The sequence below is a fragment of the Candidatus Poriferisocius sp. genome (assembly GCF_965204015.1).
Classification (GTDB): domain Bacteria; phylum Actinomycetota; class Acidimicrobiia; order Acidimicrobiales; family Bin134; genus Poriferisocius.
In genome coordinates, this window is the sequence record NZ_OZ241965.1 from 1,887,688 (window position 1) to 2,349,060 (window position 461,373).

General features: G+C 65.1%; 411 protein-coding genes, 9 tRNA genes, 2 pseudogenes and 1 riboswitch (2 of these 423 cut by a window edge). Of the genes and pseudogenes, 205 read left to right on the forward strand and 217 right to left on the reverse strand.

Features of this window, described 5'->3' with window-relative positions:
• Positions 1 to 466: the 5' portion of a hypothetical protein gene (locus ACOGJC_RS08420; protein ID WP_419848056.1), read on the reverse strand. The gene continues 53 nt to the left of window position 1, outside the view; the window shows 466 of its 519 coding nt (coding positions 1-466); its start codon is at positions 464 to 466; the stop codon falls past the left edge of the window.
• 49 nt (positions 467 to 515) lie between these two features.
• Entirely contained in the window at positions 516 to 1,487 is a 972-nt protein-coding gene (locus ACOGJC_RS08425; RefSeq protein ID WP_419848057.1) for a dienelactone hydrolase family protein, read from the reverse strand.
• A gap of 100 nt (positions 1,488 to 1,587) precedes the next feature.
• Here ACOGJC_RS08425 and ACOGJC_RS08430 point away from each other — a divergent pair, with 100 nt between their 5' ends.
• Positions 1,588 to 2,622 (forward strand): isopenicillin N synthase family dioxygenase, encoded by a 1,035-nt coding sequence (locus ACOGJC_RS08430; protein ID WP_419848058.1) that lies wholly within the window; start codon positions 1,588 to 1,590, stop codon positions 2,620 to 2,622.
• 47 nt (positions 2,623 to 2,669) lie between these two features.
• On the opposite strand, the gene ACOGJC_RS08435 is transcribed toward ACOGJC_RS08430, so the two are convergent.
• The gene (locus ACOGJC_RS08435) at positions 2,670 to 3,104 is read right to left on the reverse strand and encodes an SRPBCC family protein (RefSeq protein WP_419848059.1); all 435 of its coding nucleotides are present in this window, start codon (positions 3,102 to 3,104) and stop codon (positions 2,670 to 2,672) included.
• Between the two features lie 185 nt (positions 3,105 to 3,289).
• On the opposite strand from ACOGJC_RS08435, the gene ACOGJC_RS08440 reads away from it, so the two are divergent.
• The 4 genes from ACOGJC_RS08440 to ACOGJC_RS08455 all read left to right on the forward strand — a co-directional run bounded on the left by ACOGJC_RS08440 (position 3,290) and on the right by ACOGJC_RS08455 (position 8,027).
• Positions 3,290 to 4,189 (forward strand): NAD(P)-dependent oxidoreductase, encoded by a 900-nt coding sequence (locus ACOGJC_RS08440; protein WP_419848060.1) that lies wholly within the window; start codon positions 3,290 to 3,292, stop codon positions 4,187 to 4,189.
• Positions 4,189 to 5,436 carry a cytochrome P450 gene (locus ACOGJC_RS08445; RefSeq protein WP_419848061.1) on the forward strand — a complete coding sequence of 416 codons (1,248 nt, stop codon included), beginning with the start codon at positions 4,189 to 4,191 and terminating at the stop codon, positions 5,434 to 5,436. The genes ACOGJC_RS08440 and ACOGJC_RS08445 overlap by 1 nt, the downstream gene beginning before the upstream one ends.
• Positions 5,437 to 5,590: 154 nt before the next feature.
• The gene (locus ACOGJC_RS08450) at positions 5,591 to 6,793 is read left to right on the forward strand and encodes a CaiB/BaiF CoA transferase family protein (protein ID WP_419848062.1); all 1,203 of its coding nucleotides are present in this window, start codon (positions 5,591 to 5,593) and stop codon (positions 6,791 to 6,793) included.
• Positions 6,794 to 6,827: 34 nt separating this feature from the next.
• The gene (locus ACOGJC_RS08455; protein WP_419848063.1) at positions 6,828 to 8,027 is read left to right on the forward strand and encodes a CaiB/BaiF CoA transferase family protein; all 1,200 of its coding nucleotides are present in this window, start codon (positions 6,828 to 6,830) and stop codon (positions 8,025 to 8,027) included.
• Between the two features lie 151 nt (positions 8,028 to 8,178).
• On the opposite strand, the gene ACOGJC_RS08460 is transcribed toward ACOGJC_RS08455, so the two are convergent.
• The 7 genes from ACOGJC_RS08460 to ACOGJC_RS08490 all read right to left on the reverse strand — a co-directional run bounded on the left by ACOGJC_RS08460 (position 8,179) and on the right by ACOGJC_RS08490 (position 14,406).
• On the reverse strand, positions 8,179 to 9,564 hold the full coding sequence (locus ACOGJC_RS08460) for a type II toxin-antitoxin system HipA family toxin (RefSeq protein ID WP_419848064.1): 1,386 nt from the start codon (positions 9,562 to 9,564) through the stop codon (positions 8,179 to 8,181).
• Positions 9,561 to 9,827 (reverse strand): helix-turn-helix domain-containing protein, encoded by a 267-nt coding sequence (locus tag ACOGJC_RS08465; protein ID WP_419848065.1) that lies wholly within the window; start codon positions 9,825 to 9,827, stop codon positions 9,561 to 9,563. The genes ACOGJC_RS08460 and ACOGJC_RS08465 overlap by 4 nt, the downstream gene beginning before the upstream one ends.
• A gap of 237 nt (positions 9,828 to 10,064) precedes the next feature.
• Positions 10,065 to 10,138: transfer RNA gene (locus ACOGJC_RS08470), tRNA-Met, on the reverse strand.
• A gap of 117 nt (positions 10,139 to 10,255) precedes the next feature.
• Positions 10,256 to 11,125 (reverse strand): hypothetical protein, encoded by an 870-nt coding sequence (locus ACOGJC_RS08475; RefSeq protein WP_419848066.1) that lies wholly within the window; start codon positions 11,123 to 11,125, stop codon positions 10,256 to 10,258.
• 155 nt (positions 11,126 to 11,280) lie between these two features.
• Positions 11,281 to 12,441, reverse strand: coding sequence for an MFS transporter (locus ACOGJC_RS08480; RefSeq protein WP_419848067.1), 1,161 nt, complete (start codon positions 12,439 to 12,441; stop codon positions 11,281 to 11,283).
• Positions 12,442 to 12,478: 37 nt separating this feature from the next.
• Complete coding sequence (locus tag ACOGJC_RS08485) at positions 12,479 to 13,243, reverse strand: carbon-nitrogen family hydrolase (protein ID WP_419848068.1); 765 nt, start codon at positions 13,241 to 13,243, stop codon at positions 12,479 to 12,481.
• Positions 13,240 to 14,406 carry a pyridoxal phosphate-dependent aminotransferase gene (locus ACOGJC_RS08490; protein ID WP_419848069.1) on the reverse strand — a complete coding sequence of 389 codons (1,167 nt, stop codon included), beginning with the start codon at positions 14,404 to 14,406 and terminating at the stop codon, positions 13,240 to 13,242. Before ACOGJC_RS08490 ends, ACOGJC_RS08485 begins: the two co-directional genes overlap by 4 nt.
• Before the next feature lie 38 nt (positions 14,407 to 14,444).
• Between ACOGJC_RS08490 and ACOGJC_RS08495 the strand changes: the two genes are divergently transcribed.
• The 5 genes from ACOGJC_RS08495 (at position 14,445) to ACOGJC_RS08515 (ending at position 21,883) form a co-directional block, all read left to right on the forward strand.
• Entirely contained in the window at positions 14,445 to 16,676 is a 2,232-nt protein-coding gene (locus tag ACOGJC_RS08495; RefSeq protein WP_419848070.1) for an arylsulfatase, read from the forward strand.
• Between the two features lie 174 nt (positions 16,677 to 16,850).
• A complete protein-coding gene (locus ACOGJC_RS08500; RefSeq protein WP_419848071.1) occupies positions 16,851 to 18,251 on the forward strand; it encodes an alpha,alpha-trehalose-phosphate synthase (UDP-forming) in 1,401 nt (466 codons plus the stop codon).
• Positions 18,248 to 20,812, forward strand: coding sequence for a trehalose-phosphatase (otsB, locus tag ACOGJC_RS08505; RefSeq protein WP_419848072.1), 2,565 nt, complete (start codon positions 18,248 to 18,250; stop codon positions 20,810 to 20,812). The genes ACOGJC_RS08500 and otsB overlap by 4 nt, the downstream gene beginning before the upstream one ends.
• 71 nt (positions 20,813 to 20,883) lie before the next feature.
• A complete protein-coding gene (locus tag ACOGJC_RS08510) occupies positions 20,884 to 21,432 on the forward strand; it encodes a hypothetical protein (protein ID WP_419848073.1) in 549 nt (182 codons plus the stop codon).
• Position 21,433: 1 nt separating this feature from the next.
• Positions 21,434 to 21,883, forward strand: coding sequence for a nucleic acid-binding protein (locus tag ACOGJC_RS08515; protein WP_419848074.1), 450 nt, complete (start codon positions 21,434 to 21,436; stop codon positions 21,881 to 21,883).
• A gap of 183 nt (positions 21,884 to 22,066) precedes the next feature.
• Here the strand turns inward: ACOGJC_RS08515 and ACOGJC_RS08520 are convergent, their stop codons facing one another.
• From ACOGJC_RS08520 to ACOGJC_RS08600, 17 genes and pseudogenes are all read right to left on the reverse strand, one after another.
• The gene (locus tag ACOGJC_RS08520; RefSeq protein WP_419848075.1) at positions 22,067 to 22,687 is read right to left on the reverse strand and encodes an RDD family protein; all 621 of its coding nucleotides are present in this window, start codon (positions 22,685 to 22,687) and stop codon (positions 22,067 to 22,069) included.
• A gap of 43 nt (positions 22,688 to 22,730) precedes the next feature.
• A complete protein-coding gene (locus ACOGJC_RS08525) occupies positions 22,731 to 23,789 on the reverse strand; it encodes an Ig-like domain-containing protein (protein WP_419848076.1) in 1,059 nt (352 codons plus the stop codon).
• Between the two features lie 162 nt (positions 23,790 to 23,951).
• Positions 23,952 to 24,077 (reverse strand): annotated as a pseudogene (locus tag ACOGJC_RS08530) (hypothetical protein); the annotation flags it as partial.
• 36 nt (positions 24,078 to 24,113) lie between these two features.
• On the reverse strand, positions 24,114 to 24,839 hold the full coding sequence (locus ACOGJC_RS08535; RefSeq protein WP_419848077.1) for an RDD family protein: 726 nt from the start codon (positions 24,837 to 24,839) through the stop codon (positions 24,114 to 24,116).
• A gap of 55 nt (positions 24,840 to 24,894) precedes the next feature.
• Positions 24,895 to 25,848: a calcium-binding protein gene (locus ACOGJC_RS08540; protein ID WP_419848078.1), complete on the reverse strand. Its 954-nt coding sequence runs from the start codon at positions 25,846 to 25,848 to the stop codon at positions 24,895 to 24,897.
• 105 nt (positions 25,849 to 25,953) lie between these two features.
• Positions 25,954 to 26,625, reverse strand: a complete 672-nt coding sequence (locus tag ACOGJC_RS08545; RefSeq protein ID WP_419848079.1) for an RDD family protein — start codon at positions 26,623 to 26,625, stop codon at positions 25,954 to 25,956.
• A 55-nt stretch (positions 26,626 to 26,680) separates the two neighbouring features.
• On the reverse strand, positions 26,681 to 27,928 hold the full coding sequence (locus tag ACOGJC_RS08550; RefSeq protein WP_419848080.1) for a calcium-binding protein: 1,248 nt from the start codon (positions 27,926 to 27,928) through the stop codon (positions 26,681 to 26,683).
• 13 nt (positions 27,929 to 27,941) lie between these two features.
• A complete protein-coding gene (locus tag ACOGJC_RS08555; protein ID WP_419848081.1) occupies positions 27,942 to 28,601 on the reverse strand; it encodes an RDD family protein in 660 nt (219 codons plus the stop codon).
• 55 nt (positions 28,602 to 28,656) lie between these two features.
• Positions 28,657 to 30,411, reverse strand: coding sequence for a calcium-binding protein (locus ACOGJC_RS08560; protein ID WP_419848082.1), 1,755 nt, complete (start codon positions 30,409 to 30,411; stop codon positions 28,657 to 28,659).
• 156 nt (positions 30,412 to 30,567) lie between these two features.
• Positions 30,568 to 31,227: an RDD family protein gene (locus ACOGJC_RS08565; RefSeq protein WP_419848083.1), complete on the reverse strand. Its 660-nt coding sequence runs from the start codon at positions 31,225 to 31,227 to the stop codon at positions 30,568 to 30,570.
• 55 nt (positions 31,228 to 31,282) lie between these two features.
• Positions 31,283 to 31,942: a calcium-binding protein gene (locus ACOGJC_RS08570; protein WP_419848084.1), complete on the reverse strand. Its 660-nt coding sequence runs from the start codon at positions 31,940 to 31,942 to the stop codon at positions 31,283 to 31,285.
• A gap of 58 nt (positions 31,943 to 32,000) precedes the next feature.
• Positions 32,001 to 32,618 carry an RDD family protein gene (locus tag ACOGJC_RS08575; protein WP_419848085.1) on the reverse strand — a complete coding sequence of 206 codons (618 nt, stop codon included), beginning with the start codon at positions 32,616 to 32,618 and terminating at the stop codon, positions 32,001 to 32,003.
• Between the two features lie 55 nt (positions 32,619 to 32,673).
• Positions 32,674 to 33,627: a calcium-binding protein gene (locus ACOGJC_RS08580; protein WP_419848086.1), complete on the reverse strand. Its 954-nt coding sequence runs from the start codon at positions 33,625 to 33,627 to the stop codon at positions 32,674 to 32,676.
• 105 nt (positions 33,628 to 33,732) lie between these two features.
• Positions 33,733 to 34,452, reverse strand: a complete 720-nt coding sequence (locus ACOGJC_RS08585) for an RDD family protein (protein WP_419848087.1) — start codon at positions 34,450 to 34,452, stop codon at positions 33,733 to 33,735.
• 52 nt (positions 34,453 to 34,504) lie between these two features.
• The gene (locus ACOGJC_RS08590; RefSeq protein WP_419848088.1) at positions 34,505 to 41,320 is read right to left on the reverse strand and encodes an Ig-like domain-containing protein; all 6,816 of its coding nucleotides are present in this window, start codon (positions 41,318 to 41,320) and stop codon (positions 34,505 to 34,507) included.
• A 513-nt stretch (positions 41,321 to 41,833) separates the two neighbouring features.
• Complete coding sequence (locus ACOGJC_RS08595; RefSeq protein WP_419848089.1) at positions 41,834 to 44,188, reverse strand: xanthine dehydrogenase family protein molybdopterin-binding subunit; 2,355 nt, start codon at positions 44,186 to 44,188, stop codon at positions 41,834 to 41,836.
• Between the two features lie 78 nt (positions 44,189 to 44,266).
• Positions 44,267 to 44,533, reverse strand: a complete 267-nt coding sequence (locus tag ACOGJC_RS08600) for a hypothetical protein (protein WP_419848090.1) — start codon at positions 44,531 to 44,533, stop codon at positions 44,267 to 44,269.
• Positions 44,534 to 44,648: 115 nt separating this feature from the next.
• Between ACOGJC_RS08600 and ACOGJC_RS08605 the strand changes: the two genes are divergently transcribed.
• From ACOGJC_RS08605 to ACOGJC_RS08645, 9 genes are read left to right on the forward strand one after another with little or no spacing between them, the layout of a single operon-like run.
• Positions 44,649 to 46,349 (forward strand): ABC transporter family substrate-binding protein, encoded by a 1,701-nt coding sequence (locus ACOGJC_RS08605; protein WP_419848091.1) that lies wholly within the window; start codon positions 44,649 to 44,651, stop codon positions 46,347 to 46,349.
• 12 nt (positions 46,350 to 46,361) lie between these two features.
• Positions 46,362 to 47,345, forward strand: a complete 984-nt coding sequence (locus ACOGJC_RS08610) for an ABC transporter permease (RefSeq protein ID WP_419848092.1) — start codon at positions 46,362 to 46,364, stop codon at positions 47,343 to 47,345.
• The gene (locus ACOGJC_RS08615) at positions 47,338 to 48,246 is read left to right on the forward strand and encodes an ABC transporter permease (RefSeq protein WP_419848093.1); all 909 of its coding nucleotides are present in this window, start codon (positions 47,338 to 47,340) and stop codon (positions 48,244 to 48,246) included. The genes ACOGJC_RS08610 and ACOGJC_RS08615 overlap by 8 nt, the downstream gene beginning before the upstream one ends.
• A complete protein-coding gene (locus tag ACOGJC_RS08620; RefSeq protein WP_419848094.1) occupies positions 48,243 to 50,087 on the forward strand; it encodes a dipeptide ABC transporter ATP-binding protein in 1,845 nt (614 codons plus the stop codon). The genes ACOGJC_RS08615 and ACOGJC_RS08620 overlap by 4 nt, the downstream gene beginning before the upstream one ends.
• An 11-nt stretch (positions 50,088 to 50,098) precedes the next feature.
• On the forward strand, positions 50,099 to 51,004 hold the full coding sequence (locus ACOGJC_RS08625; protein ID WP_419848095.1) for an ATP-binding cassette domain-containing protein: 906 nt from the start codon (positions 50,099 to 50,101) through the stop codon (positions 51,002 to 51,004).
• The gene (locus ACOGJC_RS08630) at positions 51,001 to 51,873 is read left to right on the forward strand and encodes an ABC transporter permease (protein ID WP_419848096.1); all 873 of its coding nucleotides are present in this window, start codon (positions 51,001 to 51,003) and stop codon (positions 51,871 to 51,873) included. Before ACOGJC_RS08625 ends, ACOGJC_RS08630 begins: the two co-directional genes overlap by 4 nt.
• Complete coding sequence (locus ACOGJC_RS08635; protein WP_419848097.1) at positions 51,870 to 52,826, forward strand: ABC transporter ATP-binding protein; 957 nt, start codon at positions 51,870 to 51,872, stop codon at positions 52,824 to 52,826. The genes ACOGJC_RS08630 and ACOGJC_RS08635 overlap by 4 nt, the downstream gene beginning before the upstream one ends.
• A 19-nt stretch (positions 52,827 to 52,845) precedes the next feature.
• A complete protein-coding gene (locus ACOGJC_RS08640) occupies positions 52,846 to 53,544 on the forward strand; it encodes a hypothetical protein (RefSeq protein ID WP_419848098.1) in 699 nt (232 codons plus the stop codon).
• A 46-nt stretch (positions 53,545 to 53,590) separates the two neighbouring features.
• A complete protein-coding gene (locus ACOGJC_RS08645; protein ID WP_419848099.1) occupies positions 53,591 to 54,061 on the forward strand; it encodes a 2,4'-dihydroxyacetophenone dioxygenase family protein in 471 nt (156 codons plus the stop codon).
• 14 nt (positions 54,062 to 54,075) lie between these two features.
• On the opposite strand, the gene ACOGJC_RS08650 is transcribed toward ACOGJC_RS08645, so the two are convergent.
• Genes ACOGJC_RS08650 through ACOGJC_RS08660 form a run of 3 tightly spaced genes read right to left on the reverse strand, consistent with a single transcriptional unit; the run spans position 54,076 to position 59,190 of the window.
• The gene (locus ACOGJC_RS08650; protein ID WP_419848100.1) at positions 54,076 to 57,045 is read right to left on the reverse strand and encodes a UPF0182 family protein; all 2,970 of its coding nucleotides are present in this window, start codon (positions 57,043 to 57,045) and stop codon (positions 54,076 to 54,078) included.
• Positions 57,046 to 57,057: 12 nt separating this feature from the next.
• Entirely contained in the window at positions 57,058 to 58,089 is a 1,032-nt protein-coding gene (locus tag ACOGJC_RS08655) for a hypothetical protein (RefSeq protein ID WP_419848101.1), read from the reverse strand.
• Between the two features lie 18 nt (positions 58,090 to 58,107).
• Positions 58,108 to 59,190 carry a PDZ domain-containing protein gene (locus tag ACOGJC_RS08660; protein WP_419848102.1) on the reverse strand — a complete coding sequence of 361 codons (1,083 nt, stop codon included), beginning with the start codon at positions 59,188 to 59,190 and terminating at the stop codon, positions 58,108 to 58,110.
• A gap of 97 nt (positions 59,191 to 59,287) precedes the next feature.
• Between ACOGJC_RS08660 and ACOGJC_RS08665 the strand changes: the two genes are divergently transcribed.
• Together ACOGJC_RS08665 and ACOGJC_RS08670 are read left to right on the forward strand one after the other, a co-directional pair.
• Complete coding sequence (locus ACOGJC_RS08665; protein ID WP_419848103.1) at positions 59,288 to 59,458, forward strand: hypothetical protein; 171 nt, start codon at positions 59,288 to 59,290, stop codon at positions 59,456 to 59,458.
• A complete protein-coding gene (locus tag ACOGJC_RS08670) occupies positions 59,455 to 60,072 on the forward strand; it encodes a HEAT repeat domain-containing protein (RefSeq protein WP_419848104.1) in 618 nt (205 codons plus the stop codon). Before ACOGJC_RS08665 ends, ACOGJC_RS08670 begins: the two co-directional genes overlap by 4 nt.
• A 25-nt stretch (positions 60,073 to 60,097) precedes the next feature.
• On the opposite strand, the gene ACOGJC_RS08675 is transcribed toward ACOGJC_RS08670, so the two are convergent.
• From ACOGJC_RS08675 to ACOGJC_RS08685, 3 genes are read right to left on the reverse strand one after another with little or no spacing between them, the layout of a single operon-like run.
• Positions 60,098 to 61,093 carry a rod shape-determining protein gene (locus tag ACOGJC_RS08675; protein WP_419848105.1) on the reverse strand — a complete coding sequence of 332 codons (996 nt, stop codon included), beginning with the start codon at positions 61,091 to 61,093 and terminating at the stop codon, positions 60,098 to 60,100.
• Between the two features lie 4 nt (positions 61,094 to 61,097).
• Positions 61,098 to 61,589, reverse strand: coding sequence for a molybdenum cofactor biosynthesis protein MoaE (locus ACOGJC_RS08680; RefSeq protein WP_419848106.1), 492 nt, complete (start codon positions 61,587 to 61,589; stop codon positions 61,098 to 61,100).
• Positions 61,590 to 61,640: 51 nt separating this feature from the next.
• Positions 61,641 to 62,684 (reverse strand): NAD-dependent epimerase/dehydratase family protein, encoded by a 1,044-nt coding sequence (locus ACOGJC_RS08685; RefSeq protein WP_419848107.1) that lies wholly within the window; start codon positions 62,682 to 62,684, stop codon positions 61,641 to 61,643.
• A gap of 19 nt (positions 62,685 to 62,703) precedes the next feature.
• Between ACOGJC_RS08685 and ACOGJC_RS08690 the strand changes: the two genes are divergently transcribed.
• Positions 62,704 to 63,882, forward strand: coding sequence for a zinc-dependent metalloprotease (locus ACOGJC_RS08690; RefSeq protein WP_419848108.1), 1,179 nt, complete (start codon positions 62,704 to 62,706; stop codon positions 63,880 to 63,882).
• On the opposite strand, the gene ACOGJC_RS08695 is transcribed toward ACOGJC_RS08690, so the two are convergent.
• From ACOGJC_RS08695 to ACOGJC_RS08745, 11 genes are all read right to left on the reverse strand, one after another.
• Complete coding sequence (locus tag ACOGJC_RS08695) at positions 63,821 to 65,104, reverse strand: hypothetical protein (RefSeq protein WP_419848109.1); 1,284 nt, start codon at positions 65,102 to 65,104, stop codon at positions 63,821 to 63,823. The two genes, ACOGJC_RS08690 and ACOGJC_RS08695, sit on opposite strands and share 62 nt — an antisense overlap.
• Before the next feature lie 10 nt (positions 65,105 to 65,114).
• Complete coding sequence (locus tag ACOGJC_RS08700) at positions 65,115 to 65,852, reverse strand: response regulator (RefSeq protein WP_419848110.1); 738 nt, start codon at positions 65,850 to 65,852, stop codon at positions 65,115 to 65,117.
• Positions 65,849 to 67,021: a sensor histidine kinase gene (locus ACOGJC_RS08705; RefSeq protein ID WP_419848111.1), complete on the reverse strand. Its 1,173-nt coding sequence runs from the start codon at positions 67,019 to 67,021 to the stop codon at positions 65,849 to 65,851. The genes ACOGJC_RS08700 and ACOGJC_RS08705 overlap by 4 nt, the downstream gene beginning before the upstream one ends.
• A gap of 37 nt (positions 67,022 to 67,058) precedes the next feature.
• Positions 67,059 to 67,778: a phosphate signaling complex protein PhoU gene (phoU, locus tag ACOGJC_RS08710; RefSeq protein ID WP_419848112.1), complete on the reverse strand. Its 720-nt coding sequence runs from the start codon at positions 67,776 to 67,778 to the stop codon at positions 67,059 to 67,061.
• A gap of 15 nt (positions 67,779 to 67,793) precedes the next feature.
• Complete coding sequence (pstB, locus tag ACOGJC_RS08715) at positions 67,794 to 68,660, reverse strand: phosphate ABC transporter ATP-binding protein PstB (RefSeq protein WP_419848113.1); 867 nt, start codon at positions 68,658 to 68,660, stop codon at positions 67,794 to 67,796.
• Positions 68,661 to 68,696: 36 nt separating this feature from the next.
• Positions 68,697 to 69,653 carry a phosphate ABC transporter permease PstA gene (gene pstA, locus ACOGJC_RS08720; RefSeq protein ID WP_419848114.1) on the reverse strand — a complete coding sequence of 319 codons (957 nt, stop codon included), beginning with the start codon at positions 69,651 to 69,653 and terminating at the stop codon, positions 68,697 to 68,699.
• Positions 69,653 to 70,597 (reverse strand): phosphate ABC transporter permease subunit PstC, encoded by a 945-nt coding sequence (pstC, locus tag ACOGJC_RS08725; RefSeq protein ID WP_419848115.1) that lies wholly within the window; start codon positions 70,595 to 70,597, stop codon positions 69,653 to 69,655. The genes pstA and pstC overlap by 1 nt, the downstream gene beginning before the upstream one ends.
• A 46-nt stretch (positions 70,598 to 70,643) precedes the next feature.
• Complete coding sequence (locus ACOGJC_RS08730; protein ID WP_419848116.1) at positions 70,644 to 71,690, reverse strand: substrate-binding domain-containing protein; 1,047 nt, start codon at positions 71,688 to 71,690, stop codon at positions 70,644 to 70,646.
• A gap of 150 nt (positions 71,691 to 71,840) precedes the next feature.
• Positions 71,841 to 72,269, reverse strand: a complete 429-nt coding sequence (locus ACOGJC_RS08735; protein WP_419848117.1) for an NUDIX hydrolase — start codon at positions 72,267 to 72,269, stop codon at positions 71,841 to 71,843.
• Between the two features lie 69 nt (positions 72,270 to 72,338).
• Complete coding sequence (gene ppk1, locus ACOGJC_RS08740) at positions 72,339 to 74,417, reverse strand: polyphosphate kinase 1 (RefSeq protein ID WP_419848118.1); 2,079 nt, start codon at positions 74,415 to 74,417, stop codon at positions 72,339 to 72,341.
• Positions 74,418 to 74,435: 18 nt separating this feature from the next.
• A complete protein-coding gene (locus tag ACOGJC_RS08745; protein WP_419848119.1) occupies positions 74,436 to 74,729 on the reverse strand; it encodes a hypothetical protein in 294 nt (97 codons plus the stop codon).
• Positions 74,730 to 74,916: 187 nt separating this feature from the next.
• Here ACOGJC_RS08745 and ACOGJC_RS08750 point away from each other — a divergent pair, with 187 nt between their 5' ends.
• On the forward strand, positions 74,917 to 75,141 hold the full coding sequence (locus ACOGJC_RS08750; protein WP_419848120.1) for a WhiB family transcriptional regulator: 225 nt from the start codon (positions 74,917 to 74,919) through the stop codon (positions 75,139 to 75,141).
• A gap of 9 nt (positions 75,142 to 75,150) precedes the next feature.
• On the opposite strand, the gene ACOGJC_RS08755 is transcribed toward ACOGJC_RS08750, so the two are convergent.
• The 4 genes from ACOGJC_RS08755 to ACOGJC_RS08770 form a co-directional block, all read right to left on the reverse strand.
• On the reverse strand, positions 75,151 to 75,990 hold the full coding sequence (locus ACOGJC_RS08755; protein ID WP_419848121.1) for a sugar phosphate isomerase/epimerase family protein: 840 nt from the start codon (positions 75,988 to 75,990) through the stop codon (positions 75,151 to 75,153).
• 12 nt (positions 75,991 to 76,002) lie between these two features.
• A complete protein-coding gene (gene tatA / locus ACOGJC_RS08760; protein WP_419848122.1) occupies positions 76,003 to 76,182 on the reverse strand; it encodes a twin-arginine translocase TatA/TatE family subunit in 180 nt (59 codons plus the stop codon).
• 54 nt (positions 76,183 to 76,236) lie between these two features.
• Complete coding sequence (locus ACOGJC_RS08765) at positions 76,237 to 76,554, reverse strand: WhiB family transcriptional regulator (protein ID WP_419848123.1); 318 nt, start codon at positions 76,552 to 76,554, stop codon at positions 76,237 to 76,239.
• Positions 76,555 to 76,671: 117 nt separating this feature from the next.
• Positions 76,672 to 78,771: a hypothetical protein gene (locus ACOGJC_RS08770; RefSeq protein ID WP_419848124.1), complete on the reverse strand. Its 2,100-nt coding sequence runs from the start codon at positions 78,769 to 78,771 to the stop codon at positions 76,672 to 76,674.
• 23 nt (positions 78,772 to 78,794) lie between these two features.
• On the opposite strand from ACOGJC_RS08770, the gene ACOGJC_RS08775 reads away from it, so the two are divergent.
• The gene (locus ACOGJC_RS08775; RefSeq protein ID WP_419848125.1) at positions 78,795 to 80,027 is read left to right on the forward strand and encodes a family 1 glycosylhydrolase; all 1,233 of its coding nucleotides are present in this window, start codon (positions 78,795 to 78,797) and stop codon (positions 80,025 to 80,027) included.
• Here ACOGJC_RS08775 and ACOGJC_RS08780 read toward each other — a convergent pair.
• Positions 80,009 to 81,418: a magnesium chelatase gene (locus tag ACOGJC_RS08780; RefSeq protein ID WP_419848126.1), complete on the reverse strand. Its 1,410-nt coding sequence runs from the start codon at positions 81,416 to 81,418 to the stop codon at positions 80,009 to 80,011. The two genes, ACOGJC_RS08775 and ACOGJC_RS08780, sit on opposite strands and share 19 nt — an antisense overlap.
• Before the next feature lie 31 nt (positions 81,419 to 81,449).
• Here ACOGJC_RS08780 and ACOGJC_RS08785 point away from each other — a divergent pair, with 31 nt between their 5' ends.
• The 6 genes from ACOGJC_RS08785 to ACOGJC_RS08810 all read left to right on the forward strand — a co-directional run bounded on the left by ACOGJC_RS08785 (position 81,450) and on the right by ACOGJC_RS08810 (position 88,578).
• The gene (locus ACOGJC_RS08785; RefSeq protein ID WP_419848127.1) at positions 81,450 to 83,552 is read left to right on the forward strand and encodes a glycoside hydrolase family 2 protein; all 2,103 of its coding nucleotides are present in this window, start codon (positions 81,450 to 81,452) and stop codon (positions 83,550 to 83,552) included.
• Positions 83,553 to 83,660: 108 nt separating this feature from the next.
• Complete coding sequence (locus ACOGJC_RS08790) at positions 83,661 to 84,464, forward strand: succinate dehydrogenase cytochrome b subunit (RefSeq protein WP_419848128.1); 804 nt, start codon at positions 83,661 to 83,663, stop codon at positions 84,462 to 84,464.
• Positions 84,464 to 86,386, forward strand: a complete 1,923-nt coding sequence (locus tag ACOGJC_RS08795) for a fumarate reductase/succinate dehydrogenase flavoprotein subunit (protein ID WP_419848129.1) — start codon at positions 84,464 to 84,466, stop codon at positions 86,384 to 86,386. The genes ACOGJC_RS08790 and ACOGJC_RS08795 overlap by 1 nt, the downstream gene beginning before the upstream one ends.
• Before the next feature lie 8 nt (positions 86,387 to 86,394).
• Positions 86,395 to 87,150, forward strand: coding sequence for a succinate dehydrogenase/fumarate reductase iron-sulfur subunit (locus tag ACOGJC_RS08800; protein ID WP_419848216.1), 756 nt, complete (start codon positions 86,395 to 86,397; stop codon positions 87,148 to 87,150).
• 15 nt (positions 87,151 to 87,165) lie between these two features.
• The gene (locus ACOGJC_RS08805) at positions 87,166 to 87,609 is read left to right on the forward strand and encodes an OsmC family protein (protein ID WP_419848130.1); all 444 of its coding nucleotides are present in this window, start codon (positions 87,166 to 87,168) and stop codon (positions 87,607 to 87,609) included.
• A 15-nt stretch (positions 87,610 to 87,624) separates the two neighbouring features.
• Positions 87,625 to 88,578 carry a DUF368 domain-containing protein gene (locus ACOGJC_RS08810; protein ID WP_419848131.1) on the forward strand — a complete coding sequence of 318 codons (954 nt, stop codon included), beginning with the start codon at positions 87,625 to 87,627 and terminating at the stop codon, positions 88,576 to 88,578.
• Here the strand turns inward: ACOGJC_RS08810 and ACOGJC_RS08815 are convergent.
• Entirely contained in the window at positions 88,523 to 89,173 is a 651-nt protein-coding gene (locus ACOGJC_RS08815) for a hypothetical protein (RefSeq protein WP_419848132.1), read from the reverse strand. The genes ACOGJC_RS08810 and ACOGJC_RS08815 overlap by 56 nt on opposite strands.
• 27 nt (positions 89,174 to 89,200) lie before the next feature.
• On the opposite strand from ACOGJC_RS08815, the gene ACOGJC_RS08820 reads away from it, so the two are divergent.
• Positions 89,201 to 89,575 carry an SCP2 sterol-binding domain-containing protein gene (locus tag ACOGJC_RS08820; RefSeq protein ID WP_419848133.1) on the forward strand — a complete coding sequence of 125 codons (375 nt, stop codon included), beginning with the start codon at positions 89,201 to 89,203 and terminating at the stop codon, positions 89,573 to 89,575.
• A gap of 22 nt (positions 89,576 to 89,597) precedes the next feature.
• On the opposite strand, the gene cobT is transcribed toward ACOGJC_RS08820, so the two are convergent.
• The 9 genes from cobT to icd all read right to left on the reverse strand — a co-directional run bounded on the left by cobT (position 89,598) and on the right by icd (position 97,745).
• Positions 89,598 to 90,647: a nicotinate-nucleotide--dimethylbenzimidazole phosphoribosyltransferase gene (cobT, locus tag ACOGJC_RS08825; RefSeq protein ID WP_419848134.1), complete on the reverse strand. Its 1,050-nt coding sequence runs from the start codon at positions 90,645 to 90,647 to the stop codon at positions 89,598 to 89,600.
• Between the two features lie 13 nt (positions 90,648 to 90,660).
• On the reverse strand, positions 90,661 to 91,374 hold the full coding sequence (locus ACOGJC_RS08830; protein WP_419848135.1) for an adenosylcobinamide-GDP ribazoletransferase: 714 nt from the start codon (positions 91,372 to 91,374) through the stop codon (positions 90,661 to 90,663).
• A gap of 7 nt (positions 91,375 to 91,381) precedes the next feature.
• Positions 91,382 to 91,891 carry a bifunctional adenosylcobinamide kinase/adenosylcobinamide-phosphate guanylyltransferase gene (locus ACOGJC_RS08835; RefSeq protein WP_419848136.1) on the reverse strand — a complete coding sequence of 170 codons (510 nt, stop codon included), beginning with the start codon at positions 91,889 to 91,891 and terminating at the stop codon, positions 91,382 to 91,384.
• Between the two features lie 40 nt (positions 91,892 to 91,931).
• On the reverse strand, positions 91,932 to 92,507 hold the full coding sequence (gene cobO, locus ACOGJC_RS08840; RefSeq protein WP_419848137.1) for a cob(I)yrinic acid a,c-diamide adenosyltransferase: 576 nt from the start codon (positions 92,505 to 92,507) through the stop codon (positions 91,932 to 91,934).
• Entirely contained in the window at positions 92,504 to 93,322 is an 819-nt protein-coding gene (locus ACOGJC_RS08845; protein ID WP_419848138.1) for an ABC transporter ATP-binding protein, read from the reverse strand. Before ACOGJC_RS08845 ends, cobO begins: the two co-directional genes overlap by 4 nt.
• Positions 93,319 to 94,416 (reverse strand): FecCD family ABC transporter permease, encoded by a 1,098-nt coding sequence (locus ACOGJC_RS08850; protein WP_419848139.1) that lies wholly within the window; start codon positions 94,414 to 94,416, stop codon positions 93,319 to 93,321. The genes ACOGJC_RS08845 and ACOGJC_RS08850 overlap by 4 nt, the downstream gene beginning before the upstream one ends.
• A gap of 11 nt (positions 94,417 to 94,427) precedes the next feature.
• A complete protein-coding gene (locus ACOGJC_RS08855) occupies positions 94,428 to 95,291 on the reverse strand; it encodes an ABC transporter substrate-binding protein (protein ID WP_419848140.1) in 864 nt (287 codons plus the stop codon).
• 53 nt (positions 95,292 to 95,344) lie between these two features.
• A riboswitch (adenosylcobalamin (AdoCbl) riboswitch) is annotated at positions 95,345 to 95,483 on the reverse strand.
• A gap of 21 nt (positions 95,484 to 95,504) precedes the next feature.
• Positions 95,505 to 96,491 carry a malate dehydrogenase gene (locus ACOGJC_RS08860; protein ID WP_419848141.1) on the reverse strand — a complete coding sequence of 329 codons (987 nt, stop codon included), beginning with the start codon at positions 96,489 to 96,491 and terminating at the stop codon, positions 95,505 to 95,507.
• A gap of 57 nt (positions 96,492 to 96,548) precedes the next feature.
• Positions 96,549 to 97,745 carry an NADP-dependent isocitrate dehydrogenase gene (gene icd / locus ACOGJC_RS08865; protein ID WP_419848142.1) on the reverse strand — a complete coding sequence of 399 codons (1,197 nt, stop codon included), beginning with the start codon at positions 97,743 to 97,745 and terminating at the stop codon, positions 96,549 to 96,551.
• A gap of 125 nt (positions 97,746 to 97,870) precedes the next feature.
• Here icd and ACOGJC_RS08870 point away from each other — a divergent pair, with 125 nt between their 5' ends.
• On the forward strand, positions 97,871 to 98,716 hold the full coding sequence (locus tag ACOGJC_RS08870; RefSeq protein WP_419848143.1) for a methylenetetrahydrofolate reductase: 846 nt from the start codon (positions 97,871 to 97,873) through the stop codon (positions 98,714 to 98,716).
• Here the strand turns inward: ACOGJC_RS08870 and purH are convergent.
• From purH to sucC, 4 genes are all read right to left on the reverse strand, one after another.
• Positions 98,713 to 100,233 (reverse strand): bifunctional phosphoribosylaminoimidazolecarboxamide formyltransferase/IMP cyclohydrolase, encoded by a 1,521-nt coding sequence (purH, locus tag ACOGJC_RS08875; protein ID WP_419848144.1) that lies wholly within the window; start codon positions 100,231 to 100,233, stop codon positions 98,713 to 98,715. The genes ACOGJC_RS08870 and purH overlap by 4 nt on opposite strands.
• Positions 100,230 to 100,793: a phosphoribosylglycinamide formyltransferase gene (purN, locus tag ACOGJC_RS08880; protein ID WP_419848145.1), complete on the reverse strand. Its 564-nt coding sequence runs from the start codon at positions 100,791 to 100,793 to the stop codon at positions 100,230 to 100,232. Before purN ends, purH begins: the two co-directional genes overlap by 4 nt.
• 70 nt (positions 100,794 to 100,863) lie before the next feature.
• Positions 100,864 to 101,748, reverse strand: coding sequence for a succinate--CoA ligase subunit alpha (gene sucD, locus ACOGJC_RS08885; RefSeq protein WP_419848146.1), 885 nt, complete (start codon positions 101,746 to 101,748; stop codon positions 100,864 to 100,866).
• Entirely contained in the window at positions 101,745 to 102,893 is a 1,149-nt protein-coding gene (gene sucC / locus ACOGJC_RS08890) for an ADP-forming succinate--CoA ligase subunit beta (RefSeq protein ID WP_419848147.1), read from the reverse strand. Before sucC ends, sucD begins: the two co-directional genes overlap by 4 nt.
• Before the next feature lie 123 nt (positions 102,894 to 103,016).
• Between sucC and ACOGJC_RS08895 the strand changes: the two genes are divergently transcribed.
• Together ACOGJC_RS08895 and ACOGJC_RS08900 are read left to right on the forward strand one after the other, a co-directional pair.
• Positions 103,017 to 103,490 carry a hypothetical protein gene (locus ACOGJC_RS08895; protein ID WP_419848148.1) on the forward strand — a complete coding sequence of 158 codons (474 nt, stop codon included), beginning with the start codon at positions 103,017 to 103,019 and terminating at the stop codon, positions 103,488 to 103,490.
• Between the two features lie 217 nt (positions 103,491 to 103,707).
• Positions 103,708 to 104,370, forward strand: coding sequence for a hypothetical protein (locus ACOGJC_RS08900; protein WP_419848149.1), 663 nt, complete (start codon positions 103,708 to 103,710; stop codon positions 104,368 to 104,370).
• A 463-nt stretch (positions 104,371 to 104,833) separates the two neighbouring features.
• Here ACOGJC_RS08900 and ACOGJC_RS08905 read toward each other — a convergent pair whose 3' ends face one another.
• Both ACOGJC_RS08905 and ACOGJC_RS08910 read right to left on the reverse strand, forming a co-directional pair.
• Complete coding sequence (locus tag ACOGJC_RS08905; RefSeq protein WP_419848150.1) at positions 104,834 to 104,995, reverse strand: hypothetical protein; 162 nt, start codon at positions 104,993 to 104,995, stop codon at positions 104,834 to 104,836.
• Positions 104,996 to 105,288: 293 nt separating this feature from the next.
• Positions 105,289 to 107,520, reverse strand: a complete 2,232-nt coding sequence (locus ACOGJC_RS08910; RefSeq protein WP_419848151.1) for a UvrD-helicase domain-containing protein — start codon at positions 107,518 to 107,520, stop codon at positions 105,289 to 105,291.
• Positions 107,521 to 107,797: 277 nt separating this feature from the next.
• Here ACOGJC_RS08910 and ACOGJC_RS08915 point away from each other — a divergent pair, with 277 nt between their 5' ends.
• The 4 genes from ACOGJC_RS08915 (at position 107,798) to ACOGJC_RS08930 (ending at position 113,206) form a co-directional block, all read left to right on the forward strand.
• Entirely contained in the window at positions 107,798 to 109,297 is a 1,500-nt protein-coding gene (locus ACOGJC_RS08915; protein WP_419848152.1) for a trypsin-like serine protease, read from the forward strand.
• Positions 109,298 to 110,228: 931 nt separating this feature from the next.
• Positions 110,229 to 110,762 carry a hypothetical protein gene (locus tag ACOGJC_RS08920; RefSeq protein WP_419848153.1) on the forward strand — a complete coding sequence of 178 codons (534 nt, stop codon included), beginning with the start codon at positions 110,229 to 110,231 and terminating at the stop codon, positions 110,760 to 110,762.
• Between the two features lie 115 nt (positions 110,763 to 110,877).
• The gene (locus tag ACOGJC_RS08925) at positions 110,878 to 111,807 is read left to right on the forward strand and encodes a TIGR03621 family F420-dependent LLM class oxidoreductase (protein ID WP_419848154.1); all 930 of its coding nucleotides are present in this window, start codon (positions 110,878 to 110,880) and stop codon (positions 111,805 to 111,807) included.
• Positions 111,808 to 111,859: 52 nt separating this feature from the next.
• The gene (locus ACOGJC_RS08930) at positions 111,860 to 113,206 is read left to right on the forward strand and encodes a 30S ribosomal protein S1 (RefSeq protein WP_419848155.1); all 1,347 of its coding nucleotides are present in this window, start codon (positions 111,860 to 111,862) and stop codon (positions 113,204 to 113,206) included.
• An 81-nt stretch (positions 113,207 to 113,287) separates the two neighbouring features.
• Here the strand turns inward: ACOGJC_RS08930 and ACOGJC_RS08935 are convergent, their stop codons facing one another.
• Both ACOGJC_RS08935 and ACOGJC_RS08940 read right to left on the reverse strand, forming a co-directional pair.
• On the reverse strand, positions 113,288 to 114,514 hold the full coding sequence (locus tag ACOGJC_RS08935) for a cytochrome P450 (protein WP_419848156.1): 1,227 nt from the start codon (positions 114,512 to 114,514) through the stop codon (positions 113,288 to 113,290).
• Positions 114,511 to 116,790 carry a xanthine dehydrogenase family protein molybdopterin-binding subunit gene (locus ACOGJC_RS08940; protein ID WP_419848157.1) on the reverse strand — a complete coding sequence of 760 codons (2,280 nt, stop codon included), beginning with the start codon at positions 116,788 to 116,790 and terminating at the stop codon, positions 114,511 to 114,513. The genes ACOGJC_RS08935 and ACOGJC_RS08940 overlap by 4 nt, the downstream gene beginning before the upstream one ends.
• 57 nt (positions 116,791 to 116,847) lie before the next feature.
• On the opposite strand from ACOGJC_RS08940, the gene ACOGJC_RS08945 reads away from it, so the two are divergent.
• Entirely contained in the window at positions 116,848 to 117,462 is a 615-nt protein-coding gene (locus tag ACOGJC_RS08945; RefSeq protein WP_419848158.1) for a cysteine hydrolase, read from the forward strand.
• Position 117,463: 1 nt separating this feature from the next.
• Here ACOGJC_RS08945 and ACOGJC_RS08950 read toward each other — a convergent pair whose 3' ends face one another.
• From ACOGJC_RS08950 to ACOGJC_RS08960, 3 genes are read right to left on the reverse strand one after another with little or no spacing between them, the layout of a single operon-like run.
• On the reverse strand, positions 117,464 to 117,838 hold the full coding sequence (locus ACOGJC_RS08950) for a c-type cytochrome (protein WP_419848159.1): 375 nt from the start codon (positions 117,836 to 117,838) through the stop codon (positions 117,464 to 117,466).
• Positions 117,835 to 119,049: a cytochrome P450 gene (locus tag ACOGJC_RS08955; RefSeq protein ID WP_419848160.1), complete on the reverse strand. Its 1,215-nt coding sequence runs from the start codon at positions 119,047 to 119,049 to the stop codon at positions 117,835 to 117,837. Before ACOGJC_RS08955 ends, ACOGJC_RS08950 begins: the two co-directional genes overlap by 4 nt.
• A 28-nt stretch (positions 119,050 to 119,077) precedes the next feature.
• Entirely contained in the window at positions 119,078 to 120,019 is a 942-nt protein-coding gene (locus ACOGJC_RS08960) for an NAD-dependent epimerase/dehydratase family protein (protein ID WP_419848161.1), read from the reverse strand.
• A gap of 77 nt (positions 120,020 to 120,096) precedes the next feature.
• Here ACOGJC_RS08960 and ACOGJC_RS08965 point away from each other — a divergent pair, with 77 nt between their 5' ends.
• The 4 genes from ACOGJC_RS08965 to ACOGJC_RS08980 are packed head-to-tail and all read left to right on the forward strand — an operon-like array spanning position 120,097 to position 123,366.
• A complete protein-coding gene (locus ACOGJC_RS08965) occupies positions 120,097 to 120,984 on the forward strand; it encodes a TauD/TfdA dioxygenase family protein (protein ID WP_419848162.1) in 888 nt (295 codons plus the stop codon).
• A 41-nt stretch (positions 120,985 to 121,025) separates the two neighbouring features.
• Positions 121,026 to 122,123, forward strand: a complete 1,098-nt coding sequence (locus tag ACOGJC_RS08970) for a zinc-binding dehydrogenase (RefSeq protein ID WP_419848163.1) — start codon at positions 121,026 to 121,028, stop codon at positions 122,121 to 122,123.
• Between the two features lie 24 nt (positions 122,124 to 122,147).
• On the forward strand, positions 122,148 to 122,924 hold the full coding sequence (locus tag ACOGJC_RS08975) for an enoyl-CoA hydratase/isomerase family protein (protein WP_419848164.1): 777 nt from the start codon (positions 122,148 to 122,150) through the stop codon (positions 122,922 to 122,924).
• Between the two features lie 4 nt (positions 122,925 to 122,928).
• Positions 122,929 to 123,366 carry an SH3 domain-containing protein gene (locus ACOGJC_RS08980; protein WP_419848165.1) on the forward strand — a complete coding sequence of 146 codons (438 nt, stop codon included), beginning with the start codon at positions 122,929 to 122,931 and terminating at the stop codon, positions 123,364 to 123,366.
• 7 nt (positions 123,367 to 123,373) lie between these two features.
• Here the strand turns inward: ACOGJC_RS08980 and ACOGJC_RS08985 are convergent, their stop codons facing one another.
• Positions 123,374 to 124,564, reverse strand: coding sequence for an LLM class flavin-dependent oxidoreductase (locus ACOGJC_RS08985; RefSeq protein WP_419848166.1), 1,191 nt, complete (start codon positions 124,562 to 124,564; stop codon positions 123,374 to 123,376).
• A gap of 68 nt (positions 124,565 to 124,632) precedes the next feature.
• On the opposite strand from ACOGJC_RS08985, the gene ACOGJC_RS08990 reads away from it, so the two are divergent.
• A complete protein-coding gene (locus ACOGJC_RS08990; protein ID WP_419848167.1) occupies positions 124,633 to 126,168 on the forward strand; it encodes an acetyl-CoA acetyltransferase in 1,536 nt (511 codons plus the stop codon).
• Between the two features lie 25 nt (positions 126,169 to 126,193).
• On the opposite strand, the gene msrA is transcribed toward ACOGJC_RS08990, so the two are convergent.
• Positions 126,194 to 126,847, reverse strand: a complete 654-nt coding sequence (msrA, locus tag ACOGJC_RS08995; protein WP_419848168.1) for a peptide-methionine (S)-S-oxide reductase MsrA — start codon at positions 126,845 to 126,847, stop codon at positions 126,194 to 126,196.
• A 64-nt stretch (positions 126,848 to 126,911) separates the two neighbouring features.
• Between msrA and ACOGJC_RS09000 the strand changes: the two genes are divergently transcribed.
• From ACOGJC_RS09000 to ACOGJC_RS09015, 4 genes are all read left to right on the forward strand, one after another.
• Positions 126,912 to 129,245: a xanthine dehydrogenase family protein molybdopterin-binding subunit gene (locus tag ACOGJC_RS09000; protein ID WP_419848169.1), complete on the forward strand. Its 2,334-nt coding sequence runs from the start codon at positions 126,912 to 126,914 to the stop codon at positions 129,243 to 129,245.
• Between the two features lie 15 nt (positions 129,246 to 129,260).
• Positions 129,261 to 131,867: a PPC domain-containing protein gene (locus ACOGJC_RS09005; RefSeq protein WP_419848170.1), complete on the forward strand. Its 2,607-nt coding sequence runs from the start codon at positions 129,261 to 129,263 to the stop codon at positions 131,865 to 131,867.
• A gap of 89 nt (positions 131,868 to 131,956) precedes the next feature.
• Positions 131,957 to 133,993 (forward strand): elongation factor G, encoded by a 2,037-nt coding sequence (gene fusA / locus ACOGJC_RS09010; protein ID WP_419848171.1) that lies wholly within the window; start codon positions 131,957 to 131,959, stop codon positions 133,991 to 133,993.
• A gap of 17 nt (positions 133,994 to 134,010) precedes the next feature.
• Entirely contained in the window at positions 134,011 to 134,298 is a 288-nt protein-coding gene (locus tag ACOGJC_RS09015) for a hypothetical protein (protein ID WP_419848172.1), read from the forward strand.
• Here ACOGJC_RS09015 and ACOGJC_RS09020 read toward each other — a convergent pair.
• Genes ACOGJC_RS09020 through ACOGJC_RS09030 form a run of 3 tightly spaced genes read right to left on the reverse strand, consistent with a single transcriptional unit; the run spans position 134,291 to position 137,872 of the window.
• A complete protein-coding gene (locus ACOGJC_RS09020) occupies positions 134,291 to 135,688 on the reverse strand; it encodes an MFS transporter (RefSeq protein WP_419848173.1) in 1,398 nt (465 codons plus the stop codon). The two genes, ACOGJC_RS09015 and ACOGJC_RS09020, sit on opposite strands and share 8 nt — an antisense overlap.
• Complete coding sequence (locus ACOGJC_RS09025; protein ID WP_419848174.1) at positions 135,685 to 136,668, reverse strand: NAD(P)-binding domain-containing protein; 984 nt, start codon at positions 136,666 to 136,668, stop codon at positions 135,685 to 135,687. Before ACOGJC_RS09025 ends, ACOGJC_RS09020 begins: the two co-directional genes overlap by 4 nt.
• Before the next feature lie 28 nt (positions 136,669 to 136,696).
• On the reverse strand, positions 136,697 to 137,872 hold the full coding sequence (locus tag ACOGJC_RS09030) for a cytochrome P450 (RefSeq protein ID WP_419848175.1): 1,176 nt from the start codon (positions 137,870 to 137,872) through the stop codon (positions 136,697 to 136,699).
• A gap of 110 nt (positions 137,873 to 137,982) precedes the next feature.
• Between ACOGJC_RS09030 and ACOGJC_RS09035 the strand changes: the two genes are divergently transcribed.
• Positions 137,983 to 139,230: a cytochrome P450 gene (locus tag ACOGJC_RS09035; RefSeq protein ID WP_419848176.1), complete on the forward strand. Its 1,248-nt coding sequence runs from the start codon at positions 137,983 to 137,985 to the stop codon at positions 139,228 to 139,230.
• A gap of 31 nt (positions 139,231 to 139,261) precedes the next feature.
• Here ACOGJC_RS09035 and ACOGJC_RS09040 read toward each other — a convergent pair whose 3' ends face one another.
• Positions 139,262 to 140,326, reverse strand: a complete 1,065-nt coding sequence (locus ACOGJC_RS09040; protein WP_419848177.1) for a class I SAM-dependent methyltransferase — start codon at positions 140,324 to 140,326, stop codon at positions 139,262 to 139,264.
• Positions 140,327 to 140,459: 133 nt separating this feature from the next.
• On the opposite strand from ACOGJC_RS09040, the gene ACOGJC_RS09045 reads away from it, so the two are divergent.
• Entirely contained in the window at positions 140,460 to 141,230 is a 771-nt protein-coding gene (locus tag ACOGJC_RS09045) for an SDR family NAD(P)-dependent oxidoreductase (RefSeq protein WP_419848178.1), read from the forward strand.
• A 10-nt stretch (positions 141,231 to 141,240) separates the two neighbouring features.
• Here the strand turns inward: ACOGJC_RS09045 and ACOGJC_RS09050 are convergent, their stop codons facing one another.
• On the reverse strand, positions 141,241 to 142,062 hold the full coding sequence (locus ACOGJC_RS09050; RefSeq protein WP_419844677.1) for a TauD/TfdA dioxygenase family protein: 822 nt from the start codon (positions 142,060 to 142,062) through the stop codon (positions 141,241 to 141,243).
• A 4-nt stretch (positions 142,063 to 142,066) separates the two neighbouring features.
• Positions 142,067 to 142,561: a MarR family transcriptional regulator gene (locus ACOGJC_RS09055; RefSeq protein WP_419844678.1), complete on the reverse strand. Its 495-nt coding sequence runs from the start codon at positions 142,559 to 142,561 to the stop codon at positions 142,067 to 142,069.
• 114 nt (positions 142,562 to 142,675) lie between these two features.
• Between ACOGJC_RS09055 and ACOGJC_RS09060 the strand changes: the two genes are divergently transcribed.
• The 4 genes from ACOGJC_RS09060 to ACOGJC_RS09075 all read left to right on the forward strand — a co-directional run bounded on the left by ACOGJC_RS09060 (position 142,676) and on the right by ACOGJC_RS09075 (position 146,419).
• Positions 142,676 to 142,975 carry a putative quinol monooxygenase gene (locus tag ACOGJC_RS09060; protein ID WP_419844679.1) on the forward strand — a complete coding sequence of 100 codons (300 nt, stop codon included), beginning with the start codon at positions 142,676 to 142,678 and terminating at the stop codon, positions 142,973 to 142,975.
• An 84-nt stretch (positions 142,976 to 143,059) separates the two neighbouring features.
• Positions 143,060 to 143,359 (forward strand): putative quinol monooxygenase, encoded by a 300-nt coding sequence (locus tag ACOGJC_RS09065; RefSeq protein ID WP_419844680.1) that lies wholly within the window; start codon positions 143,060 to 143,062, stop codon positions 143,357 to 143,359.
• A 30-nt stretch (positions 143,360 to 143,389) separates the two neighbouring features.
• Positions 143,390 to 144,415: a hypothetical protein gene (locus ACOGJC_RS09070; protein WP_419844681.1), complete on the forward strand. Its 1,026-nt coding sequence runs from the start codon at positions 143,390 to 143,392 to the stop codon at positions 144,413 to 144,415.
• 81 nt (positions 144,416 to 144,496) lie between these two features.
• A complete protein-coding gene (locus ACOGJC_RS09075; RefSeq protein ID WP_419844682.1) occupies positions 144,497 to 146,419 on the forward strand; it encodes a hypothetical protein in 1,923 nt (640 codons plus the stop codon).
• Positions 146,420 to 146,492: 73 nt separating this feature from the next.
• Here the strand turns inward: ACOGJC_RS09075 and ACOGJC_RS09080 are convergent, their stop codons facing one another.
• A complete protein-coding gene (locus ACOGJC_RS09080; RefSeq protein ID WP_419844683.1) occupies positions 146,493 to 147,275 on the reverse strand; it encodes an enoyl-CoA hydratase/isomerase family protein in 783 nt (260 codons plus the stop codon).
• Positions 147,276 to 147,362: 87 nt separating this feature from the next.
• Between ACOGJC_RS09080 and ACOGJC_RS09085 the strand changes: the two genes are divergently transcribed.
• Complete coding sequence (locus ACOGJC_RS09085) at positions 147,363 to 148,856, forward strand: class I adenylate-forming enzyme family protein (RefSeq protein ID WP_419844684.1); 1,494 nt, start codon at positions 147,363 to 147,365, stop codon at positions 148,854 to 148,856.
• Here the strand turns inward: ACOGJC_RS09085 and ACOGJC_RS09090 are convergent.
• A complete protein-coding gene (locus ACOGJC_RS09090; protein WP_419844685.1) occupies positions 148,853 to 150,049 on the reverse strand; it encodes an acyl-CoA dehydrogenase family protein in 1,197 nt (398 codons plus the stop codon). The genes ACOGJC_RS09085 and ACOGJC_RS09090 overlap by 4 nt on opposite strands.
• Positions 150,050 to 150,228: 179 nt before the next feature.
• Here ACOGJC_RS09090 and ACOGJC_RS09095 point away from each other — a divergent pair, with 179 nt between their 5' ends.
• The 7 genes from ACOGJC_RS09095 (at position 150,229) to ACOGJC_RS09125 (ending at position 156,276) form a co-directional block, all read left to right on the forward strand.
• Positions 150,229 to 150,912, forward strand: coding sequence for a hypothetical protein (locus ACOGJC_RS09095; protein WP_419844686.1), 684 nt, complete (start codon positions 150,229 to 150,231; stop codon positions 150,910 to 150,912).
• A 30-nt stretch (positions 150,913 to 150,942) separates the two neighbouring features.
• Positions 150,943 to 151,743: an SMP-30/gluconolactonase/LRE family protein gene (locus ACOGJC_RS09100; protein ID WP_419844687.1), complete on the forward strand. Its 801-nt coding sequence runs from the start codon at positions 150,943 to 150,945 to the stop codon at positions 151,741 to 151,743.
• Positions 151,744 to 151,750: 7 nt separating this feature from the next.
• Positions 151,751 to 152,968 (forward strand): CaiB/BaiF CoA transferase family protein, encoded by a 1,218-nt coding sequence (locus tag ACOGJC_RS09105; RefSeq protein ID WP_419844688.1) that lies wholly within the window; start codon positions 151,751 to 151,753, stop codon positions 152,966 to 152,968.
• A gap of 76 nt (positions 152,969 to 153,044) precedes the next feature.
• Positions 153,045 to 153,983, forward strand: coding sequence for a TIGR03619 family F420-dependent LLM class oxidoreductase (locus tag ACOGJC_RS09110; protein ID WP_419844689.1), 939 nt, complete (start codon positions 153,045 to 153,047; stop codon positions 153,981 to 153,983).
• Positions 153,984 to 154,077: 94 nt separating this feature from the next.
• Positions 154,078 to 154,536 (forward strand): VOC family protein, encoded by a 459-nt coding sequence (locus ACOGJC_RS09115; RefSeq protein WP_419844690.1) that lies wholly within the window; start codon positions 154,078 to 154,080, stop codon positions 154,534 to 154,536.
• Positions 154,533 to 155,390: an SDR family NAD(P)-dependent oxidoreductase gene (locus ACOGJC_RS09120; RefSeq protein ID WP_419844691.1), complete on the forward strand. Its 858-nt coding sequence runs from the start codon at positions 154,533 to 154,535 to the stop codon at positions 155,388 to 155,390. The genes ACOGJC_RS09115 and ACOGJC_RS09120 overlap by 4 nt, the downstream gene beginning before the upstream one ends.
• Positions 155,383 to 156,276: a MurR/RpiR family transcriptional regulator gene (locus ACOGJC_RS09125; RefSeq protein WP_419844692.1), complete on the forward strand. Its 894-nt coding sequence runs from the start codon at positions 155,383 to 155,385 to the stop codon at positions 156,274 to 156,276. Before ACOGJC_RS09120 ends, ACOGJC_RS09125 begins: the two co-directional genes overlap by 8 nt.
• A gap of 1 nt (position 156,277) precedes the next feature.
• On the opposite strand, the gene ACOGJC_RS09130 is transcribed toward ACOGJC_RS09125, so the two are convergent.
• Genes ACOGJC_RS09130 through ACOGJC_RS09140 form a run of 3 tightly spaced genes read right to left on the reverse strand, consistent with a single transcriptional unit; the run spans position 156,278 to position 162,362 of the window.
• Positions 156,278 to 157,090: a tyrosine-protein phosphatase gene (locus tag ACOGJC_RS09130; RefSeq protein ID WP_419844693.1), complete on the reverse strand. Its 813-nt coding sequence runs from the start codon at positions 157,088 to 157,090 to the stop codon at positions 156,278 to 156,280.
• A 20-nt stretch (positions 157,091 to 157,110) separates the two neighbouring features.
• A complete protein-coding gene (locus ACOGJC_RS09135) occupies positions 157,111 to 160,137 on the reverse strand; it encodes an ABC transporter permease subunit (protein ID WP_419844694.1) in 3,027 nt (1,008 codons plus the stop codon).
• A 2-nt stretch (positions 160,138 to 160,139) separates the two neighbouring features.
• Positions 160,140 to 162,362 carry an MFS transporter gene (locus tag ACOGJC_RS09140; RefSeq protein ID WP_419844695.1) on the reverse strand — a complete coding sequence of 741 codons (2,223 nt, stop codon included), beginning with the start codon at positions 162,360 to 162,362 and terminating at the stop codon, positions 160,140 to 160,142.
• A gap of 154 nt (positions 162,363 to 162,516) precedes the next feature.
• Between ACOGJC_RS09140 and ACOGJC_RS09145 the strand changes: the two genes are divergently transcribed.
• Together ACOGJC_RS09145 and ACOGJC_RS09150 are read left to right on the forward strand one after the other, a co-directional pair.
• Positions 162,517 to 163,947 carry a hypothetical protein gene (locus ACOGJC_RS09145; RefSeq protein ID WP_419844696.1) on the forward strand — a complete coding sequence of 477 codons (1,431 nt, stop codon included), beginning with the start codon at positions 162,517 to 162,519 and terminating at the stop codon, positions 163,945 to 163,947.
• Positions 163,947 to 164,777 (forward strand): tyrosine-protein phosphatase, encoded by an 831-nt coding sequence (locus tag ACOGJC_RS09150; protein ID WP_419844697.1) that lies wholly within the window; start codon positions 163,947 to 163,949, stop codon positions 164,775 to 164,777. Before ACOGJC_RS09145 ends, ACOGJC_RS09150 begins: the two co-directional genes overlap by 1 nt.
• Before the next feature lie 4 nt (positions 164,778 to 164,781).
• On the opposite strand, the gene ACOGJC_RS09155 is transcribed toward ACOGJC_RS09150, so the two are convergent.
• The gene (locus ACOGJC_RS09155; RefSeq protein ID WP_419844698.1) at positions 164,782 to 165,981 is read right to left on the reverse strand and encodes a phytanoyl-CoA dioxygenase family protein; all 1,200 of its coding nucleotides are present in this window, start codon (positions 165,979 to 165,981) and stop codon (positions 164,782 to 164,784) included.
• A 99-nt stretch (positions 165,982 to 166,080) separates the two neighbouring features.
• Between ACOGJC_RS09155 and ACOGJC_RS09160 the strand changes: the two genes are divergently transcribed.
• Genes ACOGJC_RS09160 through ACOGJC_RS09180 form a run of 5 tightly spaced genes read left to right on the forward strand, consistent with a single transcriptional unit; the run spans position 166,081 to position 174,225 of the window.
• On the forward strand, positions 166,081 to 167,601 hold the full coding sequence (locus tag ACOGJC_RS09160) for an ABC transporter substrate-binding protein (RefSeq protein WP_419844699.1): 1,521 nt from the start codon (positions 166,081 to 166,083) through the stop codon (positions 167,599 to 167,601).
• A 43-nt stretch (positions 167,602 to 167,644) separates the two neighbouring features.
• On the forward strand, positions 167,645 to 169,846 hold the full coding sequence (locus ACOGJC_RS09165; RefSeq protein ID WP_419844700.1) for an ATP-binding protein: 2,202 nt from the start codon (positions 167,645 to 167,647) through the stop codon (positions 169,844 to 169,846).
• Positions 169,847 to 169,848: 2 nt separating this feature from the next.
• Positions 169,849 to 172,758 (forward strand): ABC transporter permease subunit, encoded by a 2,910-nt coding sequence (locus tag ACOGJC_RS09170; RefSeq protein ID WP_419844701.1) that lies wholly within the window; start codon positions 169,849 to 169,851, stop codon positions 172,756 to 172,758.
• Positions 172,751 to 174,034: a cytochrome P450 gene (locus ACOGJC_RS09175; RefSeq protein ID WP_419844702.1), complete on the forward strand. Its 1,284-nt coding sequence runs from the start codon at positions 172,751 to 172,753 to the stop codon at positions 174,032 to 174,034. Before ACOGJC_RS09170 ends, ACOGJC_RS09175 begins: the two co-directional genes overlap by 8 nt.
• Positions 174,035 to 174,036: 2 nt before the next feature.
• Complete coding sequence (locus ACOGJC_RS09180; RefSeq protein ID WP_419844703.1) at positions 174,037 to 174,225, forward strand: ferredoxin; 189 nt, start codon at positions 174,037 to 174,039, stop codon at positions 174,223 to 174,225.
• A gap of 6 nt (positions 174,226 to 174,231) precedes the next feature.
• On the opposite strand, the gene ACOGJC_RS09185 is transcribed toward ACOGJC_RS09180, so the two are convergent.
• The 3 genes from ACOGJC_RS09185 to ACOGJC_RS09195 form a co-directional block, all read right to left on the reverse strand.
• A tRNA-Arg gene (locus tag ACOGJC_RS09185) sits at positions 174,232 to 174,309 on the reverse strand.
• A 39-nt stretch (positions 174,310 to 174,348) separates the two neighbouring features.
• A complete protein-coding gene (locus tag ACOGJC_RS09190; RefSeq protein ID WP_419844704.1) occupies positions 174,349 to 175,260 on the reverse strand; it encodes a hypothetical protein in 912 nt (303 codons plus the stop codon).
• Positions 175,261 to 175,355: 95 nt separating this feature from the next.
• Positions 175,356 to 176,474, reverse strand: a complete 1,119-nt coding sequence (locus ACOGJC_RS09195) for a hypothetical protein (RefSeq protein WP_419844705.1) — start codon at positions 176,472 to 176,474, stop codon at positions 175,356 to 175,358.
• An 88-nt stretch (positions 176,475 to 176,562) separates the two neighbouring features.
• Between ACOGJC_RS09195 and ACOGJC_RS09200 the strand changes: the two genes are divergently transcribed.
• Complete coding sequence (locus ACOGJC_RS09200; protein ID WP_419848217.1) at positions 176,563 to 178,158, forward strand: flavin-containing monooxygenase; 1,596 nt, start codon at positions 176,563 to 176,565, stop codon at positions 178,156 to 178,158.
• 17 nt (positions 178,159 to 178,175) lie between these two features.
• On the opposite strand, the gene ACOGJC_RS09205 is transcribed toward ACOGJC_RS09200, so the two are convergent.
• From ACOGJC_RS09205 to ACOGJC_RS09215, 3 genes are all read right to left on the reverse strand, one after another.
• Complete coding sequence (locus ACOGJC_RS09205) at positions 178,176 to 178,649, reverse strand: phosphoribosyl-AMP cyclohydrolase (RefSeq protein ID WP_419844706.1); 474 nt, start codon at positions 178,647 to 178,649, stop codon at positions 178,176 to 178,178.
• Positions 178,650 to 178,932: 283 nt separating this feature from the next.
• Positions 178,933 to 180,036, reverse strand: a complete 1,104-nt coding sequence (locus ACOGJC_RS09210) for a hypothetical protein (protein ID WP_419844707.1) — start codon at positions 180,034 to 180,036, stop codon at positions 178,933 to 178,935.
• 72 nt (positions 180,037 to 180,108) lie between these two features.
• Positions 180,109 to 181,086, reverse strand: a complete 978-nt coding sequence (locus tag ACOGJC_RS09215; RefSeq protein WP_419844708.1) for an NIPSNAP family protein — start codon at positions 181,084 to 181,086, stop codon at positions 180,109 to 180,111.
• Between the two features lie 92 nt (positions 181,087 to 181,178).
• Between ACOGJC_RS09215 and ACOGJC_RS09220 the strand changes: the two genes are divergently transcribed.
• Positions 181,179 to 182,639: an ABC transporter substrate-binding protein gene (locus ACOGJC_RS09220; protein ID WP_419844709.1), complete on the forward strand. Its 1,461-nt coding sequence runs from the start codon at positions 181,179 to 181,181 to the stop codon at positions 182,637 to 182,639.
• A 36-nt stretch (positions 182,640 to 182,675) separates the two neighbouring features.
• On the opposite strand, the gene ACOGJC_RS09225 is transcribed toward ACOGJC_RS09220, so the two are convergent.
• Positions 182,676 to 182,765: transfer RNA gene (locus ACOGJC_RS09225), tRNA-Ser, on the reverse strand.
• 54 nt (positions 182,766 to 182,819) lie between these two features.
• On the opposite strand from ACOGJC_RS09225, the gene ACOGJC_RS09230 reads away from it, so the two are divergent.
• A complete protein-coding gene (locus tag ACOGJC_RS09230) occupies positions 182,820 to 183,269 on the forward strand; it encodes a nucleoside deaminase (RefSeq protein WP_419844710.1) in 450 nt (149 codons plus the stop codon).
• A gap of 1 nt (position 183,270) precedes the next feature.
• Here the strand turns inward: ACOGJC_RS09230 and ACOGJC_RS09235 are convergent, their stop codons facing one another.
• Positions 183,271 to 183,834 carry a copper resistance CopC family protein gene (locus tag ACOGJC_RS09235; protein WP_419844711.1) on the reverse strand — a complete coding sequence of 188 codons (564 nt, stop codon included), beginning with the start codon at positions 183,832 to 183,834 and terminating at the stop codon, positions 183,271 to 183,273.
• An 80-nt stretch (positions 183,835 to 183,914) separates the two neighbouring features.
• Between ACOGJC_RS09235 and ACOGJC_RS09240 the strand changes: the two genes are divergently transcribed.
• Genes ACOGJC_RS09240 through ACOGJC_RS09255 form a run of 4 tightly spaced genes read left to right on the forward strand, consistent with a single transcriptional unit; the run spans position 183,915 to position 188,320 of the window.
• Entirely contained in the window at positions 183,915 to 185,789 is a 1,875-nt protein-coding gene (locus ACOGJC_RS09240) for an ABC transporter ATP-binding protein (protein ID WP_419848218.1), read from the forward strand.
• Complete coding sequence (gene xseA / locus ACOGJC_RS09245) at positions 185,786 to 187,198, forward strand: exodeoxyribonuclease VII large subunit (protein WP_419844712.1); 1,413 nt, start codon at positions 185,786 to 185,788, stop codon at positions 187,196 to 187,198. Before ACOGJC_RS09240 ends, xseA begins: the two co-directional genes overlap by 4 nt.
• 13 nt (positions 187,199 to 187,211) lie before the next feature.
• Positions 187,212 to 187,433 carry an exodeoxyribonuclease VII small subunit gene (xseB, locus tag ACOGJC_RS09250; RefSeq protein ID WP_419844713.1) on the forward strand — a complete coding sequence of 74 codons (222 nt, stop codon included), beginning with the start codon at positions 187,212 to 187,214 and terminating at the stop codon, positions 187,431 to 187,433.
• On the forward strand, positions 187,433 to 188,320 hold the full coding sequence (locus ACOGJC_RS09255; protein ID WP_419844714.1) for a hypothetical protein: 888 nt from the start codon (positions 187,433 to 187,435) through the stop codon (positions 188,318 to 188,320). Before xseB ends, ACOGJC_RS09255 begins: the two co-directional genes overlap by 1 nt.
• A 21-nt stretch (positions 188,321 to 188,341) precedes the next feature.
• On the opposite strand, the gene ACOGJC_RS09260 is transcribed toward ACOGJC_RS09255, so the two are convergent.
• Positions 188,342 to 189,595, reverse strand: coding sequence for an acyl-CoA dehydrogenase family protein (locus tag ACOGJC_RS09260; protein ID WP_419844715.1), 1,254 nt, complete (start codon positions 189,593 to 189,595; stop codon positions 188,342 to 188,344).
• Between the two features lie 8 nt (positions 189,596 to 189,603).
• The gene (locus ACOGJC_RS09265; RefSeq protein ID WP_419844716.1) at positions 189,604 to 190,728 is read right to left on the reverse strand and encodes an acyl-CoA dehydrogenase family protein; all 1,125 of its coding nucleotides are present in this window, start codon (positions 190,726 to 190,728) and stop codon (positions 189,604 to 189,606) included.
• 94 nt (positions 190,729 to 190,822) lie between these two features.
• Between ACOGJC_RS09265 and ACOGJC_RS09270 the strand changes: the two genes are divergently transcribed.
• From ACOGJC_RS09270 to ACOGJC_RS09330, 13 genes are all read left to right on the forward strand, one after another.
• Positions 190,823 to 190,896, forward strand: a tRNA-Ala gene (locus ACOGJC_RS09270).
• Positions 190,897 to 190,899: 3 nt separating this feature from the next.
• Positions 190,900 to 191,703, forward strand: coding sequence for a phytanoyl-CoA dioxygenase family protein (locus tag ACOGJC_RS09275; protein WP_419844717.1), 804 nt, complete (start codon positions 190,900 to 190,902; stop codon positions 191,701 to 191,703).
• A gap of 43 nt (positions 191,704 to 191,746) precedes the next feature.
• Positions 191,747 to 193,261, forward strand: a complete 1,515-nt coding sequence (locus tag ACOGJC_RS09280) for an alpha-L-arabinofuranosidase C-terminal domain-containing protein (RefSeq protein WP_419844718.1) — start codon at positions 191,747 to 191,749, stop codon at positions 193,259 to 193,261.
• Positions 193,258 to 194,106, forward strand: a complete 849-nt coding sequence (locus ACOGJC_RS09285) for a phytanoyl-CoA dioxygenase family protein (protein ID WP_419844719.1) — start codon at positions 193,258 to 193,260, stop codon at positions 194,104 to 194,106. Before ACOGJC_RS09280 ends, ACOGJC_RS09285 begins: the two co-directional genes overlap by 4 nt.
• 73 nt (positions 194,107 to 194,179) lie before the next feature.
• The gene (locus tag ACOGJC_RS09290; RefSeq protein WP_419844720.1) at positions 194,180 to 195,655 is read left to right on the forward strand and encodes an ABC transporter substrate-binding protein; all 1,476 of its coding nucleotides are present in this window, start codon (positions 194,180 to 194,182) and stop codon (positions 195,653 to 195,655) included.
• A 205-nt stretch (positions 195,656 to 195,860) separates the two neighbouring features.
• Positions 195,861 to 197,363 carry an ABC transporter substrate-binding protein gene (locus ACOGJC_RS09295; protein ID WP_419844721.1) on the forward strand — a complete coding sequence of 501 codons (1,503 nt, stop codon included), beginning with the start codon at positions 195,861 to 195,863 and terminating at the stop codon, positions 197,361 to 197,363.
• 54 nt (positions 197,364 to 197,417) lie between these two features.
• The gene (locus ACOGJC_RS09300) at positions 197,418 to 198,242 is read left to right on the forward strand and encodes an HpcH/HpaI aldolase family protein (RefSeq protein ID WP_419844722.1); all 825 of its coding nucleotides are present in this window, start codon (positions 197,418 to 197,420) and stop codon (positions 198,240 to 198,242) included.
• Positions 198,243 to 198,251: 9 nt separating this feature from the next.
• On the forward strand, positions 198,252 to 198,572 hold the full coding sequence (locus ACOGJC_RS09305) for a hypothetical protein (RefSeq protein ID WP_419844723.1): 321 nt from the start codon (positions 198,252 to 198,254) through the stop codon (positions 198,570 to 198,572).
• Entirely contained in the window at positions 198,569 to 200,104 is a 1,536-nt protein-coding gene (locus ACOGJC_RS09310; protein WP_419844724.1) for a class I adenylate-forming enzyme family protein, read from the forward strand. Before ACOGJC_RS09305 ends, ACOGJC_RS09310 begins: the two co-directional genes overlap by 4 nt.
• Positions 200,105 to 200,380: 276 nt before the next feature.
• Positions 200,381 to 204,196 (forward strand): hypothetical protein, encoded by a 3,816-nt coding sequence (locus ACOGJC_RS09315; protein WP_419844725.1) that lies wholly within the window; start codon positions 200,381 to 200,383, stop codon positions 204,194 to 204,196.
• 145 nt (positions 204,197 to 204,341) lie between these two features.
• Positions 204,342 to 205,259: a DNA-methyltransferase gene (locus ACOGJC_RS09320; protein WP_419844726.1), complete on the forward strand. Its 918-nt coding sequence runs from the start codon at positions 204,342 to 204,344 to the stop codon at positions 205,257 to 205,259.
• Positions 205,144 to 206,352 carry a hypothetical protein gene (locus ACOGJC_RS09325; protein WP_419844727.1) on the forward strand — a complete coding sequence of 403 codons (1,209 nt, stop codon included), beginning with the start codon at positions 205,144 to 205,146 and terminating at the stop codon, positions 206,350 to 206,352. The genes ACOGJC_RS09320 and ACOGJC_RS09325 overlap by 116 nt, the downstream gene beginning before the upstream one ends.
• Positions 206,353 to 206,604: 252 nt before the next feature.
• Complete coding sequence (locus ACOGJC_RS09330) at positions 206,605 to 207,459, forward strand: hypothetical protein (protein WP_419844728.1); 855 nt, start codon at positions 206,605 to 206,607, stop codon at positions 207,457 to 207,459.
• 26 nt (positions 207,460 to 207,485) lie between these two features.
• Here ACOGJC_RS09330 and ACOGJC_RS09335 read toward each other — a convergent pair whose 3' ends face one another.
• Positions 207,486 to 208,349, reverse strand: a complete 864-nt coding sequence (locus ACOGJC_RS09335) for an NAD(P)-dependent oxidoreductase (RefSeq protein WP_419848219.1) — start codon at positions 208,347 to 208,349, stop codon at positions 207,486 to 207,488.
• Between the two features lie 80 nt (positions 208,350 to 208,429).
• On the opposite strand from ACOGJC_RS09335, the gene ACOGJC_RS09340 reads away from it, so the two are divergent.
• The 17 genes from ACOGJC_RS09340 (at position 208,430) to ACOGJC_RS09420 (ending at position 225,976) form a co-directional block, all read left to right on the forward strand.
• Positions 208,430 to 209,533: an amidohydrolase family protein gene (locus ACOGJC_RS09340; protein WP_419844729.1), complete on the forward strand. Its 1,104-nt coding sequence runs from the start codon at positions 208,430 to 208,432 to the stop codon at positions 209,531 to 209,533.
• A gap of 53 nt (positions 209,534 to 209,586) precedes the next feature.
• Entirely contained in the window at positions 209,587 to 210,831 is a 1,245-nt protein-coding gene (locus tag ACOGJC_RS09345; protein WP_419848220.1) for an amidohydrolase family protein, read from the forward strand.
• 22 nt (positions 210,832 to 210,853) lie between these two features.
• Positions 210,854 to 211,573 carry a class II aldolase/adducin family protein gene (locus ACOGJC_RS09350; protein WP_419844730.1) on the forward strand — a complete coding sequence of 240 codons (720 nt, stop codon included), beginning with the start codon at positions 210,854 to 210,856 and terminating at the stop codon, positions 211,571 to 211,573.
• Positions 211,574 to 212,470 (forward strand): amidohydrolase family protein, encoded by an 897-nt coding sequence (locus ACOGJC_RS09355; protein ID WP_419844731.1) that lies wholly within the window; start codon positions 211,574 to 211,576, stop codon positions 212,468 to 212,470. It abuts the gene before it with no gap.
• Positions 212,467 to 213,066 (forward strand): hypothetical protein, encoded by a 600-nt coding sequence (locus ACOGJC_RS09360; protein WP_419844732.1) that lies wholly within the window; start codon positions 212,467 to 212,469, stop codon positions 213,064 to 213,066. Before ACOGJC_RS09355 ends, ACOGJC_RS09360 begins: the two co-directional genes overlap by 4 nt.
• 50 nt (positions 213,067 to 213,116) lie before the next feature.
• On the forward strand, positions 213,117 to 213,899 hold the full coding sequence (locus ACOGJC_RS09365) for a VOC family protein (protein WP_419844733.1): 783 nt from the start codon (positions 213,117 to 213,119) through the stop codon (positions 213,897 to 213,899).
• A gap of 21 nt (positions 213,900 to 213,920) precedes the next feature.
• Positions 213,921 to 214,787 carry an amidohydrolase family protein gene (locus tag ACOGJC_RS09370; RefSeq protein WP_419844734.1) on the forward strand — a complete coding sequence of 289 codons (867 nt, stop codon included), beginning with the start codon at positions 213,921 to 213,923 and terminating at the stop codon, positions 214,785 to 214,787.
• 22 nt (positions 214,788 to 214,809) lie between these two features.
• Positions 214,810 to 217,116, forward strand: coding sequence for an arylsulfatase (locus ACOGJC_RS09375; RefSeq protein WP_419844735.1), 2,307 nt, complete (start codon positions 214,810 to 214,812; stop codon positions 217,114 to 217,116).
• Between the two features lie 93 nt (positions 217,117 to 217,209).
• Complete coding sequence (locus ACOGJC_RS09380; RefSeq protein WP_419844736.1) at positions 217,210 to 217,467, forward strand: hypothetical protein; 258 nt, start codon at positions 217,210 to 217,212, stop codon at positions 217,465 to 217,467.
• Between the two features lie 293 nt (positions 217,468 to 217,760).
• Positions 217,761 to 218,615: a hypothetical protein gene (locus ACOGJC_RS09385; protein ID WP_419844737.1), complete on the forward strand. Its 855-nt coding sequence runs from the start codon at positions 217,761 to 217,763 to the stop codon at positions 218,613 to 218,615.
• Between the two features lie 112 nt (positions 218,616 to 218,727).
• Positions 218,728 to 219,465, forward strand: a complete 738-nt coding sequence (locus ACOGJC_RS09390) for a hypothetical protein (protein ID WP_419844738.1) — start codon at positions 218,728 to 218,730, stop codon at positions 219,463 to 219,465.
• A gap of 34 nt (positions 219,466 to 219,499) precedes the next feature.
• The gene (locus tag ACOGJC_RS09395; protein WP_419844739.1) at positions 219,500 to 220,681 is read left to right on the forward strand and encodes an acyl-CoA dehydrogenase family protein; all 1,182 of its coding nucleotides are present in this window, start codon (positions 219,500 to 219,502) and stop codon (positions 220,679 to 220,681) included.
• A gap of 8 nt (positions 220,682 to 220,689) precedes the next feature.
• Positions 220,690 to 221,523: an enoyl-CoA hydratase gene (locus ACOGJC_RS09400; protein ID WP_419844740.1), complete on the forward strand. Its 834-nt coding sequence runs from the start codon at positions 220,690 to 220,692 to the stop codon at positions 221,521 to 221,523.
• Between the two features lie 4 nt (positions 221,524 to 221,527).
• The gene (locus tag ACOGJC_RS09405) at positions 221,528 to 222,751 is read left to right on the forward strand and encodes a M24 family metallopeptidase (protein WP_419844741.1); all 1,224 of its coding nucleotides are present in this window, start codon (positions 221,528 to 221,530) and stop codon (positions 222,749 to 222,751) included.
• Complete coding sequence (locus ACOGJC_RS09410; RefSeq protein WP_419844742.1) at positions 222,748 to 223,689, forward strand: aminopeptidase P family N-terminal domain-containing protein; 942 nt, start codon at positions 222,748 to 222,750, stop codon at positions 223,687 to 223,689. Before ACOGJC_RS09405 ends, ACOGJC_RS09410 begins: the two co-directional genes overlap by 4 nt.
• The gene (locus ACOGJC_RS09415) at positions 223,686 to 224,870 is read left to right on the forward strand and encodes an amidohydrolase family protein (protein WP_419844743.1); all 1,185 of its coding nucleotides are present in this window, start codon (positions 223,686 to 223,688) and stop codon (positions 224,868 to 224,870) included. Before ACOGJC_RS09410 ends, ACOGJC_RS09415 begins: the two co-directional genes overlap by 4 nt.
• Entirely contained in the window at positions 224,867 to 225,976 is a 1,110-nt protein-coding gene (locus tag ACOGJC_RS09420) for a phosphotransferase family protein (protein WP_419844744.1), read from the forward strand. The genes ACOGJC_RS09415 and ACOGJC_RS09420 overlap by 4 nt, the downstream gene beginning before the upstream one ends.
• Positions 225,977 to 225,980: 4 nt before the next feature.
• On the opposite strand, the gene ACOGJC_RS09425 is transcribed toward ACOGJC_RS09420, so the two are convergent.
• Positions 225,981 to 227,264, reverse strand: a complete 1,284-nt coding sequence (locus tag ACOGJC_RS09425; protein WP_419844745.1) for a cytochrome P450 — start codon at positions 227,262 to 227,264, stop codon at positions 225,981 to 225,983.
• A gap of 42 nt (positions 227,265 to 227,306) precedes the next feature.
• Between ACOGJC_RS09425 and ACOGJC_RS09430 the strand changes: the two genes are divergently transcribed.
• Complete coding sequence (locus ACOGJC_RS09430; RefSeq protein WP_419844746.1) at positions 227,307 to 228,614, forward strand: acyl-CoA dehydrogenase family protein; 1,308 nt, start codon at positions 227,307 to 227,309, stop codon at positions 228,612 to 228,614.
• On the opposite strand, the gene ACOGJC_RS09435 is transcribed toward ACOGJC_RS09430, so the two are convergent.
• Positions 228,611 to 229,042 carry a YbaN family protein gene (locus tag ACOGJC_RS09435; protein ID WP_419844747.1) on the reverse strand — a complete coding sequence of 144 codons (432 nt, stop codon included), beginning with the start codon at positions 229,040 to 229,042 and terminating at the stop codon, positions 228,611 to 228,613. The two genes, ACOGJC_RS09430 and ACOGJC_RS09435, sit on opposite strands and share 4 nt — an antisense overlap.
• A complete protein-coding gene (locus ACOGJC_RS09440; protein WP_419844748.1) occupies positions 229,026 to 229,355 on the reverse strand; it encodes a hypothetical protein in 330 nt (109 codons plus the stop codon). Before ACOGJC_RS09440 ends, ACOGJC_RS09435 begins: the two co-directional genes overlap by 17 nt.
• A gap of 72 nt (positions 229,356 to 229,427) precedes the next feature.
• Here ACOGJC_RS09440 and ACOGJC_RS09445 point away from each other — a divergent pair, with 72 nt between their 5' ends.
• Genes ACOGJC_RS09445 through ACOGJC_RS09460 form a run of 4 tightly spaced genes read left to right on the forward strand, consistent with a single transcriptional unit; the run spans position 229,428 to position 235,042 of the window.
• Positions 229,428 to 232,388 carry a PQQ-binding-like beta-propeller repeat protein gene (locus ACOGJC_RS09445; protein WP_419844749.1) on the forward strand — a complete coding sequence of 987 codons (2,961 nt, stop codon included), beginning with the start codon at positions 229,428 to 229,430 and terminating at the stop codon, positions 232,386 to 232,388.
• 34 nt (positions 232,389 to 232,422) lie between these two features.
• The gene (locus ACOGJC_RS09450; protein ID WP_419844750.1) at positions 232,423 to 232,626 is read left to right on the forward strand and encodes a ferredoxin; all 204 of its coding nucleotides are present in this window, start codon (positions 232,423 to 232,425) and stop codon (positions 232,624 to 232,626) included.
• The gene (locus ACOGJC_RS09455; protein ID WP_419844751.1) at positions 232,623 to 233,804 is read left to right on the forward strand and encodes a cytochrome P450; all 1,182 of its coding nucleotides are present in this window, start codon (positions 232,623 to 232,625) and stop codon (positions 233,802 to 233,804) included. The genes ACOGJC_RS09450 and ACOGJC_RS09455 overlap by 4 nt, the downstream gene beginning before the upstream one ends.
• Positions 233,801 to 235,042 (forward strand): CaiB/BaiF CoA transferase family protein, encoded by a 1,242-nt coding sequence (locus tag ACOGJC_RS09460; protein WP_419844752.1) that lies wholly within the window; start codon positions 233,801 to 233,803, stop codon positions 235,040 to 235,042. The genes ACOGJC_RS09455 and ACOGJC_RS09460 overlap by 4 nt, the downstream gene beginning before the upstream one ends.
• Here the strand turns inward: ACOGJC_RS09460 and ACOGJC_RS09465 are convergent.
• On the reverse strand, positions 235,039 to 235,464 hold the full coding sequence (locus ACOGJC_RS09465; RefSeq protein WP_419844753.1) for a DUF1761 domain-containing protein: 426 nt from the start codon (positions 235,462 to 235,464) through the stop codon (positions 235,039 to 235,041). The two genes, ACOGJC_RS09460 and ACOGJC_RS09465, sit on opposite strands and share 4 nt — an antisense overlap.
• 14 nt (positions 235,465 to 235,478) lie before the next feature.
• The gene (locus ACOGJC_RS09470; protein WP_419844754.1) at positions 235,479 to 236,381 is read right to left on the reverse strand and encodes an alpha/beta fold hydrolase; all 903 of its coding nucleotides are present in this window, start codon (positions 236,379 to 236,381) and stop codon (positions 235,479 to 235,481) included.
• Here ACOGJC_RS09470 and ACOGJC_RS09475 point away from each other — a divergent pair.
• The 6 genes from ACOGJC_RS09475 to ACOGJC_RS09500 all read left to right on the forward strand — a co-directional run bounded on the left by ACOGJC_RS09475 (position 236,380) and on the right by ACOGJC_RS09500 (position 243,647).
• A complete protein-coding gene (locus tag ACOGJC_RS09475) occupies positions 236,380 to 237,207 on the forward strand; it encodes an enoyl-CoA hydratase-related protein (RefSeq protein WP_419844755.1) in 828 nt (275 codons plus the stop codon). The genes ACOGJC_RS09470 and ACOGJC_RS09475 overlap by 2 nt on opposite strands.
• A 61-nt stretch (positions 237,208 to 237,268) precedes the next feature.
• Entirely contained in the window at positions 237,269 to 238,798 is a 1,530-nt protein-coding gene (locus tag ACOGJC_RS09480; protein ID WP_419844756.1) for an ABC transporter substrate-binding protein, read from the forward strand.
• Positions 238,799 to 238,828: 30 nt separating this feature from the next.
• Positions 238,829 to 240,895, forward strand: a complete 2,067-nt coding sequence (locus ACOGJC_RS09485; RefSeq protein ID WP_419844757.1) for an ABC transporter permease — start codon at positions 238,829 to 238,831, stop codon at positions 240,893 to 240,895.
• A complete protein-coding gene (locus tag ACOGJC_RS09490; RefSeq protein ID WP_419844758.1) occupies positions 240,892 to 241,662 on the forward strand; it encodes an ABC transporter ATP-binding protein in 771 nt (256 codons plus the stop codon). Before ACOGJC_RS09485 ends, ACOGJC_RS09490 begins: the two co-directional genes overlap by 4 nt.
• Positions 241,659 to 242,432 (forward strand): ABC transporter ATP-binding protein, encoded by a 774-nt coding sequence (locus ACOGJC_RS09495; RefSeq protein WP_419844759.1) that lies wholly within the window; start codon positions 241,659 to 241,661, stop codon positions 242,430 to 242,432. Before ACOGJC_RS09490 ends, ACOGJC_RS09495 begins: the two co-directional genes overlap by 4 nt.
• A 15-nt stretch (positions 242,433 to 242,447) precedes the next feature.
• Positions 242,448 to 243,647 carry a cytochrome P450 gene (locus ACOGJC_RS09500; RefSeq protein ID WP_419844760.1) on the forward strand — a complete coding sequence of 400 codons (1,200 nt, stop codon included), beginning with the start codon at positions 242,448 to 242,450 and terminating at the stop codon, positions 243,645 to 243,647.
• Positions 243,648 to 243,709: 62 nt separating this feature from the next.
• Here ACOGJC_RS09500 and ACOGJC_RS09505 read toward each other — a convergent pair whose 3' ends face one another.
• The 7 genes from ACOGJC_RS09505 to ACOGJC_RS09535 form a co-directional block, all read right to left on the reverse strand.
• Complete coding sequence (locus tag ACOGJC_RS09505) at positions 243,710 to 245,200, reverse strand: ABC transporter substrate-binding protein (RefSeq protein WP_419844761.1); 1,491 nt, start codon at positions 245,198 to 245,200, stop codon at positions 243,710 to 243,712.
• Positions 245,201 to 245,298: 98 nt separating this feature from the next.
• A complete protein-coding gene (locus ACOGJC_RS09510) occupies positions 245,299 to 246,450 on the reverse strand; it encodes a branched-chain amino acid ABC transporter permease (RefSeq protein ID WP_419844762.1) in 1,152 nt (383 codons plus the stop codon).
• 37 nt (positions 246,451 to 246,487) lie between these two features.
• Complete coding sequence (locus ACOGJC_RS09515) at positions 246,488 to 247,426, reverse strand: branched-chain amino acid ABC transporter permease (RefSeq protein ID WP_419844763.1); 939 nt, start codon at positions 247,424 to 247,426, stop codon at positions 246,488 to 246,490.
• A 6-nt stretch (positions 247,427 to 247,432) separates the two neighbouring features.
• Positions 247,433 to 248,146, reverse strand: coding sequence for an ABC transporter ATP-binding protein (locus ACOGJC_RS09520; RefSeq protein ID WP_419844764.1), 714 nt, complete (start codon positions 248,144 to 248,146; stop codon positions 247,433 to 247,435).
• Complete coding sequence (locus tag ACOGJC_RS09525; protein ID WP_419844765.1) at positions 248,143 to 248,904, reverse strand: ABC transporter ATP-binding protein; 762 nt, start codon at positions 248,902 to 248,904, stop codon at positions 248,143 to 248,145. Before ACOGJC_RS09525 ends, ACOGJC_RS09520 begins: the two co-directional genes overlap by 4 nt.
• Positions 248,905 to 248,949: 45 nt before the next feature.
• Positions 248,950 to 249,189 (reverse strand): hypothetical protein, encoded by a 240-nt coding sequence (locus ACOGJC_RS09530; RefSeq protein ID WP_419844766.1) that lies wholly within the window; start codon positions 249,187 to 249,189, stop codon positions 248,950 to 248,952.
• Between the two features lie 16 nt (positions 249,190 to 249,205).
• Complete coding sequence (locus tag ACOGJC_RS09535; protein WP_419844767.1) at positions 249,206 to 249,775, reverse strand: class I SAM-dependent methyltransferase; 570 nt, start codon at positions 249,773 to 249,775, stop codon at positions 249,206 to 249,208.
• Between the two features lie 38 nt (positions 249,776 to 249,813).
• On the opposite strand from ACOGJC_RS09535, the gene ACOGJC_RS09540 reads away from it, so the two are divergent.
• The gene (locus ACOGJC_RS09540) at positions 249,814 to 254,337 is read left to right on the forward strand and encodes a DEAD/DEAH box helicase (RefSeq protein WP_419844768.1); all 4,524 of its coding nucleotides are present in this window, start codon (positions 249,814 to 249,816) and stop codon (positions 254,335 to 254,337) included.
• A gap of 28 nt (positions 254,338 to 254,365) precedes the next feature.
• Here the strand turns inward: ACOGJC_RS09540 and dnaB are convergent, their stop codons facing one another.
• The 6 genes and pseudogenes from dnaB to panB form a co-directional block, all read right to left on the reverse strand.
• Positions 254,366 to 255,745 carry a replicative DNA helicase gene (gene dnaB, locus ACOGJC_RS09545; protein WP_419844769.1) on the reverse strand — a complete coding sequence of 460 codons (1,380 nt, stop codon included), beginning with the start codon at positions 255,743 to 255,745 and terminating at the stop codon, positions 254,366 to 254,368.
• 156 nt (positions 255,746 to 255,901) lie between these two features.
• Positions 255,902 to 256,348: a 50S ribosomal protein L9 gene (rplI, locus tag ACOGJC_RS09550; protein WP_419844770.1), complete on the reverse strand. Its 447-nt coding sequence runs from the start codon at positions 256,346 to 256,348 to the stop codon at positions 255,902 to 255,904.
• 269 nt (positions 256,349 to 256,617) lie between these two features.
• Positions 256,618 to 256,860 (reverse strand): annotated as a pseudogene (gene rpsR, locus ACOGJC_RS09555) (30S ribosomal protein S18); the annotation flags it as partial.
• On the reverse strand, positions 256,860 to 257,339 hold the full coding sequence (ssb, locus tag ACOGJC_RS09560; RefSeq protein WP_419844771.1) for a single-stranded DNA-binding protein: 480 nt from the start codon (positions 257,337 to 257,339) through the stop codon (positions 256,860 to 256,862). The pseudogene rpsR and the gene ssb, both read right to left, overlap by 1 nt.
• Positions 257,340 to 257,354: 15 nt before the next feature.
• The gene (gene rpsF / locus ACOGJC_RS09565; RefSeq protein ID WP_419844772.1) at positions 257,355 to 257,711 is read right to left on the reverse strand and encodes a 30S ribosomal protein S6; all 357 of its coding nucleotides are present in this window, start codon (positions 257,709 to 257,711) and stop codon (positions 257,355 to 257,357) included.
• Between the two features lie 73 nt (positions 257,712 to 257,784).
• Positions 257,785 to 258,639, reverse strand: coding sequence for a 3-methyl-2-oxobutanoate hydroxymethyltransferase (panB, locus tag ACOGJC_RS09570; RefSeq protein WP_419844773.1), 855 nt, complete (start codon positions 258,637 to 258,639; stop codon positions 257,785 to 257,787).
• Positions 258,640 to 258,769: 130 nt separating this feature from the next.
• On the opposite strand from panB, the gene ACOGJC_RS09575 reads away from it, so the two are divergent.
• The gene (locus ACOGJC_RS09575; RefSeq protein WP_419844774.1) at positions 258,770 to 260,167 is read left to right on the forward strand and encodes an amidase; all 1,398 of its coding nucleotides are present in this window, start codon (positions 258,770 to 258,772) and stop codon (positions 260,165 to 260,167) included.
• Positions 260,168 to 260,214: 47 nt separating this feature from the next.
• Here the strand turns inward: ACOGJC_RS09575 and ACOGJC_RS09580 are convergent, their stop codons facing one another.
• Positions 260,215 to 260,610, reverse strand: coding sequence for a DUF5318 family protein (locus tag ACOGJC_RS09580; protein WP_419844775.1), 396 nt, complete (start codon positions 260,608 to 260,610; stop codon positions 260,215 to 260,217).
• Positions 260,611 to 260,781: 171 nt separating this feature from the next.
• Here ACOGJC_RS09580 and ACOGJC_RS09585 point away from each other — a divergent pair, with 171 nt between their 5' ends.
• From ACOGJC_RS09585 to ACOGJC_RS09610, 6 genes are read left to right on the forward strand one after another with little or no spacing between them, the layout of a single operon-like run.
• The gene (locus tag ACOGJC_RS09585) at positions 260,782 to 261,519 is read left to right on the forward strand and encodes a class II aldolase/adducin family protein (protein WP_419844776.1); all 738 of its coding nucleotides are present in this window, start codon (positions 260,782 to 260,784) and stop codon (positions 261,517 to 261,519) included.
• Positions 261,520 to 261,539: 20 nt separating this feature from the next.
• Complete coding sequence (locus tag ACOGJC_RS09590) at positions 261,540 to 263,957, forward strand: CaiB/BaiF CoA transferase family protein (RefSeq protein ID WP_419844777.1); 2,418 nt, start codon at positions 261,540 to 261,542, stop codon at positions 263,955 to 263,957.
• A gap of 21 nt (positions 263,958 to 263,978) precedes the next feature.
• Positions 263,979 to 264,854, forward strand: a complete 876-nt coding sequence (locus ACOGJC_RS09595; protein WP_419844778.1) for a hypothetical protein — start codon at positions 263,979 to 263,981, stop codon at positions 264,852 to 264,854.
• Between the two features lie 39 nt (positions 264,855 to 264,893).
• Positions 264,894 to 267,146 (forward strand): molybdopterin-dependent oxidoreductase, encoded by a 2,253-nt coding sequence (locus ACOGJC_RS09600; protein ID WP_419844779.1) that lies wholly within the window; start codon positions 264,894 to 264,896, stop codon positions 267,144 to 267,146.
• A 36-nt stretch (positions 267,147 to 267,182) separates the two neighbouring features.
• Complete coding sequence (locus tag ACOGJC_RS09605) at positions 267,183 to 268,271, forward strand: phosphotransferase family protein (protein ID WP_419844780.1); 1,089 nt, start codon at positions 267,183 to 267,185, stop codon at positions 268,269 to 268,271.
• Between the two features lie 7 nt (positions 268,272 to 268,278).
• Complete coding sequence (locus ACOGJC_RS09610) at positions 268,279 to 268,707, forward strand: nuclear transport factor 2 family protein (protein WP_419844781.1); 429 nt, start codon at positions 268,279 to 268,281, stop codon at positions 268,705 to 268,707.
• A gap of 37 nt (positions 268,708 to 268,744) precedes the next feature.
• Here ACOGJC_RS09610 and ACOGJC_RS09615 read toward each other — a convergent pair whose 3' ends face one another.
• From ACOGJC_RS09615 to ACOGJC_RS09635, 5 genes are read right to left on the reverse strand one after another with little or no spacing between them, the layout of a single operon-like run.
• Positions 268,745 to 269,416, reverse strand: coding sequence for a metal-dependent transcriptional regulator (locus ACOGJC_RS09615; protein WP_419844782.1), 672 nt, complete (start codon positions 269,414 to 269,416; stop codon positions 268,745 to 268,747).
• 10 nt (positions 269,417 to 269,426) lie between these two features.
• Positions 269,427 to 270,797, reverse strand: a complete 1,371-nt coding sequence (locus ACOGJC_RS09620) for a class I adenylate-forming enzyme family protein (RefSeq protein WP_419844783.1) — start codon at positions 270,795 to 270,797, stop codon at positions 269,427 to 269,429.
• A complete protein-coding gene (locus ACOGJC_RS09625; RefSeq protein WP_419844784.1) occupies positions 270,794 to 272,458 on the reverse strand; it encodes a class I adenylate-forming enzyme family protein in 1,665 nt (554 codons plus the stop codon). Before ACOGJC_RS09625 ends, ACOGJC_RS09620 begins: the two co-directional genes overlap by 4 nt.
• On the reverse strand, positions 272,458 to 273,387 hold the full coding sequence (locus tag ACOGJC_RS09630) for an LLM class F420-dependent oxidoreductase (RefSeq protein ID WP_419844785.1): 930 nt from the start codon (positions 273,385 to 273,387) through the stop codon (positions 272,458 to 272,460). The genes ACOGJC_RS09625 and ACOGJC_RS09630 overlap by 1 nt, the downstream gene beginning before the upstream one ends.
• A gap of 23 nt (positions 273,388 to 273,410) precedes the next feature.
• Complete coding sequence (locus ACOGJC_RS09635) at positions 273,411 to 274,727, reverse strand: xylulokinase (protein ID WP_419844786.1); 1,317 nt, start codon at positions 274,725 to 274,727, stop codon at positions 273,411 to 273,413.
• A 73-nt stretch (positions 274,728 to 274,800) separates the two neighbouring features.
• Between ACOGJC_RS09635 and ACOGJC_RS09640 the strand changes: the two genes are divergently transcribed.
• Entirely contained in the window at positions 274,801 to 275,772 is a 972-nt protein-coding gene (locus ACOGJC_RS09640; protein WP_419844787.1) for an NAD(P)-dependent oxidoreductase, read from the forward strand.
• On the forward strand, positions 275,769 to 276,428 hold the full coding sequence (locus ACOGJC_RS09645; RefSeq protein ID WP_419844788.1) for a class II aldolase/adducin family protein: 660 nt from the start codon (positions 275,769 to 275,771) through the stop codon (positions 276,426 to 276,428). Before ACOGJC_RS09640 ends, ACOGJC_RS09645 begins: the two co-directional genes overlap by 4 nt.
• A 3-nt stretch (positions 276,429 to 276,431) precedes the next feature.
• Here the strand turns inward: ACOGJC_RS09645 and ACOGJC_RS09650 are convergent, their stop codons facing one another.
• Both ACOGJC_RS09650 and ACOGJC_RS09655 read right to left on the reverse strand, forming a co-directional pair.
• Positions 276,432 to 277,001, reverse strand: coding sequence for a nuclear transport factor 2 family protein (locus tag ACOGJC_RS09650; protein WP_419844789.1), 570 nt, complete (start codon positions 276,999 to 277,001; stop codon positions 276,432 to 276,434).
• 42 nt (positions 277,002 to 277,043) lie between these two features.
• A complete protein-coding gene (locus ACOGJC_RS09655) occupies positions 277,044 to 277,619 on the reverse strand; it encodes a nuclear transport factor 2 family protein (protein ID WP_419844790.1) in 576 nt (191 codons plus the stop codon).
• A 73-nt stretch (positions 277,620 to 277,692) separates the two neighbouring features.
• Here ACOGJC_RS09655 and ACOGJC_RS09660 point away from each other — a divergent pair, with 73 nt between their 5' ends.
• The gene (locus ACOGJC_RS09660; protein ID WP_419844791.1) at positions 277,693 to 278,841 is read left to right on the forward strand and encodes a thiolase family protein; all 1,149 of its coding nucleotides are present in this window, start codon (positions 277,693 to 277,695) and stop codon (positions 278,839 to 278,841) included.
• Entirely contained in the window at positions 278,838 to 279,254 is a 417-nt protein-coding gene (locus tag ACOGJC_RS09665) for a Zn-ribbon domain-containing OB-fold protein (protein WP_419844792.1), read from the forward strand. Before ACOGJC_RS09660 ends, ACOGJC_RS09665 begins: the two co-directional genes overlap by 4 nt.
• Here ACOGJC_RS09665 and ACOGJC_RS09670 read toward each other — a convergent pair.
• Positions 279,251 to 279,664, reverse strand: coding sequence for a type II toxin-antitoxin system VapC family toxin (locus tag ACOGJC_RS09670; RefSeq protein WP_419848221.1), 414 nt, complete (start codon positions 279,662 to 279,664; stop codon positions 279,251 to 279,253). The genes ACOGJC_RS09665 and ACOGJC_RS09670 overlap by 4 nt on opposite strands.
• Positions 279,655 to 279,879, reverse strand: coding sequence for a CopG family transcriptional regulator (locus ACOGJC_RS09675; protein ID WP_419844793.1), 225 nt, complete (start codon positions 279,877 to 279,879; stop codon positions 279,655 to 279,657). Before ACOGJC_RS09675 ends, ACOGJC_RS09670 begins: the two co-directional genes overlap by 10 nt.
• Positions 279,880 to 280,158: 279 nt before the next feature.
• On the opposite strand from ACOGJC_RS09675, the gene ACOGJC_RS09680 reads away from it, so the two are divergent.
• Positions 280,159 to 282,762, forward strand: a complete 2,604-nt coding sequence (locus ACOGJC_RS09680) for a hypothetical protein (protein ID WP_419844794.1) — start codon at positions 280,159 to 280,161, stop codon at positions 282,760 to 282,762.
• 87 nt (positions 282,763 to 282,849) lie between these two features.
• On the opposite strand, the gene ACOGJC_RS09685 is transcribed toward ACOGJC_RS09680, so the two are convergent.
• From ACOGJC_RS09685 to ACOGJC_RS09700, 4 genes are read right to left on the reverse strand one after another with little or no spacing between them, the layout of a single operon-like run.
• On the reverse strand, positions 282,850 to 283,620 hold the full coding sequence (locus ACOGJC_RS09685; RefSeq protein WP_419844795.1) for an SDR family NAD(P)-dependent oxidoreductase: 771 nt from the start codon (positions 283,618 to 283,620) through the stop codon (positions 282,850 to 282,852).
• 57 nt (positions 283,621 to 283,677) lie between these two features.
• The gene (locus ACOGJC_RS09690; protein ID WP_419844796.1) at positions 283,678 to 285,363 is read right to left on the reverse strand and encodes an N-acyl-D-amino-acid deacylase family protein; all 1,686 of its coding nucleotides are present in this window, start codon (positions 285,361 to 285,363) and stop codon (positions 283,678 to 283,680) included.
• 50 nt (positions 285,364 to 285,413) lie between these two features.
• Positions 285,414 to 285,755: a hypothetical protein gene (locus ACOGJC_RS09695; RefSeq protein ID WP_419844797.1), complete on the reverse strand. Its 342-nt coding sequence runs from the start codon at positions 285,753 to 285,755 to the stop codon at positions 285,414 to 285,416.
• A 50-nt stretch (positions 285,756 to 285,805) separates the two neighbouring features.
• Positions 285,806 to 285,949, reverse strand: coding sequence for a hypothetical protein (locus ACOGJC_RS09700; protein WP_419844798.1), 144 nt, complete (start codon positions 285,947 to 285,949; stop codon positions 285,806 to 285,808).
• Between the two features lie 32 nt (positions 285,950 to 285,981).
• Between ACOGJC_RS09700 and ACOGJC_RS09705 the strand changes: the two genes are divergently transcribed.
• The gene (locus ACOGJC_RS09705) at positions 285,982 to 289,596 is read left to right on the forward strand and encodes an Ig-like domain-containing protein (RefSeq protein ID WP_419844799.1); all 3,615 of its coding nucleotides are present in this window, start codon (positions 285,982 to 285,984) and stop codon (positions 289,594 to 289,596) included.
• 21 nt (positions 289,597 to 289,617) lie between these two features.
• On the opposite strand, the gene ACOGJC_RS09710 is transcribed toward ACOGJC_RS09705, so the two are convergent.
• Positions 289,618 to 290,922 (reverse strand): cytochrome P450, encoded by a 1,305-nt coding sequence (locus ACOGJC_RS09710; RefSeq protein WP_419844800.1) that lies wholly within the window; start codon positions 290,920 to 290,922, stop codon positions 289,618 to 289,620.
• A gap of 59 nt (positions 290,923 to 290,981) precedes the next feature.
• Entirely contained in the window at positions 290,982 to 291,890 is a 909-nt protein-coding gene (locus ACOGJC_RS09715; RefSeq protein WP_419844801.1) for a hypothetical protein, read from the reverse strand.
• A 158-nt stretch (positions 291,891 to 292,048) separates the two neighbouring features.
• Here ACOGJC_RS09715 and ACOGJC_RS09720 point away from each other — a divergent pair, with 158 nt between their 5' ends.
• Positions 292,049 to 292,606, forward strand: a complete 558-nt coding sequence (locus ACOGJC_RS09720) for an orotate phosphoribosyltransferase (protein ID WP_419844802.1) — start codon at positions 292,049 to 292,051, stop codon at positions 292,604 to 292,606.
• Positions 292,607 to 292,638: 32 nt separating this feature from the next.
• On the opposite strand, the gene ACOGJC_RS09725 is transcribed toward ACOGJC_RS09720, so the two are convergent.
• Both ACOGJC_RS09725 and ACOGJC_RS09730 read right to left on the reverse strand, forming a co-directional pair.
• Positions 292,639 to 294,312: an N-acyl-D-amino-acid deacylase family protein gene (locus tag ACOGJC_RS09725; RefSeq protein WP_419844803.1), complete on the reverse strand. Its 1,674-nt coding sequence runs from the start codon at positions 294,310 to 294,312 to the stop codon at positions 292,639 to 292,641.
• Positions 294,313 to 294,357: 45 nt separating this feature from the next.
• The gene (locus ACOGJC_RS09730) at positions 294,358 to 295,245 is read right to left on the reverse strand and encodes a 3-keto-5-aminohexanoate cleavage protein (protein ID WP_419844804.1); all 888 of its coding nucleotides are present in this window, start codon (positions 295,243 to 295,245) and stop codon (positions 294,358 to 294,360) included.
• Between the two features lie 35 nt (positions 295,246 to 295,280).
• Here ACOGJC_RS09730 and ACOGJC_RS09735 point away from each other — a divergent pair, with 35 nt between their 5' ends.
• A complete protein-coding gene (locus ACOGJC_RS09735) occupies positions 295,281 to 296,462 on the forward strand; it encodes an amidohydrolase family protein (protein ID WP_419844805.1) in 1,182 nt (393 codons plus the stop codon).
• A gap of 3 nt (positions 296,463 to 296,465) precedes the next feature.
• On the opposite strand, the gene ACOGJC_RS09740 is transcribed toward ACOGJC_RS09735, so the two are convergent.
• The 6 genes from ACOGJC_RS09740 to ACOGJC_RS09765 all read right to left on the reverse strand — a co-directional run bounded on the left by ACOGJC_RS09740 (position 296,466) and on the right by ACOGJC_RS09765 (position 304,123).
• Positions 296,466 to 297,818 carry an amidohydrolase family protein gene (locus ACOGJC_RS09740; RefSeq protein WP_419844806.1) on the reverse strand — a complete coding sequence of 451 codons (1,353 nt, stop codon included), beginning with the start codon at positions 297,816 to 297,818 and terminating at the stop codon, positions 296,466 to 296,468.
• A 34-nt stretch (positions 297,819 to 297,852) separates the two neighbouring features.
• The gene (locus ACOGJC_RS09745; protein WP_419844807.1) at positions 297,853 to 299,565 is read right to left on the reverse strand and encodes a hypothetical protein; all 1,713 of its coding nucleotides are present in this window, start codon (positions 299,563 to 299,565) and stop codon (positions 297,853 to 297,855) included.
• A 10-nt stretch (positions 299,566 to 299,575) separates the two neighbouring features.
• Entirely contained in the window at positions 299,576 to 300,658 is a 1,083-nt protein-coding gene (locus ACOGJC_RS09750; RefSeq protein WP_419844808.1) for a phosphotransferase, read from the reverse strand.
• A complete protein-coding gene (locus ACOGJC_RS09755; RefSeq protein ID WP_419844809.1) occupies positions 300,655 to 302,004 on the reverse strand; it encodes an aromatic ring-hydroxylating oxygenase subunit alpha in 1,350 nt (449 codons plus the stop codon). Before ACOGJC_RS09755 ends, ACOGJC_RS09750 begins: the two co-directional genes overlap by 4 nt.
• Positions 302,005 to 302,181: 177 nt before the next feature.
• Positions 302,182 to 302,862: a PaaI family thioesterase gene (locus ACOGJC_RS09760; protein WP_419844810.1), complete on the reverse strand. Its 681-nt coding sequence runs from the start codon at positions 302,860 to 302,862 to the stop codon at positions 302,182 to 302,184.
• Positions 302,855 to 304,123: a sulfotransferase family protein gene (locus ACOGJC_RS09765; RefSeq protein ID WP_419844811.1), complete on the reverse strand. Its 1,269-nt coding sequence runs from the start codon at positions 304,121 to 304,123 to the stop codon at positions 302,855 to 302,857. Before ACOGJC_RS09765 ends, ACOGJC_RS09760 begins: the two co-directional genes overlap by 8 nt.
• Between ACOGJC_RS09765 and ACOGJC_RS09770 the strand changes: the two genes are divergently transcribed.
• Entirely contained in the window at positions 304,122 to 304,928 is an 807-nt protein-coding gene (locus ACOGJC_RS09770; protein ID WP_419844812.1) for an SDR family NAD(P)-dependent oxidoreductase, read from the forward strand. The two genes, ACOGJC_RS09765 and ACOGJC_RS09770, sit on opposite strands and share 2 nt — an antisense overlap.
• Here the strand turns inward: ACOGJC_RS09770 and ACOGJC_RS09775 are convergent.
• Genes ACOGJC_RS09775 through ACOGJC_RS09785 form a run of 3 tightly spaced genes read right to left on the reverse strand, consistent with a single transcriptional unit; the run spans position 304,925 to position 308,012 of the window.
• Positions 304,925 to 306,097 (reverse strand): hypothetical protein, encoded by a 1,173-nt coding sequence (locus tag ACOGJC_RS09775; RefSeq protein WP_419844813.1) that lies wholly within the window; start codon positions 306,095 to 306,097, stop codon positions 304,925 to 304,927. The genes ACOGJC_RS09770 and ACOGJC_RS09775 overlap by 4 nt on opposite strands.
• Positions 306,094 to 307,047, reverse strand: coding sequence for an alpha/beta fold hydrolase (locus tag ACOGJC_RS09780; RefSeq protein ID WP_419844814.1), 954 nt, complete (start codon positions 307,045 to 307,047; stop codon positions 306,094 to 306,096). The genes ACOGJC_RS09775 and ACOGJC_RS09780 overlap by 4 nt, the downstream gene beginning before the upstream one ends.
• Positions 307,047 to 308,012 (reverse strand): alpha/beta fold hydrolase, encoded by a 966-nt coding sequence (locus ACOGJC_RS09785; protein ID WP_419844815.1) that lies wholly within the window; start codon positions 308,010 to 308,012, stop codon positions 307,047 to 307,049. The genes ACOGJC_RS09780 and ACOGJC_RS09785 overlap by 1 nt, the downstream gene beginning before the upstream one ends.
• An 89-nt stretch (positions 308,013 to 308,101) precedes the next feature.
• On the opposite strand from ACOGJC_RS09785, the gene ACOGJC_RS09790 reads away from it, so the two are divergent.
• From ACOGJC_RS09790 to ACOGJC_RS09800, 3 genes are all read left to right on the forward strand, one after another.
• A complete protein-coding gene (locus ACOGJC_RS09790; RefSeq protein ID WP_419844816.1) occupies positions 308,102 to 309,229 on the forward strand; it encodes an LLM class flavin-dependent oxidoreductase in 1,128 nt (375 codons plus the stop codon).
• A gap of 72 nt (positions 309,230 to 309,301) precedes the next feature.
• Entirely contained in the window at positions 309,302 to 310,426 is a 1,125-nt protein-coding gene (locus ACOGJC_RS09795; protein ID WP_419844817.1) for an LLM class flavin-dependent oxidoreductase, read from the forward strand.
• Positions 310,427 to 311,236: an enoyl-CoA hydratase/isomerase family protein gene (locus tag ACOGJC_RS09800; RefSeq protein WP_419844818.1), complete on the forward strand. Its 810-nt coding sequence runs from the start codon at positions 310,427 to 310,429 to the stop codon at positions 311,234 to 311,236.
• A 22-nt stretch (positions 311,237 to 311,258) separates the two neighbouring features.
• Here ACOGJC_RS09800 and ACOGJC_RS09805 read toward each other — a convergent pair whose 3' ends face one another.
• From ACOGJC_RS09805 to ACOGJC_RS09820, 4 genes are read right to left on the reverse strand one after another with little or no spacing between them, the layout of a single operon-like run.
• Positions 311,259 to 313,136, reverse strand: coding sequence for an acetyl/propionyl/methylcrotonyl-CoA carboxylase subunit alpha (locus ACOGJC_RS09805; RefSeq protein ID WP_419844819.1), 1,878 nt, complete (start codon positions 313,134 to 313,136; stop codon positions 311,259 to 311,261).
• 4 nt (positions 313,137 to 313,140) lie between these two features.
• Complete coding sequence (locus tag ACOGJC_RS09810) at positions 313,141 to 314,763, reverse strand: acyl-CoA carboxylase subunit beta (RefSeq protein WP_419844820.1); 1,623 nt, start codon at positions 314,761 to 314,763, stop codon at positions 313,141 to 313,143.
• A gap of 40 nt (positions 314,764 to 314,803) precedes the next feature.
• Positions 314,804 to 315,772, reverse strand: a complete 969-nt coding sequence (gene bioB / locus ACOGJC_RS09815) for a biotin synthase BioB (protein ID WP_419844821.1) — start codon at positions 315,770 to 315,772, stop codon at positions 314,804 to 314,806.
• Positions 315,773 to 315,823: 51 nt separating this feature from the next.
• Positions 315,824 to 316,945, reverse strand: coding sequence for an amidohydrolase family protein (locus ACOGJC_RS09820; protein WP_419844822.1), 1,122 nt, complete (start codon positions 316,943 to 316,945; stop codon positions 315,824 to 315,826).
• 888 nt (positions 316,946 to 317,833) lie between these two features.
• Here ACOGJC_RS09820 and ACOGJC_RS09825 point away from each other — a divergent pair.
• Complete coding sequence (locus tag ACOGJC_RS09825) at positions 317,834 to 322,210, forward strand: hypothetical protein (RefSeq protein ID WP_419844823.1); 4,377 nt, start codon at positions 317,834 to 317,836, stop codon at positions 322,208 to 322,210.
• Positions 322,211 to 322,245: 35 nt separating this feature from the next.
• Here the strand turns inward: ACOGJC_RS09825 and ACOGJC_RS09830 are convergent, their stop codons facing one another.
• Positions 322,246 to 322,374 carry a hypothetical protein gene (locus ACOGJC_RS09830; RefSeq protein ID WP_419844824.1) on the reverse strand — a complete coding sequence of 43 codons (129 nt, stop codon included), beginning with the start codon at positions 322,372 to 322,374 and terminating at the stop codon, positions 322,246 to 322,248.
• Positions 322,375 to 322,392: 18 nt separating this feature from the next.
• Here ACOGJC_RS09830 and ACOGJC_RS09835 point away from each other — a divergent pair, with 18 nt between their 5' ends.
• A complete protein-coding gene (locus tag ACOGJC_RS09835; protein ID WP_419844825.1) occupies positions 322,393 to 324,735 on the forward strand; it encodes an Ig-like domain-containing protein in 2,343 nt (780 codons plus the stop codon).
• A gap of 94 nt (positions 324,736 to 324,829) precedes the next feature.
• On the opposite strand, the gene ACOGJC_RS09840 is transcribed toward ACOGJC_RS09835, so the two are convergent.
• The 3 genes from ACOGJC_RS09840 to ACOGJC_RS09850 form a co-directional block, all read right to left on the reverse strand.
• Positions 324,830 to 325,084: a type II toxin-antitoxin system RelB/DinJ family antitoxin gene (locus ACOGJC_RS09840; RefSeq protein ID WP_419844826.1), complete on the reverse strand. Its 255-nt coding sequence runs from the start codon at positions 325,082 to 325,084 to the stop codon at positions 324,830 to 324,832.
• Positions 325,085 to 325,220: 136 nt separating this feature from the next.
• Positions 325,221 to 326,036, reverse strand: coding sequence for an enoyl-CoA hydratase (locus ACOGJC_RS09845; protein WP_419844827.1), 816 nt, complete (start codon positions 326,034 to 326,036; stop codon positions 325,221 to 325,223).
• 328 nt (positions 326,037 to 326,364) lie between these two features.
• Complete coding sequence (locus tag ACOGJC_RS09850; RefSeq protein ID WP_419844828.1) at positions 326,365 to 326,859, reverse strand: helix-turn-helix transcriptional regulator; 495 nt, start codon at positions 326,857 to 326,859, stop codon at positions 326,365 to 326,367.
• 475 nt (positions 326,860 to 327,334) lie between these two features.
• On the opposite strand from ACOGJC_RS09850, the gene ACOGJC_RS09855 reads away from it, so the two are divergent.
• A complete protein-coding gene (locus tag ACOGJC_RS09855; protein WP_419844829.1) occupies positions 327,335 to 330,178 on the forward strand; it encodes a DUF2510 domain-containing protein in 2,844 nt (947 codons plus the stop codon).
• A gap of 16 nt (positions 330,179 to 330,194) precedes the next feature.
• On the opposite strand, the gene ACOGJC_RS09860 is transcribed toward ACOGJC_RS09855, so the two are convergent.
• A complete protein-coding gene (locus ACOGJC_RS09860; RefSeq protein ID WP_419844830.1) occupies positions 330,195 to 330,665 on the reverse strand; it encodes a hypothetical protein in 471 nt (156 codons plus the stop codon).
• Positions 330,630 to 330,702, reverse strand: a tRNA-Thr gene (locus ACOGJC_RS09865). Before ACOGJC_RS09865 ends, ACOGJC_RS09860 begins: the two co-directional genes overlap by 36 nt.
• A gap of 237 nt (positions 330,703 to 330,939) precedes the next feature.
• Here ACOGJC_RS09865 and ACOGJC_RS09870 point away from each other — a divergent pair.
• Positions 330,940 to 331,569, forward strand: coding sequence for an NYN domain-containing protein (locus ACOGJC_RS09870; RefSeq protein ID WP_419844831.1), 630 nt, complete (start codon positions 330,940 to 330,942; stop codon positions 331,567 to 331,569).
• A 63-nt stretch (positions 331,570 to 331,632) separates the two neighbouring features.
• Here ACOGJC_RS09870 and ACOGJC_RS09875 read toward each other — a convergent pair whose 3' ends face one another.
• The 13 genes from ACOGJC_RS09875 to ACOGJC_RS09935 all read right to left on the reverse strand — a co-directional run bounded on the left by ACOGJC_RS09875 (position 331,633) and on the right by ACOGJC_RS09935 (position 343,531).
• Positions 331,633 to 332,673 carry a hypothetical protein gene (locus tag ACOGJC_RS09875; protein WP_419844832.1) on the reverse strand — a complete coding sequence of 347 codons (1,041 nt, stop codon included), beginning with the start codon at positions 332,671 to 332,673 and terminating at the stop codon, positions 331,633 to 331,635.
• On the reverse strand, positions 332,666 to 333,268 hold the full coding sequence (gene tmk / locus ACOGJC_RS09880; RefSeq protein ID WP_419844833.1) for a dTMP kinase: 603 nt from the start codon (positions 333,266 to 333,268) through the stop codon (positions 332,666 to 332,668). Before tmk ends, ACOGJC_RS09875 begins: the two co-directional genes overlap by 8 nt.
• Entirely contained in the window at positions 333,265 to 334,635 is a 1,371-nt protein-coding gene (locus ACOGJC_RS09885; protein ID WP_419844834.1) for an MFS transporter, read from the reverse strand. The genes tmk and ACOGJC_RS09885 overlap by 4 nt, the downstream gene beginning before the upstream one ends.
• Positions 334,636 to 334,672: 37 nt before the next feature.
• A complete protein-coding gene (topA, locus tag ACOGJC_RS09890) occupies positions 334,673 to 337,432 on the reverse strand; it encodes a type I DNA topoisomerase (RefSeq protein ID WP_419844835.1) in 2,760 nt (919 codons plus the stop codon).
• A gap of 73 nt (positions 337,433 to 337,505) precedes the next feature.
• Positions 337,506 to 338,843 (reverse strand): Na+/H+ antiporter NhaA, encoded by a 1,338-nt coding sequence (gene nhaA / locus ACOGJC_RS09895; protein ID WP_419844836.1) that lies wholly within the window; start codon positions 338,841 to 338,843, stop codon positions 337,506 to 337,508.
• 56 nt (positions 338,844 to 338,899) lie between these two features.
• Positions 338,900 to 339,343 carry an ATP-binding protein gene (locus tag ACOGJC_RS09900; RefSeq protein WP_419844837.1) on the reverse strand — a complete coding sequence of 148 codons (444 nt, stop codon included), beginning with the start codon at positions 339,341 to 339,343 and terminating at the stop codon, positions 338,900 to 338,902.
• The gene (locus ACOGJC_RS09905; protein ID WP_419844838.1) at positions 339,340 to 339,684 is read right to left on the reverse strand and encodes an STAS domain-containing protein; all 345 of its coding nucleotides are present in this window, start codon (positions 339,682 to 339,684) and stop codon (positions 339,340 to 339,342) included. The genes ACOGJC_RS09900 and ACOGJC_RS09905 overlap by 4 nt, the downstream gene beginning before the upstream one ends.
• Before the next feature lie 46 nt (positions 339,685 to 339,730).
• Entirely contained in the window at positions 339,731 to 340,117 is a 387-nt protein-coding gene (locus ACOGJC_RS09910) for a TadE/TadG family type IV pilus assembly protein (protein WP_419844839.1), read from the reverse strand.
• Between the two features lie 14 nt (positions 340,118 to 340,131).
• Positions 340,132 to 340,338, reverse strand: a complete 207-nt coding sequence (locus tag ACOGJC_RS09915) for a DUF4244 domain-containing protein (RefSeq protein WP_419844840.1) — start codon at positions 340,336 to 340,338, stop codon at positions 340,132 to 340,134.
• A gap of 49 nt (positions 340,339 to 340,387) precedes the next feature.
• Positions 340,388 to 341,092, reverse strand: a complete 705-nt coding sequence (locus ACOGJC_RS09920) for a type II secretion system F family protein (protein WP_419844841.1) — start codon at positions 341,090 to 341,092, stop codon at positions 340,388 to 340,390.
• Position 341,093: 1 nt separating this feature from the next.
• Entirely contained in the window at positions 341,094 to 341,864 is a 771-nt protein-coding gene (locus ACOGJC_RS09925) for a type II secretion system F family protein (RefSeq protein ID WP_419844842.1), read from the reverse strand.
• Entirely contained in the window at positions 341,861 to 342,883 is a 1,023-nt protein-coding gene (locus tag ACOGJC_RS09930; protein WP_419844843.1) for a CpaF family protein, read from the reverse strand. Before ACOGJC_RS09930 ends, ACOGJC_RS09925 begins: the two co-directional genes overlap by 4 nt.
• A gap of 12 nt (positions 342,884 to 342,895) precedes the next feature.
• On the reverse strand, positions 342,896 to 343,531 hold the full coding sequence (locus ACOGJC_RS09935) for a hypothetical protein (protein WP_419844844.1): 636 nt from the start codon (positions 343,529 to 343,531) through the stop codon (positions 342,896 to 342,898).
• Positions 343,532 to 343,688: 157 nt separating this feature from the next.
• On the opposite strand from ACOGJC_RS09935, the gene ACOGJC_RS09940 reads away from it, so the two are divergent.
• Genes ACOGJC_RS09940 through ACOGJC_RS09950 form a run of 3 tightly spaced genes read left to right on the forward strand, consistent with a single transcriptional unit; the run spans position 343,689 to position 347,105 of the window.
• Positions 343,689 to 344,765 carry an ABC transporter permease gene (locus ACOGJC_RS09940; RefSeq protein ID WP_419844845.1) on the forward strand — a complete coding sequence of 359 codons (1,077 nt, stop codon included), beginning with the start codon at positions 343,689 to 343,691 and terminating at the stop codon, positions 344,763 to 344,765.
• Positions 344,762 to 345,697, forward strand: coding sequence for an ABC transporter permease (locus ACOGJC_RS09945; RefSeq protein ID WP_419844846.1), 936 nt, complete (start codon positions 344,762 to 344,764; stop codon positions 345,695 to 345,697). The genes ACOGJC_RS09940 and ACOGJC_RS09945 overlap by 4 nt, the downstream gene beginning before the upstream one ends.
• Before the next feature lie 34 nt (positions 345,698 to 345,731).
• Entirely contained in the window at positions 345,732 to 347,105 is a 1,374-nt protein-coding gene (locus tag ACOGJC_RS09950) for an MFS transporter (protein WP_419844847.1), read from the forward strand.
• A gap of 22 nt (positions 347,106 to 347,127) precedes the next feature.
• Here the strand turns inward: ACOGJC_RS09950 and ACOGJC_RS09955 are convergent, their stop codons facing one another.
• The gene (locus tag ACOGJC_RS09955) at positions 347,128 to 347,361 is read right to left on the reverse strand and encodes a hypothetical protein (RefSeq protein ID WP_419844848.1); all 234 of its coding nucleotides are present in this window, start codon (positions 347,359 to 347,361) and stop codon (positions 347,128 to 347,130) included.
• 407 nt (positions 347,362 to 347,768) lie between these two features.
• Here ACOGJC_RS09955 and ACOGJC_RS09960 point away from each other — a divergent pair, with 407 nt between their 5' ends.
• On the forward strand, positions 347,769 to 348,353 hold the full coding sequence (locus ACOGJC_RS09960; RefSeq protein ID WP_419844849.1) for a DUF4389 domain-containing protein: 585 nt from the start codon (positions 347,769 to 347,771) through the stop codon (positions 348,351 to 348,353).
• On the opposite strand, the gene ACOGJC_RS09965 is transcribed toward ACOGJC_RS09960, so the two are convergent.
• Positions 348,350 to 349,597 carry a cytochrome P450 gene (locus ACOGJC_RS09965; protein ID WP_419844850.1) on the reverse strand — a complete coding sequence of 416 codons (1,248 nt, stop codon included), beginning with the start codon at positions 349,595 to 349,597 and terminating at the stop codon, positions 348,350 to 348,352. The two genes, ACOGJC_RS09960 and ACOGJC_RS09965, sit on opposite strands and share 4 nt — an antisense overlap.
• Positions 349,598 to 349,740: 143 nt before the next feature.
• Between ACOGJC_RS09965 and ACOGJC_RS09970 the strand changes: the two genes are divergently transcribed.
• The 4 genes from ACOGJC_RS09970 to ACOGJC_RS09985 all read left to right on the forward strand — a co-directional run bounded on the left by ACOGJC_RS09970 (position 349,741) and on the right by ACOGJC_RS09985 (position 354,054).
• Positions 349,741 to 350,703, forward strand: a complete 963-nt coding sequence (locus tag ACOGJC_RS09970; RefSeq protein WP_419844851.1) for a nucleotidyltransferase domain-containing protein — start codon at positions 349,741 to 349,743, stop codon at positions 350,701 to 350,703.
• Positions 350,704 to 350,780: 77 nt separating this feature from the next.
• Positions 350,781 to 351,902, forward strand: a complete 1,122-nt coding sequence (locus ACOGJC_RS09975; protein WP_419848222.1) for an amidohydrolase family protein — start codon at positions 350,781 to 350,783, stop codon at positions 351,900 to 351,902.
• The gene (locus ACOGJC_RS09980) at positions 351,899 to 353,137 is read left to right on the forward strand and encodes a CaiB/BaiF CoA transferase family protein (protein ID WP_419844852.1); all 1,239 of its coding nucleotides are present in this window, start codon (positions 351,899 to 351,901) and stop codon (positions 353,135 to 353,137) included. Before ACOGJC_RS09975 ends, ACOGJC_RS09980 begins: the two co-directional genes overlap by 4 nt.
• The gene (locus ACOGJC_RS09985) at positions 353,137 to 354,054 is read left to right on the forward strand and encodes an SDR family NAD(P)-dependent oxidoreductase (protein ID WP_419844853.1); all 918 of its coding nucleotides are present in this window, start codon (positions 353,137 to 353,139) and stop codon (positions 354,052 to 354,054) included. Before ACOGJC_RS09980 ends, ACOGJC_RS09985 begins: the two co-directional genes overlap by 1 nt.
• Here the strand turns inward: ACOGJC_RS09985 and ACOGJC_RS09990 are convergent.
• The 3 genes from ACOGJC_RS09990 to ACOGJC_RS10000 form a co-directional block, all read right to left on the reverse strand.
• A complete protein-coding gene (locus tag ACOGJC_RS09990; RefSeq protein ID WP_419844854.1) occupies positions 354,017 to 355,303 on the reverse strand; it encodes an amidohydrolase family protein in 1,287 nt (428 codons plus the stop codon). The two genes, ACOGJC_RS09985 and ACOGJC_RS09990, sit on opposite strands and share 38 nt — an antisense overlap.
• A gap of 46 nt (positions 355,304 to 355,349) precedes the next feature.
• Positions 355,350 to 355,423 (reverse strand) — tRNA-Pro (locus ACOGJC_RS09995).
• Between the two features lie 166 nt (positions 355,424 to 355,589).
• Positions 355,590 to 355,955: a response regulator transcription factor gene (locus tag ACOGJC_RS10000; protein WP_419844855.1), complete on the reverse strand. Its 366-nt coding sequence runs from the start codon at positions 355,953 to 355,955 to the stop codon at positions 355,590 to 355,592.
• A gap of 112 nt (positions 355,956 to 356,067) precedes the next feature.
• Here ACOGJC_RS10000 and ACOGJC_RS10005 point away from each other — a divergent pair, with 112 nt between their 5' ends.
• The 3 genes from ACOGJC_RS10005 to ACOGJC_RS10015 all read left to right on the forward strand — a co-directional run bounded on the left by ACOGJC_RS10005 (position 356,068) and on the right by ACOGJC_RS10015 (position 358,204).
• Entirely contained in the window at positions 356,068 to 356,424 is a 357-nt protein-coding gene (locus ACOGJC_RS10005; RefSeq protein WP_419844856.1) for an anti-sigma factor antagonist, read from the forward strand.
• A gap of 22 nt (positions 356,425 to 356,446) precedes the next feature.
• The gene (locus ACOGJC_RS10010) at positions 356,447 to 357,862 is read left to right on the forward strand and encodes an NfeD family protein (protein ID WP_419844857.1); all 1,416 of its coding nucleotides are present in this window, start codon (positions 356,447 to 356,449) and stop codon (positions 357,860 to 357,862) included.
• Between the two features lie 78 nt (positions 357,863 to 357,940).
• Positions 357,941 to 358,204, forward strand: coding sequence for a WhiB family transcriptional regulator (locus tag ACOGJC_RS10015; protein WP_419844858.1), 264 nt, complete (start codon positions 357,941 to 357,943; stop codon positions 358,202 to 358,204).
• 50 nt (positions 358,205 to 358,254) lie between these two features.
• On the opposite strand, the gene selB is transcribed toward ACOGJC_RS10015, so the two are convergent.
• The 4 genes from selB to ACOGJC_RS10035 are packed head-to-tail and all read right to left on the reverse strand — an operon-like array spanning position 358,255 to position 362,937.
• Positions 358,255 to 359,982, reverse strand: a complete 1,728-nt coding sequence (gene selB / locus ACOGJC_RS10020) for a selenocysteine-specific translation elongation factor (protein WP_419844859.1) — start codon at positions 359,980 to 359,982, stop codon at positions 358,255 to 358,257.
• Positions 359,979 to 361,250, reverse strand: coding sequence for an L-seryl-tRNA(Sec) selenium transferase (gene selA / locus ACOGJC_RS10025; protein ID WP_419844860.1), 1,272 nt, complete (start codon positions 361,248 to 361,250; stop codon positions 359,979 to 359,981). Before selA ends, selB begins: the two co-directional genes overlap by 4 nt.
• Positions 361,251 to 361,296: 46 nt before the next feature.
• Positions 361,297 to 361,725 (reverse strand): FxsA family protein, encoded by a 429-nt coding sequence (locus ACOGJC_RS10030; protein ID WP_419844861.1) that lies wholly within the window; start codon positions 361,723 to 361,725, stop codon positions 361,297 to 361,299.
• Positions 361,726 to 361,746: 21 nt separating this feature from the next.
• On the reverse strand, positions 361,747 to 362,937 hold the full coding sequence (locus tag ACOGJC_RS10035) for an Mrp/NBP35 family ATP-binding protein (RefSeq protein WP_419844862.1): 1,191 nt from the start codon (positions 362,935 to 362,937) through the stop codon (positions 361,747 to 361,749).
• 84 nt (positions 362,938 to 363,021) lie between these two features.
• Between ACOGJC_RS10035 and ACOGJC_RS10040 the strand changes: the two genes are divergently transcribed.
• Positions 363,022 to 363,348 (forward strand): HesB/IscA family protein, encoded by a 327-nt coding sequence (locus ACOGJC_RS10040; RefSeq protein WP_419844863.1) that lies wholly within the window; start codon positions 363,022 to 363,024, stop codon positions 363,346 to 363,348.
• A 15-nt stretch (positions 363,349 to 363,363) separates the two neighbouring features.
• Positions 363,364 to 364,947, forward strand: a complete 1,584-nt coding sequence (locus ACOGJC_RS10045; protein WP_419844864.1) for a 2Fe-2S iron-sulfur cluster-binding protein — start codon at positions 363,364 to 363,366, stop codon at positions 364,945 to 364,947.
• Here the strand turns inward: ACOGJC_RS10045 and ACOGJC_RS10050 are convergent.
• Positions 364,944 to 367,649 carry a bifunctional [glutamine synthetase] adenylyltransferase/[glutamine synthetase]-adenylyl-L-tyrosine phosphorylase gene (locus tag ACOGJC_RS10050; protein ID WP_419844865.1) on the reverse strand — a complete coding sequence of 902 codons (2,706 nt, stop codon included), beginning with the start codon at positions 367,647 to 367,649 and terminating at the stop codon, positions 364,944 to 364,946. The genes ACOGJC_RS10045 and ACOGJC_RS10050 overlap by 4 nt on opposite strands.
• Before the next feature lie 48 nt (positions 367,650 to 367,697).
• Between ACOGJC_RS10050 and ACOGJC_RS10055 the strand changes: the two genes are divergently transcribed.
• Complete coding sequence (locus tag ACOGJC_RS10055) at positions 367,698 to 368,045, forward strand: RidA family protein (RefSeq protein WP_419844866.1); 348 nt, start codon at positions 367,698 to 367,700, stop codon at positions 368,043 to 368,045.
• 20 nt (positions 368,046 to 368,065) lie between these two features.
• Here ACOGJC_RS10055 and ACOGJC_RS10060 read toward each other — a convergent pair whose 3' ends face one another.
• The 3 genes from ACOGJC_RS10060 to glnA (ACOGJC_RS10070) are packed head-to-tail and all read right to left on the reverse strand — an operon-like array spanning position 368,066 to position 372,524.
• Positions 368,066 to 370,474, reverse strand: coding sequence for an RCC1 domain-containing protein (locus ACOGJC_RS10060; protein WP_419844867.1), 2,409 nt, complete (start codon positions 370,472 to 370,474; stop codon positions 368,066 to 368,068).
• Positions 370,475 to 370,518: 44 nt separating this feature from the next.
• Positions 370,519 to 371,184, reverse strand: a complete 666-nt coding sequence (locus tag ACOGJC_RS10065; protein ID WP_419844868.1) for a response regulator transcription factor — start codon at positions 371,182 to 371,184, stop codon at positions 370,519 to 370,521.
• A gap of 5 nt (positions 371,185 to 371,189) precedes the next feature.
• Positions 371,190 to 372,524, reverse strand: coding sequence for a type I glutamate--ammonia ligase (gene glnA, locus ACOGJC_RS10070; protein ID WP_419844869.1), 1,335 nt, complete (start codon positions 372,522 to 372,524; stop codon positions 371,190 to 371,192).
• Positions 372,525 to 372,691: 167 nt separating this feature from the next.
• Here glnA (ACOGJC_RS10070) and glnA (ACOGJC_RS10075) point away from each other — a divergent pair, with 167 nt between their 5' ends.
• The 4 genes from glnA (ACOGJC_RS10075) to ACOGJC_RS10090 all read left to right on the forward strand — a co-directional run bounded on the left by glnA (ACOGJC_RS10075) (position 372,692) and on the right by ACOGJC_RS10090 (position 377,474).
• Positions 372,692 to 374,116 (forward strand): type I glutamate--ammonia ligase, encoded by a 1,425-nt coding sequence (gene glnA, locus ACOGJC_RS10075; RefSeq protein WP_419844870.1) that lies wholly within the window; start codon positions 372,692 to 372,694, stop codon positions 374,114 to 374,116.
• 47 nt (positions 374,117 to 374,163) lie between these two features.
• Complete coding sequence (locus ACOGJC_RS10080; RefSeq protein WP_419844871.1) at positions 374,164 to 375,819, forward strand: NAD+ synthase; 1,656 nt, start codon at positions 374,164 to 374,166, stop codon at positions 375,817 to 375,819.
• 2 nt (positions 375,820 to 375,821) lie between these two features.
• Positions 375,822 to 376,379: a hypothetical protein gene (locus ACOGJC_RS10085; protein WP_419844872.1), complete on the forward strand. Its 558-nt coding sequence runs from the start codon at positions 375,822 to 375,824 to the stop codon at positions 376,377 to 376,379.
• 135 nt (positions 376,380 to 376,514) lie between these two features.
• Positions 376,515 to 377,474 carry a sigma-70 family RNA polymerase sigma factor gene (locus ACOGJC_RS10090; protein ID WP_419844873.1) on the forward strand — a complete coding sequence of 320 codons (960 nt, stop codon included), beginning with the start codon at positions 376,515 to 376,517 and terminating at the stop codon, positions 377,472 to 377,474.
• A gap of 28 nt (positions 377,475 to 377,502) precedes the next feature.
• Here the strand turns inward: ACOGJC_RS10090 and ACOGJC_RS10095 are convergent.
• From ACOGJC_RS10095 to ACOGJC_RS10160, 14 genes are all read right to left on the reverse strand, one after another.
• A tRNA-Sec gene (locus ACOGJC_RS10095) sits at positions 377,503 to 377,595 on the reverse strand.
• Between the two features lie 10 nt (positions 377,596 to 377,605).
• The gene (locus ACOGJC_RS10100) at positions 377,606 to 379,159 is read right to left on the reverse strand and encodes an ABC transporter ATP-binding protein (protein ID WP_419844874.1); all 1,554 of its coding nucleotides are present in this window, start codon (positions 379,157 to 379,159) and stop codon (positions 377,606 to 377,608) included.
• Positions 379,160 to 379,180: 21 nt separating this feature from the next.
• A complete protein-coding gene (locus tag ACOGJC_RS10105) occupies positions 379,181 to 381,292 on the reverse strand; it encodes a BMP family ABC transporter substrate-binding protein (protein ID WP_419844875.1) in 2,112 nt (703 codons plus the stop codon).
• Between the two features lie 255 nt (positions 381,293 to 381,547).
• Positions 381,548 to 383,806, reverse strand: a complete 2,259-nt coding sequence (locus ACOGJC_RS10110) for a glycine betaine ABC transporter substrate-binding protein (RefSeq protein WP_419844876.1) — start codon at positions 383,804 to 383,806, stop codon at positions 381,548 to 381,550.
• Between the two features lie 108 nt (positions 383,807 to 383,914).
• Positions 383,915 to 386,248, reverse strand: a complete 2,334-nt coding sequence (locus ACOGJC_RS10115; RefSeq protein ID WP_419844877.1) for an ABC transporter permease — start codon at positions 386,246 to 386,248, stop codon at positions 383,915 to 383,917.
• Positions 386,245 to 387,468, reverse strand: coding sequence for a quaternary amine ABC transporter ATP-binding protein (locus tag ACOGJC_RS10120; protein WP_419844878.1), 1,224 nt, complete (start codon positions 387,466 to 387,468; stop codon positions 386,245 to 386,247). The genes ACOGJC_RS10115 and ACOGJC_RS10120 overlap by 4 nt, the downstream gene beginning before the upstream one ends.
• 91 nt (positions 387,469 to 387,559) lie before the next feature.
• Positions 387,560 to 388,459, reverse strand: coding sequence for a DUF6576 domain-containing protein (locus tag ACOGJC_RS10125; protein WP_419844879.1), 900 nt, complete (start codon positions 388,457 to 388,459; stop codon positions 387,560 to 387,562).
• 2 nt (positions 388,460 to 388,461) lie between these two features.
• Entirely contained in the window at positions 388,462 to 390,732 is a 2,271-nt protein-coding gene (locus tag ACOGJC_RS10130; RefSeq protein ID WP_419844880.1) for an arylsulfatase, read from the reverse strand.
• Positions 390,733 to 390,762: 30 nt separating this feature from the next.
• Positions 390,763 to 393,033 carry an arylsulfatase gene (locus ACOGJC_RS10135; protein ID WP_419844881.1) on the reverse strand — a complete coding sequence of 757 codons (2,271 nt, stop codon included), beginning with the start codon at positions 393,031 to 393,033 and terminating at the stop codon, positions 390,763 to 390,765.
• 22 nt (positions 393,034 to 393,055) lie between these two features.
• A complete protein-coding gene (locus tag ACOGJC_RS10140; protein ID WP_419844882.1) occupies positions 393,056 to 394,717 on the reverse strand; it encodes a flavin-containing monooxygenase in 1,662 nt (553 codons plus the stop codon).
• A 49-nt stretch (positions 394,718 to 394,766) separates the two neighbouring features.
• Positions 394,767 to 396,020: a cytochrome P450 gene (locus ACOGJC_RS10145; protein ID WP_419844883.1), complete on the reverse strand. Its 1,254-nt coding sequence runs from the start codon at positions 396,018 to 396,020 to the stop codon at positions 394,767 to 394,769.
• A 197-nt stretch (positions 396,021 to 396,217) separates the two neighbouring features.
• Positions 396,218 to 397,306 carry an extracellular solute-binding protein gene (locus tag ACOGJC_RS10150; protein ID WP_419844884.1) on the reverse strand — a complete coding sequence of 363 codons (1,089 nt, stop codon included), beginning with the start codon at positions 397,304 to 397,306 and terminating at the stop codon, positions 396,218 to 396,220.
• Positions 397,307 to 397,383: 77 nt separating this feature from the next.
• Positions 397,384 to 398,604 carry a cytochrome P450 gene (locus tag ACOGJC_RS10155; RefSeq protein ID WP_419844885.1) on the reverse strand — a complete coding sequence of 407 codons (1,221 nt, stop codon included), beginning with the start codon at positions 398,602 to 398,604 and terminating at the stop codon, positions 397,384 to 397,386.
• Between the two features lie 18 nt (positions 398,605 to 398,622).
• Positions 398,623 to 399,408, reverse strand: a complete 786-nt coding sequence (locus tag ACOGJC_RS10160; protein WP_419844886.1) for a class I SAM-dependent methyltransferase — start codon at positions 399,406 to 399,408, stop codon at positions 398,623 to 398,625.
• Positions 399,409 to 399,456: 48 nt separating this feature from the next.
• Here ACOGJC_RS10160 and ACOGJC_RS10165 point away from each other — a divergent pair, with 48 nt between their 5' ends.
• From ACOGJC_RS10165 to ACOGJC_RS10200, 8 genes are all read left to right on the forward strand, one after another.
• Complete coding sequence (locus ACOGJC_RS10165; protein WP_419844887.1) at positions 399,457 to 400,698, forward strand: acyl-CoA dehydrogenase family protein; 1,242 nt, start codon at positions 399,457 to 399,459, stop codon at positions 400,696 to 400,698.
• A 72-nt stretch (positions 400,699 to 400,770) separates the two neighbouring features.
• On the forward strand, positions 400,771 to 401,370 hold the full coding sequence (locus ACOGJC_RS10170; RefSeq protein ID WP_419844888.1) for a sigma-70 family RNA polymerase sigma factor: 600 nt from the start codon (positions 400,771 to 400,773) through the stop codon (positions 401,368 to 401,370).
• Positions 401,371 to 401,387: 17 nt separating this feature from the next.
• Positions 401,388 to 401,672: a hypothetical protein gene (locus ACOGJC_RS10175; RefSeq protein ID WP_419844889.1), complete on the forward strand. Its 285-nt coding sequence runs from the start codon at positions 401,388 to 401,390 to the stop codon at positions 401,670 to 401,672.
• An 84-nt stretch (positions 401,673 to 401,756) separates the two neighbouring features.
• A complete protein-coding gene (locus ACOGJC_RS10180; protein ID WP_419844890.1) occupies positions 401,757 to 401,933 on the forward strand; it encodes a hypothetical protein in 177 nt (58 codons plus the stop codon).
• 9 nt (positions 401,934 to 401,942) lie between these two features.
• Positions 401,943 to 403,022, forward strand: a complete 1,080-nt coding sequence (locus ACOGJC_RS10185) for a zinc-dependent metalloprotease (RefSeq protein WP_419844891.1) — start codon at positions 401,943 to 401,945, stop codon at positions 403,020 to 403,022.
• A complete protein-coding gene (gene tilS / locus ACOGJC_RS10190) occupies positions 403,019 to 403,888 on the forward strand; it encodes a tRNA lysidine(34) synthetase TilS (RefSeq protein ID WP_419844892.1) in 870 nt (289 codons plus the stop codon). Before ACOGJC_RS10185 ends, tilS begins: the two co-directional genes overlap by 4 nt.
• 20 nt (positions 403,889 to 403,908) lie before the next feature.
• On the forward strand, positions 403,909 to 404,466 hold the full coding sequence (gene hpt / locus ACOGJC_RS10195) for a hypoxanthine phosphoribosyltransferase (RefSeq protein WP_419844893.1): 558 nt from the start codon (positions 403,909 to 403,911) through the stop codon (positions 404,464 to 404,466).
• A 100-nt stretch (positions 404,467 to 404,566) separates the two neighbouring features.
• Entirely contained in the window at positions 404,567 to 405,277 is a 711-nt protein-coding gene (locus ACOGJC_RS10200) for an SAF domain-containing protein (protein ID WP_419844894.1), read from the forward strand.
• Positions 405,278 to 405,492: 215 nt separating this feature from the next.
• On the opposite strand, the gene ACOGJC_RS10205 is transcribed toward ACOGJC_RS10200, so the two are convergent.
• Entirely contained in the window at positions 405,493 to 405,774 is a 282-nt protein-coding gene (locus ACOGJC_RS10205) for a hypothetical protein (protein WP_419844895.1), read from the reverse strand.
• A 54-nt stretch (positions 405,775 to 405,828) separates the two neighbouring features.
• Between ACOGJC_RS10205 and ACOGJC_RS10210 the strand changes: the two genes are divergently transcribed.
• The 9 genes from ACOGJC_RS10210 to ACOGJC_RS10250 all read left to right on the forward strand — a co-directional run bounded on the left by ACOGJC_RS10210 (position 405,829) and on the right by ACOGJC_RS10250 (position 413,464).
• The gene (locus tag ACOGJC_RS10210) at positions 405,829 to 406,020 is read left to right on the forward strand and encodes a hypothetical protein (RefSeq protein ID WP_419844896.1); all 192 of its coding nucleotides are present in this window, start codon (positions 405,829 to 405,831) and stop codon (positions 406,018 to 406,020) included.
• Between the two features lie 9 nt (positions 406,021 to 406,029).
• On the forward strand, positions 406,030 to 407,214 hold the full coding sequence (locus ACOGJC_RS10215; protein WP_419844897.1) for a CpaF family protein: 1,185 nt from the start codon (positions 406,030 to 406,032) through the stop codon (positions 407,212 to 407,214).
• The gene (locus tag ACOGJC_RS10220; protein WP_419844898.1) at positions 407,211 to 408,098 is read left to right on the forward strand and encodes a type II secretion system F family protein; all 888 of its coding nucleotides are present in this window, start codon (positions 407,211 to 407,213) and stop codon (positions 408,096 to 408,098) included. Before ACOGJC_RS10215 ends, ACOGJC_RS10220 begins: the two co-directional genes overlap by 4 nt.
• Complete coding sequence (locus ACOGJC_RS10225) at positions 408,095 to 408,973, forward strand: type II secretion system F family protein (RefSeq protein WP_419844899.1); 879 nt, start codon at positions 408,095 to 408,097, stop codon at positions 408,971 to 408,973. The genes ACOGJC_RS10220 and ACOGJC_RS10225 overlap by 4 nt, the downstream gene beginning before the upstream one ends.
• Positions 408,974 to 409,061: 88 nt before the next feature.
• On the forward strand, positions 409,062 to 409,256 hold the full coding sequence (locus ACOGJC_RS10230) for a hypothetical protein (RefSeq protein WP_419844900.1): 195 nt from the start codon (positions 409,062 to 409,064) through the stop codon (positions 409,254 to 409,256).
• A 26-nt stretch (positions 409,257 to 409,282) separates the two neighbouring features.
• Entirely contained in the window at positions 409,283 to 409,660 is a 378-nt protein-coding gene (locus ACOGJC_RS10235) for a TadE family protein (protein ID WP_419844901.1), read from the forward strand.
• A 56-nt stretch (positions 409,661 to 409,716) separates the two neighbouring features.
• The gene (locus tag ACOGJC_RS10240) at positions 409,717 to 410,106 is read left to right on the forward strand and encodes a TadE/TadG family type IV pilus assembly protein (protein WP_419844902.1); all 390 of its coding nucleotides are present in this window, start codon (positions 409,717 to 409,719) and stop codon (positions 410,104 to 410,106) included.
• Between the two features lie 77 nt (positions 410,107 to 410,183).
• Positions 410,184 to 410,570, forward strand: a complete 387-nt coding sequence (locus ACOGJC_RS10245) for a pilus assembly protein TadG-related protein (protein ID WP_419844903.1) — start codon at positions 410,184 to 410,186, stop codon at positions 410,568 to 410,570.
• A gap of 1,274 nt (positions 410,571 to 411,844) precedes the next feature.
• Positions 411,845 to 413,464 (forward strand): AfsR/SARP family transcriptional regulator, encoded by a 1,620-nt coding sequence (locus tag ACOGJC_RS10250; protein ID WP_419844904.1) that lies wholly within the window; start codon positions 411,845 to 411,847, stop codon positions 413,462 to 413,464.
• Here ACOGJC_RS10250 and ACOGJC_RS10255 read toward each other — a convergent pair.
• On the reverse strand, positions 413,457 to 414,839 hold the full coding sequence (locus ACOGJC_RS10255; protein ID WP_419844905.1) for a DUF4349 domain-containing protein: 1,383 nt from the start codon (positions 414,837 to 414,839) through the stop codon (positions 413,457 to 413,459). The two genes, ACOGJC_RS10250 and ACOGJC_RS10255, sit on opposite strands and share 8 nt — an antisense overlap.
• A 143-nt stretch (positions 414,840 to 414,982) precedes the next feature.
• On the opposite strand from ACOGJC_RS10255, the gene ACOGJC_RS10260 reads away from it, so the two are divergent.
• The 6 genes from ACOGJC_RS10260 to ACOGJC_RS10285 all read left to right on the forward strand — a co-directional run bounded on the left by ACOGJC_RS10260 (position 414,983) and on the right by ACOGJC_RS10285 (position 419,363).
• Positions 414,983 to 415,528 carry an RNA polymerase sigma factor gene (locus tag ACOGJC_RS10260; RefSeq protein ID WP_419844906.1) on the forward strand — a complete coding sequence of 182 codons (546 nt, stop codon included), beginning with the start codon at positions 414,983 to 414,985 and terminating at the stop codon, positions 415,526 to 415,528.
• Positions 415,525 to 416,553, forward strand: a complete 1,029-nt coding sequence (locus ACOGJC_RS10265) for a hypothetical protein (RefSeq protein WP_419844907.1) — start codon at positions 415,525 to 415,527, stop codon at positions 416,551 to 416,553. The genes ACOGJC_RS10260 and ACOGJC_RS10265 overlap by 4 nt, the downstream gene beginning before the upstream one ends.
• A gap of 60 nt (positions 416,554 to 416,613) precedes the next feature.
• Positions 416,614 to 416,943, forward strand: a complete 330-nt coding sequence (locus ACOGJC_RS10270) for a hypothetical protein (protein WP_419844908.1) — start codon at positions 416,614 to 416,616, stop codon at positions 416,941 to 416,943.
• Complete coding sequence (gene trxB / locus ACOGJC_RS10275; protein WP_419844909.1) at positions 416,940 to 417,926, forward strand: thioredoxin-disulfide reductase; 987 nt, start codon at positions 416,940 to 416,942, stop codon at positions 417,924 to 417,926. Before ACOGJC_RS10270 ends, trxB begins: the two co-directional genes overlap by 4 nt.
• 62 nt (positions 417,927 to 417,988) lie before the next feature.
• Entirely contained in the window at positions 417,989 to 418,318 is a 330-nt protein-coding gene (trxA, locus tag ACOGJC_RS10280) for a thioredoxin (RefSeq protein ID WP_419844910.1), read from the forward strand.
• Between the two features lie 64 nt (positions 418,319 to 418,382).
• Positions 418,383 to 419,363, forward strand: coding sequence for a peptidoglycan-binding protein (locus ACOGJC_RS10285; RefSeq protein ID WP_419844911.1), 981 nt, complete (start codon positions 418,383 to 418,385; stop codon positions 419,361 to 419,363).
• On the opposite strand, the gene ACOGJC_RS10290 is transcribed toward ACOGJC_RS10285, so the two are convergent.
• From ACOGJC_RS10290 to rpmH, 8 genes are all read right to left on the reverse strand, one after another.
• Entirely contained in the window at positions 419,360 to 420,241 is an 882-nt protein-coding gene (locus ACOGJC_RS10290) for a ParB/RepB/Spo0J family partition protein (protein ID WP_419844912.1), read from the reverse strand. The two genes, ACOGJC_RS10285 and ACOGJC_RS10290, sit on opposite strands and share 4 nt — an antisense overlap.
• Positions 420,216 to 421,022 carry a ParA family protein gene (locus tag ACOGJC_RS10295; RefSeq protein WP_419844913.1) on the reverse strand — a complete coding sequence of 269 codons (807 nt, stop codon included), beginning with the start codon at positions 421,020 to 421,022 and terminating at the stop codon, positions 420,216 to 420,218. Before ACOGJC_RS10295 ends, ACOGJC_RS10290 begins: the two co-directional genes overlap by 26 nt.
• Positions 421,023 to 421,109: 87 nt before the next feature.
• Positions 421,110 to 421,673, reverse strand: a complete 564-nt coding sequence (locus ACOGJC_RS10300; RefSeq protein ID WP_419844914.1) for a 16S rRNA (guanine(527)-N(7))-methyltransferase RsmG — start codon at positions 421,671 to 421,673, stop codon at positions 421,110 to 421,112.
• On the reverse strand, positions 421,670 to 422,626 hold the full coding sequence (jag, locus tag ACOGJC_RS10305) for an RNA-binding cell elongation regulator Jag/EloR (RefSeq protein WP_419844915.1): 957 nt from the start codon (positions 422,624 to 422,626) through the stop codon (positions 421,670 to 421,672). Before jag ends, ACOGJC_RS10300 begins: the two co-directional genes overlap by 4 nt.
• 2 nt (positions 422,627 to 422,628) lie before the next feature.
• The gene (gene yidC / locus ACOGJC_RS10310) at positions 422,629 to 423,876 is read right to left on the reverse strand and encodes a membrane protein insertase YidC (protein WP_419844916.1); all 1,248 of its coding nucleotides are present in this window, start codon (positions 423,874 to 423,876) and stop codon (positions 422,629 to 422,631) included.
• A complete protein-coding gene (gene yidD / locus ACOGJC_RS10315) occupies positions 423,869 to 424,147 on the reverse strand; it encodes a membrane protein insertion efficiency factor YidD (protein WP_419844917.1) in 279 nt (92 codons plus the stop codon). The genes yidC and yidD overlap by 8 nt, the downstream gene beginning before the upstream one ends.
• Positions 424,148 to 424,173: 26 nt before the next feature.
• Positions 424,174 to 424,518, reverse strand: coding sequence for a ribonuclease P protein component (locus tag ACOGJC_RS10320; RefSeq protein ID WP_419848223.1), 345 nt, complete (start codon positions 424,516 to 424,518; stop codon positions 424,174 to 424,176).
• Entirely contained in the window at positions 424,515 to 424,649 is a 135-nt protein-coding gene (rpmH, locus tag ACOGJC_RS10325) for a 50S ribosomal protein L34 (protein WP_419844918.1), read from the reverse strand. Before rpmH ends, ACOGJC_RS10320 begins: the two co-directional genes overlap by 4 nt.
• Before the next feature lie 351 nt (positions 424,650 to 425,000).
• On the opposite strand from rpmH, the gene dnaA reads away from it, so the two are divergent.
• From dnaA to ACOGJC_RS10380, 11 genes are all read left to right on the forward strand, one after another.
• Entirely contained in the window at positions 425,001 to 426,380 is a 1,380-nt protein-coding gene (dnaA, locus tag ACOGJC_RS10330; RefSeq protein WP_419844919.1) for a chromosomal replication initiator protein DnaA, read from the forward strand.
• 242 nt (positions 426,381 to 426,622) lie between these two features.
• Positions 426,623 to 427,717, forward strand: a complete 1,095-nt coding sequence (gene dnaN / locus ACOGJC_RS10335; protein ID WP_419844920.1) for a DNA polymerase III subunit beta — start codon at positions 426,623 to 426,625, stop codon at positions 427,715 to 427,717.
• A gap of 2 nt (positions 427,718 to 427,719) precedes the next feature.
• Complete coding sequence (recF, locus tag ACOGJC_RS10340) at positions 427,720 to 428,805, forward strand: DNA replication/repair protein RecF (protein ID WP_419844921.1); 1,086 nt, start codon at positions 427,720 to 427,722, stop codon at positions 428,803 to 428,805.
• Between the two features lie 35 nt (positions 428,806 to 428,840).
• Positions 428,841 to 429,161, forward strand: a complete 321-nt coding sequence (locus ACOGJC_RS10345) for a DciA family protein (protein WP_419844922.1) — start codon at positions 428,841 to 428,843, stop codon at positions 429,159 to 429,161.
• Between the two features lie 178 nt (positions 429,162 to 429,339).
• Positions 429,340 to 431,343, forward strand: coding sequence for a DNA gyrase/topoisomerase IV subunit B (locus ACOGJC_RS10350; protein WP_419844923.1), 2,004 nt, complete (start codon positions 429,340 to 429,342; stop codon positions 431,341 to 431,343).
• A gap of 15 nt (positions 431,344 to 431,358) precedes the next feature.
• Positions 431,359 to 433,827 (forward strand): DNA gyrase subunit A, encoded by a 2,469-nt coding sequence (gyrA, locus tag ACOGJC_RS10355; RefSeq protein ID WP_419844924.1) that lies wholly within the window; start codon positions 431,359 to 431,361, stop codon positions 433,825 to 433,827.
• A gap of 49 nt (positions 433,828 to 433,876) precedes the next feature.
• A complete protein-coding gene (locus tag ACOGJC_RS10360) occupies positions 433,877 to 434,245 on the forward strand; it encodes a hypothetical protein (protein ID WP_419844925.1) in 369 nt (122 codons plus the stop codon).
• Positions 434,221 to 434,754, forward strand: coding sequence for a DUF3566 domain-containing protein (locus tag ACOGJC_RS10365; protein WP_419844926.1), 534 nt, complete (start codon positions 434,221 to 434,223; stop codon positions 434,752 to 434,754). The genes ACOGJC_RS10360 and ACOGJC_RS10365 overlap by 25 nt, the downstream gene beginning before the upstream one ends.
• Positions 434,755 to 434,771: 17 nt before the next feature.
• Positions 434,772 to 434,845, forward strand: a tRNA-Ile gene (locus ACOGJC_RS10370).
• Positions 434,846 to 434,911: 66 nt separating this feature from the next.
• Positions 434,912 to 435,043 carry a hypothetical protein gene (locus tag ACOGJC_RS10375; RefSeq protein ID WP_419844927.1) on the forward strand — a complete coding sequence of 44 codons (132 nt, stop codon included), beginning with the start codon at positions 434,912 to 434,914 and terminating at the stop codon, positions 435,041 to 435,043.
• 24 nt (positions 435,044 to 435,067) lie between these two features.
• Complete coding sequence (locus tag ACOGJC_RS10380) at positions 435,068 to 436,042, forward strand: saccharopine dehydrogenase NADP-binding domain-containing protein (protein WP_419844928.1); 975 nt, start codon at positions 435,068 to 435,070, stop codon at positions 436,040 to 436,042.
• Here ACOGJC_RS10380 and ACOGJC_RS10385 read toward each other — a convergent pair.
• From ACOGJC_RS10385 to pheA, 7 genes are all read right to left on the reverse strand, one after another.
• A complete protein-coding gene (locus ACOGJC_RS10385) occupies positions 436,039 to 436,827 on the reverse strand; it encodes an inositol monophosphatase family protein (protein WP_419844929.1) in 789 nt (262 codons plus the stop codon). The genes ACOGJC_RS10380 and ACOGJC_RS10385 overlap by 4 nt on opposite strands.
• The gene (locus ACOGJC_RS10390; RefSeq protein ID WP_419844930.1) at positions 436,824 to 438,056 is read right to left on the reverse strand and encodes a CaiB/BaiF CoA transferase family protein; all 1,233 of its coding nucleotides are present in this window, start codon (positions 438,054 to 438,056) and stop codon (positions 436,824 to 436,826) included. The genes ACOGJC_RS10385 and ACOGJC_RS10390 overlap by 4 nt, the downstream gene beginning before the upstream one ends.
• Complete coding sequence (locus ACOGJC_RS10395) at positions 438,053 to 438,766, reverse strand: SDR family NAD(P)-dependent oxidoreductase (protein WP_419844931.1); 714 nt, start codon at positions 438,764 to 438,766, stop codon at positions 438,053 to 438,055. Before ACOGJC_RS10395 ends, ACOGJC_RS10390 begins: the two co-directional genes overlap by 4 nt.
• A 14-nt stretch (positions 438,767 to 438,780) precedes the next feature.
• Positions 438,781 to 439,266 (reverse strand): MaoC family dehydratase, encoded by a 486-nt coding sequence (locus ACOGJC_RS10400; protein ID WP_419844932.1) that lies wholly within the window; start codon positions 439,264 to 439,266, stop codon positions 438,781 to 438,783.
• A 9-nt stretch (positions 439,267 to 439,275) separates the two neighbouring features.
• Positions 439,276 to 439,920 carry a TetR/AcrR family transcriptional regulator gene (locus ACOGJC_RS10405; protein WP_419844933.1) on the reverse strand — a complete coding sequence of 215 codons (645 nt, stop codon included), beginning with the start codon at positions 439,918 to 439,920 and terminating at the stop codon, positions 439,276 to 439,278.
• A gap of 24 nt (positions 439,921 to 439,944) precedes the next feature.
• The gene (locus tag ACOGJC_RS10410) at positions 439,945 to 441,165 is read right to left on the reverse strand and encodes an LLM class flavin-dependent oxidoreductase (RefSeq protein WP_419844934.1); all 1,221 of its coding nucleotides are present in this window, start codon (positions 441,163 to 441,165) and stop codon (positions 439,945 to 439,947) included.
• Positions 441,166 to 441,237: 72 nt separating this feature from the next.
• Complete coding sequence (gene pheA, locus ACOGJC_RS10415) at positions 441,238 to 442,185, reverse strand: prephenate dehydratase (protein WP_419844935.1); 948 nt, start codon at positions 442,183 to 442,185, stop codon at positions 441,238 to 441,240.
• A 20-nt stretch (positions 442,186 to 442,205) separates the two neighbouring features.
• On the opposite strand from pheA, the gene larB reads away from it, so the two are divergent.
• Genes larB through ACOGJC_RS10445 form a run of 6 tightly spaced genes read left to right on the forward strand, consistent with a single transcriptional unit; the run spans position 442,206 to position 445,809 of the window.
• Complete coding sequence (gene larB, locus ACOGJC_RS10420) at positions 442,206 to 442,982, forward strand: nickel pincer cofactor biosynthesis protein LarB (protein WP_419844936.1); 777 nt, start codon at positions 442,206 to 442,208, stop codon at positions 442,980 to 442,982.
• 32 nt (positions 442,983 to 443,014) lie between these two features.
• A complete protein-coding gene (gene larC / locus ACOGJC_RS10425; protein WP_419844937.1) occupies positions 443,015 to 444,202 on the forward strand; it encodes a nickel pincer cofactor biosynthesis protein LarC in 1,188 nt (395 codons plus the stop codon).
• Positions 444,203 to 444,212: 10 nt separating this feature from the next.
• On the forward strand, positions 444,213 to 444,929 hold the full coding sequence (locus ACOGJC_RS10430; RefSeq protein ID WP_419848224.1) for an MBL fold metallo-hydrolase: 717 nt from the start codon (positions 444,213 to 444,215) through the stop codon (positions 444,927 to 444,929).
• A gap of 5 nt (positions 444,930 to 444,934) precedes the next feature.
• Complete coding sequence (locus tag ACOGJC_RS10435; protein WP_419844938.1) at positions 444,935 to 445,309, forward strand: hypothetical protein; 375 nt, start codon at positions 444,935 to 444,937, stop codon at positions 445,307 to 445,309.
• The gene (locus tag ACOGJC_RS10440) at positions 445,306 to 445,479 is read left to right on the forward strand and encodes a hypothetical protein (RefSeq protein ID WP_419844939.1); all 174 of its coding nucleotides are present in this window, start codon (positions 445,306 to 445,308) and stop codon (positions 445,477 to 445,479) included. Before ACOGJC_RS10435 ends, ACOGJC_RS10440 begins: the two co-directional genes overlap by 4 nt.
• A 51-nt stretch (positions 445,480 to 445,530) precedes the next feature.
• Positions 445,531 to 445,809, forward strand: a complete 279-nt coding sequence (locus ACOGJC_RS10445) for a hypothetical protein (RefSeq protein ID WP_419844940.1) — start codon at positions 445,531 to 445,533, stop codon at positions 445,807 to 445,809.
• A 9-nt stretch (positions 445,810 to 445,818) separates the two neighbouring features.
• Here the strand turns inward: ACOGJC_RS10445 and ACOGJC_RS10450 are convergent.
• A tRNA-Leu gene (locus ACOGJC_RS10450) sits at positions 445,819 to 445,902 on the reverse strand.
• A gap of 143 nt (positions 445,903 to 446,045) precedes the next feature.
• On the opposite strand from ACOGJC_RS10450, the gene ACOGJC_RS10455 reads away from it, so the two are divergent.
• Positions 446,046 to 446,840: a Stp1/IreP family PP2C-type Ser/Thr phosphatase gene (locus tag ACOGJC_RS10455; RefSeq protein WP_419844941.1), complete on the forward strand. Its 795-nt coding sequence runs from the start codon at positions 446,046 to 446,048 to the stop codon at positions 446,838 to 446,840.
• Between the two features lie 33 nt (positions 446,841 to 446,873).
• Positions 446,874 to 449,219, forward strand: a complete 2,346-nt coding sequence (gene pknB / locus ACOGJC_RS10460; protein ID WP_419844942.1) for a Stk1 family PASTA domain-containing Ser/Thr kinase — start codon at positions 446,874 to 446,876, stop codon at positions 449,217 to 449,219.
• Positions 449,220 to 449,240: 21 nt separating this feature from the next.
• Here the strand turns inward: pknB and ACOGJC_RS10465 are convergent, their stop codons facing one another.
• Positions 449,241 to 449,822 carry an anthranilate synthase component II gene (locus ACOGJC_RS10465; protein WP_419844943.1) on the reverse strand — a complete coding sequence of 194 codons (582 nt, stop codon included), beginning with the start codon at positions 449,820 to 449,822 and terminating at the stop codon, positions 449,241 to 449,243.
• A gap of 55 nt (positions 449,823 to 449,877) precedes the next feature.
• Between ACOGJC_RS10465 and ACOGJC_RS10470 the strand changes: the two genes are divergently transcribed.
• The gene (locus ACOGJC_RS10470) at positions 449,878 to 450,153 is read left to right on the forward strand and encodes a cell division protein CrgA (protein WP_419844944.1); all 276 of its coding nucleotides are present in this window, start codon (positions 449,878 to 449,880) and stop codon (positions 450,151 to 450,153) included.
• Between the two features lie 74 nt (positions 450,154 to 450,227).
• Here the strand turns inward: ACOGJC_RS10470 and ACOGJC_RS10475 are convergent, their stop codons facing one another.
• Complete coding sequence (locus ACOGJC_RS10475; RefSeq protein WP_419844945.1) at positions 450,228 to 450,485, reverse strand: hypothetical protein; 258 nt, start codon at positions 450,483 to 450,485, stop codon at positions 450,228 to 450,230.
• A 34-nt stretch (positions 450,486 to 450,519) separates the two neighbouring features.
• Between ACOGJC_RS10475 and ACOGJC_RS10480 the strand changes: the two genes are divergently transcribed.
• Both ACOGJC_RS10480 and ACOGJC_RS10485 read left to right on the forward strand, forming a co-directional pair.
• Positions 450,520 to 451,032 (forward strand): DoxX family protein, encoded by a 513-nt coding sequence (locus tag ACOGJC_RS10480; RefSeq protein WP_419844946.1) that lies wholly within the window; start codon positions 450,520 to 450,522, stop codon positions 451,030 to 451,032.
• A gap of 3 nt (positions 451,033 to 451,035) precedes the next feature.
• On the forward strand, positions 451,036 to 452,106 hold the full coding sequence (locus ACOGJC_RS10485) for an Ldh family oxidoreductase (protein ID WP_419844947.1): 1,071 nt from the start codon (positions 451,036 to 451,038) through the stop codon (positions 452,104 to 452,106).
• On the opposite strand, the gene ACOGJC_RS10490 is transcribed toward ACOGJC_RS10485, so the two are convergent.
• Positions 452,107 to 453,273: a zinc-dependent alcohol dehydrogenase gene (locus ACOGJC_RS10490; protein WP_419844948.1), complete on the reverse strand. Its 1,167-nt coding sequence runs from the start codon at positions 453,271 to 453,273 to the stop codon at positions 452,107 to 452,109.
• 24 nt (positions 453,274 to 453,297) lie between these two features.
• Positions 453,298 to 454,632, reverse strand: coding sequence for a peptidoglycan DD-metalloendopeptidase family protein (locus tag ACOGJC_RS10495; protein ID WP_419844949.1), 1,335 nt, complete (start codon positions 454,630 to 454,632; stop codon positions 453,298 to 453,300).
• A gap of 179 nt (positions 454,633 to 454,811) precedes the next feature.
• Between ACOGJC_RS10495 and ACOGJC_RS10500 the strand changes: the two genes are divergently transcribed.
• The gene (locus ACOGJC_RS10500) at positions 454,812 to 455,204 is read left to right on the forward strand and encodes a hypothetical protein (protein ID WP_419844950.1); all 393 of its coding nucleotides are present in this window, start codon (positions 454,812 to 454,814) and stop codon (positions 455,202 to 455,204) included.
• 6 nt (positions 455,205 to 455,210) lie between these two features.
• On the opposite strand, the gene ACOGJC_RS10505 is transcribed toward ACOGJC_RS10500, so the two are convergent.
• The 5 genes from ACOGJC_RS10505 to ACOGJC_RS10525 form a co-directional block, all read right to left on the reverse strand.
• Positions 455,211 to 456,944, reverse strand: a complete 1,734-nt coding sequence (locus ACOGJC_RS10505) for an acyl-CoA dehydrogenase (RefSeq protein WP_419844951.1) — start codon at positions 456,942 to 456,944, stop codon at positions 455,211 to 455,213.
• 1 nt (position 456,945) lies between these two features.
• A complete protein-coding gene (gene meaB / locus ACOGJC_RS10510) occupies positions 456,946 to 457,905 on the reverse strand; it encodes a methylmalonyl Co-A mutase-associated GTPase MeaB (protein ID WP_419844952.1) in 960 nt (319 codons plus the stop codon).
• Between the two features lie 31 nt (positions 457,906 to 457,936).
• Positions 457,937 to 458,389 carry a cobalamin B12-binding domain-containing protein gene (locus tag ACOGJC_RS10515; RefSeq protein ID WP_419844953.1) on the reverse strand — a complete coding sequence of 151 codons (453 nt, stop codon included), beginning with the start codon at positions 458,387 to 458,389 and terminating at the stop codon, positions 457,937 to 457,939.
• 4 nt (positions 458,390 to 458,393) lie between these two features.
• Positions 458,394 to 459,959 (reverse strand): acyl-CoA mutase large subunit family protein, encoded by a 1,566-nt coding sequence (locus ACOGJC_RS10520; protein WP_419844954.1) that lies wholly within the window; start codon positions 459,957 to 459,959, stop codon positions 458,394 to 458,396.
• A gap of 102 nt (positions 459,960 to 460,061) precedes the next feature.
• Positions 460,062 to 461,373: the 3' portion of an N-acyl-D-amino-acid deacylase family protein gene (locus ACOGJC_RS10525; protein ID WP_419844955.1), read on the reverse strand. The gene runs 377 nt beyond the window's last position; the window shows 1,312 of its 1,689 coding nt (coding positions 378-1,689); its start codon lies beyond the right edge, outside the window — the gene reads right to left on this strand; its stop codon occupies positions 460,062 to 460,064.

Below are 461,373 nucleotides of genomic sequence, written 5' to 3' on the forward strand. Positions count from 1 at the left end.
AGTACGTGGGGTCGCCGACGTTTTCGGTGGTTGCGTGGATCTGCTCGGCGCTCCCATTGGAATGGCCGATGTAGCGAGGATGTTCGGAAACACCCTCGTCCGTCGCGCACTTCGTCTCATGGAGGCAGAGCACATACACGTCTGCGCACCTCTCGGGAGGGACGTGCTCAACCATCTCGCCGGTCTTGGCGTCCCAGCACCAACGCCTAGGTGCGATGTTGAAGATCGGTTTCGAAGGCTGGACCTGGTACCAGGTCTGGCAAAAGCCCGACGCCTTGACCTCGACTCTTGTCGTTCCATAGGAAAGATCGTAAGAATCCCACTCAAGGCGCACATCACCTTCGCTGATGATCCCAAGCGCTTGCCCCACCAACCACTCCGCGAAGATCCCCCGATTCCGGTTCTCAACAAGGTTCCCCATAGCCCAACTGTGGAACCCCTCGATGTCCAGTCTGCGCTCACCCACATCAATGAACTTACTGACAACAAATCCCGAGTTGCTGGCGTGGGGCGGCCTATGCGGTTGACCGGGACATGACAGCAGTCCAGAAGGTCGTCATGTCTTCGACGAAGAAGGGGGCGAGGTCGGGGGTTCCGGCGATGTGGGCGCCGCGGGTGGCGAAGCCGGCTTTAGCGGCGTAGAGGAAGCCGTCGAGATCGACTAGGGCCGGGTCGGGCTGGTCGGAGGTGGGGAGGATGAAGGCGCCGTCGTCGGCGATGTAGACGGTGGGGGCTGCGGGGGCCACGGCGGCATCGGGTATGTGTTCGAGGGGGGTAGTGCGGTCGAAGCTGTGGTGTGCGCCCCCCACGATCCGCACGCTGGCGTCGCCGCCTGCGACTCGGATGGCCTGGATGTGGGCCTGGACCTGGGTGGGCGAGCACCAGTCGTCGAGGTCTCCGATGATGGCGCGGACCTGAGTGCTGCCTACGGAGGGGTTGAGGAACTGGTGGCCGCACCAGGGGTAGGCGGCGTAGACCCCGACGAGCTTTGGGGCGTTGGCCGCGGCGGCCAGATGCACTGACGCGGCGCTCAGAACGGCAGAACCTCCCCGGCTGTGGCCTTGCGCTCCGATTCGCGAAGCGTCGATTTCGGGCCGGGTCGCCAGTACCTCAGCAGTGGCCAAGACATCCCAGGCGCTAGCCGCAAAGGAGTACTGGATCTGATTGTCCACCGTGGAAACGACACCACGGGGGCCGAAGGGATCAACGGCGCATGCTGCGATTCCGGCATCGGTGATCGTCGCCGCGTGGGACAGGTGATGCGACTGAAAGCCCAGGCTGCCGGGAACGACGATCACCACCGGAAGCGGCCCGGCTCCATCGGGCACAAAGAGCTTGCCCCAGAGGTCAAGGCGCGGCATCGCCGCCGTGTCGGAAATGGCCTGATAGAAGTTCTTGGGATTGGCCGACAGAATGGTCAGCGCCTCACCGGCCAGCCCATTCTCCAAGCAGAAGTCGCCGTGGTAGACGGCGCCGTCTTCGTCCACCGAGCCACCTTAGTGGCCTCTTGGTTGATCTCGGAGAGGTGACGGGGACAACATATGGCAACCCTTTCCGTTTGAACACCCTCGTTACGGAGGAGGCGACATGACCACTCCCGGACAGCCTGGCCAGGGTGATTCCGACATTGATGCCATCAAGCGAGGGCATGTGCCGGTGGTCGATCTGGAGCCCTCCACTTCAGGCGATCCGGCAGCACGCTCGGCCATTGCCGCCGAGGTCGGTGCTGCCTGCGAGTCGCTGGGCTTCCTCGTTGTCACAGGACACGGTGTCCCGAGCGAAACTGTCCACAATCTGATAGCGGCGTCGTGGAGGTACTTCGATCTGCCCGAAGACGACAAACGGCGTTGGATGCCCCCAAGCCCGTATGTGTTTCGCGGGTACTTCCCAATCCAAAGCTCGGCACTGGCCGGCAGTCTCGACGTCGAGACGCCTCCCGATTTGTGCGAGGTCTTCGCCGTCAACCGCTTCGATGACCCCGCTGACGCAACCGCTGCCGGCCTTCAAGAGGGCCGCGAAGGCTTCTTCGCCCCCAACATCTGGCCCGATGTCGAGGGCTTCCGCGAGGCCTGGACCGGTTACTACCGAGCGATGGAGAGCCTGGCCGATGAGCTCATGGCGCTCATGGCCCGTGCGCTCGGCCTCGAGGAGGACTGGTTCGACGACAAGATCGACCAGCACATCTCCAACCTCGTCGTCAACCACTACCCGGCCCAGCACACGCCGCCGACCGAGGGCCAGATACGGCGGGGCGCTCACACCGACTACGGGTCGCTCAGCATTCTGTACCAGGACGACAACCCCGGCGGCCTCCAGGTTCAGCTACGCGACGGAGCGTGGGCCGACATTCCCCACGTTCCCGGCTCGTTCGTGATCAATCTCGGTGACCTGATGGCCGCGTGGACCAACGACCGGTGGGTTTCGACCATGCACCGCGTGGTAAACCCGAGACCAGAGTTCCATGACACGTCACGCATGTCGGTCGTGTTCTTCCACCAGCCAAACTACGACGCAGAGATCCGCTGCATCCCCACATGCACCACACCCGAAGATCCACCCCACTACGAACCGGTGACGTCGGGACAATGGGTCTTGGACAAGCTCTCTAAATCCGTCTACTGACCGGAGCCAGCCGCCTGCTCGACGGGGAGAGGCGAGTCAGGCTCAGATCATGAAGAGAAGCGCTTGACGAGGTTGTCGAGGGTGGTGGCGATGGAGTCTTCGATGAGCTCTTCTTTGATCAACAACATGGTGAGGCGCGGGAATCGGAGATCTCTGTAGTCAGCCGACTCGGTCACCCTGGTGCCGCCCTCTACGGGCTCCAACTCATAGCGCCAGCGGTTCTTGACGAAGTGGCTCCAGGCGATGAGCCGGTTCTCCTCGTATTCCACCACCTTGTTGGTCACTCTGTAGGGGATGCCGTTGGCCTTCATGGCAATCCTGAATTCCGACCCCAGCTTCATAGACCCCTGGCCGGCGATGAGCCTTTGAAGGGTTCCGGAACCGTCGATCTCGGCGTGGCGAGCCGGGTCGGCTAACAGGGCGAAGATCTCCTCGGGAGCAGCCGGAACCACTCGGCTGGCGGTAAAGAGTCGCTTGCTCATGACAATGGCTCAGCCTACGTGAACTCAAGCGGAGAGGGCGGCCTAGTGGTCTCTTTGCCACCTACTCTGACCCGTCACACCGAGCCATAGCCGAAACAGGCATTGGTAGCTGGCCGGCATCGTTGGCCGCGGTCTTGTCCGTGACGGCTTTGGCAGTGGTTACGCTGAGTATTGGAGATGGAATCATGAGGGTTGGCTTCATCGGGCTGGGCAACATCGGCGGGGCGTGTGCCCGCCACGTCGTGGCGGCGGGACATGAGCTGATTGTTGCCGATCTTGATCGTGGCGCCCGACAGCGGCTAGTGGCCGCGGGGGCCGCTGAAGCAGCCGACCCGGCGGCAGTCGCCGATGCGTGCGAAGCCGTTCTCTTGTCGTTGCCCTCACCTGAAGCGTCTCGCACGGTGGTGACCGGCCCCGGCGGCCTCCTCTCGGCTGAGTCGCCGGCCTCGGTGGTGGTCGACCTCTCTACCAACAGTTCGGGAGTGACCAGGGAGCTGCACGAGGCCTGCGCCGCCTCGGGGGTCGACTTCATAGACTGCCCGGTCTCCGGGGGCAGCGTGGGGGCTGAGGCGGGAAACCTCACGCTCATGCCCTCAGGCGACGAAGAGGCTTTTAACAAAGTCAAAGACGTGTTGATGTGCTTCGGCAAAGAGGACACCCAGTGGCTCGGCCCATCGGGCACCGGCACGCTGGTCAAGCTGATCAACAACCAGGTTTTCCTGGTGGGCACCCAGGTGTTCGAAGAGGGGTACCTCATGGCCGCCAAAGCCGGTCTAGACCTGCCCAGATTCCTAGAGGTGCTGCGGGCAAGCTCGGCCGGCTTCTACATGCTGCTGTCTGAAATGATCGTGAACCGCAGATGGGATGACTCAACCTACGATCTTTCGCTGGCCGAGAAAGACCTGCGCCTCGCCCTCGAGTCGGCTGATCAGATCGGCACGCCTCTGCCGTTGACCCGAGCAGCTCACGGGGTGTTGGCCCGTTCGGTGGAATTGGGACTGGGGAGAAATTTCTTCATCGGTGCGCTGGAGGCACTCGAAGACGAGGCTGGTTTCACCATCCCAATACCCTCCCGGGAGGACTGATGGCCGCGCTCGACATCCCCGACCTCAGCAGCTACCAGACGTTCGTTCAGGGATTTCCCCACGAGGCGTTCGCCACCCTGCGGGAGCAGGCGCCCGTGTGGTGGCACGCACCGACCGATCGCACCCCCGACAACGAGGGCTTTTGGTGTGTGAGCACCCACGAGCTGGTGATGGAGGTGTTCCGCAACCCCAAGATCTACTCCAGCCATACCGGAGGGGAGCGCCCGTACGGCGGCACCACAATCAACGACATGGAGATGAGCGGGAAGCTCCTCAACATGATGGACGATCCCCGACACCAGCGAATCCGTCAGCTGGTGAACAAGGGATTCACTCCCAAGATGATCGAGCGGATCCGCGACGACCTCGTAACCAGGTCCCACCAAATTCTCGACAGCGTGGCCCCTGCCCCCGGCGGGCGGGGAGCTTGCGACCTCGTCATCGACGTGGCCGCGGAACTGCCCCTTCAAGCCATATGCATGCTGCTGGGCGTGCCCAACGAGGACCGGCGGATGCTCTGCGAGTGGGTGGACATCACCTCGGAGACCTTCACCCTCGAAGAAATGCCCAACGAGCCCAGTGAGGCCGGCGTCAATATGTTCTTGTACGGCCAGCGACTTATCCAGGAACGCATAGAGGCTCCGGGCGAAGATCTGCTGTCGGTAGTCATCCACGGCGAGCTTCCCAACCAAGATCCTCCTCGGCTCGACAGCGACGAGGTGGCCATGTTCTGGTCGCTGCTGTTCACCGCAGGGTCTGAGACAACCCGAAAGGCCATAGCCGGAGGTCTATGGGAGCTGGTGAAGTCTCCTGATCAGTTGGCCCGCCTCACCGAGGACAGATCCCTCATGGGGACGGCCGTAGAGGAGATCGTTCGATGGACAACGCCGTCGGTCTACAAGCGCCGGACCGCCACCCTGGACACCGCTTTGGGCGGCAAAGCCATCAAGGCTGGCGAGAAAGTCGTTGTGTGGGAGATGTCGGCCAACCGGGACGAGGCGGTGTTCGGCGATCCGTTTGAATTCCGCATCGACCGGAGTCCCAACAACCATTTGGGATTCGGACACGGCCCCCACTTCTGCCTGGGCGCCAACCTGGCTCGACTCGAGATCGACGTGATGCTCAATGCCATCTTGGACCGCTGGACCGATATTGAGATCGTCGGTGATGCCACCTGGACCCGCACCAACCGGTTGAGCGGCCTCAAGACACTGCCAATCGAATTCAACGACGATCAAAGACGCTGACCCCGGTTCCTGGCCTCGCGGGGCACAGGTCATGTCACGAATTGTGTGATGCCCCCAGAGGTTCGAGGCTTGGTCTGGGTATTTGGGTGATCTAGGGTGCGCGCATGAGCCTTGCTGCGCCCCCACAGATCAGCCGGGGCGAATTGCAGTCCCAGTGAGGCAGCCTCTGGCCGGGATCAGGGTGCTCGATGTGGGCACCCGCATCGCGGCCCCGTTCTGTGCCGGGATCCTGGGTGAGCAGGGCGCCGAGGTGATCAAGATCGAGGATCCCGATCGCGGCGACAAGACCCGCTTGAACGGGCCCTTCACCGTTGATGAAGACGGCCACCCCTACTCCCTCTATTGGTCGGTGGAGGGCCGGGGCCGCAAGTCGGTGACCATCAATCTTCGAAGCCCTGAGGGCCAGGATCTGTTTAGACGCCTGGCTTCGGTGTCCGACGTGATGTGTGAGAACTTCCGACCCGGCACCCTGGAACGCTGGAACATCGACCCGGCCCAGCTCAACCCGAGGCTGGTCACGGCCCGCATCAGCCTGTACGGCCAGCAGGGACCCAAGTCCCTGTACAACGGTTTCGACCACAACGCTGCCGCATTCGCCGGGCTGACACACCTCACCGGACAGCCCGACGGGCCCCCGACACGACCGGGCCTTCCCTTTTCCGACTACCTGACCGGTGTGTTCGCGGCTCAGGCCGTGACCAGCCTGCTCTATGAGCGCGACGCCAGGGGCACGGGAACCGGTGGCGTAATAGACGCCTATCTCTACGGATCGGTGCTGCGGATCATGGAGTGGACGATCGCGGCCTACGACCGCCTGGGCTCGGTGCGCCAGCGCACCGGCAATCGATCAGAAAACGCTGCGCCTCTCGACAACTTCCAGAGCCGCGACGGCCGGTATGTGTGCATCGTGGCTGTGCGCCAGGCCGTGTTCGAACGCCTCTGTGAGGCAATGGGCCAGCCAGAGTTGCTGGTCGACGACCGCTTCGCCTCGCCAAAGGCGCGACGTCTCAACCGGGAGGTTGTCAACCAGATCGTCGCCGAGTGGGCATCCGGGCTCGACGCGGCAACCATCGAAGAGCGCTGCCTGGCCCACGGCGTGCCCGTCGGCGTCGTCTACGACGTGTCGGACGTAGCGGCCGACGACCACGTGCGGGCCCGCGGAGATGTGTGCACCGTAGACGATCCCGTCATCGGCCCCGTTCGACAGCAAGCCCCCTTCCCCCGCTTCGACGACGACCCACTTCCGGTCCCAACGGGCGCCCCCCGGTTGGGAGAGCACACCGACGAGGTGCTCTCGGGCCTGCTGGAACTCTCAGAATCCCAGATCGCAGGCCTAAGAGAGCGCAACGTAATCTGAGCGTGGCCGATACAGCTGTGGATTGGAGTAGCTGATGAGACGCCCCCTAGAAGGATTGCGAGTGATCGACCTCGGTTCCCGGGTCTCGGCGCCTTTCTGCGCGGCGATATTGGGCGAGCAGGGGGCCGAGATAATCAAAATCGAAGATCCCGGACGAGGCGATAGCCTGCGCTATCTCGGCCCCTATGTCGACCACGACGATCAGCTGTACTCCCTCTATTGGGCGGTGGAGGGCCGAGGCCGCAAGTCGGTGACCATCGACCTGCGCCGCCCGCAGGGCCAGGAGATCCTCCGTTCCCTGGTCGCCTCCAGCGACGTGTTGTGCGAGAGTTTCCGCCCCGGCACCCTCGAACGCTGGAACATCGACCCGTCCCGTCTCCCGCCCAGCCTGGTGACGGCCCGCTTCAGCGTGTTCGGCCAGGACGGCCCGAAGTCGCTGCGGCCGGGTCTCAACGGAAACGCGCTGGCCTTCAGCGGGTTGATGCACCTCACCGGCGATCCTGATCGGCCTCCGGCGAGGCCGGGAGTGAACATCGCCGGCTACTTGACCGGCTTGTTCGCGGCCCAGGCGATCACCAGCCTGCTCTATGAGCGCGACGCCCGGGGCACCGGAACCGGCGGCGTCATCGATGTGTACATGTACGGTTCGATTCTGCGCATCATGGAGTGGACGATCGCCGCCTACGACCGGCTGGACTGGGTCCGCAACCGCTCAGGCAACAGCCTCGACAACGCCGCGCCGATCGGCAACTACGTCAGCCGCGACTCGCGCTACGTGTACATCGTCGGCGGCAGCCAAGTGTTCTTCGAACGGCTGTGCCAGGCCATGGACCGGCCTGATCTGGCCGAAGACGAGCGCTTCGCCACACCTGCGGCCCGAGCCCGCAACCGCAAAGAGATCAACGCGATAGTCGCCCAATGGGTGTCAGAGGAAGACGCCGACGAAATAGAGGCCCGCTGCGTCGCCCGCGACGTGCCCGCCGGCAAGATCTACGACGTTGCCGACTTCGCCGCCGACGAGCACGTCCAGGCCAGGGGTGACATCTGCACCATTCAAGACCCGATCATCGGACCAGTCCGCCAACAGGCCCCCTTCCCCCGCATGCTCGGCGAGACACCCACCGCACCCACCGGCGCACCCCGCCTCGGCGAGCACACCGATGAGGTGCTCTCAAGCGTGATCGGCCTCTCCAGCACCGAGTTGGACTCGCTTCGGGCCGACGGCATCATCTGACCGCAACTATTGGTGGCCTCTTGACGACCACCCTTGACCTGGGGATAGACGACCCCAACTTCGGGGGTCCATAAAGGCTGAAAGCCCAGGTTATGGGGTCAAGAAGCGATGCGGCGACAGTCAATGGGGCACCGCCTGTCATACCTGCTGTTTAGGCTGTGCCGGTGCCCACGGACTTGTGCGAGAGAGCCTGGCTGCCCGAGCCTGCCGAGCGCCGCGGGGGAGGGCCAACGGCGGTGGAGACGCGGGCGCACGTCATGGACCGCTGATCGACTGCATGGAGGAGCCTGGCGACGATTTCGCTTCTCGCGAGCTCCGCGGGTAGCCCCTGTGCGGCCTGGTCGAACGCAGCGGGCATCTGCCGGGCCAGGTTTTCGGCGCGGTCCACTGCCCAGTCTCCGTCGAGGCCCATCGCCTCTCCTGTGCTGTGCCAGGCAGACTTCCGGTCGCTCTGGGCGATGCGGTAGCTCTTGCCGACTTTCATGGCCAACTTCTGTTTGTTCAAAGCGCCCGAGTTGTCGACGTAGGGGAGCATTGAGGCTACGTCGTAGAGGGGGGCGAGTCTGACGGAGCCGCGGTCGAGCAGGAATGAGTAGTTCTTCGCGTGAGCGTCCGTCCCCACGATCACCCAGTTGTAGATCAGGGCGTCGAAAAACCGCATCGCATCTCCGTCGGGATCAGCGCTGTGCGTTCTGATGGCCTGGGCTATGGCTGCTGGGGTGGGGCCTCCGTCACCCTGGTACTTCTTCCCTGGAGCTACGCCTAGGGCCTGACACATGTCCTCTTGGTGGATGCGGACGACTCGGCCGTCGTCTGTTCGCACGCGGTCGTAGCGGGTCACGATGATGCACTGAATTCCTCCGACCTCGGCGACCTCGGTGCGAACGGCGTCCACATCCTGAAGGTGGCCCGCGGCAGCGAGGCAGAGGTGCTCGTTTAGGGCTTGCTCGGGGTAGTCGGGGTCGTTGATGGTGGGCTTGACGATGTGAGTGCTGGGCCTCGTGCCCTCGGGCACCCCCCACTTGCCCGACTCGATGACCACGGCGGTCTTGGCCTGTGCTCCCGACAGGGAGAATCGGCCGGAGGGAGCGCCGATGCTCCCGTGCCAGGTTGTGTCCCTGTCCCTCAGACTGGCCACCAGTTCTGACCGCTCCTCGTCGGAGAGCCACTTGACATCCTCGGTGCGCGACAGGACATCGCCTTCGTCCCCCTCGGGGCAGAACTGGACCGCCCCAGGACAGTCAAGGCCCACAGGGCTGGCGAGGATCGGCATCGCACCCCTGCCTTTGATGCCGAACTTGTCCCTCCACTGCTTCTGCACCCTGTCGTTGTCGGGCAACAACCCGTCGAGCCAGCTGGCCACCCGGTAGGGCGGGTAGTCCCCGCGGGCCGACAGGGCGAATGCTGTGGAGAGCGGCGTGGCTCTTGGGCTGGACGCGTAGTGGTCGTCATAGGAGAGCAATGGGCCTCGGCCACTGCGTCTGATGGACCCAGCCTTACGGTCCCCCAGGAAAAAGCTCAGATCAGGCTGGATCATGGCGGACCCGCCAGCCCCCCAGAGTCGGCGATGCGCTCCAAGATGTCCTCGGGCTTGTCGTCGACACTCAGAGACTTTCCGAGACACGCGAGCACCTTGAACACGAGATCGATCTGGACGCTCCGCTTGCCTGTCTCGGCGTTTGACAGCCACACGGTCGAAACGCCAGCCATCTCGGCCAATTGGCGCTGGGTGAGGCCGCGGTCTCGACGCATCTGGCGGATAGCCGCCCCGAGCTGGCCCTGATGGGTCAACCTATACACAAGCACCTCCTTTATCCGGCGGGCATTCCATCAACGTTCGTTGATACTAGCAGATAGCTGGCAATATCAGCGAACGCATATATTATCCGACTCCAAGGCGTATATGCGTACCTTTATTCCTCCAGATACCTCAGCACTTCACCTAATCGCGGCACAAGAGGAAATCCAGGGAAGGCAAAACGGCTGAAACGGCCTAAATCGTCAACTACATCGGGACAATTGCCGAAGAGACGTTCGTGGCGGGGGCGGGATTTGAACCCGCGACCTTCGGGTTATGAGCCCGACGAGCTACCAGACTGCTCCACCCCGCGTCGAGTGGACTGATTACTCTACCCGCCTGCCGCCGGGCTGTCACTTGGTTTTCCATGGTCGGCGGCAACGGCCCGGCGGGTCGCCAGGGGGGTCGGCGAGCTAGTCCGACAGGAGGGCTAGCCGGGGCTGGCTAGGGCTTGGACTTCGGCCACGGCGATGGGGTGAGGCGGGGCGGTGAGCGACTGGGTGGGGACGGTGGGAGGCGGGTTGGTGCAGGGGCCTCCGTTGAAGGTGCACGACACCGAGACTTCCCAGTAGGCGGTGAGTACCACTTGGTAGCGGAGGTTGGGCTGGTTGACCGACGCTTGTCGGTAGTAGTGGAAGCAGCCTGACGGCTGGTTCAACGGGTCCCGGGAGTAGTCGAAGGCTGCCACGTCGTCGGCGTCGCACCACAGCGTGTTCCCGTCACCCATGTCAACCCGAAGAAAGCCCAGCCGACGGGGGTAGGCAGTAGCGGTGAGGCTCAGCTCGTGGCCATCCAGCGTGGTGGTAACCGTCTCCGACACCGGGGCTCGGTCGGCGGCCGACACCCACACATAGGTGGGGATCTGGACGATGGTGATCTTGCCCGGGGCCATCACCGTGGTCGGCTCGGGGATGGCCAACTGGCTCCAGGCCTCATTGCGCAGCTGCATGGTTTCCTCGATGGTGGGCGGCGGGGGCTCTTCCGGCGCCACGGGCTGGTGTACCCAGAAGGTAATGAGCTGGGTTTCCCCGACGGTCTCGCAGAGCTTCAAGATGTAGATCTCATCGGGGTCGGGCGCGAACACAAAGTCGTTGTCCAACCAGGCGTTTAGTTCGGCGAAATTGGCTTGTCGGAAGTAGCAGGGTGGCAGCGAAGGGCTATCGGGATGGACATCGGGCTCGGACGCCCCGGGAATGTCCACCTCGATCCATACCCCAAGATCCACCAATCCGTCTTCAGCCTCTACCGACGTACCTTCATCGGCCTGCTGCCACCCGGCCGCCGATTCCAGGTTGGACACAGCTAGGAGACAGACAACAGCCCAGACTACGAGCGTGGAGCCTCGCATCGAACTTCCCTTCGGATCATCGGGGGCGCGCTAGGCGCGATGAGGGGGAAGTTCAGGGGGAAGGCGCCAACTCTCCTACGCCGACCCTCCGATGTCAATAGGCAGACTCAATACGACACCTCGAGCTGAGGGCGGACCAGGGTGCGGCTCACCACCAGGGCCACGAGCGACAGCGAACCACCGGCAAAGAAGGCCATCGAATACGACGACACTTCCACCACGCCTCCCAAAATCAGCCCACCGAGGCCGACGGCCAGATCGAAGGCGATGCTGAAGGTGCCTATGGCCTGGCTGCGCCGATTGACGGGTGCCGACTGGATGGCCAGCACGAACAAAGCGGGGAACAGGAACGTCTGGCCCATGGCCAATATGGCCGTGCCGACGAACACACCGGGGATCTGCTGCCAGAAGGCGATGACCCAAAGGCCGGTGGCCGAGCATACATACGACAACGTGCTGGTGCGCTGGGGCCCGAGGCGGTCGGGCAGGCGAGCCAACAGGATCCGCAAGCTGATCACCATTACGGCGAAGGTGGCGAACACCGCGCCGGAGTGGGCAAAGCCGATGTCGTCCACATGCAGCTTGATGAACGCCAGGAACCCGGAGTAGCCCATCAGTCCCAGTCCCAACAACAACGCAGGACGGGTAGCGGGCCGGTGTATGAACGAGGTCGGCCAACCCGACCGGGCACCCTCGGGGCGGCCGGGCATGGACACTGCGGCCAATACCGTGCCGAACGCGCACAGCACTCCGCCTAGTACCCAGACGGCATTGGTGCTGACCGCGGCCTCCAACTGCTCCCCGATGATCGGTCCTGCGGCCAAACCGGAGTACACGGTGACCGAGAAGTACGAGGTGGCCTCTCCTCGGCGATGCTCGGGGGCCATGTCTTGGGCGGCCGCGGCAATGCCTACGAAGTAGGCGGCTTCCCCCAAGCCGGTAAGCAGCCGAAACAACACCGCCACCGCCACCGAGGTGACCCACAGGTTGCCGAGGATGCCGAACCCGGCCAGCACACACCCCCAGACCACCAGAAATCGCCGTCCCTTGGAGTCGCCCAGCGGACCGACCAGGGGACGGGCAATGGCAGCCGACAGGCCGAACCCGCCGACGGCCAGACCCACCGCTACCGGCCCTCCGCCCAAGTCGTTCTCCACGAATCCCGGCAGCACCGGATACACCAGGCCCAGCGACATGAAATAGAACACCCCGCACAGGCACAGCACGATGAATCGGCCCGTAAGGAGGGGCTGGGTCTGGTCAGTCACTTTTGGCTAACGAACGCTGAGGGACATCACTGGCGGACTATCGCCGGTCGGCAAGAAACGGATAGCGGGTACGGATCTTCTCCACTCTCGACAGGTCGATGTCGGCGTACAGCACGGACTCTTCGCCTTCAGGCGCGCCAGCCACCTCGACCCCGAAGGGATCGATGACCACGGAATCGCCCTGGTAGTCGATGCCTCCTCCGGTGCCCACTCGGTTCACGCCCACCACATAGGCCTGGTTCTCGATGGCCCGGGCGACCAGCAGCGACGACCAGTGGGCCCGGCGGGGCGCGGGCCAGTTGGCCACCACCACATAGCAATCGGTGTCGTGGGCCAGGGTCCAGAACTCGTCGGAAAACCGCAGGTCGTAGCACACGAACGGGGTAATTCTTACGCCCTCCACGGTGATGGTCAGGCGCTCGGACCCGGCGGCGTAGTGCTCATGCTCACCGCCATAGGAAAACGGGTGGATCTTGTCGTAAGTCGCGGCCACTCCGTCGGGGCCGGCCAGCACGAATCGGTTGAAGGGCAGCGGGGCTGTCGACAGGTCGCGCACCGGCACCGACCCGCACACCCAGATTCCGTTGGCCGCGGCCTGGTCAGCCAGAAAGCCCACGCTCGGCCCGTCGAGGTCCTCGGCCACCCGGTCGGAATCCATGGAGAATCCGGTGGAGTACATCTCGGACAGCACCACCAGACGAGCGCCGTCGGCCGCAGCCCGGGCCACCTTGGGGGCCAGCCGCTCGAAGTTGGCCTCGGGGTCTTCCCACACGATGTCGTGCTGAACGGCGGCGATCTTCATGAGCCGGTCCCCAGCTTGGCCAGCCGCTCCACCGCCTCATGGAGCACCTCGGGACGCTTGCAGAAGGCGAACCGCACCAGATGCCGCCCCTCGTGTTCGTTGTCGTAGAACACCACGTTGGGCACGGCCACCACTCCGCACAGCTCCGGCAGCTTGCGGCACAGGGCCATACCGTCGTCGAAGCCCAGCGGCCGCACATCGGCGGTCACGAAGTAGGTACCTGCCGGTCGGTACACCTCGAACCCGGCGGCATCCAGACCGTCGGCGAGCTGGTCGCGCCGAGCCCTCATACCGCTGCGCAGCCCGTCGAAGTAGTCATCGCCCAGCCGCAAGCCCACCGCGATGGCGTGCTGGAACGGCGCTCCGTTGACAAAGGTCAAGAACTGCTTGGTCGTGGTGACCGCGTCGCGCAGCTCCGGCACCGCGCACACCCAGCCGATCTTCCACCCCGTGAACGAGAACGTCTTGCCCCCCGACGACACCGAGATGGTGCGTTCCCGCATACCCGGCAACGAGACCAGGGGGATGTGCTCCCCGTCGTAGGCCAGGTGCTCGTACACCTCGTCGGTCACCGCTAACAGGTCGTGACGGCGGCACAGCTCAGCGATCAACTCCAGCTCGCTGCGGTCGAACACTTTGCCAGTGGGATTGTGGGGCGAGTTCACCACGATCATCCGAGTGCGGGGCCCGATGGCCGCAGCCAACTCGTCGGGATCGAACCCATAGTGGGGAGGACGCAGTGTCACCAGCCGCCGCTGAGCCCCCGCCATGGCAATCCCAGCAATATGGGAGTCGTAGTAGGGCTCGAACAACACCACCTCGTCGCCCGGCTCCAGCAGCGACAGCATGACGGCGGCGATGGCCTCAGTGGCCCCCGCGGTAATGAGAACCTCGGTGTCGGGATCAAAGTCCAAGTCGTAGAACCGCTTCTGGTGCTCGGCCACCGCCAGCCGCAGATCAGCAATCCCCAGCCCCGGCGGATACTGGTTGTGCCCCGCCCGAATAGCCGCCACCGCCGCATCCGCCACCTCCCGCGGCCCATCAGTATCAGGAAACCCCTGCCCCAAATTGATAGCCCCCGTAGCCAAAGCCAACGCCGACATCTCCGCAAAAATCGTCGTCCCAAACTCCCCCAACCGCTCATTCAACAACCGCTCCGGCACAATGCCAACCTTAACCCTGGATGTGCTAGCAACCACACATGACTTCTGATGCTCAAACCTACGGCGGCATCGTAGGAAACACCGTCGCCGACTCGACTCCGTGGTGGCCCGACCCGGTAGCCCCGCCGCCGAACAGCCCCAACGTGGTAATGGTCGTGCTCGACGACGTCGGCTTCGCCGACCTCGGCTGCTTCGGCTCCGAAATCGAAACCCCCACCATGAACGCCCTAGCCGCCAACGGCCTGCGCTACAACAACTTCCACACCACCTCCATCTGCTCCCCAACAAGAGCGTCCCTGCTCACCGGCCGTAACCACCACTCCGTAGGCATGGCGGTCGTCAGCAACTGGGACACCGGCTATCCCGGCTGCACCGGCCGCATCACCAACCGGGCAGCCACCCTGGCCGAGATCCTCCGCCCCGCGGGCTACTCCACCTTTGCGGTGGGCAAGTGGCACCTGGCCCCCATCGAGGACACCACCCCCGCCGGCCCCTTCGACCAATGGCCGCTCCAGCGGGGCTTTGATCGGTACTACGGATTCTTGGACGGCGCCACCAACCACTGGGACCCCGACCTGGTGGCCGACAACCACCACATCGACCGGCCCGAGAAGCCCGACTACCACGCCACCGAGGATTTGGTGGATCAGGCCATCGCCATGGTCACTGCCCAGACCTCGGCGTGGCCCGAGCGGCCCTTCTTCATGTATCTGTGCTTCGGCACCGGCCACTACCCGATCCATGTCCCCAAGCCCTACGTCGACCGCTACAACGGCCGCTACGACGCTGGTTGGGGCACCATCCGAGAAGAGCGGTACCACCGCCAGAAGGACAACGGCGTCATCCCCGCCGACACCGAGCTGCCCCCATTCAATCCCGGCGTGCCCGACTGGAGCGACCTGAGCGCCGACGAGCAGAAGGTGGCCGCCCGGATGCAGCAGGCCTATGCCGGGATGCTCACCCACACCGACGAGCACCTCGGCCGGCTCATCGCCACGCTTGAGGAGATCGGCCAGGCCGACAACACCGTGTTCGTGCTGCTGTCCGACAACGGGGCCACTCAAGAGGGCGGGCCGTCGGGCCACGAGAACGCCATGCGCTACGTGAATGGCCTCGGCCCCCGGCCCATCGACCAGCAGTTGGGCAATATCGACGACATCGGCGGGCCTGGCAATTGGATGGTCTACCCCATGGGCTGGGCCATGGCCGGCAACACCCCGCTGAAGTGGTACAAGCAGAACACCCACGCCGGCGGGGTGCGCGACCCCCTCATCATCTCCTGGACAGCCGGGATCGCCGACCGCGGCGCGTTGCGCACCCAGTACCACCACGTGAGTGACATCGCCCCCACGCTGTTGGAGGCCATCGGCCTAGAGCCGCCCGCCGAGGTGGCCGGGGTGCACCAGATGCCGATGGAGGGCACCAGCATGATGTACTCCTTCGCCGACGCCGACGCCCCCACCAACAAAGCCGAGCAGTACTACGAGATGTTCGGCCATCGGGCCATGTGGGTCGACGGCTGGAAGGCAGTGACCCGCCACATTCCCGGGGAGAACTTCGATGACGACCGCTGGGAGCTGTACCACCTCGATCAGGACTTCTCCGAGGCCCGGGATCTGGCCCAGGCCGAGCCCGAGCGGCTGGCCGGGCTCGTCGATCGATGGTGGGAGGCGGCCCGGGCCTACCAAGTGTTGCCTCTGGACGACCGCATTTTGGAGCGGTTCCACGTGCCCAAGCCCCGGCCCATTACCGGCCGGTCCCGATTTGTGTACTACGACGGGGCATACATCCCCAGCGACGGCTGCCCCGACCTCAAGAACGTGTCTTACGAGATCACCGTGGAGCTCAGCCGGGCCGACGGCGACGACGGCACCCTGGTGGCCTGCGGCGACGTGGCGTCAGGCTTCGCCCTGTTCATTCAAGACGGGCGGCTGGTGTGGGACTACAACATGGCGTGGGAGCACTATGTGGCCGAAACCGAGCCTTTGCCCTCCGGCCCGGTCACGGTGACCGCTGCCTTCGAGCGCACCGGCAGCCACGCCGGCACCGGCCGACTGCTGGTGAACGGCGTCGAAGCCGCCTCGGTGGACATGCCCGTCACCCACAACACCCACATCCACGCGGTGGGCATCAGCGTGGGCTTCACCAAGGCTCCGTCCCCCAGCCCCCGCACCACCGGCCAGTTCCCCTTCACCGGCACGCTCAGCCGAGTGGTGATCGAAGTCGCCGACGACCGAGAGCTGCCCGATCAGCTCCTAGTTCTCGACTGATTTCACCTATTTACATTCATTTAGATGAAACGTCGCACTTGCCCGATAACGTAAGGAGTGGCCCCGGCCCGGCACGTCAAATTCAAAACCGGACTCGGCCCACCGGGCCGGGGCCACCTCGCCGATCAGCATAACAACCTCTGCTCTCAGTTGGCAGCGCGATATTTTGGCCAAATGGCCGCCGGTGATCAGAAGTGGAGCTTCGTAGTCGCGGCCAATCGGCTCCCGGTGAGGCGGGTGTGGGAGGGTGAGACGGCCAAGTGGGTTCCCAGCCCCGGTGGGCTGGTGTCGGCTCTGCGACCAGTCATGTCCGGCAATCCCGACGCGGTTTGGGCCGGCTGGACCGGCGTGCCGGGCCCGGGCATCGAGCCGTTCGAGGTTGACGGCTTCCAGTGCCATCCGGTGGGCGTAAGCCAGGGAGAACTCCAGTTGTTCTACGAGGGGTTTTCCAACGCCACCCTATGGCCCCTGTTCCACGACGCCCTCGTGCCCCCCGAGTACCACCGCACCTGGTGGGACGCCTACCGAACCGTCAACCAGCGCTACGCCGCCACCGTGGCCGATCTCGCCGCCCCCGGCGCCACCGTGTGGATTCATGACTACCACCTGCTGCTGGTTCCCGGCCTGCTGCGTGCAGCCCGGCCCGACCTGAGGATCGGGTTCTTCCTCCACATCCCCTTCCCGGCCCGCGAGCTGTACATCCGACTGCCGTGGCGGGCCGAGATCATCGACGGCCTGCTGGGGGCGGATTTGATCGGCCTGCAAACCCCGCTGGGCGCCGACAATTTCTGCCGGGCGGTGAACCGAATCACCGGCGCCAAGACCACCGGAAGGCTGATCCAGCACGGCGGCCGAGCCACCCAAGCGGGCGCCTTCCCCATCGGCATCGACACCGACCGGATCGCCGGCTTGGCCGCCGACCCCGCCGTGCAGGCCCGGGCGGCGGAGATCCGCCAGACCCTGGGCTCGCCCCGCACCGTGCTGCTGGGGGTCGACCGCCTGGACTACACCAAGGGCATCGAGGTGCGGCTGCGAGCCTTCCGGGAGCTGTTGGCCGAGGGGCGGCTCTCGGTGGACGAATGCGTGTTGGTGCAGATTGCCGAGCCCAGCCGCTCCCAGGTCACCGGCTACGCCGAGGTCCGCCGGGAGGTGGAGCAGATGGTGGGCGACGTCAACGGGAACTTCGGGGTGATGGGCCGCCCGGTGGTCCACTACCTGCACCAGAGCCAGCCCATCGAAGAGCTTGTGGCCATGTACTTGATTGCCGACATCATGCTGGTGACCCCGCTCCGCGACGGCATGAACCTGGTGGCCAAGGAATACGTGGCCTCTCGCCCCGACAACACCGGAGTGCTGGTGCTGTCGGAATTCACTGGGGCAGCCCAGGAGCTGCGCACCGCCGAATTGATAAACCCCCACGACATCGAGGGCCTGAAAGCCGCCATGGAGGCCGCTGCCCACCGCCCCACTGGCGAAGCCGAGCCGGCCATGCGGACCATGAGGCGAATTGTTCGATCCAATACCGCCCAAAGGTGGGCTGAACGCTTCCTAACCCGCCTGGAGGCCTGCGAATGAACGAGGCCAGCCCGATTATGGCGGCCGAAGAAGTAGACACCCGGCTGCGGGAGCTGGCCAGAGTGCCGGTGCTGCTGGTGGCCTGCGACTACGACGGGACGCTGGCCCCCATCATCGACAACCCCGACGAGGCCCGGCCCCTCCGGGAATCGGTGGCCGCGCTGCGCCAGTTGGCCGCCATGCCCGACACCCACGTGGCGGTGATCTCGGGACGGGCGCTGCGGGACCTGGCCGCGCTGAGCCGCCTGCCCGAGGAGATCCACCTGGTGGGAAGCCACGGCACCGAGTTCGATGTCGGCTTCGCCGACGACTTGTCCTTAGAGCAGCGGGATCTGCGCGACCGGGTACTGGGGGAGCTGAACGACATCGCCCGGCGCGACCACGGGTTCATCGTCGAGCCCAAGCCGGCCGGAGTCGCCTTCCACTATCGCAAGGCCGAACCCGAGATCGCTGCCGTCGCGGTGGAAGACGTGCTGAGCGGACCGGGATCCCGAGATGGCGTTCACGTCAAGACCGGCAAAATGGTGGTAGAGCTGTCGGTGCTGGACCTCAACAAGGGCGACGCCCTCGACCGGCTGAGAACGGACGTTTCGGCCGAAGCGGTGATCTTCGCCGGCGACGATGTGACCGACGAGGACGCCTTCGCCCGGCTTACGGGCCCCGACCTCGGTCTGAAGGTGGGACCGGAGCCGACCCTGGCCCGGGGCCGCCTGCACGACCCCCAGTCAGTGGCTCAGATGCTGGCCCTTGTGGCCGAGCGCCGCCGGGCGTGGCTCATGGGCGAACACGACCTGGCCATCGAGCGCCACAGCCTGCTCAGCGACCAGCGGACCGTGGCGCTGGTCACCTCCGATGCCTCGGTGAATTGGATGTGCCACCCCCGGGCCGACTCACCGGCGGTGTTCGCCGGGCTGCTGGGGGGCGCCCGAGCCGGGCATTTCTCCATCAACCGCCATGACAACAGCCCGCCCATCTCCCACCGCTACCTGGACGGCACCATGGTGGTCGAGACCCGGTGGTCAGATGTGACCGTTACCGACTACCTGGACTGCTCCCGGGGGCGGCCCTTCAAGTCCGCGGGCCGCACCACCTTGGTCCGAGTCATCGAGGGCACCGGGAAAATCGACATCGAGTTCGCCCCCCGCTTGGACTTCGGCCGGGCCCCCACCGGCCTGCACATAATCCACGACGGCCTAGAAATCACCGGTGCCGCCGAGACCATGATGCTGACCGCGCCCGGATTGAGCTGGGACATTGTGGACGACGGCCCCCATCAGACCGCGATAGCCCATGTCCAGCTTGACGGCGCGCCGCTGGAGCTGATGCTGCGTCTGGGCGTTCCCGGCCGGTTCGGCTGGTCGGAGACTGCTGAGGCCGATCGCCGCGAGGCCACCGAGCAGTACTGGCGCGACTGGACAAAGAAGCTCACGCTGCCATCGGTGGCCGCCGAGGAAGTGGAGCGATCCGCGCTGGTGATCAAGGCGCTGTGCCACCAGCCCTCGGGAGCGATCCTGGCCGCCGCCACCACCAGCCTGCCCGAGGTGATGGGCGGCGTCCGCAACTGGGATTACCGCTACTGCTGGCCCCGAGACGCCAGCATGAGTGCAGCCGCGCTGTTGGCTCTGGGCAGCAGCCAAGAAGCGTGCCATCTGCTGGATTGGATCCTCGACCGGGTGGAGCATCTCCCCGGACCCGAACAGCTCCGACCGGTGTATCCCCTGGTAGGCGACGAAGCCCTGCCGGAGGCGGTGCTGCCCGAGCTGGCCGGTTACGCCGGGAGCCGCCCGGTGAGGATCGGCAATGCCGCTGAGCACCAAGTGCAGCTCGACGTGTTCGGTCCGGTGGTGGACTTGGCCTGGCGACTGTGCGAGGCCCAAGTGACCCTCACCGACCAGCACTGGGAGGTGGTCAAGGCAGTGGTGGGAGCGGTGGCCTCCCGCTGGCACGAGCCCGACCACGGCATTTGGGAGGAGCGCCGCCCACCCCGCCACCACGTCCACTCCAAGGTCATGTGCTGGATGGCCGTAGACCGGGCCATCAAGATCGCCGAGCGCATCGACCCGGAGCTGGCCTCGTACTGGAGCCCGCTTCGCCACCAGATCGCCGCCGATGTGATCTTGAACGGGTGGAACGAGCAGCGCCGCTCCTACACCACCGCCTACGGCTCGACCGACCTAGACGCCAGCCTGTTGTGGATCGGCTTGAGCGGGCTGCTGCCCCCCGACGACTCCCGCTTCGTCTCCACCCTCAAGGCAGTGGAGAGCGATCTGCGCGACGGCCAGACGGTATACCGCTACCGCCACGACGACGGGCTGCCCGGCACCGAGGGCGGGTTCTTGATCTGCACGTCGTGGCTGATCGAGGCCTACGTGCTCATCGGCCAGCTCGACGATGCCCGGGCCCTGTTCGACCGCTACCTCGACCTATGCGGCCCCACCGGCCTGCTCCCCGAGCAATACGACCCCGCCACCGAGCGCCTACTCGGCAACCACCCCCAGGCCTACTCCCACCTCGGCCTGATCAACGCCGCAATAGCCCTCTCCACCGTCAACAGGATGTAAGCCTCTTGTACGCTCGATGCAGGTAGATCAATTTTCTTGACGTGCCATAAACAGATGTATAAATTGCGCCAATGGACGAAGACACCTTCCCCTACGGCTACTTCGCGCACATGACAATCAACGATTTCAAGGCCGACCTCCATGCCGCCAAGTTCGTCGTTGAATTGGACACTCGACCTCAAGCCTCTGAGCATCTCTTCAGGCTTCTCAACGATCCGGCGAACGAGCAACGCCTCGTCGATGCCGAGGCTACGGGGATGCCCGCGTTGGCCGGGGTCGCACGACTCATCGAGGAAGACCCGGCAATTGCCACCGTGCTCGAAACCGGCCCGGCTGCACTGCGATTCCGCCAAGCCATCGGGATGGCCGTCAAGCTGAAGATGGCCAAGCTCGGCTGGCGGGGCACCGGCACCAAGGGAGCAGTGCGAGGATCGTGCTACTTCACCAAAGCCGAACGCTACGCCCATGAGCCGCTGTCTAGTGCCGAGCGAACCGCCAGGAAACTGGCCGCCCTCGATGCCATCTACGAGATGCACGACGGGCAGGAGCAGGACGATCCCGAATACGATCTCATGGAAGCCCTCGCCGAGAACCGCCGCGCTGAAGGCCGGGTATTCTGACATGCTGGTCGTGCTCGACAGCGGCCCGCTGGGAATGCTCTGCAACCCAAACCCGACGGTTGCCACGCAAGCGGCCCACGAATGGTCCCAAGCCCGCCTGATCGCTGGAGATCTGATTGCCATCCCCGAAATTGCCGACTACGAAGTCCGCCGCGAGCTGCTACGAGCCCGCAAGGAGCGTAGCGTGACCCTGCTCAACCAGCTCTGTGCCATCCACGAGTTTCTGCCCATCACCACAGCAGCGATGCAAGAGGCCGCATCGCTGTGGGCCGACGCCCGCAACACCGGTTTGCCCACCTCGCACCACACCGCCCTCGACGGCGACGTGATCCTGGCCGCTCAAGCCCGCCATGCCCAAGCCGCGAACAGCAGCGAGACCGTAGTCGTAGCCACCACCAACACCTCCCACCTCACCCGATACACCGATGCCCGACTCTGGTCAGACATCTAACAGCCAGGGCACCTGATTCCCACAGGAACCGCCGCGCAGTCAGCCGCCGCCGGATGCACCCCGAAGCGTCTCCACCGCCTACGCCCTCGGCACCGCATCCCCCGACGCGGGCGGCAATCCACCACGGAAATACCTCAGCGCAAACAGCGCTCACCAACTCAACACATCGCCGCCGGATGGGCACTAGGCAGTGTCGCCGCCAAGCGGATCGGCCGGGCGGGGCGGGTCTGCGGTTACGACGACGGTGCCCGATATCAAGTCATGCCAACCTCGCCGTCCCTTGCCAAAATACACGGACAAATGCACCAGCAACCACCAAGGAATATTAACTACAAATATCCAACCCAATGCAGCAGCGCCATCAGCGAGATCCCTTCGGTTCTCGCCAAAAGCAAAAAGACACCAGAATATCTGAAGCGCCCAGCGGAAAAAGGACGCAATCATCGAAGGCTTCTTCCCGGTCTTCTTACTGACCAGCCTGATGCCCAAAATCTGCATGCCCAACGTACGACCACAGCAAGTAACAAGCACAACTTCATTGATCATCAGGATCAATAATGCCGCCAGAACAAGAAGATAGAAATCCAGCCTGTAAGCTCGGTCATTCACTTGCCAGAGCACAGCGAACGCGATCCCGAACACAAGAGTATCGGCGATTCTGGCGCATAGTCTTTGCACATAACCGGCGAGCACCATTGTCTCGCCGGTATCGAGCACGACCCGCTTCACCGGCGCTTTGCGGCCGCGGCCGGACCTCACAGAACTGGTATCGTCGCGGGGTTCCGGTGGCTGGGGCTGATCCATCAACCCGCACCTCTGCTGTTCAGCCCGCCGGCGATGTTTGTTGTCATTGGCGGGCTGCGGTTTGTCGGGTCTCGCATCGGGCTCGGGCCGCTGCGTTGGCGCAGGCGTCGGTGCCGTCGCCGCCGTTGAGGTAGTCGCCGCCCGATCCGCCGTCGAGGTTGTCGTCGCCGACCCCGCCGTAGGAGAGGTCTTTGCCCTTGCCGCCCCAGAGCCAGTCGTCGCCGACCCCGCCCCAGATGGTGTCGTCGTCGTCGCCGCCCCGGAGCTGGTCGTCTCCCGAATCGCCCCAAAGGCGGTCGTCGCCGCCGTCGCCCTCGACGGTGTCGTTGCCGGGGCCTCCTCTCAGCGCGTCGTTTCCTGATCGGCCTTTGAGGGTGTCGCCGCCCGGGCCGCCCCACAAGGTGTCGTCGTCGTCGTCGCCGTCTGCGGTGTCGCCGCCCGAACCGCCGTCGAGGGTGTCGTCGCCCTCGCCGCCCCACAAGGTGTCGTCGCCGCCGCCGCTGTGGACGCGGTCGTCGTTGTCGCCGCCCCACAGGATGTCGTCGCCTTCGCCGCCGTGGAGCCTGTCTTTGCCGGCTTCTCCCCAGACGCGGTCGTCGCCTTCCCCGGCCCAGATGATGTCGTTGTTGTCGCCGCCGCGAACGGTGTCGCCGCCACTTCCGGCCCAGATGATGTCGCGGCCCTTGCCGCCGTAGATCACGTCGTCTCCGGCCCCAGCGATGATCACGTCGTTACCGCCGAGACCGTAGATGGTGTCATCACCGCCGCCGCCGCAGATCACATCATCACCGGGCGTGCCCCGAAGCGTCTCCGCCGCCGAAGTCCCCACCACGGTGCAACCCGACGTTCCGACCATGATCGTCACCGTAGCCTTCGAGCACGCGCCGAGGCCGTCGCACACCCGATAAGCGAAACTGACCGTCCCACTGCCTTGGGCCGCAGTGAACCGCACCGCTGGACCCGGCACCCCAACACCCGCGACGACCTCGGCGGTGCCCGAGGGGGGCTGTTTCGTGACCTGGAGCGTGGACGGCACCAGATCCCCATCGGCATCGACGTCGTTGCCCAACACATCGACCACCGCCACCGCAGACACATCCACATAATGCCAGTCATCCGACGCCACCGGCGCGGTCGGCACGGCCACCGCAGCCGGCTCGATAAGCACCTCGACGCCGCCGGGGTCGTCGTGGACGGTGTCTTTGAGGCTGCTGGCATGGACGACATCGACCCCAGGACCGCCATAGACAGTGTCGGTCCCGGACCCGGCGTGGACGCGGTCGTCGCCGCCGCGGCCATAAACCGTGTCGTCGCCCCAAGACCTGCCGCCCAGTAGGCCAAGGGAGCGAACAGCCGCCGCAATCCCCCGGGAACACCACAGCGCAAACAGCGTTCACCAACCGAAAGCATCATCGCCGGGCTGGTACTAAGCAGTGTCGCCACTAGGGGTATCGGCCGGACCTGACGGACCTGCGGCAACGACGACAGTGCCCGCTATCAAATCATGCCAACCCCGCCGATCCCTGCCCCAAAACACCGACAAATGCACCAGCAACCACCAGAGCACAGGCACATATTGCCCCAAGTCGACTAGGCCAGGATCCGAACCTCCGTAACCGATACCGAGAGAAGTAGGGATAGCGAGTCCGTAGAACACCAGAAAAAGGCCTACCGAGAGCACCCCGCGCAGGATTGCCGCAGTCGTTGAGGGCACCTGCCCTGTCTTTATGCTGACAACCCGGATGGCCTCAATTCGCATGCCCAGCGTCTTCCCCCGCCAAGCAATTGCCGCGATCTCATACAAGAAAGGAAGAAAGAACAAGACATCTGCCACCACCACACGAGCCGTGATGGGAATACCCGAACCTGCCTCCAACTCTTCGCTCCAAAGAACCCGCTGTGAGCCATCGTTTAATGGCCACCACCATTCCGGTTGTGCAATGGTGAAAATCGCGACAAAGGCTGCCGCTAGACCGACACTAAAAATCAATCCATCGCCGATTCTGGCTCGGAAACGCTGGCCGTAGTCGGCAAGCACCATCGTGTCGCCGGTGCCGAGCGTGACCCGCTTTGCCGGTGTCTTGCGTCCGCGTCCAGGATCGGCAGGGCTGGTGTCGCCGCCGGGCTCCGGCGGTCGGGGCTGGTCTGTCACCGCTGTTTCCTGTCGCGGTTCTGCCTGCTGCCCGGGCTGCCGTGGGGGGCTGTTGTCATTGCCGGGAGGCGGTTTGTCGGGTCTCGCATCGGGCCCGGGCCGCCGCGTTGGCGCAGGCGTCGGTGCCGTCGCCGCCGTTGAGGTAGTCGCCGCCCGGCCCGCCGTCGAGGTTGTCGTCGCCGACCCCGCCGTAGGCGAGGTCTTTGCCCCTGCCGCCCCAGAGCCAGTCGTCGCCGACCCCGCCCCACAAAGTGTCGTCGTTGTCGCCGCCCCGGAGCCGGTCATCTCCCGAGTCGCCCCAGAGCCGGTCGTCGCCACCGCCGCCCTCGACGGTGTCGTTGCCGGGGCCGCCTCGCAGCGCGTCGTTTCCTGATCGGCCCCTGAGGGTGTCGCCGCCGCCGCCGCCGTAGATGGAGTCGTTGTCGTCTCCGCCGTCTGCGGTGTCGTCGCCACCGCCGCCGTCGACGATGTCGTCGCCCGAACCGCCCCACAAGATGTCGTCGCCGCCGCCGCCCCAGAGGCGGTCGTCGTTGTCTCCGCCCCACAAGGTGTCGTCGCCGCCGCCGCCGTGGAGCCTGTCTTTGCCGGCCTCTCCCCAGACGCGGTCGTCGCCCTCGCCCGCCCAGACGGTGTCGTTGTTGTCGCCGCCGCGGACGGTGTCGTCGCCACTTCCGGCCCAGATGATGTCGCGGCCCTTGCCGCCGTAGACCACGTCGTCTCCGTCCCCGGCGACGATCACGTCATTGCCGCCACCGCCGTAGATGGTGTCATCACCGCCGCCGCCGCAGATCACATCGTTGCCGGGCGTGCCCCGAAGCGTCTCCGCCGCCGAAGTCCCCGCAACGGTGCAACCCGACGTCCCAACCATGATCGCCACCGTAGCCCTCGAGCATGCGCCGAGGCCGTCGCACACCCGATAGGCGAAACTGACCGTCCCGCCGCTGTCGGCCGCGGTGAACCGCACCGCCGAACCCGGCCCGACGACTGTGGGCCCGCAAAACTCCTCCAAGCCAGCAGACCCAGAAACCCAGCCGCCAAGCCAACCAGAAAACCTGTCCCTACTAACCAAAACAAGAGACGACCACCAACCGATGACATCACCGCTAGGCCAAAACTAAACGGCATCGCCACCGTTCGGATCGGCCGGGACGGGCGGGTCTGCAGTAACGACGACGGTACCCGATATCAAATCATGCCAACCCCGCTGGTCCTCACCCCAATACACCGATGCCTGGACCAGCAACCACCAGCATGCAGCCAGCAACAGTGCAAGCGGAGCAAACTCAGAATCAGGATTCAGGCTGTCGATCCCAAGAAGCAACGGGAATAGGCACACAGGGAGCGCCCCGCGCCGAAACGATTCAAATGCTGACGGCCTCTGTCCGGACTGAATGCTGACAACCCGGATACCCACAGCCCGCATGCCCAGCGTCTTCCCCCGCCAAACAACCGCCACAATCTCATACAACAACAGGGGGATAAACACGCTATATGCCAAAAACACGTCAGCCGTGCTCAAACCTTCCGGCTGCTCACCAGCAGAACCCCATCCAGCAAACGCCTGGGATACAACTATGAATAACCACCCGATGGAAGCGATCACAAATCCGATTCCGATCAGGATTGAATCAGCGATTCTGCTTCGGAAACGCTGGCCGTATTCGGCGAGCACCATAGTCTTGCCGGTGCCGAGCGTGACCCGTCTCGCCGGTGTCTTGCGGCCGCGTCCAAGACCGGCAGGGTTGGTGTCGCCGCCGGGTTCCGGCGGTCGGGGCTGGTCAGTCACCGCTGTTTCCTGTCGCGGTTCTGCCTGCTGCCCGGGTTGCCGTCAGGGGCTGTTGTCATTGGCGGGCGGCGGTTTGCCGGGTCTCGCATCGGGCTCGGGCCGCCGCGTTGGCGCAGGCGTCGGTGCCGTCGCCGCCGTTGAGGTAGTCACCACCCGATCCGCCGTCCAGGTTGTCGTCGCCACCGCCGCCGTACGCGAGGTCTTTGCCCTTGCCGCCCCAGAGCCAGTCGTCGCCGAGGCCGCCCCAGATGGTGTCGTCGTTGTCGCCGCCCCGGAGCCGGTCGTCTCCCGAATCGCCCCAGAGCCGGTCATTGCCGCCGTCGCCCTCGACGGTGTCGTCGCCCGCACCGCCCCGCAGCGCGTCGTTTCCTGATCGGCCCTTGAGGGTGTCGCCGCCACCGCCGCCGTAGATAGTGTCGTTGTCGTCGCCGCCGTCTGCGGTGTCGTCGCCATCACCGCCGTCGAGGATGTCGTCGCCCGCACCGCCCCACAAGGTGTCGCCGCCGCCGTGGAGACGGTCGTCGTTGTCGCCGCCCCACAAGGTGTCGCCGCCGCCGCCGTTGAGCCTGTCTTTCCCGGCTTCGCCCCAGACGCGGTCGTCGCCTTCCCCCGCCCAGACGGTGTCGTTGTTGTCGCCGCCGCGAACGGTGTCGCCGCCACTTCCGGCCCAGATGATGTCGCGGCCCTTCCCGACATAGAGAGTGTCGTCTCCGTCCCCGGCGATGATCACGTCGTCGCCGCCGAGACCGTAGATGGTGTCATCACCGCCGCCGCCGCAGATCACATCATCACCGGGCGTGCCCCGCAGCGTCTCCGCCGCCGAAGTCCCCGCAACAGTGCAACCCGACGTTCCGACCATGATCGTCACCGTAGCCCTCGAGCATGCGCCGAGGCCGTCGCACACCCGATAGGCGAAACTGACCGTCCCGCTGCTGTCACCCGCGGTGAACCGCACCGCGGTGCCCGGCGCCCCGCCGGCTGCGACGACCTCAGCAGAACCGCTGGCGGGCTGTTTCGTGATGTGGAGCGTGGACGGGTCCAAGTCACCGTCGGCGTCGACGTCATTGCCCAACACATCGACCACCGTCGCATTCGACGGTTCGACATAGTGCCAGTCATCCGACGCCATCGGCGCTGTCTGCTCGGCGGTCGACGAGGGCTCGATGAGCACCTCGATACCGCCGGAGTCGTCGTGGACGGTGTCTTCGAGGCTGCTGGCATGGACGACATCGACCCCCGGGCCGCCATAGACCGTGTCGGTCCCGGACCCGGGGGTCGCCGCCGCGGCCGTAAACGGTGTCATCGCCGGGCCGGTACTAGGCGGTGTCGCCGCCAAGCGTACCGGCCGGGACGGGCGGGTCTGCGGTTACGACGACGGTGCCCGTCATAAAGTCATGCCAACCCCGCCGGTCCTCGCCCCAAAACACCGACAAATGCGCCAGTAACACCCAGATAGCAGACAACAATAATAGAAACGTGGCATCAGACCCGGGGGACAGATCATACAGTAGGAGGGAAAGGACTGGGAGGACGAGCCATGCTAGGAGCGTCCCTCGCCAAAACGACGCTAGCATCGACGGTGCATGACCGGTCTTTATGCTGACCACCCGGATGCCCATACTCCACATGCCGAGCGTCTTCCCCCGCCAAGCAACCGCCACGATCTCATACAGAAAAAGGGGAACAAATGCAACATATGACAGAACCAAGCGGGGAGTAACCGGACTAGGCATCGGTGGACCAAAACCTCCAGCTCCTGGTAAGTCAATCCAAAATTTCACAAATGAAGCAACAGCAAATCCGATTCCGATAAGGATTGAGTCGGCGATCCTGGCCCGGAAGCGCTGGCCGTAGTCGGCGAGTGTCATCGTGTCGCCGGTACCGAGCGTGACCTGTTTCGCTGGCGTTTTGCGACCGCGTCCGAGATCGGCAGGGCCGCTGTCGTCGCCGACCTCCGGCCGCTGTTGGTCCGTCATCGCAGCCTCCTGCCGCGGTTCTGCCTGCTGCCCGGGCTGCCGTGGGGGGCTGTTGTCATTGGCGGGTGGCGGTTTGCCGGGTCTCGCATTCGGCCCTGGCCGCCGCGTTGGCGCAGGCGTCGGTGCCGTCGCCGCCGTTGAGGTAGTCGCCGCCCGGCCCGCCGTTGAGGTTGTCGTCGCCGGGACCGCCGTAGGCGAGGTCTTTGCCCCTGCCGCCCCAGAGCCAGTCGTCGCCGAGGCCGCCCCAGATGGTGTCGTCGTTGTCGCCGCCCCGGAGCCGGTCGTCTCCTGAGTCGCCCCAGAGACGGTCGTCGCCGCCGCCGCCCTCGACGGTGTCGTTGCCGGGGCCGCCTCGCAGCGCGTCGTTTCCTGATCGGCCCTTGAGGGTGTCGGCGCCGCCACCGCCGTAGATGGCGTCGTTGTCGTCACCGCCGTCTGCGGTGTCATCGCCATCGCCGCCGCCGACGACGTCGTCGCCCGCACCGCCCCACAAGGTGTCATCGCCGCCGCCGCCATGGAGGCGGTCGTCGTTGTCGCCGCCCCACAGGATGTCGTCGCCGCCGCCGCCGTGGAGCCTGTCTTTGCCGGCTTCTCCCCAGACGCGGTCGTCGCCTTCCCCGGCCCAGACGGTGTCGTTGTTGTCGCCGCCGCGAACGGTGTCGCCGCCACTTCCGGCCCAGATGATGTCGCGGCCCTTGCCGCCGTAGATCACATCGTCTCCGTCCCCGGCGATGATCACGTCGTTGCCGCCGAGACCGTAGATGGTGTCATCACCGCCGCCGCCGCAGATCACATCGTTGCCGGGCGTGCCCCGCAGCGTCTCCGCCGCCGGGGACCCTGTGATGGTGCAACCCGACGTTCCGACCATGATCGTCACCGTAGCCTTCGAGCATGCGCCGAGGCCGTCGCACACCCGATAGGCGAAGCTGACCGTCCCACTGCCTTGGGCCGCAGTGAACCGCACCGCCGGACCCGTCCCCCCAACACCCGCGACGACCTCGGTGGTGCCCGAGGGGGGCTGTTTCGTGACTTGGAGGGTGGACGGCGCCAGATCCCCGTCGGCGTCGACGTCGTTGCCCAGCACATCGATCACCGCCACCGCAGACGGATCCACATAATGCCAGTCATCCGACGCCACCGGCGCGGTCGGCACGGCCACCGCAGACGGCTCGATAAGCACCTCGGCACCGCCGGGGTCGTCGTGGACGGTGTCTTCGAGGCTGCTGGCATGGACGACGTCGACCCCAGGGCCGCCATAGACAGTGTCGGTCCCGGACCCGGTGTGGACGCGGTCGTCGCCGCCACGCCCGTAAACCGTGTCGTCGCCACCACCAGCGTTGATCCAATCCACTCCGTCGCCGCCCAAGATGACGTCGTCGCCGCCCTTGGCATCAATGACGTGGAACGCCCGGCGGTCTTCGGGATCGGGAACGCAGATCACATCGTCGCCGTCAGTGCCCTCAATACGCTCCACACCCGCCCGCCCGGTGACCGTACACCCGGCGTCCACGACCACCTCGATATCGCCAGCCACACCGATCCCCCAGCCGTCGTACACCCAATACCGGGCCCTGGCCGTGCCCGAAAAGCCCGGTTCCGGTGTGAACGTCGCCGCGCCGGCCGCGCCCATCGTGAACTCGCCGCCCGTTGCTTGGACCACCCGCACCGCCCCCGCATCGAGGGTACCCCCAGTGGGAGCGGTGTCGTTGTCCAACAGCCGGACCTGCACCGGGCGGCCCAACTGCGTGCGGGCCGAATCAGCCATCGCGCACGACGCCGTGCCCGGATAAGCCACCACCGGCTCCACCATAAAGGCCTCATGAGACCCCCCACCCGCGCCGGTCCCCGACGCGCTCAACACATACGCCCTCGGCGCCGCATCCCCCAGCACGGACGGCAATCCACCACGGAAATACCTCAGCACAAACAGCGCTCACCAACTCAACACATCGCCGCCGGATGGGCACTAGGCAGTGTCGCCGCCAAGCGGATCGGCCGGCCGGGGCGGGTCTGCGGTAACGACGACGGTGCCCGTTATCAAATCATGCCACCCCCGCCGGTCCTCGCCCCAAAACACCGACAAATGCACCAGTAACACCCAGATAGCAGACAACAATAATAGAAACGTGGCATCAGACCCGGGGGACAGATCATACAGTAGGAGGGAAAGGACTGGGAGGACGAGCCATGCTAGGAGCGTCCCTCGCCAAAACGACGCTAGCATCGACGGTGCATGACCGGTCTTTATGCTGACCACCCGGATGCCCATACTCCACATGCCGAGCGTCTTCCCCCGCCAAGCAACCGCCACGATCTCATACAGAAAAAGGGGAACAAATGCAACATATGACAGAACCAAGCGGGGAGTAACCGGACTAGGCATCGGTGGACCAAAACCTCCAGCTCCTGGTAAGTCAATCCAAAATTTCACAAATGAAGCAACAGCAAATCCGATTCCGATAAGGATTGAGTCGGCGATCCTGGCCCGGAAGCGCTGGCCGTAGTCGGCGAGTGTCATCGTGTCGCCGGTACCGAGCGTGACCTGTTTCGCTGGCGTTTTGCGACCGCGTCCGAGATCGGCAGGGCCGCTGTCGTCGCCGACCTCCGGCCGCTGTTGGTCCGTCATCGCAGCCTCCTGCCGCGGTTCTGCCTGCTGCCCGGGCTGCCGTGGGGGGCTGTTGTCATTGGCGGGTGGCGGTTTGCCGGGTCTCGCATTCGGCCCTGGCCGCCGCGTTGGCGCAGGCGTCGGTGCCGTCACCGCCGTTGAGGTAGTCGCCGCCCGGCCCGCCGTCGAGGTTGTCGTCGCCGGAACCGCCGTAGGCGAGGTCTTTGCCCCTGCCGCCCCAGAGCCAGTCGTCGCCGACCCCACCCCACAAGGTGTCGTCGTTGTCGCCGCCCCGGAGCCGGTCGTCTCCTGAGTCGCCCCGGAGCCGGTCGTCGCCGCCTTCTGCGGTGTCGTCCCCCGAACCGCCGTCGAGGATGTCATCGCCCGCACCGCCCCACAAGGTGTCATCGCCGCCGCCGCCGTGGACGCGGTCGTCGTTGTCGCCGCCCCACAGGATGTCATCGCCTCCGCCGCCGTGGAGCCTGTCTTTGCCAGCTTCACCCCAGACGCGGTCGACGCCTCCGCCCCCCCTTACGTTGTTGTCGCCCCCGCGAACGGTGTCGCCGCCACTTCCGGCCCAGATGATGTCGCGGCCCTTCCCGCCGTAGACCACATCGTCTCCGGCCCCAGCGATGATCACGTCGTTACCGCCGAGACCGTAGATGGTGTCATCACCGCCGCCGCCGCAGATCACATCATCTCCGGGCGTGCCCCGCAGCGGGCGGCAACCCCCCACGGGAACACCACAGCACAAACAGCGCTCACCAACCCAACACATCATCGCCGGGCTGGTACTAAGCGGTGTCGCCGCTAGGCGGACCGGCCGGGACGGGCGGGGCTGCGGTAACGACGACGGTGCCCGATATCAAATCATGCCAACCCCGCCGCCTCTCGCCCAAATACACCGAGAAATGCACCAAAAACCACCAAGGGGAAGCGATGGTTATCCAAGCCATTAGAGTAAGAGCACCACCAAATTCTGATGTGTCATCTGCAAGAATAGGAAGAAATAAAAGTATCTGGAATACCCAGCGTAAAAGTGCCGCAGTCACTGAAGGCTTCTTTCCGGTATTTTTGCTGACTATCCTGATGTCGAAAAGCTGCATTCCCAGCGTACGACCAGAGCGAGCAACGGCCATAACTTCATTGATTATCGGAGCAAATGATATCGCCAAAACAAAAAGTTCGTCGTCCACGCTCAAAGCTTGAACATCTATTTGCCAAAGCACGACTAGTCCGATCACGTATACAAAAGTATCGGCGATTCTGGCGCAAAGTCTTTGCACATAACCAGCGAGCACCATCGTCTCGCCGGTACCGAGCACGACCCGCTTCACCGGCATTTTGCGGCCGTGTCCGGTGTCGGCAGCGCTGGTGTCGTCGGGTTCCGGCGGTTGGGGCTGGTCTGTCATCGCGGTCTCCCGCCGCGGTTCTGCCTGCTCCTCGGGCTGTCGGCGGGGGCTGTTGTCATTGGCGGGCGGCAGTTTGTTGGGTCTCGCATCGGGCCCGGGCCGCCGCTTTCGAACAAGCGTCAGTGCCGTCGCCACCGTTGAGGTAGTCGCCGCCCGATCCGCCGTCCAGGTTGTCGTCGCCGCCGCCGCCGTAGGCGAGGTCTTTGCCCTTGCCACCCCGAAGCGTGTCGTCGCCGGGGCCACCCCAGAGGATGTCGTCGTTGTCACCGCCCCAGAGGCGGTCTTCTCCCAAGTCGCCCCAGAGCCGATCGTCGCCACCGCCGCCCTCAACGGTGTCGTCGCCGGGGCCTCCTCTCAGCGCGTCGTTTCCTGATCGGCCCTTGAGAGTGTCGCCGCCGCCGCCGCCGTAGATGGAGTCGTTGTCGTCGCCGCCGTCTGCGGTGTCATCGCCACCGCCGCCGTCGACGATGTCGTCGCCCGAACCGCCCCACAAGGTGTCATCGCCGCCGCCGCCCCAGAGGCGGTCGTCGTTGTCTCCGCCCCACAGGATGTCGTCGCCTTCGCCGCCGTGGAGCCTGTCTTTGCCGGCCTCTCCCCATACGCGGTCGTCGCCTTCCCCGGCCCAGACGGTGTCGTTGTTGTCGCCGCCGCGAACGGTGTCGCCGCCACTTCCGGCCCAGATGATGTCGCGGCCCTTGCCGCCGTAGATCACATCGTCTCCGTCCCCGGCAATGATCACGTCATTGCCGCCACCGCCGTAAATGGTGTCGTTTCCGCCGCCGCCGCAGATCACATCATCACCGGGCGTGCCCCGCAGCGTCTCCGCCGCCGAAGTCCCCACCACGGTGCAACCCGACGTCCCCACCATGATCGTCACCGTAGCCCTCGAGCATGCGCCGAGGCCGTCGCACACCCGATAGGCGAAACTGACCGTCCCGCTGCTGTCGCCCGCGGCGAACCGCACCGCGGCGCCCGGCCCGACGACTGTGGGCCCACAAAACTCCTCCAAGCCAGCAGAACCAGAAATCCAGTTGCCAAGCCAACCAGAAAACCTGTCCCTACCAGCCGGAACAAGAGACGACCACCAACCGAGGACATCACCGCTAGGCCAAAACTAAAATGCGTCGCCGCTAGGCGGACCGGCCGGGTCTGCGGCAACGACGACGGTGCCCGATATCAAATCATGCCAACCCCGCCGGTCCTCGCTCCAAAACACCGACAAGTGCACCATCAACCACCAGAGGACAGGCACCAATTGCCCTACCGAGTCGATCAGGCCAGGATCCCAACCTGAGTAAGTAATGCCGAGAGAGATAGGGATAGCGAGCCCGTAGAGCAATGGAAAAAGGCATATTGAGAGCGCCCCGCGCAAGATTGCGGCGGTCACCGACGGTGCCTGACCGGTCTTTATGCTGACAACCCGGATGGCTTCAATTCGCATGCCCAGCGTCCGCCCCCGCCAAGCAACCGCCGCGATCTCGTACAAGAAAGGAACAAAGAACAGGACATCTGCCACCACCACACGAGCCGTGATCGGAATACCCGAGCCTGCCTCCAAGTCTTCGCCCCAGAGGGACCACTGTAGGTTCAGGTTTAACGGAAACCACCATTCCGGTTGTACAGCGGCAGCGATTGCGACAAAGGCCGTCACTAGACAGACACAAAAAACCAATCCGTCGCCGATTCTGGCTCGGAAACGGTGACCGTAGCCAGCGAGCGCCATCGTGTCGCCGGTGCCGAGCACGACCCGCTTTGGCGGTGTTTTGCGGCTGCTGCCGGAATCGGCAGCGCTGATGTCGCCGCCGGGTTCCTGCGGTCGGGGTTGGTCTGTCATCGCGGTCCGCCTTCGCAGCCCCGACTGTTCAGCGTGTCGTCGGGGGCTGTTGTCATTGGCGGGTGGCGGTTTGCCGGGTCTCGCATTCGGCCCTGGCCGCCGCGTTGGCGCAGGCGTCGGTGCCGTCGCCGCCGTTGAGGTAGTCGCCGCCCGGCCCGCCGTCGAGGTTGTCGTCGCCGGGACCGCCGTAGGCGAGGTCTTTGCCCTTGCCGCCCCAGAGCCAGTCGTCGCCGAGGCCGCCCCAGATGGTGTCGTCGTTGTCGCCGCCCCGGAGCCGGTCGTCTCCTGAGTCGCCCCAGAGACGGTCGTCGCCGCCGCCGCCCTCGACGGTGTCGTTGCCGGGGCCGCCTCGCAGCGCGTCGTTTCCTGATCGGCCCTTGAGGGTGTCGGCGCCGCCACCGCCGTAGATGGCGTCGTTGTCGTCACCGCCGTCTGCGGTGTCATCGCCATCGCCGCCGCCGACGACGTCGTCGCCCGCACCGCCCCACAAGGTGTCATCGCCGCCGCCGCCATGGAGGCGGTCGTCGTTGTCGCCGCCCCACAGGATGTCGTCGCCGCCGCCGCCGTGGAGCCTGTCTTTGCCGGCTTCTCCCCAGACGCGGTCGTCGCCTTCCCCGGCCCAGACGGTGTCGTTGTTGTCGCCGCCGCGAACGGTGTCGCCGCCACTTCCGGCCCAGATGATGTCGCGGCCCTTGCCGCCGTAGATCACATCGTCTCCGTCCCCGGCGATGATCACGTCGTTGCCGCCGAGACCGTAGATGGTGTCATCACCGCCGCCGCCGCAGATCACATCGTTGCCGGGCGTGCCCCGCAGCGTCTCCGCCGCCGGGGACCCTGTGATGGTGCAACCCGACGTTCCGACCATGATCGTCACCGTAGCCTTCGAGCATGCGCCGAGGCCGTCGCACACCCGATAGGCGAAGCTGACCGTCCCACTGCCTTGGGCCGCAGTGAACCGCACCGCCGGACCCGTCCCCCCAACACCCGCGACGACCTCGGTGGTGCCCGAGGGGGGCTGTTTCGTGACTTGGAGGGTGGACGGCGCCAGATCCCCGTCGGCGTCGACGTCGTTGCCCAGCACATCGATCACCGCCACCGCAGACGGATCCACATAATGCCAGTCATCCGACGCCACCGGCGCGGTCGGCACGGCCACCGCAGACGGCTCGATAAGCACCTCGGCACCGCCGGGGTCGTCGTGGACGGTGTCTTCGAGGCTGCTGGCATGGACGACGTCGACCCCAGGGCCGCCATAGACAGTGTCGGTCCCGGACCCGGTGTGGACGCGGTCGTCGCCGCCACGCCCGTAAACCGTGTCGTCGCCACCACCAGCGTTGATCCAATCCACTCCGTCGCCGCCCAAGATGACGTCGTCGCCGCCCTTGGCATCAATGACGTGGAACGCCCGGCGGTCTTCGGGATCGGGAACGCAGATCACATCGTCGCCGTCAGTGCCCTCAATACGCTCCACACCCGCCCGCCCGGTGACCGTACACCCGGCGTCCACGACCACCTCGATATCGCCAGCCACACCGATCCCCCAGCCGTCGTACACCCAATACCGGGCCCTGGCCGTGCCCGAAAAGCCCGGTTCCGGTGTGAACGTCGCCGCGCCGGCCGCGCCCATCGTGAACTCGCCGCCCGTTGCTTGGACCACCCGCACCGCCCCCGCATCGAGGGTACCCCCAGTGGGAGCGGTGTCGTTGTCCAACAGCCGAATCCGCACCGGGCGGCCCAACTGCGTGCGGGCCGAATCAGCCATCGCGCACGGCGCCGTGCCCGGATAAGCCACCACCGGCTCCACCATGAGGGCCTCATGAGACCCCCCGCCGGCACCGGTTCCCGACGCGTTCAACACATACGCCCTAGGCGCCGCATCCTGCGCCGCGGTCGGGGCGGCGGGCACCGTCCACGCCACCGTGACCTCGCCGTCGCCGTCCGCTGTCACATCGGGCACTGTCAGCGGGCCCAATTTTGTATCGCCCAGCGATACCGACCTGGCCGACACGCTCACTGTTGAGTTCGCCGCGAACCCCCCGGCCTTCAGAGTCACCCGCGCGCCGGGGGCAACGAACGGCGCCCCGCAACCCGACCCCACCGCCCGATCCCACGCCAACACGGCCACCGAGCCCCCAGACTTCTCGCCGCCATCTGAGCTCTCGGGCGGATCCTGCTGGTCTCCGCCGGAGTAGAACTCGCTCTCCGAGCTGGTACTCTCGGCAGGCTCCGGGTTCACCGGGAGGCCCGCCTGGTTCAACTCGGCCCCGCCCGCAACAACATGGCGGATGTACCGATCCAAAATCTCCGCATACCTACCATGGCCATCAGCGTTCGGGTGAAACGACCGGCCAGAAACGGGAATCGGCTTCACTCCATCATCCACGATGAAGCCGTTCAGCCACGGCTTGTTCGCGCAGGGCGAATGACCGACGAAACTCGAATCGCTGCCAGCCAGATGATCACCCCGCAACACATCTACGAAATGCACCCCGGCCTTCTCCGCAGCCCGCCTGACCTCGAGATTGACCCGGTTAGCAGACTGGGCCAAGAACACCGCCTCCCCCGGATCAATCCGTAGGCGTTCGGGCAAAAATGAGCGCCCAAACCAAGAAGCCAATTTCCCAATATTGATACTGGCTTTCGAATAGCTACTGTGTATTTCTTCGGCAGAAAGACTTGGGCAGTCGTATATTGTCACAGCGAAATTGTATATGTCGCCCATACATACGGCATCAATGCCCAAGGTGAGAGTTTCTTCTGTTGCGGTATCGATCTTCTCCTGTAGCTGGGCTTTCCGACGACGGTACTTGGCTTGCTTAAGTTGTTCGTTGTAGTCGGTAATATTCAAAATCAGCTCGATGTACCGCTCTACTGTTTCGCGGGAGGTGTCGGGGCAGACGCCCAGCACAGGGGTGACGTAGGGGTACCCCATAACGAAGATCGACGCTTTGGGGGCAACTTTTTTGAGGTGTTGAAGCACAGGAACAAGCCTTTTCTCCAACTCGTTTGCTTTCAAGAGAATGTCTTTGTGATTACAGCTGGAATCTAAGATGTATGCACAGGCTTTCAACACCGCGGCAAAGCCCATGTCGTTGCCGCCAATGGTCAGGGTGATTATGTCGACGTTCTGCATGCGCTGTTGAAGTCCGGCTTGTGCTTGTTTGAGGGAGGCGGCTTGGCGGGGCTCCCACCGGGGGTCGCGGGCATGGAACACTCGATCCATCGTCAGGGCCATGGTCTTCGGATCTTGGCGGGAGACGGTTTCGTAGACGGGTTCATCGAGTGCGGCGGCGTTGGAGGGGCGGTCGGTTTGGTGGTTGTAGTCGTCGGTGGATGTGCCGTGGGGGTCGGCGGGGTTGTAGATGTTGTGGGCGACGGCGCCGGTGCAGGCGTAGGTGTCGAAGGCGACCTCGACCCTGGCGATGCCTCCGAGGAACTCGGTTGCGAACACGACGGGGTATGCCTTGTCCCAGCGGTTGCACTCTGCGGCGGCGGGGTTGTCGGTGAGGTATGCGCCGGTGAAGCCGACACTGCCGGGTCGTCCGTTCTCGCCGGAGGAGTAGGAGTCGCCCAGCGCGATGTAGTTGATCGCTTTGGCGATGGGCACCTCGATACGGAAGCTGGGCTCGGGGGCGGGGTGGTTGGGCTGGTTGTCATGGCGCCCGTTGCGGTTCCTGTCGACGAACACGGCCACCTCGTCGTGGTTCACCGCGAACAAGTGCGCGCCGCCGCTCGCCACCTGCCAGCGCACAGTGAACACGCCCTCGCTATCGGTAAGGCATTGGCGCCTCTCCCCCGGCGGGGCGGCGCTGCCAGCGCCGGCGCAGGTCACTGCTTGTCTGCGGCTGGGCCCCGAGGCGATCTTGGCGCCCACCGGGGTGTGGGCCAGCGGCCGCTCCTCCTCTATCGGCCGGGTCCCAACGGCGCCGACGATCCGCGGTTCGACCAGGCGCAGCCGCAGCTCGCTGTACTGGCCGGCGCGGCCCATCCTCGTGCTTCCCGGCAACACCACCACCCGCACGCTCTCAGGGGCGGCGCGCCGGCTGAGCGCCGAGTTCGCCTGGCTGCGGGCCGAGAAGTCCGAGGCGAAGACATCGTAGGGCTCCCCGAGCTCGAATACGCCGTCATCGTCGAGGTCGACCCAGGCGCGCATCTGATGGCGCCGCCCGGCCAGGTTGTCGCGCACCCGCAGCACATGGACAGACCGCTCAACCCGCTCGGCCCCGCCCGAGTCCGGCGACGCCGACACCCCACAGCCCCCCGCTATCGCATGCGTCTCAGTGGCCGCCACATCCAGGCTCGGGCGCGCCAGGCAATGCCGGCTCGACGCGTTCCTCGCCGACGGCCCGCCGATCACCTCCACCCGAGTCCGATAACCCGGGTTGGTGCCCGCACTCCCGCAATCCACCTCCACATCGACGAACACATGGCGCCAACCGGCGAACCCGCTCTGGGAAACGTCGAAGACCCCCGTAACCCCGCCCTCGACCGCCGTCCCAGCGCACGCCGCCACAGCCGTGCCCGCCGCGCGCTCCGGCGGCCCGTCATCGTCGGACACCGTCGCCGCAGCCGAAGCACTGCTCAGCGCCGCGCCTTTGGGGTTGCTCAACGCCAGCGTGAACGACTCGTCACCCTCCGCAGCCGAGTCGTCGACCAACGGCACCGAAACCGTCGCATACCGGGCCTCCGCCGGAATCGTCACCGTGCCCGACACCGCTGTGAAATCCCCGCCCGCAACAGCCGTCCCATCCACCGTCGCATAATCCACCGAAATGGGACTCTCACGCCCCTCCGGCGCGACCACCGTGAACACCACCGCACCATCATCCTCGCGAGCCGCAGCCGACGACACCACCAGAGGAAGCGGCGCCCACCGCGCGCCGACGGTGTACGCGCCCGTCGCGCCCGGCGACGACTTGGTCGCCTCGATCGTGTAGGTGCCCGCCGCCAGCAAAAGATGGTCCAGCCTCGCCGGAGCCGCATAAGTGCACCTGTTGCGATAACAGCTGCGGTCGTTCCCCTGGTCGCGGCCCACCACCTTGCCCGACGAGTCCGACAGCACCAGATACGAACTGCTCGACGCCGGGCCCACCCACACCGACACCGTCGCCGCCGCGCTCAGCGTGAACGTGTGCCGGCGCGCGTAATACGTCGAGCTCGAGTCGGGATCCCGCAGAGACGACGTGCATCCCGCGTCCACCGCCACGATCCCCGAACCCGACAACGACGAAGACCCCTCCCCCAGAGCCCCCAAACTCCGCGAACACGCATCAGCCGGCGCCCACCGCGCGCCGACGGTGTACGCGCCCGTCGCGCCCGGCGACGACTTGGTCGCCTCGATCGTGTAGGTGCCCGCCGCCAGCAAAAGATGGTCCAGCCTCGCCGGAGCCGCATAAGTGCACCTGTTGCGATAACAGCTGCGGTCGTTCCCCTGGTCGCGGCCCACCACCTTGCCCGACGAGTCCGACAGCACCAGATACGAACTGCTCGACGCCGGGCCCACCCACACCGACACCGTCGCCGCCGCGCTCAGCGTGAACGTGTGCCGGCGCGCGTAATACGTCGAGCTCGAGTCGGGATCCCGCAGAGACGACGTGCATCCCGCGTCCACCGCCACGATCCCCGAACCCGACAACGACGAAGACCCCTCCCCCAGAGCCCCCAAACTCCGCGAACACGCATCAGCCGGCGCCCACCGCGCGCCGACGGTGTACGCGCCCGTCGCGCCCGGCGACGACTTGGTCGCCTCGATCGTGTAGGTGCCCGCCGCCAGCAAAAGATGGTCCAGCCTCGCCGGAGCCGCATAAGTGCACCTGTTGCGATAACAGCTGCGGTCGTTCCCCTGGTCGCGGCCCACCACCTTGCCCGACGAGTCCGACAGCACCAGATACGAACTGCTCGACGCCGGGCCCACCCACACCGACACCGTCGCCGCCGCGCTCAGCGTGAACGTGTGCCGGCGCGCGTAATACGTCGAGCTCGAGTCGGGATCCCGCAGAGACGACGTGCATCCCGCGTCCACCGCCACGATCCCCGAACCCGACAACGACGAAGACCCCTCCCCCAGAGCCCCCAAACTCCGCGAACACGCATCAGCCGGCGCCCACCGCGCGCCGACGGTGTACGCGCCCGTCGCGCCCGGCGACGACTTGGTCGCCTCGATCGTGTAGGTGCCCGCCGCCAGCAAAAGATGGTCCAGCCTCGCCGGCTCGCTCGAAGAGCACCTGCCGCGATAGCAGCTCCTGGTGTTCCCCTGGTCGCGGCCCACCACCTTGCCCGACGAGTCCGACAGCACCAGATACGAACTGCCCGACGCCGGGCCCACCCACACCGACACCGTCGCCGCCGCGCTCAGCGTGAACGTGTGCCGGCGCGCGTAATACGTCGAGCTCGAGTCGGGATCCCGCAGAGACGACGTGCATCCCGCGTCCACCGCCACGATCCCCGAACCCGACAACGACGAAGACCCCTCCCCCAGAGCCCCCAAACTCCGCGAACACGCATCAGCCGGCGCCCACCGCGCGCCGACGGTGTACGCGCCCGTCGCGCCCGGCGACGACTTGGTCGCCTCGATCGTGTAGGTGCCCGCCGCCAGCAAAAGATGGTCCAGCCTCGCCGGCTCGCTCGAAGAGCACCTGCCGCGATAGCAGCTCCTGGTGTTCCCCTGGTCGCGGCCCACCACCTTGCCCGACGAGTCCGACAGCACCAGATACGAACTGCCCGACGCCGGGCCCACCCACACCGACACCGTCGCCGCCGCGCTCAGCGTGAACGTGTGCCGGCGCGCGTAATACGTCGAGCTCGAGTCGGGATCCCGCAGAGACGACGTGCATCCCGCGTCCACCGCCACGATCCCCGAACCCGACAACGACGAAGACCCCTCCCCCAGAGCCCCCAAACTCCGCGAACACGCATCAGCCTGAGTGACCAGACCCCGTTGTCTGGAGACTTGGTTCATGCGGCTTGATCTAGTCGTTGCTGGCTGTGGTTGCCCTCCCGTTCCGTTGGGGTGTGGCAGTCGAGGGTCGAGCGGATTCACCGCGTGTTGTAGCGGCTGGTCCAGGCTGGCGACCCCATGGGAGGAGTCGCCCGCCGCCCGGCCCGCCGCCTCGCCTGGAACGGGTACGAGAAGAGCGGCAAGAACTAGGAGGGCAGCGAAAATACCACGGCATTGCGGTCGGAATTGCCTGAAAACCATAAGATGACGAGCGCAAACTAGTCACCACACGAGAAATCCAGCTAATCACACGCTCTCTATACGAATTGACGCAAATCCATCCCGATATTCATAGACTTACTTTTGATACAAGGCCCGCACCACACGGCCAGCAGCGCGGCGAGCCGATGGGTCGAGAAAGTCCTGCTCCACGCGCTGTCTGTCCTATGACCCAGAGATCAGCTCCCAGATCCGCTCGGGCGTTGCCGGCATCTCAACATCGTTGATCCCCAGGGGGGATAGCGCATCGGCGATGGCGTTGATCACCGCCGGAGTGGAGGCGATGGTGCCAGCCTCGCCGATGCCCTTCACCCCCATCGGGTTGGTGGGGCTGGGCGTCACCGTGGAGTCGGTGCGGAACGAGGGGGTCTCAGCCGATGACGGCACCAGATAGTCCAGGAAGCTGACGTTGCGGGGCTGACCGTCGTCGTCGAATGCGGCCTCCTCCCACAGCGCCTGGGCCACCCCTTGGAGGATGCCGCCGTGGATCTGGCCCTCCACCACCATCGGGTTGATCTGGTTGCCGCAGTCGTCCACCGCCACGTAGTCCACCATCTCCACCTCGCCGGTCTCGGTGTCCACCTCCACCACGGCCACATGGGTTCCGAACGGGAAGGTGAAGTTGGGCGGATCCCAGGTCATGTGGCCTTCCAGGTTGGGCTCCATGCCGTCGGGCAGATTGTGAGCGGTGAAGGCCTCGAAGGCCACTGCGGCCAGCGGCATCTCGGCGTCGGGCTGGCCCTTCACCCGGAACGTGCCGTCGGAGAACTCCAAGTCCTCCACGTTGGCCTCCATCTGGTGCGCGGCAATCAGCCGGGCCTTGTCGATCACCTTGTCGGCCGCCATGTACACCGCGGTGCCGCCCACCGACAGCGACCGAGAACCATAGGAGTCAAGTCCCAGGGGCGAGATGGCAGTGTCGGAGTGCAGCACCTCCACGTCATCGGGATCAACGCCCAGTTGGTCGGCCACGATCATCGACCAGCACGTCTCGTGGCCCTGGCCGTGGGGCGACGTACCGGTCACCACCTGCACCTTGGCGGTGGGCAGCACCCGCACGGTGGCCGACTCCCAACCGCCGGCGGCATAGTTCAGCGAGGCCAGCACCCGGCTGGGGGCCAGACCGCACATCTCCACATAGCTGGACAGGCCCACGCCCAGATGCCGGGAATCGCCGGCGGCTCGCCGCTCGGCCTGCTGGGTCCTCAAACCCTCGTAGTCCACCAACTCCAGGGCCTGCTCCAGGGCCTGGGGATAGTTGCCGCTGTCGAAAATCAGCCCAGGGGCCGACTCGTAGGGGAATTGCTCAGGGCCGATGAAGTTGCGCCTCCTGATCTCGGCGGGGTCAACCCCGACCGCGGCGGCCAGTGAGTCCATGGCCCGCTCGATGGCGTAGGTGGCCTCGGGCCGGCCCGCCCCCCGATACGCATCGGTGGGGGTCATGTTGGTGAACACCCCCGTACACACGAAGGAGTAGTTCGGGATGTCGTAGCAGCCGTGGTACAGGAAGGCACCCAGCAAGGGCACCCCTGGGGTGACGAGTTGCAGGTAGGCCCCCATGTCGGCCACCAGCTTCACCCGCACCGCGCTGATACGGCCCTCGGCGTCGGCGGCCAACTCGATGTCTTGGATCTGGCCCCGGCCCTGGATGGTGGACCCGGCAGCCTCGGAGCGCCCTTCGGTCCAGCGCACCGGCACACCGTGGCGCAGCGCCAGCGCCGTACACATGATCTCCTCGGCGTATACGTTCAGCTTGGAGCCAAACCCGCCCCCCACCGACGGAGCCACCACCCGCACCTTCTGTTCCGGCAGCCCCAGAGTGAGGGCCACCATGACCTTGAGGATGTGGGGGATCTGAGTAGCCGAGTAGATGGTGATATCGCCCCCGAACGGCGAGGGCACCGCCACCACCCCCCGAGGCTCCATGGCCGCAGGAATGAGCCGCTGCTGGATGTAGCGCTCTTGCACCACATGCTCCGCCCCAGAGAACGCGGCCTCCACCGCGTCGGCATCAGGAGTCAGCTCCCAGGTGTAGGAAGCGTTGGTGCCCAAGTCATCGTGGATGACAGTGCTGTCCGCCAGCGCATCCTCGAGGTCCACCACCGCGTCGAGTGGCTCGTAGTCCACCTCAACCAGCGAGGCAGCGTCGACCGCCCCATAGCGGTCGTCAGCCAGCACCACGGCCACCACATCGCCCACGTAGTTGGCCTTGTCCACCGCAATCGGCAGATGGGCCGGATTCTTCATGTCATCAGTAACCGGCCAAGCACACGGCAACGGCCCCCAAGACTCAGCCAAATCCGCCCCCGAATAAGCAGCCACCACCCCGTCAGCATCAAGAGCCGCACTCAAGTCCACCGAGTTGATGCGAGCATGCGCATGAGGACTCCGAACACAAGCCACCCAAAGCGCCCCCGTAAGGTCCAGATCGTCCACAAACCGGGCCTCCCCAGTAAGCAGCTCAGGATCCTCCTTCCGAAGCAACCTGCTCCCCACCACCGAAGACTCAGTCACCGTCATGAGTCACCTCCCGTCGCACCCGCGAGCGTATCCCCCCTATCGGATCAGTGCAGCCGACCTCCGGAGGTGTTGGAAGGGCTAGTTAGAAGCTGCCGTGCGGAGGTCGGCCAACGTCTCCATCCACCATAAGTTGGTCACCGTGGTGTTGCCGGGAAGCGTGGCCAGGCAGTCGTCGACTTGGGAGACCACTTCGGGAAGTTCGGCGGCCGCAAGACGCAGGTCCAACAGTCCGTCCACCACCCGGGAGCGGCTGGTGAGCTCCCCATCGATGGCGTCCAGCAGCCGATCCACCAACTCGGTGATCTCGATGAGGGCCGCTGGGTTGCGGACGGTTTCCAATGTCACTGCTCTCTCCTTCGGTACCGGTTGAGGTTACAACCGCCGGACACCCGGATATGTTCCCTTCGCTCCCATGCTATCGACCCCAGCGACATCCGACGACCGGGATATCGTGTGCGACGTGCGGAAAGCAAGAGAAACCAAGGCTAGCCCCAAGTTCCACAAGCTGGTTATCGCCCTGATGGCGCTTGCCCTGGTGGGCTCGGCTTGCGGCAACGACGACGACTCGCCCTCTCCGGCCGCTGACGAACCGGCGGCGGCCCCGACACAAGCCGAAGACCCCAGCCCGGAAGAAGACGAGCACACCAGCGTGGTCATCGGATTGGAGCAGGAGATCACCAACTTCAACAATCTGACCGCCGCCGACCAGCTCCTGGCCGGTCGCCAGATCATGCGAGCCGTCTGGCCCACCTGCGTTCGGATCCGGCCTGATTTCTCCTTCGAGCCGTACTTCTGCGAGTCGCTTCCCACCGTCATCACCGAGGATCCGCTGGTCGTGGAATACCGGCTGCGGGAAGACGCCACCTGGAGCGACGGGACTCCGGTCAGCTCCGACGATCTGGTGTTCTTCTTCGAGAACTGCAACGAAGCCGGGGACGACTGCGGCAGCACCGCGGGCTTCGACAGCGCGGAACTGGAAGTCGTGGACGACAAGGCCGTTCGGCTCAGTTGGCCAGCCGCCCAGCCCTACGTGGAATACATCCAGCTGTTCTCCGGCCCGTTCCCGCCCGCCCATCTGGGCCGTGACTGGAGCGAGGGCTTCCGCACTGACCCGGGCGTCGGCGCCGGGCCCTATGTGGTGGACGAGTACAACCCGGGCAGCGATCTGACTCTGGTGGCCAACCCCACCTGGTTCGGTGACGGGCCCGGCATCGACGAGGTCACGTTCCGGTTCATCAGCGATGTGGGCAACCTGCCGCTGGCGCTGGAGAACGGCGAAGTGGACGTGATCTACCCGCAACCCCAAGTAGACCTAGTAGATCAGGTCAACCGCATCGGCGGGGTGGAGACCTCCATCACCTTCGGGCCCACCTGGGAGCAGATCACATTCAACACCACCACGGTGCCGTTGGAGGCCCGCCGGGCCATCGCGCTGGCCCTCGACCGGGAGTTGATCGTGACCGCGCTGATGCGGCCGTTCTCCGAATCGGCCCAGGCCCTGGGCAACCGGATCTTCATGAACGGCCAAGCCCAGTACGAGGACCACACGCCAGCGGAGTTCCAACAGCGAGACCCCGCCGCCGCCCGCGCCGTTCTGGAAGCCGCCGGCTGGGAGTTGGACGGCGATGTCTACGCCAAAGACGGCCGGCGCTTGAGCCTGCGCATCCGCACCACTGGGGGCAACAACCGCCGGGAGCAATTCCAAGAACTAGTGCAGAACCAACTGGCCGAGGCCGGTATCCAGATCACCATCGACAACCTGCCCGGTGGAGAGATCTTCCCAGCGCTCCTCGGCGCCCACAACGACCCGCCGGGCCCGCCGGGAGACTTCGACCTGGCCATCTTCGCCTGGGTGGGCGGTCCCCTCCCCGCGGCCTCAGCCTCTCAAGTATTCGGAATCGACAGCGAGACCAACCTGGGGGCCTATGTCGACGATCGGGTTGACGAGCTCTTGACCGAAGCCACTTTCACCCTCGATCTCGACCGCCAAGCCGAGTTGTTGAACCAGGCCGACGCGCTGATGTGGGAGACGCTCCCCAATATCCCCGTCTACCAACTCCCCTTCTTCCTCGCCTGGGACGAGAAAATCCAAAACATCCAAGACAACCCCACCACCGAAAGCTTCACCTGGAATCTCGAGCAGTGGGAGTTGGCTAGCTAGCGTTTCTTACCAGTGCTCGGGTACGCGACACGCAAGCTGCTCATATCGGTCGTCGTCCTCTTCTTCGCCACCCTGGTGGCCTTCCTGCTGGTGGCCACCGTCGACCCCATCGCCGAGCAACGGGTCTTTCTCATGTCGCAACCGGGCGGCGCTGAGCAGGTCGACCGGCTGGAGGCCAGCTTGGGCCTCGACAAACCCCTTATCGAGCGCTACGGAAGCTGGCTGGGCGACATGTTCACCGGGGACATGGGCACGTCCACCGACAACGGGCGGGCGGTCACCACCCTGCTGGGCGAGGCCATACCGGTCACCTTGCGGTTGGTCATCGCCGCCACCGTCGTCTCGGTGGTCCTCGGCGTGGCGGTCGGGGTGGTGAGCGCGATGCGCCAGTACGGGAAGTTCGACAACATCTCTACCTTCTTCGCCTTCCTGTTCTTCGCCATGCCGGTGTTCTGGCTGGGCGCGTTGCTGAAGGACTTGGGCATCCGGTTCAACGACTGGTGGGGAAGCCGGATCTTCTTCACCATCGGCGAGGAGTCGCCCCGGCTCGATGCCGACTTCTGGGGCACGTGGGCCGACCGGGCCGGGCACATCATCCTCCCCGCGCTCACCCTGGTGCTGATCCAACTAGCCGCCACCAGCCGGTTCCAGCGCTCGGCCATGCTCGATGTGCTGGAAAGCGACTACATCCGCACCGCCCGGGCCAAAGGAGTACCCCGCCGGCGGGTCATCACCCACCATGCCCTGCGCAACGCCCTGCTGCCGGTGGTGAGCTACACCGGGCTTACTTTCGGCACGCTGATCGGGGGCACGGTGGTCACCGAGGTGGTGTTCAACTGGAAGGGCATGGGCCGGCTGTTCCTGGAGTCCCTGCTAAACGGCGACGTGGCCGTGACTCAAGGGTGGCTGCTGGCAGTGGGCATCTCGGTGATCATCGTCAACCTGCTCACCGATCTGACCTACGGCTTTTTGGATCCGAGGGTGCGAGATGGCTGACATCCCGTCCAGCGTGTTCGCCGGCGCCCCAGCCGAGACCGAGGTCCGCTCCCAGTGGCGGCTGGTGCTTCGACGGTTCCTCGCCCATCGACTGGCGGTGGCCGCCGGTGTCGTACTGGTGGTGGCCTACCTGTTCAGCTATCTGGCCGAGCCGCTCACCGGCTGGGGCTACAAGGACCTGTCGCCAGATCTGTCGCAAGGGCCGTCGGGCGACCACTGGTTCGGCACCGACACCATCGGCCACGACATGTTCGCCCAGTCGATGCGAGGGCTGCGGGTGTCGGTCCACGTCAGCTTGGTGGTGGCAGCCATCGCCACTGTCCTGGGATCGGTACTGGGCGCAGTGCAGGGGTGGTTCCGGGGCCGGGTGGACGGCGCCCTGGGGCTGTTGGTGGACTTCCTGCTCATCCTTCCCCTCCTGCCGGTGCTGATGGTGCTGGGCACCCGCACCCGGGCCAGCGGCGGCAGTTCGCTTATGTTCGTGGCCGTGGTGATCGGCCTGTTCTTGTGGGCGCCGTTGGCCCGGGTGGTGCGGGGAGAGGTGTTCTCCATCCGGGAGAAGGAGTACATCGAGGCCGCCGAGGCCTTGGGCGCATCCAACTCGCGCATCATCTTCCGCCACCTCATCCCCAACGCCATGAGCTCGATCATCGTGTACGCCACCCTCACGGTGGCCACCGCCATCCTGCTGGAGACCGCGCTGGCGTTCTTGGGCTTCGGCATCCAACCCCCCGAGGTGTCGCTGGGATCGCTGGTGGACGAGGGGCGCGACGCCGCCCGCACCCGGTGGTGGCTGTTCTATCTGCCGGGAGCGGTGCTGGTGCTGCTGGTGCTGTGTGTGAACTTCGTGGGCGACGGCTTGCGCGACGCCCTCGATCCCCGCCGGGAGCAACGCCGATGACCAGCCCAGCAAATCCTCGAACCGAGACCCCGGTGCTGTCGGTGCGCGACTTGGAGGTCACCTTCCCCACTCCCGACGGCGACGTACAGGCAGTGCGGGGCGTGAGCTGGGACGTGTACGAGGGCGAGGTGCTGGCCATCGCCGGCGAGTCCGGCTCGGGCAAGTCGGTCAGCGTTATGGCCGCCATGGGCCTGTTGCCGAACACCGCCCGAGTGAGCGGCACCATTGCCTACCGGGGCCAAGACGTCACGGCCATGGCCGACAAGGAACTGGAGCGGCTACGGGGATCGGCCATCTCCATGGTGTTCCAAGACCCGATGACCTCGCTGAACCCGGTGATGACCGTAGGGGCCCAGATCGCCGAGGGGGTCCGCGTCCATCAGCGGGTCGGCGCGGCCGCGGCCCGGGCGCAGGCGGTCGAACTGCTCGACTTGGTGGGCATTCCCAATGCTCCCCAGCGGGTTGACGCCTATCCCCATGAGCTGTCGGGTGGGATGCGCCAGCGGGCCATGATCGCCATGGCCATCGCCAACGACCCCGACCTGCTCATCGCCGACGAGCCCACCACCGCCCTCGACGTCACCATCCAGGCCCAGGTGCTCGACGTGCTGGAGCGAGCCCGAGAAGCCGCTGGCTCAGCCCTAGTGATCATCACTCATGACCTGGGAGTAGTGGCCCGCACCGCCCACCGGCTGCTGGTGATGCACGACGGCCAAGCGGTCGAAACCGGGGAGGCCGAAGAGGTATTCGAACGCCCCAGGCACGCCTACACCGCCAGCCTCCTCGAGGCCGTCCCCCGCATCGATGCCCCAGCCCGCACTCCTCTCCAGCCTCCAGAGACCGACAATCCGCTCGTGGAGGCCACCGATCTCGTCAAGACCTTCCCCATCCGCTCCCAGGGCGTCTTCCGGCGCGCTGTTGGAACAGTCCAAGCCGTAAGCGGCGTGTCCCTGCACATCAACCAAGGCGAGACCCTAGGCCTGGTAGGAGAATCAGGATCCGGCAAATCCACCATCGCCCGTTGCATTCTCCGCCTCATCCAGCCCACTTCGGGCTCGGTGCGGTTCAAGGGCCAAGAGCTGGCCGACCTGAGACGCCGCCAGCTTCAGGCCTTGCGCCAAAACATGCAGATTGTGTTCCAAGACCCGATGGCCTCGCTCGACCCCCGCATGACGGTGTCGGCCATCATCGCCGAGCCGCTCCGCATCCACCGCACAACCGGTGACTCCCGAGAGCGGGTAGCCGAGCTGCTGGAGTTGGTTGGGTTGAGTCCTGAGCACGCGAATCGCTATCCCCACCAGTTCTCCGGAGGCCAGCGCCAGCGCATCGGCATTGCCCGAGCCCTGGCCTTGGAGCCCGACCTCATCATCTTGGATGAGCCGGTGTCGGCACTCGACGTGAGCATTCAAGCCGGGGTGCTCAACCTGCTGGAAGACCTCCAACGCCAACTGGGGCTCACCTACCTGTTCGTGGCCCACGATCTAGCGGTGATCCGCCAAATCTCCGACCGGGTGGCGGTGATGTATCTGGGGCGGATCGTGGAGACGGGTACCGGATCGGAGGTGTACGAGACCCCGGCCCATCCCTACACCCAGGCCCTGCTGTCGGCCGTGCCGATTCCCGATCCCAAGCTCGAGAAAAGGCGACGCCGCATCGTGCTCGAAGGAGATGCGCCCAACCCAGCTTCGCCCCCTTCAGGGTGCCGATTTCGCACCCGATGCTGGAAGGCCCAGTCGATTTGCACCGATTACGACCCGGAGTTGCTCGACCTGGGGATCGGACACCCGGTTGCCTGCCACTTCCCCACCCCCGACGACCTTATGGGCGCTGAGCAGGGATAGGGTTTCGGCGAGTGTCCGACATCGTCATCTCTGCTCGAGGAGTGCAAAAGAGCTACGGGTCGAACCACGTGCTCCAGGGCCTGGATTGCGACGTCGGGCGGGGCGTCACCGGGCTGCTGGGACCCAACGGCGCGGGCAAGAGCACCTTCATGGGGCTCATCCTGGGACTCCGCCCCCGCCAGGGTGGCGACCTCAATGTGCTCGGGGTTGATCCCGAACAGAGCGGGCCTGAACTGCGAGCCCGGCTGGGCTACGCCCCCGAACACCATGACTTGCCCGGCGACGTGCAGGCCGCCGACCTGGTACGCCACATTGCCCAACTCCACGGCCTGCCCCGACGGGCCGCCACCGAACGGTCTAGCGACGCCCTGTGGCAGGTGGGCCTGGGCGAGGAGCGGTTTCGCCCCATCGGCACCATGTCAACCGGGCAGCGACAACGGGTGAAGATGGCCCAGGCCCTGGCCCACGATCCCGACCTACTGTTGCTGGACGAGCCCACTGACGGCCTCGATCCGGTGCAACGCGACGACATGCTGGCGCTCATCCGCCGGGTGGGCAGCGAATTCGGCATCGATATCTTGTTGTCGTCGCATCTGCTGGAGGAAGTGGAGCGGGTGTGCGACTCGGTGGTGATCCTGGCCAACGGAAGGGTGGGCCACAGCGGACCCCTCCAGGATCTGGGCTCGGCTGCATCAGGGCTTAAGGTGGAACTGGACTCCGATCCCCAACCGCTGGCCACGGCACTGGTCGCTCGGGGCGCAGCAGCCGCCGTCGACGGCCACTCCCTCATTGTGTCCGGGGTCGATTCGGCCCCCGACCTGGTCAGAGACCTTGTGGCCGATTTGGGGCTGGGGCTGCGTCGACTGGAGCCCCGCCGCACCACTCTCGAAGACGTGTTCATCGAGGCCTCTCGATGACCGAAGCCCGCATCCACGACCGGGGTTACCACGCCTACGACGGTCCTCGCCACGGCCCGCCGCGCGCCATGGTGAACTTGAGCTACCACACCGTGCAGCGGGTACTGGGCCTGAAGCGATCCAATTGGCAGAAGGTTCTCCCCGCGATCGCCCTCTTCATCGCGTTTGTGCCCGCAGTCGTGTTCATCGGAATCGCCGCCTTCTTGCCCCGGGGAGAGGAGCTGGGGCTGAATTCCACCGCCAACTACTACGGGTTCATCACCGGCGCCCTTTTCCTGTTCGCGGCGTTCGTCGCCCCCGAGGCGGTATGCACCGATCGTCGCAGCGGGATGCTGGAGTTATACCTGGCATCGCCGCTGAGCCGAGACACCTATTTGGTGGCCAAGGCCGCGGCCATCGCCGCCGTGTTGGGCACCATGACCCTGGGGCCGCCGCTGTTGATGCTCATCGCCTACACCCTGGCCGACGCCGGACCCGATGGAGTGACCGGCTGGCTCACCGAATTGGGCCGAATCCTGGCGTCGGGAACTGCCCTGGCCGTGTTCTGGACGGCGCTGTCGCTGGCAGTGTCCAGCCTCACCAGCCGCCGCTCCCTGGCCAGCGTGGGCATTTTTGTCGGCTTGTTGGCCAGCTCGGCGGTAGGAGACGGTCTCGCTGAGGGGGCTGAAGTAGGCGACTCATTCGCCCTGCTCAACTTGATCGGCCTGCCCTTCGAGGCCGTCTTCCGTATCTTCGGAGAGGGCGACGCTGTAGAGCCGCCCATCGGCGAAGTCGACACGTGGGCCATATTCGCAACGCTTATCGGGCTCATCGTCTCCTTTGGAGCGTTCGCCCGCTGGCGATATCAGCGAATCGAGGTCACCGGATGAGCCAAGCCAGCCCTGCGCCCATGGTCCAAGCCAGTCCTCCACCCATGGTCCAGGCCGCCGGCGTGTCCAAGTGGTTCGGCGACTTGGTGGCCGTGTCCGACGTGAGCTTCAGCGTCGGGGCCGGGGTCACCGCGCTGCTGGGCCCCAACGGCGCGGGCAAGTCCACCCTGCTGCGAATGATGTGCGGCCTGGCCCGACCGTCCAACGGGACGCTCACCGTGCTGGGCAAGAACCCTCGCGCCGATGTGACCGTGCTGGGCCGCATCGGCATGGCCCCCCAACAGGAGTCGCTGCTCGACTACCTGAGCGGCCAGGAATTTGTGGAGTTGGCCGCCCAGCTACACCAGGTCGCCAACCCCGTCGAAGCCGCCCGCCGGGCCATTCAGACGGTAGAGCTCGACCCTGACGACACCCGAAGGCTGTCCACCTACTCCAAGGGCATGCGCCAGCGCATCAAGCTGGCCCAAGCCATCGTCCATGACCCCGTGGTCATTGCTTTGGACGAGCCCCTCACCGGCCTCGACCCTCGACAGCGGCGGGAGATGATCCAGCTCTTCCACCGGCTGGGAGACGAGGGCAAGTGCGTGATCGTGTCCAGCCATGTGCTCGACGAGGTGGAGCGATTCGGCTCCCGGGTGCTGGTGATCGCCCAGGGACGGCTGGCCGCCGAGGGAGATTTCCGGGAGATCCGCAACCTGATGGACGATCGTCCGCTGCGCATCAGCATCCGCACCGATCAGCCCCGAGCACTGGCCATTGCCCTATTGGACCGCGGTGTGATCTCCGGATGCCGCCTGGAAGCAAACGACTCGGTGGTTGTCGACACCTCGGATCCAATGGCGTTCCGTCGGGCAGTGGCCCCGGCAGCGCGCGACCGAGATGCCTCGCTGCTGGAGCTGCGCCCGCTCGACGACGACCTTGAGAGCGTCTTCCGATACCTGGTGGGCCAATGACAAAGCACTGGGACAAACAATGAACCCCCACATCTTTCGGGTGGTTGTCCGCAGCCAGGTCAGCACCGGCCGGCTGCTGGCATTTGCGGGCCTGAGCGGTGTGGCCATCTTGTTGGCCTTCGTGGCCCGAGCGGCCGACGATCCTGTGGAGGTCGCCACCCGCAGCATGGGCACATTCGGGACCAATATTTTCGCTCCCTTCATCGCCTTGGCCTTGGGCTCGGCCGCTCTGGGAAATCTGGTGGAAGACCGCACCCTGGTGTACGTGTGGCTGCGCCCCGTTCCCCGCCATTCCATCGCCACCGCAGCCTTCGCCGCAGTGATAAGCGTGGTGGGTCCCCTGGTGGTGGCGGTGATGACCGTGGCTGCGGCCATCACCGGCGTTGAAGACCTGCTGGTGGCCACCGCAGTGGCCACCGCCCTGGCAGTCTTCGCCTATTCGGGGATTTTCTTGGCCTTGGGGCTGCGGTTCAAGCGATCCCTGCTGATCGGCTTGGGCTACATCGCCATCTGGGAGCTGTTGATGTCGCGATTGGGCGACTGGTTTGCCCGCCTGTCGGTGCGCAGCTACCCCATGAGCATCCTCTCCGATGCCACCGACGTGAGCATGCGGCTGGCCGACCGCTCCACGCTGGCGTCGTACATCGTCCCGCTGGCCGTGGGCCTCGCCGGCTTGCTCTACACCTCGTGGCGGCTCACCCGCACCGAGATCGACTGACCCGCCGCTAGGGGTCATCGGTCAGGCAGGGGCGTAAGATTCCCCCATGCTTGACATGATGGTTGCCCCCACCGCCCAGCACATCGGAGAAGACGACCTCCCGTGGGCCTACGGCGAAGACGGCATCGGCCTCAAGGTGCTTCAAATCAAAGAGAGTGAGGGGTTGTGGGTTATCAAGAATCAGTTCCCGCCGGGCTACTCGGTGCAGACCCACAAGCACACCGGCCAGGTGTTCGCCTACACCAGCGCCGGGGCCTGGGGATACAAGGAGAGCGATTTCCTGAACCGAGCCGGGTCGTTCCTCTATGAACCGGCCGGCTCCGTCCACACCCTCTATACCCCCGATGACAACACCGAGACCACCGATGTGTTCTTCGCCATCTGGGGCGCCAACCTGAACATGGACGCCGACGGCAACATCGAGAGCATCACCGACGGCCAAACCGTGTTGATGGGCTACTACTTCATGCTCGAAGCCCAGGGCACTCCCCGGCCAAACAACATCCTGCTGGACTAGCCGCTTCTTGGCGCTCAGCCGCCGGCGGAGTCCAATAGCGACTCCAGTTCTTCAATGAGGCCGTCGAGGCGGCGGCGGTCCTCGTCGAGGGAGTCCTGGGTGGTCCGCAACTCCGAGATGAGCTCGCTCAGGGCTTGCCGGGTGTCCTCGTCGATGGGCGTATCGTCGGGGACAGACGGCACGGCAGTGGGTTCAGGAGCGGGTTCAGCGTCGTCAGGTTCCGGCGTCGCCGGCTGGGATGGGAACACCGACAGCCCGTCGGGATCAGACAGGGCGGCCAAGGCCTCGTCCAAGGTCGGGCGGATAACCAGCACGAAATCGTCGTCGTTGCCGACCCCGGCGATCACTTGCTTAACCTGGGGCAGCTCGGTCTCCCCGGTGGCCTGGACGTAGACGGGGCGCACGAACAGCAGCGAGTCGCCCACCGGGATCATCAGCAGATTCCCCTGGAGCACGGTGGATCCCTGCTGGTTCAGCTGGGTGAAGGCGTCGGCAATCTGGGTGTCGGCTTGGATCTTGGCGTCCACAATGCTGGGGCCGGGAATGCTGGTGCCCGGCACGGTGTAGACGACGAGCTGTCCGTACTCGCCCAAGCTCCCATCCTCAGCGACGTCGCTCTTGGCGGCCATGAACGCAGTCAACTCCTTGCGCTCGTCCTCGTCGTCTCCCGACCCGGAAACGGGGACGAACGTTCGGAAGATCACGAAGTCCAAGTCGTCCTCTCCCGGGAGCTGGAGGAGCTGGTAGAAGGGCCGGATTCTCCGCTCGAGCTGACGGGTGGCCGCCGCGGTGGCCGTCTCTTCAGCGGCGATCGCCTCGGTCAACTCATCGACGAACGTTCGGGCGGTAATGCGGGTGCCCGGATCCTGGGCCACAGCCCAGGTCACCGAGTTGGCGTAGAAGGTCTCGGGATCATCGATGAAGTAGCGAGCCCACATAGAGGTTTGCACCCGGAACAGATCCTCGGGATAGCGCAGGTGGTTCTTGAGATCGAGGGGCATCTCCTCGAAGTCCTCGAACAAGCCGGGGAAGATCTTCCGCCACGCCTGGATGATGGGATCGTCGGGATCGATCACATAGAACGTGGTGGTGCCGTCGAAGGCGTCCACCACCACCTTGACCGAATTGCGGACGTAGTTGAACCTCTTGCGCAGCCCGCTTTCCAGCGGCAGGTCGCCGACGTCGGGACGCTGGCCGTAGGGATACCGGTCGCTGGTGGTGTAGGCATCGACAATGTAGAACACCCGCCCGTCGGAGACCACCGGATAGGGATCGGCGTCCAGTTCTAGGAACGGGGCCAAGTTCTGCACCCGAAGGCGCAGATCGCGATTGAAGATGATGCGGGAATCTCCGTCCACGAATCCGGATATCAGCGGGTTGATGTCACCGAAGCGCAAGGCGAATGCCGACTGGCGGAAGAAGCTGCCGATCCCCACTCCCGCTTCCCCGTCGTACTCAAACGGAACCGTCTCGTTGGCCTCGGTGTAGTCCACCTCGGGTATCGAGGCCCCCACAATGGCGTATCCGGTCAGGTTCTCCCCGATATAGAGCTGGGGCCGGTCCATCTGGAATTCGTCGCTGGCCACCACCGGCACGTCTCCCACCACGAAATCGGGCGATCCCTGGGTAGTCACCGAATTGACCGGCGCCACGGCCACGCCATAACCGTGGGTGTACTGGACATGGCGACCCTCCCACGACTGCTGGGGAACGTCGGCCACATTGAGCTGTCGGGCACCGATGACCACCTCGGTGATTTCGTCGTCGATCACGTAGCGGTCGACGTCCACCTCGCTGCCGAAGGTGTAGAACGTGCGCTCCGACTGCTCTACCTGGAAGGCGTTGGGCACGATGTCGGGGTCGAGCAATCGGATGTTGCGCACACTCTCGTTGCCGGACAACTCCTCCACGGTGATCTGGGTGTCAGGGGAGAACGGACGGGTGATCACGTTGTCAAGGCCCAGTGCATCGCGGGTGGCCTCGATGTTGCGCTCGATGTAGACCGCCTCTTTCTTGGACTCCTCCGGCTCGGCCCGGAACCTCTGGATGATGGCCGGGTAGATCGCGCCCATGACGATGGCCACAACTATCCACAGGCCCACTGCGGTCACCGGCAACACCCAGCCTCGCTGCCAGATGTTGATCACCAGCAAAACCGCCGACAGCACCGAGATCAGAAGCAGCAGGTTGAGCGCTGGCAGCTGCGCGTTGACATCGGTAAACGACGCCCCGTCCACCGGTCCCCGAGATGAGAAGTTGAGGCCGTACCGGTCGTAGTAATAGCCCACGGCCCGAACCAGGGCGATCAGGGCCAACAGAACCGACAGGTGGACCTTCACTTGGGGGGTGACTCGCTGACCAGTGGTCTGGACCCTGATGCCGCCGTTCACGTAGTGGGCGATCGCGGTGATGACCGCCACGATGATGAGCGCCCGGAACACCCAGCTGATCAGGAACTGTATGAACGGCAGCTGGAAGACATAGAAGCCGATGTCTTCGTTGAACTGCGGGTCTTCGATGCCGAAGTCCACGCTGTTGAAGAACAACATGGCCTTCTGCCACTCCCCGCCGGTGCCGCCGCCCACAATCAGGGCGAACAAGATGGCGATCACCACGCTCACCAAGCGACGGCGATGGCCAACCGCATCGTGATAGTGGCGGAGCAGGTCCTCCTCCGGTCCCGGTGGACGGGTGGAGGGCGCCAGGCGGTCGGCTATCGCCAAGTTGGAGTACATCAGCAAGAAGAACAGGACGATGAAGATGACCGACAGGATGATCTTGTAGACCAAGATCTCGGTCCAGACGTCTCCGTGGCCTAGGGAGTCGAACCACAGGTAGTCGGTCCACATGCGGGCCGTTCCCCGCAAAGACAGAATGGCGGCCAGCAGCACCACCAAGATGAGCCCGGCGATGATCTTGGATCGGCGCGAGAACCGCGGGCGAGATGGCGGACCCGGTCGGGGCACACTTCTGGGAACGCGCATACCCGAAGGAGACTACTCGTCGACGACGGGGGTTTTCGCAGCGCCCGGCGCGGTTTCACGATCGTCCTGCGATACACCGCTCTGGGATCGCAGGCGAGCGAAGATGGCATCCACGTCGCTGCTGTCGCCGACATTGGTCAGTACAGGATGTTCGGCCGCGGCTTCCACCGGGTCGCGCTCGGCAGGCGGCAGGAGCGTCACGCTCTCATGGACCTCTTCGATGTCGCCGTCTGGTGCGGTGGCGTCCGGCACCATCCCCACAACCTGGGCATCGTCCAACTCCGACAGCAGGGCCAAGTCGGTGGGCTCGGTTTCGTCCTCCACTCGGCGGGCGGCCGCATCAGCCACCACCTTGGCCTCGGCCAGCGACAGCTTGGCCGCCTCCATCGACTGCTCGATGGAGTGCCGAGCTTCGCCAAGGGTGGCCATCAGCTTGTCGCGTCCGGCTCGGAGCCGCTCCACCTGGGCCCGGGCCGTTTGGCGGCGGCGAGCCATGTCCCGCAATACCGTCAACCGGAGCGTTTTGGCCTGTTCCACGATCTCCCGGCCCTGGACTCGGCCATGCTCAACCTCGGCCTCAGCCTGCTCTCGGGCCTCTTGGAGCAGTCTGGCCACCGCTTGGGCCTGCTCACCGGCCTGCTCCAACAACTCCAACAGCTCTCCGGCATCCGAGAGATCCTGACGTGACCGCAGATCCTCGACCGATTTGTCCAGCTTCTCGGCCAGCCGGACAGCCCGGGCCGCCATCTCGTTGGCCTCGGTCTGGGTGAGGCGACGGGAAGCCTCCATACCGCCGTCGAGCAGCTTGACTCCCTGCCTGCTGAACTCAGGCTCAGGCTCGGGTTGCGCGTCGAATTGGGCGACTTGTTCCCGCAAATCCCGGATCTGCTGCTGGCCCGACTTGATCTGATTGCTCAGCGACACCAAATACGCTTGCACTTGCTTCTGGTCAAACCCCTTGCGGGCCACCGCGAACGTCTGGCTGGACACCTCTTCGGGATTTACCCGCTCAAAGGGAGTGTCTCCGCCAAGACGTTCGGCCATGCTCGAATGGTAGTCCTGTCATGCCTCGGCCAATGCGTCCAAGGCCTCTTGCAGTGACGCCACCCCTACCACTTGCATGTCATCGCCGATGTGATCGAGGGCATCGCTCAGATTCGAAGTAGGAACCAGCAGAAGATCGACTCCGGCGCGGTCCGCCGCAATGGCCTTCTGGTCGACTTCCCCGATGGCCCCCACTGAGCCGTCGAACGAGATCGTGCCGGTGGCCGCCACGCTGAGCCCGCCGGTCAGCTCGCCAGGGGTCAACAGGTCGATGATCCCGATGGTGAGGGCCAGCCCGGCGGACGGCCCCCCGATTTTGCCGCTGTCGATGGCGACCTCCACCGGCAGCTCTCCGACATCGATTCGCTCACGGGCGCTAACCCCGATCAACGCCCGATTGGCATCTTCGGGGGAGGCGATCAGCTCCAGCGTCACCGACTCCACCGAACCGCTGTCGGCCCTCTCCACGTCCAAGACCACCGTCTGCCCGGCGCTCCGAGAGGCCAGCACCTCCGCCAAATCCGCCAACTCGCCTACCGTGACGCCGTCGATCCCCACGATCACATCGCCGCGCTCCAGCACTCTTGCGGCAGGAGCGTCGGCCATGGCCTCAGCCACGATGACCCCCGAGGCAAGACGGGGGATCTCATAGCCCAAGTGCTCCAGCGCCACCACGACGGCGGTGTGCTGGGAGGTCTCCATCCGCAGCTCGTTGAGCCGGCGCAGCTCGCTGCGGGTGCCGTCGCCGGTGAAGGTGCGCTCGGGCTCGATGTCCACCCCCGACTCGAACTCGGCGCCGATGCGCTCCCAAATGGTCAACCGCTGGCTGACCAGCACGGTCACCAGGGCGATCTCGCTATCCGGGGGATAGACCTCAGCCCCCGAAACGGTGACCCGGGAGGGCACCTGCTCCACTGACCCGGGGCGGACCGCTACCTGATCGGTGCGCCAGAAGGTGAACACCACCGAGGTGATCGCCATCACCGCCACCAGCACCCCCACGGGAACCAGCCAGGCCATGTTGCGCCGCCACCATGACGGCACCCGGTCTTCGGTGGATGGAACTATCCTGGGTGGCTCTGTGGCCGATTCGTCGCGCATTCGTGTTTCCCTCTTCGACGATACTTGGGCAGCGCTGAAAGGTCGGTGGCAGCGCCGGTGGGATAACTGGCGGGCGGCCAGGGCTGAGAGGGATGTCTTGGCCTCGTATCGGGCCGAGTATGGCGAAGAGGCTCAGTTTCGATGGTGGCAACGCTTGCGGGCCGGCGTCGGCCTCTTTTTTGTGATCGTCTTGCTGGGAGCAGGACTGACCATGTTGGTGGGGCTCTTCTTCGTCGGCCTCACGGTTGCCCTGGAAACACTGGTGTGAGCAGGATTCCCGAAGACAATCAGGACGCCCCCAAGATTCGACGCCGCGACGTGGTGATCGCCGGACACGCCAAAGACGAGGCAACGGCGAGGGCAGCCCTAGGTGCCGATGATCCCCAGGTGCGGGCATCGGCACTCGGGGCTCTCGATCGGATGGGCGCTCTGGCCGATGAAGCCCTGCGTCTCGCACTTCGCGATCCGTCGCCGACAGTGAGAGTGCGGGCTGCCGTGTTGAGCGTGGGCCGCACCGCAGTGTCGCCTGCCCCGCTCTTGGACGACCCGAACGACGATGTCGCGGAGACCGCCGCATGGGCCTGTGGAGAGCGAGGCTTTGAAGAACTCGGCACTGTGACTCGGTTGGGGGAATTGGCCGCCGGTCATTCGAACCCCCTGGTTCGGGAAGCGGCCGTCGCCGCCTTGGGAGCGATCGGCCACCCTGCTGGGCTAAAGGCCATTCTGGGGGCAACCACCGACCGAGTGGCGGTGCGCCGGCGGGCGGTGCTGGCTTTGGCCCCGTTCGACGGCCCCGAGGTGGAGGCCGCTCTCCGGCGGGCGGCCAATGACAGAGACTGGCAGACCAGAGACGCGGCCGAGCTGCTCACAAACCCCGACTAGATCGGGACTACTCCATGAACCCAAATCACTCCATGAACATTGCCTGGACGTCCTCAAACGACTCCAGGCAGCGGCCCGCCCCGATCACCACTGCCTCCAGCGGTGTGTCGACCAAGCTGACCGGCACATCGGCAGCCTGAGACAGACGCTCGCTCAACCCCCGCAGCAGCGACCCGCCCCCGACCAGGTGAATGCCGCGGGAGATCACATCCTGCGACAGCTCTGGAGGCGCCTCCACCAGACACGACACCACCGAGTCCACGATGGACAAGACCTGTTCGCCAATGGCGGCCCGCACTTCGAACGGAGACAGCACGATGGTCTCTGGAAGACCGTTCATGAGATTGCGACCTCGAACCTCAGCGCTGCACTCACCAGCCACATAGGCCGCCGAGCCGATGGTGATTTTGACCTCCTCGGCGGTGCGCTCGCCGATGGCAATGCCGAACTCGTGCCGAACATACGACTGGATGGCAGCATCGATGTCGAACGATCCCACCCGGATGGCCTTGAGCGCGATCACCCCTCCCAAAGATATGAGCGCGGTCTCGCTGGTCCCTCCGCCTATGTCAACCACCATGTTGCCGACCGGCTCGTGAATCGGCAGGGAAGCGCCGATGGCCGCGGCGAGCGGCTGCTCGATGAGCCGGGTCTCGGCCGCTCCCGCTCGCCGAGCTGCTTCCACCACCGCCCGGCGCTCGACGGCGGTAATCGCCGATGGCACACAGATGACCACCTTGGGACGGCTGAATCGATTGACCCCGGCCCGCAGGAGCAGCAAGCGGATCATGCGCTGAGTGACCTCGAAATCGGTGATCGCCCCTTTGCGCAGTGGGCGGACAGCCACAATGTGCGCCGGAGTACGGCCGATCATCTGCCACGCTTCACGCCCCATGGCCAACACTTCGTTGGTCTTGCGGTTCAGGGCGATAACCGAGGGCTCGTTCAGGATGATCCCCTGGCCGCGGGCGTAAACCAGCGTGTTGGCCGTGCCAAGGTCGATTGCCAGATCTCGAGCCATGAGATCAGCTGGCCGACTCGCCCGAGGAAGAAACCGTCACGGCTTCAGAGATGTGCTGGGACTCCAAGCCCCAGCTCTCGCCCCCCTCCCAAATCTCCCGCTTCCAAATGGGAACGGTCGCCTTCAGCCCGTCGATGCAGAACCGGGCCGCGGCGAAGGCCTCCTCACGATGGGGAGCAGAGACCGCCGCCACCACCGCCGACTCGCCGATCTCTAACCGGCCGACCCGGTGCAGCAACGCCACCCGGCCGATGTCGGGCCAGCGGGCTCGAGCCTCGTCGACCAGCGCCTCCAGTCGGGGGGCCACCTGCTGCTCGTAGGCCTCGTACTCCAAAACGGTCACCCCGGGTCGTCCCTCTGAGTGGTCGCGGGCGGTGCCGCTGAACAAAACGGTGCCGCCGCAATCCGGTCGGCCAACCCATGAGAGCACTTGGTCGAGCGGCAGCGGCGACTCGCTGAGCCCTACCCACACGTCGGCGGCTTCTGGCGGTTTCACGGATTGAGTGTAAACGCTGCGCTCTGGTGGGATTCCAGCCCGTTGACGCGGCTACCGGCGAAATAGCCGTCGAGCGATGGCCGAGACCCCCCATACCAGCGCCAATCCCCCCACAACTGCTCCGCCCAGGGCGATCTGTTGACGGCGCCGAGAATCCAACATCCCCCACGAGTGACCCTTGCGCCCGGAGACAAAGGCCAGCTCGCTGGTGAATTGTGGGGACCAACCCGCAGCGCGAAGCCGGTCGCTGGCCACAACCCAGGGAAACCGGGCATACCGGAGAACACCCGGGCTGATGGGCATGAGGCCGTACTTCCACCACCACGCGCTCAGCCGACCGAGCAGTTGCTCTGGTATGCGGACCCGGGAGGTCAGACCCTCAAGGTCGAGAGTGGTGCCGCTGTTCATCCAGCCTTCCGGAGCAACGTTGTACACCCCGGTTAGGTCACCCACCACCGACAGTTCCACCGCAGCCGCCAAATCATCCAGGTGGAGGAATTGAACCGGAACCTCGCTCTCTCCGGTGAGGCTGGCCGCCGAGCGCAGTGATCGGGCCACCCACCCCACGTGCTCTTCGGCCAGGCTGGCCGTGGGTCGCAGGGTGATGATGTCCACCTCGGGGTGGTCCTCGCCCCATTGAGCGGCGAACCGCTCCTGCTCAGCCTTTTTGACCGCAAAGCCAAATTCAGGAATCGGTCGCAGCGGGGAGGCCTCGGTGAGAGGAACAGGATTGTCTGGCCATGCGCCGTACACCATGGCGGTTGACATCAGCACGATTCGACCGACCCCGGCCGAGCCCGCGGCCTCGAAGAGCCGGCGGGTGGCCTTGCCATCACTGGTACCCGCGGAGGCCTCGTCGGGCCATGGCTCCAGCGCTGACGCCAAATGGACCAGCACATCGACCTCGGCCAGCAGCGCGCCGAGGTCTAGCTCACCGAGATCGCCGCGGACATAGCCCATCCCGTCGATTCCGGGATCGGGGCGCAGATCGAAGCCGATGACCGAGCCGACCCGGCCATGTTCCACCAATCGCCGGCATACCCGACGGCCCAGCGGTCCGCATGCGCCAGCCACCGCGACGGTTAGCGGACTCACGGCAGTAGCATAAATCAGCGTGGATGGCCCTGACTCACCCGACGAATTCAATCCCTTCAAGGGTCTGCCGATCTTCGGGGATCTGGGCAAGCTCTTCTCCCAACAGGCGTCTTCCACCTGGGAGACCGCCCGCCAGTTCGCGGTGGCCTTGGCCACCGACTCGCTGTCTGAGCCCAATGTCGACCCTGCTGACCGCATCGCCCTGGGTGAACTGGCTCGAGTGGCCGAACTTCATGTGGCCAATGTCACCGGATTGTCGATTACCCGCGCCGGACAAACTGCGTCGATTGTGCCCGTGACCAGAGCGCAATGGGCCACCGCCACCCTTGACGCCTACCGGGATCTCTTGGAGCCCATTGGGAGTGTGTCGAGCCGAACTGAGGATGAGGAGACGCCCACCGATCCCGCTCAGGCCATGTTCGGCCAGATCATGAAGATGATCGGCCCGGTCATGATGAGCATGACCGCCGGCAGCATGGTGGGAAATCTCGCCCGCCGGAGCCTCGGCCAGTACGACCTGCCCATACCCCGTGACGGCTCAGAGCTCATGGTGGTGCCAGCCAACATCGACGCGTTGGCTGATGAGTGGAGCTTGGATCCATCTGACCTGCGGCTTTGGGTATGCCTGAGCGAGCTGACCCATCATGCGGTGCTCTCCATACCCCATGTGCGCCAGCGAATCGACGAACTGCTGGCCGATTACGTGAGGGGATTCGAGGCCGATCCCGACGCGCTGGAAAGCCGGCTGAGCGACCTCGATCTTGCCAACGCTGATTCACTGAGCGGCCTCCAGTCGGTGCTGGGCGACCCCGAGGTGATCTTGGGGGCTGTCCAATCACCGGCCCAGCGGGTATTGCTCCCGCAGATCACGGCGTTGGTAACGGTAATCGCCGGCTACGTCGACTGGACCATGGACAGCATCGGACGCGGGCTCATCGGCTCGTACCAGCGCCTCAGCGAAGCCCTGCGGAGGCGGCGGGTCACCGCCGAGGCGGCCGATCGCTTCATCGAGCGGATGTTCGGCCTCGAACTCTCCCAGGACCAGTACGACCGAGGAGCGGCCTTTGCCAGCGGGGTGGTGGAGCGGGCGGGGGCCGAAGGCCTGGCCCGGCTCTGGCGCTCGGCCCGAGAACTGCCTACGCCTGCTGAGGTTGATGCCCCTGGTCTGTGGCTGGCCCGGATCGACCTTCCTGAGTAGGAGCTCGCCGCAGCCAGAAGAGCACCGCCGCAGCCGCAGCCGCCAGAGCGATCAAAATGAAGCCGACTCGGGCGGGAATGGGGATGACCACTGGTATGAGGGCGCCCACCACCCAGAAGACCTGGAATCGGGTCTCAAAGGCGGCAAACGCGCGGCCGTGATTGGCGCCCTCGGAGTCGCGCTGCACGATGGAGTCAAACGAGAGCTTGCCGGCGCTGGCGGTGATCCCCACCCCCAGGGCCAGCAAGAGGGTTGAGCCGAAGCCCCCTCCCCACGCGGCCAGCAGCCCGACAAGGAACAGCCCAGCCAGCGCGGTGGCGATGATTACCTCTTCTCGAATCCGGTCCCGCAGTTTGGGGGCCAGAAGCGAGCCGGTGAAAAAGCCGACGACCAAAGCGGCGGCCACAAATCCCAGCTTCCAAGCCGGACTGGCGTCGGAAGCCACATCGCCTTGCAATGCGTGGCGAATGCCGGCACCGAACGCGGTCCCCACCCCGGAGAGATCCACGTCGTCGGCACCTCCCCGGAGGGCAAAGGCGGCCAGAAACGTCATGAACCCCACGATGCCCCGCAGCGTGCCGGTGGCCGACGCCGCCTTGCGGATACCCACACCGCGAAGCTTGCTCCACTCCTGATCGTCCACCGGCTCAGGCACGGCTTGGGCCTTGGGCAGCGTGAGCGACGCCAAGGCGGCCATGATGAACACCACCATGGCTAGGCCCACCGTCCACGGAGCGCCGCCCAACAGGTTGGCCAGCAGCGCCGGGCCTGCGCCGATCAGTCCGCAGACGCTGCCCACCAACGCCAAGCGGGCGTTGCCTCCCACAAACTGCTTCTCGTTGACCAATATGAGCGGCACCATGGAGGCCTTGGTCACGCCGTAGCTCTTCTGAAGGATCAGCATGGCAAAGGAGAGGGGAAACAGCAGCAGCGAGTCCATGTTGGAGATCATCAGGAAAGCGAAGAAGGCCCGCCCCACGTTGACCGCAATGATCATGTTCCGCCGCCCGCCCCGAATCCGGTCGATGGCCGGGCCGATCAGCGGCCCGACCACCGCAAACGGGGCCATCGTCAACAGCAGGTAGAGGGTGACCCGAACCCGGGCTGCGCTGGGATCGATGGAGAAGAAGAGCGACCCCGCCAACGCGACCGCGATCATTGCGTCGCCCGCGGCGCCGAGGGCATGAACCCGGACCAGCCGCAAGAACGAGGTATTGATCACTTATTGAACATTATGGCGGGGATTTTGACGGCGCGGACTCCGCCGGGACGCCGGTGGCGTACTTGTAGCCCAGGCCGCGGAGGGTCACGATGCGGCAGGGATTGGAGGGGTCGTCCTCGATTTTGGATCGAAGCCTTTTGACGTGGACATCGAGCGTTTTGGTGTCGCCCACATAGTCGCTGCCCCATACCTGGTCGATCAGCGCGTCGCGGGTCAATACCCGTCCCGCGTTGGTCAACAGCAGCTCCAATAGATCGAACTCCTTGAGCGGGAGCTCGATCTGCTCACCCCGCACGAACACCTCATGGCGCTCAGGATCGACGGCCACGTCGCCCACCTCGATGACGTCTCCCCGGAATGCCTCGCTCTCGGCCGTCCACCGGGATCGCCGCAAAAGCGAGCGCATCCGTGAGATCAACTCCCGCAAGCGGTACGGCTTGGTCACGTAGTCGTCCGCCCCCACTTCCAAGCCGACCACTGCGTCGATCTCCTCGCCTTTGGCGGTGACCATGATGATGGGCACCTGGGAGCGAGCCCTGATCTGACGGCAGACATCAATCCCGGAGACCAGGGGCAGCATCACGTCGAGCAACACGATGTCGGGGGAGTACGCATTGAAGAAATCGAGGGCTTCCTTGCCGTCACGGGCCACGTTCACGGTGAAGCCCTCGCGGGCCAACCCCACCGTCAGCGCCTCGACGAACGACTCCTCATCTTCAACGATGAGAACCCGCGCCGACCCGCTCATGGTTGCGCCCCGTTGGGTTGCAGGAGGTCGGCCATCGGAACCGCCAGTGTGAACGATGAGCCCTCCCCTTCGGTGGACTCCACTCGGACTTCTCCCCCGTGGTTATTGGCCACATGGCGCACGATGGCCAAACCCAACCCCACACCGCCTCCAGTCCGTTCTCGGGATCGGTCCACTTGGTAGAACCGCTCGAATATCCGCTCCTGGTGGCGCGGGGGAATCCCATAACCCTGATCGCGCACCTCCACCTCAACCCAATCGCCCTCCAACCGAGTCGTGACCCTGACCGGTCGATCAGCCTCGGAATACTTGACCGCATTGTCCAACAAGTTGAATACCGCGGAGGTGAGCTGCCGACGGTCGGCCCGGACCACCAGATCCAGAGCGGGGAGAGCGGTTTCGATGGGAACCTCTTTCTCCTCTGCGGTGGGTTTGGCCCGGGAGAGGGCATCGCTGATCACATGCTGGATCGCAACCGGGGCCCGCTCTGATGCCTCATTGCTCTCGATCCGGCTGAGTTCCAGCAGATCGTCCATGATGTCGGACAGCCGAATGGCCTCGGCCTGCACCCTCGCCGCCAACCGGGAGGCCACCTCAGGATCGGTCTCCCCCGCCAGGGTCTCGGCCAACAGGCTGAGCGCGCCCATCGGGGTTCGCAGTTCGTGGCTGATGTTCGCCACGAAGTCTCGTCGCATCGTATCCAGCCGCTGCGGCTCGGTGATGTCGTCGATGAGAGCCACCGAGCCGTAGTCTCGACCGTCGAGTCGCAGGGGCAGGGCGCTGACAAACAAAGTCTGGCGGGGTGGGCCGAACAACTCGACTTCCCGCTCCACGACTCTCCCCTGGGCCGCCTCAGTCATGAGCTCGGCCACCGCAGCCTCTACCAACGCCTCACCATGACGGGCTTCGGCGTAGGGCAAGGCGAAGGGATTGCGATACAGCACATTGCCGGCTGGATCGGCGATGACCACCCCTTGGGAAATGGTGTCCAGCGACAGACGCAATCGGGTTTCGTTTTCCGACAGCTCGCCTTGCTGGCGGCGGAGCAATTCATCGTCGCGGCGGCGATTGTCCTCGGCAACCACAAAGTGCCGATGTTCGCGCCATGCCACCGCTCCCACCAGAATGAGGCCCGCCACTGCGGCCACCACAACCAGCGTCACGATCACCCGGTCACCCCCCTAGCGGAGACCAGGCTCATCGACATCACTCCTCGTCGATCTCGTCGCGGCTGCCTTGCTCTCGAACCTGCACTCGGGCCGACCCGGTATATTCGGGAAGCCATCCCGTGACCATATACACCACCCGTTCGCCGATGTTCACCGCATGGTCGCCGATGCGCTCGTAATAGCGGCTGATCAAGCAAAGCTGGACTGCGGCCTGGAGGTCGATGGAGCCGTCGTTGTGGGCTTGGAACACGGCCTGAACACAGTCGCGGTTAAGGGCGTCGAGCTGGTCGTCGATGTCGTCTAGGGCGGCGGCAAGTCCTGCATTTCCGTCCACGTAGGCGTCAATGGCCAAGCGCATCAGCCGGCAAGCTTCCTCGCTCATCCTCACCAGCAGGCCCCGGAGGGTGGCGTCGTAGCGGGTGCCGTAGATGCGCCGAGTGGCCTTGGCGATGTTGACGGCCAAATCCCCCGACCGCTCCAATTCGGCGTTCAACCGGAGGGCGGTGCTGAGCGCCCGCAGGTCACTGGCCATGGGAGACTGGAGAGCTAGCACTTGATGGCATCGCTCCTCAAGGTGTACCGACAAGTAGTCGAGGTCGTCGTCGGCGGTGATGAGCTCCTGGGCCAGCTTCAAATCGGATTCCAGCAGAGCCTCGGTGGCCCGGGGGATGGACTCCGATACCAGCGCAGCCATGCGAACGATACCTGCCTGGATCTCATCCAGCTCCTCATGGAACGACTTGCGGAGCTCCTCCATCGCGGCCTCCTCGGATCAGCCGAATCGGCCGGTGACGTAGTTCTCGGTGCGCTCGTCGGAGGGGTTCGAGAAGATGGTCTCGGTCCGGTCGTATTCCACCAGCAGACCACTCCGCTGGTCAGTGACCGAGTCGAGCTGGGCGGTGAAGAACGCGGTGCGGTTGCTGATGCGGGCGGCCTGTTGCATGTTGTGGGTGACGATCACGATGGTGTAGTCGTCTTTGATCTCCTGCATCAGATCTTCGATGCGGGTAGTGGCGATGGGATCGAGAGCCGAGCACGGCTCGTCCATCAACAGCACATCGGGATCGACGGCAATCGCCCGGGCGATGCACAGCCGCTGCTGCTGTCCGCCCGAGAGCCCCAGCGCGGAGTCTTTCATTCGGTCGTGTACCTCGTCCCACAGGGCGGCCCGGCGCAGCGACCGCTCCACGATGTCGTCCAAGTCGCCTTTCTTCTTGGCCATCCCCGTCACCCGGGGACCGAAGGCGACGTTGTCGTATATCGACTTGGGGAACGGGTTTGGCTTCTGGAAAACCATGCCGATGCGGCGGCGAACCTCCACCGGGTCGACCCTGGGGTCGTAAAGGGGCACGTTGCGGAAATTCAACCGGCCCTCGACCCTGGCGGTGGGAATGAGGTCGTTCATCCGGTTGAAGCAGCGCAGCACTGTGGTCTTGCCACAGCCCGAGGGACCGATCATGGCGGTGATCTCGTGTTCGTACACCGTGAAAGTGGCCCCTTGAACAGCCCGAAAATCGCCGTAGTACACGTTCAGGTCTTCTACCTCGAACACCGGATCACCGGTCGCGTCAGGTGCAGCCGCTTGCCCGGCACGATCAATGTCCAAACTGAGATGTGGAGTGGCTTCGGGCTCAACCATTTCGGTGGCCATACTCCCAGAGATTGCTTCCAAGAATCACCCTCTCTTCTTCTCGAAGTGGTTGCGTAGCAAGATGGCCGCCGCATTCATCAGGATAACGAACACCAGCAGCACCACAATGGCCGCCGCCGCGGCCTCGGCAAAGCCCGGATCACGGCCCGAATTCTGCACCCATTCGACGATGATCACTGGCATAGCCATAAAGGACTCAGCGTTGATGGCGCTGAGGTCGAAGAAGCCCGGATTGCCACCCAGCCGGCCGGAGACCGCCCCTACCAGAAGCAGCGGAGCGGCTTCGCCGATGCCGCGGGACATCGATAGCAGCGTTCCGGTGAAGATGCCGGGAGCGGCGTAGGGCAGCACCTGGCTGCGAATCATGGTCCACTTGGTGGCCCCCACGCCATAGGCCCCCTCCTTCAACCCTTGGGGCACGGCTCGAATCGCCTCTTGGGCGGTGATGATCACGATGGGCAGCACCAGGATGGCCAGCGTGATGCCCGCGGCGGCAATGGACTTGCCGCCGGTGAGGTCGCCCAGGCTCTTCACGAACAAGAACAGCCCGAGCAGGCCGTACACAATCGAGGGAACCCCAGCCAGGTTGCGGATGTTCAGTTCGATGAACCGGGTGAACCGATTCCTGGGCGCGTATTCCTCCAGCCAGATGGCCGCGCCGATACCGATGGGGAAGGCCAGCACGGCGACGAAGACGGCGATCCAGAACGTGCCTACCAGAGCCTGCTGAACGCCGAGCTTGGGATCGTCGGATAGAGAGCGCATGGTGCCAGACAAGAAGCCCCCCGGTCGTCCGGTGAGCAATCCCCAGGCGTCGATCAGCACGTCCACGATCAGCACGCCGATGATGAACAGCGAAATCAGCAGGGTCGTCAGCAAGCTGATCTGGAATATTCGGCCCCGTACGTCAGCGGCCCGACGTTCCATGGCGTGCACCATCACCTTGCTGGTGCGATCGCCGATCAGCCTTGCCTTGGCCATCAGTACTGCTCTCTCACCCGGTGGACGAAGCGGTCGGCCACCAAGTTCAAGGCAAAGGTCATCACAAACAGCACCAGCCCCACGAAGAACAGGCTCTGGAAGGTGAGGCCCTCACCCACCACGCTGTCGGTGCCCCGGGCCAAAGAGGTCATCCCCGCCGTCATGGTGAGGCTGCCGTCCAGCGGGTCATGGGTGTAGACGGCGGTTTGGGCCGCGCCCCCGGCCATGAACACCACCATGGTCTCGCCCAAAGCCCGTGAGACGGCCACAATGAACGCCGCCATCAATCCTGAGACGGCGGCAGGCAGCACCACCCGGACCGTGGTGGCGATCTTGCGGGCCCCCAACCCCGAGGAGGCTTCCCGCAACGACATGGGCACCGCTTTCATGGCGTCCTCGGAGATCGACGCCACTAGTGGTATCACCAGCACCCCCACACCGATACCGGCAGCCAACAGCGAGCCGGCCGCCGGTCCCCCGAAGAGGGTCTTGACCACGTTGGGGGCGATCCACTCCAGAGCGAAGAAACCGAGCACCACACTGGGAATGCCGGCCAGGATCTCCAAGATCGGCTTCAGCGTTCGGCGGACCCCTGGAGGGGCGTATTCCGACAGGTAGATGGCGGCGCCCAGGCCCAGCGGACCAGCCACAATCATGGCGATGCCGGTGACGATAAGGCTGGCCACGATCAGCGTCTTGACGTCGTAGATACCCCTTCGGGGGAACCAGCCGATGTCCCACACCGCGCCCCAGTCCACCTCGACCATGAACGTCCAGGCTTCGGAGAAGAGCGACCAGATGATCAGGCCGGAGATCAGCACCGACACCAGCGCGGTGACTCCGAGGGAGTCGCGGATGAGCCGCTCCTTGCGGGCCTGCCGGGGGTTCGCCGTTAAGGATTCAACGGAGAATCCCTCGGCAGGATCGACCCGGGTGTCGCTCACGACCACACGCTACTGGTCACCGGCACGGCCACTTGGCTTCTCCGGTTTAGCGTCCAGACCAATTGGCCCGAGTGGCGCTTTTGGCTTCGTCGGTGAGGTTCACGTAGCCCACTTCGCTCACCGCGGTGCCCAGGCCGTCGTCGCTCATGTAGTAGTCCACGTAGGCGCTCACTGCCGGGCTGGCCGCCGCGCTGGCCTTGTTCACATAGATGTACAGCGCGCGCGACACCGGGTATTCGCCCGAGGCAATGGTGTCGGCATTGGCGCTCTTGCAACCATCGCCGCCATCGACTTGGAGCAGCTTCACACCCGAAGCGTGGGCGGCGAAGGCGAACCCGACCCAGCCGAAGCTGGTGTCGCCCGACTGGATGCCCTGAATGATCACGTTGTCATCGGCATTGGCGTTGTAATCGGGACGGGTGGTGGCGTCTTGGCCCCGCTCGTCGGCGATGTCCTCCAGCACGATCTCGACGAAGCTGTCGAATGTGCCCGACTCCTCGCCCGGACCGTAGATGTCCAAGGAGGCATCGGGCAGGTTGGACGTTTCCAGCCCGCTCAGCGAACCGGCGTCAGACCATGACCCGAAGCCGGTGGACTCGGGGCCGACCATGCCGTAGATGTCGTTGAAGCTCACGCAATCAACGGGATTGTTCTCACCGGTCATCACCGCGATGCCGTCGATGCCCACCCGCAACTCGACATATTCGATTCCAGCCTCGGCGCAGTCAGCGGCCTCGGACTCCTTGATCGGACGGGACGCGTCGGAGATGTCGGTCTCGCCCTCACAGAACAGCTTGAACCCGTCGCCAGTGCCCGGGCCGTCCACCGTCACCCGCACATCGGGCTGCACGTCCTCGAAGAGCTCGGCCACCCGCACTGAAATCGGCTCCACCGTGGACGAACCCGAGATCGTCACCCGGCCGGAAACGGAACTGCCGCTTCCTTGGCTCCCGCCATCCGCATTGCCCCCATCGCCAGGCTGGCTCGCTGGTTCACCACCATCGTCGCCGTTGCCACCGCCACAAGCCGCGACGACCAGTGCAAACGTCGTCAACAGCCCAATAATCAGCACAAACAGTCTCGCTTGCCTCACACTTCCTCCTTGGCTACCCGCCGAACACACCGATCAGCGCAAAGTGACAGCCGTAAAGCTAGGAGGGGCGGGTTTCTGCCCAACCGCGACTGTCTGAACAGAAGGTGAACAGGGACGAAAGGTTTAGCGAGGCGAGAATCAGGCTGGCGTTCAGGCCAACACGCTGTCGCCCATCAGGGCCAAGAAGGCGCTCACGATCTTGAGGTCGCGCTCATTGGTGAAGTAGTTCAACGACTCCAGCAGCGGCACCCAGGCGATGGCGTCTACCTCGGTACCCGGGGTGAAACTGCCGGAGATGGCGTCCATCTCCCAATAGTGGACCTGACGGGTCCGGCCCCGCCGATCGGTGTACTCCACCATGTCGAGTTCTCTGCCCAACTCGCAGACGTAGCCCGTTTCTTCATGCACCTCGCGTAGCGCGCACTCGGCCAGCGTCTCCCCCGGGTCGAGTTTGCCGGCGGGCAGCGACCAGTCGAGATGCTTGGGCCGGTGGACCATCAGAACTTCCAACTCGCCGTCGTGGTGCCGGGTGATGAGCCCGCCCCCGCCGAGTATGACCGCCACCGTTCCGAACTGCACGAGAGTAAACGGTAGAGCTTGAATGCGCTGAAAACGCGGATACCCGCGTGATCTGCACGGACCGGGAATCTAGGAAATCGCGGCCGTGGCCAGTTGCTCGAACGCGGTGTGGGCCTCGAAATCCGTGTTCTTGGCGACCCGCTGCCAGGTGGCGTCGGGGAGCAAATCCCAGGCCAGAGTGTCGTCTTTGAGGTTGATCTCCAGAACCTGGTCGAGCCGTCGGCGCAGGTCTGGGTTGACCACCGCCACCAGGGCCTCGATCCGGCGGTTGAGGTTGCGGGGCATGAGATCGGCCGAGCCGATGTAGTACGCCGGGGCGCCGATGTCCTCGCCATTGCCGAAGTAGTAGATGCGGCTGTGCTCCAGGTAGCGCCCGATGAGGGAGCGGACCCGGATGGTGTCGGACATGCCCGGCACTCCGGGGCGCAGACAGCAGATGGCCCGCACAATCAGATCGATGTCTACCCCGGCCTGGGAGGCCTCGTAAAGCGCCTCCACCATGTCGGCGTCGGCCAGGCTGTTCATCTTCATGATGATCCTGCCCTCGGGGCCGCGGGCCGCCTCGTTGCGGATCAACTCAGTCACTGTGGGCCGGAGACCCTGGGGCGCGGGCACCAAGCGGCGGAACTCGATATTTCGGCCGTAGCCGGTGAGGGAGTTGAACAGCTGGGTCAGATCGACCCCGATTTCGGGATCGGCGGTGAACAGACCCAGGTCGGTGTACACCCGGGCGGTGATGGAGTTGTAGTTGCCGGTGCCGATATGGCAATAGCGGCGCACCCCGTCGGCCTCTTCCCGCACCACCAGGCAGGTCTTGGCATGAACCTTGAGGCCCACTAGCCCATAGGCCACGTGAACACCGGCCTGCTCCAAGCGGCGGGCCCACTCGATATTGGCCTCCTCGTCGAAGCGGGCCTTCAACTCGACCACCACCGCCACCTGCTTGCCGCTCTCCGCGGCCCGGATGAGCGATCGCACGATCGGACTATCCCCCGAAGTTCGATACAGCGTGAGCTTGATGGCCAAGACCTTGGGATCGTTGGCCGCCTGCCAAATGAACTCCTGCACGGTGGCGGTGAAGGAGTCATAGGGATGGTGGACCAGGATGTCCCCCTCGCGGATGCGGGCGAACAGGTCTATTGGCTGATCGCCGGTCGTTTTCGAAGGAAGGGGATTGACCGGCTTCCACGCCGGGTTCTTGAGGTCGGGACGGTCGACGACAAAGAGATCCCACAGGCTGGACAACTCCAGCAGCGTGTCCACCTCGTAAACGTCGTCACGCTCGATGTCGAGTTCGTCGATCAGCAGGTTGCGGATCTCAGACGACACCAAGTGCTCAACCTCCAAACGGACCACGCTGCGGAATCGGCGGCGGCGCAGCTCCACCTCAACCGCGGCCAGCAGGTCTTGCGCCTCGCCCTCGTCCACGGCCAAATCCGCGTTGCGGGTAACCCGGAAGGCCACCGTCTCGGTGATCTCCATCCCGGGGAACAGCGTGGGGAGGTGGGCGGCCACTACTTGTTCGATGGGCACAAACCGATGCTCGTCGGGAAGTCGAAGAAAGCGCCCAAAGGTGGCCGGCACCTTGAGGCGAGCAAAGCGCTGGTGGCCGTCGGCCGGGTCGATCATCAGCACGCCCAAGCTCAGCGACAGATTGGAGATGTAGGGGAACGGATGGCCGAGGTCTACTGCCAGAGGGGTCAGCACCGGATATATGCGGTCGTCGAACTCGCCCGACAAGAACTTGCGATCCTCATCGTCGAGGTCGTCCCAGTTCAGAATCTCGATGTCGGCGTCGGCTAGCTCGACGGTCAAGCCGCTCAAGCAGCGGGCGGCTCGGTCCATCTGGGCATCCACCTCGATGCGGATCTCATGGAGCTGCTGGGCTGCGGTTCGGCCGTCGGGGGTGGTGCCGGCGAACTGGCCGGCCAGTTGGTCTTTGAGGCCAGCCACCCGAACCTGAAAGAACTCATCCAGGTTGGAACTCCAGATGGCGCAGAACTTGACCCGCTCCAACAGGGGCACCGACGGGTCTTCGGCTTGGGCCAGCACCCGGCTGTTGAAATCCAGCCACGACAGCTCGCGATTGATGAATCGCCCAGATTCAGCCTCTGTGTCGATTCCTATGTCGATGGATTCCAATGCCATATCGTGCAGCCTTCGCTCCTACCCCCCGTTTGACTCCCTCTCCTCTTCTTCTTCTTCGTATCCCAAATCCCAGTCGATGAGCAGATTCTCCCGCTCGGCGTCCCGATTGACCCTCTCCCGGTTCCGGCGGAACTGCGGATCGTGGGGAGGGAGCAGCAGTAAGCGGGCTTCGGCCCGGACCTTGAACTGCTCGATGTGACCCGAATCGCCGAAGTCAGACATAAAGTCCCAATGAGGTGCCACCGGACCCATATAAACCACCTTCACATGCCCAACCGGTGGCTCGGGCAGGGCATCTATGGTGTCAGTCATCGCATCGCTCCTGTAGGAAATGGGGCCTTGACATTGTAGCCGCATCGGGTCGATATCCCGAATGCCCATCTTGTGGCTATGATGAGCAGGCGGGCGGTCGAGAGTTCTAGGAATCTCAGGAGCGGAGGGAACTCTTGGCCGATGTGGGGCGTCTTACATGTGGGGGCATGTAACCGATGGAGGTCCCATGAACGAGAGTTGGATGGATCACGGCAAATGCGTTGGGAAGTCGCCCAACATCTTCTTCCCCAGTAGCGGCATGGGGGTGGACAGAGCGCGAAAGATCTGCCAGGAGTGCGTTGTGCAAGAAGCATGCCTGGAATACGCCCTGTGCAACCGCATCAAGCACGGCGTGTGGGGGGGCAGGTCTGAACGCGAACGCCGACGTCTGCTTCGTCAAGCGGCCGCTTGACAACGGCGTTCAGGACAGAACGGACCGGGTGGCCGCCATTACTTGGGGGGCCATGGTTTGAGGGCCGGCCGCGGCCAGGGCGGTGCTGAACACCTCGGGGAACCATATGGGCTCGGCGCCGCCATCGGAGACAATGCCCAGGACCTCGGCGAAGTCGACCGCGCCGTCGCCGGGAAGGAGCCGGGCGGTCATGGTCTCGGTGGCAATGTTCGTGTCCTCTGGAGGCTCGGCTGGGGCATCGCAAAGCTGAACCACTCGCAAGAACTCTGAGGGAATCTGACGGAGCAGGTCGGGGTTGGGACCGCCGGGCTGGCGGTACCAGTGCCACGTGTCGACCATGATGCCGCCGTTGTCGCAGTCGGCCCGCTGCAAGATCTCCCACGCAGTGGCCAGGTCGGGGATGCCCGTCCAAGGCAAGAACTCCATGCTGACCTGCAATCCGGCGTCGCCGGCGGACTGACAGAGGGTCTTGAAACAAGCGGCCACTTCGTCGATGGGGGGCAGTGTCGATTCCATGGTGACCGCCACCACTTCTCGGCTGCCCACCGCGTTGGCGTACTCGCTCAGATTGGCCACTTCCGCGGCAGCGGCATCGCGATCGGCATTCAACCAGCCGAAGGCCGCTTCAGCCACGGGGTGGGTCAGGTGAAGCTCCCCCAATCGATCAGCCAGCCAAGCGGCGTCGACGCCGGCCATTCCCAGGGTGAAGGGCCAAACGCTGATGCCGGTATAACCCGCATCCGCCGTCGCGACCAGCGATGATTCCAACTGGTCAAAGGTCAACTCAAACGGGTTGACGGACATCGTGGCCAAAGACATGACCAGTTCTTCAGAGGTTGTTGCCGACATCAGGGGGTGATGCTATGCGTCTTTGGGCTTCTCGTCCGCTTTGTCCTCGACCTTCGAATTCTCGGTCACGCCCTCTTTGAACTCTTTTTGGGCTCGGCCCAGCGAGCGGGCCAGCTTGGGGAGCTTGGCCCCGCCGAAAAGAACCAGCAGGATGACCAAGACGATGATCAGCTCCGTTGCCCCGAGATTCATGCGCTCAGACTACCCCGAAATGGTCTGGGTGTGTCAGCCGAACTGCGCTTGAGTTCAAGCGCCAGAGCTGTCGGCCACCGCGGTCACCGGTTCCCGTACTCGGGTGAGTCCCCGAGCCCGGCGGACCCGGCGCCGCTCCCGCTCGCTCATGCCGCCCCAGATGCCGAACTTCTCGCCGTTCACGATGGCGTACTCCAAACACTCCTCACGCACCACGCAAGCCCGGCAGACCTCTTTGGCTTCTCGGGTGGACGCCCCCCGTTCCGGGAAGAACAGATCAGGGTCCACTCCAAGGCAGTTGGCCAGCGCTTGCCACGCCCGGCCATCGTCGCCCCCATCAGATTGCTTCGAAGTTGTCTCCACCAGTCTCATAGCACCCCTCCTGGATTGCTCGGTCGCGGAAACGACTCGCTTGTAATTTCAACAAGGTAACTCTGCCAGGTAATAGTTACCAATGCAAGAGGAATCTTTCGCTGACTGGGAAAATGCTCAGCGGCGACGGGCGCCCAGCAGCTTCCGCTTGTGCTCCACGAAGTCCACCAGCACGTAGTCGCCCAGTGTCTCCGGCGTGGTGAAGAAGGCCCGTCCGCCGTTCATCTTGGAGATCTGCTCGATGAAGTTGGTGAGGTACGACGTGGCATCCAGCATGAACGTGTTGATTCGTATCCCCTCCCGGGTGGCCCGCATGACCTGCTCCAGGGTCTTGTCCACCGTGGCCCGGGCCGGCGGGTACGAGAAGAAGGGGCGACCGTCCTCGTCCACATGGGCGGTCGGCTCGCCGTCGGTGACCATGATGATCTGCTTGGTGCCGCTGTGGCGGGCCAGCATCTGGCGGGCCAGCATGAACCCGTGCTGCATGTTGGTGCCGTACACGAAATCCCACGACACCTCGGGAAGCTGCTCGGGCTTGACCTCCCGGGCGACCTCGCTGAATCCAACGATGCCCAGGAAATCCCGGGGGTACTGCGAGCTGATCAGAGAGTGAAGGGCCATGGCCACCTTCTTGGCCGGCAAGAAGTTGTCCCTCATGGGCATCGACAGCGACAGGTCGAGCATGAGCACGGTTGACGACCGCACGATGTTCTCGGTGCGCTCCACCTCGAAGTCCTCCGGCGACAGCTCCACCGGGGTGCCGCCGCCGGTGCGCTGGATGGCGTTGCGGATGGTCCGCTCGATGTCCAGGTTGAAGGGGTCGCCGAACTCGTAGGGCTTGGTGTGGTACTCCCGCTCGTGTCCCCCGCCGAACATTTCCATGGCGTGCTGGCCCACTCTGTCTTGCTGGAGCTTCTTGAATAGGTCCGACAGGGCGTTCTGGCCGATCCGACGGATAGCCCGGGGGGTGAGCTCCAAGCGGCCCTCCCGATTCTCGATCAATCCAGCCTCTTCCAGCAGCTTGGCCAGATCGGCCATCTGCTCCAGGCTCTGGGCGGCCTCGTCGCCCAGAAGCTCCCGGGCCCGGTCGATGTCCACCTCGGCCAGAGCTCCGGGGTTGTTGGCTCCCCGGAGCAGATTGTCGAGCTGGTCCAAGTCGCCCAGCTCCTGCATCATCTGGGCGGCCGAGGCGAAGTCGAGGGGATCAGCCCCGCTGAAGTCGTACGACCGGTCCCAACCGGCATCGGGGAACATGGCCTGGAGGTTCTGGGACAGCTGGTCCACCTGCCAGCGAAGGTCCATGTCCTGCAAAAGCTGTTCGGCCAAACCCTGGAGCTGCGCCCGCTGCTCGGGCGTCATCGACGCCATCATGGCCGACATGGCCGCCATGCGCCGGGCCATGACCTCCAACAGCTCGCTCAGCGTGCGGGGGTTCTCGGGGAAGAAGTCGCCGAAGCGCTCCATGAAGCTGGCGAAGTCGGATTGGAGGCGCTCGTCCAGCATCCGGTTGCGCTCGGCCGGGTCGTCGATGTCTGAGGGGAGCTGCTCGTCGGCCATCTGGCGCTTCTCCAGCAGGCTGTTCAGCTCGGCCATCATGTCCTTGGCCCGAGCCAGGTCCTCCGGGGAGAGATTGTTCATGCCGTCGGTCATCTGGTTTACGTAGTTCTGCATGAGCTGCTGGCGGAGCTGCTCCACCAACTCGTCAAACCGCTGCTGGGCCTCCGACGAGGTGAACTGGTAGTTCTCCAGCTCCTTGATCTGTCCGGCCAGATCGGGGGGCAGCATGTCGAGCTGGAACCGGCGCTGGTCCACGGTCTCTTCGGTGATGGCCGCCCGGCGCTCGTCGCCTGATTCGGCCGCTTCGGCGGCGAGGCCATCGAGCGCGTCGCGCTCCATGTCGATCACATCGCGCAGCTCCTGGGCGATGTCGTCGTAGACCCCGCCGAGGTCGTGCTGCTCCAATCGCTCCTGGCGTCTCTGGCGGAGCTGCTCCATCATTTCCCGCAGGCCCTGAACCCGCTGGCCGTCGACGTCGAAGCCCTGTTGGAGAAGCCGGCGCAAAGCGGCGTTCACGTCGCCGTGGTAGAGGAGATCGTCGTTCATCTGGGAGAACAGATCGGCGGTGGAGAAGTCGAAACCGGTCTGGGTGCCATCCCAGCGGGAGTAGGCCACCCGATGAGCAGACCGGCGGCGGCCTCTTCGCCATCTCCGAAGCATCCCGCCAACCTACTCTGAACGAGATGGATGGCCATACCGGTCCTGATTTCGCCTGGGGGTGGACCGCGGACTCCGTGTCGTTGGAGGGGGTTGCGCCCGCGGCCGACTGGTCGGTGTGGGAGCGGGAGGGGCGCGCACCCCGGTCAGGCGAGGGGTGCGGGTTCGGCATCGACTTCCGGGCCGACCTCGCACTGCTGGCCGAGTGGGGCTTCACCCACTGCCGGCTTCCGGTGGAGTGGGCCCGGGTGGAGCCCGAGCCCGGCAAGCTGGACAGCGACGCCATCGACCGGTACCTGGACGTATTGGCCGCGGCCCGCGACGCCGGGCTGCAAACCTGGCTGGTGCTCCAGAACACCACCCTGCCGGGGTGGTTTGCCGACGACGAGGGCGGCTGGAGCACCCGACAGGGGCGCACGCTGTGGTGGGCCCGGTGGGTGGACCGGTGCGGCGAGTGGTTCTCCGACCGGGTGGCCGGGTGGGTGCCGGTGGAAGACCCGGTGGGCTGGGCGGTGCGTAGCCGCCTCATGGCCCAGCGCCCTCCCGGACGGCGCAGTTTTGCCGACGGCGTGGAAGCGGCCCAGCACGGGCTGGAGGCCATGTTCGAGGCCTGCCGACTGCTCCGCAGCGGGAGCCAGCCGGTGATGGGGGCATTCGGCCTCCACACCGTGTTCGCCGCTGATCAGCGGGCCGACTCCCTCGCTTGGCAGGGCTGGTGGGACCGCCTGCTGTGGCAGAGCTGGACCTCAGCGCTGACCGACGGGGAGATCACCGTGCCCGACCGCCCGATAGTCGCCCGTGAAGAGTTCCGAGACGCGATCGACGTGGTGGGCATGTGCTTCGACGCTCCGGTTTCGGTAAACCAACACGGCCACCTCGGGCCGTATCCCGCTACCGCCCGATGCGACGACTCCGGCTTGGCCCCCGAGCCCGAGGAGTTGGGCCGGGCGCTGGCCCGCCTGGCCGACATGCTGGGCGATGTGTCGCTGGCGGTGGCCGGCACCGGCGCGTCCACCACCGACGAGACCTGGCGCGATCAGCTCTTGGGCCGAACGCTAGATCAGGTGGAGGCCGCCAGATCCGACGGCATCAACGTGGTGGGGTTCTTCGCCGACACCGCCGTTGACGGCTACCACTGGCACCTGGGAAGGTCAACCGCCCGAGGCCTATTCGACCGAGACCGCAACCCCAAAGACGCCGCCCTCACCCTGCGCGACCGCATCCAGGGAATCGAGGCCGATCAGGTTCTGCCGCGGTAGACGGCGGCGCCGGCTAGGGATTCCTTATTGAGGCGTTTGGAGAGGTGGAGGCCTTCCAGCACGAACTCGATGCCGCTGGCCACTAGCGCGGGGTTTTCCAGATCGCCGGGCTCGTAGCCCAGCGCGGCCAGCGCGCTGGCGAAGGCGGGCACCTCGTCCACGAGGGCGGCATAGTCGGCCGAGGAGATGTCATCACCGGCGTTGACCACCCGACCTTCCTCGAAGGCCTCGATCACCTGCTGCTGCACCTCATGGTCGACCGCGTCTCTGAAGGTTTGACGGACAGCTTCTTTGCGGAGGTTGCCCAGGATCTCGGCATCGCGGTCGTCCTCAATGGTCTCGATCTCGATCTTGCCCAGGGTGGACGGGGTAAGCGCGTCCAAGTCGGTCACCCGGGGCACCGCGGCGACCTCGCCCGTACGAAGCGCTCGCCGGATGGCGGCTGCGGCCAGCGTCTCGTAATTGGACACCGTCAACCGCACCGACACCCCCGATCGCTGGTTGATATGGGGGCTCTGTCGGGCCAAGAAACTGAGATACACCAGCACCTCGCTCATGAAGTCCGGCATCGTCACCAGCACGTCGGCTTCGGGTACGGTCGCCTCCTGCTCGGTGATGTCCAGCTCAATGTCCACGTCGGTCGGATAGTGGGTGCGGATCTGGGCACCGAAGCGGTCTTTGAGCGGGGTGATGATGCGGCCCCGGTTGGTGTAGTCCTCGGGGTTGGCCGACGCGAACAACAAGATGTCGAGGGGCAAGCGGATCTTGTGGCCCCGGATCTGCACGTCCCGCTCCTCCAGCACGTTGAGCAGCCCCACCTGGATGCGCTCAGCCAGGTCGGGCAGCTCGTTGATGGCGAACACCCCCCGGTTGGTGCGGGGCACCAGGCCGTAGTGGATGGTCAGCTCGTCGGACAGGTACCGGCCCTCGGCCACCTTGATGGGGTCCACCTCACCGATCAGATCGGCAATCGAGGTATCGGGGGTGGCCAGCTTCTCCCCGTAGCGCTCACTGCGATGGACCCATGAGATCGGCGTGTTGTCGCCCTCGGCGGCGATCAAGTCTTTGGCGTGCTTGGACACCGGGTTGTCGGGGTCGTCGTTCACCTCGGAGCCAGCCACAATCGGAATCCACTCGTCGAGCAGTTCGAGCACCAGGCGGATCATCCGGGTCTTGGCCTGGCCCCGCTCGCCCAAAAAGATGATGTCGTGGCCGGCCAAAAGCGCCGTTTCCAGTTGGGGGATGACGGTGTCTTCGTAGCCCCAGATGCCGGGGAACAGGTCTTCGCCGGCTCGAATGCGCTGGATCGCGTTGCGACGGATTTCCTGCTTGACGGAGACCGACTGCCAGCCGGATTCTCGTAGCTCGCCGAGGGTGGAGGGTTGAGACATAGGTGAGAAACCTAGCCCATAGATTAAGCAGGTGGACCTAGGCGGGAAATGGGTGGCGGCTCCGGGGGGCGAGGCCCTTCTGGGGTTTCCTGATGAGGGGTTTGACGACTCAGACTGGGTTCCGGTGGCGGTGCCGGGGCATTGGGGACGGTTTCCAGAGCTGGGCGCCGAGACTTCGGTGCGGTACCGGCATCGCTTCAGCCAGCAGCCTCCGGCGGCGGGGGAACGGCGGTGGCTGGTCTTCGAAGGACTGCTGTATCAAGCCGATGTTTGGCTGAACGGTGGCTACCTGGGCGATGTGGAGGGCTACTTCATGGCCCACCAGTTCGACGTGACCGAGGCCATGAGCGGTCGGGCTGAGCACCTGCTGGCTTTGGAGGTGTCGTGTCCGTCCCGGTCGTCCGACATCTCCGGGAGCCACATGCTGGGGTCGCTGGGGCAGGCGCCGGAGCTGCTGCCGCCGGGTAATTCCGGTGGGCTGTGGGCCCCGGTCAGGGTGGAGAGCACCGGAGAGGTCCGAATTCTGGACCTGCGAGTGGGCACCTTCGGCGCCTCCGAACGACGGGCAGTGGTGGCCTTGCAAGCTGATTTGGATGCTTCTCGAGCGGGCCTGGTGCGAGTTCACACCACCGTGGGCGAGGTGGAACACACCGACGATCATGTGCTGGCCGCGGGGCTCAATCAGGTGGAGTGGCGAGTGACCGTGCCCGAACCCCGCCGGTGGTGGCCCCACCGGTTGGGCGACCAGCCCCTCTATGACGTCACCGTCGAAGTGGGAACCACCCAAGGGGGGCTGAGCGACCGGCGGCGGGTGCGCACCGGACTGCGAACCGTGGAGATGAACCGATGGCAGTTCTCGATCAACGGCGTCAGGATGTTCCTGAAGGGCACCAGCTTCAGCCCCTCCTCCCCGTGGTGGGCCGAGGTGGACACCGACAGCCTGCGCCGCGACGTGGAGTTGGCCAAAGAAGCGGGACTCGATCTGATCCGGTTGTACGGCCACATCGCCCCACCCGCACTGTACGACGCGGCCGATGACGCTGGGATGCTGATCTGGCAAGACCTCCCCCTGGTGGGCCCGTTTCCCCAAGGCAGCCGAAACGCGGCCACCGACTGCGCTCAAGCTGCCGTCGGCGCAGTGGGTGCCCACCCCAGCGTGATGCTGTGGTGCGGCCATGTCGACCCCCTGGGCGACAGCGCCAACCAAACAAGTGAGAGTCCTCCGGGCATGGCCCGACGCCTGGCATCTCACCAGCGACCCAGTTGGAACCTGTCGGTGCTAGATCGGAGCATCAAGCGGGAGATTGAGCGGCGAGACCCTACCCGTCCCGTGTTGGCCTATTCCGGAGTGCTCCCCCACCTGCCCCGCCTGGACGGGACCGACACCCATCTGAGGCTGGGCTGGAAGCGGGGCTCCGAACGGGATCTGGAGCAAATCGCCGCCCGCTGGCCTCGCGTCGTCCGCTTCGTGTCCCAGTTCGGCGCCCAGTCTCCGCCAAAGGAGCTGCCATTGCTCTCCCCACAGACGTGGCCTGAACTGGACTGGGCCAGACTGGTCCGAGATCACGGGCTGGACGCAACCGCCATGAACCGCCACGTCCCGCCCCGCGACCACACCACCCTGGAGGAATGGCAGCAGGCGGCGTGGGCCTACCAGGCCATGCTGGTGCGACGCCATATCGAAACCCTGAGACGGCTCAAGTATCGGCCCGCAGCCGGATTCTGCCAGCACTTCTTCGCCGACTCCCACCCTGCGGTGTCCACTGCGCTGCTCGACTGGCAGAGGTGGCCCAAACCGGCCTACGAGGCCCTGGCCAAAGCCTGCCAGCCGGTCATCGTGGTGGCTGACCGGCTGGCCGCCGAGTTGACCTCCGGCGACGAGTTGGAGATCGGCGTCCACGTGGTGAGCGACCGCCAAGAACCGGTGGCCGGACTCCAGGTGGAGGCCACCCTCGAGTGGCCCGGCGGCAGCCAAACCTGGAGCTGGGTCGGAGCAGTGGGCTCAGACGAATGCGTGATGGTGGGAATCATCAACTGGAGAGTTCCCGATGCTTCCGGCCCTGCTGCCCTCCACTTGCAACTCACCGGACCCATGGAAGCCGCCAACCGCTACGACGCGGTCATCTTCAGCTAGCACGCAAGCTGGCTGATGCCCCGGTTCGGCTAGTCGCCGGGGGTGGGGCGCCGGTACCGTCGGCGGGAGAGCGTCTGGGCTGCCGGTGGCCTGGAGCGGAGGCAACCGATGGCCCAGACCATGACGAGAGTGAGCACGCCGCCGCCGGTGCGGTCGGAGTCCAAGATCAAGCTCCCGTGGCCGCTCAGCATCTACCAAACCGCGGTGGGCAAGAAGTGGGTGATGGGCCTCACCGGGGCGGCCTTGCTGGGCTTCATCGTGGTCCACATGATCGGCAACCTCCATCTCTACGAGGGGCCGCTGGAGATCCACGAGTACGCCGAAACCCTTCGGGATCTGGGCACCAAGCTCCTCCCCCGCACCTGGCTGCTGTGGATCATGCGCATCGGGCTGATCCTGGCCTTCGCCCTGCACATCCACTCGGCCTACTCCCTGAGCCGGATGAGCCTGGCCGCCGACCAGCGCTACCCCGGCGGACGGAACTACATCGCGGCCAACTTCGCCTCCCGCACCATGCGGTGGACCGGCCCCATCATCGGGCTTTACCTCTTCTACCACCTGGCCGATCTCACCTGGGGCTGGTTCAACCCCGACTTCGTTAGGGGCGACCCCTACCACAACGTGTCGGAGAGCCTGGGCAGCATCCCAGTGGCGATCCTGTACATCGTGGCCAACACTGCCCTGGCCGTCCACATCTTCCACGGCACCTGGAGCATGTTCCAGAGCCTGGGGATCAACAGTCCCCGCTACAACCATCTGCGCCGCTACCTGGCCGCCGGACTGGCCGGGATCATCCTGGTGGGCAACTTGAGCTTTCCGATCTTCGTGCAGGCCGGGGTGATCGACGACAACGGCCGCTCTGTAGTCGAGGAGCTCCAACAACACGGAGCCGCCGAAGGGGAGGAGCACTGATGCTCGGCTCGCTCGACGCCCGCATTCCGGCCGGATCGCTGGACAACAAGTGGACCGACCACAAGTTCTCCATGCGGCTGGTGAACCCCAACAACAAGCGCCGCTTCGACGTGATCGTGGTGGGCTCGGGGCTGGCCGGGGCCGCGGCGGCGGCCTCGCTGGGCGAGCTGGGCTACCGGGTCAAGGTGCTCACCTACCACGACTCCCCCCGCCGGGCCCATAGCATCGCCGCCCAAGGGGGCATCAACGCGGCCAAGAACTACCAGAACGACGGCGACAGCGTGTACCGGCTGTTCTACGACACCATCAAAGGGGGCGACTACCGGGCCCGGGAGGCCAACGTGTATCGCCTGGCCGAGGTGTCGGTGGACATCATCGACCAGGCCACCGCCCAGGGCGTGCCCTTCGCCCGGGAGTACGGGGGGCTGCTCGACAACCGCTCCTTCGGCGGCGCCCAGGTGTCCCGAACGTTCTACGCCCGGGGCCAAACCGGCCAGCAGCTCCTGTTGGGGGCCTACTCGGCGCTGATGCGCCAGGTGGCCGCCGGCGCGGTGGAGTTGCACACCCGCTCGGAGATGTTGGAGCTGGTGATGCACGACGGCCGCGCGGTGGGCGTGGTGACCCGCGACCTCATCACCGGCGAGATCGTGCCCCACTCGGCCCACGCCGTGGTGCTGGCCACCGGGGGCTACGGCAACGTGTACTTCCTGTCGACCAACGCCAAGATGTGCAACGTGACTGCGGCGTGGCGGGCCCATCGCAAGGGGGCGCTGTTCGCCAACCCCTGTTACACCCAAATCCACCCCACCTGCATCCCGGCCAGCGACGACTTCCAGTCGAAGCTGACCCTGATGTCGGAGTCGCTGCGCAACGACGGCCGTATCTGGGTGCCGGTGGCCCACGAGGACGGCCGGGCGCCCCACGAGATCCCCGACGCCGATCGGGACTACTTCTTGGAGCGCAAGTACCCGGCCTTCGGCAACCTCGTGCCCCGCGACGTGGCCTCCCGCAACGCCAAGACCGTGGTGGACGAAGGCCGAGGCGTGGGGCCGCTGCGCAACGGCGTCTACCTGGACTTCTCCGGTGCCATGGCCCGCGACGGCGAGGCGGTGATCCGGGCCAAGTACGGGAACCTGTTCGACATGTACGAGCGCATCACCGGCGAAGACCCCTACACGGTGCCCATGCGCATCTACCCCGCCACCCACTACACCATGGGCGGGCTGTGGGTGGACTACGAGCTGATGAGCAACGTGCCCGGCCTGTTCGTGATGGGCGAGGCCAACTTCAGCGACCACGGGGCCAACCGGCTGGGGGCCTCGGCGCTGATGCAGGGGCTGGCCGACGGCTACTTCATCCTCCCCTACACCATCGGCAACTATTTGTCGGACTTCTTGGGCGATCCGGCACTGGGCACCTCTGAACCAGTGTTCGCCGACGCCGAGCAGGCGGTGGCCGACGAGATGGACCGCTGGCTGTCGATCGGGGGCACCCGCTCGGTGGACCATTACCACCGGGAGCTGGGCAAGCTGGTGTGGGACTACATCGGCATGGCCCGCAACAAGACCGGCTTGGAGAAGGCCCTGTCGGAGATCCCCGCCCTGCGCGAGGAGTACCACCGCAACGTGCGGGTGCTGGGCTCGGCCGACACCCTCAACCAGTCGCTGGAGAAGGCCGGCCGGGTGGCCGACCTGTTCGAGCTGGCCGAGCTAATGGCCCGAGATGCCCTGACCCGGGAGGAGTCCTGCGGCGGCCACTTCCGGGAAGAGCACCAGACTGAAGAGGGCGAAGCCATGCGGGACGATGACAACTTCACCCACGTGGCCGCCTGGGAGTGGAATGGCGAGGGCACCCCCCAAAACCGCCACCGAGAGGAACTGGAGTTCGACAACGTGGAGCTGACCCAGAGGAGCTACAAGTGAGCGCCGAGATCAACCTCACGCTCAAGGTGTGGCGCCAGGCCGGTCCCAACGCCGAGGGCCGTTTCGTGACCTATGAGGCCGACGGCATCAGCACCGACGCCTCGTTCTTGGAGATGCTGGACATCGTCAACGAGCGGCTCATCGAGGCGGGCGAAGAGCCCATCGTGTTCGAGTCTGACTGCCGGGAGGGCATCTGCGGCACCTGCGGGCTGATGATCAACGGCCAAGCCCACGGCCCCCAGAAGGGCACGGCCACCTGCCAGCTCCACATGCGCAGCTTCAGCGACGGCGACCACATCGTGATCGAGCCGTGGCGGGCCACGTCGTTCCCCGTGCTGCGGGACTTGGCGGTGGACCGCCGGGCCATGGACGCCATCATCGGCGCCGGCGGCTACATCTCGGTGAACACCGGCGCCGCCCCCGACGCCAACCTCACCCCGGTGCCCAAGGAGACGGCCGACACTGCCTTCGACGCGGCGGCCTGCATCGGCTGCGGGGCCTGCGTAGCCGCATGCCCCAACAGCGCGGCGCAGCTGTTCACCGCAGCCAAGGTGCAGCACCTGAACCTGCTCCCCCAGGGCCAGGCCCAGCGGTGGGCCCGAACCGAGGCGATGGTGGAGACCATGGAGGCGTTCTTCGGCTCGTGTACCAACCACGGCGAGTGCGAAGAGGCCTGCCCCAAGGAGATCCCCATCGACTTCATCGCCTGGACCAACCGCGACTACATCAAGGCCAAGGTGAAGAACCGCAAACTGGTCGGCTAGCGATAGCGTCAAAGCATGACCACCATCACCGCCGACCTCTCGGTCGAGAGCGGCCAGGACTTCGCTGTGGAACTCCGCTCGGGCTCGCACCTGTGGGCGGCCGACGAGCCCGAAGACCTGGGAGGGGATGACACCGGCCCCAATCCCTATGAACTCCTCCTGTCGTCAGTGGCGGCCTGCACTTGCATCACCCTGTCGATGTATTGCCAGCGCAAGGGGTGGAAACTCCACTCGATTTCGGCCCGCTTCGAGCACGACCGGGTTCACGCCCGTGATTGCGACGATTGCGAGGTTGACGCCTCGGGCTATATCGACAGAGTGCGCAGCCAGATCTTCATTGAAGGCGACTTCAACAATGACCAGCGAGCCCGTCTGGAAGACATCGCCCGCCGCTGTCCCGTGCGCCGCACCCTCGAGGGGGGCATGTCCTTCACTACCGAAGCAGTGTTCGCGGGCTAACGCCCAACCTGGTTGATGTCGGCCATCGGAAAGGCAAACGACGTCGTCCGCCACGCGGCGCGGGGATTGCTCATGGGCGCGGCCGACGTGGTGCCCGGCGTGTCGGGGGGCACGGTGGCACTGCTGCTGGGGATCTATACCCGGTTGATCGACACTGTGCGGGCCGGAGCCGGGGTGCTGGGCGCGTTGCTGCGGGGTCGGTGGCGAGAAGCGTGGGAACGGTTACGGGATTTCGACTGGTGGTTCGCTGTGCCGCTGGTGGTGGGAATCCTGGTCGCTGTCGTGGCCCTGGCGTCGGTGATCGACGAGCTGCTGACCGACGAACCCGAGGCCATGGCCGGACTGTTCTTTGGCTTGGTGGCGGCATCGGTGGTGGTGGCCTGGAATCTGCTGGAGAAACCCAGTGCGGGGTTGGCTGTGACGGCGCTGGCCGTGGGCGGGCTGTTCTTCTGGTTGCTGGGACTCCAGTCGGGGCCGGTGGACGACCAGACCGAGATCGCGCTGTTCGGAGCGGGCATTGTGGCGGTATGCGCCATGTTGCTGCCCGGCATCTCCGGGGCGTTCATCCTGCTCATGCTGGGGGTGTACCCGGCAGCGATCGCCGCGGTGGACGACCGGGTCTGGGCTGACTTGGCCGCACTGGGCACCGGGGCAGTGCTCGGGCTGGCCCTGTTCTCCAACCTCATCGGCCGAGTGCTCCACCGCTGGCACGACCCCACCCTGGCCGTGATGGTCGGGCTGCTGCTGGGATCGCTTCGGGTACTTTGGCCCTGGCCCGCCGGAGTGGGCGTGATCAGCCGCCACGCCGAAGAAACCATCGACGGCACCGGCCTCGCCTGGGCCCCCGCCGCCGACCTATGGCTTCCCGCCCTCCTCGCGGTGGCCGCCGCCTCTCTCGTCCTCGTCCTTTCCGCTATGGCCGCAAAGCAAGGTGGTTCTTCTCGGTCCAGACTGGCCCGTCGGGACTAGCAACCAGGGATCGCTCCAGACGAGCGCGCTGGGCGGTGTCGGGGTGGTCGACAGGGAGAGGGGCGGAGGCAATGACAGTGCCGCCGGTGGGGCCGTTGACCCACTCTTGGTCCCACCAGGCGGGCGTGCCTTGCCAGTGGAAACGACGGCCTCGGCCGTCGAATTCGAATTCCTCATCATCAACCAGGACTAGGCCGTGTACTACATCGAGACCGTCAACCGCTTCCCACTCCAGTTCCAAGCCGTAGGGCACCCGGTCGCCCCAGCCCCTCCCAAACACCTCCTCGGGGTCGTCCAATGCCACGGCGAACGCCTCGAGGTCCACGGTGAAGTGCTCGTCGGGGATCTGCTCGATGAACTCGGTCCACAGGCCGGGGGCGCGCAACTCCAGGGTAGATGGGCGGGGCAGCGGGGCATCAGTCTCCACCAGCACAACAGGACGGCGATCAGGACCGACTAGCGCTGACCAGAACCAGCTCCGTCCCAAGTTGGGCCATAGCGTGAGCTGCGCGTAACCGCCCAGCGAACCGTCGGGCGCGGCGAAATCGCCGTACCACGACTCGGTCCACAGTCGGTGCGTTGGTGCTGTCGTCATAGTCCCTCGCCGGTACGGTAGGGCCTGGTGCCGGGGTACTTGAGCGAGGAGTGGATCCAGGAGGCCGACGCCGCCCTGCGAGCGTCAGGGCTGTGCACGTCGCAAGGGGATCACTTCGCGGTAGAGCAGCGAGTGGGCGAGATGGTGTTCCACATGGTGTTCGACGAAAACGGCGCCCGAGTCAGCTCCGGGCCGGCCACCGATCCTGCGATGGTCTTCTGCCAGAGCAGGGCTACTGCGGTGGCCATCGCGCTCGGACAGCTGTCGGCTGAGGAGGCGGTATTGAACGGGGAAGTCACCTTCGAGGGTGACCCCATGGCCCTCTTGTCCCACCGGCGCTTGCTGGCCAACACCGAAGACGTGTTCGCCGAAGTGCGGGCTCGCACCGACTGGGACTGCTGACCGCACCGCCGACGGCTCCTGCTCAACCCCCACCGGTGTTGGGCAAGTCAGCCATTTCTGCCAGGGCTCGAGCCGCCGCTTGAACCAGGGGAAAGGCCAGACAGGCCCCGGTGCCCTCCCCCAGACGGAGATCCAGATCCAGCAAAGGGCACAGGCCGAGATGATCGAGCACGATGGAGGCGGCCGGCTCGCTGGAGCGATGGCCGGCGATGGCAAGGTCCGCGGTGCCGGGCGCCAGGGCTTCTGCCGCGCACAGAGCGGCCCCGGCGATCACCCCGTCCACAATGAAGGGAACCCGGTTCTCAGCGGCGGCAATGAACAGCCCCGCGAGGGCCGCAATCTCCAATCCCCCCACCGTGGCCAGCACATCGATGGGTTCGGCACAGGCGGCGGCTCGCCCGATGGCAGTGGCCACCAACCCGCGCTTGTGGTCGAGGCCCCCGGCGGGAACTCCCGCACCCACTCCAGTGACCTCTTGGGCTGATCGGCCGGTGAACGCGCCGATCAACGCAGCCGCCGACGTGGTATTGCCGATGCCCAAGTCACCGCCGATGAGGCAGTCGGCGCCCGCTTCTAACTGCTCGGACGCGATTCGTATTCCTACTGCCAGCGCCGCTTCGGCTTCGCCAAGGGTCATGGCCGGCCCGCTAGCAATGCTGGCCGTACCGTCGGCCACCCTCTCGTCTCTCACGCTGGGGAGCAGGTCGAGCGGGGTCTGCACTCCTACGTCGACCACGACCACCTGAGCGCCCACCGCCTCGGCGAACACCGAGATAGCGGCCCCGCCACTGCTCACTGCGGCCACCATCGCCGCGGTGATCTCCGACGGCCACGCGCTGGCCCCATCGGCCACCACGCCGTGATCGCCGGCGAAGACAACCACGACTGGATTGCCGGGCACAGGCGGCGGGCAGACACCGGCCACCCCGGCCAAGTGAACACCTAGGTCTTGTAGTCGCCCCAGCGCGCCCGGAGGCATAGCCCGAGTCGCCCAGCGAATCCGGGCCTCTTCCATAGCCTGGTCGTCAAGCAGAGGCGATGAGGGGAACAGCGATAAGCCCATGTCGGTCATTCTCCGAGCCGGCTCATGGATCGGCCACCAGGGCTAGCAGGGCGGCAGTTTCTGCCACCATGATCACCGCACCCAGAACATCGCCGGTGAATCCGCCCAGCCGACGCCACGCCAACCCCACCACGCCGCCGGATGCCACCACCATGACCCCGGCCGCCACCGCACCCGACACCCCTTCGATCAGCACCAGAGCGGCCACTGCGGGTGCCAGCCACAACACCAGCCAGAGCCTTGCCCCCTCCAGAAACGGGGCGGCTAGCCCACCGGGCCGGGCGTAGGGCACGATGGCCGGAACCACTGCGGCCACAGTCCGGCTGCCGGCCCAGATTGGAACCAGCGCCAGCGACTCGATACCGCCCGCTGACAACGCCGCCCATCTGACCGCCACCACAACCACAACTGCGGCGACGGCGAACGCGCCCACATCGGGTCGGCTCATCACCGCCAGCCGCCGATCCCTATCCATATGGGGAAGGAGCCCGTCGGCGCTATCAGCCAGACCGTCGAGGTGCAGTCCGCCGGTGAACACCAGGTCGGCGGCCACTACCAGGATCCCGACCACCACCAGTGGCCATAACTCGGCTGCCCCCCAGTGGATGGCAGCCAGCACCCCGCCCAGCCCGGCCCCGACCACCGGAAACCACCAGAGTGCTCGACTATGGGGTGCCTGGCCTCGACCAGCCACGGTCAGAAATGCCACCGCGCCCATAACCGCAGGCCGTCTCACCTTCGCCCTACTTCCCATCGGCGGGAGGCAGCTCGAGCGCCCGCCCCGCTACCACCAGCAAGACTTGATCAGCCACCGCAGCAACCTGCTGGTTCAGCACCCCCAAAACATCGACGAACCGCCGGCCCAACTCACTGGGAGGATGAACCGCCAGCCCCACCTCCTCGGAAACGATAACTGTGGGCGCCGTCCGGTCGGACAGAGCGGCCAGCAGATCACCAGGATCCACTTCCATTTCCGGGTGCTGCGTGACCCACGTGCCCAAGGAGTCGACCACCACCGGGTCGCCGGTTTCCCTAAGCAGCCGGGGAAGATCATCAGGGCCCTCGCACTCAGTGGTGCTCCAACCCGGGGGGCGCCGAGACTGATGGGCCGCAACCCGGGCCGCGTGGTCGGGGTCGTTGGGATCGACCGCGGCGGTGGCCACGTAGGTGACTTTCGGCCCCAGTGTCCCGGCAATCGCCTCAGCCACCCCCGACTTGCCCGAGCGGGTCCCGCCCAGCACCAGCACGATCATGAGCGACTACCCGTATTCCCCCTGGCCCACGGCGCACTGGTCAATAGTCGAGGCCTTTTTTGGCCAGAATCTGGCGGTCGAAAGCGTGCTTGACCTTGACCATCTCGGTGACGGTGTCGGCCACGTTGATCACCTCGTCGGCCATGTCCCGGCCGGTGAGAATGACGCTTACCTGCTCCGGTCGAGACTCCAGTGCCGCGGCCACCTCGGCGGCATTGATCCAATCCCACGTCATGGCGTAGCTGATCTCGTCCAAAACCACCAGGCGATGCTCGCCTCCGGCGATGAGCTGGGCCGAGAACTCCCAGGCAGCCACCGCCTTGGCTCGGGACTCGTCGAGATCGTCTGAGTCCCAGGTGAAGCCGTCGCCCGCCGAGAACCACTCCACTCCGAGCTCCCGGCACACCTTCTCCTCGCCGGTGTTCCAGTCGCCGCTCTTGAGGTATTGAACCACTGCCACCGGCCAGCTCTGGGAAATCGCCCGCAATATGGTGCCGAACGCCGCAGTGGACTTGCCCTTGCCGTCGCCAGTGTTCACCAGCACCAGCGACGAAGCCCGTCGCATCTCAGAGAGATCGTAGGGCTGCTCTTCTTGGGGAGTCGGGTCGCTGCTCATGAAGGCTCCTTCTCTCGCCGACGGGATGCGGGCAGCACCACCAGCTCGCCGTCGATGGTTTGAACATTAAGGGGCGTGGCGTACACCGAGGACAACAAATCTGGCTGCAACACCGCCGCGGGGCGGCCCTCAGCAACGATAAGTCCGTGGTCGATGAGGATGAGCCGGTCGGCGAATCGGGCCGCGGCGCTGAGGTCGTGCATGGCGGCCAATACGCTCAGCCCCTCGGTGCGGCGCAGATCGTCCACCAACTCCAGCACCGACACCTGATGGCCCACATCGAGGGCGCTGGTGGGCTCGTCCAACAGCAACACTGGGCATTGCTGGGCCAGCGCCCGGGCCACCACCACCTGCTGGGCCTCCCCGCCCGACAGCGTGGACACAAAGCGGTCGGCGAATGCCGTCAGCGCAAGGCGATGCAGCACCGAGGACACGATCTGGCGATCAGCCTGCGATTCACGGGCCAGCCACCCGAGGTGCGCGGTCCGTCCCAACAGCACATATTCGGCCACGGTCATGCCCTTGGGCAGCACTGGGAATTGCGGCACCAAGGCGACATCGGCCGCTCCCGGCGCTTGTCCATCACCAAGGGCAATCGCCCCGGAGTAGTCGGCCAATCCCACAATCGACCGCAGCAATGTGGACTTGCCGGCGCCGTTGGGGCCGATGATGCCGAGCCACTCTCCCGGGTCCAATTCCAGATCGACGCCACAGACCACTTCGTGGTCGCGGAACGAAACCCGCACGCCATGGCAAGAAAGGGCCGGCGCCTCGCCAGCCTGCGAGCGGGCCTCCAACTGTCCGGTGGTGCTCATGTGGTGCTCCACCGGTCTCGCCACAGCACCAGAGCGAAGAACGGCGCCCCGACGAAGGCGGTCAATATCCCCACCGGCAATTCCTCCGGGGCCAGCAGGGTGCGGGCCCCGATGTCGACGAAGGCCAGAAACGCCGCCCCCACCAATGCCGAGAGGGGCACTATCACCCGGTAGCTGTGGCTGATCAGCAGCCGGACAATGTGAGGCACCACCAGGCCCACAAAGGCGATCAATCCGCTCACCGACACCGCGGCCGCGGTAAGCAGCGAGGCGGCCACGATTACCGTCAGGCGGGAGCGAACCGGGTCGAGGCCCAGGGAGCGGGCCTCGTCGTCGCCCACCCTCAGCACGTCGAGATGGCGGCGGTGGACGTGGAGCACCGCCCCGCACATCGCGACGTAGGGCAGCAGGAGCCAAATCTCCTTCCACCCGGTTGTGTTGAGCTGCCCGAACAGCCACGACAGCACTTCGCGGGCCCGGTTCTCGTCCAGTTGCTGGATGGCATAGGTTTGCGCCGCGGAGAACAGAGCGGCCATGGCCACTCCGCCCAGCAGCAGGGTGGCCGGCGATGCGCCTCCGCCCCGGGCGATGGCCATTGACGCCAGCACCGCCACCAGCGCCCCCAAGAAGGCAGCCGCCGGCACGGTGTCGAACGGCCCCCAGCCCAGATCGAGTCCGAACCCCAGCGCCAGCACCGCGCCGAAGCCGGCCCCGGCCGAAACGCCCAGTAAATAGGGGTCGGCCAACGGGTTGCGGAACACTCCCTGATAAGAAGAGCCCGCGACAGCCAGCGATCCTCCCACCAACATGCCCAGCACCAGCCGGGGGAGCCGGATCTCAAACAGGATGCTCTCCTGTTGGTCCGACAGCGACGACTCAACGCCGATCAGCGGAACCCAATCGAATAAAGAGGCGAATATTCCGCCCACCGGCAGCCCCGCGGCCCCGCTGATGGCGCTGAGAAATCCCACCGCTACCAACACCGCGATCCCGATCAGGGTGGCCGAAACCGACAACCCGAAGGCGCGTCGCACTGCCGGATGAGCGGCATCGCTGTCCGTTAAGGCGGTCGTCGGGAGGGAGGCTTCGGCCATCGCTCGACCCACTAACTCGGCTCGGCCACCGTCTGGAGGGCCTCAGCTACCACTTCGATGAACTGGGGCAGCCGCGGTCCCCACCGAGAGGCGACGTCGGCGTTGACCATCACAATGTTGCCGTTGCGCACCGCGGCCACTTCGCCCCACCCCGGCCGTGCAGCTACATCTTCGGCGGTGTAGCCCACCAGATCGGTAATCACAATGAGCTCGGGGTTTGCCTCAACGATGTACTCCTCGGTGAGCTGGGGATACCCGTAGCCGTCGGGATCGACTTCATCGGCGATATTGACCACTCCCATGGCGGCGTACACCGCGCCAATGAAGCTGTTGGAACTGACCGAGAAGTAGGTGTTGTCCAGCTCGTGGTACACCCGAACCGGTACATCGGGGGCGGCGGCAAGAGCTTCGTCGATCTCGGCTCGCAGGTCGGCCACCAGCGCGGCAGCTTCATCTGTTCGTCCGACCGCGAACCCCAATTCGGCAATCGAGTTGTAGCCACTTACGAAATCGACGGGGGCCAGGCTCATCAGCACGGGAACGCCGACCGCAGCCAATCCAGACATCAGGTCGTTGGCATCGTGGGCGATCACCACCAGATCGGGCTCGTACGACAGCACGGCCTCCACGTTGGGATCCCATCCCGACAAGTCGGTAACCGGGGCCTCCGCCGGGAAATAGGAGAACTCGTCCACGGCCACCACCTGCTCGGCCGCACCAATGGCGAACAAGACCTCCGTAGCCATCGGCGATAGCGACACAATGCGCTGGGGCCGCTCTGAATTGATGACATCGTCATCGTTGCCGCAGGCGGTCACCGCAAGAGCGAGCGCGAACAGCAGCGCAAAGAAAACACGGAAAGGACGTCGGGGCATTCAGCACCTCCTGTAGATCGAGGAACGGAAGCTCGATCGGCAGGTGCGCTGCCCCCGAACCAACCCTGCCTCGGGGCTTTTGGCTCGTTTCAGCGTGTAGTTCGACCGGACTTACTGGCTCTGGGCCAGTTCACCGTTGCGGGACAGTGCCGGAATCTAACCGGACTTCGCCTCCACGCCGCCCCGCAGCATAGCCGCTCAGTCAGCGGCCTCTCAGATCAAGCCCAGATCGGCCACCGTGTCTCGCTCTTCAACCAGCTCGGCCACGGTGGCGTCGAGGCGGGCCTGGGAGAATTCGTTCAGGTCCACACCGTCCACAATCGACCACTGGCCGTCGGCGGTGGTGCAGGGGAACGACGAGATAAGGCCCTCGGGCACGCCGTAGGAACCGTCGGAGGGCACGGCCATGCTCACCCAGTCGCCCGGAGCGGTGCCGTGGACCCAGTCGTGAACGTGGTCGATGGCGGCGTTGGCGGCTGAGGCAGCGCTGGACAGGCCCCGGGCCTCGATGATGGCTGCGCCCCGCTGCTGCACTGCGGGGATGAATTCGTCGGCGATCCACGCCTGGTCGCCCACTGCTTCGGCGGCCGACTGGCCTCCCACCCGGCAATTGAACAAATCGGGGTACTGGGTGGCCGAGTGGTTACCCCAGATGGTCATCCGGCTCACGTCGTCCACGGTCACTCCCAGCTTGGCCGAGAGCTGGGCCACCGCCCGGTTGTGGTCGAGGCGGGTCATGGCGGTGAACTGCTCCGCGGGAATGCCGTCAGCGTTGTTCATGGCGATCAGGCAGTTGGTGTTGGCCGGATTGCCCACCACCAGCACTCGCACATCAGATGCCGCGCCCGCGGCCAGCGCCTTACCCTGGGTGGTGAAGATGGCGCCGTTGGCCTCCAGCAGATCACGGCGCTCCATCCCCTTGCTCCGGGGCCTCGACCCCACCAGAAGGGCGTAGTCAACCCCGTCGAACGCCTCGTTGGGGTCGTCGGTACACACCCTGTCGGCCAGCAGCGGGAAGGCGCAGTCGTCCAGCTCCATGGCCACGCCGCCCAGGGCATCCATGGCCGGGGGGATCTCCAGCATCTGGAGCACCACGGGCACATCCGGGCCGAGCATCTGGCCGCTGGCTATGCGGAACAGCAGGCTGTAGCCGATCTGGCCGGCCGCGCCGGTTACCGCCACTCGTTTGGGATCGCTCACCGACAGGTCTCCTTTGGTCTGAGGGTGGAACTGAGGAGTGTGGTTGTCGTCGGGCGGCTAGAGCCGGTCGACGATGGCCGACGCGAACTCCGAGCACTTCACCTCGGTGGCCCCGTCCATCAGGCGGGCGAAGTCGTAGGTCACGATCTTCTCGCCGATGGTGGCCTCCACCGCGTTGATGATGTCGTCGGCGGCATCGTCCCAGCCCAAGTGCTCGAACATCAACACGCCCGACAAGAGCACCGACGACGGGTTCACCTTGTCTTGCCCGGCGTACTTGGGGGCGGTGCCGTGGGTGGCCTCGAACACGCCATGGCCGGTCACGTAGTTGATGTTGGCCCCCGGCGCGATGCCTATGCCGCCAACCTGAGCGGCCAGGGCATCAGACAGGTAATCGCCATTGAGGTTCATGGTGGCGATCACGTCGAACTCGGCCGGACGGGTGAGCACCTGCTGAAGGGCGATGTCGGCAATGGCGTCCTGCACCAGGATCTTGTCGCCAGCGTCGCCGCCGCAGTCGTCCCAGCCCACAGCCACGTCGGAGAACTCCTCCCGCACCAGGTCATAGCCCCAGCCGCGGAACGCCCCCTCGGTGAACTTCATGATGTTGCCCTTGTGTACCCAGTGGACCCGCTTGCGATTGCGCCGCACGGCGTAATTCAGCGCCGCCCGCTGGAGGCGCTGCGACCCGGTCTTGGAAACCGGCTTCACGCCGATGCCGGCGTCCTCGGCGATGTTCCAGCCCAAGGCGTCGTGGAGCAGGTCGCGCAGCTTGGCCGCCTCGGGGGTACCCGCCTCAACTTCAAGTCCGGCGTAGATGTCCTCGGTGTTCTCCCGAAAGATCACCATGTCCACCAGTTGGGGACTCTTCACCGGCGAGGGCACGTTGGTGAACCAGCGCACCGGGCGCAGACACACGTACAGGTCCATGATCTGGCGGATCGACACGTTGAGGCTGCGGAAGCCGCCGCCCACCGGGGTGGTCAGGGGGCCCTTGATGCCGATGAGGTACTCGGTGAACTTCTCGATGGTGTCCTGAGGCAGCCAGTCGCCGGTCTCGTTGAACGCCTTCTCCCCGGCCAGCACCTCGATCCACTCGATCTTGCGCCCATGCTTGCCCGCGGCGGCGTCCAAAACGTGCTTCGCCGCCGGCCAGATGTCCACCCCGGTTCCGTCCCCCTCGATGAACGGGATGATTGGATTGTCAGAAACGTTGAGCTTCCCGCCAGCTCCGATTGTGATCTTGTCGCCCATATACGGCGAGCATACCGACGGGCCTTTGCCCCCAACGAAGCCAAGAATCAAGTCCCTGCAAGGGCTGGTTGGGCTTCGACAAATAATGCCGGATTGCTGACGATCGGGCCATACGCTGCCCTTTGATGACCCGGATTGTCGACTTGTTGGGCTACCAGCCAACGCTGTCGTTCGAGTTCTTTCCCCCAGCCGACGAGGTGGCCGCCAAGCAGCTGGAAGAAACCCTGGACGAGCTCTCCGGTCTGGCCCCCTCGTTCGTGTCGGTGACCTGCGGGGTTGGGGGCGACGGCCATGACCGCACCCGCGACATCGTGACCGACATCTGCCGGGATCGGCCCTTCCCGGCCATGGCCCACCTGACCTGCGTCGGCCATACCAGACAGGGAGTCGCTGCCCTGTTGGACGACTACGCCGCTGCCGGGGTGGTCAACATCTTGGCCCTGGCCGGCGACCCGCCTGACGGATCGGCCATCAGCGGCGACTTCCGCTATGCCTCCGAGCTGGTCGAGGTGGTGCGGGCCCACCCCGCCCGGTTCAGCGTAGGGGTGGCCGCCCACCCCGAGGTCCACCCCCGCTCCACCGATCGCGCCACCGACCGGCGGCACTTGTCCGCCAAGCTGAGCCAAGCCGACTTCGCTATCACCCAGTTCTTCTTCAACCCCGCCGACTACACCCGCCTCTGCAACGAGTTAGCCGACCTCGGGTGCCACCAGCCAGTGATCCCCGGCGTCATGCCCGTGATCTGGCCCAAAAGCATCCTCCGCTACGCAGAAATGAACGGCTCCGCCTTCCCCGAGCCCCTGTTCGCCGAATTGGAATCACTATCCGGCCCCGCCCGCATAAGGGCCGCCGCTAACGCCGCTACAGAACTCTCCCAGTCGCTGCTGAACGCCGGAGCCCCCGGCATCCACCTCTACACCCTCAATCGATCTGAAGCGTCAATCCAGATAGCTGCGAAGCTCAGCCTCTAGTGGCGGAAGTGGCGTTCGCCGGTGAAGATCATGGACATGCCGTGCTCGTTGGCGGCGTCGATCACCTCTTGGTCGCGTACTGAGCCGCCGGGTTGGATGACGGTGGCGCATTGGGCTTCGGCGGCGGCGTCGAGGCCGTCGCGGAAGGGGAAGAAGGCGTCGCTGGCGCAGGCCCCGCCGGCGGCCCGGCCAGCGGCCTTTTCGGCCGCGATCCGCCCGGCGTCGCGGCGGTTCTGCTGGCCGGCGCCGATACCCACCGCCTGGCGATCTTTGGCTAGCACGATGCAGTTGGATCCCACCCGGGCCGCCACCCGCCAAGCCAGCTCGAGGTCGGCCCACTGCTCAGGGGTGGGGGCCCGCTCGGTAACCACCTGCCAGGCTGAGCGTTCGATGGTGACGGTGTCGGGGGTTTGAACCAGCGCGGCGCCTCCGAGGGTGCGAACCTCCAGCTCGACAGCCTCGGGGGGTGGGGCGTGGAGCACCCGCAGGTTCTTCTTCTTGGCCAGCAGGGCCAGCGCGGCCTCCTCGTACTGGGGGGCGATGAGCACCTCGGTGAACACGTCGGCCATGGCTTCGGCCATCTCGTCGGTCACCGGGCGATTCACGGCCACGATCCCCCCGAAGGCGGACACCGGATCGCACTCGTGGGCCCGGCGGTAGGCAGTGGCGATGTCGTCGGCCACGGCCGCCCCGCAGGGGTTGGCGTGCTTGATCACCGCGGCCGCCGGGTCATCGCCCAGCGAGTGGGCCAGCCGCCAGGCGGCGTCGGCGTCGAACACGTTGAGGTACGACATGGCCTTGCCCTGAAGCTGGGCTGTCTGGTCCCACCAACTCGACTGGCCGGCAATGCGATAGCGGGCCCCGGTCTGGTGGGGATTCTCGCCGTAGCGCAGCACCTCTTGGCGCTCCAGGGTCAGCGACACGGTCGGCCGAAGCGGCTCGTCATCGGCGTCTGACAGCCAGTCGGTTATGGCCGCGTCGTAGGCGCTGGTGTGAGTGAACGCGATGCGGGCCAGCCGCCGCCGGGTGGCATCCGACAACCCGCCATCGGCCTCCAACTCGGCAAGCACTGCCGGGTAGTCGTCGGGCCGCACCACCACGCCGACCCGCTCGTGGTTCTTGGCCGCCGCCCGCACCATGGCGGGGCCGCCGATGTCGATCTGCTCCACCGATGGATCGGAGCGGAATGGGTAGAGGTTGCTCACCACCAGATTGATGGGGACAATCCCCCGATTATCCATGTCCTCAACGTGACCGGGATTCGTCATGTCGGCCAACAGGCCCCCGTGGATCGCGGGATGGACGGTCTTTACCCGGCCGTCCATCATCTCGGGGGCCCCGGTCACTTCGTCCACCGGGATGACCGGGACCCCGGCGTCGGCCAGAGCTCGGGCGGTCCCCCCGCTAGAGATGATCTCCCACCCCAGGGCCACCAGCCGCTGGGCCAGGTTGATTACTCCGGTCTTGTCATACACCGACACCAACGCCCGAGGAGGACGCTCCGCTCCCTGGCTCATAAGACATGCCCTCGGTTGATGATTTCCTGGATAGTGCGAATGTACAGGTCGCGCTCCACCGTTTTGATGCGCTCATGCAGCGTGTCCACCGTGTCGTCGGGCTCCACAGCAACGGGTTGCTGGGCCAGGATCGGCCCGGCATCCACCTCCAGGGTGGCCACATGCACGGTGCAACCGGTGACCTTCACCCCGTACTCCAAGGCGTCGGCCACCGCGTGCCAGCCCGGAAAGGCGGGCAGCAGCGACGGATGGGTATTGAGAATGCGCCCCCCATAGGCGTCCTGCATCGGCTGATCCAACACCGTGCCGAACCCCGCCATCGCCACCAACTCGATGCCCTCGGCCTGGAGCCGCTCGGTCACCTGCTGGGTGTAGCCCACCCGGTCGAAATCAGCCCCAAAGCTCTCCCGCTCCACCAGCACACAGTCCAACCCATGATCAGCCGCCACCCTCTCCGCCCCACAGCGCCGATCCACCATCACCAGCGAAATAGGCAGCCCACTGCGGCCCATAGCATCCAAAATCGTCCCACTCCCCGACGCCAACACCGCAAGCCGCATCGAGCCGAACCTACCACCCACTTCGCGGGCTGCTTGGGATGTCTTTTTGCCAGCCGATTCGTCCCTGTTTTCAGAGCTGGGCAACCACCTCGGCCATGATGTCGCCGGCCTCGCTAGGGCTCTGGCCGATGCGGACGCCGGCGGCGGCCAGGGCATCCATCTTGGCCTGGGCGGTGCCCTTGCCTCCCGAAACGATGGCACCGGCGTGGCCCATCTTCTTGCCCGGCGGGGCGGTCATTCCGGCGATATAAGCCACCACTGGCTTGGACACGTTCGCGGCGATGAACTCGGCGGCCTCCTCTTCAGCCGACCCGCCGATCTCGCCTATCATCATGACGGCCTCGGTTTCGGGGTCTTCCTCGAAGGCAGCCAGGCAGTCGATGAACGAGGTGCCCGGCACTGGGTCGCCGCCGATGCCCACGCAGGTGGTGCAACCGATGTCTTTCTGCTTCAGCTCATACAGCGCCTGGTAGGTGAGGGTGCCCGAACGGCTCACAATCCCCACCGGACCGTCCTCTTTGGCGATGTGGCCGGCGGTGATGCCGATGTTGGCTTTGCCGGGGCTGATGAGACCGGGGCAGTTGGGGCCCAGCAGCCGCACATCGGGATAGTCAGCCTTGAGCTTGTTGTAGAAGTAGGCCTCGTCATGCATGGGCACACCCTCGGTGATTACCACGACGAGCCCCACTCCGCCCTCGGCGGCCTCAAGCACCGCGCTGCGCACTCCGGCAGCGGGGATGAACACGCACGACACGTTGGCCCCAGTAGCTGCCACCGCGTCGGCCACGGTGGCGAAGATGGGCACGCCCTCCACATCGGTGCCCGCCTTCTTGGGGTTGGTGCCGGCTACCACCTGGGTGCCGTAGTCGCGGTTCAGCATGCCGTAGTAGCGGCCCTGGCTCCCGGTGAGGCCTTGGTAGACCACCTTGGTGTTCTCGTCGATGAAGATGCTCATGATGCGGACCCTTCTGCGAGGGTGACGGCTTCTCGGGCGGCCTCCAGCATGGTGGGCGCCATCATGAGCCGGTCGCTCAGATGGGGCTCCAGCAGCGCCCTTCCCTCATCGGCATTGGTGCCGTCGAGGCGGATCACGATGGGCGAGGCGATGTCCACCCGGTTCATAGCCTCGATGATGCCGTTGGCCACCTCTTCGCCCCGGGTGATGCCCCCGAAGATGTTGATGAAGATGGACTGAACGTCGGGATCGTTGTTGATCACTTCCAGCGCCCCGGCCATCACATCGGCATTGGCGCCGCCGCCGATGTCCAAGAAGTTGGCCGGTTTGCCCCCCACCTGGTTGACCACGTCCACCGTGCTCATGGCCAGTCCGGCACCGTTGGCGATCACGCCCACCGAGCCCTCCAGGCCCACGTATTGCAGACCTTTGGCGTGGGCCGCAGCCTCCCGCTCGTCGCGGGGCTGGGTGGCGTCGAAGGGGGCCAGGTCGTGGCGGAATCCGGCGTTGCCGTCGAGGGTGACCTTGGCGTCGAGCACATGCACCCGCCCCTCGGGGGTCACGATCAGCGGGTTGATCTCCACCAGGTCGGCGTCGCCTTCGGTGTACGCCTCGTACAGCTTCAACAACAGATCTACCGTTTGGTCGGTGACGTCGGGGTTGAGGTTGGCGGCCAACACCCACTGGCGGCACTGATCCTCGGTGATGCCGTCCACCGGGTCGACCCAGATCTTGGCGATGGCGTCAGGGTTCTCCTCGGCCACCGTCTCGATCTCCACCCCGCCCTCGGCCGACAGCATCCCCAAGTGCTGTTTGGCCGACCGGTCGAGGGTGAAGCTCACGTAGTACTCCTCGGCGATGTCGGAGGCCTTCTCGATCCACAGGTTCTCGACGATGTGGCCCCGGATGTCGAGGCCCAAGATGTTGGTCGCATGGGTGCGAACGGCGTCGATGTCGGCGGCGAACTTGACTCCCCCGGCCTTGCCTCGCCCGCCGGTGTGCACCTGGGCCTTCACCATAACCGGCGCTCCCAGCCGCTCCGCCGCGGCCACCGCGTCGTGAACGGTGGTGACCGCCTCACCGGGCGACACCGGCATGCCGTATGACGCGAAGAACTGTTTTCCCTGATATTCGAATAGATCCACGGGCTCCCCAATGCAGCGCGATGGCCAAGTTTGCGGTGTGATGCGGCGATGGTTCGTACCGCCGTTGCTTCGCCGCGATACTAGGAGCAACACCGTCTGTCGGAGCGAACCGAGGAAGGACTCGTGCCCGTCGCATCTGGACCCAAGATCACCCCGCTGCGAGCGGTCTTCTATACCGTGGTCAGCATCGGGCTGGGCGTGGGGCTGGTGTTCGCCGTGGTGTCGCTGGCCGGCTCCGATCAGATCGAGGTGAAGCTGGGCGACGACGACTTCAATGCCGGCAACGCCGAGAACCTGGCCGAGAAGATTGATGAGGAAGGGCCTGTGGTCTGGTCTGCACTGTCGCGGGGACGCCGAATTTGGACCCAGCACATCGGGGATGATCCCGAGGAGGGATGGTTCGCTTTCGACGCCCGACCACCCGGAGCGAGCGAAGACTGCGTGGTCAACTGGGACGCCGACCGGCGGCTGTTCGTCGACATATGCGACCCCACCCTGGTGTTCTCGGCCACCGGTGAAGGGCTGACTCAATTCGGCGTGTGGGTAACCGACGACGGCGACGTCATCGTAGATGTGAATGCCAACGACGGGCCTTAGCGAGTTATAACGAACGCCGCATTCACACCCTGACCTCCACTCTGCCAAGTGTCAAGACATGACAAATACTCGTCATGTTTTGACAGTGATATTCATTGACAGGGGTGTGCATCCTTCTTATGGTTATACGCAGATAAATGGTGTCGGGCACCTCCACCTCTCAGACCTATGTACAACACACGATCGACCACATGGACGAACTGGAGGTTGAGGACTCATGAAACCAGTATCCGACTCATCAAACCCAACAACACTGAAGCCGGCCAATCGCCGGATTCACCTCCGTCTGCTTCGCGGTCTTGCACTCATCATCGCATCTCTGATCGCGGTTGCCTGTGGTTCCAGTGCCGAGTCCGAGGAGGTATCTCCCTATACCTATGACTCATACTTCCAGTCGTTCCATTTTGACTATAACCCGGCTGCCACCGTCCAGGATCTGGCCGAACGCTCAACAATCGTCGTTGAAGCCACGCTGATCGATGTAGAAAATGGGCGTTTCTTCGGCGCTTCTGAGGATAAACCCGAAGGTGTAACCCTCAATCTCGTGTTTGAAGACGACGACAGGACAAGATATTACGTTCAGATACCCAGACCAATGGACTCGGATGTCATGCAATTGCGCTCTGTGCTGCCCATCGGCGCCCAAAGCGTCATCTATCTACAGCCAAACAACGATCCCCTCGAAGGCGTCTGGTACAATACTCGCAGCGACGGCAACGAATGGTATTTCACTACACCACAAGGATGGATTCTCGACCATCCACAACGAGGAATCATATTCGCACTCTTGGGCAACGAATTCGAACTGCCATTTCCTGGTGCTCCAACCGCAGTCAACGAAGACCTTGACGACTGGCTGGTTGCCGAGAAGAAGACCTGAACTGGCCCTCGAACTGAGCAGTTCATTCGGCGAAGCTCTGGCGAACGACTAACCTACTGGCTTGGGACGTCATCGACGGACAGTTACCTTTCTTGTGACTATCATATAGTCCAAAGATCAGGAGCAGATCACTTCTACCGATCGTTTCGAGGCACGTAGACCCAGCGGTTTTGGACTGCGAGCGCCACTCCTTCGACAGTGCTGTCGACGCCGAATTGGTGCCACATTTCGGCAAAGATGCGCTGGAGCAGGCCCATGCCCCAAGAGGTGAGCCTCTGCCACGCACCCGGCAAGGTGAACAATTCTCACCACAAAGGAACCCACAGTGCCCCACTCCGTTCGACCCAAGTCCACAAGACGACAGTAGCGAACTAGACGATCCATTCCCTGACTTGGTACACAAAGGGTCCGAGGGGGGGATTTAACCCCTCGGACCCTTCAGTTATTGACTCAAAGCCGCCTGCTAGAGCGAAGCGTGGGCAGAGATCGCTGGGCGCTCCGCGTCTTCAGGACAGTCATAGGTGCCTCGGACGATCACCGCGGCCAATACTGCGGCCAACAAGGCGATCACCAGAGCGGTAACAACAGCCGCTGCGATAAACCGAAAACGAATCATGCTAGTCACTGAATCATCCTAGTCAGTGGTATGCCATGTAAACGTGCCATTGGAGTATGAGTACAGCAGATTATATGGATAGCTGCTAGAAATGCACCCGTATTTGACTACGCAGTTCTCGAAATGTCCTTGTTTCTCATGGCGATAACCGCTTTTGGGATAACCGGAATACCAGGAGATATGGCGAAAGAGATTCGGACATACTCCATCATCGACTACATACCTACCTCCCGCGTACACGACCTTCGTGGACAGAACAGGTATCCCAATCTGAAGTGCGGCAGTCTGAAAATGCCCGGCGGTCAGGCTTTCTCTAGGCGGGCGTAAGAGGCGAGCAGTACCTTGGAACCGGAGGTGGTGAAGTTGACGGTGATCTCGGCGTCGCTGCCTGCGCCTTTCACGTCGGTCACTACCCCTAGACCGAACTTGGCGTGGTTCACATCATCGCCGACCACGAGGCGGACTGGGTCGGGGTCGGGCTCAGGTGGGGAGTGGGGAACTTGGGCGGCGTCCACGATGCGGTCTCGTCCGGCGAATGAGCCGGTGGCTCGGGAAACATCCCGACGGTAGCCCGAGCGTTCCGTTCGGCTCAGGCTACTGCCGCGGTCGTCAACCAGTTCTTTGGGGATCTCCTCCAGGAACCTGGACGGCGCGTTGTACATCGAGGCGCCGTGGACGTTTCGAGTCCAGGCATGGGTCAGATACAGGCGCTGCTGGGCCCGAGTGATGCCCACATAGGCCAGTCGGCGCTCCTCTTCTAACTCGTCGGGCTCGGTGATCGATCGGATGTGGGGGAATATGCCCTCTTCCATGCCGATCAAGAACACCACGGGATACTCGAGGCCCTTGGCCGAGTGCAGAGTCATGAGCGTCAGCATGGAATCGTCGGTCATCTCATCGGTGTCCGACACCAGGCTGACCAGCTCCAAGAAGTCGCTGACGTTCTCGCTCTCGGTGGCCGCAGTAATGAGCTCGTCGAGGTTCTCCAGTCGACCCATGGCCTGCACGCTGGCCTCGGTGTTGCCCGTGGTTTCGCGGTCGGCCTCGACCTCCAACTGGTCGAGATAGCCGCTTTTCTCAAGCAGGTGCTCCAGCACCGCAGCCGGTCCGCCGTCCAGCCGCTCGCCGGCCTCGGCGATTACTCCCTGAAACTCTTGGATGCCGCGGAGCGCCTTGCCCTTGATTCCGGCCTCGGCGGCGTGTCCCAGGGCATCCATCAGCGTCAGGCCGTGGGATTCGGCCCACGCCTCCAGCTTGGCCACCGACCCGTCGCCCACCCCCCGCTTGGGGGTGTTCAACACCCGGCGCAGACTTACAGCGTCGCCGGGGTTGACCGTCACCCGCAGATAGGCCAGCGCATCTTTGACCTCCCGGCGGTCGTAGAACCGGGTGCCGCCGATGAGCTGGTAGGGCACCCCTGCCTCCATCAGCAGCTCTTCCACTACCCGGCTTTGGGCGTTGGTGCGGTAGAAGACCGCCATCTCATCCCAGCGGTGCTGCTCGTCGTCGTGGAGCCGGAACGCCTCTCGCACCACCCAGCGGGCCTCCTCGTATTCGTCGGAAGCGCAGAAGCGGACGATGCGCTCGCCGTCGGATTGGTCGGACCACAGGTTCTTGGGTTTGCGGCTGAGGTTGTTGGCGATCACCGCGTTGGCCGCGCTGAGGATGCGCTGGGTGGAGCGGTAGTTCTGCTCCAACAGCACCACCGTGGCGTCTTCGAAGGCCCGCTCGAACTCCAGAATGTTGCGGATGTCGGCCCCCCGGAAGCGGTACACCGACTGGTCGGCATCGCCCACCACGAACACGTTGCGGTGCTCTTGGCCCAAGAGCAGCACGAGTTGGTTCTGCACACTGTTGGTGTCCTGGTACTCGTCCACCAGCACGTGTTCGAAGCGGCGGCGGTAGCGGTCGAGCACATCGGGCTGTTGGCGGAACAGGTTCACGGTGGTGCCCAGCAGATCGTCGAAGTCCATGGCTCCGGCCCGTCGGAGGCGCTGTTGGTACTCGTCGTAGATCTCGCCGATGCGGCGCTCGAACACATTGGCCGCCCGGTCTTTGTACTGGGCCACGCCGATCATCTCGTTCTTGGCCGCGCTGATGGCGGCGTGAATCGACCGAGGGGGCATCTGCTTGGGGTCGAAGCCGAAATCGTTGAGGATGTAGCGGGTGAGCCGTACGGCGTCGGCCTGGTCGTAAATGGTGAAGCTGGATGGGAAGTCGATGGCCTCGGCCTCATAGCGCAGGATGCGGGCGCAGGCCGAGTGAAAAGTGCTCACCCACATCTTGTCGGCCACTGGTCCGACGAGGGCGCCCACCCGGTGCTTCATCTCCTGGGCCGCCTTGTTGGTGAAGGTTATGGCCAAGAGGGCGAACGGGGAAATGCCCAGTTCATCGATGAGGTAGGCGATGCGGTGGGTGAGGACGCGGGTCTTGCCCGATCCCGCCCCGGCGATCACCAAAATGGGGCCGCCAGGATGGGTGACCGCATCGATCTGAGCCGGGTTCAGACCCTCGATGAGCGCTGTCGGTGGCATTGGGATCACACTACCGGCGACCTGTGTCGGCTTGGGACCCGAGCACACCTCTGCTCTCAATCCGCATCAACAAAAGACCCGCCTTCTACACCCTCGCCCCGACATCGTCAAGTGTCAAAACATGACAAAAACTCGTCATGTTTTGACACTCGTTTTGATTGCAGCGCCGATGAAGCAGGCGTACGTTCGATTGAAGACGTAAAGGAGCCGAAACATGAGACGCATCCTCAATCCCAGACTTAAGTCAAGGGGTGAAGCCCAGAATCGGAGGTGCCAAATGAAGTGGAAGAAGCGGCAGGTAATACTGCTCTGCGCAATCGGACTATTTGCGGTTGGTGCGACAACCGCGGGCACCGTGTATGCGGCCGAAAACAAGCAGCCTGAGCCAATAGAGACGAACCCGGTTGCAGAAACGGCAGATGTGGCGGTGGAGTCATACGCGTTGGAGTACTCCGTGTCGCAGGATGAAGCCCGCCGCCGCCTAGCACGGATTGAGGTCATCCGAGAGGCCCTTTCGACGATCCGCGATCTTGAGGCGGCGCGAGTGGCAGGGTGGGGTATCAACCACCGCGGCGGTTTCGGGGGCTGGGTGCTGCTCACCGGCGACGAACCGGCTAGTTCTGCCGCGGCTGCTGTGGCAGAGGCTCACAGCGACGTGGGAATCCGCACCGGCGCCCAGCACAGCTACGCTGAGCTCCTGACCGCGCAGCGCGATCTTTCACAAGAACTCTTCGCGGTTCAAAGGCCTGCCACAAACAGCGGCGCAGTGGGCAACACCAGCGAAGAAACGCAGACCGGACCTGGTGTGCCTGGCGTCCCCGGCGGGCCGGGCGAGACCGAGGGCGGAATTGACGCTGGTTTGGCCGACGTAGTCACGTTCTTGGAGACCGACATGGCGGGCAATGCTGTACGCGTCGGCATAGACCCAGGCCTGGCTCCCGATGTCGGCCCGCTCGGCACGGTGTCTGAACTGCCCTTCGAGCAAAGCAAGGCCGTGGTCGCGAAACTGCTCGACGATCACATCGAAGTGCCCTTCACTGTCGCCGACGGCCGCGGCATCGCCCCAGCGGAGAGCTTCCAAGGCGGCGAAAAGATGGGGGGATGCACTTCAGGATTCACGGCCCGGCGAACCATCCGCGGCGGCTACGACTACGGCGTCATCACCGCAGGTCACTGCGGCGATAACGGCCCAACCGAGACTGTCACGTTCAGAATGAACAGTGTGGTTCTGCCGTTCGTCTATGGCTGGCTGAGCGCCACCGCCGACGCCCAGTTTCACCGCATTCCCATTCCCACCAGCGGATCCCACTATGTAGCCGACGACTATGTGTGCCGCGACGTACGCAGCTACCCCAACCCCTCATGCGACGTCACCGGTACCATCGCCCGCGCCGACATGACCATCGCCCGCGATGACATGCCAGGTGACTTCGTGTGCCACACAGGCAGGAATAGCGGGATATCTTGTGGCGAAGTCATCAGCATCGACCATGCGCCGGAATGGAGTGATGATCCCTGCCTTGACTCCAGTGGCTCAAAAGTGGACTGCGGTCACGTGTTCGTTAGGGTGTACGGCCAAAATCTAAGGAGCTGCGAAGGGGACAGCGGGGGACCCTACTATAGGGGCGGTACAGCCTACGGGATACACGCGAGCAGTAACGGCGGTACGGATTGCGAAGGAACAGGCAGGACGGCCACGTTTTCGGCGATCCGGGAGGTTGAGGCATTCCTGAAGGTGGATGTACTCACCGAACCATTCACCCTGAGTGCCCCTTGACAGCCCCGAAGGAATTGGAATGACCGGTCGAGATCAACAACGCAGCGCGAGGCATGCTCCTCGAACAGAGGCACACAGCAACAAAAGGGATCCTGGATCGCGCAGCGCGGCGTTGCGCATTGGAGGGGCGACCCGGTGCGGAATTGTGTTGGCGTGTTTGGGATTGGCGGTTGTGGGGTGCTCGTCTGAGCCACAGGTGGCAGTGGAGCAGCCGCCTACCAACTTGCCGACGACAGCCGAGCCCCAACGGAGCGGACCGGATCGACTGCCCGAGGGGACCGGGGTGGGGAGTCAAGAGGACAGCCGACGGCATGACGAGGATTGGCCGCGGCCACCGCTGGCGGGCATGTGGGTGGACCACCCAGAACGGATGAGTCCCTCGCATGGCTGGTTGCATGCGGTGATTTCCATACAGCCACCTTGCGTATACCTCACCAATGTCTCGCGGGAGTTCGTGGATGACTCGTTGGCGAAATGGAAGGGAAGGCGCTTGGCGTTGTCGCTGCGCTATCCCGAGGTACGTCTTGATGAGGACAGCCAGACGCTGTGGAACCCGCTATGGGACTACGACATACCGATCTCCCACGGAGATCGAGTCATTGTGTCCTCAGACCCGTTACTCGAAACGATCGGAGGCAAGGAACCCCACGAGCTACATCTTTTCTGGGATGTCTGCCCCGCCCACGCTCTTGCCAGACCCGCAGGCCTTTGGACATCGGTGGAGTGGCTTTGCTCGAACAGGCCGCCAAAGTGGGTATGGCACGAAGGGCAAGAACTGGAACGCATATGCGTGGAGGATACGAGGCCATGGAATCAGCGGGACCTGTTGGAACAACAGGGCTTCGCGCCTGTTGTCGAGCCGACCGCCAACGGCTGGGGCCCTGGCGAGCCGCCGACCATTGCAGAGCTGCCGCCTCCGCCGCTTCATGGCATGCATCCGTACCATCCCAACACGGAACTGGATCTGGCCAAACTCGTGGGCGTTCTTTCGATAGAGCCGGCGGGGAAGAACTTCTACTCGGAGCGGGAATGCGCGTACCTCTACCTCACGGCGACCGCGGTGCCACAAGCGGTGCTTTGGGGAGACTCGTGGAAGCACACTGGCCCCGACGGAGAGCCGCTGGCCGTCCTCCTGGACCTGCCCTACCCCCAAGTCCGCTTCGACGAAGACGCCTGGACGTTGTGGAACGGCGACATCGGCCCCATGGCCACCGGAGACCGGATCATCGCTGACCAGATAGCCCCGCCTGATTTCAGCGACAACGTCGATGGCAGCCCCAAACAACCCCATGAACCGCTCATAAACGAAGCCTGCAACAAAGCCAATGCAAGGGCCACTGTGCTGGACATACAACCCGTGGAGCACTACTGCACCCACAACACCCCGGCCAGACACCAAGGCCAATGCGAACAAGCCATGAGCCTGCGCCATCAACCTCAAACCCACCTCGCACCCCCCGAATGAACCGTTGCGACAAACCTGGCAGGGCCTGACTGTCAAGCCCTTGAAGCCAGGCATAGGAGACAAGTAACAGTCGGGAGCCAGAAGTTCACTCTGAGCAGCATTAGGGTGCCCCGCGATGCGGAAGTTTCGGTTTGGGGTGCAGGCTCGGGGGTTTACTGACGCTGAGGGGTGGCGGGAGATGGCTCGGCGGGCGGAAGGGTTGGGGTACGACGTCTTCTGTATGCCCGATCATTTCGACCAGGGGCCCGCGCCGATGGTGGCGCTGGCTTTTGCCGCGGAGGCCACCACAACGCTGCGGTTGGGGACCATGGTGTTGGCCAACGATTTCCGCCACCCGGCGGCGCTGGCCAAAGAGGCGGCCACCCTGGACGTGTTGTCCGGCGGGCGGTTCGAGTTGGGCATCGGAGCCGGATGGCAGAACAGCGACTACCACAGCACCGGCATTGCCATGGACCGGCCCGGCGTGCGAATCGAGCGCCTGGGCGAGGCGGTGGCCATCATCAAGGGGCTGCTGGCCGGCGAGACGGTCACATACTCGGGTCAGCACTACACCATCGACGGCCTTGAGGGGCTGCCTAAGCCGGTGCGACCGGGAGGGCCGCCGTTGTTTGTGGCCGGAGGCTCCGAGCGGGTGCTGCGGTTGGCCGCCCGAACGGCCGACATCGTGGGGGTGAATCCCAATATGGCTGCCGGAGTCATCGACAACCGAGTGGGTCCGTCGGCCACGGCCGAGGCCACTGTGGCCAAGATCGACTGGATCCGGGAGAGCGCCGGAGAGCGGTTCGAAGAATTGGAACTGCACTCTCGGGTTCATGTGGCCCGAGTTACCGACGACAAGCGGAGCTTTGCCGGGGCGTTGGCCCCGGCGCTGGGGCTGGACACCGACCAGGCGCTGGAGTCGCCTCACAGCATGATCGGGACAGTGGATGAGGTGGTGGACAAGCTGGTGCGCCAGCGGGAGGAATTGGGCATCAGCTACATCGGCCTGTCAATCGAATCCATGGAGGAAATGGCCCCAGTGGTGGCCCGCCTGGCGGGAACCTGACCGGCTTTCCTTTGTCGATGCTCTGGGCGAGGCCATTAGTGTTAATTCCCCTATGTCTGAGGCGGAGACCACTCTGGAATCCGAGACCCCCGAGGTCGAGCCGGAGCCTGTCGAAGAATCCGAAGCTTCGGTAGAAGAGCCAGAGGCTGCCGCCGAAGAAGCCGAAGCCGAAGCCGAAGCCGCCGAAGAACCCGAAGCCGAACCCGCCGAAGAAGCCGAACCCGCCGAAGAACCCGAAGCCGAACTCGAAGCCGCCGAAGAGCCCCAAACCGCCGAAGAGCCCCAAACCGCCGAAGAACCTGCCGAAGAACCCGAAGCCGAAGCCGCCAAAGAACCCGAAGCGGCCGAACCGCCGAAGCCGGAAGCGCCACCGGGGGAGCCAGCACCAGCCACGGTGGATGGGATGACCGGCGGGACCATCGTGTCCGGGACGGTCAAAACCAAGGCTGCCCACGAAATAGAGCTCGACTTGGGTGGGGACCGGATCGGAGTCATCAGCCAGCGCTACTGGGGTGACGATCCGGCTGCCGATCTGTCCCAGCAGTGTGTGCTGGGCGAGGTGGTCAACGCCGCCGTGCTGGTGCGAGAAGACCACAAGGGCCGCATTGTGCTGTCGCGGCTGTGGGCCTTGCAGCAGATCGCCTGGGTGGACATCGCCCGGGCGGCCGCGGCCAACGAGGCCGTTACCGGCACTATCACCGCGGTGGTCAAGGGCGGGCTGTCGTGCGACGTGGGTGTGCGGGGGTTCATTCCGTCGTCGCTGATCGATGTGGAGCCGGTGGAGAACCTCCAGGCGCTGGTCGGCCGGGAAGTGCAGTGCAAGGTGGTGGAGGCCGACCAGGTGTCGGGCCGCTTGGTGCTGTCTCGCAAGGCAGTGGTCCGAGCCGAGCAGCGCAAAGCGGCCAAGGCGTTCATGGAGACGATGTCGACGGGCGACGAGTACACCGGCAGAGTGGTGGACATCCAAGATTTCGGGGCCTTTGTGGACATCAACGGGGTGCGGGGCCTGGTCCACTCCTCCGAAATGACCTGGAAGCGGGTTCAGCACCCCAACGAGGTAGTGAGCGTGGGCGACGAGGTGCAAGTTCGGGTCAAGTCGGTGCAGTTGCCCAAGCAGCGGGTGAACCTCACCATGAAGCTCACCCCCGACCCGCTGGCCAGCCTGGAGGTTGGCGGTGTGATGAGCGGTCGGGTGACCCGCCTAGTGGACTTCGGCGCGTTCGTGGCGGTCAACGACGAAATTGAAGGCCTCGTCCACATCACCGAGATGGCCGAGTACCGGGTATACCACCCCGAGGAGATCGTCCTTCCGGGCGAGGAGGTTTGGGTCAAGGTGCTAGCCGTCGATCGCAAACGCCGCCGCGTCGACTTGTCCATCTCCCAGGCCATCGCTGGTTGACGCCCGATTAGACCTTGTGACCCTGTCTGGTGGGGTTGGGGTACACCACCGGCTGTGGCCTCGGCTTCCCAGGCCAGGCCGCTAGTTCCAGCGGACGTGGAGGTGTTCGTGGCCGTGGAGCACCAGGGTGGGGCGATAGACGGGAGCAGGCTTGGCAGTGTCGAGCTCCAGGGTGGGGAACCGCTGGACCAAGGCGTCAAGGGCGGCAATCGCCTCGGCTCGGGCCAGCGATGAGCCCAAGCAGTAGTAGGCCCCAAGGCCGAAGCCGTTGTGCTGGCTGGCGTCGCGGTTGAGGTCCAGTCGGTCGGGTTCGGGGAACGCCTCGGGGTCGCGGTTGCACGCCCCCAGCATCACCACACACAGGTCGCCCTCGGGGAAGGTCTGACCGGCCACCTCCACGTCGGCGGCCAATACCCGGTGGTTGATTTGCACCGAGCTGTCGTAGCGCAGGAGCTCTTCGAAGCCGTCGTCGATCATCTCGGGCGTGGCCTGCAAGCGATCAAGCTCAGCCCGATTCTCCAACAGCGCCTTGGTGGCGTTGCCGATGATGTCGGCGGTGGTTTCGTGGCCCGCTTGCAACAGGATTATGCAGGTCGGGACGATCTCATGGTCGGTGAGCGGACCTCGTTCGTCTTCCACCGTGACCAGCTTGGTCATCAGGTCATCGCCCGGGTTGGCCCGGCGCTCTGTGGCCAACGCGGTGAAGTACTCGGTGAACCCCCGGACCGCCTTTTCTCCGTTGGCGATCATCTCGTCGCTGAGATGGGCGATGTCGCCCCGGCGGGCGAAGTCCCACATCCACTGCTCGATGTCGGGAATGTCGCTGCGGGGGATGCCCAGCATCTCGCAGATCACGTGTACTGGCAGCGGGTAGGCGAACTGGCTCACCACGTCCATGCCGCCGTCGTCGGCTACCGCGTCCAGCAGCCCGGTCACCACGTCGTCGATGGTCGGCTTGATCTTCTCCACTGCTCGGGGGGTGAACACCCGGGCCACCATGGAGCGGATGCGCTGGTGGTCGGGCGGGTCGAGCCACAGCAGCATCCGCTTCATCATGTCGTAGTACTCGGTGCCCCCCGCTCCCACGTTGTACATCTCGGTGGTGCGTCGGTCGCTGATGGCCTTGGGGTTGCGCAGGAGCTGATCGGCATCGGAGTGGCGGGTGAACACCCATGCCTCGTGCAGGATCGGGTTGTGGGTCTTGTGGATCGGGGCAGCCTCCCGCAGCGCGTGGTAGTGCGGGTAGAGGTTCCCTCGGGTTTCCGGGTTGATGATGTCGGCGATGATCTGCTCAGGGTCGGCGCTCATAGTGAAGGCCACGCTATAGCGGCAGGAGGATCCCCCGCCGACTGGATGGCTGCCCAGACTCGATCGGGGGTGAGGGGCAGGTCGATGTGGTGGATTCCGAGATCGCTGAGGGCGTCGATGACCGCGTTCTGCACTGCCGGGGTGGCGCCGATGGTGGCGGCCTCGCCGATGCCCTTCACCCCCAGGGGGTTGAGGTGGGTGGGGGTGATGGTGCTGTCGACGGTGAAGTCGCAGAACTCGGCGGCTGAGGGCATGGCGTAGTCGGCTAGGCCGGTGGTCAGCGGGTTGCCGGCGTCGTCGTACACCACGTGCTCGTACAGCGCCTGGCCGATGCCCGAGGCCACCCCGCCGTGCTGCTGGCCGGCCACGATCAGGGGGTTGAGCAGGTTGCCGGCGTCGTCCACTGCCACAAAGTGCCGCGGGGTAACCATCCCGGTCTCGGTGTCCACCTCCACCACGCAGATGTGGGTGCCGAAGGGGAATGTGGGTCCATCGGTGGTGTGATCCAATTCGGCCCGCAGCGGTTCTTCGGACGCTTCGACCACGTCAGCCCAGCTCACCGATGCCGAGGGCACCCCGACCACCCCGAGGCGGCCTTCATCGGTGACCACGATGTCGTCAGCGCTGGCCTCCAGCAGATCTGCCGCCCGCTGCCGGGCGATGTCCAGCACCTCCATAGAGGCGGCATGAATGGCGCTGCCGCCGAGCTGGGCGCTGCGCGATCCGCCGGTGCCGCCTCCCCGGGCGACCCGTGCGGTATCGGACTGCACGAAGGAGATCCTGTCCATGTCGATGCCCAGCCGGTCGGCCACGATCATGGTGAACGCGGTCTCGTGGCCCTGGCCGTGCGAGGAGGTGCCCACCGCCACCGTGGCCGACCCGTCGGGATGAACCTCCACCACCGCGTGCTCCTCTTGGCCGGTCGGTGCGGTTACCTCCACATAGCACGACAAACCGATGCCCAGTCTCTTGGGGTCGCCGGCGGCTCGACGAGCAGCCTGCTCGGCCCGAAGATCGTGGTAGCCGACCAGTTCGCAGGCCCGGTCGAGGGCCTTCTCGTACTCGCCGGTGTCGTAGGCCCCGCCGGTGGGAGTCACCAGCGGGAAGTCTTCGGGGGCCAAGAAGTTGCGGCGGCGGAATTCCACCGGGTCAATGCCCAGTTCGGCCGCGGCCAGGTCGGCCATGCGCTCGATGGTGAGGGTGGCCTGGGGCCGGCCCGCCCCCCGGAACGCCCCCAACGGCGCCCGATTGGTGGCCGCCAAGCCGTAGTCGAACTGCACCTTCTCAATGCCGTAGACCCCCGACGCCATGACCCGGGTAATGCCGGGGAGAATGCCGCCCAGACCAGGAAAAGCCCCAGCGTCCACCAGCGCAATCACCTCCAGCGAAACCATTCGGCCGTCGTCGGCCACACCGACGCGGGCGTAGTGGACCTGATCACGGGCCTGCATGGAGATGAGGTTCTCGGCCCGGGTCTCCGTCCACACCACCGGACGACCCAGTTGCCGGGCCGCCGCGGCCACTGCCACATGCTCGACTCGCCACCCGCCCTTGGCCCCGAAGCCGCCGCCCACCCATGGGGCAATCACCCGCACCTCGTCGGGGTCCAACCCCAACGACTCGGCGATGCCCCCTCGAGTGGGGTGGGCACCCTGGGTGGAAACCCACAAGGTGAGCTGCTCTCCGGTGGGATCAGCCAGCACCGCGTCGGTTTCCATCGGCACCACCGCCATCCGGTTGTGGATGATGCGGCCGGTGACAATCCGATCGGCTTTATCGTGCAAGCCCTCCACCGGGTCGAAGGCCCTGAACATCGAGTCCGAGCCCCGCTCCGGGAACAGCACCGCCTCGCCGCTGGTCACCGCGGCCTCGGCGTCCATCGATACCGGAAGCGACTGGTAGTCGACCATGATCTCATCGGCGGCGTCTTGGGCGGCCGCCAAGGTCTCGGCCACCACCAGGGCCACCGGCTCGCCCACAAAGCGAACCCGATCGCCGGCCAGCGGCCCCCGTGCGAAGTGGGGGTCGAGGGGAAAGCGGGGCTTGACCTGCTCCACTCCAATGGTGTCGGCGGTGTACACCGCGACTATGCCGGGGAGGTCGGCTGATGCTCCTAGGTCGATCTCCCCGATCAAAGCGTGGGCTACCGGCGAACGCACGAAATAAGCGGTCAGCAGTCCGTCGGGCCGCAAGTCCCCCGTGTATTGCCCCTCGCCGGTAAGCAGAGTCCCGTCCTCCCGGCGGATAACTTCAGTCCCCAATATCGACCCAGCCATAGGGTGGTCATTATGGATGGCGCACTGTCGGAACCCGGAATGGGAGGGTGAATTGGAATGGAACTGCGTGAGGTAGTCGATCCGGCAACGACGGCTTTGGTGCTTCAGGAGTGCCAGAACGGGGTGATTGGGGAACTGTCGGCCCTGCCCGCTCTGGCTGAGGCGGCCAAGGAGGGGCTGATCCCGAATGTGGCGGCGCTGGCTGACGCTGCTCGGGCCACGGGAGTGCGGGTAGTCCACTGCACGGCCCAGCATCGGGTTGACGGGTGGGGCGGCAATAGCAATGCCCGCTTGTTCCGGGCCATGCCCAAGATGCCGGTGCAGTTGCACGTTGGCACCCCGGCAGTGGAGGTGGTGCCCGAGATCGGGGTGGCCGACGCCGACATCGTGTTGCCTCGCCACCACGGGTTGTCACCATTCGAGGGCACCGAGCTCGACTCGCTGCTGCGCAACGAGGGCATCCGCACCATCGTGGCCGTGGGGGTGTCGGTGAACGTCGCCATCATCAACCTGACCTTCGATGCGGTCAACGCCGGCTATGTGGTGGTGATCCCCCGCGACGCCGTGGCCGGCACCCCGCCCGACTATGTGGACGCGGTGTTCGAGCACACCCTCGGCATCGTCGCCACCGTCACCACCACTGCCGATGTGGTGGATGCCTGGACGGGCTAGGTCAGCCCAAACCGCCTCGGACGTAGGCCACAACGCCGGCAATTTCCTCGTCTCTGAGCTTGGAGCCGAACTCGGGCATCTCGCCGAGCCCGTCGCGCACCAGCGCTTCCATCGCCACGGCTGAGGCGTACTTATTCAGTACCTTGCCGGGGCGAATGTCGGGTCCGACGATGCCGCTGCCATCGACGCCGTGACACCCGACGCAGCGGGTCAGATACACGTTCTTGCCCAAAGTGAACGACTCGGCCGACAGCGGGGCGTCGGATGATTCCGCAGGGACCGAATCGCTACAGCCAGCCGCAGCGACCAGCATCAGCAGACCGCCCGCCAGCAGGACGCCGAACGCCCTTCGCCAACGGGAAACGGACAGGGTCAAGCTCCCACCGGGCCGCTGGGGGTGAACGTCACCGGCATGGCCTCGGGGCCGACGATGAAGTTGGACGCCCGCCACGGCAGCGGCTCGTCGTTGGCCAGCTGGATGTCGGGCATCCTCTCGGCCAGCCGCTGGAACATGATCTTGAGCTCCAGGCGGGCCAAAGACGCCCCCAGGCAGAAGTGCGTCCCCCATCCGAAGGCCAGGTGCTGGTTGGGGTCGCGTTCCAGGTCGAATTTGAACGGGTCGTCGAACACCCGATCGTCCCGGTTGGCCGACGGGTAGAACAGGATGATCTGGTCCCCCTCGCCGATGGTCTCGCCGTGCATCTCCACATCCCGGGTGGCGCTGCGGGACATGTTCTTGATGGGGGTCACCCAGCGCAGCAACTCCTCCACCGCTCGCTCCATCCAGGCATCGTCGGCCGCCCGCTGGTTGAACAGCGCCTTCTGGTCGGGGTGCTCCATCAGCGCCAGCATCCCCCCGCTGATCACGTGGCGGGACGTCTCGTCGCCCCCGATCAAGATCAGCAGCCCCTCCTGATACAGCGACTCGTCGTCGAGCCTGTCGCCGTCCACTTCGGCATGGCACAACACGCTCACCAGATCCGACTGAGGCGGGCGGGCCCGGCGGTCGGCGATCACTCCCATCAGGAACTCCCGAAAGGCCACGCCGGCCATGATCCCCTTCTCGAGCGCCTCCTGGTCGGTCTCGGTGGTGGCCCGCATCATGTCGTCGGACCACTCCAGCAGGTCGTCGTAGCTGTCTCGGGGAAAGCCCAGCATGTCGCCGATCAGGATCAGCGGCAAAGGGGCGGCGATGTCCCAAATGAAGTCGCATTCGCCCCGCTCGCACACCTTGTCCAAGATCTCGTCGCAGATTGCGATGACGTCGGGGGTGTGATCCCGCACCCGCTTGGGGGTGAAGCCCCGGTTCACCAGTTTGCGGCGCTGCTTGTGCTCGGGGTCGTCCATGGAGATCATCATCGGCAGCGAGTTCCCGTGGGGCCGGGGGCTGCGGTAGGACGAGAACGTCTTGGGATCCTTCTCGATGGCCAAGATGTCGTGGTATCGGGAGATGCCCCACACGTCGCTGTTGGCGTCGTAGTACACCGGGGCGTGCTCCCGCATCCAGGTCCACGCCTCGTGGGGCTCGTGCTGGAACCAGAACCCGTCCATGAAGTTGACCCCGTCGAGGGTGGGGTGATTGGGCATTGCTCCCCCTTGTGCTCGTACTGCCGGACTAACCCTCGCCCATGAGCCGGGCGATCATTCGGCTGCCATGCTCTGGATCCCAGGCCGCGACCATGTCGTCGATCCCGTCCTCCCATGACACCATGCACGGCCCGGTCATCGAGATGCGCTTGGCGCTGTCGTAGGCCCGGCTGTGGGTGCCCACCGGGTAGTACTCGAAATTGGGCTCCACGCCAACCTGCTCGGCCATTCGACGGCACATGTCCTCGATGCTGACGTTCACGTCGCCACCCCAGTTGACGATGGTGGCCGGCACGGTGGCCCCCTCCAAGAACGCCTCGGCGTGGGCGCACATATCTTTTTCGTGGACCGGGGAGAACATGTTGGGCTCCGAGTCTTTGAGGGGCACCGGCATGCCGTTGGTCATCATGGCCAACAAGATGGCGGGCAGCCCCCCGTTTTGGCCGTAGGCCACGTTGATGCGGCCGATCACGGTAGGCAGGTCATAGAGCCGGCACATGGTGCGGGCCACCGCCTCGGCGGCCATCTTGGTCACCCCGTAGGTCTCCGAATAGGGCTGTTCGCTGTCGCCCAGCGGATCGCCCTCGGCGTAGACGTAGGTGTGGTCGTCGTTGTTCTTGTAGGCGGCCGCGGTGGACGCGTGCAGAAAGCCCTTGGCGTTGCGGCAATGGGCCATCAACAGGCCGGTGGCCTCAGCGTTCTGGGTGAGGGCGAAATCGTAGTCAGGCGAAGCCGCCATGAACGCGGCCATGTGGATCACATAGTCGAAGTCATCGGGCAATCCGTTCAACTCGCCGGAGGCCAGATCGGCCTTATGGGGAATGGCTCCGGCCTCCTCCACCTGCTCCCTGGATCCCGGCTGGCTGAACCGGGCCAAGCCCCATACCTCGTTGTCTTGGGCGAAGTGTCGGGTCATGGGCAGGGCGATCTGCCCTGCGGTCCCGGTGATCAGAATCTTCTGGCCTTCCATCGTCGTACCTCCTCGATCTTTGCTCTCCCTGTACTAGCACGGCGAGCCTGCGGCGTTGACATGATAGGGATAGAGACATGATTCGCACCGAGCCCCTCGACGCGCCACTGGGTTCGCTGGCCTCGGGCTGGGACCCTGGGGCACCGCTGTCCGACGACGATCTGGCGACGCTGCGCCAAGCGTTGGCCGACCGGCTGGTGGTGGTGCTGCGGGGTCAGCGGGAGTGCGACGCCGAGGAGTTGGCCGCCCTGGCCCATCAACTGGGCGAGCCGTTTCCTGCCGACGAGCTCTACAACATCCCCACCGAAACACCCGAGGTGCTGGCCGTGTCCAACGAGCTCAACGACGACGGGCACGAGATCGGCACGGCGGGAAGCGGCCCTTTGCCGTGGCACACCGACTACGCCTTCTTGGACACCATCGCCCGGGAGTCGCTGCTCAACGCCCAGCGGGTCCCGTCCGACGGCGGGGCCGACACCTCGTTCTGCGACATGTACACCGCCTACGAGACCCTGCCCGACCACTTGAGCCAGAAGCTGGCGGGACGGACCGGCCGGTACACCATCACGTCGGAGAACAACACCCGGCTGCGCCAAAACCACCACGACGAAGACCCGGCCGCGGCCGCCGCCCGCCGGATGCAGGCCAACCCCGACATCATCTATCCCGGCTCGGGCGAAGTGGTCGAGCACCCGGTGGAGATGCCCCACCCCGACACCGGAAGGGTGGCGCTGTACGTCTCGTCGTTCTCCTGCGGCTTTGGCGGTATCGACGATCCCGAGGAGGCCTTCGCCCTCACCCAAGCGGCCATGGACCACGCCATCGTGCCCGAGCGCACCTACACCCACCGCTGGCGCCAAGGCGACGTGGTGATCTTCGACACCGTGGGCACCGTCCACCGCCGCGAGATGCCCCACAACCCCGGCCCCCGCTCTCTGCGCCAACTCTCAATCAAGTACCCCTGAACGACCCACTGTCCTAGGCAGCCCCTCGTTAGTCTGGCGCTATGCCAACCCCAGCTCGCGTCGCCGTCGTTCCCCAGGAAATGGGCCAGCCCCTGCGCATCGAGTCCGTGGAGTTGCCCGATCCCGGGCCCACCGACGTGGTGGTGCGGCAATTCGCCAGCGGGGTGTGCCACAGCCAACTCCACGAGATCCACACCCCCCGGGCCAGCGACGTGGTGCTGGGCCACGAATCCACCGGCGAGGTGGTGGCGGTGGGCAGCGAGGTGAGCCACGTTGCCCCCGGCGACCGGGTGTTCGTGACCTGGCTGCCCCGAAGCACCCAGCCCCCCGACCGCCGGCCAGCCATGGCCCAGGTCACCCAGGACGACGGCACCCTGGCCACCAGCCTGGGGGTGTTCACCTGGGCCGACCACACCATCGCCGATGAGATGTTCATCGTGCCCATGCCCGATGACGCGCCCACCGATGTGACCGCCATCATCGGGTGCGCGGTGATGACCGGCGCCGGCGCGGTGATGAACACTGCCGGAGTCACCGCCGGATCGTCGGTGGCGGTGTTCGGGGTGGGCGGCGTGGGCCTCTCGGCTCTGGCCGCGGCCAAGGCGCTGGGGGCCGACCCCATCATCGCGGTGGACCTCTCCGAGGAGAAGCTGGACTTCGCCAAGCGCCACGGGGCCACCATCGGGGTCAACGCGTCCGAGTGCGACCCGGTGGACCGCATCCACGAGCTCACCCCCCGGGAGGGCCTCGACCTGATGGGCGCGCCCTGCTCAGGGGTGGACTTCGCCTTCGACTGCATCGGCGCGGAGGCAACCATCGCCCAAGTGGCACCGTCGCTGCGGAAGAAGCGCTGGGCCGCCGACGAGCGTGCAGTGGCAGTGCTGGTCGGGATACCCGTGGCTGTACCCACCATTGACATCGGCGATCTCCTGATGCACGAAAAGCACCTGACCGGAAGCATCGGCGGCACCAGCCACCCCGAGCGGGACTTCCCCATCTACATGGACTGGTACCGCCGAGGCGACCTCGACCTCGACAGTCTGGTCACCCAGCGGTTTGCCCTCGACGAGATCAACGAGGCGGTCGATGCCCTGGAGAACGGGCGGATCGCAGGCCGGTCCATTCTGGTATTCGACTGAATTCAGAGCAGACAGGAGCCCGCCATGACCGACACCGTGCTGTATGAGCTCTCTGGCCATGTGGCCACCATCACCCTCAACCGCCCCAAGTCGCTCAACGCCATCAACGGCGAGCTGCGCCAAGACCTGAACGCAACCTGGGACCGGTTTCGGGGCGACAACGACGCCTGGGTGGCCATCATCACCGGAGCGGGCCGGGCCTTCTGTGCGGGCGCCGACATGCGCGACGGAGAAGGATCGGTAGGCGTGTTCGAGGGCACGTTCTGGGAGAAGCCCACCATTAATTCTTTCGAGTCGGGCTTGGAGCTGTTCAAGCCGACCATCGCCGCGGTAAACGGCCACTGCCTGGGTTACGGGCTCACCGGCGCGCTGGCCTGCGATTTCCTCATCGCCAGCGACCAGGCCACGTTCGGCTTCCCCGAGGTGCGCCTGGGCGTGCCCACCATCGTGGGCGCCATCCGGCTGCCCCGGCGGGTGGAATGGGCCGACGCTATGGAGCTGCTGTTGACCGGCGAGCGGATCGACGCCGAGCGGGCCCGGGAGATGGGGTTGGTGTGGCGGGTAGTGCCCCACGACGATCTGATGGACGAGGCTCAAGCCTTGGCTGAACGACTGGTGGCCTCAGCGCCGCTGGCCGTGCGGGCCACCAAGGAAGTGGCCGCTCGCACCCGTACCATGTCGTGGGTGGAGGCAGTGCGGTTCGGCGAGACCATGCGAATAGTGGCCGGGGACACCGAAGACGCCGTCGAAGGAATGGCCGCCGCCGCCGAGGGCCGCCCACCCGACTGGCAGGCCCGCTAACTCCATGGGCGTACGGGCCATTGTCTTTTGCGTGGCGGTGGCCGGCTTGGCCTTCGTGGCTCTATCCCTGGCCGGTCTGGTGTCCACCTGGGGCTTCGACTGGGTGACCATCGAGTCGGAAGAGCCTGAGCCCGAATCCACTCCCGAACCCACCCCCACGCCCACCGAGGCACCCCCGCCCGCGCCCGTGGTGGCCGAACTGGAAATCGACCCCCGCTACCCTCCCGACACCCAATGGAGGGTGTTCGACGTGCCCTCGGCCCTCAACGTGCGAGCCGGGCCCAGCACGGCCCACGAGGTGTTGGGAACAGCCAGTTTGGATTCCACCGTCACCCTCACCGGCCAGGTGGTGGAGTCGCCCACCAGCGGCATCTGGGTGCAGGTCCACGCCAATACCGTCTCCGGTTGGGTTTTCGCCGCCTATCTGACTCCCGCGGGCTAAATCAGGGTCAAGAAGTCCCCAGGGACTCCACGACCGGAATCTCATCATCGGCCAGGGGGGCCATCGGGGTGCGGCGGGCCAGGGCAGCCTCGATGTGGGGGGCGAGGCGGGCGGCTTTGGCCGCTTCCCGCTCGTCTTCGCCCTCCTTCAGGGCGGGCATCACCTCTTTGGCGAACATCTCCAGCGACTGGCAGATGTGGTCGTGGCGGTTGCGGCCCGACTGCTGGATGAACATCACCTGGTCTACCCCGACGTCGGCATAGCCCTGGAGCTGGCGGGTGACCTGGTCGGGGGTTCCAATACCCAGCGTCTCCCCCAGACCCTCGAATGACTCCCTGGATTCTTGGAAGTTGTCCCACACGTTGGTCCGACCCGGTTGGTGCTGGCCGATCACGTAGTAGTGCAAGAGGCCGTGACCGAAGAAGTGGAATCCTTCGAGGCCCCGGCGCTCGGCCTCGTCTCGGTCGTGGTGCATCGACAACCCCACCACCATGGCGATGTTGGCGTTGACGGTGTGGCCGATGGGCACGCACTCCTCAGACAGAATCCGGTAGTAGTCCTCGACCCAAAGGGCGGCCTCGTCGGGGTCCACGAAGGCGAATGTCAGAGCCCCCATGCCCAGTCGGGCGGCCAGTTTGATGGTCTCCCGGTTTGAGCACGCCACCCACAGGGGCGGGTGGGGCTTTTGCGCCGGCTTGGGCACCACATTGCGGCACGGCATGGAGAAGTACTCGCCCTCAAACCCCGGGTAGGGCTCCATGACCATCATGTTGCAGCACTGCTCGGTGGCCTCGGCCCACGCCGGGCGCTTGTCGGCGTGGGCGATGTTGAACCCGCCTAATTCCACCGCGGCCGACGACTCGCCGGTGCCGAAGTCCACCCGGCCGTTGGAAATGAGGTCCAAGGTGGCGATGCGCTCGGCCACCCGGGCCGGGTGGTTGTACTTGGGGGGCATCTGCACGATGCCGTGGCCCAGCCGGATCCGCTCGGTGCGCTGGCTGGCCGCGGCCAAGAACACCTCGGGCGCCGACGAGTGGGAATACTCCTCCAAGAAATGGTGCTCCACCTCCCAGGCGTAGTCGTACCCGAGTCGGTCGGCCAGCTCCACTTGTTCGAGGGCCTCGTGCAGCAGCCGCTGCTCGTCGCCGGGCTGCCATGGCCTCGGCAGCTGGTGCTCATAGAAAACGCCGAACTTCACGCTCCAGAGCCTACGCAGCTTGGCCTCGATCAGCAGATCGAAGGCACTTCTGTCATAGCATCGCCGCGGTGAGCAGCGACCGGGCACCCGTGTTTGTGGGTGTGGCCCAGTACGTCGGGCGAGAGACCGACCCGACGGCCGCACCCGACCCAGTGACCATGATGGCCGATGTGGCCACTCGGGCGGCCTACGACTGCGGCGTGGGCCAACCCCTGTTCGCCCAAGTGGACACTTACTTGCAGATTCCGTTGGCCTATTGGACTCCGGTAAACGGCGCCGGGCTGGTGGCCGAGCGGCTGGGCATCGACCGCCGAGCCCAAGTGCAACACACCGGTGGGGGTGGGGAGATCGGCGTGCTGGCGGCCAATCACCTGGCCACGGAGATCATGGCCGGTCGCACCGAGGTAGCGGTGATGGCCGGCGGGCAGATTTGGAAGACGTTCGAGCGGGCCAAAGCAGCCAACGTGGAGTTGGACTGGCCCTCTGGCGGCAATCCCAATGGGGCAGATGACCGGTTTGGTGACACGACAAAGCCCATGGTGTCGGAGATCGAGGAGCGCCATGGCCTTACCCGGCCTATCCAGGCCTACCCCTTGTTCGAGAACGCCCTGCGAGCCGCCCAGGGAATGACTCTGGCCGAGCACGCTCAGCGGCTGGGCGAGATGATGACCGAGTTCACCGCGGTGGCCGCGGCCAACCCCTACGCCTGGTTCCCCACCGAGCGCAGCGCCGAAGAGCTGTCGACCCCCACCCCCGAGAACCGCATGATCGGCTTCCCCTACACCAAGTACCTGAACGCGGTCTTGAACACCGACCAAGCTGGGGCCTATGTGATGACCTCGGTGGCCAAAGCCCGGGAGCTGGGAATCCCCGAGGACCGCTGGGTGTATTGGTGGGGCGGCCACAACGCCGCCGAGGAGGCCTGGTTCGCCAGCACCCGGCCCAACTTCGCCGAGTGCCCGTCGATGAAGGACTCCTCGGTGGGCGCGTTGAGCCAGGCCGGGGTGGGCGTGGATGACATCGCCCTGTTCGACTTCTACTCCTGTTTCCCCGTAGCGGTGCGCATGGCCTGCGCCATGTTGGGCATCGACGAGCTGGACCCCCGCCCGTTCACCGTCACCGGAGGCCTGCCCTACGCTGGCGGCCCCGGCTCGGCCTACAACATGAACTCGATAGCCGCCATGGTCGAGCAGTTGCGCGAAGACGACCGCTCGGTCGGAATGGTCACCGGCAACGGCTTCTTTATGACCAAGCACGCCGCTGCGGTGCTGTCGGCCCGGCCCAAGCAAGGCGGCTGGGACCACCCCGACGGCCCACCCCCATCGGCCGCCATGGACACCGCCCCCGCCATTCCCGACGATTCGGCCACCGGTCAGGGCCGCATCGAGGCCTACACCGTCATGCATGACCGCGACGGCCAGCCCACCACGGGCTACATCTGCGGCCGCCTCAACGGAAACGGCAACGAAGGCAAGCGCTTCTTGGCCAACACCCCCGAAGACCCCGACCTGCTCAAAGACCTGCTCGCCTCCGAAGCCGTAGGCCGCCCCGGCGACGTGCATCTGGACAACGCCACCAACCGCAGCGTCTTCACCCCGATCTGAGTCAGAAACGGACGTTGCTCAACGGTCAGTCGGTCACTAGGCCGACGGGGCAGGTGACGCCGGTGCCGCCTAGGCCGCAGTAGCCGTTGGGGACTTTGGCCAGGTACTGCTGGTGGTAGTCCTCGGCGTAGTAGAAGGGCGGGGCGGCAATGATCTCGGTGGTGATCTCGCCGTAGCCAGCGTCCCGCAGACGAGCGCCGAACATGTCACGGGATGCCTCGGCGGCCACCTTCTGGTCATCGTCGAAGTAGTAGATGCCCGAGCGGTACTGGGTGCCGACGTCGTTGCCTTGGCGCATGCCCTGGGTCGGGTCGTGGTTCTCCCAGAACAGCGCCAGCATCTGCTCGTAGCTAGTGGCTTCGGGATCGAACACGGCCAGCACCACCTCGTTGTGGCCGGTGAGGCCGGAGCACACCTCCTGGTAGGAGGGGTTGGGGGTGAAGCCCGCGGCGTAGCCCACCGCGGTAGTGAACACACCGGGCGCCTGCCAAAACACCCGCTCGGCTCCCCAGAAACAGCCCATCCCAACCATGATCTGCCCCATGCCGTGCGGGAACGGCGGCTTCAGCGGGTTTCCGTTCACAAAGTGGAACTCCGGCACCGGCATCTCGAACTCTCGGCCGGGCAGCGCGTCAGCAGGCTCCACCATCATCGTCTTTTTCATCCCGAACAATGCCATGCCTCGAAGTGTAGAGGCTGTCGACCTCATCCCCACCGGGCCACATCCGCGAGACTGTCGAGCCATGGCTGCCCGTTTGACAGGCCAGAGCGTCGACCGAGTCGAGGGGCCCCGTTTGCTGCGGGGCGAAGGCCGATTCACCGGCAACATCCGCCACCCCGATCTTCTCCACACCGCCTTCGTCCGCAGCACCATGGCCCATGCCGACATACTCAGCATCGACACCGCCGAGGCCAAGGCCATCCCCGGCGTGGTCGCCGTGTTCTCCAACGACGACTTCACCGGGGTGGTGAACCCCATCAACATCGTCGGGCCCCCCGAGCTCTTGGGCAGCCCGTTCACCGCCCTGGCATCCGGCAAAGTCCGCACCGTGGGCGAGCCCATCGCCATCGTGGTCGCCCGTTCCCGTCAGGCCGCGGCTGACGGGGCCGCTTCAGTGGCGGTGGAGTACGAGTCTCTGCCCGCGGTGGTGGACATGCACGACGCCTCGGCACCCGATGCCCCGCTGCTGTTCGAAGAACTGGGCACCAACGTGGTGTACGAAACGGCCCAGTCGTGGGGCGACGACATCGACCAGACCTTTGCCGACGCCGACCATGTGTTCACCCGCACCTTCACCCAGCACCGCTTTGGCCACGCCCCGCTGGAGGGCCGGGTGATGGTGGCGTCTTACACCCCCTCAGACGGGCGGCTGGAAATCGAGATCGCCACCAAGCGCCCCCACGCGGTGAAGCTGAATCTCGCCGGTCTCCTCAGCATTCCCTTTCAAAACATCCGGGTGCGCACCGGCGACATCGGCGGCGCCTTCGGCTCCAAGGGCCAAGTCGGGCGGGAAGACATCTCGGTGGCTGCCGCAGCCAAGATGCTGGGGGCCACGGTCCAGTGGACCGAGGATCGAACTGAGAACCTCCAGATGGCCGGCCACGCCCGCGAAGAGGACCTGACCGTCGAGGTGGCGGTCAAAAGCGACGGCACTCTCTTGGGCATCCGAGCCGACATGGTCATGGACCAGGGGGCCTATCCCATGCCGCCCTATCCGTCGTCGCTGTTCTGCAACCTGGTGAAGATGCTGATTCCCAACGCCTACCGGCTGGAGGCCTACGCCTTTCGGGGCCGGGTGGTAGCTACCAACAAATGCAGCTACATCGCGTACCGAGGGCCGTGGGCCGCAGAGACCTGGGTGCGGGAGCGGATGCTGGACGAGATTGCCGCCGCCCTCGGGATCGACCGGGTGGAGATCCGCCGCCGCAACCTCATCGATGAGGACCAGCCCACCAAAATGATCACTGGCCCCACTGTGTCGGGCATCACCGCCCGCCAGACATTGGATCGAGCGGTAGAACTGATGGGCCTGAACGGCTTCTCCGCCCAGCAGGCCGCGGCCCGGGCCGAAGGACGGCTGCTGGGTCTGGGGTTCGCCACATTCATCGAGATCGCCCCCGGACCACCCGATTTCGCCCAGTCGGCCGGCTTCGACCTGCGGGGCGAGCTGACTTGGGCTCGGTTGGAGCCCACCGGCGATCTGACCATCGCCAGCTGTCAGTCGCCCCACGGCCAGGGCCATGAGACCACCATTGCCCAAGTGGCGGCCGACGAGCTGGGGGTGAGCCTCGACCGGGTGCGAATTGTCTTCGGCGACACCGATTCCACCCCGTTCACTGTCTTGGGCACCGGTGGCAGCCGGGCCTCGATGATGGGGGCCGGTGCAGCCATGGCCGCGGCCGCCGAGGTCAAGGCCAAAGTGCTGGCCATCGCCGCCGAGCAGCTGGAGGCCAACCCCGCCGACTTGGAGATCGCCGACGGAAATATCTCAGTGCGGGGCACACCGGGCCACGGCGTCCCCCTAGCTGCTATCGCCCAGCAAGCCTGGTTCGCGCCTTCGTCGCTACCCCAGGGCATGGACCAGGGGATCGAGGTGACGGTGGAGTACCGCACACCGCCGGGCGGATGGGCATCGGCCACCCACTGCTGCTGGGTGGAGATCGATCCCGACACCGGGGAGATCACCATCCCCCGCTATCTGGTGGTCGAAGACTGCGGGGAGATGATCCATCCGGCCATCGTGGACGGTCAGATCCAGGGTGGGGTGGCCCAAGGCATCGCCGCTGTGCTGTTCGAACGCCACTTCTACGACGAAGACGGCAACTTGCTCACCGCTTCACTTGCCGATTATCTGGTGCCCTCGGCCGCCGAGATGCCGGTCATCGAGGTGGAGCACCTCAAAGTCGAGCCGCTGCATGACGCCGACTGGCGGGGGGTGGGAGAGGGCGGCCTCATCGGCGCTCCCGCCGCGGTAACCAACGCCGTGGCCGACGCCGTCCGCCACTTGGGGATCAGCATCGACGAGCAGTATCTTCCACCCCGGCGGATGCGTGAACTGCTGGCTAATGTCGGCTGAAACAGGAGATCGACTATGAAGCTGATTGCGGATAAGAGGTTTGGCCTGCGCTCGACGGCTTTTTCGTGGCTGGTTGTTGTGCTGATTGCCAGTGCGTTGGCCATTGCCGGAGGGGGTGCAGCAACCGCCCAAGAGCCGGTGACGATCCAAGAGGAAGTGACGACTCAAGGCGAAACCGGGCGAAGCTGTGAGACGGTCGATCTCGGGGCGCTGGACAACACCCCGGGCAGTAAGTTGACCGCCAGCGGTCGCTGGACCACCGAGGACTGCGATTCGCGCTTCCGCAGCAACAGCGACGCCCACACCTATCGGTTCGAGATCGCCGCCATTGGGCGAATCAGGATCGACTTGACGTCACCCGAAGCCGATGCGTACCTCTACCTGCTCGACAGTGACGGCAACCGGATTACCGAGAACGATGACGGTGGCGTGGGAGCTCTCGACGCACGCATCGAACGGGAGCTCCAAGCGGGTGTTTATTTGATCGAGGCCACGACCACTGCGGGCCGGGCCCGGGGACCGGCTGACTTCGAGGTCGAGGTCACGCAGGTCGACACCTGCGAACCCCAGATTCTGGGCGCATTGACGCCCGACCAAGGCATTGGGGTGAGGGGATTCTGGACACCCGAATCATGTCAGTCGATTTTCCTTACCGGACACCCCTCTCAGTACTTCGTCTTCGCCCTGCCTCAGGGCGCAAGGGTGCGGGTTGACCTGACATCGGAGATTGGTGATCCGGTACTCATCGTCGCCCCCATCGTCGCCCTGCGGGCGGTGGTTCCCGGCCAGGTTGCCCACAACGATGATGCCGGCGGCACCCGCAACTCCCGCATAGAGCAGTACTTACCGGCGGATGTGTACGGAATCGAGGCGACCACCTTCCGGACCCGAGACCTGCAAGGGCCTCTGATCGATTTCACCCTGACCCTCACCATTGTGGAAGAGGAGGCGCATCAACGCAGCCCCTTGCTCAAGATCGAGGAGATCGACATCCCCACCGAGGTGGTGGCCGGTGATCCCCTCCCCATCAACTTCCGCATCGGCAACGTGGGCGGCGACGAGTTTCCCGATCCGGCCAGCAGCGCTGTCTTGTATGCCATCGGCCCCCGGGTATTCGACCGCACTGCACCGGTGTTCGCTCGACACTGGCCCGCTGGTGTCGCCTACCACACCAATGAGGCAACGGCGAGCGCGACCAGCACGGCCACGCCACAGGTGACCCCGCACTCGGTGACATTCAATCGAGCCGGTCCCACGTGGGTGTTCACCGCTGTCATCACGTTCGACGGCAACGACGACGAACTCGGATTCCATGGTCTCTGGCACGACCTAACAGTGCTCAGCAGCCCGACATATGGGCCGGTCTCGGTGGAGGTCGACGGTGAGACCTACTCAGTTTCGGCAGAAGCTGACGGACAAGGTGATGTGACCACCACAGTGGCCTCGGTTGCCGACCCAGCGGCGGAAATCGATGCGGCCATACAGGAGAAGGCCCAGTACGCCGCCGGTGTGCGCACTCAGTTGCTCGACGGCATCTTCGACCGGCCAGCGATCGCCGGGCTGCCCGAGTCGGCAGAGCCGACTGAGGTCGCCGTGGAGGGTCCCTCGTCGAGCGCGCTTCTCAAGACGGCCGCGCCACGGTATGCCGCGCTGATCCGACAATCGGGACTGCTTGACACGCTGGCCTCAGGCGAGGCGATCAGCCCGGTAGCCGTCGAAAATCTGGTGCTCACGCTGGCCGATGGGGGATCAGGGACCTACGCGTTTCTGGCCGATTCTTGGCGCGCGCTTTCTGAGCGAATCGACAGCGGCGGTGTCTTGTCATTCGACGAGGCAACAGCCGTTCAGTCTCAACTGGCCTACGTCGAGCATGTCATCGCCCCAGTGATATCGGCCGGCAAGATCGTGACCGCAGCCCGTGCCGCCGAACTGGGCTGGGATGATCCTGAAGTCCAAGCAATGCTCTCGACGCAGCCGAGCTGCGACACCGGCGACGATCCGCTACGCGAGCCACTGGAACTTGCCGGCCTCGAAGACGCCGACTCGCTGATTGCCCTCGATACCGAATTGAGAGCCGCCCTGTTTGCCTACATCGCTGCGATCGACGGCGCGCTCTGCGCGGTGCCGAACGTCGATGCCGCCAACTCCCGGTTCCTGGAGCGCCTGGGCCTCGACCACAGTGAGCAGCTCCTGGCGCTGATCGAACCCGAGTCGCTTCCCGAGCCCGAGCCGGAGCCGGAACCCGAGCCGCCCCACCAGCTGCGCATCGCGGCCCGGCTGGACGATGACGGCCGCATCGAACATGGCGTAGATCTCGTCAGCGGCCTCCAGATCCTGCCGCCTCGGCGTCATTTGCCCGCCGACGCCCCGGTCGATGTCTGGCACTCCAGCGGATCCGTCGAGTTGGACGAAAGCCCAATTGGCGAGATCCGCGCCCGACGCCTGGCCGATGGCCGAGTCGAGTTGGCCTTCCGCACTCCCGACGGTGAGACCATCACCCCCGACATCGCCTACCTCCCCGCCGCTCTCGACGAAGGCGTCTGGTACCGCAGCAGCCTGATCGAAGTGCCGCGGCCCCCAGAGCCGGAATCGGAGGAAGACTCCGCTGGCGAAGACGAGTAGCCGCCTCCCCATAGGAACCAACCCGCAGTTGGCGGGTAGGCTCAGCGGCCTACTGCTGAACGAACCCAGAATCCATTAGGGGGATATCGATGGCTCTCGCACCGGAGAAGATCCGCAACGTCGCGCTGGTGGGGTCGCAAGGATCAGGAAAGACCACGCTGGCTGAGGCGATGCTGTACCGGGCCGGGGTCATCGACCGCACAGGCCGGGTGGAAGAAGGCACCACAGTGTGCGACTTCAGCCCCGAGGAGAAGACTGCCACCCATAGCCAGTCGCTGGCCCTGGCCAGCTTCGAATGGCACGGCCACAAGATCAACCTGCTCGACACCCCCGGCGCCCCCGACTACGCCGGCGAACTGCACGCTGCCCTCCAGGTAGCCGACCTGCTGGTGTTCGTGATCGACGCTTCCAGCGGAGTGGACCATCGCACCACCGCCATCTGGCGCCAGGCGGCCGATGCCGGCCTGCCCCGCATCGTGTTTGTAAACAAGCTCGACCGGGAGCACGCCAGCTTCGACAACGTGCTCTCCGAGTTACAAGACGCCTTTGGCGCCGGAGTGGCCCCCTTGGAGCTGCCCATCGGTACCGGCCCGAGCTTTCACGGCATCGCCGATCTGCTCACCGACAAGGCCTACATCTACGACAGCGGCGCGGCTGAGGAAGCCGAGATCCCCGCGGAGATGGAGGAGCAAGAGGCCGAGGTCCACGAGCAGCTCGTAGAAAACATCGTGGTGGCCGACGACGACATGTTGGAGCAGTACTTCGAAGGCAACATCCCCAGCCCGGCCGAGCTCGAGGTGGTGCTCGGACGGGGCGTGGCCGACGGCTCGGTGTTTCCAGTGGTATGCGGCTCGGCTACCGGTCCCATCGCGGTGGACCGCCTGGCCAACTTCCTAGTGGAGATCGGCCCGCCCCCCACCTCCCGGGCCATGACCGTCACCATGAGCGACATCGACACCGAGCCGGCTTGCGACCCCGGCGGCGACCAGCTCGCTTGCGTGTTCAAGACCATCAGCGACGACTACGTGGGCCAGATCTCGCTGTTCCGGGTGCTCTCGGGCACCATCCGCCGCGACGACAACCTCACCAACTCCACGACCGGCGACAGCGAGCGGCTGCGAGGTCTGGTCAGCCTGGTGGGCGGCAAGCAACAAGACATCGATGCCATCTCCGCCGGTGATATCGGCGGGGTCACCAAGCTCCAGCAGACCCGCACCTGCGACACCCTGACCAACGCCGGCCGAGCCATCGTTCAGCTCGAGGCCTGGCCCGAGCCGGTGCTGGCCTACGGGCTGCTGCCCAAGACTCGGGCCGCCGAGGACAAGCTGGGCACCGGGTTGCGACGGCTCACCGATGAAGACCCGTCCCTGATCCTGGAGCGCAGCGAGGAGACCCACCAGACCCTGCTCTGGGGCTTGGGCGAGGCCCATCTGCGGCTGGCCATCGCCCGCCTCGACCGAATGGGCATCGAGGTGGAGACCGAGGACCTGCGGGTTCCCTACCGCCAGACGGTGACCGGCAACGGCGACGCCGAGGGCAAGCACAAGAAGCAGTCCGGCGGGCACGGCCAGTTCGGGGTGGCCTATGTGCGTATCGAGCCCATGCCCCGGGGCAGCGGATTCGAGTTTGTGGACGCCATCAGCGGCGGCGCCATCCCCCGGTCGTATATCCCCGCAGTGGAAGCCGGCATCCGCGACGCCATGGCCGACGGCGGCGATTTGGGTTTCCCCATCGTGGACGTCAAGGCCACGGTGTACGACGGCAAGCACCACTCGGTGGACTCGTCGGAGTTCAGCTTCAACATGGCCGGCAAGCTGGCGTTCAGCGCGGCCTTCGCCCAGGCCAATCCGGTGGTGCTGGAGCCCATGGCCCGGGTGGAGATCACCGTGGCCCCCGAATACCAGGGCGACGTGATGGGCGACCTCTCTTCCCGCCGGGGCCAGGTGCAGGGCACCGACGCCGGACCGTGGGGCGAGCAGGTAATCCATGCCATCGTCCCCGAGGCGGAACTGGTGCGCTACGCCATCGAGCTGCGGTCGCTCACCGGCGGCCGGGCCCGGTTCAAGGCCGAGCGGGTGGCCTACGAGATTCTGAGCGGGGCTCTCCCCGAGGCAGCCACCGCCTAAGTCGGTACAATTGAAGGATGCCTGAGCCAGAGAATGCCGAGGAACTGGCGGCAGGATCCGAACCCGGAGATGCCGAGGATCTGGAGTTCCAGTGGTCTGATCCTCGGGACTACCAGCCGCCAGAAGGGCTGATTCAAAAAGTCACGGGGTCTGCGGGCGGCTCGGCCATCGGCGCGGCCATGGTGGCTCTGGGGGAGATCTTGGAGCCGGAGAAGGTTCGGGTAGAGATCCAGCAGGAAGACGACGAGCCTGAGCCCGACATGCCCTTCACCATCGACTTCGGCGACCTCCCCCCGCTTACCTAGAGGTCCTCAGCTTCGGCGACCACCGAGCCGAGAAGGCCGACATCGAGGCGATGGCCGCGGCCAGCAAGAAGATGGCGAAGTACCGCTCGGATGAGTCGCTCGACCCCAGCACCGTGATCATGATGGTGATCCCGGTGGCTGCTCCAATGTGGCCGATCATCTGCAAGGCACCCGAGGCCACTCCGAGGTCGGCATCGTCCACCGAGTTGGCTACTCCAGCCACCGCGGCCGGTCGGATGGCACCCTGGCCAACTCCGGCTACGAACAACAGCACGATAACTCCGGCCAGCCAACCAGCCAGAATGGATGCCCCGGTCCCGGCCAGGGCTATTGCCATGATCACCGCCCCCGCAACCATGATCGTCCTCCCGCCCCAACGAGAATCCACCCGTCCGGCGTACCACGCCCCCGCGCTGAACCCCACCGGTCGGGCGATAAGGGCTGCTGAGATGCGGCTGACCTCGGTAATCCCGAAGGCTCCCTCCAGCATGAAGGGGGCGACAACGAACGTGCCCATGTAGGCCATATGGCCCAGGAACGTGACCAAGTTGGGAATGACGAATCCCCGTCGGCGAAGAAAGTCCAGGGGAAAGAGCGGGTCGGCGGTGTGGCGCTCAATGGCGGCAAACACCATCAGGGCTGTGGGACCGACCGCCAGGCCAGCCACCACCAGCGGATGGCCCCAACCCCATTCCGGACCTCGGTTGATGGCCATAAGCAGGCCGGCCACCGCCAGTCCCAGGCTGGCTGCGCCGCCGATGTCGAAGCGCACCTCGGGTTTGCGGGCGGTGTCGGGTAACAGCGGAATGGCAGCCAACAGTGCGATCATCGACGGCACCGCCTGAATGAAGAAGATGGTCCGCCAACCGAAGGCGTCCACCATGAATCCGCCGAACGTCACCCCGATGGCCGGCGACATAGCGGTGACCGCCGACCAGTAGCCCAGGGCCAGCGCCCGCTCCCGCCGAGCGAACACCGTCATGATGATGGCCATGGACGCCGGCAGGGTGGCCGCCCCGAAGAACTGGCCCAGCGTTCGCATCGCCACCAGCGAGCCGACATCCCACGCCAGCCCGGTCAGAACGGCAAAGCCGGTGGCCAACGCGTACCCCCACAAGTACAGCCTGCGGTGGCCGTACAGATCGCCGACCTTGCCGGCGATGGGCGTGCCCATGGCCATGGCGATCAGCGGAGCGGTCTGCACCCAGCTCACCGCGCTCTCCGTGGTGGTGAGATCGTTGGCGATCTCGGGCAACGACGCCGACAGCACGGTGATCGGGAAACTGGTCGAAGCGATGCCGGCCATGGTGAGACCGAGCACCGCCCAGCGATAGTTGGGCCAATCTTGGAACTGCCGGCGCCGACCAGTGAACTGGGAGCTGGTGCTCACCCCCCGGCCGCAGAACCGGCGTTCGGCCCCAGCTTGGCTCGCAAATCGTCTTCCACAGCCTTGATCAGCTCCCCGGCGTGCTGGTCGCGCAACTCGGCCAGGTGCGGCGCGCCAGCGGCCGACTCGGCGTCCCACTCATCGGCGAACCGACCTGAGGTGATGTCTTCAACCAGCTCTCGCATGGTAGCGGTCACGTCTACATGGTCGAACCGGCCCCGACGGGAGAGCTGGCCGTACTGGCTGGCCGGGGAATGGTGGTCGAGCTGGGCGACGAAACCCTCTTCCCGCAGCAATCGGTAGTTGCGCTCCACCTCGCCGGAGAAGAACAGCTCGGTGGTGATGGCCTCCAGCGGAATGCCCAACTCCAGCATGACCAGCACGAAATTCGTGTTCACGTGGGTCAGCACCGGTGACAGGAGCTGCTCGACGGCCAAATCCAGCACCGCCTCCTGATGGGGGGTCATTCCAATGGCCCCCTGGCGCAACCCGCCGATGGCCTGGGCCACCGCCAGCATCCGGGACTGGGCGGTGCCGGTGGCGTCATGATGCACTCCGACCGCAGTGATGAAGCCAACCCCTTCCTCATAGCAGCGCCGCACCTCGGGGCCCAGCATTCGGGGGGCGATCATGGCGATATCGCCGGCGGGGGCGAACCGGTCGAAGGCCAGGGTGTAGCCGCTGGCCACGATGGTGAGCGCATCGGGCCTCGGGGCCAGGCCCAGGTGGGGGATGGAGTCGTCGGGAATCAGCACGCAGATGACGTCGGCCGACGAGGCGTCGGCGATGTTCCCGGCATCGAACCCGTCGGCGATGGCCTGCTCGCGGGTCTCGTCGGCCCGCACATGCACCGACACCGAGAGGCCCGAATCCCGCAGATTCAACGCCCACGGCCTCCCCTGGTTGCCGTAGCCGACCACCGCCACCTGCTGGCCGTCCAGGGCGGCGAGATCGGCGTCCCGCTCGTAGAAGAAATCGGTCATGGCCCTACTCTCCCAAATCAGCCGTCGATCAGCCGAGGCGAGCCAGTAGCCGCGCCGGCCCGTAGAACATGGCATTGGGCAGCGGCTCCAACTCTTCGCTCGCCAGCCGAGGATGCTCGAAAGCGTCCAAGAAGGCATTGGCGGCAACCCGGCCCTCCAAGCGCACCAAGTAGGCACCGGGACAGATGTGGGGACCCAGACCAAAAGACAGATGCTGGCGGGCATTGGGGCGGTCGACGTCAAAGTCATCAGGTTCAGCAAAGACCGTCTCGTCTCGATTGGCCGAGGCCAAGCCGATGAACACTTGGTCGCCCTCTTCCACCGGAAAGCCGTCCAATTCCAACGGCTCCACGCAGTTCCGGACCATGAACTGAGTCGGAGAGTAGATCCTGAGGGCCTCCTCCACCGCGTTGGGCACCAGGGAACGGTCATCACGCACCCGGCCATACAGGGCCGGATCGCGCATAAGACTCCAGAGCAGGCCGCCGATCATGTTCCGGCTGGTCTCCGAACCGGCACCAAGCAGGAACATCACCTGGGTGCGAACTCCCAGGGGGGTCAGCGGTTTGCCGTCTTCCACCGGCTCGGTGAGCAGTCGGGTCAAACCGTCGTCGGGCCAGAGTTCCGAACTGGTGGCGAGACGAGCGTCGATGCGCTCGTCGACATAGGAGGCGAACTCGGGATGGAGGTCGCCCAGAGTGGTCCCGACGCCGGGGCGCATCTCCATGGCCCGCTGGGTCACCTCGTACGTCCAGCGGTAGAGCTGGGCGGCGTCTTCTACCGGCCAGCCCATGAGCCAGCAGATGGCACTGGACGGGACCAAATCGACGTAGGTGGTCATGACATCCACCGGCTCGCCGTCTGCCGACGCCATCTGGGCGCAGAGGTCGACGCACAGCTCGGTGAGAAACGGCTCGATCTCCTTGGCCCGGTACGACGCGATGAGGGTGTTGACCACCCGTCGGACGTGGCCGTGACGGGGCTCGTCCATGCCGTTGAGGGTCTGCTGTTCGGGATCTTCGGTGCCCGCCCCCACGCCGCCGGTGAAGTGCTCGATGGCGGGCAGGGCGTCAAGACACCCGACCCGGCTGGCCACATAGACCGGGCCATCGTCGCCCAATTGCGATACCGGACACTCAGCTCGCAGCTGGGCCATCGCCGCGAACCGCTTCTCCGGAGAAGTCATGTGGAGCAGATCGCTCATCGGGAGGATTATATGAACCGGCGTTGGCCCGGCCCCGAACGTGGGTTGGCGGCGCGGTAATCACCAAGCGGCGGACGGCGCGCTGGCCAGCGCCTGTGCCAGTATTTGGCATGAACGCCGCTGCGTCATCCGTCGTTCCGCTGGAGCCTCGGACGATCATCGATCCTGAGGTTTGGGCCAATCCCTATCCGCTCTACGAGCGACTGCGCCGGGAGCATCCGGTGTGGTTGGTGCCGGGGCTCGACATGGCCTTTGTGGCCACCCACGAGCTCATCGTGGATGCCCTCCGTCGAATCGACGACTTCTCCAACCACCTCGACGTGTTGCTGGCCACCGGCGACGACGGCAATCCCGTGCTGTTCCGCACCGACGAGTTCGGCGAGGGCACCACCACCCTGGCCACCGCCGATCCGCCTGAGCACACCGTTCACCGGAGTGTCGTGTTCCCCGAGCTGGTGGCTCGCCGCATGGAAGCCATGCGAGCCGAGATCGAGGCCTTCATCGACGAGCAGTTCGCAGCGGCCCATTCTCAGAACACCAGGGTGGAGTGGGCCAACACGGTGGCCCATCCCGTTCCCGCTCGGGTCATTGGGCGTCTGATCGGACTGCCCGACGAAAGCTGGCCCGATGTGATGGATTGGGCCCTCCAGGGCGGGCGGCTGTTGGCCGGCTTCCACACGCGAGAAACCATGAACGCCATCTCCCAGGACAACGCCCACTCGAGCCGCTTCTTGTACGCCAAGCTCGCCGAAGCCGGCAACAACCCGGGTGACGATCTGCTCGGGGTTTGCGCCAAGGCAATGGCCAACGGCGACATCAGCAGGGGCGAAGCCATCGGCACGCTCACGGTGCTCCTCGGCGCAGGCGGGGAGTCCACAGCATCGCTCATCGGCAACGCGGTGCGAATGCTGGCCGATGATCCCGCCCTCCAAGAACAGATCCGAGCTGATCACAGCCTCTTGGAGAACTTCATCGAGGAGGCCGTGCGGCTGGAGTCACCGTTTAGGGGCCACTACCGCCAGGTCAAGCGCGATTGCGAACTAGGCGGCGTGACCCTCAAGGCCGGCACCACCGTCTTTCTGCTGTGGTCGTCGGCCAATCGGGATCCTGCCGAGTTTGACCGACCCGACGAGGTGGTGCTGGACCGCCGAATCCCCCGCAGCCACCTGTCCTTCGGCCGGGGCATTCACCACTGCGTGGGCGCTCCGCTGGCCCGACTGGAGACCCTCTGCTCGCTAGAGCGCCTGCTGCAAGACACTTCGTGGTTCAGTTTGGCCGACGACGACTCACCCCGCTGGGAGAAGAGCATGTTCGTGCGCCGCCACGAATACCTGCCCTTGGATGTGACCTGGAATTAGGAAGCGGCCAATAGCGCGACCAAAGCGCCGCTCAAAGGGGTTTGCGGACCAAAAAACAGTACAGGGGCGAAAAGATGCCGGTTTTGCCTCCCGCGACATAGGCATTGGCGGTGCGGTCCATACGCCTGACGACCTCCGCGGTGCCCTTGGGAAAGACCCTGACCAATTCAGCCGTTTTGGTTAATCCGACCAGCGTCTTTCGGCCCAGTGGCGTCCTGCGCAGGGCGTTGCCAAGAGTATTGCGTTGACTGGCCATCGGCTGATACCACGGAGTGGTCAGACCATCCTCGCCAACGGCGTGGTCCCTTGCCTCGAGTATCTCAAATCCCACTGCTTCGAGGGCCTTGTCCACCTCGCCCATGGTCGCGATCTCATTGAGCGCGATGCCGTGCCTCAGTTCTTCCTTGATCCCCTGGTGCCGGTCGTTGTCAGGATCGAACTCGTCAGTCATGCACATTTCCTGACCCCACAGGAGGGCTCCGGGCTTCAGCACACGGAAGATCTCAGCAAATGCGCCCTCCTTGTCGGGTGCATGGCACGTCGACTCAATGGCGTATCCCCGGTCGAAGGTGCCATCGACGATGGCGCCCATGTCCATGAAGCTGCACGATAGGTACTCAACCATGTGGTCGAGCCCGGCCGCAGCATTCAACGACTTCGCCTTGTTTAGCTGGTACTCGCTGCTGTTGACTCCGACAACCTTGACTCCGGCGTCGCGGATGACCTGGCGCATCGGACCGCCGACCCCACAGCCGACATCGATCACCTTCATGCCTTCTTGCAACTCCAGCTTGGAGATCATCAGGCGTTGATGACGGAGCTTTGATTGCTCCAGGCTCTCCTGGGGAGACAGCGGCGCAAAGTGAAGTGATTCACCCCAACCGAACACCATTACCTCGGTGAAAAGGTCGTAGTACTCCTTGACGGTTATGGCGTGGTCGTAGTCTGCCGCGTCACCATCACCCGATGAAGCTCGATCCTCCCATCCATCGAACTGCTTTACCCGGCTACGGGCATCTGTACCTGAGTACGCGTCCTTCAGCCCGACGGACAGCTTGTAGAACTGCCTCAACTGCTTGGTGATCGGGTCCTGCATTCCCTACCCAACTAGAAACTCGTAGGCTGAGCGCGGCACTGCAATCAGCCCGCTTCGTCGGGTCACCGTAGCCGAACAAGCCGACTGCTCCCCAAGCGCAGCGCCAGCGGGGATGACCAGTAGTGTTCCGTGTGTGAGCGATCTCTCCGGCCGGACCGGCGGTGCGCTGGTCACCGGGGGCAGCGGCGGCATCGGCGCGGCCATCTGCGAGATGCTGGCCCAGCGGGGCTGTTCGGTGGCGTTCACCTACCGGTCGAACGCTGAGGCTGCCGAAGCGGTGGCCGCCGCGGTGCGGGTCGCCGGTGGGGATGCCCACATGGGAAACCCTGTGCTGGAAGATGCCGATGCGATGAGGGCGTTCGCCAACGAGGCCGCTGAGCGGCTGGGCGGACTGCACACCGTGGTGAGCGCGGCCGGACCCCACGTGCCCCAGATGTACCTATCGCAAACCGATCCCGCCCTGTTCGCCAGCCAGATCGAGGCCGATGTGATCGGTGCATTCAACCTGACCGTCGCTGGGTTGCCCCATCTGCGGGTCTCGGGCGGAAGCATCGTGTACGTCACTACCGCGGCCACCACCGTGTTCCCCAAGCGGGACGCACTGTCGTCGATCCCCAAGGGCGCAGTGGAGTCGCTCATGCGGGCGGTGGCCGTGGAAGAGGGCCGCTTCGGGATCCGGGCCAACTGCGTTGGGCCAGGCATGCTGGAGGACGGCATGGCCGCCCGGCTCATGGCCGACGGCGACCTGGACGAACGGGCCTTAGAAGTGGCCCGCACCAACATCCCCTTGGGCCGTTTCGGCAAGGCCGTCGATATCGCCGAGGCCGCCTGTTTCCTAGCCTCCGATGCCGCCAACTACATCAGCGGCCAAAAGCTCGATATCGACGGCGCGTTCACCATCTGATACCTCGCGCCTAGTCCCACTCCTCCACCGTTACCCGGTGCATGAGGCGGCGTTCTGTGTAGTCGGGGACGGCGAAGTGCTGGACGGCGCGGTTGTCCCAGAAGGCGATGGAATCGGAGGCCCAGCGGAAGCGGCACTGGAACTCGGGGGAGCGTACGTGGTTCAGCAAGAACGGCAGCAACACGTTGCTCTCGGCCTCGGTCACCCCCACCAGTCGGGTGGTGAAGTTGCTGTTCACGAACAGGGCCCTCCGTCCGGTCTCGGGGTGGACCCGTACCACCGGGCGGATCAGCTCCGGGTATTGGGCCTGCATGGTGTCCAAGTGCTCGCGGGCCAGCCCCTCATCGATGGCCCGGGTGAGGGTGTAGGTCAAGTCGTGGGCTGCTTCCAGATCGTCGAGCAACGCCCGCAGCGGTTCGGACAGCTCTTCGTAGGCCTTGTACATGTTGGCGAAGCAGGTGTCGCCCCCCACATCGGGCATCTCCACGGCTCGGAGGATGGAGCCCAGTGGCGGGTTGGGCATGTAGGTGTTGTCGCTGTGCCATCGGGCGGCCAATCCTCCCACCGGAGCCACCTGGTCGAGCACGGTTATGGCCGGGTGGGTGTCCAGCTTGGGGCCGAACGGGGCCACGTTGATGGGGCCGAAGCGGTGGGCGAAGGCCAAATGCTGGTCGGGGGTAATGGCCTGGTCGCGGAAGAACACCACCAAATGGTCGAGCAGCGCCTGGCGGATGGCGGCCACCACCGCGTCATCAAGCTGTTCGCGCAGGTCCACACCGTGGATCTCAGCCCCGATGTCGGAGGTCAGCGGTCGGATGTCCAGGCCGGTCATCGGGCTATTCGGCGAAGTCTCCCGCATCTCGGCGGAGCGTGTGGATGGCATCGTCCAGCGCACCCAGCGTGTCTGCCGACAGCCGGGCCAGGCCGAACTCGATGTCGGCCAGGGCATCGGCCGCTTTGGCTACCACCCGGCGGCCCTCCTCGGTGATCTCGGCCAGCACGGTGCGGCGATCGTCGGCGTGGGGCACCCGTCGAACCAGCCCGTCGCGCTCCAAGCGGTCGATGGCGTTGGTGACGCTGGTGGGATGGACCATCAGCCGATCGCCCATCTTGCCCAGTGGAAGCGAGCCTCGGCGGGAGAAATGGAGCAGGGCGAGGGCCTCAAATCGGGAGAACGTCAGGTCGAACGGCGCAAGGGCTTCGTTGATCCGCCCGATCACCAGTTGATTGGCGCGGGTAATCGACGTGGCTGCCGACATGGCGTCAACCGCTCGCCAGTTGTTGGCCTCCCAGTTGCGCCGGGCCTCACCGATGGGATCAAACGGCAGCATTCGACCGCCACTTTAGGGGACCGCTGCTCGGCGCACTCTGGTCGGCGGGCGATCCGTCTGCCTACTTCCCCAATAGCTACTGTGTGGCCGGTTGCCACACCCTGAGGAGCGTCCATGATCGTTGTTGCTGGTTCCGTTTCCGTTCCCCCCGAAAACTCCGAGGTATTCATGGCCGCCGCAGCCGATGTCTCTGCGGCGTCGCGAACCCTGGACGGCAACATCGACTACTGCATTTCGATGCAAGCCCCTGGTGTTTTCCGCTTCTTGGAGATCTGGGAGACCGAGGAAGCCATGATGGCTCAATTCGCCGGCTCCCACTTCGGGGCGTTCCAGGGCGCGGTCAGCGAACTGGGCATGGCCGGAATGGACGGGAAGAAGTACGAGGTCTCCTCGGTCGGCCCGCTGTTCGGTTAGCGGCATCGGCAACCTGCCCGATCGCGTTTTTCGCCGCCTCCCTGGCTACGCTGTGACCGCTCATCACCACTTTGAGGAGATTCCATGATCGTCATAGCCGGCACTGGCTCCCTTCCCCCCGAGAACACCGAGGCGTTCATGGCGGCCGCCAACGAAATGGCCGCCGCTTCCCGGGCCGAGGACGGCAACATCGAGTACGTCTTCTCGGTGGAAGCGCCGGGCAAAATCCGCTTTTTCGAGATCTGGGAGAGTGAAGAGGTGCTGGGCGCCCACTTCACCGCCCCGCATATCGCGGCATTCGGCGCGGCGATTAGCGAATTGGGCATCACCGGGATGGACGGGAAGAAGTACGAGGTTTCCTCGGTCAGTCCGCTGTTCGGCTAGCCCGTTCGGCCGCCCGTCGTCGAGGGTGGCGTGAAGAACCAACTGGAGACGGGCAGACTGGACACAGTGGAGGACTATTTCCAGCAATTGGTGCGCTCTTGGCGCAGCGTCACCTCCCGAACGGTGCGCGAGGCGGTGGCCGTGTTGTTGCTGTTGATCGTGGTGTTCGGATCGGGGTTCTCCGCACTCACCACCTACGCCGATCTTGTGGTGTTCGACGAGGACCGCTTCACCGAGGAACTCGCCGGGATCTTCGACGACGAAGACGTCCACAAAGTGGTGGCGGCATCATTCGTCACCACCACCGTGGAGATGGCTGATCTGCCGGTCACGCCCGCCGGCTCGGCCAGCGCCCAGCAGGTCATCCAGCAGGAGATCCCCGTGGTGGTGGGGGAGTTGCTCACCAGTGCGGACAACAACGGTCTGTTGGAAAGGGCAGTGCGCCAGGCTCATGGCGATGTACTGGCCGTTGAGGGAGGCACACTGGTGGCCAACCCACCCATCCGGAGTGTCGAAGTCGATTTGGGACCGATCTTCAATCAGGCGTTAGACCAGATCGTGGCCAACGAGGAGCTGGCCTTTCTGGGCACGGTGACGCCACCGGCCGACGCCGGCGTGGTAACCGTGCTCCAGCGCACGGAGCCGGGCGACCGATTCTGGGAGTTTCTGGGCCAACTGCAAGACCGGCGGTCCTCCACCATCACCCTGATCCTGCTGTGTGGCCTCGGCGCTCTGTTGATTTCGCCCTCTCGCACTCGGGTGTTGTGGAGCATCGGCGCCGGAATCGTCGCCATGGCTGGGATTTTGGGGGTGGGAATCTACGGAACCCGAGCGCTGCTAGCCGTGCTCATCGACAACTCCGACACCGTGCGGGCCGCCCAGTCGATCCACGAAGCCCTGCTAGGCGACCTGAGCGGCCGACTGATTGACATGGCCCTCCTCGGCGTCCTCATGATCGTGGTCGGCGCCGCCCTCGGCTGGCTCTGGCGCAAATTCGGCCCCACACCCCCCGAAGAAAAGGCCCTAGCCGTCTCCAAAAACCCCCCGATTGCCTGACCCGGCCGGCTGGAACAGCCCGGTTAGTCGGGCGAGATGGGGGAATTAGGATAGCCCGCCATGCGATCTAGGTGTCCGGCTGTGGTTGTCTGCTTCGTCGTGGCCCTCGGCGCGGTTGTCGCAGTTGGGCCGCCGGTATCAGCCCAGACCGGGGTTTCCGCTGAAGACATCGCGATGCGCGACCAGCTCATCGCCAACCAGGAGAATCTGCTGAATACCTACCGATGTCTGTTCGGCACCGACACCGATGTTGTCCCCGGCGGATGCCCCAACCCCGACACCATCTCCCCCGGCGCCGCCCCCCCGAACCCCACCCAAAACGACCTCGACGTCAGAGACGCTCTGATCCAAAGCCAAGAAGCCCTCCTCAACACCTACCGCTGCCAACACAACATCGACACCCAACTCGTCCCCAACGGCTGCCCCGACAGCCAACCCGAGACTGGCAAAACAACCCAACCAGACACCGCAAGGACTTACACCGCCATCGCAGCAGGCTATTGGTATTCGTGTGCCATCAGAACCGACGAAACCATCTCCTGCTGGGGCCGGAACAGAGAAGGCCAAGCCGACCCGCCCGCAGGCCAATACACCGCCATCGCAACAGGCAGCGCGCATTCGTGCGCCATCGCCACCGACAACACCATCTCCTGCTGGGGCCGGAACTCTTACGGCGAAACCGACCCGCCCGCAGGCCAATACACCGCCATCTCCGCAGGCAGCGCGCATTCGTGCGCCATCGCCACCGACAACACCATCTCCTGCTGGGGCCGGAACTCATTCGGCGAAACCGACCCGCCCGCAGGCCAATTCACCGCCATCGCAACAGGTCCCCACCATTCGTGCGCCATCGCCACCGACAACACCATCTCCTGCTGGGGCCGGAACTCTTACGGCCAGGCCGACGCGCCCGCAGGCCAATACACCGCCATCTCCGCAGGCAGCGCGCATTCGTGCGCCATCGCCACCGACAACACCATCTCCTGCTGGGGCCGGAACAGGGTGGGCCAAGCCGACCCGCCCGCAGGCCAATTCACCGCCATCGCAACAGGCGGCGACCATTCGTGCGCCATCGCCACCGACAACACCATCTCCTGCTGGGGCGAGAACTCCCTAGGCGAAACCGACGCGCCCGCAGGCCAATTCACCGCCATCGCAACAGGCAACAACCATTCGTGCGCCATCGCCACCGACAACACCATCGCATGCTGGGGACTCAATATCGGGTCGCCCGACGCGCCTGCACGCCTGTTCACCTACACCGCCATCGACACTTGGTGCGGCATCCGCACCAACCAGACCATCGCATGCTGGGGCGACAAAAGTGCGGCCCAGGTGAACCCGCCCGCAGGCCAATTCACCGCCATCGCAACAGGCAACTTTCATGCGTGCGCCCTCCGCACCGACAACACCATCGCATGCTGGGGCCGGAACAGGGTGGGCCAGGCCGACCCGCCCGCTGGCCAATTCACCGCCATCGCAACAGGCGGCGCGCATTCGTGCGCCCTCCGCACCGACAACACCATCTCCTGCTGGGGCTGGAACTCTTACGACCAAGCTGACCCGCCCGCAGGCGCCTACACCGCTATCGCAACAGGCCTCATCCATTCGTGCGCCATCGCCACCGACAACACCATCTCTTGTTGGGGCGAAGACGCGAACAACCGAACTGACCCGCCCGCTGGCCAATTCACCGCCATCGCAACAGGCGGCGCGCATTCGTGCGCCCTCCGCACCGACAACACCATCTCCTGCTGGGGCTGGACCTCTTACGACCAGGCCGACCCGCCCGCAGGCCAATTCACGGCCATCGCAACAGGCCTCGACCATTCGTGCGCCATCGCCACCGACAACACCATCTCCTGCTGGGGTCAGAACTCCTCCGGCCAGGCCGACCCGCCCGCAGGCCAATTCACCGCCGTCTCGGCAACTGACCACCATTCGTGTGCCCTCCGCACCGACAACACCATCTCCTGCTGGGGCCGCAGCCCCTACTACGACTAACCCGACGCGTCAATACGTGATGACTCAACTATTGAGGTAGAGCGACTCAATAATGAGTCACTTCGGGAGGCGACTACGACCCGGTGAATTCGGCTTTGCCGGGGCCGTTTTCTAGGAAGCTGGCTACGCCGGTGTGGGCGTCGTCGGTGTCGAAGCAGGTGGCGAAGGCTTCCACCTCTACTTCCAGGGCCTCATCTAGGGACAGGAAGTAGCCGTCGAGGATGGCTTTTTTGGCCAGAGTGATTGCCGCGGGGCCGGCGGCGTAGCGGGCGGCTAGCTTCACGGCCTCGTCGTAGAGCTGGTCGTCGGGATGAACGGCGCTGGCCAGTCCGATAGCCACGGCTTCGTCGGCCCTCACGTTTCGCCCGCTGTAGATCAGTTCTTTGGCTTTGGTGATACCCACTAGGCGGCTCAATCGCTGGGTCCCTCCCCCTCCGGGGATGAGGCCCAGCAGGATCTCCGGCTGGCCCAGCACCGCGCTCTCTCCCACCAGGCGGAACTCGGCGGCCATGGCCAGCTCGCATCCCCCGCCGAGGGCGTAGCCGTTGATGGCGCAGATGGTGATCTGCGGTAGCTGTTCCAAGGCCTGGAGGGCGTCGTTGATCCTCTGGCTGAGGTCCCGGCCCCCGGCGGCATCCATCCCCGAGAACTCGTTTATGTCGGCTCCGGCGGCGAACACCTTGGGTCCGCCCCAGATCACCACGGCTCGGATGTCGGTACGCCCGGCCAACTCGTCAGCGGCCTCGTGCAGCTCGGCCACGACCTGCGCGTTCAGGGCGTTGACCTTGGGATGGTCCAGCCGCAGAGTGGCCACCCCTTCTGCCGCACCGGTCTCAATCCGCACAAATTCGCCCATGACCACGCTCCTTGCTGTTCAGACTCGCCAACCGTATTCCTCCTGCAACGCGGGTACTCAGTTGTCCCGAAATGGCACACTCGGGAGATGTGGGCCGAAACCATCAGGGCGTCGGGAAGGCGGTTTTCTGACCGTCCCGCCCTGGTGGCGGAAGAGGGTTGGCCGGTCAGCTTCGCCCAGCTTGACCGCCTGACCGACGAGGTGGCCGTGGGTTTGGCTCGCCAGGGAGTGAGCCACGGGGAAGTGGTGGCCCTGTTGGTGCCGTCGTCGGTGGACTACATCGTGCTGTATGGGGCGCTGGCCAAGCTGGGAGCGATCACCGCCGGAGTGAGCAGCCGCCTGCCTGCCCCCGAACGGACCGTGCTGGTAAACGAGGTGGCCCAAGCCGACCGGGCCATCGCCACTGCTGCGATGGCCGATGGCAAGAAGCTCGACATCGACTTGATCGAAGTCGCTCTGGCCGACGGGCCGGGCTCGGTGTGCGCCGATCTGCGGGTGCGGGACGAGGCCCCGCCACCGCTGCCCCCGGACGGCGACCGGCCGGTGGCGGTGGTGTTCACGTCGGGCACCACCGGCGTGCCCAAGGGGGCGACGTTCACCAACCAGATCCTGGCCGACATCGCCATCGTGGACACCGGCAACGGCTGGGGGGAAGGCGGTGCCATCACCTCCAACACCCAGATGGCCCACATCGGGGTGATGGGCAAAGTGCCGGCCCAGTTCGCGGTGGGCACCACACTGCATGTGATCGACAAGTGGAGCGCAACCGCGGTGCTCGACGCCGTGTCCCGCTACCGGATGCCCGCGATAGGCGGGGTGGCTCCCCAGATCGCCCTCATGTTGCGCCACCCCGACTTCGACAAGTACGACTTCTCTTCGGTCAAGCTCGTGGTCACCGGCGGGGCGCCGTCGCCCCCCAATGTGATCGAGGAAGCTCGGCAGCGGTTCGAGGCCGACTGGACCCAGCGGTACGCCTGCACCGAGGTAGGGGGAATAGGCACCTTCACCTGGATCGACGCCCCCATGGAGGAGATGCTCTACACCGTGGGGCGACCCCGGCCCGGCATCAAGGTGGAAGTGCGCGACCTCGACAGCGATCTTTCCGTATCCCCAGGGACGGTGGGAGAAGTGTGCTTCCAGTCACCCACCGTGATGGCCGGGTACTGGCGCAATCCGGCCGCAACCGCCGAGGCACTGCGGGGCGGCTGGCTCCACACCGGAGACCAGGGCTGGATCGACGACACCGGCTGCCTGCGACTCGTGGGCCGCCGGGGAGAGGGCTTCCACCGAGGCGGCTACGTGGTGTTCCCGGTGGAGGCTGAGAAGGTGCTGGCCTGGCACCCCAAAGTGGCCGGCGTGTGCGTGGTGCCTCGGCCCGACGAGGTGATGGGCGCCGTGGGGGTAGCCGTGGTCATCCCCGCCGATCCCGCCAACCCGCCCACCCTGGAAGAGCTGCGAGCCTTCGGCCAGCAGCACATCGCCGACTACAAACTCCCCGAGCACCTCCGCCTAACCAACGCCTTCCCCCTAACCCCCATGTCCAAGATCGACAGAGGCGCTTTGGAGGCGGCCGAAACCTAACGCGGCTCCCTGGGCAAGCCCAAAACCCCTTCTCCGACAGCATTCTTCATTACCTCATCAGTGCCGCCACCGATGCGCATAGCACAGGCACCCAGCAGGAGTTGCTTCCACGCGTAGGTCCCCCACTCGCCGGTGTCAGCGCAAATGCGGGGGCCCAGCATGCGGGCAATCATCGACGCGGCCCAGTTCACCTGTCGGGCGGTGGCGTACTTGGTTGCCGCCGGGGCCAGCGGGGGTTGGCGGTTGGCGTTCCAGCCAACCAGCCGGTAGCCGGTATACAGGCGAGCCAGGTCTTGGCGCACCACCAGGTCGTCGGACAAGCCGAAGTGTTGGGCCAGTTGGAACACCTTCTCAGGAGCGGCCAGCCCCACCAAACCGCTGCCGCCGTATCCCGCCCCCCTCGATCCGATCGAGGCCCGCTCGGATTGCAATGAGATGCGAAACACCGACCAGCCGGCGTTGACATCGCCCACTCGACAACGGTCGCCGATGCGGGCATCGTCGAAAAAGACCTCATTGAACTCCGCCCCGCCGGTCATCTGCCGTAGAGGGCGAACGTCGGTGCCCGGAGTGTCGAGTGGGTAGATGAAGGCAGTGATGCCTTTGTGCTTGGGGGCATCGGTGTCGGTACGGGCCAGCAGCAGGCCGATGTCGGAGAAATGGGCCCGGGAACTCCACACCTTTTGTCCGTTGATCACCCACTCGTCGCCATCGGCGGTCGCCCGAGTGCTTAGCGAGGCCAAATCCGACCCAGCCCCTGGCTCGCTCAGCAACTGGCAGGCCAGGATCTCTCCCCGGAACAACCGGGCCAGATAACGCTCTTTCAGCCAATCGGAGCCGTGGGCCAAGATCGTGGGGGCCACCACCCCCAACGAGCTGCCGAACATGGTTTGCGAGGGCACCCGGTAGCCGGCCTCCAAATCGAGATAGGCCCGCTCGTACTCCGGACCGAGACCCCGTCCGCCGTACTCGGGCGGCCCGGCGATCCAGCCGAGCCCCGCCTCCCACATCTTGGCCCGCCACTGCTGGGCGGCCCTGACCGCCGCTTCCTCCTCTGCCGGGCTCTTCTCGGCATACACGGTGATCTCGTCAGAGCCGATTCCCCAGGTGAACTCGTCGCGCACAGCGCGCTCAGCGTTGGCGTCCAGGAACGCCCGAGCCTCGGCGGCGAACTCTGCCAGGGTGGGCGTCACACCACGAGTTTGGCCGTTGCATTTGCCCCAGGAAAAGGCCAGGCTCCGGCGAAGATTTCCTCAAACAGCATCCTTGCCCACTCAAGGAATGAGATGTAGTTTCAGATCAGGCAATATGAAGCGGGATCCGGCTCGTAGAGCCGGGCAGGAGAGACCGGGGGTTTGACATGTTGTCGTCGATGAATGCAATGCAGCGCGGAGGCGCATACATCTTGTTCGGAGGGGTGGTATCCGCCGTCGGCAGGGCGCTTAAGCCGGGAGTTCTCATCGACAGCGTGGACTGGAATGACCTCGACGGGCTGGTCGACGCGATGGCTGACAATGAGGTTCTCACCCATACCTCAGCGGTCTTGTACGCCTTCGGGTTGATGTTCGTCCTCACCGGACTCAACAGCATTCGGCACTTTGTAACCGACCAAGGCCTGGTGGGAGACATGGTTCGCGGTGGGACGCTGCTGGGCATGATCTCCCTCTTCGTCGTCGGTGTGATCGAGGGGTTTGACCACATGGCAGTCAGGGTGCTGGACGACGGCATCGGCGGCAATCCCGAAGAGTTGGCCGTGGCTATGCAATCGGTGAAGCTCGGGATCGTCTTGATTGCTTGGCCCATTCTCTACGCGTCAATCGGAATTGCGGGCCTGGGCGGCACACGCCTGCTGCCGGGAGGCCTCCACCAAGCCATACAGGGCATCGCTTCGCTGGTGATGTTGGCAACCGCAGTGCTCCTCCTGATGGCCGCGTCATTGGAGTCAAATGACTTCTGGAGCGTTGTCCAAACCATCACCGCCATCGTGTTGGCAATCTGGATCATTGCGTTGAGCCACGCGTCCTACAGCGGCAAGGTTTCCGCTTCGACTTCGTAGTCCACTAGCCACATCGGCAGTGTCTTGCCAGTGACGGTTGCTTCCGGGTTCTTTTTCCCCGAGGCGCCCCGCTGGCGGAACGGCCGACTGTGGTTCTCCGATGTCTTCGGTGGCCTGGTCTATTCCTGGGATCCTGAAACCGGCGATCTAACCGAGCGGGCCCTGGTGCCGGGGCGCCCGTCAGGGCTCGGCTGGACCCCCGACGGCGAGCTGCTGGTGGTGTCCACCACCGACCGCACGCTGCGCCGAGCCGACGGGACCATCGTCGCCGACCTCAACCCGGTGTCGGACTCCAAGATCAACGACATGGTGGTGGACTTCGACGGAACCGCGTACATCGGCAACGACGGGTTCGATCTGGAGGCCCGGGCCCCTGAGCAACCCGCCCAGATTCTGCGGGTCAGCCCCGACGGCGAGGTGATGGTGGCCGCCGATGGGCTGCGCTTCGCCAACGGCATGGTCATCACCCCTGACCGGCGGCTGGTCGTGGCCGAGACCTGGGGACGACGGCTGAGCTGGTTCGCGATGGGTGACGACGGCTCTTTGGGCGACCGGCAGGTGTTTGCCGAGCTGGAGGCCGGATCGCCCGACGGCATCTGCCTCGACCCCGATGGCCGGGTGTGGACTGCCGACCCCATGGGCCGTCGGGTGCTGTTACTGCGCGAAGGGGGCCAATTGGACCACGTCATCGAGTTCCCGGGCAGTCGACCCACCGCCTGTATGCTCGACGACTCCGGGAAGCGCTTGTACGTGTGCACCGCACCCAGCATCGACCCGGCCAAAGTCCAAGCCCGCCCCGGAGGCGAGATCGCGGCAATCGACTTGGAGTGATAGACCCATGGCCATGTCGTTGCCCCTTGATGGTGTCCATGTGCTGGAACTCGGCGAATACGCCTTCGTTCCTACCTGCGGGTCGGTGCTGGGAGAGTGGGGTGCCGAGGTGGTGAAGGTAGAGCGGCTGACCGGCGACCCCGGCCGGCGGGATATGCGCTCGGGCACCATGGGCGAGGTCGCCGGGTACAACTCCTCGTGGAACCAGTACAACCGCAACAAGCGGGTGGTGGCACTCGACATCACAAATCCTGCTGGGCGGGCCGCTCTCGACCGCCTCGTGTCGTGGGCCGATGTCTTCGTCACCAGCTTCCGCCCCCAGGCCCGGCGCAAGCTGCGCCTGGAGCCCGAGGACCTGTGGGCCGTCAACCCCACCCTGGTGTATGCCCGGGGCCACGGCCACGGGGTGCGGGGACCCGACGCCGAGGAGGGCGGATTCGACGCGGTGTCGTACTTCGCTCGCAGCGGCCTCAACTACATGCTCAGCCCCAATGACGGCCCGCCGGTGGGCCAGCGGGGAGCCATGGGCGACGGACCGTCGGGGCTGTCGCTGGCCGGAGGGATCGCGGCCGCCCTCTACCGCACGGCCCGCACCGGCCAGCCAATGGTGGTGGACGTGGCCCTGCTGGCCTTCGGGATGTTCCAGCTTTCGTCGGATCTGGCGTCGACGTCGGCCGACGGCGCCGACCCGCCCCGGCGCTCGGGTGGGGGCATGGCCAGCCCCAATCCGCTGACCGGCACCTACACCACCGCCGACGGCCGCCACATCCAGCCGGTCATGCTGGACATGGGCCGCTTCTGGGCCCAAATGTGCCGGGCGCTGGGGCTTGACGATATGGCGGTCGACCCGGACTACGAAGATGCCGCGGTCATCCTGGAGCGCAGCGGTGAGATACGAGAGATCTTCGCCGAGGCGTTTGCGTCCATGACGGTGGCCGAGGCCGAGGCCGCCCTCACCGCCGAAGGCTGCATCTACTCCAAAGTCGCCACCCCCTCCGAAGCCCTGGCCGACCCCCAGGCAGTGGCCAACGGCTACACCCAGCCCCACCCCGACCACCCCACCGCCCGCCTAGTGTCCTCCCCCGTTCAGTTCGACGAAACCCCCGGCCGCCTGGTCTGCACGCCCACTACCACCATCGGCGGTGACACCGGCGACATGCTGGCCGAGGTGGGTTTCGACCCCGAGGAGATCACCGCCCTCCGGGCCGCGAACGCGATCCACTGATCCACGAGGCTGTTGGCTGGCAACAAATGCTCTACGGCATGCCGGACACCAATCGAGAGGTGCTAAGCAAGGCCCTATGTCAGCGCTGATCTCCATCAACCTCCGCACGTTCGCCGCCGCCGACCCCGGTCCGGGGGGATGGCAACCCGTATTGGATCTGGCCAAGGCGGCCGACGACGCCGGGGTGGACAAAGTGGTGGTGAGCGATCACGTGGTGTTCGGCGAGAATCTGGAGGCCTACGGCCAAGCCGAGCTAGGGGGCATGGCCGGCGGCCGCCAGCCCACCGGGCCCGACGGCCACTGGCTGGAGCCCACCACCGTGCTGACGGCGCTGGGCGCCATTACCAGCAACCTCCGGCTGGGCAACAACATCTTGTTGGCTGCGCTGCGCCGCCCGGTGATCCTGGCCAAGTCGCTGGCCACCCTCGACGTGCTCACCGGCGGCCGGGTGGACCTCGGCGTGGGCGTCGGGTGGCAGGCCGAGGAGTATGTGGCCGCCGGGCTGGACTTCGCCGACCGGGGTCGCCAGCTCGACCACACCCTCGCGGTGTGCCAGGCCCTGTGGAGCTCTTGTCCGGCCGACTTCAGCGACGACCAGCTGGAGTTCTCCCGCATCTACATGCAACCCCAGCCGGTGCAGCCTGGCGGTGTGCCCATCTGGGTGAGCGGCACGGTCAACCCCCGGGCCATGCGCCGCCTGGCCCGGTTCGGCTCGGGATGGATCCCCTGGGGCGACGCCATGGCCGGCGACATGGCTGCCCACATCGGCCAGATGCGCGAGGCAGTGGCCGGCTATGACCGCGACCCGTCGGGGCTCGGCGTGGTCGGCACTCTGCCCATCGTGCGCACCGACGACGGCGTGGACCTCGCCGCCACCATGGACAGCGTTCCAGCAATGGTCGAAGCCGGTGTCACCGACTTCCGAGCCCACCTCCCCATCCCCTCCGACGCATCTGAAGCCCACGATTATCTGGCGGAGGTAGTAGCCGCCTTCCGCCCCGCCGCCGGCCGCTAGCCAACAGCTATAGGCCAAATCGAAAAGATTTCGTTTTTTCGAATAAATTGTGGAGTATTCTGCCGAAGCTGGTTTCTAGAGAGAGGACGCGAGCATGTCTGGAGCAGTCGGAGTGCGCCACTGGTCGCATGTGATCATTCATCCGGTGGACGTGGATGCGTCGCTGGAGTTCTACATCAAGCTGTTGGGCTACGAAGTTCTGTCCGATGAGAAGATCTCGGGACCGGGCCTGGACGCCATCGTGGGCCGAGAGGGCGTGCAGGGGCGAGTAGTGGTCGGGCTGGTCGGGGGCCAGAAGGTTGAGTTCGTCTATCTCGGCGACCCCGACGCGGGCGACCCCCAGAACAATGAGCGCGGCTTGCGGGGATTCACCGTCCGAGTCGCCGACATCAACGAGGCGGCGGATGCCTGCACCGCTCACGGTGTGCCGATTCTGAGCGGCCCGTCGGAGATCAAGGGGTTCTGGCAGTTCATGATCATGGACCCCGACGGCGTGGCGATTGAGATCTCCCAGCCTCCGGCCGGAGTTGAACTGTCTGGACCGCTGTCATGAGCGAGCAATCGTCCAGCCCCATTGCGCTGGTTACCGGGGGCAGCCGGGGAATCGGCCGAGCCAGCGCATTGGCCCTGGCCGAGGTGGGATACGACGTAGCCATAACCGCCCGAACTGTGCGGGAGGGTGAGGGAACGGTCGCCCAGCCAACCACGGATGCCGGCGGCGACGTGACCGTGCCCGGAAGCTTGGAGACGACCGCGGCCGAGATCGCTGAGCGAGGCCAACGGGCCCTGCCCATCACCATGGACCTCCTGTCGGCAGACTCGGTGCGAGCCGCAGCCGAAACGGCCCTCGATGAGTGGGGCAGAGTTGACGTCTTGGTAAACAACGCCATCTGGAGCGGCCCGGGCTTGCTCGACCCGGTAGGGATACTCGATCTCGAAGCCCTCGACACCGCCTTCACTGCCAATGTTCTGCGACAGGTTCTTCTGACCCAGCTCATCCTGCCCTCGATGATCGAGCAGGGATCGGGCCTCATCTTGAATCTCACATCGTCGGCAGGCCAGGTCGACGATCCCCCCTACCAGGTGGTCGAACTGAAAATGCTCGGCTATGCCCACTGCGCCTCCAAAGGCGCCTTCCACCGCATGGCACCGCTGCTGCAAGCCGAGCACGAGTCCGACGGGATCACCGCCATCAACATCGACCCCGGCTTCACCTGGACCGAGGCCATGGACGCGCTCGGATTGCACAACTTCGGCGGCGCGCCCCCCGAGGCCACCGGAACGGTGGTCGCCTGGCTGGCCGAGGACCTAGAAAGGACAGTCGAGTGGCGGGGCCGCACCCTGAACTCCCTGGAGCTGTGTGCCGAACTCGGCCTAGTTGAGGGGTGGCCACCCACTGATGGGTGATACTCCTCCAGCCCCCGACATCCCGCCGACGATTCATCTTCGGAGCCTGCTTCCCAGCTTGACCCCGAAGCTGGCCATCGTCGCCGAGGAGATCCTGGCCGATCCCGCATCGGTGGTCCGGCTCTCGGTGTCCGACCTGGCCCAGCGCACCGGAACTTCCATGTCGACCATCGTGCGGCTGTGCCAAGAGCTCGGGCTGCGCGGCTTCCAAGACCTCAAGCTCCGCCTTGCCGCCGAGGGAACGGCCACGGGGTTCGACGGGCCGGTAGATGTCGACGACCGGGAATCGGTGCTGTCCAAAGTTCTGTCCTCCACCGTGGATGCCATCAGCCACACCCAGCACACGCTGGACACATCCAGCTTCAACCAAGTCGCCGAGCTTGTCTTCAACGCCCGCACAATCATCTTCGTGGGCGCGGGGGCAAGCGCCGCGGTGGCTTTCGACGCCGCCTTCCGGTTCCGGACGCTTGGCCATCGAGCCGAGTTCCACTCCGACTCGCACATGCAGCTCACCGCCGCCCGCTTCCTCCGTCCGGGAGACATCGTGGTGGCCATCAGCCACTCGGGGTCCACCCGAGACACGCTCACCGCGGTGGAGGCAGCATCCAGCGCAGGGGCGCACACTGCGGCCATAACCACGTTCGCCCGCTCACCGCTGGCCCAGTCGGTTGACCACGCCCTGCTGGCAGGGGGAACCGAATCGGAGTTCCGGATTGCGGCAGTGTCCAGCCGAATCGCCCACTTGGCGGTCGTCGATGCGCTCTTTGTGGCTGTGGCCAGCTTGCGACCAGAGCGAGCCCGCGCCGCCCAAGAACTGTGGAGCGACATGATCGACGAACACCGGCTCAGCCCGCCGTGGGCAACGCGGCGTGAGCCGGGCGACTGATTCACTGAGTCAAAAAGAGCGCCCTCAACTCGTCGATTTCGGCTTGGGTCAACGACAGCTGATTCCGGGCGTAGCTGTCGATCCCCCCGAATTCACGGTCGATGATGTTGAGTGACTGCTCGATGAAAGCGGGCTTGGCCAATCCCAGAGCCAGCAGCACGTGGCGCGACTCCTCGGGGTACTCCGCAAGCCGGAGTTGAAAGGTGCTCGACTGATCGGTCAGCCGGTCGTTGGTGAGCATGTAGTCGTCGATGATCTTGCCGCGGTCAACCCCGAGGAGCGACAGGACAACCGCCGCCGCCACGCCGGTTCGGTCTTTGCCGCCCGCGCAGTGGAAGAGAACGGGAGGGCGGTTGATGATCGAGCGGATCAATTCGGCCATCACTGGTCCGCCGCTTTCGGTGACGTGCCGGTAGGAGTCGAGGAGGATCTCGTGGGCGAGATCGGTGGTGAGTTCGCCGCCCACCAGGAGCTCCATCACCTCTGCCGCCGTCTTGTCCCCGGGGGGAAACGGCGTGGACACCACCTCGGCGCCGCGGGGCAGCCGCGACGGTCGGGCTTCGGCTTCCTCGGGGTTGCGGAAGTCCACCACTGTTCTCACCGAGCGCTCCTCGAGCTCGGCCAAGTCCACCACGCTGAGATCGGCGAGGTCGTCAGAGCGGTAGGCAATGCCGTACCGCACCTGCTGGCCGGTTGGCGTGGTTATTCCACCCAGGTCCCGCACATTGAGGGCGCCGTCGAAGCGGAGAGTTCGCCGAAGATGGAGGGCCGTGTCTTCCGCTGCGGCGTCGGTGTTTGCGTGTGCTGGCTGCATGGTCCTCGTGATCGGTGTCTCTAGAGGTCGGATCGACCGATGGCCCGTTCGTCGGTGCCCAGATAGCTGGCAATAACGAGCGGGTCGGCCCGCACCTGGTCGGGGCTGCCTTCAGCGATGACCTGCCCGGCTTCCAAGCAATAGACATGATCGCTCACGCTCATGATCAGCGGCATGTCGTGCTCGATGATCAGCATCGAAGACTGGAGCTCGCGGTTGATGCTCACCAGCAGGGGGCCGAAGGCCTCGGCCTCGCGCTGGGCCACGCCGGCGGTGGGCTCGTCGAGGCACAGCAGGTGGGCATCAAGTGCGAGAAGGCCGCCGATCTCCACGATGCGCCGCGTCCCGGTGGAGAGGTCGCCCACATACGAGTCGCCGTATCGGCCCAAGCCGAGGAAGTCGATGATCTCATCAGCCACTGCTCTCTGCGCCCGGAAGATCCTGGCCGAAGGCGGCAGGCCCGTCGCGGTGGCCAGGATCGGGGTGCGCTCCCGGGCCTCGAGGGCTACTTGCACTGTTTCTCTCACGGTGAGCTCGGGGAACAGCGTCGCCCCCTGAAACGTGCGACCCAATCCGAGCAGGGCCCGGCGGTGGGGGGCGAGGCGGCTGATCTCCGTTCCATTGAGCTGCACCCGGCCGCCAGCCGGCACGAACCCCCCGACGGCGTTCATGAACGTCGACTTGCCCGCGCCGTTGGTGCCGATAAGCCCAACGATGCGGTTGTGGGGAATCAAAAGCGATGCGCCGCTCAAGGCCTGGTTTCCCCCGAACGACACGCTCAGGTTGTGAGTTTCGAGAACCGCCTGCCCAGTGTCGGCGCGAACCCGATGCGATGCCGGCAGCTGAACCGAGCCCCGGGCCCCCTTCGGCGGTGCCGACAGGCCGTATCGGTTCTCCGCCCATCTCAGCGCCGACGACCGCCACGAATAGAGGATCTGCACGAAGCCGCCGGGGAAGTACATCACCACCAGCAAGAGCCCGATACTGGAGGTGAACAGCGCCACCACGCTGCTGTCGTCGAACAGGGACGGAAGTCCCTCGATCCACAAGGCGCCGAGCACCGGTCCGAGTATCGTGCCAAGGCCCCCGATCACCACGATGCCAACCAGCCTGATTGAGTCGTCGACGGTGAAAAACCGCTCGGAAAGCGGGACGCTTTGGACCAGTCCGGCCAGCACTGCCCCGCCGAGGCCGACGATGCCACCAGCCAGTGCGAAGGCCGACAGCTTCATGCGAGTGGAGCTAACGGTATAGGCCGACGCCGCCTCCACGTTGTCTCGTATGGCAATGGTCCCCCGGCCGACGCCGGATCGGCGAAGCCGCGCCAACACGAAGAGGACAACAGTCAGGAGTACCAGGCAGAAGTAGTAATAGTTGCGCTGGCTGGCCAGGTTGATGCCGAACAGTTCGCCCCGCAGGAACGGGACGGTGCGGGCATTGCCGTCGGCGAAGATCGGTCGCCGGAAGATGTAGAGCGAGGCGGCCAAAGCCAGCACCAGGGTGGTGACGGCCAGCATGAGTCCCTGCACCCGAAGTGCGCCCACTCCCACCACCGCGGCCAGCAAAGCAGTAACCAGGGGCGCGATGAACACGGCCGACGCAAACGGTATGGGGTCGGCGTTGAAGTCGATGAACCAGAAGTCCATCTCGAGGCCGCGGGTCAACGCGGCAGCAGTCAGCGCGCCGATTCCGGCAAAGCTCATCTGGGCCAGCGAGACCTGCCCCGACCATCCGGTGATGACGGTGAGCGAACTGGCGCATAACGCAAAGGCCAGAACCGACGCGTAGGACAGGTTCCGGCTCGGCTGGGTGATGATGAGCGGCAGCACAATCAACGCCAGAAGCCCGACTCCGAACCCGATCCGGCTCATGTGGCGGATCCACCAGATTTGGTGAAGGTGGTTGGGTATCGCGGGAATCTTAGGGGTGAACGAGAACGACTCGGTCGACACTCGCTGGTGTCGCTGCATGGCCACTGCGCCCAACACGGCCAAGAGCAGCAGGAAATCGAACAGCCCCGGCTGGTCGAGGAAGTTGAACTGAATGGTGAACTCGATGATGCCGAGGTAGATGCCGGCCGCCATGGCCCGGGGAAATGAGGCCATGCCTGCGATTGCCGCGGCAACCAAGGCCCGGGCCAGCGTCGAGGGGCCGAGCCCGCCGAGACCGGACACGCTGCCGCTCTGGCCCGACAGCAAGACGATGGCAATCGTGGAGATGAGCCCGGCGAGCACCCACACGAATGTTGAGACGACCTTCGGGTTGACCCCCGCCAGCCGGGAGAGGTCGGTGTCCTCGGCCGCGGCGGCCACGTTCTTGCCGAACCATGTGCGGTTGAGAACCACATAGAGGCCGAGTGCGACGAGCGGCACCGCCACGAGGATGGTGAGTTGTGCCCCGGAAATGCGAATCCCCTTGGGCTCTCCGTCGCCGGAGACCAGCGCGAGCACCCCAATGGTCACCGCCAACCCGACCACCCACGTCCTCAGCCACACGCTCCGCCGGGTGGACCGGGCCTCTGGGGGACGAAGCGCCAGCAGACCCCAGCCGACTGCGGCGATCACCGCCGGGGCAGCCAGCACCGTCCAGAGCTGGACCTCGCTCACCCCCAGTGCTTCGAAGGGCCGCCAACTGGCCGAGGTCACCACCGGATAGCGCCGAATTCCCTGTACGTCGAGCTCGGGGTACGTCAGCGGGATCACCTGGCAGAGCTGGGCGACCCCCACCGTGGCCACCAGCAAGATGACCCTGGGCGCTCGGAACAACCGCCGGATGACGGTGAGCTCGACGATTCCTCCGAATATCGCGCCCATCACCAGAACCAAGGCGACGGCCACCCAGAACGGGAATTTGTATTGGAGCACGAGCAGCGGCAACAGCACGCCGCCGATCAGCCCCATGTTCCCGACTGCGAAGTTGATCACCTTGGTCGATCGAAACGTGAGCACGATCCCCATCGCCAACAGCCCGATGACGATGCCCGTAACCGCGCCGTTGAACATCACTTGGGGGTTGATTCGGCTGGCGGCGAGAACGGCCGAGAGCATCGCTAGCCGCCCTCTTCTCCCAGGAACACCGCCCGGGCAATGTCGTCGCGCTCGGCCAACTCGGCGGTTCGCCCTTCGAACTTCACCTCGCCCTTCTCCAAGAACACCGCTCGCTCGGCAATGGACAGCGCCACGTTCAAAGACTGCTCGACGATGATCATGGTCTGGCCCGTCTCCTTCAATGTCTCGACCAACTCGAGAAGCTCAGCCACCACCCCCGGCGCCAGCCCGAGCGACAGCTCGTCGATGAGCAGGATCTCGGGCTGGTGGAGCATCACCCGGGCCAGGGCCAGCATCTGCTGCTGGCCGCCGGACAGGTCGCCGGCCAACTCCTGTTGCCGGTTCTTCAGCATGGGGAACAGCTCGTACACGTAGTCGAGCCTCTGCTCCAGGGCAGCCCGATCCTGGCGGTAGTGGCCGGCGCCCACCAGGATGTTGTCGGCGATCGCCATCGACCGAAACACCCCGCCCCCGCCGGGGAGCATCTGGATGCCCATGGCCACTCGCTGCTCTGGAGTGGCGAAGGTGATGGTGCGGCCGTTGAAGCGGACGATGCCCCTCTCCGGCGTGTTCAATCCGGTGACCACCCTGAGAGCTGTCGACTTGCCCGCTCCGTTGGTTCCCAACAGGGCCAGGGTCTCGCCCTGTTGCACCTCGAAGCTGAGGTCGAACAGCACTTGCACTTGGCCATAGCTGAAGTCGATGTTGTGGAGTTGCAGCGCGGGTATGGTGGCGCCCGGCTCGGCCCGGCGCTGCTGTTCTTCCTCTTCTTCTTTGAGCTCGGACACCACCAGCGACAAGTCCCGCCGCATCCGGCTCGCCCCCCGCATGATGTAGAAGGCGCCGAGGGGCATGGCGATCACCGTGATCGTGATGATCGTGGGCCGCTCCCCGATCTCGTCTTGCAAGAGGGAGGCGAGGAGACCACCGCCCACCGCGCCGATGGCGAACATGAAGAACAAGATGATGGCCATCCCCATGCCGCGGAGGCGATAGGGAAGCACCGTTTGCACGGCGGGTCCGATCATCGAGAACGACGCCCCCAGAAGCGTCCCGTTCACCACCGCCCAAACCACGAACAGATAGACGTTGGGCATGAAGTACTGGATGGGCACCGTTACCGTCAGCGGGAACAGCAGTGAGCCGAGAATGCGCAGAGCCCGGTTGGGATCGCGTTTGAACGTCTGGTCGAACCGCTTGCCGATGAACGGCAGGAACAGCAGCAGGCCAAAGGCGGTCGGAGATATGGCCAACCCCCGCTCAAAGGCGTCCAAGCCGAACTCCTCCTCCAAGAAGAAGCTCTCAATGGAACTGGCCGGAAAGAGCGCGAAGCCCAGCGCTGCCAGCGCGATGGTCATGTACCGGATGGTGTCGATACGCCAGATCCGGGCGAATGCGGCTTCCACGGATATCTCGATGTCGTCGTCGGTATCGAGGCCCTTGCCGAGAACCTCGCGCTTTTCCCATTGGCCCCGCTCGGGTTCGGGCAGGCGCAGGGCATAGAACCCCATAACCGCTATGGGGATGCTGAGAACCAGATAGGCCCAGCGCCATCCCTCATCGCCCCCGGCAACAGTGGCCACCGCGCCTACCAGGATCGGGCTGATCGTTCCGGCGACGCGGGAAATGCTCTTTTCCAAGGCGTACATGCGGCCCCGGATGGCAATCGGGTAGGCATCGGCCAGCAACGTAGGGTGGATGGTGAGGCTGTTGGCCTTGGCCATGCCGGCGCCGAAGCGCAGCCAGAACAGCATGAATGCGCTCACCGCCAGCCCGGTGGCGAAGGAGAAGAACGAGAACACGATGGTGGCGATGGCCACGATGGGGGTTCGCCGCATGCGGTCGGCCAGCCAGCCCATGGGGGCGGCGCCAAGCACCAAGAAGGCAGCCGCCGCCACCGAGATGAAGGTGATAGTGCCGTCGGAGACGTCGAATGTCTCGGCAATGTCGGGGCCCAAAACGCTGAGCGCGGCACTCTCCAGTTCGTCGAAAGCTTCGATGGCGGTCAAGGTGCCAAAGGTGATCATCCCGCCCCGGCGGAGGCCGTCCCGCAGGCCCATCTCCTCAACGCCAACGCCGGGCAGCGCGGCATCCTCATACACCACATCTCGCTTTGCAGCCTGCGCGGCGTACAGCCGAGCTTCTTCGTTGTCAAGGATGGTGGAGCTCAGAAGGGAGGCGGCATCCTGATTCGGGTTGTCTGGGGCATTCCCTTCGACGGCCACGACAGATGGTTAGCACCTAAATCCGCATCGCGAAAGACAGACTTTCGATTTTTGTCTACACTCATCGAAAATATTGCGAAATTCGGGTGGACCACAACGAGGAGTCGCCGTCTTTCGCTACGTTGTGACCACCGCTGTGACTTTGGAGGCTCAAATGTCCAAACGGCTTCTTGGAGTGCTCGTCGCTCTTTCGCTCATATTCACCGCCTGTGGCGGCGACTCAGATTCCGACTCTTCCGACGACACTCCGGCCGCGCCGGCCACTAGCGCGCCCGAACCCGACGACGACGAGTCGGCCCCCGCGCCTGAGCCCGACGACGAGGAACCAGCCCCCGAACCCGAAGCCGACGAGTCGGCCCCCGCGCCTGAGCCCGACGACGAGGAACCAGCCCCCGAACCCGAGCCCGAGGCGACTCCAGTGCCGCTGACCGCCTCATTCCGAGGGGTGACCGAAACAGAGATCCGCATCGGCATGACCTCCCTCGATGCCGAGATGTTCGGATTCGACCAGGGCGACCTGGCCTCCAAGTGGCAGGTGGCTGTGGACGCGGTGAACGCCGCCGGCGGAATCAACGGCCGGATGCTCGTTCCCTACATTGATGTCCTCAACGTCATCGGAACAGTGGAGGCCGACGCCACCTGCGTGAAGTTCGTGGAAGACAAGATGGTCTTCGCCTTCGTCGGTTGGCTTCGCGAGGACAACGAGCTCTGCTACACCGAGCGCAACAACACCATCGCCGTCAACGGCAACGATGTGACACCGGAGGCCATCAACCGCTCCAATGGCCTGCTCTTCGCCACCGAGGCCACCAAGTTGGGAATCCAGCTTAACTTGATCGCCGCCGCCGCGGCCGACGGGCTCATCGATGGCAAGCGCGTCCACTTCAGCATCTTGGCCAGCGAAGACTCTCTCACCGACCCCCTCATCGAATCGCTGGAGGCTCACGGCGCCACCATCACCTCGGTGAGCAGGGTGACCGCGGTTGACGACGTGCAGGCCGCCGAGGCCAACCACGACGTGATCGTCCAGCGGATCGCCGATGAGGATCCTGATTTGGTGTATTCGCTGGAGCCTGCGCTCATGTCTGGGGCCATGATCAGGGCGGGGATCGACATCCCGCAGATCACCAGCGAGTCTGACGAAGACCTCTACCTGAACTTGGGCGTCGATCCCACCGCCATCCAGCTTCACGTGTACGCACCGGAGCAGATTAAGACGTACTGGGACCGGGGGGACGATCCCCTGATCATTGAGTGCGTGGACAATTACAACAACGCTCAGATCACCGACGAGGACGGGAATGTCGAACAGGTCAACGTGACCGAAGATCCCAGCCAGCCCATCAACCTCAGTCTGGTGGTCAGGGCCTGTCAGACGGTCTGGCTGTTCGCCGCCATTGCCACCGCCGCTGGCCCCAACCTCACCAACGAGACATTCCTGGAGGCGGCGGCCAACCTCGGGTCGATCGACCTGCCGGGCATGTCTGCGGCTTCAATGAGCGAGGGCAAGATAGGCGCCGACGACTCCCCGCTGGTCAAAGTGATCTGGGATCCAGAAAAAGAGGAGTTCGTGTCGGCCGGCTGATGGGCATCGACGTCTTCAAACAGCTCGTTCCCGTTGGGGGCACCAAAAACCTGCGCGACCTCGGTGGCCTGCGAACCGCCGAGGGCCGCGTGGTTCGCAGCGGAGTCCTCTTCCGCTCCGACACCCTCCACGAAGCCGATAGCGACGACCTGGCCCGGCTCGGCTTGGCCTGCGTGGTCGATTTCCGCAGCGAGGCGGAGGTGGAGCGCCGTCCCGACCGACTCGATGGCCTCGCCGTGCGCTGGGTGAATCTGCCCATCGACAACCCCCGAAGCTCGACTGCGCTTGTTGGGGGCCGAGAGGAGCAACAGGATCTGTCCGAGTTCAGGGCGGACATCATCCATCACTGGCTCAACCAGGACTTCGACGCCGTGCTCAAGCTGACCGGCGAGTTGGGCCTCGACATCGCCGGCGACCGGGTGAAGCGGTATGTGAGCTTCGCTGTTGACTTCGCTCCGGTGTTCGCGGGGTTCTTCGCCGAGTTGGTGGCGGTTGCCGGACGGCCCCTGCTCTTCCACTGCGAGGGCGGTACCGACCGCACCGGCGCCGCCACCGCGATGCTGCTCGGCGTTCTCGGTGCGGACCGCGAGACGGTGGTGGAGGACTACCTGGCCACCAACACTGTGGTGGCCGACGAACTGGAAGAGCAGCGCCGGCTGGCCCCCGAATCACTTTGGCCGATTATGGGCGCCCACGAATCGCAGATCCACGCGTTTTTGGATCACATCGAGAATGAGCTCGGTGGTATTGATAGCTACGCCCGCTCCCACCTCAAGCTCACCGACGAGACCATCGCCCAGCTCAGATCGACTTATCTCCTCCCGGCATAGCCGTTCAGTGCGTGGCCCGGCGGTGGCGGTGGGCAACTAGTTGAGCGGCGAGCTCGTCAGGGGGTGTCTTGTTGGCTAGGGCCTCCCGCACCAGATCCTGCTGTGACGGGGGCGTGAGGCCGCCAATGGGCACGTCGCGGTCGAGGTTGGTGGGAAAGGCGTAGCCCTCGGCGCTGGCCGCCACCGCGCAGGAGATGACCGCGGGGTCGAGCCCCTCTTCCTGGCGACGCAACAGCACCGGGTAGATGGCGTTAACGATGCGCTCCCGGTCCACGGCCTCGGTGGCCCGACCCATGGCCGAGGAGATCTGCAACAGATTGGCCATCCGCCTCACGTCGGAAGTGCGGTTGTGGCCGCCGGCGTGGAACACCGCCGGACTGAAGAACACCAGGTCGCCCTTGTCGAGCTCGATCTGCACGTGGTGCTCGGCGAAGTACTCGATCAGCTCGGGCCGCCGCCACGCCAGATAGCCGAGCTCGTACTTATGGGAGTGGGGCAACAGCATGGTGGCCCCCGTCTCCGGCGGCATGTGACAGTGGGCCACGCCCCCTTGCAGGGTCAGCAGCGGCGACAGTCGATGCACATGGATGGGGTACCGCTCGGCCACGTCATCGGTCATGAAGCCCACGTGGTAGTCCCGGTGGGGCATCTGCGCCGCGCCGCCGGGGTTGATGGCGTTCACTTGAGCGGTGATCTGGTATCCAGGGCCGAGCCAGGCCAATGAGGCCAAATCGATCATATCGCTTCCGTGGTAGTCCACGAAGGTCTCGGGGTCGGCCACGGCTAGCTTTTCCAGCGCGTTCCACAGTCGGTCGTTGGCGCCGGGCTCGGCGTAGTGGTCGCCTCCGCCGGTGCCGGCCTCGCGCTCGTCGGCGATGATCTGCTCGAACACTTCCGAGGCCCGGTCGACCACCGCAGGGTCAATGGCTCCGGAGATCACGATCACCCCCGGCCCATCGTGAAGCGCCCGAGTCAGCTCGACACGAACGGCCGCGGCATGGTCGAGATCGCTCAGGACACGGCGTAGATCCTCGGCGCGGTAGACCAGCGCCCGGTCGACCACCTCGTCGGCCAACGGATAGTCGTCGAGGGCCATCTCAACCTCCACAATCGAGCGCAGATCGTGCAGGTCGAACCCCTCACGGCTGGTGACCGCAGCGTCCCCTGCGGTCGCTCGGCCACCGTCGAGAGAGGTGCTGGTCATGGCTGTGAAAACCTCATATCCGCTTTCTGGCAACGGTACTCCACGTCTGTTAGCGTCGCCGCGAGAGTCGTCTACCGGCGAGCCCGGAGGGGGAATCCGATGAGTCACATCAAGTGGCGTACTGTCATTTTCGCGTTAATTGCGCTGTTTGCCCTGTTCGCGACATCTTGTAGCACCTCAGAGGATGCCGACGAGCCCCAGGTTGCGGAACCGGAGGCCACCGCCGCCCCCGAACCGGCCGACGAGTCCGAGCCAGCTCCCGAGCCCGAACCGGCCGACGAGCCCGCGGATGAGCCGGCCGACGAACCAGAGCCGGCCGATGAGCCAGCGGACGAACCCGAACCCGCCGACGAGCCCGAACCGGCTCCCGAGCCCGAGCCCGAACCGACGGCCGAACCCACGCCGATACCGGTCCCCGAGGGATCCACAGTGGGCATCACCGACGACACCATCAAGGTCGGCATCTTGCGCAGCGACAGCAAGTCGCTCGAAGAGGCGGGCATCCTCCCCGATACCGGTGATATCCCTCGCAACTACGTGGTCTTTGCCGACCAGGTCAACGACCGAGGAGGCGCAGGAGGGCGCAACATCGAGATCGTGTTCCACCAGTACCCGCCGGGGGCGTCGGCCACCGACCAGCAAGCCGCCTGCATCGCCGCCACCGAGGACGACCAGGTGGCCATCGTCCACTTCGTGGGCGGCGTAACCGCCGAGACCGTGCTGTGCGCCACCGAGGGCCATGAGCGGATCGCCTACATGCTGTCGGGCATCTTGCCCCAGGAGATCTACAACCGATCCAACGGGCGGCTGTTCTCCCAGGCCATGACTACCGAACGTCTGATGGGCGCGTGGCCCACCATGGTCGAAGCCCAAGGCTTGCTTGAAGGACGCACGCTGGGCCTCATGCGGGGCGACATCGGCGAGCACGAGGTGGCCGCTGGTGTGCTGGAGGCCGCCCTGGCCGATGCCGGCTACGAACTCGCCGACCAAGTGGCCCTGCCCTGCCAAGGCACTTCTTGCTCTCAGGTGGACATCGGATTGGAGCGCATGCAGGCGGCCGGAGTGGACACCGTGTTCTCCCTGGTACCCCCCTCGCCGTTCGGGATCGCGGTGTTCTTGGCCGCTCAGTCGGGCCTGGACCTTCAGTGGCTGGTCAGCGATATTGAGAACCTGGTGTTCGACTCAGTAGCCCAGGCGGTGTATGGCCGAGGTCCCGATCCCACCCTCTTCTACGGCTTGTACGGCTTGACCTACGGCCTCGACCGGCTGAGCCCCGACGAGCACACCATCGAATGCAATGCTGTGTTCACCGAGGAAACCGGCATTTCCTACGACATCGTCGAGAACAAGGACGCCTGGAGCGCCGTGGGCAGCACCTGCCTGTTCATTAAGAACCTGGAAGCGGCGGCCAACTGGTCTCAGGACACTTACGGCACTGTGAACCAGACCACACTCATCCAGGGCTTCGAGACGCTCACCGACTACAGGCTCGGCGACGTCACCGGCTCTTGGAGCGCCACCAAGCACGACGCTCCCGACGGGGTAACGCTCAAGGAGTACAGCGGCGACTGCGCTTGCTGGGTCGAGATCGACGGCGCCCGGATGATGCTCGACCAGTAGCCGAGCTTCATCGGACTGACGGTGCCTGGAGCCATCTGAAGGGATGACCGAATCCCCACGGTCGGAGACCCCGGCGGACCTGGTCGCCAGGGTCTTCGACGAAGAGGAGCGCCGCCAACAAGAGATCGCCGCCGCGGAGGCCGCTCAGCGCAGCCCAGAGGGCAGCTTCGACGCTGAACAGCTCACCTTGCGCCAAGGCCTGCGCCGGGGAGGAAAGGGGCTGATCGGGTTCATTGGCCTGCTCGGTTTCGTGGAGACGCTGGAGACGTCGGCGTTCGCGGTGATCGCCCCCGACATCCAGAAATCGCTCGGCGTGTCCGACGGGACTATCGGCGCCATCGGGGGCGCCTTCGGCATTTTGTTCCTGCTGGGCTCCATTCCCCTGAGCTCGTTGGCCGACCGAATGCCCCGCAAGCTGGTGGTGGGCGCAGCGATGTCGCTGTGGTCGGTGGTGGTGATGGTGACCAGCGCCATCTCCAATGCGTTCTTGCTGTTCATCGCCCGGATGGGCGCCGGGCTGGGGCAGTCGTACTACATTCCGGTAGCCGGGCCCATGCTGATGGACGGCTACCCGATTGGGGCCCGGGCCAAAGTCTTCGCTCTTAACGGCTGGTTCCAAATGGCTGGCCAAGCTCTGGGCCCGCTGGTGGCTGGCCTGGTCGTGTTGATCGCCACTGGCGACGAGGGCTGGCGATGGGTGTTCCTCACCATGGGAATCATGGGCATTCCCTTGGCCATCAGCGCCTTCTTTGTGCGCGAGCCCCGACGGGGCAGCCACGAGATGCAGGCCGTGCTCGGAGCGGAACTGGAGGAGTCCGAAGACGAACTGCCCATCTCGCTGTCGGTGGCATTCGAACGGCTCAAGAAGATCAAGTCGTTCTACTACTACCTCACCGGCATGGCGGCCATCGGCTTCGCCATATTCACCACCATCATCTTCATCAACCTCCATCTGGAGGACCACTTCGAGCTGAGCGCGTTCGAGCGGGGCATATTCGGGTCGCTGACCGTGCTGCCCGGTTTCGTGGGCGCCGCGGTGTCGGGCAAGCGGGCTGACGCCCTGTTCAAGGAGCACCCCTCCCGGGCCATGGTCTTCATCGGCGTTCTCGTCGTCACCTTCGGCGCTATCCAGGTGGTGGGGATATGGATGCCCACCGTCTTGTTGCTCGGGATATTCCTGGGCGTCTCCAATGCCTTTGCCCGGGCCGCCTTCGCCATCTTGCCCGGTGTGATCGCCTCGGTCATCCCCTACCGGCTCAGGTCACGGGGCACCGCGCTGGTGGGCATCTACATGTTCTTGTTCGGGGCGTTTCTGGGCGCGGTGATCACCGGCATGCTGAGCGACGTCCACGGCGAGCAGACCGCGCTCACCGTTGTGATCTTGCCCGCCACCCTGGTGGGGGGATCGCTCATGGCTTATGGCTCCCGGTTCATCGAGGGCGACATCGCATTGGTCATCGAGGAATTGCAGGAAGAGCAAGACGAGGCCGAGCGCCTGAAGGCGGCCGAAGCGGCCGACATTCCCGTGCTCCAAGTGCGCAATCTGGACTTTTCCTACGGCAAGGTGCAGGTGCTGTTCGACATCGGCTTCGAAGTGCGCCAGGGGGAGTCGCTGGCCCTGCTGGGTACCAACGGGGCGGGCAAGTCGACAGTGCTGAGAGTGGTGAGCGGACTGGGGGTGCCCCAGCGAGGCGTGGTCCGGCTCCACGGTCGCACCATCACCTACGCCGACCCGGGGATGCGGGCCAAGATCGGGATCGTGCAGTTGGCCGGGGGCAAGGCCATTTTCCCCGGCTTGTCGGTGGAGGAGAACCTGCGCATGGCCGGGTTCCGCTACGGCCACGCCGAGCTCGAACCGCGCTTGGAGCGGGCCTACGACCTGTTCCCGGTTGTGGCCGAGCGCCGGTCTGCCGTGGCCGGCGATTTCTCCGGCGGGCAGCAGCAGATGCTGTCGCTGGCCATGGCGCTCATGCACGACCCGGAGATCTTGATGATCGACGAGCTGTCGCTCGGCTTGGCCCCGGTCACCGTGCAGTCGCTGTTGGAAGTGGTGGAGCGGCTCCGAGAAGACGGGCAGACCATGATCATCGTGGAGCAGTCGCTGAACGTGGCCCTGGCGGTGGCCGATCGGGCCATCTTCTTGGAGAAGGGCCAGATCAGATTTGAGGGGCCGGCCCAAGAACTGGCCGAGCGCGACGACCTAGCCCGAGCGGTCTTCTTGGGACAGTCGGGATCGGGCGGCTGAGCGTGCTGGCAACCATCCACACTGTGCTCGGCACCGTCGACGCGGTGCTGGCCTTCACTTTCAACCGCCAGATCGTGTTCAACGGGCTGGTCACCGGCATCACCTATGGGGTGATGGCCGTTGGCCTGGTGCTGATCTTTCGAATCTCGCGGGTGATCAACATTGCCCACGCCGAAGTGGGCGCGTTCGGCGGGGCGCTGCTGGGGTTGTTGGTGGCCAAGTACGGCGTGCCCTACCCCATAGCGCTCATCGCCGGGCTGGCCGCGGGGGCCGCATTCGGCGGGATCATCGAGCTCACCGTGGTGCGCCGCCTGGCCAATGCCCCCAAGGTGATCTTGTTCGTGGCCACCATGGGCGCCGCTCAAGTGGTGTTCCTGGCCGGGTTCTGGCTGCCCAACTACACCGCCATCGCCAGCTTTCCCACCCCGTTCGACGGCCGCTGGGAGTTGTTCGACATCAGGATTCGCAGCGCGCAGCTCCTGGTGCTGATCGTGGTGCCGGTGCTCGTGGCCGTGCTGGCCTTGTTCTTGGAGCGCACCAAGTACGGCACGGCCATACGGGCCTCGGCCGAGAACCCCGACGCCGCCCGGCTGTCGGCCATCAGCACCAAGGCCATGTCCACCGCGGTGTGGACCATTGCCGGGCTGCTGTCGGCCATCACCGCGGTGCTGGTCGCCCCGCTCAAAGGCCAGGGCACCGTGATCGAGGCAGCCACACTGGGGCCGGGGCTGTTGCTGCGGGCCCTTGCCGCGGCGCTGATCGCCCGAATGCACTCGCTGCCCATGGCACTGTTGGCCGGCACAGTGATCGGCGGGGTCGAGGCTACGTTGCTGTTCAACTACTTCGAAGAGCCGGGACTGATCGACGCGGGGCTGTTTGCGGCCATGCTGATCTCGGTGCTGTCGTACTACCGGCGACAGCGAGGCGGCGAAGGCGCCCAGTCGATGTCGTTCGCTCCTCGGGTGCGACCGGTGCCCCGCCAACTCCAGCAGCTCTGGTGGGTGCGCTATCTGCCCCAGATCACCGTCACCGTTGCGCTGGCGGTGGCCATCGTGCTCCCGCTGATCGTGACCCGTCCATCGCGCCACTTCCTCTACTCCCTCATGTTGTTGTTGGCCATCGTGGGCATGTCGCTCACCCTGCTCACCGGTTGGGCCGGTCAGCTCTCGCTGGGCCAGTTCGCCTTCGCCGGACTCGGGGCCATGCTCACCACCGCCATGGTGCGGGGCGTGAACTTCTCCATCGGCGACCGCGAGTTCGAACTGCCGGTGATCCCGTTTGAGGGGGCGGTGTTCTTGGCCGCTTTCGCCTGCCTAGTAACCGCGGTGGTGGTGGGATTGCCCGCGTTGCGCGTCCGCGGTCTGTTTCTGGCCGTCATAACGCTGGCCTTTGCCGTCATGGCTCAAAACTGGCTGTTGGAGCGGGACGTGCTCACCGGAGGCGACTTGGTGGTGCGCCTGCCCCGGGCCCGGTGGGGCGACACCTTCGACCTCAAATCACAGCGCACCTACTACTACGTGTGTCTGGGGGCGCTGTGTCTATGCGCCATCTTGGTGAGCCGCATCCGCCGCAGCGGCGTGGGCCGGTCGCTCATCGCGGTGCGCGACAACGAGCAGAGCGCGGCGGCGTTCACCGTGTCACCCACCCGGATGAAGCTGGTGGCGTTCGCCATCTCCGGGGCACTGGCCGGGCTGGCCGGCGGGCTCATCGCCGGGCTGCGGGTGCAGTTCGGGCCCACCGCGTTCTCCCCCGACGAATCGCTGCGGGTGGTGGCCATCGCCGTCATCGGCGGCCTGTCGTCGATTTGGGGAGTGATCCTGGGCGCGCTGTGGGTGGTGGGCATCCCCTCGTTCTTCGCGGAGTCCGAACAGGTGCGCTTGCTCACTTCGGGCGCCGGCGTCCTGATCCTGCTCATGTACCTGCCCGGCGGGCTGATCCAGGTGGCCTATTCGCTGCGCGACGCCATTTTTGCCGCCGCGGCCAAACGGATCCCCGATACCGCGGTGGAGCGGGAACCCGCCCCCATCCCCGCTCGAGCCGTGTCGGCCGCGGTGGCCGATCGAAAGACCCCAGCCGGGGTGCCCGCCCTGGCCACAACCGGGGTGTCGGTGCAATTCGGCGGAGTTCACGCGGTGGAAAATGTCGATATCAACGTGCAGCCCGGCGAGGTGGTCGGACTCATCGGCACCAACGGCGCGGGCAAGACCACCCTGATGAACGCGGTGGGCGGGTTCGTGCCGTCAGTCGGCCAAGTGGAGATATTCGGCACTAACGTGACCCGCTTCTCCCCCAGCCGCCGGGCCGGACTGGGACTGGGCCGTACCTTCCAGCAGGCCGAACTGTTCCCCGACCTCTCCGTACGGGAGACCATCCAAGTGGCCCTGGAGGCTCGGGGCCGCTCGCAGGTCATCCCCACGCTCTTGGGCCTGCCCAGCGCCCGGCGCCGGGAGCGCACCCGGCAGGCCGAGGGCGACGAGCTCATCAGCTTCTTCGGGCTGGGCCGCTACGCCAGTTCGTTCATCAGCGAGCTGTCCACCGGCACCCGACGCATCGTGGAGCTGTCGTGCCTCATCGCGCTGGAGGCCCGGGTGCTTTGCCTCGACGAGCCCACCGCCGGGGTGGCCCAAAGGGAGACCGAGGCCTTCGCCCCGCTGGTGCTGCGCATCCGCGAGGAGTTGGGCGCGTCGCTCTTGGTGATCGAGCACGACATGCCGTTCATCATGGGCATCAGCGATCGGGTGTACTGCCTGGAAGCCGGGGCCATCATCGCCGAGGGCACCCCCGACGAGGTGCGCAACGACCCGCTGGTGATTGCCAGCTACCTGGGCACCGACGAGCGGGCCATCGCCCGCAGCGGCGCGGCCGCCCAACGTGCGAACATCGATTCCGGGAAGGACGAACTCCATGACTGACCTGGACAGCCGCAATTTCTTCACTGACGCCGAACTGGTGGCCGACCCCTATGAGTACTTCGACCACCTGCGGTCCCAGTGCCCGGTGCATCCCGAGCCCCATCACGACGTGATGATGATCACCGGCTATGACGAGGCCATCGAGATCTACAACGACAACGACGGTTTCTCGGCTTGCAACACGGTATCGGGACCATTCCCCGGGTTTCCGGTGCCGCTAGAGGGCGACGACATCACCGGCCTCATCGCCGAGCACCGCGACAAGCTGCCCATGTCCGATCAGCTCCCCACCATGGACCCGCCGGCCCACACCGCCCACCGGTCGCTGCTCATGCGGCTCATCACGCCTAAACGCCTGAGCGAGAACGAGGCGTTCATGTGGCGACTGGCCGACCGCCAACTCGACACCTTCACGGAGCTAGGCAAGTGCGAGTTCATTCGCGACTTTGCCCAGCCATTCGCCCTGTTGGTGGTGGCCGACCTGCTCGGGGTGCCCGACGATGACCGGGACAACTTCACCCAGCAGCTCTTGCACCGCCCCGACAACCACGGCATCGGCTCGACCGACGAGCATGCCATGACCCACAACCCCCTTGAATTCCTCTACAGCCAGTTCAGCAACTACATCGAGGACCGCCGGGCCAACCCCCGCGACGACGTGCTCACTGGGCTGGCCAGCGCCACCTTCCCCGACGGCTCTACCCCCGAGGTGATCGACGCGGTGCGAATCGCCGCCAACCTGTTCGCGGCCGGCACCGAGACCACCGTGCGTCTGCTCAGCACCATGCTGTTCTTTTTGGCCGAGGATCCCGAGCTTCAAGACCGACTCCGCAACGACCGTTCGCTGATCGGAAACTTTGTGGAAGAGGCACTGCGCATCGAGAGCCCGATCAAAGGAGACTTCCGTCTCACGCAACGGCCGGTAACCGTCGGCGGGGTCGATCTGGCCGCCGGCACCACAGTCATGCTGCTCAACGGGGCGGCCAACCGCGACCCCGCCCAGTTCCCCAACCCACACACCCTCGACATAGAGCGGGACAACGCCCGCTCGCACCTGGCCTTCGGCCGGGGCATCCACACCTGCCCCGGTGCTCCCCTGGCCCGGGCCGAGGCCCGGGTGAGCCTCAACCGCATCCTCGACCGCATGGCCGATATCCGAGTCTCAGAGGATGTCCACGGCCCAACCGGCGAGCGGCGCTTCATCTACGTGCCCACCCACATCCTGCGGGGACTGGCCTTCCTCGGCCTCGAATTCACCCCGATTGACACCGACTAGCGATGAAGGTCTCGGTGGACGACGACCTGTGCGGCGGCCACGGCGTGTGCACCGTGCTCTGTCCCGAGGTGTTCGTGCTTGAGGACGCGGGCTACGCCCGGGCCGTTGTCGAGAAAGTGCCCGCCAAACACGAGGCCGCGGTGCAAGAGGCACAAGTGCGCTGCCCAACCAGGGCCATCAGCGTCACTTGAGAAGCGTGGCGCGCTTGGAGGGACTCGAACCCCCGGCCTTCTGATCCGTAGTCAGACGCTCTAATCCAACTGAGCTACAAGCGCGGGCAGCAGCCAGTGTACCCGGCCCTCAGTGGGTGTTTGCTAGTGGTTTGACGCTTGGCGGATGGAGCGTGTCAGCATGATTCCTCCAACCAGAGCCACAATCGGGGCAGAGCCGAAGTAATCGTGCCCCAACACCATCTTGGCCAAGACATTCGAGCCGGCAATCACCACGATGCCGATGCCTGCGGTCTGGCAGATCATCAGAAGCACCTGGCGCCTGCCTTCCATCACCATGCGAGGAACCGTGAGAAGGTCGACAAGGAGCACCAAAGCGATCCCGCCCAGAATGAGGACAGGAATGCCGAATTTCAACTCGGTATCCACGCCGCTGAAAGGGGCGATGTCGTAGTTGCTTCTCGTCCAATCAAGCCAGAATGAGGCCACTACTGCGAGCACGGCACCCAGTGCTCCCGCCATGGGATGGACATCCAGAGTTGGCGCTTCTTCCTGCTCATAGGCGGATACCAAGGACCCCAGCACGGCCACCGAACAGCCAGCCAAGCCGAGCCATGCGCCAAAGCCGAGCGATGGTGCGTCGGCCCCGACTATCAAGATGAAGATCAAATTGATGGCAAAGGCGCCCAGCGACATCCCCAGAGTGGCAGCAGCCGACTTGGCCCGCACCAGTAGCGCCAATCCCACCAAAAAGACGGTGAGGCCTACGCCGAACGTTGAAGTGCCGATGCCGCTGACGTTGGGGAAGCTGTCTGGGCCCGACTCGATCCAGCTGAACAGCGTGGCCAAGACCATGGCCGCCCCGCCGATGCCGACCAGCATCCGTCCCGCTGAAGGGATCTCGATCGGCCCCAACATCCCATTGCCATCCCCATCGTCACCACCCTCATCGGCAGCCGCATGAGCACTGTCGGCAATCGGTTGTTCGGGCTCCTCGGCTGCGGTGTCCTCCAACATCGGTTGGTCGGCTTCGGTGGTAGAAGCGTCGTCGCTCATGGCTCTCCCCTTCCCGGCTGACAACACCCCCACACTACTCCCGCCAGTCCTGCGGCGGATTTGGGGACGCCCATCCCAAGGGCCGTCCAGACCGGCTATTGGAGAGCGTACAGCTGGTCGAAGGGGACTACTCGGGTTGCGGCTTGGGGGAGGGGGGCGGTGGAGCGGAACCAGCGGAGGCTCAGCGATCCGGTGGGATGGCCGGCGGTGTCTAGCCAGTTGGGCAGGCCGGGGTCTTCGTGGGCCACCACCAGCCGCACGGTGCCGTCGTCGCTGCGTACCGCGGTGTCGCCATTGATGACCGCGGTTCGGGTTCGCCAGTCCACCGTCTCACCCCAGTGGGTGAGCAGCACCCATCCCCAATAGTCGGCCCCGCCCGACGGGTCGAAATCCACAACCAGCGCCTCGTCGGGGCCGAGTTCCCAGTCGCCGAAGAGGTAACGCACGTTGTCAGGGGTGAGCAAGTCGCCATCGTCGGGCATCGGTTGAATGGTGTTGACGAGCTCTTCGATCGGCGGCGGCTTCCTCTGGTGCACCCACCAGCCGAACGAACCGGTGGTAAAGAGCACGGCCTGCTCCAGTGCCCGGCGCAGCTGATCAAGAGTGAGCGCGGGGGCAGGCCCTGCCGACGGGATGGCCTCGATGGAGGGCCGGGGATGGGCCAACCTCACGTCCCGATCGGTGAAATAGGTGCGAAGGATGACGGAGCTGGCGTCGGGCTCTAGGCGCAGCTGATTGGGATTGTCGGGTTGGGGGTCGGGCGTGAGCAGCAGCTCATAGGTGCCGTCGGGGTCCACCCGCAGCGTGGTGTCCTCCACCGCGTCGACCAGCCGGCGGCCGCCGTCGCTCCGGTAGTCCCCGGCGTACACCCCTACCTCTATCGCCACCGCCCCAGCCATCGTGGCGTTGATCCGGTACGACCGGTCGCCCCGGATAACGGCGGAGAAATAGGTCTGGTCGGGGTTGTCTCCCATGTATTTTCGGATGGTGGTCTGGTACTCCACGAAGTCTGGTCGCTCCGGATCGGCCCGCTCCACGAAATTCTCCAGCGCAAAGGTCGCGTAGCGGCTCAGAGCGCGGATTCCCTCAGCCCGCGCATCGGGATCATCCGGCGTCCCCGCGGCCAGCACGAACTCCCCGGCATCGGCCATGGCCTGGCAGTACGCCCGCCAGACCTCTACTGAAGGATCCACGGGTCCAAGTGCGTCACCCATGATCGGATACTACTTCCGCAGGGAGCCAGTCATCTGAGAAGCTTGACTCATCGAAGATCGACTGACCGAGCGGGACTTCGACGTCGTCATCATCGGCGCCGGTGCCGCGGGGCTGTACGCCCTTCACCGGGTGCGCGGGCTCGGTTTGTTGGCCAAAGTCTTCGAGAAGGGGGACGGGGTCGGCGGCACCTGGTATTGGAACCGCTATCCCGGCGCCCGGTGCGACGTGGAGAGCTGGGACTACTGCTACACGTTCTCTGAGGAGCTTGAGCAGGAGTGGGAGTGGACCGAGCGGTTTCCCGCCCAGCCAGAGCTCGAGCGCTACTTCAACTACGTCGCCGACCGCTTCGACCTGCGCCGAGACATCGAGTTCAACACGCGGATAAACCAAGCCCGCTACGACGACGAGCAGAACCGCTGGCTGATCAGCACGTCGAGCGGCGAGACGGTCTCGACCCGGTTCCTCATATCGGCCGCGGGGTGTCTATCGGAGGTGAACACGCCGCACTTCGAGGGGGTCGACACGTTTGCCGGCCAGCAGATCCACACCGCTCGCTGGCCAAAGGGCGGTCTCGACGTAACCGGCATGAGGGTGGGTGTGATCGGCACCGGGTCTACCGGCACACAGGTGATACCCCAGCTGGCGAAACAGGCCGACCAACTCTTCGTCTTCCAGCGCACCGCGCAGTTCGCCATACCGGCCCGCAACCGACCGCTCGACGACGACACTCTTGAGGAGCTGAAGCACAACTACCACGAGAGGTGGGAGCTCAAGCGGTCGAGCTCAACCGGCATGGGGCGGCGTCCCACCGAGGCGTCATCGGCCCTCGAAGTGGACGAGGCCACCCGCAACAGGGCCTTTGAGGATTCGTGGGCGCGCGGCGGGCCGGGCTTCGCGCGAGCCTTCTCGGACGTGATGACCAACCCCGAGTCGAACCAGATCGCGTCTGAGTTCGTGCGGGAGAAGATCCGCGAGAAGGTCGACGACCCCGACGTGGCCGACACACTCGTGGGCATCGACCATCCCCTCGGCGCCCGGCGCCTGATCGTGGAGATCGACTACTTCGAGACCTACAACCGGCCCAACGTGACCCTGGTCGACGCGGCGGCCGACCCCATCACCGAGATCACCCCCCAGGGCCTGCGGACCACCGAAGGCTCCTACGACCTCGACCTGATCGTGTACGCCACCGGATTCGACGGCATGACCGGCGCCCTATTGGCCATGGACATCCAGGGAGTCGGCGGCCTGGCCCTTCGCGACAAATGGGCCGACGGGGCCGGCGCCTATCTCGGCCTGGTGGCATCGGGATTCCCCAACCTGTTCATGATCACCGGCCCTGGCAGCCCCGCGGTGTACAGCAACGTGATCTTCTCCATCGAACAACACGTGGAATGGATCGCCGACTGCCTCGCCCACATGCTCGAAAACGGTCTCGACCGCATCGACTCCGACCCCGAGGCCGAAGCGGAATGGACCCGGGGCGTCCACGACATCGCCCACGCCAGCATCATCGGCAAGACCGACTCCTGGTGGACCGGATCCAATATCGAGGGCAAACCCAAAGGCGTCACCTTCTACCTAGGCGGCACCAACATCTACCGCGAAATCTGCGACGAAATAGCCTCCAACGGCTACGAGGGCTTCGTCTTCCAGCCGGCCGGCAAACCAGAGAGCGTCTGAATCGCGGGTTCTCAGCCTCAGGGCTGGTACGGCAGAGAGGAGTGATGGAGCACGATGCGCAGCACGCCGTCGGCATCCCTCTTGTAGCCGAAGCTCTTGTCGACCTTGGTGATGAGACCGTCTTTGTCGGTCATCGTTACCCACCCCATCCACATGGCTACATGGCCGTCGGCGAAGCTTGCCGCTGTTTCTGACTTGACGTCTCGCCATCCCTTAAGCCCGAACCCGCTGTCGAGAGGAAACTCCGGGTCTTGGCCGACAAAGTAGGCCAGCGCTCCCCGTTTGGTAGGCCGGAACGTCTGCTCGCCGCTGGCCATGGTCGGCTTGAACAGCACCGGCCCCATGTCGTACCCGTAAACCTCATCTAGGACGCGAGAGGCAACTGCACGGGCACCCTCGATCCCGTCGGCTTCATAGGCCTGAGCGATCGAGACCAGACCGACCCCCCAAGCACTTCGGGCCGCCGTCAACTCGGATTCAGCGATAGGCACGGTACGCGTCTTTGCTCATCGTCGGTCGCGTCCATGCTGACGAGGCTACCCAACCCACGTAGTCCCCGGAGGCTGCATAGACGGACGACCGGCCCCACCGCTCGAAAACCAGTACATTGCGGTTTCCACCAGCAGATTCCACTCGTGCACCATCAGAATAGACAGCACCATCGAATGCTGGGACTGGACCGAGACCCTGCCCACGGGCATCTCCTGGATCACTTCTGCCTGAGCCGTTTGCCCAGGCCATGGGAGTCCCGCCGTTGACCGCTGGAGAGCGGGTTCAGGAGTCCGGGAGTTGGGTGAAGGGGACTACTTGGGTCTTCGCCGTGGGAAGTGGGGCGGAGGAGCGGAACCAGCGGAGGCTTAGCGATCCTGCGGGGTGGCCAGCGGTGTCCAGCCAGTTGGGCAGGCCGGGGTCTTCGTGGGCCACCACCAACCGCACGGTGCCGTCGTCGCGACGCACCGCAGTCTCTCCGTTGATGACCGCGGTGCGGGTGCGCCAGTCCACCGTCTCGCCCCAGTGGTTCAACAGGACCCACGCCCAGTAGTCGGCCCCGCCCGACGGGTCGAAGTCCACCATCAGCGCCTCGTCGGGCGCCAAGCGCCACTCGCCGGACAGGTAGCGCACATTCTGCGGAGTGTGCATGTCGCCCTCGTCCACCAGGGGCGGGAAGGTATTGATGGGCGTACCGCTCAGCTTCTCCAGCTTGTGATTGACCCACCAGCCGAACGATCCGGCGGTGTGCAGGGCAGCCAGATCCAACCCCCGCTTTAGCTGATCGGGGGTGAGCATGGGGGTTCTTCTGGCCGCTGGAATAGCCTCGATGGTGGGGCGGGGATGGGCCAGGCGAACCGACAAGTCGGTGAAGTAGGTGCGGATCAGCACCGAGCTGGAGTCGGGATCGAGGCAGAGCTGGTTGGGGTTGTCGGGTTCGGGATCGGGGGTGAGCAGCAGTTCGTAGCCGCCGTCGGAATCCACCCGCAGCGTGGTGTCCTCCACCGCGTCCACCAGCCGGCGACCGCCGTCGCCGCCGAAGTTGCCGGCGTACACCCCGATCTCCACCGCCACCGCGCCGGCCATGGTGGCGTTGATCCGATACGACCGGTCGCCCCGCACGGCAGCCGAAAAGTAGGTCTGGTCGGGATTGTCGCCCATGAACTTGCGGATGGTGGTCTGCACGTCCACGAACTCGGGCCTAGCCGGGTCGGCTCGCTCCAGGCACTGCTCCAATCCGAAGGCCATGTACCGGCTCAGCGCCCGAATCCCCTCCGCCCTCACCTCGGGATCATCGGGCGCCCCAGGTGCGAACACCATCTCCCCAGCAGCCGCCATCGACTGGCAATACGCCCGCCAAGCCGCAACCGAAAGGTCTTGTTCAGTCATCTTGTCTCCTCACAATGACAAGCCAGATCTTGGCAGGAGGTGTGGTGAACATCAGCCGGCCGGCGTTCGCGCCTAGAGGGCTCGGTGGAAGCGTCGGGATCCGCCTTTCACCAAGGGTAAGGCGTCTTTGACGTATGCGCTCCAAGCGGGGTCAGAAATGGTCTTGGCCCGCAGGTCGCTGTAGGCGGCCAGGGAGTCGATCTGCCAGGTGGAGTGGACCTCGGCCTGGAGGTAGCCCTGGTCGAGGGTGCGCCAGCGCTCCAGGAGGGTGGTGCCGTTGTCGGCCATGAACGGGTCATAGCAGCGTTCGAGCAAATCGACGTAGGCGTCGGCATCGGCGGTGTGGGCGGTGATGGTGTACAGCACGGGAGTGGTGTCCGGTGGCGGGGCGGAAGGGGACTGGTGCTCAACGGGTGACAACTCGAACGGGCAGGTGAATATCTTCAGCGAGCCCACGTCGATGCCCAGGCTGGCAAAGCCCTCGATGCTCGAACAGGCCGTGCCTTCGGGCGTGTCGAGGTAGCGCTTGAGCTGGGCCATGTCGGTGAAGGCCTGCTCCCAGACGTGGGTCCAGGCCCGTCCCTTGGCCGACACCCACCCCACGTCGTCGGCGCCGAACACCGACGCCGCCATTTCCGGGGGCTGCGCGGCGAGGGCCTCGATCGCCGACGCGTCGGCCTCAGTGCTCGCGTTCAACAGCAGCACCCGGCGGATCCCGCCTCGTACCTTCTGGGTGGCGTCGGGCGTCGTGTAGCGCGTGGCGTAGGTGTTGTCGGTGATGCACTCGGGGCTGTCGGGCATGACGTAGTTGTCGATGGCCCCGATGTGGTACGGGTGCACCATGTAGGGCCCGGAGTAGCTCGCCTCGTCGACAAAAGTGTTCTCCCACAGCACCGTGCGCGAGTCGAAATCAACGCCGGCCGAGGAGTCCAACAACCCCGGAATGAACCGATCAGCAGCGCCCAGCACGCCGATCATCTCCTGCACTGTCGCGTCGGGAACCCCGGGATTCACAGGAAGGATGTAAAACCGCCGGATCATGCTCGCCATGGTCCTCGAACGTACTTCATCGCGAGCCGATCTCTACGCGCCGGCGGCTAGCATTTCCGCTGATTGGGCCGACGGGCCGTGAGGGGGAAGTGATGCGTCGAAGGAATTGGCTGGCCCTCGTGGTTGTGGTGGTTTTGCTGGCTGCGGCGTGTGGGGGGGATTCGGACGGGCCTTCTTCGGAGCCGGCTGGCGCAGGCGAGCCCACTGCGGCATCTGAGCCCACCACCGCCGCCCCCGATCGCGACAGTGCCGACGAAGAGGACGCGGGCGATTCGGCCGCCACCGACGGTGGCTCCGAGGAGAGCGACACCTCACAGAGCGATGGCTCCGGGGAGGCCAGCGATTCTGCTGGCGGAGGTTCTGAGGAGGACGACACCGCACAAGGCGGAGAAGATGACGAAGTTGTCGTCGAGCTGACGGCCACCGCTCGGGGGGTGACGGCCGACACGATCACCCTCGGCGTTGCCATCACCGACGTGACCGTTTTTGCCGAGGTGGGCGACATTTTGGCCCGGTACCAGCCGCTCGTCGACGCCACCAACGCTGCCGGCGGGATCAACGGGCGTCAGGTGGAGATCATTACCGAGCAGTGGGACATCCTCGACGAAACGGCGTACGAAGCGGCGTGCGTGGTTCTCAACGAGGACCACGAAGTGTTCTTGGTGCTCGGATTCCTCATCAGTGGCTGGGGCAATCTTCTCTGCTACGTCGATATCTACGAGACCATCGTGATCAACACCGCCGACTTGGCGCTGGAGGATGTTGACGCCAGCCAGGGGCGCTTGATGACCACCCGCCCGTCCCAGTTCGGCTCACTGCTCGCCGGGTTGGAGCTGTTGAGGCCCGAATTCGACGGCGCCAAGGTGATCATCTACGGCGGCTCCACCGACGGGCGGCATGAGGTGGCCGCAGATCTGCTTCGGGGCTTCGGCGCCGAGGTCCTCGAGATCACCCAACAGCAGATCGGCGGAGAGGACCTGATCGCGGCGGAAGCCGAGATCGACATCAGCGTCGAGCGGTGGCGAACGCTCGGTCCCGACTGGATCGTCAACGTCGATGGCGCCGTGGCCGGTTCCTTGAACGGTCTTGAGCGGGCAGGGCTGACCGACTGGAACATCGTGACTCCGGCCAACGATGTGGCTACCAATATTGCTCTCGGGGCCGATCTGAGCCTGTTTCCCAATCTGATCGCCACCGGCGAGCCGGGAGTGGACGAACTGATCGCTGAAGGCCTGTACGGCATTCCCGAGTGCTTCGAGATAATCAACGAGGCCACCGGGCAGGGCTTGGGGACGTCCACCGAGGGCGAAGACGCCGAATCCGGGACGGCGATGGAGGTCTGTGCGGCGTGGGACATCTTCGTGGCTCTGGCGACAGCCGCAGGGCCTGAGCTCACCCCGGAGAGCTTTCTCCAGGCCGGATACGATCTCGGAACCTTCCCCATGACGGGGTCGCCCAGCGGGTCCCTGGCACCCGACAAGCCGTGGGTGTCCAACGCTCAGCCGGCGCTCTTCGTCTACGACGCGGAGTTGGATGCATTCGTTTCTCGCTGACAACAAAGAGTTGTCTGCGGTCACGCGACATCACATTGGCGGAAGGTATGGGATTCGAACCCATGGTGACCCGGAGGCCACAACGGCTTTCGAGGCCGCCCCATTCGTCCGCTCTGGCAACCTTCCGCCCTTCAGGATAGTGAGCGGTGTCGGCGCCCTCCCAGCCCATAACCTGACCTTGTGATCGATGACGGCGCGCTCATGGAGCTGGCCATGGCCGAGGCCCGGCGGGCGGCTGAGCTCGGCGAGGTGCCCATCGGCGCGGCGGTGGCCATCGACGGGGAAGTGCTGGCCGCCCGCCACAACGAGCGGTTGAGCACCAACGACCCCACCGCTCACGCCGAGATCCTGGCCCTGCGGGACGCAGCCGCCGCCCAGGGCTCGTCCCGGCTCGACGGGGCAGTGCTGGCGACCACGCTGGAGCCGTGCCCGATGTGCGCGGGAGCAGCGATCATGGCTCGGGTGGGCAGGGTGGTGTTCGCCGCCGAAGACCCCAAGGCTGGGGCGTGCGGCACCCTTTACAACCTGGGCGCCGACCCTAGGCTCAACCACAACTTTGAGGTGGTGGCCGGCATCGGGCGAGAGGAGTCCGCCGCCTTGCTCAAAGACTTCTTCGCCGAGCGCCGCTGAGTCAGCGTCGGTCTTTGCCGCGAGCGCGGCGGGGCCAGAAGAGCCAGACCGCTAGGACCACGGCCACTGGGATGATCACGATTAGCGCCAAGGTGCTGCCGCTGATGCCACCGTTTCCGCCAGAGCCTTCGGCGGCCGAGGCGGGGAGCCACTCGGGTGGGGCGGCGGCCGGGTCGTAGGTGAATTCGAATTCCTCAGTGGCCCAATCCCCATCGGAATCATCCAGCAGCTCCCATATCACGGTGTACTGACCAGGATCGACAAGCGGGTCGAAGCGGCCCCGCACCAAGTGGCCGTTCACCTCTATCGCCGTCAGGACGCGGGTGCCGTCGGGATATTGCAGCGCCACTCCATTGGACTGGTGGGGACGTATGGGATCGCGGAACTCCATCTCCACTCGGTCGACCATTCCACCCACCACTTTGCCGGGATTCGGGGCCGACCGACGCATCTCGGCATGGGCCGCCGCGGTCTCGCTGAACACCACCAGCAGCGAGAACAGCAGGGCCAACACGATGGCAATCGCCACCACCATCGCCACCGCTTTGCGAGTCCGAACCCTCACGCTGCAACCCTACGACCCAACTTGCCCCTTGAAACAGCCGACTGTCACACCTGCGGCGTATCGTGCAGTCAGTGCATGCGATGGGCGGCGCCCACGGCGCCATCGGCCACGATCCCACCGGGGTAAAGGGCAAGCAGATAGCCGGGCAGACGATTCGCCGGGTGGCGGGGTTTGCGCGCCCCTATCGGTCCATGCTCATCGGGTTCGTGGTGGTGTTGCTGCTCGGTGCGCTGCTTTCGCTGGTGCCGCCGCTCTTGTTCCGCCAGATCATCGACGAGGCCATTGCCAACAGTGATCGGGGCCAGGTGAACCTGCTGGCCGCCATCATCGTGTTGGCCGCTTTCGGAGAAGCGGCCCTCGCCTTCATTGAGCGCTACTGGTCGGCTCGCATCGGCGAAGGTCTGATCTACGACCTGCGGGTGAAGCTATACGACCACGTGCAGCGGATGCCTATGGCGTTCTTCACCCGGGTGCAAACCGGATCTCTCATCAGCCGCATGAACAACGACGTGATCGGGGCCCAACGAGCGTTCACCGGCACGCTGGGGTCGGTGGTGTCCAACACCATCGTTTTGGCCACCACGCTGGTGGCCATGTTCTTGCTGGAGTGGCGGCTCACGCTGATGGCCCTGGCCCTGTTGCCGGTGTTCATCCTGCCCACCAAGCGGGTGGGCCGGAAGCTCCAGGCCCTCACCCGAGAGTCGATGGAGCACAACGCCTCCATGAACACGGTGATGACCGAGAAGCTCAACGTGTCGGGGGCGCTATTGGTGAAGCTATTCGGGCGCCACAACCAAGAGCGCGACGGCTTTGGCGCCACCGCCGGGCGAGTGCGCGACATCGGGGTGCGCAGCGCCATGTACGGGCGCACATTCTTCATCGCCCTGAGCCTGGTGGGGGCGGTGGGCGCCGCCATGTTGTACTGGGTGGGAGGCCAGCTGGTGATCTCCGGGGCGATCACCGTGGGGACCCTGGCCGCCATGGGGCTGATGGTGGTGCGGATCTACACCCCGCTCACCAGCCTGACCAATGCCCGGGTTGACGTGATGACCGCGCTGGTGTCGTTCGAGCGGGTTTTCGAGGTGCTGGACACCCCCAATCCCATTTCCGACCGGCCTGGTGCGATGACGCTGCACCAGCCTAAGGGGCGCATCGAGCTGGCCGATGTGACCTTCACCTATCCGCCCAGCGACGACCGGCTGGCCTCGCTGCAAACCGACACCGCCGCCCCGGAGGCCACCGGCCAGCCAGTGCTGCACCACGTGTCGGCGGTGATCGAGCCGGGGCAGCTGGTGGCGCTGGTGGGGCCGTCGGGCGCGGGCAAGACCACCCTGGCCGCGCTGTTGACTCGTCTGTACGACGTGGACGACGGCGCGGTGCTGATCGACGGCACCGATGTGCGGGATGTGGCCCAGGAATCGCTGCGGGCGTCCATGGGGGTGGTGCCCCAGGATCCCCACCTGTTCCACGAGACGGTGGCCGACAACCTGCGCTATGTGAGGCCCGACGCCACCGTGGCGGAAATGGAGGCCGCCTGCCGCTCGGCCCACATCCACAACCTCATCGCCTCGCTGCCCGAGGGCTACAACACCGTGGTGGGCGAGCGGGGCTACCGCTTGTCGGGCGGCGAGAAGCAGCGGCTGGCCATCGCCCGGGTGCTGCTCAAAGACCCGGCCATCGTGGTGCTGGACGAGGCCACCAGCCACCTAGACAGCGAGAACGAGGCGCTGGTGCAACAGGCTTTGGGCATCGCGCTGGAGGGGCGGACCGCGGTGGTGATTGCCCATCGGCTGTCCACCGTCACCAATGCCGATTTGATCCTGGTGCTCGACCGGGGAGAGCTGGTGGAGTCGGGCCGCCATGACGATCTGCTGGCCGCCGATGGGCTGTACGCCGAGCTATATCGCACATTGGTGCGCAACGAGCAGCGGTCTCCCGCAGGGAGCGCGCTGTGAGCCTGTTCGACCCGTCTGATGCGGGGGTCGCCGGCGGCTCGGCCACGTTCACCGTGGCCGAGCTGGCCGAGCGCATCAAACAGGTGTTGGGCGACGCCTTCGACGATGAGCTGTGGGTGGAGGGCGAAATCCGCAACCTGAGCCGGGCCCGTAGCGGGCACATGTATTTCAACCTGGTCGAGCCCGATCCCGACAACGTGTCCGGCAAGCAGCCCGAGGCGTCAATTTCGGTGGCGCTGTTCCGGTTCAACCGCGAGCGGGTGGAGGAGACGCTGCGCCGCCAGGGCGGCATGGCCATGGAAGACGGGATGAAGATCCGCATCCAGGGCAAGCTGGACTTCTGGCCTCCCCAGGGTCGGCTCCAGATCTACATGTCGGGCATCGACCCCAACTTCACGCTGGGCGAGCTGGAGGCCGAGCGGCTGCGGCTATTGGAGAAGCTGCGCGACGAGGGCCTGTTGGCCAAGAACCAGGCCGTGCCCTTCCCAATCGCCCCGCTGCGCATTGGGCTGGTCACCTCCCACGGGAGCGCCGCCCACCACGACTTCCACAATGAGCTGGAGAACAGTGGCTTGGCCTGGGACGTGGTGCTGGCCGACACCCCGGTTCAGGGGGTGGACGCTCCCCCGCTCATCGCCGCGGCCATCGGGGCAGTGGGGCGAGCCGGGGTGGATGTGATCGCGGTGGTGAGAGGGGGCGGGGCCCGAACCGATCTGGTGGCCTTCGACAGCGAGGTGGTGGCCCGAGCCGTTGCCGACGCTCCCGTGCCGGTGGTGACCGGGGTGGGCCATGAGATCGACCGAACCATCATCGACGAGGTGGCCCACGAGGCCCAGAAGACGCCTACAGCCTGTGCCGTGTTCATCGTGGGTGCCGCCCGGGCCCATTTGGAGGCAACCGAGCTGGCCTGGGAGGCAATTGCCGAGTGGGCCCAGCGGCTTGTGAATAACGCCGACCGGCGATTGATGACGGTGAGCCAGACCACCGCCCGAGCCGCCGAGGGCCATCTGCATCGCGCCGGCAGCCGGTTGGACGGCCGGGCCGGGCGGGTCCGAGAGCTGGCCGAGAACCGGACCCGAAGCGAAACCCGCAAAGTGGACGACTGTGCGGGGACCATGCGCCACCGGGCCGCCGCCGCCATTGTCGAAGGCCGGCGAACGTTGGAGCAGAAGAAGTCGGGAGTGGCTGGCCAGGCTCTGCGGACTCCGAGAGCCGCGGCCAAAGAGCTGGCCAACCTGGAAAGCCGGGTGCGTTTGCTCGATCCTCGGAAAATCTTGGCCCGTGGTTGGTCGATAACCCGCCATAGCGGCAAAGTTGTGCGCGACCCGGAGGCGCTGGCCGCCGGTGATGAGCTGGTAACCACCGTGGCCGAGGGCGAACTGCACAGCACCGTGTCTGAGAAGCAATGAGGAGAACGAGAAGATGAGCACACAAGAGATCGGCTACGCCGACGCCCTGAGCGAGCTCCAACAGATCCTCAGCGAGCTGGAGGCTGAGGACATCGACATCGACGTGCTGGCGGTGAAGGTGGAGCGGGCCGCCGAGCTGATCCGGGTGTGCCGGGGGCGGATCAACGACGCCGAGGTGCGGGTGAAGGAGATCGTGGCCGGTATGGACGGCGAAGAGGGCGAGTCGTCCGAATAATGCCCACTGAGAGACTCGAAACGGTCGACGCTTTCATCGTCTTCGATCTGGCCGACGCGCCCGAGTCGGTGGGCATCGTCCGGTCGGCCCGCAAAATCCTGCCCGGCGGGGCCAGCGACCTGGCCCGGTCGATGACCTACGCCTTCGCCACCTTCGAGATGCGCCGCAGCGGGGCTTCGGCGGGGATCAATGCGGTGGACGACGACCGGGCCGACGCGGTGGCCAAGTTCACCGCCGAGATCGCCCCCATGGTGGCCTCGGGCCGCTTTCTGCCCGAGCCGGGCACTCGGGTGCCTCGCGCTGTGCTGGAGTCGTTAGCCGAGGCTGACCCCCGGGCGGCGGTGGGCGATGTGGCCGATCAAGCCACCGTCTCTGGAGTGGTGGCCGCCGCCGATCAGGCCAGCGGCGGATTGGACGGCCGCACCGTGGCCATCGAAGGCTCGGGACCGATCTGCGACGCCCTGAAAGCTGCCATTGAGGATCGGGGCGCCACGATGGTCGAAATGAACGGCCAAGCCGACGTGCTGTTCGCCGGCTCCAAGATGGGTGCGGTTGACCACACCATGGCTGAACAGCTCCAGGTAGGCACCCTGGTCCCCTACGGCCCGATACCGGTGACCGCCCGGGCCTTGGCCGTGCTGGGCCGGGCCGGCACCACCGTGGTTCCCGACTTCATCTCCACCGCCGGATCCCTGTTCGCCTGGTGGCCAACGGGCGACCCCGCCCCTGAGGCCATCGCCGCCGACGCCGCGGCCAAGATCACCGCTTCCCTCGAGGAGATCGCCGACCACCCCGACGGCCTTTTCCTCGCCGCCGCCTACCGAGCCGAGAGTTTCCTGGCCACCTGGCAGGAATCCCTCCCCTTCGGCCGCCCCCTGGCCTCTTAGGGCAGCCAGTCTGCGAGCGGCTTAGCCGCTGCGGGGGACCTGGTTGAAGGGGAGGTCGCGGTCGGCGGCGGGCTCGCGGGGCATGCCGAGGATGCGCTCGCTGATGATGTTGCGGGCCATCTCGGTGGTGCCACCGCCGATGCAGGCCTGCTGGCGCTGCACATACTCCGTGCCGAATGCGCCAGTGTCCTCGCCCTGGTTCCACACCAGGGCGCGGTCGCCCTGCACCTCCATGGCCACCGTCTGGCGCTCAGTACGGGACAAGCCATGAAACAGACGCACTAGCGATCCGGCCGGGGCGGGCAAAAAGCCACCCTCGATGCCCTTCACAACCCGGGCCGACAGCAGATCCTCCACCCGGCTGAGCGTCTCCATTTCCCCCAGCCGCTGTCGGTGGCGACCGATGTCGGCGCCGCCGTGGTCCCGGGCGATGGCGGCCAAGTCCTCCACCCCGTCGGCGGTGCGGTTGCGGTGCCGGCCCTGGGTGTAGGGGGAAGCGTTGCCCACGGCGGCCCGCTCGTGGAACAGCAGGCGGCTGGCCACCGTCCAGCCGTCGTCCACCTCGCCCACCACGTTCTCGGCGGGGATGACCACGTCGTTGAAGAACTCCTGGCAGAACTCCTCGGTGCGGTCCGCCATCTGGATGGGGTGGATCTCGATACCGGGATGGTGGATGGGGACGATGAACATGGTCAGCCCCCGATGCTTGGGCACCTCCCAGTTGGTGCGGGCCAGCATGAGGGCGTAGTCGGAGCGCTGGGCGAACGTGCTCCAGATCTTGGACCCGTTGATGATGAACTCGTCGCCGTCCCGGTCGGCCCGGGTCAGGGCGCCGGCCATGTCGGAGCCCCCGCTGGGCTCGGAAATGAACTGCACCCACAGCTCATCGCCCCTGATCCACGCCGGGATGTAGCGCTGCTTCTGCTCCTCGGTGCCGAACTCCAAGATCACCGGCCCGCAAATCGACAGGGTAGGCACGCTGAACAAGATGGGCATGTCGAAGTCCATGCTCACGTCGTCGATGATCTTCTGGTGGGCGGCGGTCAGGCTCTGGCCGCCGTACTCCTTGGGGTAGCACACCGCGGCGTACCCCCCGTCGGACAACCGCCGCTGAAGCTCCCGATTGCGGCTGCTCTTCAAGTCATCGTCTTGGGTGGGGTGCCAGGGATTGACGGGATCGCGCCGGGGCATGTTCTCGTTCATCCACGTCTGCACCTCCTCCCGGTATCGGGCCAGCTCGGCGGGGTCGGTTTCGGCATACACGAAGTCGTCCATTGCTCCCCCTAATACCCCATCATCTTCGACAGGCATACCCGATGGTCGCCCGGTGTTCCGAACAACCCTCGGTTGACGGTGGCCCGCCGCAGATACAGGTGCAGATCATGCTCGTAGGTGACTCCGATGCCGCCGTGCATCTGCACGCAGTCGTGCATGAGTTCCACCGAGTGGTCGCCCACGTACGACTTGGCCACGCTGACCATCCGGGCTTCATCCTGACCGTCGACCAGGGCATCGGCGGCCCCGTCAACCGCAGCCTGGGAGGCTTCCGACCACAGCTTCATGTCGGCGAAACGATGCTTGAGGGCCTGATACGACGCCAGTGGCCGCCCGAAGGAGTAGCGGTCGAAGGCGTACTCGATGGTGAACTCCAGCACCTTGGCCGCCGATCCGGCCATGTCAGCGCACTGGAGAAGCTGCATTGTGAGGCACTGGCGGGCCACATCGGCCTCCGTGGCCGCTCCCGGCGCCCCCACCAAAGCTTCGGGCCCCACGGCCACTCCGACAAGGCGCACTTCGGCGAAGCGACGGCCCAAATCCAGCGACTCCTGGGGATTGATGGTCACACCGGGAGCATCAGACGGCACCAAGAACTGGGCCAATCCATCGCCGGTGCGGGCGGTGACCAGCAAGTGGTGGGCCTGCCCACCGGCCTCCACCGCCACCTTGGTGCCGGTGAGCGCAAAGCCGCCGTTCGAGGGAACGGCCGCCGCGGTAACTTGGCCGGCCGTCCAGTCGCCGCCCGGCTCGCAGAACGCCCAGCTCAGCACCACCTCGCCGGCCATGACCCCCTCGAGCAGCGCTTGTTGTTGAGGCGAGCCTGACCGGCCCAAGGTTTCGGCCACCACGTTGGTGGGCATGAACGGTCCCGGCGTCACGCCCCGGCCCATTTCGTCGGCCACGATGGTCAAGTCCACTAAGGGGCGACCCGAGATGCTGCCGCCGCCCAGCGACTCGGGCACCATCAACGAGGTCCAGCCCAGCTCGGCCGCTGCCTGCCACCAACTCTGCGGGCAGCCATCGGGCAGGTCGTGCCATTCCCGAACCACGCTGATCGGGGCTTCAGCCTCGATGAACCGTCGGGCCGTCTCCCGGAAGAACTCCTGATCGCCGCTCAGATCGAAACGCACCGGGGCAATTCCACCACGACAACGCCAGCCGGTCACATTGAGCGGCCTATTGGATCGTTTGCCCCACCAGGCGCCCGGTACCATTGGACGGTCCGGGGCTGTAGCTCAGCTGGCTAGAGCACCTGCTTTGCAAGCAGGGGGTCGTGGGTTCGAGTCCCATCAGCTCCACACATGACAATCGCGTCCCACGTGCCCCCAACTGCTCTCGACGGCTACCAGGCGCAGGGGTTCTTCATCATGGACGGGTTCGCCCCCGCCGAGGTGGGCCACCGGATGCTCGACGATGTGATCAGCGTGGTACGCGAGGCAGACGAGTCGGGAATCGCTCCAGAGGGTGTGCACATCGCCCCTGAGTCGCAGGGGAACCTGAGCGGCGACCGCCCGGAAGACACCGTATCGAAGGTGTTCACCCTCCACGACCGGCCAGCTTTCCTCTCGTTCCTGCAGGACGAGCGGATCGCCGGAATGCTGAACGACCTGATCGGCCCCAACGTGGACTGCTTCTTGTCGCAATTCATCTTCAAGAACCCCGGCGCGTGGGGCCAGCCCTGGCACCAGGACAGCTACTACTTCCCGTTCGACCCACCTCGGCCCATTGTCGGACTGTGGCTGGCGGTGACCGAGGCCACACTGGAGAACGGCTGCCTGCACATCCTGCCCGGCAGCCACGCCGAACCGGTCCACGAACACGTCCCCGACCGGCGGCCCAACGCCAACCTGGGGTACGTGGAGATCGTCGACCACGACATGAGTGACCGCCAGGCGGTCACGATGCAGGCTGGCGACCTGCTGGTGTTCGACAGCCACCTGATGCACTGCTCCACCGATAATGTCTCCGCCGGAATCCGCGCCGCCATGGTGTACCACTGCTGCACGGCCGGCACCGAAGACCTCGGTTTCGAGCAGTTCGGCGGCTTCAAGAATCCCATGCACCGCTTCGACCCCCTCCTGCGCAACGGCCAGCTGGTGGGCTAGCCCCGCAGGGCGCACCCCAGAATCAACCGCGTAGGCTGCCGCCATGGCCACGCCTGCTTCCACCGTGCTGGTTGATGCCCGGCGGACGACGGGGGTGGTGGACGACCGGGTTTACGGGCAGTTCTTGGAGAACATGGGGCGGGCCGTCTACGGCGGGGTGTTCGAGCCGGGGTCGGCGCTGGCTGATGCCGACGGGTATCGCACCGACGTGCTGGGCGCGGCTCGGGAGCTGGCCCCGCCGGTGCTGCGGTGGCCGGGCGGGAACTTCGCGTCGGGCTACCACTGGCGCGACGGCATCGGCCCTGTTGACGACCGGCCTGCCCGCTTTGATCTGGCGTGGTCGACGCTTGAGCCCAACCGGTTCGGTACCGAGGAGTTCTTGGCCTACGCCCGACTGCTCGGCTCGACCACTTACCTCAACCTGAATGCCTCCACTGGGACCATCGATGAGGCCCTGGAGTGGCTTGCCTACTGCAACAGCGATCTGCCCGTTCCCGAGGTGGCGCTGCGCCAAGCCGGCCCCCATCCAGGCCGCCACAGCGTGCCCATCTGGGGCATCGGCAACGAGAACTTCGGGTGGTGGCAGCACCTGCACACCACCGCAGAGAGGCACGCCGAGCTGACCCGGGAGTGGGGCAAGCTGCTGCGGTGGGCCGACAACAGCATCTCGCTGGTGGGAGTGGGCGCGGACGACCCCGACTGGAATTGGACGATGCTCAACGAGGCCGGCGCGGTGCTCGACTGGCTGTCGCTTCACTTCTACTGGAATGAACTCGACTACGAGGGCGTTCTGGCTGGCCCGATCGCATCGGAGTCCGAGATCTGCGATACGTGGGGGCTCATCGGGGCGGCCAAGCGGCGCAGCAAACTGCATCACGACCTGCGGATCTGCATCGACGAGTGGGGGGTGTGGCCGGAGGCCTACCTGTCGATGGCCCACCAGCCCGAGGTGATCAACCGGCGGCTCCGGGCCGAGGTCGGCCCGCCGGTACACACCGAGCCCGCCCCCATGATCGAGTACCACTTCGACCTCAAAGACGCCCTGGCCCACGCCACCTGGCTGCATGTGCTGTGGCGCCACCCCGACAAGGTGTCGCTGGTTACCCAAGCACAGATGGTGAACGTGCTGGGCCCGATCTTCACCACCCCCGACGGCATCGTGCGCCAGACCACGTTCCACCCCTTGGCGGTGGCCCGCCGCTGCGCGCTGGGCATCGGTTTGAATGTCGAAGCGATCACCGAGGCGGGGCTCGAGGCGGCCATTGCACCGGGCGGCGGGCTGTCGGCGCTGGACGCGGCGGGCACCTGCGACCCGGATACCGGGCAGGTACACCTGTCGCTGGTCAACCGGCTCCCCAGCGAAGAACTGCTGGTGAACCTTGACGGGATCGGGGGTCCGGCCCAGCGGATCACCCTGTGGGCCGACGACCCGGCTGCCACCAACACCCCCGAAGACCCCGACCGGGTGGTGCCGAGCGAAGATCAAGTCGACATCGACGGACCGCTGGTGATGCCGCCCCACAGCCACGTCACCCTGGTTTTCTCCGGCTCACCATGAGCAGCCCCTACACCCCCCATCCTTGGAACCAGGACTTCGCTTGGCGACCGGCCACTTCTTCGCCGGCCGCCCTTACCGCTGAGCAGACCGAGGCGTTCAACCGCCAGGGGTTCTTTGTGATGGAAGACCTGCTCGACTCCGACACCATCACCGCCATCACCGAGGAGATCGACGCCATCGAGGCCGAGACCGAGGCGGGGCTGCGGTCCATCGAGGGCGAGCGGCTGATGATCGCCGAGGCCGGGGCCATCACCTTCACCCCCCACCTGGTGGCCCGCTCCAACACCCTGCGCCAAGTGGCCGCCGATCCCCGCATCGGCGCGGTGTGCCTCGATCTTGTCGGCCCCGACGTGAACCTGTACTGGGACCAGGCCGTGTACAAGAAGCCCGAGAAGCCCCGCCGGTTCCCCTGGCACCAGGACAACGGATACACCTTCATCGAGCCCCAGCAGTACCTCACGGTGTGGCTGGCCCTCAACGACGCCACCATCGACAACGGCTGCCCCTGGGTGGCCCCCGGCGTCCACCTCCACGGGACGCTGGCCCACACCTACGTCGATCCCCTGGGCTTCGAGTGCTTCGAGCAGTGCGAGAACCCGGTGGCCGCTCCAGTTCCCGCCGGAGGTGCCGTGGTGTTCTCGTCGCTCACCCCGCACCTCACCGGCCCCAACACCACCGACGGGGTCCGCAAGTCCTACATCCTCCAATACGCCCCCGCCGGAGCTGAGCTGCTCACCGGCGATCCGGCGGCCGGGCCGTCCACCGGCCGGGTGCCCTGCGACGATCCCAGCCGGCAGTACCCGGTGACCCGCTCAGGGAGACCGGTCATTCCTGATCGAATATGATCCCCTACGCCTAAGCAGCGGCCATTGGGCTGCTGCGGTGCCGAAATTCCACCCAACACTGAGGGGTAATTCGATGTTGACCAAGAAGATGCGCTGGCTGATCGCGATGCTCATGGCGTTGGCCATGATCGCCGCGGCCTGTGGGGGCAACGACGACGAGGGCGACGCCGACGCCCCAGCCCCGGCCACCGAGGCCCCGGCCGAGCCCGAGCCCGAGCCGGAGGCTCCCGAAGAGGCCGCCCCTGCTGAGCCGGAGCCGGAGCCCGAGGCTCCCGAAGAGACCCCGGAGGAAGAGCCCGAGTTCCAGCCGGCACCCACTGAGGAGCCTGAGCCGGAGATCGAGCTCACCGCCACGTGGCGAGGGGTCACCGCCGACACCATCACCATCGGCGTCACCCACCTGGACATCGAACAACTGGTCGAGCTCGGCTTCTCCCCGGCCACCTGGGGCGATCAAGAGCTGGTGATCCGAGCGCTGGCCGATGACATCAACGAGCGGGGCGGCATCAACGGCCGCCGAGTCGAAGTCCTCGTGGACAAGTACAACCCCATCGGCGCCACCGAGGCCGAGGCGGCCTGTCTGCGGCTGACCGAGGACAACGAGGTGTTTGCAATCTTGTTCGGGTTCCTCGGCCCCGCCGAAGTGGCCAACACCTGCATCGTCGGCACTCAAGAGACGATCCTGGTAGGGGGAACCATCACCGCAGAGCGCCTAGCCGAGGCTCGGGCTCCCTGGGTCAACGAGCGGGTGACGCGCGAGGTCAGCACCGGTGCCCTGTTCACCTTGCTCGAAGCAGAGGGAATGCTCCAGGGAAGATCGATCGCGATAGTCGCCGACCTTTCTGCGGCCCCACAACTAGAGGAGGTGGGCGGCCTGCTGCGGGAACATGGAGTAGAGCCGGTGCTCGAAGTAGCCACCTCCTCCCAGGTGGCTGATCTCATCGCCCAGAACCAAGAGTGGGCCGCGCTGTCCGAGCGCATCCGAGCCGCCGGAACCGACACGCTTTTGCTGGTTGGCAACGTCTCGGCCGGTATTTCGAACGCCGCACTCAACGGACTTGAGGTGGACATTTGGGCCACCGACGCCTCCGGGCTAGGCAGCAACATCGGGGCCAACGTCGAACCCGAGGATGCTAGGGGCGTGATCACCGTGGGGGCCATGACCGGAGCCCAGATATACGAGACCGATCCCCGGTTCAAGGAATGCCTGGATGCGGTCACTTCAAGGCATCCCGAAGTCGAGATCAAGCACCCCGACACCCTCGAAGAGGGCGAGCCGCTTTGGTTTACCAGCCTGTCCGGCCACTGCCGGTTCTTCCAGATCTTCGAGTTGCTGGCCACCGCGGCCGGGCCCATCCTCACCCACGAGACATTCTCCGAGGCCATCGCCAACATCGGAGAGTTCTCGATTGCCGGCCAGCCCTACGCATCGTTGGGGGCCGACAAGCTCTCCAGCAACGACTCCTTCCAACTCTTGGAGCAAGACCCGGATCGGGGCGCACGGGGCCAGTTGGTTCCCATCGGACCGATGCGGGACGCCACCCCCTAAACGGGTCCATACCCAACTGAATCTGCCCCCACATCGGGGGTTACCGATGCGGCCACGAGCGACGCGGCATCAGCATCCCATCCGCTGGCCGAGGCCTTAGCTTCGAAGCGCAGAAAATCCTGCTCGTATATGATGCCTTAGCCGGTCGGTCGGCCTGAGCTGATCCGAGTTCGGCATCCACGAGGGACACTGAGGGGGGGACCTCATGAAGCCCACCAAGACGCATTGGCTGATCGGGATGATTGTGGCACTGGCCATGGTCGCTGCCGCCTGCGGAGGCAACGACGACGATGGCGATGCCGACGCCCCAGCCCCCGCCCCGGCCACCGAGGCACCGGCCACCGAGGCCCCGGTCCCGGCCGAGCCGGAGCCAGAACCAGAAGCGCCCGAACCCGAGGCCGAAGAGGCCGCCCCCGCTGAGCCCGAGCCAGAAGAAGCTCCCGAAGAGGAGGAGCCCGAGTTCCAACCGGCCCCCACTGAGGAGCCGGAACCGGAGATCGAGCTGACCGCCACGTGGCGAGGGGTCACCGCCGACACCATCACCGTCGGCGTCACCTACCTCGACACCGAACTAATGGTTGAACTCGGCTTCGCCGTGAACACTTGGGGCGACCAAGACCTGCAGATCCAGGCGCTGGTCGACGACATCAACGAGCGGGGCGGCATCAACGGCCGCCAGTTGGTAGCCCTCACAGACAAGTACAACCCCATCGGCGCCACCGAGGCCGAGGCCGCCTGCCTCCGGGTGACCGAGGACAACGAGGTGTTCGCAGTCTTGTTCGGGTTCCTCGGCCCGGCCGCGGTGGCCAACACCTGCATCGTCGACACACAGGAGACGATCCTGGTGGGGGGAATCATTACCCCCGACCGCCTGGCCCAAGCCCGGGCTCCCTGGGTCAACGCGCGAACGACGCGCGAGGTCAGCACCAGCGCCCTGTTCACCCTGCTCAAAGAAGAGGGAATGCTCGAGGGCAGGTCGATAGCGATAGTCGCCGACATCTCTGCTGCCCCAGAACTCGAGAACGTTGCCAACCTGTTGCGGGATCGGGGAGTCGAGCCGGTGCTCGAAGTCGCCACCTCCTCGCAGGTGGCCGATCTCGTTGCCGAGAATCAGGAGTGGGCCGCCCTATCCGAGCGCATCAGGACATCGGGTGCCGACACTCTGCTGTTGGTTGGCAACGCCTCGGCCGGCGTCGAGAATGCCAGGCTCAACGGCCTCGAGGTGGATATCTGGGCCACCGACTCCTCCGGGCTGGGCGCCAACCTCGGCAGCCACGTCAACCCCGAGTCGGCCCGGGGTGTGATCACCGTGGGGCCCATGACAGATGCCCAGATTTTCGAGACCGATCCCCGGTTCAAGGAATGCCTGGACGCCTTCAATGCCAAACATCCCGATATCGAGGTCAAGCACCCCGACACCCTCGAAACTGGCGATCCGCGTTGGTTTACCTCTCTGTCCTTCCACTGCCGGTTCTTCCAGATCTTCGAGTTGTTGGCCACCGCGGCCGGGCCCGACCTGACCCATGAGACCTTCGCCGAGGCCATCGCCAACATCGGAGAGTTCTCGGTTGCCGGCCAGCCCTACGCATCGTTGGGGCCGGACAAATTGTCCAGCAACGACTCCTTCCAACTCTTGGTACAAGACCCAGATGTGGGCGCAAAGGGCGATTTGGTGCCGGCCGGCCCGATGCGGGACGCCACTCCGTAGGCGGGTCCACACCCAACTGAATCTGCCCCCACATCGGGGGATACGGTTGCGGCCATGAGCGACGCTGCATCCGCATCCCATCCGCTGGCGGAGGCTTTTGCTTCGGGGCGCGCCGCGTTGGGCGCCTGGGCGGGCCTGCCCACGGCGATGAGCTGCGAGGTCATGTCCCGGGCCGGGTTCGACTACGTGTGCATCGACATGCAGCACGGCCTGGCCGACTATTCCGACGCACTGCCGATGCTGGCCGCCATCGACTTGGGCACGGCCACCCCGGTGGTGCGGGTGCCGTGGAACGAACAGGGCATCATCGGACGGATGCTGGACGCCGGGGCGATGGGCATCATCATCCCCATGGTCAACCGCCGTGAAGAAGCCGAGGCCGCGGTGCGCTCGTGCCGCTACGCCCCCGAGGGGTCGCGCAGCTTCGGCCCCACCCGGGTGGCGCTGCGCGACGGCCCCGGCTATTTCGCCGGGGCCAACCAGTCGGTGAAGTGCATCCCCATGGTGGAGACTGTCGCCGCCCTTGAGAATCTGGACGACATCGTGTCCACCCCTGGGGTCGACGCCGTGTACGTCGGTCCCGCCGACCTGTCGGTGAGCCTGGGGCTGCCTCCCGGCAATAACGACGGAACCGCCGCCTTCGACGACGCCCTTGCCGCCATCGTGGCCGCCTGCCAGACCCACGGCGTAGTCCCCGGCATCCACTCCACCCCCACGCTCACCCCCACCCGAGTCGCCCAAGGCTTCCGTCTAGTAACCGTAACCGCCGACAACGCCGCCCTCTCCGCCGGAATAACCACCCACCGCCAATCCGTCCTCGATGCCCTAAGCGGCAAAGCCGACACCAGCAACACAGCCGGCGGCGAATCCCTCTACTGAGGTAAAGCGATGACAGACGAGGTTTCGGACCAGATCCTCCACGGGCGGCTTGTCGGATTAACTGGCAAGGCCCCCACCGCTGAGGTTGTGGTGTGGCTGGCGGTCCAGACAACTGATGGCGAGGCTTCGACGTTGGAGTCCATCACAGATGACGAGGGGTTTTTCTCGTTCGAACTGCCGACCGAGCCCCTGCGTGCCGCCAAGCTCGGAGCAGTGCTGGAAGGCGTGCAGCCCCTGGACCTCGAACCGAATGACGAGCCGCTAGATCCCGGGGAGATCATGCTGTTCGTCGACGACTTCACCCCTTCCCACCTCAAGTACGCCGGGTGACAACAGCCAGCGAATCAGTGCTGATTCACGAACATCCGCTGTGGGCGCTGATTGAGGCCCGAGCGGAGGCTCAGCCCGATGGGCTGTTCCTAGTGGATGAACTCGGGCATCAACTGACGTTCGGGGGGTATCGGGAGCAGGTCAACGCGGTGGCCGCGGGGCTCCACGACACTGGGGTGGGGGCAGGGGCAATCGTGTCCTGGCAGTTGCCCACTTGGGTTGAATCGGTGGTGCTGGTGGGGGCGTTGAGTCGGTTGGGGGCGGTGCAGAACCCGATGCTTCCCATCTACCGGGGGCGGGAGGTGGGGTTCATCTCCCAGCAGCTCTCGCCGTCGCTGATGATCTGTCCCGGCACATGGCGGGGGTTCGACTACGCCGAGCAGGCCCGGACCTGCGCGGGCACCGAGGTGCTGGTGTGCGATCGGGGACTCGGGCTGCCCACCGGCGATCCGTCCACGCTGCCGCCAGCCGAGCCGGATGCCAATCGGTTTGGCTGGGTGTTCTACACCTCGGGCACTACGGCCGACCCCAAGGGGGCCAAACACAGCGACTTCACGGTGGGAGCGCCGGGCCGGGCCATGGTCCATCGGTTCGGGATGCAAGGCGACGACCGCTGCGGGCTGGTATTCCCGTTCACCCACATCGGGGGGATCCAGTTCGTGTTCGCCGCCCTCTACACCGGCATGACCCTGGTGCTGGTGGAAGCGTTCGACGACGCCGGCATCGACTTCCTGAGCCAGCAGCAGATCACCTTCACCGGGGCGGGCACCCCGTTTTACCTGAAGTATCTGGAGCGCCAGCGGACCCAGCCCGACCAGCCCCTGTTCCCCGAGGTGCGGGGGTTCGCGGGCGGCGGCCAGACCAAACCACCGCACTTGCACTACGAGATGCTGGAGACCTTCGGGGCGCCTGTTCTGTCGGGCTGGGGACTGACCGAGTTCGCCAACATCGCCATGGTCGACCATCAAGCCTCCGACGACCACAAGGCCCGCACCGAGGGGTTCGCCAACTTCGGGGTGGAGCTGAAGGCGGTGCTCCCCGACGGCTCCGAGGCTCCGCCCGGCACTGAGGGCGAGCTGCGGGCCAAGGGCTTCCACATGCACCTCGGCTACGTGGACGAATCACTGAACGCACAGGCCTTCGACGACGACGGCTACTTCATCACCGGCGATCTGGGCATCATCGACGCCGAGGGCTACGTGGAGATCACCGGCCGAGCCAAAGACGTGATCATCCGCAAGGGCGAGAACGTCTCGGCCAAAGAAGTGGAAGACGCCCTCTACACCCACCCCAGCGTCGCCGACGTGGCCGTCATCGGCCTCCCCGACCCCGACCGGGGCGAGCGAGTATGCGCCATCGTGGTGTCAGCTCCAGATTCAGCGCCCCCAACCCTCGACGAGCTCACCCAACACCTCACCCAAGTCGGCCTAATGCGCCAAAAGCACCCCGAGCAACTAGAGATCACCGACACCCTCCCCCGCAACCCAGCCGGCAAAGTCCTCAAAGAGGAGCTGCGAAGCCGCTATCGGTAGCGGCAAGGAGATGGAATTGTCACCTGTTGCTGAGAGGATGTCGATGTGGCCAATAGGCGCAAGAAGAAACGACGCGGAGGACGGCCGTCATCGAGTCCCTCGAAGAATGGAGGCGGCCTGCAGCCTGCAAATGTCACCACCACACGAGATGGAGGAGAGTCAGCCGATCTGGTTGACGAAGACCTGGAAGCTCATTGGGAAGACAGTAGGTATGGGGCACGAAGTGGACGGGGATACCGCTTTCAGGATGCCGTTGGTGCTCTACTCGCAGCAAAAGTGGCCGCAGGACATATTCAAGCTGATGTTTTAGTACCTGAGGGTTTCGAGGACATCTCGTTGGAAGGTGTGCAGCCGTGGAACATCCAGGTCAAGTCACGGCGCGCCCATTCGGGCGAATTCGAGGTGTACGAAGCTTCAGACCACATAATGAAGGTCTGGGAGCAGCACACTTCCCGCGACGAAGCTGACGCACGGCTCGCCGTCATCTTCGAGCGCGACGTCAAAGGGGAACACCTATCGAGCAGTCTTGACGGCCCAAATGCGACGCTCGGAAGGGACTTACCGGAAGACTCGAATCTCCTCCAGAGTCTCAAGACCAAGTGCAATAGAGACGGAATCTCTGACAGCGAAGTAGAGGATCTCTTGGCATCCTCGACGTTCGCAGTCACCTCATGGGATGAAGTGACCGAGGAGACTCTTGGCTGCTTGAGGGCAATAGAAGACCTCACAACTCTGCCGCCGTCATCCCTACAGCACATTGCTCTGCTGCTCCGTGTTGCTATAGGTGATGCATCGAACGAGAACGCCTCTACTTCTTACGGTGATAGGCGTGTACTCAGAAGAACCGAGATTGTTGGCGACATTCAACGATTCGCCACCCAAATTGACTTGGATTCCCTGGAAGCCGCTATCCGAGAGGGGGTCTGCGAACCCCTAGAACTCGGCGATGCTGAAATGCCCGACGAAAACCGCTTCTACGAGGGTGTAGCAACTCAACCATTCCATGTCGCGTCTGGCCTGGTCGTCCACCGTCCTGATGTGACGAAACAGATCAAGTCGGGTTTGGGACAAAAATCCACGGTCGTGATCTCCGGACCCTCAGGCGTAGGCAAGAGCGCAGTCCTGTGGACCATTCCAGAGGAGATGCCAAAAGTCTTGTGGTTTCGCGTCAGACGGCTTGCGCCCGAAGACGTTTCCAGCATCATTCGTCTAGCACGCGCCTACAACGCCTCGGTCCAGAACCCAGTCGGCTTCTTGGTTGATTCCGCTGGTACTGGTGAATTCGCAGGCTGGGATCGGCTTCGATCCGAAGCCGGAGCGATTCCAGGCATCCATCTCGTGGCCACAGCACGCAATGAAGACCTCCCACTTCTTGGGGACATGGCCGAGTGCTCCACCGTAGAGATACGGCTGGATGAGCGCACTGCTGAGATGATCCACCGAGGACTGGTCGAACGGGGCGCAACCGCTGCATCCCACTGGCAGGAAGCATTCGAAGACGCTGATGGGCTAACGCTCGAGTTCACGCACCTACTGACGAGTGGAGTGCGGCTACGCGACCTGATCGATGACCAGGTCAACCAGCGCATGGTCGAGAAGCGGCACAGAGAGATCAATGTGCTGGCCCTAGTCTCCACGGCCGATCGCTGGTCGGCTGAGGTCTCCACGTCTGGCATCGCTTCAGCTTGTGATCTGTCTGATCTTGAAATGCGAGAGGCTCTGGATCGGCTAAGGGCAGAACACTTGGTCGTGGAACGAGATGGGTGGATCGGAGGACTTCATCGGCTGCGTTCGACTGCGATTTGTGACTCAATCCACGACCAACCTCCGCCGACTCTCGGTCAATCACTCGAAAGGGTCCTCCCTCTCATTCCTACATCCCAGCTACACCGATTCATAGGTGCATTGCTCATTGATCACCCCGAAGCTCGCGACATCGTGCTACGAGCTGTCAATGGAGACCCTTCAGACATTGATCGCGTCGCTGCAGGTCTCCAGGGCTTAAGGCTGGCCGACTTTTACGAGAGAGCAAAGAAATGGAACGAGGTCGCCACGGAGCACGGAATCCAGATAGCAGCTCGACCCGCGCTATTTCTTTTCGCAGTTGGCGAAAATCAACCTACTAGTTCTTATGCGCCCGATTTTCGGAAAGCATATAGAGCGATCATTACCACAGCAGTGCGAGACTCTCGCGAAGACCTAATCGATACCATCGGTCAGGGCCGAATGGCTCAACTACTTCTTTCGACTAGTGATACTACGAGAGCAACAAGGTTCCTAGTCGCACTGGCTGGGATCGATTCAGAGTACATCGCAGCTGTTAGTGGCGATCTGAACAGGCAGTCTCCACTCGTCCTAGGATTGCAAGAAGCCCCACTGGAAGAACTCGCTGGATGCTTGGCGGCCGTCCGCAATGTAGATCTCGACTTGGCAAGGGCGGTTGCAGAGGCCCTTGGGGGTGAGACAAGTCTCCTAGAGCGAATAAGTGCTGACAATCCCTGGATAACGCATCTACAGATTCAAGACAGTGACGACGGGCTTGTCGGATCTGCACGGTTCCTCCATTTCTCAGATGAACTCCACGAAGATCCGACCAAGAGGGCCCATTGCATCGGGCGGACTTTGCTCCGGTGCCTGCCTTGGATTGGATCTGTAGACGTCCAGGCTCTACTGCCTGGCAATCAAGAACTGGCCTGCGGGGATCATGTTCTCGGAATTAGCAGCCTCAAGCGAGAGTACGACCATCCAGAGACAGAAGCGGCTTGGGCTCAAGCACGCATGAGTATCGCCATCGGGGATATCAGCGAATCCGACACTACGAGACTTCAACAAGCCCTTCCCCTCCTCAATGCCGCATCTGAACTCGCGCACGACATAGGAACGGCATTCGTCTTGGGAAGGCAGCCTCCTCCTGACGTCATTGCCCAGCGAATCTCGGAACTCCACCAAGGAGGCATGGCTTTGCCCCTACCTCGACAACTAGGCCAAGTCAACGATCCAACTAGATCGGAAAAGCATAAATTTGAACTAACGGGCAACCTAACGGAACTCATCAGCAGCCTCGGACCATTTGTGTTCGAGCGGTTGCATCAGCCGAACCAATATCGCGCCCTTGCTGCCTACATATATGACACCACCATCAACGACCAGATTGCCAAGGCGGCACTTGAGCCGTGGCACCTCATCGGAGTTGACGGCGCGCCGCAAAGCATCAAACGCTTACAAACGTCGCTCGGGCATCTCGCCACAGTGGTCCGTGAACTTTCGTATGGACAAGTAACGCTGGCCAAACTCAGAGAGAGTGAATTGTCCAAAACACAGCATCGGGCTCTCGAACGTGTAGCAAGAGCTAGCCAAAGGTTCTCCGTTCGAAGACAGAAGTCCCGCGTCAAGGAGATTGAGTCCATATGTCACAGATTGGAGTGTCAAACCAAGGTGTTCGACTTCTCTGATGTAAATGGTCTCACAGAGTTCCGCATCAGCATAGAGGTGGACTCCCTGTTCGGCTGGATCGATGCAGTCGGACAGCTTGCTGACTCCCTCAGCCATGATCATCAGCCTGGTGAGACGTTCCTGCTCGTCCCAATCCGACGCAATAGACCGGTACCAATGCTCACAATGAGGTTCACTTACAACCTCTGGCCTGAACCTCAATCTGGCGGGCTGGACAAGCTGTCGGAAGCACACCCCGACCTACTCGCTGCGACATTCGACAAGGCTCAATTGGCGCTCCAAACGATTTCGGGCCTCTGTTGTCTTCCAGAGGAACAGCAAGACCATCAGAAAGTCCAGGCTGTAGCAGATATCGCCAATTCAGAGCTGGAAGTGGCGTACGGAAGGCTCTGTGATATGCTTGAAGACCCCGTCGTCGATTGGTTGCGATCGATGATTGAAGGACTCGGTATGCACGTCCAAGCTGAATGTGAGGGCACTACTACCGAACTTGGCTTTGCCGCCCAGGTGGCGCTCTCACTCACGACTGACGAAGTCACGGAATACTCGGCGCTGGTTTGGTACGCCAAGTGCATCGCTCTGGAATGGGAGATCGATCCTGTGGCTGCTGCTGACCTGCTCCCTGAAGACGATGACTGAACTCACCCAGGAGACGCTCTGACCCGCGTACGAGAAGTCCATCTGCCGTGGTCCAGTTAATTGTCGCCCGATGAGGATGCAAGAGCCCAATGCTTGATTTGCGGGGAACCGCAAAGGTGTCACTGGTGGTGGGTATTCTCTAGTTATGGCAGGTCAGACGGCTCCAGCACCTCCTGAGGATGGTGATGAGGCGCTGTCTGTACTGCTTGAGGAGGGGGTGGTTTGGGGGGATTCTGCTGAATGGCTGCCGAGGTTGCCGCAGGACTCGGTGGACTTGTTCTTCATGTCGCCGCCGTATGCCGATGCTCGGGCGTACTCCAGGATCAGCCCGGACAGCTATGTGGAGTGGTTCCTGCCATTTGCGGAGGCCATGCTCGGAGCCACCAAGGAGACCGGGTCATTCGTTCTCAACATCAAGAACCGGGTGGCCAAGTCGGGGCCGCTGCGGGGGCAACGCCATCCGTATGTGTACCAGCTGGTGATCGCTCTGCAAGACATGGGGTGGCGGTGGGCGGAGACTTACATCTGGAGCAAGCCGAACGCCATCCCCGGTCGGTTCGGTCCACGCACCAAGGACGCGTTCGAGTACGTGTACCACTTCACCAAAGGCCCCAGTCCTTACTTCGACTTGGATGCAGTGAGGGTGCCGTATCGGGCAGACCAGGCCGAGATCAAGCGGCGGCTCAAGGACAGGAATGGCCGGCGGAACACTGATGCCGGGTTCGGGCGAGACCGCACTCGGACTTACGGACGGGGTGGGGCTGATCCTGGGAATGTGATCACAGTGGGCCAGACCTACAACCAGCACAAGGGTCCTGCTGGGCAGCACACCGCGGTCATGCCGGAGGGCCTAGCTGAGTTCTTCGTCAAAGCGGCCTGCCCCCCGGATGGGATCGCGATCGACCCATTTGCTGGATCGGGCACCACAGTCACTGTCGCCCGCCGACATGGCCGCAATTCAGGTGGGATCGAATTTCACGCCGAGTACGCAGCAGTCGCCAAGGAACGCCTGGCAAGCGATCATGTCCAGGAAGAACTGGGACTGCTCCGTGTCGCTAACTGACTCAGACCGCGAGCTTCTCGCCAGCGCCGGGACTTTGGCTAACCCCACAATCCGACGTCAAGCGGTAGCGGTACTTCTGCGCCAACCAGAATCGGCCAGGGACGAGGCCGCCAACCTTCTCGGACAGGGTTTTGTCGCCGCTACTCAGCCATCGTTTCACTACATCCCCAAGGGCGATGCCATGGCCACCGAAGCCGCTTTCGATGAGGCCTACCGGCGATTGGCTGAGCACACCAACGACTTCACCGATGTCTCGGCGGCAAGTTTGAAAGCAGCCTTAACGCAAGCGCCCGAGACTCTGGCACCGCTTCGAATGATCTTGGGCTTCACTCACAACGAGCTGGCCTGGGCCATGAAACTTGCCCAAGCGGGTACGAACACTTCGGGAGGAACCCTGAAGAAGTTCGAGCGCAGCCCAGCACCTGAGCAATCATCAGCCAAGCGAACTGAGATGATCAGCTTGGTGGCTGCCGCAATCATCGCTGTCATGGACCGGAGCATCCTCCAGGTCCCCGAATCAGCCCGAGGCTTCTTCCATTCGAAACTCGACAAACGAGACACGCGTCAGGGCTGGGACACGGTTGCAGCGTCAACTGACGGAGTGCCTTATTCGGCCTTGCTGTATCAGAGGTATGTCGGTGGGGTCTGGCGGCAAGTTCAAGACGCCTACTCCGAAGTCAAAGGCGACAATCTGCTGGAGCAACCCATCGCCGACCTGTTCGACGATCATCACATCCCCTACTACCGATCTGGGTCAGGCGCTTCCGGTGCTGCACAAACCTCAGAGGCATTCGGCCTTTCGCCTGGACCCGATTTCGTGCTGCCCGAGGAATCTCCGACGGTGATCATCGAATCGAAGGTGGCTGAAGACGGAGGCACGGCTCGAGACAAGGCTGCTCGCATCAAAAATGCTGCCGATGCTGCTAGGGACCGCGGTCTGCTTCCCTGTGCAGTTGTCGATGGCAAGGGCTGGTCAGAACGCCCAAACGCCCTGGTTGACGTAGTGATCGCCACAGAAGGACGCACCTACTCCCTCGACACGCTCCCTCATCTTCTTGAGATTCCCGAGATCATCGGTCTTGGAGAGTCTTGATCCTCTAGAACAGAAACCCCGCTATCGGTAGCGGCGGCTGAAGGCGGTGGCGTCTGGGCGTTCTTCGCCGTCGGCGGTTTCATTCGTGGGGTCGGGGAACACAGTCATCGTCGACTTCCGCATAGGCCGTAGGCCAGCAGGGAACGAACCACATGAAGAACATATGACGATGGTCAAAGAGCGCTTAACGGACGATTACATACATGTCAGCCTCCCCCGGGTATTGTGCCTGGCCAACTCTGGAGGTCTGACATGAAGAGGATTGTCATAGCAATACTGGTATGCGGCGCGTTGATGGTCGGCGGCAGCCTGGCCTACGCGGCTATAGACACGTCCACTCCAGAAAAAGCTGCCCAGGCGTGCTCGGAGCACCATGGGTTCGGGGCTGAGCCGGTGGACGTGGCGAAGACATCCGACGGGTCCGAGGTTCTCGCCCAAGTGTCATGGGGAGCAAATGACTTCGGGTGGTGCTATCTGATACTGGACGGGCAGGCCACCAGACTGCTTCGGGATCATTCGTCGGGTTCCCTTGCCTACTCCACTCCGACGCCGGCACCCACGCCGTCCCCAGCCGAGCAGACAATCATCGACAACTACCCGACCTTCTACGCCTGCGCAGTGACGGGCAGTCGCGAATGCCAGCATCCCACTCCTACGCCGGTACCCGAGCCCACTGTGACACCTGATGAGACAGATGAAACACCGATAGGACAAGGGAACGAGTGCCTTACCACCACAGGATGCTCGTTCAGTTTCTTTGATGTGCCGGGAGGCCTCTTCCTCAGAGTTGGCATTGATATTGCACCAGGCAAATGGAACAGCGATTACGAGGGCGCAGGCGAGCGTTCCTGTTATGCACTCAGGTTGAATGAGAAGCTAACGACCCATCCCAACTATACCGACGAAGTTGATGAGTCATTTGGCTACCGAAGGACAAGCTGGACTTCTTGGTTTGGCGATCTCTTGTTGGTTCAACTTCCATCCGGAAGGTACACAAACCACGAGTCTGTCATAGAGAGAAAAAGCACGGACTATGTCTACGGACCTCGTTCATTTCAAATAGAGATACAACCGACGGACTATGCAGTGATCATTCTGCACTGTTAATGCGAGGGATTAGGACGACGGACCCGCTATCGGTAGCGGCGGATTATGGCGGTGGTGTCTAGGCGGTTTTCGCCAAGCGCCGCCGTCTCTTCGGTGTAGCGCTGGCAGAGTTCTACTAGGGGGATGGGGGCTCCTAGTTCGGCGGCGGCGTCGGCTACTAGGCCGAGGTCTTTGATCATCCAGTCGACGGCGAAGCCGAAGTCGAACTCGTCAGCCACCATGGTGTGGCCCCGGTTCTGGAGGTACCAGGAGCCGGCTGCGCCCTTGGTGACGGCGGCTAGCACCTTCTCCATGTCGAGTCCGGCCCGCTCGCCGAAGGCCAGCGCCTCAGCTGCGCCCTGCACCGCGCCAGCGCACAGGATCTGGTTCACCATCTTGGTTAGCTGGCCGCTCCCGGCCGGACCCATGAGGGTGACCGCCGAGGAATAGGCGTCCATAACCGGAGCGGCGGCATCGAAGTGCTCGGGCTCGCCGCCGCACATCACGGTGAGCACGCCGTTCTCAGCCCCGGCCTGGCCGCCGGAGATGGGGGCATCGAGCCAGCCGATCCCCCGTCCAGCACACACCTGGGCCAGCTCCCGGGCCACTTCGGCCGATGCGGTGGTGTGGTCCACCAGCACCGAGCCGGCAGGCATCGTCCCCAAGGCCCCGTCGTCGCCCAGCACCACCGCCCGCAGATCGTCGTCGGCCCCCACGCAGGTGAACACGAACTCGGCCCTGTTGGCCGCTTCGGCCGGGGTGGCGGCCACCGACCCCTCGTGGTGCTCGCCCCAGCGCTCGGCCACTGCCGCGGTCCGGTTGAACACCCGCACCTCGTGGCCAGCGGCCGCCAGGTGCCCCGCCATGGGGAAGCCCATATTGCCCAGTCCGATGAATGCACACACGCTCACGTCGGCCACGATATCCGGCCCATTCCCCCGTTCTCCCGGCGATAGGCGGCTTCCACAGCGTTCCCATAACATCGAAGACGATGAGCGACAACGGCTTCGACGTATTCTCCGCCGATTCCCACGTGATCGAGCCCCACGACCTGTGGCAGATCTACACGGTGGAGGCCTTCAAGGATCGGGCCCCTCGGCTGGTGCGCGAGGAGACTACCGACCGCCTCATATGCGACCAGGCCCGGCTCCCCCCGGTGGGGCTGTTGGCCGGGTGCATGCGCACCGACGACAAGGTGCGGGCCAAGGGCCGCTGGGAAGAGGACGTGCCCGACGTGGGCTGGGATCCGGAAATCCGCATGGAGGCCCTGCGCACCGACGGGGTGACCGGCGAGGTGCTGTACCCCACGATCGCCATGCAGATGTACCCGATCCGAGACGTGGAGTTCCAGTGGGCCCTGTTCGAGGCCTACAACACCTGGGTGGGCGAGTTCGTGGGCCAGATCCCCGACACGTTCGTGGGTATCGGCCTGTTGTCGCCGGTGGACTTGGAGCGGGCTGCCAAGGAGATCAAACGGTGCCGCGACACCGGCCTCAAAGGGGTGATGATCCCGGTGGTCAACGGCGAGGACAACCCATACCAGGATCCGGCGTTCGACCCGCTGTGGGCTGCGGCGGTAGAGCACTCCATGCCGGTGAACCTGCACGCCGCTACTACCCGCGACCCCGACAAGGCCTGGGACCAGGGCACCTCCACCCGCTCGGTGCTGCAAACGGTGGACATCCAGGAGGTGGTGCTCGACCTCATCTTCGGCGGCGTGTTCGACCGCTTCCCCGAGCTGATGATCGTCTCGGCGGAGAATGACGTGGGCTGGGCCGGGAACCTGCTGGAGCGGGCCGACTACTGGTTCCACCGCAACCGCCAACTCCTCAAGGACATGAAGTGCCTGGAAGAGCCGTCCCACTACTGGCGCAATAACTTCCGGGTGACGTTCATGCGAGACCTCACCGGGGTGGCCGCCCGCGACATCATCGGCACCGAGACCATGATGTGGGGCAACGACTTCCCCCACCACGTGTCCACCTGGCCCAACAGCCAATCAGTCATCGCCGACCATTTCGCCGACACCACCGACGATGTGCGCCACGCCATCGTGTCGGGCAACGTCCGCCAGCTCTACGACATCCAGGTGTAGGCAGGACTCGGGCCGGGGTCGGGAAGGCAGGCGCCGTGGTCAAGCTCTCCGACATGGGGCGCATTGGGTTCACGGTGCGCGACAGCCAGGCCGACGGGCACCCGGTCACCTTCCTGCCCGAGCCCGAGCGGCGAGTGCGCCACAACCTGCTCATCTCGGTGGACGACCACGTGGTGGAGGCCCCCGACGCCTTCGAGGGCCGCATCCCCAGCCGCTTCGGTGACCGCGGCCCCAAGGTGGTGACCGACGACGACGGCATGCACGCCTGGGAGGTGGACGGGCGGCGCTTCCCCACCGTGGGCATGAACGCGGTGGCCGGTCGGCCGGTGTCGGAGTACGGCTTCGACCCGGTGCGGTTCGACCACATGCGCCGGGGGGCGTGGGACATACACGCCCGCATCGCCGACATGGACCTCAACGGCATCTACGCCTCTTTGAACTTCCCCTCCGCCCTGCCCGGCTTCGCCGGCCAGAACTTCATGCGGATGACCAACGACGACGAGCTGGGCCTGGCCTGCGTGCGGGCCTGGAACGACTGGATCCTGGACGACTGGCACACCCGCTACCCCGACCGGATCATCCCCTGCCAGATCCCCTGGCTGTACGACCCCGAGGTTGCCGCCGACGAGATCTACCGCAACGCCGAGCGGGGCTTTCGGGCGGTGTCGTTCAGCGAGGCCCCCGAGAAGCTGAAGCTGCCGTCGCTGCACACCGGCCACTGGGACCCCTTCATCCGGGCCTGCGAGGACACCGAAACGGTGGTGTGCCTGCACGTGGGGTCGTCGTCGCAGGCCCCGTCCACCGCCCCCGACGCCCCGCCCGACACCATCGGGGTGCTGTTCTTCGGGTACGCCATGTTCGCCGCGGTCGACTGGCTCTACTCGCTGATCCCGGTGCGCTTCCCCAACCTGCGCATCGCCATGTCGGAGGGGGGCATCGCCTGGGTGCCGGGGCTGATCGACCGGCTCGACCACATCACCAGCTACCACGACATGTACGGCACCTGGACTGGCATCGACATGAAGCCCAGCGAGGTATTCCGACGCAGCTTCTGGTTCTGCGTTATCGACGACACCTCGTGCCTGTCGCTGCGCGACCACATCGGCGTAGACCACATCATGATGGAGTCGGACTACCCCCACGTGGACACCACCTGGCCCGACACCCAGGAAGTGGTCCGCCGCCAGGTGGAAGGGTTCGGCCCGGAGGAGACCGAGAAGATCTGCTGGCGCAACGCCGCCGAACTGTTCCGGTGGCCGGTGCCCGAGGCGGTGGCCGCCGACCCGGAGAGTTTCTGACAAGATCAAAGCAGGAGGACCGATGACCAAGACCTGGACCGAAGACCATCCCGCCTTCCAAGTGGCCGCGGCGAGGCGCATCCTGGGCCGAGAGGGCTGCGAGAGCCGGGTGGCCGGCCACGTGTCGGTGCGCGATGCCGAGCGGGCCGACGCCTTCTGGGTGTCGCCGTTCGGCTATTTCAGCGAGACGCTGCCCAGCGACGTGAACTGCTACGACATGGAGCTCAACCTCTTGGACGGCGACACCGCGGCGTCGCCCGCGGTGCGGTTCCACGCCGGGTTCTATGAGGCCCGCCCCGACGCCAACTCGGTGATCCACACCCACTCCCACTACGTGGAGGTGCTGTCGACCACCGGCAAGGACATCGGGCTGTACTCGGCCGACGCCTGCCTGTTCTACCAAGAGCAGGCCCACTACGCCGACAACGGCATCGACAACCCAGTGGACGGCCCCCGCATGGCCGAGGCGCTGGGCGACCGGTCGGTGGTGCTCATCGGCAACCACGGCGCTTGCTTCGTGTGCCCCTCGCTGGAGGAGGCCACCATCAAGGCCATCGCCTACGAGAGCTCGGCCCGGACCCACTACGAGGCCAAGGTGGTGGGGGGCCACGAGATGCCCGAGGCCGAGGCGGCCCGGGCCAAGAAGGCGTACCACAAGTACTTCATCCCCATGATGTGGGAGGCCAACTACCGCCGCCTGCGCCGCACCGACGCCGACCTGTTCGAGACCCTGGCCGGCTAAATGGCCCCCGAGCCTGAAGCCCACCCCATCGCCCCTCACCCTATTGAGAGCATCGGGGTGGTCGACCTCATGTTGGGCGTGCCGTCTGACCGCGACGCCTGGTACGCCAACTTCCAAGGGCTGCTGAAAGACGAGGAGAGCCGCAGCTTCGGCCACGGTGCGGCCTACATGTTCAAAGACCTGCCCCAGGTGGACGGCACCGCGGACTTCATCGCCTACCTGCTGGCCGAGATGGACCTCTGGGGCATCGACAAGGGGCTGTTGCCGGTGAACTTCGGCGACACTTGGGGCACCCGGGGGGTCACCGAGCACCCCGACCGCCTCTACGGCAGCTATCTGGTGGACCCCAACCAGGGCGTGCAGGCGGTGCGGGACCTGCGCCGGGCCGTAGACGAACTCGGAGTGATCGCCGCGGCCTGCTTCCCCACCGGGCTGCACCCCCAGGTGAACATCAACGAACCGCTGATGTACCCGATCTACGCGGCGTGCTGCGAGCTGGAGATCCCCATGTGCATCAACGCCGGCGTGCCCGGCCCGCGGTTCCCGTTCGACCCCCAGCACGTCGAGCACCTCGACCGGGTGTGCTACGACTTCCCCGAGCTGGTGCTGGTGACTCGCCACGGTTCCGAGCCGTGGGAAGACCTAATGGTCAAGCTCATGCTGAAGTGGCCGGGGCTGCACTACTCCACCTCGGCGTTCGCCCCCAAGCACTACCCGAAGGCCATCATCGACTACGCCAACACCCGGGGGGCCGACAAGGTGATGTACGCCGGCTACTTCCCCTCGGGACTGTCGCTGGAGCGGATCATGACCGAGATGCGCAATGTGGGGTTCCGCGACCACGTCTGGCCCAAATTCCTGCGAGAGAACGCCTTGCGGGTGTTCAATATGGCATGAGCATGATTCAGCACATCTTCCGACGGCGGGATCTGGGAGTAATCGACTCCTTCATCGGAGCGGGTATCCTGGTTGTCGCGGTGTTCGCTTGGGCCGAGCGATCGGTGGTAGTCCACCCCGACGCCGGCGCCGAGGTGGTCGACAACTGGAAGTGGCAGCTCTGGCAGATCGGCCCCGTGGTGTTCTCTCTCATCGGCGTATGGCTGCTATGGCGCAACACCAGCAAAGTGCCGTGGTTCCGCACGCTGTGCCTGTCGTCGCTGGCCGTGGCCATCCTGCTCAATCAGTACACCGACATCTTCAACTACAGCGGCAACCTGTGGCTCACCATCGACCCGTTGTTCGTGGCCTGCGGCACCGTGGCCACCTGCACCGGTTGGCGCCGGGTGATTGCCCAGCGTCAGGGCCTGGAGCCAGCCAACCCGTTCACCCTGATCGCCGCGGTCATCGCCACGGGAATGTTTGTGGCGGTGTTCGTCAACGCCTACATCACCAACGATCCCGGCGCGTGGAACATCCTCGATCCCTTGATGATCCTGTCTCTATTGACCTGGGCCATCGCCGCCCGCCGCACCAATGTGGGCGACGCCATCTGAACCTATACGCTGCCTGAAATTCGGCCGGGACGGAGAAGAGGAGAACCGCCATGCCCGAGGTAGACGGCTACGTCCACGGAGACTTCAGCTGGGTCGACTTGTGTACCGAGGAGCCCGACAAGGCCAAGGCGTTCTACTCGTCGCTTTTCGGACTGACCTTTCGCGATGAGCACGATGGGTCGCAGGTGGTCTACACCCTGGGCCTGAAGGACGAAAGGCCGGTGCTGGGGCTGCTGGAAAAGCCCCAGGAGATGTGCGAGATGGGGATCCCCAACGTGTGGGAGACCTACATCTCGGTGGACAACGCTGATGAGGCCCTGGCCAAGGTGGCGCCCGCGGGGGGCACGCCGATGGGGCCGGTGATGGAGCCGGCGGGTGCGGGGAGGATGGCAGTGGTGGCCGACCCCACCGGTGCAGTGGTGATGCTGTGGGAGGCGCTGGGCCAAGATGGCGCCGAACTCAAGAGCGAGCACGGCACGCTGTGCTGGAACCAGCTCCTGACTTCTGATGTCGATAAGGCCATGGCGTTCTACTCCGAGATGCTGGGCTGGACTCCGGTGCCCCTCGACATGGACGATTCGGTCGGGATCATGCACAACGGCGAGATGATCGCCAGCGCCGGCCCGCTGCCCGCGCCGCTCATTCCCCCCCATTGGGCGGTGTACTTCGCGGTGGACGACTGCGACGCCACCGCGGCCCAGTGCCAAGAGCTGGGCGGCCACGTGGTGGTCCCGCCCATGGACACCCCGCCGGGCCGCATGGCCCAGCTTGTGGACGACGCCGGGGCCATGTTCTGGGTCATCACCCTCGATCCCACGTTCTCCCCCGTCTGAGACCGGAAAGGAGCCGCTGAGATGGCGATGCCCGAGGGGATCGGCGTGGTGGACCTGATGATCGGGTTCCCCTTCGCCTCCAAGAAACAGGTGTACGAGCGCCTCCAGGCCGGGCTGAAAGACGACCAGTCCACCGAGGAGTTCGTGATGCCGGTGGAGTACATGTTCAAAGACATCCCCGAAGAGGCCGAGGAGGGATCCGACCCCATCGACTACACCATCGCCGAGATGGACCGCTGGGGCATCGACAAGGGGCTGTTCGGGCTGTCGGAGACCAGCATCGAGGCCAAGCGCCGCCACCCCAACCGGGTGTACTTCGTGACCGAGGTGGACCCCAACGACGTGATGGGCACCGTCCGGCTCCTCAAGAAGCTCAAGGCCGACCACGACCTCAAGGCGGTCAGCGTGTTCCCGGCCGGGACGGTCCCCCAAGTGGCCGTGTCCGATCCGCTCATGTACCCGCTCTATGCCACCGCCATCGAGCTCGACATCCCAGTGATCGCCAACGCCGGCATCGCCGGACCCCGGTTCCCCAGCGCCCCCCAGCATGTCGAGCACTTCGACCAGGTGTGCTACGACTTTCCCGAGTTGCGCCTGGTGATGCGCCACGGGGCCGAGCCGTGGGAGAAGCTGGCCATGAAGCTGATGTTGAAGTGGCCCAACCTGTACTACATGCCCTCGGCGTTCGCCCCCAAGCACTACCCGAGGGCCATCATCGACTACGCCAACACCCGCGGCGCCGACAAGATCATGTACGCGGGGTACTTCCCCGCCGGGCTCACCCTGGAGCGCATCTTCACCGAGTTGCCCAATGTGCCGTTCCGCGACCACGTGTGGCCCAAGTTCCTGCGGGAAAACGCCCTGCGAGTATTCAAGCTCGACGACTGACACCCCCACTGAGGAGGGTCCGATGACTGAAGACACGGCGACGAGGCCTGAGCCCTACCAGGGGTGGGAGGGGCGAGCGGGCCGCACTGTGGCGGGGTCGGATCCGTGGTGGCCCGAGGCGGTGCGGGCGCCGCAGGGCGCGCCCAACATCGTGGTGGTGCTGTTGGACGACCTGGGCTTCGCCGATCTGGGGTGCTACGGCTCGGAGATCGACACCCCCCATATCGACCAGATGGCAGCCGAGGGGCTGCGCTACCTGAACTTCCACGTCAACCCCATGTGCTCGCCCACCCGGGCGTCGCTGCTCACCGGGCTCAACCACCACGACGTGGGGGTGGGCCACGTGTGCCACTCCGACCCCGGCTACCCCGGCTACACCTCCGAGCTCACCGAGCACTGCGCCACGGTGGCCGAGATTCTGCGGGCGGGGGGCTACGCCACCTTCATGGTGGGAAAGTGGCACCTGTGCAAAGACTCCAACCTGGTGGGCCCCCGGCACTCGTGGCCGCTCCAGCGGGGGTTCGACCACTACTACGGCTTCCTCGACGGGTTCACCAACTTCCACCACCCCCACCGGCTGATCCGCGACAACAGCGTGGTGCGCACCGACCAGTACCCCGACGACTACTACTTCACCGACGACATCACCGACGAGGCCATCTCCATGGTCCGCGAGCAGAAGGCGGCCCGGCCCGACCAGCCGTTCTTCTTGTACCTGTCGCACGGGGCGGTCCACGCCCCGCTCCAGGCCAAGCAGGCCGACATCGAGAAGTACCGGGGGGCCTACGACGCCGGCTGGGACGAGATCCGCCAGCGCCGCTTCGTCCGCCAGATTGAACTGGGCATCTTCGACGCTGACACTGCGCTGCCGCCCCGCAACTCTGAGGAGCGCAACGACGTTCCTCCCTGGGACGAGCTGTCCAACACCCAAAAGGAGGTGTTCGCCCGCTACATGGAGGTGTTCGCCGCCATGGTGGACAACGTCGACCAGAACTTCGGGCGGCTGCGGGCCGCGCTGGAGGAGCTGGGCGAGTGGGACAACACCCTGGTGCTGTTCACCTCCGACAACGGGGCGTCCCGGGAGGGCGAGGACACCGGCTGCTCCCAGTACTTCGAGGTGCTGTCCCCCACCGCCGGAGACATCGACGCCGACCACGCCCGGCTCAACCTATTGGGCGGCCCCCAGACCCTGGCCCACTATCCGCGGGGCTGGGCCATGGCCGGCAACACCCCCTTCCGGCTGTACAAGATCAACACCCACGCCGGCGGGCACCAGGTGGCCATGATCTCGTCATGGCCCGAGCAGATCGCCGACCCCGGCGGGTTCCGCCGCCAGTACCTGCACATCACCGACGTGCTGCCCACCGTGCTCGACATCGTGGGGCTCAGCGCTCCCACCGAGCGCAACGGCCAACCGCTCAAGGGGCCGCTGGCCGGGGCCAGCTTCGCCCCCACCTTCGCCGACGCCGCGGCCGACGAGCACCACACCGAGCAGTACTACGAGCAGATCGGCCACCGGGGGTTCTACCGCGACGGCTGGGAGGCCGTCACCCTGCACCTGCCCATGACCCCGTTCGGCGATCACGAGTGGGAGGTGTACAACCTGGCCGACGACCCCACCGAGACGGTGGATTTGTCGGAGGCCGAGCCCGGCAAGCGCCAAGAGTTAATCGACGCCTGGGAGGAAGCCGCCCACCGCTATCAGGTGTACCCGCTGGACGAGGGCTCGATGCTCAAGTACGTGCAGCGGCCGACCTCGGAGGAGGTGTACGAGGCGCCGGTTCGGATCGTGCCGGGCACCGACACCTTGGAACGCTACCGGAGCATGAAGATGATCCAGGCCCGGTCGTTCACCGTCGACATCGACTTCGACTACGCCTCTGGCGACGAGGGCATGCTGGTGGCCCACGGCGACCAGGGCGGCGGCTACGCCTGCTACGTCGAGGGTGGGGAGGTGGTCTATGTCCACAACGGCTACGGCCACATGCGGCACCTGAACAGCGGCCCGCTGGCCGAGGGGCGGCGCACCGTGCGGCTCGACTTCACCATCACCGACGGATTCGCCTGGGATCTGCGCCTGCTGGTGGACGGCATCGAGACCGCCGTTGGCAAGGAGTTCACCGGCATGTGGACCATGGCCCCCTTCGAGGGCATCGACATCGGCATCGACCGCCGCTCCCCCGTTTCATGGGACGTCTACGAGCGCCACGGCCCCTTCCCCTACACCAACACCATCGAGTCGGCCACCTACACCCCCGGCCAACAAGGCCCCATGGCCGCCACCCACACCGCAGAAATCCTCAAACAAATGGGCGCCCGCTTCGAGTGATGGGATTGACATAGCAAACACTGAAACTCACCCTAAAAGTGATTGAATTCTGCTACCCACGGTGCCACACTGACGGGCGAAAGGAGCGAGCCCATGGACCACGATCTCTGCAAGAAGTACGCCCATGAACTCCAACTGGGCGACGTCATCCGCCCTAGCGGCAGCGACGACGCTCCTTTCACCCGCGTAGAGTTTCGCCGCGCCTATGGAAAGTGGACCGTGCTGAAACTGCGTTGTGCCGACGGCCAGGCTTTCCGAGACGTTTGGTCCAGCGGCACCATTTTCGACGTAACCCCCACGGGAACCTCCCTCGCGTCCGTCCAATCTCTCCTTGAAACCGCCGAGCTATAGCCCAGCGAACAAAACCCCAACCTGGCCGCTCCTTGTCGCCTCTCTTCTGACGCTGGCAGTCGACCGCCGCCCGCGGATGATGTTCCACATCGTCCTTCTGACCGGAATCACCGTCATCGCGATCGATTCCCAAGCCGGACTCTGGTCGTACCTAGGCGCAGCCTCCGCAACTTGGACCCTAATGATGCTCGCCACCCCCACCGAAGCCAACTGAGGAGGGGGTGACACGGAACCTGCTGGCGAGTGACGTAGTGTTCAGCGGGGGGCTCTGTTGAGTCAACAACTGGGCACCGATGGATCCAATAGATGACGGCAAGCGTGCAGAGGTTGAAAGCACTGCTGTGCGCGGCGAGGTCAACCCGTGGCTCCCGCCACCACCTCCGTTGCCGCCGACTCAGACAGAGGGAGGGAAACCGAGAGGTCGAGTGTTCATTCCAGCAACAGTGCTCCTGCTAGTTCTTCCGGTTACCACTTGGGACATTCGAGGTGAACAAATAATCGACAGGAGCTTCACCGGCGAGCGCCGCTATGCGATCAAGCCTCCTGATTGGCTTGTTGAGCTACCTGACTTCGTCGGGCTTGCTCTCGTGATTGCCCTTGTGACTGCACTCGGATGGCTCATCTTTGAATACTGGCTACAGAGTTGGGGCAAATGGTGGTTCATGGCTCTGGGATCACTTTGCACAATAGGAGTACTTGCAGGGCTGGCTGGAAGAGAAGCCACCGCAGCGGATCCCGTACACGATTATCCCGGCTTTCAATGGATCACTGTCTTTGCCTGTTTGTGCGCGTGTGTTCTCTTGTCAATTCTGCTGATCACATCGCTCTACAAGGCCAACGTCAACTTCGTGGCCCTTCGCATTCGCAAACTCAAGCGTTTCATCAAGAGGCACAAGAAAGCTCTGCTGGCAATTTCTGGCGTTCTGGTGGCACTTGGCATCGCAAGTGTCGTGATCGAAGGGATCGATTCAGGTAACTCAATCGCTGAAATCGTCGTCGTATTGACTCTTGGTCCGATATTCTTGGGATTGATATACACTACTATAGGGCTAATTGTCTTGATACCATTTGTCATTACTTCTTTGGTCATATGGTTCGTGCTCTTTCGCTCTGCCGACCTAGTGCTGCGGCGCAGGGCCTACTGGTAGCTGTCAGCCTCAGCACGGACAGGTACGGTGAATGGGGGGGTTCGTTGAGTCGGCGGCAGGGTTACCGATGAAACCAGGTGAGCTGAGGGGGCGGAGGCCGGGGTGGCGGCATGTGATTCCAGCGGCGGTGTTGGTGGTCTTGCTGCCGGTGGGTGTTTGGCATTTGTTTGGGGATCAGACGGATTACTCGGATGATGAGCTCCGGCTTTTTTTCATTTGGCGGGCGCCGGGGTGGCTGAATGAGCTGGCCCATCCGATCGGGCTGGTGGCCTCGCTGGTGGTGCTGGCGGCGCTCCTTTGGCTCGCGGTGGAGTACTGGCTGGAGCCCTGGCGCAAGTGGTGGTTCTTCGTGCTGGGGCCCCTCTGCCTCATGGGGATCTATGCCGGGTTGGGGGGAAGATACGCCACCGCGGGCATCACCGAGGATGACGAATTAAACGTCTACGGATGGCTGAGCCTGTTGAGCGTGCCGGGGGTTGTTGCCGTGTTCTCCACCATGCTCGTCGTAGCGGCATCCAAGGTCAGGCCGGAAACGACCACTCGCTACCTCGCCAAGGTAGGACTCAAGCCATCCAGGCGGACGGCGATTGCGGCGATGCTGCTCGGCGGTTTCATTTCAGCCGGTCTTTCGCTGGGCATCGCCGCGGCCAAGACCGTGGCATCACCCTCGAACAGCTTGTCGTTGAATGAGTCCATCAACATGTCGCTGATGTTTCTGCCCCTTCTCCTCTTTGTCGGGGTAATGGGCCTTCTCGTCTACCTGGCCCTTGTGTCCGGCGGTCTCGTACTCGCCTGGCTGGCGCTGTTCCGCTCCGCCGACTGGGCACTCAAGCGAAGAAACTACTGGTAGCTACTCGGTTGTCCCCTCGGACAGACTCATAGCAGTGGACTTAACCCCTACCGCCGACCAGGAAGCGCTCCGCCAAGAGTGCCGATGGTGGCTCCAAGAGAATCTCCCCTGGGAGTACGGCAAGGGCCTGCCGCCGCTATTTGACGATCTGGCTGAAGAGGTCGCCTTCCTCCGCCGGTGGCAGGCCGCCTTAGCCGAGGCCCGCTTCGTGGGCGTCTCTTGGCCGGTCGAGTTCGGCGGGCGGGGCGCCGGCCCTCTGCATCACTTCATCATCCAAGAAGAGCTGGCTCGGGCCCGGGCCCCCGAACTGGTCGGTCGCCTCGGCGTGAACCTGATCGGCCCGACCCTGCTGGCCCACGGTACCGACGAGCAGAAGCAGCGCTGGCTCCCGTCGATCCTCCCCGCCGAGCAACTCTTTTGCCAGCTGTTCAGCGAGCCCGATGCGGGCAGCGATCTGGCGTCTCTGTCCACCCGGGCCGTTCCCGCCGACGGCGGATGGCGGCTCAGCGGCCAGAAGGTGTGGACCTCCTACGCCCAGTTCGCCGATTGGGGCCTCTGCCTGGCCCGCTCCCACCCCGATGAGCCCAAGCACCGGGGCATCACCGCCTTCATGGTCGACATGCACGCTCCCGGGGTGGAGGTCCACCCACTCCGCCAGATCACCGACGAGTCCGACTTCAACGAGGTCTTCCTCAACGACGTGTTCGTGGCCCACGACCAGGTGGTCGGCGAACCCGGCAACGGCTGGCGGGTGTCGCAGTCAACCCTCAGCGTGGAGCGGGGCACCAATCCCCGCCAGCTCGTCATCCACCTCCAGCTGCTCGAGGAGCTGTTCCGCCTGGCCGCCGAAACCGGCCGCAACCACGATCCCGTGATCCGCCAGGCCCTGGCCCGCTCCTACATCGAGGTCCGCCTGTTCCAACTCCAGAACTGGCGGGTGCTGTCCCGGCTGGCCCACGGCCGCGACCACGGCCCGGAGTCGGCCACCGCCAAGCTCTTCTGGAGCGAGATGAGCCAGCGTCTGCACCAGACGGCCATGGACGTACTGGGCGCCGCCGCCCCCCTGTGGCGGGGCGACCCCCACAACCCCGGCGAAGGCCGATGGCAGCGCTCCTGGCTGTACTATCAAGCTGCGACGATCTTCGCCGGAACCAGCGAAATCCAGCGAAACATCATCGCCGAGCGCACCCTGGGCCTTCCCCGAGAGCCCCGTTAGGAGCACCCATGAGCACCGCCTTCGACACCATCGAATACAGGGTCGATGAGGCCGTGGCCATCATCACCTTGAACCGGCCCGATGTGGCCAATGCCCAGGACACTCAGCTCATCGATGAGCTCGACGCCGCCTTCGACCTGGCCGAGGCCGACGACGAGGTGCGGGTGGTGGTCATGGCCGCCAACGGACGCCACTTCTCCGCCGGCCACGACCTCAAGGCTCTGGTGGGCGATGTCGAGCCCGACAAATGGCGGCTCATGCGGGACACGCCCGAGGGCAAGTTCCTCCATGAGAAGACCATGTACTTCGACCGCTGCCTGCGCATCCGCGACTTCCCCAAGCCCACCATCGCCGCCGTCCACGGCAAATGCATCGCGGCGGGGGTGATGCTGGCGGCCATGTGCGATTTGATCGTGGCCTCTGACGACGCCTCCTTCCAGAACCCGGTACTGCGCATGACCGGCGCCGCGGTGGAGATCCTCATCGAGCCCTGGGAGATGCCGCCCCGCAAGGCCAAAGAGTTCCTGCTTACCGCCCAGACCATCTCCGCAACCGACGCCGAGCGCTTGGGCATGGTGAACCGAGTGGTGCCCCGCGACGACCTGGCTGCCACCGTGAAGGAGATGGCCGAGGCAATCGCCCTGGTGCCCCCGGCCACTGCTGCGGTGGTGAAGCGGTCCATCAACAAGACGCTTGAGCTGATGGGCCAGAAGGACTCCTGGGACTACCACTTCATGGCCCATCACTGGATGCACAACACCGACACCGCCCTCGGCGCGCTGGAGCGACGCATGCAGAAGTCGTCGATGAAGGAAGTCTTCGCCGAGCACCGGGATTCCTAAGGCCATGCCCATCATGAAAGCCGCCCCCGAGTTGGAACTCGACGTATGGCGGCTTCGTCGGGAGCGATACGCCAAGCTGCAAGCCCAGATGGCCGCCGACGGCCTCGACGCCCTCGTGCTGCTCCACGCCCCCCACGTGGCCTACGCCACCGACTGCCTGCCCAGGGGGGCCGACGTCACCCACGTCTCGGCCACCCGCCCCGTCGCCGTGGTCCTGGCCGATCAAACCCAGCCCTGCCTGCTGGGCGGCGACCCCGACGGCCTCGACGTCAACCCCCATCCTGCCGTGTGGCCCGACATCGAAGAGGGCGCCGCCGACCTCGGTGCCCAGCTCAACGCCATCTTGGGCCAGCATGCCCGCGGCGGGCGCATCGGCATCGACCTGATGACCGGGGCCATGCGCCGCACCGGCGTGCTGTCGGGAGCCGAGATCGCCGACGCGGCCAACACCATGGCCGCGGTCAAGCTCCACAAGACCATCGATGAGCTGGCCTGCATCCACCAGGCCCAAGTCCGCACTAGCGCGGCCATGGCCACCGTGCAAGAGGCCCTTGTTCCCGGCGTGCGCCGCAGCGAGCTGGCCGCAGTGTTCCTCCGCCGCCTCCGGGAGGAGGGCATCGACGCCAACATGATCGACGTCATCTTCCAGCCCATGGCCCGCCGCATGGCTGACGGCCCCCGCACCACCACCGGGCACCTGGCCTTCCCCACCTGGTCGGGCGATCCCGTCTACGCCGAGGGCGACCTCATCTGGGTGGACGCCGGCAGCGACTACCACGGCTATGCCTCAGATTTCGGCCGCACCTGGACGGTCGGCCGTTGGCCCACTGCTGCTGAGCAGCGTTGCTTCCTGCGGTGGCTGGTGGTGATGAACGCGGCCTATGAGGCCATCGCCCCGGGGGCCACCTTCGCCGAGGTGTGCGCCGCAGCCACCGCCGCCGACGCCCCCCACCGACCCGACGGCGACCGCCCGTGGATGCCGCACTTCTACCTTGTTCACGGAGTGGGCATCGAGAGCGCCGAGATGCCCTTCTTGGGCACCGACAACGGTCCCGACTTCGACGCCGCCCACACCTTGGAGCCGGGCATGGTGCTGGTGCTGGAACCCGCCATCTGGGACGACGGCACTGGCGGCTACCGGGCCGAGGAGATCGTGGCCGTCACCGAGGACGGCTGGATCCCCCTCGGCGGCGGCCACCCCTATGACCCCTTCGAGGTGCCCAGATGAGCCTGCACCTCCAGCGCCGGGCCCGAGCCGTCGACGCCCTCGCTGCCGCTGGGATCGACATGCTGGTGTGCGGCCGCCAAGACCACATCAACTACATAACCGGCGCCCACCAGCTCTGGACCGCCGGCACCCGCCCGTTTGGCCCGGTGTGCACCCTCAATGTCGCCACCGGCGAGATCTTCCTGCTGTCCACCTGGGACGAGGGCGTCCCCGACGACATCGATCTCGACCACCTCCACGGCATCACCTGGAACGGCGCGATTATCTACCAGCGCCTCGCCGCCAACCCGGGGATGGCCACCGCCCAGCGGGTGGGGGTCGACGCGTGGTCGCCGGGCATGGCCGGGCTGCTCAGCGCGGTGGCGCCCGAGGCCGAGATCGTCCCCGTCGACGACGTTTTGCTCAGCGCCCGCCGCACCAAGCTGCCCTCGGAGGTCGACGCCATCCGGGCCGCCTGCGCGGTGGCCGCCGTCGGTGCCGATGCGGCCATCGCCCACCCCGGCACCGATGTCCAGCGGCTGGCCGCCGGCGTGGAGGCCATGGCCCTCGCCGGATCGTCCACCCCTGCTGGGGAGCCCCAAGTCGACGGGCCCATCGTCGACTTCGGCTGCATCCGGTCCCACTACGAGGGCGGCCTGGGCCGCACCACGGGCGGTGCACCCTCCGACACCCGCCCCCACGCCGCCCTCATCGCCGCCTGCGTCCCCGGCGCCACCGGCCGTGATCTACGCCTAGCCGCCCCCGACGGCGATTGGCTCATTCGGGGCTTGGGCATGGGATTCGAGCCGCCGGTAATCAACGCCCGCTACGGCACACACGAGACCCTCGAAGCCAACATGGTTCTCAGCGTGAGCGCCACCACCGGAGCGGAATATGCTCGCGACACGGTCCTCGTCACCGAATCAACACCCGAAATCCTCTCCCCGGAGGAGCCATGAATCTCGACTACCACGCCTACGACGCCGACAATCACCTCTACGAGCCCATCGACGCGTTCACCCGCCACCTTCCGGAGCGGTACAGCGGCGCCATTCGCTATGTGGAGGTGGACGGCCGCACCAAGATCGCCATCAACAACAAGATCAGCGAGTACATCCCCAACCCCACCTTCGAGGTGGTGGCGCCCCCGGGCGCTTGGGAGGAGTACTACCGGGGCAACAACCCCGACGGCATGACCCTTCGGGAGTTCACCGGCAAGCCCATCCGCTGCCTGCCCGCCTTCCGCCACCCCGACGACCGCATCAAGCTGCTCGACGAGCAGGGCGTGTACGCCACCCTGCTGTTCCCCACCCTGGCCTCGCTGCTCGAAGAGCGGATGAAGGACGACATCAACCTCACCCATGCCGCCATCAGCGCCTTCAACCGATGGATGCTTGACGAGTGGACGTTCAACTACCACGACCGCATCTTCCCCACCCCGATCATCACCCTGCCCGACCCCCGCCGGGCCATCGAGGAACTGGAGTGGTGCGTGGAAAACGGTGCCCGAGCGGTGTTGATCCGCCCCGCCCCGGTGCCCGCGGTGAAGGGCTCCCGCTCAATGGGCCTGCCCGAGTTCGACGATTTTTGGAATGCGGTGGAGCAAACCGGAATCCTGGTCGCCTGCCACGCCTCCGACTCCGGCTACGACGCCTACGCCAGCGACTGGGAGGGCGGCCGCGACGAATTCCTGCCCTTCAAGCCCGGCGCCTTCCGCACCGTCATCGCCCACGGCCGGCCCATCTTCGACACCATGGCGGCCATGATCTGCCACGGCCTGTTCGAGCGCCACCCCAATGTGCGGGTGGCCTGCATCGAGAACGGCTCCACCTGGGTGGCCCCGCTGCTGTTGGAGCTTTCCGACGCCTACGGAAAGATGCCCCAGGAGTTCGCCGAAGACCCGGTGGAAACCTTCCGCCGCCACATCTCGATCAGCCCCTTCTATGAGGAAGACATTCCCGGCCTCATAGACCACGTCGGCATCGACCGGGTGCTGTTCGGCTCCGACTTCCCCCACCCCGAGGGCCTCGGCCAGCCGCTCGACTTCATCAAGGAAGTGGCCCACCGCAGTCCCGAAGACCAGAAGAAGGTCATGTCCGAGAACCTCAAAGAGCTCCTGACGCTTCGACCTGCCGCATGAGCGAACAACCAGAGCAAACCACGGACTCCAGCGTCTTCTCGCGTTCCGACACCGACGAGGCCTCCGAGGCCGAGCGCACCAAGGGGCTGATCGAGCCGGTCGCGCTGGGGGAGTGGATGGACGCCCAGGGCCTGCCCGGCCAGGGCGAGCCCATCACCAGCCGGTTCATCTCCGGCGGTGCGTCAAACGAGATCTTCGAGATCTGCCGGGGCGAGCACCGCTGGGCCCTGCGCCGCCCGCCCCGCAAGGTTCCCGAGGGCCGCAACGAGACCATGATGCGGGAGTTCCGCATTCTCTCTGCCCTGGCCGACACCGACGTCCCCCACGCCCGGGCAGCCGGCGGCACCGACGACACCAGCATTATCGGCGCGGCCTTCTACATCATGGACTTCGTCGACGGTTGGTCGCCCATCTCAGAGCCCGGCTGGCCCGAGCCCTTCGCCTCCGACATCGACGCCCGCCCCGGACTGGCCTACGAGCTGGTCGACGCCATCGCCCGGCTTTCCAAGGTCGACTGGCAGGCCAGCGGTCTCAAGGGCCTCGGCCGCCCCGACGGATTCCACGAGCGCCAGGTCGACCGCTGGTACGCCCACTTGGAACGCTTCAAGTTCCGCGACATCCCCGGCCTCGACACCGCAGGCGACTGGCTCCGGGGCCGCACCCCCCGCAGCTATACCCCGGGCATCATGCACGGCGACTACCAGTTCGCCAATGTGATGTTCCACCACGGTGCCCCCGCCCGTATGGCCGCCATCGTCGACTGGGAGATGGGCACCGTGGGCGACCCGCTGCTGGATTTGGCCTGGGTGGTGATGAACTGGCCCGAGAACGAGGCCGGCCGCCCCACGGTGGGCTACGTCGACTACGAAGGCCTGCCCTTCCGCGACGACCTGCTGGAGCGCTACGCCACCATGTCGGGGCGCGACGTCGACGAGATCGACTACTACGTGATCCTGGCCCGCTTCAAACTGGCCATCGTGCTGGAGGGCGGCTACGCCCGCTTCGTGGCCGGCGGCGCCGACAACCCGAGAATGGAAGCCTTCGGACGCGTTGTCCTCGACCTAGCCCGCGACGCCGCCGCCTTAGCCCAGACCACCACCCTTTAGCGGCTTAGACGTCCCAGATCACCGGCAAGGTAGCGGGGGCCCGGAAGGCCAGACCGGCGATTTCCGGGGCCTCGGAATCGGGGTCGAGGCGCAGGCCGGGAAGCCGGTCCAGCAGGTGCTCCAGCACCGCTCGCATCTCCATGCGGGCGAGGTGGATGCCCAAACACAGGTGCGGCCCAGTGGCGAACGCAATGTGCGACTTCGGTTGGCGGAAGATGTCGAACCGCTCGGGGTCGTCCCACCGGGAGGGGTCGTGGTTGGCCGAACCCAATGAGGTGTTCACTGCCGTACCGGCTTGGATCTCAATGCCCTCTACTACCGCGTCGGCTGTCGCGGTGCGGGAGATCCCGGTCAGCGGCGCCTCCCACCGCAGCGCCTCCTCCACCGCGGCGCTCACCAGCGACCGGTCGGCCCGCACTGCCTCTAACTGTGCCGGATCCGACAGCAGCCCCACCATCATGTTGCTGGCCGCCCGATAAGTGGTCTCGGCCCCCGCGGGCAGCAGCAGCCGACAGAAGGCGATGATCTCGTCGTTGGTCAGACGCTGCCCGTCCAGCTCGGCATGGGCCAGGATGCTGATCAGGTCCTCCTGCGGATCGGCCCGGCGGCCCTCCACCACCGGCTCCAAGAAGTCGTACAGCCATTGCGATGCTGCGAACCCCCGCTCGATCTGGGAGGCCATGTTGGTGATCTCCACCGCCCGGCGGTAGAAGGCGGGCAGGTCGGCCTCCGGCAGTCCCAGCGCAATGGCGATCACGTGTACGGGGAACACGAACATCAGCTCGTGTACCAGATCGGCCCGGCCCCGGTCGATGAAGGCGTTGATGTAGTGGTCGAGCACCGGGTTCACAATGTCGTGCTCCCACCGCTCCATCTCCCGGCGGGTGAACGCCTGCTGGATCAGCTTGCGGTACTGCCCGTGCTCGGGCTCGTCCATCTCCAAGATGGTGTGGCCCATCACCAGTCCCATCGACTCGGCGTAGCCCGCCGATGAGAACGTGGCCCCGTCCCGCAACACCGCCTCCACCCCGTCGTACGACAGCACGTTCACGATCTGCCGGTCACCGGCCATCAGGTCGCTCACGCTGACCGCCCCCAGCATCTCCGACACGCTGCCCCGGTGGACCGGGCACTGGGCCAGCAGCTCGTTGTACACCTCATAGGGGTTGATGGAGTGCTCGGCCCCCTGGGCTTGGTCGAAGGCGTCAAATGGGTCGTACCCTTCGTCACCGGGTTCGGGGGCTCGGGCGGCGGCTAAAATCTCGCCCGGAGTCATCTCGAACTTCATAGGCAGCCACTTTAAGTCCAACCCAGAGAGTGCGGTAGTCCCATGGCCATTGATTTTTCTGTAGAGCCCGAATTTCAAGAGAAGCTCGACTGGATGGACACCTTCGTCACCACCGAGATCGAGCCCATCGACCTCTATTTCCGGGGCGAGGTCAACCCCTTCGACCGCACCAACGAGACGGCCAACGCCCTGATCCGCCCGCTCCAAAAGCAGGTTCAGGACAACGGCCTGTGGGCCTGCCACATGGGCCCCCACCTCGGCGGCCTCGGCTATGGCCAGGTCAAGTTGGCCCTGATGAATGAGATTCTGGGCCGGGCGCTGTGGGCCCAGGTGGTGTTCGGCTGCCAGGCCCCCGACTCCGGCAACGCCGAGATCATCGCCCACTACGGCACCGACGAGCAGAAGGAGCTCTACCTCCAGCCCCTGCTCGACGGCAAGATCTCCTCCACCTACGCCATGACCGAGCCCCAGGGCGGCTCCGATCCCAACTACTTCACCTGCCGAGCCCACCGCGACGGCGACGAGTGGGTGATCAACGGCGAGAAGTGGTTCGCCTCCAACTTCAAGTACGCCCGGTTCATGATCGTCATGCTCATCACCAATCCCGACGTGTCGGTGTACCGGGGCTCGTCAATGATGCTGGTGCCCACCGACACTCCTGGCATCGAGGTGTTGGCCAACGTGGGCCTCGGCACCGAGGACTTGGAAGACGGCGACCACGCCTATCTCCTCTTCAACGATGTGCGGGTGCCGGCCGAGAACCTGCTGGGCGATGAGGGGTCGGGCTTCAAGATCGCCCAGACCCGCCTCGGCGGCGGCCGGGTCCACCACGGGATGCGCTCGGTGGGCGTGGCCCAGCGGGCCCTCGACATGATGTGCGAGCGGGTGCTGTCGCGGGAGACCAAGGGCTCGCTCATCGGCGAGAAGCAGTCAATTCAGCACTGGATCGCCGACTCCTGGATCCAGATCCAGCAGTTCCGCCTCCAGGTGCTCCACACCGCCTGGCTGATCGACAACGAGGGCGACTACGCCAAGGTCCGCCAACACATCGCCGGCGTCAAGGTAGCCACCCCCAAGGTGCTGATCGATGTTGTGTACCGGGCCATGCACGCCCACGGCTCCCTCGGCGTGTCCAACCTCATGCCCCTCACCTCAATGTGGATGAGCGGCCCCGTCATGGGCATCGCCGACGGCCCCACCGAGGTCCACAAAGACACCGTCGCCAAGCAAATCCTCAAGTCCTACAAGCCCTCCGACGGCCTGTTCCCCTCCATGCACCTCCCCACCCGAATAGCCAACGCCCGCCAATACATCGAATCCCGCATAGAGCACGAGATAGCGAATCTCTAGCGCTTTGTCGGCACTCGCCCGAAGATGTAGGCCAAGCCCACCATCCCTAATCCGATCACAATGCCCCGCCACGTCCATGAGCCAATCGCCAAGCCTGTACTCAGCCCCACTGCGACCACGATCATCGTTCCGGCGATGACTTTCGCCCGCCAAGGCATCCCTAACCCGGACCGATAATCAGCTACCAGTTTGCCCACGCCAGGCAGGTTCAAAACCCACCGCTCCATCCGCTCGCTCGACCGGGAAAACGCCGCCGCCGCCATGATGAAAAACACCGTCGACGGCAGGCCGGGAACGATGATCCCAATGGCCCCGACGGCAACGCACACCAGCCCTCCCAGAATCCACAGCCCTCGCACCAGCGGGTTGCGGGCCACCTTGGAGTGGCTGGGCGCAGCGGAATCGCCGGGGTCAGCCGGCGAGCTCAATGAGGTCACTGACGGTCAAGTAGCACAGCAATCCGATCACTAGAACGTTTACCGTGCTCACCGGCCACTTCAGGCGATGGTCAGCCCGCCAGAACCGCCGAATGCTCAAACCGTTGAAAACGATGGCCACTAGGCCGATGGGAACGCTTATGGCGGGTCCCACTGAATCGGCTAAACCCAGCACCGGCAACAGGTACGGGAACACCAAGTAGGTCAGCAGGCACCGGGTTCCCGACACCACCATCGACTGGCTGAACCGGCGCTCGGCCGTATTGGGAACCTCGACTTCGGCCGGAGCGGTGTCAACGGTCATTCACCCTCAGTCTCCCACCCCTTGTCGGTCCCCGTCTCACCGAATGGGAGGTTTCACTACCATCGTCAATCCATGAGCTGGCTACCGCGTTTCGTCGCCCTCTGCCTGGCCCTCGCCCTCATCGCAGCAGCCTGCGGCGGTGACGACGACCAGCCCGCCAGCCCGAGCACATCCACCCCCACCGCAGCGGAAACCGCCCAGCCCACCGGGCCGGCACCGACGCCTGCCGCCCCCGCTCGGCCCCCCGCTCCCACCGGCCCCACCTGCGACTGGCCAATGTGGGGCCACGGCATCGATCGCACTTTTTCCTACCCCTGCGACAGCGGAATCAACCCCGACACCGCCGCCAGCCTGCGCCGCATCTGGTACTTCAACACCAGCGATGTGGTCACCGCCGCCCCGGTGGTGGTGGATGGCGTGCTGTACGTGGGCGACTGGGCCGGGCGGTTCTACGCCCTGAACGCCGCCGACGGCACCGAGCTCTGGCACTTCGACGCCGAGTACCACGACAACGTCTACGCCGGGCAGATCACCTCGTCGGCCTCCTACACCGTCATTGGCGGCACCCCCGCGGTGGTGTTCAACGCCGGGCGCACCATCCACGCCCTGAACGCCGCCGACGGCACCGTGATCTGGACCCACGCCCTGGGCGAGCCCGGCTGGCCCACCGAGCTGGAGACCACCCCCATCGTGGTGGAAGACCGCGTCATCGCCACCTTCGACACCCACAATGCTCCCTTCCCCGCCGGGGTGGTGGCCGTGGGCCTGGCCACCGGCGAGCTGCTCTGGCACTTCGACCTCGAAGACGGCGACCACCGGGGTTGCGGGGGAGTGTGGGGCTCGCCGTCGGTCGATCTCGAGCGCCGCCTCATGTTCGCGGGCAGCGCAAACTGCCCCACCTCCCCCGACGGGTGGGGCCCCTACACCGAGGCCCTTTTCGCAGTGGACATCGACACCGGCGAGCCGGCCTGGAGCTTCCAGCCCCATCCCCCCAACAACGACGACTCCGACTTCTCCGGCGTCCCGGTGCTGTTCACTGCCGACGGCCAAGACCTCGTCGGCCTCGGCAACAAAGACGCCGTGTTCTACGTGGTGAACCGCGACACCGGCGAGCTGGTGTGGAAAACCCGGGCCACCGCCGACAACGTGATCCGCCCCAACTTCTCCAGCGGCGGCTTCATCGGCCCCGCCGCCTACGCGAACGGGATCATCGCCGGGGGCACCGGGGTGGCCGACTGCCCCTGCATGCACGCCTTCGACGCCGCCACCGGCGACATCGTCTGGCAGCAGCACGCCGTCGGCCCCACCTACTCGCCCACCACCGAGGTGAACGGGGTGGTGTTCGTGGGCTCGCTCGATTTCACCCTGCGAGCCCTGCGCCTCGACAACGGCGACGTGCTTTGGTCCGACGAGCTCACCGGGCTCATCTCCGGGGGAGTGGCCATCGTGGGCGACGACATGTGGGCAGTGGCCGGCTTCCGAGAGCCGGGATCGGCCGGCCCGTCGGAGACCTCCGGCGTGTTCCGCTACACCGTGGCCCCCGACGTGGAGGCCGCCGCCCAGACCGCCCCCGAACAAGAGCCCGAGCCCGAAGCGGGCCAAGTCCGCCTAGTGGGGGCGTCGGGCCGCTGCATCGACGCCCCTTGTGATGTGGGCTTCGACTTCAAAACCCCGCCGCCGGGCACCGACCCCATGCTCACCCTGTCGATCCACACCGACCCCTTCGAGCTCACCGTCACCTCCAGCGGCCTGGGCGACCCCGCCGCCTGGCTCCGGGAGGGGAGCGCGGCCGCAGAAGTGGGCGCGTCGGCCTTCGGTGTACTGGTTTCCGAGCGCGACGACCGCCCCTCGGGCGGCTACCTGTGCGTGCTCGAAGAAGACGGCGGCTGCGTCGCCCGCACCGTGCCCCGCCCCGGTGCCTCCTACAACCGCATCAGCCTGCTGGCCCTGCACGACACCACTGCCATCCCCGGCCCCGCCGACGGCTTCGACCGCCTGGTGGCCAGCATCGGCTTCAACCCGCCGCTGCAAACCGAGCCCCTAGACCCGCCCACCTACCTGGTGTTCAGCCCCCAGGGCAACAACCTGGTGGTATACGGCGACAACGGCGGCACCCAGCGGCTCATCACCAACGCCCGTGAGGATCCCGACGGCCGCGACATCAACGGCCAGGTGTGCTTCACCGGCGACGGCCGATTCATTGCCGGCGAGGACACCGGCCAGCCCGAGACCCCCGCCGGGTTCGGCATCTTCCAACTCGAGGGCGACACTCTCGGCAACCTCACCGCCACCCAGGTGGGCAAGCTCACCCCCGACTTCGAGTCGGCCGACAGCCAGCCCGAGCCCTACGGCTGCGCTTTCTTGCTCGACGGTCGCCTGCTCACCACCGACGTGGGCAACCAGGCCTCCGGTCCCGGCACCGGCCAGCTCACCGTGTGGTTCCCCCCGTACGACGGGGCCCGTTGCGTGGTGGCCGACGACATAGCCACCGCCCAGCAGCTGGCCGCCCACGGCAACGACGTGCTGGTGGCCTCGGCCCGCCCGCCCACCATCGGGGTTCAGCGCTTTTCTAATCTGCCCCGCACCGCTGAGGAGTGCGACCCCGACGCGGTCACCGTCGAGCTGTTCATCGGCGTCGGCGACGGGCTGACTCTCACCACCGGCGTCGCCGCCGACCGCAGTGGCGGATGGTACGTGTCCGACACTCTCACCGGTGTCATCAACCAGTACGACGGCAACGGCAACTACGTCCGCACCGTGCTGGCCCCGCCCGAAGGCGAGACGCTGGCCCTGGAGCCGATGAGCACCGGATCGCCGCTGGGCATCGCCGTGGGGCTCGACGGCACCCTCTACTACGCCGACCTGGCCCTGGTCTTCAACGACTCGGGCATCGGCCCCGCCTCCAGACAGGGCACCGTGCGCCGCATCCTCTTCGACGAAGACAACCAGCCCCTGCCCCCCGAGACCATCGACTACGGCCTCTCTTTCCCCGACGGCCTCGGCGTCCTGCCCTTGCCGTCAACCTCGCCGTGAGCCACATCGGGTTCTTGGCCTACGATGCCCGCTGATGCGCATTCGAGTGGACACCGAGCTCTGCCAAGGGCACGGGCGCTGCTACATGCTGGCCCCCGACCTGTTCGAGGCCGACGACGACGGCTACTCCCAGCCCACCGATGAGCGCGCCGTGCCCGCCGAATTGGCCGACCAGGCCCGCCGAGCATTCATGAACTGCCCCGAAGACGCCGTCATTCTTACCGAGGAGACCTCATGACCGACGCCGCCCCCGACTCCCACTACACGCTGGAGCGCCCCGAAGAAGCCGTAGATCCACAAAGCATCTACCGGGACCTGCGCGACAACACCCCGGTCGTCCAGCTGTCCGGGCGGTCCACCACGGGCACGCTCACCATTTCCCGCCACGAAGATGTGATGAGGGCCCTGCGCACCCCCGAGTTGTTCTCCTCCGACTCCTCCGCAGTCCAAATTGGCAACACCCGGCCCCTGGTGCCCCTGCAAGTCGACCCGCCCCACCACAGCAAGCACCGAAAGGCGCTCGACCCGCTGTTCGCCCCCAAGCAGATGGTCAAGTACGAACCCCGGGTGCGGGAGCTGATCCGAGAGCTCATCGACGATGTGGCCGACAACGGCCACTGCAACTTCCACAACGACATCGCCGAGCCCCTGCCCTCCACCATCTTCGTGGAGCTGCTGGGCCTGCCGGTCAGCCGGGTGAACGAGTTCCTGGCCCTCAAAGACGGCATCATCCGCCCACCGGCCCGTTCCCTGGAAGAGCGCTATGAGATGGTGAAGGCCACCGGCCAGAAGATCTACGCCGTGCTCGAAGAGGTGGTGGAGGCCCGCATGGAAGAGCGCCAAGACGACTTCTTGTCCACCATCATCGACGCCAAGGTCGACGGCCAGCCCCTCAGCCGCGACGACGTGGTCGACATCGGCTACCTGTTCTTCCTGGCCGGACTCGACACCGTTTCGGCCTCGCTGGACTGCATCGTGGCCTACTTGGCCCAGAATCCCGACCACCGCCAGCGCGTGGCCGACGACCCGGCCATCATCCCCCATGCCATTGAGGAGTTGCTGCGCTACGAGAGCCCGGTTCCCATCGTGCCCCGCATCACCACAGCCGACACCGAGATGAGCGGATGCCCCATCGCTGAGGGCTCCCGCATCACCGTACTGCTCGGCTCGGCCAACACCGACGAGCGGGTGTGGGACAACCCCGACCAGGTTGACTTCGACCGGGAGTCGAACAAGCACTTGGGCTTCGGCGGCGGTGTCCACCGCTGCCTGGGCTCCCATCTGGCCCGCATGGAGCTTCGGGTGGCGCTGGAGGAGTGGCACGCCCGGGTGCCCGACTACCGCCTGGCCGACGGCCTCGAGCTGAGGTACAGCCCCGGCATCCGCCAAGTCGACAACCTGGAGCTGGTCTGGTGAGCGACAGCTCCGGCCCGCCCAGCCGCCCCCTGGAAGGCGTCCGGGTGGTCGAGGTGGCTAGCTGGATGTTCATCCCTTCTGGGGGGTCGGTGCTGGTCGACTGGGGTGCCGACGTCATCAAGGTGGAGCACCCGGTGACCGGCGACCCCCAGCGGGGCCTCATCACTTCCGGGCTCGTCCCCGGCGGTGCGGGCGGCGTCAACTTCATGATCGAGCAGCCCAACCGGGGCAAGCGCTCCATCGGCTTGAACCTGGCCCATCCCGACGGCCGGGAGATGCTGCTCAAGCTGGTGGAGACCGCTGATGTGTTCCTCACCAACTACATGCCCCCGGTGCGCCGCAAGCTCCGCATCGACACCGAGGATCTACGCGAGCGCAACCCCCAGATCATCATCGCCCGGGGCTCGGGCCAGGGGCCCCACGGCCCCGACGCCGAAAAGGGCGGCTACGACGGCGCCTCCTTCTGGGCCCGGGGCGGCATGGGCGCCACCCTCCCGGCCCGGCCCGACGGCTGGCCCATGAGCCAGCCCGCCCCCGCCTTCGGCGACGTCATGGGCGGCATGGCCACCGCCGGCGCCATCGCCGCGGCCCTCTACCAGCGGGCCGCCACCGGGGAGCCGTCGGTGATCGACGTGTCGCTGCTGGCCACCGCCATGTGGCAGCTCTCGCCCCTGGTGATCGCGGCCAAGCTCTTCGGCATGGACCGGCTCCCCGCCGGCGACCGCACCAAGATGGTCAACCCCGTGGTGAACGCCTACCGCACGTCCGACGACCGCTATCTCAGCTTCATCCTGCTCCAAGCCGACAAGCACTGGCCCCAGCTCTGCGAGTGCATCGGCCGCCCCGAGCTGGCCACCGACCCCCGATTCGTCGACATGGCCGCCCGAGCCGAGAACAACGAGGCCTGCATCGCCATCCTCGACGAGGTGTTCGAGTCCCAGCCCCTGTCGTACTGGAAAGAGGCCTTGGCCGACTTCAAAGGCGTGTGGGTCCCGTTCCAAACGCTCAACGAGCTCTACGAAGACCCCCAGGTCATCGCCAATGGCTACCTCCCCGCCATGACCACCGGCACCGGCCAAGAGGTCCAGCTGGTGGCCAACCCCGCCATGTTCAACGAGCAGCCCGTGTCCGTGGACCGCGCCCCCGAGCACGGCGAGCACACCGAAACACTCCTCCTAGAAGCAGGAATCCCCTGGGACGACATCGCCGCCATGAAAGAATCCGGGGCGATCCTCTAGGTCCAAACCGCCAGCACGAGGCCGATCACCGCGTAGGAAATCAGCGGATAGCCGGAGTTGATGGCCAGCAGCTTCAGGCTGCGGCCCTCGAAGGCGTAGTTCACTCCGTGTGAGGTGACCACGAACCCCACTGCGGCCAGCACTCCCAGGCCGAGGCCCTCACCTGCGTTGTCGGCCTCCATGCCCTGCACCAACAGCGCCAGCCCAAGGGTGAACACAATGGCCAGCACGATGGCGATGACATACGGGTACCACTGCCGGGGTGTGCCCTTCATGCCCTCGATGTCCTCTTGGGTCATCCCGGTCTCGGCCATCCACGGCTTGGCGAAGGTGCCGTACCAGAAGGCCCCGAGCAGTTGGTTGAACACTACGGCGACCAGGATCGCCAGATAGTTCAGATCGCCGAAATCGATGTTGTCCATGCCCCCATACTGCCCTAATCGCCGAACAACGCGTCGGCGATGGCGGCGGCAATTAGGGGTGGGTCTTGGAGGGGGCCGAAGTGGGTCAGGTTGTCGTAGCGAATCAGCGTGCTATTGGGAAGTTGCTCGCCCACCAGGGGGGCGGCCATGGCCGGCGGATCGGTGTCGGTGCCCACCGCCACCGTGACCGCGGTGGTCACCTCCACCAGCCGGGGAAACCCCTCCAAGTCGGGGTTCTCGAAGATTGTCGCCTCGGTGTCGGGCGCGCACTTCAGCTCAACGGTGCCGTCGGGCAGATCCCGAAGCCCGTGGTCCACATAGGCCCGAAGCGCCTCGGGGGCGAACAGGCTCAGCGGCGGCTTGGAGGCGTAGCGGTCATAGGCCGCTTGGCGAGACTCGAATTCCGCCCGCCGCATCCGGGCGATAGCCGCCAGCATGTTCACGCCGTCTCGGGGAACAGTCCGGCCCGGAATAGTCACCGGCTCGAACACCCAGGCCCGGTCGAAGGTCCCCGGCCGGGCCTGCTCGGCCTTCAGGATCGACGCCCCGCCCAGCGAGTGGCCCGCCGCCAGCCGAGGAGTGGGATCGAGCGCGTCCACCGCGGCCAGCACGTCGTCGGCCATGCCGTTCCAGTCGTAGTCCTCATCGGGGCCCGACACGCTGTTGCCGTGGCCCCGGAAGTCCAGCGCCCAGCAGTGGGCCACCGATGCCAATTCCCGAGCCACCGGCTGCCACATCGGCCCGCAGAACCCGTTGGCATGGCAGAACAGCACCGTCGGCCCGTTGCCCCCCAGGTCGTGCAGCGCCACCCGAGCGCCCTTGGTCGAGTCAATCAGCATCGGGCCGCTCATGGCCGAAGAACTGTGGTCGCTGCGGTAAGAGCACACATCGGCCCGCAGGTTACGGTTGGCGGCCATGAGCGACAACATCGTCCTGATCGACAACCCCCGCCCCCATGTGCGGCGCGTCACCATGAACCGCCCCGAGAAGCGCAACAGCCTCATCCACCCGTTGCGAGGGGCCGTTCTCGAAGCGCTGGAAGAGGCCGACCGAGACGACGACGTCAAGGTGAGCATCGTCTGCGGCGCCGGCCCGTCATTCTCCGCCGGCTACGACCTCAGCGGGGGGAACGAAGGCTATGAGCTGCCCTTCTATACCCCCGGCGGCGAGGGCCAATGGCCCCGCCACGTGACCGAGGGCTGGATGAGCATATGGGATCTGGCCAAGCCGGTCATCGCCCAGGTTCACGGCTACTGCCTGGCCGGGGGCAGCGAGCTGGCCACCGGCTGCGATCTGGTCTACATGGCCGAAGACGCCAAGATGGGCTATCCCGCCGTGCGCTTCGGCGTGCCCGACATGCACTTCCACCCCTGGTTCTTGGGCATGCGCAAGGCCATGGAGATGATGCTCACCGGCGATTACGTGACCGGCGTCGAGGCCGTGGAGCGAGGCTGGGCCAATGCCTGCTATCCCGAGGACGAATTGGAAGACGCCGTGCTGGAGGTGGCCGAGCGCATCGCCCAGGTGCCCGCCGAGCTGCTCCAGATGAACAAGCGGGTGGTCCACCGCCAGATGGAGCACATGGGCATGCGGGCCGGCATCCGGGCCGGCACCGAGCTGTGCGCGCTGGGCACCCACACCCAGGCCATGGCCGACTTCGTGGGCTCCATCAAGAAGAAGGGCCTCACCACCACCCTCTCTGAGCGCGACTCCAAGTTCGGCGACTACCGCACCAGCCACTGACCTGCGCGACGGAGGCAACTTCGTTAGATTGTCGGCACAACCAATGAGGGGGGAGACCTTCATGACTGCTCGTTTATGGAGAATCTTGGTTGCGGTGCTGGCCGCGCTGGCCCTGATGGCGACGGCCTGCGGCAACGCCGGAGACGACGACGAGGGCGGTGCCCCCGCAGCCACTGCGGCCCCCGCTGCCACGGAGGCGCCTGACGACGAGCCCGCCCCCGCCCCCGAGGAATCCGACGAGGAGCCCGCCCCCGCCCCCGAGGAGGCGCCTGACGACGAGCCCGCCCCCGCCCCCGAGGAATCCGACGAGGAGCCCGGAGCCGACCCTGAGCCAGAGCCAGAGCCCGAGGAGCCCAAAGACCCCGAGCACCGCCATACCTTCGTGCCCATCGAGGGCGTCCCCGGCGTGAACGACGACGAGATCAAGGTCACCTCCATCGTCACCATCAGCAACAACGCGCTCGGCACCAACATCGCCGCCTACAACGACGGCATCGAGGCCTACTTCAACTTCATCAACGACACCGGCGGCATCTACGGCCGCGAGCTGGTGCTAGCCAACAAGCGCGACGATCAACTCTTCCAAAACCAGGCCCAGTCATTGGCCATGGTGGAAGAGGACGACTCGCTGGCCGCCTTTGTGGCTACCCTGCTGTTCTTCGGCGCCGACACCCTCAACGACGCCGGAGTGCCCACCTTCGGCTGGAACATCCACAACGAGTTCGCCGACCGCCGCAACATTTTCGGCAACATCGCCCCGAGCTGCATCGGCTGCATCCACCAGCTGTTCCCCTACGTCGGCGTTCAGGTGGGGGCAACCAAGGCGGGAGTATTCGGCTACGGCAACAGCGAGAACTCCAAGGTCTGCGCCGAGGGCACCCGAGACTCAATCGAGCACTACAGCGCCGAGGCAGGCGGGATGACGGTGGAGTTCTTCGACACCTCCATCGAGTTCGGCATGGCCGGCGGCATCGCCCCGCAGGTGTCGGAGATGAAGGACAAGGGCGTCGACATCATCTTCACCTGCCTCGACCTCAACGGCATGCGCACCATCGCCCAAGAGCTGGTCAAGCAGGACTACCGCGACCAGGTGATCATGTACCACCCCAACACCTACAACCACGAGTTCGTGGCCGCCAACGCCGAGCTGTTCGAGGGCGACCTGGTGTTCGTCCAGTTCGTGCCGTTCGAGGCCGAGATCGACAGTGAGCTCCAGCGGAGGTTCTTCGAGTTCACCGCCGATCTCAAGCTCGAAGAACAGACCATTGTCGGCTGGCTCAACGCCCACCTGTTCTACGAGGGCCTGCTGGCCGCTGGCCCCGAGTTCGACCGGGCCTCTTTGGTCGACGCGGTACGCGGCTTCGACGACTACAGCCACGACGGCTTGACCAACCCGATCGACTTCAGCCGCCAGATCGCCCTGCCCAACACCAACCCCGACGCCGACTACGAATATCGCTGCATCAACGCCGTCAAGATTGTCGACGGCGCATTCGAGCAATGGACCGGCGAACCCGGCGAACCCTGGGAGTGCTGGGAGGTTGTCCGGGAAGACTGGCACGATCCCGAGGCCTTCACGTTTGTGAACTGAAGGTCCTACTGAGCGGAGGCTGAGCCGACGATGACCGCCAGCGTCCTCGCCGCCGGAGTCTTGGAAGACACCATCCGGGCGTTCTTCCAGGGCCTGCCCATCGGCGCGGGGTTCGCCCTGGTGGCCATGAGCTTCGTGCTCACCTACAAGACCTCCGGGGTGTTCAACCTGGCCTTCGGAGCGCAGGCCTTCATCAGCGCGGCCACCTACTTCGAGCTGCACGTGCGGCGCGACTGGCCCATCTGGTCGGCAGTTCTGGTGGCGGTGGTCCTGGTGGCCCCGGTTCTCGGCCTACTGCTTGAACGACTGATATTCCGCCACATCCACGCTTCCTCCGCGGTGGCCAAGCTGGTCATCTCACTCGGCCTTCTCGTCGCCCTGCCCGAGCTGTTCAAGCTCATCGTCGACTACAACCGCGAGCAACCCTTCGGCGCGGTGGGCATCATCCCCGACGGCACCACCGTCTACCGGCTGTTCGGCCGCTACCCCGTCACCCGCGACGAAATCGCCGCCTTCGTCATCGTGGTAGCCGCCGCCCTAGCCCTGGCCGCCCTGTTCCGCTACACCCGCTTGGGCCTGCGCATCCGGGCGGTGGTGCAGAGCCCGCGCATGACCGAGCTCAACGGGGTCAACGCCGACTGGGTGTCGTCGGGCTCGTGGATGCTGTCCAGCTTCTTCGCCGGTCTGGCCGGGGTGCTGCTGGTGCCCACCACGTCGTCGTTGGGCACGGTGCTGGAGCCAACCGGATACTTCCCGATCGTGATCTCCGCGTTGGCCGCCGCCGCGCTGGGCCGTCTGGTGAGCCTGCCCGCCGCCATGTTCGGCGGCCTGCTGCTGGGGGTGGTCACCACCCAGATGCGCACGCACGTGCCCCGAGACAACGTCATCTTGGCCGAGTTGCAGGGCCCCGCGCTGCCCTATGTGATGCTGTTCGCCATCATCGTGTTCTGGCCGGCCATCCGCCGCCAGGTGGCCGGCGCCGACCCGTTGCTGGGGGTGTCGCCGCCCCCGCCCGCGCTGGCCGCCACCAGCCGCAGCCGGGGCATGACCATCTACACCCGGATAATGGCCCTGGCCTTTTTCACTGCGGTGGGCATCTGGACATTCGGCTACGCCAACAACTTCTGGATTTCCCGCATCACCCACTCGGTGATCTTCTCCATCATCTTCTTGTCCATCGTGGTGTTCACCGGCCTCGGCGGCCAGATCGCCCTGTGCCAGGTGACCTTCGCGGCCATCGGGGCGTTCGGCGCCATGCAGTTCGCCCAGCGCTGGGACATCTCGGTGATCGTCGGCATGCTGGCCGGCGCGGCCATAGCCGCCGCGGTGGGGGCAGTGCTCAGCATTCCGGTGATGCGGTTGGGGGGCATCTGGCTGGCCATCGCCACCTTGGCCTTCGCGCTGTTCTTCCACGACGTGCTGGTGAAGTACAGCTGGGTGGGCGGATCGCTGTTCCACGGCCGCGGGGTACCCCGGCCCGAGTTCTTGGGCGTCGACTTCTCCAGCCGCGAGAACTTCCTCATCTTGTGCATCGCCGTTCTGGTGCTGGTGGGGGTGCTGGTGATCCTCATCCGCGAATCCAGCACCGGCATGGCTCTGCGAGCGCTGCGAGGGTCGGAGACCGCGGCCGAGTCCATCGGGGTGATCTCGTGGCGGTCCCGAGTCATCGTGTTCTCGGTGTCGGCCGGAATCGCCGCCATCGGCGGGGGGCTGTTGGCCATGGAGGAGAGGCTGGTGGGATACGAGGCCAACTTCGACCCCCAGACCGGGCTGTTCTGGCTGGTGATCGTGGTGGTGCTCGGTACCCGCACCGTGGAGGGCGGCATCCAGGCCGGCGTCGCCTTCGTGATCTTCCCCGAGCTGGTGCTCCACCGCTGGCTCGGGCTCGACGGGGCGTGGCGATTCGTTCTGTTCGGATTCGCCGCCATCTCCTTCGCCCGCCATCCCGAGGGTCTGCTCGAACACGGCAAGCGCCGCTCGCAGGCCATGATGCAGCGCATGTTCGCCCGCCGCGAACAGACTATGGCCACTGCCGGGGCCGCAGCCGGCACCGGGCCGGCAATCGACGCCGGGTCCGAAACAGGAGATGAGCCGTGAGCCTGCTGGTGGCCGACGGCATCACCAAGCGGTTCGCGGGCATCACCGCCCTCGAAGATGTGAGCATCGCGCTCGAAGAGGGGGAGCGGGTGGGCCTCATCGGCCCCAACGGCGCGGGCAAGACCACCCTGTTCAACTGTCTTTTGGGCCTGCTGCGCCCCGACGCCGGATCGGTGGGCTTCGATGATCACGACATCACCCGGCTGCCCGTCTACCGCCGGGCCCGGCTGGGTATCGGCCGCACCTTCCAGCGGGTGGAGCTGTTCAGCGGCTCATCGGTGCGCGACCACCTGCTGTTCGCCCACCGCATCCGCAGCGGCACCGGCGCCCTCTGGAAAGACGTGCTCGGCCTAGGCTTGCCCAAACCGGCCGAGATCGAGCGCTGCGACTCCCTTTTGGAGAGCCTTGGGCTGGGCGGCATGGGCGACGAGCCCATCGAGGCCCTCAGCCTGGGCCAGAGCCGGCTGGTGGAAGTGGCCCGAGCGCTTATGACCCAGCCCCGGGTGGTGCTGCTCGACGAGCCCTCTTCCGGGCTGGACCGGGCCGAGACCAACGCCCTGGCCGAGACCCTGGCCCGCATCCAATCCGAGCAGGGGTTCGGCCTGTTGCTGGTGGAGCACGACGTGGAGTTGGTGGCCTCGTTCACCGAGCGCACCTACGTGCTCGACTTCGGGCGGCTCATCACCAGCGGCGCCACCCCTGAGGTAATGCGCGACCCCGAGGTGCGGGCTGCGTACCTAGGGGATTTCGTGACGGGCACATCATGAACGACACAATTACCACCCCCGACCCCGCCGGCATGGCCACCCCCACCCCACTGGTGATCCCAGTGCTGGAGATGCGCCACGTAAACGCCGCCTACGGACCGTTCCGAGCCCTGTTCGATGTGTCTCTCACAGTGGGAGAAGGCGAGACCGTGGCCCTTTTGGGCCGCAACGGCGCGGGCAAGACCACTGTGGCCCGGGTGGCCAGCGGCCTGGTGGAGCCCACCGAGGGCGAGGTCATGGTCGACGGAAACGACTTCACCAGGGTGCGGGCCCACCGCTACGCCAAAGCCGGGGTGGTGCACGTGCCCGAGGGCCGGGCCGTGTTCCCCGACTTCACCGTGGAGGAGAACCTGACCCTGGCCTTCTCCCGCACCCACGACCGCTCCGGGGTGCGCGACGCCCTCGCCCGGGCATTCGAGATGTTCCCTCCCATCGCCCAGCGCCGCCGCCAGATCGCCGGCACCCTCTCAGGCGGCGAACAGCGCATGCTGGCCATGGCCCGGGTGCTGGTGGAAACCCCCCGGCTGCTCATCGCCGACGAGCTCTCCTTGGGCCTGGCCCCCAAAATCACCGACGAGGTGTACTCAGTGCTGGGTCGCATCCGCGATGCCGGCACGTCGCTGCTAATCGTCGAACAGCACATGGGCCACGCCCTGGCCCTGTGCGACCGGGCCGTCTTGCTGGACCACGGCGCCATCGCCTGGCAGGGCCCCACCGAAGAAGCCGCCGAAGCCATAGGCACCGCCCTGTTTGACACGGGCGGTCGATAGTCAATAATTGGGCCCATGAGCACGAAAACCGTTGAGTTCGATCCGTTCAGCCGGGACTTCTTCGACGATCCCTACGACACCTACGCCGACCTGCGGGAACACGCCCCCTGCTACTACAGCGAGCAGTACGACTTCTACGCTCTGAGCCGCTTCGACGATGTGGTGGCCGGTCACCGCGATTACGCCACCTTCAGCTCCACCCACGGCCAGACCTACGAGCAGTTGGCTACCGGGGAGCCCACCGAGATGGGCTCCATCATCTCCATGGACCCGCCCGAGCACACCCGCTACCGCAAGCTGGTGTCGCGCTCGTTCACCCCCCGCTCCATCGGCAACTACGAGGCGCTGGTGCGCGAGATCATCAGCGGCTATCTCGATCCGCTCATGGGCCGCCGCCAGTTCGACATCCTCGAGGAGTTCGCCGCCCCGTTCCCCGTCGAGATCATCTCCACCATCTTGGGCGTGCCTCCCGAAGATCGTCAGCAGATCAGGCATTGGACCGACGCCATGCTCCACCGCGAAGAGGGCTCGGCCATGGGCAGCCAGGCCGCCGCCGAAGCGGGCATGGCCCAGGGCATGTACTTGTTCCAGCTCTCCCAGCAGAAACGGGCCGAACCGGCCGGCGACATGCTCTCCGCGCTGATCGAGGCCGAGGTGGAAACCGAGGACGGCGATCTCACCCAACTCGACGACGCCGAGATCGCCGCGTTGGGCACTCTGTTGGCCGCCGCCGGATCGGAGACGGTCACCAAGCTGGTGGGCAACGCGATGGTGCTGTTCCACCGCCACCCCAACCAATGGGCCAAGGTGCTGAACGATCCCAGCGTCCTCGACAATGCGGTGGAGGAGATACTCCGCTACTGGGCGCCCTCGCAGTACCAGGGCCGCTACTCCATGGTCGACTCCGAGTGGCACGGGGTGACCATCCCCAAGCACAAGCCGGTGTTTCTGATCACCGGCGCGGCCAACCGCGACCCCCGCCGCTACGACGATCCCGACAAATTCGACATCACCCGAGAGCCCGGCCTGGCCGTGGGCCTGGGCCACGGCCTGCACGTGTGCTTGGGCGCGGCGCTGGCCCGTCTGGAGAGCCGGGTGGCCATCGAGGAAATCGCCCGCCGCTGGCCCGCCTTCGAGGTAAACGAAGAGGGCCTGCGCCGAGTGCAGATGTCCAACGTGGCCGGCTACTCCTCAGTCCCGATCGCCGTCTCTTAGCCCGCAAAGGAAGCGACCCCCGCCCGGCAGCGGCCGGACAGGGGTCGCCTCGATCTAGTCGGCTATCCGCCGAAGGTGCCGGTTTCGCCCTCGTAGTCGATCACGTCGCTGATGGGCACGTAGCGAGCTCCGTCGGCATCCACCACCAATTCCTCGATGCGGCCGGCTTCCACCATGTAGGAGTCGTTGGCCCCGTCCATGGCCCGCGGGGTGTTGCCGATCGCGCCCCGGGAGTCGAAGCTCATCTGCCACATGGCCCGCATCACGTTGGTGCGGTTGATGCCGCCGTCCATCTCGGCTGCATCCAGCAGCACTTCGTGCAGAATCTCGCCGAAGATGTAGCCCAAGGCGTGGGATTCGGCATCGGGGTCGACGCCCTGGCTCTCCAGCGCGCCTCGCACGAACTGCACCCACTCGTCATCGGCCAGGGAGCTGTCGGAGAGGTCCTTCTGGGTGTTCACCAAGCGGATCCCGTTGGCCAGCGGACCGATGGGCACCCAGAACAGGGCGATGCGCTGGCACCCGTTGGCCACCATCACCATCGGCTCCCACGGCAGGCTGGACACAGTGGCCACCGCCTGCGGGCAGAACGCTCCCGACGATGCCACCAGCAGCACATCGGCATCGCTGGCCGCCAGGTTGATCACGTCGGCGCCCACCGAGTCGGCCTGGGGGTCGTGCTGGATCTCGTCCACCACGTCTAGTCCCAATCCGGGAGCGCACTCGTTGAAGGCCACCCGCCACGCCTCGCCGGCATCGTTGTCCAGCGACAGAATGGCCACCGTTGAGCCCGATCCGAGCTCTTCGGAAACGTGCTGGCACCAGATTCGGGCCTCGGTCTCGTACGACATCAGGGCCCCGGTGGTCCACGGGTAGTTGGAGGGGTCGCCCCACTCGGGCAGGCCGGTCAGGTTCAGCAACTGCGGGATGCAGTTCTCGTTCAGCAGGTCTTGGACGGCCAGGTTGTTGGGGCTGCCCAGAATCCCGGCGAACCCCAGCAGATTCTCGACGTCGATCATCTCCTCCACATTGGTCAGCGTGCGGGCCGGCACGTAGCCGTCGTCCCGACTCACCATCACCACGTTGCGACCGTCAATCGGGCCGACGTGGTCGAAGTAGAGCTGCACGCCGTCGCTGATGGTGCCGAACCCGGCCAGGGCGCCGGATCGGGGCAGGCTGCTGCCGAATCGGATCTCGCTGTCGGTCACCCCTTGGTAGTTGTCCCATTCACTGGGGCACTCGGTCATGTCGATCGTCGCACCGCCGCCTAGTTCCACAATGTTGGGATCAGAGGGCTCCTCGGGCTCCGGCGCGACCTCTTCCTCATCGTCCGGTTCGGGAGCAGGCGCGGCCTCTTCCTCGTCATCCGGTTCGGGAGCGGGCGCGGCCTCATCCTCGGGCTCCGTCGCGGGTGCGGGCTCGTCGGGCGCTTCGGTGGCAGCGGCCGGTGCGGGCTCGGTTACCGGCGCGTCATCGTCGTCGTTGCCGCAGGCGCTGGCCACCAGCGCGAACACAGCCAGCAGGGCCAACAAGATCCGCCAAGATTTCGACATGGGGTCACTCCTCCTGAGATTCGCTCTCCGCTGAGAGCAGTCCCGATACCCTACGCGCCCCCGGCGACAATTACATCCTGGGCTCGCAGCCCCCTAGATCAACCCCTCGGAGGCTGGGGGGCCACCGGCATCAACCGGGCTTTGATCCGCCGAAATCCCTGGGCAGCCCCGCCGGGCAGCGCGAAGATGATGATGATCAAGAGGGCCCCCAAGATGGCGGTGCCATAGGGCCCCTCCAGGGCGGTGTCGGTGCCCGGCAGGGTCTGGGTCTGGCTCGACCACTCCGGCACGAACCGGATGGCCAAACCCCCCACCACCGCGCCGTGCAGGGTGCCCGCGCCGCCCACGATCAGCCCCACGATCAGCAGGATTGCCATCGCGAATCCGAATTCATCGGGCCCCACGAATCCCGAGTGCATGGCCAGCATTGTCCCGGCCACGCCGCCCACCGCGGCGCTGATGCCGAAGCTCAGCGTCTTGTATGCGGCCAGGTTCACTCCGCTGGCCGCGGCCCCCAGCGGGTTGTCCCGAATGGCCACCAGGGCCCGCCCCACCCGGCCGGCCAGAATGTTGCGCACCAGCCAGAAGCACACCAGCGCAACGATCACCAGCAAGAAGTACTTGTACACCGCCTCCTCCTGGCGGCTGGTCAAACCGTCGGGCACCCGCGACCCCACCCCCGGTATGGCATGGAGCCACTCGGTCACAGTGTTGAGCGGCGCCCACGACGGCGCCACCAGATCGCTTTCGATTTGGAGCCCGTTGCTGCCACCGGTGCGGTCTTTCACCTCGTCCAGGCGGATTATCGACGGGAAAACCGCCGCTACCGCAAACGTCAGCAGCCCCAGGTACAGCCCTTGGATCCGCAGGGCGGGAAGCCCGAAGAGCACCCCGAACAAGAACAGCCCCGGCACCACCACCCCGAGGGTCGACAGGTACGACCAGTGGAACTCGTTCACCAGCACCGCGGTGAGATACGCCCCCGATCCCACGAAGAAGCTGTGGCCCAGCGACAGCTGCCCGCTGTAGCCGGTGGCGATGTTCAGCCCCAAAATGGCCACCATCATCCCGATGGCCTGGCTGAGGTTGCCCAGTCCCACCGTGTAGCGGTTGCCGAAAATGGTCGGACTGTAAGTGTCGGCGATAAGAAACGGAATCAGCACCACAACCAGGGCGAACAGCGCCCAGCCGATGATCTGGCGCTGCCGGTGCTGGCGACTGCCCGCAGGCACAACTCCCAGGCCCCTCATACCCGCTCCCCGAAGACCGAAACGGCCAGCGCCGGCTTCATACCCGCTCCACCCGGGTTGATCCGAACAGGCCCGTCGGGCGCACCAGCAGCACCACCAAGATCACCGCCACCGCGGTGGCCAGGGCCAGCTCGCTCAGGTCCAAGAACGTCACCAGCAGGTTGCGGGCCAACCCCACCACCAAACCGCCGATCACCGCGCCCACCATGGAGTCCAACCCGCCCAAAGCAGCCGCGGCCAGCGAGAAGATCAGCACCCGGAGCATGATGGAGGGCTCCAGCAGCAGGTCGGGCACCACCAGTGACCCGCCCAGGGTGCCGATGGCCGCGGCCAGCGCCCATCCGAACCCCAGCGTCGGCCCCACCCGGATGCCCACCAGCCGGGCCGATTCCAGATTCGACGACACCGCCCGGAAGGCCAAGCCCACCTTGGTGCGCGACAACAGCAGGTACAGCAAACCCACCACCGTGAACACCGTGCCGAGGTTGCCGATGGTGCGCCAGGTGAGCTGGGCGATGCCCCACTCGATGGGCGCCCCGCTGGGGAACATGCTGGGCAGGCTGCGGGTGCGGAATCCCCACACGATCCCCACCGCCGAGTCGATGATCAACAGCAGCCCCAGCGTCACAATCACCAGCGGCAGCACATGGTCGGGCGGGAACGGCCGGATGAACACCCGCTCCACAAACATCGCCACCGCCGAGCTGGCCACCATGGCGCACACCACTGCCAGAGCCACCGGCAGGCCCTGCTCCACGCTGAAGATGTAGGCCAGATACACCCCCAAAAGGGCCAGCGAGCCCTGGGCGAAGTTGATGAACCCGGTGGACTTGTAGATCATCACCAGCGCCAGCGCCACCGACGCATAGGTGGCCCCGTCGCTCAGCCCCCGAAAGAACTGGGCCAGCCACAGCTCCCCGTTACTCAGCTTGTCGAGGGAGATGTCGAAAACGCCGAGCACAGAAGCCAGAACCACCATCGCTCAGTACCCCAGGTACGCCCGGCGGACGTTGTCGTCGGCGGCCAGCTCATCGGCGGGGCCCGACAGGGCCATCTCCCCGGCCTCCAGCACATAGGCCTGGTTGGCCACTCCCAGCGCCAAAGCGGCGTTCTGCTCCACCACCAGCATGGTGGTCCCGGCTTCTTCGTTGATGGCGGTGAGCTGCTCGAACAGCGAGCGGGTGATCATCGGCGCCAACCCCAGCGACGGCTCGTCCAGCAGCAGCAAGGATGGCCGCAGCATCAGCGCCCGGGCGATGGCCAGCATCTGCTGCTCGCCCCCGCTCAGGCTGCCGGCGGTCTGGATGCGCCGCTCGCCCAGCACCGGGAAGGTCTCGTACCACTGCTCGATGTCGGCCTGCACGTCGGCGTCGGTGCGCACGAACGCCCCCGCCATCAGGTTCTCCTCCACCGAGAGATCGGGGAACGTCCCCCGGCCCTGAGGCACGTGGGCCACCCCCCGGCGCACGATGTCGGCGGTGCTCTGGCCAGCCAGCTCCTCGCCGGCCAGCTTGACCGACCCCTCGGTGCTCACCATGGCGCACAGCGCCCGCAGCGTGGTGGTCTTGCCCGCCCCGTTGGCCCCCAGGATCACCGCAATCTGCCCCTCGTCCACCGAGAAGTCGATGCCGTGCAGCACCTGGATGTCGCCGTAGGCCGCCTTCAGCCCCGCCACCTCCAGATACGCCGAGCTCACTGCGGGGCTCCCAAATAGGCCTCCACCACGGCCGGGTCGTTCTGCACCTCGGCGGGGGAGCCCTCGGCGATCTTGGCCCCGAAGTCCAGCACCACCACCTTGTTTGAAACCCCCATCACCATCCCCATGTGGTGCTCCACCAAAAGCAGCGTCAGCGAGTGCCGCTCAGCCAGCGCCACCAGCAGATCGCCCAGCTCGCCCACCTCGGTTTGGGTCAGCCCGGTGGCCGGTTCGTCCAACAGCAGGAGCCGGGGCCGGCCCACCAGCGCCCGGGCCAGCTCCACCCGCTTCAGGGTGCCGAACGGCAGGCCAGCGGCAGGGTGAAAGGCCACATCGGTCAAAGACAGCTCGTCCAGCGCATCCCAGGCCGTTCGGGCCAGCTCGGCCTCCTCCCGGCCCAAACCCCATCGCAACGCGGCCCGCAGCGCGCCGATATTGGAGCGGTGGTGGGCGCCCACCATCACGTTCTGAAGCACTGTCATCCCCGGCCACAGCGCCAGGTTCTGGAAGGTGCGGCCAATGCCCAGCCCGCTGATGGCGTGGGCCGGGCGGGCCAGCAGGTCGGCCCCGTCAAAGCCCACCGCCCCCTCCTGGGCGTCGTATACCCGGCTCACCACGTTGAACAAGGTGGTCTTGCCCGCCCCGTTGGGCCCGATCAGCCCGCAGATACTGCCCTCGTCCACGGTGAACGACAGATCCCGCAGGGCGGTAACCCCCCCGAACCGCACCGTGACCCCCGCCACATCCAACAAGGCCATAACCCCCCCGACCCTACTGCTCCCGGTCAGGCCAACCGGGAAGGCTCACCCCCCGATGAGGCTGGCGATGGCCCAGATCACGATCACCAGGCCCACTGCGATCATCGCCACGCTGCGCCCCACCTTGGGCTTGGCCGGCTCATCGGGGGCGCCCGGTGGGGGAGGTATGGCGTTGCGGCGCTGGCGGGGGCCGTCGGGGTTGATCAGCGCGGCGATGTTCCCCACCGCCAGCGCACCCCCCAGCGCCAGCAGCAAGAAAGTGATGATCTCCGGCCCTCCCAGCACCCTCTCAGTCTCGCGCCTATATATAGGTGTGAACCGACACGGCGTAGTCGCCGCCCGACCACGCCCCCCGCTCCCACGTCGAATACCGCTCCGACAGCGCCAATCCCGCCGCCGCGCAGTCGGCGTCGTAGCGATCCAGCCCGTAGCCCCCGCCCCGAAGTTGAAACCCGGCCACCAAAGCTCCGCCGGGGGAGAGGTGGGCGGCGCAGCGCCCCACCACCGCGGCCTCAGTCCCCGGCACGGTGAACAGCAGCACGTTCCCCGCCATCACCACCGCGTCAAACGCCTCCCCCAAGTCGAAATCCGCCAAGTCGAGCTGGTGCCAAGTCAATTCCGGCGCCTTGCCCCGAGCCCCCGAGATCATCTCGTCATCGATGTCCACCCCGGCCACCGCATACCCCCGCCGAGCCAGCTCAATGGCCACCCGCCCAGTCCCACACCCCGCATCCAGCACCCGCCCCGAACCACCCAAGAGCGAGTCCACAAAATCAGCCTCCCCATGCGGATTGTGCCCCTCAGCCGCCAACTGCTCCCACCGAGCGTCATAATCCCGCCTCGAAACCCGCCCACCCCAAGTAGATCCCACCCGCCGATCCTGTCACAGGGTGGGGGTAGGGTGGCGGCGTGGCTTCCCCTTCTAGTGCCGCGGCTGTTGAGGCGGGTGTTTGCGCTGATGTTGGCTATGGGTTTCATCCGGCGGTGGGGGCTTGGTTTGAGGGGCGGTTTCCGGGGGGGCCGACGGAAGCGCAGGCTGAGGGGTGGCCGGCTATTGCTTCGGGTCAAGACACGCTGATCGCCGCGCCCACTGGGTCGGGCAAGACCTTGGCCGGGTTCCTCATTGCCATTGACAATCTCTACAAGCGCCACGCCGCGGGCCGGACGGTGGCCAAGGCCAGCCAGGTGGTGTACGTGTCGCCGCTCAAGGCACTGGCCACCGACATCGCCGAGAACTTGGAGCGCCCCCTGGCCGAGATCGCCGAGGTGGCCCGGGCCCAGGGCTTCGAGCCCCCGCCGCTCACGGTGGCCGTGCGCACCGGCGACACCCCAGCCCACACCCGGGCGGCCATGATCAAAAAGCCGGCCAACTTCGTGGTGACCACCCCCGAGTCGCTCTACCTGCTGGTGACCGCGGCCAAGAGCCGCGAGGTGCTGCGCACCGTGGAGACGGTGATCGTCGACGAGATCCACGCCACGGCCCGAGACAAGCGGGGCAGCCACCTGGCCCTCACCCTCGAGCGCCTCGAGCACGTGGCCAACACCCGCCCCACCCGCATCGGCCTGTCGGCCACCCAGCACCCCATCGGTACCATTGCCGACCTCCTCACCGGCACGACCCCCGACACCGAGCCCGGCACCCACTGCACCATCGTGAACACCGGCCACCAGCGCAGCCTCGACATCCGCCTGGAGCTGTTCGACGACGAGCTCGAGGCGGTGATCTCCCACGCCCAGATGGACATGATCCTCGATCGCATGGCCAACCTCATCGGCGAGCACCACACCACCATCGTGTTCGTCAACACCCGCCGGATGTCCGAGCGCATCGCCCACCAGCTGGCCGAGCGCCTGGGCGACGACGCGGTGGCCGCCCACCACGGCTCTTTGTCCACCGAGCGCCGCATCCGCACCGAGCACCGCCTCCGAGCCGGCGACCTCAAAGCCCTGGTGGCCACCGCCTCGCTGGAACTGGGCATCGACATCGGCCCCGTCGAGCTGGTGTGCCAAGTGGGCTCGCCCCGCAGCATCGCCACCTTCCTCCAGCGGGTGGGTCGTTCCAACCACAGCCGCCATGGCACCCCTAAGGGCCGCCTGTGGCCCCTCACCCGCGACGAGCTCATCGAGTCGCTGGCCCTGCTCCACGCCGTACACCAGGGCCAGCTCGACGCCATCTGCCCCCCCGAGGCCCCGCTCGACATCCTCGTGCAGCAGATCATCGCCGAGGCCGCCGCCGACGACCACCACACCACCGACGGCCTCTACGAGCTATTCACCAAAGCCGCCCCTTACGCAAACCTCACCCGAGCGCAGTTCGACGAGGCCGTGCAACAGGCCGCCATCGGAGTGGTCACCGGCCGGGGCCCCCGGGGCGCCTACCTCCACTACGACTCGGTCAACCAAGAGGTGCGGGGCCGACGGGGTGCCCGGCTGGCCGCCCTCACCTCCGGCGGCGCCATCGGCGAGAACGGCGACTACCGGGTGGTGGCCGAGCCCGACGACACCTTCATCGGCACCGTCAACGAGGACTGGGCCGTGGAGTCGATGGCCGGCGACATCTTCCTGCTCGGCTCCCACTCCTGGCGCATCAAGCAGGTGGCCGCCGGCACCGTGAGGGTGATCGATGCCGGCGACGCCCCGCCTACCGTCCCTTTCTGGCTGGGCGAGGCCCCCGCCCGCACCGCAGAGCTTTCCCAGCAGGTGTCCGACCTGCGCGCCCGTATACACAGCCTCCTGCCCCAAAGCCCCGACGCCGACCCCCTCGACGAGGAGGCGCTCAACACCGCCACCGAGCAATTCGCCCTCACCCACAACACCACCAACGAGATCGCCGAGCAGGCCGTGACCTACATCGCCGCCGCCCAAGCCACCCTCGGCACAGTCCCCACCAAAGACGACATCGTGTTCGAGCGTTTCTTCGACGACACCGGCGGTCAGCAGCTCGTGGTCCACTCGCCATACGGCGGCCGCATCAACCGGGGCTTCGGCCTGGCCCTGCGCAAGCGCCTGTGCCGCCGCTTCGACTTCGAGCTCCAGGCTGCAGCCAACGACAACGCCATCATCTTGTCGCTCGGCCCCCACCACAGCTTCCCCCTCAGCGATGTCCCTCAGTTCCTGCACCCCGACTCGGTGGAGGAGGTGCTGACCCAGGCCGTGCTGGACTCGCCCATGTTCGCCGCCCGGTGGCGCTGGAACCTCAACCGGGCCCTGGTGGTGCTGCGCAGTCGGGGTGGAAAGCGCAACCCGCCCCCCATCCAGCGCATGGAGGCCGACGACATCATGGCCGCCGTGTTCCCCGGCGCAGCCGCCTGCCAGGAGAACGTCGCCGGCCCCATCGAGATCCCCGACCACCTTCTGGTGCGCCAAACCCTCCACGACACCCTGCATGAGGCTCTCGACGTCGAAGGCCTCACACAGCTCCTCTCCCGCATCCGCTCCGGCGAAGTCCGCACCCACTTCTGCAACACCACCGAGCCCTCCCCCCTCAGCCACGAGATCGTCAACGCCCGCCCCTACGCCTTCTTGGACGACGCCGAACTAGTCGACCGTAGAACCAACGCCGTCACCGTCCCCCGAGGCCTCCGCCCCCGCCAAGACCGCCAACCCCCCACCCTCGACCAATCAACCCTCGCCCAAATCACCCCCGACGCCATCACCCAAGTAATCGAAGAAATAACCCCCGACCCCAGAACCCCCGACGAACTCCACGACCTCCTAACCACCCAAGTAATCACCCACCCCAACCCCCAATGGCAAGAGCTCTACGAAGCCCTAGAAGAAAAAAACCGCGTCCAATCCCTGGAAACCCCAAGTAACCACCTCCTCTGGACCACCACCGAGCTAGCAGAGACTGCCCTTAACCCCAACATGGCCACCGAAACCATCCGAGGCCACCTCGAAGCAACGGGCCCAACAACTCCCGAGCAGCTGTCCGCCCAAACCACCCTTCCAATAACAATGGTCCACCAGTCATTAGCCGCCCTAGAAGCCGAGGGAGTGGCCATGCGCGCGGATCACCTACCTCCCGTGGCAAGTTCAGATCGGTTGCTCCCAGAGGTTTTGGCTGGCCAAGGAGATGACGTAGGTGCCTCATCAGCGGTGAGCGCCCAACACCCCCCCTACCAACAAAAAAAGGGGGCTGCCCCAACGGTAGGCGTGGTGGTGGGTGGCCGGGCTCTGGGCGCCCGCCGCCCGGACTCCATGGAGGACGGCGGGCTGAGCCCGGACAGGACCCGCCACCACGCCGGTGGAACACAAGAACTCTGGTGCGCCAGAAGACTCCTCCAACGCATGTCTTATCTATCAAGACGCCAAAAGCGTCAGTCAGTCCAAGCGGCCTCCCCCCAAGACTTCATGAGATTCCTCCTCGACTGGCACCACCTAACCCCCGACACCACCGTCAGAGGCCGCCCCGGCCTAACCAAAGTCCTAGAGCAACTCCAAGGCCTCGACCTCCCCGCCGGCGCTTGGGAACAACAGATCATCGCCAAACGCCTCCCCGACTACGACCCCCTCTGGCTCGACGAGCTCTGCTACCGCGGCGAGCTCGCCTGGCTCCGCCTCACTCCTCCAACAACGCCAGCCAAAGCCAACAACATGGCCCCGAGGAAGGCCACCCCCATCACCCTCGTCTTCCGAGAAGACCTTTCCTGGCTCCTCGCCGCCGCTAGAACAGCCAGCCCCGCAACACCCGAAACAGGTCCTGTCCAAGAGATCGTCGAGCTCCTCGAGTCCCAGGGCGCCAGCTTCCTGCCCGATTTGGCGACCGCCACCAACCGACTGCCCGACGATGTGGAAAGAGCCCTGTGGAACGGCGTCGCTCTCGGCCTGTTCACCGCCGACGGCTTCGCCGCCGTGCGAGCTCTGCTGAACCGCTCAAGCCGCCGCCCCACCCGCCGCCCCGGCCCTCAGCCGCGCTCTCCAGCCCTTCGCACCCGCGCCCAGCGCATGAACCGCACCTTAACGATGCGCTCTCCCGCCCAAACCCACGCCGCCCCCGGGCGCTGGTCGCTCGTCCCCCAGCCCGAGCAGTACCCCACCGAAGACCTCGCCGAAGCCGTCGCCCAGCAGCTCCTCGCCTGCTGGGGCGTCGTGTTCCGCAGCCTTGCCCACCATCCGGCCACCCCCACCGCGACCCCCTGGCGAGACATCCTCAAGGCCCTGCGCCGCTTCGAAGACCGGGGCCTGGTGCGAGGCGGCCGCTTCGTGGCCGGCCAAAGCGGCGAGCAGTTCGCCCTCCCCGCGGCCGCCGATCAGCTCCAAAAGGCCCGCCGCCGCCCCCGCACCAGTCAACAAGTAACCATCGCCGCCTGCGATCCCCTCAACCTCACCGGCATCCTCTTCGAAGGCTCCCGAATCCCCGCCACTCCCAACAACACCCTCACCTACACCGACGGCCTACCCGACCCATCCGAGGGTCGACAATCAGCCTGATGAGTGAGCGGCTGGTTACGGCGTCCCGCTATGCCCCGCGGGCCATGTTGGCGAAGCGGGTGTGGTGTTTGATGAAGGCTAGGCGGGCCTTGCCGGTAGGTCCGGTGCGGTGTTTGGCCACCAGCACTTCGGCGGTGCCCGCGTCTTGGGTTTCGGGGTTGTAGACCTCGTCGCGGTATAAGAACATGACGATGTCGGCGTCCTGCTCGATCGAACCCGACTCCCGCAGGTCGGCGAGGATGGGCCGTTTGTCCTGGCGCTGTTCCAGATTTCGAGACAGCTGGGATAGCGCCACCACCGGGCACTGAAGCTCACGGGCCAAGATCTTGAGCCCCCGGCTGATCTCGGAGACCTCTACTTGGCGGTTCTCGGCGGTGTGGCGGCCGGTCATGAGCTGGAGATAGTCGACGATGACCATGCCCAATTCGCCGGTTTGGCTGCGCAGCCGCCGGGATTTGCCTCTGATCTCCATGATGGTCACCGCGGGATTGTCGTCGATCCAGATGGGCGCCTCGGCAAGTCGTCCGAGCGCGTTGCTGATGTCAGTCCAGTCCTGGTCGTTAAGCTTGCCGGTGCGAACCCGGGTGGCATCCACACGGGCCTCGGCGCACAGGATCCGCTGGCTGATCTCGAGCTGGCTCATCTCTAGCGAGAAAACCAACACCGGCTTGTGGGCCCGGATGGCAGCGTGGGCGGCCATGCCCAGTGCGAAGCTGGTCTTGCCCACCGAGGGCCGAGCACCGACCACCACGAGGGTGTTGGGCTGAAGTCCGCTGGTGATCTCGTCCAAGTCGTTGTAGCCGGTGGGCGTGCCGGTAATGACATCGCCTTGCTCGTAGAGCTTCTCGATGCGCTCCAAGTTGGCCGGCAAGAGCTCGGCCAGGCTGGCCGTGGTATCGCCCATGCGGTCGGCGGCCAGCCGGTACACCATGGCCTCGGCCGAGTCCACTGTCTTGACCACGTCGTCGGCACCCTCATAGCCCAGATCGGCGATCTCCCCGCCGACTTCGATCAGCTTCCTGAGAGTGGCTGCCTCATGCACGATGTTGGCGTATTTGGCCGCATTGGCCGATGCCGGGGTGCCGGTCTGGAGTTTCACCAATGCGGCGTTGCCCCCCACCTTGTCGGCTAATCCCCGTCGGTTTAGCTCGGCGGCCACTGTCACCGCATCGGCCGGCTCTCCTTGGGCGTACAGCGAGCACACCGCCTCGTACACATGAGCGTGCGCTGGCCGATAGAAGTGCTCGGGGCGGATCAAATTCACCGCATCAGCGATGGCGTCGCGGCTCAACAGCATCGCGCCCAACAGGGCTTCCTCGGCATCCAGGTCGTGGGGCGGCACACGCCCCAAGCGCGTCGGCGGCGCTGAGGACCGGCCGTCGTCGGAATAGTCGAATGGATCGCTCACCACTGCGCCTATTGTCCAAGTGGCAGTGACAATTGCTCTGCCCGACCGGATTCCACGGTTGCCTACTCTGGCAAACCCTTCATGTGGGCCGCTAGGGGAAGCGTTGTTGAAATCGGGGTATAACCTGGGGATTTACCGAGAACGGCGTTTCCAGGGCTACTCGGCGGCAATTACCTCAACGGTGATGGGGAACTCCACCTCGGGATGGGGTTTGGCCGTAACCATGTGGCTGCCAAGCTCTTTGATCCCGTCGGAGGACAGGGCCTTGCGCTCCAGCATGATGTTGGCCTGCTCGGCCACGGCCCGCACGATGTCGGCGGTGGTTACCGAGCCGAACAGCTTGCCCTCTTCTCCGGCCCGAGCCGCAATGTGAATGGGAGTAGACACCAGCCGGCTGGCCATTTCCTGGGCCTCGGCCAACTCCTTGGCATCCCGCAGCTCACGCGAGCGGCGCATGCGCTCCGCTTGGCGCTCGGCCCCGGCCGACGACTTGAACGCCTTGCCAGCGGGGATCAAGAAGTTGCGGGCGTAGCCGTCGGCCACTTCCACCACATCGCCCTTCTTGCCCAACTCGTCCACGTTGTCACGCAGTACGATCTTCATGAGGCAGTCTCCTCGTCGCCCTCCATCGCGTCGGTTGGCTGCTCGTCGCCTGCTTCCGGAGCGACCATCTCCGAAACAGCCGCCTCCACCATGGCCGCTTCTGCACCCATCACGTCGTCGCCGATCTCCGAGACTTCCAACTCGTCGTCGTCCATCTCCCCTGCCCCCCGCATGCCGGGTGGCGGTGCAGTGGGCTGGGGGGCCGGTCCGTCGACGCGGTTGTCGTCGCGCATCCGGGTTGCACTGCGCTGGGTGGTGATCCGATTGTTGTAGGGCAACAGCGCCATCTCTCGGGCGTTCTTGATGGCCCGGGCGATCTCCTTTTGCTGCTGTTGGTTGTTGCCGGTCACCTGTCGGGCCCGGATCTTGGCCCGGTCCGACATGAACCGCCTCAGCAGGTTGATGTCCTTCCAGTCCACATAGCCGATGCCCTCTTGAGTGAGGACGCTGACCTTCTTCTTGCGGCGCCGGCTGATGTCCTTGGCCCTCGGCTTCTTGAGTCCCTTAGCCATCAGAACGGCTCCTCGTCAACCTGGTAGTCAGGCGCCTGGCTGCGCTGCTGGCGCCCGCCGCCGCCCTGCTGGCGCCCGCCGCCGCCCTGCTGGCGGCCCCCACCGCCCCCGTCGCGCCGTTCGTTCCGGATCACCTCTGCTGTCGCCCAGCGCAGGCTGGGGGACACCTCCTCGGCGATAATCTCGACCTTGGAGCGGCGGTCGCCGTCCTGGGTTTCCCACGATCGCTGCTCTATCCGCCCGCTGACGATCACCCGAGTGCCCTTCACCAGGCTCTCGCTAACGTTTTCGGCCAGCGTGTCCCAACAGGTCACGTCGAAGAACGACACCTGTTCCTCGGTCTCGTTGGTCTGGCGGTTCTGCCAGCGCCGGTTCCAAGCCAGCCCGAAGGTGGCCACGGCGCTGCCGCCGGGGGTGAATCGAAGCTCTGGGTCTCTGGTGATGTTTCCGGTAACGGTCACTGTGTTGTTGAGTGCCATGTCTGTCTCCTTGGGTTACCCGGCCGTGGCCAGGGGGGTACCGTCGCCCAACAGGCCGCGTCGGGCGGCCTCTGCGTCGGGCAGACGGATCAGCTTGTGGCGGACCACATCGTCCGCAAGTTGAAGGAGACGTTCCAGGGTGCCCATATCGCGCGTCTCGGTCGCGAACTCGAGAACTAGGTAATAGCCCTCGTGTTGATGGTTGATCTCGTAGGCGAAGCGGCGCTTGCCCCACCGGTCTTCAGACATCACCTGACCTCCGTGGGCGTTGACGTTGTCCGCAACCTGCTCGATGCGGGCGGCCACGTCGGATTCCTCCACGCCCGCGTCCATGATGATCATCAATTCGTATGCCCGCATGGCGAGCTTCACCTCCCTACGGTCCCGGTGCTGACCGGGGCCCCGATCGCCGGGGCAGGGTCTTGTTTCGGGGAAACTCTACCGGCTATCCCCGGTGCCCGTACAGGCCGAGCGCCATTTCCTCGTCGGGGTTCATCTCGTAGCACTCTGCTGGTTCGGGGAAGGCCCCGGAGCGCACATCGGCCGCAAACCGAGCCAGGGCGTCCACTCCGTCGGAGTGCATGGTGGCGTAGCGGCGCACGAATCGGGGGAGCATCCGGGTCTCCAGCCCCAACACGTCGTGGAACACCAGCACTTGGCCGTCGCAGTGGCCGCCTGCGCCGATCCCGATGGTGGGCACGTCCACCGCATCGGTGATCATCTGGGCAACCGCGGCCGGCATCCCCTCCAAAACGATGGAGAAGCATCCAGCGTGAGCCAGCGCCTTGGCGTCGGCCACCAGGCCCAGCGCAGCCTCGCTGTCGCGCCCCTGCACTCGGAAGCCACCCTGGGCCAATACCGATTGGGGAGTCAGCCCCAGATGGCCCATGACCGGCACCTGGGCCGAAACGATGGCCTCGATCATCGGGACCCGCTCGGCCCCGCCTTCCAACTTCAGCGCCTGGGCCCCAGCCCGCACCAGCTTGGCCGCGTTGGTCACCGTGTCGGCCGTGGTCACGTGGTAGCTCATCCACGGCATGTCGGCCACCACCATCGCCCTGGGGCGAGTGCGGGCCACGGCCGCAGTGTGGTGGGCCATCTCGTCGACGGTCACACTCATGGTGTCGTCGTGGCCCAGCACCACCATGGCCACCGAGTCGCCCACCAAAATCAGGTCGGCACCTGCCTCATCGGCCATGCGAGCGCTGGGAGCGTCATAGGCGGTGAGCATGACCAATGGGTCGGCGCCCAGGCTTCGCTTGCGTTTGCTGATAGCCGGCGCGGTGAGCTTCGTGCCCATCGTTGTTCTCCTTCCCCGTCCAGCGCACTTCGGCTGCCGGCGGTCGCCCCTTACTCTAGCCCATCGTCTCAGCCATCGTGCCAACCCCTCGCCTGCATCAAGCTGGTGGATGGCCGCTAACTTCGGGGCCATGGATGATTTGTTGGATCGGATTGACGCAGTGGGGCTGGCCGATGCCATTCGGGCCGGGGAGGTGTCGGAGGCCGAGGTGCTCGACGCCACGATGGCCCGCATCGACGAGCGCAACCCGGAGCTGAACGCCATCACCACCTTGGTAGAGCCTGAGCCAGCAGCCGAAGGGCGGCTTCGGGGGGTGCCGTTCGCCATCAAAGACCTGCACTTCGCGATGCGGGGCACGGTGACAACCCACGGGTCGCGGTACTTCGCGGATGCCCCGATCGATGACCACGACGCCGAGGTGGTCCGCCGCTACCGTGAGGCAGGGCTGGTGCTGGTGGGTCGAACCAACTCCCCTGAGCTCGGCCTGTCCACCACCACCGAGCCCGCCCTGTTCGGCCCGTGCGCCAACCCGCTCGATCCCTCTCGCAGCGCGGGCGGCTCCAGCGGCGGGGCGTCGTCGGCGGTGGCTTCGGGGATGCTGACCGCGGCTCATGCCTCCGATGGGGGCGGCTCTATCCGGATTCCGTCGTCGGCCTGCGGGCTATTCGGGCTCAAGCCCAGTCGGGGCCGGGTCAGCTTCGGCCCTAATGCTGGGGAGGGGTGGAGCGGCTACTCCTGCACCCATGCCATCACCCGCACGGTGCGCGACAGCGCCGTGATGCTTGACGCCATCTCGGGGCTGGCCATCGGCGATCCCTATGTGGCGCCTGCGCCCGACACCACCTTCGAGGCTGCTATGGCGGTGCCGCCGCCCCCGCTGCGGATCGCGGTGTGGGACGGCTCGGCCGACGGTATTGAGATCGACGAGGTGGCCCGGGGGGCGTTGGATGCCGCGGTGGCGCTGTGCGAGGAACTCGGCCACCACATTGAGGAGGCCGACCTGCCGATACGCCGGGGGATGGGCTCGCCGCAGGGGATCATCACCACATCGAACATCGCCGCGCTGATGGCCCGGCGCGAGGCAGCATGCGGGCGGCCTCCCGGCGAGGGCGATCTAGAGCCGCTGGCCGCCTCCATGGTGGCTCGGGGCGCTGACATATCGGGTCCCGATTATGCCCAGGCCGTGCTCGACAGCCACCTGATGGGTCGCAAGATGGGCCAGTACCACGCCTCGGGGATCGACCTAGTGCTCACCCCCACCCTGGCCCGGGTGCCGCCCCCACTGGGCGAGCTGATGGCTGACGCCGACGACGTGGCCACGTGGGGCGCCCGCCAGGGGGCCTACAGCCCGTTTTGCGCCATGGCCAACGCCACCGGCCAGCCGGCCATGTCGGTGCCCCTGCACTGGGACGACCGGGGGCTCACGGTGGGCAGCCACTTCCTCGCTCCCTACGGCGACGAGGCGCTGCTGCTCAGGCTGGCCGCCCAGTTGGAGCAGGCCCGCCCGTTCTGGCCCCAGCCCCGCTAGCGCCTCCGCTCAGCGGGGCGAGGGGCAATCAGCAGGGCGATGGGAGGTCAGCAGGGTTGCAGCACGTAGCTCCGGAGAAGGTGGTTCCAGCGGCAGTCGGGGCACACCTCCACCTCGTAGCAGGTGAACCGGCCCTTGCGTTGGGCCAGCTTGGCGATCTCCGCGGCGTAGCTGATACAGCGGCCGTGGGCCGGTAACCGGGGACCGAACACGTACGACACCAGGGCCAGCTCGTCTCCCTGGCACACCGGGCACGGCTCGCCTGCCGGTGTGCCCACCTCCCGGCCAGCTCGCACAAGCTCCGGATGGGCATCACACACATCGTCGGCCATCCGGGTGCCGCTCAAGAGCCGTTGCAGCACATGGGCTCGCACCAAGCGGTAATCCACCGTCGAGGCGGGCTCGGGCTGAACCCCTACTGCTGCGGCCATCGAGTCGGCCATGGCGACAGAGTAGCCACATCTGTCAAGCGCGCGGTCGCTCAAAGGGCCGACATGTTCCGTCGGTTTTCCGCTACAATCCGGCGGCTTTGCTCATATCGCCGCATCGCGATTCGGCGGCTCTGACCCCCCGCAGCAAGGCCGTTTGCCTTCTGCGCCCACTACTGTGGGCCCATGGCGTTCACCCCCACTGCTGAGAAGCTGATCCCCGATCTGTCCACCGCCGAGGAGCTGGTGCTGTTGGCCCGTTGCCTTTGGAGCGAGGGCTACAACGACCACCTGGCCGGCCACATCACCGTCAACATGGGTGACGGCACGTTGATGTGCAACCCCTGGCTCGTCACCTGGGATGAGCTGCGCCCCAGCCAGGTCATCCTCATCGACCTCGACGGCAACGTGGTGGAGGGCGACTGGCCGGTACCCCCCGGCATCCCCCTCCACCTGGAGCTGCACAAGCTGCGCCCGGGCGTGGCGTGGGCCATGCACAACCACCCCCTGTACGGCACGGTGTGGGCCGACATGGCCGAGGTGCCTCCGGCGATGGACCAGTCGTCGTCGCTGGGCGGAGGCGAGTTGGTGCTGGTAGACGAGTACGACGGTGCAGTCAACGACCCCAGCTCGGCTCGCAGCGCCTGCGTGAAGATGGGCGACGCCGAGCTGGCCCTGCTCGCCGGCCATGGCGTGTTCGTGTTGGGCAACTCGGCCCGGGCCGTGCACCAGCGAGCGGTTGCCCTTGAGCAGCGCTGCCAGCGGGCCTGGCACATCCGAGCGGCGGGCGGTGAGCTGTCGCCGGTGCTGCCCGACAGCTACGTGCAGATGATGAAGGGCAGCAAAGGCGACAACTTCATCGGCTTCTGGGAGGCGATGGTGCGAGCCGAGCTGCGCCGCGATCCCGACTTGTTGTCCGGCTGATCGACCAAAACGCCAACACGATGAGCGGCGCCCTCGACGGCATCAGAGTCCTCGACCTGTCCACTCGGATGGCCGAGGCCACCGGGAAGGCTCTGGCCGACCTGGGGGCCGAGGTGATCAAGGTGGAGCCCCCCGGAGGGTGTGATGCCCGCTCCACCCCGCCGTTCGCCCAAGACGGCCGCTCGCTGTTCTGGGAGGCGTGGGGCCTGGGCAAGCACAGCGTGGTGTGCGACATCGACAGCCCCGAGGGCCAGGGGCAGCTGCGGGCCATGGTGGCGGGAGCCGATGTGCTGGTGGAGTCATTCGCCCCCGGCTATCTGGCCGACCGCGGCCTCGGACCCGACGATCTGGCTGCGGTGAACCCCGCCCTGGTGTATGTGTCGGTGACCCCGTTCGGCTTCGGCACCCCTGATGCCGCGGTGCCCATGGTCGATTTGACCCTGTCGGCCGCGGGCGGGCTGTTGGGTATGCAGGGCGACCACGACCGGGTACCCACTCCGGTGGGCTACCCCGAGACGTCGTTCCTCGGAGCCATGCAGGCCGCGGCCGACGCCGCGATGGCGCTGTGCGAGCGCGACCGCAGCGGTGTGGGCCAGCACCTCGACAGCTCGATTCAAGCCGCGGTGATGTGGTCGCTGATGTCGATCACCAGCTACGCCGCTTTGGGCCAGGACTTCCCCGGCCGAGGCGACGATCGGGCCGACGTGACCCACCCCGAGATCGTCCCCGGCGTGCGCATGCCGTTCATCGAACCCTGCGACGACGGATTCGTGGGCATGACCCTGGTGCTGGGCGACCAGGGCAACCGGGGCATGAAGTCGCTCATGGCGTGGGTGATCGCCGAGGACGCCCTCGACGAAGACCTGTGCGAGGTGGACTGGGAGCGCTATCTCGAGCTGTTGGGCGACGGGACCTTGGCGCCGGCCGACGTCAATCGGGCCCTTGGCCAGATGCTTGATTTCATCAAGACCAAGACCCAGGCCGAGATCCAAGTGCACGCGGTGGCCGGCAAGATGCTGGTGGCCCCCTGCTACACCTCGGCCTATCTGGCCAGCGACCCCCAGCTGGCCGCCCGGGACTTCTGGGTGGAGGTGGAAGGCGCCACCCACGCCGGGCCGTTCGCCCGCCTGTCGGCCACCCCCATCGCCTACCGCCACCCAGCCCCCGCCCTAGGCCAGCACCAAGAGATACTGGAGAGCCTCGACCCCGTTGCTGAGCCGGAAGCCCCCAGTCGGGTGTGGGCGGCGCCCCGGGGCGCGCTGTTCGAGGGCCTGAAGGTGGCCGATCTGTCGTGGATCGCGGCCGGACCGCTCATCTCCAAAGACCTGGCCAATCTGGGCGCCACGGTGGTGCGGGTGGAAACCGAGGCCCGCCTCGACACCCTGCGCTGGATCCCCCCGCACCTGCCCCACGCCTCGCCCATGAGCGCTGGGCATCCCATGGCGAACATGAACCAGTCAAAGCTGGGCCTGGGGCTCAACTTCACCGTTCCCGAGGCCCAAGCGGTGATCGACCGGATGATCGCGTGGGCCGACGTGGTGGTGGAGAACTACACCCCCGGCACCGCCGACCGCCTCGGCTTCGGCTATGAGCACGTGGCGACCCTCAACCCCAAAGCGGTGATGCTCTCGAGCTGTATGAGGGGCCAGACCGGCCCTGAGGCCCGCCACACTGGCTTCGGGCTCCACGGCGCCTGTTTGGGCGGCTTCACCGCCATCACCGGTTGGCCCGACCGGGCGCCACTCGCCCCCTGGGGGGCCTACACCGACTTCATCTCTCCCCGCTATGCCCTGTCGGCTCTCGGGGCGGCGCTGCACCACCGCAATCGCACGGGAGAGGGCCAGTACATCGACCTGTCTCAGATCGAAGCCTCGATCCACTTCCTGGCCCCGCTGGTGCTGGAGTACCGCGACAGCGGCCGGATTCGCACCCAGGCCGGGCTCAGCTCCGAGCGGGCTGCCCCCCACGGCGTGTACCGCAGCGCCGGCATTGAGCGCTTCTGCGCGGTGGCCACCGAGACCGACGAGCAGTGGGAAGCGCTGTGCTCGGTGGTCCCCGGGCTGCAAAAGGTGGACAACCGATGGTCTGAAACGACGGCCGCAGATGAGATCTTGGCCGAGTGGTTCGCTCCCCGCGACGGCTTCGAGGCCGCCCAACAGCTCCGGGACGCCGGCGTGCCCGCTTACGTGGCCCTGCGGGCCAGCGACTTCTACGCCGACCCCAACTTGGTGGCCCGGGAGTTCTTCATCGAACTCGACCACGGCGCCATCGGCACCATGACCTTCGACGGCCCCGTCACCCTGTTCTCCGCCACCCCCGCCCGCCCCTGGCGGGCGGGACCCCTGGTCGGCGAGCACACCCAGCAGGTGATGTCGGACATTCTCGGCTTCTCCGACGACGAGATCACCGCGCTGGCCGCCACCGGCGCCCTGACCTAGTTGCCCGAAGGAGGCATACCTATGACTGCCAGCGAGCCTGATCGGACCCCAGCCGACCGCTCGGTGTATGAGCGTTTGGCGCTGCATCTGCCCAACGACATTGGCATCGGCAGCGCGCTGATCACCATGGTGGAACCCCACGAGGGCCAGGAATACGAGTACAACCGCTGGTACGAAGACGACCACTTCTTCTCCGGGGCCATGCACGGCCCCTGGGTGTACGCCGGACGGCGCTGGGTGGCCCCCCGGGCGTTGCGCGACCTGCGCCCCGCCGTGGACGAGCCCGCCTTCGATCCCCCCGACGCCGGCTGCTACATCTCGCTGTACTGGAGCACGCCGGGCCACGAGGACGACACCGAGCGGTGGAGCTTTCTGGCCATGGCCGAGGCCCTCATGCCCCACGGTCGGGGCTTCCCCCAGCGCGACCACGTCTACACCGCCTTCCACCACTACCGATTCGGCGTCGTGCGCCCGGGCAGCGGCCCCATGAAGCCCCATTTGGCGCTGAACCACCCCTTCGCCGGGCTGGTGGTGGAAGTAGTGGACGCCGCCACCGTCGCCGATCAGGAAGCGCTCGAGCAGTGGCTGGCCCACGATCACCTGCCCTCGGTGATTCTGGGCTCGCCCGCGGTGATGTGTTTGGCGTTCGCCCCCCGGGAGTTCGCCCAGGGCCGCATCGAACAGCCCGGAACCCCGCCGGTGGCCCCCACCGCCAAAGTGGGCCAGCGCCTGTGCCTGCTGTGGTTCTTGGAACAGGATCCCGCCGAGGTGTTCCCCGCCGCCTTCGCCTCCCACCACGCCGCCCTCACCACCCACCCCCGCGCCTCCCTGGCCCTGTCGGCCCCATTCATCCCCACCGTCCCCGGCACCGACCTCTACGTCGACCAACTCCGCTGACTTCGAGCGCCATTACCGGCCCTCACTAACATCGCTGGAGTGAGTGCCGAAACCCAAGCCCCCGAATCGTCCAGCAACGGCGACCAGGTAAAAACCCATTTGAGGACCTGTCCGCTGTGTGAGGCCATGTGCGGGATGGTGGTCAAGACCGAGGGCGAAAAGGTGCTGCCCCCCATCCGGCCAGACCGCGACGACGTGTGGAGCAAGGGCTTCATCTGCCCCAAGGGCACCACGCTGGGCCACTTGCACGAGGATCCCGACCGGGTGCGCGTGCCGCTGGTCAAAGACGAGAACGGCACCTTCCAGGAGGCCACTTGGGAGGAGGCCTACGCCCGGTGCGAGGAGCTGCTCCACGGCGTGCGCGACGCCCACGGCACCGAGGCCATTACCTACTACATCGGCAACCCCGCGGCCCACAACTTCTCCATCAGCCGCTATGTGGGCGCGCTGGTGATGCTCTCGGGCGTGCAGATGGGTTATTCGGCGGGCACGGTGGATCAGTGGCCCAAGAACGTGTCGTCGCAGTGCATGTACGGCAACTCCTGGACATTCCCCACCCCCGACATCATGCGCACCCAGTACCTGGTGGTGATGGGAGCCAATCCCCACGCCTCCCAGGGCAGCCTTCTGGCCTGCCCCGACGTGCTGGGCGAAATGGACAAGATCCGCGAGCGGGGCGGCAAGTGCGTGGTGGTGGACCCCCGCCGCACCGGCACCTGCGACCACGCCGACGAGTGGGTGCCCATTACGCCCGGCACCGACGCCGCCTTCTTGCTGGCGCTGTGCCATGTGCTGTTCGACGAAGGCCTCGTCGAGCTGGGCACCATGGCCGGCCACGTGAACGGCCTCGACGAGGTTCGGGCCCTGGTGGCCGACTGGACACCGGAGATGGTGGAGGCCACCACCCAGGTGCCGGCTGAGACCACCCGCCGCTTGGCTCGGGAGATCGCCGCGGCCGACAGCGCCTGTGTGTACGGCCGTATCGGGCTGTGCAACCAGGAGTTCGGCACGCTGGCCTCCTGGCTCATCGACGTGGTGAATTTGCTCACCGCCAACTTCGACGTGCCCGGCGGGATGATGTTCGGCAACCCCGTCGCCCCGGCCATGGCTACCCTCAACTTCGAGGAGCCCAAGGAGCCCGAGTTCGGCCGCTGGCACAGCCGGGTGCGGGGCGCCCCCGAGGTGCTGGGCCAGGTGCCGGTGTCGTGCTTGTCGGAGGAGATCATGACCCCCGGCGAAGGGCAATTGAAGGCGCTGGTGGTGGTGGCCGGCAACCCGGTGATCAGCTCGCCGGAGGCCGGTCGCCTCGACGAGGCCCTGCCCATGCTGGATGCCATGATCTGCATCGACAACTGGGTCAACGCCACCACCCGCCACGCCGATGTGATCCTGCCCGGGCTGTCGCCGCTGGAGCAGCCCCACTGGGACGAGATGATCTGGTCGTGGGCCGCCCGCACCGCGGGCAACTGGTCGGACCGGATCTTCGACTTCGGCGACCGCCCCGACGAGTGGGAGGTGCTGGTTCGGGTGGGCGCGCTGATGGGCGGCCAGTCCAACGACGACATCGACGAGAAGACCATCGACGACGGGTTCTTCTCCGGAATCTGCATGTTCTTCGGCCTCGATCCTGAGCACGTCCTGTCGCACTACGACGAGGGCGGCCCCGAGCGGATGACCGATCTCATGATCCGGGTGGGCCATCTGGGCGACCGCTACGGCGAGAATCCCGACGGGCTTACCCTTCAGGACTTCAAGGACAATCCCCACGGCCTGGACTTCGGGCCAATGGTGCCCCGCGTGCCCGAGATCCTCCACACCCCGTCGGGCAAGATCGAGATGGCCCCGCCCTACATCACCGCCGATGTGGGCCGGCTGCACCGCCGTTTGGGCCGCGACGATGGGATGGTGCTAGTGAGCCGCCGCCACGTGCGCTCCAACAACTCATGGATGCACAACGTGAAGGTGCTGGTAAAGGGCAAGGACCGGTGCACCCTGCTGGTGCACCCCGACGACGCCGACGGCATCGGCCTGGCCGACGGGACGGTGGCCCGGGTGAGCACCGAGATCGGCAGCATCGAGGTGCCCGTAGAGGTGAGCGATGAGATGATGCCCGGTGTGGTGTGTTTGCCCCACGGCTGGGGCCACAACCTTGACGGCGTGCAGCTTTCAGTGGCCAAGGAGTTCGCCGGCGTCAACAACAACTTGCTGGCCCCGGGCGAGCTGGTGGACGAGATCTCCGGCAACGCCATCGTGAACGGGATCAAGGTGGAAGTGGTCCCCGTCCCCGCCTGATATGTCGCCGGTTCCGGTGGGTATTCTCAAGCTTCTATGGCTATCCCCCAAGACCGCGACATCGATGCCCTCAAGGCCTCCCTGTCCGACTGGATGAACACCCGCCCCGGCGTGTCCGACGCCGAGGTGACCTTCTTGGTGAACCCCGAAGCCTCCGGGTTCAGCAATGAGACCCTGGTGTGCGACGCCGTCTACACCCTCGACGGCCAGACCCGCGACTCGGGCATCGTGGTGCGCAAACGGCCCACCGACTACGCCATCTTTCCCACATACGACATGAGCGTGCAGTACCGGAGCATGCAGAACATGGCCGCCTGCGGCAGCGTGCCCGTGCCCGAGGTGCTGTGGGTGGAGGACACCGGCGACGTGCTGGGCGAGCCGTTCTTCATCATGGAGCGACTGCACGGCCGGGTGCCCACCGACAACCCGCCGTTCTTCCAGGAGGGCTGGGTGTTCGAGGCCACCGCTGAGCAGCAAGCCACGCTGTACAACTCGTCGGTGGACACACTGGCCGCGGTAGCTCGCACCGACTGGAAGGCCAACGGCTTCGACTTTGTGGAGCGCCCCGAGTACGGCGGGCCGGGGTTCGCCCAGCAGCTCGGCTATCAGCGCTTCTACGCCGACTGGGCCGCTGAGGACCGGCCCAAGCCGCTGATCGACGCCGCGTTGGACTGGTTCGACACCAACGACCCCTCCGGGTCGATGCCCACTGAACTGAACTGGGGCGACGCCCGGCCCAGCAACCTCATGTACGGCAACGACTTCAACGTGATGGCCGTGTTCGACTGGGAGATGGCCGACCTGGGTCCCGGCGAGGTGGATCTGGGCTGGTTCCTGTACATGAACCGGTTCTTGAGCGAGGGCGCCGACATCGACTGGCTGCCCGGATTCGCCGATCGCGACGGCACCATTGCCCGCTGGGAGCAGGCCATGGGCCGCAAGGCCGAGCACATCGACTACTTCGAGGCTTGGGGCTGTCTGCGGTTTTGCATCATCATGGTGGCCATCGTGAACATGCAGGTGAAGTACGGGACGTTCCCCGCCGATTTCGGCGCCCAATACGAGAGGGTCAACCCGTCCACTCAGATGCTGGCCCGGTACCTGGGCATGCCCGAGCCCGAGTGAGGCTGCTGTGAGCGAGACCGAGAACCGAGCGCTGGCCGAGGCGCTGTTCGCCGCCCTAGAGCGCATGGACTGGGCCGCGGTGGCCGAGCTGTTCACCGAAGACGGCACCTACCAGGACATGCCCTTCGAGACCGACTCCGGCGGCACCGAGGGCCACGCCGGCATCATCGGCAAGCTTGAAGTGGGCCTGAGCACCCTGGAGCGCTTCGAACTGGGGGTGACCGACATCTGGGTGGACGGCGACAACGTGCTGGTTGAGCGGGTGGAGGTCTGGTACCACCCCGACGGCACTGTGGCCAGCCTCCCCGTGCTGTGCCGCCTCCAAATCCGCGACGGAAAGATCGCCCACTGGCGCGAGTACTGGGACTACAACTATCTCATCGCCCAGCAGCCCGACACCTGGCTCCCTCAATCGCCCCGCCCTCGCTGGGACTGACTGAATTTCCCCCCGGGATCGCCGGGCTGGGCTCGAATCAGGCCGCGGTTACGAAGATGCGCTCGCTGGCAAAACCACCGATGCCGACGTGGTTGCCGTCGATCTCCACGGTGGTGGTTCCGTCGGGTGAAGAGGCGGTGATGATCCCCTGGGCGCCGGGGATTACCGAGGAGCCCTCCAAGAAGTCGAGCAGTCCCTCGGTGAATTCCAGCTCTTCGGTGATGCGGGTGACCACAAACCGCTCTCCCACCCCGACTTCGGCGAGCGCTTGCGTTGCGGGGGCCTGGTAATCGGATCCGGGGATGGGGTTGCCGTGAGGGCAGGTGGTGGGATCGTCGAGCACCCGCATCATGGCCTGCTCCACCAAAGGCGAAATGACGTGCTCCCACTTGCCAGCTTCAGTGTGGGCATCGGCCCACGACAGGCCCAGCACCTGGGTGAGAAAAACCTCGGCCAGTCGATGGCGGCGCACCACTCGCTCGGCCAAATCCATCCCGTCGGGAGACAGCTCGATGGTGCGACCCTTCAAGGTAACCAGGCCCTCGGACTCCAGGCGGTGGATCATCTCGGACACCGCGGGGCGGGACACCTCCAGTCGCTCGGCCACTCGGGCCTGGATGACGTCGACATCGTCTTCGGCGAGCTCGAAGATGGTCTCGCAATACTCTTCGAACGCCGGGTGCCACTCGGGGGTCTGGTATTGAGCCACGACTGACAGTCTATCGAGTGGAGTCCTCCAATAGCCGGGCCAGTTCAGACTTGTCGGGCTTTCCCGAGGCCATCTTGGGCATCTCGACAACTGGGATGAGCCGCTCGGGGGTCATGAACCGGGCGGCGCCGGTTTCGGCAAACCAGCGGCGGCACTCGTCCAAGTCGAATAGGCCGTCGGCCACCACGAAGGCGGACACTCGCTCGCCGAGGCGATCGTCGGGCTCCCCCAACACCACGGCCTGGCTGACCGCCGGGTGGGACTCCAAGATGGCCTCCACCTCGGTGGCGTCGATGTTCTCGCCGCCGCGGATGATCTTCTGACCCAGCCGTCCGACCACGGTAAGAAAGCCGTCGTCGTCGATGTGGCCCAGATCGCCGGTTCGGAACCAGCCGTCATCGGTGAAGGCGGCCGCGGTGTGGGCAGGATCGAGGTAGCCGACGGTCACCTCGGGACCGTGGACCTGGATCTCGCCGGTCTCGTCGAGCCTGATCTGGGTGGGGGAGAACGGACGGCCGTCGGTGTTGGCCATGCGCTCGGGGTCGTCGTCGTTGGTGCAGGTGGTGACGGTGGGGGCCTCGGTGGAGCCGTAGGCCCGCTTGACGGTGCATCCGAAGGCCTCTCGGGCCCGATGCACGAAGGCAGGGGTCACGCTGGAGCCGCCGATGGAGAGGAACCGGAAGGAGGCGGTACGGCTGGGACTGAAGTCGGGGTGGCCCATGAGATCGTTGAAGAAGGTGGGTGGGCCGATCATGTAGGTGGCCTGCTCGTGTTCGATGAGGCGCAGAGCCTCGGCTGGATCCCAGCGAGCCATGAGCACGGTCTTCATGGAGAGCGCTCCGGGGATGAGCACGCCGTGCAGGAGGCCGGCTACGTGAGCCAGCGAAGCGGGGAACAGCACGGTGTCGTCGGCGTTGAGGCCACTGATGTGTATGTATTGGCGGACCTTGTAGGCGATGGAAGCTTGGGTGTGGACCACCCCCTTGGGGACGCCCGATGACCCGGAGGTGAACATGATGAGGGCCCGGTCGTCGGGGTTGGTCGGAGCGGGGGGACGGGGAGAGGGGTCCCCGGCCGCGTGGTCGGCGGGGTCGAAAAGCCGGTCCAGGCCGAGAAGGGCGAGCGCATGATATCGCTGGCGGCCACCGTCGGCGTAGAGCAGGGGGACGGGCACCGCGCCAGCTCGCCAACAGGCCCGGTAGGCGACTACTCCTTCGGGCCCGGTGGGTAGCTGGAAGGCGGTGGGCTGGCTCGGCTCGAGGTCAGCCGATGCTCGGTCGGCCCAGTCGATCACCTCGTCGGTGGACAGGCGACGGTCACCGGCCACGATGAGGTCGTCCCGCCGAGGCACGACGGTGAGAAGGTCGTGGATGAAGGTCATCCGCTGAAGCGCTCCGTGAGGATGCGCTTCACGCCCATGAGATCGATCTTGCCTGAGTCGAGCCAGGGCAACGCATCGGGAGTGTTGTAGACGGCGAGATGACGGGGAACCTTGTAAGAGGCCACCCGCTCAGCGACATATGTCTTGAGCTCTTCGCCGATGAGCGGCTGTCCCGGCCTCAGCACCACCGCCGCGGCCACGTCTTCGAGGCGGTCGGGGTGGGGCACGCCGCACACGAAGGCGTGCATGACCTGATCCAGTTCCTCGATAACCAGCTCGATCTCGCGGGGGGCAATGTTCATGCCCGACGACTTGATCAAATCACCCATCCGGCCGGTGAAGTAGAAGTAGCCGTCGTCGTCGAAGTAGCCGCTGTCGCCAGTGCAGTACCAGCCGTCGGGAGTGAAGGTGTCGGCCCGGTCCACCTTGTACAGCCGGGACATGAGGGCGTAGCCCCGCACCCACACCTCACCCCGCTCCCCCGTCGGGCAGTCTTCCCCGGTCTCGGGGTTCACGATCCGGTGCTCCATGCCGGGCACCGCCCAGCCGAATGAGCCCCGCTTCTCCTCGGGCAGCCGGGCCCCCATCTTGCCCAGGGTGTGGGGCCCCAGAGTCTCGGTCATGCCCAGGGAGTTGACTCGCAGTTCGGGATCGTCGATCTGCTTTTCGGGGGGCAGGAGGTCATACAGGCTGCCCCCCCGCACCGAGGAGAGATCGCGCTGGACGAAGTCGGGGTGGTTGGTGAGCAGCTGGGCCATGTGGGGCCAGCCCACGACAATGGACACCTTCTCCTTCTCGATGAGAGCCAAGGTGGCACCGGGCTCGAACCGCTCGTCGAAGATCAGGCAGGTCCCGGCGTAAATCGACCCCACCAGCCCCATCACCATGCCCCCTACCCAGAACAGGGGCATCGCCGAGTAGATGCGGTCGCCCACTTCCAAGTCCCGAAACTGCCACAGGTTGTGGGCGTGGCACACCACCGCCCCCTGGGTGTGAACCGCCCCTTTGGGCGAGGAGGTGCTGCCCGACGTGTAGACCACAGTGAACTCGTCGGCCGGGGTCACCTCGGCCTCGGCTGCCGACAGCACCTCGTCGCTCACGGCTTCACCGGCGGCCACCAGATCGTCCATCGACGAGGCCCAGGGGGAATCGTTCTGGCCCCATACCCACACCGAGCGCAGGAGGGGGTGCGAGGGGGAGGCGATAACCGGGTCGTGGCCGGGGGAAACGACCTCTTCGAGCCGGGCCAGGTAGTCGTGGCCCAGATAGCGGGACACGCTCAGCAGCACTTGCACATCGGCGTGGCGCAACACCCAGTCGAGCTCCCGGGCCTTGTAGTAGGTGTTGGCCAGCACGCCGATAGCCCCGATGCGGCCGATGGCCAACCAGGTTGCGATCCAGTCGGGACTGTTAGGGGCCAACAGCCCCACCCGGGTGCCCTTGCCCACTCCGATGGCCAGGAAGCCCTTGGCGATGGCCGCCGAGGCCGCGTCAGCGTCGGCGAAAGTCATCCGCTGGTCACCGAGCACGCCGAGTTCCAGGGGGCCGTAGGCATCGACCGCCTGCCGGATCATGCGGGGAACGGTCGGTTCGAAGGGCGGGAAGTCGACCGGGTGGACCGGGGCGGGGACGGGCAGCTCGCCGGAGCCGAGATCAGGCACTACGTGTTCTGGGAGGGGGCGATGACGGTTTCGCCGTAGCGGCGCATGGTGTCCAAGGTGGCTTCGATGTCGTCGCCGGGGAGGTTGACGGTGATCCAGGTGACGCCCAGCGCCTCCAGGTCGGCCAGGGCGGCGATGTGGGCGTCGGCGTCGAAATCGGGGTCGGCTGGTCGGCCGCCAACGTGGTTCAGATAGCTGACGTCGATGTCGGCCGGATCCCGGCCGGCCTCGTCCACATAGGTCCACAGCTCGTCGAGCAGGGCCGCCAAGTCGTCCAGGGTCTCCAACGGCGGGGTCCTGGCCGTGGTGGCCAACACCCGGGGGGCGGGGAACGGGGTCCAGCCGTTGGCCACAGTGGCCACCCGCCGGCGGGCCCGCTTGGAGTTGCCACCGATCCAAATGGGCGGATGGGGCTTTTGGACCGGCTTGGGGTTGGCGGTCTGGCCCAGGGCGGTGAAGGTGCTGCCCTCGTAGGCGAAGTCGTCGGTGGTCCAGATGCCGATCATGGCCTCGATGGCCTCGTCGAAGATCTGGTTGCGGTTGTTGAAGTCGACGCCGAGGGCCTTGAACTCGCCCTTGAGGTAGCCGGAGCCGGTGGCGAAGATGAACCTCCCGCCGGAGAAGGCGTCGACGGTGGCGATGGCCTTGGCCATGATGAACGGGTTCCGGTAGGGCACCACCACGATGTTGGGAATCAGCTTGATGCGGTCGGTGACCGCGGCGCAGAAGGCCAAGGCGGCGAACGGGTCGACGGCGTCGTGACCGCCGGCATTGAGCCAGCGGTCGGTGGGAGCGGGATGGTCGGTGAAGCCCAGCCCGTCGAACCCGGACTCCTCGGCGGTGCGGGCGAAGTCCACCACCCCTTGCTTGGTGATCAGCCTCTGGTCCCACGGGTGGGCCACCATCGGAAACGTCACTGCGAACTTCATGAATCTCCTCTTTTGCGCGCGCCTTACTGTGCAGCCTCGCTTTGAGAAGCGCAAGCGGCGCGCCATTGGGGGTAGCGGAGGTTGGCGGCCTCGGCCCAGTCGGCTCGGGGTTGAACCCTGCGACCGGTTTGGGCCCACCGGCGGGCTTCGGCCCAGTCGCTGGACTCCAGCCCGGCGGTGATGCGAGCCAGCCAGGCCGCTCCCCGGGCCGCCCCTTCGGGTACGGCGGTGACGTCCACCGGCAGGTTGGTGACGTCGGCCAGGGCCTGCATCCAGCGCTCGACCTGAGTGCCTCCGCCCACGGCCACAATGCGCTGGGGGTTCGTGCCCGACAAATCGAGGTGGTGGCGGACCACGAACCCGGCGGCCTCGTAGGCCGCGGCCAGCACATCGGCGGGGGTGTGGCCCACGTCCAAGCCGACCAGTGCAGCCCGCAGGTCGGGGTCGTGGCGGGGGGTGCGCTCGCCCCGGATGTAGGGCACCCACAACGGCACGCGGTCAGGGTGGGTCAGTTCGGCAGCCGGATCGCCAGTCAGGGCCCGAACTCGCTCCAAGAACAGGCCGCCGGCGTTGCTCGGCCCGCCGATGGCGGCCAGGCCGGGTTGGAGGTGGGGAATGGTCCACAGCCCCTCGGCCTCGGGCCACCCCTCGCCCACCGCCCAAGTGATGAGGGTGGTGCCGCAGATCACGAGCACGTCGCCCGGCAAGTCGGCCCCGGCAACGAGCTGCTCGGCCAGGGCGTCCACGGTGCCAGCAGCCACTGGGGCATCGTCTCGCTCGCCGATGGAGGTGGAATCCATCGCTAGATCAGGGAGCTTGCCGGGATCGCACCATTTGGCGTCCCACCCGTCAGCGCCGAATACGGGCAAGCAGGTCATGGCGGTGACCCCGTCGATGGCAGCGGCTCCGCACAAGGCGTGGCTGGCCACCGCCTGCGCCGGCCAGTAGGCGTGGGCGTTGGGCACGGCGTGCTCCAGCGAGCGCAAAAAGCCGACGAACTCGCCGTCGGGGTGGTGTCCCCGGTGGTCGCCGTACAGGATCCCCGGCGAGACCGGCATACCGTTGCGATCGACCGCGGCCAGTGACGGAACCATGGCGGCCAGGCCGATGCCCGCCACTCGGTGATCGGCCGACACCGAATCGCAGGCTTCGATCACGCCGGTATGCCATACCGCGGCGGCATCGTGCTCGAGCACCGCGGGAGTGGGGGCGTTGATCGCATGGGGGATGCGAGTCCGGGCGCAGACTTCGCCGTGGGCGTCAACCGCTATCGCTTTTACCGAGGTGGTGCCGATGTCGATGCCCACCGTCACCTCGACTGTCTCAGCCACAGCTGTCAACCGTAGTGGTCGGCCTGCGAAATGGCGCGGTGTCGATGGAGTGATCCGCGGCTTCGAACCCTACGCTCATAGCGTGAGCAGACCGAGAGCACTGGTAACCGCTCCGCTGCGGGGGCCTGGCTTGGATCGGCTGCGGGAAGTGGCCGACGTGGAGTTCGACCCGTGGATCGAGTACCAGCCCTTCCGTCTTTATCGCGCCGATGACTTGGCTGCTCGCCTGACAGCGGTGTCGGCCGATCTGCTGGTGTGCGAGGCCGACGAGTGCCGGGGGCCGGTGTTCGAGCAGCCGCTGCGGGTGGTGGCTTCGACCCGGGGCGACCCCACCAATGTGGACGTGGCCGGAGCCACCGCCGCGGGGATTCCGGTGCTGCACGCCCCGGGGCGCAACGCCGACGCCGTGGCCGAGATGGCGGTTGCGCTCCTGTTCGCCGTTAGCCGCCACGTGATTCTGGGCGACCGGGACATGCGGGCGGGCACGGTGTTTGGCGACTCCATCCCCTACCAGCGGTATCGGGCCTGGCAGATGGCCGGCCGCACGGTGGGGCTGGTGGGTCTGGGAGCAGTGGGGCGAGCGGCCAAATGGCGCTTCGAGGGCCTGGGGATGAGGGTGATGGCCTACGACCCCTACCAGTCCGACGCCGACTGCGACCTGGACGAGCTGCTGGCCGCCGCCGACGTGGTGTCGATGCACGCCCCGGTCAACCCGGAGACGAAGGGGATGATCGGCGCCGAGCAGTTCGCGGCCATGCGGCCGGGGACCATCTATGTGAACACCGCCCGGGCTGGGCTGCACGACACCGACGCCCTGGTAGAGGCCCTGGCGTCGGGCCATCTGGGGGGCGCCGGCCTCGACCACGTGCAGCGGGAGGTCCTCCCGCCCGACCACCCGCTGACCATGCTCGACAACGTGGTGCTGACCCCCCATGTGGGCGGCGCCACCTACGACACTGAGGTGAACCAGACCAATATGGTAGTGGAGGACATCTGCCGACTCCTGGCTGGTGAGCGGCCCTACCGATTGGCCAACCCGGAGGTGTGGCAATGAGCGACAGTACCGATATTCGAGCCCAAGTGGTGGCCGCCGCTCAGGCCATGGACGCGGCCGGGCTAGTGGTGGGCACCGCAGGAAACGTGTCAGGCCGGGCCGACGACGGGATGATCTGGCTGACCCCGTCGTCGCTCCCCTACGACCAGGTGAGCATCGACAACCTGGCGGCGGTGGACCTGGACGGGAACCCGGTGGAGGGCTCTTCCCGGCCGTCTACCGAGAAGGCCATGCACCTGGCCTGCTATCGGGCGTTCCCCGAGGTGGGCGGGGTAGTGCACTGCCACCCGATTCACGCCTCAATGTTCGCGGTGGCCCACAAGAGCATTCCCGCGGTGATCGAGGAGGTCATCGTGTACCTGGGCGGAGATGTTCCGGTGACCGACTACCGGCCCACCGGCTCCGACGAACTAGGCGAAGAGGTGGTGCGCCATCTGGCCGACCGCTCGGCGGTGCTGATGGCCAACCACGGGATGCTGTGCATCGGCGAGTCGCCCGAGCACGCCCTGCACGCCGCCCTGGTAGCCGAGCACACCGCCCGAATCGTCTGGGGCGCCAGCCGCCTGGGCGACCCGGTTGACCTCCCCGAAAAAGCCCTCTCCGACTTCACCGGCGTCTACACCTACCTCCGCACCGAAACCTGGGCGGCTTCTTAGCGATCAGACAGCGGCGAGGTCTAGGGGGGCGATTTCTTCGAGGCTGATGGGGCGGTTGGCGACGCCTTCGAAGGCGTCGTTGGCGGAGTAGACCTCTTCGCCCCGCAGGCGGGCCTCGGGATCGTCGAGATCGACTGGCCACACAATGCCCATGCGGGCTTGGGCGAGGTAGTAGGAGTCCACGTCGGGCACATCGATGCCCATGGCCTGGAGGGTGCGGCCGGGATAGGCCATGCTCATGACGCCCTCGGTGAACACGGCGTCGTCATCGGCGATGACCCGGTCGCAGTCAAACTCGAGACGGTGGGCGCCGGTCTGCACGATGCTGCGGTCGTAGAACCCACGGATGGCGTCGCGGGAGCCGCCGGGGCTGGCGATGGGATCGTCGGGGTTCGACCAGATGATGTACTGAGGCTTCTCGCTCAGGGTGGCCACCACCCCTTCGATGTCGGCCTGGGCCTCGCACTTCATGTGGGCCAGCACCAACTCCAGCACATGGCGCCGCCGGGGGTTGGTCTCAGCCTCCAGCTTCTCGGCCACCAGCCGCCACGTCTTGTTGGGATTCATCTTCATCGGCACTGCCTTTCACTCTGGCTCAAACGTAGAGGCTAATGGTCAAGCGCCGAGCGACTCCAAGGGAGCAATCTCGTCGAGGCTGATGGGGCGGTCGGCAATCCCCTCGAAACGGTCGCCCTCGGCATAGACCTCTTCACCCGACAGCCGGGCCTGGGGGTCGTCGGGGTCGATCGGCCACACGATGCCCATGCGGACCTCGGACAGGTAGTAGGAGTCAACGTCGGGAACCTCGATACCCAAGGCCGCGAGCGTGCGGCCGGGATAGGCCATGCGCATGACCCCCTCGGTGAACACGGCGTGGTCGTCGACGATCACCCGATCCAGGTCGAGTTCCCAGCGGTGGGCGCCGGTCTGCACCAGGGCGCGGTCGTAGAGGTTGCGGATAGCGTCCTTGGAGCCTCCGGGACTGGCGACGGGATCGTCGACGTGGGGCCAGATCTTGTATTGGGGTTTCTCGCTCAAGGTGTCGATCACCCCCTCGATGTCGAGCCGGAGCTCGCGCTGCATGTGGTGGAGCACCAATTGCAAGACATGGCGCCGCCGAGGGTCGGTCTCAGCCTCCAGCCGTTCGGCCACCAGCCGCCAAGATTTGTCGGGATCTATCTTCATTGCCACCGCCCTTGCTCCGGCTTCGACGATAGGGGCTGGGCAACGGCTCGAACACAGCTGACCATTAGTGTGCCCAGCGATGAGCGATCGGGAGTTTGCCGGGCAGACGGCCATTGTCGGTATTGGGGGCAGCGATTTCGCCGGGCTGTACCGCACGCCGGACCCGGAGCGGACCGGGGAGGCGCTGGCTACTGAGGCCATTGCGGCGGCTATTGCCGATGCCGGGTTGGACAAGTCGCAGATCGACGGACTCATCACCGGGGGGCTGGCCCATTACGAGCCGGTGGCTTATCGCACCGGGCTCACCGACGTTCGCTTCGTGGTGGACTACCCCCAGGCCGGGCGGATGTGCGCCATGGCGTTGATGCACGCCGCCACTGCGGTACACCACGGGCTGGCCGACTACGTGGTGCTGTTCAACTCGGTGGCGTTCCGCACCCAGGGCACCAAGTTCGGGGCCCAGCCCCAGGGGCTGCTGTACGACACGATCTACGGCATGGCCTCGCCGGGGGCGCAGTATTCGATGGGATTCACCCGCTACCAGGCCGAATACGGAGGCACCGAAGAGCAGCTGGGGGCCATCCCGGTGGCCATCCGCTCCCATGCCCGAATGACACCGGGGGCCATCATGCAACAGGAGATGACCATCGACGACTACTTGGCCGCCCGGTACATCGCCGAGCCGCTGCGGCTGTTCGACTACTGCCTGGTGAACGACGGGGCGGTGGCCTATGTGGTGACTACCGCCGAGCGGGCTCGGGACCTGGCTCATCCCCCGGTGCTGATCGCCGGCACCGCGGGGCGGGCCAACTTTCGGGAGTGGTATGTGGACCTGGGATTCTGGGACGCTGCCTGCCGGTCGATGAAAGCCGATCTGTTCGAGCCGCTGGGGGTGACCACCGACGACATCGACTGCCTTCAGGTGTACGACAACTTCAGCGTGTCGGTGCTGTGGGGGCTGGAGGGGTTCGGGTTCGCTCCCAAGGGCCAGGGATTGGAGTGGGTCCAGGACGGCCGCATCGCTTTGGGCGGTGAGCTGCCCATCAACACCAGCGGGGGGATGCTAAGCGAGTCGTACCTCCAGGGGTGGAACCAGCACGCCGAGGCGGTGCGCCAGCTGCGGGGCCAGGCCGGGGAGCGCCAGATCCCGGACTGCGACTGGTCGCTGTATTGGTGCCTGTCGGCATTACCGGGGGCATCGCTTTTGTGCCGGGACGGGTTGTTGTGAGCGGCGAAGCGGAGTACGACAAGCCGCTGCCCACGGTGACCCCCGAGGACCGGGAGTTCTGGGCTGCGGCCCGCGAGCACCGCTTCGTGCTGCCAAAGTGCCGAGCCTGCGGGCACGTATGGTTCCCGCCCTATGCCTCCTGCCCATCGTGCCTGTCGTTCGACCGGGGATGGACCGAAGCATCGGGACGGGGCACGGTGTGGGGCTTCACGATCATGAGGCAGCCCTACATCCCGTCGTTCGAGCCGGAGCTTCCCTACAACGTGGTGCTGGTGGAGCTGGAGGAGGGGCCGATGGTGTATTCCAACCTCATCGGCATCGACAACGCCGATATCGCCTGCGGCCTCCCCGTGGAAGCCGTGTTCGAGAACGCCACCGACGAAATCACCCTCATCAAGTTCCGCCCCGCCTAAGGAACGAGATCGAAGCCTTGGCAATGGCGAGGTTTCACTACCACGAAGTGTCGCCGATCAATTGTCGCAACCGTTGCGATGTCGAGACGCTCGGCGGCGGTCACGACCGAGGCATCGACCGTGCCCAAGGGCAAGTCGCGGTAGGCGTGAACCAGTTCGGCGATCCGCATCCAGTCGCCAGCAGCCACGGGCTCAACCCCTAAGTGGCCCGAAGCGATATCGCCCAAAAAGCGCACTTCGGCTTCAGACCCCAAGCGGGTCCCAACCAAGTAGCTGACCTCGGTGACCACCAACATCGGCACCACCAATGGGCCGGGGTGAGTCAACAGGAGATCAAGGCTGGCCGCGTGATGACGGTCGTCAGCATCGATGTAGGCGTAGAGAGGCCCAGCGTCGACTATCAGTGCGATGGCGCAACCTCGTTGGCCAGAATCTCCTCAATCCGTTCGGATATGTCGCAGCGGCCGCTGTGACCGGCGGCCGCGGCCCCAAGAGTTCTCTGCGCGCCCAGGTGATTCTGAATGGCCTCTCTGGTCAGCTCAGAAATAGTGATGCCTCGTCGCTCCGCTTCATGACGGAGACGGGCATCAATCTCATCGGAGAGCTTCACCGTGGTCCGCTTCATGTATGCCAGCATACCTACTTGGGCGGTACGTGACAGAATGGACTGCGCTAGATGGTGGTCATGCCGCGGGTATGACTGGCGATGTGGTTTCTATATCCTCGGATGTCTGCTTCGCCAGAGGTGTACTATCCCCCGCCAATGCGGGTGAGGATTGTGTCGGTTCTGGTCACTTTGGCCGTGCTGGTAGCGGGGGTTGCGCCGTCAACCGCCACTGCTCACGATTCCCAGGCCAGCGCGGCGCAGGGGTGCTTCGAGCATCACAGGTTCGGCGCCCAACCCGTGGACGTGGCCAAGACCGCCGATGGACTAACTGTGCTCGCCCAGGTGAGTTGGGGCTACCACGACGCCATCGGCTGCTATCTCACCCTCGACGACACGGCGATAGCCACTCTCCGAGCCGCCCCGCCGCCCCAGAGCCTCCCTGGACAACCCACCGACGCGTCGCGGCGGTGCTTCGAGCATCACAAGTTCGGTGCCCAACCCGTGGACGTGGCCAAAACCGCCGACGGCCAAACCGTACTAGCCCGACTCGTCTGGAACCAGCACGAAACCATCGGCTGCTACCTCGCCCTCGACAACACCGCCCTCACCACTCTGAGAGCCGCACACCAACAATCAATACCCGACCCAACACCCGACCCCGACCCGACGCCTGACGCCGGCACCGATGACGACGACAGCAATGGCAACGGTGCAATAGATGCCCCTAGCCCCACTGATATTGAGGTCGTGGCATACGGAGGCGTGATCCGGATTGACTGGAATGCGCCCGCGTCTGCCGGAGCATCGCCATTGACCGGTTACACCGTGGCCTACAAGGCCGACGCCTTCGATTGCCCCATTGAAATCGACGACACTTGGACCGCTCGCACCACACCGAGCACCTACATCGTTATGGGAGGCCTCAACTTCTTCAACGTTCATCTCCAAGAGTTCAACATTCATTATGTGTGTGTCAAAGCCAACTATCGCCAGGGGGACAGCGCCTGGACCGGCAAAAATATCCAATACTCAGCCAATCCCATCGAACCTTTAAGGAGAATCACCATATACGATGCAGTTCTTCATGCCGGTGACACAGGCCATTGGGTAGGTTCTCGAGGCAATCTCTCAGTAAAGCTCCATGTATGCACCGACCCCGATCTCGCCTACCTCATCGAACCGGACGACGTTGCTGCAATAGTCGAAGTGTGGAATCATTTGGAAGCCCCGTTTTATGCTTGGCAATCCTCTGGTCTGTTCACATTGCGAATGGAACCAGGTCAAATCATCAAATCGCCCTTACAGGACAGTCAACCTGAGACATTCCTTGGAAGAGGCAACCTGGCAACCGAGTGCCGTGAAGCTGTGAAAGATGAAACAGGTGTCATTCATCATTTTCTGACTTACAGCAAATTCCAGCCTGGAAGATACGCTGTAGCTCATAGCGGCGGATGGGGTGAACTCAATGGATTTGTAAGCGTAACCAACCTCAGACACAAGGTAGAGGGAAGCGATCCTCGTCAAGGCTCTACTTGGAGAATAATACTAGGCCCTATACAAATGGTTCGGAGAGGGCACCCGGCTGTCCTCTCGAGCTCCTTTGATACCATATCTCATGAGATTGATCACAACATCAGCATCCATCATGATTTTCATACTGAATTTGGAGAAACGCGATTCCCTATCGGTGCCACTATAGTTGCAGAAGAGGGTAGTGTCGGCACGGTGTTGGGAAGGCCAAATGGAAGATCAGAGGTCTACGCGTGCTATGAACTACAGAAACTTGGTTGGCCATTGGGCGAGGATAAGCCCGCTTGCTGGCGATATCCTCCTCATGAGCGAAACAGCTTCTATGCTCATGAGACGGAGAATGGCGGCATCGGCGTTGTTTGGGGAGACAACTCATTCCTACCCATAACTGAGCCGGTGACGGGCCAGCGCCTAGACCTCGACCATCGCGAGGTCCAAGAAGACGGCACTTTTGAATGGATTCGAAAAGGCTCCTATAACATCGATGCGGACGCAACCTCGTTTGCTCTGCCTCCACAACCCGTTGGCCGCTATCGAGTGACCTTGCGGCTCGCCTGGGCCTTCGCTGATGACGCGTTCGGAGGTTCAAGGCTAGTGAGTGTTGCCAATTCAACCGTCAGAGTAACCCCGCGACTTGCCGAACCTGCCTATGGCGAAGAAGAACCCATCGAATTGGAGTTGAGCTGGGCACCTGCACCGGATGCCACTCACTACGAAATAGCGAGAAACTCCCATTCTGAACTATATGATCGCTTTAGCTTTGAACCCCATGATGGTACTTTTACCGGTGGAAGCATTCAATCGACCATCAACCCTCAAATCGTACTCTCGGAATCATCGCTGTCAGCTCAGCCCATAACACGAGGCGAGTCTTATGACATAGTAATTTTTGCCTGTGGACCGTCTGGAACTTATGTGAACGATGCCGATCTAGGAATAATAGAAGATAGTCACTGTTATTTGTGGGCGACTGTAACGACAAACCATGAGTTTTGGAATTCAGTCGACAACCAAATTAGCCAAATTCCCAAACTTCGCTTCGTGCCTGTACTCCCCACCGATACATTTTTCAACGCTCTTAGTGATTACAATGGACCGCCCTATTATATTCACTGGAAAGAATTCCCTGGGGCTTCGCATTACCTATTGCACCTTCGTGAATGCACCGACACTTTATCACAGTGCATACCAACCGACCGGGCTCGTCGTTATCAGTTAACCGGCGTAAGTGGTAGAACTTCGATAGACATATTTGAATACGGAAAGCAATACCTGATTGAATTCCGAGCTTGCCTGCCTGAACAGCTGCACGAAAGCGATTGCGTGCTTTGGGAGGAGATCACATTTACCACGCGGACCCGCGCCGACTGATCTAGATCTAGAACTGACGGCAATTGTCGCCCAACAGAGCACGAGATAGCGGGGATCGCTTGGCAGTTGTGCCGAGACTTCTTTGCGCTAGATGGTGGTCATGCCGTGGGCGTGGCCGGCGGTGTAGCCGCCGTCTACGGGGAGGGCGACGCCGGTGACGAACGAGGAGTCGTCGGAGGCCAGGAAGAATGCGGCGCCGGCGATCTCCGAGGGGAGGCCCCAGCGCTTGAGCTTGTGCTGCTCCCGGATGCTGTCGGCGATGGGCCCGAGGTGGGGGATGACCGACTGGAACATGGGGGTGTCGATGAAGCCGGGGCAGATGGCGTTGGCCCTGATGTTGGCCGGGCCGTAGTCGTTGGCGATGTTCTTGGTGAGCAGGATCACCCCGCCCTTGGAGGCGTTGTAGGTGCTGCCCCCCTCGCAGCCTTCAAGGCCCTCGACGCTGGCGATGGTGATGATGCTCCCGGAGCGGGCCTGCACCATGGGCTTGAGGGCGGCCCGGCACGACAGCATGGTGCCCTTGAGGTTGATGTCCTGCACCCGGTCCCACTCCTCGACATCGAGCTCGTGAACCTGGCCGCCGCCAGCCACTCCGGCCGCGGTGACCAGCACGTCGAGCCGGCCATGCGCTTGGACGATCTGGCTCACCAGCTCCTCCTGGGCGTCGGCATCGCGCACATCCACCAGGTGGAAGCTCGATGCCGGAGCCACCTCGGCCACCGCTTTCCAACCATCGCTTTCGGCAATGTCGGAGCCGATCACCACGGCCCCCTCCTCGGCGAAACGCTCCGCGGAGGCCAAGCCGATGCCCGAAGCCGCCCCGGTGACCCACGCCACCCTGCCCTCTAGTCGTCCCATTGCCGTTGCCTCTCTCTTTAGTGCGATCGGGCGAATCGTAGGCTCGCCAGCGCGAGTTCAGACAGTCCGAGGGCCGATTAACGTGCCCGGTAGCTCGCCAGTGGGCTCGCCATCCCAGTAGGTGGCGACGCCGTTGGCGATGGTGGCACGAAAGCCGCCCGACTCCCGGCTGAACCGCCACGACCCACCGGGCACATCCCGCACCTTCACCTCTGACCCCAAGGAAACCTCGTCGAGGCTGAACACCGCCAGATCGGCGGCTTTGCCCGGGGCGACCACTCCCCGATCGGACAGGCCAAAGAAACCAGCGGTCCGCCCAGTGAGCACATGGACCGCTTCCTCCAGGTTCAACAGGCCGGTGTCGCGGTGGTAGTGGGTGAGCAGATGGGTGCTCTGACCGGCACCGCAGAACAACTGGAGATGGGCACCGCTGTCGTTGACGTTGGTGAGGGTGTGGGGCGAGCGGATCACCTCGGCCAAGGCCGGCTCATCGTGGACATCGGGCAGCGCCCGCAACGAAGATCCGATGCCGTTGTCCAGCAACCAGGAGGCCAGCGCATCGGAAACATGCTGACCGGTGTTGGCGGCGTGGTCGGCCAACGAGATCCCGAGCGGGCCGACACCGGTCTCGGACAGGGCGAATATCAGCGTGTGGGGGTGGTCGACCCGGGCCCGACGGGATTTCTTCCGGTTGTCCCAGTCGAAGCGGGCCTGATCCCGCCATGCGGAGTCGGCCAGCAAGGTCATCTTGTTCTCGGGAGGCCCGTTGACCAGGTCGTTCCAGGCCGGGACCCGCTGGAAGGTCAGCGCCTTCTCGAAATTGAAGTACAGGTCTAGCGGCCGGGTGCCCACCGTGGGCCAGAAGTCCACCCCCGCCTCTCGAAGGCGGCGGTCGAAGGCCAGCGTGTCAGCCCGGTAATCGGCCTCGTTGGCCATCGCGGGAATGGCAGTCCACTGCCCCCGGACGCCCCGAGGCCCGGCCATGGCGGCAAAGCGCTCCACGTCATGGAAGTTGTGCTCGGGCTCGTTGAACCGGGTGATGGCCTGGAAGGTGGCACCGGGATGGGCGGCCAGCACGTCGAACAGCAAGGCATACTCGTCATCGCCGGCATGGCGGCTGGGGACCAGCCGCAACGTGCGGTCGAGGTCGAAGCCGTTGGTGGACAAGCCGAGAGCGCCGGCAGCTAGGGCTTCGTCGAGGGCTTTGGCCATGGCGGTGCGTTCGGCTGGGGTGGCGGGACGCTCCCAGGCGGCGTCGCCCATCACGAAGGTACGCAAGCTGATGTGTCCGACGTAGCCAGCGATGTTGGCCGCCGTGTGCTGGGAGTCGAGCGCAGCCCGGTATTCCGGCCACGTGGCCCACGTCCAGGGGACCTCCTCCTCGAAGGCGACCAACGGCAGGTCTTCCAGGAAACAGAACAAATCCACCACCTCTTGGCGCTGGGGCCCGTCCAACGGCGCCATCGACATCCCGCAGTTCCCGAACACGGTGGTGGTGACCCCGTAGCTGGGCAGCGGATCAAAGGAGGGATCCCACCACATCGCGCCGTCAAGATGCGTATGGGTCTCGATGATGCCGGGGGTAACCAGCGCACCAGATGCGTCCAACATCCGCTCACCGTCGAAGACCAGATTGGGGCCAACTTCCACGATGGTGCGCCCCCGCACCCGCACATCAGCCCGCCGGGCCGGCGCGCCCGTGCCGTCCACCACCGTTCCCCCACGGATCAACAAACCTTCCATACCCCGCGACAGTACCGCCGCACCCCGATGTCGAGACAGGCAGAGAACGACTAAGCGGCTTCGGCGGGGGGATCGGGCTCCAGCTTGGCCTCAATGCGGGCCAGCCGGGCATCGTGGGCCCTCAGCTCGCCAGTGAACTTGATTTCCAGGCGGCGGAGTTCGGCGGTGAATTTTTCTGTGAACTTGATTTCCAGGGCATGTACTTCGCCGACGAGGCCGTCGACCTTGTCCTCCAGCCGGCCGAACCTAGCTTCTACAGCGGCGAAGCCAGCGGTCAGGGTGTTGCTCAGATTCCTGAAGAGCATGAACAGGTTTCTGAACAGCAAGAAAAACATGCCGAACAGACCGGCGCCCAAGACGCTGATCAATGTGGTGGTGATGGCGGTGTTCATTCAAGACTCCCTCGAAGAGGGTTGAAGAGGGGGAAGTGAATGGGAAGAGCCTAACAGGAAATTGCCAGCATTCCAGATGGGTCGGCACACGCCGACTCCCGGCACCATGAGCGGACCTGCTGCTGCTTGACGGTGCCGGGTTGGAGGCGGCCGATGCGCTCGTACAGCGGTGTGGCTGGTTCTTCGATAGTCAAGGCGCTTGGCTGGGGAATACTGTGGTCTGCCTATGAAACTTGGGCTTGCTGCGATTGTCGCGGTTTCAGCCTTATTGCTCGGATTGGCTGCGACACCCGGCGATCCGGTTTCGGCCCAGGGCCTCCCCCAGCAGAGCGTGGCGCAGCAGTGCTTTGAGCACCATAGATTCGGCGCCGAGCCCGTGGACGTCGCCAAAACCGCCGACTTATCCACGGTGCTCGCTCAAACGAGTTGGAACTGGCACGACACCATCGGCTGCTACCTGAGCCTCGACCAACAAGCCCTGGCCGTCCTGCGGGCCGCCCCGCCACCCCAAGACCTTCCCGCCGCCCCAACTGACGCCTCAAGAAGATGCTTCGAACACCACAAATTCGGCGAAAACCCCGTGGACGTCGCCAAAACCGCCGACGGCCAAACCGTCCTCGCCCGCCTCAGCTGGGGCTACCACAGCACATTCGGCTGCTACCTAGTGCTCGACGACACCGCCCTCACCACTCTGCGCGCCACCGCCCAATCCGACCCCTCACCTGACCCCACGCCAAACACGGACGACACCGGTTCAGACGACTCCGACACCGACACGACCGACATCGAGATACCCCAAGCCAGCCCACGGTTCACCCTTCTCGCAACCGGCGTCTCTTATTCCTGCGCCATCAGAACCGACCAGACCATCGCCTGCTGGGGCAACAACCGATACGGCCAAATCGACGCTCCACCCGGCCAATACACCACCATCGCCCTCGGCAACTCCCACTCCTGCGCGATTACAACTGACCAGACCATCGCCTGCTGGGGCAACAACCGATACGGCCAAGCCGACGCTCCCGAAGGCCAATACACCACCATCGCTGTCGGCAGTTCCTATTCCTGCGCGATCAAGGCCGACCAGACCATCGCCTGCTGGGGCAACAACCGATACGGCCAAGCCGACGCTCCCGAAGGCCAATACACCTCCATCGCAGCCAGCGATGTTCACTCCTGCGCCATCAGAGTCGACCAGACCATCACCTGCTGGGGCTACAACCGAAACGGCCAAGCCGATGCACCCCCTGACCAATTCGCCGCCATGGCAATTGGCGACACCCACTCCTGCGCCATCGGAATTAAAGGCAGCATCGCTTGCTGGGGCAACAACCGATACGGCCAAACGGATGCTCCTTCCGGCCGATACACGACCATCGCCACCGGCAACTACTACTCCTGCGCCATCAGAACCGACCAGACCATCGCCTGCTGGGGCTACAGCGAGGACGGCAGGATCGACGCTCCCCCCGGCCAATACACCGCCATCACAGCCGGCGATGTTCACACCTGCGCCATCAAAACCGACCACACCATCACCTGCTGGGGTTACAACCAAGACGGCCAAGCCGACGCTCCCCCCGGCCAATACACCGCAATCGCAGCCAGTGCTCATTGGCACGGTTCGCATTCCTGCGCCATCGGGGTCGATCAGTCCATCGCCTGCTGGGGCTACGACCAAGACGGGGAAAGCTCCGTGCCCATCAGGCTGAGAACGCCGCCGGAGGAACTCTTGTCAGTACAGGTGTTTTCGGATAATGAACCCAAGGTTGGCCGCTCTTTCGAGGTGACGGTGGAATTCAACCGCGCCGTTAGCGGGTTCGACGCTGATGACATGAACGTCGTCAATGGCGACGTCACCCATTTTTCAGGTTCGGGTTCCAAGTATGAGGCGACGGTGACCGCGGCGGCACTGGGCACCGTGGTCGTACTCATTCCCAGAGCAGCGGCACTCGACCAGAACGGTCGCAGCAACGAGCCGTCGCAACCCTTCGCGAGAACCGTCAGAACAACGGCATCTACTGCCTCTGCCATTGCATCAGGCAAGTTTCATTCCTGCCACATCATCAAGGCCGACCAGACCATCGCCTGCGGGGGCACCAACGAATCCGGCCAAACCGACGCACCCGCAGGTCAATACACAGCCGTCGCAGCCGGCAGCTATCATTCCTGCGCCATCAGAACCGACCAGACCATCGCCTGCTGGGGCTCCAACCGATTCGGCCAAGCCGACGCCCCCGCAGGTCAATACACAGCCGTCGCAGCCGGCGATGTTCACTCCTGCGCCATCAAAACCGACCAAACCATCACCTGCTGGGGCACCAATTACTTGGCCAAAGCCAACGTTCCGGCCGGCCAATTTATCGCCGTCGCCGCAGGCAGCTCTCATTCATGCGCCATTAGAGTCGACCAGACGATCGCCTGCTGGGGCTACAGCGAAGACGACAGGATCGACGCCCCCGCAGGTCATTACACCGCAATCGCAGCCGGCGATGCTCACACCTGCGCCATCAAAACCGACCAAACCATCGCCTGCTGGGGCAGCAATGACGACTGGGAGGGAAACTACACCGGCCAAGCCGACGCTCCCCCCGGCCAATACACCGCAATCGCAGCCGGCGATGCTCACACCTGCGCCATCAAAACCGACCAAACCATCGCCTGCTGGGGCACCAACCGATTCGGCCAAACCGACGCACCCGCAGGTCAATACACCGCCATTGCAACCGGCAATGTTCACACCTGCGCCATCAAAACCGACCAAACCATCGCCTGCTGGGGCTCCAATGCCTACGGCCGGTCGGGCACCCCGCCCGTCAAGTTCACCGTCATTACCCCCAGTGGCTACAGCTTCGGTTCACAGTCTTGTGGAATCAGAGCTGATCAGACCATCGCCTGCTGGACCCACGACGAGAGCGATCAACCCGACGCATCCCCCGGCCCCTTCGTCGCCATAGCAACACCCGACGACGAGTTCTTCGACACATGGGATCGCGACGCAGCACGAGCCTCTGCTTTCGCGGAGTTCCACCGCAAGGAGCCCGGCCACGACTGGACCGGCGACATCGACAATTGCGTCGCTGGAACGACGAGCCAGCCATATCGCGACAGCATCTTCCAGCGGATGAACTGGTACCGGCAGATGGCTGGATCTCTCCCCCTTGTCGAAGATCCGGAACTCTCATGGACTGCCCAAGCTAAGGCACTCATACTGGCCGCGGAAGGCCAGTTGAGTCACTTCCCCAGTCCCGATTGGGCTTGCTACCCCCAAGACATTTTCTTCACCATCCCCACCGAATCTATTGCTTTGGCCTCCGGCCTCTACAGCATCGATCTCTATATGAGGGATCCCGGACCCACAAACAAGGCTGTCGGTCATCGTCGCATGATTATTGATGGGAATAGCGAACTCTTTGGCACTGGCGATATTCCAGGCAGAGCAAACACCCTGCTTGCTGGCTACAGCAGTGGCCGGAGGGAAATCCGAGAACAACGCGGGTTTGTCGCTTGGCCTTCACCGGGCTATGTCCCTCCGGCAGTCAACTGGGGTCGCTGGTCGTTCGATCTCTCCGACGCGTACTACACAGCCGACTTCTCAACCGCGTCCGTTGAAGTCTCCGACGATTTCGGTCCGGTAGAAACCGACATCATCTACAGACATTCATCAGGAATCGTGTGGGCTATGGATGGCGACACCGACTCTTATCTACTCATCGGCCGGCGTCCGTTGCACAGCCTGGCTGACAGCAACTACTGCTACACCGTGACGATAAGCGGGGTGAAGATCAACGACTCCGTTCAAACGCCGTACGAATACGCAGTCTGCGTCCTGACCCGATGACTCAAGTCATCGCAGTTTGAATCAACCGACCAGGCGAACCACTTGGTGTTTGACGGCGCCGAGGTGGAGGTGGCCGTGGCGGTCGGGGGCGTCGGCCAGTTCTAGGCGGGGGAGGAGGGGCAGGATGGCTTTGAGCATGGCTCGGAGCTCCCAGCGGGCCAGGTTGGCGCCGAGGCAGAAGTGCACTCCGTGGCCGAAGGCCATGTGGTGGTTGGGGTTGCGGCCCACGTCGAAGCGGTAGGGATCGTCGAACACCGCCTCGTCCCGGTTGGCCGACGGGTAGAACACGCCCACGGTGTCGCCCTCTTTGATCACCTGGCCGTGGCGCTCCACGTCGGCGGTGGCGGTGCGGGCGAACTGGATGACCGGGGAGGTCCACCGCAGGATCTCCTCCACCGCGGGCTCGATCAGCGACTCATCGGCCAGGAGGCGGTCGATCTGGTCGGGGTTTTGGAGCAGGGCGGTCACACCGGAGGTAGTGGCGTTGCGGGTGGTCTCGTTGCCCGCCCCCAGCAGCAGGGTGATGTAACCGGTGAGCTGCTGGGTGTTGAGCGGACAGCCGTCGACCTCGCCTTGCACCACTGCGCCGGTGAGGTCGTCGCGGGGCTCGGCTTGGCAGTCGTCGATGATCGTGCCGATGTAGGCGCTGAAGTCCTTGCCCATCCGGAACCTCAGGTCGTCGAAGGTCTCGCCCGGCTCGGCCCACCGCATGTTCTCCTCGTCGTTGAACGCCATCTCGGTGAACTTGTGCACCTTCGACCAGTCCTCGATGTCGAGGCCCATGAGATCGCAGATGGTGGCCAGGGGCAGCTTCACCGCGTAATCCAGCACCAGATCGGCCTCCCCGTCGCGCTCCAACACCTCGATGAACTCGCCGGTGAACCGGGCGGCGTAATGGGCGAGGTGCTCCTCGTGCTCCCGCATGGCCCGGGGGGTGAATCGCCGGGCGGTGAGCAGGCGGAACCGGGTGTGGCGGGGCCGGTCCAAGAACACCATGTCCATCGGCTCGTCCAAGTCCCAGCCCAGTTCGGTGAGCCGTCGTTCCCGGCGCTCCCACATGCCCTTGTCTTCCTCGATCGAGGCCAGGCGGAGGCGGGGGCCGCCGTTGATGAACAGCTTGTCGTTGGACGACACCCAGTGGATGTCCTCGTGGCGGGTGATGGCCCAGAACGGCTCGATGTCGGGGCGCTCGTACCAGTGCACCGGAGCCTCGGCCCGCAGCAGATCCCACGCCGCCCACGGATAGCCGCGGTCTTGGTACAGGTCGGTGGAGTGAATGTCGATCTCGTCGAGCGACAGTGTTCTGGCGGTATCCGTGATGGTCATGCGCTGCTCCCCCACGCTTTGCTTGCCAAGACATATTGGCAGAGCGGGCTGCTTTGAAACTAAGTGCCATCTCTCCTGAGGCCTTCCCACAGCTGGGAGCGGAGGGGTTCGGGGGCTACTAGTTCGAAGCTTTGGTTGTCTAGGCGGGCGAAGCCCTCTAGCGGGTGGCCGGGGCGCCACCACAGGGCGTTGGGGCTGACCGAGTTGGGGCCGGCCAGGTAGCGGATGTAACTGGCGGCCAGCATGGTGGCGGAATCCTGCACGAACTGCTCGTTGAGCTCGATGGGGCAGACCATCACGGTGTGGGCCGCAGGCACGGTGACCACGGCCCCCTGAATGCCGACGTCGGGAATGGTGCGGGCGAAGTCGAGCAGGTGGCCGGTCACGAACAGGGACTCGCCGGTGAACACCGAGACATTGCCGGGCAGTTCGCTCCCCTCCAACGCGGCCAGCGGCTCGTCCATCAAGGTGTTGGCCAGCGCAGCGGCCATCACCTCGCCGTGCTCGACGTCCCATTCGTCGAAGTAGCTGCGGTCTACCGGACAGGCGGCACCGTCCAAGTCCACCGACAAGCAGGCCGCGAACCCCAGCGGCAGGGGATCGCGGACCGCGTCGATCAGACTCAGATGCTGAGGGCCCACCACCCTGACCCGCAGGTCGGGCTGGAGCTTCTGGTAGTCGCCCAGGCGCTCGGCCAGGACATCGGGGGCGAAATCATCGAGCCGAGCCACGTGGTTGTAGACGATCAGGCGCCAATCCTCGGGATCGGCCACCCGGCAGGTTTGAGCCAGGTTGGACAGACCCAGCACGCAGTCCATCTCTTCGACGGCCACGGTGCCCTCGGCTTCGTCGAGGGTGTATTCGCCGAATCGGGCTTGAACCACGCTCTCCACATCATTGAGGAAGCTGCGGCGTTGCTCTGGATTCCACCAAGGAGCCCAGGCGCAGGAAACAGGTGGAGCAGGCAAAGGCTCCTCCCCTCATTCTTATGTTGAATGGGGGAAGCTAGGGACGACCGTAGCGGGACTGGCCTGGGGATCGCTTGTGGAAATCTAAGTATTTCTGATTTATTTCCAGTTATTTCACTGAACAGAGCCCCCTCAGCGTTGAGTACTAGGGTGGGGACGTGGCTGACGCGGCACTCATCGACATCATCAAACGGCAAGGTTTACGGAGATTGGACCAGCCGATAGAGCTGGCCAGCGGGGCCATGTCGAGCGATTTTGTTGACGTCAAGGTGGCCCTCTGCCGATGGGCCGACCTTCAGGTGGCCTGCCGGGCCATTGTTCAGCAGGTTCGAGAAGCCGGCATCGAATTCGACGCGGCCGGGGGGATGACCATGGGCGCCGACTCGCTGGCAGTGGGCATCGCCGCTGAGACCGACGGCCACTGGTTCTCGGTTCGAAAGGAGCCGAAAAAGCGGGGCACGAAACAGCAGATCGAGGGCACTCCCCTCGGCCCGGGCCACCGGGTCTTGCTGCTCGAGGACGCCACCACCACTGGAGGCTCGACCGAGAAGGCCTATGAGGTGATACGCGACACCGGGGCCGACGTAGTGGCCGTCGCCACCGTGATCGACCGGGGCGACACCGCCCGCCGCCGCTTCAAGGCACTGGGCGTGCCCTACTTCCCCGCTCTCACCTACACCGACCTCGCCATCGAACCAGTCGTACCTCCGGGCTAGGTCAATTGCTGGAGTTCAGCCCCTCGGGCTGCTCAGGATGAGCGGAGGGTGGTGGCGGGGAGGGTTTCTAGTTGGTCTAGGAGGGACTTTCCTTCGAGGCGGGTGGGGATGCCGGCCACGAGGATGTGGTCGACGCCGGTTGGTTGGTCGGCGATGAGGCGCTCGCCGCTGGCGGGCATGTCGTTCACCCGGCGGATGGGGCCGACGTCGAGGTTGTCCCAGTCGACCACGGTGATGTCGGCCACTGCGCCGGGGTGCAGGTAGCCCCGGTCGGGGGCCAGGCCGAGCATCTCGGCCAGCTCGCCGGTGAGCTTGTGAATACCGGCCTCGGGGGTCATCACCTGGCGGTCGCGGACCCAGCGGGACAGGAAGTCGGTGGGCATCACCGCATCGCAGATCTGGCCCACATGGGCGCCGGCGTCGGACAGGCCCATGACCGCACCCTCGGCCTGCATGAGGGACGTCACGCCGTCGACCTCGTCGTTGGCGAAGGTGATCTCGAAACGGGTCAGCAGCCCGTCGGCCAGAGCGACATCGCACATGGCATCCCACGGTGAGCAGCCCCGCTCGGCGGCCACTCCCCCGACGGTGTCGCCCACCAGCTCGGGCTGGTTGGGCGACTCCACGATGGCCAGGGTGTTCCAGCGGGAGGCCAGCAGGCCGTTGGCGTCGAGGTCGGCCTGCACTCGGGCCCGCCAATCGGGATCGGCGTACAGGCTGGGGCGGTCTTCGTGGGCCAACGCCACCAGCTCTTTGAACGAGCCCATGGTGTAGAAGGAGGTGGGTTCGATCATGGTGACGTGCTGGGTGATCGGACGGCAGGTGACCTGCACCCACACATCGGCCCCGGCGGCCCGGCCGGCCAGGTGGTCGGCCAGCTTGGTGCGATAGTCGGCCCGCGACGAGGCCGCCGCCGGATAGGTGAGGATGGACGACCAGTTGAGCCGGCGGCCCAGCTTGGGCTGGAGGTCGTACACCCAGCGGTAGTTCTCCCCCGGCGCCACGTGCACCACACCCCGGCCGATCTCGGCGGTGACCCCGATGAGGGCCTCTGTCTCTTCTTGGGAGGCGGCGATGGACGGCACCGGGCGGCCGCCGTCGCCCAGGTGGAACCCGGCTCGGTCGGTGGAGAATCCCAGGGCTCCGCCAGCGATGGCCTCGGCCACCGCGGCCTTCATGCGGCTGACCTCTTCGGGGGTGGCCTCCCGCTCGTAGGCGTCTTGGCCCATCACGTAGAGCCGCACCGCGGTGTGGCCCACATAGCCGCCGAAGTTCACGGCCAGGCCCCGGCGCTGGATCACATCGAGGTATTCGCCGTAGGTCTCGAAGTCCCAATTGACCCCGGCCTCAAGGGTGGCTACCCGCATGTCCTCCACCTTGTCGAGGGTGCGGATGAGCGAGGCCCGGTCGGCGGCTTTGGTGGGGGCGATGCTGTAGCCGCAGCTCCCGGCCACCACCGAGGTGACCCCGTGCCAGCACGACGACGACAGCCACGGATCCCACAGCACTTGGGGGTCGTAGTGGGTGTGGCAGTCGATGAAGCCGGGGCACACCAGCCGGCCGGTGGCGTCTATTTCTTGGGGGGCTTTGACGGTATCGTCGATTTCTGTGACGCGGCCTTTGGCGATGCCGATGTCGGCCCTTCGGCCAGGGTTGCCGGTGCCGTCTATGACGGTGCCGCCGCGGATCGCTATTTCTAGGCTCACGGAGTCAATTTAGGCCACCAGTGCCGCGCGCGACCGGGCGGTGGGTCAGTGCTTCGTCAGATGGAGCTTGTCTCGCACGGCTTCGGGGCTTAGGACTTCGTAGTTCATGGCTTCAAGAATGGTCACCGCCCTCGCTACCAAGTCGGCGTTGGTGGCTAGTTGGCCGCGGCTGAGGTAGATGTTGTCTTCTAGGCCGACCCGGACGTTGCCGCCGGCGATGGCGGCCAGACCGACGTAGGGGAGCTGGCTGCGGCCCAACGAGAAGGCGGAGAAGATCCAGTCGTCGGGGAGGTTGTTGACCATGGCCATGAAGGTGTTGAGGTCGTCGGGGGCACCCCAAGGGATGCCCATGCACAACTGCACCATGACCGGGTCGTCAATGAGCCCTTGGTCCACCAGGCGCTTGGCCAGCCAGAGGTGGCCGGTGTCGAAGATCTCGATCTCCGGGCGAACGCCCAGCTTCTGCACCTGGCGGGCCATCTCGTCGAGCACCGACGGGCTGTTGACCATGATGTAGTCGCCCTCGCCGAAGTTCATGGTGCCGCAATCGAGAGTGGTGATCTCGGGCATCAGCTCCCTCACGTGGGCCAGCCGCTCGGTGGCCCCGGCCATGTCGGTGCCCTCGTCAGCCGGGGGCAGGGGCTGCTCGGCCGAGCCGAGGGTGAGATCCCCGCCCATGCCGGAGGTGAGGTTGAGCACCACGTCGGTGCTCGATGCCCGGATCCGCTCCACCACTTCGGCATACAGCTCCACGTCGCGGGCCGGATCGCCGGTCTCGGGATCGCGGACGTGGATGTGGACGATGGCCGCACCCGCATCAGCGGCGTCGATGGCCGCGTCGGCGATCTGCTGGGGGGTGATGGGCACCAAAGCGGACTTGGACGTGGTGTCGCCGCTGCCGGTGATGGCGCAGGTGATGAATACTCCCGCCATCGCCATCAGCGTATACCAGCAATAAGATGATTGGTATGCCTTCTCGCCAGCTTGATTTCCCGGTTTTCGACGCCGACAACCACATGTACGAGACCACTGAGGCGCTCACCAAGCACCTGCCCGACGGGCATCGGGGACTTGTCGACTACATCGACCACAACGGCCGCACCAAGATCATGGTGAGGGGCAAGATCAGCGAGTACATCCCCAACCCCACCTTTCAGCGGGTGGGCTCACCGGGTGCCCAGGAGGAGTACTTCAAGCACGGCAACCCAGAGGGCAAGTCGCACCGGGAGATCATGAAGCCGATCGACGCCCTGCCGGCGTTTTTCTCCCCGGAACCCCGGCTGGAGCTGATGGACGAGCTGGGCTTGGACTACGCCATGATGTACCCCACGCTGGCATCGCTGGTAGAGGAGCGCTTCCGGGACGCCCCCGACGAATGCCACATCGTCATCCACGCCCTCAACCAGTGGATGCTGGAGCACTGGACGTTCAACTACGAGGGCCGCATCTTCCCCACGCCCATCGTGACCCTGCCCATCGTGGACAAGGCCATCGAGGAACTGGAGTGGTGCGTGGAGCGGGGAGCCCGGGCGGTGCTGATCCGCCCGGCGGCGCCTCCCGGCCTGCGGGGGCCGCGGTCGTTCGCCCTGCCTGAGTTCGACCCGTTCTGGGAGCGGGTGGTGGAGTTGGACGTGCTGGTGGCCATGCACGCTTCCGACAGCGGCTATACCCGGTTCACCGACGAGTGGGAAGGCGTTCGGGGGGAGATGACGGCGTTTCGGCAGTCGCTGTTCCAGATGGCGATAACCCACAGTCGGGCCATTCAGGATGCGGTGACCTCATGGGTGGCCCATGGGGCGCTCACCCGGCATCCCGAGCTGAAGGTGGCCATCGTGGAAAACGGCAGCTCCTGGGTGCGCCCCCTGCTGGCCCAGTTGGAGAGCGTCTACGAGCGATTCCCCCACTCCTGGGAAGAGCACCCCGTGGAGGCCATCAAGCGCAATCTCTGGATTCACCCCTTCCATGAGGACGACCCGGTGGGACTCATCGACTTGGTGGGAGTGGACAACGTGATTTTCGGCTCGGACTACCCCCACGTGGAGGGCATGGCCGACCCGATCTCGTTCGTGGACCAGCTCGATGGACTGCCCGACGACCAGGTCCGCAAGGTGATGGGCGGCAACATGGCCGCTCTGATGAAGGTGGCTTAGCGCCTAGCTCCCTGCGGCGACAGGAGCCGGTTCGATGTTGAGGAATCGGGCCAGGTTGTCGCACATGATGGTTTTGATGTCGGCGTCGCTCATGTCTTTGAGCTGGGTGGTGGCGTAGAGGGCGGGGAAGGGCAGTCCCTCGCTGTGGGGGAAGTCGGAGCCGAACACAATGGGCTCGATACCGACTGCGTCCACCACCCGGGCCACGCTCTCCTCGGGGAAGGGGGCCACGATGAAGTGCTCTCTGAAGATGTCGCTGGGGCGGCGGTCGAGCTTGGGACCCCACCGGGCTCCCCGGCCCATGAGATAGGCGTGGTCCATCTTGCGGAGGATGTAGGGCAGCCACACCGTGCCCTGCTCCGACAGGCACACCTTGATGTTGGGGAATCGGCCGAAGAGGTTGTGGAGCACCATGGCGGCCACCGTCTCCATGGCCGGGCGGTCGCCCCAGTAGAGCACCCATTGGAGGGCGTCGAACTCGCCCAGCCCGTCTTCGGGATCTTCGCTCCAGTCGGCCCCGTTCTTCTGGTAGTCGGTGGCCCCCAGGTGGGTCACCACTCGGGCCTCGGCCTCGTTGATGCGGGCCCAGAACCCGTCATAGATGGGATCGGCCATGGAGCGGCCGCCCCGGGTGTTATCGCGTCCGCCGTGGGCGTGGCCGCTGATGATCTGGACGACGGTAGCGCCCTGGTTCAGCACCAGATCGACCTCGGCAGCCGCTTCGTCGGGGTCGGCCAGCGAGATGTAGGCGGGCAGGAACAGACGATCGAGGTAGCCCCAGCCGATCTCCTCGTTGATCCAGCGGTTGTAGGCCCGGGTGTTGGCGTAGATGCCGTCGACATCGTCGGCGAACTCGTACTCCAGTGACAGCACCTGATTGGGGAACATGAGGGCGGCGCCGATGCCCTGTGAGTCCATGAGGGCCAACCGCAGATCGCGGTTGCCCCACGACTCCTCCTGGTCGCGGAAGTAGGCGATCAGCTCGATGCGCTCGTCCATGGAGAGGTTGCGATAGGGGTTGAGGCGGGACAGCGTCATCCCCGGGGAGTGGATGTTGGACTGGCCGGCCTTCATCTGGTTCTCGTCGCCCGCGGTGGGCACCGCCCGGGCGGCCACCTCGGCAGCCGCATCGTCGTCGGCCGCTACCAGGGCCACCGCCTGGTTGAGCCGGGAAGGCTGCCCCCCGAACACCCCCACCCAGCGGCCCTCCTCATCGGCTTCGAAGGTGACCGCCTTGTGCCGCCACTTGGGATCGACGTAGTTCACATACAGGTCGCGGGGCTCCACAAAATGGTTGTCGGCGTCGTTGATGAGGAACGGCAGTTCAACGTGCGGCTGCATCTGGGCCAGGGCCATGCCCGCCATGGTACGGGACGCCCGAAGGGAAGCGTCAGGTGTTGTAGCGGCCAGCGTCGTCAGACGGTTTGCGGCGGATGGCGAAATAGGCCACGGCCAGAACGATGAGCGCCAACTGGGCGATGATCACCCCTGCCCAGACAGCGTTGGTGCCTCCATCGGTCGAATCGTCGTTGATCAGCACCGGCGAGGCCGCTGCCATCTCCGTTGGGATTGGAGTGACTGCCGGAGTGATCACAGCGGTTCCAGTCGGGGTTTCCGCAGCCGTCGGAGTCGTCACAGCGAGTGGGGTCGCCGCTGGCTCCGCAATGGCGGTTGGCTGTTCTTCGGCGGTCGATCCGACTGGAGTTTCCGCTGGCGCGACCCCTCCCTCCGCGGGCGTGAGAACTTGCAAGTTGTAGGTGTGTACAACCCCTGGTTCCTTATGGGTTGTGCGCCACACAAGATCCTCCCCCGCTTCGTAGGTGGACAAATGAGCTCCCAACGCGATCACCCCGCCGCCTATGGCCACAGATTGAACTTTCCAGGCTTTGCTGCCGTAGCTTGACGTCCCCGTCACACGCCAATCTGCCCTGGGTCTGTCGAACAAGCTGAACACGATTGGGGTCATCTCCGACCCCGCGATGTCTTTGCGAGGGGTTAGGACCATCAGGTTTGAATCCAGGTCTACATCCAAGCCAAACCGGTAGTAGTCAGGGTCAAAGAACGGCTCCAGGATCTCCCCAACCCAAACTCCGAAAGAGCGCTCAAACACATGTACCCCGTGCCGGGAGGAGACGGCAATAAAGTCGGCACTGGCGGCCACAGACTGACCAAACCCAAATCTGCTATTGCGATCAACGGGGAACAGTTCAGTTGGTTCCGACCATTCATCACCAGAGCGCTCATACACGAACGCCGCCGAGTGGCTGCCGACAACCAATACGTTGCCGCTTACATCAAGATCTGTGCCGAAGTCGTACGATCGCAGCCCGTCGGGACGGACAAGTCTGGCTGTCTCCCGCCAATTGTCCTCATGACGGGTGAACACATAGACCGAGTCCAAGTTCTCGACACCGGAAGGCGTGGTCCCTGAGCTGCCTTCAGGAAGTCGAACGACGCCATTGGCCCCCACGGCAATCACGTCACCGTCTAACGCCACCGACGAGCCGAAGCCCCCTTCGAGAAACCTGTCAAAAGAGCTTCTTCCGATCGTGTGCGAACCATCAGGGTTTGGACCCAGTCCGCTGAGATCATCGGGTCCGGTCAGCTTGGCCGTCCCTACCCATTGACCCTCAACTGCTGTGTACACATAGGCCGCCTCGTAGGCGCCCACCACAATCACGTCGCCATCAACAGCCACCGACCGGCCGAATCCTCCATACACAGTGCCTGAATCGTCAATTCTGATACCCAGGCCTTCAACCGGTTCGTCCTCGGGTGATTTTTCCGGTACTCGGATCGGATCCCACCCCAGGGGCTCGTTGGGAACAGTCAACTTGACCGTCTCGGACCACTGCCTGTTTGATCGGGTGAACACGTAGGCCGCGCCGAAAGCGCCGACCACCATCACATCCCCGTCCACATCCACGGCAATGCCGAATCCGTCGCCCGCGAAGCCGTCTGATGCCGACAGAATTTCGGCGAATGAGGTACTCGTCTTCGTTTCGTCGTGCTCTGTGTATCCGGCGGCAACGCTGACTGTGACTGCGGACCCGGCGATTGACAGGACTAACGCCAATCCCGCAATCCGACCCCAAACAGCCACCCCTCGAACCTCAGATGCCCACAGCGTTGCGGAGGGCGGGGCGGGGGTTTAGGTGGGCTAGGGCGGCTTCGGAGCGGGCTAGGAAGGCGGCGGCAAAGGCTTGGCGGCCGGGGGAGGCGTCTTCGGGGAAGGTGACCACTTGGCAGCTGGCGGGGACGGTGTAGGCGGCGTGGATTCGGTGGGCGAGCCAGGCATCATCAAACGCTATGGGCTGGGCGCCGTGGGTGATACGAGCGTCGAGGTAGCGCTGGATGAGGGAGTGGTCGTGGGTCAGGCGGTCTTCGGGGTCCATGGACATGTTCAGGAAGTAGCTCACGTCGCGCATCGGCGCGCCCACGTTGATGAGGCCCCAGTCCAAAAAGCCCGGTCCGCCGATTTCGGTCACGAACAGGTTGCCGATGTGTCCGTCGCCTTGGAGCACGGTGGCCGGCCCTCCGATGGGGCCTGCGGCCCACGTCTTGTGGAGCTCGGCGGTGTGGTCGATGTAGAGCTCGGCGATCTCGGCGAAGGCGTCGGTGAGCTTGTCGCGGTGGTTGTCGAGCCCGTAGCGCAGCAGCCGGGCGCCGTAGTCGCTCCCCATGGTGGCCAGCGGCACCCAGTCGGCCTCGGCGGCCCGGCGGTCGGGATCCTCGTAGCGGGCGTGCAGTTCGGCGAAGTGGTCCATGGCCTCGGCGGCGTAGGCCACCGGGACCCCACTTCTGTAGTCGGGCAGGGACTTGGTTGAGTTGTCCAGGTCTTCCAGCAGCAGCACGAACGCCCCGGTGTCGGGGTCGAAGGCGGCCACAAAGGGGGTGAGGGTGTGCATGGGCACCCGATGGGCCAGTTGTTGGTAGAACAGCGCTTCGCGGCGGCCCATGCCGGTCTGGTTGATCTGGGCTCGACGGTCGGGGTCGAGTGGGGGGATCTTGGCGAACATGGTGTCGGGCAGGTCGCTGTCGCCCTCGTAGGTGACGGCCAGGCGGGCGTTGGCGTTGGTGCCGGCGTGGATCGCCAGCACCTCCACGCTGGTGACCACCGTGCCGGGGTAGCGCTCAGCCAGGTTCTCCGTCAGCCAGTCGGGGGTGATGGCCTCGGGGTGGTCGGGCAGGCTCACCGGGCCTGATCGACCGGCACCCAGCCGCCGGGCTCCAGGCCCAGGTAGCGCTCCAGGTTGCGGTGCATGTTGATGATGCGGCACTCCTCGCCCGACAGCCACACATGGGCGAAGCCGGGCTGGTGGAGGCCCTTTTGCATCGTGCGGATGACGCTGAAGTCTTGGTTGAGCACAAACCCGAAGTCGGCCTGGTCCATGGGCACGGTGACGTGGACCGGCGGCGACGCCGGAGCGTCGGCCGATGGCATCCGGCTGAGGTGGATGGTGGCCAGCTCACCCTCGTCGGGGTTGGGGCCGGGCCGGGCAGTGAGCACGGTGAAGATGTCGGCGCTGATCAGCACGGTGGTGTTGGGGAAGAGGTTGTACTGGCTGAGGTGGGTGATCTGGGCGGTGTCGTAGCCCGAAAGATCCACGCCCATGGTGGCCTGATGGTCCCTGATCTTCTGGGCGATCACGTCTTGGAGGGTCTGGCCGTCGGGCACCTCGGGGACGGGACTGCCGGGCTCGGCGTGCTCGGGCCCCATGCGGCCGCCCTGGGTGACCACGAACGATTCCCACACCGTCTGATCGTCCACGTTGCGGCCCAGGCGGGGGCTGGGCACGCCGTAGGGCTGATACGACACGCCGTGGCGGTCCCAAATGCGCTGGGGGGAGTTGACGTCGTTGATGCTGCCCAGCATCTCCCGGTGCAGGCCCTGCACGTGGTAGGTCTCGGAAAAGCCCTCGTTGACCACCTTCCAGTTGCAGTTCACCGGAGTGGCGGTGGAATAGGTGCCCCGGAACTCGTCGAGGTTGGCCCAGGCGATGTCGTCGGGGATGCCCTCCAGCCACTGGGCCAGCGGCTCGGCATCGAGATCGAGGTTCACGAACACCAGGCGGGCCCAAGTGTCCACCTGCACCGGCACCAGAGGGAGATCGTCGTTGCTGATGGGGCCAAAACCCCGGCGGGAGGGGATCTCGCGGAGACGGCCGGTGAGGTCCCAGGCCCAGCGGTGGTAGGGGCAGCGCAGTTCGGTGATACCGGAGCCCGATCCCTGGCAGATGGAGTTGCCCCGGTGGCGGCAGACGTTCTGGAAGCCGCGGAGCACGCCGTCGTCGCCCCGAACCAGAATGATCGAATATTTGCCGAGGCGGTGCTCGAACCAGTCGCCGGGGTTGGCGATGTGGTCGACGGTGCAGGCCACGTGCCACACCTTGGGCCACATGCGCTCGTACTCCAGTTCGGCGAATTCAGGGGAGAGGTAGCGCTGGACGGGAATCTTCACCGGGGCTTCGGCGGCCAGGCCGGAGGCGGTTACTGCGGTGCCTAGGATGTCGGCTTCGTCCGGGGGTGCGATGTCGACCATTCGCTTATGGTGGCATATCTCTGGCTTGTTGCCAGTTTCGTCTTGCCATCCCCCGGCGGGTTGGCGGGTCCTGTCCCGGCCCAGCCCACCGTCCTCGCAGAGCTGCGGGCGGCGGGCGCCCTGAGCCGGGCCACCCCCCAACCCGCCTATGTTGGGTCCCACGGCTTTCTTATGTAGTTAGGAGGGCGATTCGGTGATGAAGATGGCTTCGGCGGTGGCGCAGATGGTTTCTCCGGCTCTTAGTTCGCCGGTGGCTATGTGTTTGCGGCCTTCGGTGTGGGAGTAGCGGCAGGTGACTTCTAGGGGGGTGTGGAGGGGGACGCCGGTTTTGTAGCGGATGTTGATGCCAGCGGTGAGGCCGGTGGCGCCGGCTCGGGTGGCGGCGTTGCCCAGGGCCTCGTCCAGGATGGTGGCCACTACGCCGCCGTGGGCGCGGTGGGGTGGGCCGGAGTGGGCTTCGGTGAGGGTGACTGTGGCCCGCATCTCCACTGGTCGGGGGTCGGCGTTGGGGTCGGGTGGGGGCACCGGATCGAAGATGAGGCGGGGGGCGTGGGGGTTGAGCAGGCCTGATCCGGCTTGGGTGAGGTTGTAGATGGTGCCGTCATGGTCTTTGGCCACCACGATGTGGGGGTCGCGAGCGAAGGCCCGCAGCCGCTCGGTGATGTCGGCCAGGGCGGCTGTGATCTCAGCTCGGGTGGCAGGGTCGGCGTCGTTGGCCGACACCGCGGCCACCAGGTCGCGGGTGCGCTCCACCAGTTCGTAGGCCTCGGGGCCGAAGTCGTCGGGGTGCGGCAGTTCGCCCAGCAACTCGGCCAGCCGGTAGGCCGATGCAGTTTCGGGGTGCTCTTGTTCAGCCATCGTCAGCCACTGGGATATCGAAGCGGTCGATGTAGCGGGCGAAGCGGGCCCGAACCTCAGCTCGGGTGAGCCCGAGGTCTTCGAACTCGTAGCGGTGTTCGCCGTGCTTTCCGGGCGGCGTGGCATCCACGTAGGCGGCCATGGCGACCTCGGCGTCGGCGCTCAGTTCCATGCCGAGCTGCTCGTACACCGATCGGGCGGCGGCCAATTTCTCGGTGCTCACCTGGCGATGGGGCACCTGGGCAGTGCGGTCGGCGGGCAGGCGGCCGGAATCGATGAGGTCGATGAGATTGTCGAGGCTGCGGGCGTAGAGATCGAGGTGGTATCGGCCGATGGCGGCGAAATCCACCCGGTCGGAGTGGGCCCAGCGCATGGTAGCGATCAGGCTGGTGACCGAGGGCAAGATGGCGGTGGGGTCGCGGTGGGTGATCACGAAGCGGGCGTCGTCGAACACCTCCATAAGAGCGGGCAGGCCTTGGAGATGGGCGGGCGACTTGAGCACCCAGCGCCGGGTGGGCATTTTCCGCTGCAAGATCTGTAGCACCTTGCGATAGGTGCGATAGGCGGGGCGCAGATCGGCGGTGTCGTACCAGGTCTGGTAGGTGGGCACGTCGGTGCGGCTGACCATCTCCTCGGAGCGGAACTCGAACGACATGGCCGACAGGCACTCCTTGAACATGCGCCCGGAGTACTCGTGGATGGCCAGCATCCCGCTGGCCACCGTCTGGGGCATGACCAGCTCGGCGCCGGCCAGGGCGATGCGGGGGTCGGTGGCCCGGACATCGGGATCGGGGTGGGGCGGGGGCACGGGGCGCAGCAACTCCCAGCCCTCCGGGGCCCGGTGAGCGGGGTCTTGGGCCAGCACGCCGTGCATGACGGTGGTGCCGGTGCGGGGTGCGCCGATCACGAAAATGGGCTGGTCGACGGGCTCGTCGAGGGTGCCGGGGTCGGCGGCCAGATAGTCGTTGATCTGGATGCGGACTTCTAGGAGCCGGAGAATCATGCGGCGGGACATCCACCGGCCCATGACGGTGAGGTCGGCCTCGTGCTCCAGCCCGTGACAGAACAGGGTGAGGGGTTCGGCGAAGGCATCGTCGCCTAGCGCGGCCCGGTCATCGGGGGCTCGGCCTTGGCGGACCAGGGCTTCGGCCATGAGCAGGTGGGGGTCGAACGGGCGACGGGCTTCGTCGACCACCGGGCCGGCGTCGCCCCGGTTCACGGCGGCTACCCAGTCGGGCCGGGGATCAGGGGTCCAGCTCATGGCCGCTGAAGCAGGGTGGCATCACCTAGAACAGTACGCTCAGGCGATGCTGGAAGGTCTGGTCGTGATCCTCACCGGAGCCTCGAAGGGGATTGGCCGGGGGATCGCCGAGTACCTGGTGGACGAAGGCGTGAAGCTGACGGTGACCAGCCGCAAGCCCGAGCGCATCGAGGCCACCGCCGCTGAGCTGCGGGAGCGGGGCGGCGATGTGCTGGCGGTGGACGGATCGGTGGGCGACCGAAACCACACCAACGAGGTGATTGATCGCACGGTGGAGCGGTGGGGCACGGTTGATGGGCTGGTGGCCAACGCCCAGTCGTTTCGCCCGACCATGCCGCTCTTGGATGTGGACGAGTCCGACATGGACCTGCTGCTCAATACCGGCCCCAAAGGCACGCTGTGGTTCATGCAGGCGGTTCACCCCCACATGGCAGCCAAGGGCCGGGGGCGCATCATCACCTTCGGCACCAACGTGGGGATCACCGGCGGGCCGGGCTATGGACCCTACGGGGCATCCAAGGAAGCCATCCGCTCACTGACCCGCACCGCGGCCCGGGAATGGGGGCGCGACGGCATCACGGTGAACTGCGTAAACCCGGCGTCGGTGGCCCACCGAGCCCCGCCCGAAGACGACCCCGACCGTCTGGCGTCCTACAAAGCCCTGTTCGACAACCACCCCATGGGCCGCGACGGCGACCCCGTAACCGACATCGCTCCGGTGATCGGATTCCTGCTATCCGACGCCAGCCAATACGTCACCGGCGAGACCTTCCAGGTGGATGGCGGCGGCCTGATGCGGCCCTAGGTCCTGAATCGGTGCCTGAGGTGGGCTTGACGGGTGGCTAGGTCGGTGGCGTGCTCCTGGGGGGTGACGGCAGGGTGGTCGTCGGGGAGGGCGGTGGCTACTTCGTCTAGAGGGACTACCTCGGTGGTGGGGGCCATAGCTTGGTCGCCGGTGGGCCAGAACCAGCGGAGGGTGCACAGGCCGTTGCGGCGGTTGGCGTTGTCGAGCCAGTTGGCTACCCCGGGGTCGGTGCCGCACACCACATAGCGCACCTTGCCGTCGGAGGAGACGGTGGTCTGGGTCTGATTGCGACAGGAGATGTGGGCGTAGGTGTCGACCAGCTCGAACGTGCCCATCATGTAGAGCTGGGCGCCCCAGTAGTGGGCCTCGGGCACGTCTGCGGTGACGATCAGGGCCTGGTCGGGCGCCAAGTCCCAGAAGCAGAACTCGTAGCGGGCCATGGAAAGGCCCTTGGACACCTCCAGGGTGCGGTTGGTGAAGGTGTTGTCGATGCGCTCGGCCCGGTTCATCACCATGTAGGCGTTCCACCGCTCGATGGAGTCGGTCATCTGCATCATGGCCCGGCGCACCCGATTGGCGAAGGTGGGGCCGTCGAGCACGGGGGCCGGCTCGGGGTCGAGGCACTCGATGGTGAAGAAGGCCGGCTCATCGGCGGTCCAGTCGAAGTAGTACTCCCGGATCGACGCCGACAGCACCTCGTCGGGAATGGCCACCGCGCCAGGCTCGTCGCCGCCCAGCAGGATCTCGAAGTCGTCGTGGCGGGCGAGGCCCAGGTCGTGGGCGGTGATGGTGGCCTTGGTGCCCCAGATGTCGTTGTGCATGAACCCGGCCCGCAGGGCGATGATGAAATCGTCGCACCCGTGCATGTTGCCGGTGATGCGGTAGCGGCGACCGGGCTCGATGCGGGCGTGGCGGTACACGTTGTCGGCGTTGGGGCCGCCCCATTGGACGGTCAGGTCGTTCTGGCGGTTGAAGAACGGGCGGGTGGGGTCGGCGTGGAATACCTCCCAGCCCAAGAACCCCTCCACGTTGTCGGCCAGGTGCTCGAGCATCTCCATGTCGCCGCCGTCGTCGGTCGGATAGGGCGGGGCGACCACCTCGTGGCCCATCCGCTTGAGCAGGTCGCACCACTCATCCCAGGCCTCTACCGCGGCGCTGATGTCGCTCATGACGAGAAGCTTGCCAAGAAGGGCTCAACCGCGGCCAAAAAGCCAGAGGTGTTTTGGCCGTGGACGTTGTGGCTGCAATCGGGAACGGTCACCAGTTGGCCGTTGGGCAAGGCGTCGGCGAAACGCTCGGCGGCCTCTTCGGTGAGCACCCAGGAGTCGGCGCCGCGCACCAGCAGGACCGGCTGGGCGATCCGCTCGGCGTCTTCCAGGGTGAAGCGGTCGCCGGCTCGACGGTGCTCGTCGCCGTGGGCCAGCCGGGGGCCGTGGTCCACCTTGGAGATGTAGGTGCCGTCCACCCGTTGGAGCAGGTTGTACTTGACGGTGCGCTCGATGTGCTCCCGGCTGCGATAGGGGTCGTACTTCTGCACGGCGGCCACGAAGTCATCGAGGTCTTGGAACTCCCGGTTCTCGGTCACGAAGGTGCGGATGACCTGGGTGCCCACCTCGGAGATCTCCGGGCCGATGTCCACCAGCACAATGGCCTGGGCCAGTTCGGGGTGGTCGAGGGTAAGGCGCATGGTGTTCATGCCGCCCATGGAGTGGCCCATGATGATGGGGTCAGCCACCCTGAGTGCCTCACAGAACGCAGCGGCGTCGGCGGCCATGGCCCCCGAGGAGTAGTCGGCGTCTCGGGCCCACTCGCTGTCGCCGTGGCCGCGCTGGTCGAGGGCCAGAACGCGGTAGCGGTCGGCCAAGGCCAGGCTGACCAAGTCCCAGGAGTGGCACGACTGGTTGCCGCCGTGGAGCAACAGCACGGTGGGGGCGTCGGGGCTGCCCCACTCCGAGAAATGGAAGCGGTGATGGCGGGCCACGATGTTGCGAGACACATAAGAGATGTTTGAGCCGTGGGCGATGCCGAGGTCGGCGGCGCTGGTACACAGACTCTCGAACTCGGCGGTGGCCGTCATGTCCAGCGGCTCGACGGTGTCGGCGAACTCGTTGAGGTGCATCAGCCCCGCCCCGCTCTGAGATCGGCGAAGAAGAACTTGGCCAGCTCGTTGAACACGTCGGCCCGCTCCCACTGGAGGAAGTGACCGCACTCGGGGATCACCACCGGCCCCACCCGGTTGGCGAAGGCGATCTCGCAGCGCTTGGGGAAGTCCTTGGGCACTACTTGGTCGTCGGGGCCGTACAAGATGAGCGTGGGGGCCTGCACCTGGGTGCCCATCATGGGCGGCTCGGTCATTGGCCGGCCGTACTCCAGTTGGTACACCGACCAGCCAGCAGCGAGCCGCTCGATATCGGCAAACGGCTCGGTCATGAAATCGATGTCTTCCTCCTCGAAGGAGTACTGGGAGGCCCACAGCCGGTGCTCGTAGCAGTCGCGCACGTAGCGGCGGCAGCGCTCGGGGGTGTCGAGGTCGGCCCGGAGCTGGTCGGGGTCGCGGCCCTGGCGGATGCGGTAGTCGCCGGTGGGACCGTGGGGCAGCGGGTTCAGCGACAGACCCCGCTCGGTGTACCAGTCCACCTGGTCGACGATGAAGGGGGCCACGGTGTTGAAGAACACCATCCGCTCGGCGAACTCGGGCCAGCGGTTGGCCATGTCGACGATCACCGCCCCGCCCACGTCGCCGCCCAACAGCCCTACCCGCTGGTGGCCGAGCACGTCGTGGACCAGGGTGTGGATGTCTCGGGAGTACAGCACCAGGTCGTATTGGTCGTCGGCTGACAGATCGGAATCGCCGTAGCCCCGCAAGTCGGGCACGATCACCTCGTAGCCCGCCTCGACTAAGGGCTTGATGTTGCGCCACCAGACGCGCTTGGTCTCGGGATAGCCGTGGACCAGCACTAGCGGATAGCCGCCCTCTCCCTCTCTTATGTAGGCCAGCGACAGGTCGCCATCGACCGGGGCCCGGTGGATGGCGAAGGCATCTCGGGGTGGAGTTGGCGGTTGCTCGGGGCGAATGGGAGGCACGGCCCGGCAGCCTATTCGCTCTCGCACTTATGCCCTGAGGCGGGCGGGATGTTAGGAAATATCTGCCGAAAATCGACAGAGAGGCCGACATGGAGTTTGGACTTTTCATCCAGGGATACGTGCCCCAGCACCGCCGGGACGTGGATCCCGATGCCGAGCACACCGCATTCATGGAGGAGCTCGACTTGGTGATCGCCGCCGACAAGGCCGGGTTCAAGTACGTGTGGCTGCCCGAGCACCACTTCCTCGACGAGTACTCCCACATGTCGGCCAACGACGCCATCGCCGGCTATCTGGCGCATGCCACCGAGCGCATCCACATCGGCTCGGGCATATTCAACCCTCTCCCCCAGGTGAACCACCCGGCCAAGGTGGCCGAGCGGGTGGCCATGCTCGACCACCTCACCGGAGGCCGCTTCGAGTTCGGCACCGGACGGGGCGCGGGGAGCCACGAAATCCTGGGCTTCCTGCACAAGGAGGGCATCACCGACACCTCTCACACCAAGGAGATCTGGGAAGACGTGATCGGCGAGTTCGCCAAGATGTGGACCCAGGACACCTACGAGGGCTACGAGGGCAAGTTCTGGTCGCTGCCGCCCCGCAAAGTGCTGCCCAAGCCGTGGGGCAAGGGCCACCCCGCCATGTGGTACGCGGCGGGCAACGTGACCAGTTACGCCATGGCCGCCCGCAAGGGCCTCGGCGTGCTCGGCTTCTCAGTGGGCGCCCTCGACGAGCTGGCCCCGGTGCTGGAGGCCTACAAGCGCGACATCGTCAACGCCGAGCCGGTGGGGGCGTTCGTGAACGACAACCTGATGGTAACCACCGGGGCGTTCGTGGCCGAGACCGACCAAGGAGCGGTTGACCACGCCCTGCGGTCATCAATGACGTACCTCCAGTCGAACGTGTTCCGCTATCACGACACCTTCCCCCGGCCCGAATGGGTGCCGCCGTGGCCCCAGACCATCCCCATGCCCAGCGCCGATGACCTGTGGGAGACCGTGGGCCAGCCGGGCAGCGTGATGGGCGACCCCGACCAGGCTCTCAAGGCCTGCCAGCAATGGGCCGACGCCGGCGCCGACCAACTCGTGTTCGGCATGGGCTCCAGCGAGCGGGCCGACGACCTCAAGACCATCGCGCTGCTGGGCGAGCACGTGATCCCCAAGATCGACACCGATCCGGTGCACCGCACCACCCGCCTGCGGGAGGCCGCGGCCTAGGACTTGCTTGGGCCATTCGGCCAGCGGGGTGCTAGGAAATTACCGCCGGAAGCACCCAGAAAAGAGGCTGACATGGAATTTGGAGTCTTCATCCAGGGCTATGTGCCCCAGTTTCGCCGGGAGGGCGATCCCGAAGCCGAGCACAAGGCGCTGATGGAGGAACTGGAGTTGGTGATCGCGGCCGACAAGGCCGGGTTCAAGTATGTGTGGCTCACCGAGCATCATTTTCTCGACGAGTACTCCCACTTGTCGGCCAACGACGCGGTGGCCGGCTATCTGGCGCATGCCACCGAGCGAATCCACATCGGTTCGGGCATATTCAACCCGCTCCCCCAGGTGAACCACCCGGCCAAGGTGGCCGAGCGGGTGGCCATGCTCGACCACCTGTCGGGGGGCCGGTTCGAGTTCGGCACCGGGCGAGGCGCGGGCAGCCACGAGATTCTGGGCTTCTTGCACAAGGAGGGCATCACCGACACCACCGCCACCAAGGAGATCTGGGAGGACGTGATCGGCGAGTTCGCCAAGATGTGGACTCAGGACACCTACGAGGGGTACGAGGGCAAGTTCTGGTCTCTTCCCCCCCGCAAAGTGCTGCCCAAGCCGTGGGGCAAGGGCCACCCGGCCATGTGGTACGCCGCGGGCAACACCACCAGCTACGCCATGGCCGCCCGCAAGGGCCTCGGCGTGCTGGGCTTCTCGGTGGGAGAGCTGGCCGAGCTGGCCCCGGTGTTGGAGGCGTACAAGAACGAGATCGGCAACGCCGAGCCGGTGGGGGCGTTCGTGAACGACAACATCATGGTGACCAGCGGGGCGTTCGTGGCCGAGACCACCGAAGAAGCAGTGGACGCCATCATGCGGTCGTCGATGACCTACCTCCAGTCCAACGTGTTCCGCTACCACGACACCTTCCCCCGCCCCGAGTGGGTGCCGCCCTGGCCCCAGACCATCCCCATGCCCCCCATCGAGGAGGCCCAGGCGATGATCGGTCAGCCGGGCGCGGTGATGGGCAACCCCGACCAGGCGCTCAAGGGTGCCCAGGCGTGGGCCGACGCCGGTGCCGACCAATTGGTGTTCGGCCTGGGCTCGGCTGAACGGGCCGACGACCTCAAGATGATCCAGCTCATGGGCGAGCACGTGATCCCCAAGATCGACACCGACCCGGTGCACCGCACCACCCGCCTGCGCGAAGCTGGCTAGGTGCCAGGAGAACTCAAAGGGCACCCCAACGCCGTCATCGATGTAGACGACGGCATCATCACGGTCACCCTCGACCGTCCCGACAAGCTGAATGCCATCAGCCACGAGATGACCGCGGCGCTGTGGGAAACAGTGCTGGCGCTGGGCGACCGCGACGACCTGCGTTGCATGGTGATCACCGCCAAAGGCCGCTACTTCACCGCCGGACAGGACATTTCCAGCCCGGCGGGGAACCGGCCCGGCAACCCGGAGACCATGGATCAGCACCCGGGGTGGAATTTCCGGCGGGACTATCGCAGCCACCACCTGCTCTACGACGAGATGGAGGCGGTGGAAAAGCCGGTAATCATGGCCATCCAGGGACGATGTCTGGGCGCGGGGGTGGAGATGGCCGGGTCGGTGGACTTCCGGTTCTGCACCCCGGAGGCATCGTTCGCCCTGCCCGAGGTGAAGCTGGGAAGCATCGCCGGCAGCGGGGGCACCAGCAGGCTTACCCGGTTGATCGGACCGAGCTGGGCCAAATGGATGGCGATGGCCACCATGGAGATCGACGCGGATCAGGCCAAATCCATCGGGCTGGTGCATGAGGTGTACGCCGCGGAGTCGTTGATGGACGAGGTATACGCGTTCTGCCGCCACCTCATGTCGCTGCCCACCGAGGCGCTGGGGCTGGCCAAGATGGCGGTGGATTTGCACGCCGACGTGACCGATCGGAATATCCAGCGGCAATTCGACCGGGTGGCGGTCTACTCCTCGGCGGCAGAGTTCGAGAAGTCGATGGAGAAGTTCGGACGCGAGTCCAAGAAATAGGCCGGGAGCACTCACCGCTCCGCTAAGCGAGTTCCTCCTGCTCAAAGGTCACCAGCACTTGGTGGGTCATGACCGTATCGCCGGGCGACACACGAACTTCGTCGACGGTACCTGGGCCGGCCGAGACGAGCGTATGAAGCATCTTCATGGCCTCAATGACCACCACAGGGTCGCCGCCGAGCACAGCACCGCCCGACTCGACAAGGACCTCGGAGACGACTCCGGGAAACGGGGCCACCACCGAGTTGGCCGGCCCACTGCCGCTCCCGATGCTCGGCGCCCAGTGATCCGACCGGGGGACTACCTGAAAGGTGTGGGACTGCCCGCTCAGATTGACGACGACCCGTCGATTGACGACATCGACATGGAATGCGCCGGGGAACTCCTGGGTCGATGTCTGGTCCACCTCATGAACCTGCCCGGTGAAGTCCCGCAAGAACAGCCGACGCCGGTGCTGGTGGGGCGTGAACCCGGCAGTGCCGAGGTCGTGCCACGGACTGCCGGTGGCTTGCCCGGCCTCAGTCCGCCAGGCCGATGCCGCGACCTCAGCCGCGGCGGATGAGTTGTCGCTTACCGATATCTCGTCCAAAAGGCGGGTCGTAACCCGGCCGGCGACTACCTCGGGCCGGTCGAGAAGCCAGCGGTGAAAGCCGGAGTTGGTGACAACGCCGCCGATGAGCAGCCGGTCGAGCGCATCGGCCAGCTCTTGGGTAGCGCCGGCCCGATCGTCCGAAGACACGATCAGCTTGGCGATCATGGGGTCGTAGTGGGGTGAGATCTCGCTGCCCACCTCGATACCTGAGTCCCAGCGGCATCCTGGCGGGACATCGAGATGGGTGATGGTTCCGATCTGGGGCGCGAAGTCGTCGGCGGCGTTCTCGGCGTTGATCCGAGCCTCGATGGCATGGCCGCTCAACCTGATGTCATCTTGGGCCAACCCAAGCGGTTCGCCAGCGGCTACCCGAATCTGGAGCTCGACGAGATCAAGCCCAGTGACGAGTTCGGTGACCGGATGCTCTACCTGGAGGCGGGTGTTCATCTCCAAGAAGAAAAACGACTGGGGGTCGTCGTCGTCGACGATGAACTCGACGGTTCCGGTGGAGTCGTAGCCGATGCTGTCGGCCAGGGCAACGGCCGACTGGCGCAGTGACCGGCGGGTGGTGTCGGGCAGGTTGGGCGCGGGAGCCTCCTCGAAGAGCTTCTGGTACCGGCGTTGGACCGAGCACTCGCGGGTGCCCAGATCGATGATCGCGCCGTGCTTGTCTCCCACTACTTGCACTTCGACGTGGCGGGGGCGTTCGATGTAGCGCTCAACGATCATGTCGTCGTTGGCGAACGAACGCTCCCCCTCCTGGCGAGCCTCGCTCAGCGCCCTTGAGAACTCGTCGTCTGAGCGGGCGATCCGGATTCCCTTGCCACCGCCGCCAGCCGAGGCCTTGATGAGCACCGGAAAGCCGATGTCGACGGCCGCGGCGCGAAGGTCGTCATCGCTCTGGGACTCGGAAAAGCCGGGGATCACGGGAACTCCAGCAGACTTCGCCAACTGTCGGGCCTCGATCTTGGAGCCCATGGCCGTGATGGCCGGGGGAGAAGGGCCGATCCAGATGAGGCCGGCATCGAGCACCGCTTGGGCGAAGGGGGCGTTCTCCGACAAGAAGCCATAGCCGGGATGCACGGCGTCAGACCCCGTCTCGTGCGCCGCGGCCAACAGCCGCTCAACCGAGAGGTACGACTCGGCCAACGGAGCCGGACCGATTCGATACGAACAGGTGGCTTCGGCGACGTGGGGGGCGGAGGCATCGGGATCGGCGTACACCGCAACCGTGTCGTGGCCGAGGGCCGAAGCGGTGCGGATGACCCGGCGGGCGATCTCCCCCCGGTTGGCGATCAAGATGCGCATGGGCTCACATGCGGTAGACGATCCCAGGACCGGGTGGTGGCTCGTCTTGTCGAGCGGCCAGCGCCAGACAGAGCCCCAGGATGTCTCGGGTATGCACCGGATCGATGAGGCCGTCGTCCCAGAGCCGCGAGGTCGCATAGTACGGATCTGACTGGGTTTCGTACTGCTGGCGGATCTCGGTGCGAATCGCCTCGAGCTCGGCTTCGGTGGTCTCGGAGCCCCGCATGCCGCCGACCCGGATATCGACCAGCACCGTCTCCGCGGTGTCGGCCGCCATGGTGGCGATGCGCGAGTTCGGCCACGCGAACAGGAAACGGGGATCGAATCCGCGGCCGCACATCCCGTAGTTGCCCGCGCCGTACGACCCGCCGATCAAGACCGTGTACTTGGGCACGGTGGCATTGGCCACCGCCGCGACCATCTTGGCGCCGTTCTTGGCGATCCCCCCGACCTCCGAGTCTCGGCCCACCATGTACCCGCTGGTGTTTTGCAAGAACACCAGCGGCACTCGGCGCTGCTCGCACAGCTCGATGAAGTGGGTCGCTTTCAGGGCCGACTCATTGAAGATGATGCCGTTGTTGGCGATGACGCCCACGAGATGACCCCACAGCCGGGCAAATCCGCACACGACGGAGTCACCCCATGACGGCTTGAACGGCGCGAATCGGGAGCCGTCGACCATTCGAGCGATGATCTCGGTGGCGTCGAAGGGAATCCGGTCGTCAGCGCTGACGATTCCGTAGATCTCGCCGACGTCGTAGGCCGGCGGCTCCGGCTCGGCCCAATCGATCCAACCCTCTCGGTGGTCGAAGCTGCGCTGGTTGGTGGTCTCGCAGATCTCACGCAGGAGCCCGTAGGCCTCGTGCTCGGTTTCGGTCATGTGGTCGCTAACGCCCGATTCCCGGGTGTGGAGTTCGGCGCCGCCGAGGTCGTCGGGCTCGATGATCTCGCCCAGCGCCGCCTTCACGATGGGCGGGCCACCGAGAAAGATGCGGCCGATGCCCCGAACCATGATCACCTCGTCGCTCAGCGCCGGGACATAGGCGCCGCCAGCCGTGCAGCCGCCCAACACCACCGAGAGCTGGGGCAGGCCTTGGGCCGACAGTCGGGCTTGGCGATAGAAGCTGCCGCCAAAGTGGTCTTTGTCGGGGAAGAGCTCATCTTGGAGCGGCAGGAACGCGCCGCCGGAGTCCACCAGGTAGATGACGCCTAGGTCGTTTTGAGCCGCGATGTCCTGGGCTCTTACGTGTTTTTTGATCGACATCGGGAGCAGGGACCCGCCCTTGACGGTGGCGTCGTTGGCGATGAAGACGTAGGGGACGCCGCCCACGATCCCGATCCCGGTGACGATTCCCGCACCGGGGGCAGCATCGTCGTACTGCCCCCACCCGCTGAGCATCGACAGCTCGAGGAACGGGGTCCCATCGTCGGTGACGAGATCGATCCGGTCGCGCACCATCACCTTGCCCCGGGCGTGGTGGCGCTCGATTTGCCGGGCTCGGCCTTCACCGCCGTCGATAACCCAACCCTGGCGTTCTCGCAAGACCGCCACCATTTCCCGGTAGGCCGCCGCATTGGCCGCAAATGCTGACGATCCCGTGTCGATCCGGGAGTCGATGACCCTCATCGCACTGAGCCCAGCAAGGCGGAAGAACGAGTGGCTGCGGTCATTGCACCGCCAAATTGGTGTCGAGCCTTTCCAGCAGCGCATCGTCTCGAGTTGCTCCGGGATTGGCGGTGGTGAGGAGCCGATCACCAAGGAAGATGCTGCTGGCCCCGGCGTGAAGGCACAGGGCCTGGAGCTCGTCGGTCATCTCGTTGCGACCGGCCGACAGCCGAACCACCGATTCCGGCATCATCAGCCGAGCAGCCGCAATGGTCCTGACCAGCTCGAGGGGATCGAGCTTGTCGGTGCCGAACAGCGGGGTTCCCGGCACCTGGACCAGCAGGTTGATGGGGACGCTCTCGGGATGGGGATCGAGCTGGGCGAGTTGGGCCAGCAGACCGGCCCGGTCACGCCTCGACTCCCCCATTCCGACGATGCCGCCGGTGCACAGCTTCACCCCGGAGTCGCGTACATGGGCCAGCGTGTCGAGGCGGTCTTGGTACACGCGGGTGGTGATGATCTCGCCGTAGAACTCGGGTGACGTATCGAGGTTGTGGTTGTAGTAGTCGAGGCCGGCGCCGGCCAGTGTGTTGGCCTGTTCGGCCGTGAGCATGCCCAATGTTGCGCAGGTCTCCATGCCCAGCGCACCTACCTCGCGGACCGCGAGGCTGACCTCGGCGACTTGCTGGTCGTTGGGCTCTCGCCACGCCGCACCCATGCAGAAGCGGGTTGCGCCGGCCCTTTTGGCCTTCTCTGCCGCGGCCATTATGTCGTCGACGGGCATGAGCCGCTCGGGCTTGAGTCCAGTGTTCCACCGGGCCGACTGAGGGCAGTAGGCACAGTCTTCGGGACATGCCCCGGTCTTGATGGACAGCAGCATCGCCGCCTCGACAACATGGGGATCGTTGCGCAGCCGATGAACCTCGTGGGCAGCAGCCAGGAGGTCGTGGAATGGACGCGAAATCAGTCCCTCGGCCTCCTCGACGCTCCAGTTGTATCGGGGCCCGAGGAGAGACTCGGTCTTGTCCATTAGTGCGCTCCTATTGACATGTTGAATTCACCCTACTTCTGGCACTGTGGCTCAGGCGCTGATGTTGAACAACCCGCGAGCGTTGGTTTCGGCGAACTTTCGGGCGACGTCCTCGGTCATGGGGGCGGTGGTGTGCTTGAGCGATTCCATGCTGTGGGGGAAGAGGGTGGACTCGTGGGGGTAGTCGGACTCCCAGGTGATGTTGTCCTCGCCGATCACATCGAGGGCGGCAATGGCGGTGTCGTCGCGCAGCATGCACACCGTCATGTGCTCGGCGAATGTCTCCCGAGGAGGGCGCTCGACCGGAAGCTGCACCCGGAAACTCTCGAACACTTCGCTGGCCTGCTCCAGCAGATAGGGCGCCCAACCGGCCCCGCCCTCGGAAAAGGCCACCTTGATGGCCCGATGGCGGTCCAAGATGCCCGAGAACAGCCAATCAGAGCAGGCGATCATCGAGTTGGCCCCCACATAGGGCAACACGGTGCACGGCGGGGCATCGTCAGACGACTTGATGAGCTTGGACGACGATCCGATGTGCAAGCACACCACCAATCCGGTCTCGTCCACTGCCTCCCACAGGGGCTCCCAGTGGTCGGTGTACACCGATGGCAGCCCAAGCGTGGTGGGGTTCTCCGAGAAGGCCACCGCCCGGGCTCCCATCGCCGCAGTGCGCCGCACCTCGGCCGCGGCGGCCACCGGATCCCACAGCGGCACCACAATGAGGGGAATGAGCCGCCGAGGGTCGGTGCCGCACCACTCCTCGAGAATGAAGTCGTTGTAGGCCCGCACGCAGAGCGCGGCCAGCTCGAAGTCGTGGCTCACCACGAACCGGTGGCCGGCGAACCGGCAGAAGTCGGGAAAGTTGATCTGGGCCCAGATCCCGTCAAGGTCCATGTCGTCGAGACGGGCCTTCGGGTCGTAGCAACCCGGTCGCATCTCACTGAATCGGGCCACCCCCAACGGGTCATCGTCGAACCCCGGCAAGGTCCGGGTGTTCCCCCGCACCGTTTGGATCACCTGGTCTTCGTACAGCCACGCCTCAGTGCCGTTCTCCAACTCCACCACCCGTGGCCCGCGGTCCCGGTGGGACGCAGGCAACCGGCTCTGCCACAAATGAGGCGGCTCGATCACATGATCATCAACCGAGATGGGCTTGACATCAGCCGGAAGCATGGGCGACCCAGATTAGTGCTCGAGCGTGATTTTCCGAATGCGGGCCGCCCTGCTGGATGAGAGGTTTGAAGGCCAACCACTCCCCGGAGGGTCTCAGTCGTTGGGCGTGGTGGCCTCTCCTGCCTCCGGGCCGATGGAGGTGATGAACCGATCGTCGGGCAATCACACAGGCCTCGAGCAGGAGGTTGCTGGCGTCGTCGTCGCGGGCCAAGGGCAAAAGGCTGCCCATGACCGCGAGTTTCTCGGGCGTCGACAAGTCGGCAATTTGGGTCGAGATTGCCTCAGTAACCCGCAACGCCCGGAGTTCCACCGCGGCTAGAAACAGCTCTTATTTGGTCAGCCATCTCGAATAGGCAGCCATCTTGCGATTCACCCGTCGAATGCGGTTTGTCGAATTATTGGCCCAGGATGCGTCGATTTAGTAGCGCATTTCTCGTCGATTCGGTATCGAAATACCCATGGACCGATACCTGCCATGATCTCCACTGGATCCGAGGCCTACCGCCGAAGCGACGGAATAGCAGTCATCCCCGCTGCCCTCTTGACAGCATGACCCCGCGACGTTGCTCCCGGTGTCCTCGCCGCGAGTTACGACACATCCCCAACGCACGCGACCAGCTTCACGCCAAGTCAGACGCCGACGGCCCGCCCCGCACTGATCTCCAAGGATTCGCGCGTTCAGCGCGTGCCTGATTTCTATCCTTCACGGGGTTTAGAGGCCTAGTGCAGATTGGTGGGGGCGGGGGTGGCGATGCTATCCATTTGCATCCAGCCGTTGTAGTATCGAGGTACGCCATGAACCACGCCGAGCACCTTTGCGGATCAACCGGCCCGCGGGGGAACAGGCAGATTGCGGTGGTAGTGATCGCTGCGCTTTTGGCTGGCCTAATGGCAATGGCTGGAGGCGCCTCAGTCGCGGCGCAGTCCGGTACCGGCTCCTCGGAGGAGGGCACCCTGTTGGCCGACCCGTCGCGGGGGTCTGAGCCCGCGACCGCCGCGGCGCAGAGGTGCTTCGAACACCACAGATTCGGCGCTCAGCTCGTGGACGTAGCCAAGACCGCCGACGGCCAGACCGTGCTGGCGCAGACCAGTTGGAACTGGCATGACTCCATCGGCTGCTACCTCACCCTCGACGATGACGCGCTGGCCGTGTTGCGGGCCGCCCCGCCGCCCCAAAGCCTGCCCGACGCAGAAACCGAGAACTCGAAACGGTGCTTTGAGCACCACCAATTCGGCCAGCAGCCCGTCGACGTGGCCAAGACCGCCGACCGCAAGTCCGTGCTCGCCCGGTTGAGCTGGGGCTACCACGACGCTATCGGCTGCTATCTGGTGCTCGACGACACCGCCCTCGCCACCCTACGCGACGCCCACACCGATGACACCGAAACAACCGACTCCGACGACGGCACGGCCGACACTGACACAAGCGACGACGAGATGCCCCAAGCTGGCCCACAGTTCACCTCCATCGCCACGAGCCGGTTCCACGCCTGCGGGATCAGAACCGATGGGACCGTCCAATGCTGGGGCAACAACAGCTGGGGCCAGGCGAACGCGCCTGCGGGAGTGCGGTTCACCGCCATCAGTGCCACCGAAAGCCAGACATGTGGGATCAGGACCGACGGCACCGTCAAATGCTGGGGCACTCACTTCGACAACATAAGGGGCGCGTTTCAGTTCTCCTTCAACAACTTGTACTTCTGGATTGACGAAATCGTCCCGCTGGATGCGCCTGAGGGAATGGAGTTCACCGCTATTGCCGCCACCGACAACCACATGTGCGGGATCAGAACCGATGGGACGGCCCACTGCTGGGGCAACAACCAATACGGCCAGGTGGACGCGCCCGCGGGAGTGCGGTTCACCGCCATAAACGCCTCGCACAACCACACCTGCGGGATCAGAACCGACGGGACGGCCCAATGCTGGGGCGACAACCAATACGGCCAGGCGGACGCGCCCGCGGGAGTGCGGTTCACCGCCATCACCACCACATTAAACAACACCTGCGGGATCAGAACCGACGGGACCGCCCAATGCTGGGGCATCGTCCCGAATGAGGTGCCCGCCGGTGTGCGGTTCACCGCCATCACCACCTCCCACAGCCACACCTGCGGGATCAGAACCGACGGGACCGCCCAATGCTGGGGCAACAGCAGCATCTGGGGCAGGTCGGAGGCACCGGCCGGAGTGCAGTTCACCGCCATCGCCGCCTCTTTCGACGACACCTGTGGGATCACAGCCGACGGAGCCATCCTGTGCTGGGGCAGCAGCTGGCCCACCCCGTTTGAGACGCCGGCCGGTGTGCGGTTCACCGCTTTCACCAACCCCTACAACGGCGGCCACAAGTGCGGGATCAGAACCGACGGGACCGCCCAATGCTGGGGCAGCAACTGGCAAGGCCAGGCGAATGCGCCTGCCGGAGAGCGGTTCACCGCCATCGCCGCCGGCTACCGTCACACGTGCGGGATCACAACCGATGGAACAGCCCAATGCTGGGGCGACGTCCCGATTGCCACGCCCGCCGGGGAGCAGTACACCGCCATCGCCGCCGGCCGGTTCCATGCCTGCGGGCTCAAGACCGACGGAACCGTCCACTGCTGGGGCGACTTGCAGGGCTCCCGCCCCCTGATTGAGTCGCCTCCCGGAGAGCAGTACACCGCCATCGCCGCCGGCCGCCGTTACACGTGCGGGATCACAACCGACGGAGCCGCCCAATGCTGGGGAAGCCCCCCCATTGAGACGCCTGTCGGAGAGCAGTTCACTGCCATCGCCGCCGGCGACGACCATGCGTGCGCGTTGACCGCCGACGGCGCCGCCCACTGCTGGGGCAATAACCAAACCGGCGAGACGGACGCGCCCGCCGGTGTGCGGTTCACAGCCATCGCCGCCGGCGAAGACTATACGTGCGGGATCAGAACTGACGGCGCCGCCCAATGCTGGGGAAGCTTCCACCATGCCTACGGCCCGCCGAATGCGCCTGCCGAAGAGCGGTTCGCCGCCATCGCCGCCGGCCGGTTCCACGCCTGCGGGATCAGAACCGACGGTGCCGCCCAATGCTGGGGCATCAACAAGTACGGCCAAGCGGACGCGCCGGTCGGAGAGCGGTTCACCTCCATCACCGCCGGCCACAGCCATACGTGCGCGTTGACCACAGACGGGACCGCCCACTGCTGGGGCGACAACCAATCCGGCCAGTCGGATGCGCCCACCGGAGTGCAGTTCACCGCCATTGCCGCTGGCGAGAGATACACGTGCGGGACGAGAACAGACGGCACCACCCAATGCTGGGGAAGCCTCCCGATCGCGACGCCGGTCGGAGAGCGGTTCACCGCCATCACCGCCGCCGAGAGATACGAGGGATACACCTGCGGGATCAAGACTGACGGCACCGCCCAATGCTGGGGAAGCCACCCGATCGCATACTCATCTAGAGCTCCGGTGGTCGGGATGGCTGAGTCTGCCGGTGTGCGGTTCTCCGCCATCACCGCAGGCCGCAACCTCATCTGCGGGATCAGAATCGACGGAACAGCCCAATGCTGGGGCGACAACCAATACGGCCAGGCGAATGCGCCAGCCGGAGAGCAGTTCACCGCCATCGCCACCGGTCACAACCTCACCTGCGGGATCAGGACCGAAGGGACCGCCCAATGCTGGGGCGACAACAGACGCGGTCAAGCCGACGCGCCGACCGGGACACAGTTCACCGCCATCGCCCCCGGTTACGGCCACGCTTGCGGGATCAGAACCGACGGCACCGCCCAATGCTGGGGCGACAACGAATACGGCCAGGCGGACGCGCCGACCGGTGTGCAGTTCACCTCCATCGCCGCCGGTATCGTCCACGCTTGCGGGATCACAACCGACGGCACCGCCCAATGCTGGGGCGACAACCTATTCGGCCAGGCGGATGCCCCGACCGGTGTGCGGTTCACCTCCATCACCTCCGGCCGGTTCCATGCCTGCGGGATCACAACCGATGGAACCGCCCAATGCTGGGGCGACGTCCCGATTGACACGCGCGCCGGAGCGCAGCTCACCGCCTCCACCGGACCCTACGGCGGGAGCAACGCTTGCGGGATCAGGACCGACGGCACCGCCCAATGCTGGGACTACGAAGACCACGGCCAGTCGAATGCGCCCACCGGAGCGCAGTTCACCGCTATCACCGCAGGCGAAGACCACGCGTGCGGAATCACAACCGACGGAACCGCCCAATGCTGGGGCGACAACCGCTTCGGCCAGTCGAATGCGCCCACCGGAGCGCAGTTCACCGCTATCACCGCAGGCGAAGACCACGCGTGCGGAATCGCAACCGACGGAACAGCCCAATGCTGGGGCAACAATGAATACCCCCACACGAATGGGCTGGCCAGTGCGCGGTTCACCTCTATCACCGCTGGCGAAGACTACACCTGCGGGATCAGAACCGATGGAACAGCCCAGTGCTGGAGCGACGACTCATTCGTCCAGATGGATGCGCCAGCCGGTGCCCGGTTCACCGCCGTAACCGCTGGCCGGGGCCACACATGTGGACTGATCTCCGACGGCACCGTCCGCTGCGCGGGCCGTAACACTCAGGGCCAAGCCGACGTGCCGACCGGTGCGCTTTTCACAACCGTCGCCGCCGGCCACAACCACACCTGCGGGATCACAACCGACGGCACCGCCCAATGCTGGGGCAACAGCCGGTACGGCCAGTCGAATCCGCCCGCCGGAGTGCCTTTCACCGCCATCGCCGCCGGGCGGAACCACACCTGCGGGATCAGAACTGACGGCACCGCCCAATGCTGGGGCGACAGCAGACTCAGTCAAGCCGACGCGCCTGCTGGAACACAGTTCACAGCCGTCACCGCCGGTTACAACCACACCTGCGGGATCACAACCGATGGAACAGCCCAATGCTGGGGCAGCTACCTCGTTGGCGAAGAACCATACGTGGAAGACGACTCCTGGGGGGAGTACAGCCCGTTCTCCTGGTTCAAGTACATCCCGATGGAGGCGCCCGCCGGGACTCAGTTCTCTACTATCACTTCCGGCAACCACCACACCTGCGGGATCACAACCGACGGAGCAGCCCAGTGCTGGGGCAGCTACTGGTACCAGCCCAGGGCACATTACAACCAGGCCGACGCGCCTGCCGGTGTGCAGTTCACCGCCATCGCCGCCGGTAGCGACTTCACGTGCGGAGTCAGAACCGACGGAGCAGTCCAATGCTGGGGAGAAACGAGAAGTGTTTTATCCGCAAGAGAATCCTCAGAGTGAACTGTATTCGTCATCGGTTTTCGAAACTCGCGACTTCAGCGAAAGTCGGCAAAGGGGCGTTTTTCGTCGCTGTCGCACTGCTGTTCGCCCAGGCAGCGATACCCGGCATCCCGGTATCGGCCCAGCCCCAGCAGAGCGCAGCAGATCGGTGTTTCGAACATCATAAATTCGGGGCTCAGCCCGTGGACGTCGCCAAGACGGCCGACGGCCAAACCGTTCTCGCCCGGACAAGTTGGGGCCACCACGACAGCATCGGCTGCTACCTGAGTATTGACGACCAGGCACTATCCGCTCTGCGGGCCGCCCCGCCGCCCCAAAGCCTGCCCGAGGGAAGAACTACGACTTCGCTGCGGTGCTTCACGCACCACCAATTCGGCGAACTGCCGGTGGACGTCGCCAAGACCGTCGACGGCCAAACCGTCCTCGCCCGCCTCAGCTGGAACTGGCACGACACCATCGGCTGCTATCTGGTGCTCGACGACACCGCCCTCGCCACCCTGCAAGCCGCCCACACCGGCCTTACCGATACCGGCCCGACCGATACCGGCACACCCGAAGCCAGCCCGCAGTTCACACCTGTCGCCGCCGGCGACCAATATTCATGCGCCATCAAAACCGACCAAACCGTCGCCTGCTGGGGCGACAATTTCTACGGCCAGACCGAGGCTCCCGACGGCCAATACACCGCCATCGCGGCCGGAGACCTATATTCGTGCGCCATCAAAATCGACCAGACCATCACATGCTGGGGCGACAACACTTTCGGCCGAACCGACGCTCCCGACGGCCAATACACCGCCATCGCAAACGGCCGCGCGCACTCCTGCGCCATCAAAACCGACCAGACCATCACATGCTGGGGCAACAACACTTTCGGCCGAACCGACGCTCCCGACGGCCAATACACCGCCATCGCAAACGGCGGCGCGCACTCCTGCGCCATCAAAACCGACCAGACCATCACATGCTGGGGCTACAACCGGGAGGGCCAAACTGGGGCTCCCGACGGCCGATACACGGCCATAGCCGCCAGCGTCAATCACTCCTGTGCGATAAGTGCCGACCAGAGCATCGTCTGCTGGGGCAACAACGTACACGGCCAGGCTGACGCTCCTCCCGGCCCACACACCGCCATCGCAACTGGCGGCACGCACTCCTGCGCCATCAAGAACGACCAGACCATCGCCTGTTGGGGCAGAAGTCAAGAAGGCCAAATCGACGCTCCTGACGGCCAATACGCCGGAGTCGCCGCCAACGACCGACATTCCTGCGCCATCAGAGCCGACCAAACCGTAACTTGCTGGGGTGACAACCAGAATCGTCAAACCTCCGTGCCCTTGAGGGTGAGAAAACTGGAGAAAGACATCTTGGAGGTGCGGATGGCTCTTGAGTCGGATCCGGCAGCCAGTACGGATCAGCAGTTCGAGTTGGCGATTGATTTCACCCGTGCGGTGACCGGGTTCGTCGCAGACGACATCACCGTTGTCAATGGCGATGTCACTAATTTGTCAGGCTCGGGCTCTGAATTCCGGGCGACAGTTAGAGCCTCGTTTCCAGGCAACGTCGTGATGTGGGTCGGCCGCAGCACAGTCCAAGACCTACGCGGGAACAGCAATGAGCCCTCGCAGCCGCTAGTCGCCAAAGTCGGGCAGACGACAACCAACTCTTTCGACACGTGGGACCGCGACGCGGTGCTGGCAGATTTCGCCGCGGAGTTCGACCGACAAGAACCCGATCCCGGCTGGACCGGCAATCTGGCCCGCTGCATCGCGGGCACAACAAGCCAGGAGTATCGCGACAGCATCTTCCAGAGGATGAACTGGTATAGGCAGATGGCCGGAATTCTCCCCATTGCCGAAGACCCGGAACTATCAAGCACGGCCCAGGCCAAAGCACTGATAATGGCCGCAGAAGGCCGCCTCAGCCACCGCCCCAATCCCAATTGGGCCTGCTACACCCGAGTCGAATTCAGCGCTGAGTCCCTTTCCAATATCTCAGGCATCAACAGCATCAACTTATATATGCAGGATCCCGGTCCCAACAACATAGACGTCGGCCATCGCCGCATGATCATCAGCAGGAGGCTAGGCCCCTTCGGCACTGGCGACATTCCAGACAGAGCCAACGCCCTGCATGCCCGGATCAGCAATGGCCAGAAGGAAGTCCGAGAGCAGCGAGGCTTTGTGGCGTGGCCCCCACCGGGTTACATCCCTTACCCAGCTGTCTGGGGACGCTGGTCATTCACGCTGCCAAACGCAGACTTCTCCAACGCCACCGTCGCAGTTGTCGACAACGAGGGGCCGGTGGAAGCCCAGATCATCTACGACCAACCAGTGGCAGAGCCAGGGATTGTCTGGGCCATGGACGGCGACGAGGACTCTGACCGGCATGCTCGACCGTCAGACGATTACCTCTGCTACACAGTAGCCATCACCGGAGTGCAGATCGACGGTGCAACTCAGCCACCCTACGAATATGCCACCTGCGTCACCGACGACCCTCGCCGATCAATCTTCCCCGCCTAGCCTGCTTTGCAGGGCATGGCGGGGCTATGCCTCGCCTGTTGGCCCGCTTGAGGTCTCTTTCGAAGCGGGTTGTTGTAAGCAGGCGCACCGACGTCTACGCCTTGGCCTTGAGATCCTCTAGCGCCAGGTACTCCACAAGATCGGTCCCGGCTTGGGCCTGCTGAAGAGCCTCGACAGTCTCGGTATTGGGAAGTCTCACGTCGAACGGCAGCCCCCGCTGCATGGCCACCTGCGTATAGAACAAAGTGATCGCCTCTGTCGCTGACATGCCTAACTCACCAAGCACCTCCTCAACCTCGCGCTTCAACTCCGGTTCCACTCGGGCCCGAATCATCTCAGTCTTAGCCACGACTGCACCTCCTGTCTCGAGGCTATCTGTTCCCCAATTGGGGAACAACTGCATTGAGGGGTGTCTTCGGTACAGGTGAACCTGCGATTCATCCTGAGCTCCGGAACGATCAGCAGACGGCGACGCGTTTTGGGCGTCAATCCTCGAAGACCGGTGGGCGCTTCTCGGAACGGGCCAGGATGGCTTCTTCGAAGTTGCGGGTGGTCATTCGCACTAGCAGCTGTGCGTTCATCTCCGAGCGCATGTGGGCCGCGTAGCTGGACGCCTCCAGGCCGGCCCAGAGCATTCGCTTGGTGAGCTCGGTGCCGGGACGGCTGAATGCGGCGATCCCGGTACCGATCTCGTAGCAACGCTCCAACAAGTCGGCTGGCGGCACCGTATCGCTCACGAGGCCGATGCGGGCCGCTTCATCAGCATCGACGTCTCTTCCGGTGAGCATTATCTCGAAGGCACGCGACGACCCGATCGCCCTGGGCAAGGTGAAACTGAGGCCCAGCTCGGCCGCAGTGAGGCCGTTGTTGATGCCAGCAGCACGGAAGTAGGCCTCCGTGGACGCAATGCGTATGTCGCAGGCCAGAGCGAGGCACATCCCCCCGCCAATGGCCGCACCGTTGATGGCAGCTATCACCGGCTGGTGGAGGTCGCCTATCAGCTCGATGACCTCGTGAAGACGGTCGGCGGCCCGGTGGGCAATGGTTGAAGGAGTGAGACCATCGATGTAGGGCACCCGGCCCGCGCTCACCAGGTCAGCGCCGGAGCAGAAGCCGTGGCCGGCGCCGGTGACCACCACCGCCCGAATGTTGTTGTCGTTGTTGACGTCCCGCAGGGCCTCAGCGAGGGGCACCATCACATCGAAGGCCATGGCGTTCATGCGCTCGGGCCGGTTCAGCGTGACCCGCGCGATGTCGGGCCGGGGGTGGTCGATCAGTACGAAATCGTCTGTGGAGGACATAGCGGGAGACAGTACCAGTCACCTATTCAGGGCGAATCCTGAGTCGGGCAAGTCGGGCCTTCCCTCTGCACCGTTGATGTGCCCCCGCAGAGCCCGAGAGGAGAATCGAACTCCTGGCTTCAGAACCGGTCGAGTCGTTCGATCAGACCTGCCATTTCTTGGCCTGGGTCGTCGACCGCAACAATGTCGGCCTCCACTGAACGGAGAGCCTCAGAAGGTAGATCAGTCGAGATGGAAGCGTGGAGAGTCTGGCTACCAATCACCAGGAGCTCATTGTCACCAAAGATCGCCCCGGCAACTCGGACCGCATGGTCGAACGCATCGCGATTCACGCGGCACCCCGGAGCGACCTGTAGACAGCAGCGCGTTGTGCTGGAGAGAGCACTCCGGCGAACGGGGTGACCTGACGAAGATCGCGCCCATGCTCACTGGGATCGAGCATCCGGGCAACGATCTGGTCGGTTGTCCCTTCGAGTATCCCCTCCCACTCATCAAGCAGCGAAGTGGCATGGGGATTGAGCGAACGCATTCGGGAAATGTTGTGCATTGCCACCTCAATGACCTCCCTGTGCCTCATTCTCAGTTCCTTAGAGATGGCGGCATGAAGTGCGATACTCCTCTCCTGATCACGGGTGAGCGGAGTACCCACCAACGGAAAGCACGCGAGGCCCACCGAACTCGCCATCCGCTCCACCGTGCGCCAGGTAGGACTCTTCGCACCAGCTTCATAGGCAGCCACCGTGGGCTGTGAGGTTCTGGCAGCGTCAGCCAACTGGCGCTGGGTCATGCCAACTGCTGCACGGATGGACCGAACCGGGTTCATAAGCCAAGTATATTCGAATAGATATACCACGAGGGCACGAATTGGCTGGCGGAGGGATGTTCGCCAGTTGGGTAGTGCCTGCGTAGGACCGGGATTTTCAGAGCCTGCCGAATCGCGTCACATTTCAGTGCGCTCCGTATCACATTTGTGCCGGCGACCTGGGCTTTCGCTTGCCAAGTTGCCACAGTCGTTCCAAGTCCGCAGGAGTGGGGGTCGGGCTGGCCCCCGGGGCTGGCTTGGAGCCCGCTTCACGTCTGGTTCGCAGCCTCCACTGCGGCTGCGCCCACGCGACCCAACCGGCGCAGGCCCAGGCTTGCCGATAGTGCCCAGCCCGGTGGAGGCGGCGCACATTTGCAGGGCTGGCCGCTAGCCGTCCAGCCCTGCCACTGCTGGGCCGCAACCGGCCGAGCGGCAAGCCCCGGCACTCCGGTGCTGGGGCCGTCCGGCTGAGCGATGGTGGGTAGCATGCCCTGTTGTGGGGTTCGACGCCGCGTCGAAGGCCGCCCTGGTATTGGCTGCTTGGGCGCTGGTGGCCTCCGCGGTAGCGGCCGCGGGGTCGGCCGCTGCCCAAGGCGGCGCTGAGCCGAGCCCGGCGCAGCGTTGCTTCGGCCACCACCGGTTCGGCGCCGACCCCGTCGACGTGGCGAAAACCGCCGACGGGCAGACCGTCCTGGCCCAGGTTAGCTGGGGGTACCACGACAGCATCGGCTGCTACCTGAGCCTCGGCGAGGACGCGCTGGCCGTGTTGCGGGCCGCCCCGCCCCCAGAGTCGCTGCCCGACAGCGGTACCGCCGTGTCGCAGGGATGCTTCGCGCACCACCAGTTCGGCGCCGTGCCGGTCGACGTGGCGAAGACCGCTAACGGGCAGACTGTTTTGGCCCGCCTCAGCTGGAACTGGCACGACAGCATCGGCTGCTACCTCGTGCTCGACGACACAGCGCTCGGCGCGCTCCGCGCATCAGCGGCCACGGCCAGCGCAGCGGAGGCCGCCGCGGCGGGCTGGTATCCCGATCCGGCGTGCCGCTATCTGTGGCGGTGGTGGGACGGCCTGGCGTGGACCGACACAGTCGGCGACGGAACTGCCGAGCACACAGATCCGCTGGTCCCAAGCGACAGCGCCGCTAGTCCGTCTGAGCCGCCCTCCGACTGCCCCGCGGCGGGCTGGTTCCCCGATCCGGCGTGCCGCTATCTGTGGCGGTGGTGGGACGGCCTGGCGTGGACCGACACGGTCGGCGACGGAACTGCCGAGCACACAGATCCGCTGGTCCCCGGCGACAGCGGCCACCCGCCGGGAACAGCGCCGGACTGCGCCGCCGAAGAACCCGAAACGCCCGAAGAACCAGAAGAGCCCGACCTGGAGCCGGCGGTGGCCGGCTGGTATCCCGATCCGACGTGCCGGTACCCGTGGCGGTGGTGGGACGGGCAGACGTGGACGTCCAGCGTGGGCGACGGCGGGCCGGCTACGAGCGACCCGATCCGCGCCGGCGACAGCGACGGCCCGCCAACAACAGCGCCGGACTGTTCCGCCGTGGCCGGCTGGTATCCCGATCCGACGTGCCGGTACCCGTGGCGGTGGTGGGATGGGCAGACTTGGACGTCCAGCGTCGGCGACGGCGGGCCTGCGACGAGCGACCCGATCCGCGCCGGCGACAGCGACGACGCGCCGGCGACAGAGCCGGAGTGCCCTGCGGCCGGCGATCTCCCGTCGGCCGAAGAGGCCGTCGGGCATTACATCTCCATCTCAGGCACGTGCGCCATCAGGACCGACAGGACCGCGGTGTGCGGTGGCTCCAACCGCTACGGCCTGTCGGATGTGCCCGACGGGCAGTTCACCGCCATCGGAGCAGGTGGCGTCCATGCGTGCGCTATCAGGACCGACAGAAAAATGGTTTGCTGGGGGTTCAATGAGGACGGTCGGGCGAATGCGCCCGACGGCCAGTTCTTGACCATGTCAGCCAGCAGCAGACATGTGTGCGCCACCAGAATCGACAACACCGCCGTGTGCTGGGGCTGGAACTACTACGGCCAGTCGGATGCCCCTCACGGCCAGTTCATGTCCTTGGCGGCCGGCATCTGGCATTCGTGCGGGATCAGAACCGGCCAGACCATCGAATGCTGGGGCGACAACGACAACGGCCAGTCAGACGCGCCCGACGGGCAGTTCACCGCCATCACGGCCGGCTTCATACACTCGTGTGCCATCAGAGCCGACCAGACCGCCGTGTGCTGGGGCTCCAACCGTTACGGCGAGTCGGATGCGCCCGACGGGCAGTTCACCGCCATCGCCGCTAGCTGGCACCATTCGTGTGCCATCAGAGCCGACCAGACCGCAGTGTGCTGGGGCTCCAACCGTGAGGGCCAGTCGGATGCGCCCGACGGCCAGTTCACCGCCATCACGGCCCACAGCGGCTATACGTGCGCCGTCAGGACCGACAACACCGCCGTGTGCTGGGGCCTGAACCGCTACGGCCAGGCGGACGCGCCCGACGGCCAGTTCACCGCCATTGCAGCCGGAGCCGATCATTCGTGCGCCATCAGAGCCGACCAGACCGCAGTGTGCTGGGGCAGCAGCAACGACAGGCAAGGCGAATACACGGGCCAGGCGGACGCGCCCGACGGGCAGTTCACCGCCATCACAGCCGGCGGCATCTACAACGGCCTCTCGTGCGCGATCCGGGCCGACAACACCGCCGAGTGCTGGGGTTCCAACCGGTATGGGATTTACCCGTCGCAGGTCGACACTGTCCGGGCGGACGCGCCCGACGGGCAGTTCACCGCCATCTCAGCCGGCGGCGGCCATTCGTGCGGCATCAGAGCTGATGAAACCGTCGAATGCTGGGGCGACAACCGCTACGGCCAAACAGATGCGCCCGACGGCCAGTTCACCGCCATCTCAGCCGGCGGCGAGCACTCGTGCGGCATCAGAGCCGACAACACCGCCGAATGCTGGGGCCGGAACAGGTACCGCCAAGCGGACGCGCCTGACGGCCAGTTCACCGCCATCTCAGCCGGCTACCGGCACTCGTGCACCATCAGAGCAGACAACACCGCCGAATGCTGGGGCTGGAACTGGTACCACCAAAGAGCAGCGCCCGACGGCCAGTTCACCGCCATCTCTGCCGGCTACCTGCACTCGTGCGCCATCAGAGCCGACAACACCGCCGAATGCTGGGGCTCCGGACCGACAAACGCTCCTGACGGGCAGTTCATCGCCATCTCAGCCGGCGCCTTCCATTCGTGCGCCATCAGAACAGACAAAACCGCCGAATGCTGGCAAAGGACGACAACTCGACCGGCGGGCATATCCTGGGCAGACTGACCCAGGCGGCGGCCTCTCAGACGAGACCGGCCACGAGACGTTCGTCATCCTGGGACGTGCCCGGCGAGGCCACCCGCCTATACAGCGCCTCCCGCGAGATCGCCAGTGACTGGAACCACCCGCCCGGAGCCGCTGGGCCGCCAGCACTGAGAATCGAAGTCAGCGTCGCCGCCTGCCTGATGGCTGGCCGTCTGTTTGCGCCCCAATGCCGGGGCGGCAGCGGCCCGAGCCTATCGCCGTCCGGGACGTCGAGATGTTCGGCCAGCAGCCACAGGTATCGGGAGTGCATGCCGACGACCTGGTCGCATACCACCCGGCATTCCAGCCCGTCGACCACCTCGGCGCCGTCGCGGACGTCGGCGCCGAATCTTTGGAGCCTCTCGGCCCCGGTAGTGTGCCGGAGCGCTTCGATCAGCGCCCGGGTAATCAGGATCGGGCAATTGACCTTGAGAGCCCGAGAGGAGAATCGAACTCCTGACCTATTCATTACGAATGAATTGCTCTACCGACTGAGCTACTCGGGCGCGGGGGTCAGGCTACCAGCCCTATTGGCTGGGGGGAGATAGGAAAAGGGCTTGGAGGAAGGGTTCGCTGGGGTCTTTCACCAGGCAAGCGTGGACGTCACGGATGCGGTGATGTGTTGACCGGCATATGTGGTTGTGTGTTAACGCCATCGCCGGTAGCCTGTGGTCAATCTTCCCCGCCTGGCCTGCTTTGCAGGGCATGGCGGGGCTATTTTTTGCCCGGATTCTTGGGGTTCTATGCCCGACACCAGAGTCGTCGTATTTGTCGACTATCAGAACGTCTACCACTGTGCCCGCGACCTGTTCTTCGCATCCGGCAAGGCAGCGCCATGGCTGGGAAGCGTTGATCCCTTCCGACTCGGTGAACTCCTGTGCCGTCTCGGGCAGGAAAAGGATCCGAGCCGCAGGCTGGCGGGTGTGCGGGTGTATCGAGGCCAGCCCGACATGCGCAGCGGCATAAAGCTCAGCCAGTCATTCGACAGGCAGGTAGCAAATTGGAGGCGGCGACCGGGAGTCACGGTTCATACACGGCCTTTGAGGTATCACCGTGTCTCCAGGCCTGGCAACAAGCCTGAATGGGTAGCTCGAGAGAAGGGCGTCGATGTGATGATGGCCTTGGACATCTCGATCGGGGCACGCAGCAACAACTACGAAGTGGCCGTGGTCGCCTCCGCAGACACCGATCTCCTGCCCGCCCTTGAAGACGCGGCAAGCGTCGGCAAGCGGGTAGAAACAACGACTTGGGGTACGCCGGGATTGTCCCGTGGCCCACTGCGGATTTCTGGCCGCAACACTTGGAACCACTATCTCGACAAGAGCCTTTTCGATCTTGTACGTGACGACACCAACTATCTCTCCAGTCCGTAGATGCCTGGAATTCTGGACGGCCCTGGGAATCCGGCCAACGGGCGCTCCGGCGAACTACCAGCCCTATTGGTGGGGGAGAGATAGGAAAAGGGACTGGAGCAGGAGGGGTTCGTTGGGGTTTCTTATCAGGCTGGCGTGGGCTTCTCGGATGTGGTTGATGGCGGTGGTGGCGTCTGAGCTGTGGCGGTCGTCGCTCATCTGCTGGCGGTAGCAGTCGGCCAGGGTGGCCAGGCCGAAGCGGAGCTCGTCGGCTCGCAGCAGGCGTTGTTCTCGGCGGTGGCGGGCGTCCATCTCTCGGCGAAGGCGGGCCTGGGCACCCACGTCGGCTTCGACGCGGGCCAAGTCGGCTGACTCGTTTTGCTGGCGAGCGGTCAAAGGGGCCTGCGCTTCGTCGATGAGCGCCCGTAGTTCCTCCACCAGCACCGCCACCGTGGCGCCGGTGCCGTCCAAGCGGGCCGGTGCGGCGGCCCAGGCCCGGCGGCGGGCGCTGAGGCCGTCGTCGGTGGCCAGCAGGCGGGCCCGGGTCACATCCCCGGCCGCGGCGGCCACGATGTCATCCAACCACTGGGGATCAACTCCCTCGCGCTCGAGAATGGCGCGCACATCTTCGTCGAACACCGGGTCGAACTCGACGATGACACAGCGGGAGGCCACGGTGGTGTGGTCGGGGGGGATCTCCTCGCTCAACAGCACAATCACCGCGGTGGGAGGCGGCTCTTCAATGGTCTTGAGGAGGCTGGCCACCGCCTCGGGCTCCGCAGTGTGGAACCGGTCGCAGACGATCACTTTGCGGCTGCCCTCCACCGGGCTGCGAGACGCTTCGAAGATGATCTCGTCGGCCTCGACCACCCGCAGCGTGCGACCCTCCGGCTCGTGCCACGACACGTCGGGGTGGCGACCGGCCAGCGCCAAGCGGCGACTACGGGAATCTACCCCGATCAGCGCGGCGGCAAAGGCCAGCGCGGCAGTGCGCTTGCCCGTGCCCCGCGGCCCGCAGAACAGGTAGGCGTGAACCGGCTGAACGGCGGATGCGGCCAAGATCTCGGCCACCCGGGGCTGGCCCACCAACCCCGACCAGATATCGCTGACCGCGACGTCAGACACCGAGCCGCTTCCTCACTGCGGCGTACACCGCCTCGGCTACTTCTTCTACCGGGCGGTCTCCATCGATCACCACCCATTGATCGGGGTTCTGCTCGGCCAGGGTCCGGAACCCGTCGAGCACCCGCTGGTGGAACTCGGCGTCCTCGGCCTCGATTCGGTCGCCCGGGGATGGTTGGCGAGACCGGGCCACTTCCTCCGACACCACCAGCAGCACATTCAGGTCGCTTTGGAGACCCCCGGTGGCCAACAGCGACAAGGCCAGAACATCGTCGACTCCCAAGCGGCGCCCGAAGCCCTGATAGGCCAGGGACGACCCGATGAACCGGTCGGTGACCACGTGAATCCCCGAGTCCAGGGCGGGGCGGATCACCTCGGCCACGTGCTGGGCCCGGTCGGCGGCCATCAGCAGAGCCTCGGCGTGGGGCGACAGCGCCAGATCGGGCGAGTCCAACACCAGCGAGCGGATCCGAGCGCCCGAATCGGTGGCCCCAGGCTCGAAGGTCAGCAATGCCCCCAGCCGCTCAGCCAGCAGCTTGGCCTGCGTACTCTTGCCCACGGCCTCGCCGCCTTCGAAGGCAATCAGGCGGCCGGTCATGACTTGGCTCCTCGCCTGGAAACCAGGGTCAAGAAACCAGCAGCCACCATGATGAGGGCGGCCAGCCACAGCGTGAGGCGGACGCCGGGGATGATCACGTCAAAGCCGAGAATGTTCACATCCTTGTCGAAGAACTTGTCCGACAGCCCGTTCAGGAATAGGGCCAGTGCGGGGCCGAGCAGCAGGGCGAGCATCACCGACGACCGCACCAGCGTGAAGAGCCCAGCAAAGACCCGAGCTCGCAGCTCCTCGGTGGCATTCTCCTGGAGCAGGGTGATCCCCAAGACATACACCGTTCCCGCGCACACCCCAAGACCGCCCACGAGCAGGGCTGACCCAAGCAGCGTCCACATCGACGTAGCGACAAAGAGGCAGATTCCGGCCCCGAATACCGCGGCTACGAAGATCCGCTCTTTGTGCAACTGGCTCTGCCTCGCGGCCAACCCGGCAATTCCCAGAGCCACGCCGATTCCCAGAGCCACCATGAAGGTGAGGAACCCCTCTCCACCATCCACGTCGAGCACATCTTCAGCAAACACCGGACCCAAGGGAATGATCATTCCCCCGCCGATCAACCCCACCGCGAGGGCGACGTTCACCGTTCGAACGGTGGGGTTCACGAAGATGAAGCTCCAGCCTTCCCGCAAGTCTTGAAAGACCTGTTCAGGAGCCCACAGCCGGGTTGGGTCGTCAGGCTGAGCACCGGTTGACTGAGGACCCCGAGGCAGGGCGAGCCGAGAGACAATCGCCGCGGCCACCGCGAAACTCGCGGCGTCGAGGTAGAACGCAATCGACTCTGTGTCAATGCGCAAGAAATCGACCGCGCCGATGTCATCGATGACGTTGGCCAAGTCAGCGAGACCGATGAAGATGCCCGCGGCAATCGGGAACGTGCCATAGGCCGCAACCAGGGAGAGGGAGTTGACTGCGGTCAGCTTCTCCCGGGGCACCAGATTGGGTACCGAGGCCTCTTTGGCCGGGGCCCACAGCAGGGCGAACCCCTCCAGGATCAGCGAGGCCAGCACGAGCTGCCAGACGAAGTCCACAAACGGCAGCCAGAGCAAAGTGGCGGCTCGTCCCAGATCGCACACGACCATCGTCCGCTTGCGGTCCCATCGGTCTACGAGCACTCCAGCGGCCGAGCCGAAGATGAGACCGGGCAGGAAGCGGGCGATCATCACATAGGCCACCGAGGCCTCCGGGGTGCCGCCGCCGACGCGGTTGGCGGTGATGAGGATGGCGAACAAGGCCAGCCAGTCGCCGCCGGAGGAGAAGATCTGGGCAATCCACAGCCTGAGGTACTGGGCGCTGCCGAAAATCCGGTCAACTCGAGCAGAGGCAACCGCAGAGGACTCGTCAAAAGCCATGCCGGGCCGCCTCCACCCGCTCAGGGTAGCTACTGGCTTACGATTCCGACCCAGGCGACGGCTTTTTCTTTGCCGCCCCCGACTTGGCCGCGGGCTTCTTCTTGGCCGCCCCTGACTTGGCCGCGGGCTTCTTCTTGGCCGTGGACTTGCGACGAGCCGCGGGTTTGCCGCCACCGGCGGCCACCTTGTCCCGCCGGATCTGGAGCAACTCCGCGGCCCGCTCCACGGTGAGGGCCTCCACCGAATCGCCCTTGCCCAACGAGGCGTTCACTTCGCCGTCGGTAACATAGGGGCCGTACCGGCCGTCCTTGACCACCATGGGCTTGTCGGTAGCCGGGTCGGAGCCCAGATCCCTCAGCGGGGGCTTGGCCGTCTGACCCCGTCGGCGTCTGGGCTGGGCTAAGAGCTCCAGGCACTGTTCCAGGGTGATGGTGAACAACTGATCCTCGGATTCGAGGCTCCGGTTCTCCTTGCCCTTGCTCAGGTACGGCCCATAGCGCCCGTTTTGCACCACCACCTCGGTGCCGTCGGCGGGATCGGTGCCCACCACCCGGGGAAGCGAAAGCACCTTGAGGGCATCATCGAGGGTGATCGTCTCGGGCTGCATATCGGCCAAAAGAGACGCCCGCTTGGGCTTCTCCCCACCGTTGGCCGGATCCTCGCCCACCTGCACATAGGGCCCGAACCGGCCGGTGCGAACCACCACCGGCAAGCCAGTGTCGGGATCATCCCCCAGAGCACGGTCGCCCGAGGGAGCAGCGATGTAGGAAAGCGCCCGGTCCAGGGTCAGCTCGTCGGGGGGCAGGTCATCGGGAACGCTGGCTCGGTCTTCGCCGCACTCCACATAGGGCCCATAGCGGCCGACCCTGACCACCACCGGCTCACCGTTGTCGTGGGTGCCGAGGGGAATGGAATTCACCGCCCGGGCATCGATGTCGCCCAAGCGGTCGGACACGGCGGTGCGAAGCCCGTATTTGGCCACACCATGGGCCGACTCGTCATCGGGCTCGCCCGCGGCCGGGCCGAAATAGAACCGGCTCAACCAGGGAATGGCCTCCCGGTCGCCGGAGGCAATGCCGTCGAGGTCGTCCTCCATGCGAGCGGTGAAGGCATAGTCCACCAAGTTGGGGAAATGCTGCTCCAGCAGGCTGACCACCGAGAACGCAGTGAACGAGGGCACCAGCGCCGAGCCCTTCTTCCACACGTAGCCCCGGTCGACGATGGTGTTCATGATGGCCGCATAGGTGGACGGCCGGCCCACGCCCAGCTCCTCCAGCCTTCTCACCAGCGACGCCTCGGTATAGCGGGCCGGCGGCTGAGTGGAGTGGCCCGACGGGGATATCTCGTCGATGCCCAGCGGATCGCCAGCGGCCAGCGCGGGCATGCGCCGCTCGGCCTCTTCAGCGTCGGCCTCGTCGTCGGTGCCCTCGGTGTACACCCGGCGGAAGCCCTCGTGGGTGATAACCGTTCCCGCCGCGGAGAAGGCCGCGTCGCGCCCGTCATCGGTGGTGCCGCCGAGGTCCACATGGACGGTCTCGCCCACGGTGTCGGTCATCTGGGAGGCCACGGTGCGCTGCCAGATGAGCTCGTACACCCGAGCCTCCATCTGGGGCACCTCGGCCTTCAGCTCCTCAGGGGAGCGGAACTGATCGCCCGAGGGGCGGATGGCCTCGTGAGCCTCCTGGGCATTCTTGACCTTCTTGGCGTAGTGGCGGGGCTTGTCGGGCAGATAGGAGGCACCGAAGCGCTCGGACACGGTGGCCCGAGCCGCCCGCAAGGCAGTGTCCGACAGGGTGGTGCTGTCGGTGCGCATATAGGTGATGTAGCCCTTCTCGTACAGCGACTGGGCTGCTCGCATGGCCACGGCCGCCGACAGGCGCAGTTTGCGACCAGCCTCCTGCTGGAAGGTGGAGGTCATGAACGGAGCGGCCGGTCGGCGGCGATAGGGCTTCACCTCCACGCCCCGCACCGCGATCTCGGCGTCGGCCAGTGCGCCAGCCAGCGCCCCGGCGGCCGCCTCATCGAGGTGAACGGCATCAGGGCTGCGAAGCTGGCCTGCGGTGGTGAAGTCCCTTCCGGTGGCCACCTTGGCCCCGTCTACCGCGGTGAGCGAGGCGCTGAAGGATGAGGGTTCGCCGGGTTCCAACTCGCCCAGAACCCGGAACACCGCGCTCAGGCTCCAATAGTCGGCCGCAGTGAACGCCATCCGCTCCCGCTCCCGCTCGACCACGATGCGGGTGGCCACGCTCTGCACCCGGCCAGCCGAGAGGCGGGGCAGCACTTTCTTCCACAACACGGGCGACACCTCGTAGCCGTACAGCCGGTCCAAGAGCCGGCGGGCTTCTTGGGCATCCACCAATCGACGGTCCAATTCCCGGGGGGATTCGATGGCCGCCTGAATGGCCGACGGGGTGATCTCGTGGAACACCATTCGCTTGACGTCGACGCCGGACTTGGGAGACAGAACCTCGAGCAGGTGCCAGGCGATGGCCTCGCCCTCGCGGTCTTCATCGGTGGCCAGATACAGCTCGTCGGCCTCTTTGAGCAGTTGCTTCAGCTTGCGTATCTGAGTCTTCTTGTCAGAGGGCACCACGTACAGCGGCTTGAAGTCGTTGTCGACGTCGATTCCCAGTCGCGACCACGACTCGCCCCGGTAAGCCGCGGGCACCTCGCTGGCACTGCTGGGCAGATCGCGGATGTGTCCGATGGAGGACTCCACCACGTAGCCGCTCCCCAAATAGCCCGCGATGGTCTTGGCTTTGGCCGGGGACTCGACGATGACGAGGGCGTTGGGCACGGGGAAAAGCTAAGGGTTGAGGTAGAGGGGATGTCAAGCAGAACCTAAACGCGCTGAGCGCCAGATTCAGGGATTAGGCCTTGTCGGCGTACTTGGGCCGGGGTTCTGTACGGGACAGAATCCCCAAGCCAACGACCGCGGCAATCAGCGATCCTACGAGGATGCCGATCTTGGACTCGTCGGCGACAGCCGGGTCGTCGAAGGCCAAACGGGAGATGAACAGCGACACGGTGAAGCCGATGCCGGCCACCATGGACAGCCCCACCATGTGAATGCCGGCCAGCGACTTGGGGATGGTGACCCACCCCAGGCGGTGGGCGATCCATGCGAACAACGAGATGCCCGCGGTCTTGCCAACCACCAGTCCGATCACCACCCCCTGTGTCACCGGCGAGGTAACCGCATCGGAGAGCACATCTCCAGATAGCTCAACCCCCGCGGCAGACAGAGCGAAGAGGGGAATGATGATGTAGCCAGCGATGGGGTGAAGCAGTTCTTCAATCCGCAGACTCACGGGCTGCGACTCTCGAAGGTGGAATCCGACTCGGCGCACATCGTCGGTGTGTATGTGATCCTGCATCTGGAGCCACCGAGCCCAGCTACGGGCCTCGTCTTCTGATTGGAGGGGCTTGGCCGGCGTGATCAGGCCGAGGACCACTCCGGCGATGGTGGCGTGGACGCCCGATTCATATACGGCCAGCCAGAAGGCCACTCCGATGACGAGGTAAACCGGCAGGTACCAGACATGGAGTCGTCGAAGAACGAGAATGCCCGCCAGCAGTATGGCGGCGGTGAGCAGCCAATTGCTCGAGAGATCGCTGGTGTAGAAGATGGCGATGACCAGGATCGCCCCGATGTCGTCGACGATGGCCAGGGTCAGCAGGAACACCTTCATCTGACGGGAAATGCGATTGCCGAGCAGCGACAAGACACCGATGGCAAAGGCGATGTCGGTGGCCATGGGTATACCCCAGCCGTCCTGACCCGGACCGCCGGAGTTGAAGGCGAAGTAGACGAGGGCGGGCACCACCATGCCGCCGAGAGCGGCTACTGCGGGCAGCGCGGCGAAGCGGGGGTCTCGAAGCTGGCCGTTCACCATCTCTCGCTTGATCTCCAAGCCGACCACGAAGAAGAACACGGCCATGAAACCGTCTTGAACGATGTGCTCAAGATCGTGCTCGAAGTGATAGTCGCCCACCGAGAAAGACACGTGGGTGTGCCAGAAGTCGAAGTAGGAGTCCTGCCAGGGGGAGTTGACCCACACGAGGGCGGCCACGGTGGCGATCAACATGAGAACGCCGCCGGCAGCTTCAATGGCCGCGAAGTGGTGGATGGGGCGACCGATGTAACGAGCCAACCGACTGGGGCCGCCCAGGAAGGTCAGATCGCTGAGGGGGTTCTTGTCAGCCACCGGGGTCGAACGTAGCGCCTTTGGGCTTGGCGTACTCAGTCACAGCCAAGCCAGGTCTATGAGTTATTGGTTGGCAGGCGCATGATCAGACACACCTCTGTTCCGTCGGGGCTGCTGTGGATCTCGGCCTTGTCGGTCAGAACCCGCATGAGATACAGCCCGAGGCCCCGCTCGTATTCCAGGCGGGTGGGATCGTCGGGCTCGGGGAGGACCTCAACCTGATCGGGGTAGAAGCCAGAGCCGCGATCGGTGATGTGCACTTCGATGCGATCGGCGGCCAACGTGCAGCGAATCTGGATGGAATCGTCCAGACAGGCTCGAGCGTGGGCCTCCATGGCGTTGGTGGCGGCCTCGGAGACGGCCACCTTCAGATCTTCCAACCGCTCTCGGCTCAGAGCAGAGTCCATGTCGGCAGCCTCGACCACCAATGAGCGGACTAACGACAGGTACTCCGGACGAGCGGGCACCTCGAAGTCGATGCTGGTGGGATCGGTGGTCACAAGCCCGACTGATCGGTGGCGGCGGCTACTGAGTCGAACACGTCGAGGACGCGGTCGAGCCTGGTCAGCTCGATGAGCTCGGCGAGGCGCGACCCCACCGAAACCAACCGGATATCTCCTCCCGCGCTCCGGACGCGCTTGGCCGCACCCATCAGCACGCCCAGTCCGGTGGAATCGATGAAATCCACGCTGGAAAGGTCGATCACCACGTTCTGGGCGCCGGTGCTGATCACCCCCAGCAGCCGCTGTCGGAAGCGGGGGGCGGTGGCCATGTCGATCTCGCCGGTAACGGTCAAAACCTGCCACTCACCGCGTGAGGCAACCGCTACACCGAATTCCACGAAATATCAGACTAGCGGCCACCCCAATTCGTTTCCGGTGACGCGGCTATTCCACCCGCACGGTCAATTCCTCCCGGATGCTCACCGAGGGAAACAGGCGGCCCACGATGGGAACCTCGAGTTTGGGGTGGTAGCTCACCGCTATCCGAAGACGGCTGCCGGCGCTCCGGCTGCCCGCTATGTCCACATGCAGCCTGGCGGGGTCCAGCTCGGTCGCGGCGGTGGCCGCGGCGGTAGCCGTCTCGACGGTGGGATCGACCGCTGCGGCCCGCGCCGCCTCTCGGGTGGCGTGAACCACCAACACATGGTCGCGCACCAAAAGGCCCACCTGAACCAGCGCCAGCACCACGGCCAGGAGCAGCGGAAGCACCAAGGCGGTCTCGACGGCGGCTTGGCCTCGGTCACGGCCCTGAACGCCGGCACTCGTGGGCAACTCCGCGGCCCCGGTCAGCTCACCAGGCCGGTGATGTGGCGAAAGACAGCGTCGAGCAAGTTGGAGATGCGATTGGTCTTGGTGACCCAAGACACCAGCAGCATGGCCACCGCGGCCGCGCCCAACAAGACGAGGGCGTACTCCGCGGTGGCCTGGCCTCGCTCGCCGCGGCAGCGGATCAGCCAAGCGTTCAAGCTCATCAGCAGTCGAAGCAGGATCATGGGGGACTCCAGTGCGGTAAGGATTCCGAGGGGGAAGAAGAAGGCCCGGTCATCGGCGCATCGCGACCAGAGTCTCGGCAATGACCGGGGCCAACGTGAGGAGGATGAAAGCGGGCAGGATGCAGCCCACCAGCGGGAGCAGGAGCCGCAGGGGCAAGCGGCGGGCGTGCTCTTCGGCTTGGCGGCGGCGCAGCAGTCGGCTGTCGGCGGCCACCTGCTCCAACGCAGGTCCCAATTCGGTGCCGTAGCGGTCGCCGTCGATCAGCACCCGCACCAGTGGCCGCACCGGTTCGCCGATGCTGTCGGGCAGCGGTTCCAGTGCATCGGCGAGCCGCAGGCCAGCCTGGGCCTGTTGCGCCGCGTCGGCCAATCCCCGCCCCACCGGGCCGGGAAGTCTGTCTCCCACCGCGGCCACGGCCAAGTGGATGTTGAGGCCCGATGAGACAGCCAGGCGGAGCAGATCCACAGCTTCGGGCAGCTCCTCGATGATCGCGGTCTGTTGCCGGCGGCGCTGCCGGGCCTGCCGTCGGTGGGGGGCCACCCATACCAGCAGTCCCGTGCCGATTCCCAGCACGGGATGCACCGCCAATGCGATCACCCCAGCCAGAGCGAAGCCGACCGCAGGCGCGGTCTTCGGCGAGCGGAACCGGGGCGGAGCCGGGGCGGGGGACCGAACTTGGCGGGGCCGTGTCTGCCATCCCCACAGCACCACCACTGCCGTCCACAGCAGACCCAAGGCGATGGGAAGACCCATTTCAATCGCGGGGATTGACGATTCGATGCATCCACAGTGCACCGATGGCATCGAGGCCCAACCCTGCGACCAGAACCGCCAAGCCGAGGCGGGTGGTGAACAAGAAACCCATGGCCTGATCACCAACACCAGCGGAAACAAGCATGAACCCCACGGGCAGGGCCGCGATCATCATGGCCGAGATCCGTGCTTGTGATGTCAGGGAGCGCACCTCAAGGTTGAGAGCCGCCCGATCCCGTAGCGTGGCGGCCACACCGTCGATGGCCTGAGCCCGAGCCCCGCCCGCGGTAGCGGCGAACGCCATGGCGGCCGCAGCCAGACCGGCGCCGCTGTTGGGGCGGCGACCGGCCCACCGGTCGAACACATCGGCGCTGCGGAGTCCGCGCTGAAGCTCTTCAGCCAAGGGCGCGACCTCGCCGTGCAGAGGAGATGGCGTGTTGGCCGCGGCCTCTACGGTGGCCGGGCCGAGTTGAAGGCCGGTGCGCAGGCCGCGGGCGATGGCCTCCAAGAAGCCGGGCAGTTGCCCGTCGAGTATCCGATCGCGGCGGTGGCGGTTGGCTCTCAACGCGATGAGGGACCCGGCCGCAAAGCCAGCCGCGCCCACGGGCACCCCCACGACACCGGCCTGAACTGCGCCAAACCCGGCTCCGAATGCCGTCACCACTCCCAATCCCTGCCAAACCTGAGCCGAAGTCAGGCTCAGGTCGGCCTGGGCGGCCATGTTTTGAACACGACCGGCGATTTCTGCCAAAGCGGCTTTGGCCCCGATCATCGTTCCAACCATCGGGTATCGGGTTCTGGGGCGTCGGGTATTCGGGGCACCACCGCAGGCAGGCTGTGCAACCGGTGCTCGTCGGCAACCTGACGCAGCCGGGGACGGCTGCCGTCGCCGTCCTCAGAGCGGTCGATCACCGCCACCGAGGTAATGCGCCGTCGGCCGTCGGGCCGGCGGGAAACATGGACCACCATGTCCACCGCGGCGATTATCTGCTCGCGCACTGCGGCCAGAGGCACCGCGCCTCCGTCCAAGAGCACCATGGTCTCCAAGCGGCTCATCGCGTCGGCCGGGCTGTTGGCATGACAGGTGGACAGCGAGCCCTCATGGCCGGTGTTCATGGCCTGGAGCATGTCCAGGGTCTCCGCCCCTCGAACCTCGCCGACGATGATGCGGTCGGGCCGCATCCGCAGGGCGTTGCGCACCAGTTGGCGGATCGTGACCGAGGCGACCCCGTCGCTGTCGGCCGGCCGGGCCTCAAGACGCACCACGTGGTCGCTGGCCAAGGCCAGCTCGGCGGCGTCTTCCACCGTCACCACCCGCTCGCCGGGGGCAATGGAGGCAGCCAACGCGTTCAACAGCGTGGTCTTGCCGGCCCCGGCGCCGCCCGACACCACCAGATTGCAGCGAGCGGACACCGCCCAGCGCAAGGCCGCCACCACCCCTGAGGGGGCGAAGTCCTCCAGAGGAACCGGGCGGACGGAGAATCGGCGGATGGTCACATAGGGGCCGTCAACCGCCACCGGCGGCACCACGGCGTTGAGGCGGGAGCCGTCGGCGAGGCGGGCATCCACCATCGGGGAACTGCGGTCGATACGGCGTCCCAACGGTGCCACCGCCTGCTCGATGAGCAGTTCAATGGTCTCGGTGTCGAGGATCGTAGACGTGGCCTCCAAGCGGCCGAGGCGCTCGACCCACACCGGTCCTGGACCGTTCACCATGATTTCCGACACCGACGGGTCGCGCAGAAACGGCTCGATGGCCTCCCGCCCTCCCCCACTGCGACTCCAGGCCACCGCTCAACCCCCTCAGATTTCCTCGGTCAGCCGACCGAGGGCTTTGATCGCGCCTTTGGGCACCCGCGTCCTCAGCATTCCGGCGTCTACCGCTCGGGCGATGTCGGGATCGACGGCCACCGTCGTGAGCACCGGCGCGCCGATGGCCCGCTCGCAGTCGGATCGAGTCAGAGCCCGACCGGCTTCAGCAACCAGCACCACACCACTGGGCCGCACCGGGAGCGAGACCGTTCGGCGCAAGGCCAGATAGCACGCCCGGGTGACCAGTATCGACCGGTCGGCTTCGGCGGCCAGCCGCCAGCGCAGCTCGTCATCGCCCGGACCGCCGCCCGACGGCTCGGCCGGCGGGTGCAGCACACCCGCATCGACCACAACGATGGCGTCGGTGGTCAGCCAGTCCACGAGCTCGTCGGCTCGTCGAGTGCCCATCGGGCCCTGTCCCCGAGGAAGCAGCGACAGGCTGGGAGTCAGCTCTTCGAGCACCCGTTCGAGCGAGCAAGGGGCGAGATCGCTGCGGAGCCACTCGGCCAACCCCGACGACGCCTCAGCGCAGCCGAACACTGCGGGCAGGTCGCCGCAGAGATCAATCAGCAGAACAGGCCGGTGGCGTTCCTGGGCAGCATGTAGGCTTGCGAGAGCCGCGATCACAGTTGTGCCAGAACCCCCCTTGGTTGACCAATAGGTCACCAACATGGAAACCTCCGCGACTTGATCGCTTCGGCGGACAGAGGGGAACTCAGAACAATCTATGTTGAAAATGTCCGATAATCAACAGAGATTTTCTGGAGGGCACGACATAGGTCGTATGCTCCGGCCGTTTGCCGGGCTCGTTGTGCCAGTCAGCGCAGTCATCGCCGCCCTGGCGGTGGGCGCCATCCTCCTGGGGGTGTTCGGGGCCAACCCGCTCACCGGCTACCGGGAGCTGTTCACCGGGGCGTTCGGCGGCCCTGATGAACTGGCCGCCACCGCCTTGAAGTCCATACCCCTGATGCTGGTGGGCGTCGGCATCTGCATCGCCTTCCGCACCGGCGTCATCAACATCGGTGGCGAGGGCCAGATCATCATGGGGGCAATTTTGGCCACGCTGGTGGCCCTGGCCCTGCCCGATGTCCCCCGTCCCATTTTGGTTCCGCTGGTCATGATCGCCGGAGGCGTCGGCGGAGGGATATGGGGGGCCATCCCCGGCGCGCTCAAGGCCTACAGCGGGGTCAATGAGATCCTCAGCACGATCATGATGAACATCATCGCCGGGTTCTTCATGAGCTTCTTGCTGGAGGACTGGCTCATCGAACCCGGCGCCATCAGGATCCAGCAGACCAAGCGTTTGAGCCACAACGCCGACCTGCCCATCTTGCCAGGTGGTACCCGCCTCCACTTGGGCATCGTGGTTGCCCTGATAGTGGCCATCCTGGGGTACCTGCTCCTGCATCGCAGCAGCCTGGGCATGCGCTTGCGGGCGGTGGGACACAATCCCCATGCCTCCCGCTCAGCAGGAATGAAGGTCGAGCTCAGCATCACCCAGGCTCTGGCCTTCAGCGGCGCCTGTGCCGGCATCGCCGGTGCGGTGCTCGTGTTCGGGAGCGAGTCGCACCGCCTGATCGGCGAAGGGGGGCCGTTGGCCTTCACCCAGAGCGCCGGATTCAACGGCATCGTGACCGCACTGTTCGGGGGGCTGCACCCGCTGTTCACCGTGCTGTCGTCATACCTGTTCGGCGGCATGCTGGCCGGGGGCATCTCTCTGCAACGGGCGGTGCAGGTGCCCCAAGCCCTCGTGATCGCGCTCAACGGTGTGGTGGTGGTGTTCGTGGTGGGCAGCCTCAAACTGCGATCCCGGGTGCAGCGCTGGGCTGAGGGCGATATCCAGATGGAGGATCGGGCATGAACGACTTCTTCACCGTCGCCATCATCACCGCCACCTTGGCGTCGGGCATCCGGCTGGCTGTTCCCTTCCTGTTGGCCGCACTCGGCGAAGCCGTGGGCCAACGGGCCGGGGTGCTCAACCTGGGGGTGGAAGGCGTCATGCTCATCGGCGCATTCGCCGCTTATTACACCGCTTTGGAGTCGGGCAGCGCCGCCTTCGGCCTTTTGATGGGCCTGGTGGTAGGGGCGGTCATGGGGCTCATCTATGCCTTCATCACCGTGGTGATGCACGCCGAACAGGGCATCAGCGGAATCGGGATCTATCTGTTCGGCCTGGGCTTCACCGACCTGCTGTTCCAAAAGCAGGTGGGCACCCCAAGGCCCATCAGCGGATTGCAGGCCAAGCCCTTCGACTGGCTGGCCGACGATACCGGACGGGCGGGCGAACTGCTGTTCAGCCACACCATCTTGACCTACGTCGCTTTCTTGCTGGTGCCCGTGATCTATTTCCTCATCACCCGAACCACCTTCGGCCTCAATGTGCGAGCCGTCGGGGAGAATCCCCAAGCGGCCGACACCCTGGGCGTGAGCGTGAACGGCATCCGCACCGCGGCCATAATCATCGGCAACACCATGGCCGGGCTGGCCGGAGCGGCCCTGGCGCTGGAGATCGGGATCTTCCAGCAGAACCTCACCGCCGGCCGGGGATTCATCGCCATTGCCCTGGTGTACTTCGGGGCGTGGAGGCCGGTAGGGGTCATGACCGGCTCCCTGCTGTTCGGCATCGTGTCGTCCACGGTGCTGCAACTCCAGGTGCAAGACGTCATCTCCGGATCAGTGGCATCCATCGCCAACATGGCTCCCGCGGTGTTGACGGTGATCGTGCTGGTGGTGGTGAGCCGGCGCATCGGCCAACCAGCCGCCCTGACGAGGCCGTTCACCCGGGACGGTTGATTAGCTGACATCGCGGGGCGCGTACGGTTGGGCCGTGCGGGCGCGTCACTGGGCGGTCTTTTGGGTGTGTATGGGGGCGGTGTTCCTCGTCACCCTGGACGCCACTCTGCAACCGCTGGCCCTGGTGAGCATCGGGGAGAGCTTCAGTGCCAGCCGCCCCTCGACCGCCTGGGTGCTGAGCGCCTTCTCCATCTCGCTGGCCACGTTTGTTGTAGCCGCCGGGCGCCTCGCCGACCGGACCGGTCGTCGACAGAGTTTCCTTGTCGGCTTGGCTCTGTATGTTCTCGGCTCGGTGGGGGGTTGGCTGGCGCCCGAATTGTGGGTGCTGGTGTTGTGCCGGGCGCTGCAAGGGGCAGGGGCGGCATTCGTGATGCCGGCATCACTCGGTTTGATCTTGGCAGTGTGGCCCGAAAACGACCAGACCCGGGCCATAACCGCATGGACCGCGGTAGGCGGCGTTGCTGGCGCCCTGGCACCTACCTTGGGCGGTTTGCTCATCGACGTCTGGGGCTGGCGAGCGGCCTACGGGCTGAGCGTGGTCATCGGTGTGCCGTCGTTTATCGCCGCCCGTGCCCTGCTTACCGAAACCGAACGCAAGGTTGTTTCCCGGCTGCCCGACTTTGTCGGGGCGCTTATGGTGGCGGCCAGTCTTGGGCTGTTGACCCTCAGCCTGGTGCAAGGCCGGACGTGGGGCTGGACCGACAGCCGCATCATCGTTGCCTTCGCCCTGGCCATTGTGTTGGTGCCACTTATCCGCCAGCGCATCTTGAGCCATCCCGCTCCGATCGTTGAGCCGCGGTTACTCAAGCTGCGGACCTACCGGCGAGCTCTATTCATCGCCATCGCCATTCCCAGCTTCCTATTCCCCTACTTCGTGATGATGGTGCAGTACCTCGAGCAAGTATGGGACTACCGCCCGCTCAGGGCGGGGCTGGCCCTGCTGCCCTTCCCCGCGGCGGCCACCCTGGCCAGCGTTTTGGCCGGACGGCTGAGCCGCCGTTTCGACGAGCGCACCATTGCGGTAGCCGCCATGGCCACCACCACGGTGGCGGTGGTGTGGCTGCGGGTTGTGCCAGGCCCCGAGCCGGCCTACTGGACGGCGTTCTTCGTGCCCATCTTGTTGGGCGGCATCGGCGGCTGGGGAATGGGCTTGCCCATGATCAACGCCATCGGCGCCCGAGACCTCGACAACGAGACTTACAGCCTGGGAATGGGAGTGCTCTCGACCGCCCGCCAAGTAGGAGCGCTGACCGGCCTGGCTGTCGCCTTCGGCCTCCTGGGCAACGTGTCCGAAGCCGAGCTCTTCAACCGCTTCCAACAGATCTGGACCGTGCTGGTAGTGCTGTCGGTGTTAGGCGTATTCGTCGCCCTATCCCTCCCCCGCCGCCCCACTCCCCATCGGTCTTAGTTAGGAGTCAGCCCCAGAGGATCTAGCGCCTGGCCTTTTTGTGGCTATCAGCGATCGCCTTACCGATGATCTTGTCGGTCTTGCGCGAGCCAGCGAGGGCTCCCCCGCTTGCGCCGCCGACGCCGCCAGCCCTAGGCGGGAAGGCGGCTTTGGTGGCTTCTCGGATCTGTGTGGTATCAGGCCGGTATCCTTCCGGAGGCATATGGCGCAGCAGTCGCAGGAAGTTCACCAGTCCCTTGAGCGGATTGCGGGCCATGTTGACGATCCTACCGAGCCGGAGGATTTAGCGCCTGGCCTTCTTGTGGCTATCGGCGATCGCCTTGCCAACGATCTTGTCCCTTTCAGGCCCGCTGCCGACGGCCCCCCTAGCGTTTGGAGGGTGGACAGCGCGTGCAGCGTTTCGAATCTCCTTTGCACCTGCGTTATACCTACCCGTTGTATCCGAAGGCATATGGCGCAGCAGTCGTAGGAAGTTCATTAGTCCCTTGAGCGGATTGCGGGCCATCTCGGAGTTCCTTTTGTGTCGGGGTCTAGGCGTATGCCCAACGTTACCGGCCAAATGGAGCCAACGGGCCTGCGTTCCCGGTTGCCGGCCTGCGGAATCGGCGAATCTGAAAGACTGGGCGAATCTGAAAGACTGGGCGTGACTGAGAGGAGACGGTCATGGATTATCCTGCCACATTCGAGTTCAACGCACCGGAGAGGGTGGCCCGCTGGAGGGTCATCGGCAACTTGATCCTGTCGATTCCCCACATCATCGTGATCTATCTCTTGGGGATTGTGGGCACGGTGATCGACGTCCTTTCCTGGATTGTCATCGTGTTGACCGGAAAGCTGCCCGCCGGCCTGGCCGGGGTTAGCTGCATGCTGATCCGCTATCAGACTCGAGTCGGGGTGTTCATTGTCTTCATGCGGTCGTCCTACCCGCCGTTTGACTTTGACACCTCCAGCCAAGACAACGGCAAGGACCCAGAAGTCACGGTGAACTTCGAGCCGGAGTTGGAGGGTCGCAGCCGCCTGAGCGTCTTCTTCCGATTCATCCTCCTGATCCCGGTCGTCATCGTGGGAATGCTCTGGGGGATTCTGGCGGAGCTGGCTGCAATTGTTGCTTTCTTCGCCGTGCTCATCCTCGGCCGCTGGCCCAAAGGGCTGCTCAATTTCATAGTTGGGGTCAACCGCTTCAGCGTCCGCACAAGCGCCTATTGGTCCCTCCTTACCGACAAATACCCTCCTCTGGGCCTGAGCTAGCTGGGGGAAAATGCCAGGGGGATGCGTTTGACGCCGACTCCTACATTGGTGGTGGGGCCGGCGGCCAACCACTCCACTTCGCCGGTCAGGTGGAAATCGTTGAACCGGGCTAGGAGTTGTTCGATCATCACCGACACCTCTCGCTTGGCCAAGTTCGCCCCCAAGCAATAGTGCGGCCCACCGCCGCCGAAGGAAACGTGCGGGTTGGGGTCGCGCTGCAAGTCGAACCGGAACGGGTCGTCGAACGCCGTCTCGTCTCGGTTGGCCGACGGGTACCAGAGCGTGACCCGGTCGCCTTCCTTGATTGACTGGCCGGCCACCTTCACATCCCGGGTGGCAGTACGGCCAAACAGCAGAACAGGACTGGACCAGCGGATGATCTCCTCCACCGCGGTGCCCATGACCTCATCGCTCCGCTCGGCCAGTAACTCCATCTGGTCGGGATGGTCCATCAGCCCCAACAAACCCATTGACAGGGCATTACGGGTGGTCTCCGATCCGGCCAGCCCCAGGATCACGAAGAACATGTCCAGCTCCATCTCGGTGAGGCTGGTCGAGTCCCCGTCGGGACCGTCGATCTCGGCATGGGCCAGAATCGTCCACACGTCGTCGGCTGGTTTGGCTCGCTTGGCTTTCCCCAGATCACGGGCGTAGCACCACAGATCGAACTGGGCTTTGTCGTTGTCCTCGGGGCCCAGGCCCGATGCCGGATCCCACGCTTTGATCATGACATCGGTCCGCTCGAACACCCACGGCCGGTCGTCTTCGGGAATGCCCATGATGTCGGCGATGATGTGCATGGGGAGCTGGTAGGCCACTTCGCTGACGAACTCGCACTCGCCCCGTCCGGCGATCTCGTCCAGTATCTGGATGGTTCGGTTCCGGATGTGCTCGTCGAGCTGGGCGATCATCCGAGGGGTGAACCCGGCGCTGATCAACCGCCGCATCCGGGAATGCTGGGGCGGGTCCATCGACACGATCATGTGGTTGCGGTGCTCCACTTGCGTCTTGTAAACGCCTGACCCGTCTATCGCCGAGAAGGTCTCCCAATCCCGGTTGGCCGCCTGCACGCTGGCGTGGTCGCACAGCACCCAAAACTCCACCGGCTCCTCCGTGCGGGCAAACTCCGCCGGTGGATGCTTGAACACCGGTGAGGAAGCCCGCAGCCCGGTGAACAGATCGTGGGGAAAACCCTGCTTATACAGATCATTCCGGCACAGGTCGATTTCGGCCACAGCAACCATCGCCTCACCATAGGACACTCTTGTTCGTGCGGGTGCGGAGTCGGCGATTCCCACAATGACCGCTCCCCCTGCGTTCGAGTTTCTCAAGAAACATGAACTTTGGCTCGGACCGTCTTGGGGGTTGGGGTCGGTAGGGTTGGGGGGTGACTTTGTTGCGTGAGAGGGGGGCGCCAACTTTGGAGGATGCCCATAGGGCGGCTGATTGCCTGTCGCGGCTTTTTGATCCTGGTGAGATCTTGCTGTTTGGCTCAGTGGCTAAGGGCGACCCCTCGCTGGGGTCGGACATAGATTTGGTGCTGGTCTTCGACGACTTGGGCGACTATTCCGAGTGCCGGGCCATCGTTCAGCAGGCCCAAGAGGCGGTCGAACAGGCCACCGGATTGGCGTCCGACATCCGAGTCACCGATCGGCCCGAATGGGAAATACGCAGCAAGCGCTGCCGTTCGACCTTTGAGGCCCATATCGCCGCACACGCTGTAACCCTCAGCTCGCGGCCTCCGAAAACTGCCATCAATTGGCACAAGGAGATCGGTATGGCCCCGTCGGACGAGCAGCAGGCTGCCGACAGCCTCGAGAACACCACAAACGCCCTCAACGATCTCTTGCCGGCTCTGCGGCCCTATCAACATGAGAGCGATGCCCTTTTGGCTGGCGACATCAAGTACGCCGACAGCATGGAACGCAGCCGGCTGCTCAATCTTTGCGGCCAAGCTCAGCTCGTGATGGAAACCGCCCTCAAGGCCCTCATTCACGCCCTGAAAGGCCCCCACCCCGAGCACACCCACAGCATCGGCGGACTTCTGCGAGTCGCCGCTGGGCAACTCGAACACCCCACCGCATCCCGACTCGCCGCCACCCTCGGGCCCATCACCCCTGGTGAGGCGTCGGTGTGGCGCGAGACCGGTACCTATCCGGCCGATCGGCGGGTTCAAGGCGACCCCGAAGAAGCCACCCCTGAATTCGCCGCCCACATGGCCATCGCAGCCGCGGGCATGGCCCGAGTCTGCATCAATCTCATCACCGACGAACTGGGCGCCCCACCGCCAGCCGCCGAATTGGCACTCATCCAATGCCAGCGCATCCAAGAGGAAATCGAGGGCATCTGACCTCTTAGTACGCCTCTTGGTGGGGCGGGTACGGTGTCGGCGTATCCAAAGTCGTGCCCGAGGGAGTTCCGTTGAGGATGCAGGAGAAGCAGAGCGTGCGGTATGAGCTGGTGTCGGCGGACTCTCATGTGAATGAGCCGCCTGATTTGTGGGTTGATCGAGTGCCTGCCCGCTTCAGAGACCGGGCGCCCCGCATGGAGAGCTTCGAACAGGGCGATGCCTGGGTAATCGAAGGGGCGCATGACCCCATCAACTTCGGCGGCAACTGCTCGGCGGGCCTTCCCGCCGACCAGCGCTCGGGCTGGGTCCGCTGGGAGGACGTGCGAGCCAGCGGCTATGTACCGGCGGCCCGGATCGCCGAACAAGACCAAGACGGAGTGGACCTCGAGATCCTGTATCCCACCCCTCGAATCGGCAATCAACTGGTATGGCACCGCGACGACGCCGACTTTCATATTGCCTGTATACAGGCCTACAACGACTGGCTGGCCGAGTTCTGCGCCCACGACCCCAGTCGTTTGTGGGGGGTAGCGATTCTGCCCAACGTCGGAGCGGATACCGCGGTGGACGAGTTGCATCGAGTGGCCGCCATGCCCGGAATCAGGGGAGTGATGCTCGGCCGGTGGCCCAGCGGCGATGAGGTGCTGTCGGCTGATGACGACCCGGTGTTCGCCGCCGCGGCCGAAGCCGGTCTGCCCCTTTCCATCCATGTGGGCTTCGCCACCCATGCCCAAGGCGATGTGGCCAAGATGAAGCTCACCGGCTCCATGCGCTTCTTCGACATGCCGGTTCGAATCACCCAGCTCATTGAGGGCGGCGTGTTCGACCGCTTCGGCGACCTCCAGTTTTTGGCGGTGGAAACCGACAGCTCGTGGTTCCCCTACCTCAGAGAGCAGATGGATGACCGGTTCCGCCGGGCCAACCCCGCCACTCGGGCACCCATACATCGGTCGCCCGGCGAATATTTCGACACCAACATCGCCTCCACGTTCATCACCGACCATTACGGCATTGTCAATCGCCACCACATCGGCGTCACCCAGATGATGTGGTCGAGCGACTTTCCCCACGGCGGGTCGGACTGGCCGGAATCTCTCCAGACCATAAACAGCCACTTCGAGGGAGTGCCCGACGACGAACGGCACTCCATTCTGGCCGGCAACGCCCTGCGCATCTACGGACAGAAAGTGAGCCCATGAGAGTCGGCGACATCACCGCCCCCGAGCACGCGGCCAACGGCAAGCCGCTCGACGGCATCCGGGTGCTGGCCATCGAGCAGATGCAGTCGCTGCCCTATGCCACCCAGCTCTTGGCCCGCATGGGCGCAGAGGTGGTCAAGATCGAGCACCCGGTGCGAGGCGACCTCGGCCGGGGCTCGACACCCAGCATTGTCGATCCCGACGGCCGGCCTGTGGGCAACACCTACCTGCGGAACAACCTCAACAAGCGCTCGGTGGGGATGGATCTGAAGAACTCCAAAGCCATCGACCTCATCCGCCAGATGATCACCAACTTCGATGTGCTGGCCGAGAACCTCAAGCCCGGAACCCTGGACAGGAGCGGCTTGGGCTATGACGATCTGGCCCAACTGCATCCTGGTCTCATCTACCTATCGGTTTCGGGGTTCGGAAACCTGAACGACTCTCCCTACGGCCATTGGCCGGCCTATGCCCCCATCGCCGAGGCCATGGGCGGTCTCTACTCCATCAATCGAGCCGAGGGAGAGAACGTGAAGGTGTCCCCGGTGGGGGCGCTAGGCGACACCGGCTCAGGTCTCTACGCCGTGATAGGGGTGCTCATGGCTCTGCGCCAACGGGAGCGCCACGGCCACGGCCAGCACGTGGACATCGCTATGTTCGACGCCATGGTGGCCTTCGGCGACATGGTGCCCAACTACTGGTCGCTGGGGGCCGACCCCCGCATTCCCACCGCCATCATCAACGACGGCTTCCCCATCAACTCCGGCGAGTTGGTGATGCAGGTCGGCCGGGAACACCAGTTCGAGCGCCTCTGCCATCTCATCGGCCGCCCCGAATGGCTCGAAGACGAGCGGTTCTCCACCCGCGACGGATGGCGGGAGAATCTGGATGAGATTCGGGCTGCGGTCCGCGCCTGGGCCGGTGACCGAACCACCGTCGAGGCGGCCAACGACTTGGCCGCGGCCGGACTGGCCGCGGCCCCGGTGTTCGAGGCCCCCGACGTGATCGACGATCCCCACGTGGCTACCCGCCACATGATGGTGGAGATCCCCCGCCACGATGCCGAAACCCCGGTGCTCACCCCCGGCAACCCAGTGAAGATGTCGGCGGTCAGCGAGGGCCCCGACACCCGCCCGCCGTGGCTGGGCGAGCACACCAACGAGGTTCTGGCCGCCGAGCTCGGATTGAGCGACGAGGCCCTCGCTGAACTGCGAGCCGACGGCGTCATCGGTTGATGGCCTCGCCCCCGCTTCGCTTTGAGCAGCGCACTGCCATAGTCACCGGGGCGGGCCAGGGCCTGGGCCGGGCCTACGCCCTACTGCTGGCCGAGCGGGGCGCCCAGGTGGTGGTGAACGACATCAACGAGGCCACCGTCGACAGAGTGGCCGAGGAGATCATCAACGCAGGCGGCATCGCCATCGCCGACCACCACAGCGTTACCACCCCTGAGGGGGGCATCGCACTGGCTGAGCAGGCCCAAGACGCCTTCGGCGCGGTGCATATCGTGATCAACAACGCCGGGGTGAATCGGCCTGCCGAATTCGTCGACCTGACGCCTGAGTTGTTCGATGAGATGATCGCCATTCATCTGCTCGGACCATGCCACGTTTTGTGGCCGCTGTGGCCCACCATGATCGAGCAGGGCTACGGCCGGGTGGTGAACGTGGCCTCCGGTGCGGTGTGGGGCCTGCGGGGCCAATCGGCCTACGCCGCCTGCAAGGCCGGGATCATGGGCCTCACCCGAACGCTGGCCCGAGAGGGCCGCTACCACGGCGTACAGGTCAACTGCGTACTCCCCTGGGCCGTCACCGACCAGAGCCCCGACCGCTCCGGCGAGGAGTTCGGCCCCATCATCGAAGCCCACATACATCCCGAAAACGTCGCCCCCGCCGTGATCTGGCTAGCCCACCAAGACTGCCCCGCCACCGGCGAGTCGTTCACCGTAGACGGTCCCCGCATGGCCCGCCTCGCCTGGATAGCCAGCCCAGGCCACACCGACCCAACCCCCACCCCCGAGTCCTACCGAGACCACTGGGATCAGATCATGGACCTCACAGAGTTCACCGTCCCCACATCAACCAACGACCACATGCAAAACACGGTGATGCCCCACTTCAGTCCATCGACAGAGGAACCGCCTCAACGCCGGTAACCCACGGTCGCCCTGCCGCAGCGAGCGCTTCCCACTTGGCGGCGTTGCCTGCTGGGTCGGTCTGGCCGAGTTCTTCGGGCGTCGGGCCGATGATGTTCACCAGCGGGGCCAGGGCCTCGGTGTCGAAGCCGTAGAACTCGGCGGCGTTCAGCCCCAAGATGGCGGCGGTGTCGTCGGCGGGGATGTCCCAGAAGGCCTGGGCCAGCGACTTGCGGGTGTGCGGCCACGTGCCCTCGGGGTGGGGGAAGTCGTTGCCCCACATGATGTTGCCCACGCCGATCTCGAATCGCCGGGCCAGCTCCCGACGCCGGGTGTTCGACGCCCCGATGGCGCAGTTGCGGTCGAAGTAGTCGCTGGGACTCAGACTCAGGTGGCCGTAGGCATCCGCGGCCAGCTTCTGGGCCCCGCCGTGCTCCCGGGAGTAGGTGGCGTCCATGGTCCACAGCATGTCGGCCGCCCAGAAGCAGCCGCATTCGGTGACCGCATAGCGCAGCCCCGGATACCGCTCGAATACGCCCGAGTACAGCAAGAACCACAGCGGGCGGGTGGTCCACCACCGCACCTCAGCCACATACATGCCGATGAACCCAGGACCGGTGCCGTATTCGGCCCGGGGAGCGGCCCCCGAGTGGGTGTGAACCGGCATCTCCAAATCCTGACAGGCCGCCCACACCGGGTCGTAGCGCCGCTCGTGGTAACCGGGGCCCTCATTCCACATCGAAGCGATGAGAATGCCGCCCCGCAATCCCGATTCCCGAGCTCGGGCAATCTCGGCCACCGCCGCATCCACATCATCGATGATCGGCACCACCGCCACCCCGGCGCGACGCTCCGGGCTGTCATTGCACAGCTCGGCCAGCCACCGGTTGTGGGCCCGAGCCCCGGCCATCAATAACTCGGGATCCTCGGCAAACGACATGCCCAGCCCCGCCCCGAACGGGGCCGAAGCCCCCCCGGTCACTGCGTCGGCATCGGGAAAAATCACCTCGCCCGCGACGCCGTCCCCGTCCAGCTCGGTATCCCGCCGGGCCGCATTCCAGCCACCTCGCAGCCCCTCCTCGTTCTCGCCGAACCACTCCTCCTCGAACTCGGCGTTGCCCATGATGTTGCCCTGGTTGCGAATCGCCTCCCGCTTCACCAAGAAATCATCGAAGGCACCGTGGTACTTCGATTCCAAATAGTCCCGATACTCCACATTCGGCAGCCCCGCATGGCAGTCCGAAGAAATCACCAGATAGTGCTCAGTCATGTTTTCCCCCTTGAGCGAACACTAGCCAAAGAAGCCAAAACCTGGGTCGGGCAGGCGGGATTTGAACCCACGACCTCTTCGTCCCGAACGAAGCGCGCTACCAAGCTGCGCCACTGCCCGTCCAACTCACAATACCAAGAGGGAGGAGGAAAAAACCTAGGCAGGCTGGGGGGTGGCTCGGCTCAGGGCGCCCGCCGCCCGGAGCTTGTCGAGGACGGCGGGCTGGGCCGAGACAGGACCCGCCAGCCTGCCGGAGGATGGTAAACCCAGAAGCGCCGCGCGCCACCTAGCTCAAAACGGCCAAAACAGCCCGCTGCAACCCCACCGCATCCAAAGGCTTAACAATCCACCCATCAGACCGAGCCTGCCTCGCCAAATAAACATCAGCCTCCCGATCCAAAAGCATCAAAACCCGCGTCTCCGGCGCCCGCCCCATCTCCGCCTCCAACCGCAAGTCGAGACAAGTAGCCATCCCCCCCATGTTCCCAATCTGAAGATCACAGATCACCACATCAGGCTTCTGCTCCCGCACCGCGTCCAGCACCTCCACCCCAGTCCGAACCCTGCTTACCTCGGAAGTGTCGCTCCCCAACGCGGCGTCAACGGCGTTGTATACAGAGTCGCTGTCGGTGGCCAAGAGCACATGGGTCACGCTTCGATGGTATCCAAATCGATATCGCCATCTCGTGCTGGGGAAATGCGGTTGGCCGATGGCATTGGAGCTGTCTCGCGTTAGCATCATGGTCGGTCACAGGGGAGGCGCATTGCTTGAGATCGAAGTCGAAGAACTAGACACCCATACCGTGCTCCGCCCCAGCGGCGAGATCGACGCCTATACCGTGGCCCAGTTCCGCGAGCGGATCGGCGACTTGGCCCTCGCCCCCCGGCTGCTCATCGACTTGGGGTCGGTTCCGTTCATGGACTCGGCCGGTTTGGGCGCGCTGATCGGCGGCATCCGGCGAATCCGCGATTCCGACGGCGAGGTCGTGGTGGCCTGCGGAGAGGGTGCGCTGGCCAGGCTGCTGCACACCACCGGCTTCGACCGGATCGTCCCGGTGGCTGAAACCCCTGAAGAAGCACTGGCCTCGCTGTTGACCCCCGACTCCCCAGAGGCGCTCTAACCCCACGGTGCGAACCCCTCGATTGAAGCTGGCGGCTGCCTGCCTCGTCGGAGGCGGTGTTCTGGCTGCCCTCGCCTTGGCCGGGGTGGGATCGGCCGCCGCCGATTCCCATACCTCGGATGCGGGAGTGGCCGCGGTGGTGGAGGTCACCGGGTTGCTCGATCCGGTCATGGCCGAGCTCGTCGAAAACTCAGTGGCCGACGCGGCCGAGGCGGGGGCCCGGTTGCTGGTATTTCGGGTGGACAGCAACCGCTCCGTGGTTTCTGACGGCCGCTTAGCCGAGTTGGCCGACGCCATTGCCGCCTCACCGGTGCCTATCGCCATTTGGGTCGGCCCCAATGGGGCTTCTCTGGAAGGCAAGGTGGCCCAGCTCTTCGCCACTGCCGACGAGGTGGGCATCGCGCCCGGTACCCGGGTGGGCGATCTCGGCCCTGCGCTTGCGATGCTGGCTGACCATCCGGTGGCCTGGGACAACCAGGAGCTGATCCGTCACCAGACGCTCGGGTGGCGAGAGCTCATCTCCCAGGGGGTGATCGCCTGCGACCCGCTCACCCTCGACGATTTCCGCGACCGCTTCGCCGAGGCCGGCATTCCCTTTGATCCTGAGGCCGTTCGGGTTCCTCCCGATGAAGAGCAGTGCGTCGCCCCGCTGATCGGCGACTTCTTGGTCGACTTGGATCATCTCGGCTTTGTGTCCAATTTGGTGGCGGTGGACGACCAACCTCGATTGGAGCCGCTAACCCAAGTCCAGTTCCGGGGCCTGTCGCTGGCCCACCAGCTCTTCCACACCGTGGCCAGCCCGCCGGTGGCCTACCTGCTGTTGACCATCGGCATGGGCCTGATGCTGTTCGAGTTCTTCACCGCGGGCATCGGGGTGGCCGGCGTGGTGGGGGCGGTGCTGTTCATCTTGTCGGGCTATGGGCTCTCGGTGCTGCCCCACAACACCTGGGCGCTGGTGCTGTTGGTCGCTTCGATGGTGGCGTTCGGCATCGACATCCAAACATCGGTTCCCCGCTTTTGGACCGGGGCCGGGATGGTCATGTTCGCCGCGGGCACCTGGTGGCTCTACGACGGGGTGTCCATGTCGTGGATTCCCATGGTGGTGATGACCGGGGCTATGGGGGTGGCCATGTTCTCGGGGATGCCGTCGATGGTCCGCACCCGCTTCTCCACGCCGACCATCGGCCGGGATTGGATGATCGGCGAGACCGGCGAGGTGGTCGACGATGTCTCCCCCGACGGCGTCGTGAGGATTCGAGATGCGCTGTGGCGGGCCCGGGTCAACCGGGCGACGCCGGTGACCGCCGGCGAGCAGGTCAAGGTGGTGGAAATCGACGGTTTGTGGCTGGAAGTGGAGCCCATGGAGGGCGCGGCTCGCGACTACCGCGAACGTCGTCGTAAGGGGGATAAGCAGGCCGAAACCCCGGATGGGGGCTGAAAACAGGCCGAAATTGCTCAATTCTCATCTTGTGTTCGGACATCTTCGCCTATAAGGTCCGCCCCAAGGGGGTAACAAGTGAGCGCTGTCACCAGTGAGAAAGCCTGGCAAATAAAGGCCGCATGCCGAGGACCACAGGCCTCGGTCTTCTTCCCCCCGCCGTCATTTGAGCGCAAAGAGGAGAAGCTGGAGCGGGAGAGCCGGGCCAAGGCGATTTGCGAAGAATGCAGCGTCATCGAAGAGTGCCGCGACTACGCCCTGAAGATTCGCGAGCAGCACGGCATCTGGGGCGGCCTCAACGAGCTGGAGCGCCGAGAGATCCTCAACCGGCGGCGCAACTAGCTGGAGCGTCGAGAGATCTTGAACCGGCGGCGCAACTAGCCACCGGGACATCAAATGCTGGGCAAGCGGGGCCCGGCGATTCGCACATCACCTCTTCGGCGGGTCGCGCCATGCCCGTCCAGCCACGCCAGCAGCGGCAGTGCGTACTTGCGAGTGGTTTCCAAGCGCTCGCGTACTTCGGCCACGGTGACCCCGTCGGGCTGCTCGGCGAGCATCTCGGCCAGCACCGATTGAGCTGTTTCCAGAGTTGAGGCCGCGAAGAACACGCCGTCCTGCTCCACGATCAAGCCCCGCTTGACCAGCTCTCGCACCTCGCCTCGGTCCACGCCCGCTGATTCGGGATCGGGCGGGGTGAACGGGGCGCCCTCCAATGCCGCGGTGTAGGGGTGGTTCTCAAAGGGGTCCGACTGGCCGACGAGGCGAACTCGGCCGCCCTCGGTGGCCACGTCTTCCATAAGACCGAGCACCGCCCGGTCTCTTTCGTCCAATCCGGCGATGTCCAGCCCGAGGGGGCCGGCGTCTTCCACCGCGCTGCGAAGCCGAACCTGAGTATCCTCCAACACCGTCGGGCTCACCACCCACCGGCCGACATCGGGGTCTCGCTGCTGCCCGGTGAGCAGGGCCAGACGATCAGCCTCCACCCAGCCCCGCTCAGCGATCACCCGGTCGGCCGACAAGTCGGGCTCGGCCTTGGAAGCAGGCAGCACCGGGTCGACATCGAGCACGGTGCCGCCGCCGATGGTCTCGGCCCGGCCGCTCTCTCGTACCACGAAGCGGTCACCGGGCAAGAGCGGCAGTCGGCGGGGGAGATGAAGCCGCACCAGGCCGGTTTCGCCGGGAGACAGGGCCTCGAGCCCGAGAATCCGCATACGGACTGGCAGCTCGCACGCCCCCACGTAAACGACATGGGCCCCTCGGCGGGACACGTCGTGGTCGAGGGTGCTCAACACCGTCAAAGAGGCGTCGAACCGATTGGTCAGATGCCATTGCGCGGCCCGAACCAGCACATCGCCGCGGGCCACTTCTTGGTGGCCGACGCCCGACAGGTTGATCGCCACCCGGTTGCCCGGTCCGATCTTGGTGCGCTGGGCGTGGTGGCTCTGCAAGGCCCGGATTCGAACCGCGGTGCCCTTGGGTCGCAACTCCAACTCGTCGTCCACCCGGATTTGGCCGCCGCCCAGTGTGCCGGTCACCACGGTGCCCGCTCCCCTGGCGGCGAAGGCCCGATCAACCCACAGCCTCGGACGGCGCTGGTCGGCGGCCGCGGGGGTCCGATCCACCAGGTCGTCCAGCCCGGCTCGCAGGTCATCGAGACCCAGCCCGTCCACCACGTCGGTCTCCACCACCGGTGCATCGGCCAAGAACGTCTGCTCGACCCGCTCCTCGACCTCCAAGCGAGCCAGCTCGGCGATGTCGGCGTCGCACAGCCCCACCTTGGTCAGGGCGATCAACCCGTGCGACACCCCCAGCAGTTCCAGGATGCGGAGGTGCTCTTCCGACTGCGGCATCCATCCCTCGTTGGCCGCCACCACGAACAGGCAGGCGTCCACCGCGCCCACCCCGGCCAGCATGTTGCGGATGAACCGCTCATGACCGGGCACGTCGATGATCGACACCGAACGTCCCGAGGGCAACTGGGCGGAGCCGAAACCCAGGTCGATGGTCAGGCCTCGGGCCTTCTCTTCGGCGAATCGGTCGGGGTCCACTCCGGTGAGGGCCTCCACCAGCGTGGACTTTCCGTGATCCACATGGCCGGCGGTGGAAATGGTGATGCTCACCCAAGGGCTTTCAGGGCAGTGATCACCGGCTGGTCATCGTTTGGGGCCACTGTCCGCAGGTCGAGCCAGGTGCGGCCGTCGCTCACTCGGGCGACTATCGGCGGGGTTCCGGCCCGCAGGGCGGTGGTGTGATCGCCGTCGAGCACCACGCCGCACGAGTCGATCTCGGTCCCGGGGAGCGTGCCACCGCCGGGCACCGACGCCATCTGGGCCACCTCCCCCACCCCCGACTCGGCCACCACCGCGTGGGCCCGGCTCTCCAGGTTGGCGGTGGCCAGCGACGCCATCCGCCAGAAGTCGATGGCCTGCCCGTCTCGCCGCAGGTAGGCCAGCGCCACCTGTTGCAGAGCGCTCAGCACCAGGCTTCCCGGTCGAAGCGCCCGTGCCAGGGGGTGGCGGGCGCACTGGCTCACCAGGTCGGCCCGACCGGCGATGATCCCCGCTTGGGGGCCGCCAAACAGCTTGTCGCCCGAGAACGTCACCAGCGCGGCCCCGTCGGCCAAGGTCTGTCGGGCGGCGGGTTCGCCGGCCAGCCACCCCGGGGGGCCGTCACCGAGCCACGGGCACGCGGCGTCGATCAGCCCTGATCCGATGTCGGCCACCACCGGGACGTCGAGGGAGGCCATCTCGGCCACGGTCACGTGCTCGGTGAACCCCACAATGCGGTAGTTCGACTGATGCACCTTCAGGGCCAGGGCGGTGTCGTTGGCCGGGTTCTCCACCGCCGATGCGAAATCGGCCAGACGAGTGCGGTTGGTGGTGCCCACCTCCACCAGCTTCGCCCCCGACTGCTCCATCACCTCGGGCACCCGGAACCCGCCGCCGATCTCCACCAACTCGCCCCTCGATACCGCCGCCCCCCGCCCGGTGGCCAACGCGGCCAGCACCAGCAGGACCGCCGACGCCCCGTTGTTCACCACGATGGCGTCTTCGGCGTCGCACAGCCGGGCCAACAGGGCCGCGGCATGGGCGTGGCGTGATCCTCGGCGGCCCGATGACAGGTCTAATTCCAGGTTGGAGAAGGCCGCGTCGGCGGCGACGGCCAGCGGGGCCCGGCCCAAGTTGGTGTGGAGCAGAACCCCGGTGGCGTTCACCACCGGTTGGAGCATCGCTCGGGCCGCGGCGTGGGCGTGGCGGCGGGCCTGCGCCTCAACGTCTTCGGGGTCGCCTTCGGCGATGGCCGCCCGGGCAGCGTCCACCAAAATCGGATGGGGCAGCCCGGTGTCGGCCAACGACCGGGCCAGGGTGTCCACCGAAGGGGGTCTCACGGCTCTCAGCGTATGGCGCTAGCGGTGGGCCGTCATCTGCGGCCGATCAATCGCCGTCGGCCAGATCAGTGTCGTGGATGCTGCCCGGTTGGGGGCCTTGGGGGCCGATATAGGTCACGCGATGGCGGAAACGGCGGATGATGAACGGGCGGATCGCCATGCGGGTGGGCGGGAACAATAGCAACAGGCCCACCGCGTCGGTCACGAATCCGGGGGTGAGCATGAGCGCTCCGGCGAATAGCACCAGCGCACCGTCCACCAACTCCCGGCCGGGCATCACGCCCTCGGCCAGCTTGCTGCGGACCCGCCAGAGCACGGCCAGCCCCTGGGCCTTGACCATCCACGCTCCGACCACGCTGACCACGATCAACAGGCCAATGGTCTCCAGCGTTCCGATGCTGCGGGCGGTCTCCACGATCACGTACAGCTCCACTAGCGGCACCGCGATGAACAGGAGCACCAACCAGACAACCACGGTGAGCTCCTTTGCTGAGTCCTACGACGAGACGATGTCGAGTTTGGCCAGGGCCTCTTCAGCGGCCTCGAAAATCCGAGCAGTACAAGAGGCCATGTCCACCGGGGGAACCTCTTCCAACAGCCGGGCGGCGATGGCCCGGAGCGCAGCACCCGCCGGACCAGGGGTTTCTTCCAGCACCACCGGCGCCCCCTCGTCACCGCCCGGGGCCACGGCAACGTCAATGGGTACCTGGCCGAGCAGGGGCACGCCCAGTTCGTCGGCTAGTTCCTGTCCGCCGCCCCGGCCGTAGATGTCGTACGACTCTCCGGTGGGGGTCACGAACGCGCTCATGTTCTCGATCACTCCGGCGATCCGGAGGTAGTTGGAGCGCCCCATCGAGGCCACTCGGGTGGCCACCTTCTGGGCGCTGCGGGCCGGCGTGGTCACCACCACCATCTCGGCCTGGGGGAGCATCTTGGCGATGCCCATCTGCACGTCGCCGGTGCCCGGGGGCATGTCGATCAGCAGGTAGTCCACCGGGCCCCAGCGCACGTCTTCGAGAAAATGCTGGACGGCCCGATTCAGCATGAGCCCCCGCCACATCAGCGCGGTCTCCTCCCGGTCGACCAAAAAGCCCATCGACACCACTTCGAGCGTGCCGTCGCCCACCTGCTTCTCGTTGGGGACGATCTTCTTCTCGTTCTCCGCTCCGGCCAGTCGACCATCGATTCCCAGCATCCGAGGCACCGAGTAGCCCCAGATATCGGCATCCATGACGCCGACCCGCATGCCCCGCCGGGCCAGCTCGACGGCCAGGTTCACCGTAACGGTGGATTTGCCCACCCCGCCCTTGCCCGAGGCCACCATCACCACCTTGGTGGTGGGGGGCACCGCGGTGTCGGGGGCGTTTTGGGCCACGTTGAAGCGGGCCTTGGCCATGGTGGCGGCCTTTTCCTCCTGGGTCAGCTCGCTCCAGTGGATCTTGACCTTCTCCACTCCGGGCATCCCGCCCACCCGGGTGCGGACATCCCGCTGGATCTGGGCCCGCAGCGGGCACCCCGCGGTGGTGAGCGCCACCGTCACCTCAACGAGGCCGTCGGGATTGACCACCGCATCTCGGGCCATGCCCAGCTCAACGATGTCGCTGCCCAGCTCGGGATCGATCACTCCGCGCAGCACGCCCATCACATCGTCAACCGTCGGTAGGGCCGCGGCTGTGCCATCGCTCACGGTGGTCATGCTATCGGGTGTGTATCTCGGTCAATACTGCGGGTACAATGAATGCGGTTCGCAAGTCCGTACAGGGAGAGCTTCGTGATCACACTCACTGATGCAGCCACCAGCAAAGTCGGAGCCTTGGTGCAGCAGGAGCAGGCCGACGACGAAGAACTGGCCCTGCGGGTAGCGGTGCGTCCCGGCGGCTGCTCCGGTTTCAGCTACGAGATGTATTTCGACGCCGACTTCGGCACCGAGGACCAAGAGGTTCTGTTTGGCGACGTCAAAGTAGTGGTCGACTCGTCGAGCGCGGCTCTGCTAGAGGGCGCAGTGCTCGACTACAAAGACGGCCTGACCGATGCGGGGTTCTCCATCACCAACCCCAACGCCGAGCGCACCTGCGGCTGCGGCCAGAGCTTCAGCTAACCCCTTTCGCCGCGCATGGCGGCCGCATTGGAATTCACCGTAGACGGCCGCCCAATTGAGGTGCCCGACGACGGTGCCTCGCTCATGGAGGTGTTGCGCGACCGCCTCGGCATCTCTTCGGTGAAAGACGGGTGCAGCCCGCAAGGTCAATGCGGCTGCTGCACCGTGTGGGTGGACGGAAAGCCTCGAGTGTCGTGTGTGACTCCGGCCCGCCGAGTGGCCGGCCGGGAGATCACCACGCTGGCTGGACTGCCTGCCGACACCCGCACGAGTTGGGGGGAGGCGTTTTGCGCCGCGGGGGCCAGCCAGTGCGGTTTTTGTACTCCCGGCATCATCATGCGCCTCGCCGGCCTCGATGCCCGCTCCGGCGAGGATCGCTCCCGTTCGGGGGATGACCGCTCCCGGACAGGCGACGACCGTCACAGATCGGCGGCGGCCACCGCGCTGGCTGCCCATCTGTGCCGCTGTACGGGGTGGCAGACCATCTTGGAGGCGTGGGAGCACTTTGGTGCGGCGTCCCCTGATCGGGATTGGGCCGCGGCGGCGCGGCGAGCCGAGATCGAGGGGGGTGCTGCCCAGGCAGTCGGGCCTGATGTGGCCCTGGGAGCGGGCGGTTTTGCCGACGACACCGTGCCCGAGGGGGCACTGGTGGCGCTGTCCGACGGCCGGGGCGGCTGGGTGCTGGGAGAGACAGTGGCCGAAGCCCGAGCCGCCGCGGGAAAGGTTCAGGGCCGACGCACCCCCACCGAGCTACCCATGCCGCTGGACTTCCCCGAGGGCGACTGGGCGGTGCGGCTTCGCACCTCGTGGGTGGAGCCGGCCTATCTGGAGATCGACGCTTCGTGGTGCGCTCCTGGTGGCCAGCCAGCCAGCCCACTGGCCAACGGGGGCGCGTTCGGGGCCAAGGAGGCATCGCCGCTGCCGGAAATCGCCCGGCGGTTGGCCGATGAGCACGGACGGGCGGTACGAGTGCTGTGGTCTCGGGAGGACACCGTTCGCCACGGTCCCAAGCGCCCGCCGGTGGCCATCGGGATCGACGCCGATGGCCACGGGGTGGTTCGGGTGGCTCGGACCCCGGGGGTGGCCGATGCCATCGCCTCAGTTGCCCCCGCCCTGGCAATCGAAGAGGTGGACATTGCTGGGCCTCCCACCTCCATTGCCATGCGGGGCGCGGGGTGGGTGGAGGCCGCCGTGGCCCTGAGCGCGCTGGGCGATGGCTCTCAGCCAATCGCCTCGCCGGGCGGGGGCTCGGCCCGAGCCGAGTGGCGCCAAGCTGACCTGCGGGTGCTGGCGAACGGCGGCGATCCCCTGGATGAGGTCGTGCTGCGCTCCTACTGCATCGGCGCGGCCCACATGGCCTATAGCTGGGTGACCTCCGAGGCGCTGACCGTCGGCCCCGACGGCCAAGTCCACGACCTCACCATCCGCTCTTTCGGCGTAGTGCCCGCGTCTCGGATGCCCCTGGTGGACGTGGAGATCGAGCCGTTGGACGGCCCGCCGGTCAATTGCTCCGACGCGGTGTTCGCCGCGGTGGCCGCCGCCACCTGGCGAGCCGCCGGCCATCCCCCCGACTGGCCCACCGGCCCCCTCGATTTCTAATCGGCTTCGCCGTAGAGCAGTCGGTCGGTTACTTCTCGAACGGCCTCGGTGATTTCCTGGTAGTCGGCTTCTAAGTCCCGGTTGCTGGGATAGCCGAGTCGCTTGGCCAGCAGCAGCTCCTCGTGGTCGTCGTCGGGGAACACGTCTGACGAGAGTCCCGAGAGGTGATAGCGGGCGTTGCGGAATCGCTGGCAGAAGCGATATCCCACATCGAGAGTGGCCCGGTCTCCGATGTCGAGCAGGCTGTGCTCCGATAATCCGGCCAGCGCCGGCAGGGTGCGGTTGTCCCTGATGGAGTTTCGGCCGAACCCGTGTTGAAGCTGCATGAGCTGCACGATGAACTCGATGTCGCTGAGCCCACCGGCGCCGAGCTTCACGTCGCGGGCCTTGCTGCCGGTGCCCAGGCGCTCGGCTTCGATGCGGCGCTTCATGGTGCGGACCTCGTCAGCTTCGGCCTCGCTGAACTCGGGCTGGTAGCACCACTTGTCGGCCAACTGGAGGAATCGGTTTCCCAGATCGGTGTCTCCGGCCACGAAGCGGCGTTTGAGCAACGACTGGCGCTCCCATAGCTGGCCACGCTCCTCGTAGTATCGCTGGTATCCCTCAAGCGATCGGGCAAGCTGCCCGTTTTCGCCCTCAGGGCGCAGGCGGGCGTCGATTTCCCAGGCTCGGCCCTCGGCGGTCTGGGCCCCGATCTCCTTGAGCAGGCCCCGGGCAGTGCGGTTGGCTGCTCGGGCGTCGTCGGAGCCTTCGCCCTCGTACACGAACATCACATCCAAATCAGAGGCATAAGAGAGGTCAAGGCCCCCATAGCGCCCCATTCCGATCACGGCAAAGGGCACCTCGGGGGCTAGCGAGTCGACGGCGGCCGCCACCGCGGCGTCGGCGATGATGGTCAGCTCCTGGGGAATCTCGATGATCGAGGCCAGACCCAAGATGTCGCGGGCTGCCACCCGAAGCTGCTCGCGCCGCACGAATCGCCGCAGCTCAGCCATCTGGAGGTCGTGGTCGCCAGCGGCTGATTCCATCGCCTCGGTGGCCTCGGCCATCAACTCTTCGACCGTTCGAGCAATGGCCAGCTCTTCGGGGCTCATCAGCGAGCGGGCGAACTCCGGATGGTTGCGCATCCATCCTGCGGCCACCCGGCTGGAACCCAGCAGCCGGGCGATGTCGCTGATGGCGATTGGGGAGTCTCGCAGCACCGGGAGGATGGTGCCGATCCGGTAGGAGCCGTCCAGCAGCCACGCCAAGCGGACGAGTCCCAAATCGGGGTCGGGGGTGGTGGCCAGGGCCTCCACCATGATGACCAGCACCTGCTGCATCACGTTGGCTCGCCGGCCCAGGTTCTCGGTGAGACGCTCGATGGTGGTGGCCGCTCGGTCGGGATCGGCGAAGCCGAGCTGCCCGAGGTGGTCGGGCAATAGCTCGCTGACCAGGCCGGTCTCGTGCATCCGGTCGAGGGTTTGGCGGTAGAAGATCCGCTGGTGGATCTCCCGAACCGAAGTCTGATGGCGGCTGTGGGATTCCTGGAACGCCTCCAGGCTCTCGAAACCGGATGCCCGGGCCGCCCACTCCCGGTCGGCATCAGCGGTGGGCAGCTCGTGGGTCTGGCGCTCGTCGCGGAGCTGCAACCGGTGTTCCACCGTGCGCAGGTGGATGTAGGCGGTCGTGAAGTGGACGGCGTCGGCTTGGTCGATGTACTCCCCCCAACTCAACTGCCGAAGGGCGGTGAGGGTGTTGGGCGAGCGGATGGTGGGATCTGCTCTCCCGTGTACCAACTGCAAGAGCTGCACGGTGAACTCGATGTCTCGCAGACCGCCGGGTCCCTTCTTGAGCTCCCGGTCGCCCTTCAGCTTGGCCGACTCTTCCACCCGCTTCTTCATGGCCTGAAGCGACGGCACCGTCTTGGCCCCCAGGTTCTCTTCCCACACCCCAGGCCGGATGGCGTCGAAGAAGGCATTGCCCACCTCGAGGTCGCCCGCGCACAGGCGGGTTTTGATGTAGGCCTGACGCTCCCAGGCGTGGGCCCGGTGCTCGAAGTAGTGCTCGTAGGCATCGGGGGGCAGGCTGAGCGAGCCGGTTTGCCCGTCGGGGCGGAGGTCGGTGTCCACTCGATAGACCGCGCCCTCGGCGGTGAACGTGGTGAGGGCCTGCACCACCTTGCGGGCTCGCTTCACCGCCGCCTCGGTGCCGCCATCGTGGACGAACACGATGTCCACGTCGCTGGCGTAGTTCAGCTCGCTGCCTCCCAGCTTGCCCATGCCGATGATGGCCAGGGGTGGGCCCTCATCGGCGATCTCCAGGGCGCGGGCGAAACAAGCATCGGCGAGCAGCGACAACTCCCGGCCCACCGTGGCCAGATCGGCCTCGCCCAGCAGGTCGCGCAATGCGATCCGCAGAAGCTGGCGCCGCTTCCACCGCCGCAGCCCGTCGAGCCCGTCGGCGTCGTCGGGGGCCACCAGCGAAATCTTCTCGGTGGCGAAGTCGGCGGGCGGGTCGAGCACTCCCAGCAGGCTGGGGTCGCGGCGCACCGCCTTGCTCATGCTGCGAGAGGCCCCCGCCAGCATGGCCGCCGCCCGGGCCCGGCGCTCGTCGGTGATGCCGAGGTCGTCGATGAGCGATCGGGCGTCCTCAGGCCACGGTGAGGAGGCGATCAGGAAGTCAATGTCCTGGTTTTGGTGACCGTGGTCTTCAGCTTCCATGGAGTCCCATGCTACGAGCAGTTCCCAAGATCCGTATCCTTCCCAGACATGAGCACTCCAGTCGGTCCGTATTCCCCCATCGTTCGCGCCGGTGACTTCCTCATCTGCTCCGGCCAGATCGGCATCGCCGACGGAGCGTTGGTGCCCGGCGGGCTCATCGCCCAGTTCCGCCAAGCAGTGGCCAACGCCGAGTCGGTGCTGGCCACCGAGCGCGCCACATTGGACGACGTGGTCAAAGCCACCGTTTTCTTGCTCCACATGGACGACTTCGGCGCCATGAACAACGCCTACATCGAGTGCTTCGGCGACAACCGCCCCGCCCGCTCCGCCGTCGGCGTCGCCGCCCTCCCCCTCGGCGCCCTAGTAGAAATCGAACTCTGGGCCCACGTGGACTGATTGGCGGCGGGGATGGCGGCTTATGCGCCGTCGGACGCGTCGTCCTCGTCGCAGCCGCCGTCTCTGAACGGGTTGCTGTCGGCTGGAGGAAAGCGCTCTGGGTCTAGGGGATAGGTAATCCAATCCGTGCTGCACAGCCCACCGAACTCGTCGGCCAGATTGGCCAGCGCCAGCAGCGACGGACCGCGGACCCAAGCCGCCCACAACTCGGCGCCGTTGGTGATGTTCTCGGTGTACCAGTCCGGCACTTGGCCGGTCATGCCCTGGAGGGCGACTTCCTCGGCCTCACCGCTTGGCTCGCTCCGCGGAGGAAGCGCGGGACACCCGTAGCTCTGATAGTAGGTCAACACGGTTCTAGGAGCGATGAGGTGAGTAACCGTGTCGGCCAGAATCTCTGCTCCGCTGATGCCACCGTAGTCGTAGCAGCCGGGATAGGTAGTAGCGAAGTAAAGCTGCACCGCACCCCACGACTTGGGCGGGGCCAGACCGGTTTGCAGGTCGTAGACGTGAAGGAGCTCATGAACGAGCGTGCCGAGTGTAAATCGTTCGAGGTTCATTTCCTCGGCCCGGCAACCGAACGCGTCGTCCGACACCTCGCAGGGACTTACCACGTAACCGCCGTCCCCAGACTGCGTGGCCAATGTCTGATCGCGGATGTGGTCCCAGGCGACCCGTATCCACGGGTAGTCGGCTTCGTGCTCCCGGACAACCCTCTCTGCCCACGTCCGCAGCCGCTCGGTTGGGGTGAGCGGCACCTCATCGGCCGAAATCGCGGCGATCGGCTTCACCGGGGTTGGTGTCAGCCGGTTCTGGTTGGTGCCGTCACCCAGTTGCCCGACCCTGTTGTCTCCCCAACACAGCGCCGACCCATCAGCGCGCAAAGCACAGGCATGGGGAGCGATGCTCCAATGTGAATCGTCCCAAAGCGATCCAACGCTGACGTTCACAGCCACAGCGTCAGAGACGCCGGCAACCCGTTTCGGCCGATGACGTGGAGCCGTGCTGCCGTCACCAACTTCACCAGCCTTGTTGGTCCCCCAACAGGAGACGCCTCCGTCGCGGTGCAGTGCGCACGTGCTGTTGTTGCCGGTTGACACTTCCACCACGTCGGTCAAGCCCTCAACGCGGGTCGCGGCTTCGGGATTCTGCCTGGAGGTCCAACAGTAGACGTCTCCGCCGACAGACGTTGCGCAGGAGCGAGACGCAACCATCAGCCCTACCGACACCGAAGCGAACGCGGTAGGTGGGTTGAACCTCTCGGGGCCGGAGTCTGAGATATCGTGCGGTCGCCCCCAGCAGGAGATGTCGCCGTCGCGGTGAACCGCACAAGCTGTGTCCATACCGGAGGCAATTCTCACCACGTCGGATAGGCCGGGGATTCGCCGGGGCGAGAGCCTGTCTTGCTTGGTGCCGTCGACCATCTGCCCCCAGTCGTTGCGCCCCCAGCATGAGACGCCGCCGTCGCTATGAAGAGCACAGGTGAACTCACCTCCCGCGCTCACTGCCACCGCGTCGTTGATGCGCGGGACCTTTACCGGCAGGTAGTGGCCGCTATGGTCGCCTTGCCCGAGCTTCCCGTGGGTGCCGCTGCCCCAACAGGAGATGGTCCGATCCTCGTGCAGTATGCAGGCGTGCAAGTTGTCTCCCCAGTGGTTAGACGTGGTGATCGCCACAACGTCTTGAATCCCCGCGAGCACGACCTGATCCAGCAGTCCATTCAGCCCCCAGCACGTCGCCCCGCCGTCAACCCGGACCGCGCACGTGCGGCCCAGGCCTACCGTGATCAGCGTGTCGTCGCCGCGGGGTCCCTCGGGGATCGTGAACGAATCGACCTCGGCGGGATGAGCAAAATCCTGGACACGGAGAGCGCTCAAGTTATACGGGGTGCTGTATCTCCATGTGCCGGTGCCGGATTCGACGGTCTCGGGCCGAAGCAACCGCCGCTGCACGAAGATGTGCTGGCCCCAGGTGTCGTCGGGATGGCGTTGCTGGAGGGCGAACTCGACGCGGCCGTCGGAGCGCCAGCGGGCCGTGATGCGAACCTTGACGCCGCCTTCTAAGTCGAACTGCGTGCTGTACTTCCATGTGCCGGTGCCGGATTCAACGGTCTCGGGCCGGAGCAACCGCCGCTGCACGAAGATGTGCTCGCTCCAGGTGACATCGGACTGGCGCTGCTGAGCATCGCCTTCTCCGTCGGCATTCATCCCTGCTGAAGGGTGCTCGCCCCAGGTGTCGTCGAACTGGCGCTGCTGGAGAGCGAACTCCACCCGCCCGTCGGCCTGCCAGCGGGCCGCAATGCGGGCCTCGACGGAAGCCTCCTCGACCTGCTGCGCCCCCGCCGCCGCCACTCCAAGCCCCGATACCAGCAAGCACAGAGCCAACGCCACCCGAAGCCATCGGCCGCCACGGGAGCCACACAAAACAGACACAGATTTCAAGCTTACCCTTCACCTCGCGGGTGCCGCCTCCGTGGTCAGCGCTCCCAGCGGGAGAGGCCGAAGCGGTAGCCGACGGATCTCACGGTGGTGATGAGGCCGGCGTGCTCTTCGCCCAGCTTGGCCCGCAGGCGGCGCACGTGGACGTCCACGGTGCGGGCGCCGCCGAAGTAGTCGTAGCCCCACACCCGGCTGAGCAGGGTTTCCCGGGTGAACACCTTTCCCGGCGAGCCGGCCAGGAACTTCAACAGCTCGTACTCCATATAGGTGAGGTCTAAGGGGCGGCCAGCAATGGTGGCTTGATACGTCTCCACGTTCAGCACCAGCGGGCCGTACTCGATGAGCTCGGGGCGCAGGGTGGTGCCCGACCGCCACACCAGATGGGCTAGGCGGGCCTCCAGCTCTCGTTGGTGGAACGGGGTGAGGCAGAAATCGGCGTAGAGGTCGTCGCGCATTTCCAGCTCGTCTAGGTGAGTGCCAGAGACCAGCAGCAGCACGGGTATGTCGAGGCCCCGCCGACTCAGAGCCCGACAGAATCCGAAGGCATCCTCGGGGTTCTCGTTCACGGCCACCACCGCTCCCAGCCACCGGCCCTCCGGCTCTTGGGCATTGCCCACCGCCTTCCAGTTGTAGCCCCCCAAATCAAGCGTGCGCACCAGCTCGGGCGGCGGCGGGTCGGGATAGACGAGCAGCGGTTCGCTCACGGCGACTACCAGGTGTTCAGGTACCGGCGGAGCTCGAAGGGCGTGACCTCCCGGCGGTATTCGGCAAACTCGGCCCGTTTGTTGCGCAGGAACCATTCGTGGATGTGCTCGCCCAGCACCTCGGTCATCAAGGGCGACTCCTCCAGCACGTCCAGCGCCTCCGACAGCGACATGGGCAGCTCCTCGAAGCCCTTGGCCCGGGCTTGGCCCCTCGACATGGTGTAGAGGTCGGCGGCCGCCTCGTCGGGCAGCTCATAGCCCTCCTGCACACCCTTCAGCCCGGCGGCCAGCACCGCGGAGAACGCCAAGTAGGGGTTGGCCGCCGAATCGAGCGCCCGGTATTCGACTCGGGTAGACGACTCCTTGCCCGGCTTCACCACCGGCACCCGCACCAGCGCGGAGCGGTTGTTGCGGGCCCACGACACGAAAGTAGGGGCCTCGTCGCCAGCCACCAACCGCTTGTAGCTGTTCACGAGCTGGTTGGTGATCGCGGTGATCTCCCGGGCGTGGCGTAAAAGCCCGGCGATGAAGGCCTTGGCCGTTTTCGACAGCCCGTACTCGTCTCCCGCGTCGTGAAAGGCGTTCACGTCGTTCTCGAACAGCGACATGTGGGTGTGCATGCCCGATCCCTGCACGCCGTTCAGCGGCTTGGGCATGAACGTGGCGTGCAGGTCGCGATCGAGAGCCAGCTTTCGCACCACCAGCCTCAGCGTCATCACGTTGTCGGCCATGCTCAGCGCCTCGGTGTAGCGCAGGTCAATCTCGTGCTGGCTGGGGCTGTCCTCGTGAAAGGAGTACTCCACCGGGATGCCCATGGCCTCCAACATGGTGATGGTGCGCTTGCGCAGCGGGCTGGCCACATCGGCGGTGGTCAGGTCGAAGTAGGAGGCGTTGTCCAGCGGCGCCAACGGCTGTTCGGGGTCGCCATGGCGGAAGTAGAAGAACTCCACCTCGGGGGCGGTGTAGAACGTGTAGCCCATCTCGGCCGCCTTGGCCAGACTGCGGCGCATCACCCAGCGGGGATCGCCCTCGAAGGGCGTACCGTCGGGATTGCGGATGTCGCAGAAGATGCGCCCGGAAGGCTCTTCGGGGTCGGCCCACGGCAGCAGCTCGAACGTGGCCGCGTCGGGCACGGCCAAAACGTCGCTCTCCTGCACCCGGGAGAAGCCGTCGATGGCCGAGCCGTCGAATTGCAGCCCCTCGTCGAAAGCATCGGCCAGCTCTGCCGGGGAAATGGCCACCGACTTGAGCTGACCCAGCACGTCGGTGAACCAGAGCCGGATGAGCCGCACCCCCCGCTCCTCAACGGTGCGAAGTACGTAGTCCTTCTGCGGTTCCATAGGAGACCACTAGAGTGCCCCGCCACCGGTTGTCAGCGCCAGCCCGCAACTGGCGTTCACAAACCTTTCACAATCGGGAAAATCTTTGGAAACTCGGCTTTGGCACGATGCGAAGTGCCCTTGTCGCTTGTGGGAAAGTAAGGGCGCGAAATAAGGAGGAACCCACTGTGTCAACTCCCCAAGAAGTCATTGCCCTGGCCGCGTCCGAAGGTGCGGAGTTCGTGGATATGCGATTCACCGATGTCCCCGGTGTGCAGCACCACTTCTCGCTTCCCATTCGCGAGCTGACCGAAGCGGTGTTCGAGGAAGGCCTCGGATTCGACGGTTCGTCAGTGAGCGGATTCCAGACCATCGATGCTTCCGACATGCTCCTGATCCCCGATCCCGATACGGCGATCTTCGATCCGTTCACCAAGCGCAAGACTCTGGCGCTGCTGTGCGACGTGAAGGACCCCGTTACCGGCGAGATGTACGGCAAGGACCCCCGTGGCGTGGTGCGCCGCTCGCTGTCGTACCTGGCCAGCACCGGCATCGCCGATGCTGCTTACTTCGGGCCAGAGGCCGAGTTCTTCATCTTCGACAGCGTGGCCTTCCAGAATCAGCCTGATGTGTCCGGCTATCAGATCCGCTCGGTTGAGGGCATCTTCGAAAGCGGTCGCCCCTCGGTGAACGGCGCGCCCAGCCCCGGCCACCGCATCCCCTACAAGGGGGGGTATTTCCCGCTGGCGCCCATGGACACCTTCCAGGATCTCCGCTCGGAGATGGTGGTGGCCCTCGAATCGGTGGGAATCCCCATCGAGGTGCAGCACCACGAGGTGGGCACTGCGGGCCAGGCCGAGATCGACATGGTGTTCGACGAGATGCTGGCCATGGCCGACAAGGTGCAGCTCTACAAGTACGTGGTGAAGAACGTGGCCCGCGAGCACGGTCGCACCGTCACGTTCATGCCCAAGCCCATCTACGGCGACAACGGCTCGGGTATGCACACCCACCAGTCGCTGTGGATGGACGGCGACACCCTGATGTACGACGAGCGGGGGTATGCCGGTCTGTCCGACCTCGCCCGCTGGTACATCGGCGGCCTTTTGGCCCACGCCCCGGCGATCCTGGCTTTTGCCGCCCCCACCACCAACTCCTACAAGCGCCTGGTGCCCGGCTACGAGGCCCCGGTGAACTTGGCCTACTCCCAGCGGAACCGGTCGGCGGCCATCCGCATTCCGCTGATCTCCGACAACCCCAAGGCCAAGCGCCTGGAGTTCCGGTGCCCCGACCCCAGCGCCAACCCCTACCTGGCGTTCGCCGCCATGTTGATGGCCGGCATCGACGGCATCCAGAACCAGATGGATCCAGGCGACCCGCTGGACAAGAACATCTACGACCTGCCCCCCGAGGAGGCCGCGGGCATCGAGACCGTGCCCGGCTCCCTGGCCGAGGCTCTGGCCGCCCTGGAGGCCGACCACGACTTCCTCCTGGCTGGCGACGTGTTCAACACCTCGCTGATCGAGTCGTACCTGGAGGTCAAGCAGGAAGAGGTGGATGCGGTCAACCTGCGGCCCCATCCCCTCGAGTACGAGATGTACTACTCCGTCTGATTCCTTAGGGCTGCGGCCCCTCAACAACTCACCACTAGCCTGTTCTCGTGGCCAAGCTGCGAGTGGCCCTGTGCCAGATCAACTCAGTGGTTGGCGACATCGACGCCAACACCAAGCGAATTCTCGCCGCGCTGGCTGCCGCGGAGGAGGCTGGATGCCACGCTGCGGTCTTCCCCGAGCTGGCCGTCACCGGGTATCCCCCGGAGGACTTGGTGCTCAAACGTCGGTTTGTGCACGACAGCCGCCGCGCGATGGAAGAGATCGCCGCCCGGTCGGGCTCGTGTACCGCCGTGGTGGGATTTGTGGACAGTGCTGACGGCTGCCAGAACGCGGCCGGTGTTGCCGCCAACGGCCAGCTTGCGGGGGTCTATCACAAGCGGGAATTGCCCAACTACGGGGTGTTCGACGAACGCCGCTACTTCCAGCCTGGCGCGGGCAAACCTGTGCTGCACGACGTGGCCGGCGTCGCCGTGGGCGTCTCCATCTGCGAGGACGCCTGGGTGTCAGGCGGGCCGATGAGCCAGATGGCCGCGGCAGGAGCCGAGGTTTTGTTCAACCTGAATGCCTCGCCCTACCACGTCGGCAAGCTGGATCAGCGCCTAAGCGTCCTCCGCCAGCGGGTCGCAGAAACCGGGGGCGCCATCGTCTACGCCAACTTGGTGGGAGGCCAAGACGAGCTGGTCTTCGACGGCGCCTCGCTGGTGCTCGACCCCGACGGCCGCGTCGTTGCCCAAGCACCCCTCTTTCGCGAGCACCTGCTGATCGCCGAGGTAGAGGTGGCCGACCGGCCCGAGCTGTCGTCCCCACCGGCAATCCCCCAGGAGATCAATCAAATGGATCCCGGATTGGGCGAGCTCGACGAGCAGTACGAAGCCCTGGTGCTGGCCACCCGGGACTACGTTCACAAGAACGGCTTCACCGATGTCGGCGTCGGTGTATCGGGGGGAATCGACTCCTCACTGGTGGCGGTCATCGCCACCGACGCCCTCGGTGCCGACCATGTCCACGGCGTGCTGATGCCCTCCCGCTATTCCAGCGATCACTCGGTGGCCGATGCCGAAGCCCTGTGCCGGAACCTGGGCATCGACCACCGGATCATCCCGGTGGAACCCGGCCATCAGGCCTTCTTGGACATGCTGGCCCCGTCGTTCGACGGCCTAGACCCCGACCTGGCCGAGGAAAACGTGCAGTCCCGTATACGGGGGACGCTGCTCATGGCCCTGTCCAACAAATTCGGCTGGCTCATCTTGACCACCGGAAACAAGAGCGAGAGTGCGGTGGGCTATTCCACGCTGTACGGCGACACCGCGGGGGCCTACGCCGTGATCAAAGACCTGTGGAAGCTCCAGGTGTACGCCTTTGCCCGCTACCGCAACCAGCGGGCCGGTCGCGACCTGATACCCGAGAATGTGCTGGTTAAGCCTCCGTCGGCTGAGCTGCGCCCCGACCAGCGAGACGACCAGAGCCTGCCCCCCTACGACGTGCTCGATCCGCTGCTCGAGGCCTATGTGGAGGGCGACCTCACCCCCGCCGACTTGGGTTCCCTGGGCTATGACCCCGAACTGGTGAACCGCATCACCAGCTTGGTGGACCGGGCCGAGTACAAGCGCCGCCAGAATCCCCCCGGCGTGCGCATCACCGCCAAGGCCTTCGGCCGCGACCGCCGCCTGCCCATCACCAACCGATATCGGGGTGGGGGCTGAGGATGGAAATCGAGCGGTTGGCCGACGCCTGCGGCGGTTTGGTCTGGATCTCTGAGCGGCTATTCCAGATCGAAGGCCGCCTGGCGTCCGACTCAGCCGAGGGCGAACCTTTGGACGCCCGCACCCGCACACTTCTGGCCCGCTCCAGCCGTCGCCATGGACAGCATGCCCAGTGGTGGCGGACCGCACTGCCCGACTCGCCGGCGCTGGCCGGGGCCAAACGAGTTGAGTGTCCCACCGAAGCATGGGAGCACTTGCTGGGCTATATCGAAGATGCGGCGCCCGCCGACGCGGTTGCCGCCCTCTACGAAGTAGCTGTACCCCAGTTGGCTCTTGTTATCGAGCATTTGGGCCACGAATTGTCGCCGGTAAGCGACGGAGTGGTGATCCGCACCGCCCGCATGGTGGCCGCCGATCTTGCCGAGGAGCAAGACGATGCGAAGGACGTGTGGAATCCCCCGAATTTCCCCTCTGACGGAGGCATCGAAGAGCTCATCATCGGCTTTGCCGACGACTATCGCGAAAAAAGATGGCCTCCGCTGGTGACGCATCCGCGATGAAGCGGGTATCGTTATTGGCTAACAGTTGTCCGTGTCTCTGCCTGGTCAGTGTCGACCGGTTCGAAAGCGACGCTGGTAGCCCACAAATTGCTGGGCCCAGGACTATCGGGCCAGAACTATCGGAAAGGTGTGACTGTGCCGAAAGAGCGTGTAGAGCGAGACGACGAAGATCTCGTCCGCCTCTATCTGACCGACATCGGCCAATACCCCCTGCTCACCAAAGACGACGAGGTTGAGCTGGCCCAGAAAATCGAGGAGGGCAACGAAGCACAGGCTCTCCTAGACGGTGACAAGCAGTGCGAGCCCGGGAGCTCCGACCGCCTGTCGCCCGCCCGGCGCCGCATCTTGCGCCGCCAAGTCAAGGTAGGCGAGGCGGCCGAGCGCCGATTCGTGCAGTCCAACCTCCGTCTGGTGGTGTCCATCGCCAAGAAGTACCAGGCTTCCGGCCTTCCCCTTTTGGACCTGATCCAAGAGGGCAACCTCGGGCTGATGCACGCAGTGGAGAAGTTCGACTGGCGCAAAGGCTTCAAGTTCTCCACCTACGCCACCTGGTGGATCCGCCAGGCCATCACCCGAGGCATCGCCAACACCGGTCGCACCATTCGCCTGCCGGTCCACGCCGGCGACACCTTGGCCCGCCTCCAGAAGGCCCGGGCCAACCTGGAGAAGAAGCTGGGTCGCCCGGCCACCCTGGCCGAACTGGCTGTGGAGGTGGATCTCTCCGAGGACAAGGTCACCGAGGCCCTGCGCTTCGCTGCCGAGCCGCTGTCGCTCAGCGAGCCCTTGCGGGAGGACGGCGACGCCGAGCTGGGCGACGTGGTGGAAGACCGCTCCGCCGAGTCCCCCTTCGAGGTGGCCGCCACTGCGCTCTTGCCTGAGGAGATCACTCGCCTGCTCGGCCCCCTCGACGAGCGTGAGCGCGAGATCCTCAAGCTCCGCTTCGGCCTCGACCGCGGCGAGCCCCGCACCCTCGAAGAAGTCGGCGAGCACTTCAACCTCACCCGTGAGCGCATCCGCCAAATCGAAGCCCGAGCCATGTCCAAACTCCGCCACCCCAGCAGCGACACCGGCGCCCGCGACCTCCTAGCAGTCTAAAAGCCCCGTCAGCCGTATACGCGCTTAGCGGAGGTGGACGGGAATCGAACCCGCCGGACGGGGATCGCCCGTCCCACCCGCTTTGAAGGCGGGGGAGCCCACCAGGTACTCAGACACCTCCCAGGAAGAGGTCAGCCTACTGCCGTACTCTCCGGCTCGCCCACGCCGCTCATGAGCAAACCCACTTGCTCGATGGTGGCGTCTTTGCGGTCCGCCCGGCCCATTACCGAGCCTTCGTACATCACCACCAGCCGGTCGGAGAGCGCCATGACCTCGTCCAAGTCCTCGCTGATCAACAAAATGGCCTTGCCCTGAGACCGCTGGAGAAGCAGCTGCTCGTGGATGTACTCGGCCGCGCCGATGTCGATGCCCCGGGTGGGCTGGGCCACCAAGAGCACCTCGGCGTTGCCGCTGAACTCTCGGGCGATCACCACCTTTTGGATGTTGCCCCCCGAGAGCTTGCGGGTGAGGGTGCCGGTGTTGGGGGTGCGGATGGAGTAGTCGCTCACCAGCTGCTTGCCGCGGGTCTCGATGGAACTGAGGCTCAACAGTCCGCCGCGCGCGTACGGCGACTGGTCGTAGTTTGTCAAGATCAGGTTCTCGGCCACGGTGAAGTCACCGATGCTGCCGTACTTCATGCGCTCTTCGGGCACATAGGCCAAGCCCATCGATCGCACCTGTTTGGGGGTGGGGGTCTTCACCGGATGGCCGTCGATAGAGACTTCGCCCGACTCGATCTCCCGCAATCCCACGATGGCCTCGGCCAGTTCTCGCTGGCCGTTGCCCGAAACGCCCACGATGCCCACGATCTCGCCGGCTTGCACGTCGATGTTCACGTCGTGCACGGCCAGCTCGTCGCGGTCGCCGCGGACCCGCAGGTTGGTCACCTCCAACATGGGCTCGCCGGGGGACTGCTCGGCCAGGGTGCGGGTGAACTCCACCGGGCGTCCCACCATCATCATGGCCAGCGATTCCCGATTGGACTCGCCTGGAGTGGTGCGTCCCGACACCCGGCCGTCTCGCAGCACGGTGATCTCATCGGAGATCTCCATCACCTCGTTCAGCTTGTGGGAGATGAACACCAGTCCCCGGCCGTCGGCAGTCAGCTGCCGAAGGGTGACGAACAGATCAGTGACCTCCGGTGGAGTCAGCACCGCGGTGGGCTCGTCTAGCACCAGCAGCTTCACATTGCGGTACAACGCTTTGACGATCTCGGCCCGCTGCCGCTCTCCCACCGCCATCTGCCAGATATAGGCGTCGGGGTCGACGTGCAAGCCGTACTCTTCGGAGACTTCTCTGACCCGTCGCCGGATGGGCGACAAGTTGGTCAGTCCGAGGGGCTTGCCCAGCCCCAAAGCGACGTTTTCCGCCACAGTCAAGGTGTCCACCAACATGAAGTGCTGGTGGATCATGCCGATGCCGGTTTGAATCGCCACCGCCGGTGAATCGATGTCCACCGGTGTGCCCTCGAAGGTGATCGACCCCTCATCAGGCTGGTAGAGCCCGTAGAGGATCTTGACCAGCGTGCTCTTACCTGCCCCGTTCTCTCCGAGAAGGGTGTGAACCTGACCCGGCAGCACCGTGAAGTCGACGTCTTCGTTGGCCACGACACCGGGGAAGCGCTTGGTGATCCCGCGCATCTCCAGCATGGGCACCGACATCGGCGCTGCCGAGTCAGAGTTCATATTTGACTATTCGGTTGAGCGTTACTGCCCGGTGGAGATTGATCCGTCGGACAGACCGTCAATGGTCGCCTGGGCCGAATCCAGCACCGCGGCGGGAATGTCCATGGCGTCGTTGAACTGGATCTCCAGTCCTCCACCTTCGAAGGTCATGATGAAGGTCGTGCCACCCAGGGTGCCGGACTTCACCTGGTTGACCACCTCAGACAAGATGACCTCCCAGCGATAGACCTGCGAGGCCACCACGATGTCTTCGCCGAGAGCGGTCTGGTTGGCTTGGGTGCCGAACCACAACACGCCGTTCTCCTGGGCAACACCGGTAGCGCCCACCACCATCTGGGCCGAACCAGTCAGCACATCTGCGCCTGCGGAGATGTGCGACTGGGCAGCTTCGGCGGCCAGTGCCACGTCGGCGAACGACCCGGTGTAGACGATGTTGACCTCGACGTCGGGATTCTGAGCCGTGGCGCCAGCCGCGAATCCGTCGACGTAGAGCTTGGCGTCGCCAACCTCGATAGGACCGATCACGCCTATCACGTTGCTCTCGGTGAGCTGTGCGGCAACCACACCGTTGACGTAGCCGCCGAGATCGGAGCGAACCGAGTAGGAGTTCACGTTGGGAATACCGAAGGTGTCAACCGCAGTGCCCCAGGCGAACGATACGTCGGGGAAGTCTGGGGCGATCTCCTGGAGCGGGCCGCCGTACTGGGAGCCGTGAGCGATCACCAGGTCGTAGCCGTCCTCGGCATAACCCCGGATGGCGGCGCCCGCGTCCTCCACGATGAAGGTGCCGTCGGTGATGGCAACCTCACTGATGTGCCCGGCGTCAAGCAGGGCGTTCACCGCGTCGACCATGCTCTGCGTGAACGCCAGGTCGTTGCTGGCGCTCGGCGCTACCACCGCAACACGGAAGGGCACATCGGGTGCTGGCGCAGCCGCGGGCGTAACCATGAACTCGGTGGCGCTGCGGGCGTCGGCGAGCCAGCCGTCGACGGTGTCGCGGTTGTCGGCGATCCAGTCGGAGGCGTGGCGGTTCACGTCGTCGGTGGTGTTCTCGCCGCCGTCGTAGAGCACGTTCTGCAATGCGACGTCGACCACGCTGATCTGCACCACCTCGAACAGTCTCGCCGCCGAAGGATTGGCAGTGAGGAAGTCGTTGTTGGCCGTGACCTTGATGTCCGCGGAGTTGCGGAACAGCCAGCACGGATCGTTGGTGCACACATCGGTGCCCAAAGACGCCGGAGCATCCACCGCGAAGCCCGGGTTGTCGGTCGAGCCGTCGTGCACCTTGTCGGCCTCATGGGCCAGCCACATGGCATTCACACCCGGAATCAACTGGGTGACGTAGCCGCTCGGCGTCCACGTGTAGGCGATGAACGGCGTGCCGGACTCAGCCCGAGACACCGCCTCGGCGATCACCGCGTCGTAGCCGCCAGCCTCCAACTGCTCCACCTTGCCGCCGTACCCGGCCAGCTCGATCGTCTCGGCCAAAGCCACATAGCAGCCCCAACCCTCGATGCAGCCCAGGATCTGAAGGACCCCGTCACCGGGGTTCGGGTCGGTCGACTCATACAGCTCGAACAACGCGTCGTCGTTGACGATTTGATCGAACGTGGTGATCCCGTGCTCGTCCACCAGAGACTTGTTGGTCATCAACCCCTCAAGACCGCCGGCAAGCATCTCGCTGCCCACCACCGACACATGCTCGTTGACCAAAGACCCGTCGGGCATCTCACCGTTGAGGAACGGATCATGGTTCGGATACCACGAGTTGACCCAGAAATCGAACGCCCCTTCGGCCATGGCCACATACGCGTTCGCCGGCGCCAACTCCAGATCAGCCGGCTCGCTCACTTCATAGCCCAGCTCCTCCAACAGATGGTGATAGATGGCCGCCTGCATATAGCCCGTCGTCCAGTTCGCCCGAGCCATAGTCACACTCACACCCTCACCAGGCGTCATGTTCATCTCATCCGCCGCCGCCGGCTCATCATCAGCAGCCGGCGCATCATCCGGAGCCGGCGCATCATCAGCAGCCTGCGCATCATCCGCCGCCGGCGCCGCCCCCGGCTCATCATCGTCATCATTGCCGCAACCAGCGGCAACCAGTCCGAAGACCAGAAGAATGCTCAGCAAAACTCGCCAGAGATTTCGCTCTCTCATTGATTTCCCTCCAATTGAAGTCAAGCTTGGCCCGCCTCAGTGCGCGCCAACCCGCCTAGAGGTCACACCCTAAACCAAACCAGGCTTGAACGCTAGAGACTCTGAGAAGAATGAACCAGATTGATTCGGGGCCCGCCCTTTCGGGCGGACCCCGAACAACTTGTAGACGTTGCTCAGCTCAATCCGGAAACTCGCGGTGTCAGACCTAGAGGCAACCAGCCTTTGCGGTCAGCCCGCGGCCCGGGCCTCTGCGAGCCAGCCATCGACGAGGTCGCGGTTGTCGGCGATCCAGTCGGAGGCGTGGCGGTTCACGTCGTCGGTGGTGTCTTCGCCGCCGTCGTAGAGCACGTTCTGCAATGCGACGTCGACCACGCTGATCTGCACCAGCTCCAGCAGCTTGGCTGCCGCCGGGTTGGCTACCAGGAAGTCGTTGTTGGCCGTGACCTTGATGTCCGCGGAGTTGCGGAACAGCCAGCACGGATCGTTGGTGCACACATCGGTGCCCAAAGACGCCGGAGCATCCACCGCGAAGCCCGGGTTGTCGGTCGAGCCGTCGTGCACCTTGTCGGCCTCATGGGCCAGCCACATGGCGTTCACACCCGGAATGAGCTGGGTGACGTAGCCGCTGGGCGTCCAGGTGTAGGCGATGAACGGCGTGCCGGACTCGGCCCGAGACACCGCCTCGGCGATCACCGCGTCGTAGCCGCCGGCCTCCAACTGCTCCACCTTGCCGCCGTACCCGGCCAGCTCGATCGTCTCGGCCAAAGCCACATAGCAGCCCCAACCCTCGATGCAGCCCAGGATCTGAAGGACGCCGTCACCGGGGTTCGGGTCGGTCGACTCATACAGCTCGAACAACGCGTCGTCGTTGACGATTTGATCGAACGTGGTGATCCCGTGCTCGTCCACCAGAGACTTGTTGGTCATCAACCCCTCAAGACCGCCGGCGAGCATCTCCTGGCCCACCACCGACACATGCTCGTTGACGAGGGAGCCGTCGGGCATCTCACCGTTGAGGAACGGATCGTGGTTCGGATACCACGAGTTGACCCAGAAATCGAACGCGCTCTCGGCCATGGCCACATACGCGTTCGCCGGCGCCAACTCCAGATCAGCGGGCTCGCTCACGTCGTAGCCCAGCTCCTCCAACAGATGGTGATAGATGGCCGCCTGCATATAGCCCGTCGTCCAGTTCGCCCGAGCCTGAGTAACGCTGACGCCCTCACCGGGCATAGACATATCGTCCTCGACCGCAGGGACATCCGGAGCCGCCGGGAGGTCCACAGTTGTCGCACCTCGGGCGTCGGCGAGCCAGCCGTCGACGAGGTCCCGGTTGTCGGCGATCCAGTCGGAGGCGTGGCGGTTCACGTCGTCGGTGGTGTTCTCGCCGCCGTCGTAGAGCACGTTTTGCAATGCGACGTCGACCACGCTGATCTGCACCAGCTCGAACAGCCTCGCCGCTGCCGGGTTGGCTACCAGGAAGTCGTTGTTGGCCGTGACCTTGATGTCCGCGGAGTTGCGGAACAGCCAGCACGGATCGTTGGTGCACACATCGGTGCCCAAAGACGCCGGAGCAGTGACTGCGAACCCCGGGTTGTCGGTCGAGCCGTCGTGCACCTTGCCGGCCTCATGGGCCAGCCACATGGCGTTCACACCCGGGATCAACTGGGTGACGTAGCCGCTGGGCGTCCACGTGTAGGCGATGAACGGCGTGCCGCTCTCGGCCCGAGACACCGCCTCGGCGATCACCGCGTCGTAGCCGCCGGCCTCCAACTGCTCGGCCCGATCGCCATAGCCTGCCAACTCAAGCGTCTCGGCCAAGGCCACGTGGCAGCCCCAACCCTCGATGCAGCCCAGGATCTGAAGGACCCCGTCACCGGGGTTCGGGTCGGTCGACTCATACAGCTCGAACAACGCGTCGTCGTTCATGATCTGGTCGAACGTAGTGATCCCGTGCTCGTCCACCAGAGACTTGTTGGTCATCAGCCCCTCAAGACCGCCGGCAAGCATCTCCTGGCCCACCACCGATACATGCTGGTTCACCAAAGACCCGTCGGGCATCTCACCGTTGAGGAACGGATCATGGTTCGGATACCACGAGTTGACCCAGAAATCGAACGCCCCTTCGGCCATGGCCACATACGCGTTCGCCGGCGCCAACTCCAGATCAGCCGGCTCGCTCACGTCGTAGCCCAGCTCCTCCAACAGATGGTGATAGATGGCCGCCTGCATATAGCCCGTCGTCCAGTTCGCCCGAGCCATAGTCACACTCACACCCTCACCAGGCGTCATGTTCATCTCATCCGCCGGCGCCGGCTCATCATCAGCAGCCGGCGCATCATCCGGAGCCGGCGCATCATCAGCAGCCGGCGCATCATCCGCCGCCGGCGCCGCCCCCGGCTCATCATCATCGTCATTGCCGCAAGCAGCAACAACCAAAGCAAGCACTGCAAACAGCGCGAGCCAAACCTTCCAATGCTTCTTCACCAGCATTTTCCCTCCCCAAATTATTTTCTCCCGCCAAAGGAGAAACGCGCGAAGCTAGCAACCGAGACGCTAGTTGAATGGTTCCCAAGGCACAAGAGCCGCCCTGGTTCATTCGATGTCGGCCGTTGCTCCTTCCGGCACCGCTTCGGGCTCGTCGACGGCGACGTACACCTGAGACCGGTCGAACTCCGAAAGCACACTTGCCGTACTGGCCACGAGAAGGACTCCGGCAATCATGCATAGGAAAGAGCCGGCGCCGGTGTTTACCTGGGCGTCAGCAACCCTGATTGATGAAGCGATCCAAATGGTCGGAATCACTAAGAGCGCGACGCCAGTGCTGGCGACGATGGCATTCCAGCGCCATCGCCGGCGGTATTCGCTCCCAAACACACCTGATGCCGGCAGCGCAAAGGCGAGACCGAAGGCAGCGAGTCCAATGGCCAGATAGCCGTACCTGGTACCGCTGCCGGTAAAGCCATCGGTTATAACCTTGCCGGTCTGCTTGGCCTCATTGGCAATCCTGCTGATGTCTTGGGCCAGCTCGGCCGAACGGGATGGATCGTCACGGGCCTCTTGGCGCAGAGCCTCGATCTTCGCCTCTGCCACTGGATCGGGAATGATGCCTGCCCCGACACGGACGTCGAAGAGCCAGGCCGAGAATCCGCATATCACTACCAAGGCCACTACGACACCGGCTACGCCGATCTGACCGCGGGAGACTCCGGCCCGCAGGGGTCTGAGCGCTGTGTACGGAGCCCGCATGAGCCAAATCACCGCGCCGACTACCGCAATCGCAGCGCCCACCGCTGCTATCCACGGACCGATGCCTCCACTGTAGGAAGCGTTGGCCCTCGCGGCCGGCGTCCAAAGGTAGGCGACGGCCGCGGCCAACATTCCGAAGGCCAATGCCGACATACCGCTGGACCTGAAGAGGCGGGGTCCTCGACCCGGCCGTCTCAAGTTGTGCACCACAGTCGCGATGATCAAGAGCGCGAAGCCGAGGACGGCTATGCCGTAGAACGACCCCCCAGACGCGCTGAGGCCATTGAAGTCACGCCCCGCCAGAGAATTCGAGAGCCGGGCAATCTCATCGTCCAGGTCGGCAACAGCGGCCGCGGCCTCCTCGTTAGCGAGACCTTCCGATCCGGCGGCGGCCAGCACGGCCACCCGTTGGTTCTCCAGCTGTGCGATTTCCGCTGCGTGTTCAGCCGGCGGGCTGGCGCTGGCCGGTTGGAGCTCAACTTCACCGGGCGATCCCACCGGATCAACTTCGACGTACTCCCAGCGTCCCGTGTCCACCAGGCGGGAGTAGCCGGAGATCTTGCCCGAGTCGTGCCCCCAAGGCAGGAATACGGCAATGATGGCGATAATCGCCCCAGCAGCTGCGATGGTCAGACCGCGGCGCTCGGCTGCGGATACCGGAGTGGGCTGGCCCCGCGTCTTGGCCACCGCGCCGATGACCGCTGCTTGCGGCAGCAGCGACTCGGGATCCTGGCGATGGGCCCAAGCTCGGCGAACACGTGTGAACAGGTTCTCGGGATCGCTGTCTTCGGACTGCGAAATGCGGTCTAGCACCAAAGCCACGATGTACAGAGCCAAGCCGGCAGAGGCACCTCCGGCGACATCGAGATTCTGGACGGCCCGAAATACCAGCAAACCGAGCCCGCCAGCACCCATGATGGCGGCGATTCCCAACATAGAGATGGACAACAGCAGCGTCTGGTTGAGCCCGGTCATCACCGCGGGTCGGGCCAGCGGAAGCTGAACGTCGGCTAGTACCCGCCACTCGGGCGCCCCGTAGGCCCGACTCGCCTCCACTACATCCTCGGGCACTTGGCGGATGCCGAGATTGGTCAGGCGTATCAGCGGCGGCACCGCAAACACCATGGTGACCATCGTGGCCGGCACGAGGCCGAGGCTGAAGAAGAAAATAACCGGCAACATGTAGACGAACGGGTGAACCACCTGCATCGCGTCCAACACGGGGCGAACTGAGTTCCACACACCGTCGATGCGCCCGCTGAGAATGCCAATCGGAATGCCGATTAAGGCGCAGAGCACGACCGCAACGACGATCATGCCCACGGTAAGTGCGGTTTCCTCCCAGTACTCGCCGCCCAGCAGGCCGCAGAGCGCCAAAAGCCCGGCAACGAATCCGCCGACTTTGACGTTGCGGAGCAGGGTTCCGAATACGAAGACGAGGGCGCACACGCCGATCCACGGCATGTCGGTGATCTGCCACCAGGGATAATGGCCGGGGCCATCCACGAAGTTGCGGAACAAGAAATCGAAGGGCCACTCAATGATTCTGAGCAGCCAGTCGAGGTTGAGCTTGATCCAATCGACCATTTGGTCGACCCATTCCCCGAAGGGCACCTCCCACTGATCGAGAACCTTGTTGTCGGCGATGCCGGGAGACTCGGACTGGGCTAGCAGGCTCACAGGAACACCTCTCTCTCGAAACCGTCAATGAGGTTCTCGACGCGGCCCATCTCCTCCATGATGTGGCGGGGGTCGAGGTTCCCAACCAGCACCCCCGATTCGTCGCACACCGCGATGGAAAGGCCCCGGCCAGCGGCGGCGTATACCTCATTGAGCCGGTCGTCGGGCCCACAGCGATCAAAGTCGGTGCGCAGGGCGGAACCCAGACTGGTGGTGCCCATGCTCGCGGCTCGGGCGGCGTCTTCAACGGTGAGCAGGTGCGTGGGCGCCCCGGCGGGATCCAGCACGAACGCACCGATGCGGTCGCCCATAGCGCTGAGGGCCTCGGCGATGGTGGCGGTCGCGGCAACCGGCGCCGGCTGCTGCATCACCTCGTGCACCTGGATGACCCGGCCCTGGTCGACGTCCTGCACGAACTCGGCCACGTACCCGGTGGCCGGCTCGGTGAGAATCTCCTCGGGCGTGCCGATCTGCACGACAGCCCCATCCTTCATGATGCACACCCGGTCGCCGATGCGCAGCGCTTCGTTGAGATCGTGGGTGATGAACAGGATGGTCTTTTGAAGTTCGCTCTGAATCTCCAATAATTCGTCTTGCATCTGGCGGCGGATCAGCGGGTCGAGGGCGCTGAAGGCCTCGTCCATCAGCAAGATCTCGGGGTCCGACGCCAGTGCTCGGGCCAGGCCCACCCGCTGCTGCATTCCGCCGGAGAGCTCCGACGGCATGTTCTGCGAATAGGCGTCGAGGCCCACCAGCGACAGCGCCCGCATGGCCGCTTCATTGCGGGCCGACTTGTCCACGCGCTGGACCTTGAGGCCATAGCTCACGTTGTCGATGACGTTGCGGTGCGGGAACAGCGCGAAGTGCTGGAAGACCATCCCCATCTGGCTCCGGCGGAAAGCCTGGAGCTCCGAGCCATCGAGGGTCTGCACGTCGGTGCCTTCTACCGTGACGGTGCCCGCAGTGATGTCGTGGAGCTTGTTGACGGTGCGGATGGCGGTGGACTTGCCCGACCCGGACAAGCCCATTACTACAAAAATCTCGCCCCTGGGCACCGAGAAGGACACGTCGTGCAGGCCCACCACGTGGCCGGTCTCGGCCTGAACTTCGTCTTTGCCCATCCCTGAGCTGGCCAGTTCGAAGGCTCGGCCCCGGGGCTGGGGACCGAAGATTTTGTAGACGCTGTCCAGCACGATGATGTCATCGCCCACCTGTGCCATAGGACTCCTCCCCCCGACGATGCCCGTTTACCGTAGTGGGTTGCACCAGACAGTGCCGCCAATCGGTTACGACGGCGAATGCGGGCGTCGACTAGCGGCGGCGGCGGAGTCGGCGGGCGTGGGCTTCGAGCTGCTTGCGCTGCTTGCGGGTGAGGCTATCGAGGCCTTGGCTGGACACTTGATCGAGTAGGGCGTCGATCTCGGGGGTGACGCTTTCGTCTCGTAGGGGGACCGCCCGGAGGTGGTCGCCCCTCCGGGACCGCCGACGAGACCTCGAGGGACGAGGATCGGTGGCACGCTGACCCGAAGCTGACGCCATCGATAGCTTCGGGACCCACGTCAGGTTGGCGGCGTAGCCTAATGCCCGAATGCCGAGAAGGGCCACGACCACGGTGCAAGCCAGAACTACCAGGGCAAACCAGTTCCGGTTGCTGGTGTATTGCAAGACATCAAGTCCGACTATTACCACCGCGATCACCCAGCCCGGGATGCCGGGCCAGAATCGGGCGTGGGAATACTGGGCGGCGAAAGACACCAAAACGCCGACCTCCACCATCCGCAGGCCGCCCACCCCACCACTTACCCCTGTTAGGGCTTCCAGAGCGGTGACGACAACGGCAGGAACGACGGTGAGGGCAACAAGGAAAAACGTGAACCTCCAGCGGCCAAGAAGCGCCTCCATCTGAGAGCCCAGCATGTAGAAGATGGCGAACAGAATGATCGTCCAGAAACTGATTTCGTTGGGAATGGGCCATGTGACCAGTCTCCAGACCTCCCCTTCCAGAACACTGCCAAGGGCCATGCCGCGAAAAGTGAGGTCCTCAGACAGCAACACCAAATTTCGATAGAGCGGTCCGTATTGACCCTCAGCCGCGGTGAAAATCATCGAGACCACGCCGAGGCCGACCACGAAAGCCGTGGTGGAGACGGCAAAGCCTCCGATGCGGAACCAAGGGTCGTCGCTGTAGCCGAAGCGCCGGGACGAATACATGGCTATTGGTGGCGCATGGCGTGGGCCATTTCGGCGTCGAAGTCGAAGGGGGGCAGCGGGCCGGTCTCGATGGTCAATGATGCCATGGCTTCGGGTGCTTCGAACGGCGGCTCATAGTCATCGCACACCGGGAAGGGCCGGCCGTAGCCCACCGTGAGGAAGGCGCCGTCGGGGGCCCAGTTGGTGGGCAACGGCACCGGTTGGGCCCCCTGACCGATCTCGGCGTCGTCAGCGGTGAGCGTCACCGTGAACAGCCCGCCGTCGGTCGGTTCTACCACCGCCCCCACGAAGCGGGCCCCGGTGGGGGCGGGGGCGGTGGCCCGGTATTCCCGACCGTGAACCACTGCCACCCAGCGAATCTCCCCATCGACCAAGAACAGCGCCCAGCCTGCGATCCAGTCGCCCTGCTCGCAGATCACTCCGGCGGCACCCTCGGGCAAGCCGTCGGGGAAGGCGGCCACGGCGCGGTAGCCGCCGAACTGGAGCGGCCCGGCCGCTTCGTGCACTTTGTCGCCGGGCACCAGCTCATAGCGGGACCGCATCGACATCCAGGGGGCATACATGTGGGCGATACGGTTGACCGCGGTGTCGTCGAGGGGCAGCACCCCGTTGCGGTCGGCCTCGGCGTTCCACAGCTCGATCATCTCGGCCAGCTTCTCGGGGTCGGATTCGGCCAGGTTGTGCGACTCGGTGGGATCGGCCACGGTGTCGAACAGCTCCCACTCGTCATCGGCGAAGTCGTGGCTGCCGATGATGGCGTCGCGCTCGGCGGCGGTGAGCTGGTTGACGTGGTTGGTGACCGCCTTCCATCCCAGGTGGTACATGGCCCGACTCCCCCAGCACTCGTAGTACTGGCTGGTGCGAGCGGCCTCGGGATCATCGTCTTCCAGGATTTGCCGCATGCTGACACCGTCGAACGACATCTGCTCCACTCCGCCGAATTCGGCCGGGGGCTGCACCCCGACCAAGTCCAGAATGGTGGGCATCACGTCGGTGACGTGGGAGTACTGGTGGCGCAGCTCGCCCCGCGCGTCGATCCCGCTGGGCCACGACAAAATCAGAGGGTCGCGCACGCCGCCCTCGAAGGTGTACCGCTTCCACCGCCTGAAGGGGGTGTTGCCGGCCAGCGCCCATCCCCAGGGGTAGTGCCCGGAGGAGCGGAACCCGCCCAGGTCGTCGTAATGGGCTAGCTCCAAGTTGAGATCGTCGGCCTCATCGCTGATGTAGTGGCGGATCTGGTTCCAGCTGCCGTTGGGACCGCCCTCGGCCGATGTCCCGTTGTCGGAGATCAGGGCCACCACGGTGTTGTCGGCCTCGCCGGTTGACTCCAAGTAGCGGAGCACCCGGCCGATGTGGTGGTCGGCGTGGCTCAAGAACCCGGCGTACACCTCCATCATGCGGGCATACAGCCGTTGGCGGTCGGGTTCGACTTCGTCCCAGGGCTCGATCCATTCGGGCCGCTCGGACAAATCCACATCGGGCGGGATGACCCCCATCTCCTTCTGGCGGGCCAGCACTTCTTCTCGCCACACGTCCCAGCCCCGGTCGAAGCGCCCGGCGTAGGGGTCGATCCACTCCGGGGGCGCCTGATGGGGGGCGTGGGGGGTGCCGGTGGCGTACCACATCATGAACGGACGATTGGGGTCAGCGAGCCGCAACCCCCGCAGGTAGTCGATGGCCTGATCGGCCAGGTCGGCATCGAGGTGATACCCCTCCTCGGGGGTGGCCGGAGGCTCGATGTAGGTCTGGTCGCGAATGAGCTGAGGGGTCCACTGGTTGGTCTCGCCGTTGAGAAATCCGTAGTAGTGGTCGAAGCCCACCCCGGTGGGCCAGGTGTTATACGGCCCGGCGGCTCGCTGGTCGCGGGGAGTGAGGTGCCACTTCCCCACCGCAAAGGTGGCCCAGCCCTCGGCGCCCAAGTATTGGGCCAGGGTGCCGGCCGAGTCGGGGATCTGGCCGTTGTAGCCGGGGAAGTTGATGGGCATGTCGGTGAGCATCCCCACCCCCACCCGGTGATGATTGCGCCCGGTGAGCAGACACGCTCGGGTGGGCGAGCACACCGCGGTGGTGTGGAAGTTGGTGAACCGCAACCCCCGGCCGGCCAAGCGATCCAGGTTGGGGGTGTCGATATCGGACCCGTAGCACCCGAGCTGGGCGAAGCCGAGATCGTCCAGCACGATCACCAGCACATTGGGGGCATCAGGATCGTAAGGCCGCGGCACCGGCGGCGACGTGGACTCGGCCAGGGTGAGCCCAATGCGATGTTCCGTCATGGAGTCAGAAGATAGGCGATGGCAACTCGGCTATTGGTGGCGCATGGCGTGGGCCAATTCGGCGTCGAAGTCGAACGGGGGCAGCGGGCCGGTCTCTATGACCAACGAAGCCAGAGCCTCAGGTACCTCAAACGGCGGCTGGTAGTCGTCACACACCGGGAAGGGGCGGCCGTAGCCCACGGTGAGGAAGGCGCTGTCGGGGGCCCAGGAGGTGGGCAGGGGCAACTGTTCGGCTCCCCGACCGATCTCGGCATCGTCGGCAGTGAGCGTGACCGTGAACAGGCCACTGTCGGCGGGGGACAATTCCGCTCCCAGAAAACGCGCCCCGATCGGGGCGGCGGCGGTAGCCCGGTATTCCCGACCGTGTACCACTGCCACCCAGCGGAGTTCCCCGTCGGCCAAGAAAAGCGCCCAGCCTGAGATCCAGTCGCCTTGCTCGCAGATAATTCCTTCAGCGCTCGCGGGCAACCCGCCGGGGAAGGCAGCCACGGCGCGGTAGCCGCCGAACTGCAACGGCCCGACGGTCTCATGCACTTTGTCGCCCGGCACCAGGTCGTAGCGGGGCCGCAGCGACATCCAGGGGGCATACATGTGGGCGATGCGGTTGACCTGGGTGTCGTCTAGGGGCAGCACGCCGTTGCGGTCGGCCTCGGCGTCCCACAACCCGATCATCTCGGCCAGCTTCTCGGGATGGGTTTCGGCCAGGTTGTTCGACTCGATGGGATCGGCCTCTGTGTCGAACAGCTCCCACTCGTCTTCCGCGAAATCGAGGCTGCCGACGATGGCGTCTCGGTCGGCGGCGGTGAGCTGGTTGACGTGGTTGGTGACCGCCTTCCAACCCTCGTGGTACATGGCCCGGCTGCCCCAGCACTCGTAGTACTGACTGGTGCGGGCGGCCTCGGGATCATCGGAGTCCACGATTGGGCGCATGCTGACACCGTCGAAGGACATCTGCTCCACCCCGCCGAATTCGGCCGGGGGCTGCACCCCGGCCAAATCCAAAATCGTGGGCATCACGTCGGTCACGTGGGAGTACTGATGGCGCAACTCGCCCCGGGCTGCGATCCCGGCCGGCCAAGTCAAGATCAATGGGTCGCGCACGCCGCCCTCAAAGGTGTATTTCTTCCACCGCCGGAAGGGGGTGTTGCCGGCCAGCGCCCAGCCCCACGGGTAGTGCCCACAGGAGCGGAACCCGCCCAAGTCGTCGAAGTGGGACATCTCCAGCTCCACGTCGTCTTCATCGTCGCTGATGACGTGTCGGAGCTGGTTCCAGGTGCCGTGGGGTCCCCCTTCGGCTGAGCCGCCGTTGTCGGAGATCAACGCCACCACGGTGTTGTCGGCCTCGCCGGTCGACTCCAAGTAGTCGAGCACCCGGCCCATGTGGTGATCGAAGTGGCTCAAGAACCCGGCGTACACCTCCATCATGCGGGCATACAGTCGCTGGCGGTCGGAGTCCACCTCAGCCCAGGCCTCAACCCACTCCGGCCGCTCCGACAAAGCGACATCACCGGCGATGACCCCCATCTCCTTCTGGCGGGCCAGCACTTCTTCTCGCCACACATCCCAGCCCCCGTCGAACCGCCCGGCGTAGCGATCGATCCACTCCGGCGGTGCGTGGTGGGGAGCATGGGGGGTGCCGGTGGCGTACCACATCAAGAACGGCCGATCGGGGTCGGCCAGTCGCAACTGCCGCAGGTAGTCGATGGCCTGATCGGCCAGATCGGCGTCGACGTGATATCCCTCCTCCGGGGAGGCCGGAGGCTCGATATAGGTCTGATCCCGGATGAGCTGCGGCGTCCACTGGTTGGTCTGCCCGTTGAGGAAGCCGTAGTAGTGGTCGAAGCCCATCCCGGTGGGCCAGGTGTGGTACGGACCGGCGGCTCGCTGGTCGCGGGGAGTGAGGTGCCACTTCCCCACCGCGTAGGTGGCCCAGCCCTCGGTGCCCAGGTATTGGGCCAGGGTCCCGGCCGAGTCGGGGAGCTGGCCGTTGTAGCCGGGGAAGTTGATGGGCAAGTCGGTTAGCATCCCCACTCCCACCCGGTGGTGATTGCGCCCGGTGAGCAGGCACGCTCGGGTGGGAGAGCAAATCGCAGTGGTGTGGAAGTTGGTGAACCGCAGACCCCGGGCCGCCAACCGGTCGAGGTTGGGGGTGTCGATGTCGGAGCCGTAGCACCCCAGCTGGGCGAAGCCGAGATCGTCCAGCACGATCACCAGCACATTGGGGGCATCAGGATCGTAAGGCCGCGGCACCGGCGGCGACGTGGATTCGGCCAGGGTGAGGCCGATACGGCGTTCCGTCATGGGGCCAGAAGATAGGGGATGGCTAGTGGGTAAGGTTGAACCCCTCGTAACCGGCGGCGGCCACCTCCTCGCACTTCTTGGCATAGTCGGGAAAACCGGGCAAGGGCATGAACACTCGGGTCTTGCCGGGGATGTTGGCGCCCAGATACCAGGAGTTGCAGGTGGGGTATAGCGTGTAGCTGGCCACCAGGTTCACGTGGTCCACCCACGCTTCGGTGGCCTCCTCGGTGGCCTCGATGTGGCTGTGGCCGTTGGACCGCATGTGGTCGATGCACTCGCCGATCCAGTCCACGTGCTGCTCGATGCACACGATCATGTTGGCCAGCACCGATGGACTGCCCGGGCCGGTGATGGTGAACATGTTGGGGAATTCGGGCACACCAAGGCCCAGGTAGGTGCGGGGTCCGGCATACCACTGCTCGGCCAGCGGAAGCCCGCCTCGTCCTTGGATGTTGATGCGAAGCAGCGAGCCGGTCATGGCGTCGTAGCCGGTGGCGAACACGATCACGTCCAGGTCGTAGTGGGTGCCGTCGGTGAGCCGCACCCCGTCGGGGGTGATCTCGTCGATGACGTTCTCGCTGATGTCCACCAGGCTGACGTTGTCGCGGTTGAAGGTGACGAAGTAATCGGTGTCGAGCACCAGGCGCTTGCACCCGATATAGGTGGTGGGGATGAGCCGCTCGGCTACGTCGGGGTCTTTGACCGTCTCGCGGATCTTCTCCTTGACGAAGTCAGCCGCGACGTGGTTGGCCTCCGGCGTGCGGGCGATGTCGGAATAGGCGCCGAGGAAGGCGAAACCGCCGATATCCCAGCGGGCTTCGAACTCCTTGAACGCCTCCTCGACCTCGACGTCGAGCACCGACCCCTCATTCCAGTCGAAGCGGGCACCGAGTGCTCCCTGCTGAGTCTTGTTCTGCTCCCGGAGCCGGTGGTAGTCGGCCTTGACCTCGGCCTGCTCCACTGGGTCGAGGGGATGGTTGCGGGCCGGGATGGCGTACTGGGGCGTGCGTTGGAACACGGTGAGGTGCTCGGCGGTCTCGGCGATCACCGGGATGGCCTGGATGCCCGACGAGCCGGTGCCGATGATCCCGACCCGCTTGCCAGCAAAGTCGATCCCCTCTTTGGGGTAGCGGCCGGTGTGGCACACCTCGCCCCGGAATGTGTCGATGCCGGCAATGTCGGGCACATTGGACGACGAAAGACAGCCCACCGCGGTGATGAGGTATTGGGCGGTGACGTGGTCGGTGTCGTCTTGGTTGGGAGCGTGGTTGTGGTCGATGTGGTTGACGGCGGGCGCGCTGCTGACGTGCCAGTGGCCGGTCTCGTCGTCGTACGCGGCCTTGGTGACCATGGTGTTGAACTGGATGTCCCGGTACAGGTCGTAGCGCTCGGCCACATGCTGGGCATAGCGGAGGATCTCGGGCTGGCCGGGGTAGCGCTCGGTCCACTCCCATTCCTGCTCTAGTTCGGGGTCGAAGCTGTAGCAGTACTCCAGGCTCTCCACGTCGCAGCGGGCGCCGGGATAGCGGTTCCAGTACCACGTGCCGCCGACATCGTCGCCGCGCTCGTACACCCGGGCGGTCAGCCCGAGTTGGCGGAGCTTGTAGAGCATGTACATGCCGGCGAATCCGGCGCCGATAACCACGGCGTCGTAGTGGACAGGGGTGTTGTGATTGGTGCTCATGGTGGTTTCAGTTGGGGTCGGGGTGTGGGCTGGAACTCAGGGTTGGGGTTCAGGCTGCGGGGCGGAGCTTGTAGCGAACCGGCAGCTTCTTGGCGCCAACAATGAGGTTGGACTCGGTGCGAACGATCGGCCCCGCCGGCTCGATTTCGATGACTCGCTCGGCCAGCTGCCTGATGAGGGCCTGGGTGCTGGCTCGAGCCAGATGGGCTCCCAGGCAGTAGTGCTCGGCCCAGCCGAAGCCCAGGTGACGGTTGGGGTGGCGGCCGATGTCGAAGTCGTGGGGACGGTCGAACACCGCCTCGTCCCGGTTGCCCGAGGCGTAGAAGAACACCACGAAGTCGCCCTTTTTCACCGGCTGGCCGGCCACGGTGGCGTCGGCCATGGCGGTGCGCTTCATGTAGTTCACCGGAGTGGACCAGCGGATCACTTCCTCCACCGCGTCTTTGACCATCTCGGGGTTTTCCTTCAACCGCTGAAGCTGGTCGGGATTGGCCAAGAAGGCTTCTAGCGCGCCCGACAGGCCATTGCGGGTGGTGTCGTGGCCGGCGGTGAACACGATGAGGTAGTAGCCGAAGGTCTCGATCTCGGGCAGGGCCTCGCCGGTGGGCAGATGGGCCTTGGCCAGCATGGTGGCCAGGTCCTCTTGGGGATTGGCCCGGCGATCCTTGATGATGCGGTCGAACATGGCGTAGAACTCCAGCCCCACTTCCGCGCTGGCCTGATAGCGGGTCTCCGCCTCGCGCCGGTAGTCGGGGTCGTCGCCCGACAAAAGCTGCTGGGTCAGCACCAACAGGCGCTCCTCGTCTTCGCGATCGATGCCCAAGATGGTGGCCAGCACCCGCAGCGGGTGGCGCTGGGCGATGATGTCTACGAAATCGCACTCGCCCTCGTCGCCCAGGCTGTCGAGCAGGGCCTTGGCGCTGTCGTTCACGATCTGGTCGAGCTGGCTGATGCCCCGCGGGGTGAAGAAGCCGCTAGCCACTTTGCGGTACAGCCGATGATCGGGCGGATCCATGCTGATGATGGTCCGCATGTCGCCGATGATGCTGCCGTGTTCCTCCAAATCGGCCACCTGCTGGTCGGTGCGCACGGTGATGCTGTCGGCCTCGTTGCTGAACAGCTCGGGCTGCATGGAGACTTCGATGATGTCGGCGTGGCGGGTGACGGCCCAGAAGTTCTGGAAGCCGTCGGGTTCGCACCAATGAACTGGGGAGTTCTGGCGCATCCAGGCCAGCAGCTCGTGGGGCTGGCCGTTTTCGCCGTAGCGCTTGGGAGATATGAGATCTAGGGGGTCGACGTCCACGTATTAGACGTTAGATCGTGGGGGGAGCTTGATCCATAGCGCAGCGAGAATGTCATTACCATCCCCCGGCGTGGTGGCGGGTCCTGTCCCGGCCCAGCCCGCCGTCCTCCATGGAGTCCGGGCGGCGGGCGCCCTGAGCCGGGCCACCCACCACCACGCCTACCGTTGGGGCCGTCACATGAAGAGGGAGAGGGGGGTTACTGACTCAGTATTCCGCTGCTCTGGATGATTTCCTCGGTGGTCTCGAAGCCGCCGCCGAGGGCGTCGAAATCGACGGAACCGATGGACAGGGCGGTCAGCGGGGGCAGGACGGGGTTGGGCTCGACGCCTCCGGCCAGCGGGTATTCGTAGGTGTTGCGGGTGAAGTACTGCTGCACCGATGGGGAGAGCAGGTAGGCGATCAAGTCCTGGGCTGCTTCCCGGTCGGACACATTGGAGGTCATGGTGGCCGCGGTGATGATGAGCAACGAACCTATGTCCTCGTCGGAGAGGTCGTAGTTGGCTGCTAGATGCTCTTGCCCGGCCGCCTCGGCATCGGCCGCCAACCGGTAGTTGTAGTAGTGGTTCACGAGGCCCACGTCGATCTCGCCTCGGGCGGCGGCCTCCACGATGGCCACGTTGTTGGGGTAGTAGCGGGCGTCGTTGTCCACCATGTCGCTCAGCCACTGGGTGGCGACATCGTTGCCGTACTGGTCGCGGAAAACCGTGAACCAGTCCACAAACGACCCGTTGGTGGCTGGTATGGCCACTCGACCCTTCCACTCTGGATCGGTGAGGTCGAATACCGAGGTCGGCAGTTCGGAGGGGGGCACCACTTCGACATTGTGGACCAGCACCCGCTTGCGCCCGGAGAATCCGATCCAGGTGCCGTTGCCTCCTCGATGGTCTTCGCGCACCAGTTCCAACACGCTGCTGTCCATCGAAGTGAGCAGCCCCTTGGACTCCAGGAATCCCACCGGACCTGGCGACCGGGAAATGAACACGTCAGCGTCGGTTCGGTCGCCCTCGGTCTCGATCAGGAGGGCCAAGTCGGTGGACGAACCCCAGCGAACCCGGACTGATGTGCCGCTTTCACAGGCGAAGGCATCCAGCACCGGCTTGATCAAGTTCTCGCTGCGGCCGGAGTACACGGTGACCGACGAATCACTTTCATCGGCGCACTTGCCGTCGTAGACAGTGGCGGCAACGCCTTCGAGTTTAGTGCCGCTGTCGCCGCCGCAGGCGGCAGCCAGGAGGGCCATGGCGAGCAGCGCGCCGGCCAGCCCAATACGGGAAATCTTGTTCATGGGCGCAGAACTCTAGAGTGGCTGCGCTTATTCGTCAAGTTACCCTAACAATAGTCGTTTAGGAGGCAAAAGCCCTTCTAGGCGGCTGGTTTGACCCCATCCCAGCGCAGCGGCATTTCCACATAGCCGTCGACCAGGCTGGAGTGCAGGCGAGGCAGGGTCCGGGGATCTTCCACCCCTAGCTCCAGACCCTCAAAGCGGCCGACGATGGCCTCGAACATCATCTTGGCCTCCAGGCGGGCCAGCGACGCTCCCAGGCAGAAGTGGGGTCCGCCGGCGCCGAAGGCCACGTGCTGGCTGGCGTCGCGGGTCACGTCCAGCGTGTCGGGGTTGTCGAAGGCCCGCTCATCGCGGTTGGCCGAGGAGTACCAGATCACCACCGGATCGCCGGCCTTGATCTCCTGGCCGCCCACCACGGTGTCGTAGCTGGGCCGGCGCACGAACTGCATCACCGGCGTGGTGTAGCGCAACAGCTCCTCCACGGCGTTGGGGATGAGCGACGGGTCGTCTTTGAGGATCTGCATCTGGTTTGGGTTGCGGATGAGCTCCAGCGTGCCGGTGGTGATGAGGTTGCGGGTGGTCTCCGAGCCCGCGTTCTGGAGGAGCATGAAGAACACGTCGATCTGCATCTGGTCGAGCGATTCCCCTTCGATCTCGGCCTCCATCAGCACGCTGATGAGATCGTCGTGGGGCTCCTTCTTGCGGATCTCGCACATCTGGTCGGCGTAGGCGAACATCTGCGCTCCGGCGTCCATCATCTCCTCGGTGGTGTACTTCTCGTCGAAGCCGAACGTGATCTCGGTCCAGTGGAAGATCTGGTGGCGGTCTTCTTCGGGCACGCCCACCAAGTCGGCGATCACCTGCAAGGGCAGCTCCACCGCGATCTCGCTGACCATCTCACAGCTGCTCTTGTCGGCCACCTGGTCGATCAACCGGTCGACCTGCGACTGGATCCTCTCCTCCAAATCGCGCACCCGGCGAGGTGTGAATCCCCGATTGACCAGCTTGCGCATCTTGGTGTGATCGGGCGGGTCGAGGCTGATGAGCATCTGCGAGTTGGCACCGTCGTCAACCGAGGGCGGCTGGTCGCCGGCCAGGAAGGGGTTGGGCTGGCTCTTGAAGCAATCGGAGTCGCGCGACACCCGCTGCACATCGGCGTGGCGGGTGACGTTCCAGAAGCCATCCCAGTGCGGGTGCTCGCTCCAGAACACCGGATCGTTGTCGCGCTTGTCGCGGAAGTAGTCGTGGGGGAAACCGTTCTTGAATGTCGAGGGATTCCAAAGTTCCAGATTCTCCATCTCAGCCTCCTGAGTTCTTTATTTGGCGGGCTTTCGGCCCCATACCGCGATCGACAGAGAACTCATCATGACAAATCCGGGCGCCCGAACCTGAGCCAGGGCTGTCTGGCCTTCTTCAGCGGTCACCAGGCCGGCCTGCACAATGCGGGGAATGGCCCGCTCCATGGCGAGGAACCACCACTCCCCGCCCGGCTCTCCGGAGCGCATGGCCCACACGTTGCCAGTCATGTCGATGTCGGCCGCTCCCAGATCGCGAAACCGCCCCGGCAGGCGTACTCCGAAGTTGGGATCGCGCCACTCGGCGGTGGCCCCGGTGGCCATGGCGCGGTGGACGGTGGCGTAGGGCTCGAGGAGTGTCTGCTCGGCAAACGAGGCGAATGCGCCGTCCTCCACCAGCAGCCAACCGCCCGGAACAAGGGCATTCCACAGCTTCTCGATCACCTGGTCGCGCTCGGGCAGGTGCTGGAGCACGGCCCGGGTGTGCACGAGGTCGAACGCCGATTCAGGCACAGGGTCGCTGGTCACGTCGTGCTGTTCCACCACCACGTTGGGCAGCACCGGGCGGTGGAACTGGAGATCGACATCGGTGGACCACACCGTGCCGTCGGGGCCGACTCGCTTGCCCAGCCAGGCCGACACCGTGCCGCCGCCGGCACCCAGTTCCCAGCACCGCCACCCCGGACTCAGCCCAATGCTGTCCAGAATGCGGCGGGTGCGAGGATCGCGGGCCTCGGCCAGCATCTCAAGGCGGTTGCGCTCGATCTCCACCTCTTCGTCGCGAACCCCGTAACGATCATCGGCCATTCGTGCTTCCCCTCTGCTCCCAGTCGCGCCATACCGTATCGTCGCACCGTGGGCGAGCACTCAGAAGACACCCCCGAGCGAGCGGCATTCCGCAACGAGGTGCGGGCGTGGCTGGAAGCCCGAGCACCATTGAGGGAAGACGGCGACGGGTGGTCCACCCGGACCACCCACCCCGACGAGGCCGCCGAGAGGGCCCACATGGACCGATGCCGGGCGTGGCAGCGGGAGCTGCACGACGGCGGGTGGGCGGCCATCGACTGGCCCGAGGACCACGGCGGCCAGGGAGGCGAGCGGTGGCAGCGGCAGATTTTCCAGCAGGAGGCTGCCAAATTCGACGTCACCAGCGGGTTTCTGGCCGCGGGGATCGCCCTGGCCGGACCGGCCATCGGCCACTTTGGAACCGATGAGCAGAAGGCCCGCCATCTGGAGCCCATGTTGCGGGGCGACGTGGTGTGGTGCCAGCTGTTCAGCGAGCCGGGCGCCGGGTCGGATCTGGCCAATTTGGCGACGCGGGCCGATCGGGATGGCGACGAGTTCGTGGTGTACGGGCAGAAGGTGTGGAACTCATCGGCTCACCTGTCGGATTGGGGAATCCTGTTGGCCCGCACCGACCCCGACGCCCCCAAGCACAAGGGAATCACCTTCTTCTTGGTTGACATGGCCACCCCCGGCGTGGATCCCCGCCCGATACGCACCATCAACGGGTCGGCCCACTTCAACGAGGTGTTCTTGAGCGACGTGAGAATCCCCGCTGAGAACGTGGTCGGCGAGGTGAACGGCGGGTGGGCGGTGGCCCGGCTGGTGCTGGCCAACGAGTCCACCATGATCGGCGGCGGCATGGACCGGGCCGACAGCTCGGCCAACCTGATTGCCTTGGCCCAGCGGTGGGGCATGGACCAAGACCCGATGGTCCGCCAAGAGCTGGCCCAGGCCTATACCAAAGAGAGGCTGCTGGATCTGATGGGCCGGCGCTTGCAAGAAGACGTGCGCCGGGGCCGCCAGCCCAGCTTCGACGGTTCGACGCTGAAGGTGTACTGGTCGGAGAGCCGCCGGGACCGGGGCAACCTGGGGGTGGGGATCCTGGGGGGCTACGGGGTGGCCGGCGACCACGCCGACACCGGGGTGTGGGCCAACGAGGCGCTCAACCGGTTTTGGGGATCGATCGGCGGAGGGACCGACGAGGTGCACCGCAACAACATGGCCGAGCGGGTGCTCGGCCTGCCGCCCGAGCCCCGGGTGGACAAGCACGTTCCGTGGCGGGAACAGGTGGGCGGGACAGGCCCAAATTAACGTTTTGCATTCATCTCTTGTTCATCTCGGTCGCGGCCAATTCCCTCAATCGCAGCAGTAAGCTGTCGTCAGATGGCTGACCAAGCCACATTCGCCGACCAGGCCATGGAGTACATGGACCAGCTCTACTCGGCGGCCCGGCGAATGACTCGCAACTCCGCCGACGCCGAAGACCTGGTACAGGAGACCTACCTGCGGGCCTATCGAGGCTTCGGCAACTTCACGCAGGGCACCAATCTGCGGGCCTGGCTGTTTCGCATCCTCACCAACGCCTTCATCAACTCCTATCGGAGCAAGCAGCGCAAGCCGAAGTCGGTAGACCTGGCCAGGGTCGAAGACCTGTACCTCCACCAGCGCCTCGGCGGCGATACCAAGGCCGCGCTGGGGGCGAGCGCCGAAGACGTGTTGATGGATCAGATCACCGAATCAGAGATCGTGGACGCCCTGGAGTCGCTGCCCGAGGAGTACCGGATCACCGTTTTGTTGGCCGATGTGGAGGGGTTCGCCTACAAGGAGATTGCCGAAATCCTGGACGTTCCCATAGGAACGGTCATGAGCAGGCTGCATCGGGGAAGAAAAACGCTGCAAAGGCGGTTACTAGAGTTTGGGAAGACCCGGGGTTGGGTCGACCCACCGGATTCTGAACGGGCGCCGGCTTCGGCTGGCATCTGATTCTGGGAGGCACCGCGATGAGCAGCGAAAGGCATTGTCTGGGGATTCCCAACCAGTGCGATTATTCGCGCGAGCTCATCACCCGGGCCCTCGACGGCCAACCCACGCTGGAAAGCATCAGCCATGTGCGAGTCGAGTTGGCCGACTGCATCGCCTGCGTGCAGGTGCTCGATGTCGAGGTCCGCTTCAAGATGGCTATGGGCCAGGCCTGCCGGGAGTCGGCCCCCGCCTCCCTGCAAATCCGCATCACCGAGACCCTCCAGCGCGTCGTGCTCGACGACCTGGATATCCAAGACTTCTAACGAGCCTGAAACCATGAGCGAATCACCCAACCGGTGCCCTCGTTGGCATGGAGTCGCCGGGAGCAGGTCGCCTAGGGTGGTCGCATGGATTTGATTGCTGCGGTGGTGTGGCACTGGTGGATCGCCCTCTTGCTGGTCATCGGCACCGTGCCCTTGGTGATCGCCACCATCGTCGGCTACTTCACCAAGGTGGTCGCGCCCCGCTATGGCCCCCGCCAGCGGCGAGATCCCGAAGCTCAAGACACCGACGAGAGCAGTTAGAAGCCGGTGGTGGCAACGGCCGATCCGGTCGATTGGCGACTGGCCGAGCGAGTAGCCAAAAGGGTCGGCGGCCACGAGCCGTTCCTCGACTCCTACCACTACCGCAGCCTCGCCCCCGAGCTGGACGAGCTGACCGCCCAAGCCGAGGAGCTGGTCGCGGCCGAAACCGGGTTGAAGTCGATGTCGGGCGCCGCCCGGGCCCAGGTGGCCACCCGGGCCCAGTGGGTGGACGCCAACGTGGCCTCGTTCCAGCGGCTGCTGCGCCCCGTTACCGAGAAGATGGCCGAGCGGGTGTCGCATTCGTGGCTGGCCCCGGTGACCCAGCGGGTGAGCGGCACCGAGATGGGCGCGGTGCTGGGCTGGATGTCCACCCGGGTGCTGGGCCAGTACGACCTGCTCATCATCGAGGACGACCGGCCCGAAGACCAGGACATGGTCTATTACGTGGGCCCCAACGTGATGGCCCTCGAGCACAAGCACGGCTTCGACCCCCACCAGTTCCGGCTGTGGCTGGCCCTGCACGAGACCACCCATAGGGCCCAGTTCACCGGCATCGAGTGGCTGCGGCCCCATTTCCTAGGCCTGGTGCAAGAGGCCCTGGATGCGGCCGAGCCCGACTTGGAGCACTTCAAGTTCGTGGCCAAGCAGGTGATCGAGGCTCGACGGCGGGGCGAGGACCCGCTGGCCGACGGGGGTCTCCCCGCCCTTTTGGCCACCCCGGAGCAAAAGGCGGTATTAGACCGCATCGGCGGGATGATGAGCCTGCTGGAGGGCCACGGCGACATCACCATGGACCGGGCCGGGGCCGACCATATTCCCGATGCCAGCCGGTTCGCCCGGGTGCTGCGCCACCGCCGCAACTCGGCCAAGGGCGTGTCCAAGCTGTTGCAGCGCATCATCGGCATCGAGGCCAAGCTCAACCAATACGCCGCCGGGGAGGCCTTCATCGAGACGGTGGAGGCCCGAGGCGGCCCCGAGCTCTTGAATCTGGTGTGGGAGTCTTCCGATCGGCTACCCACCATGACCGAGATCCGCAATCCCCAGCAGTGGATCAACCGGGTCAACGGCACTCACGCCCCGGCTGAGTGAACGCCCAAACCTCCGACCTGCTGGCGCGCTGCACCTTTCCTCCCGCGGGAACCGCGGTGGACTGCGCGGTGTCGGGCGGCCCCGACTCGCTGGCCCTGTTAGTGCTGGCCACCGAGGCGGGCTGTCGGGTGACCGCGTGGCATGTGGACCACGGCCTGCGGCCCGGCTCAGCCGACGAGGCCGACGTGGTGGCCCAGGCCGCCGCCCGCTGGAGTGCGGCCTTCGAAGCCCGCACCGCCCATTGCCAGCCCGGCCCCAATCTGGAGGCCCGAGCCCGAGCGGCCCGCTACGAGGTGCTCCCCCCGACAGTGCTCACCGGCCATACCGCCGATGACCAAGCCGAAACGGTGCTGTTGAACCTCATCCGAGGGGCCGGACCCGACGGCCTGGCCGGCATCGACCCGGCCCGCCGCCCGTTGCTGGCCCTGCGGCGACACGAAACCCAGGCCCTGTGCGACGCCGTCGGGCTGGTCCCGGTGCAAGACCCCTCGAACCTCGACCCCGCCCACCGCCGCAACCGCATCCGCCACGAGCTGCTGCCGCTTCTGTGCGATATCGCCCAGCGCGACGTGGTGCCGATCATCGCCCGCAGCGCGGGCCTGATGGGCGGGATCCGCGACCTCCTCGACGAGTTGGCCGCGGCCATCGACCCCACCGATGCCAAAGCGGTGGCCGAAGCCCCCGAGCCCCTGGCCCAGATGGCGTTGCGGCGATGGATCCAGCAGGAAACCAACGCCGAGCATCCCCCCGATGCCGCGGCCATCGAACGGGTCATGGCCGTGGTCCGAAACGAGGCTCGCTCCACTGAAATCGGCGGAGGCTGGAGCGTTACCCGATCTTCCCAACGGCTCGGCCTCCAAAGATAGGCACTACTAGGTTGGCCCTCGTGTCCACCGAGGCGAGCACCAGCAACGGCGACCCCGGCCCGATCCTGATCTCCAACGACGAGCTCACCGCCTGCATCGCCGACCTCGGCTCCCGCATCACCGCCGATTACCAAGGCCAAGCCCCCCTGCTGGTGGGCGTGCTCAAGGGCGCCTTCATGTTCATGGCCGATCTGGCTCGGGCCATCCAACTGCCCGTGGAGTTCGACTTCATGGCGGTGTCGTCCTACGGCAGCTCCACCCGCACCAGCGGCGTGGTGCGGATCGTCAAAGACCTGGATCTCGATTTGGCCGGCCGAGACGTGATCCTGGTGGAAGACATCATCGACAGTGGCCTGACGCTCAACTACCTCCGCAAGAACCTGGCCGCCCGCAACCCGGCCAGCCTGGAAGTGTGCGCCCTGCTGGTGCGCAAGGGCCGCCAGTACGAAGACCTAGACCTGCGCTACGTGGGCTTCGAGATCCCGCCCGACTTCGTAGTGGGCTACGGCCTCGACGTGGGCGAGCGCTACCGCCAACTCCCCCACATCTGCCAATACCAGCCGAACAGTAATACATAGAATAATTTCAAATACATCTTGCTTCACGAGCCAGCGTGTGGCAGATTGAGTCCATCGGAGCGACTCGACGGCTCCCTCCCCCACCTTCCGGACACAACCCATGCGGATGGCAAGCGAAGACCGTCGACAGCAGCTCCCCTGGGTGGTAATCGGGCTGACCGTCACGCTTACTGCGGCAATTGTCTTCGCCCTTTGGGCATCGTCGCTGAGCAGCCGCACCGCGGTAGCGGTGGCCGCACGGGACATCGCTGGTGGCTCGACAGTCGAGATTGAGGACTTGCGAGCCGTTGAGATTGCCAGCAGTCAGGGAGCGAGCTTTGTCCCGATGTCCGACTTGGACTCCGTGGTGGGCCGCACCGTCCGAGCTGCCATCCCCGAGGGAACGATCCTCCACCCCGAACTGCTGTCGACGAGCTCGCCGATCGACCAGGACATGGCCGTAGTCGGCGTTGTTCTCCATGCCGGTGCATACCCGATTGCTCATCTCAGCCCTGGCCAGCTTGTCGGGGTGGTCTTCACTGGTGAGGACCGCGAACCCAGCGCCGCTGACCGAGACAACCGACCGAATCAGGCTGGTCAGCCCAACATCGCCCACACCTTCACTCGGACCAAAATCGCAGAAGTAAGCAAGGTGCTGGACTCAGGCCAAGAAGCGTTGTTTGTGTCGCTATTGGTCTCTGCTGATGATGCTGTGCCCATCAGCAGAGCTGCTGCCTCCAACGAGCTGCGGTTGATCTTGTTGCCCGGAGAACCCCGGCCAGCAAGCGACCTACCAAATCACGAGCCAACAATGACGGGTGCCACCCGATGAGCATCATTGCGGTAGGGAGTGCGAAAGCCAGTCCCGGCGCCACCAGTCTGTCCGTTGGACTCGGCCTGTCCTGGGAAGCGAACACTGGACGACGAGCAGTTCTAGTGGAGGCCGACAGTGACGGCGGGGTGTTGGCGGCGCGCTTCGGCCTAGCCCTCGCTCCCTCTCTGGTTGAGCTTTCCGGCGCAGCCCGGCATGAGTTGACGATTAATCGGCTACAAGACAACAGCCAATTGCTGGCCGGTCAATTGCCCGCCCTGGTTGCTCCTAGTTGCGGGGAAACCACCGCCCTCGTACTCAGCCCGATAGCGGAGCGATTGGCCGAAGGCCTTGGCCGCTTCGACGACGTTGACGCTGTGGTCGACGTTGGCCGAGTGCGGTCTGGTTCCCCATCTGCTGAGCTCATCAAGCACTGCGACTTGCTCGTGCTCGTCGCTCGACCCCGGTTCGATCATCTTGTTCCATTGGTTCACCAAGCCCGGAGATTGGTTGCCCATGAAATTCCCGCCGCGTTGGTTTGCGTAGGCGACCGGCCATATCCGCCAACGGAGATGGCAAAGGCCTCTCAACTCGATCTCTTGGGCGTCATGGCCCACGAACCGCGGGTGACCCAGGCCCTGGGAGGTGGCCTGCCCGACAACCGGCGTCAACGCCGGCTGTTGCTGTGGCGAACCCTGGCCGAACTTGTCCATCGGATCCACTACCGCCTGCAAACCCCGACAGCCGGGCATGCGGCCGCCTAGCCCATGCCGATGACTGCCTCCGTTTACACCGAACAGGTGCTGGCCATGGTCACCAGAGAATTCGAACAGACTGAAGCGAGCCAGCTCGGTGATCGGCTCGAGCAAAAGGCCTTGGCCGGCCAATTCATTGTGGAGGCGCTCGACACCATCGCTGCTGAACGGGCCAGGGCGTTCCTGCCCCCTATCGACAGCACCGAAGAGTCGTTCATAACCGACGAAGTGCTGGCCACGCTGTTCGGACTTGGACCCATAGAGCGGCTGTTGGCCGACGACTCCGTGGAGAACGTGAACATCAACGGATGCGACACGGTTTGGGTACACCACGCGGGTGGGATCAAACGACGAGCCGAGCCCGTGGCCAGGTCAGACGATGACTTGGTGGTGCTCATCCGCAAAGCGGCGGCCCAGCTGGGACGCAACGAAAGGCGGTTCGACCTCGCCAACCCATTTCTTGATTTGCAACTGCCCGACGGATCTCGTTTGAACGCAGTGATGGCTGTGTCCGAGCGCCCCGCGGTATCAATTCGCCGTCATCGCCACGAGCGGGTGACCCTGGACGAACTGTGCGAGATTGGCACCCTCGACGAGGCGCTCCGAGACTTCTTGCGCGCCGCGGTGCAAGCCCGGAAGAGCATCATCATTTGCGGGGGAACCAACGCGGGCAAGACAACGCTCCTACGCGCTCTTCTGAACGCCTGCGACCCCGATGAGCGGCTGATCACCATAGAGGACCGTTTGGAGCTCAGCCTGACCACCGATCCCGTCCAGCACCACGACGTCATTGAGATGGAAACCCGGACAGCCAATATCGAGGGTTCGGGGGGAATCACGATGCAGCAGCTGGTACGAAATGCCTTGGCCATGTCGCCTGACCGGTTGATTGTGGGCGAGGTGCGAGGTCCCGAGGTGGTGGACATGCTGGCCGCGCTGTCGACCGGAAACGACGGCTCGATGTGCACAATTCACGCCAATTCTTCCCAGGCTGCATTCAGCAAGATCGCCACCTACGCACTGCGGTCCGCAGAGCACATCCCGGTAGAGGCCACCTACCGGATGATCGCGGAGAGCATCAATTTCGTCGTCCATGTGAGCAGGGGTCACGACGGCCGTCGCCAAGTGGGCTCGGTACGAGAAGTCACCGGCAGTTCGATGGGCGAAGTGACCAGCGTCGAAGTGTTCAAGGACCGCGAGTGACTTCGCTTGTTGGAGCGTTGTTAGGGGCTGCCGCGGGCAGCGGATTCTTCACCGCCCTCATCGGCTGGCGGGGCACCCCATCATGGGCGGACGAGAGCGTCCCAACGCTGCTCAAGAGGCTCCGGGGGCCAATTGCTCCGCTGGCGTTTCGCTTGGCCATCGCGGCTACGGGGTTCATAGCCGCGGTCGCGCTGACCAGATGGCTCGTTGCCGGGCTCATCGTGGGCGCAGCCGGCTTCAGCGCGCCGACCGTCATCGGAGCCAAGGCGAACCGCGACCGGGAGGTCGAGCGTTTGGCCGCGCTGGCTACCTGGGTGGAGATGGTGCGGGACACGATCAGCGCGGCATCAGGGCTGATCGAGACATTGAAAGCCACTGCGGCTACCGCACCGTTGGCAGTACGCATCCCGGTGCAGCAGCTGGCAGCCCGAGCCGAACGGGAGCCGCTGCCCGATGCCCTAGCCAAATTCGCTGACGAAGTGGACCACGGAGTGGCCGACACCGTTGCCATCACACTTCAACTGGCGGCAGCCAACCAGGCGGGATCACTGCAAGAGGCGCTGGCTGAACTGGCCGAGAACACCCGCCAAGAAGTGTCAATGCGGTTGAGGATCGAGGCGTCTCGGGCTCGGCAGTTCACTTCTGCCCGCTTCATTGCCGGCGTTGTGGCAGTGTTCTCCGTTGGCATGGTGGGCTTCAGCCGGCCCTACTTGGCCCCTTACGACACAGCGTGGGGACAGGTTGCCCTCGCCGTGATCGGCGGACTGTTCGTCGGATCGGCAATCGCCCTGGTGAAGATGAGCCAGTTCAAGAACCCGCCCCGAATCCTCGACGTGCGCCACACCCCCACGACCCTAGGCGCGACCGGAGGAGGCCCCAGATGACCGTTGGCTTGGCCCTGGGCACCGCGATCGGGATTGGAATCGCCGTCGCCTTCTGGGGGTTGTTCCCTCCTCGAAAGCCATTGCAATCCCGACTGAGCGAGCTCAACGAGCCAACGGAGTCCGGCCACCGGACAGAAACCCGTCGCGACAGAATCGGACGCGCCGCAGCACAGTCATTCACCCCCTTCGGACTGCGACGGGGCCGGGTGGCGCGCGATCTGCGGGCAACCAGCCAAAGCCTGGAAGAACTGGCCATCGCCAAATTGGGGATGATGCTCCTAGGAGCGGGGCTGCCGGCGGGTGTTTGGACCATCGCCTGGTTCAGCCAAACGTGGATCTCTCCCCTGCTGGTGGTCGTGGCATCAATCCTGGGAGGAGGACTGCTCTTCCTTGTTCCCGATCTCTCGTTGCGAGAAAAGGCCCTAGACCGCCGTCGAGAGTTGCGCCACCAAATCAGCGCCTATCTGGATCTCGTGGGCCTTCACCTGTCAGGAGGGGCAGGAATGGAACGGGCCTTGATCGACTCGGCTGCCCACGGCACCGCGTGGGGGTTTGTCGAGATCAAGCGGGCACTCAGGCAAGCCCAATTGGCCAACGAACCGCCGTGGGCTGCCTTCGAGCAACTGGCCCAAGAACTGGGTTCGACAGAACTCGAAGAGCTCGCCGCGTGGATCAGGCTGGCCAGCACCTCTGGGTCTCGGGTGCGATCGTCTCTGCACACCAAGGCCCGGGGCTTGCGAGAGCGAGCTCAGACCGAAGCGGAGACCGAAGCCCAGCAATCCACGGAGCGCATGTCGCTCCCTGTCGTGCTCATGTTCTCGGGGTTTCTGGGACTGATCGGCTATCCGGCCTTTGCCGCCATCGTCGGCTCGTGAATGGCCCAGCGAAACCCGCTCCTGAGACACCTAACTATCGGCGTCATGAACCGCCCCAACCGACATTCCGCAGGAGAAACAAGTGAAAGTGAGATCCAAGTTTCATTATCTGATCATCTCGGCGACGACCGGGCTCGAAGAGCGAGCCCGCCGGGTTTGGCACAACGATCGGGGCGACGTGACCTCGACGGTCATCATCATTGCGGTTCTGGTGGCCGCAGCGGTGGCCGCGGGCGTGGTCATCACGAATTTCATTTCTGGGCAGACCAGCAAGATCAGCTGACCAGTGGTGGAGGGACCAATCCGAAAATGGACCGCGAGCGCGGTGAAGTCACCACCACCGTTCTGCTGGTTCCCATTGCCATGACTTTGATCCTTGTCGTTGTCCAGGCGGCCTTGGTCTTTCACGCTCAGGCCATTGTCGATGCCGCGGCTCAAGACGGCGCCCTCGCCGGTCAGGGCGAATCAGGCGCGGAGGCGGTGGCCCGAACAGCGGTTCAGTCGGTCATTGGAACCAACGCGGGGAATCTGCTGTCGGACATTGATGTCTCTGCTCACACGGACTCATCGCGGTTTTCGGTGACCGTTCGAGCCACCGTGAAATCACTGATCCCCGGATATGCCCCGGCGGTTTCTTCTACTGCGGTCGGACCTCGTGAGACCTTCATCGCCGTGAATAGAAGATGAGGGGAAGGACTCGATGGCCTCGGCCGTTCTATGGCGCATCCGATCGGGGGAGCAGCGTGATCGGACTCGTGGTGCTGACTCCGGTTATGGCCTTGCTCTTGTTCTTTGTGATTGCTGCCGGTCGAATGGGCGTGATCGAGAGCAAGTTGACAACGGCGGCCCGCAGCGCCGCCCGAGCCGCCTCCCAATACCGGTCGGTCGCTGCCGCCCAGGCGGCGGCAGTCACGATCACAGAAACCTCTTTGGGGCAGTTGGAAGTGAACTGCCACGGCGGACCCCGGGTTCGTGTCCTGGAGATGGATCTTCAACCAGGAGGACGTGTGCGAATCCAGGTTTCGTGCACGATGCGATTGTCGGATCTGACCATGCTCAGCGTTCCCGGAAGCCGAATGGTGACAGCCGACTCTGCATCAGTGGTCGATCGCCACCGCAGCGGGCACCACTAGTCGTGCGCTGGCGCCCTCCGAGCAGATTCTCCGGCTCCGTACCGGCATCGACGCATCGTCAGCGGGGCCAGATCACGGTGGTGTTTGTCGTGTTGGCCGTAGTGCTGGTCATGCTCGGAGGGCTGGCCTTCGACGGCGCCCAGATCTTGAACGCCAGGCGAGAGGCTTCCACGTTGGCTCTCGAAGCAGCCAGAGCTGGGGCCCAAGCGATCTCTACAGAGTTGATCTACCGAGATCAAGCAAGCGTGCCCATCGACCCATCACGGGCTCGAATCGCAGCCTCCGAATATCTCGGCCAGCACAATGATTGGTCGATATCGGTTCGGGGCGACACGGTTTCAACAACCGTGTGGCTGACCCAGCCTCTTCGAATCCTCTCACTGCTCGGCATCGATTCACGCCGAGTGGCCGGCACTGCCACGGCACGGGCGGTGTGGGGCATTAGCACAGGACACGGCCTATGAACCCGAACGACGAGAACCGGACTGAACTCATCCGCGGCCTGACTTCAGCTGCGTTGCTAGCCGGTTTGCTCATAGCTGTTCCGATCCTCCTCATTCTTGGCGTGGGGTGGCCACTGCCCCAGGAAATTCCATCGGTTTCAAAAATGACAACCGCCATAAAGACCGGAGCAATTCCCCCGTCCCTTGTCTCGAAGTCAGTTGCCCTCGTGCTGTGGATTCTCTGGCTGCAATTGCTAGCCGGGGTGGTGATTGAGCTGTGGGCCCATTTTCATGGACGAGTCGCCCCCCGAGTCATGGTCATCCCTCAATTTGTGCAGAGCTTGTCTGCTCGAATGATTGGTACCGCTTTGCTCATTGCATTTTCGATCCAACAGCCCGGAGTCGCAATAGCTGACAACCAAGACCTCCTTACTCCAACAACAATCGAGTTGGATCTCGACCGCGAGTTCACTCCAACCCAGCCTCTCATACACAAAGTGCAGCAGAGTGAAAGCCTGCGGACGTTAGCTGAGCGGTATTTGGGCGACCCGAACAGATGGACCGAAGTGTTTGTGCTCAATCAAGGTCAATCGCAGGCAGGAGGAGGATCACTGACTGACCCGATTGGACTTCAGCCGGGATGGGAACTCATCATGCCTGCTGACGCCCGCCTTCCAACGTCAGTTGAATTGAATCGCGATGCAATCACGGAAACCAACTACCAAGTTGACCTCCCTTCTTTTGAGCCCGACAGCACCAAGATCACCGTGCAGCCCGGAGACACGCTGTGGGAGCTAGCAGCCCATCACCTCGATGACCCAGAAAGGTGGGTCGACATATTCGATTCCAATCGAGATACTGTCCAAGACCCCAACGTGATTATGCCTGGTTGGGAGCTTCGACTACCGGCACACGACTCTGTAAGAAACTCTGTGATCGACACGCCGCTGTTTATCGAGTCACCCATCGAACCATCGGTTGAATTAGAGGACCATGCTGTCCCGGTCCTGGCCTTCACCACAGCAAGACCGACCGTAACGGCCAGCGTCAATTCGCCCAGCGAAGATCAGCAAGGAACTCCCACCACACAGACGATGTTTACGGTTGGCGGTCTCGGGCTGTTCGCCAGCAGTCTGGGCTGGATGTTGGCCCGGCTTCGACGGATCCAGCGTCGTCGTTTGCCAACCGATCGTTTGCCTGCGTATCCCACAAAAGAGGCCGTTCGTTTGGAGCACCAATTGCAGGCCGCATCAGATCCCGACAATGCCCTTTTCTTGGACGCGTCATTGCGGGTCATGTCCTCTCGATTCACGGGCGGCGATCCGCCCCACATCGTGGGAGTAACCCTGGACTCCGACGCGGTGTCGGTGCTGCTGGATGCCCCTGCTGACGCTCCCTACGGCTTCAATGCCAGCCAAGACAACACAACCTGGACCCTGTCGACGAGCGAGGTGCTGGAGCACCTTCTGATAGAGGCAGAAAGCGTGCCCGCACCGCTTCCCACGCTGGTCGCCATTGGCAAGAAGTCCGGCACCGAATTTCTGTTGAATCTTGAACACATGACCTCTCTGAGCCTCAACGGCAATCCAGAAGCCATCAAAAGCTTGTGCTCGGCCTTGGCCATTCAGTTGGCTAGCAGTCATTTTGCCGACGACCTCACTGTGGTGTGTGTAGGTTTTGGCCAAGACTTAGACGTCTTTGAGCGCGTCGTGTACGTACCTGATGTGACCACTGCGATCGACAGGGTCGCTCACCAACAGCGCCAGAACCGAGCTCTGCTTGGCAGCAGCTCTTCTTCTGCCGACACCAGAATTGGGAACGGCGGTGACCACTGGCATCCTGCCGTAACACTGGTTCCCGGCCGGCTGACCGAAGAAGAGGCCCACCGTCTTCTGGAGGTGTGCGATTCGTCAGTCTGCATTGTGGGCCACGAACTGAGCGGTGCGAGGTGGTCGGGGCGCTTCGATGAACTCGGCTTGCTCCTGGAACCGATCGATCTTCGGCTAGAGCCTCACGGCTTGTCTGGGGCTGCCGTTGCCGCCGTCGCCGAGTTGGCGACCATTGCCGAGGACACTTGTGGAATGCAGGGGGACATGCCGTCGCTGCCGCAACCTGCTGATCTTGAAATCTCCACTCCCGTCCTCGAGCCGTTGTCCACCGAAGTGGAAGTCCGGGTGATCGGCACGGTGGATGTGCACGGAGCAGCGCAGCCATTCACCTCGCGGCGAGCGTTGGACTTGGTGGCCTACCTGGCGTTCCACCCCGAAGGGGCCGACCGCGACCAGCTGCGGGCCCACCTTTGGCCACCGGACGATCCACCCTCTGAGTCGACTCTGGCCAACACCGTGAGCCGAGCTCGCAAAGCGCTGGGAGTTGACGATGACGGCAAGCCGTATTTGCCCAGAGTCACCCCGAAGGGGATCTACCGCCTGCGACCAGAGGTGGGCACCGACGTTGCCCGATTCGAGGCACTCGTTTCGGCCGCCCGCAGAGATGACGGTGAACAGGGACGACAGCACCTTGAATCGGCCTTGGAGTTGGTGCGGGGCACCCCATTCACCGGAGGCACCGGCGATATGTATCGATGGGCCGATTTCGGGTTGCGTACCCAAATCGACTGCATGGTGGACACCGCGGCCCACGAGTTGGCCAAGAGGTGTTTGGAAGCTGGCGACCACGCTGGCACCCGAAGAGCAGTGATGACCAGTCTCCGGCTGGTGGGAGTGTGCGAGGAGTGCTATCGCTGGCGGCTGATGGCGGCAGCAGAGAATCCCACCGAGGTACGCCAAATCATGGCCGAGTTGCTGGGGTTGCTCAAGCGTGAGAACGGCCAACCCGAGGGCGATGATCTGATCAGTCCCGACTTGCTGGAACTCTATGAGCAGCTGATGTCGTCTCGTCCCTTGTTCAGCTAGCCGGCGGGGTGGCCGACTTGGCGTTGCGGTTGCGGCGGCGAATCCACCAGATCAGCGCCGCGATGGCCGCGATGATGGGCAGGAAGGGCAGCAGCACGCCGACCACGATCAGGATCACGCTGAACACGGCCACCACGCCGGTGGCGCCGTCGGACACCGAGTCGCCGAAGCCGGGCAGGGCGTCGTCGGTATCGACCGCCACCCACACCACCGACTCGCCCCACACCTCATCCAGTGCGGTGCCGTCGAAGTCGACTGGGGTGGCCATGACTTCGAGTTCGATGGGCAGGCCCCGGGTGGCCACCCGGCCGGCCAGTCGGCCCTCTTCAATGGGCAGGGTGAGCACGGCGGCCATGAGCTCGTTGGGCTCGATGCGGTTGAAGTTGCCCTGGACCGGCCGGAAGTGGTCCAGGTTGAGGCGCAGGTTGCGGGTGGTCACCTCCACATCGGTGAGGGCTGAGGTGCCGGTGTTCTCCACCTCCAAGCAGAGGTAGACGTCGGTTTCGGGCTCCACAGTGATGTTCTGCACCCCAAGGCACGGGTCTTGGGCATCCTCCGACACCCAGGCGGTGACCCGGATCCCGGTGTCGGGCAACACGGTGGGCGACTGGGTGATGGTGAGGGTGATGGTGGCCAGATCAACCTGGTCGCGCAGGGTGCGGATCTGGCCCCGGAGCCGCTCCAGGGTGGTCTCCCGGTCGAGCAGCTCTCGCTCGAGCTGGGCCACGTCTTCGAGCTCGGTGGCCTCTTCGAGGAACTTCCGCAAGCGGGTCACGCTGGCCTCGGCGGTGATGATGCGGCTCTCCAGGTCAACGATCACTTCGGTCACGTCGTCGGAGGTGATGACCTGGTCGATCAGCTTGCCCACTCCAGCCAGGCGCTCGAGCACGGTGGAGAAGTCGGCGGGCAGCACCTTGAAGGTGATCTCGGTACGGGGTCGGGGCTCGGTGCGGGTGGATTGGGAGAACACGATGCCCCCCAGGCCCTGCACCACGGCCACCGCTTCTCGGCTGGCCGCTGCCACATCTTCGGACTGCACCTCGATGGTGGCCCGATAGATGATGTCGCGGCCCAGATCGGCCGGCGTGAGGGCAGTGGGAACGGCGAGGCCGCTCTCGGCACTAGCTGGTTCAGCGGCCGGTTGGGGCTCGGGGGCCTCTTCCATATCGTCTGCCGGAGCATCGAAATCGCCACTGTCTGCCATGGCCGCCGCTGGCTCGGGGTGGCCCGCATCTTCACTGGCTAAGGCCATGTCGTCGTCATCGCCAGAACCACAGGCGCCGAGCAGAACGAAAAACGCGCTGAGCAGCGCCAAGAGCATGAAACTCAGGCGGCGGTGCCGGGTCTTGGTTCGGGTGCGGTTCACGTCGTGCATGGGTGTCCCCCTTCGAGCGTTGACCCTTATGACGACGGCCCGGTCGAAAAAGTTCCCGGCGCAGTCGGGGCGAGTTCAACCAGCCGCGGGTAACGGATGGGTACTCTCAGGGCATCAGAGGAGCGGCCGACGACACGGAGCTGGTGAAAAAGGCCCAAAAGGGCGACCAGGCCGCGTTCGATGCCCTGCTGCGGCGGCACTACAACCAGATCTACGCCATCTGCCGGCGGCTGGCCGGCAACGAGGCCGATGCCCTCGACGCCACCCAGGAGGCGCTCATCACCCTGGTGCGGCGCATCGACCGCTTCGACGGGCGGTCGAAGTTCACCACCTGGATGCACCGGGTGGTGACCAACGCCTGTCTGGACGAATTGCGTCGGCGAGGTCGCCGGCCGGAGCCGTCCCCGGTAGAAGAACAGCCTCTGGCGGCCGTTGATCGGCCGGTGGCCGACTCGGTGAGCGATCGAATGGACATCGACGCGGCCCTGGCCCAGGTGCCCGAAACATTCCGAGTGCCGGTGGTGCTGTGCGACCAGCTGGGGTTGAGCTACGAGGAGATCGCCCAACAGTTGGACATCGCCCCTGGCACGGTCCGATCCCGCATATCTCGGGGCCGCCGGCGCCTGGCCGAGCTGTTGAGCGGGAACCCAGGCGACCCCGGCCAACGTCACACTGGGGAACAACCATGAGCGACGAGCGCGGCGAGATGACCCCACAGGGCATGGACGAGCTGGCCTCCGCCTATCTGGACGGGGAAGCCACGGCGCAAGAGGCCGCCCTAGTGGAGAGCGATCCCCGCTTGCAGGCCGTGGTGGAAGAGCTTCGAGCCATCCGGGAAATAGTGGCTACCCCGGTAGAGCCGCCCTCCGACGAGGTGCGGGATCAGATGATCGCCCAAGCCCTCGACCACCGCGCCCCGGTGGTGTCGCTGGAGAAGGCTCGCCGTCGGCTGCGGGCCGTTCCCCCCCAAGCAAGGGTGATCCTGGCCGCGGCCGCGGTGGTAGCGGCCATTGCCGTGGCGGGGGTAACCCTGTTCGACCAGGCCAGCCGCGATGGCGGCGAAATGTTGGCCAACGACTCGGGGCCAGCCCCCGCAATGGCCGACGAGGCACCAATGGACTCGACCGAATCAGCACCCGCTCCAGAACCCGCAGCAGAGGCTCCGGCGATGGCCGAAGAATCCTCTATGGATGTGGCCGCTCCAGCCTCAGACGACGATATGGCGGACGCGCCGGCAGAAGTGTCGGAGGATGCCGAAGAGGCAATGATGGCTGACGAGCCAGCAGAACTCACCAGCCTCGAATCGCCCGATGACGAATCTGCTGCCGCCGACATGCCCAGCGATGACTCAGGGCAGGCCGAGTCCGCCATGGACGACGAGGCCCCAGAAACGCAACCCACTTCAGGCGATGCCGTTTTGGTGTTCGACACTGCGGCCGATCTCGCCACCTTCGCAAGGGAGATTGCTCAGGAGTTGAGTGATCTTCGCAGCGCCGGGCCAACCGAGGAAGCTGCTGCCTTCGATCTCATGGGTTGCCCGCTGTTCCCCGACGAGGACCTCGAGCTGCTCACTCGATTTGATGCCGTCGTGGACGAAGTCGAAGCCCAAGTTTCGATCTACGCCACTGAAAGCGACTTGCAACTCACAGAAACAACCCCGCCCCCCGAATGCGAGCTGCTCAATTCCCACACCTTCCTCGACTGGCTCGAATAGCTCTCGCCGCCTCTCCCCCAACATCTGAAATGACAGAGCTCGGCGGTAGTCTGAACTCCTATGGCTGACGCCACCGACCCGAAGGAAGACGCAACCACCGCTTCGATGCTGGGATTGTCCGAGGACTGGCCTGAGCAGGCCGCCGATGCCGTGGTCAACACCGTGGACAAGGTCCGCGATGTGACGACCGGGCCGGTGGTCAACCTCAGCCGGCTCTTGGCCTACATCGTTTTCGGGGTGTTCCCCCTGCTTATCGTGCTGGTGCTGGGGATCATCGCCGCGGTACGCGGGCTGGAGGTAGCCACCGGCCGGGCCTGGGCGGCCCACGGCATTCTCGGCCTGCTCTTCGTTTCGCTGGGCGCCTTCGCCTGGTCGAGGCGGCCCTCATGACCGACGCTCCCACCATTGACCAAGGCATCCGCGAGGTCATCATCATCGGCTCGGGGCCGGCCGGGCTGACCGCCGCGGTCTACACCGCCCGGGCCAACCTCGCTCCCCTGGTCATCGAGGGCGAGCCGTCGTCCACCAGCGACCAGCCCGGCGGCCAGCTGATGCTCACCACCGACGTGGAGAACTATCCCGGCTTCCCCGACGGGGTGATGGGCCCCGAGTTGATGATCAAGTTCCGAGAGCAGGCCCAGCGGTTTGGCGCGGAGATGCTCACCGAGAAGGTCAGCCGGGTCGACTTGTCCGGCCCGCCCCACGGGGTGTGGGTGGGCGACCCGAATGCCCCCGAGCCCACCTACCGGGCGTGGGCGGTGATCGTGTCCACCGGTGCCCAGTCGATCATGCTGGGCTTGGAGGCCGAAGAGCGGCTGATCGGCCATGGCCTGTCCACCTGTGCCACCTGCGACGGATTCTTCTTCCGGGATCAGCACATCGCCGTAGTGGGCGGTGGTGACTCGGCCATGGAGGAGGCCACGTTTTTGACTCGTTTTGCCTCAAAGGTCACGGTCATCCACCGAAGAGACGAGCTGAGGGCCTCCAAGATCATGCAGGACCGGGCGTTTGCCAATGACCGCATAGAATTCTTGTGGAACAATGTGATAACCGACATCCGAGGTGAGGACAAGCTGGCCGGCGTCGAGGTCCAGGATGTGGTCACCGGCGAACATTCCGTATTGGACGTGACAGGGCTGTTCATCGCTATCGGCCATCGGCCCAACACCGACCTGTTCGAGGGCCAGCTGAAGCGCAAGGAGAACGGATACCTCGTCACCCAGCCCGATTCCAGCCACACCGATGTTGAGGGCGTCTTCGCCTGCGGCGACGTGCAAGATGACATCTACCGACAGGCAGTGACCGCCGCGGGGTCGGGTTGCATGGCCGCTATCGATGCCGAACGGTGGTTGGAGTCTGCCGGACACGGCTAAACCGGAAGACCGCTGATAGGCTGACCGCTCCCCGACCGCCGCAACCGAAGGGATGCCCAACGATGGCTGAGAGCATCACCACGCTTACCAATGAGACCTTTGACGAGGTGATCGGCAGCGCCGAACTGCCCGTCGTCGTCGATTTTTGGGCTGAATGGTGCGGCCCCTGCAAGATGATCGCCCCGATCCTTGATGAGATCGCCGTTGAGAAGGCCGGCGTGCTCAGCGTGGCCAAACTTAATGTGGACGATGCCCAAGACGTGGCCCTGCGCTATCAGGTCATGAGCATCCCCACGCTGATCGTGTTCAAAGACGGCGAGCCGGCCAAGCGGATCGTGGGGGCCAAGGGCAAACAGCAGCTCCTCCAGGAAATCGGCGAAGTAGCATTCTGATTCAACCCGCCAGCGGTCTATTGCCTGCGAAGGGTTGACAAGCACAGTCGCAAGGAGCGCCCGATTGGCCGATGACCATTTGCCCACGCTGAAGCGGGGCGACGAAAACGACGATGTCGTCGGCCTGCAACAGAAGCTGGCCGCCGCGGGATTCGCCTTGGCGCTGGCGGCCAACGGGCACTTTGACGCTTCCACCGCGGCGGCGGTGGCCGATTTCCAGGCCAGCCGAGGCCTCAGCGTCGACGGGATCTGCGGACCTCACACCTGGGCCGCACTGCAAGAGGCCGCATGGTCGCTCGGCGATCGAAATCTGTACTTGAACCAGCCCATGCTGCGGGGAGACGACGTCGCTGAGTTGCAACTCCGACTGGGCGCCCTGGGCTTTGACGCCGGAAAAGTGGACGGCATCTTCGGGCCCGACACAGCCGGAGCAATAGAGGAATTCCAGCTAAACACCGGCCTGGTGGCCGATGCAGTCTGCGGAGCATCCACCACCGCAGCCCTCAAGCGGATGGCGGCCAGAGTCACACCCGCCACCGTGGCCGCGGTCCGAGAGCGGGCAAAGCTCCAACGAACTCCCCGGAGGCTGACCGAGCGGCACGTCATGATCGCCTCAACCACCACCATGGCCGCAGTGGCCGGGGAATTGGCCACCGGGCTGCGACGCTCGGGGGCCGCCGTCACCGAGATTTACGATGTACCGGAGACTGATCGAGTCGATGAGGCCAACCGCCTGGCGGTCGACGCCTACCTGGGTTTGATCCCCTCGGAAGTCGAGGAGTGCCGAGTGGCCTATTTCGCCACCGAGGGATTCGTCTCCCCTGGCGGGCAGCGGTTAGCCAGCATCCTCGGTCAGCGGCTCCCCGCCGCACTGGGCACCGACAACGTCGAGGTGAAAGGCATGCGGTTGCCCGTGCTGCGCCACACCCGCATGACCGCAGTGCAATGCCTCATAGGACCACCCGGTCTCGTGCAAGCCCGCCTCTCCCCCCTCGCCAGAACCATAGAGGGCGCCTTAGCCCGATGGGCCACGCAACCGGCTTAACCCGACTGGAGCATTACCCGGTAGATGCGCTCTAGATCATCCAGATCAGCAAACTGGATCACCAGTTTTCCCTGACCCTTGCCGAGCGTCACATCCACTTTGGTGTCGAGGTGATCGCTCAACAAGCTCTCTAGTTCGAGCACCGCAGCTCCCCGATCAGCGCTGGCGGGCCGTTCCTTGGTTTGCTTGACGTTTTTGGCCGCTGGAGCACCAGCTCGGGCCGCTTCCTCAACCATTCGCACCGTCATCCCGCCAGACGCCGCCTTCTTCGCCAGCTTGACCAACCGCTTCTCGCTAACAACACCCAGTAACGCCCGAGCATGGCCGGCCGACAAAGAGCCGTCCACCACCATGGCCTTCACCTCGTCGGGAAGTTGCAGCAGGCGCACCGCGTTGGCCACCGCCGACCGGCTTCGGCCCAACCGCTTGGCCACAGTGTCCTGAGTGAAGCCAAATTCTTCCATCAGTTGCTGGCAAGCGGCCGCCTCTTCGATCGCATTCAAGTCCTCCCGGTGCAAGTTCTCCAACAGCGCCTGCTCCAGGGCATCGGCGTCTTCTGCGGTCCGGACAACAGCGGGAATCCGCTCGAGCCCTGCCTGACTGGCCGCCCGGCAGCGGCGCTCGCCGGCGATCAGCTCATAGGTCCCGTCGGAGCGGGGTCGAACCAACACCGGTTGGAGCACACCGACCTCGCGGATCGACTCCGTCAGCACATTCAGGGATGCCTGATCGAACTTGTCGCGAGGCTGATACGGGTTAACCGATATGGCTTCAAGGGGGAGCTCCAAATAGGCGGAGGCATGCACCCCTTCGTTTTGTGTTGTCGGATCTGAAATGAGAGCGCTGAGCCCTCTACCCAACCCTGGCGAGCGCGCCACCGACGACCTCCTTGGCTAGTTCGCGGTAAGCCAGCGCGCCCCGGGACCGGGGATGCGTGACGGTTACCGGTGCTCCGTACGACGGGGCCTCTGCCAAGCGAATATTCCGGGGAATCATCTGATGGCACACCTTGTCGCCGAAATAGCTGCGGATCTCCGAAGCCACCTGGGCCGACAGCTTGGTGCGGCCGTCGTACATCACCAACACGATGAGGGAGATCTCCAGATCGCTGTTGAGGCTGCTGCGAACCAAGTCGATGTTCCGCATGAGCTGCCCAAGGCCTTCCAGGGCGTAGTACTCGCATTGAATGGGAACCATCACTTCACGGGCCGCGGCCATGGCGTTGACGGTGAGCAAGCCGAGCGACGGGGGACAGTCCACAAAGATGAAATCAAAGTCGTGCATCACAGTGGCAAGAGCAGAATCGAGCCTCCGTTCCCGGCTGAAGGCCGGCACCAGTTCGATTTCAGCTCCGGCAAGATCCAGCGTGGAAGGTGCCAGCCAGAGGTTTTCCACCTGGGTCGAAACGATGCTCTCTACCATGCGCCCGTTCTGGAGGAGAACGTCGTAGGTGGAAACGCCGCCAGCAAAGGGATCGATTCCCAAGCCGGTGGTGGCATTGGCTTGAGGATCCAAGTCGACAACGAGAACCCGTTGGCCCAAATCCGCCAGGGCGGCAGAAAGGTTCACCGTGGTTGTGGTCTTGCCCACGCCGCCCTTTTGATTGGCAACCGCAATGATGCGACAAGACCGAGACTGCTTTTTTCTGGAGAACGCCACCTAGACAATTCTCCCTCACCCTCAACCAGCGGTCAAGCATGGTGACAGATGTTTCATGTGAAACATCCACCGTCAAACGGTCGGAGGTCAGGAGGCCGCTCTTGTGGATCGGTGGAATCTTGGGGGGGATTGGGTTAGGCGGTCGGGGGCCATGCCTTGTTTGGCCAGTATGTCGGAGGGCCAGGGGGTGGGGTGGGGGGCGGCGCTGACTATGAGTTCGCCACCGGGGCGGAGTAGGGGAGCGGAGGCCTTGATGACGGAAGCTGGTGGGCCGAAGCTGCGAGCGGTTACCAGGTCGGCCCGACCGCGATATTGCTCGTCTTCACCAAGCTGCTCGGCAGTCACATGGAGGACATCGACCCGGTCCGACCACCCCATGCTCGCGCAGTGCCGCTCCAAGAATGCCGCTCGGCGCAAGGAGGACTCCACCAAAGTCCATTGAGACTGTGGCCAGGCCGCGGCCAGAACAAGAGCCGGCAACCCGCCTCCACTACCCAAGTCCACCGCAATGATGGGGGTGGCAGCAACGGCGGTGGCAAAGCCCAACGAGTGACCGATGTGAACATCAATGGCCTGGGGGCCAATCCAACCCCGCTTCTGGGCCTGGTCGAATACTTCCACCAACCTCAAGCGGTCCTCAGTGGAGATCAACTTGGGATTATCACGACCCATCGACGGGGCTCTTGGCCTTCTGAGACGGTGTCGACGCCGTCGATCTCAGCCACGACATCGTGGACGACCTTGCGATCGGCGGCGTTCATCGGCTCGAGGGGGCGATCAGCACCGGAGTCTCGCACCTCCAAAGCGATCTTCTCGCAGAACGACTCAAGCGCGGCCCGGCGGCGCTCGCGGTAGCCGCCGATATCAACTCGAATACGGCCCTCGCAGTTTCCGTCCGACTTGCGCTGCACCAGCATCCGGGACAGATCCTCCACCGCTCGCAGCGTGTTGCCCTTGGGCCCGATGAGCAAGCCCACTCCTTCGGTGTTCTCCACCCTCATTTCCATCGTCTCGTCGTCGACGCGCTCGGCGTACACCTCAGCATCCAACTCGAAGGCATCCAGCAGCCCGTCCAGAAACTCAACTACTAGGGTGCTCTGCTCTTGCAAGCTCATCTGGTCTTCCATGGGTTTGCTCTTCCTTGCTTGGTCCCCCTGAGGGGCATTTGATGGACGATTCTTGCCAGCACGTTTGTCGTTCTTGCTGGTGTCGTTCTTGCTGGCATTCTGAGGTTTCTTCTGCTGAGGCTTCTTTTGCTGGGGCTCACGTTGAGACTGCTCTTTGTTCGAAGCTCCTGAACTCCGATTCTGGGCTTGGCCGCCCCGGCCTCCTCGATTCTTGCCTTCCTTCAAGTTACCCCGTTCAGACTTGCGGCTCCGATTCCGATCCCTGTTGTTGGAAGAGCGGCGATTCCGCTTCTCCCGGGGCAGCACGGGCCGCACCCGAGCCCTGATTCGAGCCTCGGTTCGTCGAAGACCGAGCAGAGCGGATTTGGGCTCGTCCACAACGGAGAACTCGGCCTCGTTGCGATCTACTCCCAATCGGTCGAGAGCTGCTTCCTCGGCTTGGGCAATGGTCTTGCCGGTGACTTCAAGCCACTCCATGGCTACTTTCTCCTCTTCTTGCGCTGGCGCCGACGATCAGTGGGATGTGACTGATGGCCCTTCTGCGTGGTCCGACTCGTCTGGCGTTGCTCCGGCGCTTGTTTTGACGACTTGGTGCTTCCCGCCTTGGCCCCTGCTTGTTTTGACGACTTGGTGCTTCCCGCCTTGGCCCCCGTCGGTTTCGAGTCCTTTGCTCGCGACTCTTTGGCCTCGGTCTCCTTGACTGCCCGGGTCGGCCTCGGCTGTTCAGAGGGCCTCGCCTGCGTGCGGCGACTGTCGGTCCGACGTTTCGGTGGCGTTCTGGATGTGGGCCGTCGACGACCGTGGTCTTGTACCGGGGCGCGGGAGCGGGTCATCGGCTTGGGCGGGGCCGGCTCCTCGGGCTCGGGAATCTCTTCGCCCTCTTCCTTCGCTTTTTCGATTTGAGCTTGGCGCTCTTTATGGGGTTTGTAGATGCGGCGGGTGATCACCGCCTGCTGCCCAACGCGCACGATGTTGGAGCTCACGAAGTACAGATTCAGGCCAGCGGGAAAACTGACCGAGATGATCGGCAAGAACCACGGCATCACCTTCATGATCATCTGCTGCTGGGGGTTCACGGGAGCATCAGGATCTCGGCGCCCAGCGATCTGGCGCTGCTGGATATAACTGGTCACGCCGATCAACACGATCAACAACAGGAACGGCAGGGAGGTGGAGAACGACTCCCGAAATGCATCCATGAGGCTGGATGACAGATCCATCGCCCAGAAATTCATCTCCGTGGAGTTTTCGAGAGCGATCCGCAACTCGGAATCAGACGCCAAATACTCAGGGTTGAAAGTCCGCTCGGGAAACTCCGGAGAGGGCACCGCGTTCTCCCCGAAGGGCAGCCGCCAACCGGCGAAGTTGCCTAAATCACTGACACGTCGTGTAAGTCCACGAATCAGCTGAAAAAGTACAAAAAATACTGGTAGTTGGGCCAGTAGGGGCAGGCAGCTGCCCAGTGGATTCACGTTGTTGGCCTGATACAGGCGCATCATCTCTTCGTTCATCTTCTGGCGGTCGCCCTGGTACTGCGCCTGGAGCTTCTTGACCTCAGGCTGAAGCTCCGTCATGCGAAGCATGGAGCGGGTGGTGTAGAAGGTGAGCGGAGTCAAAACCAGCATCACCGTGAGGGTGAACAACATGATGGCGATGCCGTAGCTGCTCCCTAGCGTGTAGTACACCGCCAGCAACCAGGCAAGGCCGTCGAACAGTGCGTCAAACACCGGTCACCGCCTCGCTTGCCGTGGGGTCGGGCGCCAGGCGGCCGTCGGCATCGGGCACCGGGTCCCAGCCTGATGGCGCTCCAGGGCGACATCTCAACAGGCGACGCACACCCAGCCAGACACCTTTGGCCGCACCATGGACCTCCACCGCCTCAACGGCGTAATAGGAGCAGCTCGGCACATACCGGCAGGGGGTCGGGCGGTGGTCGGTGGCTCGCTGGTACACCGTGATCAGGCCCCTTACGGCCCGAGCGGCCACGCCCATCTCCATGGGACTGTCCCTGTGGTCACACGAGCTCACAAGGCCGTCCGATCCAACTTGGCCAAACATGCCATAAGTGAAACCCGCAGGTCAGCATGGGAAAACGCTTGGGCATCACGTTGAGTACCAATGAGATATAGGCCGGCGGGCAAGCCAGCGGTAGCCTCTCGGTCGAGGCTCTTGACAATGTCTCGCAGCTGGCGGCGGATCTTGTTACGCATTACCGCAGTCCCCATCTGTCGAGGAAGCGCGTACGCCACCTGAGCCGCGCCAAGAGAGGGGTCGGGCAAGAAGCGCACCCACAGCAGTTCATGGTCAGCGCGAATCCCATCGGCACTCAGCCGAGCGAACGCCGAACGTCCTCGAAACCGCTCGATCAGGCCGACAGCCTTTTGCGGCCGCGGCGGCGGCGGGCATTGATAATCGCCCGTCCACTTCTGGTCATCATTCGGTGCCGAAATCCGTGGCGCCGGGCCCGGCGCTGCACATTCGGCTGATACGTGCGCTTCACAACTTCCTCCATGGCCGGGGTGGCATCCTCATGGGGACCGCCCTACCGGCGCCTCCCGTCTCCCGGCGTCCCCACTACGCTACGGCCTGGCCCCGCATAACGACAACCAATGGGCCGCCAGATGTCAACATTAGCCACCTGAACGACACTGGCAACATTGCCCACGCAAGCCTCTGACCAGCTAATTCCTTGTCTGTCGTTCGTGCACAGGTGCTATCGCAGTGCTAGAGTTCGGTGCTCCAGTCGAGCAGGTGCCAACTTGGTTGGGTACAACAAAGACGGTCGCAAGTTATCCACACTTTTTACACATTTGTGGATATTACTTTTAACAATTCATGGAGTTGCCATCAAATGGTGTCAGCAACACTTCTCTGGACTTCCTGCGCCAACAGTATCCGAACTCAAGTCCCTGACTCAGTGTGGCAGTCAACTTTCAACCCAGCAAAACCCACGTCGCTCGTTGAAGATGTACTGGAACTCACGGTTCCGAGTACGATTATCAAGGACCGTTTGGAAGGTGAGTATTTCGACGTTTTACGGAACGCGTTAGCAAGTTCAAACGCTACCCACATCACGTTGAAGATCTGCACCGACCACCAGGTCAATGGCGAAGAAGGCTCTACGGCAACAGTTTCACCACCAACCTCTGTACCCGAAGTAGCCAGTCCCACTTTAGAAAGCAGACCTACTACTGCACTTCATCCCAATTATGTATTTGACAAATTTGTAACTGGACCGTCTAACAGATTTGCCCTTGCTGCTGCATTATCTGTTGCCGAGACTCCGGGTAAATCATACAATCCGCTGTTCATTCATGGGCATGCCGGTTTAGGCAAGACTCATTTACTTCAGGCTATTGGCCACTACGTCAAGAATCACTATGTGAGCGATCAGCGTCATCCGATCAGCCGTGTTGTGTATGTATCTACAGAGACTTTTCTCAATCAATTTGTCGATGCTATCCGGACAAACACTCGAAGCGAGTTTAAGCGTAACTACCGAGAAGTCGATGTACTTCTTGTTGACGACATTCAATTCCTTGAGGGTAAAGAAGGGTTACAGGAAGAGTTCTTCCATACATTCAACTCACTGCACGAGGTCAACAAGCAGATTGTCCTCACCAGTGATCGACCCCCCGACGCAATACCAACCCTTGAAGATCGCATGACCAGTCGGTTCAAGATGGGATTGCTCACCGACATCCAACCGCCAGACTTGGAAACCCGTTTAGCCATCCTCCGAAAGAAGGCCGAGCAATCAAATTTCACGATAGACGGCGAAGTTCTGACGTTTATCGCCAGCAACATCAAAGACAACATTCGCGAACTCGAGGGAGCACTCACCAGGGTGACTGCCTACGCGAGTTTCAATGACAAACCCCTTAGTCTGGAACTTGCTCAGTTCATTCTGCGCGATATCACCGCACGTCGTGAACCGCAGGTTGTGACGGCGGATATCATCTTGCAGGCCACTGCAGAGCTGTTCGGCTTTGCCGTCGAAGATATTGTCGGCCCCCGACGCCAGCGGCCCCTGGTGAGAGCTCGTCAAGTATCCATGTACGTGTTCCGCGAACTGACCGATCTCAGCTATCCAGACATCGCACGAGTCTTCGGCGGCCGGGACCACACCACCGCCATCCACGCCATCCAAAAGATCACCACCCAAATGTCAGAGCAACCGGAGACCTTCAACCAAGTCACCGGCTTGATCCAGCGAATAAAGAATGCTTAGGCCACCGCTCTGGGGATTCGTATGGGGTCAAGATGGGGACAATCCCTCCTACGGTGGGGACGAAGCGGCCACAATTCACAGTCCATGTTCTTCCCTCAGCAAACTTCCCCCGGCCTGTGGAAAGCAGTGAACGCAGAAAGTACCTTGTGACCTGGGAAAACACTGACTGTCCACATTTCCACTGGCCTACTGCTGCTAGCAGTTAATTTAAACATAGATATCAATAGAAAGAGAGCAAACCTGTGAAATTCCGATGCGAGCGGGATGCCCTCCTTGACGCACTGACGACAACCGGCCGAGCAGCTGGAACCAGGGGAGGATTCCAGCTCGTGCTGTCCGGGGTGCACATGGCACTGTCGGGTGACGGTCTGACCCTGACGGCAACCGATCGTGAGCTAACCATCAAAGTTCACTTGACGGTGGCGGGTGATGGTGATGGTGAGGCTGTTGTCACTGCTCGGCTGATTAGCGATGTTGTTCGATCCCTTGATGCTGGCGCAGTGAACGTGAGCGTGGAGGATGGGGAAATCCACGTCGATTCGGCTCGGTCCACTTTCTCGTTGCAAACGATGAGTGCCGAGGATTTCCCCAAGACGGCTGCTCTAGAGGGTGACCCCGTGGTGTTGGAAGCGGGTGGCCTGCTGACCGCGTTGCGTCAGGTGGTGAAGGCGGCGTCGGCAGACGAGTCTCGTCCGGTGTTGACCGGCGTGTTGTTGTCGGCAGAGGATGAGGGGCTCCGCCTAGTTACGACGGATTCGTACCGACTGGCGTTGTGCGATTTGCCCGGTTTGGAGCTCTTGGGTTCCGACCAAAGTGTGTTGGTTCCATCGCGAGCGCTGCAAGAAGTCATTCGATTGCTTGACGAGGAGGACCAAATAAGCTTGCGATTCAGTGAGCATGAAGTTTCGTTTGGGTTCGGCACAATCACAGTGACCACACGGCTTATTGAGGGAGAATTTCCCAGTTACCAGGGGTTGATTCCCACGCATCAGCCCAATCGATTGGTGATTGGTCGAGAAAATCTCATTAACGCGGTACGAAGAGTTCGCTTAATGGCTCAAGACTCAACGCCGATACGGCTGGATATGTCGTCGGATGGGTTGGAGCTGTCGGCCACTACCCAGGACGTTGGGGAAGCTAGAGAGCAAATGGATGCGGTGTATGAGGGCGAAGATCTCACCGTGGCGTTCAATCCCGAGTATCTGCTTGACGGAGCAGAAGCCGCCCCGGGAGACGAGATTGTGCTGAACACGGTGGATGCACTCAAGCCAGCGGTCATCCGCACGACTGATGCCGAGGAGTTCTTGTACTTGTTGATGCCGGTCCGCATCAACTGAAAGTGCGTTTCACCCGTCTCTGGCTAACCGACTTTCGCAATTATTCCCACCTCGAAGTGGAACTGCCCGAGGGCACGAGTTTGTTTGTGGGATCCAACGGGGAGGGCAAGACCAACCTGTTGGAGGCGATCTTCTACTTGGCCACGATGGCGTCGTTTCGGGTCAGCACCGCGGCGGCGATGATTCGAAGCGACCTCGAGGTCTCCCAGGCGGTTGTGCGGGGAGAGGTGGTGGCCGGTGAGCGGGAGCTATTGCTCGAGGCCGCGCTGAGGCAGTCGGGTCGTTCGCACTTCCAAGTGAACCGGCAGCGAATGCGGCGCCGAGACCTGCTGGGGCTGATTCCGGTATCGGTGTTCATGCCCGACGACTTAGTGCTGGTGAAGGGCGGTCCCAGCGAACGTCGCCGCTACCTGGACGAGGCCTTGGCCCAAATCGACCCTCGACTGGATGTTGTTCGATCCGATGTTGAGAACATCCTGCGCCAGCGAAACGCCCTGCTGCGCCAGTCGGGGAGCCGGCTCGATCCCGAAGCGGCCATGACACTGGAGGTGTGGGACAACAAGCTCGCCGAGGCGGGCGAGCAGTTGGCCGGCGCCCGGAGGAGCTTGACGATGCGACTCGAGCCCAAAACAGCCACCGCCTATGCCGAAATCGCGGGGCAGGTGTTGCCCGTGGAGATGGCCTATGAGTCGACATGGCAGACAGGGGAGCTGAGCGAAGCTCTCCGCCAGGCCCGGAACGAGGACCTGCGCCGCGGCGTGAGCACGGTGGGGCCCCACCGAGACGATCTGTCGGTGATTCTTGAGGGAAGATCGGTTCGCACCCACGCCTCGCAAGGCGAGCAACGGTCGCTGGCGCTGGCGCTGCGCTTGGCCGTACACCGCGAGCTGGCCGAAGCGTCGGGGCAATCCCCGCTGCTGTTGCTCGACGATGTGTTCTCGGAGTTGGACCCGGCTCGCTCTCAGGGCGTCCTGCGGGCTCTCCAATCGGAGCAGACGCTGCTCACCTCGGCCGGTGCCGTGTCGTCGGACATCGCTTACGATGCCCGCTTTCGAGTGGCTGCCGGCCGGGTTTATCGCGAAATGTGACCCACGCGGCCATGAGGCCGGGGCAGACTGGGAACGTGGGATGGGAGCCCTTGTCCGAGTCCACCGGGCCCAAGCCGATTGGAGAGGCTCTCGACCAGGTGGCCCACCGGTTGAGAGCGCCCCGGGCCCAGGTGTTGGCGAAGGTGTTCGAAGCGTGGGAAGAGCTGGTGGGTGCGGTGATGGCGGCCCATACGTCGCCGGTGCGTCTCGTCGACGGAGAGCTGGTTGTGGCCGTGGACGACCCCGCGTGGGCCACCGAAATGAAGTTCTTCGGCTCGGAGCTCATCGGTCGGATCAACGCCGTTGCCGACCAAGAAGCGGTCACTTCTCTGGCTGTCAGAGTTCGTCCGCAATAGTCACGGCGAGATGCCGGCAACCGGCTCTCCGGTGAGTCAAATGGACTCCGATAACTGGTAGAATTACGCCATCGGAGGCAGTGCATTCAGCCGGTCTGATCGCGGAGCGAACAACCTGGCAAAGGCGTCTGTCCAACCCACCAACGAGGCCCGTTTATCAGGGCAGAAAAGCCAGTTCGTGACTGACACGTCTGAGTCTTATAGAGCTGAAGACATAACGATCTTGGAAGGCCTCGACGCGGTGAGGACGCGTCCGGGCATGTATATCGGGTCGACCTCGGTGACCGGGTTGCACCACTTGGTGTATGAGGTGGTGGACAACGCCGTTGATGAGGCCATGGCCGGCTACTGCTCAACCATCGAGGTGACCCTTTTGGCCGATGGCGGCTGCGAGGTCCGAGACAACGGGCGGGGTATCCCGGTGGACCCCCATCCCCAGTATCCCGACATGAGCGCAGTCGCCGTGGTGCTCACCCTCCTGCATGCTGGCGGCAAGTTCGGCGGCAACGGTTACAAGGTGTCGGGTGGCTTGCACGGCGTGGGTGTGTCGGTGGTCAATGCCCTGTCCACCTGTCTGGAGGTGGAGATCGACCGGGGCGGCCGTCGCCACACGATGTCGTTTGCCAACGGCGGCGAGATAACCGACGACCTGCGGGTCACCGGCGACAGCCCCGAGGATCGCACCGGGACCACGGTTCGATTCTGGCCCGACGAGAGCATCTTCGACGACGTCCGGTTCAGGGCCCAGGGTCTGCTGGAGCGGCTTCAGATGATGGCGTTTTTGAATCGCAATCTGGAGATCAAGTTCCGCGACTTGCGTGCCGACGGCACGGGCGGCGCCGATTGGACGGTGTACTGCTACCAGGACGGCATCAGCGACTTCGTGCGTGAGGTGAACAGCTCCAAGGACGCGCTGTTCGACGACGTCGGCTTCTTTGCCCAGGAGGAGGACGGCGACGAGGTGGAGGTGGCCTTCCAGTGGAACACTGGCTACAACACCGACGGCCTCCACTCCTTTGCCAACGGCATCAACACCGTTGAGGGAGGCATGCACGAGGAGGGCTTCCGCAAGGGGCTCACCCGAGTGGTCAACGACTATTGCCGGGCCAAGGGGCATCTGAAGGACAAGGACGACAACCTGGCTGGCGAGGACATCCGCGAGGGGCTCACGGCGATTGTGAGTGTGAGACTCCGCGAGCCGCAGTTCGAAGGCCAGACCAAGGCAAAGCTGGGGAATGCGTCCATGCGCTCGCTGGTGGAGCGGGCCACCAACGAGAAGCTGGCCGAGTGGCTGGAGGAGAACCCCTCCGACGCCCGCAAGATCGTGACGAAGTGCCTCCAGGCCCAGAAGGCCCGTTTGGCGGCGCGCCAAGCCCGGGATGCCACCAGGCGCAAGTCGGCTCTCGACGGAGCGGGACTGCCGGGCAAGCTGGTGGACTGCACCTCCACCGATCGAGATGAGTGCGAGCTGTTCATCGTGGAGGGCAACTCGGCGGGCGGCTCGGCCAAGGACGCCCGCGACCCCAAGACCATGGCCATTCTCCCGATCCGGGGCAAGATCCTGAACGTAGAGCGCGTACAGGTCGACCGGATGCTCCGCAACGCCGAAGTCCAGGCACTGGTGGCGGCGATCGGCGCGGGCTTTGGCCCGGAGTTCGACGGGGGCAGCGAGAACGGCAATGGAAATGGCAATGGCAACGAAGCGACCAGCCAAGGCAATTCTCCGGTTGAGTCTCGGATCCGCTACGGCAAGGTGATCTTGCTGGCCGATGCCGACGTGGACGGCAGCCACATTCGCACGCTGCTGCTCACCTTCTTCTATCGGCAAATGCACAAGCTGGTGGAGGAAGGCCAGGTCTACATCGCCCAGCCGCCGCTGTATTCCACCGAAGTGGGCCGGTCGAAGATCTACCTCAAAGACGACCATGCCAAAGAGGCTTTCTTGGCCGAGAACCCCAAGCACAGTGCGGAGTTCCAGCGGCTCAAGGGCCTCGGCGAGATGGATGCCGAGGAGCTGTGGGCCACCACCATGGACCCGGAGCGACGGACCCTGCTGCGGGTATCGGTGGAGCAGGCTGCTATAGCCGATGGGGTGTTCTCCAGGCTGATGGGAGAGGACGTGCAGGCTCGCAAGCAGTTCATCCAGACCAACGCCAAAGACGTCCGCTTTTTGGATATATGAGCGAAAAGGACTCCTGTGCCCGACGAGCCTGATACGTCTCCAGAGCCTGAAGGGGCCCCGGTCAGCTCAATTCAGGACATCGACATCCAGACCGAGATGGAGCAGTCGTTTTTGGACTACGCCATGTCGGTCATCACCGCCCGGGCGCTCCCCGATGTGCGAGACGGGCTCAAACCGGTCCACCGCCGCATTCTCTGGGGCATGTACGACCAGGGGACCCGGCCCAATCGCCCCTATGTAAAGTGCGCTCGGGTAGTGGGCGATGTCATGGGCAAGTACCACCCCCACGGAGACCAGGCCATCTACGACGCGCTGGTGCGCCTGGGCCAGGGGTTCTCGCTGCGGCACCCGCTGATCGACCCCCACGGCAACTTCGGATCGCCCAACGATCCGCCGGCGGCCATGAGGTACACCGAATGCCGCCTTGACGAGTTGGCCATGAGGCTACTCGACGGCATCGACGAGCAGACCGTCGATTTCAGCGACAATTTCGATTCCACCGAGCAAGAGCCAGAGGTATTGCCGGCTCGGTTCCCCAACCTGCTGGTCAACGGCAGCCAGGGCATTGCCGTCGGCATGGCCACCAACATCCCGCCTCACAACCTGGGCGAGATTATCGACGCGGTCAACCACTTGCTGGAGAACCCCGAGGCCACCGACGAGAGCCTGATGGAGTTCGTGAAGGGCCCGGACTTCCCCACCCGAGGCTGCATCATGGGCTTCCAGGGCATCCGCGACGCCTACACCACCGGCCAAGGGGCCATAAAGGTGCGGGCCTCGGCCGAGATCGTGGAGGACGACTCCAAGACCCGGATCGTGGTCACCGAGATCCCGTATCAGACCAGTGCCGAGATAATCGAGGAGAAGGTGGCCGATTTGGTGAATCGGCAGGTGATCGACGGCATCCGCCAGATCCACAACGAGTCGGCCAAGGGCCAGACCAGGCTGGTCTTCGAGCTGAAGAGGGATGCACCGGCGCTGGTGGTCCTCAACAACCTCTACAAGCACTCCCCGCTGCAAACCACCTTCACGGTGAACATGGTGGCGCTGGCCGACGGGGTGCCCCGGACGATGACGCTGCGCGACTGTCTGGCCGCCTACACCCGCCACCAGCAGGAAGTGGTGAGCCGTCGAACCCAGTTCCGCTTGGACGAGGCTCGGCGACGGGAGCACATCCTCGAGGGCCTGGTGCGGGCGGTGGACAGGATCGACGAGATCATTGCCGCCATCCGGGCGTCGGAGAACCGCGCCGCTGCCCGGGCCACCTTGATGGGTGAGCAGTTCGAGTTCAGCGAGATCCAGGCCAACCACATCCTGGACCTTCCCCTGGGGCGGCTCACGCAACTCGGCCGCCAAGAGCTGAACGACGAGCTCGCTGAGAAGCGGGCGCTCATCGTGGAGTTGGAGGCCATTTTGGCCGACGATGCCAAACTTCGAGCCGTCATCCGAGAGGAGCTGCTGGAGGTGCGGGAGGCCTTTGCCACCGACCGGCGAACCCAGATCATGGCTGATGAGGGGGAGATCGACATCGAGGCCCTCATCGACGACGAGGACCTGATGTTCAGCTTGAGCGCAGCCGGGTATGTCAAGACGGTGACTCCCGACGAGTTCAAGACGCAGGGGAGGGGCGGCAAGGGGGTTATCGGCGCCAACCTGAAGGACGGCGACTACATCGCCACGCTCATCCACACCACCGCTCACGCCTATTTGATGTTCTTCACCAACATGGGTCGGGTGTATCGCATAAAGGTCCACGAGGTTCCCCGGACCAGCCGAACCGCCCGGGGCATGGCCATCGTGAACCTGTTGCACTTGGCCCCTGAAGAAACAATCTCGGCGGTGATCGACACCCGCGACTACGAAACGATGCGGTTCCTGCTGTTTGTGACCCGTAAGGGAACGGTGAAGCGAACCCGGTTCTTGGAATACGACAAGACCCGCTCCCGGGGGCTCATCGCCATCAATCTCCGAGAGGGCGACGAACTGGTGCGGGTGCTGCCCACCAGCGGATCCGACGACATCTGCCTGGTGAGCGCATCAGGCAAGCTCATGCGCTTCGCGGAGGGCGAGGTCCGGTCCATGGGGCGAAATGCCGCCGGGGTGTGGGGCATGAGGCTGCGGGGCGACGACGTGGTGGTGGCGGCCAGCGCGGTGCAGCCCGGCGACGAGATGCTGCTGGTTACCGACCAGGGGTTCGGCAAGCGGACGCCGCTCGACGAGTTTCGGGCCAAGCACCGAGGTGGCATGGGCATGCGGGCCATGAGGATGATGGACGGCCGGGGCACGGTGGTGGCCGCTCGGGTGGTGGCCCCCGAAGACGAGGTATTCGTGGTGGCGTCCAACGGGGTGACCATCCGGATACCGGTTTCGTCGGTTTCCGTGAAGGGGCGCGAGGCCTCGGGGGTGCGGGTCATGAGCCTGTCCGACGACCAACTGGTGGCCGCGGTGGCGCCGGTATTATCCAGCTCAGAAGACGAGGAGTAGTCTTCTCTGAGTCGAATCTTCCCCCTCGAAATCACATTGGAGCAGCGTTGTGGGCGAGCGGGGATCGATCTCGGTTTTGGGCGCGGGGATGTTGGCGGTGGTCGGAATGGCGATCGTGTTGCTGGGGCAGCTCGGGGCGGACGCCGTTCGCCGGGCCCGGGCGGCGGCGATTGCTGATGTGGTGGCGATGGCCGCCGCGGCGGAGCCGTCAGCCGGGGCGGGGATTGCCGCGGCCAACGGAGCGACGCTGACGTCGTTGACCAGAGACGGGTTCCAGGCCGAGGTAGTGGTTCGCCGGGACGGGGCAACGGCGGTGGCCCGAGCCGAGTTTCTGCCGCCGAAGTGGTGGCAGTGCCAATCTTTTCCAACTGGCGATCCCGTACACTTCGAGTCGTGTCCATTGACCCCGGTCGGGTGAGCGACCCCCAGGCTGCGCCGGTGCCCGCGCCGCCCTCAGCGCGCCAGCCGGTGAGGGTGACCCCGAGGGAGTATCGGCGGGCGGTGCGCTTGCAGGCCCGCAAGGTGCGCAGGGTGATCCGGCACATCGAGCCCTGGTCGGTGCTGAAGATCTCGTTGATCTTCTATACGTGCCTGTGGGTGATCGTCATGCTGGCCGGGGTGATGCTGTGGAGCATCGCGGTGGGGTCGGGCACAGTGGACGACACCGAGTCGTTCATCGAGGAGCTGTTCGCACTGCAAGAGTTCAAGTTCAATGCCAGCCAGATATTCCGGGGCTTTGCCGTGGGCGGGCTGGTGCTGGTGGTGGCGGGCACGTTCTTCAACGTCTTGCTGTGCGTGTTGTTCAACCTCATCAGCGACCTGACCGGGGGAATGAGGGTCACGGTCATCGAGGAAGAAACGGCTCGGCAACGCCCCCGGACTCGACCTGCCCGATTTCGTTGGCCGAGCTGGATTCCCCGTAAGTAGGCTTGCCGTCCGGCTGCGGGGCTATAGCTCAGTCGGTTAGAGCGCACCCCTGATAAGGGTGAGGTCGCTGGTTCGAATCCAGCTAGCCCCACACCTCCACCTCTCACACCCCTCAAGCCCGGTTGCGGCGGGATGGGGGTTCGTTAGGATGGGAGCTGTGAAGATTCTGCGGAGAGCATTGGTTGCTCTGGCCGGGGCGGCTGCTATTGCGGCCATCTTGCGTGCCCGGGGAACCGGGGGCGTGCCGCCCCAGTCGGGCGGCTGGCGCCAGATCAGCGGCAGCAGCTAATCCTGATCGCTTCTTCTGAGCTGCATGGATGTACTGATTGTTGGCGCGGGCGTGGTTGGCGCGGGCGTGGTTGATCGCTTGGCCAACACACCGTCGATCCCGGTTGGGCGGGTAGCAGTAGTCGATCGGAACCCCGATCGTGCCTGGCAATTAGCAGAGCAATACGGCTCGCCGGTAACCGTTGGCAGCCTTGACGACTCGGCCGATGTGGTGGTGTTGGCCACTGCATCCGGCAGTCAAGCCCGATTGGCCCGTCGATTCTTGGCCCGGGGCAGAGCGATGCTCTCCACTTCTGACTCCGTGGCCGATGTCAGACGGCTGCTGGGCATGCACGGCGCAGCTCAGCGGCAGAACACGCTGGTGGTGGCCGGAGTGGGCATGGCTCCGGGGCTGAGCGATGTTCTGGCCGGTCGGGCCGCTGAGGGATTCGACCGGGTGACTGAGGTGCACGTGGCCAAGTTCGGCACGGGGGGGCCGGCGTGTGCCCGCCAGCACCACAAGGCGTTGAGTTCGCTGGCGTTGGAATGGCGGGGCGGGTGGAAGCAGCGACCGGGGGGCTCAGGTCGGGAGTTGTGCTGGTTCCCGAGCCCGGTGGACGCGGCCGACTGCTACCGGGCGGCGCTGCCCGACCCGATGTTGCTGGTCCGGAAGTTCAGCGGTGCCGATCGGATAACGGCTCGGATGGCGGCCACCCGCCGGGATCGCTTCAGCTCCTGGCTGCCCATGCTGCGGCCGCCCCATCCAGAGGGGAAGCTGGGGGCGGTACGGGTTGAGGTGCGGGGGCAGAAGGGCCAGAAGTGGACTGGTCGGATATTGGGCGCTTCGGCACCACCGGGAACCGCGACGGCCGCGGTGGTGATGGGGACGATTGAGCTCTTTGCCGGGGGACAGTTGCGCCACGTTGGGGCCATGGGCCTATCCGAGGTGGTGGATACGGCCGAGTTCTTGGACGCGGTGGAGGGGCAAAAGGTTGTTTGTGAGGAGTTTGCCGGCGCTTAGCCGTTGTTGAGAAGAGTGCGGAGTTCTTCGTGGATGCTCCCGTTGGTGGAGAGCCAGTCGCCGGCCGACGGGGTGGTGGACCCGTTCCACTGGGTGATGCAGCCGCCAGCTTCCGGGACTATCACCAGCATGGGGGCTATGTCCCACAGGTTGAGACCGGGGTCGATCATGGCGTCGACGCGTCCGGTGGCTACCAGCACGTAGCCGTAGCCGTCGCCCCAGGTCCGGAGTCGGGGACCCGTTCGGCTCTCTCGGTCACGAGTGCGCCTGACTCGATCGAAGGCGCCTTCGGGCCACCATTCGGTTCCTGATGTGCTCAAGTACGACCGGCTTAGCTCAGTTTGGGCGCTCACTTGGCAGCGGCGGCCATTGTGGTAGCAACCCAGGCCTCGACCGGCCCATACCGCTTCGTCGAGGGGGGGGACGGCCGCGACGCCAATGGACGGCCCGTGCTGATCGATTACGGCCAACAGCGTGGTGTACAGGGGCACACCGCGGACGAAGCTGCGGGTGCCGTCGATGGGGTCGATAACCCAGGTTCGCCCCGATGTGCCCTGCTCTTCGGGGTATTCCTCTCCGATCACTGCATCGTCGGGAAACCTCTTGGCCAAAGCCTCTCGGAGGAAGGCCTCCGCGGCCTTGTCGGCTTCGGTTACCGGTGACCCATCGTCCTTGCGTTGCACCGACAGCTCATGGTCGGAGAACCACCTCAGCGTTAGCTGTCCGGCCTCACGGGTCAGCTCAACGGCTTCGTTCAGCAGCTCGGTATCTGCCGACTCGGTCATCCAAGGATGCCTTGGTCCCGCAGTGAAGCCAGTCGGTCGTCGTCCAACCCCAGTACTTCGCTGAGTACCTCGTCGGTCTGCTGGCCGACGGTGGGGGCGTGGGTGGGTATGGGCAGTTCCTCGTCGAAGAACTTCACCGGGAGGGGGAGTTGCTCGCAGCCCACCTGCTCGGTGGTGAACAGCGGCAGCCGGTCTTGGAATTGCGGGTCGTCGACCACGTTCTTGGCGTTGTTCACCGGGGCGATGGGGGTGTTCACTCGATCGCCGAACTCCAGCCACTCGGCGCTGGTCTTGGTGCGGAAGATGTCCCGCAGCTCCTGCTGCATCTCCAGGTTGCCCCGGGCATGGTCGGCGTACTTCGAGCCCGGCCAGCGATCGAAGAGGTCCATGCGGTCGAGGGCTTCGCAGAAGTTCTTCCAAAACGCCTGTTCAGAGGCCATGAACAGCACATGCCCGTCGGCCGACTCGTACATCTGGTAGCGGACACCCTCCCACATGCCGGCCAGGCCCGGGGCCCGGCGCTCGTAGTCGTCGGACGGGTTGCCGGTGACCTCGTCTTCAGGCCGCTCGTAGGCCTTCCACGTCTCGATGCGGTACCAGTCCATATAGGCCGCCGCGTCGGACTGGGCCAGCTCGAGCCGGCAGCCCTCGCCGGTGTCACGAGCCCGAATGATGCCGGCGCACACGGCCAGCGCCCCGATGAGGGGGGCGATGTTGATACCGATGTTGGGCATCTCCGGGATGCGGCAGAAGCCGTCATCGTCGTAGGCAGGGGGAATCAGGCCGGCCCAAGTGTCGTAGGCGATGCCGTGGCTGGGCATGTCCTTGTAGGGGCCGGTCATGCCGTAGCCGCTGATGGTGGCGAACACGATCTTGGGGTTGACTTCCTTGAGCTGCTCGTAGCCCAGCCCCCGCCGCTCCAGGGCCCCGGGCCGCATGGCCTCGACCACCGCGTCGGCGTTGCGGGCCAGATCCAGGTAGAGCTCAACGCCTTCGGGCTGGCGCAGGTCGAGCACGATGCTGCGCTTGCCCCGATGGGTGTGCAGATGCAGCAGCGACACCCCGTTGACGATGGGCCAGGTCATCTGGCGGATGTAGTCGCCCTGCGGGGGTTCGACTTTGATGACGTCGGCACCCATGTCCGACAAGAAGGTGGTCAAAAACCCGGGACCGAGCAGCGAACTCTCGATGACCCGGACACCGGCGAGCGGGGGGGCGGGGTGGCTCATGCCTTGGTACCTCCATCAACCCGAAGGACGATCCCGTTGCAGTAGCTGGCGTCGTCGCTGGCCAAGAAGGCGAACGCCGAGGCGAGCTCGGATGCGTGAGCGGGGCGGTGATAGGGCTCCATGATGGCCATGAGGGTGAGATCGACGTCTTCGGGGGGCATGAACTGCTTGTAGATCTCGGTTTCCACGCCGCCCGGGGCGATGCAGTTGATTCGGATTCCCTCCCGCCCGTTGGTGCTGGCCATGGTCTGGGTGAGGGCGATCACCCCACCCTTGGAGGCCGAGTAGGCGGAACTCCACGGCTGGGCGTTGGTTCCGGCGGTGGAGGCGGTGTTGACGATGTTGCCCTGGGATTCGAGCAAGTGGGGCAAACAGGCCTGGGACATAAAGAAGGTGGCGGTGAGATTGACGCCGATCACCCGGTTCCATGCCTCCAGGGTCTCGTCTTCATCGCGGGCGAAATGGCCGATGCCGGCGATGTTGCACAGTACGTCGATGCGGCCGTAGGCCTCCACGATCTGAGCGACGGTGGGAGCGATGGCGTCGAGGTCGAGCAGGTCGAGTTGGATGGCCATGTCGACGTCTTCCACCGGGTCTCGGTCGATGCCCACCACGGTGCCGCCCTCGGAGCGCAGACGGTCGGCGGTGGCCCTTCCAATGCCGGAAGCCGCGCCGGTAACTATGGCGATTTTGTCTTCAAATCGGTTCATGCCCAAAGCATGGCCTATTGGGACGGTCGGCGATGCATCAGAGCAGTGCGAACGGCCCGGCAAACCAGAGCGTCGGCGCCCACGGAGTAGGCCCGGTGCTCCAGGGTCACCACTCCCTGGGTGGGGCGGGACTTGGACAGGCGGGAGTCCAGCACCTCGGTCTCTACCCGGATGGTGTCTCCGGCGAACACCGGGGCGCCGAAGGAGACCTCTTGGAAGCCCAGGTTGGCCACAGTGGTGCCCATGGTTGTCTCATGGACGCTGATACCCACGGCGAGCCCCAAAGTGAGCATGGAGTTCACCAGGGGTTGGCCGAATTCGGTGCCGGCGGCGTAGTCGGCATCGAGGTGAATGGGCGCGGGGTTCATGGTCATGGTGGTGAAGGCCACGTTGTCGGCCTCGGTGATGGTGCGGCGGATGGCGTGGTGGACGATCAGGCCGGGGGTCAGATCCTCGAACCACAGGCCGGTAACCGGGCGAGCACTCTGGTTGTCGGGCACAAACGAACGTTATCGACCGGCACGTTGGTGTGCTGTTGTGGTTGCGCTGCGGGCGGGCGCCTCGATGACACCGGTCAACATGTCCACCAGATTGGCGGCGTACACGTCGTTATGGGTGGCCAGGGGATCGCCGGCTTCGATGCGACGAGCCCGCTCGGCCAAAGAGGCGGTCATGAGCTGGATCATGCCCAGCACCCGCTCGTCGCGTTGGCTCTTGTCGGGGGCCGCGGCCTGGTCTCTCAGTAAACGCAGGATGGCGTTGAGGTTGGCCGGAACGTGGGTGGGATCGAAGTCCCAGCGGCTGAATTCGGCACTGAGTTGGGCCACGATACGCAGGTAGCACCGTCCGCTGGCGGTGGACAGTCGCCAGGTGAGGGGCTGGATTAGGGCCTCAATCAGCGCCGGCGTGTGGTCGTCGTCCAACGAAGTCCACACCTCGCCCCGGTCTTGGTCGATGGGCTCGCCGTGCTCCCGCAGGATGGCATCGAGCACCCCGCTGCGGGAGCCGAAATGATAGGAGAGCGCCGAGCTGTTCTTCTGCCCGGCGGCAGTCACGATGTCTTGCACCCGCACCCGCCAGATGCCCTGTTCGGCGAACAGGCGCTCGGCTTCGGCGATCAGCCGGGCCCGGGTTTCGGTGGCGTCGCGCGGCACAGCCGCTGGTCCTCGTCGGCTGGACTACTTGCCGTGGCCCAGGGGCAGCAGGGCAGTGTCGGGAATGAGCTCCACGTTGATGCCGTCAGGCAGCGGGAATTCGAAGTCTGGATACCGTCGCTGGGCGGTGGCCCGGTAGCGGTCGGTGGAGTGGATCGGGTCGGGGTCGTACTCCGGGATGACCTTGGTGCCGAACACCTCGAGCATCTCGTCGATCTCGTCGTGCTCCATGCCCTCGCCGGGCAGGCCGAACACCACCTGGTCGCAGCCGACCGTCTGGTAGCGGGCCACCTGCTCGCACACCTCTTCGGCGTTGCCGCACAGCATGTAGCCGCCGGCAATGGCCCCGTCGAGCATCTCGTCGGTCCATTCGACCTGGTTGGGGGCCGAGGGCCAGGTGATGGCGTCGGGGGACTTGGGCATGGTGTCGTGGTAGAGGTTCACCATGGTGACCAGGTAGCCCCGGCCCTTGGCCTTGGCGATCTCCCGGGCCCGTTCCCGGTCTTCGAGGCAGATGACGGCGTTGGTCATCATCACGTTGTCGTTCTTGAACTGGCCGATCTGTTCCACCGGGTTGTCGATGGCCTCCTTGTAGGCGTCGATGCGGCCCTTGAGGTTGAAGATGGGCTCGAAATTGAACGCAATGGCCCCGATGCCCAGCGATCCGGCCTTGGCGAAGGTGGGCGGGTTGCCGCAGGCCACCCAGATGGGGGGATGGCCGTGGCCGTGGGGCTTGGGCAGCACGTTGTGGGGCTTGGGCACCGAGAAGTGCTCGCCCTCAAAGCAGTAGTCGCGCTGTTCCCACATACGGGGGATCTCGCGGATTACCTCATCCCACATCGACTTGGTCTCGGGCGGGGTGAGGCCGCCGAAGGTGGCCACCTCGTGGCTGCCCGCGCCTCGTCCGGTGCCGAACTCGAAGCGGTTCTCGGTGATGTGGTCGAGCATGGCGGCCCGCTCGGCGATGCGCACGGGGTGCTCTTTGGCGGTGGGCAGGCTGGTGATGCCGGTGGAGAGGTGGATGCGCTCGGTTTGCGCGGCCACATAGCCCATGACCGGGGCGGGGGCCGACATGTGGCTGTACTCGGTGAGGCAGTGGTGCTCGCCGAACCAGGCGTACTTCCAGTTGTACTTGTCGGCGGTGATGACGTAGTGGGCTTCCCGCATCAAGGCGGTGTGCTCTGCGTTGGTGTCGTGGGCTGCTGGCCCGGGGATGTAGCCGTTGACGAAAATTCCGAACTCCATGGTCTCCTCCGCGTCGGTTGAGAGAGGGCTATGACGGAACAGTTCTAATGGAAGATATTAGAACCGGTCAAATCAAGTCGGGTCGACTTGCCCACGGAGGTCGTCGATCCAACTCTGGGCCTCCGACCAGGCAGTGGTGGCCGCGTTGGATTGCTCTTCGTTTCCCCTGATGTTGGTGGGGTAGGAGCCGAGGAACTTCACCTCGCCGTGCTTGGCCACGATGCTGGTGAGGCAGTCGGCCACCAGTTGATCGGCCACATGGCCCTCAAGGTCGATGAGGAAGCAGTAGTCGCCCAGCGCCTTCTTGGTGGGCCGCGACTCCAGCTTGGTGAGGTTGATGGACCGGGCGGCGAACTCGGCGAGAATGCCCATCAGCGAGCCCGACCGGTCGGCGCGCTGAAAAACCACGATGGAGGTCTTGTCGTGGCCGGTGGGGGCAGGGACGCCCGAACTGGACACCGCCACGAAACGGGTTTGGTTCTCGGGGTGGTCTTCGATGTCGGTGGCCAGCAGCTCTAGACCGTAGATGTGCTGCGACAGGATGGTGCCGATGGCCGCAGATTCGGCGTTTTTGGAGATGGAGAGATCCCGGGCCGCAGCCGCGGTGGAGTTGGCCGCCACCTCTTCAGCATGGGGCAGGTTGTCGGTGAGATAGCGCCGGCACTGGGCGGTGGCCACAGGGAAGCTGATGACTCGTTGGATTGTCTCCAGCGACGCGCCAGCAAGGCCGAGGAGGTGGAGTCGCACGTCGATTACCACCTCTCGCTGGATGAGCAGGTCGTGCTCGAAGATCAACGCATCGAGGGCGACGTTCACGGTGCCCTCGATGGAGTTCTCGATGGCGGTGAACCCCAAATCGACCTGGCCCTCGGCGGCACTCTCGAGCACCTCGGGGATCGATCGGCACAGTTTGTGCTTGGCGGCAGCCAAGTCGGGCTGGGTAAGAAGGGCTTCTTCGGTGAACGTGCCCGGTGGTCCCAGGTAGGCCACATGGCTCACGGATCGGACAGAGGCAGTCACAAAAGGGCAGGATAGTGGGAGTGGATGAGGCCTTTGTTCGGCAATTGATGGCAAACGTGCGCGACGGCACGGTGACCGCGGACGATGCCGTGCGGCAATTGCGCCGCTTGCCGTTCGCTGACTTGGGATTTGCCCGGGTGGATCATCATCGCAGCCTTCGCCAGGGGCTGGCCGAGGTGGTGTACGGCCCGGGCAAGACCCCCGACCAGTGCGCGGCCATCGTGGGGGAATTGTTGGATCAGCCGGGTGGCCCGGTGCTGTTGACCCGAGCCTCTGATGAGCAGGCGGCCACTTCGCTGGGGCTCAACCCCGGAGGGGAGCGTTACGACGCCACCTTGGTGTGGCGTCCGGCGGCGCCGCGGCCCGAACGGGTGGTGTTGGCCGCAGCGGGCACCGCCGATCTCCCGGTGGCCGACGAGTGCGGTGTGGTGCTGGCTGCTCACGGGTTGGCCCCTCAGCGGCTGAACGATGTGGGGGTGGCCGGGCTTCATCGGATTCTCGGCGAGGTCGACGTGTTGGCCTCGGCTGACGCCGTGGTGGTGGTGGCGGGCATGGAGGGGGCGTTGGCCTCGGTGGTCGGCGGGCTGACTGCGGCCCCGGTGGTGGCGGTGCCCACCAGCGCGGGGTACGGGTCGTCGCTTGAGGGGGTCACTCCGCTGTTGGCGATGTTGTCGTCGTGTGCCTCGGGGGTGACCGTGGTGGGAGTGGACAACGGCTTTGGCGCGGCCTGCGCGGTGCTGCGTTTGTTCAAGACGAGGGAGCGAGCAGTATCGCCGACGGGGTTGAACGATGGCTGAGTGGAGCGAACGATGGATGAGTGGAGCGAACGATGGCTGAGCCGGCTGGGGTTGCCTGGTTCCACTGTTTCAGCGGGATCGCGGGCGACATGGCGCTGGGGGCGCTGATCGACGCTGGGGCCGATGTGGCCGAAGTGCGCGAGATGTGCGAACTGCTGCCCTTGGGCGGGTGGGACCTTCAAGCCCACCCCACCCAGCGAGGGGGCATCGGGGCCACCGATGTGCGGGTGATAACCCAGGAGACGTCGGTGGTGCGCACCGCCAGCCACATCATTGCCCTCGTCGGGGAGGCTCGGCTGCCCGACCGGGTGGCCGACCGGGCGCTGGCGGTCTTCGATGCCCTGGCCCGGGCCGAGGGCAAGCTGCACCGCCGACCGCCAGAGCAGGTCCATTTCCACGAAGTGGGCGGGCTGGACGCCATCATCGACGTGGTGGGCACTTGTGCGGCGCTGGAGGTACTGGGGATCGACGAGGTTTATTCCAGTGCGGTGGCGTGCGGGCGGGGAATGATCCGCAGTGCCCACGGGCATCTGCCCAATCCGCCCCCCGCAGTGGTGGAGCTGCTAGTGGGGTGTCCGACGTTCGGCTTGGACGTGGGGCTGGAGCTGACCACTCCTACCGGCGCGGCGATCTTGTCGGCGTTGGCGGAAGGCTGGGGGCCAATGCCGCCGATGACGATCTCGGCGAGCGGGTTCGGTGCGGGCGACAACCAACTGGAGGATCGTCCCAACCTCACCCAGGTGGTGGTGGGGACGATGGCGGCGGCTCGGCCTGAAGGGCAGCCGGTGATGTTGTTTGAGACCAACGTGGACGACGCTACGGGGGAGACCCTGGCGCACACGGTGGCATCGCTACTGGAAGCAGGGGCGCACGATGCCTGGATCACGCCGATCGTGATGAAGAAGGGGCGGCCGGCGTACACGGTTAGTGTTTTGGCTGATCCTGCGGTGGGTGATCAGGTGGCGGGTACGTTGGCTGATGAGACTGGGTCTTTGGGGGTGCGAGGGCAGTTGATTGAACGGTGGCCTCGGGCGCGGTTGGAGCATGAGGTGGATGTTGATGGGCGGCGGCTTCGGGTGAAGGTGAGCGAGGGGCGCGTGAAGGTCGAGCACGACGAGGCGGTGCGAGCCTCGAAGTTGTTGGGGTTGCCGGCTCGTGAGGTTGTCTCGTTGGCTGAAGAAGCCTGGCGGCGGCAGGGGGATGATGAGCCCGTTGCCTAGTATCGAAGCTGTGGACGACGAGCGGTTTTATTTTCGGCAGTTGTTGTCGGGCCGGGACTTGGCTGTTGGGGACATGATGGCTCGGCAGATGGTGAATTTTGTTTACTTGATTGGGGATCGGGAGACGGGGGAAGCGGTGGTGGTTGACCCGGCTTATGACCCGCAGGGGATTGTGGATCTAGTTGAGGCCGACGGGATGCGACTGACTGGGGTGTTGGCCACGCACTACCACGCCGATCATGTGGGGGGATCCATCATGCAGTTCTCCATCACAGGTGTGGCTGAGCTGTTGGAGCTGGTGTCGGTTCCAGTGCATGTGCAGGCTGACGAGGCTCGCTATGTCAGCATGACCACCGGGCTGGAAGACGACGATCTGTGCCTGCACAAGAGCGGCGATGTGCTGTCGGTGGGGGCGGTGGACATCGAGATGATCCACACGCCGGGCCACACCCCCGGGAGCCAGTGCTTTTTGACTAATGGCCGACTGGTCGCCGGAGACACGCTGTTTTTGGAGGGGTGCGGGAGGACCGATCTGCCGGGGAGCGACCCGGCGGCCATGTACGAGAGCCTCACCCAGCGCCTGGCCCGGGTTCCCGACACCGCCACGCTGTACCCCGGCCACCTGTACTCACCCCAGCCGTCGGCTTCGATGGGCGAGACCCGCCAGACCAACTACGTGTTCATGCCTCGCTCGGCTGAGCAGTGGCTGGCTATGTTTGGCGGGTGATGGAAATGAGCTCTACCTCAACCGGCAGTCCGCTGGCGGCGTTGGACCCCCATGTGGCCGGGCCGCTGGAAGAGTTGGTGCAGGCCCTCCACACAGTGGGCTTGGATCCCACGCTGTTGGAGTTGTGCAAGGCCCGCATCGACCAGATGATCATCGGGGAAGCATCGGGCTCGGCCCGGGCTCCAAGCGACGGGCGGGAAGAGACCGTGCTGGCGTTCACCGAGCAGTACATATTGGACGCCCACGGGGTGACCGACGAGCTGTGCGTTGAGCTGAACGCTCATCTCTCGCCACCTGAGCTGGCCGCGCTCACCACGGCCATTGCCACCTACGAAGCCCTGGCCCGCAGCCAGGCCGCACTGAAAGGAATGATGCCATGAGCAGGATCACAATTCCCGAGGGTGGCATGTCGGCGTTCGACCACCAGCCCGAGCTGTTTGCGGTGTTCAATCGCTTCTACGGCACGCTGTGGAGCGAAGGGCAACTCGACCAGGCCACCAAGGAGGCGGGCCGGCTCCGCAACGCCCGGGTCAACGACTGCAACATTTGAAAGAACCTCCGCTTCGCAGGTGCGAAGCAGCAGGGACTCACCGAGGAACTGGTGGACCAGATTAACGACGGCTATGACGACAGCGACTTGCCGGATCGGCTCAAGCTGGCCTTGCGAATGGCCGACGCGGTGATCTCCGACCCGTCAGGACTCAGCGCAGCCGACCAGGCGGCGCTGAACGAGGAATTCTCCCCCGCCGAGTTGGCCGAGTTAGCCCTCACAGTGGCCATGGCCGCAGGCTTCTCCAAAGCGGCCATTGCCTGGGGCCCGCCGCCGGTCATCCCGGTGACCGAAGTGCCCACCCCCACCCCCGACGGGTCGGTGGCTTAGACCGAAGAGTGCGCGAGGGGGGACTTGAACCCCCACGTCCTTGCGGACACAGGAACCTGAATCCTGCGCGTCTGCCAATTCCGCCACTCGCGCTGGTTGTCGGGGTGGTCAGCGTACAAGACGGGCGCACCGATCAGTAACCGAGTTGTTCATCGCCCGTGGTGTCGGCAGCGACAGCCAATGCAGCTATGGGTATAGTCACCGGAACCTAGGAGCATCACGGCCATGGAACTCTGATGATCCGGCTAGAAGCGGGGCAAGCTACCGACCGAGGCCGACGTCGAGAAAAAAACGAAGATTCGATGTTGGCGGCCAACGACCTCTTTGCGGTTGCCGACGGGTTGGGCGGTCACCGAGGGGGAGAGGTGGCGTCGGCGCTGGCCGTGGAAACGCTGGCTGCTGAAGTGCAAGCTGCGGTCCAGGCTCGCACCGATACTCGTCGCCGTTCGTTCCGCCGCCGCCACCCGCATTCGCCTGTACCCACGGTGGAGGAGTTGTTGGATGCAGTGGATCGGGCCAACCAGGAGATATTGGCAAAATCGAAGTCGACCCCTGAGTTGGCCGGGATGGGGACCACGTTGTGTGCGCTGGTTGTGGTTGAGCACGACGACAGCGAAACGCTGGCGGTGGTGAACGTCGGCGACTCCCGGGTCTACCGCTGCGACGAGAGCGGATTTCACCAAGTGACCGAGGATCACACCGTGGTTCAGGAGATGCTGAAGGCAGGGATGATCACACCGGAAGAGGCTGAAATCCATGAGAGCCGGAATCATCTCAGCAGAGCTCTGGGCATTGAGTCGAATGTGGCGGTTGACAATTGGACGCTGGACCCGGTGAGCGGGCACCGCTATTTGCTGTGTTCCGATGGTCTGAACCATGAAGTGGCCGATCGGGACATACACGCAGCCTTGCTGCAATACGAGGGGCCAACAGAGGCGGCAGATGCGCTGGTGGACCTGGCTTTGCGTCGGGGGGGAAGCGACAACATCACGGTGATCGTGGTGGATGTGGCTGAAGTAGCCCTCCCATAAATCGACCAAGCAAAGAACTACGCTGGTTTTGCCATGTCAGACAACGGTCCGGAGCTGCTGGGCAGTCGCTACCAACTGCGGAATCAAATCGCGCGCGGGGGCATGACCGATGTCTTTTTGGGACACGACACCCTGCTGTCGCGTCCGGTGGCCATCAAACGCCTGTTTCCCGAATTCGCCACCGATCCGAGCTTTGTAGAGCGATTCAGGCGGGAGGCCACTGCGGCGGCCAACCTCAGTCATCCCAACATTGTGGCGGTGTACGACTGGGGGTCGGCCGAGGGTACGTATTACATCGTCATGGAATACATCGAGGGGCACAGCCTGGCTGAACTGCTGCGCTCGGGAGGCCCCCTGGCCCCGGAACGGGCCGCGGAGATCGCCATGGATGTGGCTGAGGCACTGGGTTTTGCGCACAGCAACGGGCTCATCCACCGAGATGTGAAGCCCAGCAATGTGCTGCTCTCGCCCGACGGCCAGGTGAAGGTCACCGACTTCGGCATTGCCATTGTGGCGTACGGTGGGGCGGAGTCGAATCTCACCCAAACCGGTGCAGTGATGGGCACCGCGACCTATTTCTCGCCCGAGCAGGCCCAAGGGAAGTCTCTGGATCATCGCAGCGACCTGTATTCGCTGGGAATCGTGCTGTACGAGATGCTCTGCGGCCGTCCTCCGTTCACGGGCGACACCTCGGTAGCCATCGCCTACAAGCACGTTCAACAGGCCGTGCCCTCCCCCTCGTCGCTGGGTGTCGTGCTGCCGGAGTCGCTGGAAGCCATCGCCATGAAGCTGTTGGCCAAGAACCCCGAGGAGCGTTATCCCACGGCCAAGGACGTCATACGGGACCTGCGGCGTTATCGGCAGGGCCGTCATCAACTGTCGTCGGGCCAACGGCCAGGGGGGGTCCCGCCGGCGGGGACAGCGCCGATGGGGACAGCGCCGCCTGAGAACATTCCCGAAGAGCCCCGCCAACCCCAGCCGGCTCCTCCTCAGCAGCCTCCTCCGCCGGTGGTACCCAGCGGAGCAGGGCAGCCGCCGCCGGCCCCGCCGCCGGTGCCGGTGGCCGTGTTGGAGCCATCGTCGCGCGCTGGCTTGTACACCGCGGCCACGGTCATCTTCATCGCGGTGGCAGTGCTGGTGTTCTTCGTGCTGTCCAACGTGCTCGATAACGGTGAAGATGCCGCTCCACCCGTGGTGACCAGCACATCTGTCCCCGTGATCTCGGTGCCCGATGTGGTGGGCCTGTCGAGTCAGGCGGCGATACGCGAGCTGCGGGCCTTTGGTTTCGTGGTCAGCCAGGTGTTCACGGCCAGCGAGACGGTGCCGAGCAACGAGGTGATCTCCCAATCCCCTGAGGCGCTGGCCGAAGTGAGCCAGGGGGAGGAGATCGAGATCACGGTGAGCTCGGGGGCAGTTCCGGTGACCGTGCCCGGAGTTGTGGGCCAAAGCGCGGGCGACGCCGCTCGCTTTCTGCAAGACCGGGGGTTCGCCTCTGAATTGCAGGTTGTGGAGGGCTCCACCGCACCATCCGGACAGGTACTTCGCCAAGATCCCGTGGCGGGGAGCGAAGTTGCTCCCGGCAGCACCGTCACCCTTTTCGTGGCTGAAGGGCTCCAACCGGTAGAGGTGCCTGATGTGGCGGGGATGACGTTGTTGCAGGCGACCCAGGTACTGGTGCAGGCCGGTCTAGAGGTGAGCGATGAGGTTCTCGAAGAGTCCTCAGTCGATGTGGAGGAGGGCTTTGTTATCGGTACCGATCCCGCGCCGCCCGGTCTGCTGTTGCCCGGCGCCACGGTCACGATCCTGGTGTCGGTGGGTCCAGACAGCGTGGTGGTGCCCAGTTTGGTTGGACTCACTCCGGAGACGGCTGCTGAGCAGCTGGCCGAATTGGAACTGGTGTTGGCCGAGCCCATCGCCGAGTGTGATTTCCCGAACGATGCCGAAGAGCTCGTGGGTCGGGTCATGGACCAAGTACCGCCAGCTGAGGAAGAGCATCCTCAGGGGACCGAGGTGGTCGTCTGTCTAGGGCAGCCGGCTTCGCCTGGGCCGGGGCCAACGGCCACTGAGGTCATTGACGAGTTCAGCCCCCGCAGGATGGAGGCCAGGAGTGAGGCCGCGGCGATCACCGCGAGGGCTGCGGCGGCGGGTCGCCAGCCCGACGCCCTGGGCAGCATTGCCCGATGGAATGCCCTGTCGAGCAGATTCGCCGCCGAGTGCCGAGAACTGGAGACGGCTTACTCTGACATCCCCGGTCTCGTGGTGGAATGGAATTTGGAGAATCCGTATCCGATGCCCGCGGCCGCGGCTAATGCCGAGAATTGGGTGGAAGGCCTCGATGGCGACACGCCGGGGGTAGACGACGGTTGCCAGGTGCGGTGAGTGGGGCAGCCTGAGGGGCTACTACGGGGAAATCTGGGCCAGGAAGTTGGTCAACATGTCGTGGCCCGAAGAGGTCAAGATTGACTCGGGGTGAAACTGCACTCCTTCCACCGGGTGCTCGCGGTGGCGCAGCCCCATCACCAGTCCGTCATCGGTTTCCGCAATAATCGTCAAGACGTCGGGCACCGAAGACCGCTCCACGATGAGCGAGTGGTAGCGGGTGGCTTCGATGGGGTTGGGGAGTCCGGCGAAGACCCCTTCGCCGGTGTGGTGGATGATCGACGTCTTGCCGTGCATGACCTGGGGTGCCCGAACCACCCGGCCGCCGAAGACCTCCCCTAGGCACTGCAATCCGAGGCACACGCCGAGCAGGGGCCGCACGCCGCTGAACTGCTGGATGAGGGCGTTGCTCAGCCCGGCGTCGCAAGGCTGTCCTGGTCCGGGGCTGATGAGAACGCCGTCGGGATCGAGGTCGAAGGCTTGTTCGAGGGTGATGGCGTCGTGGCGATAGACCAGGGGCTCCGCCCCCAGCTCGCCCAGGTACTGAACGAGGTTGTAGACGAAGGAGTCGTAGTTGTCGATCACCAGTATGCGGGGAGTCACCGGGGCCAACGTTATCGGGGGGCCGCTCGGGGTTAGAAGCGCATATCCTTTGTCCATGGCCAAACCGACCAAGCGCAGAGTGCAGGGCGGGCGGGTTACTCCGAGGGGTACCCGGCCCGAGAACGAGGCGGTGCCCCGGGTGCCGGTCTCGGCCGAGAAGATCAGCCCGACTTGGGTGCCGGTGTTGATGATCGCCCTGCTGGTGCTGGGGGCGATGATGATCGTGCTGAACTACGTGGCTCTTTTGCCGGGCGACACCAGCAACTGGTACCTGCTGGGGGGGCTTGGTTTGCTGCTGGCCGGCATGCTGGTGGCCACCCAGTGGCATTAGCCAACGGGGAAGTTGTCTAGTTACGGCTTTGTAGTTTGTGCCCAGGTTTATCCACAGTCTGTGGATAAACGGCCTCAGTCGTCGATGGGGGCAACCAAGTCCATTTCATCGCCGCAGTGGCGGGGAGGCTCAGGGTCTTCTTCGGGGGCTGAGGTCATGCGGACCTCGGCGTAGCAGAGCGAGCATCGGTAGGTGATCTTCACCTTGCGCAGCTCGCCCGGAGGGGGCGGCGGAGGAAGCGGCTGGCGGATCATAAGCAGCACGCCCACGCCGACCCGGATGAGGATCATCCCGGCGAGAATGGCGATGAGCACACTGAGCCATAGGGGCACTTGTCCAGCCTAGATGGGCCGGTACTGTGGGCCCATGGATGAGATGAATCTGGCAATGCTGTTTCTGCGGGTAGGCATCGGGCTTACGTTTGCCGCTCACGGATACGGCAAGATCTTTCAGGGCGGCCGCATTCCCGGTACTGCGGGCTGGTTCGACAGTATGGGAATGAAGCCGGGCAAGTTGCATGCCTGGATGGCCGCGCTCACCGAGATCGGTGCCGGATTGCTTTTGGCCTTGGGACTCTTCACGCCGCTGGCCGCGGCGGGCATGATCGGGGTCATGGTGGTGGCCGCGTGGACGGTCCACCGGCACAACGGCTTCATGATCGTGCGGGAAGGCTGGGAGTACACCTTCGTTTTGGCCGTGGTCGCGGCAGCAGTGGCCACCTTGGGACCCATGGAGTGGTCGATCGACAATGCGCTGGGCATCGATGACGACTTGGACGGCTATGTGGGCTTGGCCATCGGCGCCGGCGGCGGAGTGCTGGCCGGGTTGACCCAGCTCGCGGTGTTCTATCGTCCGCCCAAATCCGAAGAGACCAACTGAGCGGTGAGCGAAGCGAGTGTGATCCGGCTAGATCATGAGGAGCTGCGGCGCTACGAGATTGCCATTCTGACCGGCTTGGGGGTCCCCTCCGAGCATGCTGAGATGGTGGTCGACAACCTGGTGGAGGCCGACCTCCGCGGGGTTGACTCCCATGGGGCCCACTTGGTGGAGCTGTATGTGGCCCGGCTGAGATCGGGACACCTGCGCCCAGTCACCGAGGTGAAGGTGGTGCGCGACGACGGCGCCACCGTGATGTTGGATGGCGGGATCGGCTTCGGGCAGGTTTCTGGCGTTGCGGCCATGGAGTTGGCGGTGGAGCGGGCCAAAGCCCATGGGGTGGCGGCGGTGACGGTGAGAGAGGGCACTCACTTGGGGGCTCTGGCCTACTACACCCTGCCCGCGGCGGAAGCGGGGTGCTTTGCGATGGCGGTGCAGAACGGCCCGGCCATCGTTCCTCCTTTCGGTGGCCGGTCGGGGATTTTCTCGACCAATCCGTTCTCCTGGGCGGCTCCGGCGGGCGAAGAGCTGCCGGTGGTTTATGACATCGCCACCACCGCAGTGGCTGGCAACAAAATCTTGCTGGCCAAAAAGCGAGGCGATCCCAGCATCCCCGAGGGATGGGCCAACGACGAACAGGGCCGCCCAACCACCAACACCGCAACCGCGTCGGCGCAGAATCTGTGCTGGTTCGGTGGGTATAAGGGATTCGGAATCGCGCTGATGGTGGAAGTGCTGTCGGGGATTGTGGCGGGAAGCAGCTTCGGTCACACCGAGCAAACCGACAGTGAGTTGGTAGGCAACCGCCGACTGGCCAAAGGCTGGATGTTCTTGACCCTCGACTTGGAGCGGTTTTGCGGGCTGGACCGGTTTCGGGAGCAGATGGACCAGCTCATCCGAGATGTGCACAACACTGAGCGAGCCGAGGGGGTAGACCGGATCTACGTTCCCGGCGAGATCGAGCACGAGAACCGGGCCGAGCGGCTGGCGTCGGGGATCCCCCTGCCGACAGCTCTGGTAGAGGAGATCAGCGCCATCGGCGCCGACTTCGGGCTTCCCCCGCTGGGTTCGTCGTGACTATGCGTTCTGCTCGAATACGACTTTGACTGCGCCGCGAGAGCCGGCTTCGGCGGCGTGGGTGATGGCTTCTCGGTAGCGGTCCAGGGGGTAGCGGGCTGACACCAGCCGCTCGAGTTTGGCCGACTCCACCAGGTCGAATGCCAGCTCGAAGCTGGTGGCGGTGCGGCCGTCGGAGAAGGTTTCGGTGCCGTAGGTATAGGCCCCCACCAACTCGGTTTCCCGGTGCCACAGCCCGGTTAGATCGACTCGGGCTGCCTCGGGCATGCCCAACAGCACCACTCGGCCGCGCGGCCGGGTGATGGCAATGGCATCAGCCACCGATGCTGGGCTGCCCACTGCGTCGATGGTTATGTCCACTCCGCTGGAGAGGTAATCGCCCAGCATCCGACAACCGCAGAACCTCCGCACCGCTCGGCGCACCTCGTCGGGGTCCACCACGATGTCGGCGCCCAGCTCGGCGGCCATATCTTGTTGGTGGGGGTATTTTGCGGTGACGATGACCGTTCCGGCGGCGGTCAGGGTCCGCAGCGCAGCCACCGAGCACAGGCCCATGGTGCCCGCGCCCAGCACTGCCACCGAGGCGCCCGGCTCGACCTGGGCCTTCAGAGCGGCGTGGACTCCGCCCGCGGCGGGCTCGAGCATCACTGCGGCCTCATCGCTGAAGTGCTGGGGCACCTCGTGGAGTTGGCTCTGGTGGGCCACCAGCGCCTCACCCCATCCGCCGCCGGTGCTGGAGCAGAAGCCGATTTGGATCCCGTCTTTGATGGCGCCTCCCAGCAGATAGCCGTAGTCATTGCCATCGCCGGGGGCTGCGCCGGGAAAGGGCAGAGGCTCGTTGCGGGCCGCCGGTCCCAAAACCGGCTCAAGGGCGAGACGATGACCGTGTTGGTCGATGCCCACCACCTCGTGGCCGGGGACGAAGGGGAACGACACCAGCGGCTCGAAATACCGGGAAGACCGGCCTTCCACCGTGGCCAGATCTGACCCGCAGATGCCGGTCAACCGGGGGCTGATCGTACGCCAGTCGGGTCCGGGCAACTTAGGGGGATCGATGTCGCGCAATTGCAGGGGGCCAACTTCGCCGCCGATTCCGGGGACCACCCGGGAGGCCACCGCGGCGGCCGCATAGCGGGCAATCTTGCGCTCGAATACTAATGCCTGCACTAGGGCACCTGTCCCCCCACGGGGTTAAAGGTAGTTCTCCGGGTTGAGGGGAGAGCCCTTGTAGCGGATTTCGAAGTGGAGATGGGGTCCGGTGGACCAGCCGGTGTTGCCGACCCCGCCGATGGTCTCGCCATAGGCCACTCGGTCGTTGACGGACACGTCGAAGCGGGAGAGGTGGGCATACAGCGTGCTCCACCCGCCGCCGTGGTCGATGATCACCGTGTTCCCGTATCCAGTTCGTGACTGAACCTGGATCACCACTCCGGGGGCGGAGGCCTGGATGGGGTCACCGGTGTTGCCGGCGTAATCCACCCCCGCGTGGAATCGCAGAGTGCCGAATATGGGGTGAATCCGGTTGCCGTACCCCGATCCAATCGTCCCGGGCACTGGTTGGATGAACTCGGGGGGTGGGGGGATCCCGATTTCGTCGTATTGGCCGAGGCGCTCTAGGGCAGTAAGGGCGTCCAACTCGGCCTGTCTCTTGCGCTCCAACTCAGCCAGGCGGGCCAACTCGGCCTGTCTCTGGCGCTCCAACTCGACCTGGTGCCGTCGTTCTCTCTCCCGCTCGATCTCGTCTTCGATGCTTTCGATGTCTTGATCTAGCCCGGCGATCTCGTTCTCGATCTCGAGGCTGACCTGGGCCTCGGCCGCGATCCGCTCTTCCAGCTCCTGCTTCTTGCGGTTCCACTCGTCCTGCAGCTTTTTCTGCGCGGTTCGGAGTTCGGCCAGGTCGGCCAGGGCTGCTTCGATCTCGGCTTGGGCCTGCTCGATCTCGGCTTGGGCCTGCACGGCCTGTTCGATCGCGATCTGCTGATCGTCTTTGGCCTGGCGCAAGCGGTCGATGAGCACTTGGGCGTCGGCGCCCAGTTCCTCGATGTAGAACTTCCGGCGAGCGTTCCGGTTGGGATCGCCGTCTTGGAGGAGGAAGTTCTGCTCGTAGACCAAGTCGAGGTAGATATCGACCACTTGGTCGCGCAAACGCTCCTGGATGGCGGCGATCTCGTCGTCCAGCTCAGAATCCCGCTCTCGAGCGGCGTTTACCCGCTCTTGAGCCGCGGTTTGAGAAAGCTCTAACGCTTGCAGACGAGTCACCGCGGCGGCGATCCAATTGTTGACTTCGGCGAGAGCGGCGTCCACCTCTTCGATCTGAGCTTGGGTAACGTTCAGCTCTTCGATGGCAAACAGTGATTGGCGCTTCAGGGCATCTTGTTCTCGCTGCCGTTCTTCTATTTCCCGCTTTTTCTCCTCGATCTGGCGCTCACGCTCTTCGAAGAACGAGTCTTGGGCTGCGCTGGGTGTGCTCAGCGCTAGCGGCAACAAGACCGCAATGAGGCAGACGATCCGCAATAACTTGTACATAAGGGGCTGTCGATAACGCCGATGGCTTTGGCGTTAGTTACAATTGTAATCAAATTGCAACATTATTACAAGTGCCCGCTTGATGTTACTAGTGTGGCTTATGTTGTTTATGTGGTCAATGAATTGAAGGTTGAAACGGCGGTTTCTCGGCCCTTCATTACGGTAGATAGCCTGAGAAAGTGACTGGCCTTCTAGACCGACGTGAACGGGTCATTTTGGCTGATGACTTGGCTGGAGTGCCTGAGGGCACCCCGGGCGAGGTGATGCTCCACACCGGTTTGCAGTGGGTGCGTTATTGGGTGCGATTCGATACCGGGGCCGAACGGGGATCCATCCACCGCGACAAGCTGGTGCGAGAAGACGAGTGGGAGGACTTTCTGGCTGGCCGGGCTGCTGCCGAGGCCGCGGCGGAAGTCGACGAGCTGGCCGGCTCCCCGGTCGGTGAGGCCCCGGAGTTGTCGGCCGGTGATGCCGCCAGCGACGCGGCCAGCGACGTTGTGGTCAACGGGGCGACCGTGCCGGCCCATTTGCTGTCTCGCAGTGCCTCAGCCCGGGAGCGCTTGGGCGGATAGCCCGCGCTAACCCAGCGCAGACGCCCCAGAGGTGACGGCGGGAAGCAGTGCCGGGGCGGTCGGAAGGATTTGGTCGAGATAGAACCGGCTGGAGACTTGTTTCGCCCTCCAGAAGTCGGCTTGCTGCGGGCCCGCCGCTTCTAGCCGACCAGCCGCTTCCAGTCGACTAGCCGTGTCACCGGCTCGAGCCATGACCCAGCCGCCAACGGTGAGGCCGAGCATCTGGAGGAACGGGGTGGCACCGGCCAGGGCGTCGTCGCCGGGATGCTCCCCCAGCCAGCGGGCGGCTTCGGCAATGGCCCCAACCGCTTGGTCCAGGTTCTTGTCCAGACCGGTCATCTCCTCAAGCAGCGCAGCCAGCGGCGCGCCGTTATCCACGGGAAGCTTGCGGGCGACGAGGTCGATGGCTTGGATGCCGTTGGTGCCCTCGTAGATGGGGGCGATTCGGCTGTCGCGCCAATGCTGGGCGGCCCCGGTCTCTTCGATGTACCCCATGCCCCCGTGTACCTGGATGCCCAACGACGCCACTTCGACTCCTTGGTCGGTACACCAGGCCTTTGACACCGGCGTGAGCAGTTCGGCGCGGTGGCGAGCTTGTTGGCGGTGGGCTGGATCGGGATGGCCGGAGGCTTGATCGGCCGCGGCCGCGTTGAGGTACAGCAACCCCCGCATGGCCTCGGTACGGGCTCGCATGTCCAACAGCATCCGACGCACATCGGGATGCTGGTGTATGGGGGCTTGGACACCGGGTTCGGTATCGGACCGGCGACCCTGGCGCCGCTCGGCGGCGAACGCGGCCGCCTGCTGGTAAGCCCGCTCGGCCACGGCGAGGCCCTCCAGCCCAACCAGGAGACGGGCCTTGTTCATCATGGTGAACATCTGGGGCATGCCCTCGTTTTCTTCGCCCACCAGCTCGCCGACGGCCCCATCCAGTTCCATCACGCATGTGGGGCTGCCATGGATGCCCACCTTGTGCTCCAGTCCGATGCAGCGGATGGCGTTGCGCTCGCCCAGCGCGCCATGGTCATCCACCAGCATCTTGGGCACGATGAACAACGAGATGCCCCGAGTGCCGACGGGGGCATCGGGGGTGCGGGCCAAAACGCAGTGGACGATGTTCTCGGCCATGTCGTGCTCACCCCAGGTGATGAAGATCTTCTGGCCCCACAGCCGGTAAGTTCCGTCGGCTTGGGGCTCGGCCCGGGTGGTGAGGGCGCCGACATCGGAGCCGGCCTGGGGCTCAGTCAAGAGCATGGTTCCCGACCAGATGCCGCTGATCAACGAGGGCAGCCAGCGGTGCTGCTGTTCGGGACTGCCGTGGGCGCTGAGCGCGCCGATGGCGCTCTGGCTGAGCATGGGGCACAAAGAGAAGGCCATGTTGGCCGAGGTGACCATCTCTTGAATGGCTACGTCGACGACCAGCGGAAAGCCGGCCCCACCGTGCTCGGGGTCGGCCGACACTGCGGTCCAGCCACCGTTGATGAACTGCTGGTAGGCCTGCCGGAAGCCATCAGGGGTGACGACTTCGCCGTTGTCGTTGAGCACACTGCCGGTTTGGTCTCCCGCCCGGTTGGAGGGAGCGATGACCTCGGTGGCCAGCCGTCCAGCTTCGGCCAGGAGGTCTTCGGTGTGGTCGAGGCCAATGTCTGACCAAGCGGGGATCTCGGCCAGCTCGTCTAGGCCCGCGATGTGGCGCAGGGCGAAAGCAATGTCGTTCAACGGAGCGTTGTAGGGGCTCATGTCAGCCTTCAATGGGGTTGTCGGCGGTCAATGTCGATAGCAGCAGCTCGGCCGCGGCCGCGGGGGAGAGTTCGTGGCGGTCGACTCGGCCGAGAGCGGTTTCTCCCGACTGGTTCTGGATGATCTGGTGAGCGCGGTCGCGCAGTTCGAGCTCGATGCGATCGGCCACCTCGTCTCGGCGTCGGCGGCAGCGACGGCGGATCAACTCGCCGGAGTCGTGAAGATGGGCGGTGTGGCGCTCGATCTCCGCCCACAGATCGTCGATGCCCTCCCCTTCGGTGGCAGTGGTCAACACGATGGGGGCTCGCCAACCGCCCCGGTGGCCGAGGTCGAGCATCAACTCCAGGTCGCGGCGGGCGCCTCGGGCATCGGGGCGATCGGCCTTGTTGACCACGAAAATGTCGGCCACCTCCAACAACCCGGCCTTGTTGGCCTGTACCGCGTCGCCCCAGCCGGGCGTCACCACCACCACGGTGGTGTCGGCCGCCGCGGCGATCGACACCTCCACCTGACCGACGCCCACGGTCTCCACGATGATGGGATCGCAGCCGGCGGCATCCAGCACCCGGACGGCGTCGGGCACGGCCACCGCCAGTCCCCCGGCGTGGCCGCGGGTGGCCATCGATCGGATGAAGGCACCGCTGCCGACATGGCTGTCCATGCGGATCCGGTCGCCCAGAATGGCGCCGCCGGTGAGCGGGGAGCTGGGGTCGATGGCCAGAATGGCCGGACGGGATGCCCCCGAGACCGGGGCCAACCGCCCAGTCAAAGTGGACTTGCCCGTTCCCGGAGCGCCGGTGACTCCCACCACTCGGGCATGGTCGGCATCGCGATGAGCCCGCTCCGACACCATGGCGGCGGTGTCGCCCCGCTTCTCCACCATGGTGAGCAGCTTTCCGAGAGCCCGCCGGTCGCCGCCTCGGGCTGATTCAAACAACTCGTCGAGCGGGTCGCGGCTCATCGTGCGTACAGATCGTGGGCTGGCTGAGGGCTCACTGGGCGGCGATGTGGCGGTCTACGGCCGCTTTCACTGCGGATACCACCTCTTCGGCCGATGCCCCGGGACCGATGACCGCGGCCACACCGAAGTCGATGAGGGTGGAGACATCGTCGGCCGGGACGATGCCGCCGATCATCACCGGCACGTCCAAGCCGGCTTGGTCGACAGCCTGCACCATTCGGGGTGCCAGGGTGAGATGACCGGCGTTGTGCATGGAGAGGCCGATGACGTCAGCATCTTCCTGCTCGCAGGCGGCCACAATGCTGTCGGTGGTTTGGCGCAGGCCCAGGTAGATCACTTCCATTCCGGCATCTCGGAGCGTGCGGGCCACAACCTTCAGCCCGCGATCGTGGCCGTCGAGCCCCAATTTGGCCAGAACCACCCGGATCGGTGCTTCGAATTGGGCGTCGGGGGGGAGCGATGTGTCGGCAGGTGGCTCGCTCATTGGCTCACACCACCGCGGTCTCCACATAAGTGCCGAACACCGTCTCCAAAGCAGCGACAATCTCGCCCTCGGTGGCATAGGTTTGCACCGCGTCGATGATGGGCGGCATGAGGTTCACGTCGGGCTGCTCGGCGGCTTCGACCAACGCGGCGAGAGAAGCCCTGACCGCGTCGTCGTCGCGCTCGCCGCGAATTTGCGCCAGGCGCTTGAGCTGTAGTTCTTCGGTTTCGTGGCCGATGGACAAAAGATTGGCCTCTTCGTCATCGCCCTCGGTGAACTCGTTGACCCCCACGATGATGCGCCGTCCAGCATTGACCTCGCGCTCGTAGCGGTAAGCGGCATCAGCGATCTCGCCCACGAAGTACCCGTCTTCGATGCCGGCGTAGGCCCCTTCCAGCATGGAGCCGTTGCCCAACTGGTCGATGTGGTCGAAGATCTCGCTGGCCTGGCGCTCCATCTCGTCGGTCATCCATTCCACGAAGGGAGCGCCGCCCAACGGGTCGACCACCGAGGCGGCTCCGGTCTCGTGGGCCACGATCTGCTGGGTGCGAAGGGCGATGCGGGCGGCTTTCTCGGTGGGCAGGGCCAGAGCCTCGTCGTATGAATCGGTGTGCAGGCTTTGGGTGCCGCCCAACACCGCAGAAAGGGCCTGGATGGCCACTCGGGCGATGTTGTTCTCCGGTTGTTGAGCGGTGAGGGAGACTCCGGCGGTCTGGGTGTGGAACCGACACATGAGCGACTTGGGGTTGGTTGCGCCGTAGCGGTCTTTCATCCAGGTGGCCCAGATCCGGCGGGCGGCCCGGAACTTGCCGATTTCCTCGAAGAAATCGCTGTGGGCGTTGAAGAAGAACGAAAGGCGGGGGGCGAAGTCGTCCACGTCGAGGCCAGCGGCGACGGCGGCCTCCACATAGGCGAAGCCGTTGGCCAGGGTGAAGGCCAGTTCTTGGGCGGCGGTCGAGCCCGCCTCGCGGATGTGGTAGCCGGAAATGGAGACCGGATGCCAGCGGGGCATCTCCGCGGTGGTGAACCGAATCAGGTCGGTAACCAGCCGCACCGATGGGCGAGGCGGGAAGATGTACTCCTTTTGGGCTTGGTACTCCTTCAAGATGTCGTTCTGGATGGTGCCGCCCAGCTCGGCCCGGCTTACGCCGTTTTTCTCGGCCACCGCCACGTACATGGCCATAGCGATGGCGGCTGGCCCGTTGATGGTCATCGACGTGGTGACCCTGCCTAAATCGATGTCTGCGAACAGGTCCTCCATGTCGGCCAGGGTGTCCACCGCCACTCCGGCTCGGCCGACCTCGCCGATCGCCCACTCGTGATCGGAGTCGCGGCCCATGAGGGTGGGCATGTCGAAGGCCGTGGACAGCCCGGTTCCCCCGGCTCGGAGCAGGGCGTGGAAGCGGGCATTGGTGTCGGTGGCGGTGCCGAATCCGGCGAACATCCGCATGGTCCACAACTTGCTGCGGTAGCCGGTGGAGTACAGCCCCCGGGTGTAGGGGTATTCGCCCGGCTTCAACTCATCGCCGTAGAAGGGGTCGAGGGGGATTCCCGACATCGACTCGACCATCAAGGAATCCTATCATGGAAGTCCGATAGTTGGAAGTGCAACTATCGGTTAAAGCCAGTCAATTTCAAGGAAAACGGGGGTTTTGCGAGTTCGGGGGCTGGTTCAGCTTCTCACCAATTGACCGGGCAGGGCGCCGGTCAGCTCCCCGTCGGCCAGCACTGCTTGCCCGGCCACCAAGGTGGCGACAAAGCCGTTGGCTTTTTGAATCAGCCGACGCCCGCCTGCGGGAAGGTCGAACACCATCTCAGGGGCTCGCAGGCTGAGCCGGTCGAAGTCAATGAGGTTGATGTCGGCCCGCTTCCCGGTGGCCAGCGTGCCCCGGTCGTCGAATCCGACCAATGCGGCGGTGTCGGCGCACTGCCATTTGATGAGCTGCTCCACCGGCAGGGTCTCGCCCCGCGTCCGGTTGCGGCCCCAGTGGGAGAGGAGGAAGCTGGGCATGCTGCCATCGCACAAGAACCCGACGTGGGCGCCGGCATCACCCAGACCCGGGACGCTGAGCGGGTGGTTGAGCATCTCTTTGGTGAGCTCGAAGTCGCCGTCGCCGTAGTTCATCACCGGCACATAGAGGAGTTCGGTGCCGTCGCGGGCCAACAAGGCGTCGTAGAGGGCCTCGTGGGGGTTAACCCCCCGTCGGGCGGCGCCGGCGGCCACGCTGGCATCGGGGGAGGGCTCGTAGTCGGGGAATTCGCCCAGCGGGAAGAGCTTGTCGAGCTGATTGAAGGTATGGACGGGCTGGGCGGCCAGCTCGGCCACCAGGCGGGCCCTGACTTCGGGCTCGCGTAGGCGGGCCACCCGCTCGGAAAGATCGAGGGCGGCGAACTGGTGGTAACCGGGGCACGAGAGGAGCGCGTGGTAGGTGGATTGGAGGCCCACGAGCACGCCCACTGGTCGGCTGGCCACCTGGGCTCGCACCGGGATGCCGGCCGCGTCGGCCTGGGCGATGCGGTCGAGGAGTTGGTGGCCCAGATCGGGACGGCTGTCGGGGACGGCGATGGTCATGGACAGAGGACGGCCGCTGAGCCGGGCCATCTCGGCCACCAAGTGGAACTCGGCATCCAGATCGCCCCAGTCGCCCACCATCTCGAACACGCCCCTGCCGGTTTGCCCCACGGCCTCGGCGATGGCCCACAGCTCGGGCGCACCGGCGGTGAGGCTGGGCGTGTGCTCGCCGTCTTTGGTCTTGTGGTTGATGGTGCGGCTGGTGGTGAAGCCCACCGCGCCGGCGGCCACGCCTTCGGCGGCCAGCCGGGCCATCTCGGTGATCTCTTCGGGGGTGGGGTGATTGTCGTGATCGGCACCCCGCTCGCCCATGACGTAGGCCCGGAGCGCACCGTGGGGCACTTGGGCGGCCACGTCGATGGTGCGGGGTTTGCGCTCGACGGCGTCGAGGTATTCGGGGAAGCTCTCCCAC

Coding starts and splice junctions, on each gene's coding strand:
- ACOGJC_RS08430 (WP_419848058.1), top strand. CDS start 1,588: ATGACCACTCCCGGACAGCCTGGCCAGGGTGATTCCGACATTGATGCC.
- ACOGJC_RS08435 (WP_419848059.1), bottom strand. CDS start 3,104: ATGAGCAAGCGACTCTTTACCGCCAGCCGAGTGGTTCCGGCTGCTCCC.
- ACOGJC_RS08440 (WP_419848060.1), top strand. CDS start 3,290: ATGAGGGTTGGCTTCATCGGGCTGGGCAACATCGGCGGGGCGTGTGCC.
- ACOGJC_RS08445 (WP_419848061.1), top strand. CDS start 4,189: ATGGCCGCGCTCGACATCCCCGACCTCAGCAGCTACCAGACGTTCGTT.
- ACOGJC_RS08455 (WP_419848063.1), top strand. CDS start 6,828: ATGAGACGCCCCCTAGAAGGATTGCGAGTGATCGACCTCGGTTCCCGG.
- ACOGJC_RS08460 (WP_419848064.1), bottom strand. CDS start 9,564: ATGATCCAGCCTGATCTGAGCTTTTTCCTGGGGGACCGTAAGGCTGGG.
- ACOGJC_RS08485 (WP_419848068.1), bottom strand. CDS start 13,243: ATGAAGATCGCCGCCGTTCAGCACGACATCGTGTGGGAAGACCCCGAG.
- ACOGJC_RS08495 (WP_419848070.1), top strand. CDS start 14,445: ATGACTTCTGATGCTCAAACCTACGGCGGCATCGTAGGAAACACCGTC.
- ACOGJC_RS08500 (WP_419848071.1), top strand. CDS start 16,851: ATGGCCGCCGGTGATCAGAAGTGGAGCTTCGTAGTCGCGGCCAATCGG.
- otsB (WP_419848072.1), top strand. CDS start 18,248: ATGAACGAGGCCAGCCCGATTATGGCGGCCGAAGAAGTAGACACCCGG.
- ACOGJC_RS08510 (WP_419848073.1), top strand. CDS start 20,884: ATGGACGAAGACACCTTCCCCTACGGCTACTTCGCGCACATGACAATC.
- ACOGJC_RS08515 (WP_419848074.1), top strand. CDS start 21,434: ATGCTGGTCGTGCTCGACAGCGGCCCGCTGGGAATGCTCTGCAACCCA.
- ACOGJC_RS08520 (WP_419848075.1), bottom strand. CDS start 22,687: ATGGATCAGCCCCAGCCACCGGAACCCCGCGACGATACCAGTTCTGTG.
- ACOGJC_RS08550 (WP_419848080.1), bottom strand. CDS start 27,928: ATGACACCGTTTACGGCCGCGGCGGCGACCCCCGGGTCCGGGACCGAC.
- ACOGJC_RS08555 (WP_419848081.1), bottom strand. CDS start 28,601: ATGACGGACCAACAGCGGCCGGAGGTCGGCGACGACAGCGGCCCTGCC.
- ACOGJC_RS08560 (WP_419848082.1), bottom strand. CDS start 30,411: ATGGTGGAGCCGGTGGTGGCTTATCCGGGCACGGCGTCGTGCGCGATG.
- ACOGJC_RS08565 (WP_419848083.1), bottom strand. CDS start 31,227: ATGACGGACCAACAGCGGCCGGAGGTCGGCGACGACAGCGGCCCTGCC.
- ACOGJC_RS08575 (WP_419848085.1), bottom strand. CDS start 32,618: ATGACAGACCAGCCCCAACCGCCGGAACCCGACGACACCAGCGCTGCC.
- ACOGJC_RS08585 (WP_419848087.1), bottom strand. CDS start 34,452: ATGACAGACCAACCCCGACCGCAGGAACCCGGCGGCGACATCAGCGCT.
- ACOGJC_RS08595 (WP_419848089.1), bottom strand. CDS start 44,188: ATGACGGTGACTGAGTCTTCGGTGGTGGGGAGCAGGTTGCTTCGGAAG.
- ACOGJC_RS08615 (WP_419848093.1), top strand. CDS start 47,338: ATGGCTGACATCCCGTCCAGCGTGTTCGCCGGCGCCCCAGCCGAGACC.
- ACOGJC_RS08620 (WP_419848094.1), top strand. CDS start 48,243: ATGACCAGCCCAGCAAATCCTCGAACCGAGACCCCGGTGCTGTCGGTG.
- ACOGJC_RS08630 (WP_419848096.1), top strand. CDS start 51,001: ATGACCGAAGCCCGCATCCACGACCGGGGTTACCACGCCTACGACGGT.
- ACOGJC_RS08635 (WP_419848097.1), top strand. CDS start 51,870: ATGAGCCAAGCCAGCCCTGCGCCCATGGTCCAAGCCAGTCCTCCACCC.
- ACOGJC_RS08640 (WP_419848098.1), top strand. CDS start 52,846: ATGAACCCCCACATCTTTCGGGTGGTTGTCCGCAGCCAGGTCAGCACC.
- ACOGJC_RS08645 (WP_419848099.1), top strand. CDS start 53,591: ATGCTTGACATGATGGTTGCCCCCACCGCCCAGCACATCGGAGAAGAC.
- ACOGJC_RS08650 (WP_419848100.1), bottom strand. CDS start 57,045: ATGCGCGTTCCCAGAAGTGTGCCCCGACCGGGTCCGCCATCTCGCCCG.
- ACOGJC_RS08655 (WP_419848101.1), bottom strand. CDS start 58,089: ATGGCCGAACGTCTTGGCGGAGACACTCCCTTTGAGCGGGTAAATCCC.
- ACOGJC_RS08660 (WP_419848102.1), bottom strand. CDS start 59,190: ATGCGCGACGAATCGGCCACAGAGCCACCCAGGATAGTTCCATCCACC.
- ACOGJC_RS08675 (WP_419848105.1), bottom strand. CDS start 61,093: ATGGCTCGAGATCTGGCAATCGACCTTGGCACGGCCAACACGCTGGTT.
- ACOGJC_RS08700 (WP_419848110.1), bottom strand. CDS start 65,852: ATGAGCGGGTCGGCGCGGGTTCTCATCGTTGAAGATGAGGAGTCGTTC.
- phoU (WP_419848112.1), bottom strand. CDS start 67,778: ATGGAGGAGCTCCGCAAGTCGTTCCATGAGGAGCTGGATGAGATCCAG.
- pstB (WP_419848113.1), bottom strand. CDS start 68,660: ATGGTTGAGCCCGAAGCCACTCCACATCTCAGTTTGGACATTGATCGT.
- pstA (WP_419848114.1), bottom strand. CDS start 69,653: ATGGCCAAGGCAAGGCTGATCGGCGATCGCACCAGCAAGGTGATGGTG.
- ppk1 (WP_419848118.1), bottom strand. CDS start 74,417: ATGGCATTGGAATCCATCGACATAGGAATCGACACAGAGGCTGAATCT.
- ACOGJC_RS08745 (WP_419848119.1), bottom strand. CDS start 74,729: ATGACTGACACCATAGATGCCCTGCCCGAGCCACCGGTTGGGCATGTG.
- ACOGJC_RS08750 (WP_419848120.1), top strand. CDS start 74,917: ATGAACGAGAGTTGGATGGATCACGGCAAATGCGTTGGGAAGTCGCCC.
- ACOGJC_RS08755 (WP_419848121.1), bottom strand. CDS start 75,990: ATGTCGGCAACAACCTCTGAAGAACTGGTCATGTCTTTGGCCACGATG.
- tatA (WP_419848122.1), bottom strand. CDS start 76,182: ATGAATCTCGGGGCAACGGAGCTGATCATCGTCTTGGTCATCCTGCTG.
- ACOGJC_RS08765 (WP_419848123.1), bottom strand. CDS start 76,554: ATGAGACTGGTGGAGACAACTTCGAAGCAATCTGATGGGGGCGACGAT.
- ACOGJC_RS08770 (WP_419848124.1), bottom strand. CDS start 78,771: ATGCTTCGGAGATGGCGAAGAGGCCGCCGCCGGTCTGCTCATCGGGTG.
- ACOGJC_RS08775 (WP_419848125.1), top strand. CDS start 78,795: ATGGATGGCCATACCGGTCCTGATTTCGCCTGGGGGTGGACCGCGGAC.
- ACOGJC_RS08780 (WP_419848126.1), bottom strand. CDS start 81,418: ATGTCTCAACCCTCCACCCTCGGCGAGCTACGAGAATCCGGCTGGCAG.
- ACOGJC_RS08790 (WP_419848128.1), top strand. CDS start 83,661: ATGGCCCAGACCATGACGAGAGTGAGCACGCCGCCGCCGGTGCGGTCG.
- ACOGJC_RS08795 (WP_419848129.1), top strand. CDS start 84,464: ATGCTCGGCTCGCTCGACGCCCGCATTCCGGCCGGATCGCTGGACAAC.
- ACOGJC_RS08805 (WP_419848130.1), top strand. CDS start 87,166: ATGACCACCATCACCGCCGACCTCTCGGTCGAGAGCGGCCAGGACTTC.
- ACOGJC_RS08810 (WP_419848131.1), top strand. CDS start 87,625: ATGTCGGCCATCGGAAAGGCAAACGACGTCGTCCGCCACGCGGCGCGG.
- ACOGJC_RS08815 (WP_419848132.1), bottom strand. CDS start 89,173: ATGACGACAGCACCAACGCACCGACTGTGGACCGAGTCGTGGTACGGC.
- cobT (WP_419848134.1), bottom strand. CDS start 90,647: ATGACCGACATGGGCTTATCGCTGTTCCCCTCATCGCCTCTGCTTGAC.
- ACOGJC_RS08835 (WP_419848136.1), bottom strand. CDS start 91,891: ATGATCGTGCTGGTGCTGGGCGGGACCCGCTCGGGCAAGTCGGGGGTG.
- cobO (WP_419848137.1), bottom strand. CDS start 92,507: ATGAGCAGCGACCCGACTCCCCAAGAAGAGCAGCCCTACGATCTCTCT.
- ACOGJC_RS08845 (WP_419848138.1), bottom strand. CDS start 93,322: ATGAGCACCACCGGACAGTTGGAGGCCCGCTCGCAGGCTGGCGAGGCG.
- ACOGJC_RS08850 (WP_419848139.1), bottom strand. CDS start 94,416: ATGGCCGAAGCCTCCCTCCCGACGACCGCCTTAACGGACAGCGATGCC.
- ACOGJC_RS08855 (WP_419848140.1), bottom strand. CDS start 95,291: ATGCCCCGACGTCCTTTCCGTGTTTTCTTTGCGCTGCTGTTCGCGCTC.
- icd (WP_419848142.1), bottom strand. CDS start 97,745: ATGGGCGACAAGATCACAATCGGAGCTGGCGGGAAGCTCAACGTTTCT.
- ACOGJC_RS08870 (WP_419848143.1), top strand. CDS start 97,871: ATGACCCGGATTGTCGACTTGTTGGGCTACCAGCCAACGCTGTCGTTC.
- purH (WP_419848144.1), bottom strand. CDS start 100,233: ATGAGCCAGGGAGCGGAGCGTCCTCCTCGGGCGTTGGTGTCGGTGTAT.
- purN (WP_419848145.1), bottom strand. CDS start 100,793: ATGCGGCTTGCGGTGTTGGCGTCGGGGAGTGGGACGATTTTGGATGCT.
- sucD (WP_419848146.1), bottom strand. CDS start 101,748: ATGAGCATCTTCATCGACGAGAACACCAAGGTGGTCTACCAAGGCCTC.
- ACOGJC_RS08900 (WP_419848149.1), top strand. CDS start 103,708: ATGAAACCAGTATCCGACTCATCAAACCCAACAACACTGAAGCCGGCC.
- ACOGJC_RS08910 (WP_419848151.1), bottom strand. CDS start 107,520: ATGCCACCGACAGCGCTCATCGAGGGTCTGAACCCGGCTCAGATCGAT.
- ACOGJC_RS08915 (WP_419848152.1), top strand. CDS start 107,798: ATGAAGTGGAAGAAGCGGCAGGTAATACTGCTCTGCGCAATCGGACTA.
- ACOGJC_RS08920 (WP_419848153.1), top strand. CDS start 110,229: ATGCATCCGTACCATCCCAACACGGAACTGGATCTGGCCAAACTCGTG.
- ACOGJC_RS08925 (WP_419848154.1), top strand. CDS start 110,878: ATGCGGAAGTTTCGGTTTGGGGTGCAGGCTCGGGGGTTTACTGACGCT.
- ACOGJC_RS08930 (WP_419848155.1), top strand. CDS start 111,860: ATGTCTGAGGCGGAGACCACTCTGGAATCCGAGACCCCCGAGGTCGAG.
- ACOGJC_RS08935 (WP_419848156.1), bottom strand. CDS start 114,514: ATGAGCGCCGACCCTGAGCAGATCATCGCCGACATCATCAACCCGGAA.
- ACOGJC_RS08940 (WP_419848157.1), bottom strand. CDS start 116,790: ATGGCTGGGTCGATATTGGGGACTGAAGTTATCCGCCGGGAGGACGGG.
- ACOGJC_RS08945 (WP_419848158.1), top strand. CDS start 116,848: ATGGAACTGCGTGAGGTAGTCGATCCGGCAACGACGGCTTTGGTGCTT.
- ACOGJC_RS08955 (WP_419848160.1), bottom strand. CDS start 119,049: ATGCCCAATCACCCCACCCTCGACGGGGTCAACTTCATGGACGGGTTC.
- ACOGJC_RS08960 (WP_419848161.1), bottom strand. CDS start 120,019: ATGGAAGGCCAGAAGATTCTGATCACCGGGACCGCAGGGCAGATCGCC.
- ACOGJC_RS08965 (WP_419848162.1), top strand. CDS start 120,097: ATGATTCGCACCGAGCCCCTCGACGCGCCACTGGGTTCGCTGGCCTCG.
- ACOGJC_RS08970 (WP_419848163.1), top strand. CDS start 121,026: ATGCCAACCCCAGCTCGCGTCGCCGTCGTTCCCCAGGAAATGGGCCAG.
- ACOGJC_RS08975 (WP_419848164.1), top strand. CDS start 122,148: ATGACCGACACCGTGCTGTATGAGCTCTCTGGCCATGTGGCCACCATC.
- ACOGJC_RS08980 (WP_419848165.1), top strand. CDS start 122,929: ATGGGCGTACGGGCCATTGTCTTTTGCGTGGCGGTGGCCGGCTTGGCC.
- msrA (WP_419848168.1), bottom strand. CDS start 126,847: ATGGCATTGTTCGGGATGAAAAAGACGATGATGGTGGAGCCTGCTGAC.
- ACOGJC_RS09000 (WP_419848169.1), top strand. CDS start 126,912: ATGGCTGCCCGTTTGACAGGCCAGAGCGTCGACCGAGTCGAGGGGCCC.
- ACOGJC_RS09005 (WP_419848170.1), top strand. CDS start 129,261: ATGAAGCTGATTGCGGATAAGAGGTTTGGCCTGCGCTCGACGGCTTTT.
- fusA (WP_419848171.1), top strand. CDS start 131,957: ATGGCTCTCGCACCGGAGAAGATCCGCAACGTCGCGCTGGTGGGGTCG.
- ACOGJC_RS09015 (WP_419848172.1), top strand. CDS start 134,011: ATGCCTGAGCCAGAGAATGCCGAGGAACTGGCGGCAGGATCCGAACCC.
- ACOGJC_RS09025 (WP_419848174.1), bottom strand. CDS start 136,668: ATGACCGATTTCTTCTACGAGCGGGACGCCGATCTCGCCGCCCTGGAC.
- ACOGJC_RS09030 (WP_419848175.1), bottom strand. CDS start 137,872: ATGAGCGATCTGCTCCACATGACTTCTCCGGAGAAGCGGTTCGCGGCG.
- ACOGJC_RS09035 (WP_419848176.1), top strand. CDS start 137,983: ATGAACGCCGCTGCGTCATCCGTCGTTCCGCTGGAGCCTCGGACGATC.
- ACOGJC_RS09040 (WP_419848177.1), bottom strand. CDS start 140,326: ATGCAGGACCCGATCACCAAGCAGTTGAGGCAGTTCTACAAGCTGTCC.
- ACOGJC_RS09050 (WP_419844677.1), bottom strand. CDS start 142,062: ATGACCGGCCTGGACATCCGACCGCTGACCTCCGACATCGGGGCTGAG.
- ACOGJC_RS09055 (WP_419844678.1), bottom strand. CDS start 142,561: ATGCTGCCGTTTGATCCCATCGGTGAGGCCCGGCGCAACTGGGAGGCC.
- ACOGJC_RS09060 (WP_419844679.1), top strand. CDS start 142,676: ATGATCGTTGTTGCTGGTTCCGTTTCCGTTCCCCCCGAAAACTCCGAG.
- ACOGJC_RS09065 (WP_419844680.1), top strand. CDS start 143,060: ATGATCGTCATAGCCGGCACTGGCTCCCTTCCCCCCGAGAACACCGAG.
- ACOGJC_RS09080 (WP_419844683.1), bottom strand. CDS start 147,275: ATGGGCGAATTTGTGCGGATTGAGACCGGTGCGGCAGAAGGGGTGGCC.
- ACOGJC_RS09085 (WP_419844684.1), top strand. CDS start 147,363: ATGTGGGCCGAAACCATCAGGGCGTCGGGAAGGCGGTTTTCTGACCGT.
- ACOGJC_RS09095 (WP_419844686.1), top strand. CDS start 150,229: ATGAATGCAATGCAGCGCGGAGGCGCATACATCTTGTTCGGAGGGGTG.
- ACOGJC_RS09105 (WP_419844688.1), top strand. CDS start 151,751: ATGGCCATGTCGTTGCCCCTTGATGGTGTCCATGTGCTGGAACTCGGC.
- ACOGJC_RS09110 (WP_419844689.1), top strand. CDS start 153,045: ATGTCAGCGCTGATCTCCATCAACCTCCGCACGTTCGCCGCCGCCGAC.
- ACOGJC_RS09115 (WP_419844690.1), top strand. CDS start 154,078: ATGTCTGGAGCAGTCGGAGTGCGCCACTGGTCGCATGTGATCATTCAT.
- ACOGJC_RS09120 (WP_419844691.1), top strand. CDS start 154,533: ATGAGCGAGCAATCGTCCAGCCCCATTGCGCTGGTTACCGGGGGCAGC.
- ACOGJC_RS09125 (WP_419844692.1), top strand. CDS start 155,383: ATGGGTGATACTCCTCCAGCCCCCGACATCCCGCCGACGATTCATCTT.
- ACOGJC_RS09130 (WP_419844693.1), bottom strand. CDS start 157,090: ATGCAGCCAGCACACGCAAACACCGACGCCGCAGCGGAAGACACGGCC.
- ACOGJC_RS09135 (WP_419844694.1), bottom strand. CDS start 160,137: ATGCTCTCGGCCGTTCTCGCCGCCAGCCGAATCAACCCCCAAGTGATG.
- ACOGJC_RS09145 (WP_419844696.1), top strand. CDS start 162,517: ATGTCCAAACGGCTTCTTGGAGTGCTCGTCGCTCTTTCGCTCATATTC.
- ACOGJC_RS09150 (WP_419844697.1), top strand. CDS start 163,947: ATGGGCATCGACGTCTTCAAACAGCTCGTTCCCGTTGGGGGCACCAAA.
- ACOGJC_RS09155 (WP_419844698.1), bottom strand. CDS start 165,981: ATGACCAGCACCTCTCTCGACGGTGGCCGAGCGACCGCAGGGGACGCT.
- ACOGJC_RS09160 (WP_419844699.1), top strand. CDS start 166,081: ATGAGTCACATCAAGTGGCGTACTGTCATTTTCGCGTTAATTGCGCTG.
- ACOGJC_RS09165 (WP_419844700.1), top strand. CDS start 167,645: ATGACCGAATCCCCACGGTCGGAGACCCCGGCGGACCTGGTCGCCAGG.
- ACOGJC_RS09175 (WP_419844702.1), top strand. CDS start 172,751: ATGACTGACCTGGACAGCCGCAATTTCTTCACTGACGCCGAACTGGTG.
- ACOGJC_RS09180 (WP_419844703.1), top strand. CDS start 174,037: ATGAAGGTCTCGGTGGACGACGACCTGTGCGGCGGCCACGGCGTGTGC.
- ACOGJC_RS09190 (WP_419844704.1), bottom strand. CDS start 175,260: ATGAGCGACGACGCTTCTACCACCGAAGCCGACCAACCGATGTTGGAG.
- ACOGJC_RS09195 (WP_419844705.1), bottom strand. CDS start 176,474: ATGGGTGACGCACTTGGACCCGTGGATCCTTCAGTAGAGGTCTGGCGG.
- ACOGJC_RS09210 (WP_419844707.1), bottom strand. CDS start 180,036: ATGACTGAACAAGACCTTTCGGTTGCGGCTTGGCGGGCGTATTGCCAG.
- ACOGJC_RS09215 (WP_419844708.1), bottom strand. CDS start 181,086: ATGGCGAGCATGATCCGGCGGTTTTACATCCTTCCTGTGAATCCCGGG.
- ACOGJC_RS09220 (WP_419844709.1), top strand. CDS start 181,179: ATGCGTCGAAGGAATTGGCTGGCCCTCGTGGTTGTGGTGGTTTTGCTG.
- ACOGJC_RS09240 (WP_419848218.1), top strand. CDS start 183,915: ATGGGCGGCGCCCACGGCGCCATCGGCCACGATCCCACCGGGGTAAAG.
- xseB (WP_419844713.1), top strand. CDS start 187,212: ATGAGCACACAAGAGATCGGCTACGCCGACGCCCTGAGCGAGCTCCAA.
- ACOGJC_RS09255 (WP_419844714.1), top strand. CDS start 187,433: ATGCCCACTGAGAGACTCGAAACGGTCGACGCTTTCATCGTCTTCGAT.
- ACOGJC_RS09260 (WP_419844715.1), bottom strand. CDS start 189,595: ATGGACGACTTCGTGTATGCCGAAACCGACCCCGCCGAGCTGGCCCGA.
- ACOGJC_RS09275 (WP_419844717.1), top strand. CDS start 190,900: ATGACAATCGCGTCCCACGTGCCCCCAACTGCTCTCGACGGCTACCAG.
- ACOGJC_RS09280 (WP_419844718.1), top strand. CDS start 191,747: ATGGCCACGCCTGCTTCCACCGTGCTGGTTGATGCCCGGCGGACGACG.
- ACOGJC_RS09285 (WP_419844719.1), top strand. CDS start 193,258: ATGAGCAGCCCCTACACCCCCCATCCTTGGAACCAGGACTTCGCTTGG.
- ACOGJC_RS09290 (WP_419844720.1), top strand. CDS start 194,180: ATGTTGACCAAGAAGATGCGCTGGCTGATCGCGATGCTCATGGCGTTG.
- ACOGJC_RS09295 (WP_419844721.1), top strand. CDS start 195,861: ATGAAGCCCACCAAGACGCATTGGCTGATCGGGATGATTGTGGCACTG.
- ACOGJC_RS09300 (WP_419844722.1), top strand. CDS start 197,418: ATGAGCGACGCTGCATCCGCATCCCATCCGCTGGCGGAGGCTTTTGCT.
- ACOGJC_RS09305 (WP_419844723.1), top strand. CDS start 198,252: ATGACAGACGAGGTTTCGGACCAGATCCTCCACGGGCGGCTTGTCGGA.
- ACOGJC_RS09320 (WP_419844726.1), top strand. CDS start 204,342: ATGGCAGGTCAGACGGCTCCAGCACCTCCTGAGGATGGTGATGAGGCG.
- ACOGJC_RS09325 (WP_419844727.1), top strand. CDS start 205,144: ATGGCCGCAATTCAGGTGGGATCGAATTTCACGCCGAGTACGCAGCAG.
- ACOGJC_RS09330 (WP_419844728.1), top strand. CDS start 206,605: ATGAAGAGGATTGTCATAGCAATACTGGTATGCGGCGCGTTGATGGTC.
- ACOGJC_RS09340 (WP_419844729.1), top strand. CDS start 208,430: ATGAGCGACAACGGCTTCGACGTATTCTCCGCCGATTCCCACGTGATC.
- ACOGJC_RS09345 (WP_419848220.1), top strand. CDS start 209,587: ATGGGGCGCATTGGGTTCACGGTGCGCGACAGCCAGGCCGACGGGCAC.
- ACOGJC_RS09350 (WP_419844730.1), top strand. CDS start 210,854: ATGACCAAGACCTGGACCGAAGACCATCCCGCCTTCCAAGTGGCCGCG.
- ACOGJC_RS09355 (WP_419844731.1), top strand. CDS start 211,574: ATGGCCCCCGAGCCTGAAGCCCACCCCATCGCCCCTCACCCTATTGAG.
- ACOGJC_RS09360 (WP_419844732.1), top strand. CDS start 212,467: ATGAGCATGATTCAGCACATCTTCCGACGGCGGGATCTGGGAGTAATC.
- ACOGJC_RS09365 (WP_419844733.1), top strand. CDS start 213,117: ATGCCCGAGGTAGACGGCTACGTCCACGGAGACTTCAGCTGGGTCGAC.
- ACOGJC_RS09370 (WP_419844734.1), top strand. CDS start 213,921: ATGGCGATGCCCGAGGGGATCGGCGTGGTGGACCTGATGATCGGGTTC.
- ACOGJC_RS09375 (WP_419844735.1), top strand. CDS start 214,810: ATGACTGAAGACACGGCGACGAGGCCTGAGCCCTACCAGGGGTGGGAG.
- ACOGJC_RS09380 (WP_419844736.1), top strand. CDS start 217,210: ATGGACCACGATCTCTGCAAGAAGTACGCCCATGAACTCCAACTGGGC.
- ACOGJC_RS09385 (WP_419844737.1), top strand. CDS start 217,761: ATGGATCCAATAGATGACGGCAAGCGTGCAGAGGTTGAAAGCACTGCT.
- ACOGJC_RS09400 (WP_419844740.1), top strand. CDS start 220,690: ATGAGCACCGCCTTCGACACCATCGAATACAGGGTCGATGAGGCCGTG.
- ACOGJC_RS09405 (WP_419844741.1), top strand. CDS start 221,528: ATGCCCATCATGAAAGCCGCCCCCGAGTTGGAACTCGACGTATGGCGG.
- ACOGJC_RS09410 (WP_419844742.1), top strand. CDS start 222,748: ATGAGCCTGCACCTCCAGCGCCGGGCCCGAGCCGTCGACGCCCTCGCT.
- ACOGJC_RS09415 (WP_419844743.1), top strand. CDS start 223,686: ATGAATCTCGACTACCACGCCTACGACGCCGACAATCACCTCTACGAG.
- ACOGJC_RS09420 (WP_419844744.1), top strand. CDS start 224,867: ATGAGCGAACAACCAGAGCAAACCACGGACTCCAGCGTCTTCTCGCGT.
- ACOGJC_RS09425 (WP_419844745.1), bottom strand. CDS start 227,264: ATGAAGTTCGAGATGACTCCGGGCGAGATTTTAGCCGCCGCCCGAGCC.
- ACOGJC_RS09430 (WP_419844746.1), top strand. CDS start 227,307: ATGGCCATTGATTTTTCTGTAGAGCCCGAATTTCAAGAGAAGCTCGAC.
- ACOGJC_RS09440 (WP_419844748.1), bottom strand. CDS start 229,355: ATGACCGTTGACACCGCTCCGGCCGAAGTCGAGGTTCCCAATACGGCC.
- ACOGJC_RS09445 (WP_419844749.1), top strand. CDS start 229,428: ATGAGCTGGCTACCGCGTTTCGTCGCCCTCTGCCTGGCCCTCGCCCTC.
- ACOGJC_RS09450 (WP_419844750.1), top strand. CDS start 232,423: ATGCGCATTCGAGTGGACACCGAGCTCTGCCAAGGGCACGGGCGCTGC.
- ACOGJC_RS09455 (WP_419844751.1), top strand. CDS start 232,623: ATGACCGACGCCGCCCCCGACTCCCACTACACGCTGGAGCGCCCCGAA.
- ACOGJC_RS09465 (WP_419844753.1), bottom strand. CDS start 235,464: ATGGACAACATCGATTTCGGCGATCTGAACTATCTGGCGATCCTGGTC.
- ACOGJC_RS09475 (WP_419844755.1), top strand. CDS start 236,380: ATGAGCGACAACATCGTCCTGATCGACAACCCCCGCCCCCATGTGCGG.
- ACOGJC_RS09470 (WP_419844754.1), bottom strand. CDS start 236,381: ATGGCCGCCAACCGTAACCTGCGGGCCGATGTGTGCTCTTACCGCAGC.
- ACOGJC_RS09480 (WP_419844756.1), top strand. CDS start 237,269: ATGACTGCTCGTTTATGGAGAATCTTGGTTGCGGTGCTGGCCGCGCTG.
- ACOGJC_RS09485 (WP_419844757.1), top strand. CDS start 238,829: ATGACCGCCAGCGTCCTCGCCGCCGGAGTCTTGGAAGACACCATCCGG.
- ACOGJC_RS09495 (WP_419844759.1), top strand. CDS start 241,659: ATGAACGACACAATTACCACCCCCGACCCCGCCGGCATGGCCACCCCC.
- ACOGJC_RS09500 (WP_419844760.1), top strand. CDS start 242,448: ATGAGCACGAAAACCGTTGAGTTCGATCCGTTCAGCCGGGACTTCTTC.
- ACOGJC_RS09505 (WP_419844761.1), bottom strand. CDS start 245,200: ATGTCGAAATCTTGGCGGATCTTGTTGGCCCTGCTGGCTGTGTTCGCG.
- ACOGJC_RS09510 (WP_419844762.1), bottom strand. CDS start 246,450: ATGAGGGGCCTGGGAGTTGTGCCTGCGGGCAGTCGCCAGCACCGGCAG.
- ACOGJC_RS09525 (WP_419844765.1), bottom strand. CDS start 248,904: ATGGCCTTGTTGGATGTGGCGGGGGTCACGGTGCGGTTCGGGGGGGTT.
- rplI (WP_419844770.1), bottom strand. CDS start 256,348: ATGAAGATCGTACTGCGTGACAACGTGGACGAGTTGGGCAAGAAGGGC.
- ssb (WP_419844771.1), bottom strand. CDS start 257,339: ATGGCACTCAACAACACAGTGACCGTTACCGGAAACATCACCAGAGAC.
- panB (WP_419844773.1), bottom strand. CDS start 258,639: ATGGGCACGAAGCTCACCGCGCCGGCTATCAGCAAACGCAAGCGAAGC.
- ACOGJC_RS09575 (WP_419844774.1), top strand. CDS start 258,770: ATGGATGATTTGTTGGATCGGATTGACGCAGTGGGGCTGGCCGATGCC.
- ACOGJC_RS09580 (WP_419844775.1), bottom strand. CDS start 260,610: ATGGCCGACTCGATGGCCGCAGCAGTAGGGGTTCAGCCCGAGCCCGCC.
- ACOGJC_RS09585 (WP_419844776.1), top strand. CDS start 260,782: ATGGCGTTCACCCCCACTGCTGAGAAGCTGATCCCCGATCTGTCCACC.
- ACOGJC_RS09590 (WP_419844777.1), top strand. CDS start 261,540: ATGAGCGGCGCCCTCGACGGCATCAGAGTCCTCGACCTGTCCACTCGG.
- ACOGJC_RS09595 (WP_419844778.1), top strand. CDS start 263,979: ATGACTGCCAGCGAGCCTGATCGGACCCCAGCCGACCGCTCGGTGTAT.
- ACOGJC_RS09605 (WP_419844780.1), top strand. CDS start 267,183: ATGGCTATCCCCCAAGACCGCGACATCGATGCCCTCAAGGCCTCCCTG.
- ACOGJC_RS09620 (WP_419844783.1), bottom strand. CDS start 270,797: ATGACCTTCATCCACGACCTTCTCACCGTCGTGCCTCGGCGGGACGAC.
- ACOGJC_RS09630 (WP_419844785.1), bottom strand. CDS start 273,387: ATGAAGTTCGCAGTGACGTTTCCGATGGTGGCCCACCCGTGGGACCAG.
- ACOGJC_RS09645 (WP_419844788.1), top strand. CDS start 275,769: ATGAGCGACAGTACCGATATTCGAGCCCAAGTGGTGGCCGCCGCTCAG.
- ACOGJC_RS09650 (WP_419844789.1), bottom strand. CDS start 277,001: ATGAAGATGAATCCCAACAAGACGTGGCGGCTGGTGGCCGAGAAGCTG.
- ACOGJC_RS09660 (WP_419844791.1), top strand. CDS start 277,693: ATGAGCGATCGGGAGTTTGCCGGGCAGACGGCCATTGTCGGTATTGGG.
- ACOGJC_RS09675 (WP_419844793.1), bottom strand. CDS start 279,879: ATGAAGCGGACCACGGTGAAGCTCTCCGATGAGATTGATGCCCGTCTC.
- ACOGJC_RS09685 (WP_419844795.1), bottom strand. CDS start 283,620: ATGGGACGACTAGAGGGCAGGGTGGCGTGGGTCACCGGGGCGGCTTCG.
- ACOGJC_RS09690 (WP_419844796.1), bottom strand. CDS start 285,363: ATGGAAGGTTTGTTGATCCGTGGGGGAACGGTGGTGGACGGCACGGGC.
- ACOGJC_RS09695 (WP_419844797.1), bottom strand. CDS start 285,755: ATGAACACCGCCATCACCACCACATTGATCAGCGTCTTGGGCGCCGGT.
- ACOGJC_RS09705 (WP_419844799.1), top strand. CDS start 285,982: ATGAAACTTGGGCTTGCTGCGATTGTCGCGGTTTCAGCCTTATTGCTC.
- ACOGJC_RS09710 (WP_419844800.1), bottom strand. CDS start 290,922: ATGACCATCACGGATACCGCCAGAACACTGTCGCTCGACGAGATCGAC.
- ACOGJC_RS09730 (WP_419844804.1), bottom strand. CDS start 295,245: ATGGCGGGAGTATTCATCACCTGCGCCATCACCGGCAGCGGCGACACC.
- ACOGJC_RS09735 (WP_419844805.1), top strand. CDS start 295,281: ATGCCTTCTCGCCAGCTTGATTTCCCGGTTTTCGACGCCGACAACCAC.
- ACOGJC_RS09740 (WP_419844806.1), bottom strand. CDS start 297,818: ATGGCCCTGGCCCAGATGCAGCCGCACGTTGAACTGCCGTTCCTCATC.
- ACOGJC_RS09755 (WP_419844809.1), bottom strand. CDS start 302,004: ATGGTCGACATCGCACCCCCGGACGAAGCCGACATCCTAGGCACCGCA.
- ACOGJC_RS09760 (WP_419844810.1), bottom strand. CDS start 302,862: ATGGCTGAACAAGAGCACCCCGAAACTGCATCGGCCTACCGGCTGGCC.
- ACOGJC_RS09770 (WP_419844812.1), top strand. CDS start 304,122: ATGGCCGCTGAAGCAGGGTGGCATCACCTAGAACAGTACGCTCAGGCG.
- ACOGJC_RS09765 (WP_419844811.1), bottom strand. CDS start 304,123: ATGAGCTGGACCCCTGATCCCCGGCCCGACTGGGTAGCCGCCGTGAAC.
- ACOGJC_RS09775 (WP_419844813.1), bottom strand. CDS start 306,097: ATGAGCGACATCAGCGCCGCGGTAGAGGCCTGGGATGAGTGGTGCGAC.
- ACOGJC_RS09780 (WP_419844814.1), bottom strand. CDS start 307,047: ATGCACCTCAACGAGTTCGCCGACACCGTCGAGCCGCTGGACATGACG.
- ACOGJC_RS09790 (WP_419844816.1), top strand. CDS start 308,102: ATGGAGTTTGGACTTTTCATCCAGGGATACGTGCCCCAGCACCGCCGG.
- ACOGJC_RS09795 (WP_419844817.1), top strand. CDS start 309,302: ATGGAATTTGGAGTCTTCATCCAGGGCTATGTGCCCCAGTTTCGCCGG.
- ACOGJC_RS09805 (WP_419844819.1), bottom strand. CDS start 313,136: ATGCGCATCTTGATCGCCAACCGGGGGGAGATCGCCCGCCGGGTCATC.
- ACOGJC_RS09810 (WP_419844820.1), bottom strand. CDS start 314,763: ATGAGGGTCATCGACTCCCGGATCGACACGGGATCGTCAGCATTTGCG.
- bioB (WP_419844821.1), bottom strand. CDS start 315,772: ATGGACAAGACCGAGTCTCTCCTCGGGCCCCGATACAACTGGAGCGTC.
- ACOGJC_RS09820 (WP_419844822.1), bottom strand. CDS start 316,945: ATGCTTCCGGCTGATGTCAAGCCCATCTCGGTTGATGATCATGTGATC.
- ACOGJC_RS09825 (WP_419844823.1), top strand. CDS start 317,834: ATGGCAATGGCTGGAGGCGCCTCAGTCGCGGCGCAGTCCGGTACCGGC.
- ACOGJC_RS09830 (WP_419844824.1), bottom strand. CDS start 322,374: ATGATGTTCGAAACACCGATCTGCTGCGCTCTGCTGGGGCTGGGCCGA.
- ACOGJC_RS09845 (WP_419844827.1), bottom strand. CDS start 326,036: ATGTCCTCCACAGACGATTTCGTACTGATCGACCACCCCCGGCCCGAC.
- ACOGJC_RS09850 (WP_419844828.1), bottom strand. CDS start 326,859: ATGAACCCGGTTCGGTCCATCCGTGCAGCAGTTGGCATGACCCAGCGC.
- ACOGJC_RS09860 (WP_419844830.1), bottom strand. CDS start 330,665: ATGAATAGGTCAGGAGTTCGATTCTCCTCTCGGGCTCTCAAGGTCAAT.
- ACOGJC_RS09870 (WP_419844831.1), top strand. CDS start 330,940: ATGCCCGACACCAGAGTCGTCGTATTTGTCGACTATCAGAACGTCTAC.
- tmk (WP_419844833.1), bottom strand. CDS start 333,268: ATGACCGGCCGCCTGATTGCCTTCGAAGGCGGCGAGGCCGTGGGCAAG.
- ACOGJC_RS09885 (WP_419844834.1), bottom strand. CDS start 334,635: ATGGCTTTTGACGAGTCCTCTGCGGTTGCCTCTGCTCGAGTTGACCGG.
- ACOGJC_RS09915 (WP_419844840.1), bottom strand. CDS start 340,338: ATGATCCTGCTTCGACTGCTGATGAGCTTGAACGCTTGGCTGATCCGC.
- ACOGJC_RS09920 (WP_419844841.1), bottom strand. CDS start 341,092: ATGGGTCTTCCCATCGCCTTGGGTCTGCTGTGGACGGCAGTGGTGGTG.
- ACOGJC_RS09925 (WP_419844842.1), bottom strand. CDS start 341,864: ATGATCGGGGCCAAAGCCGCTTTGGCAGAAATCGCCGGTCGTGTTCAA.
- ACOGJC_RS09940 (WP_419844845.1), top strand. CDS start 343,689: ATGCTCCGGCCGTTTGCCGGGCTCGTTGTGCCAGTCAGCGCAGTCATC.
- ACOGJC_RS09945 (WP_419844846.1), top strand. CDS start 344,762: ATGAACGACTTCTTCACCGTCGCCATCATCACCGCCACCTTGGCGTCG.
- ACOGJC_RS09955 (WP_419844848.1), bottom strand. CDS start 347,361: ATGGCCCGCAATCCGCTCAAGGGACTGGTGAACTTCCTGCGACTGCTG.
- ACOGJC_RS09960 (WP_419844849.1), top strand. CDS start 347,769: ATGGATTATCCTGCCACATTCGAGTTCAACGCACCGGAGAGGGTGGCC.
- ACOGJC_RS09965 (WP_419844850.1), bottom strand. CDS start 349,597: ATGGTTGCTGTGGCCGAAATCGACCTGTGCCGGAATGATCTGTATAAG.
- ACOGJC_RS09975 (WP_419848222.1), top strand. CDS start 350,781: ATGCAGGAGAAGCAGAGCGTGCGGTATGAGCTGGTGTCGGCGGACTCT.
- ACOGJC_RS09980 (WP_419844852.1), top strand. CDS start 351,899: ATGAGAGTCGGCGACATCACCGCCCCCGAGCACGCGGCCAACGGCAAG.
- ACOGJC_RS09985 (WP_419844853.1), top strand. CDS start 353,137: ATGGCCTCGCCCCCGCTTCGCTTTGAGCAGCGCACTGCCATAGTCACC.
- ACOGJC_RS09990 (WP_419844854.1), bottom strand. CDS start 355,303: ATGACTGAGCACTATCTGGTGATTTCTTCGGACTGCCATGCGGGGCTG.
- ACOGJC_RS10045 (WP_419844864.1), top strand. CDS start 363,364: ATGGCGGCCGCATTGGAATTCACCGTAGACGGCCGCCCAATTGAGGTG.
- ACOGJC_RS10050 (WP_419844865.1), bottom strand. CDS start 367,649: ATGGAAGCTGAAGACCACGGTCACCAAAACCAGGACATTGACTTCCTG.
- ACOGJC_RS10055 (WP_419844866.1), top strand. CDS start 367,698: ATGAGCACTCCAGTCGGTCCGTATTCCCCCATCGTTCGCGCCGGTGAC.
- glnA (WP_419844869.1), bottom strand. CDS start 372,524: ATGGAACCGCAGAAGGACTACGTACTTCGCACCGTTGAGGAGCGGGGG.
- ACOGJC_RS10085 (WP_419844872.1), top strand. CDS start 375,822: ATGGAAATCGAGCGGTTGGCCGACGCCTGCGGCGGTTTGGTCTGGATC.
- ACOGJC_RS10100 (WP_419844874.1), bottom strand. CDS start 379,159: ATGAACTCTGACTCGGCAGCGCCGATGTCGGTGCCCATGCTGGAGATG.
- ACOGJC_RS10120 (WP_419844878.1), bottom strand. CDS start 387,468: ATGGCACAGGTGGGCGATGACATCATCGTGCTGGACAGCGTCTACAAA.
- ACOGJC_RS10125 (WP_419844879.1), bottom strand. CDS start 388,459: ATGTATTCGTCCCGGCGCTTCGGCTACAGCGACGACCCTTGGTTCCGC.
- ACOGJC_RS10130 (WP_419844880.1), bottom strand. CDS start 390,732: ATGACGGAACATCGCATTGGGCTCACCCTGGCCGAGTCCACGTCGCCG.
- ACOGJC_RS10135 (WP_419844881.1), bottom strand. CDS start 393,033: ATGACGGAACGCCGTATCGGCCTCACCCTGGCCGAATCCACGTCGCCG.
- ACOGJC_RS10140 (WP_419844882.1), bottom strand. CDS start 394,717: ATGAGCACCAATCACAACACCCCTGTCCACTACGACGCCGTGGTTATC.
- ACOGJC_RS10150 (WP_419844884.1), bottom strand. CDS start 397,306: ATGAACAAGATTTCCCGTATTGGGCTGGCCGGCGCGCTGCTCGCCATG.
- ACOGJC_RS10155 (WP_419844885.1), bottom strand. CDS start 398,604: ATGGAGAATCTGGAACTTTGGAATCCCTCGACATTCAAGAACGGTTTC.
- ACOGJC_RS10160 (WP_419844886.1), bottom strand. CDS start 399,408: ATGGCCGATGATCGTTACGGGGTTCGCGACGAAGAGGTGGAGATCGAG.
- ACOGJC_RS10170 (WP_419844888.1), top strand. CDS start 400,771: ATGGCTGACCAAGCCACATTCGCCGACCAGGCCATGGAGTACATGGAC.
- ACOGJC_RS10175 (WP_419844889.1), top strand. CDS start 401,388: ATGAGCAGCGAAAGGCATTGTCTGGGGATTCCCAACCAGTGCGATTAT.
- ACOGJC_RS10180 (WP_419844890.1), top strand. CDS start 401,757: ATGGATTTGATTGCTGCGGTGGTGTGGCACTGGTGGATCGCCCTCTTG.
- ACOGJC_RS10200 (WP_419844894.1), top strand. CDS start 404,567: ATGCGGATGGCAAGCGAAGACCGTCGACAGCAGCTCCCCTGGGTGGTA.
- ACOGJC_RS10205 (WP_419844895.1), bottom strand. CDS start 405,774: ATGGGCAACCAATCTCCGGGCTTGGTGAACCAATGGAACAAGATGATC.
- ACOGJC_RS10210 (WP_419844896.1), top strand. CDS start 405,829: ATGGCAAAGGCCTCTCAACTCGATCTCTTGGGCGTCATGGCCCACGAA.
- ACOGJC_RS10215 (WP_419844897.1), top strand. CDS start 406,030: ATGACTGCCTCCGTTTACACCGAACAGGTGCTGGCCATGGTCACCAGA.
- ACOGJC_RS10225 (WP_419844899.1), top strand. CDS start 408,095: ATGACCGTTGGCTTGGCCCTGGGCACCGCGATCGGGATTGGAATCGCC.
- ACOGJC_RS10235 (WP_419844901.1), top strand. CDS start 409,283: ATGGACCGCGAGCGCGGTGAAGTCACCACCACCGTTCTGCTGGTTCCC.
- ACOGJC_RS10250 (WP_419844904.1), top strand. CDS start 411,845: ATGTCCTCTCGATTCACGGGCGGCGATCCGCCCCACATCGTGGGAGTA.
- ACOGJC_RS10255 (WP_419844905.1), bottom strand. CDS start 414,839: ATGCACGACGTGAACCGCACCCGAACCAAGACCCGGCACCGCCGCCTG.
- ACOGJC_RS10265 (WP_419844907.1), top strand. CDS start 415,525: ATGAGCGACGAGCGCGGCGAGATGACCCCACAGGGCATGGACGAGCTG.
- ACOGJC_RS10270 (WP_419844908.1), top strand. CDS start 416,614: ATGGCTGACGCCACCGACCCGAAGGAAGACGCAACCACCGCTTCGATG.
- trxB (WP_419844909.1), top strand. CDS start 416,940: ATGACCGACGCTCCCACCATTGACCAAGGCATCCGCGAGGTCATCATC.
- trxA (WP_419844910.1), top strand. CDS start 417,989: ATGGCTGAGAGCATCACCACGCTTACCAATGAGACCTTTGACGAGGTG.
- jag (WP_419844915.1), bottom strand. CDS start 422,626: ATGGAGTGGCTTGAAGTCACCGGCAAGACCATTGCCCAAGCCGAGGAA.
- yidD (WP_419844917.1), bottom strand. CDS start 424,147: ATGGAGATGGGCGTGGCCGCTCGGGCCGTAAGGGGCCTGATCACGGTG.
- dnaA (WP_419844919.1), top strand. CDS start 425,001: ATGGTGTCAGCAACACTTCTCTGGACTTCCTGCGCCAACAGTATCCGA.
- ACOGJC_RS10380 (WP_419844928.1), top strand. CDS start 435,068: ATGGATGTACTGATTGTTGGCGCGGGCGTGGTTGGCGCGGGCGTGGTT.
- ACOGJC_RS10385 (WP_419844929.1), bottom strand. CDS start 436,827: ATGACCGAGTCGGCAGATACCGAGCTGCTGAACGAAGCCGTTGAGCTG.
- ACOGJC_RS10390 (WP_419844930.1), bottom strand. CDS start 438,056: ATGAGCCACCCCGCCCCCCCGCTCGCCGGTGTCCGGGTCATCGAGAGT.
- ACOGJC_RS10395 (WP_419844931.1), bottom strand. CDS start 438,766: ATGAACCGATTTGAAGACAAAATCGCCATAGTTACCGGCGCGGCTTCC.
- ACOGJC_RS10410 (WP_419844934.1), bottom strand. CDS start 441,165: ATGGAGTTCGGAATTTTCGTCAACGGCTACATCCCCGGGCCAGCAGCC.
- larC (WP_419844937.1), top strand. CDS start 443,015: ATGGCTGAGCCGGCTGGGGTTGCCTGGTTCCACTGTTTCAGCGGGATC.
- ACOGJC_RS10435 (WP_419844938.1), top strand. CDS start 444,935: ATGAGCTCTACCTCAACCGGCAGTCCGCTGGCGGCGTTGGACCCCCAT.
- ACOGJC_RS10440 (WP_419844939.1), top strand. CDS start 445,306: ATGAGCAGGATCACAATTCCCGAGGGTGGCATGTCGGCGTTCGACCAC.
- ACOGJC_RS10455 (WP_419844941.1), top strand. CDS start 446,046: ATGATCCGGCTAGAAGCGGGGCAAGCTACCGACCGAGGCCGACGTCGA.
- pknB (WP_419844942.1), top strand. CDS start 446,874: ATGTCAGACAACGGTCCGGAGCTGCTGGGCAGTCGCTACCAACTGCGG.
- ACOGJC_RS10470 (WP_419844944.1), top strand. CDS start 449,878: ATGGCCAAACCGACCAAGCGCAGAGTGCAGGGCGGGCGGGTTACTCCG.
- ACOGJC_RS10480 (WP_419844946.1), top strand. CDS start 450,520: ATGGATGAGATGAATCTGGCAATGCTGTTTCTGCGGGTAGGCATCGGG.
- ACOGJC_RS10495 (WP_419844949.1), bottom strand. CDS start 454,632: ATGTACAAGTTATTGCGGATCGTCTGCCTCATTGCGGTCTTGTTGCCG.
- ACOGJC_RS10505 (WP_419844951.1), bottom strand. CDS start 456,944: ATGAGCCCCTACAACGCTCCGTTGAACGACATTGCTTTCGCCCTGCGC.
- meaB (WP_419844952.1), bottom strand. CDS start 457,905: ATGAGCCGCGACCCGCTCGACGAGTTGTTTGAATCAGCCCGAGGCGGC.
- ACOGJC_RS10515 (WP_419844953.1), bottom strand. CDS start 458,389: ATGAGCGAGCCACCTGCCGACACATCGCTCCCCCCCGACGCCCAATTC.
- ACOGJC_RS10520 (WP_419844954.1), bottom strand. CDS start 459,959: ATGGTCGAGTCGATGTCGGGAATCCCCCTCGACCCCTTCTACGGCGAT.